Here is a 452,157-nt window from a genome sequence, read left to right on the forward strand (position 1 = left end):
GGCGGCTCTTCGTCGATCAACGGTCTCGTTTATGTGCGAGGCCATGCGGAGGACTTCAATCGGTGGGAGGAACTCGGTGCGAAGGGGTGGGCCTATGCGGATGTCCTGCCATACTTCAAGCGCATGGAGCACAGCCACGGCGGCGAAGAGGGCTGGCGCGGCACGGATGGTCCGCTGCATGTGCAGCGCGGACCGGTCAAAAATCCACTTTTCCATGCGTTCATTCAGGCCGGTTCGCAGGCCGGTTTCGAGCTGACGGACGACTATAACGGCTCCAAGCAGGAAGGCTTCGGCCTGATGGAGCAGACGATCCACGACGGTCGCCGCTGGTCTGCCGCCAATGCCTATCTGAGGCCGGCGCTGAAACGTGGCAATGTGACCTTGGTCAATGGCTTTGCCCGCAAGATCGTTATTGAAAACGGCCGTGCAACGGGTGTCGAGATCGAGCGCAAGGGCGTGGTGGAAACCATCATAGCGACCCGCGAAGTTGTCGTCTCGGCCTCGTCGTTCAACTCGCCCAAGCTCTTGATGCTGTCTGGCATCGGACCGGCGGACCACCTGCGGGACATGGGCGTTGAGGTAAAGGTGGACAGGCCAGGTGTCGGCGCCAATCTTCAGGACCATATGGAGTTCTATTTCCAGCAGGTATCGCTGAAGCCGGTCTCCCTGTATTCGTGGCTGCCCTGGTTCTGGCAGGGCGTCGCAGGGGCGCAGTGGTTGCTGTCGAAGGGCGGGCTTGGTGCGTCAAACCAGTTTGAGGCTTGCGCATTCCTGCGGTCGGCAGCCGGCTTGAAACAGCCGGATATCCAGTTCCATTTCCTGCCCGTCGCAATTTCCTATGACGGCAAGGCGGCGGCAAAGAGCCATGGTTTCCAGGTGCATGTCGGCTACAACCTGTCGAAATCGCGGGGTAACGTCACCCTTCGTTCTTCCGATCCGAAGGACGACCCCGTCATTCACTTCAATTACATGAGCCAACCGGAAGACTGGGAAAAATTCCGCCACTGCGTGCGTCTCACACGCGAAATCTTCAGCCAGACGGCGTTTGACGAGTTTCGCGGTCCGGAGATCCAGCCGGGCGAAAAGGTGCAGTCCGATGCGGAAATCGATGCCTTCCTGCGCGAACACCTTGAAAGCGCCTACCATCCCTGCGGCACGTGTAGAATGGGCGATCGCGACGATCCTATGGCGGTTGTTGATCCGGAATGCCGGGTGATCGGCGTTGACGGATTGCGTGTGGCAGACAGCTCCATTTTCCCGCATGTGACCTACGGAAACCTCAACGGCCCGTCGATCATGACCGGCGAAAAGGCGGCTGACCATATCCTTGGCAAGCAGCCATTACCGCGCTCCAACCAGGAACCGTGGATCAACCCACGCGGGGCCATCAGCGATCGGTGAATATGCCATGACCGCCGGTGGATTGGCCCATTTGCAGAGCCCGCCGGGAATATGATGATGCGGTTCAGGGCTGTGCCGTATCGCGCGGCGCGGCAAATGGAACCTTGCAATCCCTGCCGCAGAGGCAGATAAACAGGCCTTCCCGCCTGACATTTGCCAAAAATCCGATCTGGACCGCCATGCCTGTCGACTACAAGAAGATGAAAATGCTCCGCCGTTCCCGCGTTGTCTGGGGCTCCTGGCGAGTGTGGAAACCTCGGGCGGTTTTCTGGTTTGGGGCTTTGGCGGTCGGTGTGATCAGTGTGGGCTTTGCCTGGTTGGCAGACCGCGCCCAGCACCTGTTCTTTGCCGCGATATCATCTGGCGAATGGGCGTTTCTTCTGCCGCTTCTCATCACGCCACTCGGTTTCACGCTTTGCGCCTGGCTTGCCTTCACGGTCTTTCCGAACGCAGGCGGTAGCGGGATTCCCCAGGCGATCGCCGCACGACATTTGCGGGATGATGAAGACCGGTCGCGGTTGCTGTCACTCAAACTTGCTTTCGGCAAGATCGTGCTAACGGTCGCGGGGCTGCTCTCCGGTGCATCGATCGGGCGCGAGGGGCCTACGGTTCAGGTTGGCGCCTCGATCATGCTGCAGGCGGCGCGTTGGGGTGGAATGGCGCAGGCGAGGGGATTGATCCTTGCGGGCTCGGCGGCGGGTATTGCGGCAGCCTTTAATACGCCGCTGGCGGGGATTGTCTTTGCTATTGAAGAGATGAGCCGCACCTATGAGTCCCGCGCCAACGGCCTTGTCCTGACCGCCGTCATCCTCTCGGGTCTTGCATCTCTCGGGCTCGTGGGTAGCTACACCTATTTCGGAACGAGTTCCGTTCTGGCTGAAACGGCAAGAGACTGGGCTCTCGTTCTGGTCTGCGGCATCGGTGGCGGCGCTCTCGGAGCGCTGTTCAGCGCCGGCGCCCTGCGGATATCACAACGTATCCGCCGCTGGGCACAGGCCATGCCCTTGAAGCGCATGCTCACGGCCGCCGCGATCTGCGGTCTGGCGTCCGCCATGATCGGCATTGCCACTGGCGGGGCGACATTTGGTACGGGCTATGAGCAGGCCCGTGCGGCGATCGAAGGTGAAGCAGCGCCGGCCTTCTTCTTCATCGAAAAGCTGGCGGCGACATTTCTTGCCATGATGTCGGGTATTCCAGGCGGCATCTTCGCGCCGTCGCTCTCCGTCGGAGCCGGTTTTGGCAGTACGATTGCCGCCCTGCTCGGAACGAGCATAGGCCTTGGCGCAATCGTCGGGATGGCCGGATATTTTGCCGGCGTCGTGCAGGCGCCGATGACGGCTTTCGTCATCATCCTCGAAATGACCGGCAACCATGAAGGGGTGATCCCAATCATGGCTGCGGCGATGCTGGGATATGTCACCTCGCGTCTCGTGTCCCGCGAACCGCTCTATCACGGCCTTTCGCGCGTCTTCATCGCCCAGAGCATCCGTGCGAAACGGGCCGCACGGGCTACCGAGACTTAACCATCGGCTGCAACGCCGAAGTAACCGAGCCCTGGAACCTTGATGCCGGGTCTGGCAAAATCGATGCCGGCGACCAGGCCAAGGAAATTCACCTCGAAGCCGCTCCGCACGCCTGCCGAGATGCCGAACAATCCGCCGAGTGATATGCTCCCATCCTTCCAGTCATCGGCAACATGGACAAATTCGCCATTCGGCAGGTAATCGCGGCCCACGGCGTCAGGCGGCAGGACGACGCCAAGCTCTGGAACGCTCCGCAACACGTGGGCGACAAAGGTGTTCGAGTTGGGGCCTGGGTAGATGCGATAACCACCCGGCTTGCCATAGGGATAGTCGGCAATCGCCTGCTCGATTTTTGGGATCAGGTCTTCCGCAGCTTTGCCGTGGATCGCCACCACCTGCCGAGGCATGTTTGAGTACCAGTAGGCGTCGGCTGCGTAGTTGTTGTGCCGGATCGGAGTGCCCCATCCGACCTTGTCGTAACGATCGTAGGAATTCGCTCCCGGTTTTTTCAGCACGATCCACGCGTGGCTGGCGACCGAACCCTTGAACCCGCCCGTCATCGCAGAAAACACATAGACCGCCGCTTCCCTGTCGGCTTTCGCGTCGGGAAGAGTACCGGAAGAAGACCACCGCGCTTTGCTCCATCCCTGCGGATGGTCTTTCATGGCCCACAAGCCGGCAGAGGCCAGTGCTGGCAGGAGGTAGATGACGGCAATTGCCAAGAGAAGGCGTTTTGCAAATTTCACGTTCAGCCCCGTGCATCGGAAAATCAATTGCGGTATCAGCGAGATAGATTCCGGATTTTTTGAGGCTTGGAAAATGAACAATTCCGTTACCGTCGAAGTCACGCGCGGCAATCTCGTCGAAAGCCGCCATCACGGCCTGGCTATTGTAGTGGATGGCGACGGTGACGTGTTGTTTTCCGCTGGCGATGTCGATCGTGGCGTTTTCCCGCGTTCGGCCTGCAAGGCCATGCAGGCGTTACCTCTGGTGGAAAGCGGCGCGGCCGACGCTTATGGCTTTGGCGATCGTGAACTGGCGCTCGCCTGTTCCTCTCATTCCGGGGAGGATGAACATGTGGCGCTTGCGGCCAGCATGCTTGCGAAAGCAGGACGGGACGTCGAAACGCTGGAATGCGGAGCGCATTGGTCGTCCGATCAGAAAACGATCATCCACCAGGCTCGTACGCTGGAGAAGCCGACGGCGCTTCATAACAATTGTTCTGGCAAACACTCCGGTTTCATCTGCACCTGCTGCCATACCGGAACCGATCCGAAGGGTTATGTCGGTTACGATCACCCACTGCAGCGCGAGATCCGTGCCACCATGGAAAGTTTGACGGGTGCCACATTGGGTGAAGACAATTGTGGCGTCGACGGTTGTTCAATTCCGACCTATGCGGTTCCGCTGAAGGGGCTGGCTCATGGCTTTGCAAAGATGGCGACAGGCAGCGGACTTGAAGCCGGACGCGCCGCAGCGTCTCGCCGCCTGATGGATGCCTGCATGGCGGAACCGTTTTATGTGGCCGGAACCGGCCGTGCCTGCACGAAACTGATGCAGATTGCGCCCGGACAGATTTTCGCCAAGACGGGCGCAGAAGGTGTCTTCGTAGCAACAATGCCGCAAAAGGGCATTGCCATGGTTGTCAAATGTGAGGATGGCACGACGCGTGCCGCCGAAGCGATGATCGCAGCCCTTCTGGCAAAACAGTTCGAAAACGACAGTACCGAACAGCTGGCTTTGCTCGCCATGGCAAACCGTTCGATGCGCAACTGGAATGGAATCCACGTTGGCGATATCCGCGTCGTTGGTCTCTGAGAGAGTATATTGACGCAAGCTGGTTGAAGCTTGATGATCCTCCGATGTGTGTGAGGTGGCCGCTCGAAAGTCGCCCGAACACATACGTTCGCCTCAGTTCTCGCGGCGAGCGTCTTCATTGTCCGGAGGTCGCCCATCCATGTTCACATTGTTTTTCTCTCCCGGTTCCTGCTCACGCGCCAGCCATATCGTGCTTGAAGAATCGGGATTGCCTTATAAGGCGCAGCGCGTCAATTTCGCCGAAGGCGAACAACGCTCCGAAGCTTTCCTGACCATCAATCCAAAAGGCCGTGTTCCCGCACTCGTAACGGCAAGTGGCGTGTTGACTGAAACGCCTGCCATCCTAGCTTTCATCGCCCAGATGGCACCGGAAAAGAAGCTTGCGCCGCTGGATGACCCCTTTGAATTCGCACGCATGCAGTCGTTCAATGCCTTTATTTCATCCACCGTACATGTTGCCCACGCACATGGACGGCGCGGTAGCCGCTGGGCAAATGAAGAATCCTCCTTTGCCGACATGAAGGCCAAAGTGCCGCAGACCATGACCGAGTGTTTCGAGTTGATCGAGAAAGGCCTGTTGCATGGGCCCTGGGTTCTCGGGACAGCCTATTCGGTCGCTGATCCCTACCTCTTCGTGATGTCGGGCTGGCTTGAAAGTGACGGCGTGGACATAGCCCGTTTTCCGAGGGTGCACGACCATTTCAAGCGCATGAGCGCAAGGCCTGCTGTTCAGAGGGTTCTGGTCGCCGAGAAGGCGTGAAATTGTTTTGGCGCCGTTACCCCGGCGGGGTAACGGCAAATAAAGGCTGATATGTTAGGCCGCTTCGGCCGAACGTGAATCCCACATGGCCTTGAAGGCGGTACGGTCCTGGCAGCGTTCCAGCCATGCTTTTAGCGCCGGATGCGCTTCGAACAGACGGGCATGTCCCTGTGCGTAACGCACGATCTCGGCGGCGTTGAGGTCTGCCACGGTAAAGCGGTCGCCAACCAGATAATCATGTTGGGAAAGATGCTGCTCCAGCACGCGGAAGGGGCGTTTCAGCAAACGTCCGGCAACATCGATGACGGCCTTGCCGGAATCGCTGTCGCCGAGGCCTTCTGCGATTGCGGAAGAAATCTTCAGAGAATTGCTTTCGATCTCGGTGGCCGCGAAGAATGACCACTGCAACATGGCCGCGTCTTCCTTCAGATCGGCGGGCGCAACCGGCCCACCATATTTGCGCGCGAGATAGAGGTTGATGGCCATGGATTCATAGAGAACCATGCCGTCATCCTCTATGCACGGAATGGTGCCCATCGGATTGATCGCGAGAAAAGATGGAGACAACGTGTTGAGTGGCGCATCGGCAGCCAGCGGGTCAGAGAGGCGGCGTGCCTGTATGACCGGCACATGTTTGAACTCTATGCCCAGTTCGCCTGCGAGCCAGAGCGTGCGTGTCGCACGCGAGCGGTAGACACCGTAGATCGTCAACATCGAAGTAACCCTTTTACCTTTTCGATCGCGGCAAGTTAGGGGCTCCGCAACCTAAAGTGAAGTTGTCGAAAGCGTCGTGGATTATGATTTTTTCTGATCTGTGGACGCCTCGGCGTCGGGGGAAAGACGGCTTTCGAAACGACCTATGAATTTGTCGAACAGGCGGGCGAAAGAATCGATATCCTCTTCCGACCAGCCGTCCATGACGTCCTTCACGATACCCATCTTGGTATTGCGCATCTCTTGCAGCAGGCTCCTGCCCATTGGTGTTATTTCGATGATGCTGCGGCGGGCGTCCTCTTGTGAAACAGCGCGTTTCAGCAGGCCACGACCAACCATATCAGCCACCACCCGACTGCCGCGTGACGGGTCGATACGCATGCCCTCGGCAATCGAGCCGACGGTCACTTCACCTTGCGCGCGCTTGAGAATATCCAGTACGTCGATATGCGAGAGTTCGAGACCGGGAGCGAACTTGGCAAGCGCCATGCGTCCGATCATGCGTCGTCCAATCATGATGCGCATGCGCGTCATTGTGTTGCCGATACGGATGATGTTTTCGGGCATGTCCTCGTTCCAGTCTTCGTCCTTCGCCACGCTCGACCACATCCTTTCCACGTCAGTTTCAGATCACATTTATAGCTAGTAGCACGGAAGTCAAAACCTTGCTATTGACATATATATGCTGATAGCACACAAATTGCCGCAGCAAAATCGTAGAGATATTTCCATGGACATGTCTACCGCCCCTGTGGCGCCGCTTGTGTCGGACCATCGACGCCGGCTCGTTGTTTTCCTGTTCCTGATGCTCGCCATGTTCATGGCGACACTCGATAACCAGATCGTCTCCACTGCCTTGCCGACCATCGTCGGTGAGTTTGGTGCGCTGGAGCGCTTCGCCTGGATCGGTTCGGCCTATCTTCTAGCGACAAGCGCGGTCATGCCGATCTACGGCAAGCTTGGTGATCTGTTCGGACGTAAATACGTGATGATCGCGGCCGTGGTGATATTCACCCTGGGATCGCTTGCCTGCGGTCTTGCATGGTCGATGAACTCGCTGATCGCCGCCCGTGTTCTGCAAGGTCTGGGCGGTGGCGGCATCATGGTGTCGATTTTCTCCGTCAATGCGGATCTTTTCGAACCACGCGAAAGAGCCCGATATCAGAGCTATTCTAGCCTGACGATCATGGCGTCCGGCAGCGTCGGACCGATCCTGGGTGGAACGATGAGCGATCTGTTCGGATGGCGTTCGATCTTCCTGATCAACCTGCCATTGGGTTTGATCGTCATTGCCGGCCTGGCTCTCATGCTGCCCTATCGGCGTCCGCAACGCCAACCGAAGATAGACTATCTCGGTGCAGTTCTGCTGGCCGCGACGATCGCAAGCGTCGTGTTCTGGGCAGATAGCAGTGAATTGTTTGGTTCACTCTTTGCAGGTCCGAGCCTCGGCATCGTCACCTTCGCCGTCATCGCCGCATTCCTGTGGGTGCAGGTGGAGCGCCGTGCACCTGAACCGGTGGTGCCGCTACGACTTTTCAAGGACTCTACATTTCCGTTGCTGATGATCGTGTCCCTAACGAGTGGCGGTATCGGCATCGGCATGGTGAACTATTACGCGCTGTTCCTGCAGACCACGACTGGCCTCTCTCCCTCTCATGCCGGATTGTTCTTCATCGCTGTTACAGGTGGCATTGTCGTGGGCGCCCTGTCTGCAGGCCGACTGATTTCGATCACCGGCGTCTACAAGCCGTTTTCTGTGGCGGGATTGACGCTCAATCTCATCGCCATGCTGTGCTTTTCGCAGGTTCACGCCGGAACACCGCTTTCGCTGATCGCCGTGTTGATGCTCGTGCAGGGATTTGCCGTCGGGCTCGGTCAGCAGGCGCCGATCATCGGTGTGCAGAATTCGGCGCCGAAGGCTGATATCGGGGCAGCCAGTGGTGCGGTTACGCTGACGCGTATGGGCGGTGCCGCGATCGCGATTTCGGTTTACGGCGCGATCATCACATCAAGCCTCAAGGGCGTGGCGGTAGACATCCCGGGCATTGGCAAGATCGAGGAATTGACACCCAAGATGTTGGCCGAACTGCCGGCTGCCTCGCAAAGTGCTGTTGCATCCCTTTATTCGCACGCCTTCACCCCGTTGTTCTTTGCTGCGGCCATAACGGCGGCAATCGGACTTGCCGCGGCGTTGATGTTAAAGCCCGTCAGGCTCCCGGCGCCAGATCAGCAGAAGTAATCTCGGCATTGGCCACGCCAACATCGATATTGCCACCAACCACGACGCGGTTTCGACCGCGTCGTTTTGCTTCGTAAAGCTGGTTGTCTGCCTCTTTGCACAACCGATCCATGTCACGGCTGCGGCTAAAGCTTGCAGTCCCGATGCTGATGCTGAGTGGTACGACAGCCCCGTCAGCAGTCATCATCTCAACGGCCGATACCTCATCGCAGATGCGCTGCGCAATGGCGAGAACCTTGTGGTTTTCATGCACTCCGTGGAGAAAGACAGCGAACTCTTCTCCGCCCAACCGGCCGAAGAAGTCCTCACCTCGGATGCATGCGTTGATCCGGTCAGCAATGGCTTTCAGCGCCTCGTCGCCGGTCAGGTGGCCGAACGTGTCGTTGATGGCCTTGAAATGGTCGGCGTCGATGAAAAGCACCGTCCCGGTTCTGCATCGGGCATTTTTCAAAGCCAGCATGAAATTTTCACGGTTGAGGGCGCCTGTCATCGCATCGCGGCTGGCCGTAAAGGCCAGTGCCTCATGCGCCTGCTTCAATTCTCCATGCATCGTTTCCAGTTTGCGGTGTGATTCAGCCAGCGCCAGACGCGTCTCCCGCAAACGTTCGTACTGATAAAATTGGAGGGCGCTTGCCGGCCAGGCGATGACCAGCGGGCAAACCGTTGCCATGATCAACCCGACACCATCCAGGCTGCCACCCGTTATCGGAACGATCGTGAAGCAGATGGCCAGGGACGCAGCTATCGACACCAGGGCGGCGGCGAACGAGCGCAAAAGAACTTTTTTCCAGATATCAGGCATGACGGTCGTGAAATACTATTTATGCCAATGAAAATAATTAAGCCACAGGCAGGGAAATTTACAAGCACCTTCCGCGTTTGCAGTTCGCAAGCTTTCGATTACTTTAGAAATTCACCTGCGGCCGTATCAAATGCCTATGAAGCCTGAACAGTTGCTGAACTCCACGCCGAAGGGACTGTATTGCCCGGTTGGAGATTTCTACATCGATCCCGTTCGGCCGGTGCCGCGGGCACTAGTCACGCATGGTCACTCCGATCATGCGCGTGCCGGTCATGGTGCGGTGTTGGCAACGCCTCAGACGCTGGACATCATGCGTATTCGTTACGGAGGTGAGTTTTGCGCGACTGAGCAGCCGGTCGGATTTGGTGAGACGGTCGATGTCAACGGCGTCACAGTCGGATTTCACCCGGCCGGCCATGTTCTCGGGTCGGCGCAGATTTCCGTCGAACATCGGGGCATGCGGATCGTTGCCTCCGGTGACTACAAACGCGGTGTTGACCCAACCTGTGCGTCTTTCGAGATGGTGCCTTGTGATGTTTTCATAACGGAGGCGACATTTGGTTTGCCGGTTTTCCACCATCCCGATCCTAAGGTTGAGATCGACAAGCTGTTGACCTCCATCCGGCAGTTTCCGGAACGCACCCATCTCGTCGGTGCCTATTCGCTCGGCAAGGCGCAACGCGTCATCCGGCTGTTGCGTGACTGTGGATACACGCAGCCGATCTATATTCATGGTGCGCTTGCCAGGCTCTGCGACTATTACGTGTCACAAGGGATTGAACTGGGTGATCTGCGACCCGCGACGCTTGAAAAAAGCGACCCAGCCGCTTTCAAAGGGGCGATTGTCGTCGGCCCGCCATCGGCCTTCCAGGAACGTTGGGCACGCCGGTTCAACGAACCGCTGATCGCCTTTGCCTCCGGCTGGATGATGGTGCGGCAACGAGCCAAGCAGGGTGGTGTTGAGCTGCCTCTGGTTATTTCCGATCATTGCGATTGGCCTGAACTGTTGGAGACGATCCGCGAAATCGCCCCGCAGGCCGTCTGGGTCACACACGGCCGCGAAGAGGCGTTGGTGCGCTGGTGTGAATTGCAGGGCATTGCCGCCAAGCCGCTGCATCTTGTCGGTTACGAAGACGAGGGGGATTGAGCGATGAAAGCCTTCGCCACACTTCTCGACCGGTTGGTGCTGACGCCCTCGCGCAATGGCAAGCTGAAGCTTCTGACCGATTATTTCCGCGATACGCCTGATCCCGACCGGGGATACGGCCTGGCGGCGATTGCCGGTACGCTTGATCTCAAAAGCGTCAAACCCGCCATGCTGCGCGAACTGGTGCTGGAACGCATGGACGAGGTTCTGTTCCGCTACTCCTACGATTACGTCGGTGATCTTGCCGAAACGATTTCTCTGGTGTGGGGCAACATTGGCGGCGCGGAAGATGGTGAGGCAGAAGACCCGAGTCTGGGCGATGTCGTCGCGTTGATGAACTCTCTCGGCCGCACGGAAGTGCGCTCTGCCGTGCGTGATCTGCTCGACCGTCTCGATACATCATCGCGTTTCGCATTTCTCAAACTGGCGACTGGCAGCCTGCGCATTGGCGTTTCGGCGCGTCTGGCGAGGCAGGCCTTGGCCGATTTCGCGGGAAGGGACATTACCGATATCGAAACGCTCTGGCATGGCATGACGCCTCCCTATACGGCGCTCTTTGCATGGCTGGAGGGCAGGGCGGGGCGTCCCGTGCTGGCCACGCCGGCGATCTTCCACTCGGTTATGTTGGCAACGCCGGTCGCTGATGGCGATCTGGAGGCCCTCGATCCTGCTGACTATGCCGCTGAATGGAAATGGGATGGCATTCGTGTCCAGCTTTCTCGTTCCGGCGAAACGCGAAAGCTCTATTCCCGGTCTGGCGATGATATTTCCGCCGCGTTTCCCGATGTTCTCGGTGCCCTCGAGTTTGAAGGAGTGATGGACGGCGAACTGCTGATTGGCGGGACGGCCCGCTCCAACGCCACCACCCGGACGTTTTCCGATCTGCAGCAGCGACTGAACCGAAAAACCGTGACGACGCGCATGCTGGAAGACTATCCAGCATTCATCCGTGCTTATGACCTGTTGTTCGATGGCGAGAAGGATATCCGCGCCGGCAGTTACATCGAGCGACGGAACCGGCTGGCGGACATCATCGGGCATGCCCCACATGACCGTTTTGATCTGTCGCCACTGGTTGCGTTTTCGACTTGGGACGAGCTCGATCGCATGCGCGCCACCCCGCCCGATCCGGTGATCGAAGGCGTGATGATAAAGCGACGGGACAGCACCTATCAGGCAGGACGCGCCAAAGGGCCGTGGTTCAAATGGAAACGCGACCCCTACAATGTCGATGCTGTGATGATGTATGCGCAGCGCGGCCATGGAAAACGCTCGAGCTACTATTCGGATTTCACCTTCGGTGTCTGGGCGGAAGGCGAGGACGGAGAACAGCTTGTTCCCGTTGGCAAGGCCTATTTTGGTTTTACCGATGCGGAACTGGAAGTGCTGGACAAGTTCGTGCGCGATAACACTGTCGAACGTTTCGGCCCCGTCCGAGCCGTACGGGCAACGCCTGATTTCGGTTTTGTGCTGGAAGTCGCCTTCGAAGGCATCAACCGCTCCACACGCCACAAGTCCGGCGTCGCGATGCGTTTTCCGCGCATTGCGAGATTGCGGGCAGACAAATTGCCGTCTGAAGCCGATCGTCTGTCGACGCTGGTTGCGATGATCGACGAGCGTGAGGCATAGTCTCAACGGCAGTCCAGAAATTGCCATGATGGCTGCGAATATACTGTTGTTGTCATTCGCGAATCCGTGATTGGACACCCATCCTTGGCAGTGTTGAACTGTATCTTCTGTTTCCATTCGCGCAGGTGTATCCATGGCAGACAAACGCTTCGTTTCCTTGCAACTTGGCCAGGAGGGGAGTGGGCTTGTTTCTGGGAGCCTGACACGCCGTCATCTTTTAGCGGGAGCCTTAGGTTTATCGAGTATTGCGCTCTTCGGTTCCGGTGCCCGGGCAGCAATCCCGGCACCAGAGGTCCTGCCTCTGGAGAGCCAAGATTATGCCGAGGCGCGACGCCGTTTTCACACCCGTCTGTTGCGTAAGATGTCCGCACCGGAAAAATCGTCACCACTTGGCACACCTCCTGGCGCTGAGCGTGTGACCTATCGCGGTGGCCCTGATGGTTCGATCGAGTTGGTCGCATGGTTGTCCCACTATCAACCCTCCAAGGCACTGAAACCCGCGGTTCTGTTTCTGCATGGTGGTAACGCCACGGGTGACGGGCATTGGGCGTTGATGAAACCCTATTGGGAAGCCGGTTTTGTTGTTCTTCTTCCGTCGTTTCGCGGTGAGAACGGCCAAAACGGCAATTACTCCGGTTTTTATGACGAGACGTCGGATGCCCTGGCGGCGGCCGACTATCTGGAAAACCTGCCCGGTATCGACAAGAGGCGTTTTTTCGTGGCGGGTCATTCGAATGGTGGAACGCTGACAATTCTCGCGGCGATGAGCCGCAAGTTCCGCGCCGCCGCGCCAATTTCTGCCGGTGTCAATTCCTGGCGTTATTTCAACCGTTACACGGACGAGATCTGTTTCGACGAGACGAACGAGATGGAGTTCATCATGCGTTCGTCCGTCTGTTTTGGCCCCAGCCTCAAATGTCCGGCGTTCCTGTTGCGTGGGACGGAGGAGAGGCCATTCGACGCCGATCACCAGCTTTTCGTCGAGCGCGCCTGGTCGTCGGGCTTCAAGGTGGACAAGAAACTGCTGCCCGGAACCCACAATGGCGTCGTCCCGGGCGCGGTAGAAGAAAGCATTCGCTTCTTCAACCAGTTTAGCTAGACGCTTTTACCCTTGAAGTAACCCAGCAGCCGCATCGCGTTGGCGGTGACCAGAACCGTGGCACCCGTGTCTGCGAATACGGCGAGCCACAGGCCGGAAAGTCCGGCAATCGTCGTCACCAGGAAAACGGCCTTGAGCCCGAGCGCGATCGTCACGTTCTGACGAATATTGCGCATGGTCGCGCGTGACAATCCGATCAGGCGGGCTGCGTCGCCGACATTGTTGCGCATCAGCGCCGCATCGGCGGCCTCCATGGCGACATCGGTTCCGGAGCCGATGGCAACGCCGACGCTGGCTGCGGCAAGGGCGGGGGCGTCATTGATGCCGTCACCAACCATCACGACGGTTTTTGTCTCGGCCAGTTTGCGGATTTCCTCGACCTTGTTCTGCGGCAGCAGCTCACCGCGTGCTTCCAGTCCCAGCCTGTCGCCGATGGCTTTGGCTGTGCGGGCATTGTCACCGGAGAGCATGAGCGAGGAAATGCCCATGTCGGTCAGCGCCCTGACGCCGTCCGCTGCATCCTGTCTTGGCTCGTCGCGCATGGCGATCAGGCCTCGCGCCGTGCCGCCTGCCATCACCACGGCAACGGTCTTGCCTTCTGTTTCGAGGGTGCTGATCCGTTCTACCAGTTCGGAGGGCACAGTTCCAACCTCGGTTGCGAAGCGGGGCGCGCCAATGAAGAACGTCTTGCCACCGATAATGCCTTCCATGCCGCGTCCTGCGATTGCCTTGATATCCATGCCAGGCAGCGGTGCGATGCCTTTTTGCGTGGCGTGATCGACAATTGCTTTTGCCAGGGGATGACTGGATTCGTGCTCAATGGTTGCCGCTTCCGCAACCAGTCCATTGTCGTTGCCGTCAAGCGCCATCACGTCCGTTACAACGGGTTCGCCGCGCGTCAGCGTACCCGTTTTGTCGAAAGCGATGGTCTGGGTGCGGGCAAGCATTTCAATCACCGCGCCACCCTTGACCAGCATGCCGTGCCGCGCGGCCGCCGAAAGACTCGAGGCGATGGCAGCGGGAACGGAAATGACCAGAGCGCAGGGGCAGCCGATCAGCAGCAGCGCAAGGCCGCGATAGATCCAGGTTTCCCAATCACCGATGCCGGTGAGCGGCGGCACGATGGCCGTCAGCGCCGCGATAGCAACGACGAGCGGCATGTAATAACGCGAGAAGGTTGCAATGAAGCGCTCGGTCGGTGCACGCGCATCCTGGGCCTCTTCCACCAGTGCGATGATGCGCGCGATGGTATTGTCCTGCGAGGTGCGATCGACCTTGATGCGCAGCGATCCGTCGTGGTTGATCGAACCCGCAAAAACCCGCGAGCCTTGCTCCTTAGAGACCGGAACGCTTTCGCCTGTCATGGGCGACTCGTCCACGCTCGAAGCGCCCTCAAGCACTTCGCCATCGGCGGCGATGCGATCACCGGGCCGGGCGACGACTACCTGGCCGATCTGCAACTCGCTGGCCGAGATCTGCCGCAGCGAGCCGTTTTCCTCGATTAACGCCGTTTTCGGAAGCAGTGAACCAAGTGCCTTGATGCCGGAGCGCGCCCGAGCGGCGGCAAAGCCTTCCAGCAATTCGCCGATAGAGAACAGCAGGACGACGATGGCGGCTTCTTCCGCTTCACCGATAATGATCGCGCCAATCGCAGCGATCGTCATCAACATTTCAATCGTGAAGATTGCCCCGAACCGGGCTGCATTGATGGCGTTACGGGCGATGGGAAGAAGCGTCACCAGCGTCGCAATAATGAAGGCGTAGCCGCCCCAGGCCGGGAACGCGAGTTCCGCTACATAGGCGACGGCGACAAGAATGGCGCCTGTCAGCGTATTGCGGGCTTTTGCACTCTGCCACCATGGGCCTTTTTCTTCGGCGCCATGTGCGTGGCCCAAGGCTCCGACCGCGTCTGCCTTTTCGCGGTGATCGTGGCCATGAGAAGAATGGTCGTGCGCCGCGTGATCGCGTTCTGCATGAGCCTCATGCCCATGGGGATCATGCGCATGGTCATGGCCGCCGCAGCATCCAGCATGGCTATGTTCAGAGTGTTCATCAGCCTTGTCGACGGGCGTTGCCGTATCACGCGGTAGAAGGGTCGGTGTGTAGCCAAGCTTTCGGATCGTATCTTCGATCTTGTTGATGGAGGTCTTTTCTTGCTGCAGCGAAAGTTTCACGCGTTCTCTCGCGACCGATACATTGATGTCGGCAACGCCTGGCAGTCGCGTCAGCGCCGTCTCGATCTTTGCCGCGCAGCTCGCGCAATCCATCCCGCCAACCGTGAAGGTCAGTTGCCCTTCGTCGTTGCGGTCCTGTGTTCCGGGTGTCGAGACACTCATCTTTCCTGCTCCTGAATTCCAGTTGCAGTCAATCTGGCACCTCTAGCAACTAGAGGTTCAAGGGTAAAAATGAAGTTTTTCCTTTTTTATTGATGCCCGACACCAGCTTCGCGCCAGCGACACATTGCATCATCGCAGCAACGATAGTTCTGTGAAGCGGTCCCCATGGCATCTCTTATCTCGAAAACCTGCCGTCGTACGGTCTCAGTGGCTGGCCTTATGTTGCTGCCGCTTCTCAGTGGTTGCCTGTTCGTGACCGATACGACCCGGATGGACCCGGATGTCTTCGTCCGGGAAACGGCGCCGGTCTTTGGCTTCAATTCGGTCGGTTCGAACCGCAAGCCGGAACTGCCGCCACAGCCGGGTCAGCTTTCGACGCGGCCGCCGGATCTCTTCAGGACGCGCTTCCATCAGGAATATGGCCCGCCAGTGCAGGGGCAGGGCTTGAACTATGTACCGCCCGCGCGTGGGCAGGCACCTGTTGCGGATCAGACCGTGACCTACGGTCTTCCCGTCTCGAACCCGTTGCATAGGGTCATCTACAACTCGATTCGTGATGACGACAGGACATTGCCGGCTATTCCATACAGTCGCATCGATCCAAGATATCTTCGCCAGGAAGTGACGTATCAGACGGCCGAAGTGCCCGGGACGATCATTGTCGATACGAAGCAGCATTACCTTTATCTCGTCCAGTCCGGTGGCAAGGCCATCCGCTATGGTGTTGGCCTTGGTCGTGACGGTTACGCCTGGTCGGGCCGTGGAAAAATCCAGTGGAAAGCAAAATGGCCGCGCTGGACGCCGCCGGATGACATGGTCAAGCGCCAGCCCGAACTTGCATCGATCTCTGCCGCCAATGGCGGCATGACGCCGGGCTTGAACAATCCACTCGGCGCGCGGGCGCTGTACATCTTCAAGGACGGCAAGGACACACTCTACCGTGTGCACGGAACGCCGGACTGGCAATCGGTTGGCAAGGCTACGTCTTCGGGATGTGTGCGTATGCTCAATCAGGACGTGATCGATCTTTATGAGCGTGTGCCGCAGGGCGCGCAGATTGTGGTTATCTGACCACGTTCACGAAGAAAGCGCGCGGGCTTTGAAGCGCAAACAGGCTTGTGACTCGCTTTTAGCGGTCCATTAACTATTTTCGCAATACCTCTGATCACGCGGAACAAACAACGTACATGTTGTGGCGCAATGCGGCGATCAAGCCGTTCGAAATGTGGGACAAACCGGCCTTATGACAAGCACCGACACAGATCTTTCCAGACGTACCTTCCTTTCCCTTCTCGGTATTTCCTCTGCCTCGCTTCTCGCAGGCTGTGCTTCTTCAGGCACCGGTGATGCCATCCGTCAGCAGGCGAACGCCATCGGAAGCGATTTCCGCCAGATGTTCTCGCCGGGCGTCAGCGCTGCGGAATTGGCCGTTATGTACGGTTCGATTGAAGATGGCGGCTACGTTATTCCTGCCGTACCTTACGAGAAAATCGACAAGCGGTATTACCGTCAGCGCGTGGTCGACCCAACCGGCGAGCGTCCCGGTACCGTTGTCGTCGACACGCGTTCGCGCTTCCTCTATCTGGTAGAGCCGGGCGGCAGCGCCATGCGTTACGGCGTTGGCATCGGCCGCGACGGCTTCGCGTGGTCGGGTGAAGGCGTTATCCAGTGGCGTCAGAAGTGGCCAAAATGGACCCCGCCGGACGAAATGGTCGCGCGCCAGCCGGAACTGGTCAAATACTCGTCCAAGAATGGCGGCATGCCGCCGGGCCTGAAAAACCCTCTCGGCGCCCGTGCGCTCTATATCTTCCAGAACGGCAAGGACACGCTTTACCGTCTGCACGGTTCGCCGGAATGGAATTCCATTGGCAAGGCTGTCTCTTCCGGTTGCGTGCGCCTGATGAACCAGGACATCATCGACCTTTATGACCGCGTGCCGAACAAGGCCCGGGTTGTCGTTTGGCAGTAAAGAGCCGAAACGGACCAAAATAAAAGGCGGCCTTTGAGCCGCCTTTCTTGTCTCGATCGTAATCAGGATTTCTGCAGATTGTCGCGCAACGCATTGACGCTGTCGCGGATCTGAACCAGTTCATCCAGTCCGCAGCCGGTGGCATTGCCGATCGCGGCCATGACCTTGGCACCTTCCTTCTTGAGGTCGGCGCCTTTGGGTGTCAGGGCGATCATCACCTGTCGTTCATCAACCGTACCGCGCTTGCGGGTAATGTGCCCTGCCTGTTCCAGGCGTTTGAGCAGCGGCGACAGCGTTCCTGAATCGAGGCCGAGCATTTCACCCAGCGCCTTGACCGTTGCTGTCTCCTTTTCCCACAATGCCATCATCACGAGATATTGCGGATAGGTGAGGCCGAGCGGTTCGAGCAGTGGCTTGTACGCCCGCGTAAAGGCGTGGGCGGCGCCGTAAAGCGCAAAGCATATTTGCTGGTCCAGCCTCAACAGGCTTTCCAACCGGGTGTTGTCGCCATCCGCGCTCATTGTCTTGCTCCAAAAATTGCCGGAGAGGGAACAATTTGCCCCACCTTCCGGTTCCTGCCGCATGGGAGCGCGGCGAATTTTCACGAAAATTATCGCAAAAAAGAATTCGATATTCAATGCGCAAAATTGTATTGCGCGCAATCAAATTGTGAGCTATATGAAATTCAACATCAACCGAACGGAGTAAATGTCATGCCCATTCTCTACACGACCAAAGCATCTGCTACCGGTGGCCGCGCCGGCAACGCCAAGTCCGAGGACGGTGTTCTCGACGTCACCTTGACCGTTCCAAGGGAACTGGGCGGTGATGGCGCTCGCGGCACCAATCCTGAACAGCTCTTTGCGGCTGGTTACTCTGCCTGCTTTCTCGGCGCACTGAAGTTCGTCGCGGGCAAGGAAAAGGTAAAGATCCCGGAAGACACCACTGTGACGGCGACGGTCGGTATTGGCCCGCGCGAAGATGGCGGCGGTTTCGGCATTGAAGTGTCGCTGAAGGTCAATATCCCAGGTGTCGAGCGTGAAGTCGCTGAAAAGCTGGCTGCTGCAGCTCACATCGTTTGCCCGTACAGCCACGCCATGCGCACTTCCACGGAAGTGCCAGTTTCTGTGGCCTGATAACAAACAATCAAGCTCAAGGGCCGGGATCACTCCCGGCCTTCTTGTTTTTGGAAAGATAATTGCTATATTCTTTCTGTGGAAAGGATGTGCGAGATGAATGTTCGTGTTCAAAATACACCTGAGCCTGCAGCACAGGGCAGGGTGGTGACCAAAGCTGTCATGGCTGCTGCCGACCGGCTAGGACTGAACGCAGCACGCACGGCCGACATACTCGGCCTTTCCGCCCCCACGATTTCTCGCATGAAGCGTCTCGATTTTTTGTTGGAGCCGGGCAGCAAGCCGTTTGAACTTGCTGTCTTGCTGATCCGCGTCTTCCGGTCGCTGGACGCGATTGCTGGAGGTGACGAAGCGGTCGCAAAGAACTGGCTGCGTAATCACAACACGGCGCTCGGTGCCGCGCCTGCCGATATGCTCGCCACAATAACCGGATTGATAGATGTCCTTTCCTACCTGGACGCCCGCCGCGCTCCTGTCTGAAAAACGCAGACTTTCTGGAAAATTCTGGCGTCTGGTGGAAGCGCAACACCAGGTGTCCACCATGAAACTCGTTGACAAGGTGGATGAGCAGTCTTTGCTGGAAGACATACTGGAGACAAGCAAGCGTTCGTTTCCATCGGAATGCGCTGGTCTGGATTATCTTCTCGCGACGCCGTTTCGGTATGGGGCTGCTTATCCCTATGGGTCACGCTTCAGGAGGGCGGGGTTCACCGAAGGTGTCTATTATGCCGCGGAACGCGTGGAGACGGCGCTGGCTGAGATGGCTTTCTATCGGCTGCTGTTCTATGCGGAGTCGCCCGGTACGCCGCTTCCGGCAAATCCTGCCGAATATACCGCTTTCGCGGCGGTCATAGCGACGGAATCAGCATTGGATCTGACCAAGCCGGAGCTTTCCCGAGATGCGGCTTTCTGGACGAGCCTCACAAACTACGAGCCGTGCCAGGCACTTGCCGATGCTGCGCGTCAGGCAAACGTTGACGCGATCCTATACCAGTCGGTGCGCGACCCCGAAGCCGGGCTGAACATTGCCTTGCTGACGGCACGTGGGTTTGCGGAGAAGGTACCGGTGGAGCGTGGAAGTTGGCGCATAAGGCTTTCGAAAGCCGGGGTGCAGGCGCTGTCTGAGTTTCCGATGCGGAGAATTGGTTTCTCCGCATCGGATTTTGCTGCCGATGCACGCCTTGCGGCGCTTTTGGGTAAGGCTTGATATCAGTTCTGGGAAAGACGTTCGCGCAGCTTTTCTTCTTGCTCGATTATCTCAGGTGTTAGTCCTGCGCCGAAATCCTCCATTTGCAAAAATGGGCGGATTTCAATTTCGCTGCGTTCCGGCATCGGGTTCGGACAACGCTTCACCCAGGACACGGCTTCTTCCAGATCCTTCACCTCCCAGATCCAGAAGCCCGCAACGATTTCATTGGTATGGGGGAAGGGGCCGTCGACAACGGTGCGGGTGTCGCCGTCGAAGACAACGCGTTTGCATTTCGCGGTGGGCTTCAGTCCTTCACCAGCAACCATGATGCCGGCATTGACGAGTTCCTCGTTGAATTTGCCCATGGCTTCCATGAGTTCGGTCGATGGCATTACGCCATCCTCGCTGCTTTTTGTTGCTTTCACGAAAACGATCACGCGCATTATCATTCTCCTCCGGTTTGAATCTGCGATTACGTTGTTGATGAAACGCTCTGGGGCCGAGCGGGTTTCCTGGGTTCTTTCTGTTCAGCCAAGGTCGATGAGATCGCGGCGCAGGCGGTCTGGATCGCCACTACCGATTTTCGATTCAATTTCGCCATGTGTTTTTTCCCAGATCGGGAGAGCCTCCGAAAGGACAGCCATTCCCTCTGTCGTCAGACGCAGTCGTTTGCCGCGTTTGTCCTTCGGGTCCTGTTCAATGCTGACCAATCCGCGCCGTTCGAGCGGTTTCAGGGCAGCCGTCAGTGTGGTGCGGTCCATCGCCAGAAGATTGGCTACCGGTCCCATGGGGGGCGGTTCGGGACGGTTGAGGGACATCAGTAGAGAGAATTGCCCGTTGGTGATGCCTGCCGGCTTCAGCGCGTTGTCGAATAGCCGGGCGAGCGCTCGCGCCGCACGTTGCGCATGCAGGCAAAGGCATGCGTCGCGCACAAAAAGGGTTGCCGAAAAAGGAATCAGGGCTGCGTTTGACATGCTGTAAATATGTTGATATCAACGTAATTAGTCAAGCGGAACTTGCGGCCGCGTTTGCGGTTATTGCGAGGAGCGTGTGACGACGCAGAGCGTGAAGGCAGGTAGAACCCTGCCTGTTGCGCTGAAGGACAGATCCAAGGAGGAAAGATCATGTCTCATCCCGTCGTATCGAAAGAGGAATGGCTGGCGGCGCGCCGCGATCTGCTGGTGAAAGAGAAGGAACTGACGCGGGCACGTGACCGGCTGAACGAAGCCCGCCGCGCCTTGCCATGGGAGCCGGTTGCGGAAGACTACGTTTTCGACGCGCCCTCAGGTCCGAAGTCGCTCAGTGAGCTCTTCGGAAAATGCAGTCAGCTTATCGTTTATCACTTCATGCTGGCACCTGACTGGGAAGAGGGGTGCACGGGGTGTTCGTTCCTTGCCGATCATATCGACGGCGCCGTCATTCACCTGAAACATGCCGATGCCAACTTCGTCGCCGTATCGCGCGCCCCGCTCGAGAAGATCGAGGTGTACAAGAAACGCATGGGCTGGAAATTCCCGTGGGTTTCCTCAAATGGCAACGAATTCAACTTCGATTACCGGGTTTCGTTTCGGGATGAGGACATCGCATCCGGCACCATCACCTACAATTACAGGGACATGCCCGCGGAGGAAGGCCTGAATGAAATGCCCGGTTTCAGCGTTTTCGTGAAGGGCGAGGATGGCAAGATCTATCACAGCTATTCCACCTACGCGCGCGGCGCGGAAGAGACGTTGGGCACGATGATGATGCTCGATCTCGTTCCGAAAGGCCGCAATGAGGAGGAGATTATGGATTGGGTGCGCAGGCATGACCAGTACGAGGACCAGCCGAAGGCTGCGGCCGCTTGCTGCCACTGAAAAAAAGGGAGGAGGACCCCTCATGGAAATGGAAAGTGCCAAGCCGCAGAAAGAACATGAGTTTCTTAATCGCATCGTTGGCGATTGGGTAATGGTTTCAAGCACTGGTCACGACGACTATGACGCAGAAGATCCCGAGCAGGTTTTTACTGAAAAGGTCCGCTCTATCGGTGGCCTGTGGGTGGTTGGTGAAGGCTCCGGGAAAATGCCTGACGGTACGCCGATGAAAGCCGTGATTACGGTTGGCTACGATCCGGTCAAAGGCAATTTCGTCGGCACCTGGATCGGTTCGATGATGTCCAATCTCTGGGTCTATAATGGCTGGCTGGAGGCGGATGGAAAGACGTTGACGCTCGAATCCGAGGGGCCGGCTTTCGACGGTTCAAATCGCACCGACACCTACCGCGATGTCCTGACATTGCATGATGACAACCACCGCAGCTTTTCCGGCAGTGTCAAAAAGCCGGACGGCAGTTTCGAGATCTTCATGACCTCGGAATTTCGCCGAAAGACCTGAAGCAATCCAAAGCGAATGCTGCACGAGACACCTTGAACCGTAGGGCAGGGCGCGCTGCGGTTCCTCACCCGCAAGCCTGTCCAATATCCGGAGAAAACCGATGTCTGATACGCATGGAAAGTTCATATGGGTGGAACTGATGACACCCGATACCGATGCGGCTGGCCGTTTCTACAGCCATGTCGTTGGCTGGCAGCTCAAGGATTTCGGCTCGCCGGATATGGCCTACACCATCTTCGAAGCCAACGGTAAAGGCATGGGCGGGATGATGGAACTGACCGACGCCTTCAAATCGCAAGGTATTCCTCCGAACTGGACGGCCTATGTCGCGGTAGACGATGTCGATGCATCTGCGAGACAGTTTGCGGAAAAGGGCGGATCGGTCATGCGCCAGCCGGAAGACATTCCTGAGATCGGCCGTTTTGCCGTGGTTGTCGATCCCTTCGGCGCCGTGCTCTGCATCATGACGCCGTTGCCGATGGATACCGGTGAGTTTCCGGCGGATACCCAGAGCCTTCAAGGGCATGTTGGCTGGTACGAACTGTTTACAGACAATGTCGACGAGGCAATGGCCTTTTACGGTGCGGTTTTCGGCTGGACCAAGGACCATGATTTCGACATGGGCGAAATGGGACCATACCGCATCTTCGCGCACAACGGCAAAGCAGTCGGTGGTATAATGAAGCGGATGCCGCAAATTCCCGTGTGCCATTGGGGTTACTATTTCAATGTCGACGGCATCGATGACGCGATAACCCGTGTCAGCACCGGTGGCGGCAAGGTCGTCAACGGTCCGATGGAAGTTCCCGGCGAAAGCTGGATCGTCAACTGCCAGGACCCGCAGGGCGCCTTCTTCTCGCTCGTGTCACAGAAGAAATAATCTCCCGCCGTTTATGTCTCTTCCCGGTCTTTCCCCGGGAAGAGATCGGCACGCCGGTCATCGACCTCTCGGAAGCCGGACATGGTCTATGAAGGCGCGCAGCTTGGGGGCAAGATTGCGTCGGCTCGGATAATAGAGATAGAATCCCGCAAACGTCGGCGAGAACTCTTCCAGCATGGCAACGAGTTGGCCATTCGCGAGATAGGGCGCAAATGTCTCTTCCATTCCAAATGTGATTCCAGCGCCTGCACAGGCGAGTTTGGTCATCAACTGCATGTCATTGGTGGTAAATTCCGGCTCGACCGCGACGGCGAATTCGCGACCGTTTTCCGCAAACTCCCAGCGATAGGGCGCAATGCCAGGACGGGGCCGCCAGCCAATACACTTGTGACGTATCAGGTCACGCGGATGGCTGGGCAGAGCAAACCGTGCCGCATAATCTGGCGAGCAGACCGCAAGTTGGCGCTGTTCAGATGACACCGGCACGGCAATCATGTCCAGCTCGATCAGTTCGCCGAGGCGCACGCCGGCATCGTAATGCTCGGCGACGATATCAAATTCCTCGTCGGTTACGGTGATATCCAGTTGCACCTGTGGGTGTGCTTCGGCAAACCCCGCAAGCAACGGGCCGGACAGAAAGCGTTCGGCAATCGAGGAAACGGCGAGCCGCAATTGTCCCCGCGCGGTTTGGCTGAGCAATGAAGCTGCCTGGGCTGCCTGGACGAGATTGGCAATGGAGGGAGAGACTTCTGCATATAGCTGTTGTCCTGCCTCCGTCAGACTCACGCTCCGCGTGGTTCGTTGCACCAGCGCAATCCCCATCGTTTCCTCGAGCTTGCGAATGGTCTGGCTAATGGCAGATCGGGTCACGCCCAGGCGGTCAGCGGCAGCGCGGAAATTCCGTTCATCCGCCACCATGCAGAAAATCGAAATCGCATTGAGATCAATGTTCATTGGTTAGAAAATCTACCCATTAAGTTAAGGATTGAGACGGTTATCACGACAATGCCAACGAATTATCTTCCTTGCAACGGTGCTGCGAAACGGGTGGCGCCGCAACACGAAGGAGATCAATCATGGCATTGAACAAAGTCGTTCTCATCACCGGCGCATCCAGCGGCATCGGCGTGGGTATTGCCCGTGAACTCGCGAGTGCTGGTGCAAAACTCGTGCTGGGCGCCCGACGTATGGACCGTCTTGAAGCACTGGCCCAGGAGCTTCGCCAGGTGGGTGCGGAGGTGATTGCGCATCCGCTGAACGTCACGGACAGACAAAGCGTTGCCGAGTTCGCCGACGTTGGCCGAAAGGCCTTTGGGCAGGTCGACGTCATTGTCAACAATGCGGGTGTCATGCCTCTTTCGCTCATGTCTTCCCTCAAGGTCGATGAGTGGGACCGCATGATCGATGTCAACATCAAGGGGGTTCTCTACGGCGTTGCCGCCGTACTGCCTGATATGACCAGCCGCAAGTCCGGGCAGATCATCAATATTGCCTCGATCGGCGCTCTGGCAGTGTCGCCGACCGCTGCAGTGTATTGCGCGACGAAATATGCCGTTCGCGCCATTTCCGATGGATTGCGCCAGGAGAACAAGGACATTCGCGTCACCTGCATTCACCCCGGCGTCGTCGAGAGTGAGCTGGCCGACAGCATCACCGATCCGGCAGCGGCTGATTTGATGAAGACCTACCGGGCAATTGCCTTGAAGCCAGACGCGATCGGTCGCGCCGTTCGATATGCGATCGAGCAGCCGGACGATGTGGATGTGAACGAGATCGTCGTTCGCCCGACAGCAGCATGAGGACGGCGCCATGAAATCGAGGCTTCCATCCATGCTTGGCACAGCGATGTTTCTTGCGGTCTCATCTGCGACGGCGAGCCCGGAGACCGGACAGGGACGATCGCAAGTGCCCCACCCCTATATCGGCATGTGGGTGACAGGCGACGGTCACATCAGGCAGGAGCTGTTGCCGAACGGTCGATATGACGAAGCTCGTGGACAACGGCAAAGTGCCTATCAGGGTCGCTACGAGGTCTCCGGCAACCGCATCTTCTACTGGGATGACACCGGCTTCACCGCCGACGGCGAGTTCATCGACGACGTGCTGCATCACGGCGGCATGATTTTCTATCGCGAGAAATGATGCGATCAACCACACCGCCTGCGTAAAGCAGGTGGTGTGGTTGTTTATATCGAAATGACCAGGCCATCCCGGCCGACATGCAAAGGCCCATCAAAGACAGACGACACGGCACGTTGCCAATGCTCCTCTTGGAAATCCGGATCGTCAGACGGAATAAGATGGTGAAGCGCGAGAGCTTTCACATTGGCATCGCGTGCCAACCGTGCGGCATCCGCCGCAGTCGTATGTGATCTGAGCAGGTGCTTCAGTAGCCGGTCATCGCCATTGCCGACACGTGCGACTAAGGCTTCGATACCTTCTCGCAGCATCGCCTCATGAATGAGGAGGTCAGCGTTTCTGGCAAAATTGGCGAGGGCAGGCAGGTAAGCGGTATCACCGGAAAACACGACGCCTCGACCTCTAGCCTCGAACGCAAGTGCGTAACTTTCTTTCAGCGGTGGATGCTCATTCAACATCGCACGGACCTGCAAGGTTCCGTTGTCGAAGAACGGCCCCTCATGAATGGCCTTTACGACCACGAGGTCGCGCAGGTCGGGACGTCCTTCATCCTCGATGCGCAGGTCGATATCATCCCGCATCGACTCGAAAAAATGTATGCAGTAACGGTTCAGACCTTCTGGGCCGTAGATGGTCACAGGTGTTTTGAGACCGGCAGTCCAGGCTGTGTGCAACAGCGGACCGAGTTCCAGATAATGATCGGAATGAAGGTGGGTTATGAAGATCAGCGAAATGTCCTTGAGGGACATGCCCTGATCGACCAGTCCGCGTGTGACGCCGAGGCCGCAATCGACGATTACCGTCTGGTTGGCAAGCGACAGCAGGCTGGATGTAGGGTTGGTCGAACCCGGCCGGATGGCCGGCCCGCCCTTGGTACCCAGAAGCGCGACGTAATCACCGTTTGGCGTCATGAAATCTCCGGAAGTTCAGGCGGCTATCGTGCCGCCTTCCGTTTTCTTAGCGTTTCAGGCTGCCCAGAATACCGCGAACAAGCGCGCGGCCAACGGAGGTTGCCACGGATCGAGCAGCACTTTTCATCGCCGCTTCGATCACCGTTTCACGCTGGTAGCCGCTCGTCTTGCGGGCTGCACCGCCATTGCGGGCGCCCGTTGTGGAGGCCTGTGTCGGCTCTTCGTCGCCAAACCCAGGCAGACGCCAGCGCCCTGCCGCGCTGTCGGACTGGCTTGCCGAATTTTCCTCTTCAGCGCGCTTGGCAGCTTCGGACTCGGCCGTCTTGCGGGCGCGTTCCGTAAGGATTTCGAAGGCGGATTCGCGATCGACATCCTGATCATAGAGGCCTGCGACCGGGCTTGTGGCAAGCATCGCCTTGCGTTCGGCATCCGTCAGCGGGCCAACCCGACCAGATGGCGGACGCACCAGTGTGCGCTCAACAATCGATGGTGCGCCCTTGTCGTGCAGCGTAGAAATCAGCGCTTCACCGGTGCCGAGCGTGGTGATCGTGTCGGCCGTGTTGAAGGCGGGGTTCTGGCGGAATGTGTCGGCGGCGGTTCGAACCGCTTTCTGTTCGCGCGGTGTATAGGCGCGCAAAGCGTGCTGAACGCGGTTGCCAAGCTGGGCGAGGACCGTTTCCGGTACGTCGAGCGGGTTCTGGGTGACGAAATAGACACCGACACCCTTGGAGCGGATAAGGCGCACCACCTGTTCCACGCGCTCGACTAGAACTTTTGGCGCATCGTTGAACAGCAGATGGGCCTCGTCGAAGAAGAACACCAGTCGCGGCTTTTCCGGGTCGCCCACTTCCGGCAGTTCTTCGAACAGTTCAGACAGCATCCACAACAGGAACGTCGCGTAGAGGCGTGGGTTCATCATCAGCCTGTCGGCTGCCAGCACCGAAATCGTGCCGCGACCATCGGTCGAGGTGCGCATGATGTCCGAAATTTTCAGAGCCGGCTCGCCGAAGAAGTGCACGGCGCCCTGTTGCTCGAGTACAAGCAGGCCGCGCTGCAGGGAGCCGACCGATGATTTGGAAATCAGGCCGAACTGGTTTGAAAGTTCGGATGCATTCTCACCCATGTAGTTCAGCAGCGATTGCAGATCCTTGAGGTCAAGCAGCGGCAAACCGCCCTGATCGGCAATCTTGAAGGCAATGTTCAAAACGCCTTCCTGTGCTTCCGAGGCATCCATAAGCCGCGCCAGAAGCAGCGGCCCCATTTCGGCGATGGTGGCGCGGACCCGATGGCCCTTTTCACCGTAGAGATCCCAGAAGATCACCGGCGACTTGCCATAGGCAAAATCTGTGAAGCCGATCTGCTCGGCGCGCTTCGCGACCCAGTCTTTCTGTTCACCTTCAGCGGCGATACCGGAAAGGTCGCCCTTGATGTCGGCGCAGAAGACCGGAACGCCTGCTTTGGAAAAGCCCTCGGCAAGAACCTGCAGCGATACGGTCTTGCCCGTACCCGTTGCGCCGGTAATCAAACCGTGGCGGTTGCCGAATTTCAGCTCCAGATATTCGCCCTTGTTCAGGCTGTCGTCCGGATTGCGGCTGGTCCCGATATAGAGCTGTCCGTCCTGCAACATTGACTGGTTTCTCCCGACGCGAATTGTAACCTGTTCATAGTTTGGTTGCGATGATCTTATAAGGACAGTTCGAAGGCGCAACAACTGCTTGATGGCGATGGATAAAAACCGCCTCTAAAGTTGTTCCGAAGCCTGACGCGGACTTGAACCAGTGTGTGTATTGTTTTACGTTGACGTTAACGTCATTATTCGATGTTGACGTCGTTTTTCAACAGGAGGCAAGAATGAACGAAGTCGTGAGCCAGATCGCTGACAAGGTGGGAATCAGCCCGGAACTGGCCGAAAAATCGCTTGGTATGATGCTTGGTTTTCTCCAGCGCGAAGCCGAGGACGGCCCGGTTGCACGCATGATCGAAGCGATCCCTGGTGCCAGCGAACTCGTTGCGCAGTTCAACGGCGAAGGTTCCGGCGGCGGCGGTCTTCTCGGTGGCCTGATGAGCGCCATTGGTGGCGGCGGCATCATGGGTCTCGGCCAGCAACTGATGAGCCAGGGCCTCGGCATGGGCGAAATTTCTGCTCTCGCCAAGGAAACCATTTCTGTCGCTCGCCAGTACGCAGGCGATGAGGTTGTCGATCAGGTGGTTGCCTCCGTTCCGGGCCTCAGCCAGTTCGTCTGATCTGATCCGGCACGCTATTCCGCTATCGGGCGCGGTGGATGTTCTTTGAACATCTGCCGTGCCTTTTCTATTTCGGCATGATGGGTTTCCGCCCAGATCCACACGCCGCAAAATGCACTGCCAAGCGTCCTGCCGAGATGCGTGAGGCTATAATCGACATGCGGCGGAATGACCGGATGCACGGTGCGCTGCACCAGCCCGTCACACTCCATCTGCCGTAGAGTTTTGGTCAGCATCTTCTGGCTGATATTGCCGACCAGTCTGCCAATCTGGGTAAAGCGAAGCGTGCCGTTTTCTTCCAGCGCTTCCAGGATCAGCATGGTCCACTTGTCGGCCACCTTGGAAATGATGTCCTGAACAAGCGCTTCGATCACCGGATCGGTGTGATCCGGTGGCGGATGCTGTCGTCTGTTTTCGATGTCCGGATCGGCCAGATGCCTTTTCACGTCGACACTCTCCTTTTGGTAAGTATAAATCTTTTGGGTGCCTACTTTCGAATGGAGAGTATCATAGCTAGTTTTTCTTCATCCAACAAGGAAAGCCACGAAGGAAGGATTTTCCCATGAAGACGACAGGCAACACCATTCTCATCACGGGCGGCGGTTCAGGTATCGGTCGCGCGCTTGCCGAAGCTTTTCATAATCTGGGCAACACGGTCATCATCTCCGGCAGACGCAAGGCGGTGCTGGACGAGGTGACTGCCGCGAACCCCGGTATGGCGTCGATGGTGATGGACGCGACAGACGCCGAGGGTATCAACGCTTTTGCGAGTGCGCTGGTGAAGGAGCATCCATCCCTTAACGCGGTCATTAACAACGCCGGCATCATGAAACCCGAAGACATCACTACGGCGCCGGATTATCTCGCCATTGCCGAGGAGACGATTGCCACCAACCTGCTGGCGCCGATCCGGCTGACGGCGGCGCTGCTGCCGCATTTTCTCAAACAGCCGAGTGCGACTGTACTTACCGTCTCCTCAGGATTGGCCTTCGTGCCGATGGTGTTGACGCCGACCTACAGCGCCACCAAATCGGCCATCCATGCCTACTCTGTAACGCTGCGGGAGCAGTTGAAAGACACTGCGGTTGAGGTGATCGAGATTGTTCCGCCCTATGTCCAGACGACATTGATGGGCGAGGGCCAGGCAAGCGATGAACGGGCCATGCCGCTCGAGGCATTCATCTCCGAGGTCATGGATATCCTGACAAACCGTTCGGATGAAAAGGAAGTGGTGGTGGAGCGCTGCAAGCCACTGCGTTTTGCCGCTCAGAATGGCAATTTCGATCAGGTCTTCTCGATGATCAATGGCATGCACCCCTGACGGCAAATGGATGTCATTGCGAGCCTGTCCATGATAGGCTCGCCATCCTTTCCGGGAGTGTGGTTCATGGGCAGCCGGCAATTCGTTATGCCGAAAACATCGATGCCAGGCGTTGCTGCCGTGATTGCGGACAGCGACCGTTCTTTCCCCCGGCACATGCATGACCAGTTCGGTATCGGTCTGGTGGAGCGCGGCGCGCAGAAGTCCCAGAGCGGTCGCGGTCAGGTCGAAGCTCAGGCGGGCAACCTCATTACCGTCAATCCCGGCGAAGTTCACGATGGTATTCCCTTGGGGCAGGGCGGTCGCGCCTGGACGATGCTCTATCTCGATCCTGAAGTCGTTCACGCGGCGGTTTCCGACATTGAGGAAAAGCAGAACGGCGGTTTTGAATTCGTCCATCCCGTTGATGTGCGTCCTCTCGCAAATCGTTTCCGCTTACTTTTCGCGGCGATGACAGCACGCGACGATGCGATGCGATGCGAAGAAACCCTGCTCACATTGATGAGCGCAGTCTTCGAGAAACCACGGCCGTTGTCTGTCAGAGCGGCACCCGAGGCAATGAACAGGGCGCGAGAGATGATCGACGACAGCCCGGAGAGGCAGTTTCTTCTTGCCGACCTGGCTGGTGAGGCTGGTATGAGCCGTTTTCGTTTTCTGCGGTCTTTTGCGCATGTGACGGGCCTGACTCCGCATAACTATCTGCTACAACGTCGCGTTCAGGCTGCGCGACGACTGTTGGCGCAGGGAATGGCGCCGGCTGAGGCCGCGTTGACTTCAGGTTTTTCCGACCAGAGTCATCTGAACAGGGTTTTCGTGCGCTACTTCGGCGTCACGCCATCCGCCTATCGTGCCGCTCTTTCCTAAGTTCATATCTGCAATTTCGTCCAAGACGGCGCAAAGCCGCATCGTCATTCTTGGCTTTCACTTCAAAAGGATAGCCTCATGACGTTCGAATTCCTGCTCACCTCTCTCATTGTCGTGGCTTCACCCGGAACCGGCGTGGTCTACACGCTCGCTGCCGGACTTTCTCAGGGTGCAAGGGCAAGTATTGTTGCGGCACTTGGCTGCACGCTCGGCATCCTGCCGCATCTGCTGGCGGCGGTTACAGGCCTTGCCGCAATCCTGCATGCCAGCGCGACCGCATTCAGCGTCATCAAGTATCTCGGCGTCGCCTATCTTCTCTACATGGCGTGGAACACATTGAGGGAAAATGGCGCGCTGCGTGTGGACGACCAGCGGCAGAGCAGAAGTGTCACCAATATTGTGGGTGAAGCGGTGCTCATCAATCTTCTGAACCCGAAACTGTCTATCTTCTTTTTCGCGTTTCTGCCGCAGTTCATCGCGGCCGAGACAGTAAAACCGACGTGGCAGATGACCGTCCTTGGTCTGGTTTTCATGGCCATGACCTTTGTGGTTTTCGCACTCTACGGCTGTTTTGCCGCTTCCGTTAGACAGCAGGTCGTTTCACGCCCTGCTGTGCTTACCTGGCTACGGCGCAGTTTCGCCGCAGCCTTTGTTGCACTCGGCGCCAAGCTTGCCTTGACGCAGAGATAGCGCAAAACGGGTCTCAGTTATCCCATTCCGGCGCCAGATGGCCGGGGCTGACAATGCGGCCGTCCGGTTTCGCCAATGCGTGGATTTCCTGCATCTCCTCTGGCGTCAAAGCAAAATCGAAGATGTCGAAATTCTCTTTGAGACGGCTTTCAGTGGCCGTCTTGGAAAGCGCGATGACATCTGATTGCTGCACAGCCCAACGCAAAGCGACCTGTGCGGCGGTTTTGCCGTGGTGCGCGCCAATATCCTTCAGCACTGGATCGTTCGGCACAGCGCCGTTTGCCATCAGATAATAGGCGGTGATGGAGAGACCGTTTTTGCGGGCAGCGGCAATCACCTTCGTCTGGTCGAGGTAGGGGTGGTATTCGACCTGGTTGGTGGCGAGCGGCGTATCCGAGAGTTTTACGGCCTCTTCCGTCAGGGCCACGTTGAAGTTCGAAATGCCGATGTTGCGGGCTTTTCCGGCCTTGCGAACTTCGTTGAGCGCGCCGATACGCTCAGCCAGCGGCACGTCGCTCTTCGGCCAGTGCAGCAGCAGAAGATCGACATGATCGGTTTTCAGTTTTTGCAGGCTTTCATCGACCGAAGCCAGGAAATCGGCGTGGCGATAGCGGTCGACCCACACCTTGGTCGTGACGAAAAGATCAGCGCGCGGAACACCTGAAGAGGCCAGGACCTCACCAACGGCCGCTTCATTCTGATAGATCTGCGCCGTGTCGACATGGCGGAAACCAAGTTTCAGCGCTTCCGGCAGGACGCGTCTCACATCGTCTTCCGGCATACGGAACGTGCCGAAACCGAGTGCTGGGATATTCGCGCCGTTCGCGTTTACAACGTACATCTGTCGTCTCCATCGTCTTTAGGTTTGTCTAAACGGGATTGTCTGGCGGGGAAGGCCTGGAAAGCCTCCCCTATTAACGGCTGCAAACGGCACGAGTTTCAAGCAAAAGATGTCTTTCTTCCGCAAACCCTACATCAACACGTAGTCGACCGCGCGCGGATAGGCCGGAAGATCGGTCTCGCCCACGCCTTCACGCAGGTTGATTTCGATGGTGGTGGCGAGCGCACTGATCGGCAGTGCGTTCAGGCCTTCACCGAACGGTTCTTCCAGCTCGTCCGAAAGTGCGTCGAGCCCGAAGAAGGTGTAGGCAATAAGGGCGCTGGTGAAAGGTGTTGCCCAACCAAGCAGGTCGGTGAAGCCGAACGGCAGCAACAGACAGAAGAGATGCGCTGTGCGATGGAGAAGCAGCGAATATCCGAAAGGAACAGGTGTGTGGCGAATACGCTCGCATGAGGCCAGCGCGCTGCCCATCTGCTGGACGGTGCTATCAAGCATCTGGAGTTGGATATCGCTGATTTGTGCCTTCGCATTGGCGCTGAACAGGTCCGAGGAGAGCCCCCGCAGCAAGGTCTCCGGCTTATTACGGCTTTGGGCATAACGTTCGGAAAGATCGGCCGGAATGAGTTTGATGATGGCGCTTTTGTTGCCGCTGGGGCGCAGGAAGCTGACCATCTCGTGACAGAAGGCAATCGTCACGTCGATAACCCTGCGGCGTTCGAGGGGATCGGAAACATCCTTGCGCATCTCCAGCATTTCACTCTGTCGCCCGAAGGTCCGCGCCGCCATGATAAGAACGCCCCACTGTTTGCGTGCTTCCCACCAGCGGTCGTAACAGGCATTGGCGCGAAAGCCGAGGAAGACGGAGAGCGCAATGCCCAGTAAAGAAAACGGTGCACCGTTGAACGCGGGAATAACATCCGGGCGATCCTTGTGCGCCCAGACGACAAGCGCGGACAGGAGAAAAACAGCGAGTACCTGCGGAAATATACGGCCAACGATGGAGCCGCGCAGGATGAAGAACAGTTGAAGAAGACTCGGACGGGGACGGACGATCATGGATGCAACTCGAATGGAAAACGGGGCTGTGGCCAAGGAATCTGGCTGGCGCCTATTCGCGCCTGAAAAATGACATTTGCCAGTCCTCATTCGCGCGCCGGCACGGGACATATTGCCGCAATGTCCTTGCCGGGAAAATCCCCTTTCGGCCTTGTTGAACTGAAGTGTGTGTTGGGCTTGCGACGAACAGTGGTGAAGGGGTAACAACCACAAGGCCAAAACGCCACACGGTCGAGGGCGGGCAGGGAGGAAAGTCGCGTGTCGCGTTCACAACGCCTTCTTGATCTGCTGCAGGTCCTGCGTTCCCACCGTATGCCAGTCAGTGGTGCGACACTCGCCGCTCAAACCGGCGTCAGCCTGCGCACGCTCTACCGGGATATCGCGACATTGCAGGCCCAAGGGGCGGATATAGAGGGAGAGGCGGGCGTCGGTTATGTGCTGCGTCCCGGTTTCATGCTGCCACCGCTGATGTTTTCGCAACAGGAGATCGAGGCGCTGGTCCTTGGGTCCAGATGGGTGGCGGGCCGGGCAGACGACAGGCTGGCGGATGCCGCGCGTGCCGCCCTCGTCAAGATTGCGGCCGTACTTCCCGACACGTTGCGTGAGGAACTGGACAACTCTGCTTTGCTCGTCGGCCCCGGTCAAGCAGTGGTCGCGTCGCGCATCGATCTGGCCGACGTGCGAAGCGCCATCCGCGTCGAGACGAAGGTGGTTTTGACCTACCGCGACGAAAAAGGAGATCTGACGGAGCGTGTGGTCTGGCCTTTCGCCCTGGCTTTTTTCGATCTGGTGAGGGTGGTGTTGGCGTGGTGTGAGACGCGTCAGGATTTCCGCAGTTTTCGCGCAGATCGCATTGAGGGCTTCGGCACGATGGGAGAGCGTTATCCGCGTCGTCGCCAGACCTTGCTGAAGCAATGGCGTGAACGCGAAAAAGAACGACGGCGCCAACAGCATGCTGACAAAAACTGACAGCATGGGGGTCTAGGAAGGGCTCATCCACAACAAAGGAGATAGCCATGACCCACCCCGGTTTCACCATTCTCTATGTCGACAATCCGCCTGCAAGCAGCAGTTTTTACAAAGGTTTGCTGGGTGTTGAACCGGTCGAATCCTCGCCGACCTTTTCCCTGTTCATTCTCAACAACGGCATGAAGCTTGGCCTCTGGTCCCGCCATGCGGTGGAGCCGAAGGCCGCGGCTGCTGGCGGTGGTGGCGAACTGGCGTTCAGGGTTGCCAATGACGCAGACGTGGCGGAAACCCATGCTGCCTGGAAGGCCAAGGGACTGGCTATTCTGCAGGAGCCGACGGTGATGGAGTTCGGCAGGACTTTTACCGCTGCCGATCCCGATGGTCATCGTTTGCGCGTCTATGCGTTTTCGGGCTGACGGCCTACTTCTTTACGGCAACCACAAAAATGCGTGGGAACCGTAGCAGCAATCGGCCGTCCGCCATGGGCGGATAGGCCGCAGCGATCCGGGCGGTGTAGTCTTTCAGGAAAGCCGCCTGGTGTTCGTCTCCCGCTGCGGCAAGGTAGGGACGAAGCCCGGTGCCCTTCACCCATTCGACAATGGCATTCGCATCAGCCATCGGATGATTATAGATCGTGTGCCATACATCGACCCGTGCGGATTTCGGGGTCAGCCGGTCGAAATAGGCTGATGGCGACGGTAGCGGCTTACGGCGCAGACGGCCGCCAGCAAATGCCTCGCTCCACGGGCCGGCCGCACCTGTTTCCTCCATCATCACATGCGTCGGTTCGGTCAGATTGTCCGGCATCTGCACGGCAAGCACGCCGCCGGGTGAAAGACTGTCCATCAACCTCTCCAGAACAGACAGATGGTCGGGCACCCATTGAAAAACCGCATTGGCATAGAGAAGATCAGCCGGTTGCGTCGGTTTCCACTGCGCAAGGTCCGCTTTGCCGAATTGCGTGTTGGGCAACCTGTCGGCAGCCTTGGCCAGCATGTCGTCATCACTGTCGACGCCGGTGATGACATTGACGCCGAAACGATCGGTCAAAAGTTCCGTAGAGTTGCCGGGACCGCAGCCAAGGTCGTAGCCGTTCATGACGCGTTCGAGCGGCACTTGCGCCAGGAGATCGCGTGCTGCACGGGTCCTCTCATCCTCGAATTTCAGATATTGTTGCGCCGACCAGACCATGATGTCCTCCTGCTGAAAGCCGAATGGGGCTGAAACATCGCATGCGCCATGCCTCGTCACCACCGGCTAATTCATGAATTCTTGTGATGGATATATTCATCAACCGATTGTTCCGGCTTGGAAAATATCATCGCCAAGGCTTGCTGGAGTAATTTTCCATCAAAATCATACATCGTGGAAATAAAAACTTGACCTTGAGGGGCGAGAGGCATTCACTCCGGCCACTTTCAAGACAGGAGACCGTTATGAGCGTCGATACCGCACCCCGATCAACCACCTGGACCTATGTTGACGGTCAATGGCTGCCGGGCAACCCGCCCCTCATCGGCCCGACCTCGCATGCCATGTGGCTGGCCTCGACGGTGTTTGACGGCGCACGCTGGTTTGACGGCGTTGCTCCGGATCTCGACCTGCATTGCCAGCGCGTCAATCGCTCCGCGACAAACATGGGCATGACGCCGACGATGACGGCGGAAGAGATCGAATCTCTGGCGCTGGAAGGCGTGAAGAAATTCGATGGCAAGACCGCTATTTACATCAAGCCGATGTACTGGGCCGAACATGGCACACCCGGCAGCGTGGTTGCGCCTGACGCGGGTTCCACGCGTTTTGCGCTTTGCCTTTTCGAAGCCCCGATGGATGCCGGCAAGCCCCTGACACTGACGGTTTCGCCGCTGCGTCGTCCGTCTCCGGAAACCGCGATGACGGATGCCAAGGCTGGCAGCCTTTATCCCAACAGCGGTCGTGCCATCCTTGAGGCCCGTTCGCGTGGTTTCGACAATGCGCTGATGCGCGATATGAATGGCAATGTTGCCGAGACGGCGGCCTCGAACATCTTCATGGTCAAGGACGGCGTGGTTATGACGCCGGTCCCGAACCGCACCTTCCTCGCAGGCATTACGCGTTCGCGCGTTATCGGTCTTCTGCGCCAGGCAGGTTTCGACGTCCGCGAAACAACTTTGTCGGTTGATGATTTCCGCGCAGCCGATGAAATCTTCTGCTCCGGCAACTATTCCAAGGTTTCGCCGGTCACCAAGCTCGATGATCGTGAATTGCAGGCCGGACCGGTCGCGCGCAAGGCGCTCGACCTTTACATGGACTGGGCACGTCTCGGCAGCGACGTATAAGCCGGATTCGAAGTTCGAACACCGAATAAAGCCCGTGCCAACAAGCGCGGGCTTTATTATTTCCCCAAAGCCGGTAGTGCAGCGGCAAGGGCCCGCAGCGGCGCCGTCATGTGTTTATCGCGGCGAAGTGCCAGTGCGATGCGGCGTTCGACGGGCGGCGCCAGGGAACGCCATGTCAGCCCCGAAAACTCGTCCTTCTGTTCGACCGCCATGCGCGGCACGATGGCGATGCCGAGGCCGGCTTCGGTCAGTTTCTTGATGGCCTCGACGCTGCCAAGCTGCATGGCAGGCTGCACGGCACGCCCTCTTGCTGAAAACCATTGATCCGTAAGCTTGCGGGTATTGCCTCCCTCATAAAGCAGGAGCGGTTGTGCGGAAAGGAAGGACGCGTCCATTGCCTGATCGGCCGGGAAGCTGTCGAGTGGGAACGCCGCGACCATCTCATCCAGATAGATCTCGCGAATATCAAGGCTTCGACCGCTGGCAGGTAGCGCGACCACTGCCGCATCGATGGTGTTGGCTTCCAGATGTCGCAGAATATCGGCAGTGTTTCCTGTCTGAACCTCGATATCGAGGCCGGGCATGGCCTTTCGTATTTTGCCGAGAACAGGCGGCAGGAGATAGATGCAAGCGGTTGCTCCGGTGCCGATGCGAAGTCGCCCGCTTGCACCGTCGCGGTGCGGTGCGACGGTGTCTAGCGCATGGGCGACCTCCTCGGCAATCCGCCTGGCATGAACCAGAAAATCGAGACCCGCCGCTGTCGGCTGTGCCCGGCGTCCGACGCGTTCGATCAGGCGCACACCGAGCTGTTTTTCGAGCAGACGAATATGCAGACTGATGGCGGGCTGCGTCAGTCCAGCCTTATCGGCTGCTGCCGAAAAGCTGCCGAGCTCGGCCACATCCATAAAACTGCGAACCTGCCGCAGATCGACGTCCATGATAAAAGAAAACCTTATCGTTTGTATAAGTTCTATAATCTTTAATTTGTTTCAGCCGCGATGCACAATGGTTTCGTGAATGATTGCAGGACTTATTGAATGACACTCCCGAAAGCGCAAAGCCTCACCATCCGCCCCTGTGAGGAGGCGGATATTCCCGCTATCACGGCGATTTACCGCGATGCCGTCCTGAATGGTCGAGCCAGCTTTGAAATTGATCCGCCGACCGTGGACGATATGCTGGCGCGTCGCGCCGCACTGGTGTCGGGGGGCTTTCCGTACATCGTCGCAGAAATGTCAGGGCAGGTGGCGGGATATGCCTATGCCGGCGCCTACCGGGCTCGCCCGGCCTATGGCGCAACGGTTGAAGATTCAGTCTATGTTGATCCAGCCATGAAGGGGCTGGGGATCGGGCGCAGACTGATGGACGCTCTGATCGAGGAAGCAACAGCACGCGAGTTTCGGCAGATGATCGCCATTATCGGCGACTCGGCCAATACTGCTTCCATTGGTGTTCACCGCGCAGCCGGATTCGAGCACGTCGGCACATTCCGCTCCATCGGCTGGAAACATGGGCAGTGGCTGGATACCGTGCTGATGCAGCGCCCGCTGGGAGAGAGCGATACGACGCCCCGTTTTTGAGGCGCCGTAAAATTTGATCGTCAGGGTTTGGTCGAACCGGGAATTTCGACCTTCAGCGTGTCACCGGCAAGCTCGCTGCCCAGTTCTGCTAACTTCGTCTTCTTATCATAGACGCAGATGTGACTGATCGTGGCATCCGCACCCTTGGCCTTGCCGGTCAGAATCGCAAGGCCGAAATTCTCGCTGCCGATCGGATCGACAACGGCTTTGGCGTCCTCGATCATTCCCTCGCTTGCGGCAAGGCACTTCGCCTGTACGTCCCCGACGAACTCTTTCCATGCCTCGTCAGATGACGCGGATGCAACGCCTGCGGCAAGCAAAAACAGGGTGGCGGCGACAGCGCTGGTTTTCATCACGGGATTCCTTTTCTATTGCGACGCTGGACGGGCGAACGGATGAGCGAAAAACGGTACGCTTGGCTTGTGAAACAATTGTGGTCGAAAGGGTGTTGAGAGGAATTTTCTCTTTTGTTGGAACATTTTGATAATTCGCAGGTTGCCCAAACAGATCTTCGCTCCTATGGTCCGCTCACACGGTTTCTAGGAGCGGTTGTCCGCTGCAAAAAGGAGTAAAAACCATGGCTTTTGAACTTCCCGAACTCCCTTACGACTACGATGCGCTTGCTCCGTACATGTCGCGCGAGACGCTTGAGTTTCACCACGACAAGCACCACAAGGCATATGTCGACAACGGCAACAAGCTGGCGGCGGAAGCCGGTCTGGCTGACCTGTCGCTGGAAGAGGTCGTGAAGAAGTCCTTTGGTACCAATGCAGGTCTCTTCAACAACGCTGCCCAGCATTACAACCACGTTCATTTCTGGAAGTGGATGAAGAAGAACGGCGGCGGCAACAAGCTGCCTGGCAAGCTGGAAAGCGCCATTGCATCGGACCTCGGCGGCTACGACAAGTTCAAGGCTGATTTCATTGCCGCTGGCACTACGCAGTTCGGCTCCGGCTGGGCATGGCTCTCCGTCAAGAACGGCAAGCTCGAAATCTCCAAGACCGCGAACGGCGAAAACCCGCTGGTTCACGGTGCAGAGCCGATCCTCGGCGTCGACGTCTGGGAACACTCCTACTACATCGACTACCGCAACCTGCGTCCGAAGTACCTGGAAGCTTTCGTCGATAGCCTCATCAACTGGGACTACGTTCTCGAGCGTTACGAAGCCGCTACCAAGTAAGCTTCGCACCCTACTTTCTTCGAACACCCGGCCTTCGTGCCGGGTGTTTTGTTTTTGTGCTGTGCCTGTCACAAGCCTGTCATGGGGCCCGTTTATCGCGGCCCATCATGACTGATATCACGCCCCCGCTGTTCTCCTTCGGCATTGTTGCCGACCCCCAATATGCCGACATTGATCCGCGTCCCGAAATGGGCAGGTATTATGCCGAAAGTCCGCGAAAACTGGCGCAGGCTATCGAGGTCTTTAACGGCCGGGACCTTGCGTTCGTCGTGACGCTCGGCGACATCATCGATCGTGGTTTCGAAAATTACGACACGATGCTGGCGGTTTACGAAGGCTTGCGCCATCGTTCGATCCTGCTGCCAGGCAATCACGATTTCGCCGTTTCGGTCGAGCATCTGCCAAAAATCCATTCGCGGCTCGGGATGCCGTCGCCATGGTACGATTTTGCCATCGGCAAGGTGCGTTTCGTCGTGCTGGATGGCAACGACGTCAGCCTGTTTGCACCACCGCTCGATGATCCGCGTCGCACAGTTGCAAGAGAGCGGCTGGACGCCTTGCACGAAGTTGGTGCGATCAATGCGCAGGACTGGAACGCATCGTTGAGCGACGCTCAGTTCGAATGGCTGGAAGGTCTGCTCGAAAAGGCCGATGTGGCAGGCGAACGCGTGGTGATCTTCTGCCACTACCCGCTGTTTCCCGAAAATGCCCATAACATGTGGGATACGCCTCGCATCATCGACCTTCTTACGCGCCATGTCTGTGTCGGCGCCTGGTTCTGCGGTCATAATCACGAGGGCAATTACGGTCTCTTGAACGGCAAGCATTTCGTCAATTTCAAAGGCATGGTGGACACGCCCGATGAGAACGCCTTTGCCATTGCCGAGGTCTATGCCGATCGCATCGAGATCACCGGCTTCGGGCGTGAAGAAAGCCGGTCTCTAGGGTTTTGACGTGGCGTTTTTCGGCTGATTGATGTCCCAACCGCTAATCCATAGCTGACGCAGCGCTTCGCCTTCGTTTCGAAAGAAGGTGCCTGTCTGGCCGCATGTGACCACGCGGTCGGACCTGAAATTGCGGATCGCCTGTCTCAGTTCGCACCATGCGACGATGTTGGTCGTCTCGGAGTAATAAATGACGGCGATGGGCCTGATACGTCGATGCGTCTGTGTGCTGCTCTCATCGCGATAGGCGATATCCAGTTTTTCCTCGTCCCGCACAGCCCGCCGGACAATCGCAAGGTCGATACCGCTTGGGGTTGGCGCCACGCTGCCCCAGGCATGCAGAGCGTTGGCCGTCAGCGTCCGCGATAATGGCTCGGGCACGGAGGCGGCGATCTTGTCGCTGACCCTTTTGGCCGCCTGTCGCAACTCGGTGTCCGCCGTTCTGCCAATCAGCGCGAGGGCCAGAACAATCGCCTCCGTTTCCTCGATCGAAAACATCAGCGGCGGCAGGTTGAAGCCGGGCCGCAGAATGTAGCCGACCCCGCGTTCGCCTTCGATCGGCACGCGCATGGTCTGAAGCGCGACGATGTCACGATAGACGGAGCGTGCGGTGACCTCCAGCGTGTCGGCGATCTGCTGTGCGGTTACCGGTTTGCGGGCCACACGCAGGATCTGGATGATTTCGAACAGTCTCGACGCCTTGCGCATCGCCGTTTTCCTGAAGCCATTGCTCACTCAACTGACATAACGTTGTCAGTTGCCATTCCCTATAAACGGAAAAACACATTGAGAAACAGGGTGTTTTCTTGATGCGCATTGATCCGATATCGGGAGATACTGACATGAGCTACGCGGAAAATCTCTGGCTTTTCTTTCTTGTGCTGTTTGGCATCGTCATTCTGCCGGGCATGGACATGCTGTTCGTTCTGGCGAGCGCGTTGACGGGCGGCAGGCGAACCGGCCTGTCGGCGGCAAGTGGCATGAGTGCGGGCGGCATTGTGCACTCCCTGTACGGTGCCGTTGGTGTGGGGGCGCTTGCTGTCTGGATACCATCGCTGTTCAAACCGCTGTTGATCGCCGGTGCAGCCTATATGGTCTGGATCGGAATCAGCCTCGCGCGCAGTTCCATCGTCGTGAACGGTGGCGAAGCGGATGCCAGCGCCTCGGCCAGAAAAGCGTTCTGGCGCGCCATGCTCACCTGCCTGTCGAACCCCAAAGCCTATCTCTTCATGATGGCGATCTATCCACAATTTCTCAAACCCGCCTATGGGCCGATCTGGATGCAGGGCGCGGTGATGGGCCTCATGGTCGCGGCAACCCAGTTTGCGGTCTATGGCGGGCTGGCATTAACGGCGGATAGAAGCAGGGCATGGCTTGTTTCCTCACCTGCTACCACTGTTTTCATCGGTCGCGCTGCGGGTGTGATGCTGGTTGCAGTCGCATTGCTGACACTCTGGGAAGGGTTGTCTTAGGCTTCTGTTTTCACGCGAAATTTCACTTCAATGTGACTTCTTTTTGCCTGACGGAACGGGCATCCTCGCCCCGTTCGTATCAAGCCCGTTACCTGTCGGGATCAAGGAGAGAGTTCATGAAACTGAAAACCATCACGGCAGCGATGCTGTTCGGCTGTCTGTGCGCCGGTGCGGTTTACGCAGCCGGCGAAGTCGAAAAGCGCGAAGGCATGATGAAGCAGATTGGCGGCGCGATGGGGTCGCTCGCCGCCATTTCCAAGGGGCAGAAGCCTTTTGACGCCGAGGCGGTCAAGACTGCCGTGACGACAATCAGCACCAACGCCAAGGCTTTCCCGGACCAGTTCCCGGCTGGCTCCGAAGCTGGCAGTGCGGCAGCACCCGCCATCTGGGAAAACTTCGAGGACTTCAAGGCCAAGTCTGCAAAGCTCGGTGCAGATGCGGACGCGATTCTCGCCAGCCTGCCCGTGGATCAGGCCGGCGTCGCAACCGCCATGCAGAAACTCGGCGCCGATTGCGGTACCTGCCATCAGACCTACCGTCTGAAGAAGTGATGTTCATCGCATCGGGAAAGTCGCCTTCGGGCGGCTTTCTCTTGAGGCGTCGGATCGATCCGGTGCGCTCAGTGCAAATGTGAATGTCGATTGGTCTGAGAGGGGAGAGGGGTATGCCTTCCATCTGGACGAAACTTGCGGGCGGCGCCGTATTGGCCGCAGCCGCTGGTTTCGGTATTTTTATGGTCGTTACGGCGCCCGAGCGGCAGGCGCCAAGCCACTGGGCGAGCCTTGGAGAGCCGGACCTCGCCAACGGCGAGACGCTGTTCTGGGCAGGCGGTTGCGCAAGCTGTCATGCTGCGCCCGGTGTAACAGGTGATGCACTTCTGACGCTTGCTGGCGGTCAGGATCTGCCGAGCCCTTTCGGAACCTTCCGTGTGCCGAACATCTCGTCTGATCCGCAGCACGGTATTGGTGGGTGGACGCTGGCGCAGTTTGGCGACGCCATGACACGGGGCGTCGGCAAGGATGGTGAACATCTTTATCCGTCCTTCCCCTATGCATCCTATGCCAGGATGACCTCCAAGGACATCAACGATCTCTTCGGTTACCTCAAGGCGCTTCCCGCGAGCCAGAACGATGCACCGGGACACGACCTGCCATTCCCGTTCAACATGCGTGTCACCTTGGGTGGCTGGAAATTCCTTTATTTCGATAAGGGCGCCCCTCGTGTCGAACTTGCCAATGCCGATGCCGAACTGCTGCGTGGCCAGTATCTGGTGGAGGGCCCTGGCCATTGTGGCGAATGCCATACGCCGCGAAATGCGCTTGGCGGCTTCCTTGCGGACAAATGGCTGGCGGGCGGTCCCAACCCGGAAGGTGAGGGCAGAATTCCTGACATTACGCCAGCATCTGAAAGCATCGGCGGTTGGGCCGCCGAGGATATCGCAAGCTACCTCGAGACCGGCTTTACACCGGAGTTCGACAGCGTCGGCGGCTCCATGGTCAAGGTCCAGCAGAACATGGCACGGTTGACGGCGGACGACCGGGACGCGATTGCCGCCTATCTGAAGGCTGTTCCGGCGCGTTGAGGTGGAGAGGCATTGACTCTCCACTATCGCCGTCGGATAACAAAACTGTGATGGTTCCTTCCGGAAATCCGGAAGGTGAAAAGGGAACACGATAAGGAGCAATCCCCATTCGTGGCTGCCCCCGCAACTGTGAGCGGAGAGCCTGAAACGGAAATACCACTGGTCGGCTGCATGGCTGGAACCGAAAGGTTGGGCTCATGCGGGGGATAACCCGGCCGGGAAGGTGTTTCAGGTTTTGACCCGCGAGCCAGGAGACCTGCCCTCACGGAAATGTTTATGCCGGCGGGGTGTCCGGAGCAGCAGGATTACAGGGGCAGGTGACTGCGCCTGTGTCAGTCTCGCATTCCCCGTGGTGAATTGTATCGATGCGGTCCTGCGCCTGGATTGGACGCTTGCCCGCTCACAATGGCGCTGACGCGCCGGGAGAGGCTCACCATGTCTACCATCAATCAAAATACCGCCAATGCCGCTGTAACAGCGAAAAGCAGCAGCATTGCCCAATCGCTGACAGCGATCGTTCTCGGCCTGTTCGTCGTCGGTTTCGTCGGCTTCTCGCATGTCGAAGCTGTTCACAACGCAGCGCATGATACGCGCCACGCCAATGCGTTTCCCTGCCACTAAAGCTGAATGATTTCGGGGACTTTGTACCCTGAACGTGAAGCTGCTCCAGAATTTGAGGAAACAGGGCATGATGACGTTCGAAAGCCACCGATGCTTTCGGGTTCATGCTCCTGAGGGGGAAATTGCATGTCGTCTTTTCGCAATATTGTTTTTACGTCGGTGCTGGTCGGCTTGATTGGCGGCGTCGCCGTTTCGGCCATGCAGGCCGTTGGCACCACACCGCTGATCCTGCAGGCGGAAACCTACGAAAGCGCTGGTGGTGAAGCTCCACACAGCCATGACACAGCGCCGGCAACTGATGCACAAACGACCGCACAGGCTCCAGCCCACACACATGAACATGACGAAGACGCCTGGGCTCCGGCTGATGGTTTCGAACGTGCGGCCTATACAGTCGCAGCCAATGTTCTGACGGCCATCGGTTATGCACTCGTCTTGACCGGCCTCTTGTCGTTGCGCGGCACCAACGGTGGTTGGCGTGAGGGCCTGTTGTGGGGTGTAGCGGGGTTTGCTGCCGTCATGCTGGCGCCGATGATCGGTCTTCCGCCAGAACTGCCTGGAAGCCCGGCCGCCGCACTCGCCGCTCGTCAAACCTGGTGGATCGCAACCGTTGCCGCGACTGGCGGCGGTATTGCGCTGATCGCTTTCCGGCGTGAACCCTGGACGGCGGTTCTGGCTCTGGTGCTGATTATCGCGCCGCATGTGGTGGGTGCGCCGCTTCCGCCGGAAGGTGAACATGCGCTGGCGCCTCTGCCGCTGGAGCGTCAGTTCATCGTTGCCGCGACGGTGACGAGTTTCGTCTTCTGGGCATTGATTGGAACGCTGAGCGCCTTCTTCCTGAAGCGTTTCCAGTCGGTTTGACACCATGCGGGACGCGGCAGAATGGAGCGACGAACTCGACGCGCTGCGTTTCGCCGTTCCCGGTCACGGCGCGACCTGCGCCGTGCACCGCCTGGCCTTCAAGGCGTTGTTGAAGGGCGAGCCGGATCAGATGGCCGTTCTTGAGTATTTTCAGCAACACAGTGTCGCGTTCATTGCCGCTGCAAAGGCCAAGATCGACCGCCTGGACCTTCCTCTCGATCGCAGTCTGCATCTCAACAGCCGCGATATTCGTCGCGTGTTAGCTGGCGAGGGCGACGCTGTTACCCCTCGCATCTGCCGCGTTCTGGATCGCGGCAGATAGCTTCTGTCCTACTTCGTGTGTTCCGCTGCGAAAATTCTCAATTCCGCTTCGGCCTCCGGACCAAAGAGGCCAAGGGCTTTGAGAATTTCCGTTGCGAAACTGACCGGTGCGCTCCCCGGTGCCGTGACGATACCGCCGTCGCTGACGGCTTGCGGTTGATCGCGATAAAGACCTTCACCCAGATAGGCTTGATAGGCACGATGCGATGCCAGCGAGTTGCCGGTATGAGCGACATCGTTGAGGATGCCGGTTCCCGCAAGTGCGCTTGCGGCGGCGCAGATCCCACCGATCACACGCCCCTCGTTTCGAAACCGGTGCACAAGGGCACTGATATCCGCGGCCTCGCCTTTTTCCCAACTGAGACCACCGGGGATCACCAGGGCATCGATATTATCTGGATCAAGCGCGTCGTAGCGCATGTCGGGTACGACGTGCATCCCGCCCATGGAGACCACCGGCTGTCCGCTTGGCGACGCATGAACGATGTTCACGCCCAGATAGCTTCGGGCTGCTGCGGTGAGCAGTGCGGGCTCCCAGTCGGCAAAGTCTTGCGCCAAGGCGATAGCGATCCGAGTCATGGCCTTCTCCGTTGAGGATAATCAGGCGATGGACTGCATGTAACGCATGCCGGTGACGGGGCGTGGCACGAAATCCATGTTTTCATAGAAACGATGGGCAGCGACGTTGCCGGTAGCCGCACCAACGGAAAGGTAGTCGCATCCGAGACGCTTGGCGATATCGCGAGCCCGCGATACGAGGTGCTGCCCGGTTCCATGGCCGCGATGGCCGTCACGCACGAAGAGATGGTGCAGTTCAAGGCCGCGTCGACCTTCCTGCGCCCTGTAAAGCGGCAGGAGCAGTGCGTAACCGATCAGCTCGCCATCCGCTTCAGCAACAAGACCGTGAACCCAAGGAAGGGCGCCAAACAGATCGCGTTCCAGCTTTTCGGGTGTCATCACAGATGCATCACCGTGATGGGCGGCAAGCAAGGTGATCATTTCGTTGAGTTCGGGAAGATCGGTCTTGCGCGCGCCGCGAATGATGACGACGGGCGGTCTGGGCAGTGTAAGGGCGCTATCTTCGGTCATTTTTCTGGTCCTTCGGTTCTATTTTTGCCGTCAGGACGCTTGAAAACAACAAAGCCGCCTGACGGCGGCTTGTTGACAATATGATCTGTCGAGCCGCCCTTTACAGGTAGGCCCAAAAGTACGAGCAGGAGATGGGTGCGCGTTCGTTGATCATGCGCAATGGATGCTCTCGAATCGGAAATCTGTCAAGGCCGTTTACAATGCAAATCGTGCGGTCGCTGAAAGAATGGCATCTTCCATCCCCGTGTCACTCGTTGCGTGCCCCGCGCCGTCAATGAGAACGAGTTCACTCCCAGGCCAGGCGGCAGCAAGTTCAAAGGCGGTCACCGGCGGACCCTGCAAATCCTGCGTGCCCTGAACAAGCACTCCAGGGATGCCCGCGAGCACCTCTGCCTCTCGGATCAAGGCCCCATCCTCAATCCAGGCGGAGTGTTGGAAATAATGCGCACAAAGGCGCGCGCGGGTCAGCCTGTAACCACTGTCTTGCCATTTCGCAGGAAAGGCAGCACCGGCCGAGGATGTTATCGAGCCGGATTCCCAAAGGTGCCATTCCAGCGCGGCGGCTTCGCGAGTGGTGACATCGGCATCGGTCAGGAGCTTGTAGTAGGCTGCGACCGGATCGCACTGCATCTCCGCATCCGGTATGGCGGCGATAAATCGCTGCCACTGCCGGGGGAGAAACATCGATAGGCCTTTGTAGAGCCACTCGATTTCCATTTTTCGCGTTGTGGTGACGCCGGCCAGCACCATGGCGCGGACATGTCGGGGGAAGCGTTGGGCATAGGCCAGCGCCAAGGTCGACCCCCACGACGTGCCAAACACCATCCAGCTTTCAATGCCGATGGATGCCCTGATGGCCTCCATATCGTCGATCAGATGATGAGTCGTATTATGTTCGAGGCTCTTCGCTGCGTTCGGGGTGCTGAGCCCGCATCCTCGTTGGTCGAACTGTATGATGTGATAACGCGACGGATCGAAATATCGCCGCGCTGATACCGACATGCCGGAACCAGGACCGCCATGCAGCAGGAGAGCTGGAAGTCCCTTTGGCGTGCCAGACAGGGTCACGTGCAGGCGGTGTCCATCGGAAACGTCGAGGAACCGCGTTTCATAGGGTTCGATGGCGGGGAAGATGTCGGTCATGCAGCCTATCTCTTTGAGGGGAGAGGAGCGCAGTACATGCGGTGAGTGACAGTTGCGTGTCACCAGCCAAGGTCATCTATCGATCAGTGCTCGCCGTGGCACATGCCGTGGTCGGAGAGCGCGCGGATCACATAGCAATCCTCGATCGAATGGCCGTCGCAGTGCGAGACGATGCGCTCAAGCTCGTGTTCGAGCTTTTTCAGCCGTGCAATTTTTTCTCTGACGTCTGCGAGATGTTCGGCGGCGATACGGTCCGCACCCTCGCAGGGCATTTCGCGGTGTTGGCTGAGCGCAATGAGTTCGCGAATAGCGTCGATATTAAGTCCGAGATCGCGGGCATGGCGGATGAAGGCCAGACGTTCCAGATCGGTCTTTTCGTAACGGCGCTGATTGCCCTCGGAGCGATCCGCCTCGCGGATAAGGCCCATCTGTTCGTAATAGCGGATGGTCGGCACCTTGACACCGGTGCGTTTGGAAAGTTCACCGATCGAATACATCTATCTCTCCAGAGCTCTAGTGACTGGAGAGATAGGTTTTTCCTGGAGAATTGCAATATTACAGCGACAATGCCGTCCGCTGTTCGTCACCGGCCTGCTCGGCTTTTTGATTGTCAGGGTCGAGCGAGCGCTTGATCACGTCTGCAATCTTGTCTTCGATGGCCTTGCGTTCGTCAGCCGGCATCGCCGCAAGTTCGTCTTCCGAAATGCCCATCTGCTCAAGAGCTCTTGCGCGGATCATTTCGGCAGGCGTCATTTGCGACCATTCCTGCAGTTCGGCCAGCAGGCGGTCGTCGGAAGAGGTGTCTGCCGCCTCGCCGGAGAGCGTGGTGCGGACCGCATTCGCGCTGTCCAGTTCCCAAAGTGCAGAAGCAAGAGACGAAGAGCTGATGCTGGCGATGCTGTCGCCACTGTCGGATGCGGACTGGCCGGCGGTGGCCGGTTGCGCCGTCGACACGCTGGGAGAGGTGAACCCGGCATCGGCTATCGACTCACGCGTTCTGTATCGTGTCAGATAGTAGCTGTCTGAAGTCGAGATGGTGGTCACTGCGATTCTCCTTCCTGCGACCCGAATGACCAACAGGTAGATTCCGAAGCATTCGCGAGGGTTGCGTCCCACCGACGCAGCGCAAGAGAATGCAGCTTCTCATTCTGATATCCTTATAGTATACCCCCCTATGCTATATGGAGGGTGACGATGTCCCACACGATCAGAGACAAGGACAAGCTTCTGGCTCGCATCCGCCGCCTCAAAGGGCAGATGGAGGCCGTGGAACGAGCGCTTGAGGCGGGCAAGCCCTGCGGTGACGTCCTGCAACTGTTGGCGTCCGTGCGTGGTGCCCTGACCGGTCTGACAGGGGAAATCATGCAGGAGCACCTGCATGAGCATGTCGTGCATGCTGAAAATGAAGACGAACGGGCAAAGGCGGCGGAAGAGCTGGCTGCCGTGCTCAAGACCTATATCCGGTAATTGAAGACGGGGCGCTGCATCATGACGATGACGACAGACACATTGACAACGGCTTCACACGAGCACGTTTTTCTTGGCGATAATCACGAGCGCAACGAAAAGCGTGTCTGGATGGTCATCGCGTTGACGACGGTGATGATGGTGGCCGAAATCGTCGCGGGCAACTGGTTCGGTTCCATGGCGCTGACCGCAGACGGCTGGCACATGTCGACCCATGCCGGTGCCATGTTGATCTCTGCACTGGCCTATATGTATGCCCGCCGCGAGATCAAAAATCCGCGCTTCACCTTCGGGACCGGCAAGTTCGGTGATCTCGCAGGTTTTGCCAGCGCGGTCGTGCTGGCCGTTGTTGCGCTGATGATTGCCTGGGAAAGCGCCCTGCGGTTTGTCTCTCCGGTCGAGATCGATTTCAATCAGGCGATCCTCGTCGCCGTCATCGGTCTCATCGTCAACCTTGTCAGCGCCTGGTTGCTGAAGGACGATCATCACCATCACATAGGTCATGACCACGATCATGGAAGTCACGCGCATCACGGCAGCCACGCCCATCATGGAGATCATGCCCATCACGGTGAACACGCGCATCATGGCGGCAAGGATAACAACTTGCGCGCTGCCTACCTGCATGTGCTGGCCGATGCACTGACCTCTGTTCTGGCCATCGTTGCGTTGCTGCTTGGCAAGTGGAATGGCTGGTCGTTTCTCGATCCTGCCATGGGCATCGTCGGCGGGTTGGTGATTGCCCGTTGGTCGTGGGGTCTGATCCGCGTCACGGCGGCGACACTTGTTGATGCCGTGCCGGTGACGGAAGATCTGCCGAAGGAAATTCGAGAGAAGGTAGAGACGGCCGAAGACCGGATTACCGATCTGCACGTCTGGCAGGTCGGGCCGGGGCATCATGCCGCAATCGTCGCCATTCGTTCCGAGGCACCACAGGCGCCTGCCTTCTACAAACAGAAGCTTGCGGCGATAGATGAGCTTTCGCACATAACGGTCGAAGTCAGTCCGCTAACGGCCTGAAAAGAATCGACCTAGTCGTCGTACTCGGAATAGGCGCTTCGAACCCACTGGACCTGTGCTTCCGCCTTGTCCTCGGCGGAGGCCGGCGTGGGGCTGTCCTGATAGGTGGGGGCGTTGGCACTGCCCACGGCCCACAGCACATTGGCCAGCGAGGTGGAGAGCACTGTACTGGAAACGGTGGGGTTGCCAGGGCCGCGCTTCACGGCCTGTTCTTCGGCGGCATTCTGTTGGCTGCCGCCCTTGTCTATGTCCCGGACACGTCCTTGATAATTGTATCCGCTGAGGCTGCTATCGATCTGCATGGCAGTGATTCCGCGTTTATAAGTTAACAAATGGTTAACGCGGACAGCTTGTGCGAAGCTTGCAGATGCTGCGTTGCAGCGACGTATTGGCTTGACAGCAGAGGAAGTGCTGCTTCGTTTTTGCGTTTCCGGGGCTTGCAAAACAGCAAAAAGACGTGAGCCGGACCGATTCCCTCAAAAAACGCCCCGCGTCCTTTCGAACGCACGGCACTTGAATAGTCGCGTATGGCGCATCGCAATACGCCACGGATGGGCCAATCAGGCCAGTTGTTTTTCCGGCGCTTTCTCCGGGGTCTTGTCGTCTGCCACGGCCTGCTCTTCTGGTTCCTGATCCGGTTCTGCTTCCGGTTCCTGCACTGCAGGCGTTACCATCGCAGCCACCAGGGTTTCGATGCCAATGGTGCCGACCGGCTTGCCATCTTCGTCAACCACGTGCGCGGTTGTTTCATTGGCTTCGGAAAGATCGCGAGCAATGGTTTCCAGCGTTGCCGTTTCCGGCACCGGCATGCCTTCCGGCTTGGCCACCAGCGGCTCCATTACCGTCGTCGCCTGCAACACACGGCCACGATTGACGTCACGCACGAAGTCGCTGACATAGCCGTCGGCCGGCGAAAGGATGATGCTCTGGCCGTCACCCTGCTGCACGACTTCGCCGTCTTTCAGAATGGCGATGTGATCTCCCAGACGCAGCGCTTCATCCAGATCGTGGGTGATGAAGACCACCGTCTTTTGCAGTTCCTGCTGCAGTTCAAGCAGCATCGTCTGCATGTCGACACGGATCAGAGGGTCAAGCGCCGAATAGGCTTCGTCCATCAGCAGAATGTCGGCGTCATTGCTCAGTGCGCGGGCAAGGCCAACGCGCTGCTGCATGCCGCCGGAAAGCTGGTTCGGGTAGTAATCCTCATATCCGGCCAGGCCGACCCGCTCCAGCCAATAACGGCCTTTCTCTTCACTCGTCTTGCGCGGCACGCCCTGGATATCGAGTCCGTAGACGCTGTTTTCCAGCACGGTACGGTGCGGTAGCAGGCCGAACTTCTGGAACACCATTGCCGTCTTGTGGCGGCGAAACTGGCGTAGCGCCGAGGCATTCATCGAGCAGATGTCTTCCCCATCATACAGTACCTCACCGGCGGTCGGGTCGATCAACCGGTTGATGTGACGGATCAGGGTGGATTTACCGGAGCCCGAAAGACCCATCACAACGGTAATCTTGCCGCCCGGCATGGTGATGTTGATGTTGTTCAGACCGAGCACGTGGTTGTGCTTGTCGTTTAGCTCGGTCTTGTCCATGCCGGCGCGAACCGCTTCGAGATATTTCTCAGGATGCTTGCCGAAGATCTTGTAGAGATTCTTGATTTCGATGCTTTTAGCCATGGCTGACCTCGCGATGTTTCTGGAGACGTTTGCCGAATGCCTGGCTGGCGCGGTCGAACATGATGGCGATGGCCACCAGCGCGAAACCGTTCAGGAAACCGATTGTGAAGAACTGATTGTTGATGGCTTGCAGCACGTTTTTGCCAAGACCGCCGACGCCGACCATGGAGGCCACGACGACCATGGCAAGTGCCATCATGATGGTCTGGTTGATGCCGGTCATGATCGTGGGCAGCGCCAACGGAAGCTGGACATTGAACAGCTTCTGGCGGTTTGACGAACCGAAAGCATCGGCCGCCTCAAGCACTTCACGATCCACCAGCCGGATGCCGAGGCTCGTCAGTCGAATGACCGGCGGAATGGCGTAGATGACAACCGCGATCAGGCCGGGCACCTTGCCGATGCCGAAGATCACCACGACCGGAATGAGATAAACGAAACTCGGCAACGTCTGCATCACGTCGAGCACTGGATTGATGATGCGCTGCATGCGATCCGAGCGGCCCATGACGATGCCAACTGGCAGGCCAATGACCATGGCGATGAGGGTGGCGATGGCGACAATGGAAAGCGTCGTCATCGCATCACGCCACAGACCAACCGCGCCGATCAGGCAGAGCGAGAGAGCGGTGCCGGCGGTGATGCGGAAACTGCGACCTGCAAGATGCACAAGGGCGAGAATACAGAGAAAGATGATGATCCATGGCGTCTGGATGAAAAACCGTTCCGATGCGTTCAGGAAGAGCTGCAACGGGTGCACGACCGTATCGATGATGTCGCCATAATTGCGAACGATGTCGCGGAACCCGTCATCGATTGTTTTGCGCGCCACGCGCATGGTGCTGTTGCCAATAGCCGGAAACTTGCACAGCATGTCCGGCATGTAATCACATAAGGCCATTATTGTTGTTTTCCTTATTGTCGCTCACGGGAGCGGAGTAGCGGCCGCCAGAGGGGCGGTATGTCTTGAACATGCCCATAGCCGCTCAAACCACGGGCGGTTTGAAGGGATAGGGGCGAACGAAGGCTTCCGCCGGGTGGTGTTCCCGGCGGCTGCATGGTTTTGTCTGTTCAGGCTCAGATCGATGCCTTGATCTTTTCGGCGACTTCCGGCGAAACCCACTTCGTCCAGATTTCCTCGTGGTTTTCGAGGAAGTACTGTGCGCCGTCTTCGTTGGTGCCCTGGTTTTCATCCATCCAGGCAAGGATTTCGGCGACGGTCGTGTTGTCCCACTGGCGCGCCTTGACGTAGTCCGCAGAGGCGCCGGCCTTTTCGGCAAAGTCCTTGGTCACGACGGTAAACACATCCGCGACCGGATAGGCGTTCGGCTTCGGATCGGCGCAATCCACTTTGGCCGTGCAGACATCAAAAGCTGCACGGTCGAGTTCCACGCCGTCATCCAGCTTTACCATCTCGTATTTGCCGAGGATGGCCGTCGGTGCCCAATAGTAACCAAGCCAGCCCTGCTTCTTCTCGAAAGCATTGGCGATGGAGCCATCGAGACCTGCGGCCGAGCCGGTGTCGACGAGCGTGAAGCCCTTCTTGTCGCCTTCGCGCGCCTTGTAGAGGTTAGCCGTCGTCACCTGGCAATTCCAGCCAGACGGGCAATTGTGGACGGCGCCCTTGCTGGCATCTTCCGGGGCAGGGAAGAGTTCGGGATGCTTCAGTGCGTCCTCGACGGTCTTGATCTCAGGATTTGCGTCTGCAACGAATTTCGGGACCCACCATCCTTCAACGCCGCCGTCAGTCAGGATTTTGGTGGCTTCAACCAGGCGGCCTTCCTTGATGGCTGCATCGAGCGGATCACGAACGGCGTTGACCCAGAGTTCCGGCGCCATGTCCGGTTGCCCCTTTTCGTTCATGGAAGCGAAGGTCGGCATGGTATCGCCGCTGACGATGTTGACCGTGCAGTCGTAACCGTTTTCCATGATGAACTTGTCGACATACGCTGCGACACCGGCCGATGCCCAGTTCATTTCGGCGATGGAGATTGAGCCGCATTCTTCGGCGGCGTTGGCGGAACTTGCTGCACCGGCAGCGACGAAAAAGCCCGTTACGAGAATGGTCGAGGCGAGGAGTTTCTTCATGGTTATAAGACCCCCAAGTCTAATGCAGTGTTTTCAAAAGGCATACCGGGGCACTGCAAAGCCCGGCCTGCCAGAACATCGGCGCGAAAATCACGATGATTTTCGAAAAGCGCGATGCATTGCGAAACCCACGAAGAACCGTTCATGCCGGTGCTCCAGGGCAGACTGACATGGCGCTGGAAAAGCTGGAAAAGACCAGCCGAAAGAATAGTCGCAAGGCAAGCGACGAGAGCGCCGCGAAACCAGCGGCGAAAATGCGCATAAATATGTCAACGAGCTGAATAATACGGCTGAAACGTGATATTGCAACCCGAAACACCGCATTGCTGCCATGCGCATGATTGGCGGAACATTTTCGGGATTCGATTATACTTTGAATTTTGGTGATTTATTCTTTTTGTTTTCTTGATCTATAAATACAAAAGAATAAAAATTCTACCGTCCAGAATGGCATGTTTAATATCCGGCAAGTAGTAAAATTATTTGGAAAAATTGTCTCTCAAAGCGCCATAAATCGGAATTTTTTCTCCGACAGTGCGGTGGCGACGGCCCGTTTCGGCCGTCCGCCACTCTTTTCGTCAGATGGCAGTCTTGTTCGCCACCTTCAGCGCGAAGGCATATTCGAAGGCTATTTCTTCAAGCCGCTGGAAACGGCCGGATTTACCGCCATGGCCCGCTGCCATATTGGTCTTGAGCAGGATCGGGGCGCTGCCAACGGTCTTTTCGCGCAGCTTCGCCACCCACTTTGTCGGTTCCCAATAGGTGACGCGTGGATCGGTCAGACCGGAAATGGCAAGGATCGGCGGATAGGGCTTCGCAGCGACATTGTCATACGGCGAATAGGCGGCGATCCACTGATATTCCTCTTCCGACTCCAGCGGGTTACCCCATTCGGGCCACTCCGGCGGTGTCAGCGGAAGGGTGTCGTCCAGCATTGTGGTGAGAACGTCCACGAAGGGCACTGCGGCGATAATGCCTGCGAATTTCTCCGGTGCCATGTTGGCGATGGCGCCCATCAGCATGCCGCCTGCCGAGCCGCCCTCGGCAATGATACCATCATAGGCGGTGAAACCTTCCTGAACCAGATAATCCGCAGCCGCGATGAAGTCCTTGAAGGTGTTCTGCTTGTGCTCCATCTTGCCGGTCTCATACCATTCGAAACCCTTTTCCTTGCCGCCGCGAATATGCGCGATCGCATAAACGAAACCGCGATCTGCCAGCGACAGATTGTTGGTGCTGAAGGAGGCGGGAATGGTGATGCCATAGGCGCCATAACCGTAGAGCAGGCAAGGTGCCGAGCCGTCGAGCGGGGTGTCTTTGCGATAGAGCAGAGACACCGGCACCAGCGCACCGTCATGCGATGTGGCCATGACGCGTCGCGTCACATAGTCATCCGGGTTATGGCCCGAAGGCACTTCCTGGGTTTTCAGAAGCGTGCGCTCACGTGTCACCATGTTGTAGTCGAAGAGCTGCGACGGCGTCGTCATCGAGGAGTAGGAGAAACGGATGACGTCGGTATCGTATTCCGCCGCGCCGTGCAGGCCAAGCGAATAGGCTTCTTCAGCAAAAGCAATGGAATGTTCTTCACCGCTCTGACGATCGCGGATGATGATGCGTGGCAGGCCGTCGCGGCGTTCCAGCCAGATCAGGTGACGAGCATAGGCATCGACGGAAAGAATGAGGCGGCCTGCTTCATGCGGAACGACTTCCTTCCAGCTTTCCTTGCCGGGGGCAGTGATCGGCGCCTCCATGATCCGGAAATCCTTGGCATCGCCATCATTGGTCAGAATGAAAAAGACGTCACCGCCTTCAGCCATCGAATATTCGATGCCCTCTTCGCGCTCCGCCACGATCTTCGGTTCTGCAAGCAGGTCTTTCGTGGAGAGAAGACGATATTCGCTTGTCTCATGGTCGTGGATATCGATGAAGATGAAGTCATCGAGCACCGAGGCACCCACGCCCATGAAGAAGCCTGGATCTTTCTCTTCGTAAACCAGACGGTCGGCTGACTGCGGTTCGCCGATAATATGGTGGAAGACCTTGGAAGGGCGATGATTTTCGTCCTGCAGCGTATAGAAAAAGCTCTTGCCATCGGGTGCCCAGGCACCACCGCCACCGGTGTTTTCGATGACGTCGGTCAGGTCTTGACCTGTTGCCAGATCGCGGATGCGTAGCGTGAAATATTCCGAGCCCTTGTCGTCGTAGCTCCAGATGCCGCGATTGTGATCGGTCGACTGGTCGAGGCCACCAAGACGGAAATAGTCCTTCCCCTCGGCTTCCTTGTCACCATCAAGCAGAATGTGCTTCTCGCCCCCGTCGCGCGGGGTGCGGAAATAATGCGGCTGCTCGCCGCCGGTAACGAACAGCGTTCCGTAGGCATAGGGGCCATCATTGACCGGGACGGAGGAATCGTCCTGCTTGATGCGTCCCTTCATCTCCTCGAACAGCTTTTCCTGCAGCGGCTTCGTATCGCCCATCGCCGCTTCCATATAGGCATTTTCCGCTTCCAGATGGGCGCGGATGGCCGGGTCCAGAAGGCTGGGGTCCTTGAACATCGCCTGCCAGTTGTCAGCCCGGAACCAGGCATAGTCGTCAGTACGGGTAATGCCGTGATGCGTGTCGCTGACCGGCTTTTTTTCAGCGATCGGCGCGGCGGGCAGGTTCTTGAAAATCGACAAGGGAAACTCGCTTTCGTAACAAAAATCAGTCTGCGTTGGCCAAGATGTAGAGTGCGCCTCAAGGCCGATCAAGTTTCAAATCTCCACAGGCCTTTGGAGTGGTGGGCACATTTTCGTCAGTTTTCGATCACATTTTGGCAATATGCGGCAAACAAGGCCTCTCGGGTCGCCGTGAGTCGAAAGAAGAAACGAAAGAATCTGACTGAACCCATGCGAACGCTTTTCCCACTTGTCTTCTCTACCGTGTTTGCCTCCCTGTCTGTTTTGTCCCCAGCCTTTGCAATCGACGCCAGCGTCATGCGCCAGTTGAACAAACTTGCGCCGGAGGAGCGTCTTGAGCAGCGCTGCGATATCGAGGCGATGGAACGCATCGCCACGGAACAGAAAGGCATGCGGCCGGACAAGGTAATCGCCTACACCTTCGGCGATCCGCAGGTCGGCAAGAACTCGATAAAGGCGCCGGGTGCCGCGTTCAGGAGTTCTGGGGAATGGTACAAGCTGAAATACAAGTGCCAGCTCAAGTCTGATTCTCTCAGCATCCAGTCTTTCGACTACCGCGTCGGTGACAAGATTCCCGAGGCACAGTGGAAGAAGTTGTATCTTTATGACTGACCGCTGATATTTTCACGACTACCGGTTTTTGTTGGCCGCTTCGCTTGTCGGGGCGGTCTTTGACTTGTACCCCTTGTTCGGAAGCGAATGCGAGGGGAAGAAGCATGCCATCACGGTTCAAGGGACTTTCGGCATTTCCGATCACGCCGGCCGACGAAAACGGTCGTGTTGATGCCGAGGCGTTTTCGGCGTTGCTGGAACGTCTTGTTGCCGCCGAAGTCGATTCCGTTGGCATTCTCGGCAGCACCGGCAGCTACATGTATCTGTCTCGGGAAGAAAAGCGCCGTGCAGTGGAGACCGCGGCCTCCGTCCTCAAGGGTAAGCGTACGCTGATGGCGGGTGTTGGCGCGTTGCGAACGGATGAGGCCGTGACGCTGGCGAAGGATGCCGAGGCCGCCGGGGCTGACGCCCTGTTGCTGGCGCCGGTGTCCTATACACCGCTGACGCAGGAAGAGGCCTATCATCACTTTGCAGCGGTTGCGGGAGCGACTGCGTTGCCACTGGCGATCTATAACAATCCAGGCACCACGCGTTTCCTATTCAGCGACGAACTCCTGGTTCGTCTTGCCTATATCCCGAACATTCGTGCCATCAAGATGCCGTTGCCGGCCGATCAGGATTTCGCCGCAGAACTTGAGCGGTTACGGCCGAAACTGCCTGACGATTTTGCCATCGGTTATAGCGGCGACTGGGGCTGTGCTGCGGCTACTCTTGCGGGTGGTGACGCCTGGTACAGCGTTGTTGCCGGTTTGCTGCCCGTTCCAGCCCTGAAGCTGATGCGTGCTGCGCAAGCTGGCAACGTCGATGAGGTGCAGCGGGTCGATGCGGCGTTCCAGCCCTTGTGGACGCTGTTCAAGGAGTTTGGCAGCTTCCGGGTTGTTTATGCGGCCGCAAATCTGATGTCGGTAACCTTGATGGAGCCGCCACGTCCGATCCTGCCACTTACCAGCTCGGAACGTCAGCGGGTTGAAGAGGCGTTGAACGTGCTGTCGGGACTGGAAGATTTGCCATAATTCAGGCGCTTTGCGGGCCGATGCCGATGCCGCCTCTTATCTGGAATACAATCATGTCCCGCCGCCTTCTCATTGCCGCCCTGCTTTTTTCAGCCTCGACATCTGCTTACGCAGGTTCCGGCCTGGTCGAGCCGACGCTGAAAATGACACCGCATCGCGACGGCGCCGTGCATGTGGCAATCACGCTCGATGCCTGCATGGGCAAGACCGATCACCGTATTCTGGATACCTTGGTCAATGAAAAAATACCGGCGACGATCTTCGTCACCGCACGCTGGCTCAAGCACAATGCGGATGCGCTGGCTGTAATGCAGTCGCATCCGGACCTTTTCGAAATCGAAAACCACGGCGAGAACCATGTTCCTGCCGTCGACAAACCGGTTTCGATCTATGGCATAGCTGCGGCCGGTTCGGCTGAGGCCGTCAAGCAGGAAGTGGAGGGCGGCCGCCTGGCCATCGTTGCCGCAACCGGCATACAGCCTCAGTGGTTCCGAGGCGCGACCGCCAAATACACGGCATCGTCGATGGCTGAAATCAACCGCCTGGGCATGCGCGTCGCGGGGTACTCGGTCAATGGCGATGGCGGCTCGCTGCTGGGTGCTGCCGCAACTGCAAAACATATTGCGTCCGCCAGAGATGGAGATGTCATTATCTCGCATATCAACCAGCCGACCCATGAGGCGGGTGAGGGCGTTGTGAAGGGTCTGTTGGCTTTGAAAGCCCGCGGCGTGATCTTTACACGGCTGGATGATCCGGCCTTCGCTCCACCCGGTAACTGACACTTCAGGGACGCGTGAGTGTTCCCACATCGATGCCCGTTTTTCGGCGGCATGTCGTTTCGATTTGCGTTAGCATCCTCTCATGTTGTTCAAACGCCCCGACACCGAAACCCTGTATTCTGCCCTTGTGAACAAGGACCCCGCCTATGAGGGCGTGGCCTATGTCTGTGTCACCTCGACGAAGATCTTTTGCCGTTTCACCTGCACAGCGCGCAAGCCGAAGCCGGAAAACTGCCTGTTTCAGGATAACATTGCGCAGTGCCTGGAGGCTGGCTTCCGCCCCTGCAAGCGGTGCAAGCCGATGCTGGCTTACGGCTCGGCCGATGCCACAGTCACCGATCTGTTGACTGCGCTTGAAAAGGAACCGCAGCGTCGTTGGCGCGAGGAAGATGTCTCTGACATGGGTTATGATACCTCGACGGTACGCCGGGTATTCAAGCGCCGTTTCGGCATGAGCTTCCTTGAGATCGCACGATTGCGCCGGGTGGGTGACGCGGCGACAAGCCTCGCATCAGGCGATGCTGTGATCGGCGCGCAGCTTGACGCCGGATATGAATCAGGCAGCGGTTTCCGCTCGGCAATCAACCAGTTTTTCGGCACGTCGCCGGCTGCACTCAAGGGCAAGGCATTTTTGAAAGGCGACTGGATCGAAACGCCGATCGGCCCAATGCTGGCGGTGGCCGACGACCACGCGCTGCATCTCCTTGAATTCGCCGACAGGCCAGCACTGCCCGCGGAACTCAAGCGCCTGACTGCCCGAACCGGCGCGGATATGGTTCTCGGTCGCACATCTGTCACCGATGCGATCGGCCGGGAACTTGACGCCTACTTTGCCGGGAGGTTGACGACGTTTGAAACGCGCCTTGCTGGTCACGGCACACCTTTTGAGCGAACAGTCTGGGATGAGTTACGGAGAATTCCATCCGGTGCAATTGTCAGCTATTCGGCAGTTGCTGAACGACTGGAAAAGCCATCCGCCGTCCGCGCCGTGGCCCGTGCCAATGGTGCAAACCAGATTGCCATCGTCATTCCGTGCCACCGTGTCCTCGGCGCGGATGGCAGCCTGACCGGATATGGCGGCGGATTATGGCGCAAGAAATGGCTGCTTGAGCACGAGCGCCGTGTCGCGGAGAAAGAGGCCGTTGCTCTGGCCTCCTGAATCACATCAATCCGGCAGGTGCGGTACGATCCGGCGTGACGGAAACAGGTCGCGGCTCACCGTCATGGCGATCAGTGAAAGCGGCAGCGCCAGCATGGCGCCAGCCGCGCCCCACATCCACGTCCAGAAGATAATCATCACGAAGACGAGGAAGGGATTGATCTCCATGTTGCGGCCCACCACCGCCGGAAAGGCGAGATTTTCCATCAGCAGGTGAATGGTGAAGAAGATGGCTGCAGGGAGCAGGGCGAAGAAAAGATTGTCGTGGGTGATGATGCCAGCGACAGTCAGCGCTATGGTCATGGCCGTGATGCCGAGAAATGGCACGAAGCTGGAGAGAAAGGCAAACAGCCCCCACAACAGCGGCATTGCCAGTCCACCGAAATAGGCAATCACCACCATCGTCACGCCAAGCCCCGCGTAGATCAGCGCCGCCGTGGCAAAATAAGTGCCGAGCACTTCCTCGATAGAGGCAATCACCCGGATGGTCCTAAGCCGCTGGTGGCGGGCCGGAAAGGCCATGATGAGGGCCTTGCGCAGGCGCGTGCGGCTGTAGAGAAACATCAAAAGTGCGGCGAAGAAAATCAGTCCTTGTATGATCGCTGGAGTGACGTTGGCGCCAAGTACGGAAATGATTTCGCCGCTTCTCGCCAGCAGCGATTCCATCGACATCGACCCCATGCTGAAGGTCGCGGCCGAAATGTTCAGCCAACTCAGTCGCTGCAGATAAGGGAGAAAGCGATCGATGCTGCGTTCGATGAGGGCTGGACCTTCCGATGCAAGCAACGACAGCGGGTCAACAAGGGAATTGATGACGAAGAAGATAACGGCCGCGACCAGTGTCGAGAGGATAAGCGCGACACCGGAACCCGGAATGCCGTACGAACCGAGTTTTTCAGCCGCAATACCAAGGATCATGCCAACGACGATCGCCATGACGACCGGAATGAGGATCAGCGAAAGTTCGTGAATGATCGCCATCATCATGATGATGAAGATGCCGATGATTGACCAGGCAACGGCCACATCCAGGGCCTCGCGACCGAGAGGTTGCTGGCTTCGTGCGTCGTCGCGTTTTGACGTCGCTTGCGGCGTGTCGGGTTTCACACCCGGGATAGATGCCGCGACACCATGGCCGGGCTTGGCATTTTCATTCATCAAACGGTCCCCCAAATCAGGACAAAAACGTTCGAGGAATGTGCAGGTTCCGAGGCGACGCAAATTTTGCGTCACCTCGGCTAAGCATCAGGCCGAAAGCTTGAGGCCGATGCCCCAGGGGTCGCGGATCGCGATACCGTCGCTCTGGCGTTCTGTCGCGATCTCCAGCCGGTCGAGCGCCGCAATTGCCTTATCCAGGCTTTCCTTCTCGTTGAATTTCAACGAATAACCGGAGAGCCCGGTCATGTTTACCTTGCGCGCCTGCGCGCCCCGGCTGTTCCAGATATTCGCAGCAACATGGTGGTGATAGGCACCCGAACCGAAGAAGCTGGCGCCGGGATAGCGAGCCATGATCTTTAGGCCGAGAACGTCCTGATAGAACTCGTCAGCTTGTGGAATATTGCCGACCTGCAAATGGATGTGGCCGATTGCCGTACCGTCAGGAGCGCCTTCCCATGCTGTTTTCGGTGCGCTGTTATAGAGCTCCTGGAGGTTGAGCCCGAGGGTTGCCATCTCCACTGTGCCGTCCTGTTGGTAGTTCCACTCCATTGGCGCGCGGTCGCGATAAACCTCGATGCCATTGCCTTCGGGATCGGCGAGATAGATGGCTTCACTGACAAGGTGATCAGATGCGCCTTGAAGCTGAACGTTGTTATGCGCCGCATTCGCCAGCCAATGAGCCAGGTCCTTTCGGCTGGGCAACAGGAAAGCGGTATGGAACAGGCCGGCTGCATTGCGTGGTGCCCGCTCCGCCGTATCGGAGGTTTCAAGTGTCAACAGTGGTTGACCATGCGCGCCCAGAATTTCACCGCTCGGGCTCCGTTCAAGCACGGAAAGACCGATCATTTTCTGGTAGAAATCGGAGACGCGTGGCAAATCGCGCACGACCAGATGGGCCTGCCCCACATAGGCTGGTCGCGTCAGGGCGAATTGTTTGATTTCACTCATCATAATCTCCATATTGATTGTGACGCACTGACGATGCGAGTTTTTCGCCCGGGTCACGGAACGCCGCTTCGCGGCGATTGTTGATAGGGAATATGAAGGCTTTTCGTCGTTCAGCAAAGATCGCCGTTTGGCGATTGACCGTCCATTATTTGTTGACAATACCCCTTCACGACTTTGACTTCGATCAAGGCGCGGAGGGCACCGCTAGGGAAGTATGAACTGGTCCGATAACTGAAACGGCGCATTTCGCCGAAAGAAGGAGACACCATGTATAAGAAGATCATCGTAGCCGTCGATTTGAGCGCCATCGAAAAAGGCGAGAAAATCCTCGACAAGGCCAAGTCGCTTCTCGATGTCGACGGCGAGATTGTTCTCATCAATGTTGTCGAGGAACTGCCCGGCTATCTGGCTGTCGATCTTCCCGTAGACCTGATTGAGAATGCGCTCAAGGACGCCAAGGCGAAACTTGCCGCCCTGAAAGCGAAGGTATCCTTCCAGGGCAAGGAAGAGATCAGAAGCGGCGCGCCGGCACGCGAGATCATTGCCGCTGCCGCAGACCACAAGGCCGATCTTATCATCATTGCCTCGCACACACCGGACTTCAGCAATTATTTCATCGGCGCGACTGCTGATCGCGTTGTCCGTCATGCGAAATGCTCGGTGCTGGTTGATCGTTGAACGTGCCGTGAAAACGGGGCTGTGGTCGACATCGTCCACAGCCTGCCGGAGGAAAAACAGATGAACGTTGAGACCTACGAAAAAATTCTGCGCGACCGCCAGCGTGAACTCTATCGACGCCTTCACCGGATCGAGGCTGATTTCGAAGAGCCACGCAACCCCGACGACGAAGACCGGGCCGTTGAGCGCAATAATGACGAGGTGCTGGACGAACTCGGCCAGGTGGGGCAGGACGAACTGCGCGCCATAGACGCCGCACTCGACCGTGTTGCTCAAGGCACCTTCGGCAAATGCGTCAGATGCGGCAAGCAGATTTCCGAAAACCGGCTGAAAGCCGTGCCCTATACGCCTTTCTGCCAGAAGTGTGCATCCGAGCTCTGACAGACGTGTGACTTCCGCTTTTGCAACAATTGTGAACGCAATTTGATTGCGGTTAACCGGTCGTTGTCTTGTTCCCGTCGAATATTGCCGTCATGCTTAAACAAAAGCAGGCAGACGGGAACAGACTATGAGTGACGTTCGGCGGTTCGGACGCCAGTATGATTTTCACGAGATTGTCGCCGATGGCATTGTCCACGGCGTTGGCATCGTTTTTGCGCTGATTGGCGCAACGGCGCTGATTTTCTATGCGACCGTTTGGGACAGTGTGAGCGCCATTGCCGCTGCCTGGATTTATGGCCTTGGACTCGTTGCCTGTCTCTCGGTTTCCTTCACCTATAACATCTGGCCGCATTCCCCAGTGAAATGGGTTTTAAGGCGCTTTGATCATTCGGCCATCTTCATTCTGATTGCCGCGACCTACACGCCGTTCTTGCAGCGCGGCATCCACGAGCCGCTGATCGCCGTAACGCTGGCACTGATCTGGCTTGCGGCTATTGGTGGTGTATTGCTCAAGTGTCTTTACCCTGGCCGCTACGACAAGGTTGCAATCCTGCTTTATCTCGGCATGGGCTGGAGCGGTGTCATGGTGGCGGAGCCGCTGTCGACACACCTTGCTCCCGTCACGCTATGGCTGATCGTTATTGGTGGCATCATCTATTCGCTCGGCGTCATTTTTCACGTCTGGGAAAAATTGCGGTTCCAGAACGCCATCTGGCATGGGTTCGTGGTCTCCGCTGCCATGGTGCACTATGTAGCGGTGCTGACATCCTTCTCCATCGCGCCGGTCATTTCCTGATGGCGACGCAAAACGTCTGCTGGACAGTTGTCCCGTACGTCGCCTAAACCATGTTTCGGCCTGCCGTGACCATAAGCAGGATCAGGGCTTTATGGCCCGGAAGCAAAAGGGCGGACGGATAATGACGGTTGAATTGCGTGACGCGACGGTAGACGATCTCTCCAGCATCATGGAGATCTATAACGACGCGGTGTTGAACACGACGGCGATCTGGAACGAAACGCTGGTCGATCTCGAAAACCGCAAGGAGTGGTTTGCAGCACGCAAGTCGCGCGGTTTTCCGGTGGTTGTCGCGATCCTTGATGGCAAGGTTGCCGGTTATGCGTCCTACGGCGACTGGCGTGCATTCGACGGTTATCGCCACACCCGTGAGCATTCGGTTTATGTGCACAAGGATGCCCGCGGCCACGGCATCGGCAAACGTCTGATGCAGGCAGTTATCGATCATGCATCAGGCAATGACGTTCATGTGCTGATTGCGGCAATCGAAGCGGAGAACATGGCGTCCATCCGTTTGCACGAAAGCCTTGGCTTCCGCGTAGTCGGTCGTTTTTCGGAAGTTGGCACCAAGTTTGGCCGCTGGCTGGACCTCACCTGCATGGAACTGAAACTTTAAGAGCAGATCGCCTGTAGCATGCCGGATTGGCTCCGGCATGCTGGAGAGAAATTCGTAAACCGTTATATTGCTTCGAACACCATCGAATGGCCGTTGATGCAATAGCGAAGGCCTGTCGGGGGCGGGCCGTCGGGGAAGACATGCCCCAGGTGCCCACCACAATTGGTGCAACGGATTTCAGTCCGCACCATGCCATAGCTCGCATCCCGGTGCTCTGTCACAGCATCCGGTTTTACCGGCTCGAAATAGCTCGGCCAGCCGCAACCCGCATCGAATTTGGTGTCAGACAGGAAGAGCGGCTCGTCGCAGGCGGCACAGCGATAAAGACCCTTTTCAAAGCTGTTCCAGTAAGGGCCGGTAAAGGCGCGCTCCGTGCCGTGTTCACGCAGGATGTGATATTGCTCGGGCGTCAATTGTTCGCGCCAATCGGCATCCGTCTTGTTCACTTTGGGGGATTTGAGATCGCTCATGGAATGATCCTTTCTGTTCTCGCCAGAAATAGGCATTCGGACGGCAAGTTGAAAGAGGGGGAAGACACAACGCCACTCATAACGAACGCGTTATGGCCGCTTGTTAGAGCCGATTTGGGTTGAGGTGGTACGTCCTTTGCCTTAACTGGGACATTCGATTTTAAGGGAGTCGCCAGAGACTGGCGCGGTGGGTCGAATCTGAGGTTGGATTGTGCTGCTGGCGGCGATCTCACCCACAATCGGGTTCGAACATACCACCGGGAACATGAACTTGTTAGTGGTCCTTGAGATTTCGAGATTTGCTCTCGCGCAGGCTGCGAATGGATGCAAATGTCGAAGCTGGATCACAGGGGCCGGGAGATACAATGACCGAAAATGTCACGTCGCTGACATTCATTTCGCTATTTCTGCCATTTCTGGCGGCGCTTGCTGCGCCTGCTCTTGTTCGCAAGGTGGGCCACAACGCGGCATGGATATTGGCGATAGCGCCTGCATTGGCTTTCCTGAACTTCGCCGGAATGCTGCCGGAGATTGCCGCGGGCGGCGTCGTGACCGGCGGCTATAGCTGGGTCCCGAGCTTCAATCTCAGTTTTTCCTGGTTCATCGACGGTCTGTCGCTCACCTTCGCGCTGCTGATTACCGGTATCGGCCTGCTGATCGTGCTTTATGCGGGTGGTTACATGAAAGGCCATCCGCAGCAAGGTCGGTTCTTGTCTTTCCTGCTGCTGTTCATGGGCGCGATGCTTGGCGTCGTGGTTTCTGACAGTCTGATGATGCTGTTCGTCTATTGGGAACTGACCTCGATTACATCGTTCCTGTTGATCGGCTTCGATCATGAACGTGCTGCCTCCCGTCGCGCCGCTCTTCAGGCGCTTGTCGTCACCGGGGGCGGCGGTCTGCTTTTGCTCGCCGGTCTGATCTTCATCTGGAATATCAGCGGCGTAACGCAACTGTCGATCCTGGTGCATGGGGGCGACGTCCTGCGAGAAAGCCCCTACTATCTGGCTGCGCTGCTTTTGGTCCTCGGCGGCGCCTTCACCAAATCAGCACAGTTTCCGTTCCATTTCTGGCTACCCAACGCCATGGAAGCGCCAACACCGGTTTCGGCCTATCTGCACTCTGCAACCATGGTGAAGGCGGGCGTCTACTTGCTGATGCGCCTCAACCCGGTGCTTGGCGATACGGCCGCCTGGCAAATCCTTCTGCCTTTCTTCGGTGGCCTGACGATGCTGGTTGGTGCGTTGCTTGCGGTGCGCCAGACCGATCTCAAGCTGATGCTGGCTTACACCACGGTCTCGTCGCTTGGCCTTCTCGTCATGCTGACAGGTTTCGGGTCGGAACACGCCATCGAAGCAGCGGTGCTCTATCTCGTGGCGCATTCGCTGTTCAAAGGTGCGTTGTTCATGGTTGCCGGTATCATCGACCACGAAACGGGAACCCGCGACGTGACGAAGCTTGGTGGCTTGCGCAAGGCAATGCCAATTACCTTTGCTGCCGCGCTGGGCGCTGCCATTTCCATGGCGGGACTGCCGCCGTTTTTTGGCTTTCTCGCCAAGGAAGAGATTTATTACGCACTAGCCCACGGTGATCCGCGCAGCGTGCTGTTTACCGGGGTTGCCATTCTTGGCAACGCGCTGATGTTTGCTGTGGCTTTCGCGGTAGCCCTCAAGCCTTTTCTCGGCAAGCCGGTAAAAACCCCGAAACACGCCCACGAAGGTCCGGTTCTGCTATGGCTCGGGCCCGCGCTCCTGGCAGTCAAGGGACTGACCATCGCTCTGTTTTCGGGCATCGCGCATTTTTATGTTTCGACGCCGATGGCGAGTGCTATCGCTGCCAAACCGCGTGAGGTCGATATCTCGCTCATCCCACACATTGGTGTGCCGCTTGGTCTGTCGCTGCTGACCATTGCGGCAGGCATACTGATTTTTTCGAAACTGGATGCGATGCGCGGTCTGGTGGCCCGCTCGCTCGAAGCCATCGGCCCCGGACCGGACAGAGGTTTCGACGCATTTATTTCTGCACTCGTAAAACTGTCGTTTCATGTGACACGGTTCCTGCAGCCGGGCCGGTTGGAATTCTATGTCACCGCGACATTCGCGGTGGTGGGCGCTGCTCTGCTGGTGCCGCTTTTCGTGTATGGCGAGCTTCCGGCCATGCCGGCCTGGCCGCATGACATTCTCATCCATGAACTGACATTCGTGGTGATTGCTGTGGCCGGTCTTGTTGCCGTCCTGACAGCATCGAGCCGCCTGACGGCAATCATTGCGCTTGGCATTCAGGGGTTTGCGGTCGCTGTGATCTTTCTGCTGTTTGGCGCACCGGATCTGTCTTTCACGCAGTTCATGGTCGAGACGTTGTCCGTCGTTATCCTCACTCTCGTGATGACGCGATTGCGTCTGTCGCTTTCCGATCATCGCGGTCTTGGCCAGAAGCTGCTCGACAGCAGTATTGCCATTGCCTGCGGAACGGGCTTCGCGCTGTTTCTGCTACGCGCCACGCAAGCGAGTTTCGACAACCGCCTGACCGATTTCTATAACGCCTATTCCAAGATTATCGCTCACGGCGCCAATGTCGTGAACGTCATCATCGTCGACTTCCGTGGAACGGATACGTTGGGCGAGATCGCAGTGGTGATGATTACCGGTCTTGCTATTCTTGCCCTGATCCGCATCCGCCCGGCTGCCGCGATACCAGGCAAAACGAAAAAGACCTTGAAGAAGGGGGCAGGCGCATGAACACGTTGATCCTGCGCACCGTCGCACCCGTCATTACAAGCCTCATGGGGCTGTTTTCGATCTTCGTGCTGTTGCGCGGTCACAACGAACCGGGCGGCGGTTTTATCGGTGGGCTGATTGCCGTGTCAGCGCTGGCAATCTATGGCATTGCCTATGGCGTTGTCGCGGTCAGACGCGCGATCATCTTCCATCCGCTGTCGATTGCCGGTGCAGGGCTGCTTCTATCGCTGCTTTCAGGTGTCATCTCGATTGCCGCTGGTGTTCCCTTCATGACTGGTCTGTGGATCTACCCGAAAGTGTTCGGCGTCGAGATTCCGCTTTCGACCGTCATGTCGTTCGATATCGGCGTCTATCTTGTCGTGGTGGGCGCAATTACCTCCATTGCGCTGGCTTTGGAAGAAAGGGAGAGCGACTGATGGAAGCGATCTTCTCTATTCTCGTCGGCATCTTCTTTTCGGTGGCAATCTACCTCATGTTGTCGCGCCACAGCATCCGTATCCTGCTGGGCATCGCGGTTCTCGGCAATGCCGTGAACCTGCTGCTGTTTACGGCCGGAAGGCTGACACGCGAAGTACCGCCAATCATTCCGGCTGGAATGGACACCTTGCCCGCAGGCACGGCCAACCCATTACCGCAGGCATTGATCCTGACGGCTATCGTCATTTCATTTTCGTTCTTCTGCTTCCTTCTCGTCCTCACCTGGCGCGCTTTCCAGGAGTTGAACACCGACGATACGGATGAGATGCGCACCGCAGAACCCGCAGGCGAGCCCTTGCCGCCGCTCGGCTATTGAGCAAGGCAGGGTATAAAAACATGGCTTCACCGACGACCACTGTCATTTCCGATCTTTCCGTCGCGCTCGTTCTAGACAAGGTGCCGCTTGCCGACTGGCTCGTCATCCTGCCGATCGCACTTTGCATCGGCACGGGTGCCGTGCTGATGATGCTGCGAAAATCCATTCGCCTGCATGCGACGATCGCCATTTCATCTCTCGGCCTTCTGGTCTTCCTGAATGCGGCGCTGTTGCGCAAAGTTGTTTTCGACGGCCCGTTCACCATGGTCATGGGGCGCTGGCTGCCGCCCTTCGGCATTGCTTTCACTGCCGATCTCACAGGCGCGCTTCTGGCGCTGGCCGCCTCCATCGTGGCCTTTGCCGCTGCCATCCATGCCAGCGTTGATATCGACAATAGCGGCCGACGCTATGGGTTTTTCCCGTTCCTGATGTTGCTGATGGCGGGCGTCAACGGCGCCTTTCTCACCGGCGACATCTTCAATCTCTATGTCTGGTTCGAGGTGCTGCTGATCTCGTCTTTCGGCCTGATCGTGCTCGGTTCGACGCGTGAGCAGATCGATGGCGCGCTGAAATACGCCATCCTGAACCTCATCGGCACAACGCTGTTCCTGATCTCTGTTGGTTATCTCTACGCCATATTCGGTACGCTCAACATGGCCGATATCGCGCTCAAGGCGACCGAGTTGCGCGCCACGGCGCCGCTGATGACACTGGCCACCCTGTTCGCGCTCGCCTTTGCGATGAAGGCTGCGGCCTTCCCGGTGAATTTCTGGCTGCCTGCTTCCTACCATACACCACGTATCGTCGTGTCGGCGCTGTTCGGTGGTCTGCTGACCAAGGTCGGCATCTATTCGCTGCTGCGCGTCATGGTCATGTTGTTCCCCGTGGAGCGGGAGGAACTCAGCCTCGTCATCGCCATTTCTGCCGTTCTGACCATGGTGCTTGGCGCGATGGGAGCGCTCGCTCAGAACGATATTCGCCGTATGCTCGGCTACATCGTCATTTCGGGCATCGGCTACATGATGGCGGGTGTGGCGATCGGCACGCCGGCCGGTGTTGGTGGTGCGATCTTCTACGCACTGCATTCAGTTGTGCTGATGACTGCGCTTTATCTCGTTGCCGGTCATGCCGCCCGTTTGGGCGGCGGCTGGACGTTGACGGCATTGGGCGGCCTTTATAAGCGCGCGCCCTGGTTCTCCGCCGCGGCGCTGGCGCTGTTCTTTGCCGGTTCTGGTCTGCCACCATTTTCAGGTTTCTGGCCGAAGGCCGTCCTGGTGAAATCCGCGCTCGATATTGGAGCGTGGTGGCTTGCAGCTGGCATACTCCTGTCCGGCTTTATCGCTACCATTGCTTTTGGGCGGGTATTCATTCTGTGCTTCTGGCGTCCGCAAACCATGGAAGCGCCCGTTCCATCAATACCCGCGCCTAAACCGCCATCCTTCGCACCGGTGGTGATCCTGACCTTGTTCGTCGTATTCTTCGGGGTGTTCCCGCAAACACTCCTGGACCTCAGCCAGCAGGCGGCAGAGGGGCTCGGTAATCCGGCGCGCTATATTCAGTCCGTCTTCCCACAGGGGGGCAACCCATGAGCCTTTACGTTGTCCAACTGCTGTTCGTGATTGTCTGGCTTGCCGTCACCGGCAGCCTGACTTTGGCGAATATCCTTTTCGGCCTTATCGTATCGACGCTGGCACTCGGCCTGATCCGCCACCAGATCCCCGGCGGAAGCAATTACTGGATCAGGCTGGTGCGTGTTCTGTCGCTGATCGTCCTGTTCTTCAAGGAACTTGCGCTGTCCGCATGGAAGGTCGCCGTCATGGTGGTCAAGCCGAAGCTGGACGTAAAACCCGGTATCTTTGCCTATCCGCTGACGGTGACGAGCGATTTCGAAATCACGCTTCTTGCCAATCTCATCACTTTGACACCCGGGACGCTTTCCGTTGATGTCTCTGATGACCGAAAGACGCTTTTTGTTCACGCGATCGACTGTGCTGATATCGAGGCGACCAAAAACGACATCAGAAACGGTTTCGAAAAGAAAATCATGGAGGCGTTTCACTGATGACGCCCGAACTGCTTGTTTCCTATACGACGATCCTGGCTTCCGGCCTTTTGTCCGTTGCCTTTCTGGCGACGGTCTACCGGGTCGTTGTCGGACCGACGCTACCTGACCGCATCATCGCGCTCGATATGCTCGTGGGTATCGCCATCGGTTTCATTGCCGTCATCGCCATCCGCACCGGCTTCAATCTCTATGTCGATATCGCCATTGCGCTTGGACTGGTCGGCTTTCTGGCGACGGTCGCCTTTGCGCGTTTCGTTTTGTCGCGCGGCCCGGACGGAAAACGCCGCAGCAGCACACCGCTTGACGGGGAAAAGACACCCGATATGTCCACGAAGGCGAGTGACATAGGAACTGGCGCGAACGGGCGCAGCAAACCGAAAGGCAACACGGCAAGGGGCAGAAACTGATGGACTGGATTATCGCTGTTCTGGTGGTTGTTCTGATGATGTCGGGCGCTGCCTTTTCGCTGATCGCCGCAATTGGCATCAACAGGCTGCCAGACCTTTATACGCGCATGCACGCAGCTTCGAAGGCGGGCACTGTCGGCTCGGGACTGCTGCTTCTGGCTGTCGGCATCCACTCCATGGAGCTTTCAACTCTGGCGCGATCTTTGGCGGGTTTTCTTTTCTTTGTTCTGACAGCACCCGTTTCGGCACATCTTCTTGCAATGGCGGCGCATAAGGCAGGTTATTTGCTTGATAAGAACTCGGTTGTCGATGATTTAAAGAAAATGCAAAGTTGAATTTACCCCAAATAATCAGGGGTACTTATTTTTAATTATACTACGGGTGATTATTTTATTACCCGTTATTTTTTGTATTGCAGTTAGACTGTTTTGAACTGGAAAAGCAGTGAATAGCAATTTGACTTTCGTTGTTTTAATGTTATCCAAAACAAGTGTAAGATTGCTGATCGCGATTTGCATTTGATCTTTTCATAGTCAGCTTAGGCATTTTATTGATGGCTAAACTGTGGCCCAATTGGCCATTGCTGTCTGTGTTCATGACCAAATGTCAAATTGCGCTGAATTCACGTTCAGTCTTTCGCCAGAAATCTAGGGGTGGGTTTCACGTTGGTTCCAACGCGGCGAAGGTAGGGGGATCGAGTAACTTCACATCACTCGAAGCGGCGTCTTCCGCTACTTCTAGGGGTAAATGAACAGGAGATACTTAAATGACGGAAACTGCATACGGTAACGCCCAGGATCTGCTGGTCGAACTGACTGCGGATATTGTGGCTGCCTATGTTAGCAACCACGTCGTTCCGGTAACTGAACTTCCCAGCCTCATCTCGGATGTCCATACAGCGCTCAGCGGCACCTCTGCTCCGGCATCGGTTGCGATCAATGTCGAAAAGCAGAAGCCTGCCGTTTCTGTCCGCAAGTCGGTACAGGACGATCACATCGTTTGTCTCGAATGCGGTGGCTCGTTCAAGTCGCTCAAGCGCCATCTGACAACGCATCACAGCATGACACCCGAGGAATATCGCGAGAAGTGGGACCTGCCGGTCGACTATCCGATGGTTGCGCCTGCCTATGCTGAAGCCCGTTCGCGGCTCGCAAAGGAAATGGGTTTGGGCCAGCGTCGCAAGTCCAGCCGCTAACATCAGCAGGCATCGAAACAGAAAAAAGCCGGTCTCTCGATCGGCTTTTTTGTTGTCACGGATATGTCTTGGTTTGGACCGTTAGGACACGCTTATCACGCAGTGAGAAGCCGCGCCTCGCTACGGATACGATTGACCATCGAGCGCAAGCCATTGGCGCGCTGCGAGGACAGGTGTTCGACAAGACCGATTTTGTCAAAGACTTCGATCGCGTCGAGGGCAGCGATATCGGATGCCTTTTTGCCGGAGTAGACGGCAAGAACAATGGCGACAAGGCCCCGCACGATGTGGGCGTCGGAATCGCCTTCAAAAGTCATGACCGGATCGTCCGCGCCATCCCGGTGGCTGACAAGCCAGACCTGACTGGCGCAACCTTGAACCTTGTTCTCGGCCGTACGTTTGTCATCTGAAAGTTCCGGCAATGCCTTGCCCAGTTCGATCACGTAGCGATAGCGGTCTTCCCAGTCATCGAGGAAGGAAAAATCGTCGAGGATCGTTTCAAGCGAGGTCATTGGTATCCGCCATTGTGGTCTATCAAGCACCATATAGGCGAAGCGCGGCGAAAATTGAACCGTGGCTGATATGAAAAAGCGATTTGAACAACAGAACGCCAGGCGCAAACTGAAAACTTAGAGTGCGGGGCGTTTCTGCGGCAGGGGAATGATCGTGCCGGTTTTGACCGCGTCGGCGTTCCTTTCGAATTCGGCGCTGGCAACCGGCGTCTCGGCGCGCTCTGCTTCGGCCTGGATGGCTGCGGCAACGGCGTCAGGCTTGTCCTCGGTTGCAAGCTGTGAATCGATCAGTTGATAGGCAACCTTGGCGCCTTCGCGAGCCCGTTCACCTAGCGCGTGGAAGGTTTCTGCGCCCTTGACGCAGACATCGGGCTTTTCAGCGCAGATCGCACTGACATAACGGTATGCGTCGCCTGCGGCCGAAACGGCACTGGTAATGTCGAATGTCGACGGTTCCTTGGATGCATCGTTGCTGCCGCCAAAATAGGACAGCGCTACCAGCACCAGCGAAAACCAGAATGTTCCTTTAATCAGAAACCACATGTCAGACTACCCTGCCAGACGAACCCGTTTTACCGCCCCGTTCATTTCGAATCATCGGCGTTTGCCCCGTTTTTGGGCTTGGGAAGAAGCTACCTGCAACCGGCGAACGTGCGATTGCAAAAAGCGGCGCAATTTAATTCAAATTGTATCTATTCTCCTCGCAGCCTTGTGCCGCCAGCCAATTCGATCGCATTTTAACGACTGATGTTAAGCATAATTGCGACGCTTGCCATAGAATGTCGGCAAAAGCAGCAGGCGCGTTTGCCTTAAAGGTTAACATGACGGCAAAAATAAAGCGAAATCCGTCGCTTACCCGTCATTAACCATGAATTCCAAAGCTTGTTCCGAATGCCCCGTTATGGGACTCGTCAGGCATTTGCGACCGTTTGGCGGCTTTCATTTTATCCATTCCTTAAGCCGCGCTCTTCTATTGTCGGCACCGTTAGATCCGTCTCAGGGATTCGGTGTGCTGGTATTGCGTAACATTACAGAAAAAGCGGTCGCATTTGTTGACCATGCTGCAGGCAGATGGCTCGCCCGCATGGAAGAGGACGCCGAACGGCGTGCCGCAACAGTTGCGCAACTGCGCCGACTGATCGCCTTTGCAGGCGCCAGCCTTCTGGTTGTTCCCGCTGTCTTTAGCCTGGTGTTCAGACCGGCGCTGGCCATGCCCATTGGTGCTGCTCTGGTCCTGGCGCTGTTTCTTGCTGCCGCTGCCCTGCTGATTGCTTTTTCCCATTCGGCACGCGCGCCGTCGGTCGCCTCCAGCAGCGATGAGAGTGATGTCGTTCTGGCTTCGCAGGTACCGGGTCTTCTCATGTTCCTGAATGAGAACGGTATCGTCGAGCGCGTATCCGGCAGAGACCGAGAAAGCTTTCCTGGCTACCTGCGGGATTGTGCAGGGCAGATTTTCGCCGAACATATTTACGTCTCCGACCGCATCCCTTTGATGCAGGCTTTCGATCTGCTTCGGCAGGGCGAGGACAGCGCCAGCGCCGAACTGCGGGTCGAAATCGGATCGAAATCGCGCAACACGGCGCAGTTCATGCATTTGCGTGCTGAAATGACGGCCGTACGCAATGCGACCGGACGTCTCCGCCGCATCGTCGCGCAGCTTTCGGACGTCACTGAGATTGAAGAGCTTCGCTGCGAAGCCGTACGCAAAACGGCGGAAGCCGAATCTGCCAACGACGCCAAATCGCGGTTTCTGGCGGCTGTCAGTCACGAACTGCGCACGCCACTCAACGCGGTTCTCGGCTTTTCCGATATTCTGGCCGGCGAATATTTCGGCAGGCTGGAGAATGACCGCCAGCGCGAGTATGTCGCGCTCATCCGTCAGTCCGGCGCGCATCTCCTGTCGGTCGTCAACACCATGCTTGATATGAGCAAGCTGGAAGCTGGTCGCTACGAACTGATGATGGAAGCCTTCCCAATAGCTGAATCGATCGAATCCTGTGAAGCGATGCTCGGTCTTCAGGCAAAGGAGAAGGGGGTCACGTTGACCACTCGCATCCAGCGCGGTATCGGCGAGGTCACGGCCGACCAGCGCGCAATTCGTCAGGTTCTGATCAATCTGGCCGGCAACGCCATCAAGTTCACGGACGCCGGTGGTGTCGTCTCGATGGACGCGGCGCGCGAAGGCGCTATGCTGAAGCTGACAGTCAGCGACACCGGTATCGGTATCGCGGCCGACAAGATAGAATTTCTGGGCCAGCCCTTCATGCAGGTCCAGAACGAATACACCCGTCGCTATGAAGGCACGGGACTGGGACTTTCGCTGGTCAAGGGATTGGTGGCATTGCATGGCGGTACGTTTGCCATTGCCAGCAAGCCGGGCGAAGGTACGGTCGTAACGATCATGCTGCCTGCGGATGGCTCCGGTGTCGCAGGTGGAGGTGAAGGCGCCGACGCTGGCCGCATGGTGGAGTTTCCGCCGCGCATCAGGCAGCTTGGCGACCTTGCCGAAGTTATGAAGAAGGATGTTGAGGATGGCCCCGCGAAAGCGAAAATCGCCTAAGAAAACAGCCGCCCAGACTGGGGCAGGCGTTGTTTACTTGGTGGTTTCGGCCATCGGGCGCGAGATCATGCGTCGTCCAAAACTGGTTGGCGGTATAGGCGCGTTTTCTGTCGTCTTTGGTTTCGTCGCCGCCAATGCACTTTGGTATCAGCCGGGTGTCCATCCCTCGCCATTTCTCAGAACGCGCGACGCAGCCGATCCGAATGGCATTGCCGGTTACCGTATGGCGCAAACCCTCGGCACCGAGGGCAACGTCACGACCTTCCGCATTGAACGGCCGGAAGAAACGGCTGCCGCGACACAGCCTGTCGCTGGGGACACCGTGCAGCAACAGGTGCAACAGACAGCCCCAGTTGCTCATCAACGCCAGCAGATCGTCGCCGACATCCAGGCAGAGTTGAAACGGCGCGGTCTTTATGACGGCGAGGCAGACGGTTTGATGGGGCCAAGAACGGCCGCCGCCATCATGTTCTTCGAGGAAACCGTCGGTATGGAACAGACCGGCGAACCGACCAGCCGTGTCTTGTCCGCCTTGAAGATCGATGGCGCGACGGTCGCCGCCATTCCGAAGGACCGCCCCTCTGACAACGTTGCAAGCGGTGGGGTCGAGGTCGATCCGGTCGCTGCCGCCATTCGCAAGGCGGAGACATCAACGCCCAAAGCCGAACCGGTGTCGCTGACAAGCAAGGCGCCAGCCGGAAAACCGGTCTCGCGAGAAATGGTCGCAAAGATTCAGCAGGGCCTGGTCAATATCGCTTATGCTGGCGTGAAGGTTGACGGTTTTGCTGGCGAACAGACCCGCATGGCCATCCGTCAGTTTGAAAAGCATTATCGGCTGCCCGAAACCGGTGAGCCGAGCGAAGCCGTGTTGAAAAAGCTGAAATCCATCGGCGCCTTGTAAGCGTCGACGGCTGCAAGGGGCTTCGCATCATGCGCCTGAAATCCGAACTATTCGTTTCAGCTCTGGTCCGGCGCGTTTTTTCGTCTGGCGGTTTTGCAGCCGTTGAGAAAAAAGGTGCGGAGGAAGCGGGGGCCATCTTTATCCGCCAGCGTTTTCGTGACGGTACGGAAAACCTCTATGGCCCCGCGCCGCAAAGCTTTGCGGAAGATGACGAGATCAGGGCGGAACGACGTTTCGAAACCAGGCTTTCGGGCGTCGACGCGTTGGAAAGCAGTACGTTGCTGGACCGTGAACGTCGTTTTGACAGCGACCTGTGGATCGTCGAACTTGAGACCGATGACATTTCCGGACTTCTGACCCTGGTGGATCAACCGAAAAAATAAGGGCGGTCAGACCGCCCTTGATCCTTAACTTGCCGCCGTCTTGCGCGGGGCAGGGGTGAACTGCCGTTCGCCGCGCTGGCTATGGGTGTAACTGTCTGCCCGTCGCCAGTTTTCAACGCGCTCTTCGCACTCCACGATATCAAGGCGATCGATCAGCGCTTCCGCACGGCTCATGTCGCCTTCAGCGGCAGCAAGGTGCGGATAGAAGCATTGCAGCACAAAGGCTGCCTCGGAAAACTCCATACCAAGACCCGTCAGCGTCGTGGCAAGCTGGCTTCCGGAGATGTCGAGCATGATGCGTTCGGAAAGCCAGTAGCTGGAAGACAGTGAATCCGCCAGCGCAATGGCAAACTGACGCGCATCGCGTTCACGGGCAAAACGGATGAGCAGCGCTTCCTGCACCTCGGTCAGTCGGCGCAGACCAAGAACATCGTGTTCCGGCCGGTTGAGATGGCGTGCCATGTCCCGGATCTGCCGACGCATTTGCTCTTCCAGATCGGAAACCACCTGCTTCTCGATATCGGCTTCAGTCACGGTGGTGGCCGGTTCCTCCGCGGGCAGCGTGTTGTCGCTGGTGGTCTGCCGCGTGACATCGCGTGTATGGCGCAGGCCGACCAGGGCATCGATCACCGTCGGTGAAAGATCGTCGCGACGCACGATGGCACGCGCATGCGCTGCCCCTTGCGTGCGGGCAATGGTAATAAGCGTATCGTCGTCAAGGCATTTCGACGAAATGAGGAAGGGTGCGGCAAGCGCAATCGGCTGGCTGGCAATGAAGAAAGCGACAGCCGATGGTATCGTCGGATGCTGGGAGAGGGCGGCAATCGCTTCCCGTTTCGCCTCATCGGTAGAGGCGTTGAAAAGCGGCATGAAGAGTTCGGCAAACTGCCGCAGATCGGATTTAGACGGACGAGCTACGCCTTCAAAATTCGTCACGGTGGCCATCAGCACCACATCTTTCTTCCTCACGGCTCTTGGCCTCTCAAGTTCTCGAAACCGGTCGGTCAACGCACTACCCAACAAAAACGCGAACACAATATCCGTTCAAGTTAGAGCAAATCCGTTGACGTCCTGTTAACTATGGAGGGGAGCAAGAGATGTTTGATGCTTATCAACAACGAAATTTTAAGGCTGCTGAAATTGCCGGAAATCGTGGAACTTTGCTGGATTTGCAGGGTTTCCAACGGGTGAAATGCGGCTGACATGAAACGATTGGTCGTAAATTAAGGTTAACGGATCATTAACCTGTCCGTGTTTGTAATTTCATGGGCAATATTAGGATTCCATGTTATCCTCGACGCCGGAATAAAAAGCCCGAATGGCATGCGCTGATATGTGAATGGTGATGAAATTCCCGATGCAAGACGAGGCTTGCGCGGTTCCCAGTAGCAACAACAATCATGTCCCGAAGAGGAGATGAGCATGGCAGAGATTATTCCGCTGGACGAAGCCCGTCGAAGTTCACGTTCCGGCGTAGATGCAGGGACGCGGGGCATCGGTCCAGCTAAAGTGTTGCTGTTTACCGGCGTGCACTATGAAAAGCGCGATACGCATCCGAAGAAAGCAGCGCGTAAAAGCAAGTCAAACACCGAGACCGCGCTTAAATCCTGATCGCATCTCTTATTGGCGTCACTTCCACGGCGTCGGCTGGCATTTTGCCTCGTTCAAAAAGCGTTCCGCTTCTTCCCCAAAGCTCGGCTGCGGCACCATCGTCCGCAACACCACATAGCCCTCGGTTTGATCCGCTTCCACCAGAATGGCCTGTGACAACGCTGGCGGTTGCGCCTTGCGGATGGCTGCGATCTGGACCGCATCGGCAACAAGAATGTCCATGACGCCACCCGCTGACGTACGGTCGTTCATGCTGAAAACCTCATTGGAAGCCTTGTCGTAAACAGCGACCGACCAGAAAGGCACAGCGCCGATGGCGGTGAGCCGCACTGGTTTTTCTTCGATGTCGAAGGTGCATACCGCGACCCGCATGAAAGGATCACCGCTGCCTAGCGAAGGCTTTTCCACCGTCTTTTCCAGGAGATGAAAATCATGAAGCTTGCCCTCGGCCACCGCGCGCGTATTGGCATCGCGGTTGGAAAAGTGCGGGATCGACAGCAGGATGACGAGGTGCAGCGCCGCTGCTCCCACCAGACCGGTCACAATGGCAAGCAGGAACCTAAGCATTGCCGCACTCCAGCTTGCGGATTTCTGGCATCGAGATATCGATAAGCCCCGAGCTTCCGGCAACAGGCGTGTCGAGCAGCGTCATCACCAGTTTGAAGGTCTGGCCTTGCGGCACTGAAAGCCAGTTATAGGTCTGAGCCGTTGCAGCGATTGCGACATCAATCCCGCCCTCAGGCTCACGCAACAGCGTGCGGGAGTTGAGTGCGAACGGCCGACCGGATGCATCCGCAAGTACGTTGCCCTGTTGGTCCGCCGCATAAAGCGTCCAGAAGCGGGAGGGTGGAACGGTGCCAGCCAGACGGTAGCGGCACTCACCCGTCAGGCGTTGACCTTCGCTGTCGACCGAAGCGGTAAAGCTTAGCCCCTCGGCAGTGCCGTACAGCAACTTGCCGGCATCGGCGCGATGCGATTTGGCATATGGGTCGGCCTCGATCGTCTGTGCTTCGGGGAACGCATCCCATGGGCCAATGCGGATCGAACCGAACCCGGAGGTGGCTTCGAGCGCAACCAGCGTTGACGCGATGCCGCCGCCGAAAGCGATCAGAAGGGCGATACCGACGAGGAATGGAACTCGAAACACGCTGTCTTCCTGTTTTTGAACAGGTCGAGGGTTATCACTGATTCCCCCTTTGGAAAATGCCGGGGCTTGTCTAGTCTCAGTAAAAATCAACGGAAACGGGAACTTCATGATGACGCGACAGGCCGCAATCGACCACGCAACCGCCTATTTTGATGAGGGCGGCTTCGTCCGGGACCTCGCCCGGCGGGTTGGCTTGCGCACGGAAAGCCAGAACGAGGCGAGCGCCGACGCCCTGTCGCTCTATCTCGAAGCCGAAATGAAGCCCGCTTTCACCGATATGGGATTTACCAGCGAAATTGTCATCGATCCTACTTCCGGTCTGCCATTTCTGATGGCTGAGCGCTTCGAGGGAGAGAGTTTGCCGACAGTGCTGGGTTACGGTCATGGCGATGTTGTGCGCGGTCTGGATGAAGGCTGGGCAGACGGGCGTTCACCGTGGCGCATGACCGAGCTGAACGGCAAGTGGTACGGCCGCGGCACGGCCGATAACAAGGGGCAACATTCCATCAATATGGCGGCGCTGAAAGCTGTCATTGAAACGCGTGGAAAGATGGGCTTCAACGCCAAATATTTGATCGAAATGGGGGAGGAACGCGGCTCGCCGGGGCTCAGGGAAGTCTGCCGCGAGCATGGTGACCGGCTGAAGGCCGATCTTCTGATTGCTTCCGACGGGCCGCGATTGAACGCGGAGCGTCCGACCATTTTTCTCGGTGCGCGTGGCGGTATCACGTTCGATCTGGTGATCGAGGCCCGAGAGGGCGGACATCATTCCGGCAACTGGGGAGGGGCGCTTTCCAATCCGGGCGTGCAACTCGCCCACGCCATCGCGAGCCTTGTCGGCCCGACCGGACAGATCCGCGTGCCGGAACTGGTGCCAGACGCCTTGCCGCAGGCGGTGCGTGATGCTCTGGCCGATTGTGAAATCGACGGCGGGCCAGACGGGCCCGCGATTGATGCGGATTGGGGAGAGCCCGGTCTTTCCACGGCAGAGCGGGTTTTCGGCTGGTGTGCACTGGAAGTGCTGGCTTTCGAGACCGGTAATCCGCGTTCGCCCGTCAACGCAATCCCGCCAAGGGCATGGGCGCGACTGCAACTGCGTTTCGTTGTCGGCATCGATCCGGAAGCTGTCGTCCCCGCCGTGCGCCGGCATCTCGATCGACAGGGGTTTCCCATGGTGAAGATCGTTGCTGCAGGTGACGAGATTTTCCGTGCAACCCGGCTCGACCCGAATGATCCGTGGGTCGGTTGGGCGGTGGACTCCATCGCATTGAGTTCAGGCAAGATGCCCGCGTTGCTGCCCAACCTTGGCGGCTCCCTGCCAAATGACATCTTCGCCGATATCCTCAAGCTTCGGACCATATGGGTTCCCCACTCCTATCCCGGTTGTTCGCAGCATGCACCGAACGAACATCTCCCGAAGCAGATTGCCCGAGAAGGACTGGCAATCATGGCGGGGCTCTACTGGGACTTGGGCGAGGCCGATGTCCCCGACCTTTAAGCGCCCTTGAGGAGCGTCAAGGCGATGATCCACATGGTGACGGCAATCAGCCCTTCGAGAATTCGCCAGGCGGCGGGTTTTTCGAACAGGGGCCGCAGCCACCGTGCGCCGTAACCGAGCGAGAAGAAAAACACGAGCGAGCCGGTCGCCGCGCCGGCTGCGAAGGTTTTTTCCAAGCCGGGAAACTGTGTCGATAGCGAACCGAGCAGGACCACTGTGTCGAGATAGACATGTGGGTTGAGGAAGGTCAGTGCCAGGCAGATGGCGAGTGTCTGCCACAGGCTAACCTCTTTGCGCTCCGCAACGGAGAGCGCTCCGGACGAGCGGAATGCCGAATGGAGGCTTTTTGCGCCGTACCAGATGAGGAAGGCGGCACCCGCATACCGCATGATCGGATCGAGCGCCGGCATTACGGCGCTGATCTGCCGAAAACCGGTGACCCCGACAATAATCAGCAGGGCATCCGATAAGGCGCAGGTCAGGCAGACAGCAAAGACGTGCGAGCGCATCAGCCCCTGCTTCAGAACAAAGGCGTTCTGTGCGCCGATGGCGACGATCAAGCTGAGACCCATCATCAGGCCGGTGAAGAAAACCTGTAAATCCACGCGTTAGTAGCCCCTCAATAGAAAACGAAGCCTTGGATAATTGTTTGGCCTGCATTAATCCAATTAAACAAGTTTATCCGGATTAAGGAAAACTAATGATCGACTATCCCTCTATGCGGGCTGTGGCGTTGGTGGCGCAGACTGGCAGTTTCGAGAAGGCGGCGGCAGCGCTGTTTGTCACGCCATCTGCCGTCTCGCAGCGGGTCAAACAGCTCGAAGAACGGCTTGGTGTCGTGCTCATTGTCCGCGGAACCCCTTGCACCGCCACGGAAAAGGGGGAGTGGCTCTGTCGCCATATGGAGCAGGTGGGCATGCTGGAAACTGAGTTGTTCCGGCAACTGCCCACGCTCGCGGAGGAAGGGGCGACGCACACGCGCGTCACGCTGAATGTCGCCACCAACGCCGATAGTCTCGGCACGTGGTTTCTCGATGCCGTCTCTGCTTTCAGCCGGACATCCGATTTTCTTGTCAACATCGCCGTGGATGATCAGGACCATACCGTCGAGTGGTTGCAGCGTGGCAAAGTCTTGGCCGCCGTCACGGCACACGCCAAGCCGGTGCAGGGTTGCCGAGTCACGCCGCTCGGCATTCTGCGGTTTCATGCAACAGCCAGCCCCGATTTCATGCGGCGCTTTTTTCCCGATGGCGTTACAGCGACATCGCTTGCTGCGGCTCCGGGCATCACGTTCAATCAGAAGGATCGGCTGCAAAATCGCTGGATCAAATCCGCGCTCGGTCGGGACATGTCCTATCCAACCCACTGGTTGCCATCGACTGATGGCTTCGTGAAGGCGAGCCTTTCCGGCATGGGGTGGGGCATGAACCCCAGCCTGCTCGTTAAGGATCATCTTGAGGCCGGACGATTATTGGAATTGATACCGGGCATCCCGCTCGACATTCCACTCTACTGGCAGGTGAACCGCATGGCCGCCGACCGCCTGTCCGGTTTGACGGCGAGTGTGGTAAGCGCCGCACGCGCGGCGCTATTGGGCGAAGTTTGAAATTGTAGTTGCGGGCTAACGACGGATAGCCTGCCACTCGGTCCAGCTTTTTACCTGCGGTATATTTGCTCTGGGCTTGTCCTCGAGAAAGGCGATATATTCCAGCGAGTGGCCGTCGGGATCGTCGAAATAGACGCTCGCCGCAGGCATCCAGGGAAAGACAACCGGTTCTTCGATGTTGGGGGCGCCGGCAAAGCCTAGAGGCTCGACCTTCTTGGACCTGAGATAATCTGGAGCAGCGAGAACCTGATCGAGTTCAACGCTGAATGCCAGATGCAATCTGGTGTTGATCGGTGCGGAATGAATCGACCAAAGGCCAAGCATCGACTGACCACGTGCACCAATCCAGAAAAATGCCAGATGTCTGTCTGGGACCCTGTGCGCCAGTTCCAGACCCACAACATTGCGATAAAAATCGATTGAGCGTTCCAGGTTTGAAACCGTCAAATGGGTTTCGAACAGCGTATTTATTTTCACCATATGTCTTCCTCGATCGTCATGCAAAATGCGATTGCAAGCGCCGGATCGCGTTTGCGATGGCACTCTGCAACCTCAAGCGCAGTTGAGGTCAAGCATGAAAATGGGCATGTGAAGGTTCTGCTTCAGAGGCGGAAAACGCCTCTTGCCTGCCGCTGGAAAAAGGAGTTGTCAGCGCCGTTCCGGTTCTTCCGACCCGTTACGCAAAGCAGCGGCCGCCACCTTCTGTGTCGTCAGCGTCAGTGGAGTGGCTTCTTTCATCTTCTTGGCGATGGAGCGAATGACACGGGTCGCTTCGGCGGAAAGCGACCGCGGGCGGGTGAGCGCCGGCATCGTCTGTCCGGCGGCAGACGCGGTTGCCGCCTCGGCGGAAGGCTGCGGGCGCACCCCTGTCGGCAGCGGGTTCTGAATACCGGGAATGGCGCGCAGTTCCATGCCCTGGTGCGCATAATCCATCAATCGCTTATAGGTCATGGCCGGAAGAGCGCCGCCGGTCATCTCGTTGGTTGGCGTGAAGTCGTCATTACCGAACCAGACAGCTGTTGTGTAGTTGCCGGTAAAGCCCACGTACCAGGCGTCACGATAGGCCTGCGATGTGCCGGTCTTGCCGCCCGACACGATGCCGTTTTCGAGCGCGCCACGCCGTGCCGTTCCCATGACCGGGATCGTCACCAGCATCTGGTTCATCTTCGAATTGGCTTCTTCGGACAACACGCGTTTGGCCGGTGGTTCATCGCGGCCGAAGTCATAGAGAACGTCACCCTCGTAGTTCAGCACCTGTTCGATGCCGTGACGGCGGGACTGCATGCCGTCTGCCGGAAATACCGCGTACGCCGTCGCCTGATCGAGCACAGTTACTTCCGAGGTGCCAAGCGGAATGGTTTTGTCGCTGCGAAGTGGTGTCGTGACACCCATCGCCTTTGCCGTATCGACGATGACCTGCGTGCCGAGCACGTCCTTGGCCAGTCGCACAGGCACCGTGTTGTAGGATTTGGCGAGCGCCACCTGCAACGTCACCTTGCCCGCATAGGAGCGGCCGTAGTTCTGCGGTGACCAGCCGCGCCAAGTCACGGGCGCATCGGAAATCAGTGTATCCGGCTTCATGCCCTTTTCCATGGCAGCGGAGTAGGTATAGACCTTGAAGGAAGAGCCGGGTTGGCGCATTGCCGCGGTTGCACGGTTGAACTGGCTTTCGCCGTAGTCACGACCGCCAACCATGGCGCGCAAGGCACCGCCGTTTTCGATCATCACCATCGCGCCCTGCTTGACGCGGTAACCTTCGCCATATTCGCGCAGACCCATTTCCATCGCCTGTTCGGCGGCCTGTTGCAGTCCGGTATCGATGGTCGTGCGCACGACGACGGTATGGTCCTTGAATTTGCCCTCAGCTGCCAGACGCTGGACCTCATCGAAGGCCCAGTCGAGGAAATAATCGGGTGCCTTCACATCGGCCCGGTCGATAACGGTCGCCGGATTGCGGCGTGCCCCGATCACCTGTCCTTCGGTCATCAGACCGCTCTGTACGAGGTTGGAAAGAACGGTGTTGGCGCGGGCACGGGCTGCGGGAAGGTTGACGTGCGGTGCGTATTTTGCCGGTGCCTTGAAGAGGCCGGCCAGAATGACGGATTCCGCCAGCGTCACGTCGGTCAGGTTCTTGCCGAAATAGAATTGCGACGCTGCGGCCGCGCCAAAGGTGCCGCCGCCCATATAGGCGCGGTCGAGATAAAGGCTGAGAATTTCCTTCTTCGACATGTTGGTTTCGAGCCACAATGCCAGGAAGGCTTCCTTGATCTTGCGTTCCAGCGAGCGCTCATTGGTCAGGAACAGGTTTTTGGCGAGCTGTTGCGTCAGCGTCGAGCCACCCTGAACGACGCCACCGGCACGGGCGTTTTCGCTCATGGCGCGCGCAAGGCCAATGAAGTCGATGCCGAAATGCTCGAAAAAGCGCCGGTCTTCCGTCGCGAGGACGGCCTTGATGAAATGATCGGGCATCTGATCGATTGGCACGGAGCCTTCATGGATGATGCCGCGATGGCCGATCGTATTGCCGTAACGGTCGAGGAAGGTGACGGCAAAGTCGCCACGATAACGCCAGTCCTTCTTCGTTTCCTCGAAGGCGGGCATGGCAAGCGCCAGGAGCACCACGGAACCGGCGGTTCCGAAGGTCAGCGCATCGCCGGTCAGGTTGACGAGAAGTTTTTTCCAGCCGCGCACGTGCAGTTTGCGCGACGCAATGGTAACTTCCTCCCAGAAATCGACAAACCTCGCTGCAGCCGTCCACAGGCCCGAGTCGATGAATGAATCGATCCGAAGCAGAATGTGGCGTTTGCGTCTCGCCTGTTTCTTGTCTTTTTCTTCCTGCACCTGAAGCGAATTCCTGTTCGATGGGGCGAGCAATGCTTGACGCAATAACCTTGCGCGGGTCATTCCTCATCACCACTCTGCCGGAATTAAGGAATATCTTATATTCCAGCCGATTGCGATACGACAAACGGGCTAAGCTATGCGTAGCCTGATGGATCAAAATGAGACGAAAATGTTAACGATAAATGATGCCCCGTTCTGGAAAACCAAAACGCTGGAGCAAATGACCGGCGAGGAATGGGAAAGCCTGTGCGATGGGTGCGGACTCTGTTGTCTCAACAAGCTGGAAGATTGGGACACCGGTGAAGTGGTCTTCACCTCGGTGCGATGTCAGTTGCTGGATGGCGAGAGCTGTCGTTGCTCCGACTATGAAAACCGCCGTGCCACAGTGCCCGATTGCATCCAGCTTGACCTGAAGAAGGTGGATGAGATTGGCTGGCTTCCGCCGACCTGCGCCTACGCGCTGGTGCGGGATGGCAAGGATCTTTACTGGTGGCACTATCTGATTTCCGGCGATACGGAAACGGTCCATCAGGCAGGCATTTCCGCACGCGGTCGCACCGTCAGCGAAACGGACGTCGATGTTGACGACTTTGAGGATTATGTGGTCGATTGGCCGCTGACGGTGGGTGAGAAAGACGAAGACTGACGGGAAACCCGCTTGGCCCTAATCCTGCCCCATGGTTTTCCTAGGCCGTAGGTCATTCTGGCAAAAAAGTCCGCGAACGACGGACAAGGGACATCAAAACGCATGCGCTATCGGCTGACTGCCACGGTTTTATCCTGTCTGGTTCTTGCGGGTACCTCACCCCATGCCGCATCTGCTCAGCAGCCAAAACCGCAGGCTTTCGAATGCACGCTTGTCACGTCGATTGAGACCGGCGCAGTCATCAACCAGCAAGGCGCCTGTGATCAGCGCGTCGCACCGGCCTCCACCTTCAAGGTGCCGCTGGCGGTCATCGGCTTCGATAGCGGCATTCTGCAGGATGAGAAAACACCCGCTTGGGACTGGAAGCCGGGCATTGAAGCGCGCGCTCAGGATCGCAAGACGGTTGATCCGACCATGTGGGAACAGGATTCGGTGCTGTGGTATTCGCGGGAGTTGACCCGCAGGCTCGGCCCCGAAAAATTCGCAGCCTATGTGAAGCGGCTCGGTTACGGCAATGCAGACGTCTCGGGTGATCCCGGCAAGGACAATGGCCTTACCCACTCCTGGCTCGGCTCGTCGCTGACCATTTCTCCTGTCGAGCAGGTCGGCTTTCTTCGCCGTCTTCTGGCGGGTAACCTGCCGATTTCGCGTGACGCGCAAGCCAAGACCCGTGCGCTTGTTCCAGTGTTTGACGCCCCGGAAAGCTGGAAGGTGCATGGCAAGACCGGAAGCGGTGTTATGCGTGATGCCAACGGCAATCCCGATAACAACCGTCCTTTCGGCTGGTTTGTCGGCTGGGCGGAACGCGAAGGTCAGCATATCGTTTTTGCCCGCTTGCAGGTTTCCGACAAGCCATCGACGGAACCGCTAGGGCCACTTGTTCGCGATGCTTTCCTGCGTGATGTCCCACGCCTGGCCGTGCACCGGTGACCGCCTGGATGGCAATCCGACTGTAAAATGAGGAGGGCCATGATGAACGCTTCCGACGAGATCATTGCCCTCTATACCGACCACGCCGCTGATTTCGACGCCCAGCGAGGGCGCGGGCTGGTCGAAAAAACCTGGCTCGACAGGTTCCTTTCTCTTTTGCCCGCAGATGGCTCCATTCTCGATATCGGCTGCGGGGCGGGTGATCCCATCGCGCGCTACTTTATCGAAAGCGGATATGAGGTGACCGGGATCGACGCTTCCGGTCCGTTGATTGCGCTTTCCCGGACCCGTTTTCCGGATAGCCTTTGGGCTATCGCCGATATGCGCGACCTGGCGCTTGGCCGGCGCTTCGATGGCCTGATTGCCTGGCATAGTTTTTTCCATCTGACAGTGGAGGATCAGCGGCATATGTTCGATGTGTTTCGCAGGCACGCCAGTCCCGGCGCGGCCCTAATGTTTACGGCAGGCCCAGAACACGGCGAGGCAATCGGGCGCTTTCAGGGTAAGCCGCTCTACCATGCAAGCCTTGCCCGCAGCGAATATGAAAGCCTGTTGTCACAGCATGATTTTCGTTTGGTGGATCATGTTGAAAACGACCCCGATTGCGGTGGCGCAACGGTTTTTTTGGCAAAATGTGAAAACGGCTGATCAGGCCTTGACCTTCCCATGATGGGAAGCATTACATGGTATATGCCGAGCAGGACTGCTAAGCGGTTTCGTGACACGGCATGCTGCAACAAAGCTCCTCGAAAGGGGAATTCCCATGAACGAGACAGTCAGACACCCCAGCGCCCATGCACACTCCCATGAGCCGGTTTCCATCCCCGTTGAAGGCATGACATGCGCATCCTGTGTGCGTCGCGTCGAGACCGCAGCGGCGAAAGTGCCGGGCGTTGCGGCGAGTTCGGTCAATTTTGCCACCAAGAAGCTGACGGTTGAACCGGCAAAGGGTTTTTCGGCAAAGACGTTAGGCGCAGCAATCAAGAAGATTGGTTATGAAGTCGCCCCTGAACGTCACGAATTTTCCGTCGAAGGACTGAAAAGCGCGGTGGATGCTGATCGTCTGAAGGGAATTCTGACCGCAATCGCGACGACTTTTTCTGCTGACGTGAACCTGGCAAACGGCAAGGTCTTCGTTGACGGTATAGGTGGACGTCGCGAACGCGACATGCTGGTAGAAACGGCAAAGACCGCCGGATTTGTCTTGCAGGCGCCGACGGCGGCACATCACCATTCCCATTCGGAGCACGCCCATCATCCAGATGCGGGCGGCGGTCACGATCATATGCATCACGCCGGTGACGAGGGTGCACTGAAGCGCGATCTGACGATTGCCGCCATACTCACTGCGCCGCTGTTCGTGCTGGAAATGGGTGGGCATCTTTATGAACCGATGCACCACTGGCTGATGGGCATCATCGACACACAAGATCTCTATTACCTCTATTTCCTGCTGGCGACGGCGGTGATCTTCGGGCCAGGCTTGCGGTTCCTGAGAGCCGGTTTCCCGGCTTTGTTGCGCGGTGCGCCGGAAATGAACTCGCTGGTGGCACTCGGCGTCACCGCAGCCTATCTCTACTCGGCCGTTGTGACCTTTGCGCCATCGCTGCTGCCTGAAGAGGCGCACTATGTTTATTACGAAGCCGCGACTGTCATCGTGACGTTGATCCTGACTGGTCGTTTGCTGGAAGCCCGCGCCAGCGGCAAGACCGGCGATGCCATTCGCAAACTGGCAAGCCTGCAGGCCAAAGCTGCGCGTGTCGAACGCGACGGCAAGACGCTCGAGATTGCACCGGAAGATGTGCGGGAAGGTGATATCGTCGTCATTCGTCCGGGCGAACGGCTGGCGGTGGATGGCGAGGTCATCGAAGGATCGTCCTATGTCGACGAATCGATGATTTCCGGCGAACCGGTGCCGGTTGAAAAACTTGCCGGTGCGAAAGTTGTCGGTGGTACGATCAACAAGACAGGTGCCTTCAAGTTTCGCGCCACCAAGGTTGGTGCCGACACGATGCTGGCGCAGATCATCCGCATGGTCGAGGAAGCGCAAGGCTCGAAACTGCCGATCCAGTTGCTGGTCGACCGTGTCACTGCGCTTTTCGTGCCGGTGGTGATCGCCATTGCTATTCTGACCTTTGCAGTCTGGGCGATCTTTGGTCCGGAACCCGCCTATAGCTTCGCTCTGGTCAATGCGGTTGCCGTCCTCATCATCGCATGCCCGTGCGCCATGGGCCTAGCCACACCGACCTCGATCATGGTCGGAACCGGTCGCGCCGCTGAACTTGGCGTGCTGTTCCGCAAGGGACAGGCACTGCAGGAACTGCGCTCGGCAAACATCGTCGTGGTCGACAAGACCGGGACCATTACCAAAGGCCGTCCTGAATTGACCGATCTGGTCGTTGCTGACGGTTTTGAGGAAAACGAGGTTCTGACGCTGGTTGCAGCCGTGGAGGCCCACTCGGAACATCCGATTGCCGAAGCCATAGTCAAGGCGGCGGAGGAGCGGAAGCTGTCGGGCCCGGAGGGACTCAACCCCCAAACTGTCGAGAGCTTTGAGAGCGTGACAGGCTACGGCATCGCCGCCATCGTCAACGGCCGCAGGGTCGAGGTGGGTGCCGACAGATATATGACCAGGCTTGGGCTTGCTGTCGATGCTTTTACCGATGCGGCCGCAAGGATGGGTGATGAAGGCAAGACACCGCTTTACGCCGCAATTGATGGCAAGCTTGCCGGTGCCATTGCTGTGGCCGATCCGCTGAAGCCATCGAGCGTCAGTGCCATCAAGGCTCTGCAGGACATGGACATAGAGGTTGTGATGGTGACGGGCGACAATGCGCGCACAGCAAATGCCATCGCCAGACAGGTCGGGATCGACAAGGTGGTGGCCGAGGTGTTGCCGGAAGGCAAGGTAAAAGCAATCCACTCGCTACGCGAGGGTGGAAAGACGGTGGCCTTTGTCGGAGATGGTATCAACGATGCACCGGCACTGGCCGAGGCCGATATCGGCATTGCCATTGGTACCGGCACCGACGTTGCTATTGAAAGCGCGGATGTTGTTCTGGTCGGCGGCGATCTGACCGGTGCGGTCAATGCCGTCGAGATGAGCCGGGCGACGATCCGCAATATCAAGGAAAACCTGTTCTGGGCGTTTGGTTACAACGTGGCGCTGATCCCCGTTGCCGCCGGAGTTCTTTATCCGGCCTTCGGCATTACCTTGTCGCCGATGATCGGCGCAGGCGCCATGGCGCTTTCCAGCGTGTTCGTGCTGGCCAATGCCCTGCGGCTCAAAACGGCCAGAGTTTCTGCAAAGGAGGCAACGGCATGAATATCGGACAGGCATCGGATGCGTCCGGCGTTTCGGCCAAGATGATCCGTTATTACGAACAGATCGGCCTCGTTACCCCGGCCGCCCGCACGGGGAACAATTATCGGGTCTACGGCGAGCAGGACGTTCACAACCTGCGCTTCATCAAGCGCGCCCGCACACTCGGATTCTCGCTTGAAGAGACAGAGACGCTGCTGAAACTCTGGCAGGATAAAAGCCGTGAGAGCGCCGCTGTGAAGGACATTGCTCTTGCCCATGTCGCCGATCTCGAACGCAAGATCGCCGAGATGAAGGGCATGGTGAAGACGCTTTCGCATCTCGCCCATTGCTGCGGCGGTGACCATCGGCCGGATTGTCCTATTCTCGACGATCTGGCTGGCATTGAACCGGCGCACCACAGCTCAGCGAAAACCGCTTGACCTTGCCACTATGGCAAGGTGCACAACCACAAAAGACAATACTCACTGGAGAAGACCATGACCACCACGTTCCTCGTGCCTGATATGACCTGCGGCCATTGCGAAAAGACCGTACGTGGCGCCCTCGCCGAAGCGCTGCCCGGCAGCTCGGTCAACATCGACCTCGCTGCTCACACAGTCACCGTCGCCGGTGATGCGGCAAAAGCGGAAGATGCAATTCGCGACGTGGGTTACTCGCCGGAACGAGCTGCTTGAAAGTGGCAGACAGCATGCCTGCCTCATTGATCAGAAATGCCGCTTGACCTCAACTGCGCTTGAGGTTCTAGTTTGCCCGCCGTATCGAAAAACAGAAAGGATACGGCAGTGGTGAATTCGGAAATGGTCGAGCGCAACGGGTGGCTGGAATTGTTGAGCGGCGCGAACCTCGCGCTTCTGACGGTTATTTCCGCCGGTATCGGCCTGCACGCCTTCAATCAGTTCGCGGTGGTAACGGCGCTGCCCGTTGCTGTCAGTGAGATTGGCGGGGCGGCCTTCTACAGCTGGGCTTACAGTGTTTATTTTGTCGGCTCTGTTGCAGGTGGCGTTACCGCTGTTCTGTTCCGCCAGCGCTTTGGCGCACGCTTCGTTCTTCTGCTTTGCTGCCTGATCTTTTCACTCGGATCGATCCTGTCCGCCATCGCCGGCGACTTTCTCTGGGTGGTGATGGGAAGAGCTCTGCAAGGTGTCGCGGATGGTCTGATCGTTGCCGTCTGCTACAGCCTCATTCCCGCGGGCTTCAGGTCAGATCTTCTGCCGAAAGTCTTCGCCATCGAAGCAGCGATCTGGGCGATTGCCTCCTTCGTTGGACCGCTGACCGGCGGTTTTGCCACCGAACACTTGTCCTGGCGGGCAACATTCCTGCTGTCCGCGCCGCTGATCCTGCTACTCGTCGTTTATACTGTTATGGCCGTTCCAACTGAAAAGCCGGTTGTGTCAACGCGCAGGCCCTTCGTGCCGCTTTTCCTGTGCCTTGCTGGCGCACTTGCCTTTTCAGCGCCGTCGGCCTTTGACGGCACGCTGTTGCGTGTCCTTGCACTTGTTGGCGGTGCAATGCTGTTGTGGGCATCGCTCAAATCAGGCACGCGTCCTTCTATCGGGTTGTTTCCAAGAAATGCGTTTCGCCTGAACAGCGTACTCGGCAGTGGTTTCTGGGTGCTGTTCCTGATGTCTTATGCGCATGCGCTCGGCAATGTTTACCTCGCTTATGTCGCGATCAATCTCTGGGGCTATGAGCCGACATTCGCCGGGTTCATCGTGGTCACGATGCCACTGTCCTGGAGCTTCATTGCTATGGTCATTGGCAGTCTCAGATCAGCGAGATTGCGGGCAATTTGCCTGCATTATGGCCCATGGCAAATGGTGCCTGGATGCGCGCTCCTCGGGCTTGGCCTCGTTAATGGCAACTGGTTGGAGATGCTCGCTGGCCAGATATTGATTGGTTCCGCCTTCGGCATGTCCTGGGCAGGCATCAGCCAGGCAGCGATGGAAGCCGCACCCGATACCGAACGGGAAATGACCGGCGCACTTTTGCCCACGGTATCAACGCTTGGCGCTGCCGCCGGAGCAGGGGCGAGTGGAACCGTCGCCGCCGCCAGCAATCTTGTTGCGGAAATGGAACGCGGCGACATCCTGATGCCGATGGTCTATCTCTATGGCCTTGGAGTGCTGGTCTCTATACTGGCGCTCGTGACCGCCCGCGGCTTGCGCGGCAGGCGGACTTGAGGCGCGACGAAGACTAGAGTTTCAGCGCCCAGCACGTCGCATGATCGATCGTACCGGGCTCGGCCTTCAGGATAGCCGAGCGGACGGGCTCGAAACCCTCGATCCGCTTCGTGCCTACATAACGCCCACGGTTCACGAAAACCTCCAGCGAACCGTAGTCGAGGAAGATGCGCACGCGTGACGCCCGCGCCCCTTTGGCGATATAGAGCGGCGAGGGGCCGTCACGCCCATCTTCATGTCGTATCCACAAGCCGCTTTCATCCGAGACGACGCCAAGGCGCACTGTCGGGTGATCGAGTTGCAGTTCGAAAGGCTGGCCGGGTGAAGTCAGCTCGAAAAGGATTTCGACGGCGCCATTGAGGAAGGTGACGCGTTCGCCGGACGCCAGCCGGGTACGGTCGAGAATGTGGCTGCGCAGGCTTTCGGCTGCACCGATCGGGGGCGTTAGAAGTTCGCCATGGGCATAATGCAATCGGCGAGGCAAGGTCATCGAGGTCGGAAAATCGATTTCCGGATTGGCATCGGCCCAATTGGCAAGCCAGCCGATCCCCACGATGTTGTCACCATCCAGAAACGCCTGGAACGCGTAATTGTCGGTGCCAAAATCCAGTTCCTGTCCTGTTTCCTTCGTAAAGGTCTTGCCGTCGAACCAGCCGACATCTGCCATGGTCAGGTTCTTGCGGCCGGTCTGCGGATCTTCGGAATGCATCAGCCCATAGATCAGCACCCATCGCGTTGTACGCGCGTTCGCCGGTCCATCGAGCGGCAGCAGGCAGGGGCATTCGATGGCGGTCGTCTTGTAGCGTGTTTCGACCCAAAGCTTGCCCACGTAGGTCCAGCCGGATGACGCCGTCGGGTCCTGGGTCTCGTAAAGCAGAATGACGCCACCGCTGTCGCTCTGGCTTCCCAGCAGCATCTTCCACAAGCCATCCGGTCCACGGACGACGTAGGGGTCGCGAAAGTCCGGTGTCAGTCCCTGTCCATCCGGGCGCAGTCCAAGAACGACGTCAGCCTGTCCAGCCATGATGAGATCGGAAGAGGTTGCTGTGAGCTGGATCTGTTGTTCCGGAACGCGGTCCTGCACCTGCTCGGTAAAGAATACCCTGATGCCGGGTCCTTCGACCAGAGGGATGGTCGAGCCGGAATAGGCGCCGCCACGTTTGTCCGGACGCGTTGTCAGATCTTCGGACGGAAAGAGGAAAATCGGCAGATGTCGCCAGCGCAGATAATCGGACGAGACCGCGTGCCCCCAATGCATGGTGTTCCAGCGCAGCCCGTGGGAATAGTGCTGATAGAACAGATGCGGGCGTCCCTCGAACCGCCCGAAACCATTCGGATCATTCATCCAGCCGAATGGCGGACGGAAGTGATAACTTTGCGGCAGTTCGGGTGGGGCGTTGTCCGGCTTGGTGTGGACAACGGTGATGCCGGTTTCCAGAACGTCCGAGGCTGTGAACCAGTAGATGACAGAAACGGCTGTTGTCACGGTGTCGTAACTCAGCTCCACATGCCCGCCGCCAAAGATCTGGTAGATTCGAAAACTGAATTCTTCAGTATTGATACTTGAAACTTCGGCGAATTTTCCGTTGGCATTGGAAAACGAAACAGAGCCTGGCTCCGCCGTTTTTTTCGCCTTCAGCCAGATATGAAAGGTCGTGTTGACGGGAAGATCGGTGTGGATGGTGCGGATGGCGCTTTCCGGTTCTGCCAGCACGGCTTCAACGAAGGTCATTCCTCTTCCTTTCCTTCTCATGGTCCCGCCCAATGTATCACCCCGTCTGTCAGGAATGAGGCACAACGCGTGGTAGCGGACGTCAATTGCTGACTTGGATTGTCAGCACAGTCAAAACGAAGGTTCGCGGTAAAAGTTCACTGAGTTGTGCAACCTGGTTTTGTGTTTGTTAGGAGTTTCCCTCTATTCAGAAGACGGCTGGAATAGTCATTCTGCATAACTTTTTTGACGGATAAGCGTGGATGTCCTCAACCTACCCTGAAACTCATGGTTCTGCCGTTTCGGCGGAGCTGAGGGCATTCAATCAGCTTTTCGCAACGCTTCGCTTCGACGGACAAGGGCGCATCGTTGGCGCCAACCACCAATTCTTGCGACTACTTGGCTATGATCTTCAAGAACTTCTTGGTCAGGAAGATACGTTTTTTGTCTCCAAGAGCTATGAGCGAAGCCAGCAGCTCGCGCTCTGGCGAAATGTGCGCAAGGGCAAGCCACAACAGCAGACGGCTTTGTGGGTCAGCAAATCCGGCAAGGAACTATGGTTGAATTGCCGCTACATGCCGCTGGCGGATGAAGAAGGAACGATCACCGAGGTCGTACAGGTCATCGAGGACATCACCGAGCGCGAAGCGCGCGAAGCGGATGCGCGCGGTCAGCTCATGGCCATCAACCGCACACAGGCCGTCGTGCATTTCTCGCTGGACGGTCATGTGCTTGAAGCAAACGAGCTTTTCCTGAATGCCGTCGGCTACGACCATGATACGCTTGTCGGTAAACATCATTCCGTGCTGGTGGATAACGATGAACGCGCAAGCGAGGCTTATCGCGCCTTCTGGGCTGGGCTGGGGCAGGGCGAACACCGCTCAGGCGAATATCGCCGTATCCGCCAGGATGGTCGGGAGGTATGGCTCCAAGCCGTTTATAGCCCCATTCTCGATGCCGCCGGGCGCCCGTTGAAGGTGGTGAAATACGCCACCGACATCACCGAAGCGAAGATGCGGCAGGCAGACTATCAATGGCAGATCACTGCCATTCACAAGTCCAACCTCGTCATTACGTTCGATATGTTCGGTGCAATTCTCGACGCCAATGATCTCTTCCTTGAAGCGACCGGCTACGATCTTGCCGAGATCGAGGGCCGCCATCACCGCATGTTTGTCGATCCGGCTTACGCTCACGGCAGCGAATACCAGACTTTCTGGCGTGAGTTGCGGCAGGGCAAGCATCGCATGGGTCATTACAAGCGGTTCGGAAAGAATGGCCGCGAAGTGTGGCTGCATGCCACCTACAATCCGATCTTCGATGCCGACGGCAAGCCGGTGAAGGTGGTGAAATACGCCTCCGTCGTGACCGACGAGAAGTTGATCGAGGCGGAGTGCCAGGGCCAGATCGCTGCCATTCACAAGGCGCAATGCGTCATCTCCTTCGCGCTGGACGGGACGATCCTCGACGTCAACGAAAACTTCCTCGATGCGACCGGCTACCGTTATGCCGACGTCATGGGGCGCCATCACCGCATGTTCGTTTCGGAAACCGATGCCGTTTCGGAAGAATACCAGGCCTTCTGGCGCGATCTGGCCGCAGGGTGCCACCAGGCCGGCGAATACCGACGCGTCTGCAAGGACGGCAGCGAAATCTGGCTGCAGGCGACATACAGCCCGATCTTCGACATGAACGGCAGACCCTTCAAGGTCGTGAAATACGCAATCGATGTCACCGCCGACAAACTCATGCAGGCCGGATATCGCGGCCAGATCGAAGCCATCAACAAGTCGCAGGCCGTTGCCGTCTTCGGACTTGATGGCGTTCTGTCTGACGCCAACGAGAATTTTCTCGACCTCTTCGGATACGGTATCGATGAATTGAAGGGAGCCCATCACTCGATGTTTGTCGAGCGGGATTTCTACGTCAGCGATGAATATGTAACGTTCTGGGAGATGCTCAGAAGCGGCAAATATCATAGCGGATTGTACAAGCGTCTCGCCAAGAGCGGCCGCGAGGTCTGGATACAAGCCTCCTACAATCCGGTCCTCGACCTGAATGGCAAGCCGGTCAGTGTCATCAAATACGCGACAGACGTCAGCTCGAATGTGGCGCTGGCCGAAGCCTTCGAGGACGCACGTCGTCAGGCACACCACGATGCCGCGACGTCGCTTCCCAACCGCGTTAAGCTGGCCTCGTTCATGGATGCCTCGCTTGCCGGACCGGGAGCGGCTTTGACTGTCTTCTACATCGATCTCGATCGCTTCAAGCCGGTCAACGACACCTATGGCCACCATGTTGGCGACCGCGTTCTCGGCGAAGTGGCGGACCGCATGCGGCGCATGATCGATGAAGATCAAATGGTGGCACGCGTCGGTGGCGATGAATTTGTCATCGTTGCGCCGGGTATGGCGGTCGAAAACATAGAGGCATTCTGCCGCCGACTGATCGAGACGGTGACAAAACCCATTCCTTATGAGAGCGGTGAAATCAGCATTGGCATGTCAATCGGTATTGCCGTTGCGCCGACAGATGGGGAGACACCGGACGATCTTTTGCGCGCCGCCGATGCCGCGCTCTATCGCTCCAAGCAGAATGGCCGTGGTGTCTACAGCTTCTTCTCGATGGAGATGAACGACAGGATCGTCAGCCAGAGACGGCTTGCCGAAGATATGCGCCACAGCCTCGCTGCCGGCGATTTTTATCTGGAGTTCCAGCCGCGTTTCGATACGCGCGAGCGCTGCGTGCGCAGTGCAGAGGCATTGGTGCGCTGGGCACATCCTGAACGTGGACGCATTCCTCCGGCCGATTTTATTCCGCTTGCGGAGCGCAACGGCATGATCGTGCCTCTGGGAGACTGGATCTTGCGCGCTGCCTGCACCACGGCGATGAGTTGGGACGGTATTGGCGTCTCGGTCAATGTCTCGCCGGCACAGTTCCGCGATCCGCAATTCGTGCAGAAGGTGAGGGACTGCCTTGCCGAAACCGCCCTGCCAGCGGATCTCCTCGAACTGGAAATTACCGAGGGCGTGTTGCTTGAAGATGCAGATCGTGCGGTAGCCGTCTTGAAGAGCCTCAAGGCTCTGGGCGTCAAACTCGCCATGGACGATTTTGGTACGGGGTATTCGTCGCTCTCCTATCTGCGCAACTTCCCGTTTGACGTCATCAAGATCGACCGCAGTTTCATCACGGATCTTGAAGCCGATGGCAGCGCTCGCTCCATTGTCCAGGCGATCCTCGGGCTCGGACAGGCGCTTGGTCTGTCGGTCACGGCAGAGGGCGTTGAAACCAATGAACAGCTTGCGGTGCTGACGGCAGACCATTGCAGTGAGGTTCAGGGCTTCCTGATGGCAAAGCCGCTGCGCGCTGAAAAACTGCAGGCGCTGTTTTCGGAGATGCCCGAACTGAACAAGACGATCGGCGAAGGCATTCTGAAATCGGCCTGAAACAAACCGGGTGCGATTTTGATCTCGCAACCAGGGGTGCGACACGCCATATAAGGCATGTCGCGCAAAAGTGTTTCGCGGTTTTGTGGTACGGACATGCGAAGGAGAAAAGCATGTCGCGCAAAATCGTCTATGGTTTTGCAGCGATGATATGCCGGAAAAGCTGTCGCGCTAACGCGTTGAACGGTTTGGCGGTTTGAGCCGCAAAGCAGGAGCGCATCCATGATGAAATTCGACAATTCCTACGCCCGTCTTCCAGAGCGTTTTAGCGCTGCTGTGCTGCCGACCCCGGTCAAGGCGCCGCAACTTATCGCCTTCAATCATCCCCTTGCCGATGAATTGGGGTTGGATATTTCCGGCCTTGCTGATGACAGACTCGCTGCAATCTTTTCCGGCAATACGGTACCGCAAGGCGCTGAACCTCTGGCTATGGCCTATGCGGGGCATCAGTTTGGCGGGTTTGTTCCGCAGCTTGGCGACGGACGGGCGATCCTGCTCGGAGAGGTCATCGACAGGAACGGCAAACGGCGCGACATCCAGTTGAAAGGGTCTGGCCCCACGCCCTTCTCGCGACGCGGAGATGGGCGTGCAGCACTCGGTCCGGTGCTGCGTGAATATATCGTCTCTGAGGCCATGTATGCGCTTGGCATTCCTGCCACGCGGGCACTTGCCGCCGTGTTGAGCGGAGAGCGCGTGCAGCGTGAGATCGGGCTGCCGGGTGGCGTCTTCACCCGTGTTGCGGCCAGCCACATCCGTGTCGGTACGTTTCAGTTCTTTGCGGCGCGTGAAGACGATGATGGCATCAAGGCGCTGGCCGATTACGTCATCGATCGCCATTATCCAGACGCGACGCAGGCTGATAATCCCTATCTCGCGCTTCTGCAGGCGATCGCGGCACGGCAACTCGATCTTGTGGCACGTTGGTTGATGGTGGGCTTCATCCATGGCGTGATGAATACAGACAACATGGCCGTTTCAGGCGAAACGATCGATTTCGGCCCCTGCGCTTTCCTTGATGAATACCACCCCAACAAAGTGTTCTCCTCAATCGATGCCCAAGGCCGCTATGCCTATAACAACCAGCCGGGCATCGCCCAGTGGAACATCGCCCGCTTGGCAGAATGCCTGCTTCCGCTGCTTGATCCCGAGGCGGAAAAGGCAGCGGAACTGGCTAATGCCGTTCTTGCGGAATTTGCCGGGAATTTTCCTGGACGCTGGCTTTCCGGCATGCGTCAGAAACTTGGACTGGTGACGGAAGAGGACGACGACACGGCGCTCGTTCAGGCTCTTCTGGCAATGATGCAAGCTTCGGAGGCTGACTTCACATTGACGTTCCGGCGACTGTCTCATGCAGCAGATGGCGATGCGGAAGCATTTCGCGGCTTGTTCATCGATCTTGCTGCGGCGGACGCATGGTTGGCGCGTTGGCGTACCAGAGCCGAACGGGACGGCGTGTCTGCAGCCCAACGAAAGACAGCGATGCTGTCGATCAATCCGGCAATCATTCCCCGCAACCACCGCATCGAAGAACTGATCGCAGCAGCAGTCGAAGACGGCGACTTTGAACCATTCCACGACATGCTGGCGGCAATCGCCAAACCGTTCGAGGAACGCGATGAGTTCGCAGTCTACATGCAGGCGCCGATGAATCATGAGCGTGTGTCCCGGACGTTCTGCGGGACGTGACGCAAAACCTCAGTCGCCGCGCGTCTGCGCGGCGAAGAGAGTTTTCGTGCTTATCGACCTTACCGTATCGCGTTCAGTGCGACGCTAAAATTGGGGTCGACGACGTTAAGTCTTCCCTTAGCCAACCTTGGCAAGCGGCTCATGCGATCCGTAATAATGGCCGAAGCGGTTCGCCAGGAATTTGGGCAGAGCGATTTCTTCCTGCCGGACGAAGCCCTTCTGGGGGAGCGCGCCTTCGGCGAGAAGATCGAGAACCGTGCAGATTCCGGCGGCCGTGGTGATCTGGATTGCGCTCATCATGCGGCCGGACACTGGGCCTGCATAGACCTTGTTGGCGTAGGTCTCCTGCAGAAAGCGTCCTTTCTGCGTGCCGCAGACGGTAACGAACACGATCACAACGTCCTGCATCGTGGCGGGCAATGCGTTTTCAAACAGGTCCTTCAACACGTCGCGGCGATTGCGCAGGTTGAGATCATTGAGCAGCGCTTTCATGATTGCAACATGGCCGGGGTAACGGATGGTGCGGTAATTCATGGTGCGCACCTTGCCCTCCAGCGTGGCGCATAGCGTGCCTAGCCCACCGGAGGTATTGAACGCCTCGTACGTCACGCCGTCGAGCGAGAACTCTTCGCGTTCCTCAAGTGCGGGGACAGCGGTGAGGCGGCCTTCGACAATCGCTTCGCATGGCTCGATATATTCGTTGATAAGGCCGTCCGTGCTCCAGGTCAGGTTGTAGTTCAAGGCATTGGACGGATATTGCGGAAGTGCGCCGACGCGCATGCGCACGCTGTCCAGCTTGTCGAAGCGCGACGCGATATCTGCTGCGGCGATGGAGATGAAACCGGGTGCAAGACCACACTGCGGAATGAGGGCCGTTTCGGCTGTTTCGGCCAGAGCCTTGACCTTGCGGGTGGATTCAACGTCTTCGGTCAGATCCAGATAATGTGTTCCGACTGCAACCGCGGCCTCGGCGATGCCTGCGGTTAGATGGAACGGTGCGGCAGAAAGAACGGCAAAACGGCCTTTGAGCAGCGCCTCGAGTGGAGCACGGTCGGTAATGTCGACGATTTCGGTTTCGACGTTGTCATGCGTCGGAACATTGGCGAGCTGTTCGGCAGAGCGGTCCGCCACTGTGATCTTGTAGTCGCCGGTTACGGCAAGCATCCAGGCGATGGCCGATCCGATATTGCCCGCACCGACAATGACGATATTTTTCATAGGTTTGTTCCCCGCAGTTTGAATGCATATGAGATCCAAAAATGTCGGATTTTGCCGTCGATTCGTAGCTTCACTCTGCCATAATTGCAGGGTAATATTGATCGGATTGACGATAGGATTGGTCATAATGACAATCACAGACAAGGACCGCGCGCTTCTGGCGCTTTTGTCCGAGAATGCCCGCATGCCGGTTGCCGAATTGGCGCGCAAACTTGGCCTTTCACGCACGACTGTGCAGGCCCGGATAGAGCGGTTGGAGACGGAAGGCGTGATCGCCGGATATGGTCTGAGGTTTTCGGAAAGCTATCTGTCCGGACTGGTTCGCGCCCACGTGCTGATTACCATTGCACCCAAGGCCTTGCCGGCCGTCACCGCCTCGCTTTCGGCAATCCGGGAGGTCACGACACTGCATTCGGTCGGCGGAAGTTTTGACCTCATCGCCATTCTGGCCGCGCCATCCATCGCCGATCTCGATCAACTGATCGATCGGATCGGTGCCCTTGAGGGCGTGGAGCGTACATTGTCGTCGATTATCCTCTCGACGCGGATTTCACGCTGACGCACGCTCATTGGCGGCATCATAGGCTTTTTGGGCCGCCATCACAGCTTCGATATTGCCCTCTGCCCAATGCGCAAGGGCGGCGACCGTATCGGTCAGCGTGCGTCCAAGGGGCGTCAGCGAATATTCGACGGTTACCGGAACTGTTGGAAAAGCCTGCCGCACGATCAGACCGTCGCGCTCAAGCTTCTTCAAGGTTTGAGACAGGACCTTCTGGGAAATGCCTTTGATTTCACGCCGCAGCAGATTGAAGCGCACGGCCTCCACCCGCAGACGGTCGAGGATGAGAAGTGCCCATTTGTCTGCAAGCCTGTCCAGCACCATGCGTGTTGGGCAGCGGTCTTCATATACGTCATAGGGGTAGTTCATCGTGTCCCTTTCTCCCTGACAATTGTGACTGCCGGGTTTCCTGCAGGTTACCAGATAACCGAAAAGTGCTCTCTTTTAGCGATTTCCAATCCGCAGTATGTGTTTTCTGGAAACATGGTTTCCATAAGATACTAAGGAGATTTGGAATGACAGGCAAGATACTCGTGCTCGGTGCGACCGGAACGGTCGGGACTCCTCTGGTGAAAGCGCTGGTGAACAAGGGCGAAAGCGTCAAGGCTGCGTCACGCAGCGGCAAGGCTGTGGAAGGGGCAGAGGGCGTTCGCTTCGATTACGCTGACACCTCAACCTTCGCGGCTGCCTTTGATGGCGTTGACAGGCTTTATCTCTTGCTTTCAACCGGCCATGTCGATGTTCTTGGCGCATTGTCGCCTGTCGTCGACGAGGCGATCCGCCGCAAGATCAAGATCGTTTTCATGAGTGTCTTCGGTGTCGATGCCGACGATTCCATCCCGTACCGCCAGGTTGAACTGAAAATCATCGCCTCCGGGGTTTCCCACGTCATTCTTCGTCCCAACTGGTTTGCTGACAATTTTCATACCTTCTGGAAGGCAGGCATCGATCACGGGCAGATTGCTGTTCCTGCCGGCGATGGAAAGTCGAGCTTTATCGATGTCCGCGATATCGCCGACAGTGCCGCCGCAGCGCTGACCTCGACAGCCTTCGATGGCAAGGCATTCAATCTGACTGGCCCGGAGGCGCTGGGTTATGCCGATGCTGCAGCAATCATCGAAAAGGCAATCGGCAGGCCGGTTGCCTACAATGCCGTTTCGGATGAAGCCTTTATCGGCATCCTGACAGGTGCAGGCGTGCCGCAGGATTACGCGGCTTTCCTTGCGTCGATCTTTTACCCGGTGCGTGAAGGCTGGACGTCAGCGGTGACCGGCGACGTGCAAACGCTAACGGGCAAGGCACCGCGTTCTCTGGAAATCTATGTGGCCGATCACTTGGACGCGTTGAAAGGCTGAAGGGCGTAAAACCCGTCGCGGCCTCCACCGCCGCCTAGGTCGGATCAGTCGAGCCGCGACGGGCCTTGAAGAACATTTTGAGCCGCTGGATATCGTCCGCGTTCCACCCCGCTGGTTGCGTCACTTCCATCCAGGCGTCGATATAATGCTCCGGCGCATAGACATGTCCGTAACCCATGGGTGCCGTGGTGGCGGAGGCGACATCGAGCCCGAGTTGCAGCAGCGTCACGACAGGGAACCAACGGAAGGAAGAGGAAACATCCGGACCGTGGTGGACCATCCATTCCGGACGGCGATAGAGAGACGAAGCCTCGAAAAAGGTGATGGGGTCGCTTGCATATTGCAGGTAAACGATCCGCATCGGCCCCCACGCTGCGTCGGGCATGTGCGCATTCGTATACTGATTGGCGAAGCGGATGACGGACGAATCTCGGAACCGTGGCAGCCATTCCGGTGAGCCTGCGACCCTGCCATTGGTTGCCATGCGCCAAGTGGGACTGGAGAAGGGTGGACCACTCCAAAGCGCACCCTGGAAGGGATCTGAGAGCACATCGTAAAGATCAGAGGATTTCTGAGAATTGAGCGAACCGAGGCTCAGACCATGCAGGTAAAGTTTCGGACGCGTCTCTTTCGGTAACGTTGTCCAGTACCCATAAACGGCCTGAAACAGTGCGCGGGCGGTTTCAACGCCGTAGTTCGGTTCTGTCAGAAGCGCGATCCAACTCGACAGATAAGAGTATTGTACGGCAACGCTGGCGATGTCGCCATCGTGCAGATATTCGACAGTGTCGAGCCCTTCCGGATCGATCCACCCTGTGCCGGTCGGGATGACGATGAGCAGGACCTTTCGTTCGAAGCCGCCGACCCGTTTCAGCTCTTCCAGCGCCAGGGCCGCTCTCGCCTCGGGTGTTTCTGCTGAGTTGAGGCCGGCATAAACGCGTAACGGTTCCTTGGCGCCGCGCCCGGTAAAGCCGGAAATATTGCCGGCATCAGGCCCACTAGCGACGAATTCACGTCCGCGTCGGCCAAGCGATTCCCATGTCATTCGCGAAGCGCTGCTGCCTGTTTTGTTCGGGTCCTCGGGGCGCGGCACGTCCGGTTCGATCAACGAATCCACCTGTTTGAGCGAGGAATCCGCGAAACGCAGGCCGATATCGAAAATCAGACCATTCAGAAGCATCCATGACAGAACCACCGCAACGGTAATACCGATGACATTGGCGAGGCGTTGCGGCAGGAAGTGACGGCTGCGCGACGCAAAGAAGCGTCGCACCAGTTGAAAAAGCCGCCCCAGGAGGATGAGGACGGTTGCGACAGCAAGAGCAATCAGACCTGTTTTGGTGGGGTGTGCGCTTGGTAGCGGATCAAGCTCCATCAGCACACGAATGGAGTTTTGCCAATTTGCCGCCTGCCATAGGAAGGCGCAGGCCATGATAAGCCCCGCCAGAAACAGTAGAAAGTTTATGCAGCGTTTGTTACCGCGTGAAGGTTCCGGCAGTTCCAGATAGGCCCAGACAGCATGCAGGCATACGCCGATGAGGTAGCCGATCGCAAAGGAGAAACCGCACAACACGCCTTGCATCATCCAGCTTCGCGGCAGGAGAGAAGGGGTGAGTGATGCGCAGAACAGCACAGTGCCGATCACGATCCCGGTTGCTGACAGACCTGCAAACAACCGTGCAATCCATTGTTTCATGGATATTATTTCCCCTTGTCGCCGCACCATCATCCGGGAGTGTAGTATGCCTCACACGCCTGTGCAAACGCCCTTGCGAGATAAAATTCACAAAAAAGGAAAATAATCCTATATTGGATTTTCAGCTCTGGTTGCTTGGGTTCCACACGATTGGGCTAACACGTGGAAACAGGAAGCCATGTAACAACGGGGATCAAAAAAGTCGCTGTTTCTAGCGGTGGCGTAGTCTTTTTTGGGGGGAGCATTGCGGTGAGCGAATGATAAATCAGAGCCACGTGCAGCGGTATAATAAACGCGATCATTTTGATGATCTTTTCCCCGACAGGCCTGTCGGGGATGGTGTCAAAACAAGACTTTTCTGGAAGCCTGGACTGTCTTTATTTCTTCGGCGTCTGGGCAGGTTTTTGCTGAGAGCCGGTCTCGCGCATTTGGCGCCATTCGTTTTCAAGACGGTCGTAAACTGTCTGGGGGACTGTCGCTGTCATGGTGGCATTCCTCCTAATGGGTTAACGCTGCAGAATTGCGCGATAAATCGAGATAGCGCGCTAAGGTTCCGTTATTCAAGGAATTTTTTACCCCGAAACTTCGATCTGAGGATTAAAATCGATTAAGATTTTTTCAAATCGATTTAGTCCTGACAACGATCATGTGGAAAAACGGGGTGTTACGATACTGGCGATTTTCAGGGGTTGGAAATGGGATTCGGTTTGCCCGATTCTTCGTCAGGACCACATGCAGGCTATGCATTGAACCCGCGCGAACCAGATGATAACCCGTCTCCATGGCCCGAATGGCCGCGTTTGAATTTTGCATGACAGGTGACACCGTGATCCGCCATATCGTCTTTTTCACCGTTCCTGAGGAAAACCGCGACGCCGTGCGCAAGGGGCTGTCGGGCCTCACTGCCATACCGCATGCGCTGAAGTTGGAAATCGGTGAGAACGTCAAGAAGGACCAGTGGGGAAACTCGGTCGACTTCATCGTCTACGGGGAGTTCGAGAGCGAGGAGGCACTCGCCGCTTACAAGGCAGATCCCGCTTATGATCTTTCGACGCGGACGGTAAAGCCTTTGCGCGACACTCGCGTCGCAGCCGATTTCAACAGCGACACCGCAGTCAAGCAGCCAATCCGCTGAACGACCGGACCTGAATCGGTTTCTGAAGATGCGGAATCGTTTTGTGAGGCGTTGCCTCCAAGTGATTCCAGCGATTCAGAATTTTTTGCACTCAGTCGCTCTGGCTGGCGCGGGCTGTCCGCGCCATTGCCCAGATAATAGATCAAAACGGTTATTCAAGTCTGAACGTGCTGACCAGCTCGTGGCCGCGCGTGATTTTGCTCAACGCGACGATTTACGGACTGTCTTCCACAGAGCTGCGAGAAGCATGATCGAGACAAACAACAACGCGCTTGCCACGGTGAGTGCCAGGGTTGGTCCACCTCGCTCCAGCACAGCCGTGAAGAAAAGTGGTGCGGCGGCAATTGCCAGGTTTTGCGGTAGTGAAATCCTTGCGGCTTGAAGGCCGTATTCCTGCGGCGAAAACACCGCAAGCGGCAGCACCGCCCGGCTCACTGCGACCACTCCGCCACCAAAGCCGAAGAGAACTGTAAAGACAGTGAAAGCCGCCGTCGATGGACCGAGGGCAAGCAGTAGCAGCAGCGAGGCCAGGAACAGGATGCTGCCGGCCATCCCGGTGAAGAAGGGATTGCCGCGCTTTCCCAACAGAAAATCGAGACCGCGCGCGGAAATGGCGAAGACCCCGCGTGCCGAGGCAAGCTGCAACGCAAGCGCAGAGGATGCTCCCATTGCCAAAAGCAGCGATGGCACGAGAGGCGACAGTCCGAAGCTGGTGAAGGCGCTGATTGTCGTCATTGCGGCCAGAAGCAAAAAGGCATGCTGCCGTGCGTCGGTTGTTGCAGCGGCAGGCGTCGTCGTCTGGGATGGCGGAGAGGCCGCAGGCAGGCGTTCCCCCGGCAAGGCGAAAATGTAAAGCGGAACCATGACGAAGAGCTGCAGGCCGGCGAAGATCACCAGCGTGCCGCGCCAGCCGAAGTGGTGCTCGCCATAGGCGGTGATCGGCAGAAAGATGGTTGCGGAAAGTCCGGTGAAGATCATTAACAGCGAGATCATCCGACCGCCGCCGGCGCCGATGCGTTCGACCATCGCCGTGTTGGCCGACGTCGAAAGGCCGCATGCTCCGGCAAATCCCATCACGGTCCATGCAAGGCAATAGCTCAGAAAGCCATTCGAACAGGCGAAGATGCCGAGACCCACAGGAAACAGCAGCGATCCCGTAACAAGCACGGGGCGGGCGCCGTACCGGGTGAGAGCGCGTCCAAGTGCGGGGCCACAAAAGGCGCTGACCGCCATCATAACCGTCAAGCCGGCAAAGACGAGTTCCTTAGCAAGACCGAGATCGCGTCCGATGGGTGTGCCCAGCAACGCAAGAGATTCAAAGCACGCACCCCAGCCAATGATCTGGCCGATGGCAAGCACAGCGATAAGTCGCACGCGACGCACGGGAATTGCATGTTCTGACATGGCAGGATGCAGATGCTGATTCTGAAACGGAAATGAAGCTTTTGGTAGCAGCGCGCCCTGACATCAACAACCACAATCAGACGAGCCTGCAAGTTAAGGGTGTGCGAATGTCTCAATCGTTTGGTGAGACCCAGCCAACGCACAGATTTCCGCGCTTCATGGGATCACATTTTTGTGGGCCTTCTTTCCTTTCGTCGCATGCGGAGGAACCAGCTTCGACGGTGAGCCGTGGCTTGGCCGTTGAAAGGCCTGAAAACCAATGAGAAAAGGCCTGGAATCGGCAATCTTGGGTCAGTCCGGTCGCGACGATGTCCATTGAGGTGGAAGATTGTGTCATTGGCCGGACACGGTTGGGCGACCTCTAAAGGCGGGCGATGCAGAAATACGATCGAAAGCGGGATGGATCGGCGCTCTTGCAGCGTTTTTCGGCTGTCTTCCAGCCGTTGCGGCCAGATTTGCGGAGGTGTGTAACCCCTCGCTTTTTCCCCGCCTTGCCGGTGGAAAAGCTGGCATTCATTTGCCATTCAGACGCTTTGCGCTACATATTCAGTCACAATACGATTTGACACGCACCCTGTCTTGTTTGGAAGTTTGTGCAATGGCATCACCTCTCATCATCGCGACGCTTGCAGCCGGGCTCTCCGGTTTCACGGCGCCCGAGGCTGATCTGCAGGGCCGTTACACTCTTGCTGCGAGCGATTGCAGTGCGGCCGTATCCCGCGTGGTCCGCGAAACTGGCGGACAGCTCCTTTCGGTTTATCCCTCCAATGACGGTCAGTCCTGTGTCGTGACGGTACTCGTTCAGGGCAATGGCGAACGTCCGCGCAAGGTTACGATGCGCGTTCCGATGTAGCCTTGCTCGCGGCATCAAAATATCGGAAAACAACCCTTATCAATACAAGAAGACCGAAGCACGAAAACAGGCTGCGGCGGACAGGAAAGGGCGGATCATGCGCATTCTCGTTGTCGAGGACGATGCAAACCTCAATCGCCAGTTGACCGATGCTTTGAAAGAAGCCGGTTATGTTGTCGATCAGGCATTCGATGGCGAAGAAGGCCATTATCTCGGCGACACGGAGCCTTATGATGCCATCGTGCTCGATATCGGTCTGCCGCAGATGGATGGTATCACCGTTGTGGAGAAATGGCGCGCTGCCGGCAAGGCAATGCCTGTCCTGATCCTCACGGCGCGCGATCGCTGGAGCGACAAGGTGGCCGGCATTGATGCGGGTGCCGATGACTACGTGACGAAGCCGTTCCATGTGGAAGAGGTTCTGGCGCGTGTTCGTGCTCTCATTCGCCGTGCTGCCGGTCATGCGTCATCCGAACTGGTCTGTGGCCCTGTGCGGCTCGATACGAAGTCGTCCAAGGCAACAGTCAACGGAACGACGCTGAAACTGACATCGCACGAATTCCGACTGCTCTCCTATCTCATGCATCACATGGGTGAGGTCGTGTCTCGGACAGAACTGGTCGAACACATGTACGATCAGGATTTCGATCGCGATTCCAACACGATCGAGGTTTTCGTTGGCCGCCTGCGTAAAAAGCTCGGCGTCGACCTGATCGAGACGATCCGTGGCCTCGGTTATCGGATGCAAGCGCCCGCAGATGCGAAGTAACTCACTCACCGCCCGCGTCCTTCTGCTCGCCTCACTTTGGTCGGTGCTGGCGCTGGTGGTGATTGCGGTGGTGATTTCCACGCTCTATCGTCAGGGCGTGGAGCGCAGCTTCACGGATCTTTTGCGCGCCCAGCTCTACAACGTGATCAACTCGATCACGATCTCAAACGAGAATACCCTTGCGGGCAGCCCGCAGCTCGGTGATCTCAGATTTTCACAGCCCGATACCGGCTGGTACTGGGTGGTGGAGCCGCTTGGCAATTTCCAGACCGCACCGCTGGTCTCGTCCTCGCTCGGCGTTGCCTCGCTGCCGGTGCCGGGGATTCTCGATGTACCCTTCGACAATCGCTACGAGCGTTTTTATGCCGTGACCGATGAAGCTGGCAATCGCGTGCAGGTCGCCGAAACGGAAGTGGTACTGGACGGTGAAGGGCGAGCTGCGCGTTTCCGCGTTTCCGGCAACCTCAACGTCGTCGAAGACGATGTTCGGGATTTTTCCAACAGCCTCTATCTGGCGCTCGCGGTTTTCGGTGTCGGCAGTCTTGTCGTCAATGGTCTTGCCATTCTCTATTCGTTGCGCCCGCTTGATCAGGCCCGTGTTGCACTTGGCAAGATTCGAGGCGGCGAAGCCGAAAGCCTCGAGGGCGAATTCCCACGGGAAATCCAGCCGCTGGCAAATGAGGTCAATGCGCTGATCGACAGCAACCGCCGTATCGTGGAGCGCGCCCGAATGCAGGTGGGTAATCTGGCGCACTCGCTGAAAACACCGATTGCCGTGTTGTTGAACGAAGCGCGGACGCTGGAACCGCAGCATGGTGATCTCGTACGGGCACAGGCAGATGCCATGCAGGCGCAGGTGCAGTCCTATCTGTCGCGTGCCCGTATCGCGGCCCAGCGCGGCTCGATACTGGCCCGTGCCGAGGCTGAACCGGCACTCGAGCGGCTGGTGCGCGTCATGCGCCGCCTGAACCCCGACAAGCAGTTCTCCCTGGTATTCGATGTGCCGGGCAGTGTTCTGGCGATGGAGCAGCAGGACCTCGAGGAAGTCGTCGGCAACCTCCTGGAAAATGCGGCCCGTTTCGCGAAGCATCAGGTGATCGTACGGGTCGCCGCAGGTACCCATCCGTCGTCAGACCCGGAGATTGCCCGCCGAGCCTGGATCGAACTGACGGTTGAGGATGACGGGCCGGGACTGGAGCCGGAACAGATCAGCGAAGCGATGAAGCGTGGCAGGCGCCTTGATGAAAGCCGACCGGGAACGGGTCTCGGTCTTTCCATCGTCAGCGAAGTGGTGTCGGAGTATCATGGCCGTTTCTCTTTGTCGCGCAGCGCGATTGGCGGTCTGAAGGCCGATCTGATTTTGCCTGGACTGTCGAAAGAACTTGCGTGATCCAAGAAAAAAAGCAAGAAATTCAATGGCGATACAATGCGTGCAATGCGATGGTAGTGAGGACTGAGTTTGGTTGACGTTTACGATAACGGCCGTTCCGTAACGATGCGTTCTCTGGTGTCGCGCCCTGTGCTTCTGTCGGTCCTCTGCGTATCGATGTTGAGCGCCTGCACGACGACAAACACGCGAACAGCAAGCAGTGGCGGTGGGCTGTTTGGCCGCTCGTCGCAGCCTTCCACGCCGTTCCTTGCCAATCTCCAGGGCGGTATCGTTGGACGCAGCGGTGTGCAGCTTGACCGTGGTGACCAGACAAAGGCGCTTGAGGCCGAATATCGTGCACTCGAGACTGCGCCGGTTGGAACACCGGTAAGCTGGACCGGCAACGATGCCAGCGGGCAGGTTATCGCCAACGCACCATACCAGGTCGGAAACCAGAATTGCCGGCAATATTCCCATACGCTGACGGTAGACGGCAAGGAAACGCGCGTGCGCGGTGCAGCCTGTCGCAACCCTGATGGAAGCTGGTCACCATTGACGTAAATCAAGGCGCAGTGTGCTTGCGTGATCCAGAACGCGCCTGTCGCTGGAAGAGTGGCATGCGACGTGATGTCTCAAATTTACGTCATTCCCAATACGCGTGTTTTCATGCGGCGCGCATTCGAGTAATTGAGCCTCTATGTTCTGGATTGTCGTTGCAATATTGACGGCGGCTGTCGCCATCGCCCTGATGTATCCGCTGATGCGGAAGACCGAGGTAGCTGAAAGCCGCCGCGACGGAGAGGTTGCCGTTTACCGCGATCAGCTCGCAGAGCTTGAGCGCGAGCGTCAGGCGGGCCTGATCGGTGACACGCAGGCTGAATATGCGCGCGCCGAAATCGGTCGTCGCCTGCTGGCCGCAGCCGATGCCGAGGAGACCGCGAGCTCCGTTCGCCCAAGCCGTCACAATCTGGCCGTCTCCTTCATAACAGTCCTGCTTCCAGCACTCGGTCTCTGTCTTTACATTTGGCAGGGAAGTCCGGATGCCCCGGACTTGCCGCTCGAAGCACGTCTTGAAAACCCCGGCAACGACATGAACCTGTTGATTGCCAAGGTTGAGAGACATCTGGCGCAGAATCCGGCGGATGGCGGTGGATGGGATGTGCTTGCACCGATCTACTTCAAGACCCAGCGTCTGGGTGACGCCGAAATGGCTTACCGCAATGCCATCCGTCTGCTGGGAGAAAATCCCGAACGCCTGACCGGTCTCGGCGAGACGCTGGTCGCAATGAATGACGGCATTGTCATCGAGGCTGCCCGGTCGTCCTTCGAGGATGCCGAGCGTCAGAGACCCGGTAATCCGCGGGCACGTTTCTATCTGGCGCTGTCTCTGGAGCAGGCTGGCAAGATGCCGGAAGCGCAGGCGGCGTTCACCGCACTTGCCAAGGATGCGCCGGCCGGTGCGCCGTGGCTGCCGCTTGTGCGTGAGCATATTGCCCGCACGGGCGGAGCCGGTACTGGTGGCGGAGCGCAGCCTGGACCAACGGCTGAAGATGTTGCCGCGGCAAAAGACATGGCGCCCGCCGACCGGCAGGCGATGATAGAGGGGATGGTCGAAAGCCTTGAGGCCAAGATGCGCGACAATCCTGCCGACTTTGAGGGATGGATGCGCCTGGTTCGGGCCTATGCCGTTCTGAAAAACGGCGACAGGGCGAATGAGGCGCTGAAGTCAGGTCTTGCCGCGTTCCCGCCGCAGGGTGAACAGGGCAAACAGCTTCTGGCGCTCGCCAGGGAACTCGGAATTTCCACTGACGGACTTGTGCCGCAGGAGGGGGCAACACAATGACCCGCAAACAGAAACGGCTTGCAATCATCGGCGGCGGCGTGAGCTTCATCATGATGGCGGTGCTGCTCGTCATGTTCGCCTTCGGCCAGTCGATCGCCTATTTCTACATGCCGGCCGATCTGGAGAAAACACCGGTCAATCCTGGCACACGCATTCGTCTGGGTGGACTGGTTGCGGAAGGCTCGGTCAAGCGTGGCGAGGGCAGGACTGTAAGCTTCACCGTCACCGACGGATCGGCCGCCGTGCCGGTGACCTATACCGGCATTCTGCCGGACCTATTCCGCGAGGGGCAGGGTGTGGTGACGGAAGGCACGTTTGATGCCGCGACACACGGTTTCGTTGCCGATAGCGTGCTGGCCAAGCACGACGAGAACTACATGCCGAAGGAAGTCGCGGACCGCCTGAAAGACAAGGGCCTGTGGCAGCACACCGAAGGCGACGGGGCTTCGACGGACAAGACCGGAGCGACGCAATGATCAACGAGATCGGTCACTATGCACTCGTTCTGGCGCTCGGCGTCGGTTTGATCGTCTCGATCCTGCCGGTCATCGGTGCCCGCCGCAACGACCGGGCGCTGATGGACATCGCATCGCTCGGCTCGGTGGTGATGTTTCTTCTGGTATCGTTGTCCTTCGCGGCTCTGACGCGCGCTTATGCTGTTTCGGATTTCTCCGTCCGCAACGTCTGGGAAAATTCCCATTCGCTGATGCCGATGCTCTACAAGCTGACAGGCGTGTGGGGAAATCACGAGGGGTCCATGCTGCTGTGGCTGCTGATCCTCGTATTCTTCAGTGCGCTCGTTTCCGTATTCGGGCGTAACCTGCCGGAGACGCTGAAAGCCAATGTCCTTTCCGTCCAGGCATGGATCGCCGTCGCGTTCCTGCTCTTCATTCTGCTGACGTCCAATCCCTTCCTGCGCCTTGATCCGGCGCCCGCCGAGGGACAGGATCTCAACCCGATCCTCCAGGATTTCGGTCTCGCCATTCATCCGCCACTGCTCTATCTCGGCTATGTCGGGTTTTCGGTCTGTTTCTCCTTTGCTGTTGCAGCGCTTATCGAAGGCCGGATTGATGCCGCATGGGCACGTTGGGTCAGGCCCTGGACGCTGGCAGCCTGGACGTTCCTGACGGCCGGTATCGCCATGGGGTCTTACTGGGCCTATTACGAGCTCGGTTGGGGTGGTTGGTGGTTCTGGGACCCGGTTGAAAACGCATCCTTCATGCCGTGGCTTGCCGGAACGGCTTTGTTGCATTCGGCTCTGGTCATGGAAAAGCGCGAGGCGCTGAAAATCTGGACAGTGCTGTTGGCGATCATGACGTTTTCGCTGTCGCTGCTCGGGACGTTCCTCGTTCGCTCCGGTGTTCTGACCTCGGTACACGCCTTCGCGACCGATCCAAGCCGTGGCATCTTCATCCTCTGTATCTTGATGATCTTCATCGGCGGTGCCTTTGCCCTGTTTGCCTGGCGGGCACCGGAGTTGAAGGCAGGCGGGTTGTTTGCGCCAATCTCGCGTGAAGGCGCGCTCGTTCTCAATAACCTGATCCTGACCGTTGCAACGGCGACCGTGTTGATCGGTACGCTCTATCCGCTGATCCTCGAAACATTGACGGGAGAGAAAATCTCCGTCGGCGCGCCGTTCTTCAATCTGACTTTCGGCCTGTTGATGGTGCCGATCCTGATCGTGACCCCGTTCGGTCCGCTGCTCGCCTGGAAACGCGGCGACCTGCTTGGAGCATTTCAGCGCCTTTATGTGGTTGCAGGGCTTGCCGCACTTGCCGGTCTGACGCTGTGGTACGTCGAAAACGGCGGCCCGGTTCTGGCAGCGCTTGGCATCGCTGCCGGTTTCTGGCTGGTGTTGGGCGCATTGGCTGATCTCTGGTATCGCGCCAATTTCGGCAAGCTCGCCTTCTCCATCGCTTTTCGACGTCTGAAGGGTCTGCCGCGTTCGGCCTTTGGAACAGCACTTGCTCATATGGGGCTCGGCATCACGGTGCTTGGCATCGTGATCGTCACCACCTTCGAAACCGAAACCGTGCTCGAAATGAAGCAGGGCATGACTGCTGAAGCTGGTGGCTACAGCCTGACCTTCGACGGCATACGCCATGCGGTCGGTCCAAACTTCACCGAGGATCGCGGTCATTTCACCGTTCGCAAGGCGGGCGTTGAAGTCGGCGATGTCTGGTCATCGAAGCGTCTCTATACCGCAAGACGCATGCCGACCACCGAAGCGGGTATCCTGACCTTCGGTTTGAGCCAGCTTTACGTGTCGCTCGGCGATCCCATGGAAGATGGCGGTATCGTCGTGCGTATCTGGTGGAAGCCTTTCATTCTCTGCATCTGGGGTGGAACGCTGTTCATGATGTTGGGCGGTTTCGTTTCGTTGTCCGACAGACGGTTGCGCGTCGGTGCGCCAAACCGCAAGGCAAAGCCGGTTAACGCGCCGACGCTGGAGGCTGCGGAATGATGCGAAAACTGCTTGTGGCGCTGCTGCTTTCACTCCTTGCCTTGCCGGCCTTTGCTTTCAATCCCGACGAGGTGTTGAAAGACCCGGTGCTGGAGGGGCGGGCGAGAAATCTGACGTCGCAGCTACGCTGCATGGTCTGCCAGAACCAGTCCATCGATGATTCCAACGCCGAACTGGCTCGCGATCTCAGAGTGTTGGTGCGCGAACGGTTGACGGAAGGTGACAGCGATCAGGCGGTGATCGATTACGTGGTGTCGCGCTACGGCGAGTTCGTGCTGCTGAAACCACGTCTCAGCCTGCGCACCGTTCTCCTTTGGAGCGCCCCCATTCTCCTCATTCTTGCCGGATCTTTTGCCGTTTTCGTGTTCTCCCGTCGCCGGGCTGCCTTGCCGCAAGGCACAATGTTGACGCCGGAAGAAGAAGCGAGAATCCGCGACCTTACTGAAAAATAAGCGGTTTATTTTCCGCGTCTGAAGTCTTTTCCAACATTACGATTTTTTCATTCGTCAGACACTTCGCTGTAAGGTGTCGCCTCTTATATCTTCATCATCCACCGCTTCCCCGGTCAAACGGGTTCCTGTCTGAATGAAGAAAGAAGGTACGAAAATGTCTAACTCGCAAAACGGACGTCCCTCGCTGAAGAATTTTCTGAAGGCAACGACCGTTGGCGGTCTTGCCGCGCTGATGCTCTCGACCGGTGTTGCTGCGCCAATCGCACAATCCTTCGCTGCTCCGGTTGAAGTCAACGCTCCGCAGGTTCCGAGCTTCGCCAACGTCGTCGATGCTGTTTCGCCTGCCGTTGTTTCTGTTCGCGTGCAGTCGAATGTCCAGCCTGCCTCCGATGACAGCAACAGCTTTTCCTTTAACTTCGGTGGACGCGGTCTTGACCAGCTTCCCGATGACCATCCGCTGAAGCGCTTCTTCAAGGAGTTCGGCGGCCCTAACATGGACCGTGGCGACCGCGGTGATCGTGGCCCGAACCGCCACCGTGATGGCAAGGGTCCGCTGCGTCCTGTTGCACAGGGCTCCGGCTTCTTCATCTCTGAAGACGGTTACGTGGTTACCAACAACCACGTCGTCGATGACGGTTCCGCTTATACGGTTGTCATGAACGACGGCACCGAACTCGATGCCAAGCTGGTTGGTCGCGATCCGCGCACCGATCTGGCTCTGCTCAAGGTCGATGTGAACCGCAAGTTCACCTATGTCCGCTTTGCCGATGACAGCAAGGTTCGTGTCGGTGACTGGGTTGTTGCAGTCGGTAACCCGTTCGGCCTCGGCGGTACTGTTACCTCGGGTATCATTTCTGCCCGTGGCCGCGACATCGGCTCCGGTCCTTACGACGATTACCTCCAGATTGATGCTGCTGTGAACCGTGGTAACTCTGGTGGTCCAGCCTTCAACCTCAACGGCGAAGTGGTCGGTATCAACACCGCGATCTTCTCTCCGTCGGGTGGTAACGTCGGTATCGCGTTTGCTATCCCGGCCTCCGTCGCCAAGGACGTGATTGCCGATCTTCAGAAGGACGGCAAGGTTGAGCGTGGTTGGCTCGGCGTGCAGATCCAGCCGGTAAGCAAGGATATTGCTGAATCGCTGGGTCTGTCTGAAGCAAGCGGTGCTCTGGTCGTTTCTCCGCAGGCCGGTTCTCCGGGCGACAAGGCCGGTATCAAGCAGGGTGACATCATCACCGCCGTTAACGGCGATCCGGTGAAGGATGCACGCGATCTCTCGCGTCGTATCGGTGGCATGGCGCCGAACAGCAAGATTGAAGTCTCGCTGTGGCGTGACGGCAAGTCTCAGTCGGTAACCGTGACGCTTGGCGATCTGGCAAGCGACGATGCCTCCAAGGCAACGCCGACCCAGAATGACGACAACGGCAGCCAGCCTTCCAGCGAAAAGGCTCTCTCCAGCCTCGGCCTGACGGTTGCGCCTTCCGATGACGGCAATGGCCTTGCCATCACCGATGTCGATCCTGATAGCGATGCCGCCGCTCGTGGCCTGAAGACGGGTGAAAAGATCACCTCGGTCAACAACCAGCAGGTTGCGTCCGCAGCCGATGTCGAGAAGATCCTCGAACAGGCCAAGAAGGACGGTCGTTCCAAGGCGCTGTTCCAGATCCAGACGGAAAATGGCAGCCGCTTCATCGCTCTCGATATCGATCAGGGCTGATGATCTGAACGGGACGGGGAGCGGCTTGTGCCGTCTCCCCGCCACCCCGATATGAAGCAGGACGCAGGCCGGCTCCCGTCGGCCTCCCGCCGTATATCCGGAGGACTTCTCGTGGAAAACAAGGTTCAGGAACTGTCTCCCGCATCTGTTTCCGGTTGTACGGAAAAGGGCGAGGGCGCTATTGTCCCGCACATGAAGATTCTAGTCATTGAAGACGACCTTGAGGCTGCTGCCTACATGACAAAGGCGTTCCGGGAAGCCGGAATTGTCGCCGATCACGCCAGCGACGGTGAGAGCGGTTTGTTCATGGGCTGCGAAAACGCCTATGATGTCATGGTCATCGACCGCATGCTGCCGCGTCGCGACGGACTGTCCGTCATCAGCGAACTGCGCCGTCGCGGTATCGAAACCCCGGTTCTGATCCTGTCCGCACTCGGACAGGTGGATGACCGTGTCACCGGGCTGCGTGCCGGTGGCGACGACTATCTGCCCAAACCCTACGCCTTTTCAGAGCTGCTCGCCCGTATCGAGGTGCTGGGCCGCCGCAAGGGCAAACCCGAACAGGACATGGTTTATCGTGTTGGCGATCTGGAACTGGATCGGCTCTCCCACGACGTGCGCCGCAACGGCAAGGAAATCCTGCTGCAGCCGCGCGAATTCCGTCTGCTGGAATATCTGATGAAAAATGCCGGACAGGTCGTGACCCGTACCATGCTCCTTGAAAATGTCTGGGACTATCATTTCGATCCCCAGACCAATGTTATCGACGTGCATGTTTCCCGTCTCCGCTCGAAAATCGAGAAGGACTTCGAGAAGCCGCTTTTGAAGACCATTCGCGGCGCGGGTTACATGATGAAGGACGAGGGCTGATTGGCGAAAATGGCCCGCCTTAGAATATTGTTCCGGTCCACAGCGGTCCGTCTGTCGGCGCTTTATATCCTGCTGTTTGCACTGTGCGCCGCTTTCCTGGTGTTTTACGTTACGGCTTTGTCGGAGCGCCTGCTGAACCAGCAGACGCGTGATGCCGTGTTACAGGAAGTGGCCGATGTGCAGCGCATCTATGGCCGCGGCGGTATCAATCCGCTCCTGCGGATGATGGAGCGTCGGGCACGCCAGCCGGGAGCAAGCCTCTACATCATCGCTGGACCGAACGGTGAAATTCTTGCTGGTAATGTCGCCTCCGTGGAACCGGGCGTGTTCGACAAGGAGGGCTGGACCGGCTTCCCCTTTAGCTACGAGCGTTACTCGGAGAGCGGAGACAGTGTGCAGCATCTGGCGACCGCCAATGTTTTCACGCTGGACAATGGCCTGCGCATCCTGATCGGACGCGACCTTGGTGAACCAACCAAATTCCGGGCACTGGTCCGCAACGCGCTGATGGTTGCGCTGGCGATCATGAGTGCCGGTGCGCTGCTCATCTGGTTCGGCATTGGTCGCAACGCCCTGAAACGCATCGACCGCATGTCTGCCGCCACGAAAAAGATCATGGCGGGCGATCTCTCACAGCGTCTGCCGCAAGGCCGCTCCGGGGATGAGTTCGATCGTCTGTCGGGCTCGCTCAATGCAATGCTTGGTCGCATCGAGAAGCTGAATGAGGGGTTGCGGCAGGTTTCCGACAACATCGCCCATGACCTCAAGACACCGCTGACGCGATTGAGAAACAAGGCCGCCGACGCATTGAACGATACCGATGAAACGAAGCGGCGCGCTGCCCTTGAAGGGATCATCGCGGAATCCGACCAGCTCATCCGTACCTTCAATGCGCTTCTGATGATTTCTCGTGTTGAGGCAGGTTCCATTGCTGCCGAAATGACCGATGTGGATGTGTCTGCAATCGCTGCCGACAGTGCGGAACTTTACGAGCCTGTTGCAGAAGACGCCGGGCTGGTTCTGACGACCGAGATCGAGGAGGGGTTGTCCGTCAAGGGCAATCGCGAACTGATCGGTCAGGCACTTTCCAACCTTATCGACAACGCGATGAAATATGCGAGCGAAGCCGAGGGAGAGAAGAAGCTTGTTGTCCGGCTGACAAAACAGCATGATTCCATCATGCTCTCCGTCGCCGACGACGGGCCGGGAGTTCCCGCTGACAAGCGTGAGGAAGTGCTGAAACGGTTCGTGCGACTGGATGAAAGTCGCTCCAAGCCAGGAACAGGACTCGGTCTTTCTCTCGTGGAGGCCGTTATGGAGTTGCACGGTGGTTCATTGGCGCTATCAGACACCAATCCAGCCAATGCCACATCTCCGGGCCTGACCGTTTCCATGGTTTTTCCAGTCGCAAAATTGTAGCCGGCAGGAGATTATCGTCGACTTCCGGGTGACTGCTGGTGCGTCAAATGGCGCCTGTTCTTTTGTGTTGAACTGAAGAATATTGATCGAAATATTGCTCTTTGGTTCATTGTGATCTCTGTGTTTTTCATGGCGATCGGCACAAGGAAGACTGACAGATGGCAAGCCCGGCCCCGGCGGATATGGAACGGCAAGGTCCGATCATTCTCTTCGATGCCGAATGCGTTCTGTGCGCCGCAAATGCGCAATTCGTCCTGAAACACGACAGGGCAGGACATTTTCGGCTGGCCTCCATGCAGGGCGTCATCGGCGCGGAAATCTACCGACGTCACGGTATGGACCCGAAAAACCCGGTCAGCCTTCTGCTTGTCGATGGCGACAGGATTCGCCAGGACAGTGACGCCGTTCTCGGCATCTACGAAGCGCTAGGCTTTCCTTGGCGGTTGCTCGGCATAGTGCGTGTCATCCCCGCTTTTCTGCGCGATCCTGTGTATCGCCTTGTCGCGCGCAACCGATATCGCTGGTTCGGGAAACGGCAGGAGTGCTGGGTCGCGCCGCCCGAATACAGGAGCCGAATTCTTTGAGCGGGAAGTGCAGGCGTTTTTAAAGATAGTCATTTGAAAATCGATTGGGGTGTGCGTCGGTGAAGATATTGATCCTCGGCGGTTATGGTGTGTTTGGCGGTCGGCTTGCAGAACTTCTTGCAGATATGTCCGGTCTGGAAATTCTGGTCTGCGGTCGAACCTTGACCCGTGCCGAGGCCTTTTGTGCGGGCTATAAGGGGCGGCCGAAACTTACGCCCGTCGCACTCGATCGTCAGGATATTAAAACTGCCTTGCACGTCCATGCTCCCGGTCTCGTTGTCGATGCCTCGGGCCCTTTTCAGGATTACGGGACCGAACGCTACGCAGTCATAGAAGCGTGTCTTGAGGCACATATCGATTATCTGGACTTTGCCGATGCCGCCGACTTTGTTTTCGGTGTCAGCCAGTTCGATGCCCGCGCGAAGTCAGCGGGTATGTTCGTTCTCTCAGGCGTCAGCAGTTTTCCCGTTTTGACGGCAGCTGTTTTGCGCGAGATCGCCAAGGAGATGGACGTCGTCTCGGTACAAGGTGGCATTGCGCCTTCTCCTTATGCCGGAATTGGTCTGAACGTGATGCGCGCCGTGGCGGGTTATGCCGGGGCGCCGGTCAAGCTCTGGCGAGACGGCAAGCACGCTCACGGCATTGGGCTGGCGGAAAGCATGCGCTACACGGTGGCTGTTCCCGGAAAGCTCCCGCTCAGGAACGTGCACTTCTCACTTGTCGATGTGCCGGACCTGCAGGTGATCCCGCCGGAACATGCGACAATGAAAGATATCTGGATGGGTGCCGGTCCCACGCCTGAAATTCTGCACCGCATGCTCAACCTGCTGGCAAAAGCGCGAGCGCGTTTTGGTTTGCCGTCCTTCGAACCGCTCTCTGTCTTTTTCTATACCGTCTTGAACTTGTTGCGCTTTGGTGAACACCGGGGCGGCATGTTTGTGCACGCCCACGGTCTGGCAGACGGCAAGCCCACGGAGATGAGCTGGCATATGTTGGCGGAGGGGGACGATGGTCCTTACATCCCCTCGATGGCAATAGAAGCGATCATTCGCAAATTGCAGGCTGGTGAGCGACCGCAACCAGGTGCCCGCTCGGGCGCCCACGCGCTTGATCTTGCCGATTACGAAAGGCTATTTCGCCGCAAGACCATTTTCACCGGTTTCCGCCGTGACGAACCGGCTGTGCCCTTGTTTCGCAAGGTGCTGGGCTCGGCCTTTGACGATCTGCCGCCGCGACTGCGCGAACTGCACGAAAGTCTTGCAACCCAGGACTGGCACGGCTTTGCTGAGGTCCGTCGCGGACAAGGCATCATGGCGCGAATGATCTCCGCACTATTCGGCTTTCCCAAAGCGGCAGATCAGGTGCCCGTCAGCGTAACACTTACTCCTGAGAAAGACGGGGAGCGCTGGACACGCAACTTCGGCGGAAGACGCTTCTCGTCTGTTCAGTCACCTGGCTTCGGCAAGGATACGTATCTGCTGCTGGAACGTTTCGGCATCGTCACGGTGGCCCTTGCACTTGTGCTGCATGATGGCCGGTTGGCGTTCGTTCCGCGTCGCTGGCGCGTGTTGGGCGTCCCGTTGCCCGGCTTCCTGCTGCCATCAGGTGCGAGTTTTGAAACACAGGAAGGCAACGATTTCTGTTTCGACATCGATATTTCGCTGCCGTTGATCGGCCCGATCGTTGCGTACAAGGGAAGGCTGCAACCAGCGCAGGCGCGGCAGGATTTGCCGGTCATTGAAGAGGTCGCCTAGCTCTAGAGGAGGTGGCTCATCTCACCCGGTGAGCGGAAATCGATTTGGATTTCCGCTCCAATGCGGTAGGGACGATATGCAGGTATGGGACCCTGCAGGCAGGGAGAGAGACAGTGCAGAAGACAAATGCCGAAGGCAAATGGCTTGGTGACGTTCAGCCGGATGTGATCCGCCCTTATACGCGGGCCGAACTGAAGTCGGTGTTGTCGACGCTGAAGGACATCGGTCGTAGCGAACCCGCTGTGGCGGATCTGCTTGCGGGAGAAAGCACGCTCAAGACCTTCATTGCCAACGCCTTTACTCTTTCGCCTTATCTGCGTGACATCGCCACGGCGGACGAAGGTTTGCTGACGCTTGCCATATCTGGTCCGGTTGAGCCACTGCTCGCAACGCTGGTGGAGGAAGCGCGCGATAGCTGGAAGCCTGCGGGAGATGCAGGAACCCCTGTTGAAAACGAAGTCATGTCGAGGCTTCGTATCGCCAAACGCCGGCTTTCCTTCATCGCCGCACTTGCCGATCTCGCACGGATCTTCACCGCCCGCGACACAACGCGCTGGTTGAGCGATATGGCGGATGCGTCGCTCTCAGCAGCCATCGACCATCTTCTGCTTGCAGCGCACGAGGGCGGAAAACTGGTCCTCAAGGATGTGGCTGCACCGAGCGAAAGTTCGGGCCTGATCGTTCTCGGAATGGGCAAACTCGGCGCGCACGAACTGAACTATTCATCCGATATCGACGCAGTTGTCTTTTTCGAGCCGTCCGCAGGCATCATGAAAGACCCGCTCGATGCGACCGAGAATTTTGGTCGCATGATGCGCCGTCTCGTCCGCATCATGCAGGAGCGCACCGCAGACGGTTATGTGTTCCGCACCGATTTGCGACTTCGCCCGGACCCCGGCTCGACGCCCCTTGCCATTCCGGTTGAAGCAGCGCTGACCTATTACGAGGGCAGGGGTCAGAACTGGGAGCGCGCCGCCTACATCAAGGCGCGTCCGGTTGCAGGCGATCTGAAGGCAGGCGCCAACTTCCTGCGCGAACTGACGCCCTTCATCTTCCGCAAATATCTTGATTATGCGGCGATTGCCGACATCCATTCGATCAAGCGGCAAATCCATGCCCACAAGGGACATGGCGCGATTGCCGTGAAGGGGCACAACGTCAAGCTCGGGCGTGGCGGTATTCGCGAAATAGAGTTCTTCGCCCAGACGCAGCAGTTGATTGCCGGCGGTCGTATGCCGGCATTGCGCGTCCACTCCACCGAGCAGGCGCTGGCTGCCTTGACCGAAGCGAAATGGATCGATCCGGAAACCCGCGATAGTCTGGCGGACGCTTACTGGTTTCTGCGTGAGGTGGAACACCGCATCCAGATGGTACGGGACGAGCAGACCCACACCTTGCCGGACAGCGAGTCCGAACTGAAACGCATCGCCTTCATGCTTGGTTTTGCTGACACCAAGGCCTTTGCCGAAAAGCTGGAGGGTGTGTTGCGTCTGGTGGAGCGCAAATATTCCGCCCTGTTCGAACAGGAAGTGAAGCTGTCAGGCGATGGTGGCAACCTGGTTTTCACCGGCCAGAAAGACGACCCGGATACGCTGAAGACCTTGGCTTCGCTTGGTTTCCAACGGCCGGAAGATATTTCCCGCGTCATCCGCACCTGGCACAATGGCCGCTATAGGGCAACGCAATCGGTGGAAGCACGCGAACGACTGACGGAATTGACGCCGGACCTGCTGAAAGCCTTTGGCGAAAGCACGCGCGCGGATGAGGCGCTACTGCGGTTCGACAATTTCCTCTCCGGTCTGCCTGCTGGTATCCAGCTCTTTTCGTTGCTCGGCAACAATCCGGCGCTTCTGTCGCTGCTGGTAACGATCATGTCATCGGCGCCAAGGCTTGCCGAAATCATCGCAGCCCGTCCACATGTGTTCGATGGCATGCTTGATCCCGCTCTGATGAGCGATATTCCGACGCGCGATTATCTTGCTGCCCGCATGGACAATTTCCTGTCTTCTGCGGTTCACTACGAGGACGTTCTGGATCGGCTGCGCATCTTCGCCGCCGAACAACGCTTCCTGATCGGTGTGCGACTGCTGACTGACGCCATCCATGGCGATATTGCCGCCCGCGCTTTTACCCATCTTGCCGATCTGGTGATCGAGGCGGCACTGAAAGCAGTGCTGGCGGAAATGGAAACGGCGCATGGTCAATATCCCGGTGGCCGGGTCGCTGTCATGGGCATGGGCAAGCTTGGTTCGTTCGAACTCACAGCAGGTTCGGATGTCGACCTGATCCTGCTTTATGACTACGACGACACCGCACATGAATCGACTGGTGCCAAACCGCTCGATGCCGTGCGCTACTTTACCCGTGTCACACAAAGGCTGATCTCGGCACTTTCCGCCCCGACGGCGGAAGGGGTGCTCTATGAAGTCGACATGCGCCTTCGCCCTTCGGGCAACAAAGGTCCGGTCGCGACACGCATCGCAGCCTTTGAGAAGTATCAGCGCACGGAGGCCTGGACCTGGGAGCATATGGCCCTGTCGCGCGCAAGGCTCATCTGCGGCGACGCCTCGTTGATCGAGGATGCCGGAAAGATCGTTGCGTCAATCCTGTCCGAGAAACGGGATGTGTCGAAAGTCTCCGCAGATGTTCTTGAAATGCGCTCGCTGATTGAGCAGGAAAAACCGCCGGAAAACATCTGGGACTTCAAGCTTATCCCCGGTGGTTTGATCGATCTGGAGTTCATCGCGCAATTTCTGGCGTTGGTCGGACCTGCCAAGGGACTGCCTGCGCACAAGCCCGGCCTGAGTACACGCGAAGCGCTTCACGCCATGGCAGCGGGAACAATGGACCCGATGGCCTTCGACGACTGCATGAAGGCGATGGCGCTTTACACGGAAATTTCGCAGATCGTCCGTCTGTGTATCGATGGCGGCTTCAATCCGAAGGAAGCCCCGGCAGGTCTGGTCGACCTTGTCTGCCGTGCGGGAGATTGCCCCAATATTCAGACCCTGGAAGGTGAGGTGAAGCGACTGTCGAAGGCGGTGCGCAAAGCCTATCAGTCAACGGTCAAGAATGGCGGCTGACGGGCCAACGTCTTGAACGGAAGCCCATTTCTGCCGTTGCGATATCAATGCTTCGTGCCGCAACGCGCCTCGGCATGGGGAATGACAATCGTGACCACCGTGCCCTTGCCCTCGCTGGAGCGGATTTTCATCGTGCCACCATGCAGCTTGACGAGTGAGCGCGAAATGGCGAGGCCGAGACCCGAACCGCCCTGGCTCTTGGCATATTGGCTTTGTACCTGCTCGAAAGGTTGGCCAATCTTGTCGAGCGCCTTGGCGGGAATGCCGATGCCTGTATCGGCAATTGTCAGCATAAGGGCGGCTTCATGAACGTGGGTGCGAAGCGCGATGTGACCGCCGTCTCCCGTGAACTTCACGGCATTGGACAAAAGGTTCAGCATGATCTGCTTCATGGCACGGCGGTCGCCATGCATAGTCAGGCCTGAGCAGACGCGCTGGTGAACGGTAATGGCCTTCTGTTCCGCCTGAATGGCGGTAAGCCGCAGCGTTTCCTCGATCAGCGGAGCAAGATCGACCGTCTCGCGGTTGATGCGCATATGTCCTGCTTCGATCTTCGACATGTCGAGAATGTCGTTGATGACGTTCAGCAGGTGTTTGCCGCTGTCGTGGATGTCGCGCGCATATTCGGAATATTTCGGTGAGCCCACCGGACCGAACATTTCCGCCAGGAGGATTTCTGAAAAGCCCAGAATGGCGTTGAGCGGCGTGCGCAGTTCATGGCTCATATTGGCAAGGAACTCTGACTTCGCCTTGTTGGCAGCCTCTGCGCGTTCTTTTTCTGATAGGTAATTGGCGTTGACCGCAGATAGCTCTGTCTTCTGGCGCTCCAGCTTGTGTTGCGAGGCCGAGAGATCGCCAATCGTTGCCATCAAGCGACGCTCGGATTCGCGCAGGCGCTCCTGATGGCGCTTGAGAAGCGAGATGTCGGTGCCGACAGAGACAAGTCCGCCGTCGCGGGTACGGCGTTCGTTGATCTGCAGCCAGCGATCATCGGCAAGCTGCACTTCCATAGTGCGGGAGAGCCCGGATTGATCGGGATCGGCAACGCGGCGTTCCGTAACCGGACGCGAGGCGGCAGCCAGCAGAACAGCCTTTTCGGTGCCAGCGACGAGAACGCTGTCCGGCAGGCCGTAAGCCTGCTGGTAATGGGTGTTGCACATCACCAGACGGTCGTTCTTGTCCCAGAGAACGAAGGCTTCCGAGGTGGATTCGATCGCGTCAGCGAGGCGCTGATCGGCCTCTGCATAACGTTGTGCCAGACGGTGCTGCTCGGTGACATCCATGGCGATGCCGATCACACGCGGACCATTGTTCGTGCGGATGACCTGGGCACGGGCGCGCAGCCAGACGTAATGTCCCTTGGAGTGGCGCATACGGAAGATCTGGTCGATCTGGCGAAGGTTGCCACAACCCACAGCGCGGGCGAGTTCGTAGAGGTTGCCGTCCTCGGAATGCATCATGCGGGCGGCGTCGGAGAAGGACAGGGGCGCTGCCTTCGGCGGCATGCCCAGAATTTCATAGAGCGATCCCGACCAGAACATGCGCCGGGTGGACAGGTCGAAATCCCAGAGACCGCAACGGCCGCGCGACAGCGCGGTCTCAACCCGCAGGTTGGATTCTGCAAAAATATCGTCCGCATCGCGGGCGCGTCTGACCTGCATGTAGTAGGCGTAGAGGATAACGAGCAGGATGGCGGAAATGCCTGCGAACAGCGTCACGTTCATGGCAATTTCGCTGCGCCAGAAAGAGCGGATCGGCTCAAGCGACCTGGCGGCAATCACCATGCTGCCGTCGCTGCCGAACGGGATCATCGTGGCGTAGTGCTGGATGCCGTCGATCGTGGTCTCGACGGTGCCGGGCGCACCCGGAAAGCGCTGGACGATGGCAATTTCCGGCAGCAGCGCGGGAAGGGCGGTGCCAATGTAAAGCGGCGCTTGCTTGCCTGCACCGGCAAAGATCCGGCCATTGCTGCCTGACAGCAAAACCAGGGTCCCATCGGCAAGACTGCCCGGCGGCAACGCGGCCAGCAGGCTTGTTTCCGCAGGCGTGCGATCCTGCACGGCGAAAACCTTGCCATTGTTGAGTAGGGCCGCCTTTGCCGTAAGCGCGGTCAAGGCCGTGCTGTGGCGGGCCGCTTCTTCCATGCGGCTGTATTCGGAAACGATACCAAGGACGCGCGATGCCGCAACGACAACGAGGAACGCCAGAATAAGAATAGGAATCAAGCGCTTGAGCAGGCTTTCAACCTGCGGAATTCGCCGCTCGTCGCCATCCATCAGACCCATCAGGTCACTGGAGAGGCGCTCTCCCCAGGCCGCAAAGTCTGAAAATTTGGCATACGGCCGCTCATCGCCCGCAGTCGCCCGCCGCACGTTCGTCATTGTCCCGCCTTGTGATTGTCCCTCATGGAATTCGAAGCGCCGCCGCCCGAATCTGCCTTAATGAATCATTTGCGATTCGCCGTGTCCAGAGGGAGAAGTTAAAAGAATTTTAACCCTTTGAACCGACTCCGCATTTTTTCACGCCGATTGGAGAGGTGATTCCACCGTCGCTGTCGTTGCCGAAAAACAGGATGCCGACGCACCGCTTTTCATTGGTCAGGACGCTTAGCCGGAAACGGTTTTTCACGCTTGCGAATAGGCATAGAGAGCAGGCCCCAGCGTCTGGACAAACACCATTGCCTGCGGCCGGAAGCCCCGCCACTAAGGTGCTGATGATGTCCTCGCGGTTCGCCGCGAGCACTTTGGCCTCGAGACTGTGCAAGGCAGGGCCGCCATCCAACTGAACGCCACAAGAACTCCGATATAGATCACGCACTGTGTTTTCGGATCTAGCATCAAAGCCGCCAAAGAGTTTGGACAGCTTCAACTCAGGCGACCTGTCGTGGGGCTTCGCGATGAAGCACTGAAACGATGTGCTGATTTGGGACATGTCAGATATGAAGTTCACCACCCGATCGTACCGTCTGCTTGATCGGGCTGAAGAAACAAATCCGCCGCCATGATTGGGATCAAGGCGGCGGAATACGTTCTCTGTCATGTCTGGGCGATGCGCTTTTGCTCGCTATCAGCCCTTCAGGATACGCTCGACGATATCGCCGACATCGGCTGACAACCCTTTGGTTTCAGCGATCTGCGAGAGAGCCGCTTTTGCCTTTTCTCCGCGATTGGCTTCGAGGGAACGCCAGGAGCGCATTGATGTCAGAAGACGTGCGGCAAGCTGTGGGTTGCGTGTGTCGATGGCGATGATCTGTTCTGCCAGGAAACGATAGGCAGCGCCATCCGGCCGGTGGAAACCGGTGGGATTGCCGAAGGCCAGTGTTCCGACCAGCGAGCGAACGCGGTTGGGGTTGGACGGGATGAAGTGCTTCGACGCCATCAGTCCTTTGATCCGTTCCAGTGCGCCTTCACCCGGAATTGCGGCCTGCAGCGAGAACCACTTGTCCAGAACCAGTGCGTTATCCGCAAAGCGACCTTCGAAGTCTGCAAGAGCCTCGACGGTCTGTGGTCGCTCGGGGAAGCGTTGCGTCAAAACGCTCAGGGCATGAGCGAGGTCGGTCATGTTGCCAGCCGTTGCATAGGCCCGGGCTGCACGATCCGGCGTTTCCTCGGCAAAAGCCAGGTAGTTCAAGGCGCTGTTACGCAGCGACCGGCGACCGGCATTCTCGGCGTCGGGGCTGTAGGCGCCTTCGTTGCCATAGGTTTCAAACAGCCGGGTGAACGTGGCAATACCAGCCTTGGCAATGGCCGCGATTGTTGCGTTACGCGCCTTGTGAATGGCATCAGGGTCCGTGTCACGACCGAGTTCACGGGCAATGTCCGTTTCACTGGGCAGCGCAAGCGCCTGCGCCCGGAAGGCGGGTTCGAGGCTCTCGTCACCGGCGACTTCGATCAGCGTGGCGATGAGGTCGGCATCCGCAACAACATCACCACCGGCATGGATGGCTTTCGTGGCGGCAATCAGCGCCGGCAAGGCCAGCTCTGTCAGAGCCTGGAAGCGGGCAAACATATCCGTTTCGTGCCGGGCAATCTGCACGAGATCAGCAGGCCGCTGCACGAAGTCGATGTTCACGGGTGCAGAGAAGCTGCGATTGATTGAAACGACCGGCCGCGATGAGATGCCGGAGAAGGTGAAAGTCTGGCTACGCTCAGTCAGGTGCAGCACACCGTCACGGTGGTCACCGCCCTCAACGGACTTCGGTTCGGCGATCTGACCATTGTCGAGGATCAGCGCCAGCGACAGAGGAATATGCCGTGGCTGCTTGACCGGCTGGCCGGGTGTCGGAGAAATAGTCTGCTCCAGCGACAGTTTGAACGTGGAGGTGGCAGAATCGTAGTCCGTCGATGCGGCAACAAGCGGCGTTCCGGCCTCGGTGTACCACAGTGCAAACTGTGTCAGGTCACGGCCACTGGCATCGGCAAAGCTCTTGACGAAATCCTCGACCGTCGCTGCTTCACCATCATGGCGCTCAAAGTATAGGTCCATGCCTTTCTTGAAATCACCTTCACCGAGGATCGTCGCGATCATGCGGGTGACTTCAGCACCCTTTTCGTAGACGGTCGTGGTGTAGAAGTTGTTGATTTCACGATAGCTGTCCGGGCGCGGCGGATGAGCCAGCGGACCGGAGTCTTCAGGGAACTGTTCGGACTTCAGGTGACGCACATCGGCAATGCGCTTGACCGGTCGCGACCGCATGTCGGATGAAAATTCCTGATCGCGATAAACGGTCAGGCCTTCCTTGAGGCAAAGCTGAAACCAGTCGCGGCAGGTAATGCGGTTGCCGGTCCAGTTATGGAAATATTCGTGCGCGATGATGCGCTCGATATTGGCGTAGTCCGCGTCGGTTGCGGTTTCGGGGTCTGCCAGCACGAACTTGTCGTTGAAGACATTGAGCCCCTTGTTTTCCATCGCGCCCATGTTGAAATCGGAAACGGCGACGATCATGAAGATATCGAGGTCGTATTCGCGACCGAAGCGCTCTTCATCCCACTTCATCGAACGCTTCAACGCGTCCATGGCATAGGTTGCGCGCGGCTCCTTGCCGTGCTCGACATAGATCTTCAGCGCGACATCGCGGCCGGTCATGGTGGTGAAGGTGTCCTCCACAACTCCGAGGTCGCCTGCAACAAGCGCGAAGAGATAGCTGGGTTTCGGATGCGGATCGAACCAGGCAGCGAAGTGCCGGCCTTCGTCGTAGTTGCCGCCGCCGAGGAAGTTGCCGTTCGACAGCAGCAGCGGATTGCCTTCCTTCGCCGCGATGATTGTCACGGTGTATGGTGCCAGAACGTCAGGACGATCGGGGAAATAGGTAATCCGGCGGAAGCCTTCGGCTTCGCACTGGGTGCAATAAACGCCATTGGTGCGGTAAAGCCCCATGAGCTGCGTATTCACCTGCGGATTGATGTAGTTCGTCACGCAAATCTCGAACGGCGTTTCTTCCGGCAGATCGCGGATCGTCAGGCTTTCCGGCGTTGCGTCATATTGCGAAGCGGGAAGCTCGATCTGGTCCAGGAGGACACTCGACAGCTTCAGTTCGTCGCCATCCAGGATCAGAGGGGCGGTCTTTTCCGCGCCTTCTCGTCTATGGAAAATCAGACGGGCCTCGACCTTGGTATTCTTGGGGTCGAGTTCGAAAGTGAGATCCACGCGCTCAAGAACGAAATCGGTAGGGCGGTAATCTGCCAGGTGAACGACCTGGCCCGTATCTGTTCGCATGACTATTCCTGAATAATTCTGTCGATCGTCGGCCAGGCATCATGTCGTCACAAAGCCTGAATGTAAAATACGGAAGTACTCGTCACGTTCATGTGAGCGTCGTGGGACATTCTGTCCCCGGAAAGAGGATCAAACCTGCAGTGTAGTTTGTCCTCCGGCCGCTGGTTTCTGCGGACCATGGCAGCAAATGTTGAACGATTGCTGAAGTTGTTTTGATTTTTATGAAAATTTTCGAGGTTGGCGTTGGTTGCATTTCAAGGAGTGCCGTCACGCATAAGCAATCAACCGAATTCATGGATGGATAACGATTTTTGATGTGAAGCGGTCGCACATTTGTTCTAGCTTTGCGGAAATTCAATTCCCCCCCTTGCGTCGTCCTTTTCGTGCGAAAAAATCTTTGATGGCGTTTTGTGCAGACGATATGAGTAACTGCCGATGAGCGCCGATGCCTATAGTCCCGTTCGCGGGATTTCCATGAAGCTGATTTCGGTCGGCTTCTTTCTGATGATGCAGACCTGCATCAAGGCGTCAGGGCCGGATGTGCCTCCGGGGCAGATAACCTTCTTCCGCTCGGCTTTCGCCATTGTCCCGATCGTCGTCTATCTCGCCTGGCTGCACGCATTGGCAAGTGCGTTACATACCAACAATCTTGCGGGCCATTTCAAGCGCGGTTTTCTCGGCATCCTGTCCATGGCCTGCGGTTTTTATGGTCTTACATTGCTGCCCTTGCCGGAGTTCATCGCCATCGGTTACGCATCGCCATTGCTCGCCGTGGTGTTTGCCTCGCTTATCCTGCGGGAAAAGGTCAGAGTCTATCGCTGGAGCGCCGTCGCTATCGGTATGGTCGGCGTCCTGGTCATTCTGTGGCCGAAAATGACGTTGCTGCGTGAAGGCGGGTTCGCTGCAGGCGAGGGCACGGCGGCGATTGCCGTTCTTGTCGGTGCCGCGCTGGGTGGCTTGGCAATGATCCAGGTACGGCAACTGGTCGAAACGGAAAAGACGCCAACCATTGTCCTGTACTTCTCGCTGACGGCAGCCTTGCTGTCCTTGGTCAGCGTGCCATTCGGTTGGCTGTGGCTCAATCCCCAACAGGCGGCCCTGTTGATTGGCAGCGGCATCTGTGGTGGCGTGGCGCAGATCTTTTTGACGGAAAGCTACCGGCACGCCGAGGTCTCGATCATCGCGCCTTTCGAATACAGCTCCATCGTCTTCGGAATTGCCGTGTCCTACGTTCTGTTTGGCGATATTCCGACAACAACGATGCTTATAGGTACGGCGATTGTCATCATGGCCGGTATTTTCATCATCCTGCGCGAGCACCAGCTTGGTCTCGCCAGAAAAGCGGCGCGCAAAGCCTCGACGCCTCAGGGATGAATTTCCTTTTGAGGTTGCCGTCAGCCTGTAGTGTGTCTTGAAATGCAAAAGGCGCCTTTCCGGAGAAAGACGCCACAGCGCAGTTCTTCATTTCGCATCGGCAGATTGCCGATCACACAATCTTAGCGTTCGCGAAAATCCGCAAAAACAGCAGAAGGACGCGTAACGCGAACCTGCTGCGCAGCAGCGCGAGCCGTCATCTGTTCATTGGCGGCAGCGCCAAAACGATGATAGCCATTACTCGAACGGGGGCTGAGGCCCGCCAGACGAAGCGTTTCAAAGCCGGAATGCACCGGACGGAAGCGAGTGGTCATTGCCTTGGTTCCTTAAACCTTTTCCTCCCAAGACATGGCGGGATATATCGCAGCGCAGCATGGATTCGGCAAGCAAGGCAAATGCGCCGCTGTTATGCGCAAAATGCATGGCTTTTTTCACAAATCATTTACATTGAGCAGAAAGAAGGCATTTACGATTGCGTGATACGCGCCCTGAATGCCAATAAATCCTGCCAAGACAATGACTTGGAGGCGGGGGCGTTCAAAAGTTCCTGCGGATGCAGGCTCGCAAGGGCGGGCAAAACAAGGTGCCCGGCGGCGATATCCCGCCACTGTCCGCGCATGGTATGAATGGTTCCGCTGCCGCCAAAGAAGAAACGTGCGGTAAAGTTGCCAAGAAGCAACAGGTGTTTTGGCTCGTAAAGCGCGATTTGACGCTCGATGAACGGGCGGCAAATGTCCATTTCCGCCTGAGTCGGCTGGCGATTGCCCGGGGGGCGCCAGGGGACGACATTGCCGAGCACGATACCGCTGCGCTCGAGCCCGATTGCCGCCAGCATGCGCTCAAGCAGCAACCCGGTTTTGCCGGCAAATGGAATGCCTTCACGATCATCGTCGGCGTCGGGCATGGAGCCGATCACCATAATGCCGGAGGCAGGGCTACCTTCTGCGAAGACGGTGCTGCGCGCGCTGTTCTTCAGGTTGCAGCCGTTGAAGGCTTCCACAGCGGTCTTGAGTTCTTCGATGGAGCGGGCGCTTTCGGCCGCAAAGCGCGCAGCCGCCACGACCTGCTCGTCCGGAACGGCGACATTCTGTTGAATGGCGGGAGCGGGCGGCGCAGCTCTGCCCGAAGCGGTTGCCGGCCGTCGCGACGGTTCGGCCGAACCCGCCGGTCGATCATTGCCCTGACGGTCGCCCTGGGGAGCTTCCTGCCTCGCCGTTGATCGTGCCGGGCGGCTTGTCGCAAATTCCGCGAAACGGTCAATCGACTGGTCTTCGAGAAGCCAATCCACGCCCGCATCTGCATGGAAATGCAGAAGCGCGGCAAGTTCTGCCGGGGAGAGGTCGTGGGCCGAAATCATGAGGGAAAACTATCCCAAGTCCCGGCCCGGCGAAACCCGTAAATCACGCTGTCCAGCGTTCAATGTCTCCGCTTTCGCCGATCATAGCGAGACCGTGGGCGATGGACAGCATTTCGCCGCCGCTTTCGATCTTGTCCGTACCGAAACGACGGGTGAAAAGCTCGCGGACGGCCGGCACGAACGACGTGCCGCCAGTCAGGAACACCTTGTCGATGGCGTCAGGCGCGGTGTTGGTCTTGACCAGAACCTCGTCCAGCGCTTCCTCGATCTTGCCGAGGTCCTCGGAGATCCAGCTGTTGAAATCGCTCCGCTTGACGGTCTTGCGTCCAGCTTTGCCGAGCGGGGCAAAGTTGAACTCTGCCTCTTCCTGTGACGACAGCGCCATCTTGGTTGCGGAGATGGCCTGATAAAGCGGATAGCCCTCATCGTGCTCGACCAGATCGATGAACATCTCCAGCTTTTCCGGCTCTAACGCTGAACGGACCAGCGATTTCAGATCGGAAAACTCCTTCGAGGTCTTGAAGATCGACAACTGGTTCCAGCGGCCGAAATTGACGTAGTAACCCGAGGGAACGTCGAGAACCTTGTCGAAGCTTTTGAACTTGCTGCCTTTGCCAATTTCCGGCGAGACGAGGTTGTCGATCATGCGGAAATCGAAATGGTCACCGGCAATGCCGACACCCGAGTGGCCGATTGGCGTTGCCGAAAGTTTTCCGCCATGGGTTTCGAAGCGGATCAGCGAATAGTCGGTGGTGCCGCCGCCGAAGTCGGCCACCAGAACATTGGCGTCCTTCTTCAGGCTCTGCGCAAAGTAATAGGCGGCTGCGACAGGCTCATAGACATAATGAATTTCCGGGAAACCGGCGCGTGTCAGCGCTTCATTGTAGCGGGTCAGTGCCAGTTCTTCATTCGGGTTCATACCTGCGAAGCGTACCGGACGCCCGGCGACGACTGTGGAAACGTCGTTGTGCCATTCGTCTCCGGCATAGGTCTTCAGCTTGCGCAGGAACACCTCCATCAAGTCTTCGAAGCTCTGGCGCTTTGCGAAGATCAATGTGCCCTGAAACAACGAGGATGCCGCGAAGGTTTTGATCGACTGCAGGAAACGACAATCGCCGGGATTGTCGATGAACTGGCGGATAGCGGCATGGCCTGCTTCCACATGCAAGGCAGCGGCGCCAAGGGCGTTATCCTTCATGAAGGAGAGAGCGGTGCGCATGCTGTCTGCCGTTCCCGCACTGCTGGTGAAGCGCATGGAGTGGCTGGTGGTGCCAGAATCGGAAATTGCCATGACCGTGTTGGTCGTGCCGAAATCGAGGCCGAGTGCCCTTGCCATAGCGGATATCCTTATGTGTCAACAAGAGATGCGCCGGAAGCCAAAGAGCATCCGGACAGATAAAGGGACGCAAAAAAGCGCCCGCCTGTTTTGAAGAGGGCGCGTGATCGCACAGGCAATTGTGAATAGCAAGCGCGTGGCGTCAGTTTTTTGACGGGGGCATCCGCATCGCCTCGGCTCTTGCCGCAATCCAGGCCGCAAAGGTTGCCATGGCCTTCGTGACGCTGCGCGACTTCAGACGGGTCAGCCAGTAACACCCCTTGGAAACATAGACCGGGAAGGGTTGCACCAGATCGCCGGATGAAAGCTGGCGCTGGAACATCAGTGGCGGGGCAAGTGCGATGCCGATACCTTGCATGGCTGCCTCGACCATCGGCACGGAGGAATCGAAGACGATACCTTTGATCCGTGGCGCCGCCACGCCTGCCGCTTCGAACCAGCCCGGCCACTCGTCCATGCGGTAGGAGCGCAAGAGCGTGTGCTGGGCAATGTCCTGTGGGCCTTCAAGCTGTTCGGCAATGGTGGGAATGCACAGCGCCGAGAGTGGGGCCGAAAAAAGCTCGTCCGCCTCCGTGTCATGCCAGGCGCCATTGCCGAAACGAATGGCAAAATCCAGCCCCTCTGCAGCGATGTCGACACGGTTGTTGTTGGTCGAGAGGCGAACATCGATGAAGGGATAAAGCTCGTTAAACTCCTGCAGGCGCGGCAAAAGCCAGCCGACGGCGAAAGTTCCAACGGCGCCGACGGTCAGGACCTCCTGAAGGTGACCATCCTCGAAGCGCTGCAGCATGTCGGCCATACGATCGAATGAATCACGCAGGGTTGGCAGCAGCGCCAAGCCTTCGTCGGTAATCATCAAGCCACGGGGAAGACGACGGAAAAGCGTTACACCGAGGCGTTCCTCCAGCAATTTCACCTGATGGCTGATCGCAGTCTGGGTCACGCACAGTTCTATCGCAGCGCGGGTGAAGCTCAGGTGGCGTGCAGCAGCCTCAAAAGCGCGAAGAGCGTTCAGCGGCAGGTGGGGGCGGACCATGCGGCCATCTCCATTTAACGGACTATGGCATTTAAGCCCAAGTTTAATTCATGTCTTACGGCAGATATCATCATTTGTCGCTTGCCTGCAAACGAGCCTAAATCGGTACGACCAGACATAGAGCGCTCGCCAATCCAAGGAGAATGAAACATGATGACAAGACGATTTACCGCTGCATTTTTTGTGGCGATATCAATCTCTTGCCTGCCATCTCGTAACGTGCTTGCCGCAGAGCCGGTGCATTGCACGGTTGTTCTTGATGCTGAAAGTGGCGCTGTGCTCCATCGAAACGGCGAATGTGAAAAAGCATTTGCACCGCAATCCACATTCAAGTTTCCTTTGGCTATCATGGGATATGACGCAGGTATCCTGAAAGATGCGACAACCCCGCGCTGGAACTACAAGAGCACGTGGAACCGGCCGAAGCGTGAGCAGAAATCGGTCGACCCGACGATCTGGGAAAAAGACTCGATTGTCTGGTATTCACAGGAAATCACCAGAAAGCTGGGGCAGAAAAAGTTTGCCGATTATGTGCGCGATTTCGGATACGGCAATGCTGATGTGAAGGGTATTCCGGGCCAAACGGACGGCTTGACGGAATCCTGGCTGATGTCTTCCCTGAAAATTTCCGGTGACCAGCAGGCTGATTTCGTACGCCGTTTCATCAATGGAAAATTGCCGGTCTCGAAAGCCGCGTTTGACAAGACGCGGGCGGTCATTCCGCAATTTGCCGCAGACGATGGTTGGCAGGTACATGGCAAGACCGGTTCCGGTCGCATGCGCAACAAGGCTGGCAAGCCGGATGGTGATGCCTGGCTTGGCTGGTTCGTCGGCTGGGCAGATAAAGGAGAGCGGCGTGTTGTGTTCGCACGGCTTAACATCGCCGATTGGAGCCGCGAAGAACCAATCAGCTTCGTGACGCGCGATTCGTTGATTGCCGATCTGCCGGCGCTGGTGAAATAAATCAGCGTACGAGGCGACGTACCAAAAAGATCAGCACCAGGCCGACGATGGCAACCATTGCTCCGCGCCAGATCCACGGGCTCTGGTCGATCATGAAGCTGGAGGCCGGGTAGGGGAAATATCCGCTGCCCTGTCCCATCCAGACGAGGCCGATAAGCGTAAGCAATACGCCAAGGACACCGAGGGAAATTCGAAGCAAGCGCATCATAGACCCCATAAGCATAACCTCCCCGCACCATAATGCAGGGAGGTCGCCGATGTCATGCGAAATTGACACATATGGATTTGTCAGGTCTCCGCGTAGTAACGGGTCACGACGTTGGCGTGGCTGTCTTCTTTGTCACCCGGCCTCATAAGGTTGTTGCCATCCTTGGAAGTGGTGCCGTTGACGGCTGCATCCAGGAGACCGCGAATGATGCGATCCTGTTGCGCTTCGACTGCCCGGTTGCGCCCAACTTCGAGTGCCGCTTCCTTTTCGGCCAGACTGCGGCGCAACGCAGCTCTTTCGCTCATCGCATCGGAGCCACTGTTCACAGTATTTCGGACAGGCGCAGTTGTCGGCTGCGTCGACGGAGAGCTTGCGACCGGTGCCGGATTGGAAGCGCCAGACTGTGTCGATGGCATGGGCTGCTGTGCCTGTGCTCCGCCATTCTTGCCAGCTTCGGACGTATTCGTTTCTAAGCCGGGAGGATTCTGGAGCCGAAGTTTCGGCTCCAGAATTGCTGTTTTATCAGTTCGACTTCGATGCTCCGCCATCGACGCGCAGCATCGTGCCGGTGATGTAGCTGGCAGGCTGGGAGCACAGGAAGGCTCCGGTGGCACCAAATTCATCGACGGAGCCAAGCCGTCCGGCCGGAATGGTCTTGACTGATGCTTCACGGATTTCTTCGACGCTCTTGCCGAGACGCTTGGCGTTTGCGCCATCGAGTTCATCGATACGGTCGGTGTGGATGCGGCCCGGAAGCAGCATGTTTGCCGTGATGCCGAAGCCCGCGACCTCACTCGAAAGCGTCTTGTTCCAGCCAACGAGGGCGCCGCGCAGCGTGTTAGACAAGGCAAGGTTTGGGATCGGCTCGAAAACGCCAGAGGACGCGACGGTCAGGATGCGGCCCCAGCCTTGTTCCTTCATCTGCGGCAAAAGGGTGTTGGTCAGGGTAATGACGCGCAAGACCATGGACTGAAAGAAGGTATCAAGCTTGTCGGCGGTCATTTCCTGTGCCAGGCCGGGGGTAGGGCCGCCGGTGTTGTTGACGAGAATGTCGATGCCGCCGAGCTTTTCCTTGACCGCCTGCGTCATGGCATCAACGAAACCTTCGTCAGCAAGGTCGCCCCAGACCCAGTCGGCCTTGCCCTTGCCGAGGGCATTGATTGCCTTGCAGTTTGCCTCCAGCTTTTCACCGCTTCTGCCAACCAGAATAACGTTTGCGCCTTCCTTGGCGAGCGCAGTTGCTATGCCGAGGCCCAGCCCACGCGAAGATGCGAGAACAAGGGCGCGTTTGCCGGAAATGCCGAGATCCATGACGAATATCCTTATGCCGAAATGCAGATGACAGTGTTTATAGGTGGCGGTGGCTCGCATTTGAAGGCTGGTTCAAGCCCGAATGGTTTTTGAGTGCCGATTATTTTTGATGCTAGCATCACGCTTTGCTGATCGGCGGTTAATCGGTTCGCTTTCCAAGCGCCCATTCTCATCACCTCTTCATTTGCAGATCGTATGGTCGCTTGACGCACATTCAGCGTGAATTTACTATTACGTGAACGTAAAGGTAATATGTGCAAACTTAGTCATCAGGTTGTCTGACAAATATCTGGCATACGACATGTTTTGCCGCTATAGAAGCTCGACAAGTGTGTCATGCTTTGCGAAGACAAAAGGCATCGATAAAGCTGCCTTGAAAGGTGCAGCTATCTGATTCCGCGATGGACCGCAGGATCAATAGTTGCTGCGATGGGTGGAAACAACAGCCGGAAGGGACCGGCGAGTGAGAGGGTAGAATGACCGAACCGATGGAACTCCCTGAACGGGAATCGATGGAATTCGATGTCGTGATTGTTGGTGCAGGTCCCGCTGGCCTTTCTGCGGCGATCCGTCTGAAGCAGATTGATCCGGATTTGTCTGTGGTTGTTCTGGAAAAGGGCGGCGAGGTCGGCGCGCACATTCTCTCCGGTGCGGTTGTCGATCCGATCGGTATCGACAGGCTGCTGCCGGGCTGGCGCGAGGAGGAGGGGCATCCCTTCAAGACCGAGGTCAAGGACGACCAGTTCCTGTTGCTCGGCCCGGCCGGATCGATCCGCCTGCCGAACTTCGCCATGCCGCCATTGATGAACAATCACGGCAACTACATCGTCTCGCTTGGGCTGGTCTGTCGCTGGCTGGCGGAAAAGGCGGAAGCGCTCGGCGTCGAGATCTATCCGGGCTTTGCCGCCACCGAAGTGCTTTACAATGACGAAGGTGCCGTCATCGGTGTTGCCACCGGCGATATGGGCATCGAGCGCAACGGCGAACCCGGCCCGAACTTCACCCGCGGCATGGAACTGCACGGCAAATATGTGCTGATCGGGGAAGGTGTGCGCGGTTCGCTCGCCAAGCAGCTGATCGCCAGGTTCGACCTGTCCCGGGATCGGGAACCACAAAAGTTCGGTATCGGCATCAAGGAGCTGTGGCAGGTCAAGCCTGAGAACCACAAACAGGGTCTGGTGCAGCACTCGTTCGGCTGGCCGCTTGGCATGAAGACCGGCGGGGGTTCGTTCCTCTATCACCTGGAAGACAATCTGGTCGCTGTCGGTTTCGTGGTGCACCTCAATTACAAGAACCCCTATCTTTATCCGTTCGAGGAGTTCCAGCGCTTCAAGACGCATCCGGCGATCCGCGACACGTTCGAGGGTGGCAAGCGTCTGTCCTATGGCGCCCGCGCCATCACCGAAGGCGGTTATCAGTCGGTTCCGAAGCTGACCTTCCCGGGTGGCGCGCTGATTGGCTGTTCGGCCGGTTTCGTCAACGTGCCGCGCATCAAGGGCAGCCACAATGCGGTGCTGTCGGGCATGCTGGCGGCCGACAAGATTGCCGCGGCAATTGCAGGCGGTCGCGCCAATGACGAAGTTGTCGAGATCGAGAACGAATGGCGTCAGGGCGATATCGGCAAGGACCTGAGGATGGTCCGCAACGTCAAGCCGCTGTGGTCGAAGTTCGGCACGGCTGTCGGCGTGGCGCTTGGTGGCCTCGACATGTGGACGAACCAGCTGTTCGGTTTTTCGGTGTTCGGCACGCTGAAGCACGGCAAGACGGATGCGGAAAGTCTCGAACCGGCCGCGAAGCACAAACCGATTGCCTATCCGAAGCCTGATGGCGTGTTGACCTTCGACCGTCTGTCGTCAGTGTTCCTGTCCTCGACCAACCATGAAGAAGACCAGCCGGTGCATCTTCAGGTGAAGGACATGGCGCTGCAGAAATCATCCGAGCACGATGTTTATGCCGGACCATCGACGCGTTATTGCCCGGCTGGCGTTTACGAATGGGTGGAGAAGGACGGCCAGGAAACCTACGTCATCAATGCGCAGAACTGCGTTCACTGTAAGACGTGTGACATCAAGGACCCCAACCAGAACATCAACTGGGTTCCGCCACAAGGCGGCGAAGGACCGGTTTACGCCAACATGTAATGTTGGCCCGGCCCGCACGGACCGCCGTCATCGGGAATGCCCGGCGAAGGGCCTGTATACGCCAACATGTAATGTTTGGCCCGGCCTGTGCGCACCGCGCCTAGACATCAAAGAGCCCGTTCACAGGAATGTGGACGGGCTTTTTGCGGTGATTGCAGATTGCCCTTCAACGACTTACGTATAGGATACGCGCCGACGGGAGCCGCAAGGGTGGCGCGCTTGCGATATGGAGTGAAAGCATGGCCAGCTCCGAAAGGCTGAAGATCCGTTTGAACGACAAGGCAGGCCGGATTGCCGCTGTTGCGGCGGGCATCATGGTCACCCTGACGATGACCAGCCATCACGCCGGTGCAGCAAGCTGCCGGACCGATGCCCTTGCGGGCATTGATTGGCGCGAATGCAATAAGAGATTGCTGATGCTGGGAGGCAGCAATCTCGACTCGGCAATGCTGTATGGCACTGATTTTACCTACACCGACCTTCGTGGCTCGACGCTGAAAGGCGCGAACATGGAAAAGGCGAAGCTTATCCGTACGGCTTTGGGGGAAGCAAACCTGCAAGGCGCCAATCTGACGAAGGTGGAAGCCTATCGTAGCGATTTTACCTCGGCAGATGCTACCAACGCCAAGTTCGTCAACGCCGAAATGCAGCGGGCACAATTCGAAAAGGCCAAGCTCGATGGAGCCGACTTTACCAAAGCGGAACTCGGTCGCGCGGACTTCGAAGGTGCAAGCCTGCAAGGTGTGAAATTCACTCTGACGAACCTGTCGAGGGCGCGTTTCGAGGGCGCGACGCTTGGTGGACCGGTCGACTTTTCCAACGCCTTCCTGTTGCTGACAAGGATCGAAGGGGTAGACCTGTCTTCTGCAACCGGATTGGCGCAAAGCCAGATCGAACTGTCTTGCGGTAATGACAAGACGAAGCTGCCCGCCGGGCTGACCGTACCGTCTTCGTGGCCGTGCGCGGAAGATCCCGAAGACGATTGATCGCCAAACGTCTGGAAAGAGATAAGGCCCGTGTAACCTGCGTTACACGGGCCTTCTGATGTCAGAAGCCGGAGAGCACGACCTTGCCCTTGGCCTTGTTGCTCTCGATCATCGCATGTGCCTTGATCAGGTTTCCGGCATTGATCGTGCCCAGAACCTCGGTCAGCGTCGTCTTGATCGTACCGGCGTCTACCAGCTCTGAAACGTGGTTGAGCAGATTGTGCTGTTCGATCATGTCAACGGTCTGGAAGACGGCGCGGGCGAACATCATTTCCCAATGGATAGAAATGCATTTGCGCTTGAAAGGCATGACGTCGAAGCCGCCTGCCGGATCATCGATCAGCGCATAACGCCCCTGCGGCGCGATCACGGCGAGGCTGTCTGCAGCATGGACGTCGCTATGGGTTGTCGAAAAGACAAAAGCCGGAGCGCCGATGCCGAGAGCTTCCACTTGCTGGGCAATCGGTTTGCTGTGATCCACCACATGATGAGCGCCGAGTTCCTTGACCCAATCCATTGTCTCCGGGCGGGACGCTGTTGCAATGACGGTCAGATCGGTCAGAGCGCGCAACAACTGGATGGCAATTGAGCCGACGCCGCCAGCGCCACCAATAACGAGGATGGCATTGGCCGCACCGGGAACGGCGTCCTTGACCCGCAAGCGGTCGAACAACGTTTCGTAGGCGGTAATGGCGGTCAGGGGCAGGGCAGCCGCTTCCTCGAAGGAGAGCGTCCGCGGCTTGGCGCCAACGATACGCTCATCGACCAGATGAAACTCGCTGTTGGAGCCGGGGCGGTTGATGGCGCCGGCATAAAAAACGGCATCGCCCGCTTTGAACAATGTCACCTTTTCTCCGACGGCCTTGACGGTGCCGGCAGCATCGAAGCCAAGCACACGGTATTCGCCGTTTTCCGGCGTCTGGCCGTGTCGAACCTTCGTGTCGACCGGATTGACGGAAACGGCCTTCACCTCAACCAGAATATCGTGCCCTTTGGCTTCAGGCACAGGCAAATCGATGTCGACGAGAGCATCCTGAGCGGTAATGGGCTGGGCTTTCTGGTAACCGATGGCACGCATGCAGATTCTCCTTTGCTTGTTTGCGTGCCCCTTACTTGATACATATGAACCAAGCCCGCAAGAATGCACATTTTTTGACGATACATACAAAAAGGATACTGTCATGTCCCGTCCACGCGCCAAGCTCACCGGCAACTTCCCCGGATGTCCGGTGGAGTCGACCCTGAGTTTCCTCGATGGAAAATGGAAAGGCGTGATCCTTTATCACCTCACCAATTCCGGCACGTTGCGCTTCAACGAATTGCGTCGCCATATTCCGAGCGTCACCCAGCGCATGTTGACCAAACAGTTGCGGGAACTGGAAGAAGCAGGACTGATATCGCGCACGGTTTTCCCCGTTGTGCCGCCGCGCGTTGACTACGCGCTGACCCCGCTCGGGGAGAGCATGCGGCCGGTTATCTCGGCACTCAAAAGCTGGGGCGACACCCATGTGGTTTGCAAGAACGGTGAAAAATATACGCGCATGCCTGAGGACACAGAAAAGGCGGCGTAAAAGCCAGCGCGCGCATTTGTGAGCAATGTCCTGAGAAAAGTAACGGGTGAAGACTGCGTCGTGGGCGTGTTGCAATGCAACACGTATTTGCCCCGATTGATGCATAATGCTGCGGCATCGATTCGCAAGCAGGGACATCACATCACATGAGCATCGGTTGGCTTGAGGCCGGATTTCTCGGTCTGTTGCAGGGATTGACGGAGTTTCTTCCCATTTCTTCGAGCGCGCATTTGCGCATTGCCGGGGAGTTTCTGCCCTCTGGCTCCGATCCTGGCGCAGCCTTTACGGCGATCACCCAGATCGGTACCGAATTGGCGGTTCTGGTCTATTTCTGGTCTGACATCATGCGGATTGCCACGGCCTGGTTGCGTCAGAACCTGCGGCTGGGAACTTACGACAAGTCCGATGCGCGCCTCGGCTGGTTGATTATCATCGGCTCCGTGCCGATCGTGCTTCTCGGCCTGCTGTTCAAGGATGCCATCGAGCATTCGCTGCGCAATCTCTACATCACCGCTGTCATGCTGATCGTGTTTGGTATCGTTCTTGGCATTGCCGACAAGATCGGCGCAAAACGCTACAAGCTGAACCAGCTCATCTGGCGTGATGGCATTCTCTTCGGTTTCGCACAGGCCATGGCGCTTATTCCCGGTGTCTCCCGTTCGGGCGGTACGATCAGCGCCGGCCTGCTGCTTGGCTACACGCGTGAGGCTGCGGCACGATATTCGTTCCTGCTTGCTGTTCCCGCTGTCTTCGGCTCCGGTTTCTACCAGCTTTTCAAGAGTATCGGCGAAGACAATCCGGTGGGTTGGGGGCCGACGGCTCTGGCGACAGTCATCGCCTTTTTCGTCGGTTATGCCGTTATCGTTTTCTTCCTGCGACTTGTCTCGACGAAGAGCTACATGCCATTCGTCTATTACCGCGTGGTGATTGGTGTCATCCTGCTTGGTCTTCTGGCCACAGGTGTTATCAACGCTGGCGGCTGATAGAGGCTTCAGATCTGCCAGTGCGCTTCTTCGGGCTGGCAGGATCGTTTCAAGGAGACTGGATCAGCCTGTCTTCGGGCTTCCGATCATAAAAATATCGAGATCGGAAACATTCGGCTCGATCAGGCTGAAACCCTGCTTCAGATAGTAGGGTGCCTTATCCGATGTGGCGCAGAGATAGCACGACGCATGTCCGCGCTTTTCCGCTTCCAGGCGACTTTCCACAAGCAGTCGTGCCGCAATGCCCTGTCGTCTGAATTGAGGTTCGACCCAGAGCGCGGCAATCCATGGCGCGTATTGCGGGCGATCATCGTGATCGTTCTCGATCACCAGAACGGACCCTGCGTAGTCGCCGTTGTCGTGGGCGACGAGGGCGAAGGGAATGCCGGCGCTTGCCAGCATCGGTTCCAGATGCGCACGGTAATGTTCAACGGGAAGACCGCTATCTGTCCACCAGGCGTTCCAGCCACGATGGGCAACCGTATCCGCAAAATGTGGATGATCTCTCAGGTTCGAAATTCTCATGGTTCCCCCCAATACCTGTCAGGCTGCATGCAAGCCCATCGCTTGAATCAGTTTTGCAGTACGCCCTCGTAACTTTATGGAAACACGGATTTTTCGAGGGGCATCGTAAAATTGCCCGGTCGCGTGACTGCGACCGGGCTGCATTGCTTCTTTAAAGCAGCGTGCCGCTGAGAATGACCAGCGCGACGGAGAAGTAGATCACCAGTCCGCTGACATCCACCAGCGTTGCCACGAAGGGCGCTGACGCGCTGGCAGGATCAAGCCGCAGGCGCTGCAGCACGAAGGGCAGCATGGAGCCTGCCAGCGAACCGAAGGTCACGATACCGACGAGAGCGGCAAAGACGGTCGCGCCAACCAGCAGCCAGTGTTCGCCGTAATCGTAGAAACCGGCCTGCTGCCAGACGGTCAGTCGCAGGAAACCAATAGCGCCGAGAATGCAGCCGAGTGTCAGCCCGGTCGGGATTTCACGCAGTAAAACCCGCCACCAGTCCGACAGCTTCAACTCGCCAAGCGCCAGCGCCCGGATGATGAGCGAGGTTGCCTGCGAACCGGAATTGCCGCCGGATGACATGATGAGCGGAATGAACAGCGTCAGCACCACGGCTTTTTCCAACTCACCCTCAAAGTGCTGCATGGCGCTTGCCGTCAGCATTTCTCCAAGGAAGAGGGCGGCAAGCCAGCCCGCACGTTTGCGGATCATATCCGGGAAGCCGATCGACATGTAGGGTTTGCCGAGTGCTTCCATGCCGCCGAACTTGTGCGCATCCTCCGTTGTATCGGCGATCATCGTGTCGATCACGTCGTCGACGGTTACGATGCCAAGCATGCGCGCATTCTCGTCCACGACGGGCAGGGCCAGAAGGTCGTGCTTGCGGATCAGTCGGGCGACATCTTCCTGCGACATCATCGGATCGGCCGAAACGAGGCCTTCTCGTGAAGCCACCGAGAGGATCGAGGCGTCCGGCTCTCCGGTCAGCAGCCGTCGCAGCGTCACCACCTTGGAAAGCGTCTTGTCCTTGGCCAACACATAGATGGCGTAGACCGTTTCACGCGACCGTTCGACGAAACGGATGTGCGAAAGGGTCTGCTCCACCGTCCAGTCGTCCGGTACGCTGACGAATTCCGTGGTCATGATGGAACCGGCCGTGCGTGGCGGATACCCCATCAGGTGCTGGATGGAGAGTGCGGCTGCACGGTCCAGTCGGGCAAAAAGCCGGCCCCGTGGTCCGTCTTCCATCTCAGCCAGAATATCCGCGACACGGTCGTCGGACATCAGGTTGACGATGGGTGCTGCTTTTTCGACCGGAAAATGGGCGATGATCTCGGCGGCCTTGTGCAACTCCGGCCGGTCGAGAATGGCGACAGCCTTCGCCTGCGGCATGGCCAGCAGTGTGGTTGCGGCAGCAACAACATCGAGCGTGTTCAGTTGCTCGACGCGTTCTGCAATGGTGGATGGACCCGAGTTACCGCCACGAAGGAGACGCGCGGCCTTGCTGGCCCTCTGGGAGAGGTTGTGGAAGTTCATGATTGCTCACCTTTCCGTCGATTCGCCGATCACGGCGAACGCGGTGGTGAGCCGACAGGAGTCGGATCAGTTCCCGTTCGCCGCTTTCGGCAAAGGCAATCGACTACTACTGTCGCTAGACATCCAATGATGCTCCGTTGAAATCCGCACGATGCTGCGTCACAGCATGCGCGTGGGGAGGTGGTGCGCCTGAAACCGAAAAGAGTCAAGCGCCCAATTTTAAAATTTCAGCAAGGTTGAAAGGCGGTTTCGCCGGGTGGCGGAAAAGCGGCATTAAGCCGCTTTTTCACGACGCTCCACGGCCACGGAAACGAGGAAAACGCCAAGGCCGAGAAGCGACAGAACCGCGCCCACATAACCGGTCGAGGCATAACCGTAACCCATGGCAATCACCATGCCGCCCAGCCATGCACCAAGCGCGTTGGCGATGTTGAAGGCGGAGTGGTTGGATGCAGCCGCAAGCGTCTGCGCATCCGCAGCAACGTCCATCAACCGGGTCTGTACGGCCGGGCATGCAGCAAAGCCGCAGCCGATCAGGAAGACGCACAGGCACAGCATGAAAGGATCATGCGCCGTCATTCCAAAGAGCACCATCAGGACGACGTTAAAAGCGAGCATGCCGCCGATCGTGCCGTTGAGCGAGATGTCGGCCAGCCGCGAACCGACCACATTGCCGACATTCATGCCGATACCGAAGAGCGCCAGTACCATGGAGACGGTCGAGACCGGCATCATGGCAACGTCGGTGGTGGTCTTGGCGATATAGCTGAAGACCGCGAACATGCCGCCAAAACCCGTCGATGCAATCGCCAGCGTCAGCCAGACCTGCACACGCCGGAAGGCTCCGAGTTCGCGCCATAGGCTGGCGCCTTCCTCCACCTTGTCGCGCGGCTGGAAAAGCCACAGCAATGCGACGGTGAGGATACCAATGCCGCCAACCAGCATGAAGGCCGCGCGCCATGAGAAATGCTGACCGAAGAAGGTGGCAAGCGGCGTTCCAAGTAGGGTTGCTATGGTCAGTCCGAGCATTACCCGACCAACAGCCCGCGCCCGCTTGTGGATGGGTGCCATCGAAGCGGCGACGAGAGCGGCAACACCGAAGTAGGCGCCGTGCGGCAGGCCGGTGATGAAGCGCAGAATGGTGAAGCTGACAAAATCAGGTGCCATGGCGCTCAAAATGTTGCCGATAGCAAAGATGCCCATCAGTCCCAGCAGCAATGTGCGGCGCGTCATGCGGGCGGCAAGTATGGCAATAATCGGTGCACCAATGACGACGCCGAGCGCATAAGCAGTGATGACGTAACCGGCCTGCGGTACGCTGACGCCATAGGTCGTGGCGACGTCAGGCAGCAGACCCATGATCGCAAACTCGCCGGTACCAATGCCAAAACCGCCCGCGGCAAGGGCCAGCTCGATAAGTGCGATGGCTAGGGGCGGCAAGGTGGCGGCTGCTGCCGTCGTGCCAATGGTTTCACTCTCCGCTCCAAGGCGGACTTCAGACGTGTGCGGCTGACTCATGGCGACCTGAAAAGGGATATAAAGAACAGAAAAAAGGGCAAGGCTGTATGGGAAACAACCTGCCCTGACTGGAGATGCGCGGTCATGAAAATGACCTTAAGTATTTTCTAACATGGAATAGTGCATCGCGGTAGAGTTATTCGTGGCAAAAAATTTGCGTTCACGCGATGGTGTTTGGAACCTCATTGGAGGGCGGGCATTTATGCGCCTGTGCGAAGCCTCGGCAGAACCGGATAAGACATGAAGCTCGTTGCAATATTCAACCGCGATGGCGGTACCTTCCGCACCACCGACATGCAGGCTTTTTGTGAGTATAGCCGCGACGTTTTCACCAGAGCAGGCCATGAGATTGATTGCCGCCCGGTTGATGGCAAGGACATTCTGGCCGAACTCGAGCGTGCTGCAGACGAGCCGGGGATCGATGGCATCATCGCAGGCGGCGGCGATGGAACAATCTCGGCCGCTGCCGGTATCGCCTGGAAGCACGGCATCGCGCTTGGTGTCGTGCCGGCCGGAACGATGAATCTTTTTGCGCGCTCGCTGAAATTGCCGCTCGATATTCGTCAGGCTCTCGATGCGCTCGCATCGGGCGACATCGCCGAAGTGGATATCGCCAGTGCCAATGGCCGCCTGTTCGTGCACCAGTTTTCGGCTGGTCTGCATTCACGCATGGTTCGCTACCGCAACAATCTTGCCTTTGCCTCGCGTCTCGGCAAGATCAAGGCCAGCGTGCGTGCCGCGATCAGCGTTATCTTGAACCCGCCGGTCTTCGAGGTGGAGTTTACGGTAAATGGCGAAAAGCAGCGCAGCAAGGTTTCGGCCATCTCAGTGTCCAACAACGAGTTCGGTCGAAACTCGCTGTTGGTGGCAGATGACATTTCCGGCGGCCATCTTGGCTTTTACCTTACCGATCCGTTGCGCCCCCTGGGAGTTACCAGGCTTGCTTTGGACATCATGCGCGGCAAGCTGAAGGAGAACGCTTCAGTAACCGCCATGACGGCAACATCGGTAGAGTTGCATTTCCCTAGGACACGGCACGACGTTCGCTGCGTGATCGACGGCGAACTCTTGCCGATGGAACGCGACGTCGCACTGAAGCTTCATGCTGGTGAGCTGAAGGTGCTGGTCGGACGCGAATTCTTCACGCGTCCCTGACCGCTCATGTGTGATCTGTCTCCCGATGCGTTCGGGCTCTAGATCCGTGGCAGGTAGGTCCGGTAATCGAAATCGGAGACGGTGCGCAGGAAGGCAATCGCCTCCTTGCGCTTCGTGTCTGCATAAAGCTTGCGGTAACGGGCTCCGAAAATGCGTGCCATGATCGGGGAGGCGGCAAAGTCCTCGACAGCCGTCAGAAAATCATGCGTGAGACTGCGTTTCGCGGAACTTGCCTGCCCAGGCTCAGTTTCCGGGCCGGGGTCCAGCCGGTTCTCGAGGCCAAGAAGCATGCCGCCGAGTATGGCTGCCAGCAGCAGATGCGGATTGGCATCGGCGCCGGCGACGCGGTGTTCAATTCGGGCGGTCGGGCCATTCGCATCGGGAATGCGCACTGCCGTGCCCCGGTGACCATAACCCCAGTCGATGTCTACGGGCGCAAACGAACCCGGCTGAAAGCGACGGTAGGAATTGGCAAAAGGCGCGAATATCGCCTGGGCATCCCGCATCGTATTCAACAGCCCGGCACATACGGATTTCAATTGCACGGCCTCGCCGCCCGCCGCATCGAGAACGTTTTTCCCCTGGCTGTCGATGACGCTGACATGCACATGCAGGCCTGACCCGGCCTGATCGGAATAGGGCTTGGCCATGCAGGTGGATTTCAGGCCGTGACGCCTGGCTGCATGATCTGCGAGGCGCTTGAGATAGATACAATCGTCGGCAGCCGCCAGTGCGTCGGCACGGTGCAGCAGATTGACTTCAAACTGGCCGGGACCGAATTCAGCAGTTGTCGCATCGGTGGGAAGCCCCTGTATCTTCGCCCAGTCGTTCAGCGTCTGGAGAAAGCCGTCCATCGCATCGGTCGCACCCATGTCGTAAAGCTGCGCACCAGTTGCCTCGCCACGATAGGCAAGGCTTGCAGGTGGTCGGGGTTTGCCCGTTTCACGCCAGTCTCTCTCCACCAGATAAAACTCGAGTTCGGTTGCCACGACGGGCGTCAGCCCGAGTTCGGCGTAACGTGTCAGTACATTGGCAAGAATGGCACGAGGGTCCATGAAGCTTGGGCTGCCATCCATTTCGTGCATCGTGGCCAGAACCTGCTGCGATCCGTCCGGTGCCCATGGCATCGGGGTTAGGCTGCGTTGATCCGCGACGCAAAGACCGTCCGGATCGCCGATCGTCAGGGACAGCCCGGTGAGATCATCATTGTCATCGCCCCAGATGTCGAGCGACTGCGTCGATGAAGGTAGCCTGACCGCACCATCCCAGATTTTCTGTTCCTTGCCGGGCGGGATGCGTTTGCCGCGAAGATCGCCATTCATGCCCACCAGAAGAATTTCCGTGCGTGGTTGCTGATCGCTCGGGGTGCGGATGTCCGACAGGGATTTCGAGGTCATGACTGGCTTTCCGGTTGTTTTCGGCTGCAACGATAAGTCGAAACGGCGAGCCTTGCCAAATCGAATCTGCCCGGCCATGTTCCTTTGCGGCGCGTCTTTCTCATCGGTTGGCGCCTAATCGGGAGTGTGATCTGTCATGAATGAAATCACCAAAGGGATTTCCAATCTCGCGGCCATCGATGCCGCGCACCACCTTCATCCCTTTTCCGACATGGGCAAGCTCAATGCGGCCGGAACCCGCATCATCGAACGGGCCGAAGGCGTTTTCATCTATGACAGCACCGGAAAGAAATATCTCGACGCCTTCGCCGGGCTTTGGTGTGTGAACATCGGTTACGGTCGCAAGGAAATCGCCGATGCCGTATCGCGGCAGATGAACGAGTTGCCCTATTACAACGCGTTCTTTGGCACGACCACGCCGCCTGCGACATTGCTGGCGCAGAAGATTGCGTCCCGCGCCGGACCCAGGATGAACCATGTGTTCTTTACCAATTCCGGTTCCGAAGCGACTGACACCTGGTTCCGGATGGCGCGTGTCTACTGGAAAGCGCTTGGCCATCCCTCTAAGACGAAAATCATTGCCCGCAGAAACGGTTATCATGGCTCTACGGTCGCAGGCGCCTCGCTTGGCGGCATGAAATGGATGCATGAGCAGGGCAATCTGCCGATCGAAGGCATCGCGCATATTGGCCAGCCCTATTGGTATGCGGAGGGTGGCGATCTTTCTCCCGCCGAGTTCGGTCTCAAGGTCGCACGTGAACTTGATGCCAAAATCGATGAGCTGGGCGAAGAAAATGTTGCCGCTTTCGTAGCCGAACCGATCCAGGGGGCAGGCGGTGTGATCGTGCCGCCGGAAACCTACTGGCCGGAGATTGCCCGCATCTGCAAGGCACGTAACATCCTGCTCGTCTCCGATGAGGTGATCTGCGGTTTCGGACGGCTGGGCTCATGGTTCGGCTACCAGCATTTTGGTGTCGAACCGGATTTGGCGCCAGTCGCAAAGGGATTGTCATCAGGTTATCTGCCGATCGGTGGCGTTCTGGTATCCGATCGTGTCGCGGAGGTCATGCTGAATGACGTCGGTGATTTCAATCACGGCTTTACCTATTCCGGACATCCGGTCTGCGCGGCTGCCGCACTGGAAAACCTCAGAATCATCGAGGACGAAGGTCTGGTGGAACGCGTGCGCGACGATATCGGGCCCTATTTTGCGGAAGGTTGGAAAAGCCTTACCGATCATGAGGTTGTGGGGGAGGCGGTCAATGTCGGCCTGATGGGCGGCCTGCAGCTTGCCGTGGACAAGACGACGCGCAGGCGCTACGCGAAACCTGATGACGTCGGCACCGAGGTTCGCAATCATTGCCTGGCAAACGGCCTTGTTATGCGCGCCACCGGCGACCGTATGCTGGCCTCTCCAGCATTGACGATCAGCCGGTCCGAAGTCGATCAGATGATGGAAACTCTGCGCAAGGGGCTGGACCACTTGCGCGACACTGTGAAGGAATAGATCGATGGCCGGACAGGAACACCATTACAGCGTCAAGGTGACGTGGACGGGCAATCGTGGCACGGGAACGACCGGCTATCGCGACTATGACAGGGATCATACACTCTCCGCCGAGGGCAAGCCGGATATTGCCGGTTCTTCCGATCCCGCGTTCCGCGGCGATTCCGCCCGCTGGAATCCCGAAGAACTGCTGGTTGGCTCGCTCTCTGCCTGCCATAAGCTCTGGTATCTGCACTTCTGCGCCGTATCGGGCGTTGTCGTCAGCGATTATGTCGACAGTGCCGAGGGTACCATGGTCATGGAAAAAGATGGCGCCGGACATTTCAGTGAGGTCGTGCTGAAGCCGGTGGTGACGATCACAAAAGGCGACCCTGCCGTTGCACAGGAACTGCATGAGGACGCGCATGACAAATGCTTCATCGCGCGATCGGTCAATTTCCCCGTTCGCATAGAAGCAACAGTGAAAACGGCCTGAGGCCGATCAGTCAGGTCAATTGATGACGCCCGCGCGGCTTTGTGCGGGCGTCTTGATGAGTTTATTGGAAAGCCGTCTCGTAGAAGCTTCTGAGCTTACGGGAATGCAGGGTTTCCTTCTGCATGGCTGCAAGCTTCTGCACGGCGCGAATACCGATCTGCAAATGCTGGGCAACCTGCGTCCGGTAAAACTCGGTCGCCATGCCCGGCAGTTTCAGTTCGCCATGCAAGGGCTTGTCTGAAACGCAGAGCAGGGTGCCGTAGGGCACGCGGAAGCGGAAGCCGTTTGCAGCGATGGTTGCCGATTCCATGTCGAGTGCAATGGCGCGCGACTGAGACAGGCGCTTGACCGGGCCAGCCTGGTCGCGAAGCTCCCAGTTGCGGTTGTCGATGGTCGCCACGGTGCCGGTGCGCATGATGCGCTTTAGCTCGAAACCTTCGTAACCGGTCACTTCCGCAACCGCACCTTCCAGAGCAAGCTGTACTTCCGCAAGTGCCGGGATCGGCACCCAGACCGGCAGGTCATCGTCCAGGACGTGATCTTCACGCACATAGGCATGGGCAAGAACATAATCGCCAAGACGCTGGCTGTTGCGAAGACCGGCGCAATGGCCAACCATCAGCCAGGCATGCGGACGCAAGACAGCAATGTGGTCGGTAATCGTCTTGGCGTTGGATGGGCCGACGCCGATATTGACCAGGGTGATCCCTGCATGGCCCTTCTTCTTCAGGTGGTAGGCGGGCATCTGCGGCAGACGCCCCAGCGTCATGTCGGTTTCAGGTTTGTCGGACCCCGCATGGGTGACGATATTGCCCGGCTCGACGAACTCCGTGTAGCCTTCGCCTCCATCCCGCATCAACTTGCGGGCCCAGGCAGCGAATTCGTCGATGTAGAACTGATAGTTCGTAAAAAGCACGAAATTCTGGAAATGACTGGCGCTTGTCGCCGTGTAGTGACTAAGGCGCGCCAGAGAGTAATCTATGCGCTGCGCGGTGAATGGCGCAAGCGGTGCGGGTTCACCCGGTACCTGATCATATTCGCCGTTGGCAATCAGGTCATCGGTATTGTTGAGGTCCGGCGTGTCGAAAAGATCGCGCAACGGCACATCCGACAACGAAGACGCCGCAGAAGCCTCGACATGGGCACCCTCGCCAAATGCGAAGTGCAGCGGAATGGGAGTGGCCGATTCCGAGATCGTCACTGGAACGCCGTGGTTCTTGATCAGAAGGCCAAGCTGCTCTTTCAGATAATGCCGGAAAAGCTGCGGGCGGGTAATGGTCGTGGTGTAGACGCCGGGGGCGGTGACATGACCGTAGGACAGGCGTGAATCCACATGGCCGAAACTTGACGTTTCGATGGACGCTTGCGGATAGCATGCGCGGTAGCGACCCTCGATGGGGGCTCCCTGCGCCAGATCCGTGAAGGACTTGATGAGAAAATTCGTGTTGCGCTCATAAAGCGCTGTCAACGCCTCGACAGCCTCCTTCGGGTCCGTGAACGTCTGTGGCGCATACGGCTCTGGTGTGATGAAGGAGAGGGGCGGAATCGTGTGCTTTGCTATCGTCATGGCTCATTATAGGGAGCCAATTTTCACAGGCAAGCGACAGAAATACGAAGAAACTGAAAAGAAACGGAAAACCTGACGGGGCCTGTGGGTCAGATGAAATATTCAGCCGAGAGCACCGCGCTGCAGGGTCATCAGCAGCACGAAGCCTGCACCCTTGGAGGCAGGGCGCGGGTCAGACTTGTACACTGCAAGACCGGCCACTGGTCCAAGGAAGATCGAAGCGACGAGCGCGAGCCTGATGGCGGAAAAGAGCGTGCTGGAAAAGCTGTTGGTCATTGTCTTCGCCTTTACAATACGACGGGGCAGCTTGAAGCAGGAACGGGGCTCTGCTGGCAGGCAAGTGCTGCACCGGCATTCACCCGTTGGAAACTGCGGTTCGGATTGACGACGAGCGAGGCAAAGGACATGGCAAAAATTGCCATGAGCAGCACGATGATTGTAAGGCGGCGTATCAGCTTGGCCATGTCCATTCCCCTTATTGGAGTTGATAGACAGAGTTTTGCCATAGTTGGACTGAACCGATGCTGAGAACCCGGTTCATATGGCATTCAGGGAGGTTAATAGGGCCTTTCCCCATTCTGGACCGGTAAAAGATGGAGGGATCTTCGCCCCTGCGACCCCATTATGTCAGGGAGGTCTCTGCACGAGCGGTTACTTCGCTGATGAAATCAGCAATCGCCTCGGGGTCTGTGGCATCGACGACCCGCAAGCCATGTTCCCGCGCGGCGGCAAACATTTCGGTATTTTCCCTGAGGGATCGCTCGATGAAAGCGTCGATCAATTGCCGTCGATCGGCGTTACCATCATCATAAGCGGCTTCGCGGCGCATTCTCTTCAACAGTAACTCGTTCTCGGCATGGAGAAAAACTCCGGCAACGCTGCGATCGATCAGTGGCGATATATATTCAGGTCGCAAGGCTGCACCCTCGAAAACCGTGAGTTCGCCCGTGCCAGCCCGCTTGTCGAGCAGGCTTTGGATGAGCGGCCAGATATTCTGATGATGGACCCGAAGGAACCAGTGGATCGTTTCGGGTGAAAGGCTCTTATAATATTCTTCGACAGGCCCGGGGATGGCTGGCCACGGTCGGCCGGGATGGCGGGCAAGGCTATCGGTGGAAATGGTCTCGCAGCGCAGCTTTGCGCTCAACTGCTTCGCTAATGTTGTTTTGCCGACATGCGAGGTACCCGAAATCAGAATTGTCGAAAGGGTCACGCGCATGTTTCTGCCTCAGTCTTGGTCGGCGCGGCGCAACGATACATAACGGGATAAAAGGGGTCTACCCTCTCGCCATGCGTTGCACCCGCCGTCTGTTTTTAGAGGCGTGTCCAGGTCTGTGACTTGCACAGCACTTTCAGCACACAGCCCTTCATGCTGAGCGAATTGCCTGAAACGGTGCCAGAGCCACTATAGGTCTTGTCATTGGCCGGATCGGTAATGTCGCCCGAATAGCTATTGCCGGTGCCGCTCATCTTGCCGATCTGTTTTCCAGCGTGCTTGCCGGTCTTCAGCGTCACGCAGAACGCCGAACCGCAAGGAGCAATGGCGGCGGTTTCGCCGCTGGCGGTTTTCCAGTTGCCTTCAATGGCCTCGCCGGCAAGGGCAGAACCGCCCAGCATGACAAGCGCTGCGGCCAAAATCGTCATTCTCTTCATATGGACCTCCCAATCCAGTGTGCTGAAGTCGGTCATACCTTGCGCTTCAGCACGCGCATCTCCTCATGCGAGTGGAGAGATTTATAATTAACGTGAACGTAAAAGGAAATATCTTTGCCGCGGATTTTCATGTTTTTCCGCAGAAGAGAGACGGGAAGAGCGTTGGCTTCAAAAACGATGTTTGGCGCATGGTTTAAAAAGGGTTGAATTCCATTCGTAAAGCTTTCGTAAAAATGCGCAGAAAGTCCTTAATTTCCGGGCCTCGGCATATTTAACAAAAACCCAACTTTACCAATCGTTTGGACTTTGTTTGCGGCCCATTAATCATGCCTTTTAAGCGCCCGTTGAAGGCCCGCTGTCATATTGGGGTCATCGAAAGCGCAGGGAAAACCTGCCAGCTGGAAGGACGAAAAAAGCCGCAGAAGACGGTGGGTCCGGAAGGCAAAACGCCCGCTCAGAGGCGCAGAAGACAGAACCAACGCAGGTTACGAAACAGGGATAAGAACAATGGCACGCTTTGAAATTCGCGACATCGAAATGGCGCTTGCCTCCGGCGAAAGCCGCGTCGAAACTCTTTGCAATCTCGGTCTGGTCTATGCGACCGGCCGGGGCGGCAAGGTGGATCTGGTTGCGGCTCACAAGTGGCTCAACATTGCCGCCATTCGCGGTTCGGAACGGGCGGCTTCATTGCGCGCCGATCTGGCCCGCAACATGAGCAAGGCGGAGCTGGCCGAAGCACTGCGTGCCGCACGCGAATGGATGACCGTTCACTGACAATACCGCACTAAAGCCGGCTGGTTATCTCAGGCCGACCCGCAACAGAACAACGATTGCCTTCATTTTCCGGCCACGGTTCCTCCAGTCCCGTTACCCGGTATAAACGAAAGTCAAACCCGAAGGGGAATGCGGCGAGGGCTTCCAGGGAGGAGGCTTTTGCGCTGACACATCGAGCCGCGACCAGCAGAAACAAGGCTGGCGCGGTTCTTTTATATTTGGGTTGAAGCTGGCGGAAAAAACGATTCCACCCCAGCGCGTTACGCCCGTTGAATCGTTTTCCGATCATTCTCAACCGAGCGCCTTCAGCACTTTCGGCAATGCCTGTTCGAAAAGATCAAGCTTGTCGGCTGTCCCGGCGCTGACGCGGATGCAGCGGTTCAGTGGTTCGACGCCCGGCATACGAATGAACACGCCGTGCTCCATGAGACCATCGACAATGCCACGCGCGTAAGCGCCGTCACGATGGCAGTCGATCGTCACAAAATTGGTCGCAGAGGGGAGTGGCGACAACCCATTGTCGCGGGCGATCTGAGAGATACGATCGCGCGCAGCAGAGATTTTACCGACCACTTCGTGCAGATATTCCTGATCCTTCAAGGCTGCCAATGCAGCGGCAACGGAAACGCGCGCCATGCCGAAGTGGTTGCGGATCTTGTCGAACGCCTGAACATTTCCCAGCGTGCCGATAGCATAACCAACACGCGCGCCGGCAAGGCCATAAGCCTTCGAGAAGGTACGCATGCGCAATACGTTAGGTTTGCCGATCAGGGCATCGATCGCAGGTACGGCGCTTGCCGGTGCGGTTTCGCAATAGGCTTCATCCAGAATGAGAAGGCAGGTTTCCGGCAATGCGCGGGCAAAAGCCACGACCTCGCTTGCTTCCCACCAGCTTCCCATCGGGTTGTCGGGATTGGCGAAATAAACCAGCGGCGCGTTTTCCTTAATGACGAGATCGAGCAACCCATCGAGGTTTTCGTGGTCGTCAACATAGGGCGTTGTTACCAGCTTCCCGCCGAAGCCGTTCACGTGGTAGTTGAAAGTTGGATATCCGCCGAAAGACGTCACAACCGGCGTACCAGGTTCGACGATCAGGCGGGCAATTTCACCCAGAAGCCCGTCCACGCCGCCGCCGATCGCGACGTTATCGCGGGAAATGCCGTGGTGAATGGCAAGTGCTTCCTTGAGTTCATAGTTTTCCGGATCGCTATACATCCATGTGTCGACTGCTGCGTCCCGCATCGCCAGCAATACGGATGGAGCCGGGCCGAAACCGCTCTCGTTTGCACCAATGCGCGCTTTGACCTCAAGACCCCGATTGCGCTCGATGGCTTCCGGACCAACGAAAGGAACGGTGGAGGGAAGAGAAGCGGCGAGAGGCGTAAGGCGCGAAAAAGCGGACATTGCAGAAATTTCCAGTACCTGTTGAGAAAATCGGCCAAACAATAGGTCGAAAAACCGAGTGTGCAAGGCGTGCTTCGTGCTGCGAAGGCTGTTTTGGAACAGATTTCTTCGCGTGTGGAGACGCGCGCAAAATCATACCGGCGTTGTCAGGCGCTGGTTTCGAAGCTCAGTCTGCGCACATGATGCAGGAATTCCGCATCGATCAGCATGTTGAATCCGACTGTGGCCATTTCTTCTTCACGACGGATCAGCGTGCAGCCGATCTCGTCGCGAATGCCAAGGATTTCGAGATAGAAATTGACCGGCATTTCCAGATGCGGGCTGACCTCGATTTCCGCGCCATAGAGAGAAATGGTGCGGACAAGGCAGCGCATTGTATTCTTGGCGCTCAGATGATGGCCGATAAAGGTGATCTTGCCGGGGCGGTCAATCTGGAATTTCTCATACATCTCGTCCGGAGCGACGCTTCGGTGTGGATCGATATTCATGGCCATCACAACCTCCCAGGCTGTTTTATTCTTGTTTCCATTTTAGATCATCTTCCTTGCCGGGAACTGAACGAAATACATTCAATTGATTTGACCACGATCTCGTCGTTCCCACAGGACTGTGTCGAAGATGATGTTTCCATTCGGAAAACTGGACGGAAGCAGTGGTGCAAACACATGGAAGGCGGTTGTGTTCCACTACGGTGCATGCCGCTTCTTCGCCGGTTGACGCGGCCCGTACTTGGCGTTACGCCTTTGTCATACTTATGTTGCGCATCGCTGGAAAAACTTTCCGTCGCGATCATTCCGGGAGAAACATGTGGCGGACAGGCTGGTAATTGTCGGGGCGGGGCAGGCGGCTTTCGCACTGGCGGCAAAACTGAGGGCCTTAAAAGACCAGCGCCCCATCACCATCATCGGCTCGGAGGATGTTTTTCCCTATCAGCGCCCGCCGCTTTCGAAAAAATACCTGATGGGCGAAATGACCTTCGACCGGCTGATGTTTCGGCCCGAGCAATGGTATGCGGAAAACGATGTCGAAATCCGCCTGTCCACCTGGGTCGAAGAAATCGACCGTGTGGGCAAGATCGTGCGCATGCAGGACGGAAGCTCGCTTTCTTATGGCAAGCTCGTTCTGGCCACAGGTGCCACGCCGCGTCTTCTGCCCGCCAGCATTGGTGGCGACCTTGAGGGTGTTCTGGCGGTTCGTGACAAGCGCGACGCCGACAAGCTGATGCGGGAGATGAAGCCGGGCCGCAGACTGCTTGTGATCGGTGGCGGGTACATAGGGCTCGAAGCTGCGGCTGTTGCCCGCAAGCTTGGTCTCGATGTGACGTTGATCGAAATGGCGGAGAGAATCCTCCAGCGCGTCGCCGCAAGGGAAACCGCCGATATCATGCGGGACATTCACGCGGCGCAGGGTGTTTCGATTCGCGAAAAGACCGGCCTTGTTCGCCTTGTCGGCATGGATGGCAGGGTCGCTGCCGCCGAATTGTCGGATGGTTCGACCATCGATGTCGATTTCGTCATCGTCGGCATCGGTGTCACACCGAACGATCGACTAGCCCGCGAATCGGGAATCGATGTTGGCAACGGCGTCGTGGTCGATGAATTCACCCGTACCTCCGACAAGGACATCCATGCGGTTGGTGATTGCGCCCTCCTGCCTTGGGAAGAGGGTCAGGTTCGGCTGGAATCGGTTCAGAACGCTGTCGACCAGGCAGAGGCTGCCGCGATCGTGTTGGCCGGCACCGAACGCCGCTATGAACCGAAACCCTGGTTCTGGTCGGATCAATATGATGCCAAGCTGCAGATTGCCGGCTTTAATCTGGGATTCGATGAAACGCTACTGCGCCCCGGCGTCCGCGAGGGCAGCTATTCCGTCTGGTATTTCCGCCGTGGTCGATTCGTTGCCGTTGATGCGATTAACGACGCCAAAGCCTATGTCACCGGCAAGAAGCTGCTGGAAACCGGCGTAGAGCCGGATCGCGCCATCCTTGCTGATCCATCTGCCGACCTGAAATCATTACTGTCTTGAGGAATCACCATGCCTGCCCCTGAAAACCGTTTCAAAACCGCCATTCATGCCGGTAAGCCGCAGATCGGCCTCTGGCTCGATATGGCGGAGGCGATTACCGCTGAAATCGCCGGAACCTCGGGCTTCGACTGGCTGGTCATTGACGGCGAGCATGGGCCAAACGATCTGCGTAGTATTATCGACCAGTTGCGCGCGTTGGCCACATCGCCGGCTGAGCCGGTGGTGCGTGTACCGGTCGGTGAAAGCTGGATGATCAAGCAATTGCTGGATGCGGGCGCGCGCACGCTGCTGGTGCCGATGGTTGATTCGGCCGAGCAGGCGAGTGCACTGGTCAGCGCCATGCATTATCCACCGCGTGGCATTCGCGGTATGGGCGCGGCTGTGGCGCGTGCCTCAGCCTTCAACACGATCACCGATTATGCCGATACGGCGTCTGACAATGTGTGTCTTCTGGTGCAGGCTGAGACGAGGGCGGCAATCGCCGATCTCGACAATATCCTTGCGGTTGATGGCGTGGACGGTGTTTTCATTGGTCCGGCGGATCTTGCCGCCGATATGGGATATCTCGGCCGTCTTGACGCTCCGGAAGTGCAGGAGGTCATCGAAGCGGCAATCATCAAGATTGTATCCTCGGGCAAGGCAGCCGGCATTCTTACCTTTAATGAGACCTTCAACCGCCGTTATCTCGAACTTGGCGCGTCGTTTGTCGCTGTCGGCGCAGATGTGACGGAGTTTGCAGGCGCGCTTCGTTCGCTCTCTGCTCGCTACAAGGGTGAAGCATCGCCGGTACCATCCAAGTCGGGATACTGAGCGCAAATATAGTTTGACCGAAGGAGGCCTAACCCCTCGGTCTCATATGCTAATCGTCGTTACTGGCGTTGAGTTGTTCCGGCGGAATACCTTCTTCGCCGGAGGCGAGATAACCGTGATTGATCAGCGCAGCACGCAGAATGCGCTCGATAGCCTCATCATGGCCAATTCCGTGATCTCTCGCAAAGGCTGAGATTGCTTCTTCGATATCGACGCCAAATTTCATTTTGCCCCTCCGCCCGTCTCGATAGGTCTATACGCGAATAGGCAAGGGAAGTTCTCTCCCCTTGCCTTTTTATTCCAAGCTGGTGCTGATTAGCGCCAGCGGTAGAGGCTGCCGTTGGAAGACTGCTGTTGTGTGCTTGTGCCGACAACGTAACCAATCGCAAAACCAAGCGCGCCGACAATTGTCAGCAAGGACGTCGCTGTCGCGGGATTCTCTTTCACCGCTTCCACGACCTGATGGCCTTGGGTGCGTACGTTCTGCGCCGCCTTGCGAACACGGCCACGTGCTTCGCCGAGCAATTCGGATGCGTCGTCGCCTGCGTCTTCCACGCGAGCTGAAACAGCCTTTGAAAGCGACGCGATCTGCGTACGAAGCTCCGCGATCTGATTCTCGATCGTTTCTTCAACAACATTCAGTCTGGTTTGAGCCATGTGAGCACCTCTTTTGTTACCGGTCAGAAAACGCCGACGCCGGTGAAAGGTTCCCTCCTAGCCAAACAAGTTGCACCGCAAAGGCCGTAATGCCGCACCTTTAGTGGGTTTCAGGCTTTATATATACGCATCGGACAGACACGCTGCCTCAGCCCAAGCCACAGCTTTTTCATTCCTTCCGCGAAAAAGCCTTGCATTCATTTTTTATACGCAATAATCAGGCCCCACCGGAGAGGTGGCCGAGTGGTCGAAGGCGCTCCCCTGCTAAGGGAGTATACGTCAAAAGCGTATCGAGGGTTCGAATCCCTTCCTCTCCGCCATCTGGCTCATATGATCTTCACAGAAGCCACTTTCCAAATTTTATAGTTCTGATTTCGCTCTTTTAGCGTGATTGATGTGCTCTGCGACTGAATGGGCGGGCTCGCTCCAGATTTACCTTCGAAAATATCGCGTGATCGAACGGAATGGGAAGACATCCGCGTTGTTTCCTTTGCGCACGACTCTATCCGGCGTGTGAAGCGAAAAAGGATTTCGTCGAATCGAACTCTTGGATTCGGCTTGCACGATTCAGAACGGCGCTCGTTTTCCACACTGTTGCCGAATCCTCAGTCGGCCATCTGTTGATCGAGTGCGGTGCATTTTTCTCATTTGCCGGCAGGAGAACGCGCCGGCGCTTATAAGTACCGATGCGTGAAAAGGTTATGTTAACTCCGCTAACTAACGGATTCTCAAGGAATTTATTAACTGAACGTAAATCTCTTCGTGTAGTCGCACAATGCTGTGTGTTTTTTGAGCAACAAGGCGAAATGAACCAGCCTGTGAAAATGCCTTTCTCGTCGTTTGTCGATTGCAACCGCCGGAACGTTTTGTATTTTCACGAACAGAAGCGAGGCGGTGGATCGTTTGGCTTCTAAAAAACACGGGAATGGGGCAGGGAATGCTGTCCTTCAGCGAAAGTACCCAGACCCTTTTTAAACTTTGACTGGAGGTCAACATGAACATCAAGAGCCTTCTGATCGGCTCCGCTGCGGCTCTCGCAGCAGTATCCGGCGCACAGGCCGCTGACGCTATCGTCGCTGCTGAGCCTGAGCCCATGGAATACGTTCGCGTTTGCGACGCATTCGGCACTGGCTTCTTCTACATCCCCGGCACTGAAACCTGCCTCAAGTTCGGCGGTTACGTTCGTTTCCAGACCAATTTCGGTCGTGATGCTTCTGGCACGTCTGACTGGGATTCGTTCACCCGCGCTCAGTTCGAAGTTGACACTCGCACTGACACCGAGCTCGGTGCTCTGCGTGGCTTCATCGGCTTCCGCGGTAATGCTGACAACGGTTCTTCCTCTTCTTCTTCCGTATTCGTCGATCAGGCGTTCATCGAACTCGGCGGTCTGAAGGTCGGTAAGTTCTACAGCTGGTGGGACGACTCTCTCTCCGGAGAAGCTGACGAGCTTTCGTCTAACGCTCTGTTCAATTCCATTCGTTACACTTACGATGCCGGCAACTTCTGGGCTGGCGTCTCGGTTGACGAGCTGGAAGGCATCGCAGTTGGCCCGTACAACGAATCCGACAATAACCTCGGCGTTGCACTCGGCGTTGGCGCCAAGTTCGATGCAGTTTCGCTGCAGCTCATCGGCGGCTACGACATCGACCGCGAAAACGGCGCTGTTCGCCTGATCGCGACGGCTGACGTTGGTCCTGGCACGTTCGGCCTGTCTGGTGTTTGGGCTTCTGGCGCTAACGCTTACTACAATGTCTCTGAGTGGGCTGTTGCTGCCGAGTACGCTATCAAGGCTACAGACAAGCTGACCATCACCCCCGGCGCTCAATACTACGGTTCTTACGGCCTCGTTTCCTGGGATGACTTCTCTGATGACGATGCTTGGACCGCTGGCGTAACGGTTGATTACAAGATCACTCAGGGTCTGTCTGCTAAGGTCGCTGTCAACTACTTCGACATCGACAACGGTGACGACAGCGTAGAAGGCTTCGTACGTCTTCAGCGTTCGTTCTAATCTGATCTGATTTTTTATCAGTGACGGAAAACCCCGACAGCGATGTCGGGGTTTTTTATTTTGAGCCGATGAGATGGGCAAGAGAGTTCCTAGATTGAATGCGGTGAGTGATTCCATCGGTCGCGGAAGTCGTCTGATCGAGCCTGTGTAGAGACGTCTCCGTTATACTGGTTCCCTAATCGTAGAATGTCGAACGAGGGTGGGGAAACCACGTTTCCAATGATTCCCATAGCCTTACCGCGGCGAAAATTCGGTAGCCACCTTGTCTAAGGAATCGTTTAGACAGCGAGTTCGTAGCTAAGGCGCTGAAATATCTTGTTTATTAATGAATCGTTAAGGGTTGAGTGGTCGATGCTTGTAGTTGTAGCTATTTCGCAACAGAGAGAAGCTAAGGACACCTTACTGTCTCGCTTCTGTCACGATTGCGATTGCACGGTACGTCCGTTTTGGCTCTAATCATCTGCATAGGCGGCATGCATCTGATTTGTGCATTCCCACTTGTCGCCTGAAAAATTAGTGTTTTGACTGGAGGTCAACCATGAACATCAAGAGCCTTCTGATCGGCTCCGCTGCGGCTCTCGCAGCAGTATCCGGCGCACAGGCCGCTGACGCTATCGTCGCTGCTGAGCCTGAGCCCATGGAATACGTTCGCGTTTGCGACGCATTCGGCACTGGCTTCTTCTACATCCCCGGCACTGAAACCTGCCTCAAGTTCGGCGGTTACGTTCGTTTCCAGACCAATTTCGGTCGTGATGCTTCTGGCACGTCTGACTGGGATTCGTTCACCCGCGCTCAGTTCGAAGTTGACACTCGCACTGACACCGAGCTCGGTGCTCTGCGTGGCTTCATCGGCTTCCGCGGTAATGCTGACAACGGTTCTTCCTCTTCTTCTTCCGTATTCGTTGACCAGGCGTTCATCGAACTCGGCGGCCTGAAGGTCGGTAAGTTCTACAGCGAGTGGGATAACGATCTGAACGGCGAAACGGACCTTCTGTCCACCAACACCCTGTTCAACTCGATCGCCTACACATACGACGCAGGTTCCTTCAAGGCTACTCTGTCGGTAGACGAACTCGAAGGCGTAAGCGAAGCTGACAATTCTGTTGGTATCACGGGCGTTCTCGGTGCGACCTTGGGCCCTGTAAGCGCGACCCTCGTAGGCTCCTACGACACCGACTACGAAGAAGGCGCAATCCGCGCAATCTTGTTCGCAGATGTTGGTCCAGGTACTTTTGGCCTTGCTGGTGTTTGGGCATCTGGCGAAAACGGCTACTACACTGAATCCGAGTGGGCTGTTGCTGCTGAATACGCAATCAAGGCAACTGACAAGCTGACGATCACGCCGGCAGCTCAGTACCTGAGCGACTACCAGCTCGTAGACGGTGTTGACGCTTGGACTGCTGGTCTGACGGTTGACTACAAGATCACCGATGGCCTTGCGACCAAGGTTACCGCGAACTACTTCGACGTTGACGGCCAGGACGACGAAGTCACCGGCTTCGTTCGCCTTCAGCGTTCGTTCTAATCTAATCTGACTTCTGTCAGTGAAGGAAACCCCGGCAGCAATGCCGGGGTTTTTCTTTGGGCTGGTGTTGATGATGTCGTTCGGCACTCGGCCACAAAAAAAGCGCCGGACATGCCGGCGCTCCAGGAAATCAATATTGTCAAACGGTCGTCGTTATCCAGAACGACCGTGGCGCAGATCGTCGACAATGTCGGCCTCTTGGCCTAGGCGCGTCTTATAGACCTGGTAGTTCTCCATCACCCGTTGCACATAGTTGCGCGTCTCGGGGAAGGGGATGCGTTCGATCCAGTCTACGACGTCATCGATCTGTTTACCGCGTGGGTCGCCATAGCGGGCGATCCATTCAGGCACCTTTTTCGGGCCGGCATTATAGGCGATGAAGGTCAGGATATAGGAACCGCCGAAGCTTTCGATCTGTTCGCCGAGATAATGCGCTCCAAGCGTGGCGTTGTAGCCGGCATCGCTTGTCAGTCTTGCCTGCGTGTAGGGTAGGCCGTGACGGCCGGCCACACCTTTTGCGGTGCCGGGTAGCAACTGCAGCAGGCCGCGTGCATTTGCGGGGGAAACCGCAGCCGGATTGAAGGCGCTTTCCTGTCTGGCAATGGCATATGCCAATGCCTTTCCTGAACCCGCAATGTTAGCACTGGCAGGAATGACACCGAGCGGGTAGGCGAGGGCAGCAGCATCGATGCCACGGCTGAAGGCCGTCTTGCCGATTTGCAACGACACTTGATGATTGCCGTTGCCTTCCGCCCGTGCGGCAAGAATGGCAAGTTCGCCGGGGCTGTCGAGTTGATCGGCGAGTGCGCGATAAAGGCTGTCGGCCCGCCAGCCATATCCGGCAGCTTCCAGCCTGTCGATGGCGCGGACCGCTTCACGTCCTGCAAAACGCTGTCGGTCTGCACCACTTGGCGATGGGTAGGTGACATTGAGTGTTTTGACACCGATCCGCGCCGCAGCAAGCTGGCCATAGAAGGTGCCGGGATGAGCGGCGGCTTTGCTGAAAAAGTCATGTGCGTCGCCCGGCCCACCGCGTTCTGCGGCGCGACCGAGCCAATAATAGGCCCTTGATGCCGAGAGTGGCCGGTTTGATGCCTGCAGCAGTGCATTGAAATGTCGTGCGGCGGCAGCAGGCTGGTTCAGCGCTCGTAACGCATACCAGCCGGCATGGAATTCAGCGTCGGCAATATCGACGGCGGACGTCGCGGAATGATTGGCGACGATACGGTAAGCGCGCGGAAATTCGCCGAGATCGGCAAGACCGCGTGCAATGATGCGCCGCTCGTTCCACCATTCGCCCGGGTTGACAAGTGTTGCACGATCTTTCGGCGCCTGTTCGAGAAGTGCTGCCGCTTCCGTGTATTTCTGCTGGTTACGGAAGTTTTCAACCCGCGCAAACAGATAGGCTGCGTCGCTACGCCACGATGCGTCGACGGATTCGAGCAGAGCGCTTGCATTACCGGAACGCTGCAACACTGCGGCCCAAGCTTTATAAAGATACTGTGCGTTGCCGAGATCGCCGAATCGTTTCGCTTGGCTGATTCGGCTGCGGTACATCAGGTAGTCCATGCGCGCTTTGTGGTCGGCGGGCGTGAAGTAACTGGAAAACTGGCCAAGCACCCGGTCTTCCACGTCCTTGTCCATGCCTTCGCTGACCCAGAGCTGGCGAAGAAGACGTTGCGCTTCTGTTGTTTTACCAGAGGCGGCGAGAGCTTGAGCAAGTGCAACTGTACCTTCGGCTGTCTCCGGCCGGCTGCTGCCGAATGCGGAGATAACCCGTGCGGCGGGAGGATTCTCGCGGTAGAGGGCGCGTTCGGAATTGGCGCGCAAGGTGGCAACACCAGGCCAGCCGGACAGTTCGCGTTCGGCGGCAGCGATTTCTGCGGAAGGCACATCCCTCTGGCCAGAAACAGCGATTGCCCAGGAAAGTATGTGTCGGTCGAGGCTGCCGGAGGACATTGCGTTGCGAATGGAAAGTGCCCGCGTAGTGTCGCGGCTTGAAAGCGCGTCGAGACCTGCCTTAAGGTCGGCGACGTCCTGCGGACGGTTAAGTCGAGGTATCGCACCGGTAATTTCCGGTGTGGCGGGAACGAAGGCGGGAATCGTGGGTGCGTCCGGTTTCACATAAGGAAGCGGTGCGACCGCGCCTTCCGGCAACGGTCCAGCCTGTACGCTCCAGACGGTCGCCGCAAGGCTCGCCGTCAACAATCCCAGAACTGTCTTTTTCATGGTGCTTTTCATGATGTGACGGAGTGAGTGGACCGGTGTGCGTTTATTGCTTCATTAACGGAAATTGACCTTAACGAACCCTTACTTTTGATGGGGCGGTTGCATCAACTTTTATTCATTGCCTCGTTATTGCCGCTTGCCTTGTCCGCGCTCTCCCGCTTTATGTGCTTGCAGTCCGCAAGGCGGCGTTTCGTCGGTGTTTCGGACGAAATCGCCTTCCTTTGCGCTTGTCGGCTTCAAGGGCTGGCACTAATGTGTGCGGGTTTTAACCATCGAATGCGGCCGAAGCATGAACCGCTCGGCGCCAGGAGTTTTGCATGTTCAAGGGATCCATTCCCGCCCTCATTACCCCGTTTACGGACGATGGCGCCGTGGACGAACAGGCATTTGCCGCCCATGTGGAGTGGCAGATCGCTGAAGGCAGCAACGGTCTTGTGCCTGTGGGCACGACGGGGGAATCTCCGACCCTGTCCCACGACGAGCACAAACGTGTTGTCGAGCTGTGCATCGAGGTAGCGGCGAAACGGGTACCGGTCATCGCAGGCGCCGGATCGAACAACACGAATGAAGCGATCGAGCTTGCCCAGCACGCCGAAGAGGCTGGTGCGGATGCGCTTCTGGTCGTCACGCCGTATTATAACAAACCGACCCAGAAGGGCCTTTTCGCGCATTTCTCGGCTGTTGCCGACGCGGTGAAACTGCCGATCATCATCTATAATATCCCGCCACGTTCGGTGGTCGACATGTCTCCTGAAACGATGGGTGCGCTTGTCAAAGCGCACAAGAACATCGTTGGCGTCAAGGATGCGACCGGCAAGCTCGATCGTGTTTCCGAGCAGCGTATTTCCTGTGGCAAGGGGTTCGTCCAGCTGTCCGGTGAAGATGGCACGGCACTTGGCTTTAACGCCCATGGCGGCGTTGGCTGTATTTCTGTGACGGCAAACGTCGCCCCGCGTCTCTGTGCAGAATTCCAGGCGGCAATGGCGGCTGGCGACTATGTGGCAGCTTTGGAATATCAGGATCGTCTGATGCCGTTGCACAAGGCCATTTTCATGGAACCCGGTGTTTGCGGTACAAAATATGCGCTGTCGCAGACCCGTGGCGGCAACCGCACTGTTCGCTCCCCACTGATGAGCTCGCTGGAGGCATCTACCGAAGCGGCTATAGATGCAGCGCTGAAGCATGCCGGCCTGACAAACTGAGGCCTGAAAATAGAGTAGAGGCGCGCAAGCGACTGCTTCTGATGTGGAGCTGTCGAGCGCGCCTTTTCTTTTCGCCGCGACGATACTAAATAGGATGCATGCACCCGCTTCCGGTGGAAAATCGCAGGCGCAATAAGAAGAACAAGGGATTGAAGGATCATGGCCCCCAAAGGAAGCCAGCGTGTGGTGAAGAAGATCGTTGCGGAAAACCGCAAGGCTCGCTTCAACTATGAAATCATCGACACTTACGAAGCCGGGCTCGTCCTGACGGGGACTGAGGTGAAATCGCTTCGCGAAGGCAAGGCGAATATCGCTGAATCCTATGCGTCGGATGAGGGCGATGAAATCTGGCTCATCAACTCGCATCTGCCGGAGTATCTTCAGGCCAACCGCTTCAATCACGAACCGCGCCGTCGTCGCAAGCTGCTTCTGAACAAGCGCGAGATCAATCGTTTGCGTGCTGGTATCAACCGCGAAGGTATGACGCTGGTGCCGCTCAAGATCTATTTCAACGATAGTGGACGCGCGAAGCTCGAACTGGCTTTGGCAAAGGGCAAGAAGCTGCACGACAAGCGCGAGACGGAAAAAGAACGCGATTGGAACCGGCAGAAGTCGCGTCTTCTTAAGGGTGGCTAAACCGATCAGTCCCTCACGTTCACAAACAAAAAAGCGGCGCTCCATGCGCCGCTTTTTTTGAGTGCTTGTTTGGAAACCTGCGTCTCCTCAGGCCGCTCGATAATATGGCGCGGTATAACCGGCAGAAGACGATACGTTAAAGCGCGCGACGAGTGCGGCAAGATTGGCGCTGACATCACCCAGATTATGGGTCGCCGCATTGGTTTCTTCTACCATCGCCGCATTCTGCTGCGTCAGATGGTCCATGCTGTTGATGGCCGCGCTGATTTCCTGAATGCCCATAGACTGCTCCTGCGCCGCCTTCGTCAGCGAAGCAATGTGCTCATTGATGCTGTCGACCTTGTTGCCGATCGTGTTCAGCGATTCTCCGGTCTTGTTGACCAGCGAAACGCCCTGCATGACGTCAGCAGAGGATTTGGCAATCAGTGTCTTGATTTCCTTGGCTGCTGTGGCCGAGCGCTGCGCCAGTTCACGCACTTCCTGGGCAACAACGGCAAAACCCTTGCCGGCCTCGCCAGCTCGCGCCGCCTCGACGCCAGCATTCAGCGCCAAAAGGTTGGTCTGGAAAGAGATTTCATCGATCACGGCAATGATCTGGGTGATCTTCTGCGAAGAGGTTTCGATGGCGCTCATGGCGTTGACGGCCTCCATCACGACTTCGCGGGAACGTGCGGCCTCGACGGCCGAGCTCTCGACCATCACCTTTGCTTCTTCAGAACGCTGTGCCGACAGCCTGGAAATGGTGGTGATTTCCTCGACGGCGGCGGCTGTTTCCTCAAGTGCCGCAGCCTGCTGCTCCGTGCGGCGGGCCATGTCGTCGGTTGCTGACGTCAGTTCCTGGGTGTTGCCGGAAATCTTGTTCGCTTCATTGACGATCTGCGAAAAGGCATCGGAGAGGTTGCCAAGCGCGGTGTTGAAGCTCGCCATCAGGCCTTCGAACTGAGGTGCGGTTTTTTCCGTGATGGTCGATGTCAGGTCGCCATTGGCAAGCTTGGCCAATGCGTTGTTCAGAAGCTCGAGAATATGATCTTGCTCCTGCTTCATCTGCACCTGTTCGACTTCGACTTTCTGTCGTTCGGCGGCGAGTGCCTCGAGATAGACGGAGATGGAATAGTCCATATCGAGAAGGGCGGCCTTGACGGTGACTGTCAGCGCGTCCTTGAGCTTTCTGGCCTTCTTTTCCGCAAAGATGCCCTTCAGTTCGGATTCGATGACGGATTTGATAATGCCTTCCAGAACGAGGGCGTAACCGCCGATGTACCAGCGGGGTTCGAGGCCGAGTTTTGCGTGGGTGCGACCAATTGCCGTGACAGCCTGGGTATAGCTGTCATCGAAAGTGCCGCTGGCGATCCGCGACCAATGCTTCACCTGCATGCTTTTGGCGTGCTGGATATGCGCTTCGCTTGAGAAGAACTTCGCTGTTTCGGGGACAGCACGCGCTTTGGCGTAAAATGCATCAAGCGATGCATCGAGAGAGCCGGTAATGACGCCTTTCAAACCCGCCAGCGTCTGCCGCGGCTCGCTGCCGAGCCCCAGAAAATCCAGTCTTTCGCCGAGTTGTTGATTGGTCTTTATTTGGCCGGTCATGTCGATAATCCTGATTTGGTGCCCGTCACCTGAGCGGCACCGTTAACCGGACTAAGACATCACTATCGTTAACCAAGATATAATTTCGAATATACTGAATTGACGTTTGTCATCTTTGGAACAAATTTTGCCAGATCGGCAAAGTAGAACACGGCGATCGCGCAAAGAAAAAACGCGCCCATCTTTCGATGGACGCGTTTTTTTTGTTTTGGCGTTTTGCCGAAATCACATCGTTTCCGGGCTTTCTGCGTGACGGGCAGGGCGCTCGTTCGGATCGCGGCCAATCTCTGCCTTCAGCGTCATCAGATCAATGAAGTGGTCAGCCTGTCTGCGCAGATCGTCGGCAATCATGGCGGGCTGCGTTGCCATCGTCGATACGACGGAAACCTTGCGGCCCTTGCGCTGAAGTGCATCGACGAGAGTGGTGAAGTCACCGTCGCCCGAGAAGAGAACGAGATGGTCGACAGTCTCGGATTGCTCCATGGCGTCGACGGCAAGCTCGATGTCCATGTTGCCCTTGATCTTGCGGCGACCGAGCGCATCGGTGAATTCTTTCGCAGGCTTTGTCACGACTTTGTAGCCGTTATAGTCTAGCCAGTCGATCAACGGACGGATCGACGAATATTCCTGGTCCTCAATGAGGGCCGTATAATAATAAGCTCGCAACAGGTAACCGCGCTTTTGAAACGCTTTCAGAAGCTTGCGGTAGTCGATATCGAATCCCAGGCTTTTCGAAGCTGCATAAAGATTGGCTCCATCGATGAAGAGCGCAATTTTCTCCCGTGGATCGAACATTCCATCCCATTCCTTATTTGGAAGGCCATTACTCTGGCTTTTCTCATCCGGCCGCGAAGCGAAAAATGCGTTTTCTCAACTTTGACGCATGCCGTTGGATTTTAAGTAAGCTACCTTCCCGCGTATTCCAAGACAATTCTCATAGACAATTTTTTCATCAGGCGCCAAAATCGACAATTAAAGTGACGTAAGACGCCAAATTCAGGAAAAACTTGAATTCCGTGGCTAATGGCTGTATCGGAACCGTTAATCCGCGACATAACGACCCGTAAAGGACAGGCAATGGCCCGCGTCACAGTAGAAGATTGCATTGATAAAGTAGACAACCGTTTTGAGTTGGTCCTTCTCGCCAGCCATCGTGCGCGCCAGATTTCCCAGGGCTCCGCTATCACGATTGACCGCGACAACGACAAGAACCCGGTTGTTGCACTGCGCGAAATCGCCGACGAAACACTGTCGCCAGACGATCTCAAGGAAGACCTCATCCATTCGCTGCAGAAGCATGTGGAAGTTGACGAGCCGGAGCCCGATCCGGTGACGCTGGCTGCCTCTGCCGTTGCTGATGGCGAAGACGAGGACTTGCCGGAAACCATCAACTTCGACCAGATGTCTGAAGAAGAACTGCTGGCCGGTATCGAAGGCCTTGTGCCGCCGGAAAAGAACGACGACTATTGATAGCAATTATGATGGGATTGGCAGGTGCCGGTTACGGTCTGTCAATCTTTCCCGTCATAATCTGACCCCTATTGATGCAGCATTGTGCGCTGACCTCGCGGTTGGCGCGCTTTCTTTTTGTGGAATATCGCATGATGCGGCAATACGAACTCGTTGAGCGGGTTCAAAAATATAAACCGGATGCGAATGAGGCCCTGCTGAACAAGGCCTATGTCTACGCCATGCAGAAACACGGCCAGCAAAAGCGGGCCAATGGCGACCCTTATATTTCGCATCCGCTTGAAGTTGCCGCTATCCTGACGGAAATGCATCTGGATGAATCGACCATCGCGGTCGCGCTGCTGCATGACACCATTGAAGATACCACCGCCACGCGTGCGGAGATCGATGAGCTTTTCGGTGAAGACATCGGCCGTCTCGTCGAAGGTTTGACGAAGCTCAAGAAGCTCGACCTCGTCACCCGCAAGGCGAAGCAGGCTGAGAACCTGCGCAAGCTGCTTCTCGCCATTTCCGATGATGTCCGTGTCCTGTTGGTCAAACTTGCCGACCGCCTGCACAACATGCGCACCATGGAATACATGCCTGCCGACAAGCGCAGCCGTATTTCCGAGGAGACGATGGAAATCTATGCGCCGCTTGCCGGCCGCATGGGTATGCAGGATATGCGCGACGAGCTGGAGGATCTGTCCTTCCGCTATCTCAATCCCGAAGCTTACGAGACCGTCACCAACCGCCTGCAGGAACTGGAAACCCGCAACGAAGGCCTGATCAAGAAGATCGAGGACGAACTGCGCGAACTGCTCGTTGCGAACGGTCTGTCCGGTGCAGCCGTCAAGGGACGCCAGAAAAAGCCCTATTCGGTGTTCCGCAAGATGCAGTCGAAGTCGCTGTCCTTCGAGCAGCTTTCCGACGTCTACGGTTTCCGCATCCTCGTCGATGACATCACGGCCTGCTATCGTGCGCTCGGCATCGTGCATACCCGTTGGCGTGTCGTCCCGGGTCGCTTCAAGGATTATATCTCGACGCCGAAGCAGAACGACTACCGTTCGATCCATACCACCATTGTCGGTCCGTCGCGGCAGCGTATCGAACTGCAGATCCGCACAAAGCGCATGCACGAGATTGCCGAATTCGGTATCGCTGCACACGCGCTTTACAAGGATGGCGAGAACGGGGAGGGGGATCTTCTCTCGCCGGAATCCAACGCCTATTCCTGGCTGCGCCACACCATCGAATCACTGGCCGAAGGCGACAGCCCGGAAGAGTTTCTGGAGCATACCAAGCTCGAACTTTTCCAGGACCAGGTGTTCTGCTTCACACCCAAAGGCAAGCTCATCGCTTTGCCACGTGGCGCGACCCCGATCGACTTCGCTTACGCGGTGCACACCAACATCGGTGACACGACGGTCGGAGCCAAGATCAACGGCCGGATCATGCCGCTCGTGACGCGCCTGAACAATGGTGACGAAGTCGAAATCATCCGCTCCGGCGTGCAGGTGCCACCAGCCGCGTGGGAAGAGGTTGTTGTCACGGGTAAGGCCCGTTCCGCGATCCGCCGCGCGACACGCATGGCAATCCGCAAGCAGTATTCGGGTCTGGGTTACCGTATTCTGGAGCGCACGTTTGAGCGCGCCGGCAAGCCTTTCTCGCGTGAGGCATTGAAGCCGGTTCTTCATCGTCTGGCGCAGAAGGATGTTGAAGATGCGATTGCTGCCGTCGGTCGTGGCGAGGTGTCGTCTCTCGATGTGCTGCGCGCGGTTTACCCCGATTATCAGGACGAGCGCGTGACCGTGAAAATGACGGGCGACGACGGCTGGTTCAATATGCGCAGCGCCTCAGGCATGGTCTTCAAGATTCCCGGCAAATCCCGCTCGGTTCTCGAGGATGACGGTGCAGCGGAGATGCTCGATGGTCCCGATCCATTGCCGATTCGTGGTCTGTCGGGCAATGTCGATGTGCATTTCGGGCCTGCCGGCGCGGTTCCGGGCGATCGCATTGTCGGCATCATGGAAAAGGGCAAGGGGATCACCATCTATCCGATTCAGGCGCCAGCGCTTCAGCGCTTCGATGATGAACCGGAACGGTGGATCGACGTGCGCTGGGACCTGGATGAGGCAAACAAGTCGCGGTTCATGGCCCGTATTCTGATCAATGCGTTGAATGAGCCGGGCACGCTGGCGTCGGTGGCGCAGTCGATTGCAACGATCGACGTCAACATCCGAACACTGAACATGATCCGCATCGGTACGGACTTCTCCGAACTGGCGCTCGACATCGAAGTGTGGGATTTGCGCCAGTTGAACCAGCTTCTGTCGCAGCTCAAGGACCTTGATTGCGTCTCAACGGTCAAACGTGCCTTCGATTGAGGCATTCACAGACGAAAGATCGAGCAGAAAGGCCGTTGTTATGCGTTTAATGCATGGCAGCGGCCTTTTCCTGTGTCTGGTCCGAAACGCGGTTTGAAACTATCTTCCTTTCAGAAATTGAAGACACGACAAGCGGCGTGCCGGTGGAGTTCCACTGATGAGAAACGCCATGTCACAAACTGAAAGGACCGAAAACCATGTTTACTCCGCTTCGCAAGTTCGCCCGCGCCGTTCGTGGCAAGACCACTCAGGAACGCGAATTCGAATATCTCAGCGGTTCGGTATCGAACGTTGACCTCGAATTCCGTCAGCGCGAAATCGATCGCGGCCTGTTCCGCAAGTAATGCATTTCATGCATGGCAGATCTTCGCCATGCAGATAGTATGAGGGCGCGCGGCTTTCGCGCGTCTCCGAGCCTCTTGGCTGTGCCGCGGCGATGAAATAGACTTGGCTCATGTTGTTTCGCCGCCGTGATCCCGTTGGTTTTTCCGATAAAGTCCGCGACCTTGTTTGGCCGCGCTCGGGTTTCAGCCGTTCTCTTCGTTATATGAAGCTGCGCCTGTTGCGGTTATCGGCGTCGCCCTATTCCGTCGCTTCGGGTGTGGCGATTGGGGCCGGTGTCGCATGGACGCCCTTTCTTGGGGTCCATATTATCATCGCTGTGGCGCTCGGCTTCATTTTGCGTGCCAATCTGGTTGCTGCGGCACTCGGTACGACCCTTGCCAACCCGCTGACATTTCCCTTCATCTGGGCGTCGACCTGGGAGCTGGGCCACGTTCTCCTCGGACGGGAGCGGGCTGAAAGCGCATCCCATGTCGATTTTGCCGCGCTGTTCAGCCATCTCGAATTCCGCCAAATATGGAAGCCGGTATTGGAGCCGATGATCGTTGGTGCCGTGTTGCCGGCACTCATCACCGCCGTGGTGTCTTACGTCACTGTTTTCAGCCTCATTCGCGGTTTCCGTCGCCGGAAAATCGAAAATCTGGCGCAGCGTGCTGCCAATCGCAACGCATCTCTGGAGTTATTGAAATGATCATCGGTATGGGCAGCGATCTTATCGACATCCGCCGCGTTGAAAATTCGCTGAACCGGTTTGGTGAGCGCTTCACTCACCGTTGCTTCACTGACATCGAGCGCGCCAAATCCGATGGACGAAAAAACCGTGCCGCGTCTTATGCCAAACGCTTCGCCGCCAAGGAGGCCTGTTCGAAGGCGCTTGGAACAGGGCTTGCCAATGGCGTTTTCTGGAAAGATATGGGTGTCGTCAATCTGCCGGGTGGAAAGCCGACAATGGCGCTCACCAATGGTGCGGCAAAAAGGCTTGAGACGATGCTGCCGGCTGGTCACAAGGCCAACATTCACCTTACAATCACGGACGACTATCCTTACGCTCAGGCATTTGTGATTATCGAAGCCCTTCCTGTTAGCGGTTAAGCCATATTGCCGTTCTATTTGCGGCCGTATGACGGAAGCGCTTCCCTTCGGGCTGGAAAGGCTCTAGAGAAGTCCCTCGAAATGCGAAAGTGTTTTCAGGTGGAATGGAAACCGGCTTCCCGGCTGGAACCGCAACAGAATGGTTCCTGCTGACGGGGAAATCCGGGCAACAATAAGACAGGTCTTTAAGTGTCCGAAAAAACTGAGAAGAAGCAGAACGCTCTCTGGGAAAACGTCAAGGTCATCGTCCAGGCGTTGTTGCTCGCCATGGTCATTCGCACCGTTCTCTTTCAGCCCTTCACGATCCCGTCCGGCTCCATGATGCCGACGCTTCTGGTGGGCGATTACCTGTTCGTGAACAAGTTCTCCTACGGCTATTCGAAATACTCGTTGCCGTTCTCGCCGGACCTGTTCTCCGGTCGTATCCTGCAGTTCTCCGAACCGAAGCGCGGTGATGTCGTGGTGTTCCGCCTGCCGCCGAACCCGGAAGTCGATTACATCAAGCGCCTTGTTGGCCTGCCGGGTGATCGCATCCAGGTGACCAACGGCGTGCTGTTCATCAACGGCCAGCCTGTTCCGAAGCAGCCGGATGGCGTGTTTACGTCGGACTATCGCGCTGATCCGGGCGCAAACGTTCCGGTATTCCGTGAGACACTCGACAATGGCGTAACTTACGACACACTGGACCAGTCGCCGGATAGCCGTGGGGATAACACCCGCGAATTCGTGGTGCCTGAAGGTCATTACTTCATGATGGGCGACAATCGCGACAATTCGCTCGATAGCCGCTTCGATGTTGGTTTCGTGCCGGCAGAAAATCTGATCGGCCGCGCCAGCGTCATCTTCTTCTCGCTGGGCAATGACACACCGTTCAGCCGCATTTGGGAATGGCCAGCCAACATGCGTTGGGATCGCCTCTTCAAGGTTGTGGAATGAGTAAGAGCAAGCCGCTTTCAGTCGAGGAAATCTCCCGGCTGGAGACGTTGATCGGATATCAGTTCAAGGAAAAGGCCCGGCTCGACCGGGCCTTGACCCATGCCAGTGCGCGCTCCGGCACGACCGAAAATTATGAGCGGCTGGAGTTCCTCGGAGACCGTGTTCTCGGTCTCAGCGTTGCCGAACTTCTGTTCTCCACTTTCCGCTCTGCAACGGAAGGTGAGCTGTCCGTCCGTTTGAACCAGCTCGTCAGCGCTGAGTCTTGCGCCTCCATTGCCGATGAAATGGGGCTCCACCTGTTTATCCGCACTGGCGCGGACGTGAAGCGACTGACCGGCAAGGCGATGCTGAACGTGCGCGCTGACGTGGTGGAAAGCCTGATTGCGGCGATCTATCTCGATGGCGGGCTGGAAGCTGCTCGTGGGTTTATTCTGAAATTCTGGCAGAGCCGCGCAACCCGCGTTGATGCAGGACGTCGCGATGCGAAGACCGAGTTGCAGGAATGGGCCCATGCAAGATTTTCCGTTACACCTCTTTATCGGATTGACGACCGCTCCGGTCCGGATCACGATCCACGTTTCACGGTGACCGTGGAAATACCGGGCGTAAAGCCGGAAACGGGTGTAGAACGTTCCAAGCGCGCAGCAGAACAAGTGGCTGCGACCAGGCTTCTGGAACGCGAAGGTGTCTGGCAGAAGGCCGACACAAAAAACTGAGCGCACAGAAGAGCCTTGAGGGCGACTGTGCTGAATACCTCTGAACCTGAATGGACATCATGGCTGATCTCGAGAACCCTGCCGTATCCGGCGATGACAATAACCTTCCGACCCGTTCCGGCTTCGTGGCGTTGATCGGCCCGACCAATGCGGGAAAGTCGACGCTGGTCAACCGGCTGGTTGGCGCCAAGGTTTCTATCGTCAGCCACAAGGTTCAGACGACGCGCGCCGTGATGCGCGGCATCGCCATTCACGACAACGCCCAGATCGTGTTCATGGATACGCCCGGCATCTTCAAGCCGCGTCGTCGGCTCGATCGCGCCATGGTCACGTCCGCCTGGGGCGGTGCCAAGGATGCTGATGTCATCCTGCTTTTGATCGATAGCGAACGTGGCCTGAAGGGCGACGCCGAAACCATTCTGGAAGGCCTGAAGGACGTTCCGCAGAAGAAAATCCTGTGCCTGAACAAGATCGATCAGGTGAAGCGTGAGGATCTTCTGAAGCTCGCCGCTGCGGCGAACGAAATCGTTGCCTTTGATCGCACCTTCATGATCGCCGCCACCAACGGTTCCGGTTGCGAGGATCTGATGAACTACCTGGCCGCCGCTCTGCCCGAGGGCCCTTGGTATTATCCGGAAGACCAGATTTCCGATCTGCCTATGCGCCAGCTTGCGGCCGAAATTACCCGTGAAAAGCTGTTTTTGCGCCTGCATCAGGAACTGCCCTACGCTTCCCACGTCGAGACTGAAAAGTGGGAAGAGCGCAAGGATGGTTCGGTCCGGATCGAGCAGGTGATATACGTCGAGCGTGAGAGCCAGAAGAAGATCGCTCTTGGCAAGGGTGGCGAGGCGATCAAGTCGATTTCGTCTGCGTCTCGCAAGGAGCTTGCCGAAATCCTCGAGCAGCCGGTCCACCTCTTCCTGTTCGTCAAGGTGCGTGAAAACTGGGGTGATGATCCCGAGCGCTTCCGCGAGATGGGGCTGGAGTTCCCGCGCAACTGATATCTCCGCTGATCTCTCGGGAACCGGAACACCTCCGGCTGGGTTGTTACTGACATAAGTTTCAACCTTTCCCGATAGCGGATATTCATGTCGCCCAAAAAACCGAACGGCATTTCCACAACCCCCTGTCAGCACTGTCCCTTGCGGGATATCCCGCATTTCAGGGACTTCTCTTCCGCCGAACTGGATTTCGTTTCCCGCTTCAAGACGGGCGAGCTTGCGGTTGAGAGTACATCGGTCATTCTCATGGAAGGATCGCACAGTGCACACCTCTATACGGTGCTGCATGGCTGGGCCTTCCGTTACAAGACACTGGAAGACGGCAGGCGTCAGATCCTGAATTACGTACTGCCCGGCGATCTCGTCGGGTTGCAGGGAACGGTAATGGGCGAGATGCAGCATTCCGTGGAAGCGCTATCTCCGGTTACGCTCTGTGTGTTCGAGCGCTCGCGTCTCAACAGCCTTTTTACCGATCATCCAAGCCTTGCCTATGATCTGACCTGGATAGCGGCAAGTGAGGAGCGGATGCTGGACAGCCACCTGCTGAGCGTGGGCCGCCGTACCGCGCTGGAGCGGGCAGCCTACCTGATTGCGTTTCTGTATCGCAAGGCGAAAGCGGTCAATCTCATGAACGGCGACACGCCGATCCCCGTGACGCAGCAGCATGTCGCCGATACGCTTGGCCTGTCCATCGTTCACACCAACAAGACGCTTCGCAAGCTTGCAGATCGTGGCCTTATCCGCTGGACGGACAAGGGCTGTCTGGTCCTGGATGATGCAGGACTTGCCGAAGAGGCTGGATGGGACGACGACGGAAAAAGCCTCCGGCCATTCATCTGATTGTTTTACGACATGTCTTTTTTAAATGACGTAGCTGTCTCAATTTGCGAAATCTGCGGTGATCTCGCACCGCGAATATGCGCGGTGATAGTCATAAAGCGTCCGCCTCGCGGGCTTTATCATTTGGAAAGAAAAAGAAATGGTGCCGCAGCGGGTTGTCATCGTTGAGGATGAATATCTGGTGGCGCTCGATATCGAAGCCGTTCTCCAGTCCCTCGGAATAGAAACGATCGTGATCGCGACCACCTTGGCGCAGGCGCAGAACGCCGTGCAGACCGAGCGTCCCGACTGCGTGCTTCTTGATGTCAGCCTTTCCGATGGCAAAAGTTACGACTTTGCCCGCAGTCTTCGAAGCGATGGTGTGCCGTTCGGTTTTGTCAGTGGCTACAGCGACACGAGCGGATTTCCCGAGGATCTCACGCACGCGCCACTGCTCGGCAAACCGTTTGGCGAAAACGACATCGCCATTTTCATCGAAAAGATCACCGCACCGGCGTCGTGAACCATAACGTTTTCTCGCCATATCGGTTATGATCGGCTGAATCGAAATTCGGACGACTTCTCTATGCAGTGGCAGGACGAGGCAATCATTCTGGGCGTAAAGCGCCACGGCGAGACAAGTGTGATCGCCGAGGTGATGACGCGTTCGCGTGGCCGCTATCTTGGAATGGTTCGTTCCGGCCGGTCGCGCAGCATGCAGCCGGTTCTGCAGGCGGGCAACAGAGTGGATGTCGTCTGGCGTGCACGCCTGCATGACCATCTCGGTGAATACCGCATCGAACCGCTGCAACTGCGTGCGGCGCAACTGATGGAAACCGCAACAGCGGTCTATGGCGTTCAGGCCATGGGTGCCCTGTTGCGGCTTTTGCCCGAGCGAGACCCGCACCCGCATCTCTATCAGGCTCTGGATATCATTCTCGATAATCTTCATGATCCGGCCGATGCCGGTGAGCTGTTCGTGCGGTTCGAACTGGCTGTATTGAACGACCTCGGTTTCGGGCTCGATCTTGCCGAATGCGCTGCGACCGGTTTGCGGACCGATCTCGTCTATGTATCGCCGAAAACGGGCAGGGCGGTGTGCCGTGCAGCCGGCGCTCCCTATGCCGACCGCATGTTGGCGCTTCCTGCATTTCTGAGTGAAGAGCAATCAGAGGCCGCCGATTGTGAAAGTCTTGCCGCTGCGTTTCGGCTGACCGCGCATTTTCTCAACCGGCATGTTTATGATCCGCGTGGTCTCAACGAAAACGCCGCCCGCGACGGTTTCGTGCAGGCGGCGCTGAAAGCGCTGCAGCGTAAGACCGCGTCGCCCACACTCGACAAGGCGGGATAAGCCAAGCGCGTGACGACGAGGGGTCAGGCTATCGCGGGCCGCGGTGCCGGCCGTTCCTGGATTGGCCAATGAACGATGGCGGCAAAGATGCCCATGCCGACGCCAAGCCACCAGACGAGATCGTAGGAGCCGAGCTTGTCGTAAAGGAAACCTCCGAGCCAGACGCCGAGGAACGAGCCGATCTGGTGCGACAGGAACACCACGCCGCCGAGCATGCCCAGATGCCGCGTGCCGAACATGATCGCCACGAGCGCGTTGGTTGGCGGAACGGTGGAGAGCCATAGAATGCCCATCACGGCGGCAAAGATCACGACGGTAAGCGGCGTCTGCGGCAGAAGCAGGAACGCGGTCACGGCGACCGAACGGGCAATATAGATGTAGGCCAGCAGGTAAGGCTTGGAATAGCGCTGTGCGATCACGCCTGCCGCCAACGAACCGATGATGTTGAAAAAGCCGATCAGCGCCATGGCGATGACGGCATAACGTGCCTCGATACCGATATCGCCGAGATAGGCCGGGAAATGCGCGGTGATGAAGGCGACCTGAAAACCGCACACGAAAAAGCCGGTTGTCAGCAATAGATAGCTTTTGTGACCCAGGGCTTCTTTCAGCGCCTCGCCAGCCGTCTGCTGGAACTGTGACTGGGATTGCGTGCCGGAAGATGAGTTGCCACGCATCGGCCAGGCGAGCAGCGGCACGAGCAGCATCATCGCAGCAAGCCAGACCAGGCTGTCCGACCATCCATAGGTCGAAATCAGTCCCTGACTGATGGGGGCAAACAGGAACATGCCTGCCGAGCCGGCAGCGGTGCCGATACCGAAGGCGAAGGACCGCTGCTGCGGTGTGACATGCCGGGCGAATGCCGAAAGGATGACGCTGAAGGAGCCCGCCGCGATGCCGAGGCCCACCAGCACACCACCACCGAAATGCAGCCAGAACGGCGATGTGCCAAACGACATGCAGACAAGACCGGCGGCATAGAGAACGCCTGACATCACCAGCACCCTGCCGGTGCCATATTTATCGGCCATTGCGCCGAAAAATGGCTGCCCAAGGCCCCAGAACAGGTTCTGAAGCGCCATGGCGAGACCGAAGGTCGAGCGGTCCCAGCCTGTGTCGGCCAACATCGGCAACTGGAAAAAGCCCATGGCGGAGCGCGGGCCGAAAGTCATCACGGCGATCAGCGATCCCGCGATGATGATAAGCCAGGGCATGCTCTGGCGCGCAGCTTGTGACATAGGGACCCCTCCCAAGGCAGCGCTGCGCAGGTGATTGCATGCGCAAGAAAAGCTGCGGATTTCAGCAGTATTGGAAGAATTATTATCGTCTGTCGGGTTGTCTCACCAGACACTTTTCTTGACAGGCTGCATCAACGCCGTTGATGCGCGCCCAGCTTCGACGCTTGTGCAAGAGATGATCCGACAGTCCGCTGCGTGGAATGAAGGAAGGCTCAACCGCGCCGTTTGATGGGCCAGCCTTCGGTCCGGTCCTCGACGATGGTTGCGACATCGCCAACGGCGATCCGGCCGTTACCCCGGGGAGTGACGTTCCATCCAAACAGCACGCCGGGAACACGTCTATCCGCCGACATACGAATGCGCCCCATGGCCTTCATGGGCGAAGGGACGTCGCGTGAGCCGGTCTGCTGGTCCTGCGTGGTCATGATGCAACGCGCGCAGGGTTTGACGAGATCGAGCCGGATGCCGCCAATCTCGATGGCAGACCAACGATCTTCAGCCCAGGCTTCATCGGTTTCCAGCACGATATTGGGACGGAAGCGGTCCATGCCGACGCTGTCTTCACCATTCGCCTGCATGTCGCTGTTGAGCGCGGCAAGCGAAGCGGTCGTGGTCACGAGTATCTGGTAGCCGTCCGCGAAGGTGACGGGCGTTTCATTGCCGGTCCATTCGAGGCTTGCGATTCGTTCGGCCGATTCATCGAAGAAGACGAGCTTCACATCGCGGCCCAGCCATTCCGAAAGTGTGCCGTTGACCTCATCATCTGCAACTGCGGCATTGACGATGGATTTCCACACCGCCACGTCCATGCGCTGCCCCGATGCAGCAGCGAAAATCTCGCTCTTGCCATCACTGGAAAACCGCATGCCGCCATTTTCATGGAAGGCCAGCAATGTTGCGATGGCTGGCAATTCCCGCTGGGTGATGAAATGACCGGAAGGATCGACCAGCATTGCGCGCCGATCGCCCGGCAGGCCTTCGGCGGAAATATCGCTGGCTTGAAGCGGAATGCCACGCCCGCTTTTGAGCGGATAGATGTTGAGTTCGGTAACGCGCATCGTGCTCTCCTCAGATTTCGTCGAGAAACAGGGCCAGCACCTGCTTCAGTCTGTCGTGACGTTCTCTCGCCATGTCCCGTCCTGTCTGTGTCTTGAAGCCATCGGCGAGCTTGAACAGTTTCGTTTCGAAATGATCGATGGCGAAGGCGCGGTCGTCGAGTGGCCTGTCTTTTGCCAGCGGGTCGACAGGATCGTAAAGCGCCGAACCCATACGCCCGGCGATGTAAAAGCATCGCGCCGCACCGACCATCCCGATCGCGTCCAGACGGTCCGCATCCTGAAGGATTTTCGCTTCCAGTGTCTGGGGTTCGATATTGGCCGAGAAGCTGTGGGCCGTAATGGCGTGGGCGGCGCCGTCGATCTTTGCCTGTTGCCAGCCTAGAGATGCAAGAATCCCGCTCGCCTTTTCAGCGGCAAGCCGCGAGGCCTGAGAACGAAGCGGCGAGTTTTTCTCGACGGCCACGCAGTCATGCAGAAGTACGCTTGCGGCCAGAACATCCCCATCGCCGCCTTCACCGGAATGGATGCGCATGGCATTGCCGAAAACGCGGTGGATATGGGCAAGGTCGTGCGATCCGTCGCCCACATCAGCGGCATGGGGGATCAATGCTTCGGCAAGCGGTGCGTAGGGGGCAAAGGCGTTTGCGGCAATCATTCCTGCGGCTTCCGTGTCAGGATTTTCTGGTAGAAAAGCCCGATGCCGATCAGCACGACACCAAGCCCGATGAAGGAAAGCGCCCTCAATACACCTTCGAGATTGCTCATGTCGATCAGGAATGCCTTGGCAACGGAGATCAGCACGAAAGCGGCTGATGCGATACGCAGGCTGCGGGCGTTAAAGCGCGAGCCAAGAACAAGCAGCAGCACACCAATAAGCAACCACACCACCGAATAGCTGTAGGTTTCGCCCTGCATGAAACCTTTCCATGCGGCGATATTCTCGCCCTGCCAGAAACGCCGGACCGACAGTGTCGCCCAGGCAAAGCCGAGTGCAGCCCCGGCAACGGAAAGAATGCTGACATAGCCGGCGGGCCGGCGCCCCCGCGCATAATAGGCAAGGCCGCCATAGGCGAGCGCCGGCAGCAGATAGCCGATCAACAGCAGGTTAAGGAACGGAAGGCGCCCGGTATTCTCTCCCGTGATGTACGGGTTGAGGGTGACGAAATGCATCGACAACACGTTGAGGATGGCGATGATGCCGGCGACCATCGAACCGTAACGGAAGACAGGGCTCGGGCTCTTGAGATCGAGGGTCATCAGCACACCGGAGAAGCCGATGGTCAGCAGGGTGTAGATCGACTGCTCCCCGAGCGTCGGTATGCTGTCATCCAGCGTTCCACCATTCATGGCGTGGCGGATGAGGATCGCCACGGCCAGGAGGGCCATCAGGCTGGCAATGGCTTGCAGGAAATTCCTGGCCCGGAAACTCGGCCAGTCACGCAGTAGCCAGGCCGAGGCAACGGCCAGAAGGGCCGGAATGCCGTAACCGGGTAGAAGCGCATTGAACACTGGCGTGATGCCGAGGTTCTGTGGCCCGACGATGGTTGGCTCCCAGGCAATGCGTCCCAGAACGCCGACACTGGCGATAGCCATGATCCAGGGCAGGGCGTCCCAGTTGCGATAACGTGTTGCCCACACATAGGCAAAACCGAGGACCGACAGCAGTACCGTGGTCGCCAACCCTTGCGTCAGCGTGTGCAAGGACAGTGTAAAGGCGGCGAAAGAGCCGACGAGCAGGACATTGAGTGGTGTACGGTAGGCTGCGTCACCCTGCCTGTGCAGCCATTCCGCGCCGCCAATCATGATGGCACCAAGTGCGATGCCATAGGCAGCATGCAGGAAGTCGCGGCCAAGATTGCCATATTCCACGAAGCTGGCCGTGCCGAGCCAGACCGGGAACAGCGCGGCGATACCCGCCCATAGAATAGCAAAGTCCGGATCTTTTTTGCCCTTGCGTTTCAGGAAGGAAAAACCGCAGAGGATGAGCACGGCGCCAAGCAAGAGCGCTGTCGCGATTTCTGCGGTGTATCCTGTCTGAGCCGAAGAAAGCGAGACCCCGGTGTTTTCGATCAGGCCGATGAAATCGATGCCGTGCCGGGCCATCAGTGAAGCGGCTGCCTGGGCGCCGAGTGCGGCAAAAATTGCCGGCCACGCACCGTAATGACGGGCGGCCCCCAACGCTGCCAGCGCTGCAAGAATGGCGGCAACGGGAATGGCGGGGTGAAGGTTGATTGCAGCACTGCTGAACAGGAACGCCATTGCCGGCAGGACGGCTGCCAGAGACACGACGAGATTGATTGCCAGCGAAGGTCGCGTCAGCAGTCGCAGGGCGCGCAACGCACGCCTTTCAGGCTGCGCTTCGTCAGTTGGTGCCGGCGGGCTATCGAGATGTTTGCCGGGCCAGAGCCAGATCGTTCCTGCAATCATCGCAAGCAGGGCAAGTGTTGGCGGGTTGGCGTCGACGGAATTGGAAGCGAGAATGTAGCCAAGCGCCCAGAGGCCGAGGCCAGCGCTGGCAAGTGCGGCCACCACGGTCCAGCTTTGTCTGCGGGCCGCGGCTGCGGTCGCCATCCACGACACGGTAAGGAAGATGAACAGTGCCCAGATGTTCGGTGTAGTCGAGGAAATCAGTGCTGGCGTCAGCATCGAACCAAGCAGGCCAAGCCCGGCCAGAGCCTGGCCGTGCAGCAGGGAAAGGCCGATGGTGGCAAAAGCGACGACACCGAGCAGAACGAAGGCGCTGGCCGGACCGATATAGTCATAGATGCCGTAGGCCGCATAGACTACACCGAAGAGTGTTAGTGCGCCCGCTGCGGTCAAGACACCCGGGATCATGGCGTTGGCATAGGTCGCCGCGATGCCGGGTACGGCTTTGCGACGGATTGCTTCGCCGGCCCCGCCAAGCAGCAGGCCAAAGAGTGCAGCCAGTGCAAGGCGCACGGCCGGGCTCAAAAGTCCTGCTTCGATCGAATATTTGACAAGGAATATCCCGCCGAGTGCCAGTGCAAGACCGCCGGCCCAGACGGCCCAGCGCGCGCCGAGCAGGCTCTCGAAGCTTTCCTTGGGTGTGGGCGCTACGACGGTGTCTTCGGCTGGTGCGGAAATTGGGCTGTCGCCCGCTCCCGTGTCTTCTTCTGCCGTCGCCTGTGTGTCGACCGCTTCTGGCGTGTCGTCAGCTTGGAAGGCTGATGCGTCTTCTACCGCCTCCGCCTCTTGTACTGACGGCGCAGCTTGCCCTCCCGCAACGACCGGCGCGGTGCCTGCCGCGACGGTTGCGCCACGCGCCATCAACATTTTCAACTCGCGGATGTCGCGTTCCAGCGACTTGATACGCCGCGAGTTGCGGATGCTTGCGGCAACCGTGTAGATGAAGGCCACGACAAAGGCGAGAAAGAGAAGCGGGATTTCCAAACAGAAGCCTCCGGTTATGGAGCTGTTTTTAAATCCTTTTTCGTCGCCTTATGCAAGAGCTGCAGGTCTTTCGGCAACCAGCCAGCGTTGGGCGGCCTCAATGTCTGCAAAACCCAGATCGTGCCCGTCCTCGACCGTTTCCAGTCCTGCCTGTGCGCCCGTCGCCGCCAGTTGCCGTTGTAGATCCGTCGATCTGTCACGGTACTTGTCCCGTCCTCCCGCAACAATCAGCAGGTTTTTCCCGGAAAGATTGGTCTCCGGCCAGACATCGAGAACAGGCATCGGGCGATAAAGCAGCGCATCTCCCGCCAGCTCCGGATGAAGCGCGGCAAATGCCGTATAGAAATTGGCGCCGTTCGAATGGCCGATATAGCGCAATTTTGTGCGGTCGAGACCGTAGGAACTGATCGCACCTTCAATGAAGGCCGCAAAGGCTTCCGCTTCCGAAACGATATCCTTCTGGTCGAACGAGAAGTTCGGATACCGGCGGAACCAGCGCGCAACGCCTTCTTCGGTGCTGCGCCCGCGCACACCGAGAAGTGTCGCGCCGGGCGCCACTCGATGCGCCAGCGGCATCAGGCTCGTTTCGCTGCCGCCGGAACCGTGCAGCAGGACAAGCGTGCTGCCGTCAGGCTGATCGGGCGTATAGAAACGGTGGATGAACGGTAATTCCCGGTAAATGACGCGCTCTTCCTCAGGCATGGAAAATTGCGGCAGGGAGACGCGCACGTCTGCCTCATCCTTCATGAAGAGTGGCGGAATGAACAGCTTTTCACCAAGTCTTTCCACCGGCTCATCCACGTTCATGCCGGGAGCATCGGTTGCCATTTCGATTAGAACACCGCCCGGTTCTCGAACATAGAGCGAATGGAAATATTTCCGGTCATGGGCATTTGTCGTGCTGGAGTTCAGCGCCTTGAGGCCTGTCAGAACGTTGTTCAGGTCGTCCATATCCTCGGCCCGGAATGCGATGTGATCAACCGTGCCGGTGCCAGGCGCGCTCGACCAGAACCCCGTCGCGTCACGCACGTCGATGATATCGCCGCTTTCCGAGGTCATGCGTTGAATGCTTCCAACCCGCTCGTCGGCGCGATAACCGAAGTGCCGTGAAAGAAATGCTGCGGTTTCCTCGGGAACTTCGCTCAGCACCGTCGCGCCGTAAATACGGCGAATGCCATCTTCGCGTGAAATGTCTTTCGTTGCATGGACATGCGCGTTGTCGAAAGCGGTGGTGCCAACGAGCTTGAGGATGATGCCGTCCGGGTCTTTCAGACGGATCACCGGCTGGCCAAACTCCTCCACCGGCCCTTCGGTGCGGATACCGAATCTCAGAGCGCGCGTCAGCCAGAAGCCAATGCTCGCAGGATCGATCGCCATCGACACTTCCAGTGTCTGGCCATAGCCGACGCGTCCTTGGCCGCCATCTTCCCAGACGAGAAACGTCATCAGCGAGCCGGGAGAGCCGATCTCGTCGCCGTAAATCAGGTGAAGCTGCATTGCGTCTTCAAACCCGGCGGTTCTTTTCACCAGCCGAAGCCCCAGAAAGCCAGCGTAGAAGTCTACGTTCGCCTGCACTTTGCGGGTGATCATGGTGATATGGTGTATGCCCAAAGCCGAAGTCATTGTCTCTGCCCCACTGAATGTTGTGGTTCTTTCTGTCGCAAGCTGCCCCTGTTCGGCAATCCCGGCAAATGAGAACGATGTGTTCTCATTGTGAACAACGGTGAGGCGGAACTACGACGCAATCATTGCGTAGAAACCGGGCGTATTGCCCTTAAAAGTAGATGCTGATGCTTATAAAATAAGCATACAAAATCATGATGATTTTGTATGCAATTTTGACTTGCCTTGACGGGTTGAATTGGTTCTTATGCGACCAATTCAACAAAAACCTTCAAGGGGGAATATATCATGATCACGCGTAGACTGCTGTCTAAAGCTTTGGCGATCGCAACGATTGGCGTTGCCGCCGGTGTATCCATGCCGGTCACCAGCGCGCTTGCCGAGACGCCGATCAAGTTCACGCTCGACTGGAAGTTCGAAGGCCCTGCGGCTGGTTTCCTTCTTGCTCTCGACAAGGGATACTTCAAGGCTGAAGGCCTCGACGTGACGATCGACACCGGCAATGGTTCGGTCGAGGCGATTCCGCGCGTTGCAACCGGCGCCTATCAGATGGGCTTCGGTGATATCAACTCGCTGATGAAGTTCCTGGACGAAGACCCAAGCCAGAAGATCAAGGCCGTCTACATGGTCTATGAGCGCCCAACATTTGCGGTCGTTGGCCGCAAGTCGCTTGGCGTGACCGATGATCCGAAGTCGCTGGAAGGCAAGAAGCTCGGCGCGCCTCCACCGGACGGCGCTTTTGCACAGTGGGCCGCCTTCAAAAAGGTCGCAGGTCTGGATGACAGCAAGATCGCCATCGAGTCGATCGGCTTTCCGGTGCGCGAACCGATGCTTGCCAAAGGCGATGTCGATGGCGTTTTCGGTTTTGCATTCTCCGTTATCCTGAACCTCAAGAAGCAGGGTATCACCGATGACGATATCTCCACGATCCTGATGGCCGAGCACGGCTTGAATCTGTACGGCAACTCGGTGCTGGTAAACACTGATTTCGCTGAGAAAAATCCGGAAGCTGTGAAGGGTTTTCTGAAAGCGCTGGCAAAGGGCTTTGCCGATTCCGTCAAGAACCCGGAAGAGGGCGTGGCTGCCGTATTGAAGCGCAACGAAACACTGGACAGCGCAATCGAGCTGGAACGCCTGAACATGGCCAACAGCATGAACATCAAGACGCCTTACGTCGTTGAAAACGGCATGGGCGGCGTTGATCCTGCAAGACTTTCCGCCTCCATCGATACGCTCAAGATTTCCATGGGCCTCAAGGGCAACGTCAAGGCCGAACAGGTCTTCGACGCTGGTTACCTGCCGGCCAAGGAAGAGCGCATGCTTCCTTGAATGAATGCGGTTCACCCGGCCCTGGTGATACCGGGCCGGGTGATTTCGCATTTTTCGTGAATGACAGCTTTGGGGGGCTGAAAAGGGGACTTCGATGTCACATCTTGTGGAAATTGATAATGTCGACATGCGCTATGGCGGCGCGGCAGGAACGCTCGCCGTATCGGGGCTGAACCTCAGGGTCGACAAGGGCGAATTCGCCGCAGTCGTCGGTCCGTCCGGATGCGGTAAATCGACACTGATGAAGCTGGTAACCGGCCTGCACATTCCGCAAAAGGGCAATGTGGTCGTAGCCGGTCGACAGGTCACAGAACCCGTCTCCATTGTCGGCATGGCGTTCCAGAACCCGACAATGCTGCCTTGGCGCACGACGCTTGAAAACATTCTTCTGCCGCTCGAGATCGTTGAAAAGCATCGTCATCGCCTGCGCTCGCACAAGGCGGATTACGTCGCCAAGGCCGAACGACTGCTGGAGATCGTCGGGTTGAAAGGATTCGGATCGAAATACCCCTGGCAGCTTTCCGGTGGTATGCAGCAACGCGCCAACCTCTGCCGTGCCCTGATCCACGAGCCCGATCTGCTGATGCTGGATGAACCGTTCGGTGCGCTCGACGCCTTCACGCGCGAAGAGCTGTGGTGCGTGATCCGCGACCTGCATTCTGCGCAACGCGTCACCATTATTCTTGTGACGCATGACCTGCGCGAAGCGGTATTTCTGGCCGACAAGATCTTTGTCATGAGTGCACGGCCTGGACGCGTACTCGCCGAACACAAGGTGCCTTTCGCCCGTCCACGCCAGCTTGGCATCATGTACGATCAGAGTTTCAACGACATGGTACAGGCACTGCACGGCGAGATCGCGCAGGCAAGGGTGGCAGCATGAGCACGATCGTTGAAAGCAATATCGCGGAAGAGCCCGCAAAGCCGCTGATCGCCCGCGTCAACTGGGTCAAGGCTGCACCGTGGCTCTACACGCTGGCCCTGTTTGCTGCGTGGGAACTCCTGGTCTACGCCCTGAAAATGCCACCGACCATTCTGCCGTCGCCGACACGTGTGGCGCAGGCGATTATTCAATATTGGTCGCCGATCTGGAAAAACTCGCTGCAGACGCTCTATACGACAACGCTTGGTTTTGCGCTTGCCGTCGTTGCCGGCCTGGGCATCGGCCTGTTCATCGGTTGGTCGAAGACGATCTATGCCGGACTTTATCCGCTGATGATCGGCTTTAACGCCATCCCGAAGGTCGCGCTTGTACCGATCCTCGTCATCTGGTTCGGCATTGGTACCGTGCCTGCGGTTCTGACCGCTTTCCTGATTTCCTTCTTCCCCATCGTCGTCAACGTTGCCACCGGCCTAGCCACCATCGAGCCGGAAACGGAAGACGTGCTGCGCGCACTTGGCGCGAAGAAGATGGATATCATGTTGAAGGTCGGCATCCCGCGTTCGATGCCTTATTTCTTCGGTTCGCTGAAAATCGCCATCACGCTGGCCTTTGTCGGTTCTGTCGTCTCGGAGACGGTCGCCTCCAATTATGGCCTCGGCAACATGATGAGTTCGGCACAGAGCCAGTTCAATGTGCCCCTGGTTTTTGCCGGCCTGCTGATGCTCGCCGTCGAAGGGATCGTCATGTACGCGATCATGGCCTGGATCGAAAAGCGCATGACCGGCTGGGCACATCGTTCGACAATGGGGCAATGAGGCCACGAAAGATCAAAGAAAAAGGCCGGAGCGATCCGGCCTTTTTTGCATTTAGGGTTATCAGTATCATGCCGTCTGTGCGTTGATTTCCGCTTTCCAGACATTGAACGCCAGCTTCATAGCCTTGGTCACGTCACGTGTGGTGGTGAAGAAGTTCTCGCTCCGTACCCAGTAACGCAATTTCAGCGTTGCGCCGTCTGCATTGATGGAATCCACGAAGACCACCGGTGCCGGGTCGAGCAGCACACGGCTTTCGGAGCGCACGACCTTCATCAGCATGTCCTGCGCGTCTGCGAGATCCTCGTCATTTTTTACCGTCAGGCTAAGTTCGTGGCGACGGGAGGGGAAACGGCTGTAGTTGGTGATCGGCACGTTCCAGAGCGTCGAATTCGGCGCCAGACGGTAGAGACCTTCGCTGGTCTTCAGTTCTGTCGCAAACAGACCGATCTCGATGATCGTGCCATTGACCGTCGACGTTTCGATATATTCGCCGACCCGGAATGGACGCAGCACCAGCAGCATGATGCCGGCTGCAATGTTCTGCAGCGTGCCCTGAAGCGCGAGACCGATGGCAAGACCGGCAGCACCAAGTGCCGCCAGAATGGAAGCTGTCTGCACGCCAAACTGGCCAAGCACCATGACGATAACGAGAACGAGAATGACGTAGCGAATGGCTCCGGCAAAGAAGCCAGCCAGCGTGGCATCAAATCCGCGAATGCGGGAAAGGCCCTGAAACGCCCAGCGTTGCAGGAACGTCGCGGCCAGCCAGCCGACGATGAGCAGCAGAAGCGCGCCGACCACAGAGAAGGAGTATTGAACGGCCATCGCGCTCGCCTGTCGCAACGCTGCCTGCGATGCGACGATGATATCCGTTGCCTGTTGTTCCATAAGGTGTCCCGTGATTTTTATTGCAGTTCAGGTTTGGTAACGAACGGGCGCCGCGAGGGTTCCGAAAAATGCGGCCCGTTAATCCACAAGCGGCAGTACGAAAGGCACATTGCCATCCGTATCGGCGCCGCGCCCGATTGCCTTGATCGCCGCAACCAGCCTGCCGTCGCGCCCAAGCAGTCGGTCGCCGATTTCGATGATCCGCGCGTTCGGCGTCGCGTAAGGCGAGGCGGCGCGCAGGCGTGCGGCAAGTGCTTTTTCGTCCTGATCGGGGAAGAGGCTGAGTGCGGCAATAACGGCCGCCGCAGGTGAGCGTGACACGCCCATCCAGCAGTGGACGAGTAGCGGTGCCGACTGGTCCCACCCGGCTGCGAAATCGATAAGCCGTTGGATATGCGCGTCATCTGGCGCGACGAGATCGCCGGTTCCCTTGAAGGTAATGTCGTTCATGGCAAGCGTCAGATGCCGCTCGGCTGAAATGACGGCCGGCCGATGGAACGATTGCTCCTTGGCAATCAATGTCACCATTTCGCGAGACTTGTGCCTCACCGCCATTTCGGCAATGCGCGACAGGGGAGATACGACAATGGCCGTCATGCAGCACCGCTCTTATGCGTGTTGCGCAGCGCTTCGATTGTTTCGAAACGCTCGACGAACAGACGCTGCGCCTCGATTGCCGGCAGTGGAACGATGTCGAGCATGTCACGCGTCAAACCGCGTGGCGTGCCGAAGAATTTTTGCGCCTCGGGAATGGAAAATCCAGCCAGTTCTGTCGCCTCGAAATAGGCGGCAGCCGTGTCCGCTTTCTTGATCAGATCCTTGAGATCACGGGTGGGGTGTGGCGGCAGGCCAAAGCGCAGATGAATGGCGGCCTCCAGCCTTTTTTCGACGCTCTTGTAACCACCGCCGACGACCGATTTGAAAGGAGAGATCATGTCGCCGATCACATATTCGGGGGCATCGTGCAAAAGCGCCATCTGCATGTCTTCGGGCGTCGCATCCGTGCACATCAGGCAAAAGATCGCTTCAACGACCAGGCAATGCTGCGCCACCGAAAAGGCATGATCGCCCTTCGTCTGACCGTTCCAGCGTGCGACGCGGGCAAGCCCATGGGCAATGTCGGCAATTTCGACATCGAGAGGAGAGGGATCGAGCAGATCGAGGCGTCTGCCGGACAGCATCCGTTGCCAGGCGCGCGGGCTTTTCGCAGGCGCCACCGTCAGTCCTCCGCGCCAGCGGCGGGGTCCGCAACGGGGAAGGAAAGGCCGCTCCACTCGGGCAGGTGCATCGTCACCGCCGTCTCTCCGGCAAACAGCGGTGTTCCGGACGCGAGAGCATCGGCAACGCGGTCGGTACGGACAATCGCCAGTGCCTTGGTGCCGTTGACGGTCCCGAGTGCGCCAAATGGCTTTCCACCTGCCGTCATAGCCGTGCCGCTGGCGGGAAGGTTGCCATCCGCTTCAACGATCACAACGCGACGACGCGCTGTTCCACGGTGTTTCATGCGCGAGACGACTTCCTGACCTACAAAGCAGCCCTTCTTGAAGGAAACGCCGTCATTGACGTCCATCAGCACATCATGCGGAAAAGCGTCCTGCAGGGCGTAATCGTCACCGGATTCGACAATGCCGGTTTCGACACGCAGCGCGTTGTAAGCCGCTACGTCACCAGACGCGGCGCTACCCGCCAGACGGTAGAGATCGACGGTGGCCTTGGCGAAACGGCCGTCCTTCACCGCGCCTTGCGGAGCGGGTTCATTCCAGAACACGCTGACGCCTTCGGCTGCTTCAGCCTTGAGATCGACGGGCGCGCGCAGTTTGTACATCGTCAGACGACGAAGCAGGGCATCCTGTTCACCGACACCTGTTTCGATAAGGAAGTCGGAACCGTCGCGGGCAATCAGGAAATCAAACAGGATTTTCCCCTGGGGGGTTAGCAGCGCACTGGCGCGCGCTTCTGCCTCGGGCAAAATCTCGACATCGGTTGTGATGAGGTTGTTCAGAAATTCCGCAGCACCGGTGCCGGAGACTCTGATCAGGCGGCGGTTGGCAAGAAAAGCGGAGGGCATGGCTTCACCGTTCGGTTTGTCTGAAGCGCGGGACCTCCCTGCGGATGCCGCAGAGGGACGCTTCTATCCATCTGTTTCCACGCAACTTCAAGTAAAACGACGAGCGCTTTTCACGAAGTTGCCTCGTTTCGCACAGTTAGGATTTTTGCGCGCAGACGGCAAGCGTCGGACGACCTTCAGTCGCCCGCCGTGAAGAATTTCCATTTACCGTCAGGCGAAATGCCGATGCGGTAGAAGCTGTAGTTGCCGAACTCCTGCATATCGGCCAGGTCGCCAGCCGTGATGATGCGCAGCAATTCCACCTTTTCCGGTGCAGTCAGCGTATTCAGCGCTTTGCCGGCGAAATAGGGGAAGACGTAGGCTTCATCCGGTGTACCAGCGTCCATATGCGCATAGCCGGTGGACAGCAGGTCAATGATGATGGCCAGAACTTCGAGACCGTCGGGGTCGCCGGAGAAACTTTTCAGGGCCGCAATCGGATCGTCGTCGTCACTGCCTTCGATGCGCGCCTGATTCGAACCGGATGTGATCAGAGGGCGCAGCTTCTCGATGTCGCCCGAAGCGGCAGCGTCGATGATCTGCTGGCGAAGCTTGCGAACGGCTTCCGGAGCCTTGCTGAAATCGTGCTCGACCGTCACCGACATTTCCGATGCACCATTCTGGGACGCCGCTGCCGCATTCGAATTGGCAGATCGGTCAACCAGCGGGTCAGGCATCGGAATGCCTTCCGAATCACCTTCGATTTCGTCGGGTTCGGGTGCCTGTTCCTGCTCCTGTGCCGGCTGCTCGCCGGTCTGGGCCTGAGGCGCGTTCTCAGCACCAGGTGCCGGTTTCAATTCGGACAAGGCAAATGCGAGATTGGGCGTGCCGGCCGACACAACCGTGACGGCGAGCAAAATGGAGAGGGCGGCAGAAGACCGCAAAAGCCTCTTGCTCAGGCAAGACATCATAGAACTCCGGCTTTTACTGTATCACCCGCTGCGGCGAAAACTCGCCAGCAAGCATCCGCTGGCGCAGCGATTCCAGCATGGCTTCCGCGCCAGCTTCACCGTGGATACGGATGGTCTCGCGCATGGCCAGAGCGATGGCGGCATCGGCGATGATTTCCGGCTCGATGCCGTCTGCCATGCCGTCAGCCCAGGCTTCGTTCTGGTGTTCCAGAGCGACCTGCATCTTTTCGTGCACGATCATATCGTCGATTTCGTTACGGCTTGTCTGCATCTTTCATCCTCGACAGGGCGGGCAAGTCGTTACCACCCTGTTAACAACACTAACAGCCTTTTATCAAAACGGCACGGGCTGCGGCGAAAAGAGGTTAATAAATCTCTAATTTCCGAACCTGGACGCGATTTCCTGCGCGAGTGTTGCCCCTTCGTTACGGTAGTTCTCTTCTGCCACGACCGCGGCCTGCGTGCAACTGGTGTGAATAGCCGCAAAAGAGCGGTATCCACGGTTGAATGCAGCAGTCATTCTCTGACGTCGTTCCGGCTCGTTGGCCGTATCGGCCGCCAGAAGGTCGCTCATGGGTTTGCGCCAGTCTTCAGCGCCGGGAGACGGGCACAATGTCCTCAGATATTGCACGGCTCCCAATATTTCCGAAAGCCGCGCCAGTTTGTCGTCATAGGGAGCAGGCTTGTTGGGCGCTGCCGATGCCGGTGCTGTCACTTTCGGAGACGTGCCAACCGGCTGCGCTACGACAGCGCTGATCGACCCGCCATAAGCGAGACTTGCAGCAAAAAGGGACAGGAAAATGGTTTTCGGCATCGTAATCGCGTTTTGCCCCACACATACTCGTGAACATCCGGCGGGCCGCCGACTGGTTCTAAATAATAGCGATTCTGGCCGGTATGCAATCACCGCAGGATGCGTTCGGCACATTCTACAACGCTTTCGGGCGCCGGCAGGCGGCGTATTTCGTCCAGCGTGAACCATCCGGCCTCAGCCGCGTCATCGCTTGCCGTCGCGATCACGCCTTCATCTGTCTCGACAGTAAAAACAGAGAGAAAATAATGGCTTGTCAGTGTGCCTGATTCGTTGCGCGACGGCAGGTCGTATGTGGCAAACAGCTCCGGTTTGCGGGCGACGATGCCGGTTTCTTCCTCGAGTTCACGCAGTGCTGTCTCCGCTGGCGTTTCGCCGTCCTCACCCCGTCCACCGGGGAAGGCGAACATGTCTCTGGATGGCGGATTGATGCGGCGGATGAGCAGCAACCGGTCGCCGTTGCGAACAATGGCAGAAGAAGCGGCGCGCGGTTTTACGCGGATTGTCATGAAAATATGTCACCTCTTGCTCTGTGCCGGACCATGCCGGTAAACGGTATGTGCATTGTTCATCGCGCGTCCATGACACTATCATTTTCGCCGGGGAATCGATTGTCACTCTGCACACAAAAGACGGTTGAATGAAGGTTTATGTCATCTACGCCGCGGCAGCCCTGGCGGAAATAGCTGGCTGTTTCGCGTTCTGGGCCTGGCTAAAGCTCGACAGGTCCATTTGGGTTCTGGCTCCCGGCATGGTGGCGCTGGCAGCATTTGCATGGTTGTTGACGCTGGTGCCGAGCGAAGCAGCAGGACGGGCCTATGCCGCGTATGGTGGGATCTACATCGTCGCATCGCTTGCCTGGCTTTGGGGCGTGGAAGGGCATATGCCCGATCGCTGGGATGTTGCAGGCGGCGTCGTCTGCCTTGCCGGATCGGCTCTCATCCTGTTCGGTCCAAGGGTTTAGAGGGCAACACGCATGTGCGGACGTTTCGTATTGACCTCGACACCAGAAGAGATTGCCGAATATCTCGACCTGATAGGGCTCGATACCTTTCCGGCCCGATATAACATTGCACCGACGCAGCCGGTCATTGTGGTAATCGAGGGGGAGCGGCAGGAAAAAGGCAGCAACCTGCCGAACCGTCAGGCCGTTCTGGTCCGCTGGGGTTTTTTGCCGGGCTGGGTGAAAGAACCGAAGGATTTCCCGCTTCTCATCAATGCCAGATCTGAAACAGCAATCGGTAAGGCGTCCTTCCGTGCAGCCATGCGTCATCGACGTGTGCTGGTGCCGGCAACCGGTTTTTATGAATGGCGTCGGCCTCCGAAAGAGGAGGGCGGCAAACCGCAGCCTTATTTTATCCGTCCCAAGCGTGGCGGCATCGTCGCCTTTGCTGGTTTGATGGAGACGTGGTCGTCTGCTGATGGTTCGGAAGTTGATACGGGGGCCATCCTCACGACCGTTGCCAATGCAACGGTAGGGCGCATTCATGATCGCATGCCGGTGGTCATCTCGCCAGAGGATTTCAGCCGCTGGCTGGATTGCAAGACGCAAGAGCCGCGCGCCGTTGCCGACCTGATGAAACCCGTCGAGGACGATTTTTTTGAGATGATCCCCGTCTCGGACAAGGTGAACAAGGTCGCCAATGTCGGCGCGGATCTGATTGAAGCTGTTGAGGAAAAACAACCTTTGCCGAAGGTCAAACCGGCAAAAGACAACGGCCAGATGTCACTCTTCTAAAGTAATGACGCCGAAGTCTAGTTGCTGCGCCCCATCTTCTGCAAACGCTCCTCGATCATGACATCGGAATAGACGCGGTTACGGCCATTCGCCTTGGCAAGATAGAGAAGCTGATCGGCGGCATTGAGCTGATTGTCGAAAGGTTCGCCCTTTTCGATACCCACCACGCCAAGCGAAATCGTCAGCGCCAGTTCGCTGCCACTCAGCTTTTGTCCGTTCGCCTCGACATGGGCGCGCAGTCTCTCACAGAACTGGTAGGCAGCATCGGCATCGAGGCCGCGCAGGAATATCGCGAATTCCTCACCGCCCAGGCGGGCAGGGATATGGCGTTCGCCCTGGCACATGTCGTTGAGAAGATCGGCAAGCTTTTTCAGCGCCCTGTCGCCGGCGTCATGGCCAAGCGTATCGTTGATCTTCTTGAAATGATCGATATCGAGGATGGCGACCGCGCCGTTCTCGTCTTCTCTGTTGATGATGTCCATCAATGCCCGTGTGCGATCAAAAAACGAACGGCGGTTGGGAAGCCCGGTCAGATGATCGCGCTCGGCCAGTTCCCTAAGCCGCTTGAGCTGTTTCATCGTTTCGATGTTGTTGTCGATGCGGCATTGCAGTTCCTCCGGCACAAACGGCCGGTAGATGAAGTCGGATGCCCCGGCTTTCAGAAAGCTCGCCGAGAGAAGTCGATCCGACGACGACGAAATACCGATGATCCGCAGATCCTCCGACGAACGGCTGTCGCGAATACGGCGCGTCAGTTCATAGCCGTCCATATCGGGCATGTGGTAGTCCGTGAGAACAAGCTGGATTGACGGCTCGCGTGCGAGAATTTCCAGTGCCTGCTTGCCGGAATGAGCTTCACTGACTCTGAAATTCTGCCGCTCCAGAATTTCCACCAGTCCCGAACGCGCACTTCTGGCATCGTCAACGATCAGAACGGAAAATTGCCTGTTGGTCAGGATACGGTCCACGGTCTTGACGACTGCGTCGACAGTGCGGTGACCATCCTTGACGATGTAATCGATGATCTTCTTCTCGGCGTAGCGGCGGCGCGCTTCCTCATCGACCGTGGCGGTGAAGACGATCGTCGGAACCTTGTGGTCTGCCAGAAGCCCAAGAATTTCGCCCTTTGGTGCGTCGGGCAGGTTCAGGCCGGTAAGTGCGAGAGTGAATTCGTTGGCAACGAGCAGAGATTTCGCCTGTTTCATGCTGTCGCAATGAACGACATCGGCCTGCGTTTCCTCCGCCAGCCGCTTTTTCAGCAGCATGGAAAGCGCAACAGAATCTTCAATCAGAAGGATCTTATCCAGCATAACCGTCCTCCAAGCCTCCTGATGGCTTGTTCCCAGGATTCACGCACCATGTCCAAGGGTACCAGACAGATCTGGAGCTTGGATGGGGCCGCCATAAGGCAGAGAATCACGAGAGCAATAACTCATGAGTGTAGTCGTAGTGTAAGGACGGTCGCAGGTACAGCCTGCTTGCAGGGGTTGTATATTTTATCGAGAACGCAAGGCCATTCTCGACAAAAGCTTGGCGTTATCGAAAAGACGCCTGGAAAATATCGAGCATTGATTGAAATAGCTGCAGTAAAAAGGGGAGAGTTTGTTGGCCCGATTGTCAGCGGGCCGTCTGTTGTTTTTCTGGGAGATTCGGGACGTCACCTTGTGTCGGCAACGGCAATATCCCAGCCCAATCGTGAAAAATCAATGTTTTCAGGCGGGCTTTGCGGTCGGCTTGCGCTTCAGCATCAGTGCGGCAGCAGCAACAGCCTTCAGTCCAAGCGGGCGGTAATGGCTGTTGAGGTCGGTTTTCTGTTGTGCGTCGGCGGTTGTCTTGTTCGTCATGTCTCTCTCCAGATGTTCCCCGATCGCTTCCGGCGATCTGCGTGGGAGGCTCTTTCGATTGCAATCATGACGGATTCGAGGCGGAAAGAATCGAAACCGGTGTTTTCAACCTGCGACATTTTGCGCCTCGAAAACGACGCCTGGAAAGCCGTTGATTGTGGGTCAGATGCCGCGATCGAGACCGTCGCCGCCATCCGCTTCGCTATGGCCGTCTTCCTCGATCGTCAGCGTGCCGTAACGGCGGTGCCACAGGCGGGCGCTGAAAGGAATGAAGACGAGATAAGCGGCCACCGTCAGAACCAGCACTTCCCAGGTAAAGCTCATCAGCATGGCCACATAAAGCACGACGACGAGGATCATCGGCAGCACCAGATCGCGGCGAATGCGGCTTGCCTTGCCGGACCAGACGGGAAGGCGGCTGATGAGGAAATAGCCGATCAAGACCGTGTAAGCTGCAGCGATATAGGCGAATGTCTTGTCTGGCTCTACGCCGAGGAAGCCGAGATAGACGGGAAGCAGCACGAGCATAGCACCCATCGGTGCGGGCACGCCGACGAAAAACTCGGCCTGCCAGGGCGCCTTCACGGCGCGTTCGATCATGACATTGAAGCGGGCAAGGCGCAGACCGGCGGCGATAACGTAAATCAGCGCGGCGATCCAGCCGAACGAGCGTGCCTGATCGAGCAGATAGGCATAAACCACCAGGGCAGGGGCGACACCGAAGTTGACGATGTCGGCAAGCGAGTCCATCTGCTCGCCGAACTTCGAGGTCGCCTTCATCATCCGCGCAATGCGGCCGTCGATCCCATCGAGAAATGCGGCCAGCAGCACCATGCCGACGGCAAGTTCGAAGCGGCCTTCAAAGGCAAGGCGAACGCCGCTCAGACCAGCGCAGATGGCCAGAACCGTGATGAGATTGGGAACGACGAGCCGAAGGGGAATTTCCCGCAACCGCGGACCGCGGCCGCTGTCGTTTCTCGCATCATGTTTTTCGTTCTGCAGTGGCTGCGATGCCGGCGTTTCCATTACCATGCCCTTCCTGTTTACGTCAGCCGCGACGGCTGATCGTCGGGCCTTTGTCAGAACCGAATTCGGCAAGCACGGTTTCCCCTGCAATGGCCGTCTGACCGACGGCGACGCGCGGCTGGAAGCCTTCGGGGAGGAAAATGTCGAGGCGCGAACCGAAGCGGATAAGACCGAAACGCTCACCGGCGTCGACTGGTTCATTCGGTTTTACCCAGCATACGATGCGGCGGGCAACCATGCCGGCGATCTGCACGACGCCGACCTTGCCATGCGAGGTCTCGATCACCAGGCCGTTGCGCTCGTTGTCTTCCGACGCCTTGTCGACTTCCGCGTTCAGGAAGAGGCCCGGACGGTAAGCGACATTGACGATACGGCCGCGCACCGGCGAACGGTTCACGTGGCAATTGAAAACGTTCATGAACACCGAAATGCGCACCATCGGTTCCTTGCCGAGTTCCAGCTCGAGCGGCGGAACGACGGTCTGGATCGCCGAAACCTTGCCATCGGCCGGGCTGATGATCAGGTCGTCATCCTGCGGCGTCACACGTTCGGGATCACGGAAGAAGTAAGCGCACCAGGCTGTCAGCACGAGGCCGACCCAGAACAGCGGTTCGGCTATCCAGCCGAGCACCAGCGAGGCGACGAAGAAGGCAGCGACAAAAACGTAGCCTTCTTTGTGGATCGGCACGATGGTGTTGCGAATGGTGTCGAACAGATTCATAAGATTCCTTGCTCCAATTTTCGTTTGCCGCCCGTACAGGTTGCCGCAATGCGACCTCATCTGTTGCGGGATGCGACAAATCTTGCATAGCTGGTTACAGCCAAACATCGCGCCCGGCAATGGATTCCGGTCGTCGGCCGTAGTTTATGCCCGTCAATGCGCGGGTTCACCTCGATCGACGACACCAAGATCGTCCGTCTCGCGCACCTGCCGCAGCCGTTCCTCTGCCTGGATCGCTTCGCGCTGACGGCTCCACATCGAGGCATAGAGGCCACCGGCCGCCATCAAGGTGGCGTGATTGCCGCGCTCGGCAATGTTGCCTTCTTTCAGAACGATGATCTCATCTGCGCCGATCACGGTCGATAGCCGGTGGGCGATGACCAGTGTGGTGCGGTTTTTCGAGACGATATCCAGCGCGCTCTGAATCTCCTGCTCGGTGTGGGTATCGAGCGCCGAAGTTGCCTCGTCGAGAATGAGGATCGGTGGTGCCTTCAGGATGGTACGGGCGATGGCAACACGCTGTTTCTCGCCACCGGAAAGTTTCAGACCGCGTTCGCCGACCATGGTGTCGTAACCGTCAGGCAATTTGCCGATGAAAGCGCTGATCTGGGCGGCATTCGCCGCAGCCGTCAGGTCTTCGTCATTTGCCGAGGGGCGACCATAACGAATATTGTAAGCAAGCGTGTCGTTGAACAGCACAGTGTCCTGCGGAACCATGCCGATCACGGAACGCAGGCTCTTCTGCGTCACATCGCGCACATCCATGCCGTCGATGGTGATCTCACCCTGCTGGATATCGTAGAAACGGTAGAGCAGACGGGAAATGGTCGATTTTCCTGCGCCCGACGGGCCAACGATGGCGACCGTCTTGCCGGCCGGCACATCGAAGGAGACGCCCTTCAGGATCGGCCGTTCCGGATCATAGGCAAAGTGGACATCACGGAAGGAAATCGCGCCCGGACCGGTTTTCAGGTCCACGGCGTCCGGCTTGTCTACGACTTCGGCCTCGACTTCGAGCAGGTCGAACATCTGCTCGATATCCGTCAGTCCCTGACGGATTTCGCGATAGACGAAACCGATGAAGTTCAGCGGTACGGAGAGCTGCAGCAACAGGGCGTTGATGAACACGAAGTCACCGATTGTCTGTTCGCCGCGCTGCACGGCGAGTGCCGACATGACCATCATCACCGTCGAGCCAAGGCCGAAGATGACACCTTGGCCGAAGTTCAGCCAGCCGAGCGATGTCCAGATCGAGATAGCGGATTTTTCGTAGCGCGCCATCGCAGCATCGAAACGCTGCGCTTCCATGGTTTCATTGCCGAAATATTTGACGGTTTCGAAATTCAGCAGCGAGTCGATCGCTTTGGTATTGGCCTCGGTATCGCTGTTGTTCATCGTGCGGCGGATGGAGATACGCCAGTCACTCGCCTTCACGGTGAACCAGATATAGGCCCAGACGGTAACAACGGTCACCAGAACATAGGTGAAGCCGTAGCTTACCCAGAAGATGATGGCCGTCAGCAGGAATTCGATGAAGGTCGGTGCGGAGTTGAGAATGGTGAAACGAACGATCGTTTCGATCCCCTTCGTTCCGCGTTCGATGATGCGCGAGAGACCACCGGTCTTGCGCTCGAGATGGAAGCGCAAGGAGAGCTGGTGCATGTGCACGAAGGTCTTGTAGGCAAGCTGGCGTACGGCATGCTGGCCGACGCTGGCGAAGAGTGAATCTCTAAGCTGGTTCAGGCCGACCTGGATGATCCGCGTCAGATTGTAAGCAATGACAAGCGCGACGGCGCCAAGCAGCAGCGCTGGCAGAAGGCCAGCCATATCCAGCTTGCCATTCAGCGCATCGGTTGCCCATTTGAAAAAGTAGGGGACGGAGATCAGAACCAGCTTGGCGACGACCAGAAACACGGTCGCCCAGACCACCCGCATCTTCAGGTCCATACGACCTTCAGGCCACATATAGGGCCATAGATTGATAAGGGTCTGTGTCGGATTGCTGGAATCCGCTGATATGGTCTTTTTCTGCGCTGTCATGTTTCACTCCGCACTCTGCCGGAATGCCGACAGCAGGACGGCGGCTTTTTGGGGAAGCCGCCGTTTGTCAGATAGGAAATTTCCCTGTTGTTCGCAATGTTTGCGCGTCAGGAGCCGCCCTTGAGCCGCTTGCGATGCAATTCCTCGGAATTGGGCAGGGCCGTTTCCGGCACACCGAAAATCTGGCCGGGCTCGATCAGGTCAGGGTTTTTGATCTGGTCCTGGTTGGCAAGATAGATCGTGGTGTAACGCACACCCTGACCGTAGAGCCGGCGAGAAATTTGCCACAGCGTATCACCGCGTCTGATGATGACGCTGTTTTCGCTCTGGGCGAGAGGTGCCTGTTCGAAGGTCTGCGGGCCAGCCGGTGCTGCGGGCGCTGCCGGTGCGGAAATGTGCAGTTCAGCCAGATGGCTTCCGAGCGATGCAATGCCCTTGCCGATCGCGTCGACGTCTCTGGGCAATGCCTCGACGGATGCAAGCAAAGTACGGGCCTTTGCAACGACATCGTTCACGAAGGCTGTAAAGCCGGCATCGGTTGTCGCCGCAGTCCGGAATTCGGACAGCGAGCGCAGCGCGATAACGACAGCAGAGCGTGCCGCGACAGCTTCATCGAGCGCCGGCTTGTTTCCGTTCTGATAAAGGTTGCTCAGAATGCCGAATGCCTTGGAAACGCCGGTACGAAGATTTTCGAACGCCACTCGGTCACTCGCAGTGCTCTGGTTTTCGACTGGAACCGCACCTGCCGCCGGAACGGAAGAGGCAGCGGGCGTCTGCATCGCCACGGTTGCCTGATCGGCACCCGGACGTTCGAATGGAACGCGGACGCGAACCTTGACGGCTCCGTTGGCGTCGAGTTCTTCGACAGTAATGATGTGGCTTCCAACAGAAAGTTCGACATCGCCCTCGATCACGAAATGTCCGGACTGTTCGGTGGTGCTCTGGCCGATCTGTTTATCGTCGACGAGCGCACGAACAGTCGCACCTGCAGGCGCCGAACCGGCGACGAAAATCTTGGAACCCTCAAACTCGACAGCGGATACCTGCACGCTTGCTGCGACGGCTGGTGCAGCCGGTGTTGCTGGAGCCACAGGGTTTTGCGGCGCTGTCACTGCGGCGGGGGTGGCGCTGTCGGCTGCGGGCGGCGTCTGCGGTGCGGCGTTGGGCGCTGCTTCCGGCATGGCCAGAACACGGCTCGGTTCGCCAGGCTTCGTCACCATGGCAAGCAATTCGCCCTTGGAGCCATCTGGAACGGAGATGGTCGCGACCTCCTCAGACTGTGTAACCTTTCCGGCGGCGTCTGTTGTGCGCAACGTCAACTGGTGGTCGCCAGGCGGCAGCGGATTGTCGAAGACGGCGGCGAAATCGCCGGTCGCGTCGACGGTGGTCTGGGCAATGACCTTTTCACCGTTCAGAATTTCGAGCTTCGCGCCGGGCTGAGCCTTGCCTGCAACAACGGCCGATCCATCCGGCTCGACGCGCAGCACATCAAATGTGGGAAGCTGTGCGGCATCCGCTGCAGGTTCGGCAGGTTTTGCCGGCTCCGCCGCACCATTGTCCGTTCCGGCGAACACACCGGCCAGACGACGGATGTGGGCAGCGGCAGCAGAGGCGCTTTCCGGCAGATCGCGCAGGAACGCGGTGGTGCGCTCAGCAGCAGCACGAGCCGTGGTGATGAGCCTGGATGTATTTTCGTCCAGTGTTTCGGGAATGTCGATTTCGCTCAGTTCCTTGAGCGACGCTTCGACCTTCTTTCGCGCAGCGGCGAAGTCGGCGTCGGACGGAACCTTGCCGTCGGCGAATTGCGCGGTCAGGTCCTTGATCGACTGCGTGGCGGAGGCCGCCAAACGCCCAACCTTCTCGGCCACATTTGCGGTTTCCGTTGCGGCGTCGGAGAGGATATCGCCAGCCTTGTCGCTGCCCATTTCAACGCTGTTTTTCACAGCGTTGCCGGCTTCGTTGATGGCATCGCCAATGGAATTTCCATCGTTGCCGATACGCGGAAGGACGAAAAAGATCATGAGCAGGCTCGCAACGGCCAACACGATCAGCGCCAGCAAACCGGCCTTGTATTTCTTCATCCTGGAATCTCCGGGTATTCAGCCTTTATATATGCTTTGAGAGTGCTAGCGTCTTACTTTGCGCCATACAAGCGTCACAATGCCAAAAGGCTATATTCACAAAGGATTTCCCAAATTTTCTTGACGTGTCGCATTCGGCATTGTTCCCTCGTTGCATGACGGACAAACAAAATACGATTCGATCCATCTGCGTTTATTGCGGTTCCCAGCCTGGTCGCGACCCGGCTTACATGGAAGCGGGCCGTGCCCTTGGGAAATCGATTGCCGAAAACGGCATTCGCCTCGTCTATGGCGGTGGCACCAAGGGCATCATGGGGGCGGTCGCTGCTGGCGTTCTCTCGAACGGCGGCGAGGTAACCGGCATCATACCGGAATTTCTCGTCGACATGGAGGCAACACGCCATTCTCTCGGACAATTGAACGAGCTTGTGATCACCAAGGACATGCATGAGCGCAAGCACATGATGTTCGAGCGGTCAGACGCCTTCGTCACTCTGCCGGGTGGCATCGGTACGCTCGAAGAGATCGTTGAGATCATGACCTGGGCTCAGCTTGGCCGTCACGCCAAGCCGATGGTCTTTGCCAACATCAATGGTTTCTGGGATCCGATGCTGGAACTGGTTCGCCACATGCGCGATCAGGGCTTCATCCACCGCGCGCATCTTCTCAACCCGCTCGTCGTTGACGAGGTGAGTGGCATCGTGCCCGCGATCCTCGACCGGGCACTGGCACAGCAGAACCCGGAAGGCGATCCTTCGGTGATATCCCGCCTCTGAACGAGGCGGGTTACGACTTCTTCAGTCGCATCAGGCTGGAGGCGGTGTAGATCACCAGCGCCGACCAGATCAGCGAGAATGCTCCCATTCGCACCATATCGAACGGTTCCTTGAAGATCAGGATGGCGATCAGGAAAATGATCGTCGGCGCGATATACTGCATGATGCCGATGGTGGAGAGCCGCAGCAGCTTGGCACCATTACCGTAGAGAATGAGCGGAACGGCGGTGATGAGACCGCTGGCGATCAAAAGCCATGTATCCATGGCATTGCCAGCCATGAAGTGCGCCTGGCCAGTGAAGGCAAAATAGGCCATCAGGACCACGCAGGGCACTGACAGCAGCATGACTTCCAGAAGAAAGCCCTGCGTCGGTCCGATCGGCAACGTCTTGCGGAAAAAGGCGTAGAAGCCCCATGAAACGGTGAGCGCGATCGAAACCCAAGGCAGGCTACCCGCATGCCAGGTCAGCAACGCGACGCCCAGAACGGCCAGCACGATGGCGGCAATCTGGCCGCGATAGAGGCGTTCTTTCAGTAGCACTGCGCCGAGGAAGATGCTGAACAGCGGATTGATGAAATAACCAAGCGCCGCATCGAGCGCGCGTCCTGCGCCGATGGCCCAGATATAGATGCCCCAATTGACGCTGATCAGCGCCGCGGTCAGGCTCGCCATGGCCAGCATTTTCGGGTTTTTCAGCGCCGTTCGGATTTCGGCGGTACGTCCGATTGCAATAAGAACTGCAGCAGCAATCGGCACCGACCAGATAACGCGATGGACTATTACTTCCACCGGCGGAATATGCGCCACGGCTTTCATGTAGAGGGGAAGGAAGCCCCACAACAGATAAGCGGAGAGTGCAAACGCAAAACCACGTGCGCTGTCGCCGCCCTGTTCGGTCGGAAGGGATTTATCGAGTGCCATGGGAGTACCGCCAACTGTTCGGATGCTCCTTAATAACGGAGGAGCACGGCAAGCGCCAATTCATTTCCGTGAAGCGTTCATGAGAAAAACTGCACGAAGAAGTGCCGCCTTGCCGTTAAATTGGCCAAACCTGTGGTGCGGAACGATGAATCTGTTTCTCATCGAACCGCACCAAGGTGCGGAAAGGACTCACGCTTTTCCGGCAAAATGGTCCGTTGCGCGGATCAGTTGATCGAGAATGCCGGGTTCACTTAAGGCGTGACCAGCGGCCTCGATGATGTGAAAATCCGCCTTCGGCCATGCTTTGGAAAGCTGCCAGGCGTATTTTAGCGGGCAGGGCATGTCGTAACGGCCATGAATGATGACACCGGGAATGTCTTTGAGCTTGCCGGCATTTCGCAACAACTGACCATCTTCCAGCCAGCCGCCGTTAACGAAGAAATGGTTTTCGATGCGTGCGAAGGCGATGGCATATTTGTCTTCGCCAAAGTCATCAACGCGCTCGGGATCTGTGACGAGCGCGATGGTCGCACCTTCCCACTGGCTCCACGCCTTGGCGCATTCCAGTTTCTTGGCTTCGTCAGTCCCGGTCAGATAGCGATTATAGGCTGCCATCATGTCTTCACGTTCCGCCTCAGGAATGGGTGCGATGAACTTTTCCCAGCGATCCGGATACATTTCCGAGACGCCGAACTGATAATACCAGTCGAGTTCCGGACGGGTGACGGTGTAGATGCCGCGCAGGACAAGTTCACTGACATGCTCCGGATGGGTCTCGGCATAAGCAAGCGCCAGCGTTGAACCCCACGAGCCACCGAAGACGAGCCATTGTTCGAAACCGCACTGGATGCGCAGTTTCTCCATATCCGCTACCAGATGCCATGTGGTGTTGGCATTGAGTTCGGCATGCGGTGTCGAGCGGCCACAACCGCGCTGGTCAAACAGGAGAACGTCATAAAGAGCGGGGTCGAAGACGCGCCGATGCGTAGGGTTGACGCCGCCGCCTGGGCCGCCGTGAAGAAAGACGGCCGGTTTTGCGCCGGGTGTTCCAACGCGCTCCCAATAGATCGTGTGACCGTCGCCAACATCGAGCATTCCGGTTTCGTAGGGCTCGATCTCCGGGTAGAAGCTGCGCAATTCCGTCGTCATTCTCTAATGTCCTCTGGTGGCCAGACAGGTGTGTCGTGGTCGGGATGCTGTCGTTTGTTCGTTCGCGGCAATTCTTGTCCGTCAGCCGGTTCCGGCTCGAGCGGCAGCCCATCAAGGTCACGGAACCAGCGCATTTTATGGCCGGTATTCGACTGCGCTTCGGGCCTCACCCGATCCGGCTCATCAAGTGAGCCAAGCGTGATGTTGATGAAGTCGGCTTCCGGCATATCGTAGAACAACGGTGTGCCGCATTGACTGCAAAAGCCACGCCGCACCTGATCGGAAGACTGAAACCAGGTGGCTTCGCCTCTTGTCAGGGTGAAGTTCTTTCTCAGGCTTGCCGCCAGCGGCATGAAATAGTTGCCGGCCGCTTTCTGACACATGCGGCAATGGCAGACATGTGGGTAGGCAAGGCCGCCCGTTGCCCGGTAACGCACCGCGCCGCACTGGCGTCCACCGGAAAAATGCGTCTCGGACGTCATTCTCCGTCACCTTTCGGCGGCCATTCGGTGGTGTCGTGGTCGGGATGTTGATAGGACATGATCTCCGACTCCTCGACACTCTGTTCAATGGCTGGTTTGTGGAACAGATGGTCGATCCACGGCATGCGCATGTGCACATTCACCTGGACCTGTGGTTCAACCTGCTCCGGATGATCGAAAGCGCCGATGGCGATCTCCACCCCGCCGGGATAATGATAGGTCAGAGGCGTGCCGCATTTGTTGCAGAAGCCGCGATGGATTTTCTTGGAAGACCGGAACAGTGAAGGCTGACCGCGTGTCCAGACCAGATGTGCCTGATCGGCGGTCACCAGCGCGCCGAAGAAATTGCCGAAATGTTTCTGGCACATGCGGCAATGGCAGATCGATGGTCGGCCAATCTTGCCGGCATGAAAACGAACGGCGCCGCACTGGCACCCACCGGAAAATCCGCTGTCGCTCATGACTTTTTCTCCGGGGGCCAGTTTTCAGTGTCGTGATCGGGGTGCTGATAGGAAACGAGATCGGCGAGAAATGGAACCGCCTCGAAATCATCAGGCGTATCATGGCCAGGCAATTCCGGGAGATGATCGACAAAAGCGATTTTTGCTTCCGTGCCATATTGCAGCGTGGGCGGGAACAGCGCCGGATCATCGAAGGCGCCAGCCGCCACGGCGACACCATCCGGTGCTTCATAGGTCAAGGGTGTGCCACAATCGGCGCAGAAACCGCGTTTGACGACGCTGGAGGACTGAAAACGCTTCGGTTCTCCCCGCGTCCAGCGGAAATCGGCCTTGCGAACGGAAACGAGAGGCGCGTAATAAGCGCCGAACGCCTTCTGGCACATACGGCAATGGCAGATGGAACTGTCGCTGAGATCGCCGTCAGCGCGAAAACGCACGGCCCCGCACTGGCACCCGCCGGTATAGACAGTCATGGTCGGTCCTCCTCTCGCCACTACCCCCGGCCTGTTCGGCCAGCCTAGTTGGCGGGAGGAAGCTTCGCAAGCGCGTTACCGCTTCATCTCCCAGCTCGTCGTGCGCTCGCCCGTCTCCTTGTCCTTGCCGTCCTTGAGCTGGATGCCTTTGGCAGAAAGTTCGTCGCGAATACGGTCCGCTTCGGCGAAATTCTTTGCCTTCAGCATTTCAAGACGCATCTCGACGAGAGAATCGACCGCAGCCGCAATGGCCTCGTCCACCTCTGCCTTCTTCGGTAGAACGCCGAGCAACGCGGCACTGGCGGCAAAAACGGCAAGCTTGGCGGGGTCATTATGGGCAGACTGTGCCAGCGCATGCAGTGCCTGCACGGCAGCAACCGTGTTGAGGTCGTCGGCAAGCGCGTCGAGAACAGTGCTGTCTGGCGCCGCATCGCTGGCTTCTGCAGCCGGCCATTTTGCCAGCAGACGTTCGGCTTCTTCCAGTCGTTTGACGGAAAAATCGATGGGTTCGCGGTAATGGGTCATCAGCATCGCAAGGCGCAGCACGTCGCCCGGCCACTGGCGGCCGCCGAACTTGTCGGTGTGCAGCAATTCGTAGATCGTCACGAAGTTGCCTTCTGACTTCGACATCTTGCGGCCTTCCACCTGCACAAAACCATTGTGCATCCAAACATTTGCCATGACATGCGTGCCGTGGGCGCAACGCGACTGGGCGATTTCATTTTCATGGTGCGGGAAGATCAGGTCGAGCCCGCCGCCGTGAATGTCGAAGACCTCGCCGAGATAGCGGCCGGACATTGCAGAGCACTCGATATGCCAGCCCGGACGGCCGCGCCCCCAGGGGCTTTCCCAGCCGGGTTCGTTATCGCTGGAAAGCTTCCAGAGTACGAAATCGCCGGGGTTCTTTTTGTGAACATCGACGGCAATGCGCGCACCTGCCTGCTGCTCATCCAGGGGGCGCTTGGAAAGCTGGCCATAGTCTGCCATCGACTTCGTATCGAAAAGAACTTCCCCGCTTGCCACATAGGCGTGACCACGTTCGATCAGCTTTTCGATGATATCGACCATCTGCGGAATGTTGTCAGTGGCGCGTGGTTCGACACTAGGCTCAAGGCAGCCGAGCGAGGCGACATCGTCATGGAACTGCTGCGCGGTCTTTTCGGTGACGGCATGGATCGCGTCGTTCAGCGGCAGGTGAGGGTAGTCGCGCAGCGCCCGTGCGTTGATTTTGTCGTCGACGTCGGTGATATTGCGGGCATAGGTAACCTGGCTCTCGCCATAAACATGCCGCAGCGCCCGGTAGAGAACGTCGAAGACGATGACCGGTCGCGCGTTGCCGATATGGGCGAAATCGTAGACGGTTGGGCCGCAGACATACATGCGCACATTGTTTGCGTCGATCGGCGTAAACTCCGCCTTTTCGCGGGTCAGCGTATTATAAAGCTTCAGGCGCGCGGACATGCATGTCTCCTCGTAACCGGTATCACTTGCCGGGCCGGAGCGTTTGTCTTCAGCGTTTTTGAGACGAAAACGATCTGGCCGGCCATCAAGCCAGCAAAAATGTTTCAGCAGCAGGTGCAGATCGTCGTTTTCATGACTTGCGTTATGGCGCGGCGGCAATCTTCGGTCAAGGGTATCGTCACCAGCTTGGCTGACTGCCGGAATATTTTATTCCGGCTGCCGATAGTCCGAGAATTTTCCGTCTCTGACGACGAACAGCTTGCCGGTTTCCTTCAGTTCAGGAGACGCGAGTGGCAGAATGGCGGCCGCGACCTCGGAAGGATGCGGCACTGTGGCCGGATCTTCGCCGGGCATGGCCTGCGCGCGCATGGCCGTGCGGGTCGCACCTGGATTGATGCTGTTGATGCGAAGCGGCGTGTTCTGCGTTTCGGCCGCCCAGGTACGGGCAAGTGCTTCCACGGCAGCTTTTGAGGTGGAATAAACACCCCAGAAGGGGCGACAGGAATGCGCGGCCCCGGATGACAGGATCAGCGCACGGCCGGCATCGGATTTGAGCAGCAGCGGTTCGACCGAACGGATCAGGCGCCAGGTTGCGGTGACATTGATTGTCATGACCTTTTCGAAGACCTTGGCCTCGATATGTCCGACCGGCGAGATGACGCCGAGAACACCGGCATTGGCAACCAGAATATCGAGTTTGCCCCAGCGTTCGTAGATATTCGCACCGAGTGCATCGATGGCGTTCATATCGGCAAGATCGAAGGGCACAAGCGTCGCTGTGCCGCCTACGGCCTTGATCGCATCATCGAGTTCTTCAAGCCCACCGACCGTGCGGGCACAGGCGATGACATGGGCGCCGGCCTTGGCAAGCTCCAGCGCGGTGAAATAGCCGATGCCGCGTGATGCACCAGTCACAAGCGCGATCTTGCCGTTAAGGTCCATGGTCATGATGTCTCCCCCCGATTGAATTGCACGTCTTTTACGAAGCGGCGGCCTGCTGCCGCAAGCGATCAAAACGTCGCATGCGATCATCCTCATCGCAGGCAACAAAAAAGCGGCCACCGAGTACGGTGGCCGCTGATTGGTCTGGAATATCAGCCGTTGCTGGCCAGCACGGAAATCTTGCTGCCGAGCGACTCGCCGTTCTTGTCGAGAAGGCGCGTCGGATAGTCACCGGTGAAGTAATGGTCGGTGAACTGCGGGCGGGCCGGATTACGATCTTCGCCACCAACAGCGCGGTAGAGGCCGTCGATCGACAGGAAAGCCAGCGAATCGACGCCGATGAATTTCGCCATGGCGTCAACGTCGGCATACTGGTTGGCCAGAAGCTTGTCGGCGTCCGGCGTGTCGATGCCGTAGAAGTCCGGATGGAAAATCATCGGGCTGGCAACGCGGATATGAACTTCCTTTGCGCCAGCTTCGCGGATCATCTGCACGATCTTGACCGAAGTGGTGCCGCGCACGATGGAATCGTCCACCAGAACGACGCGCTTGCCTTCGATCATTGCCCGGTTGGCAGAGTGCTTGAGCTTCACGCCGAAGGCGCGGATCTGCTGCGTCGGCTCGATGAAGGTGCGGCCGACATAGTGGTTGCGGATGATGCCGTATTCAAACGGAATGCCGCTCTGCTGCGCAAAACCGAGCGCTGCAGGCGTGCCGCCATCGGGAACCGGGACAACGACGTCTGCTTCGAGCGGCGCTTCCTTGGCAAGGTTGATGCCCATGTTCTTGCGCGTCGTATAGACGTTGCGGCCACCAACGACGGAGTCGGGACGGGCGAAATAGACGTATTCGAACAGGCAAAGACGCTCGGGCTGCGGCTTCGTGGGCTTGCGGGCGTCGATGGTAATCGAGCCATCAGGCTGGATTTCGCAGATGATGACTTCGCCGTTTTCAACGTCACGAACGAATTTCGCACCGATGATGTCAAGAGCGCAGGTCTCTGAGCAGAAGATCGGCTTGCCGTCGAGTTCACCCATGACGAGCGGACGAATGCCGATTGGATCGCGTGCGGCAATCAGCTTCGTGCGGGTCATGGCCAGCATCGAATAACCGCCTTCCATCTGGCGGATGGCGTCGATAAAGCGGTCGGCTGTCGAGCTGTGGCGCGAACGGGCAATCAGATGCAGAACGACTTCGGTGTCCGAAGTAGACTGACAGATGGCGCCGGTGGCGATGATCTGGCGGCGAAGCGTCAGGCCGTTGGTGAAGTTGCCGTTATGGGCAATCGAGATGCCGCCTTCTTCCAGTTCGGCAAACAGTGGCTGCACGTTGCGCATAGCCACTTCGCCGGTGGTGGAATAACGGGTGTGGCCGATGGCCATCGAACCGGGCAGACGGGCAAGGGTTGCGGGATCGGTATAGTGATCGCCGACGAGGCCCATATGGCGTTCCTGATGGAAACGCTTGCCATCGAAGGAGACGATGCCGGCAGCTTCCTGACCACGATGCTGCAAAGCGTGCAGACCAAGCGCTGTCAGGGTCGAGGCATCGGGATGCCCGAGAATGCCGAACACACCGCATTCTTCATGCAGCGTATCGCCGTCGATCTCTTCGTTGAACGTGGAATGCGAAAGCGGCTCAATCATTCGGCTTGCCCTTGCTCTCTTACCAAAAAAAGAAAGACCTGTCCGGCGAGCATGTCTCCGGGGCGGTCTGTCTGTTGTCGTGCTAGATATTTAGCACAAATAGCGCGCCTTGCATGCATTGCAAGGCGCGACACTGTGTCAATTATTTGTAGCCGGTGGATTTGTTGCCGGCACATCTTCGGCCGGCGTCTGCGCCGAAGCCGGTTCCTGCTGCTTTCCGAGGATGCGAGCGCGGATCTGCGGCTCAATGTCCTCCGGCAGAACGGCCTCCAGCTTGCCGACCAGCCCGTCCAGGAACGGCTTGGACTTGGCCTGCGTGACCCATTCGGGCTGTGTCTTCACGTCAACCAGCCAGTTCCAGAAGGCAACGGCGACGACCAGCAGAAGAAGGCCGCGTGCCGCACCGAACAGGAAGCCCAGCGTGCGGTCGAGTGCACCGATGCGGCTGTCGATGATGAAATCGGCAATCCGCGAGGTGATGAAGGAAATAACGATAAGCGCCACGAGAAAGACAACGGCTGCAGAGCCGGCGATGGCGATCTTGTCGTCATCGGTATAGTTGCGCGCATAAGGCAACACGACCGGGTAGAGATAATAAGCCGCTGCAACCGAGCCGGCCCAGCTCGCGATGGACAGGATTTCCCGGGAAAAACCGCGCACCATTGCAAGAATAGCGGAGAAAAGAACAACGGCGATAACGATGCCGTCGAAAATTGTAATGGGCATATACCAACTCCGGAGGTGCGACGCCTTGTCAGGCGCTGCCTTGCCAATTTTGCGATCCTCTTACACCACTGTTCTGCCGGGCGAAAGGATCAATATTCGTCGTCCTCAGCCTGCTTGAACCGGTTACCCGAACCGGCGATGCGCGCCACAAGGTCGGGCAGGCTTTCAATTTCCGTCCAGCGCCCCTTGGCGCCTTTCGCCAATTCAGCCGAAGCGGAAGGCAGAAGTGCGGCGGGGAACCCGAGTTTCTCCGCTTCTTTCAATCTTTGGACCGTGTGTGCAACAGGTCGAACCGCGCCGGACAGGCTGATTTCGCCGAAATAGACGCAATCGGCAGGCAGGGCAAGACCGGCGAGCGATGAAACCAGTGCAGATGCGATGGCCATGTCGGCGGCGGGCTCCGATATCCGGTAGCCGCCCGCGACATTGAGATAGACATCGTGCTGTCCAAGCTTGACGCCACAATGAGCCTCGAGAACGGCCAGAATCATGGCAAGTCGTGAGGAATCCCAACCGACGACGGCACGTCGCGGCGTGCCGAGCGAAGTCGGCGCGACCAGTGCCTGTACCTCCACCAGCACGGGGCGTGTCCCTTCAATTCCGGCAAAGACTGCAGCCCCCGGAGATTTCTCATTGCGTTCGCCAAGGAAGAGTTCCGACGGGTTCGAAACTTCCCGCAGGCCGCGATCCGACATCTCGAAAACGCCGATCTCGTCTGTCGGGCCAAAGCGGTTCTTCACGGTACGAAGGATTCGGTAGTGATGACCTCGATCGCCTTCAAAGTAGAGAACAGCATCGACCATATGCTCGACCACGCGCGGACCGGCGATCTGGCCTTCCTTGGTAACATGGCCCACGAGAACCATTGTGGTGCCCGTCTGCTTGGCGAACCGGATCATCGCCTGAACGCCGGTGCGAACCTGGGTCACGGTGCCGGGTGCAGAATCGGCGGTATCGCTCCAAAGTGTCTGAATGGAATCGATGATCACGAGATCGGGCCGCTTGCCCTCGGAAATCGTCGCCAGGATGTCCTCGACGTTGGTTTCCGCTGCCAGCAGCACGTCCGTCTCAGCCGCGCCGAGACGCTGGGCACGCAACCGAACCTGCGCTACGGCTTCTTCGCCCGATACGTAGATGATGCGATGGTTGCGCCGCGAAAGAGCTGCGGCGGCCTGCATCAGAAGCGTCGATTTGCCGATGCCGGGATCGCCGCCTATCAGCACCGCCGAACCACGTACGAACCCGCCACCGGTCGCCCGGTCAAGCTCGCTGATGCCGGTTGGAATGCGCGGCGCTTCCTCGATTTCGCCGGACAGGGAGGTGAGGGTGACAGGCTTGCCCTTCTTCGGCATTTTGCCGGGCCCGGAGCCGATGCCACCCATCGGATCTTCTTCGACAATGGTGTTCCACCCACCGCAACCGTCGCATTTACCCGCCCAGCGGGTGTGAACCGTGCCGCAGTTCTGGCACACGAATTGGGTCTTGGCTTTGGCCATATTACGGGCAAGTCTCCTGCGGGGTGATAAGCGGCATCATTGGAACAAATGCGGAACTTTGTTCTCCGATAAACGCCTGCCGGAGAATTTGCAAGCCTGCGCTGTCATGGACAGCGTCAGTCCTCGTCAACCAGATATTGCCGTTCGTAACGCAATCCGAGCCCGGTCAGCAGTTCGTAGCCGATCGTCCCGGCGGCATGTGCGACCTCGTCGACAGGCACGTTCGGGCCGAAAAGCTCGATATAGTCGCCCGCGCGCACAGCATTCTCGGGAATGTCGGTCACATCGAAGATGGTGAGGTCCATCGTCACACGTCCTGCCACCGGCGCCTTGTGCCCATTAATGACGCCATAGGCGCCACCATGGCCCATTTCCCGCAGCGGAATCCCTGAGCCGGAAAGCGAACGCTGATAACCGTCCGCATAGCCGACCGAGGCAATCGCAAGACGGCTGGCGCGCTTCAGTAGGAAAGTGCCGCCATAGCTGACCGTCTGGCCTTCGCCCGCTTCGCGGATCTGGATGATGCGCGCTTCGGCTTTCGCGACCGGGCGCATTGGATTTTTGACGCCGTTGACGGCTTCGCCACCGTAGACGGCAATGCCGGGGCGGGTGAGATCGAAGTGATAGTCCGGCCCGAGAAAGATACCGGCCGATGCGGAGAGGCTTGATTCGATACCTTCGAAAGCGGCGCTAACCTGCCGGAATGATTCGAGCTGCACCTTGTTCATCGGCGCGGAAGGGGTATCGCCACAGGCGAGGTGGGACAGCACCAGAACCGGGTCGAAACTGGCCGGACGTGTCACATCGCTGGCGAGAAACAACGCATCGTCAAGCGGCAGACCAAGCCGGTTGAAACCGGTATCGATATGCAGGGCGCAAGGGTGTTCGCCGCGTTCCGCAACGGTTCCCATCCAGAAGGAAAGCTGCTCTTCAGATGCGATGACGGGCACGAGATCATTGTCGAAAACCTGTCGTTCCTGGCCCGGCCAGATACCTGACAGCACGAAGATGCGTGCCTCCGGCGCGTAGGAGCGCAGCGTTGCGCCTTCTGCGACCGTTGCCACGAAGAAGTCGCGTGCACCGGCGTGGTATAGCGTTGAACCGCAATCCTCGATGCCGAGGCCGTAAGCGTCAGCCTTCACGACGGCTGCCGTGCGTGCTTTGCCGGATCGCCTTTTCATGTCGCGCCAGTTATCCGCCAGCGCGCCGAGATCGATGGTCAGCCTCAGCGGCGCATAGTCGAATGCGTCGGTATCTGTTTCGGTAAAGGTCGTGTCGAGCTCGTCTGTCATGCCATGCGTCCGGGTTGGTTGGAACCGGCGCGACCCTACAGCATCAGCCCGGAAATCGGAATCGATTTTCGAAGGGAGCGATCCATGGATTCAATGGGATAGAGGAGCCCGCCGGAGCCCCAGCACTTTTGTTCAAGACGGTGGCGGGCGATTGGAGTAAAACCCGTTCATGGACAATGTCTCGCAGGAACAGGCCATCGATGTCATGCCGCTCGCTGCGGCGGAAACCACGCGCTTTTGGCGCGATGGTCGATTCGACGATATGGAATGTCTGAGCGCGACGTTTCTGACACACGAATATTCGCCGCATGCCCATGAGACCTTTTCAATCGGTGCCATCGAAAGCGGCTCGCAGATTTCCACCATTCAAGGCACGACCGAGCAAACGGGGCCGGGGCATCTTTACCTGATCAACCCCGGTGAAATCCACGATGGCGCTCCCGGTGGTGGCGGTTATCGCTATCGAATGATCTATCCGGATATGGGGCTGTTGCGGGCTGTGCTGGAAGACGTCACTGGCAGAGCTTTTCACGGGACGCCCTATTTCCCAAGCTTCCTGCCTTATGACCCGCAGATGGCGGCGGCTTTTCAGGTTGCACATCGCCGCCTGGAAGGACGCTCCGGCGCGCTGGAGGCGGATGAGGGCATGTTCTCGGTGCTGGCTGAGCTCTTTCGCAGACACGGCGGTGCCATAATCCTGCCCGTGGAAACACGTGAACGGACGGCGGTTTACCGAGCGCGGGACTATCTTGCCGACAATTATGAAACCGATATTGGCCTTGAGGAACTGGCAGCGGTCGCCGGTCTCAGCCGAGCGCATCTTATTCGGGCGTTCCGCAAGCAGTTTTTCATCACGCCTCATGCCTTTCTCACGGATATTCGTGTTCGAAAGGCGAGGAAGCTGCTGCGGGGCAGGGAGAGCCTTGCAGATGTCGCTGCGCTTTGCGGGTTTGCCGACCAGGCGCATTTTACCCGCCATTTCAAGGCGCGCACTGGTGTGACACCTGGGCAGTTCCGCGCTGCCTGAAGGTTGGTCCCAGCGGCCACCCATGTCACTTTCGTTCAATACGCGGCCGGTTTCGAGGAATAGAGGCAATCTCCTGAAAGGGAGGACGCCATGTCTGACAAAAAGAAAACCGGAGAATTTGGCGACGGGCTGAAAGCTGCTGCTCCCTTGCTGGTTGCCATGGTGCCGATTGGCGCGGTGTTCGGTGCGGTTGCCGTTTCGAAAGGTTTGTCTCCGCTGGAAGCGTCGTTGATGTCGTTGCTGGTTTTCGCCGGTGGTTCGCAATTCGTGGCGATGGATCTGTGGACGCATCCGGCCAACTGGACGGCACTTGGTTTTGCCGCCTTGCTCGTCAATCTGCGGCATGTGCTGATGAGCGCTTCGATTGCCGGAAAACTGGAGGAATTCACCGGCTTGCGAAAATACGCTGCCATGTTGGTTCTGACCGATGAATCCTGGGCGCTTGCCGAATTCCGGGTCATGGCGCGCCGCTTGACGCCCGCCTTTTTCGCCGGCGCGGCCCTGTCGATCTACTTCGTCTGGAACGTGTCGACCCTGGCGGGCGCTTTGTTGGGCGCTGTTGTTGGCGACATGTCGGTTATCGGTCTGGATTTCGCCTTTCCGGCAGTCTTCATCGTGTTGCTTATGGGCTTCTGGAAGGGAAGGGAGACCGGCCTGGTTTTGCTTGCCAGCGCAACGGCGGCCTTCGTGACGCATAAATATGTTCCAGGCGCATGGTATATTGCAGCCGGTGCTCTGGCCGGGTTGGCAGCGGCGGCTTTCGCGTCTCCGCAGGACGCGGAGCAACCCGCATGACACTTGACTGGAACACGCTCCTGACCATCCTCGCCATGATGGTGGCAACAGTTGCGACCCGTTTTGGCGGCCTCATCCTCGTCAGTTACATGGAGCTGACGCCGCGCATGAAAAAGGCGCTGGGTGCTGTTCCACCTGCCGTGTTGATGGCCGTTGTCACACCGACAGCGCTGACAAGCGGTGTCGCCGAAACCATCGCCTGCGCCGTAACAGCCATCACCGCATTGCGCCTGTCATTGTTGCCAGCAGCCTGTGCCGGGGTGGTCACGGTGGCGATACTGCGTGGAATCGGATTGTAAGCGAAACCCACCAAGCCCTTAAAAAGATTCCGCCCCGCACGTCTGGAAATGCGGGGCGATTTCTTGGATCAATGTTCTTCGTACTGACTGAAGGATGGGTCGGCCAGATCGGTGAAGCGGGTAAATTCCGACTGGAACGCCAGCTTCACGGTGCCGGTCGGTCCGTGACGCTGCTTGGCGATGATGACGTCGGCCGTGCCTTTCACCTTATCGAACAGGGCTTCCCATTCCGCGTATTTCGGATCGGCCGGATCGCGTGGCTCCATGTTCTTGACGTAATATTCCTCACGGAACACGAACAGCACCACGTCGGCGTCCTGCTCGATCGAACCGGATTCGCGAAGGTCGGAAAGCTGAGGACGTTTGTCTTCACGGCTTTCCACCGCACGGGAGAGCTGTGACAGGGCAATGATCGGAACGTTCAGTTCCTTGCCCAGCGCTTTCAGACCCGTGGTGATCTGGGTGATTTCCTGCACGCGGTTTTCGCCGCTCTTGCCGGAGCCGGTCATAAGCTGAACGTAGTCGACCACCAGAACGTCAAGGCCGCGCTGACGCTTGAGACGACGCGCGCGAGCCGAAAGCTGGGCGATGGAAATACCACCGGTCTGGTCGATATAGAGCGGCACCTTCTGCATCATCTGGCTGCAGGCAACCAGCTTTTCGAAGTCGGCCTCGGTAATGTCACCACGACGGATTTTCGAAGACGACACTTCCGTCTGCTCGGAAATGATACGCGTGGCGAGCTGTTCGGACGACATTTCGAGCGAGTAGAAGCCGACGACGCCGCCATTCTTGGCCTTGAACGAACCGTCCGGCTGTACTTCCTGCTCGTATGCCGCAGCAATATTGTAGGCAATGTTGGTCGCAAGCGAGGTCTTACCCATACCCGGACGACCTGCCAGAACGATCAAGTCCGAGCGCTGCAGTCCACCCATGCGGCCATCAAGCGAATGAATCCCGGTCGAAATGCCTGATAGATTGCCATCGCGCTCGAAGGCGGCGCCGGCCATGTCGATTGCCAGCGCAACCGCGTCGTTGAACGACTGGAAGCCGCCGTCGTAACGGCCGGTTTCGGCAAGCTCGAACAGACGGCGTTCGGTGTCTTCGATCTGTGCCTGCGGTGGCATGTCGAGCGGCGCGTCATAGGCGATATTGACCACGTCTTCGCCAATCTGGATCAGCGCGCGGCGCAGTGCCAGATCGTAGATCGCCCGGCCATAGTCTTCGGCGTTGATGATCGACACGGCTTCTGCGGCGAGGCGGGCGAGATATTGCGCCACCGTCATGTCGCCGATCCTGTCTTCCGCAGGCAGGAAGGTCTTGATCGTCACCGGGTTGGCGGTCTTGCCCATGCGGATGATGTCGCCGGCAACTTCGAAAATCTTGCGGTGCAGAGGCTCATAAAGATGGACCGGCTTCAGGAAGTCCGAAACGCGATAATAGGCATCGTTGTTGACGAGGATCGCGCCAAGCAGCGCCTGTTCGGCTTCGATGTTGTTCGGAGCTTCGCGATAATGCGCTTCCGCGGTTTGCGCGGGGGTGATCTTCCTTGCAGCGTCGTTCATGGTCTTGCGCGATCTCCCTGTGCATTGCGTCTTCAAACTGTGGGTTTGGCGTCAGAGGGCGTGGCAGTCAATGACAATGTTGCAACATTGCGCGCCCGTCACGTGCCTGCTTGTCGAACCGCAATCACATCTTCAGTTGTCCCCAATAATCCACAGGCAGGGCAGGGACATCGTGCCGGTACCCGGCGGCGTCTGATTCGAGTATCATGATTTTATCGCATAGCTGCCCCCTCAGGAAAAATTCTTGAAAATCGTCAGCTTTCAAAATAAATAGGGACGAAATAGATAGCTTACTAATTATAAGGTTAACTTAGATGTCGCGTGAAACCGACAAGGAACAGCTTCTCGATGAGGTTTCGGCCTTTACCCGAAAGCTGCGCGCATTTTTCGATGCGAGGGTCGCCGAAAGCGGTCTGACGCTGGCGCGCGCTCGTGCGCTTTTTGCACTGTCGCGGCGTGGGCCATTGACCCAGACCGAACTTGCCGAGGAAATGGAAATCGAAACGCCGACCCTCGTGCGGGTTCTCGACGGCATGGAGAAACAAAATCTCATCGAACGGCGGTCTGACGCGAATGATCGTCGGGCGAAGCGGATTCACATGACGCCGGATGGAAAACAGACCTCGGAAGCGGTTCAGGGTCTGGCAAAGGAGCTGCGGGCAGAAATTGTCGCCGATATTTCGACTGACGATCTGCGTCTCGCGCTCGATGTGATGCGCAGGCTCTCTGCCAATCTGCAGAGCCTTGCGGTGGAAAGGGCAAAGCCGTGAGCAATACCCTGCCTCAAACCCTTGCCGCCGACGAAACGCCAGAGCCGGAAAAGGCTCTCGACGTTGTCGAGCAACCGGCGCCTGCGCCTGCCCAGCCGCCACAGCCGGTAGAACGCCCGCTCTGGATGCGGTTGAGCTACATTTTCGGTGGCCTGCTGTTTTTCATCACGCAGGGCATGGGCATGAACCTCGTCATGGCCAATATCTATCAGTTGCAGGGAGAGTTTTCCGGCACTGTGGCAGAAGTGGCCTGGCTTTCGGCTGCCTATATGGCGCCCTATGCGACCTTCTCGATCGCGCTCTTCAAGGTCAGGGCGCAATATGGCCTTCGGCCATTTGCCGAGGTCAGCATCCTGCTGTTTGTCGTGGTGTCCTGTCTTAACCTGTTTGTCACGGACCTGCATTCGGCCATCGTCGTTCGCTTTGTCAGCGGCATGGCGGCAGCACCGCTTTCGTCGCTCGGCTTCCTTTATATTCTCGAGGCATTTCCGCCTTCGAAGAAGTTCTCGCTCGGCTTCAGTATCGCGCTCACAGGCACGCTTCTGTCTGCGCCGCTGGCAAGACTGGTCTCGCCGTCGCTGTTGCAGATCGATGGCTGGAACGCACTTTATTCGCTCGAAATCGGCCTTGCATTGATCTCGCTCGCGTTGATCTATGTTCTGAAGGTTACACCACCGCCACGCGCCAAGGTGATCGAGCGCATGGACATCCTGAGCTACCTGCTGTTTGCGGGCGGTCTGGGCTGTCTTGCCGTGTTCCTCACACTTGGCCGGTTTTACTGGTGGTTCGAGACATGGTGGCTCGGTGTGCTGCTTGCCGTCGCGATTGCCCTGCTGACGGTGCTGGCCTTCGTCGAGCTGCCGCGCAAGAACCCGCTTCTCGATCTGCGCTGGATCTTTTCGAAAACCAACATGCATGTCATGGGTGTGCTGCTCGTCTACCGCGCCGTGTCTTCGGAACAGTCCTCAACAGCAGTCAGTTTCTACCAGCAGCTTGGCCTGCTCAATGATCAGACGACAACGCTCTACGCGCTTGTTCTTCTGGCGACCGTGCTTGGCGGTGCCGCCTGCGCGTGGTTGATGTTGACGAAATATGTCGAAACAGCCCATGTGATTGCGCTCGCTCTCATTGCTACAGGTTCATTCATGGACAGCCAGTCCACCAACCTGACGCGGCCGGAACAGATGTATCTCAGCCAGATGATGATCGCGTTCGGTGCGGCGATGTTCCTGCCGCCAGTCATGGCGAAAGGTTTCGCCGGGGCATTGGCGAAGGGGGTGCCGTATCTGGTGAATTTCATCACCATCTTCCTGTTCACGCAGATCACCGGTTCGATGTTGATGACCGGCCTGCTTGGCAGTTTCGTCACCCTGCGTGAAAAATTCCATTCCAACGTCCTGGTCGAGAACATCCTTCTGACCAATCCCATGGTCACGCAGCGCGTCTCGCAACTCTCCAGTGCCTACAGTCACGTTATCTCCGACCCGGTCTTGCTGAACGCAGAAGGGCTGGCTCTTCTCAGTCAGCAGGTCACCAAGGAAGCTTACGTGCTCGCTTACAACGATACCTTCCTGCTGATCTCAGTCGTTTCCGCGCTGGCATTGGCAACGCTTCTCATTCACCACGCATGGCTGCGCATCCGCCCGCTTATTGTTCGGGACAACGTTGATGCCGTGCCGGCACAACAGTCATGAACGTCCAAGAGTAACAAAAATGCTGAAGAAGATTTTTACCCCGGTTTCTATTCTTGTCCTCCTTGGTGGCATCGCGGGCGTCGCGCTCGTGCTCTACGCATGGCGGTTGCCACCGTTCCAGTCTGCCGTCGAAATGACCGACAACGCTTTCGTGCGCGGTTATGTCACCACCATGAGCCCGCAGGTCAGCGGTTATGTCGTCAACGTGCCGGTCAAGGACTATCAGGAGGTCAAGCAAGGTGCGCTGCTGGTCAAAATAGATGACCGTATCTATTCCCAGAAGCTTGCACAGGCCGAATCGACACTCGACACGCACAAGGCCGCGCTCGACAATTCCCGTCAGCAGGAAAACGCCGCCAACGCCAATATCGCGTCCAGCAAGGCAGCGGTTGAAAGCGCCGAGGCATCGTTGAAACAGGCGCAGCTCGCGTCCGACCGTCAGGACAACCTCATCAGAAGCGGGGCTGGTACCTCCAGCTCGCAGGAAGAGGCGCATGCCGCTCTGGAAAAGGCGCGTGCTTCGGTCTCTCAGGCCAAGGCAGCCCTTGAGGTTTCGCAGCAGGATCTGCAGACGATCATCGTCAACCGTGGCTCGTTGCAGGCCGCTGTCGCCAATGCTGAGGCTGCGGTCGAGCTGGCCAGGATCGACCTGCAGAATACCGAAATCCACGCGCCGCGCGACGGCAAGCTTGGCGAAGTCGGCGTCCGCGTCGGGCAATATGTGACCGCCGGCACGCAATTGATGGCCGTCGTCCCGCACGAGGTCTGGATCATCGCCAACTTCAAGGAAACCCAGTTGAGCGGCATGCAGGCCGGCCAGCCTGTGACGATTGCCGTCGATGCCCTGCATCGCAGAAAGCTCACCGGCCATATCGAGCGCTTTTCGCCCGCGACCGGCTCCGAATTCTCGGTCATCAAGCCGGACAATGCGACCGGAAACTTCGTGAAGATCGCGCAGCGGGTCGGCGTTCGTATCGCGATCGATCCTGATCAGCCTCTGGCTGCGGAATTGACGCCCGGCATGTCAGTGGTCGTCCATGTGGACAAGAGCCAGGAGCCGGACCAGGCCAGGCTCGCCGCGAACTGAATGCCGTTCAAACCTCTGCCAGACAAAGAAAAACCCCGGATGTTGCCATCCGGGGTTCTTTTTTGAGCCGTTGGGGGCTCTGAAATTATGCGTCGTCGCCTTCGAATTCTGCATCCGGATCAAAGAAGTCTTCCGGGCGCAGAGCGTCTTCGTCAACGCCGTAGATGGCGTCAGCGGAGGTGAGGCTTTCGCCCTTTGCCTGACGCTCAGCTTCTTCAGCCGAACGAGCAACGTTCAGCTCGACCTGCAGCTCGACTTCAGCATGCAGGTGCAGCGTTACGTTGTGCAGACCAATGGTCTTGATCGGCGTGTTGAGTTCAACCTGGTTGCGGCCAACGTTGAAGCCTTCTGCAGCGAGGATTTCAACAACGTCACGAGCAGCGACAGAACCGTAGAGCTGGCCGGTTTCGCCAGCCGAACGGACGACGATGAAGGACTTGCCTGCGAGAGCTTCGGCAACCTTCTGGGCTTCCGACTTGCGCTCAAGGTTACGAGCTTCGAGCGTTGCACGCTCGGTCTCGAAACGGGTCTTGTTGGCAGCGTTGGCGCGCAGTGCCTTGCCCTGCGGCAGCAGGAAGTTACGTGCGTAGCCGTCGCGAACCTTTACGGTTTCGCCCATCTGGCCGAGCTTGTTGATGCGTTCGAGAAGAATAACGTCCATCTTCTTGATCCTTTCTAGTTTCAGGTGTTGGTTTCGTTCGTATTGTCAGTTTTCCGCGTCGGCGTGAGGGAGATCGTGCTGCGCACGTCGCTCAAACCGAGCACGAGAATGATAAGAAGCGGAAAGACGAAGATTGCCGACAGGTAAGCGAGTACCAGTACGGGGATGCGCCAGTCCTTGCCGCGCGCCCGCTTGTGCAGCGAGGCATATCCGGACATCAGGAAACCTGCGCCGAAGGTGCCGCAGACAACCGCGCCGATCATGGCGGGAACACCGCCCACAAATGTCGCGACAATGCCTGCGAGGAAAATGAAAACCGCATTGCGGTGCATGCGAAGTGCCGACGGAACGTCTTCACGAGGGCGAAGACCCTTGCCGAAGGAACCGACCACGCGGGTGGCCAGATAATAGGCTGTAAACAGCAGCAGAACCCAAAGGCCGCCCTGCACGATCGGTAACATCAGCACAAGCAGTGACTTGCTCTGCGCCAGCGCTGCGGCATCAGGCTCAAACAGTGGTTCGCGGCTCTGAACAGACGTCATCATCATATCGACCAGGCGCGAAACGAGGTCGGGGCCATAGCCGATCGTCCAGCCGAGAATGACGACGGCAATCGAGATGAGAAGGCAAAGATGCAGCAGGATGCCGGAAAGCGGATACCAGGCGAGCAGATCCTGCGGGCCGCCGATTTCGGAGGCCGGGCGTGCGAGGTTCGCAAGGTGAGACACCCAGCCTGCCGGGATCAGCGTAAAGATCGCGATCGTCACGGCAAACAGTGGCGACATGACAACAGCGCCGATGGCGGCCGTGGTCACGATGGCCACGATGGCGGCCATGTTGCCCCATCCCATGCCTGCAATCAGGATCGGCATGGCGGACGCAGCATAGAGCAGGAAAGAAAGCGACGACTGTGCGGTTGCGCCCAGCGTCAGAAACGCGGCGCATATGCCGGCGAGGATGCCGGTGGTCAGCACTGTCTGGTTCAACTTTTGCACTTCGCTGTCCTGCTGGAAATTAAGCAGTTAGAGGACCGTTCCGGTGGAGCGTTGTCCCCAACATGGGTTTTATGTCTGTCTCGATCCGCGCCCAACGCGGAAGGAGAAACGAGGCCGCGTCGAAACGCAGCCTCGCAAAGTCATTACGCTACGACGTAAGGCAGCAGGCCGAGGAAGCGTGCACGCTTGATCGCCTGAGCGAGTTCGCGCTGCTTCTTCTGGGAAACGGCGGTGATGCGCGAAGGAACGATCTTGCCGCGCTCAGAAATGTAGCGCTGCAGAAGACGTACGTCCTTGTAGTCGATCTTCGGAGCGTTTGCGCCGGAGAAGGGGCACGTCTTGCGACGACGGTGGAACGGGCGGCGTGCCGGGGAAGAGGATGCGTCAGCCATTGGTCAAATCTCCTTCTTATGCACGGTCTTCGCGCGGACGGCGCGGACGGTCGTCGCGGGAAAAGCCTTCGCGCGGGCCACGGTCCGGACGGTCACCGTCACGGCGCGGACGGTCGTCGCGATCGCGCTTCTGCATCATCGCGGACGGGCCCTCTTCGTGGGCTTCAACAGCGATGGTCATGTAACGAAGAACGTCTTCGTTGATGCGCATCTGACGCTCAACTTCATGGATAGCCGCCGCCGGAGCGTCGATGTCCATCAGGGCGTAGTGAGCCTTGCGGTTCTTCTTGATGCGGTAGGTGAGGGACTTCAGACCCCAGTTTTCGACGCGTCCGACTTTACCGCCGAACGATTCGATAACGCCCTTGTACTGTTCTACAAGTGCGTCGACCTGCTGAGCAGAAATATCCTGCCGAGCAAGGAAGATGTGTTCGTAAAGAGCCATTTAAGCTTGCCTTTCTTGCGTTTTGTCCTTCACCCGGCAACGGCGCTAAGCCTCAACGACTGCTCTTGGCCGGCATATGCCGAAAGCAAGAAAAGCGTTGTTCGAGACGGTCGAGAGCGGAGACACGGGAGGCCGGAAAAACCTTATGGTTCCTGCTGTTCCGTTACCGGAACCAGCCCTCCGTTCAGCCACCAGCCATAAGACCGGGTGTCGTGAACAGCGCGCTTATACGCATTTTTGCCGGGAATGCAAGGGAAAGTCTGGCTTTCGCGCCATTTCGCTCATGCGCAGGAAAGGCAGTTGAGAATTGTGGACGCAAACAATGCCGGATTTTCCGCCATCATCAGGTGTCCGGTCCGGGGAATGTTGACGCGCATCCTGCAAAGATCGTTTGCCCAGTCTGCGACATCCCAACCGGAGGCGGAACGGGCGCCGGCAACCAGATAGACCGGAAGGCCGCTTTCCATCGTGGCGCGCAGGCCGGACAGATAGTCGTCGTGCCCCGTCGCCGCAACAACAGCCCTTGCCTGCGCCTTGATCGTCGTGGCTGGCTGATTGGCCAGCCATCCCTTTGCAAGCGACAATGTCCAGTCATTGACCGGGACGCCCGCCTTGGCGATCCATTGAGCCGGGTCCGCCTCGTACTCTCTTATGATCTCTGCCGCTTCTGCATCGGGCTTTTGGGCGATCTGTCCCGACCAGAAGGCGTCCTTCAGCGTGAAATTGCCTTCGACGCTTGTAAACGAGGCGATCATATCTGGATAATGTTGGCAAACCAGCGCCGAAACCGCGCCGCCAACTGAATGCCCGACAAGATGAACTTTTGGACGGCCGATATTGCGGATATGACCGGCGACGTGGTCGGCCTGATCGCGCAAGGTCAAATTTTCGATGGGCTCATCGCGGTATCGGCCGTAACCGATCAGGTCAGGCGTATGCACGTCGATACCGTCAAACGGCGCCAGTATCTCCGGATCGTTGAGATTGCCGAAGAGGCCGTGAATCAGGACGACCGGTTCTGAAAGGCTGGGCATCGTTTTTGAAGACCTCGGTTTTATTGATTGCGTCGGACAAGGGGGGCGAGTCTGAGCGTCTATAATAAAAATGCCCCGCAACTGCGGGGCATGAAATTCTCTGTCCGATGTCTGGGGTCAGATCGGCATTGGATACTGCCGATGAATTTCGGCAATGCCTTTCAGAACGTCGTCGGAAAGTTTGACATCTGCTGCTGCGATATCGGTCTTCAGTTGGTCGACTGTCGTTGCGCCGATGATCACGGAAGCCATGAACGGGCGGGTCAGGCAGAAGGCGATGGCAAGCTGTGCCGGATCGATGCCGTGCTTGGCAGCGAGATCGATGTAGGCCTTCACCGGCGCTTCCTGCAGCGGTTGCAGACGGCCGCCGAGATCGCGATTGATCGTGCCACGCGAACCGGCCGGGCGCGCACCGTTCTGATATTTGCCGGTCAGAAGGCCAGCCGCCAGAGGCGAGTAGGCGAGAAGGCCGACATTCTCGTGATGGGCCACTTCGGACAGGTCGAGATCGAAGCTGCGGTAGAGCAGATTATACTCGTTCTGAATGGTTGCGACACGCGGCAGACCGGCGGCCTCGGCGATATCGATGTATTTCTGCGTGCCCCAGGCGCTTTCATTCGAAAGGCCGATTGCGCGGATTTTGCCGGCCTTGACCAGTTCGCCAAGCGTTTCCAGCTTTTCGGTGATCTCGGCAAGCGTCCGTTCTGTTGCCTGACCGCTGGCATCAAAACCCCATGCGCCGCGGAAATGGTAGGTGCCGCGATTCGGCCAGTGAATCTGGTAGAGGTCGATATAATCTGTCTTCAGTCGCGTCAGGCTTGTGTCGACCGCCTCGCGAATGGCACTGGCATCGATATCACGCCCGCCACGAATATAATCACGGCCGGAGCCGGCGACCTTGGTGGCAAGAATGACGTCCTTGCGTTTGCCGGTCTTTTCAAACCACGTGCCGATATAGTCTTCCGTGCGGCCCTGCGTTTCGGCCGACACCGGTGTGGTGGGGTAAAGTTCGGCCGTATCGAAGAAGTTGACGCCGTTTTCCAGGGCGTAATCCATCTGCTGATGGGCTTCGGCTTCCGTGTTCTGGGTGCCCCACGTCATCGTGCCAAGGCAGATTTCGGACACGGAGATATCCGTGCGGCCCAATGTTCTATGTTTCATGGAAATGTCCTGATGCTTGGAAGGTGGCATGAAATTAGTCTGGAAATGCCGCAGTGCAAGAAAAAATATGCTGCATTGAAAACGTGAAATTGGACGGCAAAACCCCGTGGCTTGGCCCATCCACAGGCTTCAAGCCTTGACTTCATGGGCCGGAATGTGAATGGAAGTCCCGATAATATAAGGGAAGGCCAGAAAAGAAGGACCACATCCCATGGGTAATGCATTCACATTTCCAGGTCAGGGAAGCCAGGCCGTCGGCATGGGCAAGGAACTTGCCGATACGTTCGTAGAAGCACGCGCTGTCTTCGAAGAAGTCGATGAGGCGCTCGGCCAGAAGCTGTCCGATATCATGTGGAACGGACCGGAAGAAACGTTGACGCTGACCGCCAATGCGCAGCCTGCGCTGATGGCCGTTTCGATGGCTGTGATGCGCGTGCTGGAAGCGCGCGGTTTGAAGCTGACCGATTCCGTTTCCTATGTCGCCGGCCACTCGCTCGGTGAATATTCGGCACTTTGCGCTGCCGGCACGTTCTCGATCGCCGACACCGCCCGCCTGCTGCGCATTCGCGGCAACGCCATGCAGGCTGCCGTGCCTGTTGGTGAAGGTGCGATGGCGGCTATCATCGGCCTTGAGCATGACGTCGTTTCCTCAATCTGCGAAGAGGCGAAAAGCCTCGGTGTCTGCCAGATCGCCAATGACAACGGCGGCGGACAGCTCGTGATTTCCGGTGGCAAGGCTGCCGTTGAAAAGGCGGCCGCCATTGCCTCTGAAAAGGGTGCGAAGCGCGCCATCATGCTGCCGGTTTCCGCGCCCTTCCATTCCGCGCTGATGAGCCCTGCGGCAGATGCGATGCGCGAAGCGCTTGCACAGGTGAAAAAGAAGAACCCGATCGTGCCCGTCATCGCCAACGTGCGCGCGGCGCCTGTCTCCGATGCCAATGAAATCGCTGCACTGCTGGTAGAGCAGGTCACCGGCCAGGTTCGCTGGCGCGAGACGGTGGAGTGGTTTGCCGCCAACAACATCACGCAACTTTATGAGATCGGCTCCGGCAAGGTCCTGACAGGGCTTGCACGCCGCATCGACAAGACGGTGAATGGCGTCGCCGTCAACAATGCTGCCGATATCGATCAGCTCCTGGCGACCCTCGCAGGCTGAAGGCCGCGGTCGCCCCGTTTAAAGAAGGAACATTCCATGTTTGATTTGACCGGCCGCAAGGCTCTCGTCACAGGCGCAACCGGCGGCATCGGCGAAGAAATCGCCCGCATGCTGCACGCGCAGGGCGCAACCGTCGGACTGCACGGCACGCGCGTCGAAAAGCTTGAGGCACTCGCCGCCGAGCTTGGCGATCGCGTCAAGATTTTCCCGGCAAACCTGGCGGACCGCGCCGAGGTTAAGGCGCTGGGTGAAAAGGCCGAGGCCGAGCTGGAAGGCGTCGACATCCTCGTCAACAACGCCGGCATTACCAAGGATGGCCTTTTCGTTCGTATGAGCGACGAAGACTGGGACAACGTCATTGAAGTCAATCTGACGGCGATGTTCCGCCTGACGCGCGAACTGACGCATCCGATGATGCGCCGCCGTTTCGGCCGCATTATCAACATAACCTCCATCGTCGGCGTGACCGGTAACCCGGGCCAGGCAAACTACTGCGCGTCGAAGGCCGGCATGATCGGCTTCTCCAAGTCGCTGGCGCAGGAAATCGCAACCCGTAATGTTACCGTCAACTGCGTGGCTCCGGGCTTCATCGAAAGCGCCATGACCGGCAAGCTGAACGACAAGCAGAAAGAAGCCATCATGGGTGCCATTCCCATGAAGCGCATGGGAACCGGTGCGGAAATCGCTTCCGCCGTGCTTTATCTCGCATCCAACGAAGCGGGTTACATGACGGGCCAGACGCTGCATGTGAACGGCGGCATGGCGATGATTTGATGTGATGCCCTTTCTGTTGCGGAAAGGGGCGCGCGTCTTTTGAAATCTTGCTGGCGCCTGGGTCGAACCAGGCATTTTCCTGGCGCCTGCAAGTGTCTACCCGCTCTGGTTTCAGGCGAAAGAGCCTGTGATACGCTGTGCTTAGCGCGTTTTCAGGCTTTTCGACCGATTGAAACCATGTTAAGCGGGCCAAGACTGTGAACAGTCGTCCCGGAGAGACAGTAAGCCGTTGCGAATTTTTGCAACGATGTCTAGCTTGGACCGGGTTTAACGGGTTTGCCCGCGGTGCCGGATTTGAACGGTGCTTGAGGGCTTCTGACAGGGCAGGGTGCCGCAAGGCATTCCCTTTTAAAATAAAGGTCGAGGAAACCGACATGAGCGATATCGCAGAACGCGTAAAGAAAATTGTAATTGATCATCTTGGCGTTGACGCCGACAAAGTTGTTGAAGGCGCAAGCTTCATCGACGATCTGGGCGCTGACTCGCTCGACACCGTTGAACTGGTTATGGCTTTCGAAGAAGAGTTCGGCGTTGAAATCCCTGACGACGCTGCCGACTCGATCCTGACCGTTGGCGACGCCGTAAAGTTCATCGAAAAGGCACAGGCCTGATCGACCGTACTCGGGGAGGTTATTCAACCTCCCGTTCTGGCCCGGCTTGTCCGGGCCAATATTTTATCGCGAGAGGCGCACGCAGAGCTGGCGCGTGTCTCCGGCGCGTAGTCCCTTTGGCCGGAAATGGTCCGGCAAAATGGTTTATGCGCATATTCAGAATGTTGTAGTGTCATCTGCAAGTCATCGACGATCAGAGACGCAGCAAGAAAAGACCGATGATTGGATAAGGGCGGAGCGTTGGCATGAGGCGTGTCGTTATCACCGGTACCGGCATGGTATCTCCTCTTGGATGCGGAACGGAAGTGACCTGGGAGCGGCTGCTTGCCGGCCAGAACGGCGCCCGTCTGGTCACGGAATTCGAGGTCGAAGACCTTCCCGCAAAAATCGCCTGCCGTATTCCGCTTGGCGATGGTTCCGATGGCACTTTCAATCCTGATGACTGGATGGAGCCGAAGGAACAGCGCAAGGTCGATCCCTTCATCGTCTACGGTATGGCAGCAGCCGACATGGCGCTGAACGACGCCAATTGGCACCCTGAAACCGACGAAGACCAGATCATGACCGGCGTCCTGATCGGCTCCGGTATCGGCGGTCTCGAAGGTATCGTCGAAGCCGGTTACACGCTGCGAGACAAGGGTCCGCGTCGCGTTTCGCCTTTCTTCATTCCCGGCCGCCTCATCAATCTGGTGTCTGGTCAGGTGTCCATCCGCCACAAGCTGCGCGGACCGAACCATGCCGTCGTAACAGCCTGCTCGACCGGTGCGCATGCCATTGGCGACGCCGCGCGCCTGATTGCCCTCGGTGATGCTGACGTCATGGTTGCCGGTGGCGCCGAATCGCCGGTCTGCCGTATTGCGCTTGCCGGTTTTGCTGCCTGCAAGGCGCTCTCCACACAGCACAACGATGACCCGCAGAAGGCATCGCGTCCCTATGACCGTGACCGCGACGGTTTCGTCATGGGCGAGGGTGCCGGTATCGTGGTTCTCGAGGAGCTCGAACACGCCAAGGCACGCGGCGCGAAGATCTACGCAGAAGTTGTCGGTTACGGCCTGTCTGGCGATGCGTACCACATCACCGCGCCGTCCGAAGACGGTGAGGGCGCTTACCGCTGCATGTCCATGGCGCTGAAGCGCGCCGGCCTGACGCCCGACGATATCGACTACATCAACGCCCACGGTACATCGACCATGGCCGACACCATCGAACTCGGTGCGGTTGAACGTCTGGTTGGCGATTCTGCTTCGAAGATTTCGATGTCCTCGACCAAGTCGGCTACGGGCCACCTCCTCGGCGCAGCAGGTGCGATCGAAGCAATTTTCGCAACACTTGCGATCCGCGACAACATCGTCCCGCCGACGCTGAACCTCGACAATCCCGATGTCGAGACGAAGATCGATCTCGTGCCGCACAAGGCCCGCAAGCGCGACGTCAACGTTGCCCTGTCGAACTCCTTCGGCTTCGGCGGCACCAACGCGTCGCTCGTTCTGCGTCGCTACGAAGCCTGATTGTCTGACGGCTCTTGCCGTTAAAGACGGAATCGTCGAAAACCGCCTCCGGTCGTTGTGCATCGGAGGCCAAGGATAACGCCTTAGGCGAGGCAACTTTTCCGCTTCGCCAAACTTATGTCAGTTTGCGTTATCTGCCGTATTGGGAACGAGTTTTCGTGAAACCGTGCGGAAAACCGCCACCGATGCTTTGATGTGGTGCAGGATGGCATCCCGAACCTGTTTTTGCCGCATTGCCTGCGCAAAAAGCGCTGATAATGCCGAACTGAAAAGGACCGCCGGTGAGCGATACGAACCAGAACAGCCAGGGACAATACGGACGCGACGGCGCGGGCGAAGGTAGCCGCGGCCCGATCATTCCGAAGTCTCCGACGGAGGCGCTGCGGCCGGAAAAAGTTCCGGCTCCGCCAAAGCGTTCCCGCAAGGCTCATGGGCAACTGGTGATTTTCCTGAATTTCCTGATGACGCTGGCGGTTGCCGTCTGCGTGCTTGCCGTTGCTGCCTTCTATTACATGATCAGCTCCTTCCAGGAGCCCGGTCCTTTGGAAGCCAATACCCATTTCACAGTGCGCAACGGCGCCGGCCTCATCGAGATTGCCAACAATCTGGAGCGCAATGGCGTCATCACCAACGCACGTGTTTTCCGTCTGATGACCGGCAGCTATCTCCAGAAGGAGCAGACGCTGAAGGCCGGCGAATATGAGATCAAGGCTGCCGCCTCGATGAAGGACATCCTGCTGTTGCTGGAGTCCGGCAAGTCGATTCTCTATTCCGTGTCTTTGCCGGAAGGTCTGACGGTCAAGCAAATGTTTGCGCGTCTGGCAGCCGACGAGGTTCTGGACGGAGAACTGCCCGCCAGCCTGCCGGCGGAAGGCACCCTGCGCCCCGATACCTACCGTTTCACGCGTGGCACCAAGCGCGAAGAAATCGTCAATCAGATGAGCGTCGCCCAGAACAAGCTGATCGAGATGATTTGGGAGCGCCGCGATCCCGACCTGCCGATCAAGACAGTTGAAGAGTTTGTAACGCTGGCGTCTATTGTCGAGAAGGAAACAGGCAAGGACGACGAGCGCGCCCATGTGGCCTCCGTATTCTACAACCGCCTGAAGAAGGGCATGCGCCTGCAGTCTGACCCGACGATCATCTACGGACTGTTCGGTGGCGACGGCAAACCGTCCGACCGGCCGATCTACCAGTCCGACCTGCAGAAGCAGACGCCGTTTAACACCTATGTCATCAAGGGCCTGCCGCCGTCGCCGATTGCCAATCCGGGACGTGCCGCACTGGAAGCGGTTGCCAATCCCTGGCGCACTGACGATCTTTATTTCGTCGCCGATGGGACGGGCGGTCATGCTTTTGCCAAGACGCTGGAAGAACACAACGCCAATGTCCGCCGTTGGCGCAAGATCGAGGCGGAAAAAGCGGCAGCCGGTGGAAATCCCGACGTTGCCGTAGACGGCCAACCGGGTGGTTCGGAAGCGGAAAAACCAGCCAACAATTGATGAGTTTTTGCCGGGCCTCGATCAAACGAGGCCCGGTTTGCATGATGCTGTGGGGACTTCTTAAATGACATTGCAATCGATGACCGGCTTCGCACGCAGCGAAGGTGCGTCCGGACGCTATCGCTGGGCATGGGAGCTACGCTCTGTGAATGGCAAGGGCCTGGATTTACGTCTGCGTCTGCCAACGGGTATGGAAGGTCTGGAAGCGGAATTGCGCGAAGTTGCATCCCGCAGCCTGTCGCGCGGCAATATCCAGGCGGGGTTATCCCTGGCAACCGCTGAAAACCGGCTGGAAGCGGTTATCAACCGCGACGCGCTGGATGCTGTGCTGGCGCTCAAGAAGGAGCTCGGCAATGTCGTGGACGACAAACCGTTGAGCTTCGACACGCTGCTGTCGGTGCGTGGACTGGTGGACTTCCGTGAGGCGGAAGATGACGCCGAGGCGCAGGCTGCCCGCAATCGCGATGTGCTGGCAGGTTTTGCCGAAGCCGTTCTTAAGCTCAAGGCAATGCGCGAGCGGGAAGGGGAATCGCTCTACGGTATTCTGTCGGGGCATATCGACCGCATTGAGCAGCTTGCGACGGTTATTGAACGCGACCCGTCGCGGCAACCGGAGCAGATTGCCGCGCGCCTTGCCGCGCAGATCGCCCTGATTGGTGACGGGACCCAGGGACTGGACCGTGACCGTTTGCATGCGGAAGCGGCGTTGATTGCAACGAAGGCGGATCTGCGCGAGGAGATCGACCGCCTCTACGCGCATGTTGCAGCCTCGCGTGAGCTTTTGAAGGCTGGTGGCCCGATTGGACGCAAGCTCGACTTTCTTGCACAGGAATTTAACCGGGAGTCGAATACCATCTGTTCCAAATCGAACGCCAGTGCGGTAACCGCTGCTGGTATCGAGCTGAAAGTGGTGATCGACCAATTCCGCGAACAGGTCCAAAATCTGGAGTAGGCCATGGCCCCGGTGAACAATTCTCCCGTCAAGATTGCCCGCAGAGGGCTGATGCTGGTGATCTCGTCGCCGTCAGGCGCGGGCAAGTCCACGATTGCCAGAAACCTTCTGGACAAGGACAAGAACATCAAGCTGTCCGTCAGCGTGACAACACGTCCACGCCGTCAAAGCGAGATTGAAGGCATCCACTATCATTTCATCTCCAAGCGCGAATTCGAGTTGATGCGTGATGGCGATGCGCTGCTGGAATGGGCCGAAGTGCACGGCAATTTCTACGGCACTCCCAGAGAGCCGGTGGAAGCGGCGATGGCCGAAGGCATGGACATGTTGTTCGACATCGACTGGCAGGGCGCCGAGCAGCTTCAGGACAAGATGAAGAGTGACGTCGTGTCGATTTTCATCCTTCCCCCGACAATGACCGAGCTGCAATCGCGCCTGCATCGCCGAGCTGAAGACACAGAAGCGGTCATTCAGACGCGCCTTGTGAATTCCCGCTCTGAAATCGAGCACTGGCGCGATTACGACTATGTCATTCTCAATGATGACCTGCAGGCTGCTTTCGACGCCGTGGAGGCCATTGTGAAGGCCGAGCGCGTGCGTCGCGACCGTCGCCACGGCATGTTCGACTTCGTGCGCGAATTGCTTGAAGAAGAGCCAAAACTCTAAAGCTGACCTAATTCCCGAATCGGGTTGATTACTGGCACGACAGCCAGTCCTGCGAATGGCGCACATCGGCTGCGTCATCCGCCCAGCCGTGACCACCCGTGAGCGTTTTCAGCGACACCGCGGCCCCCGCCATTGTCAATTGATCTGCAAGGAACGGCGCATCCTCTGGGTGACGTCTGTCGTCCCGCATCCCTGCGAGCAGCAGGACAGGGTATCCATGGAGCGGCGGGAAGGGCTCACCAGAGCGCGGCGACAGCGGTCGCAGCAGAATGGCGCCTCGCGACAGTTCGGGCTTCTGAAATATCGTCTCTGCAGCGATGATCGCGCCGTTCGAGTATCCCGCGACAAACGGTCTTTGTCCGGTTTGGCGAGCCACAAACTCCAGAAAGTCGCAGAGCCTGGCTGCCTGATCTCTCAGGTCTTCGATATCAAGCGTTCTGTCCGGGTGTCGCCTGAAAAACGCAAAACCGTTTTCCCAGGCGATATTTCCTCTCGGTAGAAACAGCTTATGCCCCGGAAAAGCTTCACGACCGTACAGCAGGAGGTCGTCTTCCGTACGTCCCGATCCATGCAGCAAAACGACAGGTGATGCCGTCGAGGAAGAGGCGCCATCGAGCTTGTAGTGAAACGGTTGATTGTCCACTTTCAAACCCTCGTTACATGCCCGCAATGCGGATCGGAGAAAATCTAGAGCGAATTCGCCAGCGTCACGAATTCCTCGACGGAGAGCGTTTCCGCCCGACGTGTCGGATCGATCCCGGCTTTTTCCAGAAGCGTTTCGCCGCCCAGCGCTTTCACGCTCTGACGCAGCATCTTGCGGCGCTGACCGAAGGCTGCTTCGGTCACCTTTTCAAGCTTCGCCACGTCGCAGGGCATTGGCTTGTCCTTCGGCAGCAGATGCACGACGGTAGAGGTGACCTTTGGCGGCGGGCTGAAGGCTTGCGGCGGCACGTCGAAGGCCATTTCAGCCACTGTCCGCCAACCCGCCAGCACACCGAGGCGCCCGTAGTGGTTGTCACCTTCTTCCGCCACGATGCGTTGACCGACTTCCTTCTGGAACATCAGCGTCATCGACAGCCAGAACGGAGGCCACGCTTTGGGGAGTAGCCAGTTGACCAGCAATTGCGTGCCAACATTGTAGGGAAGATTGGCGATGATCCTGACCGGCTCTCCAGCCGGAACAAGCGTCTCGAAATCGGTCTTCAGCGCATCGCCCTCGATCACCTCGAGGCGCCCGGGATAATGGGCCTGAATTTCGGCCAGTGCCGGTAGGCATCGGCTATCGCGCTCAACGGCGATGACTTTCTTCGCGCCAAGCGAGAGGATGGCGCGTGTCAGGCCGCCAGGGCCAGGACCAACCTCGATGACCGTGACGCCTTCCAGCGGGCCAGCGGTTCTGGCGATCTTCTGTGTGAGGTTCAGGTCAAACAGGAAGTTTTGCCCGAGGGATTTCTTGGCATCCAGACCATGGCGCTGGATAACGTCCCTGAGAGGGGGGAGCCCGTCAATGGCCGCCATCAAAGACCAGCCTTGCCGCGACCGGCAATGTCTGCAGCCATCTTCAGCGCTGCTACGAGGCTTGTTTCGTTCGCAATACCCTGACCGGCGATGCCGAAAGCGGTGCCGTGATCCGGCGATGTGCGGATGAAAGGCAGGCCGAGCGTGACATTGACGGAATCGTCGAAACCAAGTGCCTTGGCCGGAATGAGTGCCTGGTCGTGATACATGCAGACAGCCACGTCATAACGTTTGCGGGCGGCGTCATGGAACATGGTGTCGGCGGGCAGGGGGCCGAAAGCATCAACGCCCTCCTTGCGAAGCCCCATGACGGCAGGGTGAATAATATCGCGATCTTCGACGCCAATCGCACCGTCCTCGCCCGCGTGCGGGTTGAGACCGGCTATGGCCAGACGCGGTGCGGCAATGCCGAATTTCTGTTTCAGATCCGTATCGATAATACGGCAGGTCTCGACGATGGCTTCTTCCGTCAAAGCGGAAGGAACGTCCTTGACCGGGATGTGGATCGTGACCGGCACGACGCGCACCTTCGGGCCCGCAATCATCATCACCGGTGTCAGGGCCTTGCCAGTCATTCGCAATGCAAGGTCGGCCAGGAATTCCGTGTGACCCGGAAAACCGAAACCTGCCTCGTAAAGCACGGATTTTGCGATGGGATTGGTAACGACTGCGGCAGTCTTGCCTTCGACCGTGAGCGCGACTGCCGTCTCGATGGCTTTGATCGTCGCATGGGCAGCGCCGACATGCGGCTGGCCAGCCTGCACGTCAAAACCGACGGGCAGGGAGAGAACCGGAAAGGCATCGTCGAAACACGCGACCGCGTCTTCAACCTCACAGGTCTTGATCGCAATGTCGATGCCGAGCAAGGCGGCACGGCTCGCCACCACATCCGGGTCACCGATATAGATGAACGGCGGCAGACCTGTTTCCCTGCGTTTTGCCCATGCAGTAATTGCGATATCAGGGCCAATACCAGCGGGATCGCCCTGGGTTAGGGCAAGCGGCAGGGAAATCTGTGTCACGGATGGCAGGCTTTCGCGTCAGGTGTTGACGATCTGCGCCTTTTTGCGCAGTTCTTCCATATACTTCGCCTCGTTCGGGTTCTCGCCATCCTTGGCCTTCATCAGGTCTTCAGCTTTGAAGACCAGTTCGGCCGCGTAGTCGTCCGAAACCTGACGCTGCTTGCAGATCGCCAGATATTCAACACCCTTTTCGGTGACGCGTGTACCGGTGGTGCCGCCTTCCTTGGTCTTTTCAACCAGAGCCTTCCAGTCCTCAGGCAGCTCTGGTGCGAGAATGCGGCCGAGATCCTTGATCGCGACGTCGCGCATAGTGGCAGCGAATGTCTTGGCCTGTTCGCAGCCCGGATAGTTCTTGCGCGATGCTTCAGCTTCGCTCTTGCGCTTGCCTGTGATCGATTTGCGCTTGGATTCGGGAATGACGAAAATCACCTGCTGCAGGAAATATTCCGTCGTCACAGGCTTTTCACCACGCTCCTTGAGGCGCGTTACGAGATCCTGCGTCGACATCTTGGCGCGTGCGCCATAACGGGCGTTCACGAGGCGCGGCCAGCTCATCTGCACGGCAATAAAGGACTTGAAGTGGTCGGCACCGACGCCCGCCTGCGACAGGATCTGCGTCAACTGCTGCGGGTTCATCTTGTTGTTGGCGGCAAAACGAGCGAACGCGGCGTCAACGTCATCGGTGCTGACGGACATCTTTACGCGGGCGATCTCTTCACGCTTGAGGGCTTCGTCGACCAACTGGTCACGAGCCTTCTGGTTGAGGTTGCCGCTCTGGCGCTGCAGTTTCAGGAACGCAACGCGTTTCGAAATATCATCGCTGGTGATGGGGGTCTTGTTGACGACGATTTTCACCGTGCTGTCGGCAAACGCCTGGCTGGTAAGTGGCGAAACAGCCATCGGGACGGCGAAGATCGCAAAGGCCAAAGCCGCGCCACGCAAAGCCGTCTTTCCGAAATTCATCATTTCCTTCTCCCTCTCGTCGGGCAGGCAAGGCTCTCCGCTTGCCCGGCAGTCTGTTCCGTCCGTCCTGCGCGAATACCGCCTTGCGGTTCGTCACTGTCAGACATCGGCTTGTTCATCCGCGCCGCGAATGCGACCCGTATATATCATCGCGATCCGCAAAACGGCAATGCATCGATCTTCCAAATGAAAATCAAAAAAATCGGGATCGACACTGGCGATCTCTTGCGGCGAAAGCGTGGCGGACGAGGCCGCTACGACACGCTGAAGTCGAAAACGGAGCGCATTTGCCATGCGCTCCGTCTTTCAGCTTAGTAGTTGTTCGGCTTCCAGCCGATATCCATGTCGTTCCAGTCATCATTCGCGGAACCAACACTGATATCGCCGAGTGTGCGGAAGGCGATACGGGCGTTGATCGACCAGTCGTTGGCAGACTGTCTGTTCGACGTGATCGTGCCTTCATCCGAATAGCTTACGGTGAAGATTGTGCATTCGTCCTGGTAGAGAATACCGACGCGGCGCTCTTCGGCGAACTTGCCGTTCAGGTCGTAGTTGATCGATCCGAACAGCGACCAGTTATCGTTCATGCGAAGGGAACCGGACGCCTGAATGATGTCACGGTCTTCGTTGTAGCCGTATTTCGGCTGCGCCTTGACCTGCGTATAGCTGACCTTGCCGGTCACGCGGCGATCGGAATAGGCCACACCTGTTTCAGACCGGTTGATCTCGAGGTCGTCCTTGTCAAGACGGACACTCGTCGAGAAGGAAAGGCCGATCGGTGCGTCGAAGGCTGCCATCGCGACATAGTCCGAACGATCGGATTCAAGACCGGAATTGGCGCCGGCATTGACCAGATCGTAGGAAGCGAAGGAATTTTCACCCGCGAGATGGAACGACTGACCGGCAATCGCCCGCACGCCATATCCATTGTCGAATGTGCCGTTATAGCGGAAACCGATGTTTGCGCGCGTACCGCCTTCGATGCGATCGTAGCCGGAGAACTTGTCACGATCGAACAGGTTGGTCGCGTCGAACACGAACGCCTGCGCATCCTCGTTCGGGAAACGACCGGAATAGGATTCGTCCGGACGCACGAAAATCTGCGCGATCGGCTCGATGACATGGTTGCTGTTCGCAGCCGTGAACAACCACGGATAACGCACTTCAAGACCACCCGTGACCATGCCGCGCAACGCTGCGTCGTCTTGCATCATACCTTCATAGGCATAAGAGGTGCCGCCGGACGTGAAGCTTGCCGGAGACATGTCCGACCACATGGCGTCGCCACGTGCGGCGAAGAGCGGCGTCAACTGCACGCCGCTGTCGAATGTGAAGGTACGCTTCCATTCGGCTTCGGTCGTGAAGCGCGTGTAATCGCCTTCCAGGCCGTTGAAGCGCGAATAACCACCAAGTGCATAGGCATCCTGTTTCAGACGCGTGATGCTGGTAAGGTTGGTTGTCAGCGACAACTCGCCACCATAGATCGGGTCCGGTACGAAATAGCGGTAGTCGAGAACCGGGTGAACGATTGCCTGTTTGCGCTCTTCGGATTCGGAATCATCCGTGTCCTGAACGTTGAAGTAATATGCGTTCAGGTCGAACTTGTTCCGCTCGCCGATGCCTGTCAGGTAGAACTGGTTCGTCTGAACGTCGTTCTTGTAACCCTTCAGCTCATAGGTGCGCGAGAAGTTGTTGTCGGTCTGGACCATGGCGTCCCAGCCGAACGCCCAGCGCGGATTGATGCTGAAGTCGCCCTTGCTGGCAATCATGCCGCGGGTGTCGTTCAGCGCATCGCTGGTTCCGGCCGTGAAGGTGTCGGAGCTCTGCTGGTCGATGCCAGCCATCCGCACCGTATGGTAGCCGGTTTCAAAACGTTGACGGATTTCAGCCTGCAGAAGCAGACCCTGCGTCGTGTAATAGGTCGGCGTAACAGTCACGTCTGCCGTGTCGGACAGGACGTGGAAATAGGGCACGCCGATGCCGAAACCGAGATTATCGGTGATGCTCATCTGCGGGAACAGGAAGCCAGACTTCCGCTTCACGGTGTTATCCGGAACGGTCAGGAACGGCAGATAGCCGATCGGCTGTCCGAAAAGCTCGAAACGGGCTTTTTCCAGACGCACTGTGTGGGTCTTTCCGTCCTGAACGACGCGCTCGGCCTTGACCTGCCAGAGTGGCGCCTTGTCCGGGCGTTGCGCGCACGGCAGACAGGCGGTGTAGACACCGTTGTTGAGCACCATCACATCGCTGTCGAGGCGTTCTGCGCTCTCGCCGGCAATACGGGTGTTGTCAGGTGTCTCGACACGCAGGGCATTTACAAAGCCCTGAGCAAAGTCGTCAGTGACATCCAGCTCATCGGCATAGATCTTGTTGCCGCTCGGCTCGATCAGCTCGATGTTGCCGCGTGCGATCACGCGGCCGGTCTGCTGGTTATATTCCACTTGCTGGGCCACCATGCGGTAACCCGAATAATGCATGCGAACCACACCCTTCGCGATAATGCGTTCTGCATCACGGTTATAGGTCAGTTCATTCGCTGTAAGCAGGAGTTTCGAATCGTCTTGGCTTCCGGGCGCAAAGATGCCGTCCTGGCCGATAGCGACCTGTCCGGATGCCAGATATGCGCACACAGCGGCACCTGTCAGAAGGGCCGTCCAAAGCCGCCTGATATTCCCGCGGTCATATACCGCCACTAGCCGTCCTCCTGATGAAGCAAAATCGTTGCACCTAGCGCCAACGCAACGGTGACTGGAACCCAGACCGCCACGAAGGGAGGGACAACGCCACTGCTCCCGAACGCTCTTACGAGCACGGTTATTACATAAAGCACGAAGCCGGAAACGATTCCACCCAGAATCACGGAGCGCGATTGGGCGAAGCGGCTGAACTTTAGTGAAACGGTCGCGGCGATCAAGGTCATCGCGACCAAAAGAAGAGGCGTCGATAGCAGAAAGTGATACTGCGTTTCGAGTGCCTTCGAAGAGAGGCCGAAAGACTTCGCGATCTCGATCTTGCGAGAAAGATCAAAGAAAGCAACGGTTTCCGCCTGAGTCATCCGTTCTTGAACGAATTCCTGTCTCAGATTGGTACTGATACGGGTGCTGTCTTGCCGAACTGGCACATGGCCAGGTCGCGTCTCTGTCACACCGTTAAGAAGCCAGTAACCATCTTCCAACTTAGCCGACTTCGCATCCTGTCTGGAAACGATGTTACCGCTCTTGTCGAGGTGCACCAGAACGACGTCGAGAAGCAGTGTTCCGTTGTCCTCGAAGCTCTTTGCGCCGATGATCGTATCCTGCCCGCCACTCGACTGGCGAAGCCACGGAATGACGTCCTGCTGACGGCCGGCATTGGCCTCGTTACGCCAGCCGGCCTCCATCGAAAGCGACTGGTTTTGGCCCCAGGCAGCAATCGGGTTGAGCACGGTCACGGACAATATGCCGATCAGCACGGAGCCGAGCACGAATGGCAGAATGAATTGCCAGGCCGAAATTCCGGCTGCGCGCGTCACCACCAGCTCATAACGCCGGTTGAGCGAAATAAGCGTCGTCATACCCACGAAGAGCGCGATGAACGGAACGGTCTGTTGAAGAATAAGCGGCAGTCGCAGCGCCGTCAGGCCGAGTGCCGCGGGCACGGAATATCCGGGCAGGCTGGACATGCGTCTGGCCGTTTCGCTGAAGTCAGCGAGATAGATGATCGCTGAAACGCCGAGAACGAACCAGACGGCCGTCATCAGATAGCGTCTCAGAAAATAGCGGGCGAGGGTGTTGAAGATCATGCGTTGCCGCTCCCCGAACTGCGCGCCATTCTGTCGGTGAACAGTCGGCGCAAGCGCCCGGCGGCATTGGCGATGAATTTCGGCGTTCTGGGCTTGCGACCCGTCATGAGCACGAATGCTGCCGCCGCGCCGCTGAGGCCAGGAACGGCATAAACGAGCGGAATGAAGGCGGCGCTCTGCTTGACCTGGTTGGTGACGTAGAAGCCGGCCCAGCGCAGCATGAAAGCTGTGATGAGGGCGGCGACCATCGGATGAAGCCGCGCTTCACGATGCGAACGGGCATCTGCCGCGATCACCAGCGAGATCAGTGCAAAGGAGAAAGCGAACAGCCAGTCGGACAGGCGCTTGTGTAATTCGCTTCGGAAGCTCTCCGGCGCGCGGGCGTAGCTCGAATTGCTCTCATCGGGAGACAGAAGGAAGCCAAGGCTCGCATCGCTTGGGGAGAGCGACTGCTCGGTGTCCTTTTTCTCCGACATGGTGGAGAGATCGAATGCGTAGGAGAGGAACTTGACGATCGAAACCTTGCCGTCAGGCGTCTTCTGTTGCACTTCCCCGTCGCGCATCGTCAGCGACGTGCCGCTCTCGTCGATCATGCCTTCCTTGGCGTAATAGATGAGGTCGAAGTTGGGGTCGCGGCGGTCGGCAACAAACAGACCTTTGAGAATGCGGCCCTGCCGCTGTCCGATCTGAACGTAGAGACCGTCCTGAATGGTGCGGAACGTCTTTTCCTCGATCACCGACGACAGGAGGTCCGCATAGGCCGCGGCAACCATCTGCCGCGCCGAATTGCGGGCAGGCGGTTCGATGAAGTTGGTGATGGTGAAGGAGAGTGCACTCAGCACGGCTGCGAGAACGAGAACAGGGCGAAACATGATCATGCGCGGCGCACCGGCCGCATCGATGATGGCAAGCTCGGAATCGTTGTTCATCGCCGTGAACGTCTGCGTGATGCCGATAACCAGCGCAAACGGCAGAACGACAGGAATGAGCGTCGGAAGAATCATGGTCGCAAGCGCCATGAATGACCCCATCGACTGACCGGTATCCGTCACCAGATTGATTCTCTGGAGAACCTGGATGGTCCAGATGATGGCCAGCACCGGAAGCAGCGCTACCAGAAACATCTGCGTTGTCCGTCGCAGGATATAGTTCTCGAGAAGCTTCATGCGGCCCTTGTTGTCGTCATTTGCTCGTGTGATCGGCGAGCGGATTTCCGCCTATCTAATCGCAACATTTGCGCTTGGCGACTCCGGACCACTCACAAATCTGTTTTGTGCGACGTTTTTTCCCGGCTCTGTGTCTTTTTGTGGAACACCGCTGCCACATCACCGAATTTCGAATTTCTTTCCATGTTTCATAAAAATGCCTTTCGCTTTAAAGATTGCGGGGTTGCACGGGGTTTTGAAAAGGCCATGATCGCGTGCACCCGATCAGTTTGTTCAGCAAGAGCAGGAAAACATGTCCGCCAAATTCGATATTTCTTTCGCCAGTTCCGTTTCGCTCGATGGCGCTCTCGCCATTTTGTTGCAGGTATCGGGCGGCGATTGGCAGCCCGCCGGTACAGCCGACGCTGACCCCGAAGCGATCGTTGCAAAGGCGGCCAAGATCTCCGGTTTCTCCGGCAAGTCCATGACGACGCTTGATGTCATCGCGCCGCACGGTTCCAGTGCCGACCGCCTGCTGGCCATTGGCCTTGGCAAGCCTTCGAAGCTTACGGCCCACGATTGGCTGCGTGTCGGCGGTACGGCAGCCGCAGGCTTCAAGAAGGCAGAAAAGGTTGTCGTTTTCCTTGATGCCCCGGGCGTCGAGGTCACCGGGCAGGCGGCAGCCGATTTCGCCCTCGGCCTCCTGCTGCGTGCTTACACCTTCGATGCCTACAAGACGAAGAAGAAGTCCGAAGACGAAAAGACACCAAAGAAGGTGGAAGTCGTGATTGTCACGGCTGCCCGCGAGGAAGCGGAAAAGGCATTTGAGGTGTCGCAGGCGATTGCAGGCGGCGTTGTTCTGGCCCGCGATCTCGTCAATCTGCCGCCGAACGTGCTTGGTCCAGTGGAATTCGCAGAAAAGGCCGAAGAGCTGCAGAAGCTTGGTGTCGAGGTTGAAATCCTGGGCGAAAAGGAACTGAAGAAGCTCGGCATGAATGCACTTCTTGGAGTGGCACAGGGCTCTGCCCGTCCGCCGCGGCTTGCCGTCATGCAGTGGAACGGTGGTTCCAAGAAGGACTCGCCGATCGCCTTCGTCGGTAAGGGCGTTGTGTTCGACACCGGCGGCATTTCGCTGAAGCCCGGCCTTAACATGGAAGACATGAAGGGCGACATGGGTGGCGCGGCTGCCGTGACCGGCCTCATGCATGCGCTTGCCGCCCGTAAAGCCAAGGCGAATGTCGTGGGTGTGATTGGTCTTGTGGAAAACATGCCGGATGGCAATGCCCAGCGTCCGGGCGATATCGTCACCTCTATGTCCGGCCAGACCATCGAGATCATCAACACCGATGCGGAAGGCCGTCTCGTTCTGGCCGATGCGCTCTGGTACACGAAGGATCGTTTCGATCCGAAGTTCATGATCAATCTGGCAACGCTCACCGGTGCGATCACCGTGGCGCTTGGCAATCTGCAGGCGGGATTGTTCTCGAATGACGACGAACTCGCCGGCCGTCTGACACAGGCGGGCGAAGACACGGCTGAAAAGCTCTGGCGCATGCCGCTCGGCAAGGACTATGACAAGATCATCGATTCCAAGTTCGCGGACATGAAGAACAGCGCTGGCCGGCTTGCCGGTTCGGTGACCGCTGCCCAGTTCCTCAAGCGCTTTGTGGGTGACACGCCATGGGCGCACCTGGATATCGCAGGAACGGCGATGGGTTCGCCGCTGACCGAGATCAACCAGTCCTGGGGTTCCGGTTACGGCGTACGCCTTCTGAACGAACTCGTTCGCGCGCATTACGAAGACTGATAACGGGCAGCTCCTTCGGGAGTTGCGCATAAACTGAGGCGACAGACTGACCGATGACCGAAATTCTGTTCTATCACCTGACGGAATCGAAGCTGGAGGATGCCCTGCCGCCCTTGCTTGAAAAATCACTGGAACGCGGCTGGAAGGTCGCGGTCCAGACAACGGATGCTGAACGGCGCGATTTTCTCGATTCCCATTTGTGGACGTATCGGGATGACAGCTTTCTGGCGCACGCGACGGATGCAGCGGCCTCGCCGGAGAACCAGCCCGTTCTTCTGACCGCCTCGGATGCAAACGGCAACAGCGCCAGCGTCCGCTTCCTGATCGACGGCGCCGAACCGCCGCCGGTCGAGCCTTATGAACGCATCGTGTTCATGTTCGATGGCTATGACGCGTTCCAGCTTGAAACGGCGCGCAATCATTGGAAACGGCTGAAGGGAGAGGGGCACGCCCTGACCTACTGGCAGCAATCGCCGGAAGGGCGCTGGCAGAAAAAGGCCTGACCAAAGGCACCCGTCGCTGCACCAGCGAAAGGTTTTTCTCTAAGGGAAACCACGGGCAAAAAATCATATGTAGCACGCAGCGCCAGCTTCTGCATTATGGCCATGACATCGGTCCGGAAACCGGAATCGGATTTCGTTCGAAAGATGTTTTAAATCAGTTCGTTAGGGCGATTTTTTCTCAGTTTTGAAGAATAGGCGTCCTCAAGACATGGAAGTGACACGATTCCCTTGGAAGCCGGTGTCGGGGCAGCAGCGTCATTTCGCTGCAACATCCCGCCTGAGCGCTGGATGTGAGAAGACAGAAGGATAGAAATATGGACCAGATGATTTCATTACCGGATCGGGAAATGGAGCGTCTGATGGCTGTTCGTTCATTGATGTCATTCAAGAATGGTCCGTCGCCGGAGCTGGAGGCTCTCTCCGAGCTCGCGCGCGGCGTCTTTTCCGTTTCACGCGCCTCCGTTCACCTGATGGACGATGACTGGCTCTACATAGTGGAGCAGGCCGGCATGCAATTAGCCGAATGCCCGCGCGATGTCTCAATCTGCAATCGCGTTCTGGCCAAGCAGGATGTCGTGGTCATTCCCGATTTGACCGTCCATCCGGACTTCTGCGCGATGCCTTATGTCCAGGAAGGCCCGAAGTTGCGCGCTTATGCGGGCGCACCGATCGAGCTCGAGCCTGGGCTGATTGTCGGTGCGTTCTGCGTCGTCGACACAGTGCCACGGCTGTTCTCCATGGCTGAGATCGACAATCTGCAGCGTTTTGCCGTTCTCGCGACAGCCGTGTTGCGGCTTCAGAAGGCGAATTTCACAATGAGCCTTGCCGAACGCGAGCTCCGCAACGCCGCCATGACCGATCCATTGACAGGATTTTATAATCGCAAGGCACTCGACGTGCTGGTCGATCTGCAGCTTGGACTAGCCCTGCACGAAAACGAAACGTTCGGTGCGCTTTATATGGATATGGATGGCTTCAAGATCATCAACGATACCTTTGGCCATTCGGCTGGCGACTGCGTTCTGGCGGCCGCCGCCAATCGTATCCGCGCCGTAACCCGCAATGAAGATATCGTCGTGCGCATGGGTGGCGATGAGTTCGCCATTTTCGTTCCCCGTCCCGATGGTCCGGAGACGATGAGCCTGCTGGCGGATCGCCTGTTGTGCGCTTTCCGCGAGCCCTTCGATATCGATGGCCGTCAGGTTGTTTCGCGGCTGAGTATTGGCGGGGCAATTGCGCCGCAGGCCGGTGCCGACCGGGCAACGCTTCTGTCGAATGTCGATGAAGCGCTTTATCAGGCTAAAAAAGCCGGGCGCGACCGGTATGTCAGCCGCGCCCTTTGATCAGTCTCAGTCGTAGAACGAATCCACGAACTTGTGGCGACCGAGCAGAAAGGCATCGGCCACGTGGGTCAGCGGCGCCAGATCGACGTCCGATTTGCCCGCCTTGATGATTTCGGCGAAGCGTTCGTAAAGGGCAGGGTACTCACGTTCCGGTTCGGAAAGCTTCATGTCGCCATTGATCGACAGCTTAGCACCGCCTTCGGAAAGCACCATCTGACCGTCTGCCGTCTCGGCAATGATGTCCCAGCTCTGCTTGCCAGTCTGACGCCAGTCGAACTCGGCGTGAACCGGCATCTTCGTCACATCGGAAAAATGCAGGTCTGCGGCGATGGGCGCATCACGGTTTTCCGGGAATTCCAGCGTAGCTTTGGTGATGAACAGGGCGCGCGGCAGGATGTGGGTGATGATAGAGAGGGCGTTGATGCCGGGATCGAAGACGCCGAGACCGCCTGCCTGCCAGATCCATTCCTGGTTCGGATGCCAGTGGCGCACATCTTCCTTCCAGATGACATGAACGCTCTCGATCTTCGTCGAGGCCAGAAAAGCCTTGGCAGCTTCAACGGCGGGTGCGTAACGCGAATGCCAGCTTGCAAACAGCGAGAGACCCTTACTGTCGGCGAGGCGAACAAGATCCTGCACCTCCGAAAGCGTCGCGCCCGGCGGCTTTTCAAGGAAGACGTGCTTGCCGGCGTTCAAAGCCGTGTAAGCGGCTTCATAACGGTACTGCGGCGGCATACAGAGCGAGACCGCGTCGATCTGCGGAACAGCCTCGAGCATGGCTTCGATATTGTTGTAGGAAGCGATACCGTCGACGGTGCCGTGGCGGCTGGCCGTGGCGATCAGTTCGAAATCGGGATTGCCTGCAATGGCGGGAAGATGCTGGTCGCGAACGATCTTGCCGACGCCGACGATGGCGAGTTTGGTGGCTGACATGCGTAGTACCCGTGTCTGTGTTTAACTCGAAAAATAACATTTTTGAAGTGTTGTAGCAGAAAGCAATGGCCGGGCAAGATATGGCCATCGCTTCTTTTCGGGTTGATTTTATTAGAGTGCTGCGACCAGCATCGGCCATTTCTGCGGTGCCTTGTAGCGCAAATGTACGACTTTATAGCCTTCCGCCTTCAATTGCGTCAGCAATGCCGGCAGCATGGCGGCGGTGCGCTTGTGAATGTCATGCATCAGAATGATGCCGCTGCCGCGATGACGCAAGGCCTCAATGGTGCGTGACGCCACCACGGCGGGTGCATCCTTGAAATAGTCCTTGGAGTCGATCTGCACATCCATCACCACTGTACCGCGCGAGGCAAGCGAATGGCGAAGCCGCGATGTATCGGCAAGGTAAGGGAAGCGGAAGAAAGGAACGTCTGTTTCGGTGGCGTCGGCAACGGCCTTGGCGCCCTTCGATATTTCGTTCAGTGCCCGGTCGAAGGAGAGGTGCGCGAGGTTGGGGTGGCTGTAGGTATGGCTGCCGATGCTGTGCCCGTCGGACACGACCTTGCGGGCAAGCTCCGGGTGGGCCTTTGCCATTTCACCGACCATCAGGAAGGTTGCCTTCACACCGAATTCGTCAAGCGTCGCCAGAATATTCTCGGTCTTGCCGGGCACCGGGCCATCGTCGAAACTGAGAACGACTTCCTTGTTCGCCAGGCTGATGTCGGAAATCGACGAGACCTCGATGTCACGGCCGGCAAGAGCGCTGGGATGTCTCGGCCGCACCCAGGCAGCGGGAGAGAGCGGGACGGGATCGCTTGCATCGGCATGACCCGCCGGATTGGCGGGCATCGTGGCGGCGAACGCCGTTTTCAGAGAGCCATCTCCCTGCGGTTTGCCTGCGCAGCCTGAAAGGATGGCAGCCACGATGACGGCAACGGAAACGACGCGAATGGACATGGAAAAACTCGGCTCAAAAGCAGCAAATCAACTGCTCCCGAATTTCTCCGATTATGGTTAATGAGGCGTTACCGCTGGTTGTCGATCCTTGCCGTCACACCGCCATGGCTTCTTCGTACTCGCCGGAGAGCATCAGCCATTGTTCTTCGGCATCGGCCAGCTTGCTTGCGGCTTCGCCACGTTCCTTGACCTTTTGGGCAGCTTTGGCAGGCGCCTTTTCGTAAAGGGCAGGGTCGGCCAGCTCCTTGTCGAGTGACTGAATCAGTTTCTCAAGCTTTGCCGTCAGGGATTCGATTTCATTGATCTTTTTCTTGAGCGGAGCGAGTTGCGCACGCTTTTCGGCGTTCGCCTTGCGTTGGTCGGCCTTCGAGGCCTGATCACTCGCAATGTCTGGCTTGTCGTCCTTCTTCTTGCCGGAGGATACGACGATATCGCGATATTCCTCCATGTCGCCTTCAAAGGTCTTCACGGTGCCATCCGCCACCAGCCACAGCCGGTCGACGGTCGCTTCGATCAGGTGACGGTCGTGCGAGATCAGGATGACGGCACCGTTATAATCGTTCAGCGCTTCGATCAGTGCCCGGCGGCTGTCGATATCAAGGTGGTTGGTCGGTTCGTCGAGAATGAGCAGATGCGGCGCATGGAAAGCCGCAAGTCCCATCAGCAGGCGGGCTTTTTCGCCACCTGAGAGGTCTTTCGCGGCCGTGGCCATCTTTTCCGTCGTCAGGCCCATCTGGGCCACACGGGCGCGAACCTGCGCTTCAGCGGCCTGCGGCATCAACTTGCGCACATGTTCGACCGGCGTTTCGTTCGGAACGAGATCGTCGAGCTGATGCTGGGCAAAGAAACCGATTTTCAGACCAGATGCGACACGCAGATCGCCCGCCTGCGGCGCAAGGCGACCGGAGATGAACTTGGCAAACGTCGACTTGCCGTTGCCGTTCGAACCGAGCAGCGCGATGCGGTCGTCATTGTCGATACGCAGGTTCAACTGCTTGAGAATGGACTTGCCCGGCTCGTAGCCGACAGCGCCGCCATTGATGGCTACGATCGGGGAAGCCGGCTGCTTTTCCGGCTCCGGAAAGGTGATCGGCTGCACGTGATCTTCGATCACCGCCGCGACCGTTCCCATGCGCTCCAGTGCCTTCACGCGGCTTTGTGCCTGCTTGGCCTTGGATGCCTTGGCCTTGAAACGATCGATGAAGCTCTGCAGATGTTTGCGCGCCGCATCGTTCTTGGCCTTGGCCTTCATCTGCAATTCGTCAGCTTCAGCCTTCTGACGCTCGAACTGGTCGTACCCGCCGCGATAGAAGGTCAGCTTCTTCTGATCGAGGTGAACGATCGAGTTGACCGCGTTGTTCAGGAGATCGCGGTCGTGGCTGATGATGATGACAGTGTGCGGGTAGCGGCGGATGTAATCCTCCAGCCACAGCGTCCCTTCAAGGTCGAGATAGTTGGTCGGTTCGTCGAGAAGCAAAAGGTCAGGCTCGGCAAACAGTACGGAGGCGAGCGCGACGCGCATGCGCCAGCCGCCGGAAAACGACGAGGCCGGGCGAAGCTGGGCTTCCTGGTTGAAACCGAGACCGGCGAGAATGCTGGAGGCGCGCGCTTCCGCAGAATGGGCGTCAATATCGACAAGGCGCATCTGGATTTCAGCGATGCGATGCGGATCGGTCGCCGTTTCGGCTTCGGCCAGCAGCGCGGCGCGCTCCTTGTCGGCTGACAGCACGATCGAAATCAGCGACTCCTCGGTTCCCGGCGCTTCCTGGGCGACCTGGCCGATCCGGGCCTGTTTGGGAATGGTGACCGATCCGTTTTCCGCCGCGAGGTCACCGGTGATGACGCGAAACAGCGTGGATTTGCCGGCGCCGTTACGGCCGACAAGGCCCGCTTTCACACCGGCAGGCAGCGTGACACTGGCGTTGTCGAGAAGCAGGCGTCCTGCGATACGGGCGGAAAGATCGGTAATCGTAATCATGCCGCCGTTTTGTCTGAACTCTGCGCCCGATGCAAGAGCGTCGAAAGGTGGTTGGCGGTTCAGCCGCCGAGTTGCAGAAGATAGCTGTTGCGACTGCGCTGTGCGACGTCCCTGGAGTAGCCGACGACGCAGTTGCGCGCGCTGCTTCTGGCGGCAAGAAGCGCCAGTTCTGCGTGGCTGTAGAATTCGGCCGGAGTTGCCGCGCCGTCCAGTGCCGCAACACCGACTGAAATCGTCAGATGGTCACCATCGCCGTCTCTGGTGGCAAAGCGAAGATCCTCGACGCTGCGGCGCAGACGCTCCGCAATGCTTTGTGCGGTGTTTTGCGCCACACCCATGAAGATGAAGGCGAATTCGTTGCCGCCGATACGCGCGACGAAGTCATCCTTCTTGATTGTCTTGCGAAATAGCGCTGCCAGTCGCCGCAACGCCTTGTTGCCGGCGGCCGGACCGTACTTCGCATTGATTTCGCGGAAGTGGTCGATGTTGACCAGCAGCATGGAGGCTGCAGAAGGCGCATCGCCTTCCTCATACATTGCGGTCAGCTTTTCGAGAAAGGCTGCACGGTTCGGCAGCGTCGTCAGCGTATCGCGCAAGGAGACAGCCTGAATATGTGTGCTGTTTTTTTCGGTGGCGCGAATTTTCTCCAAGCCGTGAGCAAGGAAGTTTTTCAGGCTCGTTTGCTCATCGTGAATATCGCGAACCAGTCGCGACACATGTTCGGGTTCTACGGTCTGCATCGAGGACAGAAAAACCTCGGTGCGATGCAGGCCGGCATCCAGCCGCGCCGCTATCTGCTCGAGCGTTTCTGCTGCGTCGTTGGTGGCTTTGCTCGCCGCGATACGGGAAAAACCCGCCAGACCATGTCGCTGGCCGACAATATCAAGCTCGTGCTGCTGTGGCGCGTTGCCAAGTGCAAGCACCTCACGACCCATGGCCGGGTTATGGCCTGCCAATATCTCGAAGATCAGTTCGTAATTGCGTGGCAGGGGAGCAATGTTCATCTTCGCGATGAACTGCGTGATCTTGGTAACGATCAGGCTGTTCTTCGCGTTCTCACGATGTCTGTCGCCGTTCGGAATAGTCACGTGCAGCCCCAACACTGTTGTTACGATGCGCAAACCGGAAATCACGGTTGCGGGATGATAATGTTTTATCGGGTTGGTTGCTTAAAATACCATAAAGCACTGAGAAGCATGCGTTTTATGCTTACCAAAATATTGTCCGGTATGGTCTGTGTTGCGAAACGTCACATCCATTTCTGATGGGTGCCATGACATTTCCTGATTTGATTTCGCCGCGGCGCCGTTCTTATATCGTTGTCCGCATGGTCCTATTGAAAGGTGCTGTTGTATGTCGACGTCCAGAACGCTGTATTCCCTGTGTGGAAGCGATGCTTCCCGTCCTTTTTCGCCCCATTGCTGGAAGACAGTTCTTTCGCTGGCGCATAAGGGCCTGGACTTCGAAGAACGCCCCTTGCCGTTCACGGCAATTCCGAGCGCCGAGGGTGGTTTTTCCAAAACCGTGCCGATCCTCAGGGACGGCGACCAGCTCATAAGCGACAGCTTCGAAATCGCCCTTTATCTGGACGAGGTCTATCCGGAGCGGCCGTCGCTCTTCAATGGTGAGGGTGGCAAGGCAATGGCACGCTTCGTGGAAAGCTGGTCGCAGACCCAGCTCCATCCGGCCATCGTGCGCATCGCCGTTCTCGATATTCACGATATGCTGGATGAACCGGATCGCCTTTATTTCCGTGAAAGCCGCACCAAAGCGCTCGGCCGTTCACTGGAAGCGGCGGTGGCCAACCGCGAGGCTGAAATTGCCGCCTTTCCGACGTTGTTGGCGCCGATCCGCCGCATGCTGGGCTTCCAGCCTTTCATCGGTGGCATGACACCGCTGTTTGCGGATTATATCGTTTTCGGGGCGTTGCAGTGGGCGCGCATCACCACGGGAGCGGACCTGTTTACCGAAAACGACCCGGTTCGTGGCTGGTTCGAGAGCTGCCTCGATCTCTATGATGCGAAGGGTCGCAGTGTGACAGCGGCGTGAAATGTCTGGCTTCCCAATTGCAAAGTGGTCTATCCCCCTTGTTTTCGGGCCTTTGGGCGGGTAAACACCGCCCACTTTCTCTGAAGGAAAAGGAAACGGACACATGGCGATTGAACGCACATTTTCGATGATCAAGCCGGACGCAACCAAGCGTAACCTGACTGGCGCGATCACCAAGGTATTTGAAGACAACGGCCTGCGCGTCATCGCGTCCAAGCGCGTTTGGATGAGCAAGCGCGAAGCAGAAGGCTTCTACGCTGTTCACAAGGAACGTCCTTTCTTCGGCGAACTCGTTGAAGGCATGACCTCTGGCCCGACCATCGTTCAGGTTCTGGAAGGCGAAAACGCAATCCTCAAGAACCGCGAAATCATGGGCGCGACGAACCCGGCACAGGCTGCTGAAGGCACCATCCGCAAGACCTTCGCACTGTCCATCGGCGAAAACTCCGTTCACGGTTCCGACGCTCCGGAAACCGCTGTTCAGGAAATCGCTTACTGGTTCGCCGAAACCGAAATCGTCGGCTGATTCAGTTTATCAGGCACTTGAATCCATCCGTCAGGGATTGGGTTCAAGAGACTGAAATGACTCAAGGAAACGGAGCCGAAAGGCTCCGTTTTTTTTGGTCATGTCGCCGGGCAATCCTGCACCGGCCGCATATCGGTCGTGCCATCCTGCTTGAATACCTCAGGGTTGGGGGTATAGAGCGGTCCCACCACCAAGGGCTTCGCGGGCAGCAGGGACTGGTCGGTGTCAGAGGTGATGCTTGTCTCTATGGTTTGCATCACATGTCCATCCGGCGCTCTCAGCCGTATCTTCACCGCATAAGGACGTCCTTCCCGAATGCATTCCACCGGTGGGCTCTGCAGGACGATCTTCTGATTTTTCGGAAAAAGCGGCTCCTTGATGGAAAACGCATCGCCGCCGCGCGGATTTTCGAACTCGGCCTCGATGCTGCTACCATCCTTGATCGGGGCGGTTGGCTGAAGCGTCACCAGATAGGTCGCAGTAGCCACACGATAGTTAAAGACGAACATGCGGCCGGAAACCTTGGCAATTTCCCTTTGCTCTTCGCGCTGGCAGGCGGTGAGAGCGAGCGTGGCAAGAATGACAGCAACGACCGATCTCATGACGCCGTTTCCTTTTTTCGCCGATAATGCTTCGCCGCCTTCTGGCGATTGCCGCACACCGCCATGTCGCACCAGATGCGACTGCGGTTCTTGCTGCGGTCGATGAAAAGCCAGCCGCAATTTCCGCAGATTCTCAGGCGGTCCCGGTCCTGTCCGGCAATCAGCGTCAGCGCCGAATGTGCCGTGGCATTGGCGAGGCTTTCGGCCATTGGAAATGCCCGCAATGCCGATCCGCAGGCAAAGAGCAGATCAGCCAGCCTGCCGTCATCACCTTTTCCATCGATGATATATCCACGAAAATAGCGGTCGATCGTCTCTCTCAGTTCAAGCAGTGTGTCCCGGTTCGTTGGGGCAGGCGCCGTCAATGCCGGGAACCTGTCTCGCTCGGCACACAGTTTTATTGCTGCGTCCGCGAAAGTCTCGATCTGTTCAGGCACCGCAAAGCGATCAACCGACTTTTCGGCATCGAAACGAAGGATGACGCTGTTGGCAACGTCCAGTGCCAACGCGCCGCCAGCAAAACGGTGTGAAGTCCAGCAGAAGGTCATGGCACAATTATAACTGTTAAAAATGCTTTTGATAGTTATAATCCTTCCAGGAGGGCGGCGATGGCGTATTTCCTGCAACAGCTCTTGAACGCAGTGCCGGTCGCCGCGCTCTATGCGATGCTGGCCTTCGGGTACGCTGTTGCCTTTTCCATCACCAAGCGTGCCGATGTCACCTACGGCGCGATTTTCGCATTTGCCGGTCAGACATGCCTGCTGTTTGCCGATTTTGGTTGGAACCAGCTTTGGCTGATCCTGCCTGCCACCCTTGCACTTGGGGCAGGCATGGGCCTGTTTGGCGGCCTGTGGGCCGCGGCCGTCATGGGAAGGACGGTCATGCGACCGTTGGTAAAAGCGTCGCCCAACGCCGTGACGGTTGCGTCGGTCGGTGCGCTGATTGCTTTGACTGAAAGCGCCAGACTGGCCGCCGACACGCGGCAACTGTGGCTTCCGCCGCTGCTGTCTCAGCCTGTGGCGTTCTGGCAGGATGGGAATTTTGCCGTCACGCTCATACCGATGCAGATGGTAAACACCGCCATCTTCGGTCTCGTCGTTTTGCTTGGCGCGCTATATCTGACACGATCATCCCTGGGGCGCCGTTGGAAGGCGGTATCTGACGATCCGCTTGCCGCTTCCTTGTGCGGTGTCGATGCAGGCCGGGTGTTTCTCATGTCCTATTGCGCGGCGGGGTTGGTCGCCTCCATTGGCGGCGTGCTGGCAACCTTTTATTACGGCACCATGGATTTCGGTGCGGGTTTGGTCTTCGGGTTGAAGATCGTGCTGATTTCGGCTGCAGGAGGATATACCAGCCCGCTTGTCTGCGCGCTTGGTGCGGCGGCCATCGGCGTCATCGAAACGCTCTGGTCGGGCTACGGCCCGGTGATGTGGCGGGACGCTGCGGTACTGGTCATGCTGGTTTTCTGGCTTGTCATCATGCGCAGCGCCCGTGAGGCGCCGTGACACCTAGCGCCACTTGTCCTTTGCCTTGTCGTCGGCTGTCTTGGACTCGATCCAGTCCCCAGCCTTGCCGTCCTTGCCATGTTCCTTTTTCCAGAACGGGGCAGAGGTTTTCAGATAGTCCATGACGAAGTTGGCGCCATCGAAAGCGGCCTGGCGGTGCGAGGAGGCGGCAATGACCAGAACGATGTTGTCGCCAGCGGCAATCTTGCCGTGGCGGTGGATCGCGGTCAGGCCGAGAAGGTTGAAGCGTTCGATGGCAAGCGTGGCAATGCGGTTCATTTCCGCTTCCGCCATGCCGGGGTAATGTTCCAGTTCCAGCGCGGCCAGCGTACCGCCGTCATCCCGGCAAAGTCCGGAAAAAGCCACCACCGCGCCGATGCTTTTGTCGGCGGCCGTCAGCTTACGCGTTTCTTCGGCGGCGTCGAAATCATCAGCCTGCACGCGAATGGTCGGTGTGACGGCCTGTATCAAAGGTTCAGCCTCCCGTCATGGGCGGAAAGATGCCGATCTCGCGCGCTCCGACAATGCTTTCATCGTGCTCGACATGCTCCTGATTGACGGCAACGCGGATCACATCGGGAAACTCGAAGGCGGCTTCATAGTTTTCGCCAAGGGTCGTGAGGTAGGCGATCAGTTCGCCTGCCGTCTTAACAGAAACCGGAATGTCTATTTCTTCCTCGGCTGTGCCGATCTTCTCTCGAACCCAGGCGAAATAAACGATCCGGGTCATCAGTCTGCATCCACGATATGCTTGAGGCCGGCCTTGAAGTAGTCGTAGCCGGTGTAAATGGTCAGTGCCGCAGCAATCCACAGCAGCGTAATTCCCATCTCGGTGGTGTAGGGCAGAACCTGATCGCCAGCCGGACCTGCCAGCAGGAAGGCAATGGCAACCATCTGGATGGTGGTCTTCCACTTGGCGATGCGGGTAACGGGAACGCTGACCTTGAGTGCCGCCAGATATTCACGCAGGCCGGAAACCAGAATTTCGCGGCAGAGAATGGTGATTGCAGCCCACAGCGACCAGCCGGCAATGGTGCCGTCGGCAGCCATCAGCAGCAGAACGGAGGCGACCAGCAGCTTGTCGGCGATCGGGTCCAGCATGCGACCGATATTCGAGGTCTGGTTCCAGATACGCGCCAGATAACCGTCAAGAAAGTCCGTCAGCGAGGCAACGATGAACAGCCACAGCGCGGTCCAGCGCGCGAAGTCCGAACTCTCCAGCTTCCCCTCGATAAAGAAGCACAAAACAATGACCGGAACCGCGAGAATACGGCCATAGGTGAGGAGGTTGGGAATACTGTATGTGCGCGAAGCCATGGGAAACCTGTCGATCGAATATCTGGCCCTAGATGCCGCCCTGAACCAGCAGGGTCAACATCTGATTATGGTTTTTTAGCAGTTGGTCTTCACGGTAACGTCACTCGCTGCCGCTCTCGTGAAAATGATTGTAAATTTGTCGCGCTACGGTCTCGGAAATGCCTGCCACAGTCATCAAATCGTTGAGGCCTGCGCGGGACACAGCCTTTGCCGTGCCGAAGTGCTGAAGCAGCGCCCGCTTGCGTCCGGGGCCGATGCCGCTGATTTCATCCAGTGGGTTCTTGATCATTTCCTTCTTGCGCCGTGCCCGGTGTGAACCAATGGCAAAACGGTGCGCCTCGTCGCGCATGCGCTGGATGAAATAGAGCACGGGATCACGTGGCGGCAGAGAAAAATCGCTGCGGCTGTCGGCAAAAAACCGCTCGCGCCCGGCGTCGCGGTCGACACCCTTGGCGACGCCGATGGCGATCACGCTGTCGCGAATGTCCAGCTCGTCGAGAATGGCACGTACCGCCGTCATCTGGCCCTGACCGCCATCGATCAGGATCACATCGGGCCAGGCAGGGAAGGGGGCATCAGCCAGTTCTTCCTGGGTGGGTGCCTGCGTCCGGTCGGGTTTGCCTTCTTCCTTCAACAGTCTGGAAAACCGTCTCGTCATCACCTCGCGCATCATGCCGAAGTCGTCACCGGGCGTGATGTCGGTCGATTTGATGTTGAACTTGCGGTACTGGTTCTTCACGAAGCCTTCTGGCCCCGCGACAACCATGCCGCCGACGGCATTGGTGCCCATGATATGCGAGTTATCGTAAATCTCGATGCGGCGCGGCACATAGGGAAGGCCGAAGGTCTCGGCAAATCCCTTCAGCAGCCGTGTCTGGGAAGAGGTCTCTGCAAGCTTGCGACCGTGCGCCTCGCGCGCATTGGCAAGAACGTGGTCGGTGATGTCTTTCTTTTCCCCGCGCTGCGGCACGACGATCGTGACCTTGTGCCCGGCCTTTTCACCCAGCGCGGCGGCCAGCAATTCCTGCTCTTCCACCGTTTCAGACAGCAGGATTTGCCGCGGCACCGGCTTGTCATCGTAAAACTGCGCCAGGAAGGCGTTGAGAATTTCAGCGCTGGAAAGCGAAGGATCGGCTTTCGGGAAATAAGCGCGGTTGCCCCAGTTCTGGCCGGTGCGGAAGAAGAACACCTGAATGCAGGATATGCCGCCTTCATGATGGATCGCGAAGACATCCGCCTCTTCGATACCGGCCGGGTTGATGCCCTGATGGCTCTGCACATGACTGAGCGCTGCCAGACGATCGCGGTAAACGGCGGCACGTTCGAAATCGAGGTCTTCCGCAGCTTCGTTCATCTGCCGGGCAATTGCGGTCTTCACGCTCTGGCTCTTGCCGGAGAGGAAGTCCTTGGCCTCCTGTACCAGTTCGTCATACCCCGCATCGCTGATTTCATGCGTGCAGGGGCCGGAACAGCGCTTGATTTGATACAGAAGACAGGGGCGTGTTCGTGTTTCGAAAACGCTGTCGGTACAGGTTCGGATCAGGAAGGCGCGTTGCAGCGAGTTGATCGTGCGACCAACAGCACCGGCAGAGGCGAAGGGGCCGAAGTAGTCACCCTTTCGGGCACGTGCGCCACGGTGCTTGAAAATAGCAGGCGCACGGCTGTCGGCGGTGATGAGGATATAAGGAAACGACTTGTCGTCGCGCAGCAGCACGTTGAAACGTGGCCGCAGGCGCTTGATGAGATTGGCTTCCAGGAGCAGCGCTTCGGTTTCCGTCCGCGTCGTGACGAATTCCATGTGCACCGTCAGCCGCACCATCTGGCCGATGCGGTTGGAATGAACACGGCCCTGCGCATAGTTGCCGACACGCTTCTTCAGCGAGCGCGCCTTGCCAACATAAAGCACATCACCCGCTTCATTGAACATGCGGTAGACACCCGGCGCATTTGGCAGGTGTTTGACGAATTCGCCGATCAGGTCCATGCCGGTCAGGCCGGATTCGTTCTTCCAGCCTGCAGTCCAGTCGATGCCTTGCGAGGCGCCCGCCTCGGCCGCTTCCGGTGCGGTAAGACTGGTGTCATCGTCTTCATCGTCGGTTTCATCGAAGAGAACACCGCCATCCGGCAGCTTCTTTCCGTTCATTCAGGTATCTCCGCCACGTCAGGGGTTTCCCAGCTCAGATGCTGGCCGCCGTCGAGCGCGATCATTTGTCCGGTGATCGACGGCGTGTCAAAAAGAAAGCGAATCGTCCGCCCGAATTCCTCCGGTGCTGGACCTCTCTTTAATATAAGGCCGTCGATTTGTGCCTGAAAGTCCTCCGGCCGCTGTCTTTCGCTTTTGAAGGAAGGGCCGGGGCCAATTGCATTGACCCGCACGCGCGGTGCAAAGCTTTGCGCCATGGTCTGCGTCGCCATCCACAGCGCCGCCTTGGATAATGTGTAGGAGTAAAAGCGGGGATTTGGCGAGAGAACGCGCTGATCGACGATATTGACGATCAGGCCGGAATTTTCGGCAGGCAAGTGCCTGACCAGCTCGGAAGCCAGAATGGAGGGAGCGCGAACGTGAACGGCAAAATGCGCGTCGAAAGCCGCAGCATCCGGTTCGGCAGCGGAATCATGCCGGAAAACCGAGGCGTTGTTGACGAGAACACCAACAGGTCCGAGCGCCGCTTGGGCCTTCGTAACGAGCTCGGCCGTTTGTGACGATTGTGTCAGATCAGCTTGAAGTGCGACAGCCTTGCCACCGTTCTGCCTTATTTCGTTAGCGAATTCCTCCGCTTCGGCGATTGAGGTGTTGGCATGGACGGCAACGGCAAAACCCTGCGCCGCAAGGTCCGTGGCAATTGCACGTCCCAGCCGGCGTGCGGCCCCGGTTATCAAGACAGTCTTTGGTATATTCTCGCTCACATTCGACCTGCATTTGCTCATACCCGCCCTATGTGATGGATATAAATGCAAATCGCAAGATTTTCTTCAGGCGTTAAAGAAAAAGGTCGAATTTGAGTTTTGATATATTCAAAGTTTAATTGAAATATAATCAAGATTAAATTGGATATACTATAAATTAAATTTCTGTTATCCTTAATAAAACCTTTGTTGCAGTTAGGCAACGTCAAATTCTAGTCACGCCACTGCCCCAAACAATTCACATTTTGGCTCTTTGATTTCCTCATTCTCCTATCAAATTCAGTTTCCAGAGGGGCGATTAACCCGACGATTTATGCCGTGTCTGAAAAACGTATGTTTTGAGTGCAGCGCGGTCTTGAAAGGAGAATAGCATGCGTATTTTCGTAGCAACCCTGATGGCTTCGACCATGGCCGCAGCGGCCTTTTCTGCCGCTCATGCTGCGGACGCCGTAAATGAAGTGCCGCAGGCACCGGTCGCTTACGACCAGCCAGCACCGGTCAAGGATTGGTCCGGCGCTTACCTCGGTGGTACGGTCAACTACGATTGGGGCCGTTTCAGCTCCAGCAACGACGGTCGTGACGCCAAGGGCGCTGGCGGCGGTCTGTACGGTGGTTACAACTGGCAGAACGGCCAGATCGTTTACGGTGCGGAAGCTGACGTTAACCTCGGCGACGAGCGTGGCTCTGCCGGTACGGTTGCAGGCAACGCTGTTGAAGGCAAGCAGGGCGTAAACGGTTCGGTCCGTGCCCGCGTTGGTTACGACATGAACCCGTTCCTGGTTTACGGTACGGCTGGTCTCGCAGCATCTGACAACAAGGTCCGTGACGCGACCTCCAAGGACAGCGCAACCGCTCTCGGTTACACTGTTGGTGCAGGTGTAGAAGCCATGGTGACCGACAACATCACCGCTCGTCTGGAATACCGCTACAGCGATTACCAGAAGAAGGACTACAGCCTCGACTCTGGCGCCTTCTCGCGCGGTTATGACGACCACTCGGTCAAGGCCGGTATCGGCGTCAAGTTCTGATCCTTATCGGATCATCAATTGGAAAAGCCGGGGTTTACGCCCCGGCTTTTTTGTTTTCCGAATGTCGCATCAAGACCAGGACGTATCAGGCGGCAGCCTTGATCTCGTCATAGGCTTCAAAACGCTTGGCAAATTTTTCCGGCCATGCTGCCAGTTTCTTGCGGCCTTCGGCCCATTCGCCAGCAAAACGCAGGTCGAGATAGCTTATCATCGCGGCAAGGGCGAAATGGCCGCCATGCAGCTTCTTGCCTGTCTTCGGCAGGTTGGCATTGAGATAGTCTAGTCCGCGGACGACTTTTTTCCACTGCTTGTCGATCCACGGCTGGTGGACCTTTTCCTCCGGCCGAAAGCGGCGCTCGTAAACGATGGCAAGCAGACAATCCATGATGCCGTCGCACAGTGCTTCGAGAACTTCCGCATCCGTGCGTTTCTGATGTTTCTTGGGGTAAAGCTTTCCACCCGACAGACGGTCGAGATAATGCATGATGGCAATGCTGTCATAGACCGAACCACCGTCGTCGAGCAGCAGAACCGGAATTTTTCCGAGCGGATTGTTGTCCATCAGCGTCGCAGGTTCGGCGTTGGTGTCAACCCGGACAGCCGTGATATCTAGGCCGAGATGGCGCGCTGCCATCCGCGCTTTGGCGGAGTAGGGCGAGGCGGGCGAATAAAGCAGTTCCATGGTCTGATCCTGTTAAGGGTTAACGTATGGGAATGATTTCGGTGGTGCTGGCGCGGCAGCCCTTGCGGTCAAGTTCCGGGCAGTCGCGGAAACTCATGTCCTTGTTCAGGCATATGCGCACTTCTTCAAGGCGCTTGCCATCGCAACTGATCGAAATGCCGCGTTTGGACATGCCCGGATTGCTGTCGGTGAACGCGGTTTCGATGGCGTCTGCCGAGAGCGTTGTCGCTCGTGCGCCCGAAGAAATTGTTGCGGGCAACGTCACGGCCTCGAAGGCTGTCCGCGTGATTGCAAAATACTCTTTTTGCGAAAGGCCGGAGCAGGAGCCATGCTTGCGCCATTGATGGCCGATCAGGCCCATCGATGGCATGATGTCGAACATTGTCCGCCCGAGAGCATCCGGCACGCGCTCCGGCTCATTGCTCTTGCAGAATTCGGGATAACCGCTTTCGTTCTGTGGCCACAGGCCATGCACGACAAAGCCGAAGCGCTTGTCGCTGCCACATTGCTGGCGATTGCCGGAACCATCCGCACCGGCGCAGAATGCGGGCGACCAGGAGAGAGAAAGAACATAGAAATCAAAGCCGGTGCCGACCGGAACCGACGCTCTGGTGCCGCCGGAGGGCTGCCTGTTTTGTGTGCCGGCTGGTGCGCTCGCGCGCGTCTCGGCAGAAGGGGTGGGTGTAGCAGGCGTGCGGACAGGTTGGTCTTGCCGTGTCCACCACAAAGCCGCAAGCGATAACAGTCCAAGAGCGATGAAACCGGCATAACGTTTCATGGGTAGGCACGTTCTCCGGAAGGCTGGCGACCGCATGGCTTGGTAACGTCTAGGGTCTTACATCAACTTGTGAACGAGGCAAACCGACAATCGCTGATGAAAAGGTTGAAAGCCGTCGGCCATAAAGAATAAGGTCTGTCGAATCTCCCAAAAACGATGAATAAATCGGGGAAACTGGAGGAATTTGGCGGGCATGGCCGCATGAAGTTGAAGAAGTACATCTGGCCTGTCGTGGGCCTTGCAACGATCGGTTTTTCTGCGTGGTTGCTGTACCACGAATTGCGCGGTCTCTCGCTGGACGATTTGTGGGATAGTCTTACGGCCATCAGTGCCAAGGACTGGATATGCTCCGGTCTTTCGACACTGGTTGCTTACGCAGCACTTGCCGGTTATGATCGTATTGCTCTCCAGCACCTTGGACGCAAGGTGAACTGGCTGTTCATTACGTTGACGTCCTTCACCACCTATGCCCTGTCCCACAATGTCGGTGCGTCCGTGTTCTCCGGTGCCGTTGTCCGTTACCGGGCTTACACCTCAAAGGGGCTGACGGTCGGAGAGGTCGGCGTGCTTGTCGGGCTTTGCTCCTTCACCTTCGTCATCGGTACGATCATGCTGATCGGCCTCGTGCTTCTCTATGAGCCCGATATCACCGAACGCTTCACGGGCATCCTGCCGGTCGAGGCGTCGACCACGACCGGTGTTCTTCTCCTCCTCGTTGTCGGTCTTTATGTGCTTGGAAGCCTGCTCAAGCTGAAGCCACTCAAGATTGGCTCGTTCTTCTTGCCCTATCCCGCACCACGGCTGGTGGCGCAGCAACTGGTCATCGGGCCGATCGAATTGATCGGTGCGGCCGGCATCATCTATTTTGCACTGCCCGAGGCAGGTAATCCCGGCTTCATGATCATTCTCGGGATATTCCTGATTTCCTTTTCGGCGGCGCTGATTTCCCACGCACCGGGCGGACTGGGCGTACTGGAACTGGTGTTCGTGACCGGCTTGCCGGATATGAACCCGGCTGATGTCATCGCGGCGTTGCTGGTCTTCCGCCTGTTTTACCTCATCGTTCCCTTCGTGCTGGGACTGTTCGTCATCCTGTTCTTCGAACGATCGCAACTTGCCGCAGCACAGAGGGAAGAAGGGCTGAAATAGCCCTTATCTGTCGTCGGTTTTTTCCTCGCCGCGCAGCCAGAATGCGCGGTGCGAGGCGTAACGGTCCTGCGCCATGATGGTTTTGAGAACCGGCAGAAGCGTGTGCAACTCGTCCTTCAACGTGTAGGGCGGGTTGACGATGATCAGACCCGAACCGCTAAGACCATCGAGGCGATCGCTTCTGACCGACAGTTCGGCGCACAGCATTTTCGGAATGTCGAAGGATTGCAGGCGTTCGTGGAAATCCCTGATCGGCGCGCCTTTTTTCAGTGGGTACCACAGGCAATAGGTGCCGGTCGAAAAACGTCGATAGGCCTTGTTCAGCCCGTCGGCCAGGCGCTGATATTCGTTTTCGAGTTCGAATGGCGGATCGACCAGGATGAGGCCGCGCTTTTCCTTCGGCGGCAGATGCGCGCCAAGCGACAGCCAGCCGTCCAGCTCGGTGACGCGTGCCTGATAGTCCCCTTCGAAAAGACGCGAGAGCGCACGGCAATCGTCAGGATGCAGTTCCATCGCAGAAAGGCGGTCCTGCGGGCGAAACAGCATGCGTGCCAGCTTCGGTGAGCCGGGATAATACTGGATGCCGCCTTCCGGGTTCAGTTCCTTCACGGCGGTGAGGTAGGGCTCCAGAAGGTCTGCGACAGCCGGCGGCAGATCAGCCTCCATCAGCTTGCCGATGCCGGTCTGCCATTCGCCGGTTTTTTGCGCCTCTTCGCTCGAAAGGTCATAGAGGCCAATGCCCGCATGCGTGTCGAGCACGCGGAACGCCTTGTCCTTGTTTTGCAGGTAGCGCACCAGCCGCGCCAGCACGGCGTGCTTGAGGACATCCGCGAAATTGCCGGCGTGGTAGATATGGCGGTAGTTCATGGAGGTATCTCGCTTGCCGATGATCAGGATGAATATTCTTGATGAGCGTCACTTCGGTCTTTTGGCCGCTCCGTTGTTGCAATATACAAAAGATATGAACGTTGCGACCCCGATTTCCGCCAAAACTCAGGCAGATGCTACACGCGTCGGCCATACCGTCTGTCCCCATGACTGTCCGAGCGCCTGTGCGCTGGAGGTCGACATCAATGCCGATGGCCGAATTGGCCGGGTGCGCGGCGCCAATTCCAATACCTATACCGCAGGCGTGATCTGCGCCAAGGTGGCGCGCTATTCCGAGCGTATCTATCATCCCGGCCGTCTGATGACCCCGAAACGCCGCAAGGGCGCCAAGGGTGCGGGCGACTGGCAGGAGATTTCCTGGGAAGCAGCGCTGGATGAAGTCGCGGATGCCTTTATCAAGGCTGAAGCGAAACACGGTGCGGAAGCGGTCTGGCCTTATTTTTATGCCGGAACCATGGGGCAGGTGCAGCGCGATTCTATCGAGCGCCTGCGCCACGCCAAGAAGTATTCCGGCTTCTTTGGCACGATCTGCACCAACATGGCCTGGACCGGTTACGTCATGGGCACCGGAGCGTTGCGCGGCCCGGACCCGCGCGAAATGGCCAAGGCCGATGTGGTGGTGATCTGGGGCACCAATGCGGTCGCCACCCAGGTCAACGTCATGACCCATGCGGTAAAGGCGCGCAAGGAACGTGGCGCAAAGATCGTCGTGGTCGACATCTACGACAATCCAACCATGAAACAGGCGGATATGAAGCTTGTCGTCAGGCCGGGTACGGATGCCGCACTCGCCTGCGCCGTCATGCACATTGCCTTCCGCGACGGTTACGCCGACCGCGCCTATATGGCGAAGTTTGCCGACGATCCGGCCGGTCTCGAAGCGCACCTGAAAACGCGGACGCCGCAATGGGCTGCTGAAATCACCGGTCTTTCCGTTGACCAGATCGAGGATTTCGCACGCCTCGTCGGTGCGACCAAGAAGACCTTTTTCCGCCTCGGTTATGGTTTTGCCCGCCAGCGCAACGGCGCTATCGCCATGCACGCGGCGCTGTCCATCTCCACGGTCCTTGGTTCCTGGCAATATGAAGGCGGCGGCGCGTTCCACAACAATGGTGCGATCTTCCGTCTGAACAAGACGGAGCTGATGGGCACCGCCTATGCCGATCCCGAAGTTCGCCAGCTCGACCAGTCGCAGATCGGCCGCATTCTGACGGGCGACGCCGAAGCGCTGCGCCATCGTGGTCCGGTAACAGCGCTTCTCATCCAGAATACCAACCCGGTCAACGTCACGCCGGAGCAGCGGCTGGTGAAGCAGGGCTTCCTGCGCGATGATCTTTTCGTTGCCGTGCATGAGCAATTCATGACCGAGACAGCCGAGGTCGCCGACATCGTCCTGCCCGCCACCATGTTCCTCGAACATGACGATCTCTATCGTGCTGGTGGGCAGAACCACATTCTGCTCGGCCCGAAACTGGTCGACCCACCCGAAACCGTGCGTACCAATCTCTTCGTCATCGAGGAACTGGCAAAGCGTCTCGGCGTCGATCACATGCCGGGTTTTGGGCTGTCGGCACGCGAACATGTCGACCGTATCCTGCAGGCAAGCGGTTGGGGCACGTTCGACAACCTTGCCGAAGAAAAGTGGATCGATGCGCAGCCATCCTTTGAGGTCGCGCATTATCTCGAAGGCTTCGGCCATACGGACGGCAAATTCCGTTTCAGCCCGGATTGGGTGAATGGGCCGGCGCCGGACAAACCGCCGGCAAGTATCGGTGTCATGGGCCCTGTCGGAGAGTTTCCGAAGTTCCCGGATCAGGTCGATGTCATCGAAACCGCCGATGCAGATCATCCCTTCCGGCTGGCGACATCGCCCGCCCGCAACTTCCTGAACTCCACCTTCGCGGAAACCAAGACCTCCGTGCAGAAAGAAGGTCGTCCCGAACTGATGATCTGTCCCGAGGACGCGTCCCGCCTCGATATCGGCGAAGGCGATATCGTGCGGATCGGCAATGGCCGGGGTGAGGTTCGCCTCCACGCCAGGATCGTTGAGGGTGCGCGAGCGGGCGTGGTGATCGCCGAGGGGCTGTGGCCCAACAAGGCGCATCTGGACGGTGAGGGCATCAATGTCCTGACCGGTGCCGATGCCGTTGCTCCCTATGGCGGCGCGGCGTTCCACGACAACAAGGTTTGGCTGCGGAAAGACTGCTGAATGTCGAAATTCGAGACTGTGAAGATTGAAATCCTGAAGGACGAAACCCTTTCGGACAACTGGTATCACCTGCGCAACATCACCTATCGCTATACCGATTCCAGGGGCGAGACGAAGATCCACAAGCGCGAGGCTTATGATCGCGGTAATGGCGCGACGATCCTGCTTTACGATCCACGCCGCGATACGGTCGTGCTCGTGCGTCAGTTCCGTGTACCCACCTATGTAAATGGCTATCACGGCTGGCTTCTTGAAACGCCAGCCGGTCTTCTCGATGGTGAAAACCCTGCCGAAGCCATCCGTCGCGAAGTCATGGAGGAAACCGGATATCTGCTGAAGGATGTCCGCTTCCTTTTCAAATCCTTCATGTCGCCAGGATCGGTGACGGAGATTGTGCATTTCTTTGCCGCCGTCATCGACAGTTCCGATCAGGCCGAAGAAGGTGGCGGTGCGGCCCATGAGGGCGAGGATATCGAGGTCGTGGAAATTCCGCTAACCGATGCCATGAAAATGATAGAAAACGGCGATATCTGCGACGGAAAGACGATCATGCTGCTGCAATGGGCGGCCCTTAACCGCACCTCGCTCAGCGCCTGAAGATTTGATTGCCAACGGAGTTTCGAATGCACGGTTCAGCTATCGGCTCGTCTGTCGTAGTCAGCGATGAAGACAGGGTTCGCCTGGTCGAAAAGGAAACTGTCTGGAAGGGCTTCGTGCACATGCAGAAGCTCATCTTCGATCAGCGCATGCCGGATGGTAAGGTTATCCGCATCACCCGCGAGGTTCATGATCACGGCACGGCCGCAGCCATCCTGCTTTACGATCCGTCGCGGGACAGCGTGGTGATGGTGCGCCAGTTCCGCCCCGGCGTCTTCGTCAACGGCGATCCGGCGTTCATGATCGAAGTTCCCGCCGGTCTGCTGGACGACGACGACGCGGCGGAGGCCGTACGCCGCGAGGCGATGGAAGAATCCGGTTATGCGGTTGAAAAGGTGCAGTATCTCTTCGACATGTATGCCAGCCCCGGCACCCTGACGGAGAAGGTCAGCCTGTTCGTTGCCCGCATCGATCTTGACGTCAGGGCGGGTGAGGGCGGCGGTCTGGACGAAGAAGGTGAGGATCTCGAAATTCTGACCTACACGCTGGACGAGGCGTTCTCGATGATCGCTTCCGGTGAGATCACCGATTCCAAGACGATCATTCTGCTGCAATGGGCGATGCTCAACCGTCAGCAGTTGCGCTGAGGGCAATGTGGGCTCAAGAGCTCTTTTTCAGTTGTAATGTGTGGCCGGTGTGAAGCGATGCTTCACGCCGAGACGATGAGTGCCGTCGCATCCGTATTGCCGGCTTCGCTGATGGCGCGGCCGTTTTCCATACGCACTTTGCCTTCCGCAAGATGTTTGAGCGCCAGCGGATACAGTTGATGCTCGACGGTCAGAACGCGTGCAGCCAGCGTGTCGGCCGTGTCATCAGCCAGAACCGGCACGGCCGCCTGACCGATGACCGGACCCTCATCCATGCCCTCAGTCACGAAATGTACGGTGCAACCGGACACCTTCATGCCGCTGTCGATGGCACGCTGATGCGTGTGCAGACCGGGAAACAGTGGCAGCAGGGAAGGGTGGATATTGATGATCCGGCCTTCGTACGGATTGATGAAGTCGCCGGAGATCAGGCGCATGTAGCCCGCAAGGCAGATGATATCGGGAGCGATCTCTCCGAGTGCGGCCAGAATGGCGGCCTCGTGTTCGGCCTTGCTGGTGTAGTTCTTCCGTTCGAAGGCAAGGGTTGGAATGCCAAGCGCTTGCGCTTTGGCCAGTCCGCCGGCCGATGCCCTGTCGGAGATCACGCAGGCAATCTCCGCCGGAAAGTCCGCGTCCTGACAGGCTTTCGCAAGCGAGAGCATGTTCGATCCGCCGCCGGAAATGAAGACGACGACGCGCTTGCGAGCGGCCGAGGACGCAGGGCTTGTCATAGGCCGAGCGTACCCTTGTAGATCGTGCCGTGTGCGCCCTCAGCGCGGGCAACCATACGGCCGAGCGGGAAGACGGTCTCGCCTTCAGCGGTCAGTACGTCCGTGACCTTTTCGGCATTTTCTGCCGAGACGACAACGATCATGCCGACGCCGCAGTTGAAGGTGCGCAGCATTTCGGTTGCTTCTACGCCGCCCGTCTTGGCGAGCCACGAGAAGACTGCCGGAACCTTGATCGAAGCAAGATCGATTTCAGCGGCAAGGTGCTTCGGCAGAACGCGCGGAATGTTTTCCGGGAAGCCGCCGCCGGTGATGTGCGCCAGAGCCTTCAAGGCACTCGTCTCGCGGATCGCCTTCAATAGCGGCTTTACGTAGATGCGTGTTGGTGTCAGCAGGGCTTCGCCGAGCTTCTTTCCGTCGGCGAAGGGCGCCGGTGCATCCCAGCCGAGGCCGGACAGCGAAACGATCTTGCGAACCAGCGAGAAGCCGTTGGAGTGAACGCCGGAAGAGGAGAGGCCGAGAATGACATCGCCTTCGGCAATGTCGCCCGCAGGCAGAAGCTGGCCACGTTCCGCAGCGCCGACAGCAAAGCCGGCAAGGTCATAATCGCCATCCGAATACATGCCTGGCATTTCGGCGGTTTCGCCGCCGATCAGCGCACAGCCGGACTCGCGGCAGCCAGCGGCAATACCGGAAACAATGGCCGCACCCTGATCCGGGTCAAGCTTGCCGGTGGCAAAGTAGTCGAGAAAGAACAGCGGTTCTGCGCCCTGAACGACGAGGTCGTTGACGCACATGGCGACGAGGTCGATACCGACCGTATCGTGGTAGTCTGCGTCGATGGCGATCTTGAGCTTGGTACCGACGCCATCATTGGCCGCAACCAGAACCGGATCGGTAAAGCCGGCTGCCTTGAGGTCGAACAGGCCACCGAAGCCACCGATTTCGCCATCCGCACCCGGGCGCCGCGTCGAGCGTACCGCCGGTTTGATCTTCTCGACCATCAGGTTGCCGGCGTCGATATCCACACCTGCGTCACTATAGGTAAGACCGTTCTTGCCCGACTGGCTCATGGCTCTCGTCTCCGCTGGTTCCGTTGGCGTCGCCATTCGCATGAGACGGGGGCATATGCAAGGGTAAGAGTGGCAAAAGCTCCCGTTTTTAACGGGTTTGCGCCTGCCGCCGGTCGTCTGTTCGGGATTAGTTCGCGGCGACGCGACAAACGAGATTGAGAAGGCCGTCGCGCGACGTGTCCGAATTTTCGTCGATGGGCCGCCCATCTTCACCGTAACGGGCAACGATCTCGAAACCCGCGGCTTCCAGTTGCCGCGTCTGGTTGGCCAGATCGATGAAATAGAACAGGCCACTCCACCGATGTGCCTGATCGACCAGAATGGCATACTCTTCCGTCTTGTGCGTCTGTTGTTGCAGGCGCAGATAGTTCAGCCAGCTTTGCGGGTGAAACGAGTTCACCACCTCACGCGGCCGCCAGGAACGGGCGTGCAGGGGCATGCCGCCGGCACGCGCCCAGTTTCTGTTGTGGAAGGAAAAGATGAAGTAGCCGCCAGGTGCGAGGATTTTCCGCGCAGAATGAATGATCGACAGCCGGTCCACGTGGCCGAACGCGCTGAGGATGGCGAGGGCGCCAAGCACGCAGTCGAACCGCGCTTCGCCGAACTCGCCGATGGCCCGCACGTCCATGTCGAGAAAGGTTGCTGTGGGAAAGTTGCGCCGAGCCAGCGCCAGCATGGGCTGCGACCGGTCCACGCCGACATAGTCACCGACCAGTGGCAAGAGCGGTTTCGTCGTTCTGCCCGTTCCGACGCCGAGGTCGAGAAGGCGCTTGCCGGCATAGGCATGACGGAATTGTTCAAGGATGATCCGTTCGGCCGGATAAAGCTGCTGGTTGTCATACCAGGCGGCCACATCAGGATGGTCGAATAGTCCAGCATTGTGCTCCGCCATGCTGGTTTCATTCACGCTTTGCATTGTTTCCCCCAGGCCAACAACGATCGCTGAACACGAAATTACTTGCGTAATACTTATCTAATATTCAATGGCGGTCAACCGATGGTTTATCGACAACCGTGGAGGAGCGCGCTCGTTGAGGCGCGCGGTCTTGACCATGCGCGCCCCTGCATCCTATCTCCATCGGGATGGATGACGGCAGAGCGGCAAGAGGATGAGCGGATGCAGCAACATGTAAGCGGTACGAATCTTCGCCGACAGGTATTCTTCTGGCTCGGCGCGCTTATTCTCTTCATCGTTTTTCTGACGATCTTCAGCTCCATTCTCTTGCCCTTCGTGGCGGGCATGGCGCTTGCCTATTTTCTCGATCCGGTTGCGGACTGGCTTGAGCGCCGCGGTTTGAACAGAATGATGGCGACGGTCGTCATTCTCATTTCCTTCGTGCTGTTGTTTGCGCTGTCGCTGATCATCATCATTCCGCTGGTCGTGGCGCAGGCATCGGAGTTCATCACCCGCATTCCACAATATATCTCGTCCCTGCAGCAGCTTATTGCAGGTGCCGACACCAACCTTCTGCCCGATTGGGTCAGCAGCCAGATCGATGCGGTGAAGGAGAACTTCTCCAAGCTTCTGGCCGAAGGTGCCGGCTTTATCGGAACGCTGCTGACGCAGATCTGGAACTCCGGCAAGTCGCTCGTCGATGTCGTTTCGCTTCTGGTCGTCACGCCGGTGGTTGCATTCTACCTCTTGCTCGACTGGGACCGCATGATCGACAAGGTGGATAGCTGGATACCGCGCGACAGCGTCCATACGGTGCGTCAGATCGCCCGCGACATGGACAAGACCATTGCCGGTTTCGTGCGCGGGCAGGGCTCGCTCTGCCTTATCCTGGGTGTCTATTACGCCGTCGGCCTGTCGCTGGTCGGCCTCAATTTCGGACTGTTGATCGGCCTTTTTTCCGGCCTTATCAGTTTCATCCCCTATGTCGGCTCGATGGTCGGTCTCATTCTTGCGGTCGGCGTGGCCGTCGTGCAGTTCTGGCCGGATTATATCTATGTCGTTCTGACACTGGTGGTGTTTTTCTCCGGGCAGTTCATCGAGGGCAATATTCTGCAGCCGAAACTGGTTGGTAGCAGCGTTGGTCTGCATCCCGTCTGGCTGATGTTTGCGCTGTTTGCTTTCGGTGCGCTTTTTGGCTTTGTCGGCCTGCTCGTGGCGGTTCCGGCGGCTGCGGCCGTGGGTGTGCTTGTCCGCTTCGCCTTGTCGCGATATCTTCAGAGCGATCTTTACCATGGGCATGGCGCAAACTTTCCCTGGCAGGAACAGGAAGTGCCCCAGGAAAAGAGCGATTCTCAGAGCTGATCGATGACTGACCCAATTAAAACCGATAACGCCCGGCTGAGCGCCGAGCAGCTTCCGCTCGTATTTTCGCACCAGTCCGCGCTCGGACGGGACGACCTTCTTGTGTCCGCGCCTCTGGAGGCTGCCGTCAGCCTGGTTGATGAATGGCCAAACTGGCCGTCGCCCGTCGTGGTGCTGGCCGGGCCGCCAGGCTCCGGCAAGTCGCATCTGGCGAATATCTGGAAAAATATCAGCGGCGCTCAGGAAATCTATCCGAAAACGGGTGCGGATGTAGCGCGGCTGGCGCAGGCCGGGCCGGTGCTTTTCGAAGATGCCGACCGCCGCCGGTTTGACGACACCGAACTCTTCCACGTCATCAACAGCGTACGCCAGCACGGTACGGCACTTCTGGTCACAAGCCGTCTTTGGCCTTCCGCGTGGCAGGTTACGCTGCCGGATTTGCGCTCCCGTCTGAAAGCGGCCACCGTCGTGGAAATCGGGGAACCTGACGAGGCGTTGCTGGGCCAGGTGCTGATGAAGCTTTTTGCCGACCGGCAGCTTTATATGGACGACAAACTGATCGCCTATATCGTCAACCGCATGGAGCGTTCGCTCGATACGGCGCAGACCATTGTCGACAGGATCGACCGGCTGGCGCTGTCGCGGGCAACACGCATCACGCGTCCGCTGGTTGCCGAGGTTCTCAATGCATTTGGCAGCGGACCGGAGCCCGACTGATGGCTGTTGAATAACTGTCACAGTTCCGTCGTCAAACTGTTATACGGGCAGTGGCACAATCACGAAATTGGGGAATCGGATGGACGCGGCAGGGCAGGAAAGCATGAACATGGTGCAGACGCTGAACGAGGGCGAGGATCTCTGGAATAGCCCGGCACGGTTCATCAACCGCGAGTTTTCCTGGCTCCAGTTCAACCGCCGCGTTCTCGAAGAGACGCTGAACACCGATCATCCGCTGTTGGAGCGGTTGCGCTTCCTGTCGATTTCGGCTGCGAACCTCGATGAATTCTTCATGGTGCGCGTTGCAGGCCTCGAAGGTCAGGTACGCCAGTCGATCACCATCCGTACCCCGGATGGCAAGACCCCGGCCGAACAGCTCGAAGACATCCTGAAAGAAATCGATAATCTGCAGATGGAGCAGCAGGCTTCGCTCGCCGTGCTGCAACAATATCTCGCCAAGGAAGAAATCTTCATCGTTCGCCCCGCAGCGCTTTCGGATGACGATCGCACATGGCTGGAAAACGAGTTCGAAGAGCGCATCTTCCCGGTGCTGACGCCACTGTCCATTGATCCGGCGCATCCTTTCCCGTTCATTCCCAACCTGGGCTTCTCGATGGGCCTGCAGCTCGACAGCGTCAACGGCCGCGAGCCGATGACCGCGCTGCTGCGCCTGCCGCCAGCGCTCGATCGCTTCATCCGCCTGCCGGATGACAAGAACGCCATTCGTTACATCACGCTTGAAGATGTCGTCGGCCTGTTCATTCACCGTCTTTATCCCGGCTACACGGTGCGTGGTTTCGGTACGTTCCGCATCATTCGTGACAGCGATATCGAAGTCGAGGAAGAGGCCGAAGATCTGGTGCGCTTCTTCGAAAGCGCGCTGAAGCGCCGCCGTCGCGGTTCGGTGATCCGCATCGAAACCGATAGCGAAATGCCGCAATCGCTGCGCCAGTTCGTCGTGCATGAACTTGGCGTGCCTGACAACCGCGTTGCCGTTCTGCCGGGCCTTCTGGCCCTCAACACCATCTCGGAAATCGTCAAGGCGCCGCGCGACGATCTGAAGTTTGCGCCTTACAACGCCCGTTTCCCGGAGCGTGTGCGCGAACATGCGGGCGATTGCCTTGCCGCGATCCGCGAAAAGGACATGGTGGTCCACCACCCCTATGAAAGCTTCGACGTTGTCGTGCAGTTCCTGCTTCAGGCCGCGCGCGATCCGGAAGTTCTGGCCATCAAGCAGACGCTTTATCGCACCTCAAACGACAGCCCCATCGTGCGTGCCCTGATCGACGCGGCGGAAGCTGGAAAGTCGGTGACGGCGCTTGTGGAATTGAAGGCCCGTTTCGATGAAGAGGCGAACATTCGCTGGGCGCGCGACCTAGAGCGCGCCGGCGTGCAGGTCGTTTTTGGCTTCATCGAACTCAAGACACATGCCAAGATGTCGATGGTCGTGCGCCGTGAAGATGGCAAGCTCAGAACCTATTGCCACCTCGGCACCGGCAACTATCACCCGATCACGGCGAAGATCTACACGGACCTGTCCTTCTTCACCTGTAACCCGAAGATCGCCCATGACATGGCGAACATCTTCAACTTCATCACGGGTTATGGAGAGCCGGAAGAGGGCATGAAGCTCGCCGTTTCGCCCTATACGCTGCGCCCGCGTATCCTCAAGCACATCAACGAGGAAATCGAGCACGCCAAGAGCGGTGTGCCGGCGGCAATCTGGATGAAGATGAACTCGCTCGTCGATCCCGAGATCATCGATGCGCTTTACCGTGCGAGCGCTGCGGGCGTCGAGGTCGATCTGGTGGTACGCGGCATCTGCTGCCTGCGTCCGCAGGTGCCGGGCCTCTCTGACAATATCCGCGTCAAATCGATCGTTGGCCGCTTCCTCGAACACAGCCGCATCTTCTGCTTCGGCAACGGTTACGGCCTGCCATCCGACAAGGCGCTGGTCTATATCGGCTCTGCCGACATGATGCCGCGCAACCTCGACAGACGTGTTGAAACACTGGTTCCGTTGACGAACCCGACCGTTCACGAGCAGGTTCTTTCACAGATTATGCTGGGCAATTTGATTGACAATCAGCAGAGCTACGAGATACTTGCCGACGGAACGTCCAGGCGCATTGAGGTGCGCAAGGGCGAGGAACCGTTCAACGCGCAGCACTATTTCATGACCAATCCCAGCCTTTCCGGACGTGGTGAAGCCTTGAAATCCAGTGCGCCTAAACTGATAGCCGGGTTGATTTCGTCCCGCAAGAAACAGGCTGAATGACACGATCAGAAGCACAGGGGCGGCTGACCGGCCTTGCCCCCGTTTCCGTTATAGATATCGGTTCGAACTCCGTTCGCCTCGTCGTCTATGAAGGTCTTTCGCGCGCTCCGGCGGTCCTTTTCAACGAAAAGGTGTTGTGCGGCCTTGGCAAAGGGCTGGCCCTGACCGGGCGTATGCACGAGGAAGGTGTCAGCCGCGCTCTTTTGGCGCTGCGCCGTTTTCACAAGCTTTCCGAGCAGGCGCAGGCGCAGCAGCTTTACGTTCTGGCAACGGCTGCCGCACGCGAGGCGGAAAACGGTCCTGATTTCATTCGTGAGGCCGAGGCCATCCTTGGTTGTGAGATCGAGGTACTGTCAGGCGAAAAGGAAGCGCTTTATTCCGCATACGGCGTGATCAGCGGTTTCCATAATCCCGATGGCATTGCCGGTGACCTTGGCGGCGGTTCTCTGGAACTGATCGACATCAAGGGCAAGAGCTGCGGTGAGGGCATAACCCTGCCGCTCGGTGGCTTGCGACTGTCGGAACAGTCGAACGGTTCGCTTGAGAAGGCGACCGTGATTGCCCGAAAGCACGTCAAGTCTTCAGCGGATCTTCTCGCCGCTGGCGAAGGACGAATTTTCTACGCTGTTGGCGGCACGTGGCGAAACATTGCCAAGCTGCACATGGAAATCACCGGTTACCCGCTGCACATGATGCAGGGTTACGAGCTTCCGCTCGATGAAATGCTGCGCTTTCTGGACGAGGTCGTTACCTCCAAGGACAGCAAGGACCCGGCATGGCAGGCGGTCTCCAAGAACCGTCGCTCGTTGCTGCCGTTCGGCGCCATCGCCATGCGCGAAGTGCTCAAGGTCATGAAACCGTCCAAGGTTGCCTTCTCCGCTCAGGGCGTACGTGAAGGTTATCTCTACTCCCTGCTGTCTGAAACGGACCGCGATTCCGATCCTTTGCTGGTGACAGCCGACGAACTGGCAATTCTGCGTGCACGTTCGCCCGAACACGCCCGCGAACTCGCAGACTGGAGCGGTCGGACCTTTCCGGTTTTCGGCATCGACGAGACAGAGGAAGAAAGCCGCTACCGCCAGGCTGCCTGCCTTCTGGCCGACATAAGCTGGCGCGCCCATCCGGATTATCGCGGGCTACAGGCGCTCAACATCATCGCCCATTCGTCCTTCGTTGCGATCAGTCATCCGGGGCGTGCCTATATCGCCCTTGCCAACTATTACCGCTTCGAAGGGCTGAACGACAATGGCACGACGCAGCCTCTGGCAAGCGTCGCCGGCGACCGCTTCCTGGAGCTAGCAAAGCTTCTCGGTGGTCTGTTGCGCGTGGTTTACCTGTTCTCGGCATCGATGCCCGGCGTGGTCGATCACCTGAAATTCCGCAAATCCGACAATCCCGATATCGATCTGGAATTTGTCGTGCCGCATGACTATTGCGACTTCGCCGGTGAACGCCTCGATGGCCGCCTTCAGCAACTGGCAAAACTGACAGGCAAGCGCCTGGCTTTCGTGTTCGAATAACGCGCCAGCACTTTTTCATATCCCATCACATCGATGAGGCGTCGGTTTCAACCGGCGCCTCATTCGTTTCATGGTCAGGCATACGACAGCGATTTATACGTCTATGGGTTGACAAAAATCAGACAAAAACCTGAAGTTATATCCAGGGGGATCGTTGGAGGACGATAGAGGAGAGCATGGCCAGATTGCCGCTTTCGCTTCTCGTCTTATCCTTGTTTTGACCACGTAAGCGCGGCGTACAGATGAAGCGCGCTTGCCGTTGAGTATCCACGACATTCCCCAAAGATGCAGCGAGCCAAAGTCTTGGACAAGGCATCAACGACAGGAGTTGCCGTATGGACTTCATATCCGCTCAGACACGGGTGGTCGAAACCGTCGTTCCCTGCATTGGTGTCGACGGCTGGGAGCAGATTTTCATCGATGCCGAAATCGCCGAAGATGAAGACGATTATTCGCTGAGCACAGTCAGTTTCGCCATTGTGCGGGCTGAAGATGGGCAATCGGCCAAACACCCGTTTTCCATCGACGCCGCTGGACAGGACGCCATGCTGGCACTTTATGCGCAGCGACACGAGGCCGGTGACGAGATCACCGGTTTCGACCTGACCATCGAACCTGATGACCGCTTCCGTTTTCGTTTCAGCCATGACGAACCGAAACGCGCCCTTGGCAAGTGGGATGCCGCAAAGGCCGCGCGTCTGCAGAACTATCTCGGGCAATACGACAAGGCCGGAAGGCAGACATGACAGACGCTGATCCCTACGCAATCATCGCCCGTCATCTGCTCGGGAACATACCGGCCGGTTGGCTGAAAGCGTGGATCGAAGGAGAAATGGGTGAGGGCTACAGTGATCTGCTGTTCGTCTATCCGACAACGGACAAGGAGCGCAATTATTTCGTTCCTTCCTATGAGGACAACGAAATCATCCATGACCGGTTGGTGGAACTGCGCGACGGCTTGCAGCAGGAGGGCCGGGGAAAATGGTCGCGTTTCGTTTTCATGCTGCAGCCGGATGGGTCATATCATCTGCAGCTCGACTATGACGATTAAGCCCGAATTTCGTTGAGCGACGTTGGCCGGTACAAAACAAAACGCCCGGCTCTGTGCCGGGCGCTTCGTTTCAGATCTGCGGTAAAAGGCTTATTTTGCCTCGAGCAGTTCCTTGACTTCGAGCAGGACGAACTCGTTGTCGTCAGCCTTGTCGAGTGCACGGCCTGCCGAGAATGGCAGGTTGTTGTCGTTGCCGACGATGATGTGCGTGGCGTCGACGCGGTCGACGTTCTCGATGGTCACGAACGGCATGTCGTAGAAACCTTCGCCGCCGCCCTGGCGCTTCTTGTTGTCAGGATCGGCGATCTTCAGGAGATCGATGTAACCGATCTTGCGGGCTGCCTTGCCGACATTGGTGTCGTTGAATTCGATCTTGTAGATGCGCTTGACCTTGGAAGGCACGGCAAAGCAGGTCACTTCCGGTTTCTTCGGGTCGGCGCAAGCCTTGTCGGCGGTGCCGGCGCCGTTGTCGCGTTCGATCACGAGACCCGTGGTCGCATCCAGCATGTTGAAGTCACCGATGGCTTCGCCACCTTCTGCCAGCGGGTACAACCAGGTACGGCCGGTCCACTTCTTCGACGCGACGTCAAGTTCGATGATCCGCAGGCCGGTTGCGCCGTCTTCGGTCTTTTCCACCTGGCCGTCGGTGTTGTAGAGCGGCCCTTCCAGCAGGCCGTAGAGCTTGCTGCCGTCCGTGGACATGGCCATGCCTTCAAAGCCGCCCGAACGCTTCAGGTTGAAGCCCGGCAGTTTCTGGGTCGGGTTGCCTGGCAGGGTCAGGATCGGGTTGTCGGGAGACTTGACATCGATGTCGCCTGCCTTGGTGGCGATAACGTCGGTCAGTTTGCCGTCGCGGGTAAATTTCAGAACGTATGGGCCGAACTCTTCGGCAACCCAGAAGCCGTCAGCAACGGGCTGAATGGACTCGACGTCGAAATCGGCGCCGGTCAGATAGCGCTTGTCCGAACCTTCCATGACGATCGGGAAGGGGGCTTTTTTGTCCGGGTCGGACAGGAACACGGTTTCAAGCGCATTCACCTTGCCCTGATCCCAGTCGAACTTCAGGTGATGCAGCATCAACATCGCGTCGCTCGAATTGAGCTTCGAGCCGAAGCCGTTGTCGGAGAGGCTCCAGAACGTGCCGTCATCCATGGCCTTGATCCCGGAAAAACCCTGCATCGGTTGACCGTTGAAAGGTATGGAAAGGCCGGTCGGGCGCACGCCGTCCTGGCCGGGAACCGTCTCAAGCCCTTCGGCGCGCTTGCGGTCGGAGGTCGTGAATTTTGCCGACGTCTTCAGATGCTCCGGTGCATCGGCTGGCGCTGCAATGATCGTTTTGGCCGGCAGGATGGCATGCGAAACCAGCTTTGCCGGAAACTCTTTTTCGGCGGCGTTGGCCGTGCCGACCAGCGCGAGAACAGCGCAAGAAGCGACGAGAATATGTTTCATGGTGAAGAACCCCCTCGGAGACCTGTTGAGACAGGTTCGATCCGATAGGGGCGGCATGTGACAGTCAGGTGATCTCAGTTTGAAGCTTTGATGAATTTAGCTTGCGATAGCAACCTGCGAGACCGCGACCGGATATTTGCTCAGCGTGCACACACCCAGCGTCTGGCCGCGTCCCTTGACCGCGTGTTCGCCCAGATACTCGCTGCGCACGCCTTTCGGCAGCACGATCTGGTGAGCGAGATCGGCAGAAATCAGGATTGGATGCCCCAGCATCTTGCTCAGCGATTCAAGCCGTGCGGTTGTGTTCACCGTATCGCCGAAATAGGTGATCTTGTGGTGGTCGACGCCGATTTCGGCGGTGATGACGGGGCCGCCATGAATGGCAAAGCGCAAGCGCGGCACTTCGCCGAATCGTTTCAGCCAAAGATCGCGCTTGTCTTCTATGGCGCCCAGAATATCGAAGACGCAATTGATGCAGGCTGCGCGCCGAACGGCAAGGTGGTAGGGCCATGTAACGATGGCCGCGTCGCCGATATAATCATCGATGACGCCGCCGAATTTCCGGACCGGCGCGGCATAGGTGGCAAAAATTTCGCCGAGGAACTCCTGCGCTTTCAGGTCACCGTTGGTTTCCGCGAAGGAGGTCGAGCCGACGAGGTCGATGAACAGGAAGACACGGTCTTCGCTCACCGGACGACGGTAGCGGCCGAGAATGAGGTCGGTGAAGATGTCACGCCCGAGCAGTTCGCGCACTCGCATGATGAAGACGATGATGCCGCAAACGACGAGTGTGAAAACAAGGGTCTGTAGCTCGGCATGAACGGCCCGTCGCCAGGTGCCCGGAAAGATGCCGCTTGCCCAGAGAATCGTGCCGCCAAGCCCGAAGCCGCAGAACACCAGGACCGCATAGATCAGAAAACCGATGGCGATATAGACCGGTGTTGGCAGGGCGCTGACCCGTCGGGCAAGTCCCGGCATTATGTAACCGCGTTCGAACGCCAGAATCGGTGCACAGGCAAACAGCGCATAGGTCGCGCCAATGAATGCACCACCGCCATATTCCAGGAACGCGTATGCGACGCCGCTGCCGGCAACGGCAACGAACAGCACCACGTAATCCAGAATTGGCAGCAGTTTTCTCATTGTGTTTCTTGATCTTGCAACAAAGCGAAAGACTCGCCGGGTTCGTCCGGCGACACCTCTTCCCGATGATATGCGACATTAATGTGGAAAAAGCGCCGCAAAAAGTGACGTTTCGGTAAGGTCGGGAAAAGGATTGGCAGGGCTGTTGCCATGATGCCGCAACGACCCTTCCAGAGCTTCCGATAGACGCCAGAAATGTTTCGCAACGAACCGTTCTGACCGGCCGTTGCGTATGCTGGGCAGTGTTTTATCCGCCGATATCGACGGTTTCGACCTTCTTGTTGACGAAGCGAAGTGCCACATCGCCATTGATGAGTTTCAGCGCCAGGTCGCCGAACAGTTCACGCCGCCAGCCGGAAAGGGCCGCAACTGTGGCGTTTTCACCCTCTGCTGCGATCTTGTCGAGGTCATCGCTGTTGGCGAGAACCTTGGCGGCGACACCATGTTTGTCCGCCGTCAGTTTCAGCAGAACCTTCAACAGTTCGACTGCCGCCCCCGATCCTTCCGGAGAGTGCGTATGACGCGGTGCTTTCGGCATTTCTTCACGCGGCAGGGCCAAGGCGGCATTAACCGTTTCGATGATGGCCGTGCCGGAAGACGAGCGCTCCCAGCCCTTGGGGATCGTGCGCAGGCGTGACAGCGCCTCGGTGTCCTTCGGCTGCTGCTGGGCGATTTCGAAAATGGCATCGTCCTTCAGAACCCGCGAACGCGGCACATTGCGCGAGCGTGCTTCGCGCTCCCGCCAGGCGGCCACGAACTTCAGCGTTGCAAGTTCAGTCGGCTTGCGCAGGCGCGATTTCAGTCTCAGCCAGGCATCGTCGGGGTGCATGTCATAGGTGTCGCGCGATTCGAGGATGTTCATTTCCTCAGTCAGCCACAGCGAGCGGCCTTCGCGTTCAAGTTCGGCCTTCAGCGCCAGATAGACGTCGCGCAGATGGGTCACATCAGCCAGCGCATAATCGAGCTGCTTGTCCGACAGTGGTCTGCGGCTCCAGTCGGTGAAGCGCGAGGACTTGTCGATCTGGACGTTTTTGATCTTCTGCACGAGCTGGTCGTAGGAGATCGAATCGCCGAAGCCGCACACCATGGCGGCGACCTGCGTATCGAAGATCGGGTGAGGGATGAGGCCACCCAAATGATAGATGATTTCAATGTCTTGCCGCGCGGCGTGGAAGACCTTGACGACATTGGGATTGGCCATCAGTTCGAACAGCGGCGCAAGGTCAATACCCTTGGCGAGCGGATCGACCAGCACTTCCAGCGTCGGGCTTGCCATCTGCACGAGGCACAGTTCCGGCCAGAATGTCGTCTCGCGCAGAAATTCCGTATCGATGGTGATGAATTCCGATTTCGCCAGTTCCTTGCAGGCTTCGGCGAGGGCGGCAGTCGTTTCAATCATTGTTATTGGCCAATCTTGGAAAAGTATTCGTCTTACTTTCCCTTTGCCGCACGCATGTCAATACAAAGGCCGCTTTTCCGGTCTCAAGGATCGTTTTTCTCCGGCGAATGTGGCTTCTCGCTGTCGTCTTTGGGGCGTCCGGGGGTTGCCAGTTTCTGGAAATAGGCCGAGGTGCGCAGTAACGAGCGGAAGCGCCAGTTGCGTTCTTCCACCGGCACGCCTTCGCGCACCCGCAGCCGGTGGATCGTGTAGGCAATGAAAACGATCTGTATCGCCGCCGTATAAGCGAACAACGCCTTTGGCCCGAACGCGTCGATCAGCACCGAAGCGATCAACGGCCCCATCGTCGCGCCGACCGACCAGAAGAACAATAGCCCGGCCGACACCATGGCATGTTCTCCCTCCTTGGCATGGTCGTTGCCATGCGCGGAGCTCAGCGAATAAAGCGGCAGCGCAAAGGCGCCGAAGATGAAGACGCCGATGATGTTGCTCCACTCGTCCGTGCCGGCAAACAGCGCCAGGAACAGGCCGACGACGACCGAACCGGCCGTGGTTGCAAGGATGATGATGCGCCGGTCATAGCGGTCGGAATACACGCCGAGGGGATATTGCAGCACCACGCCGCCGATGATCCCGGCGCTCATGAAAGTTGCAATCGAGGTCACGGAAAGTCCGATCTGTTCACCGTAGATCGGACCGATGTTGCGGAACGCCGCCATGCTGAGACCAACGGCAACGCAGCCAACCACGGCAAGCGGCGAGATGCGCCAGACCGCAAAGAGATTGAAGGGGATCTGCTTCGGTGGTGCCGGATTGGATTTGTCGGCAAGCGAGATCGGCACCAGTGACAGTGACAGCGCCATGGCGATCAGTGAAAACACGATCGGCCCTTCGATACCCGCCAGAGGGATAACGTATTGGGCGAGCGTCACAGAGCCAAGGTCAACGAAACGGTAGATGGAAAGCGTGCGCGCGCGGTTCGAATTCGTGACCTGCGCATTGATCCAGCTTTCGATCGCTGCAAAAAGACAGGCGACTGCGATGCCGATGATGAAGCGCATCAACATCCAGAACAGCGGATGAATGATCAGCGGCATGGCGATGGACGCGGCCGATGCCACCGCCGCCATCGTGGCGAAGGTCCTGATGTGGCCGACCTTGCGCAGAAGCCGGGTCACGGAAATGCAGCCGAGGGCGAATCCCATGCTGTAGGCGGCGCTGATAAGGCCGATGGTGCTGGCGGAAAAACCTTCCGAAAGGCCGCGCAGCGCAATGTAGGTTCCTTGAAGCCCGTTGCCTCCGATCAGAATGCCGGCGGTAATCAGCAGGGGAATAAGCGGTCTGATCTGGTTCATGCGTGGGGCACCGGCAGGCGGATATGATTTGAGATCGGCAGAGATTGCAGATAGACCATACTTAACCGTGTAATACGCTGAAAGACAGCGCGATACGCGACAATATTCCGCTTTGCCTTGACAAATCAGGCGCGTCATGCGCTTTTCCGCCCGATTTAGATACGCGATCCATTCGTGTGATCGCCGCTATGTTTCAGGATAACAAAATGCATCGTTACCGCAGCCACACCTGTGCCGCTCTCCGCAAGTCGCATGTCGGCGAGACTGTTCGTCTTTCCGGCTGGGTTCATCGCGTCCGAGATCATGGCGGCGTTCTCTTCATCGACCTTCGCGATCACTATGGCATCACGCAGGTCGTGGCCGATCCCGACAGCCCTGCCTTCAAGGTTGCCGAAACCGTACGTGGCGAATGGGTCATCCGCATCGACGGCCTGGTCAAGGCGCGTTCGGAAGACACCGTCAACAAGGGCATGGCGACTGGCGAGATCGAACTCTACGCACAGGAAATCGAAGTTCTCGGCGTTGCCAAAGAACTGCCGCTGCCGGTCTTCGGTGAGCCGGAATACCCGGAAGACGTACGCCTGAAGTACCGCTTCCTCGACCTGCGCCGCGAAACCCTGCACAAGAACATCGTCAAGCGCACGCAGATCATCTCCGCCATGCGCACCGGCATGGGCGACGCTGGTTTTGCCGAATACACCACGCCGATTCTGACCGCCTCTTCGCCGGAAGGCGCGCGCGACTTCCTCGTGCCGAGCCGTATCCACGAAGGCAAGTTCTTCGCGCTGCCGCAGGCACCGCAGCAGTACAAGCAGCTTCTGATGGTTGCCGGTTTCGACCGTTACTTCCAGATCGCACCGTGCTTCCGCGATGAAGACCCGCGTGCTGACCGTCTGCCGGGCGAGTTCTATCAGCTCGACGTCGAAATGAGCTTCGTGACCCAGGAAGATGTCTGGGAAACCATGGAGCCGATGATGACGGCCGTGTTCGAGAAGTTTGCCGAAGGCAAGCCGGTGACGAAGCAGTGGCCGCGCATTCCTTACGACGAAGCGATCCGTAAATACGGTTCCGACAAGCCGGACCTGCGTAACCCGATCATCATGGAAGCCGTGACCGAACACTTCGACGGTTCTGGCTTCAAGGTTTTCGCGAACATGATCGCGTCCAACCCGAAGGTTCAGGTCTGGGCCATTCCGGCAAAGACCGGCGGCTCCAGAGCATTCTGCGACCGCATGAACGCCTGGGCGCAGTCGCAGGGTCAGCCTGGTCTTGGCTACATCTTCTGGAAAGAAGAAGACGGCAAGATCGGCGGCTCCGGCCCGCTCGCCAAGAACATCGGCGAAGAACGCACCGAAGCGCTGCGCACGCAGCTCGGCCTCGAAGCCGGTGACGCCTGCTTCTTCGTGGCTGGCGATCCGGCCAAGTTCTACAAGTTTGCTGGTGAAGCGCGTACCCGCGCTGCCGACGAACTGAACTTGATCGACCGCGACCGTTTTGAAATGTGCTGGATCGTCGACTTCCCGTTCTTCGAATACAACGAAGACGAAAAGAAGATCGACTTTGCGCACAACCCGTTCTCCATGCCGCAGGGCGGCCTGGAAGCGCTGGAAGGCGACGACCCGCTTTCGATCAAGGCTTTCCAGTACGACGCGGTTTGCAACGGCTTCGAAATCGCTTCGGGCTCGATCCGTAACCAGTCGCCGGAACTGATGGTCAAGGCGTTTGAAAAGGTCGGCCTCAGCCAGAACGACGTTGAAGAGCGTTTCGGCGGTCTCTATCGCGCGTTCCAGTACGGTGCTCCTCCGCACGGCGGTTGCGCATTCGGTATCGACCGCGTTGTCATGCTGCTCGTCGGCGCCAAGAACCTGCGTGAAATCACGTTGTTCCCGATGAACCAGCAGGCACAGGATCTGCTGATGAACGCGCCGTCGCCGGCAACGCCGACGCAGCTTCGCGAACTGGCGCTGCGCGTCGTACCGTCCAAGAAGGACTAAGGTTTACGGCGCGCGATGCGCCGTAAAAAAGATCTTGATGAGGGCTGGCGGAAACGCCGGCCCTTGTTGTTTTTGGCTGATGCCAGAAAAGCCGCAAATTTACCGCTGGTTGAACCAGATTTGGTACGCAATCAGTCGAAATCCCTTTTCACAATTCAAAGGTGCATCCGAATCCAGGTGCGGGAACATTAGGGTTCCAAGGGGCTGGCCTGCCTTCATTCGTGTGTCGCTGCATTGCTAGAAAAAATATTGAAAAGGGACGTTTTACGCATGACTGAAGCGGAAAAAGATCCGTCGCCTCAGACGGGACAGCCTGCCTCCGGCCAGCTACGCGGCAATATCGCCGCCGGCCTGCGCTCGCCGGGCGCGAAATTTCTGATGATCGGGTTCATCTCGGTCGTCCTGCTCGTTCCCCTTTTGCTGGTCTGGGGATTGACGGAAGAGCGTGCCAAGCGGGCAGAAGAGGTATCATCCCGCATCGCGGCCGGTTGGGGCGGAGAGCAGGTGGTGAATGGCCCCTATCTTGCCGTGCCATTTGACGTCGAAAGCCGCCGCGAGGTGGATGGGCGTACGGTTGTCGAGCGCAAGACGCAGTGGGCCCTCGTCATGCCCGAGACGCTGGCCGTCTCTGCCCGCTTCAGGGTCGAGGAGCGGAAGCTCTCCATCTACAGTCTGCCGGTTTATAACAGCAACCTCACGCTCAAAGGCCGCTTTGGCGCTGATATATTGCAGGATCTCGCTCGCTTTTCCGGTACGCCGAGGCTCGATCAGGCCATTCTGGTCATGAACATCAACGACATCACCGGCATCCGCTCGGACGCTGGCGTCAAGATCAACGACGGCGCAGTACTCCCGTTTGACCCGGGAATGCGGGATATCACCGCACCGGTTGCCCGTGACGACTACGGTCAGTTTCTGCTGAAATCCGAAGCCGGTGTTCATCGGGCAGTCGGCCAGGATCTCGTCAGCACGGGATTTGCCTTCGATATTGCATTTTCTCTGAACGGATCGCGCAGTTTTGCCGTTGCGCCCGCAGGGCAGACGACCAGTTTCGCGGCCAACGCTGACTGGCCGCATCCCGGTTTCGAAGGACTGTTCCTGCCGGAACAGAAGACCGTCACCGCCTCCGGCTTTGAGGCAAACTGGACGGTACCCTATCTCGCCAGGGGTATAGACAGGATTATCGAAGGCAGACAATTGCCGCTTTCCAACAGCCTGATGGCGATCAATCTCGTCGAACCGGTCAAGTTCTATCAGGTCGTGTCGCGCACGCTGAAATATTCGATCGGCTTCATCTCGCTGGTTTTCCTCGCCGTGTTCATCATTGAACTCAGGGGCGGGCGAATGGTGCACTGGATACAATATGTGCTGACGGGGCTTGCGCTGGTGGTGTTCTACGTCCTGTTGCTGGCGCTTGCAGAACATACCGGCTTCACCATCGCCTATGTCGCCTCGTCATTCGCAACAGCGGTGCTGATCGCGTCCTATCTCGGCAGTGCGACGGCAAGCAGGAAGAACGGCATCTCGCTGTTTGCAGCGCTCGCCGGCGCCTACGGCGTGATGTATCTGGTTCTCAACGAAGACGAATATGCCCTGCTGGCGGGTGCGATAATCTCCTTCGTGGCGATTGCCGCGACCATGTACGCGACACGGCGTGTGGATTGGTCGGCGTCCAATACGCGGTCCAACCCGATGACATAATATCATCAGCCTCCGCCCGGCATCTGACCGGGCGGATAGGGTGCTGCCTGCAGTGGTAGTGTTGTGGTGACCGGTTGGCTGCCCTATACCTTTGAGATGATCTCGAGAACGGGTTGAGAATGTCATGATGGAAAAGCTGTTCGAACGGGCTCGTGCAGCTTTCACCCGTGCCTTGGCGGCGGCGCTTGCCGCCGCTTTTGCGTTTTGGATCGCGCACAAATTTCTGGGGCACCCGCAGCCTGTCTTTGCCGCTGTCAGCGCTCTCATTTGCCTTGCGCCCGGCATCAGCGATCACCTGAAGCAGGCCATGGGCCTGATGATCGGTGTCACGCTCGGAATTCTGATCGGCGAACTGACGCTCCTTGTTCCGCACGACTATGGCGAAGTCCGCATGGCCGTTGCCACCTTCGCGTCCATGATGCTCGCATCCCTGTTCGGCCTGTCGGCAGTGGTGCCAATCCAGGCTGGCGCATCCGCGATGCTGGTCTTGCTGCTCGGTCCGCAGAGCGCTGGTTTCGTGCGCTTCCTTGACGTTTCCGTCGGCGCATTTATCGGCGTTGCCGTCACAATCCTGTTCTTCAGACAAAAATCCTGACGCTGCGGGTAATACCCCTTAAAATGCAGGGGGTTGTCATAAAACCTTCATCCAGATGGCGGCTCCGGTAGAGAACTCCTTAAGCCTTGGCTGGCATTTCATCGCTCGGCGAGAAATGTTTCATCCGGGGGTCGAATGTCTTCTCTGTTTTCCGCGTTCAGAATATCGCATCGCGTGATGATGCTGGCGCTTGTGGCTTTGTGCGGCATTGCCGTCATCGCGGGTACCTTGCTGTGGCAGCGTCAGGCAGAAGCCGATCAACGCGTTGCACAAGAGGTTCTGGCGAAGCGGGATGGCGTACTGGTGGCGCTGACGGAGGACCTGCGTGAAAGCCTGCTGCACCAGAAGAATTTTCTTCTCGCCAAGGATATGAATGCCGCAGCGGAATTCGATGCCGCCATGACCCGCGTGCAACAGTCTCTGCAGACCCTTCAAGGGACTTCTACGCAGCAGCTTCAGGATCAACTTGCCAATCTCGGGCAGGGCACGGCGTCCTATGCTGAACTGGTGAAGGCACTGTTCGCCAGGAATCAGGAGCTTGGGCTCAAGCCCTCCGAAGGTCTTGAAGGCGCCATGCGCAACAGCGTGCACACGATCGAGAAACTTGTCGACAGTGTCGTCAATCCGGAAATCCGCGCCAGCATGCTGATGATGCGCAGGCACGAGAAGGATTTCATCCTGCGACGGGATGCCTCCTACACCGAAAAACACGCCGCCGAGGTGGAAATCTTCAAGGGCCTGATCAAGCAGGAATATCGTCCCGGTGCCGACCGTCAGCGCATCATGGACGCACTGGAAATTTATACGGCATCCTTCCGTTTTTACGCTCAGGCCACGCTTGATGAGCAGAAGGCGCGGGAGACTGCGACGAACGCCTACAATGCATTGCAGCCGATCCTGGCGACAATTGCCTCTGCCTATCAGGATGAGCGGACAGCCAATGCCATCGAAAACCGGCGCGCGGCGGAAACGACCGTTTCGATCGTGATCGGTTTTATTGCTCTTACCGTCCTCAGCCTGTTTGCCGGGGTTTATTTCATCGGTCGGTCGATCACCCGTCCGGTTAACGCGATTACACGTGGCATGCGCCGCCTAGCCGATGGCGAAACCGGCTTTGCCGTACCGGGGCTCGGCCGCAGGGATGAGTTTGGCGCCATGGCTGGTGCGCTGGAAGTGTTCCGCCAGTCGGCCATCGCCAAGGCTGAACTCGAGGCCGAGGCGTTGGCCGCACGCGAACAGGCTGAACAGGAGCGGCTTTACATTCAGCGGAGTGCTGAAGCGGAGGCGCAGACCCGGTTGATGCAGGCCACGACAGGCCTCGCATCCGCGTTGCAGCGCCTCGCCGCCGGTGACCTGTCCTTCGAACTGAACGAACCCTTCGCACCGGATTTCGAAGCGCTTCGCCACGATCTCAACCAGACACTGCAGCAGCTTGATGCCGTCATGTCGGGCGTCGTGCAGTCAAGCATGGTGATTGACGGCGGCAGCCAGGAAATCAGCCACAGCGCGGAAGACCTGGCACGTCGTACGGAGCAGCAGGCAGCATCGCTCGAGCAGACCGCCGCAGCACTGGATGAATTGACCGCCAACATCCGCATTTCCGCCGACCGTGCGATGGAGGCGCGTTCGATTGCGATATCGGCCGATCAGGATGCGAACCGGACCGTCTCGCTTGTCAACGACACCATCGGCGCCATGGAGAAGATCGAGCAGTCGTCCGGCAAGATCGGCAATATCATCGGCGTGATCGACGAAATCGCCTTCCAGACCAATCTTCTGGCGCTGAATGCCGGTGTCGAGGCAGCTCGCGCCGGTGAGGCTGGGCGTGGCTTTGCCGTCGTCGCCCAGGAAGTTCGCGAACTTGCGCAGCGCTCGGCGCGCGCAGCCGGAGAAATCAAGGCGCTGATCCAGACCTCCGCCGGCGAAGTGGCGGAAGGCGCCCGTTACGTGCGGGAAACCGGCGCGGCCCTGTCGCGTATCGGCGGCTCGGTGAAGTCGATCAATGACCACATCGAGGCAATCGCCGCCGCAACCAAAGAGCAGTCGCTGGGGCTCGGCGAGATCAACACCGCCGTCAATCATCTTGATCAGGGCACGCAGCAGAACGCCGCCATGGTTGAGGAGAACAATGCCGCCAGTGCCGTTCTGGCAAACGAGACGGCGCGGCTCAAGGAGCTGGTATCGCTGTTCCAGCTCAGCGGCGCGCAGGCGTCCGACGACAGGATGCGGCACGCCGCCTGATTGAGCCGGATCGAAAACAAAAAGCGGGCGCAAAACTTGTCGCCCGCTTTTTTGACGTTTATAGCTTGGTTACTCACCACGGACCCGGTGAAATTCCGGGTGGCTCTTCTGGCCGCCGATCCGCCAGACAACGCAAAGCACCGACGACATTTTTCGATCTACCGGACATGGCTCCGGCCGGTGCATGTTTCTTTGCGAAAAATCATATGAACACGTTTCAAGCCTACAAACGCGAATGGTTTCACAACATTCGTGGCGACATTCTTTCCGGTATTGTCGTCGCGCTAGCCCTTATTCCTGAGGCAATCGGATTTTCCGTCATTGCCGGTGTCGATCCGAAGGTCGGTCTTTTCGCCTCCTTCGCCATTGCCTGCGTGTCCGCCTTCACCGGCGGCCGCCCTGGCATGATTTCGGCGGCGACAGCAGCCACCGCCGTGCTGATGGTAACTTTGGTCAAGGAACACGGGCTGCAATATCTCTTTGCTGCAACGATCCTGATGGGCGTGCTGCAGATCGCCGCCGGTTTTGCCAAGCTTGGCAGGGTCATGCGGTTCGTATCCCGTTCGGTCATGACCGGCTTCGTCAACGCACTGGCGATCCTGATTTTCATGGCACAATTGCCGGAACTGATCGGCGTTCCAGTCCAGACCTATGTGATGATCGCGGCCGGTCTGGCGATCATCTATCTGTTTCCGATGGTCACCAGGGTCATTCCGTCGCCGCTCGTCGCCATCGTCGTTCTGACATGCGTTGCAGTATTTTCCGGGATGGACATCCGCACTGTCGGCGATCTCGGAGAGTTGCCTTCGGCCTTGCCGGTCTTCGCCTTGCCATACGTGCCGCTCACCTGGGAAACGTTGCAGATCATCTTCCCTTATTCCTTCGCTCTCGCCGCGGTGGGTCTTCTCGAATCCCTGCTGACGGCACAGATCGTCGACGACATGACCGATACCGGCTCCAACAAGAGCCAGGAATGCATCGGGCAGGGGGCAGGCAATATCGCCTCCGCCCTGATCGGCGGGATGGGCGGCTGCGCCATGATCGGCCAGTCGGTCATCAATGTCAGCTCCGGTGGCCGTGGACGCCTTTCCACCTTCGTGGCTGGCGCGTTTCTTCTCTTCCTGATCCTCGTGCTCGACGATCTGGTCCGTATCATCCCGATGGCGGCGCTTGTTGCGGTCATGATCATGGTCTCCATCGGCACCTTCTCCTGGCGTTCGATCCTTGATCTGCGCCGCAATCCGCCATCCTCCAGCATCGTCATGCTGGTGACTGTTGGCACGGTGCTGGCCACCCACGATCTGGCCAAGGGCGTGCTTGCGGGTGTGCTGCTCTCGGGCGTGTTCTTCGCCGGCAAGGTCGCCAAGCTGTTCCACGTCCGCTCCGAGCTTATCGATGACGGGCAGGGACGCGTTTACCGCGTCGATGGCCAGATCTTCTTTGCGTCGACGGAAAGCTTCATCGCCGCCTTCGATTTTGGCGAGGAGATCAAGACGGTGACGATCGATGTCTCAGAGGCGCACCTCTGGGACATATCGGCGGTAGGTGCGCTCGACAAGGTCGTGTTGAAGTTCCGCAAGAACGGCAAGACGGTGGAGGTTGTCGGGCTCAATGCGGCAAGCGCGCACATGATCGACCGGTTCGCGGTGCACGACAAGGCGGACGGCGCGGCACTTTCGCCCCATTGAACAACGCAACAAAAAAGCCCCGGGAAACCGGGGCTTTTCTGTCTGTCTTATTCGTTTGCCGTGACCGTTACACCCAGCATCTTCGGGAGCGTGTTCGGTGCGCCCATCGCCGCACCCATGAGCATCGGGAACGGAACCGGGCTTTCCGGCTCTGCCGTGATGGTCAGGTTCTTCGGGTCGTCGACATAGGTGTTGATTGCTGTCGAGACCATGTTCTGCAGTTCCGGCACGTTGAGCGAAGCCAGCATCAGCGGTGCCATGCCCTTGATCGTCTGGGCAAGCTGGTCGCCCGTCATCCCCTGCTGGGTTGCCGCATAATCGATGGCGCGCTTGGTGATGCTCGCGTCCTCGAAGCTGACTTCCGCATTGATAAAGGAAAGCTGCTGCATCAGGCCGAGCATGGCAAGGCTGGCGGCCTGCTGGGCCTGTTCCTTGTTCGGGTTCTCGGTCTGTGCCTTCACCGCTTCCTGCATCGATTTGATGAAGGGGAGCGTATAGCCCGAGAAACCGAACGATATGTTCAGGCGTCCAACATTGTCGAGGTCGAGTGCATATTCCTCAACATCGATCGTGCCGGAAGAAACTTCCCAGCTTCCGCTCATGGTCATCGCACCGGAGATGGACTGGAGATTGAGCTTCTCGACAGCATCCTTGGTGCCGGGATCTTCGATGCCGCTGAGGTCGGCCTTGAAGCCGGTGGCGTCGAAATCGAAGCTCATCGTGTTCTTGTCATCACTCAGAGACATGGTGGCGGTGCTTTCCTTCAGCGCGAAAGCTTCCTTGCCGCCAAGGGTCACCGAAACCGGGCCGCTGTGGGCCTCGTCGTAGAACATCAGTGCCTCGATCGTGCCAGTCGTAGCATCGGCCGGAATGGTCAGGCCCGACATGTAGATGTCACTTGCCTTGATCGACACGTTGTCCTGATTGTAGTCGACATTGCCGAAGCGTGCGGTTTCGATCTTGTAGCCGCCGTTGTTTTCTTCCACGCCTTCCAGGGTGATCGTGCCAACCGGGATCTTGCGCGAAGGATCGCTTGCTGCCGCAAAGGTCACGTCACCCAGCGTCACGGTAGAACCGTTGACGATTGTGGACTGTGCGCTGATTTCGCCGCCCTGTGCGCTGTAGGCGGCATTGATCTTCTTCAGAACATCGGCGCCATCAAGCGCAAAAGCTGGCGCGGAGAGCGCGAGAACGGCCGCGCTCGTGAAAAGAACTTGCCGGGTGAATTTCAGTTTCATGATGTTTCTTCCCTTGAACCGCAGACTCGCGCGGTATTATCGACATCGATAGTGGCATTTATATTCGCGATTAATCAAAGGTCTACCGGATTTCATCTCTCCCACAGTGGATGCCCACTGCGGCGATTGGAACGCAGTTAACAAAAAACTGACGAATGACGGTACTTTCATCCACAGTGGAAACCCCGGCAATTCTTGCCGGGAATCGCCATTTCCGCTAGTCAAGCGTCATGGGAAAAAATCTTGTGCCTCCGTCCGGCGGAGACGATAACATTCATCCGGTTGATCTCAAGGCTGCGCTTGAAGAGCGTTACCTTGCCTATGCGCTGTCGACGATCATGCATCGCGCGCTGCCGGACGTTCGCGACGGCCTGAAGCCGGTGCATCGCCGCATCGTCTATGCCATGAGTGAAATGGGTCTGAGACCCCAGTCCGCATTCCGCAAATGCGCCAAGATCGTCGGTGAAGTGATGGGTAACTATCACCCGCATGGCGACCAGGCGATTTACGATGCGCTGGCGCGTCTGGCGCAGGACTTCTCTCTGCGCTACCCGCTGGTGGACGGTCAGGGGAACTTCGGCAACATCGACGGCGATAGCCCTGCCGCGATGCGTTACACCGAAAGTAAGATGACGGCAGTCGCCGAACTCCTGCTTGAGGGTATCGATCAGGATGCCGTCGATTTCCGCGACACCTATGACGAATCCAATTCGGAACCGGTCGTGCTGCCGGGCGCATTCCCGAACCTGCTCGCAAACGGCGCTTCGGGCATTGCTGTCGGCATGGCAACGTCGATCCCGCCGCACAACGCCCATGAACTGTGCGATGCGGCGCTTTATCTCATCAAGCATCCCGATGCGACGGTGGAAAAGCTGGTCGAGTTCGTTCCCGGTCCTGACCTGCCGACAGGCGGCGTCATCGTCGAAAGCCGCGAGAACATTCTCGATGCCTACAAGACCGGCCGTGGCGGTTTTCGCGTGCGCGCCAAGTGGGAGACAGAAGATCTCGGTCGTGGCGGTTATCAGATCGTCATCACCGAAATTCCATTCCAGGTCCAGAAGTCGCGCCTCATCGAAAAGATCGCCGAGCTGCTGATTGCCCGCAAGCTGCCGCTGCTTGAAGATATCCGCGACGAATCCGCCGAAGATGTGCGTATCGTGCTGGTTCCGAAGAACCGCACGGTCGATGCCACGCTTCTGATGGAATCGCTGTTCCGTCTTTCGGATCTCGAAAGCCGTCTGCCGCTCAACATGAACGTCCTGTCGCTCGGCAAGGTGCCGAAGGTCATGGCGCTCAACGAGGTGCTGACGGAATGGCTGGCACACCGCAAGGACGTGCTGATCCGCCGTTCTCGCCACCGCCTTGCCGCGATTGATCGCCGCCTTGAAATTCTTGGCGGTCTGCTGGTCGCCTACCTCAATCTTGATGAGGTGATCCGCATCATCCGCGAGGACGACGAGCCGAAGCAGGTGATGATGGCCAAGTGGTCGCTCACCGACCTTCAGGCTGAAGCCATCCTCAACATGCGCCTGCGCAATCTGCGCAAGCTCGAGGAGTTCGAAATCCGCAAGGAGTTCGACGAACTCAGCAATGAGAAGGCGGAAATCGAAGCCTTGCTCGGTTCGGATGAAAAGCAGTGGCAGACGATCGCCTGGGAAATCGGCGAAGTTAAAAAGAAATACGCCAAGGCAACCGAAATCGGCCGTCGCCGCACGCAGTTTGCCGATGCGCCGGATGCCGATATCGAAGCCATCCAGCAGGCTATGATCGAAAAAGAGCCTGTAACCATCGTCATTTCGGAAAAGGGCTGGATCAGGGCGCTGAAGGGTCACATCGCCGACACGTCTTCGCTGACCTTCAAGGAAGGCGACGCACTGAAGGTGGCATTCCCGGCCCAGACCACCGACAAGCTTCTGCTGCTGACGACGGGTGGCAAGGCCTATACGCTCGGTGCGGACAAGCTGCCGGGCGGTCGCGGCCACGGCGAACCGATCCGCATCATGGTCGATATGGAGAACGATCAGGATATCCTGACCGCCTTCGTGCACGATCCATCGCGCAAGCTGCTGCTCGTCTCGACGGCGGGTAACGGCTTCATCGTGCCGGAGACGGAAATGATCGCCAATACCCGCAAGGGCAAGCAGATCATGAATGTCTCCATGCCGGATGAGGCGCATCTGATTGTGCCTGTAACGGGCGACCATGTTGCTGTTGTCGGTGAAAACCGCAAGCTCCTGGCGTTCCCGCTTTCGCAGGTTCCGGAGATGTCGCGCGGCAAGGGCGTTCGTCTGCAGCGTTACAAGGACGGCGGCGTGGTCGATGTGAAGTGCTTTGCGCTGGCCGATGGCCTGAGCTGGTCGGACAGTGCCGGCCGCGTCTTCACCAAGGTCGGCGAAGAATTGCGCGAATGGCTGGCAGATCGCGCTACCGCGGGACGCACGGTACCAAAAGGCTTCCCGCGCAGCGGCAAGTTCGGCGGGTAAGGGCCAGACCCCATCATATCGTTTAAAGGCGCCGCATATCCAGGATATGCGGCGTTTTTCATTTCACCGGTAAGGTGTGATCATTCCGCCTGCTCAGTCGGCGGCGTGTAGCGTTCCCAACCGCGCGGGGTCAGGTGTTCCTGCGGATGATAGCGGGTTTTGTAGCCCATCTTCTCCGAACCATCGACCCAGTAGCCGAGATAGACGTGCGGCAGGCCAAGTGTACGGGTGCGCTCGACGTGGTCGAGTATCATGAACGTGCCGAGCGATCGCTTTTCCAGTGCAGGATTGAAGAACGAATAGACCATCGACAGCCCGTCGCTCATCACGTCGCTCAGGGCGACAGCCAGCAGCTCTCCGCGCTTGCTGGAATCGATGCCAGACCCCGGTTCGCGCAGACGATATTCGATGATGCGGGTGTTGACGTGGGTATCCTCGACCATGATCGCATAATCGAGCGCCGACATATCTGACATGCCACCCGACTGGTGGCGGCTGTCGAGATAACGGCGGAACAGGGCAAACTGTTCGGTGGACGGTTCCGCGGGATGGACCGTGGCAACAATATCGCTGTTGGCGGACAGGACACGCCGCATCGATTTCGTCGGCTGAAATTCTGCCGTCAGAATGCGGACCGAGACGCATGCCCGGCAGTTTTCGCAGGCCGGGCGATAGGCGATGTTCTGGGAGCGCCTGAAGCCGCCTTGGGTCAACAGGTCGTTCATTTCCGAGGCGCGCGGTCCCACCAGATGGGTGAAGACCTTTCGCTCCATCTGATTTGGCAGATATGGGCAGGTGGCCGGTGCCGTCAGATAAAATTGAGGAGAGGGCGTCGTCTGCGTGTTCATCGAACCGTGATCGCCTCCTTCGCCTGTCACATAGTGTCACAGAATGGCAAAATGCCGCAAAACGTCAACCACGAGATGCGGCATCAAGCCTATTTGAACGCCGTGATTTTACGGGTTTTAACGGGTTCTGACGACAACGGTGCCCAAAAGGAAGTCGTGAACCAGTCTGGAGCGCTCGGTAAACAGGCCCGCGAGCAGGATCAGCGGCGTCAGAACCGAGTTGATGACCCAGAAAAGCACGATGTGAACCGTGGCAAGCAGGAAGTCGATTCGCCGACCGTCCAGCCGCGCCATGGCAATGCCCATAGCGCGCATGCCGGGCGTTGCCTGCGACAGGCCACCAAGCGAGATGCCGAAATAGAGCACGGCAACGATCACGAACAGTGCCGGATAGAGGAACCATCCGAGGCCGAGTGTGATGACGCCAAGAAAGAACACGATCACCGCCGCGGGAATGCAAAGAAGCAGCACGATGGCGTAATCGATCAGAAACGCAAACACACGCCTGCTCAGCACGCCGCTATATGCGCGCCAGTCGTCCGGTGCGATATAGGTGGGATTCTGTTCAAGGCTCATCGGCGGTTGTCTCCTGATAATGTCAGCAAACAATATGGGGACGAAACCGCCGAATACAATAAGCCCGCCGTGCCGTCAGCTCCTGGCCAGTTTGCGTGCCGCCTCAACGGCGAAGTAGGTCAAAATGCCGTCGCATCCAGCGCGCTTGAAACAGAGCAGTGTTTCCATCATGACGCGGTCGCCGTCGATCCAGCCGTTCATTGCTGCGGCCTTGATCTGCGAATATTCGCCGGAGACCTGATAGGCGAAGGTCGGAAGACCGAACGCCTCTTTCAGCCGCCAACAGATATCGAGATAGGGTAGGCCGGGTTTGACCATCAGCATGTCGGCGCCTTCCTCGACGTCGAGGGCCGCGTCACGCATCGCTTCCGTGCCGTTGGCCGGGTTGATGTAATAGCTGTTCTTGTCGCCCTTCAGCAGGCCGGCGGTCGAAATCGCCTCGCGATAGGGACCGTAATAACCCGACGAGAACTTGGTCGCATAGGACATGATGCCAGCGCCTTGGTGGCCAGCGGCATCCAGTCCGCGACGGATCGCACCGACACGGCCGTCCATCATTTCGGATGGAGAGATAATGTCCGATCCGGCATCGGCCTGAAGAATGGCAGCCTTGACGACCTGTTCGACGGTTTCGTCATTGACGATCTCGTCGCCGCGAAGAATGCCGTCATGGCCGTGGCTGGTGAAGGGGTCGAGCGCCACATCGGTAATCATGCCGATGTTCGGCACGGCTTTCTTGACGGCAGCCGTGGCCTGATTGATCAGGTTGTTGGCGAGAAGGGCGTTGGAACCGGTCTCGTCGCGCAGTTCCATTTCAATGTTGGGGAATGTTGCAATGGCCGGGATGCCGAGATCGGCTGCTTCCTTGGCGGCCTCGACAAGTTTGTCGACACTCATGCGGTTGACGCCAGGCATGGCAGGGATGGGGTCCACGATGCCCGTACCCGGAACGATAAACACCGGCCAGATCAGATCGTCGACCGTCAGGCGGTTTTCCTGAACCATACGGCGTGTCCAGTCGGCCTTGCGATTGCGCCGCATGCGGCGGTGGCCGGTAATCTCGTCGACCAGATGGGTTTTGTCCTGCATGAGAGAATGTCCTTCCAAATCCGGACTGCTCCATAACACGAAGGACGCGCCGTGCGAATGCGACAATCGATCCCGGTTGAGCGGATGTTTTTGACAAGGCATGGGCAAAGAAACAATATGGGCTGTTCGCCCGCTTATTGAGACCGTATCTTCCGGCCATGGAACCTGATTCTCAACCACAGCCGAAACGCCCGCTTACCGGGATACTCTACCTGGTCTTCATGCGGCTGGTCGCCGTTTCGTGTTTTTGGTTCGGCCTGCAATATTGGGCAATGCTCACCGGCTATTCGCTCGGCGGTCACGGACGCTTTGATCTTCTGAACCTTCCCTGGCGCGTGGCGGGCACCGGACTTGCCATGGTTTTCCCGGTTGCTGCACTTGGGCTCTGGCTTGGCGCCTCCTGGGGGGCGGCCATGTGGGTCATCGGCGCTGGTACTCAGATCGCTATGTATAAGGTGTGGCCGCATATCTTCGGTGCAAACACTCTCGTTCCTGTTTTGCACGGCCTCGTGGCAACCGTTTATATACTATTTCTGGTCGCTTTCTGGCTGGATGCGCGTCAGAACGAAGAACGCGCAAGAATTGATTTACCATAAAAAGAAAGCAATTTGGCCCGTTTTCAAGGCAATTTTCTATCTTAAGTATTTGATTTTTATAGGTTCGAGCTAGGTCGGTCCAAGATTGCCACAAGTTCGGTGCGATCTGAACAATGCAGGTAAGCATTTGTTAATCGTACGTTTTAAGTAGAATTTTATGCGCATTGCTTAGGTTCTTACTCAAGGCGGGAACAAACAAACACACCGCCAAACAAAACAGTGAGGCAGTTATGATCAATACCAAAGCAAAGCCGCAGGCTATCGTCGCTGACGTACAGGAAGAAACCATCCGTTCGCTCTACATGGAGTCGCTGCACCTGGTTGAGCGTCTTCACCGCCGTCTGCTCGATGTCATCAAGGACGAGTTCGATCGTCAGGGTCGCGATGACGTCAACGCAGTCCAGGCACTCCTTCTGTTTAACATCGGCAACTCCGAACTGACCGCCGGTGAGCTGCGTTCGCGCGGTTACTACCTCGGCTCGAACGTTTCCTACAACGTCAAGAAGCTGGTCGACCTCGGTCTCATCAACCACCAGCGTTCGCGTGTCGACCGTCGCTCGGTTCGTATCAGCCTGACCGAAAAGGGCCAGCAGATAGCCGAAACCGTTGCCCGCCTTTATGAGCGCCACGTCGGCTCGATCGAAAAGGTCGGCGGCATCGGCACCGGCGAATTCGCCGAAATGAACAAGCTGCTGCAGCGCCTCGACCGTTTCTGGAACGACTCGATCGCATATCGCCTGTAATTTCGATTGCAGTTTTCTTCAAAGCCGGACGCAAGGCGATTGCGTCCGGCTTTGCGTTTCGCCTTGTTTTACAGTGCACACAGCTTCGTGAGAAAAGGGCTGGTGACACGAATTGGCCATATTGATATGGGACCGGCAAAGACGAAGGAGCCGGCGGTTTCTCCTGTTTTCTCGGCATGGCCAGATTGTCGTGTCCGACCGTTATCGAAGGCAAGAGCGTAACGAGTATTTCCGGCCGGCAGACGCGTTGTACGTGTTTGTTAATCATATTGCTTTAGGCATCGTTCAGATTGCCTGATAGAGTGGCTGGTAGGTAAAATGACAAAGAAATCCGTTTCCGATCCCGTGTCCCGTCGCGCGCTTCTGCGCTCGGCCGTTTCCGTTGGCGCTGTTGCGCTGGCTGCGCCCGCTTTGGCGCAGGATGCGCTGAACGACCTGATGGGTTCTTCCCGTCGTGGCAACTGGGACGACCAGTTCGATGCGAACACCTCGCGTTCGGCGGTTGGCGTTGTTTCCAACAATCCGGTTCTCGGTTCGGAAGCGCCGATCTACATGCAGCAGGCGATCATGCAGTATCAGCAGATCGTTCAGAACGGCGGCTGGCCTGACGTTCCGACAAGCCAGCAGCGTCTCCAGATCGGCGTCAGCGATCCTTCCGTTCAGATCCTGCGTCAGCGTCTGATGGTTTCCGGCGATCTGCTGCGTGAAGCCGGCATCTCCAGCGCATTCGATTCCTATGTGGATGGCGCGCTGAAGCGTTTCCAGGCTCGTCATGGTCTGCCGGCAGATGGCGTGATCGGCGAATACACCACCAAGGCTCTGAATGTTTCCGCACAGATCCGTTTGGCGCAGCTTCAGACCAACCTGGTGCGCATTGATTCCATGTCGGGCGATCTCGGCCAGCGTCACCTGATGGTCAATATTCCGGCTGCCTCTATTGAAGCCGTGGAAAATGGCCGCGTCGTTCTGCGTAACACGGCCGTTGTCGGCCGCGCCAGCCGCCCGACGCACGTCATCAACTCCAAGATCTACGAGGTTATCCTCAACCCTTACTGGACTGCGCCGCGCTCGATCGTCGAAAAGGACATCGTGCCGTTGATGCAGAAGGACCCGACCTATCTGGAGCGGAACAACATCCGCCTCATCGACGGCAAGGGACAGGAAGTTTCGCCGACGACGGTCGACTGGTTCGCGCCGAAGGCTCCGAACCTGATGTTCCGTCAGGACCCGGGCAAGATCAACGCCATGTCCTCGACGAAGATCAACTTCCACAACCCCAACAACGAATACATGCACGACACGCCACAGCAGGGCCTGTTCAACAAGCTGATGCGTTTCGAATCGTCCGGCTGCGTCCGCGTGCAGAACGTTCGCGACCTGACTTCCTGGCTGCTGCGAGACACGGCAGGCTGGTCGCGTCAGGAAATGGAACGCGTCATCGCATCGCGCGTCAGCACGCCGATCAAGCTCGCACAGGAAGTGCCGGTTTATTTCGTTTACATCACTGCCTGGTCGGCGAAGGACGGCGTTGTTCAGTTCCGCGACGACATCTACGGCAAGGATGGCAATGCCGAACTGGCGCTTAACACCACGAGCGGCATGGAACAGCCTGCCGGTTCCGTGGACGACGATCTGCTGCCGCGCAACTAAGCGAATTTCGCCCGAGTTTGAAAAGACCGCGCCCTTCCGGCGCGGTTTTTTGTTTGTGCGGCCGATTTCGCCGAAAGGAAATGTCGTTTTTTGCGGTCACGTCGCAGTTTGACGGGCAAATCTCGCTGCCCGTATTGCTCTTGAAGGGGGAGGGCGCTAAGACGCCTTCGCATTACTGTTTCAGGAGCCTTCACCATGTCGAACACAGATGCTTTCTTCTCCCGTCCGCTTGCCGATGTCGATCCGGAAATTTTCGGCGCGATTGAGAAGGAACTCGGTCGCCAGCGCCACGAGATCGAACTGATCGCCTCGGAAAATATCGTCTCCCGCGCTGTGCTTGAAGCGCAGGGTTCGATCATGACCAACAAATACGCTGAAGGTTATCCGGGCAAGCGTTATTACGGCGGATGTCAGTTCGTTGACATCGCGGAAGAGCTGGCGATTGAACGCGCCAAGAAGCTGTTCGGCGTCAATTTCGCCAACGTCCAGCCGAACTCCGGTTCGCAGATGAACCAGGCGGTGTTCCTCGCGCTTCTCCAGCCGGGTGATACCTTCATGGGTCTCGATCTGAACTCGGGTGGTCACCTGACGCACGGTTCGCCGGTAAACATGTCCGGCAAGTGGTTCAACGTCGTGTCGTACGGCGTGCGCGAAGGCGACAACCTGCTCGATATGGACGATGTTGCTGAAAAGGCTCGTACCCACAAGCCGAAGCTCATCATCGCCGGCGGCACGGCCTACTCCCGTATCTGGGACTGGAAGCGTTTCCGCGAGATCGCTGATGAAGTTGGCGCTTACCTGATGGTCGACATGGCGCACATCGCCGGTCTGGTTGCCGGTGGCCAGCATCCGTCGCCGTTCCCGCATTGCCACGTTGCCACGACGACGACGCACAAGTCGCTCCGCGGCCCGCGCGGTGGCGTTATCCTGACCAATGACGAAGATCTGGCCAAGAAGTTCAACTCGGCTGTCTTCCCTGGCCTCCAGGGCGGTCCGCTGATGCACATCATCGCCGCCAAGGCTGTTGCCTTCGGTGAAGCGCTGCAGCCGGAATTCAAGGACTACGCCGCGCAGATCGTCAAGAACGCCAAGGCACTGGCAGAAACGCTGATCGCTGGCGGTCTCGATGTCGTTTCCGGCGGTACCGACAACCACCTCATGCTGGTCGACCTTCGCAAGAAGAACGCAACCGGCAAGCGTGCGGAAGCAGCGCTCGGCCGCGCCTACATCACCTGCAACAAGAACGGCATCCCGTTCGACCCTGAAAAGCCTTTCGTGACGTCGGGTGTCCGCCTTGGCGCACCGGCCGGCACGACGCGCGGCTTCAAGGAAGCTGAATTCCGTGAAATCGGCAAGCTGATCGTTGAGGTTCTCGACGGTCTCAAGGTTGCCAATTCGGATGAAGGCAATGCTGCCGTTGAGGCTTCCGTACGCGAGAAGGTCGTTGCTTTGACCGATCGCTTCCCCATGTACCCGTACATGTAAGAGAGGAACGAGATGCGCTGCCCTTTTTGCGGTTCTGAAGACACGCAGGTCAAGGACTCTCGTCCGGCGGAGGACAACACCTCCATTCGCCGGCGGCGCATCTGCCCCGATTGCGGCGGCCGCTTCACGACCTATGAGCGCGTGCAATTGCGCGAACTGATGGTCATCAAGAAAAGCGGCCGCAAGCTGCCGTTCGACCGGGAAAAGCTGGTGCGATCTTTCGAGATCGCGCTGCGCAAACGCCCGGTTGATCGTGACCGGATCGAACGTGCCGTTTCCGGTATCGCCCGTCGTCTGGAAAGCTCCGGCGAGACGGAAATCCCATCTGAAGAAATCGGCTTGCAGGTTCTCGAAGCGCTGAAAAGCCTCGATGACGTTGCCTTCGTGCGGTACGCCTCGGTCTATCGCGATTTCAGCCACGCCGAAGACTTCGAAAACGTCATTGCCGAGATCAACGCGAAGATTGCGCGTGATACGGAAGGCGGGGTCTGAACGTGACGACCCGTGCCGATGACGAAAGATTCATGGCGCGGGCGATCGACGTTTCGCTGCGCCATCAGGGTCAGACCGAAACCAATCCCTCTGTTGGCTGTGTCCTCGTCAAGGACGGCCAGATCATTGCCGAAGCCGTCACCGCAATCAGCGGCCGTCCGCATGCCGAGCGTCAGGCGCTTGAACTGGCAGGCGAGGCGGCGCGGGGTGCGACGGCCTATGTCACTCTCGAACCCTGCTCGCACTGGGGCAAGACACCGCCATGCGCCAATGCGCTGGTTGACTATGGCGTGGCCCGTGTCGTCGTTGCCGTTGATGATCCCGACGAGCGTGTATCGGGCCGCGGCTACGAAATTTTACGCGCCGCCGGTATCGTGGTCGAAACCGGTCTGCTGCGTGAAGAAGGCGAGCGCGCACTTGCAGGTTACCTCACACGCAAGGTTAAAAATCGCCCGCATGTGATTCTGAAGCTTGCGGTTTCTGCAGATGGCATGATCGGCCGTCGGGGCGACGGACAGGTGGCGATCACCGGCCCGGAAGCGCGCCGCGCAGTGCATGAACTGAGGGCGCGTTGCGACGCGATCCTTATCGGCATCGGTACGGCGTTGGCCGACGATCCCGAACTGACCGTGCGTATCGAGGGCCTCGAGCAGCGCTCGCCCGTTCGCATCGTTCTCGATCGCCGGCTTGAGCTGCCGTTGACCTCGAAGCTGGTGAAAACGGCGGGGAACGTGCCGGTGATTGCGGTGACACTCGAGGCACCCCTCGATGCATCTGTCGCGCTTCAGGGTGCCGGCGTTGAAATCCAGCAAGCCTCGACGCTTGATGACCTCCTTCACGCTTTAGCGGAACGGGGCATGTCGGAACTGCTGGTCGAAGGCGGCGCCTCTGTCGCTCGCGCATTCCTCGAGGCTGGTCTCGTCGACCGTATCATGCTGTTCGAAAGCCCGGTGGTGGTGGGCGAAAACGGGGTTGAAACGCCGCTTCGTCGTGCCGATATCCCGGACGATTATCTGCTTGTCAGCGAAACCGCCTATGGCGCCGACCGCTGCTTCGATTTTGAAAGGCCGCTTTGATGTTTACCGGAATTGTAACCGACGTGGGAACCGTGTCCGAACTTGAGGCCCTGCCGGAAGGCGTGCGCCTTCGCGTGGCGACCAATTACGATCCCAAGACCATCGACATGGGCGCATCCATTTCGCATGGCGGCGTTTGCCTGACAGTGACGAAACTGCCCGATACCGGCAGCAACGAGCGCTGGTATGAAGTCGAAGCCTGGGAAGAAGCCCTGCGCCTGACGACGATCGCAAGCTGGCAGAAGGGTACGCATGTCAACCTCGAACGCGCGCTGAAGATCGGCGACGAACTCGGCGGCCACATTGTCTCCGGCCATGTTGATGGCAAGGCGGAAATTCTGTCGGTCGAATCGGAAGGTGAAGCGGTTCGCATTCGTCTTCGTGCGCCTGAACATCTCGCAAAGTTCGTCGCGCCCAAGGGTTCTGTCGCGCTCGACGGCACCTCGCTGACCGTCAACGCGGTCGAGGGTACCGATTTCGACGTTCTGTTGATCCGTCACACGCTGGCCGTCACCACCTGGGGCGAGCGCCAGCCGGGCGATTTCGTCAATTTCGAAGTCGACACCATGGCACGTTACGCCGCACGTCTGGCCGAATTCCCGTCGAACTGACGGGATGGCGCCGTTCAGCGGCGCGACGTGAGTACGGTCGAGGAGAGGGGATTTCGACATGCCGTCATTGGAAGTGCTGACCGCGTTTTTTGTCACCACCGCCCTGTTCGCCTATATTCCAGGTCCCGCCATGCTTTATGCGGCGGCGCAGACCATGGCACGCGGACGTTTTGCCGGGCTGATGGCGGTTCTAGGTATCCATGTCGGCTGCTACTTCCACATTTTTGCGGCATCCGCCGGTCTGTCGGTCCTGTTTCAGGCGGTTCCGTGGCTCTATCTCGCGGTCAAGCTGGGTGGCGCCCTGTACCTGATCTGGCTCGGTTTCTCGATGCTGCGCAGCAAGCTTGAAGGTGAAAACGTCAATCTTGCCATCGAACCGAAATCGGCGCGGCGCGCCTTCATCGACAGCATCATCGTCGATGTTCTCAACCCCAAGACCGCGCTGTTCTTCTTGGCTTTCCTGCCGCAGTTCGTCGATCCCTCGGCTGCTTTTCCTGTCTGGCTGCAATTCCTGATCCTCGGCATCGCCGTCAATTTCATCTTCTCTTCTGCCGATCTGGTCGGTGTGCTTCTGGCTGGCGCAATGGTCGGACGGTTGAAGCGTTCGAGTGCGGTTCAAAGGCTCGCCAAACGTGCGGCCGGAACGGTTCTGATGGGGCTTGGAGTCCATCTGGCCTTCCAGAAAAGCTGATCGAAACGGTCAAAACCTGGCCTGGAATGTCCCTGCAAAGCTGCCGGGTGGGGCAGCCATGCGTTAAAAATACTTGCCAAGAACGGCAAGCCGTGGTTTGACCGCCCCAAAAGCCGGTTTGATCCGGCGCGAACCTTTTCAGGAAAATCCCATGTCCAAGCCTCATCTTCTCATCGTGGAAGCACGTTTTTACGATGATATGTCCGATGCTCTTCTCGATGGCGCCAAGTTTGCGCTCGATGAAGCCGGTGCGACCTATGACATCATCACCGTTCCCGGTGCTCTCGAAATCCCGCCGGCAATCGCCATGGCGCTCGACGCGGCGGACAATGAAGGCACGGAATATGACGGCTTCGTTGCTCTCGGCATGGTCATCCGTGGCGAAACCTACCACTTCGACATCGTTTCCAACGAGTCGTCCCGCGCCCTGATGGACCTCGCTGTCAGCGAATCTCTCGCCATCGGCAACGGCATCATGACCGTCGAAAACGACGATCAGGCCTGGGCTCGCGTTCGCCGTTCCGACAAGGACAAGGGTGGTTTTGCCGCTCGCGCCGCGCTGACCATGATCGAACTCAAGAAAAAACTGGGTGGCTGAACGCATGTCGAACGTTGAAAACGGCGGCGCACCGCGCCAGCCTTCGGTCAAGCCCGTCAACCAGCGTGGCGCTGCGCGTCTTGCCGCTGTGCAGGCACTCTACCAGATGGATGTCGGTGGCACCGGCGTGATGGAAGTCGTTGCGGAATACGAGGCGCATCGTCTCGGCCAGGAAGTCGATGGCGACACCTACCTCAAGGCTGACCCGTCCTGGTTCCGCTCGATCGTATCAGGCGTTGTTCGCGACCAGACGAAGATCGATCCGATCGTTCGCTCCGCCCTTCTGGAAGACTGGCCGTTGTCGCGTCTCGACGCCACGGTGCGCGCCATCCTTCGCGCCGGCGCTTTCGAGATTCTTGAGCGCAAAGATGTGCCGGTTGCCGTTGTCGTGACCGAATATGTTGAAATCGCCCGCGCCTTTTTTGCGGAAGACGAGCCGAAGCTCGTCAATGCGGTGCTTGACCGTATTGCCAAGCAGGTTCGCGGCGAGACAAAACGCTGACTATGAGAATGTGAGGAAGACATGAGCGCAGTACCCGCCACCGGACTTGAGACTCAACTGGTTGCGGCGAAGCGGAATGTCTTTCTGCTGACTGTGGCGCAGGCGATCATGGGATCGGCTGCGCCTTTGAGTTTTGCGGTGGGGGGCCTTGCCGGCTACCAGCTTCTCGGAGCGGACAAATCGCTGGCAACAGCGCCGCTCACCGGCTTCAATCTCGGTGTGGCACTTGGCGCCATCTGCGTTGCCTTCGCCTCCCGCTTTCTGGGACGCAAGGCGGGCTTTATCGTTGGCGCGCTGATGTCCTCGACAGGCGGCGCGGTCGCGGCACTGGCACTTTTCCGTTCGGAATTCTGGCTTTTCGCATTCGGCCTGCTGCTGATCGGTATTTCCGGTGGCTTTACCCAGAAGATCCGCTTTGCGGCGGCCGACGCCTCTCCATCCTTTTACAAGCCCAAGGCCATCTCGTGGATTTTGGGCGGCGGCATCGTTTCCGCCATCGTCGGGCCGCAGCTTGCGATTTTCGGCAAGGATATTCTGGCCCCCGTGACCTTTGCCGGAGCCTTTCTGGCGCTGGTGCCGCTCGGCCTTGCCGCCATCGCCGTTCTTGCCTTCCTGAAACTGCCGGATCTGAAAGCCTCTGCCGGCGCGGCGGAACCTGCGCGCCCGCTTTCGGAAATCGTCAGCTCGCATCGTTTCATTACCGGCATGGTCTGCGGTATTGGCAGTTATGCGCTCATGACCTTCATGATGACCGGTGCGCCGCTTGCCATGGTCATCGGTTGCGGTTTTCCTTCCGAACTCGCCACGCTTGGCATCCAGTGGCATGTGATTGCCATGTTCGGGCCGAGCTTTTTTACCGGCATGCTGATTTCCCGCTTTGGCGCTGAAAAGATCGTCGCTACCGGTCTGATCGTGCTGATGGGCTGCGCCATCGTTGCGCATATGGGCATTGAGCTTTGGAACTTCTGGACGGCGCTCATTCTGCTTGGCCTTGGCTGGAACTTCGGTTTCATCGGCGCGACCTCGATCATCACCTCCTGCTATCGCCCGCATGAGGCCGACAAGGTGCAGGGTTTCCACGATATCGTGCTGTTCGGCACCGTGGCGCTTTCGTCCTTCTCTTCCGGCAAGGTGTTCACGGCCTGGGGCTGGTCGGTCATGAACCTCGTCATCTGGCCTGTCGCGGGGCTTTGCCTTCTGCTGGTCCTGTCTCTTTTGCTGAGCGGCAGAAAAAAGACCGCGTGACGGCCGGGCGCAGCTTGCGCCACGCTGAACTGGTTAAATTCCAAATCAAATGTAGGGGTTGACGCCGCGCCTTCCGGCAACGCAATCTCGACGTGCAGGCATTTTTTCCTTGGGAGGGGAACAAATTGCCGCAGCACATGGTTTCGCCGCGCCGGGGAGGGAGTGAGACCCGGCCTTTTGGGAGGTAAGTGCGCATGACCGTAATACCCATTGTAATTTTATGCGGTTTCCTGTCCGTGGTTTACGCGGCATGGGCGACCAAAAGCGTTCTCGATGCCGATGAAGGCAACGAGCGTATGCGGGAAATAGCGGGTTATATCCGCGAGGGTGCGCAGGCTTATCTCACTCGTCAGTATCTCACCATTGCCATCGTCGGGCTGATTGTTGCAGTCCTTGCCTGGTATCTCCTGTCGGCCATGGCGGCCATCGGCTTCATCATCGGCGCCGTGCTGTCAGGCGCTGCCGGTTTCGTCGGAATGCACGTCTCGGTGCGCGCCAACCTGCGCACTGCGCAGGCCGCATCCCACAGCCTTTCGTCCGGTCTCGACATCGCCTTCAAGTCGGGTGCGATCACCGGCATGCTCGTGGCTGGCCTCGCGCTCTTGGGCGTATCGATCTATTACTTCATCCTCACATCGGTGATGGGCCATCCGGCCGGTTCGCGTGAAGTGATCGATTCGCTCGTGTCGCTCGGTTTCGGCGCATCGCTGATCTCGATCTTCGCCCGTCTCGGTGGCGGCATCTTCACCAAGGGTGCGGATGTCGGTGGCGACCTTGTCGGCAAGGTGGAAGCGGGCATTCCCGAAGATGATCCACGCAACCCGGCAACCATTGCCGACAACGTCGGTGACAATGTCGGCGACTGCGCCGGCATGGCGGCCGACCTTTTCGAAACCTATGCCGTTTCGGTCGTCGCAACCATGGTTCTTGCGGCCATTTTCTTTGCGGGAACGCCGGTGCTGGAAAGCGCCATGGCCTATCCCCTGGCGATCTGCGGCGCCTGCATCCTGACCTCGGTTGCCGGAACCTTCTTCGTCAAGCTCGGCACCAACAACTCCATCATGGGCGCACTCTACAAGGGACTGATCGCAACCGGCATCTTTTCGATTGCCGGTCTCGCCGTCGCAACTTTCGGCACAATCGGCTGGGGTCCGATCGGCACGGTCGCCGGCATGGAGGTGACGGGCACAAACCTCTTCTTCTGCGGCATCATCGGTCTGGTCGTGACGGCCTTGATCGTGGTGATTACCGAATATTACACCGGCACCAACAAGCGCCCGGTCAATTCCATTGCACAGGCCTCCGTCACCGGTCACGGCACCAACGTCATTCAGGGACTTGCCGTGTCGCTGGAATCGACCGCGCTGCCAGCCATCGTCATCGTCGGCGGCATCATCACCACCTATCAGCTCGGTGGCCTTTTCGGCACCGGTATTGCGGTTACGGCCATGCTCGGTCTCGCCGGCATGATCGTAGCGCTCGATGCCTTTGGTCCCGTCACCGATAACGCCGGCGGTATCGCGGAAATGGCCGGTCTCGATCCGGATGTACGCAAGGCGACTGACGCGCTGGATGCCGTCGGTAACACCACCAAGGCGGTGACCAAGGGTTACGCGATCGGCTCTGCCGGTCTCGGTGCACTGGTGCTGTTTGCCGCCTATTCGAACGACCTGTCCTACTTCGCCGCCAATGGCGAGACCTATCCCTACTTCAAGGATGTCGGGGAAATCTCCTTCAGCCTTTCCAACCCTTACGTCGTCGCAGGCCTGCTGTTTGGCGGCCTTATTCCCTATCTGTTCGGTGGCATTGCCATGACGGCGGTTGGCAAGGCTGCAAGCTCGATCGTGGAAGAGGTTCGTCGCCAGTTCCGCGAAAAGCCCGGCATCATGGCCGGTACGGAAAAGCCGGATTACGGCAAGGCTGTCGATCTGCTGACCAAGGCGGCGATCCGGGAAATGGTCATTCCCTCGCTGCTGCCGGTTCTCGCACCCATCGTCGTCTACTTCGGTGTGCTGCTGATTTCCGGCTCCAAGGCGTCCGCCTTCGCAGCACTTGGCGCTTCCCTGCTGGGCGTCATCATCAACGGCCTGTTCGTCGCCATTTCCATGACATCGGGCGGTGGTGCCTGGGACAACGCCAAAAAAAGCTTTGAAGACGGTTTCGTTGACAAGGATGGCGTGCGTCACGTCAAGGGTTCTGATGCGCACAAGGCATCCGTAACAGGCGACACGGTGGGTGACCCTTACAAGGATACCGCTGGCCCTGCCGTCAATCCGGCCATCAAGATCACCAATATCGTGGCCCTGCTACTGCTGGCGATTCTCGCCGGCTGAAGCCTCGAAAGTCCCGCCAACAAGAAAGGCCCGTGGATCGCTCCACGGGCCTTGTTATTTTGGGATGGGTTTTGCCCGTTACGGCGTATTGCCTTCCGCACCCAGAATGCTCTTGGCGATGTTGGCGCCGGACGTGCCGCCCGAAAGAAGCTGCTGCAGGAAGGTGAGGTCCTTGCCGCCTGTTGGCGTCGTGCGCGAAATCGTGTCGAACACCTTGCCGTCCTGAAGCGTGTAGTTGGCCTTGCGCTCGATTACGCCATCCTTGTTGAAATAGATGGCCAGAATGTTCTGCTCGACAAGCTGCGGCTTGAGGAAGGCGGCGCGACGCACGCGCTTCTGGGAAATGTAGTAGAAGACTTCGTTGCCGAAGGTCGCGGTCGTGGACGGCGTGCCCATCGTCAGCAGAACCTGTTCGCGGCTGGAACCTTCCGGAATGAGCGGAAGCGACTGTTCGTCCATGACGTAGCCGTTATGGAAAACATCGGTCGTGCTGCTGCACGCAGAAAGAAGACCGGCTGAGAGTACAACGGCGATGGCGGTTGCGCTCAGGGTCTTGCTATGACGTGTCGATTTCTGCTTGCTCAACTGCGACTCCCCGACTGCGGTCATGAATCATACCTTCCGGCATTACGTGGTGCACAGTGTCTGTGCACATGATTATGTCAATCCGGGGACGGACACGTCCGCTTTCCCCTTGAATGCAGTGCTTTCGCGCCCGGTTCAGCCTCCTCCGGTTCTCTTCGACTGTTTCAGCCGCAAGATGAACGTGACCGCGATGGCATTGCAATTCGTGGATGCTTCGGTAAACCAGCTTTCACGATCATGCAACAAGTGCGATGGGTCGGAATCGAAATCACCGGTTCTGTGCGGAAAAAACGATGATATTCGGGCTGTTCAAGAAGAGAAATAACAATCGCGCCATAGTCGACCGGCAATACACGGTCCTGACCTCGGCAGCACGTACGCCCGAATTTTATCTCGATATGGGCGTTCCCGACACCGTTATGGGCCGTTTCGAGATGCTGGCTGCGGTGATGATTCTCTATTTTCGCCGCACGAAAACCTCTGATGTCAGCGGTCAGGAGATCGCCCAGGAGATTGTCGACGCTTTTTTTCAGGACCTCGACCACTCGATGCGGGAGCTGGGGATCGGCGATCAGGGCGTTCCCAAACGCATGAAGAAATTTGCCGGCATGTTTTACGGGCGGCTCGAATCCTACGCCGCCGCGCTTGATGCTTCCGATTCCGCAGCTCTTGCGGCTGCCCTGAAGCGCAATATATATCCGCAATCAGATGAAGCCGCGCCCGACATGATGGCGCTGGCACAATGGATGATGAAGGCGTCAGACGTTCTTTCCGCGCAATCCGAAGATAGGGTTGCGACTGGAAGCCTGACGCTTCCCTTGCCCGGACAGTGAGGTTCAAAATGAACGCGCGACATGCAGCAAACGACGACGTGCCTTTTTCCTATCCCGTGAAGGTAGGCCATATTTCCGCCAATCCCGTCAGGATTGGTCTCGAAGCCGATGCGGAAGAGCTGAAGGCGCTGGCTAAATTCTGGGATGTTGTCTCCGTCGAATACCTGAAGGCGGAGTTGCAGGTGTCCCGTTGGAAAAAGGACGGTATCAAAATCAAGGGCGAAGTGCACGCTGCCATAACCCAGTCTTGCGTCGTGACCCTCGAGCCTGTGCCGAGCAAGATCGATGAAACGGTGGAGCATATTTTCGTTCCCGAGGGATCGAAGCTGGCGCGCATGGTCACCAACGAACAGGGCGAGATCGTTCTCGATCCGGATGGTCCGGATATTCCCGACCAGTTCACCGGTGACAGCATTGATGTTGGCGCCGTGGTTGCGGAATTCGCAGCTTTGGCGATCGATCCCTACCCACGCAAACCCGACGCCGAATTCGCGGTGAAAGGCGAAAAGGAGCCGGAACTGGAAAAACGGCCTTCGCCCTTTGCCGTGCTGAAAGACTGGAAAAAAGACTGAATGCGCCAGGCGGCGGAATAATTTTATTGTAACAAAAGCCGGAAAAGGTATTTTCGCGCAAAAATTCGCTGCAACGGCGGCAAGAAGGACAAGGGACGAGTGATCAGAATAGCAATTGACGTCATGGGCGGCGACTTCGGCCCTGATGTTGCCATCCCCGGTGCCGCCAAGGCGCTTGATCGGCATAACGATGTGACTTTTCTGCTGTACGGGCAGAAAAGCAAATGCGAACCCATTCTGGCACAGTATCCCGCGCTCCGGGAAAAGTCGGTCTTTCACGATTGTGAAGTTTCTGTTGGCATGGACGAAAAGCCGAGCCAGGCGTTACGCCGTGGTCGCTACGTCTCCAGTATGTGGCGCGCTATCGAGGCCGTGAAACTGGGTGAAGCAGACGTTGCCGTCTCTGCCGGTAACACCGGCGCTCTGATGGCCATGGCCAAGTTCTGCCTGCGCACCATGGCGCGCGTCGAGCGTCCGGCGATTGCCGGCATCTGGCCGACGTTGAAAGGCGAAAGCATCGTGCTCGACGTCGGCGCGACGATCGGTGCGGATTCCCAGCAGCTTCTCGATTTCGCCCTGATGGGTGGCGCGATGGCGCGGGCGCTGTTCGATATCGACCGTCCGACGGTCGGCCTGCTGAATGTCGGCGTCGAAGAGGTCAAAGGGCAGGATGAGGTTCGCGAGGCGGGTCGTCTGATCCGTGAAGCCGATCTCGCTACCATCGATTATCGCGGCTTCGTTGAAGGTGACGATATCGGCAAGGGTACGGTGGATGTCGTCGTCACCGAGGGCTTTACCGGCAACATTGCCCTGAAAGCAGCCGAAGGCACGGCACGCCAGATCACCACACTGCTGCGTGAGGCGATTTCCCGCAGCTTCATTGCCAAGATCGGCTACATCCTGGCCAAGAGCGCGTTCGACGTGCTGCGTGAGAAGATGGACCCGCGCAAGGTCAATGGTGGTGTGTTTCTCGGCTTGAACGGCATTGTCATCAAAAGCCACGGCGGCACGGACGCCCTTGGTTTTGCGTCCGCGGTCGACGTTGGCTACGACATGGTCCACAACGGCCTGACAGCGAAAATAGAAAACGACCTGAAGGTTTACCACGCAAGACGGCTTCCGCCACCGGCGCCCGAAGCACTCGTGGCTGATGAGGAATAACGGAATGATCCGCTCTATCGTACGTGGTTTCGGGGCAGCGCTCCCGAAGCGTGTCATGACCAACCAGGAAATCGAAGGGGTTGTCGAAACCTCCGACGAATGGATCGTGCAGCGCACCGGCATCAAGCAGCGTTACATCGCCGGCGAAGGTGAAACGACGGCGTCGCTGGGTGAAGCGGCAGCGCGCGCAGCCCTCGACAATGCCGGTCTGACACCTGCTGACATCGACCTCATCATCCTGGCGACGTCAACGCCCGACAACACCTTCCCGGCAACGGCCGTCAACATCCAGAACCGTCTGGGCATGACGCATGGCTTTGCCTTCGACGTTCAGGCTGTCTGTTCCGGTTTCGTCTACGCCGTGTCGACGGCCGATCTCTACATTCGCGGTGGCATGGCCAAGCGCGTGCTGGTTATCGGTGCCGAGACCTTCTCGCGCATTCTCGACTGGAAGGATCGCACGACCTGCGTTCTGTTCGGTGATGGTGCCGGTGCACTGGTGCTTGAGGCAGGTCAGGGCGAAGGCACGTCCGCTGATCGTGGTGTTCTGACCTCGCAGCTGCGCTCCGACGGCTCGCACAAGGACAAGCTCTTCGTTGATGGCGGCCCTTCGACCACCGGTACGGTCGGTCATCTGCGCATGGAAGGCCGCGAAGTCTTCAAACACGCTGTCGGCATGATCACCGACGTGATCGAAGCCGCGTTTGACGCGACGGGCACCACCGCCGACGACCTGGATTGGCTCGTGCCGCATCAGGCCAACAAGCGCATCATCGACGGCTCGGCGAAAAAACTCGGCATCGATCCCGAGAAGGTCGTCATCACCGTGGACCAGCACGGCAACACCTCTGCCGCTTCCATTCCGCTGGCAATTGCGGTTGCTGCCGGTGACGGACGCATCAAGAAGGGCGATCTGGTGATGCTGGAAGCCATGGGTGGCGGTTTCACCTGGGGCGCGGTGCTGTTGCGCTGGTAACACTTGTGTTTCGGCAATGACTAAACCATTGCAGCAATTGCCGAAAGCCACACGTGAATCTGGAACAATCGCTTGACCGGTCGTCACAAGGGAAATAATCTCGGCGGCTCAAGAGAAAATTTTTTTTGACGGTTTGCGGGGAAAAATGGCCGGGAAGACAGTGACACGCGCAGATCTGGCAGAATCTGTGTTTCGTAAGGTAGGACTGTCCCGTACCGAATCCGCTGAACTGGTCGAGACGATCATCGACGAGATTTGCAACGCCATCACACGCGGTGAGGTTGTCAAACTCTCGTCCTTTGCAACGTTTCAGATCCGCGAAAAGAACGAGCGTATCGGCCGTAACCCGAAAACGGGTGAGGAAGTGCCGATTTCTCCGCGTCGCGTCATGACCTTCAAGGCGTCCAACGTCCTGAAGCAGCGCATTCTCAAGGCGCACACGGCCCGCAAGGTCAAGCAGAAGAGCCAGAAAGCCGGCTCTTAAACGCCTGTCGGTTGCCGGATTTTACCGGCAGCATCCTGCGTTTTCCGTTCCTTCCTGTGAACATACTTGAATTTCAACGTTCAAGCCGTTGAAATGAAGTCGATTCGCATCATAATCAATTTTAGCGATTTGAATTTGCGCATCGTCCCGTCGAAAATCGATCCCGGTTTTCACGCGCTGCGTGAGGGATCTGGCATCCTGCGCTATCGACGGTCTGGATGGGAGTTAAGAGTTGGACAAAAGCCCCGACGCGTTTCGCACAATCAGTGAAGTGGCGGATGATCTGAACCTGCCGCAGCATGTGCTTCGTTTCTGGGAAACGCGTTTTCCTCAGATCAAGCCCATGAAGCGGGGCGGGGGGCGTCGTTATTACCGTCCCGACGATATCGATCTTCTCAAGGGCATTCGCCACCTTCTCTATGATCACGGTTACACCATCAAAGGCGTTCAGAAGCTTCTGAAAGCCAATGGAAACCGTTTCGTTGCGGCCATTGCATCCGGCGATCTTGCCACGATGGAAGCCATCATGGCGGCAAGCGGCGAGAAGGAAGTGGCCGAACCACGGGTGTTGGATGCGGATGAGGACGAAGTCGTCGGCCGTGCCAAGGTTAAGCCAAGCGGCCGGTTCTTCGGTTTTGGCGGCAGCAGCAGCGATTCCGATGTGTCGATCGGCAAGTCCAGCATCGGCAAGGATGACCAGGCACTGTTGCAGGAAGCCCTGTTTGATCTTCTGGAATGCAAGCGCCTGCTCGATCAGGTTCGTTGATCCGTTATCCACAGGCATCTTGAAATGCCAACCTTTCGGAAACTCCTTTCGCCGATAATGCGGCTCCGTAAAAAGGAGTCCAACCGTGAGCAATCGAAAAACGAAAGCGCGGCGGCGCACGTCAGGAAAATCGAGTGGCGGCAGTGTATGGCCGTGGCTGCTGATGTTCGGCGTCGTTGTGGGCGGCATTCAGGCTTACGAACATCGCGATAGCCTCCTGCCAAAACGGCAGTTTGCCAGGACAACACAGCAGCCGGCCAACCCGTCACGCCCCACGGAGACCGCCAGACGCGAGGCGACGGCACCGGTGAAAACCGCGTCTATCCGTCCCTCTGCGCCTACGCTGCCGGGCAACGGCCCCATCCCGCCACGCCCCATCAACACGGTCCCTGCCTCACGGTCGGCGCAGGTTGCCACCTTGCCTGAGACACGGCCTGCCGTTGAAAAAGCCTCGTTTGGTGAAAAGAGCGGCGCCTTTGCTTTCTGCGGACAGTCCGGTCTCAACAATTGTGTGGCAGACGGCAATACGTTCTGGATGAAGGGCGTGAAGATGCAGATCGCAGGCATCAGTGTGCCGCAGATCGACGGCGCACGTTGCATGGAAGAGCGCCAGCGTGGTTTCGTCGCCAAGGTTCGCCTGCGCGACATGCTGAACGCCGGTGCCTTCAACGTAGCCTCCGGCGGTAACAACGGTGCTCAACTCTCCCGCTCTGGCGTTTCCTTCGCCGACCAGCTCGTTCGCGAAGGACTGGCGCATCCGGCAGGGGCAAAAAACCAGTCCTGGTGCGGTCGGCTTTAGTGTCGAATTCGATTTAGGGAATTCGCTTGCTAATTGTCGATGAAGCGCGCAGGCTCTTTCTTCCGGTAGCTTTTTAAAAGGGCGTTACCGTTTCAAGGTTAAATTCCTTGGCCCCAACGAAAGGAGGACATGATGTCTTCCATAAGTGAACAAGGCCTGATTACCTCTGACGATCTGAAGATGTTGCAAGTCGTATTGTCTGATGCGGGCTTCGGCTTCCATATGCTCGAAGACGACGAGCGATCCTTTAACGCTGCCGCACGTAAAATTATTCAGCTTTTTCAGGATGGAATGACCGATCCTGATGACCTCAAAGAAGAAATGCTCTTCTTGTTCGGGATACAGAAGCGGGACCGCGTGACATTTCGAAAACCGCTCCCGCGATATGCCATTCAGGGCCTTCCTATACTCAGCAAATAGTGGGGAAAAACCCGTGCGCGCTTATGTTCTCGGCAGCATGCTGCTTTGGGGAGTGTTCTTTTCTGTCTGGTATCTTTTGACCGTTTATGCGGCCAGGACCGATTTGGATGTGATGGCTCCCAAGGCATCGGCAATAGAAATTATGTCAGCCTCTCAATGCAGTGTGGAGGTCACGGCACTTTTTGCGATGAGCGACAAGCTTTTGAAGGCTGGTGGACCGGAGGTTCCAGTCGATCTACGCAGAAATATTGAATCCTGTATTTCTTCAGATGTGGTGAGCCGAGAAAAGATTACGGCAACTCAACTCATTCGATTTTTCCCAGGTGAAAAATAATAGGATTGTAAAAATTGCGAAGGGAAAAGAAAATATCTGAGATAAATTAACTGCATTAAAACAGTGACTTCAAAACAATCTATCATGAAATTTGGCAATTTCATTGCAAATCTTGAAATTTCATCATATATACAGTCATCGACACATTGCTTGTGACGTCGGTCCAGAGCTTAGCTCCCGTCGGATTTCCTCTCAAAATATCGATCCAATCCTGCGAGGTTTCGCGGGAACAACAACGATTGCTTTGAAAGGAAATCGTTATGAACACTGGTACCGTAAAGTGGTTCAACGCAACCAAAGGCTTCGGCTTCATTCAGCCTGACAACGGCTCGACGGACATCTTCGTCCACATCTCGGCTGTTGAACGTTCTGGCCTGAGCTCGCTCGTTGATGGACAGAAGGTCCGTTACGACATCGTACAGGACCGCAAGTCCGGTAAAAGCTCGGCTGACAATCTTCAGGCAGCATAAATTTGTCATTTGCTCACAGCCGACCACGGATGTACTGGCGGCCAGAGTGGATGACGATGAGAGGTCGGGGTAACGCCCGGCCTTTATTTTTCTGGGCCTAGGAGGCTCTCATGCCGAACGTCCGTTATCACACCGGCGATACAATCGTACTCAAAGCACGCACCCGTGGCAGCGTGCAACCGAAGGGAACGGGTCAGATCCTTGCAGTGCTGCCAATCACATACGGCCTTGCCCGCTACCGGGTCCGTCTTAATGGCGAAAATTTCGATCGTAATATCGACGAGGACGATATCGACACCGAAGCCTCCACGGCTCGCGTGATTGAGGTGAACCGGGCATCCGCACATCAAAAGGCTGGTTCGAGCTGGATCGATTTGTCCGCTCTCAAAACCAGGAAATAGACCAGCGTCAGATAAGGAGAGATTTTGCAAGTTATCGTTCGGGAAAACAATATTGAGCAGGCGCTTCGTGTCCTGAAAAAGAAATTGCAGCGCGAAGGTGTCTTTCGTGAAATGAAGGCCCGCAGTGCCTACGAAAAGCCATCCGAAAAGCGCATCCGCCAAGAGGCCGAGTCTGTTCGCCGTCACCGCAAACTGCTGAAAAAGAAGATGCAGCGTGAGGGATTGCTTCCTGCTCCAAAGAAGGCTGTTCGACCACGTTGACCACGTCATTTGAGGTCTGAAACAGCGATCTTTCGCACCCTCTGGGAGGTTACTGCAGGGTTTCTGACTACACGGTCATTCCGTTTGGATTCCAGAGTTCCTGGCATTGAACATGAGAGGTTGAGATGTCTTCCGTCTGTAAAACGTCCGTAGAAGAATTCGAACGACTGAACACTGCTCTTGTCGACGCAGGAATGCGAAACTTCAGTAATGCGACAGAGCAGTTGATCAGAATGCGTGCTGCGCGACACCTCATTGCGCAGTTTGTAAAAGACAGTGAGGAGCTGCCGCCAGTCTGATCGTTCTGGACTGCGCTTGAGGAGCGCCAGCGCCTTTTCAGGGCAGGACATTTCCGACAGACTTCACAAAAGATTGGAACGTCGATGAGCGAAACGAAGGAATTCTCGGTTAGCAGCAACGGTGATCGGTGGTCTCTGGAAGTCGAGGATGGCCAAATGACTGTGGTGCACAAAGCGAATGAGCCATCCGGCGGGCACCAGACGCGCACGTCACTTGCCGATTTCCTTGAAGAACACGCTGGAAAGCCAGAACATTCAGCGCTTCTTCAGGTGCTTGGACAGTCTCAAAGTGAAATACAGAGTCAATTGGGAGCGGAAGTCACCGAAGACTCAACCCTGGAAGAGCAGCCGGACGCCAAGGATTGACTGTATCGGTCACACTCCTGCTCCATAGAGCTGTCCGTCCACGTTGACTGTGCGTTATATCTTCCTGAAAGGAATTCGTTATGACGATTACGAAAGAGGCATTCTTCAAGCCTGAAAAGGCCCCAACTCAAAATAAGGCCTCTACAACTGATAGTGCTGCAAAACAGATCATTGCTGTAGAGGCAGCCCAGCGTGCGCAGAAAACCGCACGGTTGCGTCTCATGCGGGAAGCGCAAGAAACCGTACCAGTCTCTACGCCAACACCCCGTCGAAAAAAGTCATGATCTCCGATACCTGCTCACCGCAAGTGTTGGTTCTTGCGCGGAATTGAGATGCGTCCCGTGCCGAGACATGTCGGCAATCCCGTGCCCGTAGAGTTCTCGGAAAATCGCGAGCTACTTTTGGCGCATCACAGCTTTGCGGAATGAGAAGAGGGCGTTTTCAATCGTTGCACCGCCCTCGGGATAATGTTTGAGCCAATCGGCACAGGATGATTGTGCTGTCTCTTGCTAGGGTGTTTGCGCTTTATTCCTCGATATCACCCCGGTTTTCAGTTGGAAGCCAGCCTCGCGTAAAACCTCTACCCATGGCCGCCGTTGCGAGCGCAAGCTGCAGACGTAAATGCTGAATGTCCTCCATCAACGTCTCGATCGCAGCGCGGCTGTCGCCGTCATGCCAGGCAATGATATGTTCAACCGGATCTGCCTCCGGCTCTCTTGATTGTAGGCGCACGTTCTCATTCTCCGGTTCAAGAGTTCAAAATTGCCCTGCATTTTTCGAAAGGCACACGCCGCCGTGCCAAGCGATGTTCCTATTATGTTCTCGTAGGCAAATGAGTCAAGCCCAAGTCTTTGCCGTCTTGAGATGATGGCGATTTTGCCTTAGGTCCGGGAAGGGGAGATTGCCAATGAACCATCCAAGCGAACAGCCTGAAGCCAATCCGAAACGCCGCCCGATCTGGCCCTGGCTCCTACTTGGCGCGCTGACCTTGGGCGCCATCTACGTCTATTGGGACATCATGGAAATGATCGAGGATACCGTCCGCCTCTGGAACGATCTCGTGCAGCTCTTCTGGTTGATTATTCCCGACAGGCCGGAATGATGATGCGGCCGCGAGTGAACGCGGCGCGCATGGATGACCGTACGATATTCGCTCTGTCGGCGACGATCACGCGCCAGCGATGATGTCGCAGATGCCCTTGCGAACGATGTTCTTGTCGGTAACCTGCCCGGCCTGAATGCTGAACACGACATCAATCCGCACGCCGGCGCCTTTCTGCCGTGCAACAACCCGCAGCGTCTGAATTCTGCCGCTGCCCGACGTCTCCTGGTGAGCGTCCACGGTAGAAAGTGCCTTGTTGATCTGGATGCCGGAGAAACCTTCTGCCGCAACAGCCTGAGCAAGCTTCTGAAGAACGGCAGGCGCCTTCGCCTTCGGCAACTCCTGCCAGGACTTGTAGGACACGGCCGTCAGCATGGGTACGCCCGAAACACTGAAGTTTTTCTCGCAGGACGCTGCGAAGGCCGAGCTGGAAAGAGTGAAGAACGCAAGAAGCGCGATTGTCGTTTTCATCATAGATACCCCCAAACCTTTTGAAAAAACACGCTTAGCGTTTGCGGTGGAGTCGATGCAACTGAAACTTATGAGGTGTCAGATGTTCTAATTCGACCGCAGCTCACAGCGGAACTGTGGGAGCAACTGGGCATGTCTCAATATTTGGCAGACCTGACCGCAGGTATCAGATGCCTGTCACACGGCAACGTCGACTGAAAGCAGTCTCATCCGCTTAGAGTTTTGAAATATCAGGTATTTTTTATCTTTATTGGTGCGGACGGCGGGACTTGAACCCGCAAGACCAAGGGCCGGCAGATTTTAAGTCTGCTGCGTATACCGATTCCGCCACGTCCGCGCTCACTCCCATCTACACAGTGCGGGCGGTTTCGGTCAACTGCATCCGTCGCCTTTTGTCGGCGTCAGCTCCGCCAGAAAATCGGCATCAACAGAACAAGAACCGTCAGGATTTCGAGACGTCCAAGCAGCATCAGGACCGACAGCAGGTAAAGTGCGGGATCGCTGATGGTCGAGAAGTTGCCGACAGGCCCGATGATCGGCCCGATGCCGGGACCGACATTGGCGAGTGACGTTGCCACGGCCGAGGTTGCCGTCAGGAAGTCGTATCCCATGGCGCTCATCGCCAGGCTGCCCGCAATCCACAGCGCGATGAAACAGCTGACGAAGAGAAAGACGGTGCGGATCGTTTCCGGATCGACCACCTGTTTGCCGTAGCGCACCGAATAGACCGCGTTGGGGTAGATGAGTTTCTTCAGGCCTGCTCTCGCCACATTGAACATGATGAGGAAGCGATAGGCCTTGATGCCGCCGGCCGTCGAGCCTGAACAGCCGCCCATGAAGGTCGCAAAGAACGCCACCACCACAACGAACGGCCCCCACAGCGTATAATCGTCGCTGGCAAAGCCGCCGGTCGAGAGGATCGAGGTCATGTTGAAGAAGGAGTGGCTGAGGGCTTCGTCCAGCGCCACGCCATTTCGCAAATGGTGGTACACGCCAACAGCGATGGAAATGGCGCAGAGATAACCGAGAAACACGAAAATCTGGGGATCGCGCAACGTCTCCAGCCTGCGCCGCACGGCCAAAAGGATCATCACGGAGAAGGGCAGGCTGCCGAAGATCAGGAAGATCGTCGCAATCCACAGAAGGGCGGTGTTGTTGAAATAGGCGAACGAGGCGTCATGCGTGGAAAAGCCACCGGTCGCAACTGTAGACATCGCATGGTTGAGCGCATCGAAATGGCTCATTCCGGCAAAGTCGAAGGCGACGGTGCAGGCGAATGTCATGATGATGTAGATGCCGACGAAGGCGCGGGTGAAGCTGGCAAGCCGGGCGAAGGGTCGGTCGTTGCCGGTATCGGATGATTCCATGCGAAAGAACGTCATGCCGCCGACGCGTAGCAACGGCAAAATGAAGAGCCCCAGTGCCACGATACCGATACCGCCGAGCCAGCATAGCAGCGAACGCCAGATCAGGATGCCCTGCGGCGCGTGATCAAGCCCTGAAATGGCGGTAGACCCCGTCGTGGTAATGGCGGAAACGGATTCGAAAACGGCCTGCCCAAGCGTCAGATTGAGTTCCGACAGAAAGAATGGCACCGCGCCGATCACCGAAAAGACCAGCCACAGAAGGTTGACGAGCAGAAAGCCGAACCGTTTGTTGAAGCTGGTGATGGGACCGCGTGTCGCCAGCGCACAGGCAAGTGCGAAGCCGCCACACATGAAACCGGACAGCGCAAACACCTTCCAGTCGTCATTGCCATAATAAAGGTCGGTCAGGGCGGGCACGAACATCGCCGTTGCCATGTAAAGCCCGAAGATCGAAGCCACGTAGATAACCGAGCGCAGAAGGTTACTGTTCAAGAAATGAAACCCAGAGTTCGTGGCCGCGCTGAAATGAGTCTTTGTCTCCGACGTCTTCCTATGGCATAGCGAGTGCCATCATGAATTTCAATGGATTGACAATCGTGGACAAGCAGCTTGTGGAGGCAGCGCGGCGGGAAGTACGGGAAATCTTTCCTGAAACGCCGTTGCAGTTGAATGAACATCTTAGCCGTCGGTACGGCGCTTCGATTTGGTTGAAGCGTGAAGACCTGACGCCGGTTCGTTCCTACAAGATTAGAGGCGCATTCAACTTTCTGCGTAAGGCCGTTGCCAAGGCTGGCAAGGACAAGGTTTTCGTCTGTGCATCCGCTGGCAACCACGCGCAGGGCTTTGCCTTCGCATGCCGTCACTTCGGCGTTCGCGGCGTCGTCTTCATGCCGGTTACCACACCGATGCAGAAGATCGACAAGACCCGCATCTTCGGCGGTGAGTACATTTCCATCCGCCTCGTCGGCGATATCTTCGACCAGTGCTATGCCGCAGCGCGCGCCTATGTCGAAGAAAACAACGGCTACATGGTGCCGCCCTTCGACCACACCGACATCGTCGAAGGTCAGGCGACCGTGGCTGCCGAAATCGTCGATCAGCTTCCCGATGGCACGACACCTGATCTGGTGGTGATGCCGGTCGGTGGCGGTGGCCTTTCGGCTGGTCTTTCCGGTTTTCTGGCGGGAACGGTCAAGAAGGATGGTTTCATCTTCTGCGAGCCGGAGGGCGCGCCGAGCCTGAAGCGCAGCCTTGAAAAAGGCGAGCCGGTCACGCTCAACAAGGTCGATAACTTCGTCGACGGTGCAGCCGTTGCCCGTATCGGCGACCTGAACTTCGAAGCGCTGAAGAGCTTTCCGGCAGAGCAGGTCATGCTCATTCCCGAAAACGCGATCTGCGTCACCATCATCGACATGCTGAATGTCGAAGGCGTGGTTCTGGAGCCTGCTGGCGCCCTGTCCATCGCCGCGTTGGAAAAACTCGGACGCGAAAAGCTCGAGGGCAAGACGGTCATCGCTGTCGTGTCGGGCGGCAACTTCGATTTCGAGCGCCTTCCCGATGTCAAGGAGCGCGCCATGCGTTACGCGGGCGTGAAGAAATACTTCATTCTGCGCCTGCCGCAGCGTCCCGGCGCGCTGCGAGATTTCCTCAACCTGCTCGGCCCGGACGATGATATCGCCCGTTTCGAATATCTGAAGAAATCCGCCCGCAACTTCGGTTCGATCCTCATCGGTATCGAAACCAGCGACAAGGATAACTTCTCCGGCCTGCTGGAACGTTTCGAGGCGGCGGGTCTTGGTTATGAGGACATAACCGAGAACGATATTCTGGCGAACCTGATTATCTGATCCCGGAGCGGACAGGGAAGGGAGAGAAGCGCTCTCCCTTCAAAACACGACGTTGACACAGGGAGTGAAAGTCATGGCCTCGTTTTTCTCGAAAATCCTTTCCGCTTTCGGTTCCGGTCAGCCGTCCGATGCTCCGCAGAAGGTCGCCCAGGTGGAGCCGCACGCGCATGGCGAATATCTGATCTACCCGACGCCTATCAAGGAAGGCGGTCAGTTCCGCCTCGCCGGTCGTATCGAGAAAAAGGTCGGAGACGAAACGCTGGTGCACGAGTTCGTGCGCGCCGATGTTTTCACCAGCATGGACGATGCGGTGGAGTTTACGGTTCGCAAGGCGCAGCTCATCATCGATCAGAACGGCGCATCGCTCTTTTCCGGGAAATGAGGGCGCCTTTTTCCAGTTCTCATTAAGATTCCGTTTGTCGCTTCGCCCTATCGTCTCGCGATGTGGACATGAAGTTGCGCCGGTCTGTTGGCGCGATGTGGATCGTTAGGGCGTGTGCCGATGCAATGGGCTAATCAGGCACTCTTTGTCTTAGAGGCTATCGTCTATTTCTCGGTCATGACGGCCTTCCTGCATTACCGTCATATCCTCGGTCTCGGCGTTTTCCTGACCGCGCTCGGCGTCATGCACTTTCTGGAGACCTACCTTGCGGCGGTCTTCTATGTCGACTTGCCGTTCGGTGTTGCGTCCCCCGGTTCGTCCATTCTTTTTGCCGGCAAGCTGATGATGATCCTCATGCTCTACATGAGAGAGGACGCAGCCATTGTCCGCCAGCCCATTTACGGCCTCTTCCTCGGCAATATCCTGACCGTAGTGATGGCGCAGATCATCCGCTTCAATCAGACCGTGGCCGTGGTGCCGGGACAGGCCGTCAGCGCCGGCTTTCTCGATGAGATGGGCGTGCTGATGGTCTGGGGAACCAGCCTCCTCTACATCGACGCAATCGCCATCATCCTGCTCTATGAAAAGCTCGGGCGTTATCTGCAGCGCCACACCGTGCTGCGCTTTGCAATCTGCGGCGTGGTGGTTCTGAGCTTCGACCAGACCGGTTTCTACGGCGCCTTGCGCTACATGTTCGACGCACCTATCGGCGTCTTTTACGATGGCTGGATGGCCAAGATGGTGGCTGTCGCCATCTATTCGATCCTGTTTGCCATCTATCTGAGACTGTCATCGGCAAAGGGCCGTTTCCTGCATCGGCGCAACGTTGCCGATGTCTTCAACGACCTCACTTTCCGCGAACGGTATGAAGAGCTTCTGTCGCGTTCGGGTCGCGACATGCTGACGGGGGTCTCGGATCGCGCACGCATGGAGCTGGATGCACCTGCTGTTGTCGCAGAAGGGCTGGAACGGAAACAGCCTGTCAGCGTGCTCCTGGTCGATATCGATCATTTCAAGGCCGTCAACGATACCTTCGGGCATCTGAAGGGGGATGAGATCCTGAAGGAGTTTGCAACCGTGCTGAAAGATGCCGTGCAGCCCTTTGGCAGCCTGTACCGTTTCGGTGGTGAGGAATTCGTCGTGCTGCTGCCGTCGATGCCGCATGACGATGCCATTGCCCGCTCGCAGAACCTCAGATGCACGATCGCGACGAATTTGCAGCGGCCGGATGGCACGCCCTTGACCGTCAGTATCGGTGTTGCCACTTCTTCCGAGGACGGGGCGGATTTCCGCAATCTGCTCGCCGAGGCGGATATTCGCCTCTACGCGGCAAAAAATAACGGCCGCGATCAGGTCCGCGGCCGTTATGGATTTTCTATCGAAAGCTAGATCGATTGCCTGGAGTTTCCAGGCAATCCGCTGTCGTATCAGGCAGCCAGTGCCAGTTCGGCAACCTTGGCTTCTGCGGCAGCAACAGCCTTTTCAACTGCCTCAGGGCCGAATGCCAGGCCTTCAACGTAGATGACTTCCACGTCAGTCATACCCATGAAGCCGAGAACGGTCTTCAGGTAAGGAACCGCGTGGTTCATCGAAGCAGCCGGGCCTTCGGAGTAAACGCCGGCTGCCGCCAGAACGATGTAGACCTTCTTGCCGGTGGCAAGGCCAACCGGGCCGGTTTCGGTGTAACGGAAGGTCTGGCCAGCGCGGGCAACGTTATCGATCCAGGACTTCAGGCCGGAATAGATGTTGAAGTTGATGAGGCCAGTGCCGATGACCACAGTGTCGGCAGCCATCAGCTCGGCAACCAGCTTGTCGGAATATTTGGCTGCAACGGCTTCTTCGCTCGTGCGCTGGTCGGGAGCCTTGCGGATCGCAGAGGTCTTGACCGTGTCGAGGTGCGGGATCGGGTCAGCGGCGAGGTCGCGGTGAACCAGCGTGTTCGCTGCCGACTTGGCCTGCAGCTTCGTTGCAAGTTCGCCAGCGAACTTGTTGGAAACCGATTCGTCACCGCGCGGGCTGGAGGTGATGAGAAGAATGTTGGACATGGTCTTTTCCTTGTGTGCAACGGGCTAGTGACGCCTTGGGAGGTCGTTGGAGGAGGGTGGTTTCCGCCTCCTTTGCTGCTTATATGGAAAAATCTCGTTATCAAGAAAACTGTGATAATGTGGAACCAATCTATCGAAGAATTGGATGGGACATGGACGCGAACCCGACACTCGATCAGTTGCAGGTGTTTTTGACGGTTGCCGAAACGGGAAGCTTCTCCGCTGCTTCGCGCGCTCTCAATCGTGCGCAATCCGTGGTCAGCTACACCATCGCCAATCTCGAGGCGCAGCTTGAGGTGACGCTCTTCGAGCGCAATGGCGTGCGCCAGCCGCGATTGACGGACGAGGGACGCGCCATGCTCGAAGATGCCCGGCGCATCGTGGCCGGGCTGCAGGAAATGCGCGCACGTGCAAAAGGGCTGAAACAGGGGCTGGAGGCGGAACTGTCCGTGGCCATCAGCACCATGGTTCCGGCCGAAGCCGTCGTCGCGGTGCTGCGCGATTTTCGTCGGCAATTTCCGACCATCGGCTTGAGCCTCAATGTCGGTGAGCTTGGCATGGTCATGGACATGGTGCTGAGCCGCAAGGCCGATATCGGCATTGGCGGCGCGTTGCTGCGGCAGGATGATGAACTGGTCACCGAAAAGATCGGCCATTCGTTCCTACTGCCGGTCATCGCGGCAGATCATCCGCTGGCTCAGATCGAGCGCCCGCTTGTTCTGGCCGATGTGCGCGAGGAAGTGCAGCTTGTCGTCACCGACGCTTCAGGTCTGACAAAGGGACGCGACTTCAACGTGCTCTCCTACAAGACCTGGAAGGTCAGCGATATCGCCACGAAATATCAGCTCATCAAGGGCGGTCTCGGCTGGGGCGGGCTTCCCGCCTCGCTCGTGCGCAATGATCTCGTCAATGGCGGCCTGAAGGTGCTCGATCTCGACGCCTACGAGCAGGGCGAATATCCACTCTTTGCCCTGCGCAGGCTGGATACGCCCGCCGGTCCGGCCGGAACATGGCTGATGGAAGCGTTTCAGACGCGTCTGTCACAATGCCCGAACCAGAAGAATTTCCACGATCTGATCGAGGCTGGAACGGACAAGAAACTCAAAGTCGCCGCAGAGTGAGATGCTGCCGTTTGGCTGTCTGGCGGCTGCGCATTGACGGGGCGCAGCTGCTGGCTATAGATTTAAGCCACGGTCAGCAGTTCACCGAGGCATCGCCGTCCCGCAAGGGCAGCTAAACCTGCGCAACATTCGAAGACAGCACTTATCCCGTGCCACGTCGAAAGCCGGCGATCAGCGACACCAATCTTGAATGGCACACTTGAGGGTAAGTTATGCCACGTTCGCTTCTTTCCATGGAGGTCGCAGACCTCTCCACCTTCGCAAAATCTGTCCGCGAGCAGATCAACAGGCTCGACCATCAGCCGTCGCATGTCGAAATGCTCAATCTCCTGAGCCGGGCTGCCGGATTTCGCAATGTTCAGCATTTGCGGGCCGCTCGCAGCAATCCGGTTGAAGGCTTGGCTCCTGTTATCGGCATGCTCCCTGCGCCAAACGAAAGCCGGGTGCTGAAATCATCAAGGCTTTTCGACCGGGACGGCAGACTGGTGCAATGGCCTGCCCGGCGCTCGCAGCAGGAGCTCTGCCTCTGGTACCTCTGGTCTAAAATTCCCGCCGGGCAACGGTTCACGGAAAAGCAGTTCAGCAATCTGCTGAACGAACTGCATCTGTTTGGCGATGCTGCGATGCTGAGGCGCGATATGTTCGGGCTTGGGCTTGTGCGCCGAAACAGGGACGGCAGCGACTATCAGCGCGTCGAACAGAAACCTCCGCCAGAGCTGCCGCTGTTGTTGCGAGCGGTCAATGCACTGAAATAGGAAAACCTCCCGGCATGAAAGCGCCGGGAGGTTTTTTCGGTGTTAGAGGATGAGGCGGAACTTGGCGAAGCCTTCCGCGCCGTCACCTGCTTCCTCGATCTTCGCGCCCTTGACCTCGGAGGCAAACTGCCGGCCCTTCGGACCGGTTTCGAAAATCGCCGTGGTGTTGGCGACGGGTGCAAACGACCAGTTGGCGTCGGCCGACGGATTGATGGTGCCCTGATCGATGATGTAACGCACAATCACATCGCGGTTGGTATCCGGTGCCACGAAGATGATCTTGTCCGTACCGATCTCCGGGAACTTGCCGCCGCCGCTGGCACGGTAATTGTTGGTCGCAACCACGAACTTCTGTTCCGGATTGATCGGCTTGCCTTCGAACTGCAGGTTGACGATGCGGTTGCTGTCCGGATTGACCGCCTTGCCGTCCTTATCGAACTTCGCCGGTTTGGACACATCGATCTGGTAGGTCACGCCATCGATGACGTCGTAATTGTAGGAAGGGAAGTCCGCATTCAACAGCGGTGCGTCCTTGGTGCCGGCTTCGACCGTGTTGAACATGCCCGCCGACATTTCCAGCCAGTTTTTCACCTGCGCGCCGGTGATCAGGACCGCCTGCACGGTGTTCGGGTAGAGATAGAGGTCGGCGACGTTCTTGATGGCGATGTCACCGGCGGGGACATCGGTGTAATAGTCCGAACCGCCACGTCCACCGGCCTTGAAGGGAGCGGCAGCCGAAAGCACCGGCAGATCCTTGTACTGCCCTTCCTTCAGCATGTCCTTGATGTACCAGGTCTGCGCATTGGAGACGATCTGAACGGACGGATCATCGGCCACCAGCGCGAAATAGGAGTAGAGCGGGGCAGATGTCTTGCCGACGGGGCGACGCACATAGGCAAGCGTTGCCTCATGTTCCGCCTTGGCCGCCGCCACGACTTCCGGCTTGTCCTTCACATCGGCAACAATCTTGCGATTGTCGTCGCGGTGATAGATCGGCCGTGCTTCCGATGTGAAATCGACGATCTTCCAGCTCTTGCCGTCCTTTTCGAGCAGCAGGTCGATCAGACCCATATGCGAGCCCCAGAAGCCGGCCATCACCGCAGGCTTGCCCATCAAGGTGCCCTTCACGGGATCGGCGCCGGCAATGCCGTCCCAGGTTTTCGGGCCGGGGAAGACCAGATGCTGGTGGCCGGTAAAGATCGCATCGATGCCTTCCACGCCTGCCAGGTAAAGCGAGGCGTTTTCCATGCGTTCGCTCTGTCCCTTGCCGTCGATGCCGGAGTGGGAGAGTGCGATGACGATGTCGGCGCCCTGTTCCTTCATCACCGGAACCCAGGCCTTTGCCGCCTCGACGATGTCGCGGGTCTGCGCCTTGCCTTCGAGGTTTTTCGAATCCCACATCATGATCTGCGGCGGCACGAAACCGATGATGCCGATTTTGATCGGGCTTGTCGCGCCCGAACCGTCACGGATCTGCTTTTCCATGATGACGTATGGCTTGAAGAAAAGTTCGTCCTGCTTCGGGTCGGAGGCAAGCTGGCCCTTGGTCAGGTTGGCACAGACATAAGGGAAGCTCGCGCCGGCCAGCGTGTTGAACATATAGTCGAGCCCGTAGTTGAACTCGTGGTTGCCGAGCGTGCCGCAATCGTACCCCAGCACATTCATGGCGTTGACGACGGGATGTTTGTCGCCGGCCTTCATGCCGCGCTCATAGGCAATGTAGTCGCCGAGCGGATTGCCCTGCAGGAAGTCGCCATTGTCGACCAGCATCGAGTTTCCGGCCTCGGCGCGGATGGCATCGATGATCGACGCGGTGCGGGCAAGGCCCATCGTGTCGTTCGGCTTGTCGGCGTAATAATCGTAAGGGAAGACGTGAACGTGAATATCCGTCGTTTCCATGATGCGCAGATGCGCCTGATTGTTTGCGGCGCGCGCCGCGAAGGGGTGCAGCACCACGAAGGCCGAGGAAGCGGCAATGCCGCCGAGAAGCGAGCGTCTGGTGATCGGATGGAGGGCAAGGTGCGGCGACATGGGAACTCCTTCAGTGGAAGCGTGCATTGTCATGAAGATGACAACCTAGAAGCAATCGCAGAGGAGTCCATCACCAAAATGACAAGCCGGTGACGGTCGTGAGGTTTTTCAACCGTTTGATAAATTTTTTGTCGATTGACCGGAATGTGCTGACGGGCCCGACGAGGATCAAGGCATTGTCAGACGGCAAGAATGAAAAGAGAAATCGCCCCGTTCAGGCATGAAACGGAGCGATTTTCCGATCGGATATCCCGCAGGCGCTAGCGCGCCAGGGTCGGCTTTACCTCTTCGTGGAAGAAGCGGAAGTAGGAGGAAAGCTGCGCCAGCGTGTTGGTCGAGAGCTTCAGCTGAAGTCCCAGACGGTTCATGTGCTGCCACTGAACGACGCCTTCGAGATAACCGAGGTCCTCGCTCTCCACCTTCACGCGGCTGCCTTTCTGGGCAGAAAACGCTCCGTCCAGCTCCAGCGCCATGCCGGTTTCGGAAAGATCGATCACGCGCGCCTTTGTTGCCTGATTGACATAACGCACGGTGGCAAAAATCCGGGTCCTGCTGCGCTGCGCGCCACGCGTTGGCATGTTGAGATTGTTCGTCATTGTCTGCTCACGCAATTGTTTCGACTGTCCTATGCTGGCACACAAAGCTTGAACCGCATTTAGCACTATCCTTAAAATTGCAGGCAATTTGCGAATTCACGCGGCATCGATGCGGCACTGGAAGCAATTGTTGCGGGCCGAGCGAACATGCACATAGGCGACGTCGTCACGCTGCAGAAGCTGGCTGGCACGCGCGGCGATCTGGTCCGTCGCGGTCACGGCGCCAGTGCCATAGACAATGCGCTCATTCTTGCCATATCCGCGCACGATGTAATCGGGGCTTTCCAGCATCGGCGGCAGCGCATCCGTCTCGGGATAGCGTTGGCATTCATCGGCGTGAAGAAAGATCGGCCCGGTCTCCGCATAGGGCTGCAGCGCGCTGAAGGGGCGATAGGCGAGGATCAGCATGCCTTCGCCTTCGCCGATCTCGCCGAGGCAGTGGCGGCAGGGCATGCCACCCGGTGACACGGCTTTTTCCGGTGCATTGCCATAGGCATCGGCTTCGCCGGCGCGAAAGGCTGCGGCGTCCTCTTCTGACATGGCGGTAAAAACGATTTGGGTCATGGTGGGCTCCGGTCTGTTAGGCGTTGCTACTTTGCCGCTATGAGCCCGAAACGCTCGGCTATCCACCCGATTCTTGCGATGGGATGCAACCACCCCATTGCGGGATGCGTTGCCTTGGGGAATCAGTGTTTCTCCTCGATTCCGGAAGGTCCGATTTCATGATCCGTCGTTTGCTGGCTGCCTTGCCGATGGTCCTTGTTTCCTTGACTGCGCCAACGCACGTCCAGGCACAATTTGCCTCGGGTCTGGACGACCTTTCGGACGATCAGCTTCAGCAGGCGGTCAACTTCGTCATCGGCAATGCAATCTTCTCGCTCTATCATGAAAGCGCGAAGATGATGATTACCGACTTCGGTGTTGCGGATGCCGGCAGCAGCCAGGAGCCTGCCGATCAACTGGCCGGAACAATGATCCTTCAGGCCAATGAGGAGTGGCTCGATACCGCGCTCGTCAATGCCACCGATAGCTGGTATCTCGGCCGCGACGCGGAAAGCCTGCCTCTGCATGAGCCGCCGGTTCATTCGGTCCTCATTCCCAACAAGAACCGTGACCGTGACATGGCATGCCTGATGGTCGGACGGGACAAGGAAGGGTACGGCGACCTTGCCGCCATGATGGGGCTTGAGGGCGGCGATTTCCGGAAATGCGAGGCATCCTATCCGGCGATCGCTTCGGCCTGGGAAGATTTCCTGCGTCCGCATCAGGTGGGCAAGCCAACCAGCAAGTTCACGATCAGCTATCAACCAGCCCGTGATCCGGCGCTTGAATCCTACGCGATCATGATCCGGGAATCGAAGGTTCTCGATCTCATCAGCCGCAGCTTCGGCGCCTACGCCTTGAAGGGCGACGTCAAGTTGACGGCAAAATCCTGCGGTCGACCCGATGTCTACTGGTCGGCGGAAAACCGCGAAATCACCTATTGCTACGAACTCGGCAAGTTCCAGGCGGAGCTGATCTCGGCGCATCTGTCGGAAGGCGGAAGCGAGAAGGAAAGCGAGTCGGTGAAGGAAATTCCGACCGCAGTGAATCTCGGCCTGGAATTGTAACCCGAACAAACTCTGTTACCTTTTCCTCCGACATATGAGGAGGATGAGATGTCACGGCTGGTCGTTCGCAGTTTTTCAATCTCACTGGATGGTTTTGGCGCAGGCCCGGATCAAAGCCTTCAAAACCCGCTGGGCGTTAAAGGCGAAACACTCCACAACTGGGCTTTCGGCACGAAGACCTTCAGGACGATGTTCGGCCAGGACGGAGGATCGACTGGCGTAGACGAAGGCTTCGCAGCCAGCGGTTTCGAAAATATCGGCGCCTGGATATTGGGGCGCAACATGTTCGGCCCCGTCCGTGGCGCGTGGCCGGATGAGAGCTGGAAGGGCTGGTGGGGCGAAGAGCCGCCGTACCACGTGCCGGTCTTCGTGCTGACAAACCATCCACGCGCCTCCTTCGACATGAAGGGTGGTACGACGTTTCACTTTATCACGCATGGCATCGAGGAAGCACTTGAAGCAGCAAAAGCGGCGGCAGGCGGCAAGGACGTGAGATTGGGCGGCGGCGTTTCCGTGATCCGCCAATATCTGGAGCAGCAACTGATCGATGATCTGCATCTTGCCCAGTCGCCGGTGCTATTGGGCAAGGGCGAAAACCTGCTGTCCGGGCTTGATCTGCCTGCCCTCGGTTATCAGTGCCGTGAAACGGTACGCGGCGAAAACGCCACGCACCTTTTGATTGGAAGAACCGGATAGGGGCTCGCCTGTGGACGAGCCTGCCACTCAGCTCTTTCTTGAAATTTCAAGCAGTTCCGTTTCGGTCAGCGGCTCGACCCAGGCCTCGTAAGTCCCAACCGGCGAAAAGCCCATCATCTGGTAAAGCTGCAGGGCGCGTGGGTGGTCGAGCGTGTTGGTCGTAACCGTCACGCGCTTCGGATTGTCCTGCCACGCGGCGTAGAGCGCCTGCAGCAGAAACCATTTGCCGACACCAGCACCGATTGCCTCTTCCAGAAGGCCGAAATAGGACAGTTCGGTCACGTCCTCATCGACCTTGTGAAGTTCGAAGAAACCGGCCGGGGCGCCATTCATGTAAAGCACTGTCACGCTGTTGGCCGGATCGCGCAGCACGGCGGAAAGCGCCGCATCATTCATGCGCATGCGTTTTTGCCAGTGCCAGCGCTTGCCGACGCGCCAGTAAAGGTAGCGGTAGAAGTGCAGGGGAATATTGTTGACCCGCATCAGCGCTGTCTGGATGTTGACCGGGATCGGCAGGCTGACCTTCGGCGGCGACGTCATTTCCAGTTGCGTCACATGCGCTTTCAGCGGTCCATGCGACACGGTCGGCACGGCGTCGGCCGCACCGGTAACAATGGGCGTATCCTGAAGTCCGCCCCATTCCGACCATGAGCCGTCATAAAGCGAGTTCTCGGAATGGCCGAGCGATTCCAGCGCAAGCATGATGACGGCGGCAGTTACACCGGAGCCGCAGCTTGTCACGACGGGCTTCGACAGATCGATACCGGCATCGCCGATCATCTTGCGAAGCGTTGCGAGATCCTTGAAGTGCCCATTTTCGGAAAAGGCCGTGGCAGGCAGGCTGCGGGCGCCGGGCATGTGACCGGAGCGCATGCCGGCACGCGGTTCCGCTTCATCGCCGGTAAAGCGGCCGGCGCCACGCGCATCGGCGATCTGCTTTTCACCACTGTCGACAATGCTGCGCATGGCCGACAGGGAGGTGACGCGGCTTTCATCAAAGTCAGGTGTAAAGGTTGCGGGCGCAATCTCGGGCGTGCCGGTTTCGAGCGGGCGCTCCTCGCGTTTCCAGCCATCCAGGCCGCCGTCCAGCACATAGGCCTTCTGCACGCCCATGACGCGCAGCATCCACCATACGCGTGGCGCGGAAAAGAACCCCGGACCGTCATAAACGACGATCGTGTCGCTGTCGCTCAGACCAAGCTTGCCCGCCTCTTCGGCAAAGAATTCCGGCGAGGGCAGGGAATGCGGCAGGCCGGTGGTGTGATCGGCGATCTTGTCCTGATCGAAGAACACGGCACCCGGAAGGTGCCCGGCGACAAATTCTTCCGCGCCATTGCGCTTGTGCGCCGGCAGATACCAGGAAGCATCTACAATGCGAAAACCTGGCGTGCCAAGCTGCGCCTCTACCCAGTCCGCCGAGACGACGAAGCGGCTTTTATCCGTGCTCACGATATTTCTCCCGATCTCAGGCCGTAGCTTCAGGTGTGCCGAAACGAATACGGAAACGCCTGTTCTCCTTGCCCTTTTTTTCGATCTTGGCGATGTGGATGTCGCCAACTTCCTTTGTTTCCGAAACGTGGGTGCCGCCGCACGGCTGGCTGTCGATGCTGGATGCCTCGCCAATGCAGACAAGGCTCACGCGTCCAAGGCCGACCGGTGGGCGCACGTTTTTGGATTTGACGATGCCGGGATTGGCCAGAAGCTCTTCATCCGTAATCCATTGCAGGAAAACCGGGTGGTTGGCCTTCACCAGCTCCATCAGCTTGGCCGTTACGTCGTCCTTGTCAATCGTTTCCGACATGTCGAAGTCGACGCGGGATTCGTCCTCACCCACCGCTGCGCCGGTGATCGGCCATTGGCAGACAACGGACAGCAGATGGCAGGCCGTGTGCATGCGCATCAGCTTGTAGCGACGCGGCCAGTCCACGTGCAGCGTCACCTTTTCGCCGACAGCGGGCGACGCCTGACCTTCGAGCGGAACGTGAATGATGACGCTCTTGTCGGCGCCGTGCCTGGTCACGCCAAGGTCGATTTTCGAGCCATCGGCACGTTCAAGCACGCCCGAATCGCCGGGCTGGCCGCCCGACGTGGCGTAAAAGCAGGTCTGGTCGAGTTCGATGCCGCCGTCTTCATGCACCGCCGTAACGATCGCTTCTGCAGTTGAAAGATAGAAATCGTCACGAAACAGGGCATTCACAGGCATTTCGGCAGGTCCTCAAACAGTTTCGTACGGAACCGAAATCTCGCTCTTTTCCGTCAGCCAGGCGGGAAGGGGAAGGCCCTTCGAGCGCAGGAAGTCGGGGTTGAAGAGCTTTGACTGGTAACGGTTGCCGTAGTCGCAAAGAATGGTCACGATTGTATGCCCCGGACCGAGTTCGCGGGCAAGGCGGATCGCGCCGGCAATGTTGATGCCGCTCGAACCACCCAGGCACAGGCCTTCTTTTGTAACGAGGTCGAACAGCACCGGCAGCGCTTCTGCGTCCGGAATACGGTAGGAAAAGTCGGGGCGGAAACCTTCGAGATTGGCGGTGATGCGTCCCTGGCCGATGCCCTCGGTAATGGATGAGCCTTCCGATTTCAGCGCGCCATTGGTGTAATATTCAAAGAGAGCCGCACCATCGGGATCGGCAAGACCGATCTTGATGTCGGGATTGAAGTCGCGAAGACCGTCAGCAACGCCAGCCAGCGTGCCGCCCGAACCGACAGCGCAGATGAAGCCATCCACCTTGCCGTCCGTCTGGTCCCAGATTTCGGGCGCGGTCGTTTCGATATGGGCCTGCCGGTTGGCAATGTTATCGAACTGGTTGGCCCAGATCGCACCGTTCGGATCGGTCGCAGCAAGCTGTTTGGCAAGGCGCCCGGAAACCTTCACGTAGTTGTTCGGGTTGGAATAGGGGACAGCCGGAACCTCGACCAGTTTGGCGCCAAGAAGCTTCAGCGCGTCCTTCTTTTCCTGGCTCTGGGTTTCCGGAATGACGATGACGGTCTTGTAGCCAAGCGCGTTGGCGACGAGTGCAAGACCGATGCCGGTGTTGCCTGCCGTGCCCTCGACAATCGTGCCGCCCGGCCGCAACTGGCCACGGCGTTCCGCGTCACGAATGATGTAGAGCGCGGCGCGATCCTTCACCGATTGGCCCGGATTGAGAAACTCTGCCTTGCCGAGAATTTCGCAGCCCGTCGCTTCGGACGCAGCCTTGAGGCGGATGAGTGGCGTGTTGCCGATGGCGGTAAGCGCAGAGGAGTGAATGGTCATGGCGAGCCTTCTTGTCTGAGCAGAAACTAAGAGGGGTTATGTCCCGTTACAACTGCATCGTGACAAGAAATTATCTTCCCGGCTTTGCGTCTGCCACGCAAAAATTTGCCGTTCCCCGTTTTTATGCGTGTTTCTTGAGGCCGGAGTAGGCATCGAGTGCCCGCTGTCGCGCAAATTGATGATCGACGACCGGTTTCGGATAGGTTGTCCCAAGCTCGATTCCGGCTTTTTCCAGCACGTCCTTCGGTGCTGCGAATGGCTTATGGATGTATTTCCGCTCCAGTTTGTCCAGTTCGGGAACGAACATGCGCACATAGTCGCCATTCGCATCGAATTTTTCGCCCTGAAGCACGGGGTTGAAGATCCGGAAGAACGGTGAGGCGTCTGCGCCCGATCCGGCCACCCATTGCCAGTTGGCGGCATTCGATGCCGGGTCGGCATCCACAAGCGTATCGCGGAACCACTTCTCGCCTTTGCGCCAGTCTATCAGCAGATGTTTGATGAGGAAGGACGCGGTGATCATGCGGACACGGTTGTGCATGATGCCATGCTTCCACAATTGCCGCATTCCAGCATCGACAATCGGATATCCCGTCATGCCGCGCTTCCACGCATTGAAGCCCGCATTGTCGTTTTTCCATGGGAAAGGATCGAAACTGTCGTTCCAGTTTTTCTCGTCCAGTTCAGGAAAATGAAACAGCAGGTGATAGCAGAATTCGCGCCAGACCAGTTCCTTGCGGAAACGGCTGATATCCTGAGACCCGATCTTGTGCGACAGCCCCTTGGTCGCATGCCATGCAGCCGCAGGCGATATCTCGCCAAGCGCCAGATGCGGCGAGAGCATGGAGGTGGCATCCTTGGCGGGAAAATCCCGGCCTTCCTCGTAACCTTTCAGCGCGCCGTCGATGAAATCCTCAAGCTTTTCCTGCGCGCTTGCTTCGCCCGGCGTCCAAAGATCGGCAAAATCCTTTGCCCAGTCCGGTCTGGTTGGCAAAAGTTTCCAGTCGGCCAGTTTTTCCGTCTTCGGCCAGGTGCCGGGTGCTGTCAGCTTATCCGGTGCCTCTGCCGGCACATGCGGCTCCTCGGCGCCTTCGATCGCCCGCCAGAAGGGCGTGTAGACACGGTAAGGGCCGCCGCCTTTGGTCTTGACCCGCGATGGCTCGTGCATGAGGTGGCCCGCGAAGCTTTTCACCGTCAGGCCGTCACCTCGAAGCGCCTCTTTCAGTTTGCTGTCCGTCTCCATGCCATCGGGATCGTAGCGCCTGTTCCACAAGACCGTTTCGGCGCCCGTTTCCGAGATCAGCGAATGGAGAATGTCTGAAGGCTTGCCGCTGCGAAGCAGAAGGCGGCTGCCACATGTGTCGAGCGAGGCCGCCAGGGCTTCCAGCGAATGATGCAGCCACCATTCCTGCGCGCCGCCCAGAGGACCGGCCGATCCAGCCTTGTCATCCCTGATATAAACGGGAATCACCGCCCCACCGTGATCGAGTGCAGCGCGCAGAGCGTAATTGTCGGACAGGCGCAGGTCCTTGCGGAACCAGACGATAACGGCAGAGGGCTTTGTTGACATGGGCTTTTCCGGTTCACCTCTGCTTGAATGACAATTGAACGGCTTTGTTCCTCAAATCGGCTAGAATGGGAAGATGGACGGACGCGGTTTTCTGATGAGGATTTTTTTAGACTTGAAACCGTCGGGGGCGGGAACCAAGTGAAGGCGCCAATGTTTCAACGGGGCAATAAACTATGGATGTACAATCGATGCTTCTGAACGACATCAAATGGAAAACCCCCGTTACCATTTCCCTGCAGAACGGCTCGCCCAGAATTTTCAACGGCGCCTACGAAGCGTTTGACTTCTTGCAGCACGAATGGCCGGAGCGCACCGGACAGGCTTATGAGCAGGCGCTACGACTTTGCCGCGCCTCTCTGATGGGGAGCGTTGATGGCGAAATCGCCAGAGCGGCGTTCATCGCGGCAAGCCGGCAGGCCGAATGCCTGATGGACGAGGATCGTCAGATCGCCTCCTGATTTTCAACCGGAAAATCATCTCGAACGAAGCCATCCGTAACGGTGCGGGTGGCTTTTTTGTTGGGGCCTTCGCAAAACGGGTTGAAAATGTGGCCATGAGGGGCGAACTTTGCCACACACAACAGGTGATCGGCACGTTACGATGCAAAATCAGGGCTATATCGTTTTTCCGACCGCGCTTGGCCATTGCGGTCTTGCCTGGGGCGCGAAAGGCATAAAACGTCTGCAATTGCCGGGCGCCAATGCTGCCGAAACGGAAAAGCTGCTGATGCGGCGGGTCCCGTCCCTGTCGGCTGCAGCACCGGATGATGAACTGCGGCGGATCATCGAGAGCATCGTTCGTTACTTCGCCGGTGAGGCGACGGATTTCTCCAGGACGCCGGTTGATCTGGCCGGAGCGGAACCCTTTCATCTCGATGTCTATCAGGCTGTACGCCTTATTGGCTGGGGCAACACGACCACCTATGGCGCGGTTGCAAAGACGCTGGGAAGCGGGCCGGAAAAGGCGCGCGATGTGGGGCAGGCGATGGCGAAAAATCCGGTGCCGCTGATCATACCCTGCCACCGCGTTCTGGCCGCCGGCGGCAGGCTTGGCGGTTTTTCCGCACCGGGCGGCTCAACGACGAAATTGCGGATGCTGGCACTGGAAAATGCCGGGCGGGCTTCCGACGACGAGGCCCAGGGCAGCCTGTTTTGAAGCAACGACAGATTCGTGCTGTATAGACCGTCCAAATTTTCGCCAATATCTCGTCAAATTGTCGTTGAATTGTCCCAATACATGGGCGCCCTCTAACAAAAGGGCGACAAGTTTGAAAGTATCCGCGTTATTTCTAGCCGCTGTAGTGTCTTTAACAGCGGCGGCGTCAGCCTCTGCCGGAATGTTGAACCAGGCAGAAAGATATTCGGGTCTGCACGAGACCAAGAATAACAAGAGCCTCAAGAACATTCTGGGTGCCAATCCCCGCGTCACCCCCTGGTGCGGTCTTTTCCTCCACGCCGTTGCCAGCAAGGCAGGGCGGCAATCTCCGAAATCCTATGGTTTTGCCAAATCCTGGACGTCTTTCGGTTACGCTGTGCCGGTGGGCCAGGCGAAACCCGGTGATGTCGTTGTTGTCCGCAACGGCCGCGGTTATCACGCCGGCATCCTGAAAAGCATGAGCGGCAAGACGGCAAAGATCCTTGGCGGAAACCAGTCGGGCCGCGTGCAGGTTTCAAACTTCAGCCGCAAGTCCATCGTGTCGGTGCGTCGCTAACCGTTTTCGGGCCGACCCGACACCGTGCCACTGGCAATTCCAAAAGAGCGGGCTGAGGCCCGCTTTTTTTATGCCTTTTTTGAAGGAAACTGCGCCGCGCATCCAGCCTGCTGTTGACGACCGTCAAATGAAACCTCTTCATAGTCAGGAACGAGGAACAAATGTCATCTTTCTCTGTTTTTGTTGTCATATGGATGAGATCAAAGGGAGGTTCGTTATGACTGCAGATCGTGAAGGCTCTATCCGTGCCAAGGCGCACGCCCTTTGGGAAAAGGAAGGCAGACCGGAAGGTTCTCATGAGCGGCACTGGGCGGAAGCGGAGCGCGAAGTCGCAACAGAAACCGCCAAAAAACCGGTCAAGAAGCCCGCTGAGCGCAAACCGAAGTCGCCAGCCGTAAAATCCCTTCAGAACGAACAAAAGGCTTCACGGGCCGATGATAAGGACGAATTGACCGAAGGTCTGGAAGAAAGCTTCCCGGCAAGCGATCCGCTTGCGGTCACAAACACGACAGTGGCGACCAAACGCCCGAGTGCGAAAAAGAAGACCAAATAGGTCTCTGGGACCAATAGCCGGTCAAACGGCTATGTCGTCATGGAAATCAGCGGTATTGGGTGAAAAGTTCTCTTGAAGAGAAGAATGGCTCCCCGGGCCGGCGTGTGATCGAACTATCTAACTCGATATACATGCAATGATTACAGGTGCTTGATAAAAATCTGGCCTCACATGAGGCCGGGTTGTAGTCGTATTTGTATCTAAAATGTAGCCCGATTGGCTCCTATGAGATCGCGTATTCGAGCGCTCTGCGTGCCCCGTTTTTTTGCTTCGATGGCAGCAAGATACTCGCGTTCCACTCTATCGAGCAAAGGCTGCGCAATTGGGCCTTTGACGTCTACGACCTTTGCTGCGAATAACAGCATTTCCTCAAGTCTCTCTATGGTGACACCTTGGTGGGTAAAGCCGTTCATCGACCTTCCTTCCACCTCGTGAAGTCCCCGCGAAGCTTTTTCCACCTCGCTGTGGCTGCCAGATCTGTGTTCAGCTCGGCGCGGGATTTGATGTTGAGGATGTTGCGCACGCGGGTTTTTACGCGTTCGTCGTCTGATGCTTCGGCTAGGGCGTGGTTCTGGATGAGATAGCGGCGGAAGTCCTGCTTACCGCACAGCATGGCGCACTCTGCGGCGTGGTCCTTTTTCTTCTCCCGCTGCGCCGGCGGCTGTTGCTGCGCCTCAAGTCTGCGGATCTTAGCTGTTGCTGCCTCGATCAACATCACCATCGCCCGGATGTAGATAAGCGACTTCTCGACCAGCTGGCCGTCGTGATACGGGCATTCGGGGCGAATGATGACGATTGGCGAGATCTCGCCTGTCATGTGGTCGCGTTGGCAGATTTCCGCCTGGCTGGTTTGAGCGTTATATGTTCGCTCCCATTGATCGGACACAAGCGGGATCAGATCGCGCAGTTCCCGGTAGGTTCTTTTGGCTTCATCAATGTTCATTCGCCACCGCCTTTCCATGCGGCGATCCGCTTCAGTGCGACGGTGACTACGATAATGGCGATGAAGTATACTAAGGCGCTGAGCCAATCGCCTTCGGCGCCAAACCTTAGAATGACCAGATAAAGAACCATATCAGCAGGGCTGATGATTGGGCTGATTAGAAATCTTGCTAACCTGATCATTGCTCGCCTCCCTGTTGCGAGCTACCTGATCGGACCTCCTCGCAACGCATGCGTCGAGCCTCTTCACGGCGCAGCGCGTTGCGCTTGCGCGTTACCATTTCGAGGTGGTCTGAGTCCGGATTGACGCAGAGGCGGTTCCGGCACTTGTGGTCGAGTTCCTTCTTACCGGGAATATAGCCGTGCTCGTTCGTCCACATCGCAATGTGAACTGCGACGGTCTGCCCACCGAGAGACATGCGGGGGTATCCGTGGCCTCGTCCAGTGGTGCCGGACGTGGGGCCGGTCCAAGTCCAACATCCTGTTTCCGGGTCAATCTTGACGCGACTCATGATCTTTTCGCGGATGTTCTGGCGGCGGCTCATGCTACCCCCGTAAGGAATAGCGGAACCTGCATCGCATCGAGACGATCTCTGCCGGCCGGGTTAACCCAAATCACTTCCGTGCGTTCGCGCGCGCCATCCGCCAGGGCAGAACGGGTCACGCGCTTCCAGTCGGATAGCGCATCGTCATAGAGCTTCGATGCATAGCCGGACAGGACAACCATGCCGCTAAGCGCTCGTAGTTGCTCAAGGAGACGGATGTGATCATCGTCCGACATCTCAAATTCATAGGTATGCCTTGGAAGCTTGCCGTTTCCGCCGAGATCTCGACTGCTGTGCACGTAGGGCGGATCGACATAGAAAAGCGTTTCTGCGCCGTCGAATTTGCCAAGGACGTAATCAGCGGGTCGGCTCTCTATTACAATTCCACGCAGTCGCTCGATGAGTGCAGGAAGGCAATCACTATAGTTGGCCCAATCTTTAGCTGGAGGGCCTCCACTACGGTTGCTGTCGTTCCTAAAACCTGTCGTACGGTTTTTGACGGCATCACCGCCAAAGCCAAGAAAGGACCGTGTAACAAGTCTGCGCGCGCGCTCTACCGGATCTTCGCAGGACTCATATGCCAAAGCGAATTCCGCCCTGGCGAAGGGTGTCATGCGAATTGCCTCGACGAGCTCATCGGCCCGCGAAGATCTGAGAACCTGAAAGAGATTCACAGCTTCATTGTCGAGGTCGTTATAGACTTCGGCATGGGATCTCGGCTTCCGTAAAAGGACTGATGCAGCCCCTCCGAACGGCTCGACATATGTGCGGTGCTCAGGAAAGTGGCTTATGATCCATGGCGCGAGGAGCCATTTCCCTCCATGCCAACGCATAGCTGGTCGAGTTGGCGTCATGCTCGTCCCGCCTCCAGCGCTCGGCAGTAGGCTTTCATTTTAAGGAATTCGATGAAGGGCAACGATCCGTCGTAGTCCAGGTAATCTTGATAATTCTGCTGGCCACGGGTGAGCTTGGGCGGAGAAGGGCTGTTGGCAATGACTGCGCGCTTGCCTTCCTCGGTCACGGTAAAGCAGTCGTCTCCTCCCGCGAGCGGATGGTTCTTACGGACAGCCATGTAGCCAGCCGCAACAAGTGACATGCAGGCGGCATGGTCTTTGCTTCCTTCGCCGGTCACGAAGTGGTTGCGATACATCGAGCCGCGCCCGTATTCATCGAGGCCAAGGGAGTGCTGCAGGATGTGGAGTTGATCAGCGTCCATCGTTGACGCCCTCCGCATGAGATTGCAGGACCGCGTTAAGCGCCGCCCTTGCTTCATCGCGCGCATCAAGCGCAGTTTCGTAGGTGTTCGGAAACTCTTTCCGCGCCGCGATGACACTTTCCCATATCAGGCTTCCACCACCTCGCCGGTTGCGAAATTCCCAGATCGCCTTGGCGGCGACCTCGACACATTCTTCGACCGACAAGGATTGCGCCGTGGCATATCCCGAGAAGCGCGTATCGTGTGGATGGGGCATAAATTCAATCGGGTTGGACGGGCTTTCTCCTTCGAGATCCCACCAATAGCCATTCTTATCGTCAGTCCAGACGGCTTCATAAATTCGGCCGTCCTCATCTCGCACCCAATAGCGATCGGACATGCGAAGCGTAATGCCGACTTCTGAGAAATCCTGAACGTCCGTTATGGACCGATCAGCATGGACTGTAGGAAGCCACCGAAATCCAAGCTCGCGTTGACTTGCAATTTTCCCTTCTTCAAAGCCCTGCGCGTACGCAGCATCGCGCCGCCGCTTGTTGGTAAGATGTGCGTTGGGCTTCTTCATAGTCCGCTCCTCCGCAGGTGGTGATATGTTTCGAGGAAGATCTCGGCGGCCTTGTGCGGGTTTTCCCATGGGAAAATTTCCGCATCGAACGGCTCGACGCCCTTGATCATTCCCCACGTTTCGCCCTTGGTTGGCATAAGGTCGCGTTGCTCTGTTGCAAGCATCCGCATGTCGAGAAACTTGATGTACGTAGGATCGCGCACCTCTACCCCGAACCGAGCCAGTCCTGCCGCTTCGCAGCGCTTCTCGATGCGCTTGTAGTCCGGGCATTCCGATTTCAGGGGTGCGTTCATATCGCCGCAGGTAACTTCGCCGACTTCATGCATCAGCGCTGCCATCTTGTGCCCTGGCTCGGCGTGACCGGCCATTACGACGCAATGCTGCGAGATCGGGTAATAGACGCGCTCTCCAGTACGGCGACTGACGCAGTGGCCGGTAAACCGCGACTGAAACGAGAGGCTGTAGGCGACATCTTCAATCGTTAGCTCAGCCGCTTCGGGATTGTGGAAGTTGAAGTACGTTCCGGAGCCGAGAAGTATGGTCGGGCCGTTGATCTGATGAATGTTGCTTGATGGTTGCGTCATCACTGAACCCTTATTGGCATGACGATAAAGTCGTCGTCGGCGTAGTCGTCGTCTGAATCGCAATCCGGCGTGAAATGTCCCGGTGCTCCGGGGTCTGTGCCGTGAAGTCGAAACGACGTGGTGGAAATGCTGGAGAGAGTCTCGTTGACGTACACGCCGTTGAAACCGCGCAGGTGTCCCGGGCCGTCAAACTCAACATCGACGGTTTCTGCTGCGTTCTGGCCGTCTCTGGTCGACAACTCGATTTGCATGGAGCCATCGGCAACGTTGAACTTGATCGCCTCGCTGGTCGTGTCTCCAGCAATGACGCAGGCGCGTGTGATCGCCTTACTTATCGCGTCCCGGTTCGCGCGCAGGAACACGACGTTGCGTTTCGGAATGATGCGGGAATATTCCGGGAACTGACCGTCGACGAGCTTCGAAACGATCGTGATGTCTTCGCACTCGATGACGATCTTTCGATCATTAATGTAAGCTGAGCAGGGCGCTTTCGTCTGACCCAGAAGCTTGCGAAACACCTGGACGGTTTTCGTCGGCACGATCTGAGCCTGAAACTTGTTGAGGCTCTGCGGCGTGTGACGTGACACGGCTAGCTTGAGGCCATTCGTGGCGACGACTGCCAGCTTGCCATTTTCAAGCCCTTCGATGAATGCGCCCATCAGGTGCGTACGATCTTTCATCGTCGTGTTGATGGCGTGAGACACCTTCCCGAGAGCGTCCGCGAGCTGGTTCGACTGCGTGACGAACGCCAATGCCGGTCTCTCTGTACCGATGCACGGGAAATCCGACGCCGGCAGGGTGTGAAGATTGAAGCGGGATCTTCCGCCGCTGACAGAAACCTGACCGGGAAACTTGCCAGGGGCCAGCGTGATTTCGGCTGACTCGGGCATGTTCTTGACGATGCGATAGAACTCGTCTGCAGCAATCGTCAGACCTTCGTCGTCGCCGGTCTCCAGGAGGTCGCAGCGTGTCTCGACCTCGATATCAAGATTGGTGCCACGCAGCAGCAGGCGTTCGCCCTCCGGCAGCAGCAGCACGTTTTCAAGGATTGGAATGTTGTCCTTGGTCGGCACAGCCTCGGTGACTGCGGCGAGAGCTGTCAGAAGCACAGACCGGTGTGCGCGGAAATGGAATGGCTGGTTGCTCATGTCAGCCGTTCCGCTTGCCTGTGAGCAAATCGCCGATTGCGCGCTCATGGGACGGGGGGGCAAGATCAAAGTGACGAGCGAGGATTTCCATCGCCTCGTTAACGTCACCTTCTGCCATGCGGCGGTATGCCTGCCCCACGTGATACAGATCGCTGTCGTCGAGCTTATTCAGCTTATCGTAGGCCTCGACAATATCGTCATCGTCGAGGTCTCCGATTTCGACCTGAACTTTCGCGCTGAACGTCAGATCCGACAGGTTTTCAGCTTGAAGGCGATGCCGTTTCAACCACGCCAAAACACGAGCATCATTGTCGTATTTAGCGAAATCGACAGTAACTTCCTGATCTACGAACATCTGCGGCTCTCCAATACGGCGGCGTACATGCTCGGGCAGGGCAACGTGATGCTGCTGCCAAAGCGCCTGATAACGACGGTTCCAAAATTGAAATGGGCTTCGTGGTATGTCTTGCCCATCATCGGCACTTTTGTATGAAGGCGCGTGAAGCGTGCCGTTACTTGCTTGACTTCCACACCGTAGTGCTCGGCGATCTGGATGCGTCCCATGCCGGTGTTGGCACACTGCAGAAGCCCGACGTTGTTTGGCAGCTTGGCGCGGCCCGGTGCGTTGTTCTGCTTCATGTCACGCACCCCAGATCAGGAGGCTAGCCAACAGCGCGGCGGCGAAGAACACGCCGACGTAGGTCTGAATGGTGCGCGCCTCGTGTGCGATTGCGGCCTTAGTCATTGTTCATGCTCCCGTTGACCTGGAGCCACTGACGCAGGGCGCGCATAAGATCGCGGTCGCGGTTGCTGGCTCCAGAAATGTTGATGATGGGCAAGGCGGCGCGCAGGATGGATTCCAGCGTATCGCCAACCATGGTTGCGTCATGGTCCGGCAGGTTTCGGCCTTTGGTCACGACCTCGAAAGCGTGGGCGATATCGGCCTGTGCGCCGATAAGCTGCGTGTTCGCCTGTGCGAGCTGGCGCTCGACGTAGGCATCGCCTTCCGACTTGGTCGCTGTCGCGTTGGAAAACACGAGGCGCACGGGCGGGCGGCGGTGCGGCAGGATGTGGATCTCGGCGCTCATTGCCAGATACCCCCCTGATTGCGCAGGTCGACGACTTGCACAGCGGGTGCCGTGGAGCGGAAGTGCGCAAGGGTGATAACTACGATCTCGATTGCGCAAAGCGCCTCAATGTCGGAGCGCATTGCCTCGCTGGCTGCTTCCATGCGGAAGCGAACAAAGAGAATGCGGATCATGTGCGCGCATCCCTTGCCAGGTGGCGCTCGTACTCGACGACGCGGGAACCGCAGATCGACGCGGCCATCAACAGCGCGATAAAGGCAACAGCAGTCACGCTGATGACAATCGTGCGGCAAAGTGGCATCGGGCGCGCCTTGTGAAAGGTGCCGAGGTTTTTACAGGTTAGCGGGTAAGCGGGGGATATCTGGGTCAAGTTGGCCTCCATCCGTTCGGGAAACCGTCTCCGCAGAGACGGAAACCGGAACGGATGTTTCAGGCGGCTGCGCGCTTTTCCAGCACGCGCTTATCGTAGGCGCGGACAACAGCCTCTGTGCCGCAACGCCTAATTTCGGCATCAGTGAACCATTGGCGCAGGTCGGTTACCGTGCAGCCGTCGCCAACGCGAAGGACTGCGTCGGACATGGCGTCCTTCAGCTCAGAGTCGGTTTTGGTATTGATATGCAGCATTGCGGTCTCCATCCGTTAAGGGGTGGACCGGACGGCGCGAGGCAGGGGGTAAGGGTCGCCGTCCGGTCTTTTTCCGAACCGTGTAAGTTCGAATGGACGGAATTTCGCGATAATCGCAAAATAAGTCAAGAGTTAAAATCGCGATAATCGCTACGTCGATATTTTTAACCGCAAGACGTTTTGCGCCATTGGGCGACCGAATCAATAAAAATCAGACTCGACTCTCTGTTGAGTTGATGCTTTTTTAGCGTGAACGTAACCAGAACATTGAGGCAAAAATGAAGAGGCCGCCAATTGATCACCCGCATGCAATGAGGCTCATTGTCGAGCTTTCAAGCCTGTATGTGGCCTGTGACGATTGCGGTCATTCGAGAATTCTAGGTTTGGATAACTTGCGCAGAGTAGGTGATCTCGGCGTCTTTAACTACATGCAACTGTGCCGGAAGATCAGGTGCAGTGAGTGCCCAAAAACCCTTCCGGCATTTAGAAATTTGACCATCCGCCCGACATGGCGGGTTGATCAACTTAATCAAAGCATGGCGTGAAAAACTACTTTGTGGATGCTGAAAACCTTACTTGAGGGGAACTCCAGTTCATGTTCCTCACCGGGGCCGGGGTTGTACTGGTAGAGCCGCAGGATGTCCGAGTTTTGGCTTTCATATCGCTTGATGTAGCTGGATACCTCATCGTCTTCGTTGTCGCCTAAAATCTGAACAATGACATCGTCGCCTTTTCGGTAGCGGGCATGAGGGTTAGCCCATGCAGTTTCACCGTGATAATAGCGAGGCTCTCCGGAGCTTCCTTGGATCTGCACAGCATATGCGCCTTCAACGCCTTCCAGTCCTGGCGGGCAAAACACACGCGCGATGTCCTGCCCGTTCATGATAAATCGGCCGTTGGCTCCGGCGGATATCTGCCCTCTGAGCGGGATGGAGACGTCGCCTGGGAAGCTCTGCCAACGAGGCGGGAAACTCGCATTCGGTTGGGGTCGTTTTAGTCCCGTAACGGTATCTGGGTCGCTTGGCGAAAGCCAGCGCGTCATTTCCTCGTAGCCTGGAGGAAGCTCGTTGAAATGGCGTGCGATCGCCTCAAGCTCTTGTACGTCGATTTTTCGCTGTTCTTTCGCTCCGGGCTGCATCCTGCTCACAACCGTCGGCGTAACGCCAATTGCAGCCGCAAGCGCATTCGCGGCGCCTCGCTTCGCCTTGAGCTTTTGTTGAAGCCAGATCTTAATTTCGTGCTGTGGGTCTTGCATGGCTCGACTTTCGCGTAATTCGCAAAAAAATCCATCGCGAAAAACGCAACATACGGGTTGACATTAAATCGCGATAATCGCAAAGATCGCGACATGAGCGAAAACCACCTAGAACCGGCGAAGTCTGTGATTGCCAAAATCGGCATCGAGAGAGTGTCTGTTGTAACAGGCAAGCACATTTCGCGCGTGTACAGGTGGATGTATCCGAAAGATCGTGGTGGCACCGGAGGGATAATTCCTCAGGCCGATGCCTTCCTGCTTTTAGATCACGCTAAATCGGAAGGCATTCAGCTTTCTGCAGAAGATTTTTTCAGGGTTTCTCGGAGGGCTGCGGAATGACGGCAATCCGAACCATTTCAAGTGCTGCGCGCTGGGTCGTCCCCTTGTTGCTGCGCACCCGCCGTGACGCTCCTCCTCCCAGCTCCGGCGGACTCTCTCTTGGTGGTTCTCTTTCATGTGGGCCGCCTTTGCTTGGTTGGACTCTACGAAGCTAATCGCAGCTCGCAGCAAATTCACCGGAAGAATTTCCGAAAAGATTCCCTTGATTTTCGAGGACGATTTCGTGCGCCCAGATGACACCGAAACTATGCGCCCCACCTCTCAGGAAGAGCGGCGCGACTTGAAAGCCACCGTTGGCCGTATGCTCCGGCAGGTCGGTGCATCGAACGTTGCGAAGGAAAGCCGTCTCGGCGAGGCGCACCTTTCCCGCTGCACGTCGCCTCGCGAAAAGGACTTCATGCCGATTGATGTCGTTGTCGATATCGAGCGCATGGCTGGTTACCCGCTCATCACCGAATTCATGGCGAAGCTTAGCGGTTACGAGCTGATCGCATCGGGCGCTGTGGCTGATGCCCCTGACATGGCGGATGTCAGCCGTTTGGCGGACACCAAAGGCAAGCTGCTCTCGATGCTGATCTCATCTTTCCTTGACGGAAAGATCGATAATCACGAGCGCCGTACGCTTCTTCCAATCCTCGACGATGCAATTGCCCAGATGCAGGATCTGCGCGCCGGATTGATCGGTGGTGGGCAATGACCTTGTCCATGGCCGAAACCAGCCGCTCCAAGCTCGTGAAAGACGCCCGCACCGCGCGGGTTCTTGAGCTTTGGGGGAGCGGCAAATCCACCCACGAAATCGCAACCGAATTGAACCTTGCCGAGAGCGAGGTTTGCCGCATTCTTGAGGAGGCAGGACATTGAAGCCTAACGAAAGCGTTCTTGATCTACCCTCCATTTCCGATGCTGCTCGTGCACTCCTTCGCGAAGTTCGCTTCGCAGGTGGTCGACTGACTGTTTCCGCGACGTTCGTTGCAAGGGGGCTTGCGCTCGAACTGCGTAAAGCGGGCTACGTCCATATCGGCGAATCCGGATGCGACCTTCGTTTGACTGGCTTTGGCCAGGCGTACCTTGATCGATTGATGAGGGCGCATTGATGGAGGCGTTCGACAACCTACCGGCGCCGGTTCGCGCGGCCATCAATTTTGCAGGTTTCGAGTTTCCGCCACGCATGGCTGTCAGGCTGCTCGGTCGCGGTGCCTCGCCGGAGCGCGCCGCCGAGATTATCCGCGATACGGATCTGCGTCTGCTTAGCAAGCGCCAAGGCGGTGCGGCATGAGAACGCAAACGCTGCAAATGCCGAAAGAAACCGGACTTGCCGTCATCATGGCTGCCGTTCGAACCGGTGAATACCGGTGCCAAAATCCGCAGGAGGTTCGCGCAGCTTGCTTGGCAATGGCTCACAGGTATCTCACGCGTGACGCCAAGGACGGCAATCTGTTTCGTCCTGGCGAAAAAGCGGTGGCGATTCTGGAGCGTGCGCGCGAACAGGGCAAGCTGCCGGATGAGCTTGAGCTGGTGAATTCGGCGATGAAGGTCGCTGTTGCTCGCGACCCCAAATCAATCGACGTCGGGGACCGGCTTCGCGGCCTGGATGAAAAGACCGTCCTCGCCCTGATGGATGCATTTCGTCGAGACGGGCAGCGTCAGCCGATCGATGTCTACGGCAAAGAAACGGATGCAAAGGCGAGGCTTGGCGCTGGTGGTCACAGGCTGGAGGCATGCTCGCGTCTCGGCATCAAGGTATTGTGCTTCCATAACGACGGTGACGAGCTGGACCGCCAGCTTTGCGAGATAGACGAAAATCTTGTCCGGGCGGATCTCACGCCAACCGATAGAGCCTTGTTCCTTGCTCGTCGCAAGGAGATCTATCTCGTCAAGCATCCCGAGACGGCGCGTGAAGCCACGCTGAAAAAGGGCGTGGAAGTCCCGTCTCGCCAAATTGGCGAAACGGCAAATCGGTTCACGGCGGCAACCGCAGAAGCGACCGGACAAAAAGAGCGTACCATTCAGCGCGATGTCGAGCGCGGCGAGAAGATCTCGAAGTCTGCTCTGCAGCTTCTGCGCGGCACTCGGCACGACAAAGGTGTCACTCTTGACCAGATCAAGCGTCTGGAAACGGCAGAGGCGCAGGAGCAGTTTGCACGTGACCTCATTGCCTCGGACAAGGCGATTTCAGCCGAGAGCAAGAAGATCCGTGCGGCGCAGCAGGCCAGCAACCGAGAGTCCCGCATTCGCCTGGTTGGCCTTATTGCCGAGACGGGCCGTAAAGCCGGTGGAGACCTGCCGCGCCGCGCTTACGCTGTTGGTTACGCCGATCCGCCATGGCCGCAGGAAGCATGGAGCGACGAGACAGGGCAGGACAAGGGCCTGAGATATCCGTCGATGTCCGTCGACGAAATCAAAGATCTGTGCGCTGGCGAGAAATCACCGTTCACACCCGATGCGGTCGTTTGTCTCTGGGTGACGGCAAACCGCCTTCCTGACGGTCTGGCCGTGCTGGATGCTTGGGGCTTCGAGTATGTGACCTGCATCGCATGGGACAAGGTCAACATCGGTATGGGTCGCTGGGTACGCGACCGGCATGAACTGCTGCTCATTGGAAAGCGAGGCAGAGTTTCTCTGGCGCCCCTCATGGGGACGCAGCCGGAAAGTCTCTATTCTGAGCCCAAAACCGAACACAGCCGCAAACCGGTGTGGTTTGCAGAGCAGATCGACCGTCTCTGGCCCACGCTGCGGAAGCTGGAGCTGTTTCAGCGCAAGGAAAGCTTGGCTGATGGCGATATCAGGCTGAACGGCAAATGGGATTTCTGGGGCAACCAGGCGGGTGCGCCCGAGATCATCTATGAAAGTCCGCCTTGTAAGCTTTTCAGCACGCCGGAAGGCGGTGCGGCATGAATGCTTACGCCGGAAACCTCTTCGACCTCCGTCAATCTGTTGCCGTTCCTTCTCTCGGTCCACATGGTCCATTCATCGTCGATAGCTTCGCTGGTGGCGGTGGCGCGTCTACCGGTATTGAACAGGCGCTTGGCCGGTCGCCTGACTTCGCCATCAACCACAACGCGGCGGCGCTGGCGCTGCATGAGGCAAATCATCCTGAGACGATCCACCTCTCGGAAAACGTCTACAAGATCGATCCGCTCGATCACCTGCGCGGCAAGCATATTGGCCTCGCCTGGTTCTCCCCCGATTGCAAACATTTCAGCAAGGCGAAGGGCGGTAAGCCGGTCGAGCGCAATATTCGCGACCTGTGTTGGATAATTCCCGGCTGGATAGAGCGCATCCAGCAGAGTGGCGGCAAGGTTGATGTCGTCATCATGGAGAACGTCGAGGAGTTCAAGGATTATGGCCCTCTGATCCAGACCGACAAGGGATTGCGGCCAGATCCGGAGCGCAAAGGCCAGACCTACCAGAAATGGTGCAAGAAGCTTCGGCAGCTCGGTGCGAAAATGGAGAGCCGCGAGATCCGTGCACGCGATTACGGCGCCACGACCATCCGAAAGCGCCTCTTCGTGATCATGCGTTTCGACGGAAAGCCGATTGTCTGGCCGGAAAAAACGCATGGCGCGCCGGATGATGCTGACGTGATTGCCGGTCGTAAATTGCCTTGGCCGATCATGGCGGATGAGGTCGATTGGAGCCTTCCTTGCCCGTCGATCTTCGATACATCTGCCGAGATTTGGGAAAAGTTTGGCTTGCGGTCTGTGCGTCCGATCGCTGATGCGTCTCAGTCACGCGTTGCGCGGGGTTTTGATCGCTATGTACTGAAGGCAAAGCGGCCATTCCTGGTCAACCTGACCCACGGCGGCCGGATTGAGGATCTCGACGACAGCCTGAGGACGATCACCGGAGCGCATCGCGGCGAAAAAGCTTTAATCGCGCCTCACATCATGACCATGCGAAATGCCCAGAAGCCGTTTTCCGCAGTTGATGAGGCAACTCACACGATCACTGCAGGCGGCGCACATCAGATGCTGGTGGCACCTGTTCTGACCTATGCCCAGCAAGGTGGCGCTTGCCGTTCCGTGGATGGGCAGTCGCATACCATCACGGCCAGCAAGAAAGATCAGAATTCCGTTCTGGTCGGCTACATGGCACAGGCCAACAATGACAGCCGGCGTGTCGGCGGCGTCAATCCGGGCCGTGGGTTGGATGAGGCTTTGTCGACCGTAACCCAGAAGGGCAGTCAGCAGCAGCTCGTCTCCGCCTACATCGCGCGCGATTTTGGAACCTCAACCGGTCACAGTGTCACGGAACCTTCCGCGACCATCATGCCGGAAGGGCAGGGCAAGAGCCGCCTGATCATGCCGTATCTGCAATCCTACTACGGGACCGGCGAAGGCGCCCGTGAGGACGACGCCTGCCGCACGATCACTACGCGCGATCGCTTCGGGCACATTGAGGCGAAAGTGGACGTTCCGCCCTTCACGGAAGCGCAGGCAGCGCGGGCACGGCAGGTGGCAGACTTCCTACGCGCGCATGGCGTCTGGGATGAGCGTGAGTTCGTGACCATTGAAATCGATGGCGTAGTGTTTGTGGTCGTCGATATCGGCATGCGCATGCTCTCGCCGCGTGAGCTCTTCAACGCTCAGGGTTTTCCGCGTGACTATCAGATCGAAGGGTATTTTGACCGCTCGCAGGCCGATGCGCCGGTATGGGTGCCGTTCTCGAAGGAGGTGCAGGTCTCGTGCGTCGGCAATAGCGTTTGCCCACCTGTCGCAAAGGCTCTGGTCGCCGCAAACTGCGGCCACCTTGCAGTCACGGCGGTGGCAGCATGAACCTGCTCATTCCTCGTATCGAACGGCTGGAGGCGGCGCGGACACGCGAGGAGCGGGCAGCGTGGCTTCTGACGTGCCCGCTCGACGTTCTGCTCTCCTGTGAAATGACCATCCGGAACCGGCTGCTCAACGCCCATTTTCGTGAGGGCCTCGACTATCTCGACATCGAACTGACAGGTCTGCGGCGCGAGCGCGGCGCAGACGGGGACAAATCATTGCGCATGGAAGTCGGTGCAGCACGAGGGCGTCTGGAACGCATCGCGCTCGGCATTCCTGCGATACGCTATTAAGGGGGGCGGGCAGATGAATGAGCCCAGACTATCCATCATTCCCGGCTGGATCATCGCAGATCCGCGCCTGAAAGGGAAAGACCTGCAAGTGCTCTGCATGCTTGGTCGGAACGCAAACACGCGCCACGGCTGGTGCAGGCGCAGCCAGGTGAAACTTGCGCAGGCGCTGAGCTGCTCGCGTTCGACGGTGCAGGCTTCCATTACGCGGCTCGTCGAGATCGGCGCGTTAGAACGGCGTGAGGTTCTCAGCTCCAGTGGCCGCGACAGCGCACACTGGTATCGCGTGATCTACGATTCTGCCGTCGATAGCTCTGCGTTTGATGCATGGGACGAGGACGATCAAAAGGAATTTGATCCTAATTCTGAGGGCGATCATTCCGCACCCCCTGCCGGTATATCGGCACCCCCTGCCTACCCAGAGTCGGCACCCCCTGCCGACTCTGGACCGGCACCTATTAACGCCTATCCTTTAACGGCTCATGTTGAACGAAAAGAGAGAGACGCGCCTGCGGGCGGTGGTTTGAGGAATGAGGAAGAAAATCCGAAATTGATCGAAACGGCGTTTAAGCGGTTCTTCGTTGGTTGGAAAACCGCGATCAGCGATAGCGAGCCGGATGCACGCCGGGAATGGGCATTGCTCACGCCGGAGGAGAGGGCGCAGGCTCTGGAGCATTCGGACGCCTACCAGGCCGCAGCGTTGTCGATCGGACGCAAGCATCTTTGCTCCGCAGCAAAATACCTGAAGGAGAAGCGCTGGACGAAGCTTTCCGCCCAAAAGATCGTATCTCCGCAGGCAGAGAGCAAGGAGGTCTTCACGGTGTTCTCTCGCGCTGGCCGCGCCCTGCTGACCTCAAAGCTTCTGCAGCCGGTCCGGGTATTGTCGTTGACGACTTTGGAGCAGCACATCATCGATAATAACCCGGAGAAGAGCGACCTCATCTGGCGGGACAAGAATGAGAAGCAAGGCTGGCCAGAGGCTGTGCAGCTCATCGAACGCAAGCGCTTCACTGTCGTCAACCGCATCGTTGAGATCAGCAAGGACTTTGAAAGGGTCTCTGTGGGTGGTGAGGTCTGGGAGGCTTGGAAGCGCGCCTATGCGGAGCGTTGCTGGCCTTGGCCTTCTGCTCCTGAAGTCTTGGAGTTCGCGCAGTTCCCACCTTTGCCGCCTGATGTGAGCGACCTGGACGCTGCTGTCGCTGTGGCCATAGACAACTTCAATGCCAGACTGAACGAGGGACGGAACGATGATGCAGCATAAGTTTGGTCATATCTCGCATGTCTCTCTGATGGGTATAATGAAGCTTGAGCGCATCGCGAGGGAGACAGCGCGGATCGCTCACGAGCGCGAATCTGCCTCGAAGGTGAGGGCGCATAATTCAACCGAATCGGCGTGGGTGATCGCCCGAGTGGACTACGGAAGAGAAAAGACTGTTGAAAGTGCCATGATCGAAGCCGGTATTGAGGCTTGCGTCATCATGAGAATGGGGCCGGAAAGAAAGCGTCATGGACGGCGGTTGCCAGCCTCCAGCCTACCAGTCTTCAACGGAATTGTGTTCGTTTACTGCCTGCCGGATAACCATGCTTTGCGCGGTATCCTGTCGTTTGAGGGTGTAAAAAACATCGTTATGGGCAGCGAGAAAGCCATTCGTGTGAGTTGTGAAACCATCAATGAGTTCAAGGAATTGGCGCAGAGCGGCGCTTATGATTTCAGCCGCAGCGCAGGCGCGATCAGGAAAGGCGACAAGGTCAGGATAACGAGTGGTCCATTCGTCGGCTACGAGGTGTCGGTGGATGCATTCGGAGAGGGTGGGCAGGGTGATGCTGTCGTTACCGTCGTAATTTTCGGAAAGCCAACTGTGTTCAACATGCCGCTTGCAATGCTTGAGAAGTTGTGAGTACAAATCTGCCCACGGTCGATGCGGTTCTTAGTGGCGATTACGTTTCACGCCCGCACCCAGTCCTGACAGTCTCCCAAGTGAGACACCGATTCAGGGTCAGTGCTACAGCTATGAGATCTTGATGAGGCGGCCAGACGGTCGCCTTTTTGCATTGTGGGTATGGGCAGACTTACCACTCTCAAATCAAGGATCGGCAAGCTGCCGCCTCGTCTTGGTCCAATGCCAGGCGATGAGCAGGATCGGGACCGTCAGCGCGATAACAGTCTCGCATACCGAGCTTGGTACAAGACGAGCCGATGGCAGAAGCTTCGAATGTCCGTGCTGATCCGTGATCACTTCACTTGCCAGATGGTTGGCTGCGGTCGCGTTGATGGTAACACGTCGAGATTGGTGGCTGACCACAAGATGCCTCATCGCGGCGATGAGCAATTGTTCTGGGATGAGAACAACCTGCAGTGCCTTTGCAAGCCTTGTCACGACCGATTGAAGCAAAAGCAGGAACGAGCCGCTGGTCGGTAGGGGGGGCGGTCAAAAGTCTGGAAAGCCCTTCGCCTCTAGACCCGCGCCCCCCTCATCGAGAGATTTTTTTTAGCCATGACTGAGAAATTTGACCTGTTCGGCAACCCTTGGGTTGATGCACCGACTAAGCGCGGTCGGCCTCAGCATGAGGTAACTCAACGAAGTCGCAATAGAGTCAGTATGTTAGTGGCTCTTGGTTGGGCAAGCTCCAGAATTTGCGCCGTACTCGGCATCACTTTGCCGACGCTTCACAAGCATTATTTTTATGAGATCCGTCAGCGTGAAGGTGCGCGGGACAAGCTTGAAACGAGGCGGCTTGAGTTGGCTTGGGAACTTGCTGAGAAGGGTAACGTCGGCGCGCTGCGGGAGTTTGGAAAGCTTCTGGATAAGAGCGACCGGATGGAGATCGAAAGGGAGTTGGCGTCAGAGCGGAAGCGTGACGAACCGAAAGCCGCTCCCGAAAAACTTGGGAAAAAGGTTGCTGACGAACGGCGCGCCATTGATGCCGACGCCGATTTGATGGCCGAACTGGAGCGGGAAGCCTCGCACAATGCACACCACTGAGGACTTGCCACGGTTTGCCTGCCCGGACTGGTGGGATCGCCTCCAATCCGGGCAGACACCGATGGCGGAGGTCCCGGTCAACAAGGCGAAAGCTGCGAAGGCGCTGGCGTTCTTCAACCGGCTTCGCCTGCCGGATGTTCCCGGCAACCCGCCTTTGTCTGAAGCTTGCGGCGACTGGTTCCGGGATATCCTTTGCGCATTCCTTGCGAGTGAGGATCCAGAAACGCAGCGCCGCCTTGTCTGGGAACTGCTGTGCATGGTTCCCAAGAAGAATTCCAAGACGACCTATGTTGCGGCGCTCGGACTGACTGCGCTCTTCATGGAGGAGGCCCCGAACCGGCAGATGTTGATCGTAGCGCCCAGCCAGAACATTTCTGAGCGGTGCTTCGGGCAGGCACAGCTGATGATCGAGAACGATCCCAAGCTGAGCGAGGTATTCAAAGTTCAGGCTCACCTGAAGTGCATTACCCGCGTCAAGACCGGGACGAAGCTGGACGTGAAGACGTTCGACACTTCAATTGTTACCGGGGAAATCCCGGTCATGACGATCATCGACGAACTGCATGAACTTGGAAAGGTTTCTAAAGCCACGCGAGTGATGCAGCAGATCCGGGGCGGCGGCATTACTAAGCAGCGCGGTCAGGTCCTGATGATAACGACCCAATCAGATGAGCCACCGGCAGGAATATGGCGCATCGAACTTGATAAGGCGCGGGCGATTCGTGACGGACGTGGCGGTGCGTCACCCATCATGTTGCCGGTGCTGTACGAGTTCCCACGTCAGCAACAAGTAGATCAGGACTTCTGGCGCAATCAGAAACACTGGGAATATTTGTTGCCGAACCTTGGCCGCTCGATCGATCCGCAAGCGCTGATTGATGACTACGAAAACAACGGCAAGGTCAGCAAGGAAACAGAGCAAGTCTGGGCAAGTCAGCACCTAAATATCGAGATCGGTGTGGGTCTTGGAGGTGACGGATGGTCCGGTGCAATGCATTGGGAATCTTGTATCGACGTCAAGATTACCGGTCTCGACGCTCTTCTTGAGCGGTCGGAGGTCTGCACCATAGGCATCGACTGGGGCGGCGCGGACGATCTGGCGGCACTTTACGTCATTGGCCGTGAAAAGCGGACAAAGCGTTGGCTTGGTTGGGGGAGAGCTTGGGCGCGTCCTACGGTATTTGAGCAGCGAAAAAGCATTGCGCCTCGTCTTCGGGAATTCGAAGAAGCTGGAGACCTCGTCGTTTCTCGATCGGGTGAAGAACAGGCATCGTCAGCCGCAGCGATCTGCAAAAAGGTTCACGACAGTGGACTCTTGCCTGAACAGTCCGGGATAGGCCTCGACAGTGCCGGGATCGCACTCTTGCTCGACGCTTTAGAAGAGCTTGGCATTGAGCAGCCTCTTGTTCAGGCCGTTGCGCAGGGGTGGAAGCTGCAAACGGCCATCTCCTCTGTCCCTCTGAAACTTGAGGATGCCCGTTTCCTGCATGGTGATCAGCCCATGATGTCGTGGGCGGTCGGCAACGCGAAACAAACCCTCAAGGGAAGCAATTACGTGGTGACGAAGGAAGTCTCCGGCGCCGCGAAGATTGATCCGCTTATGGCGCTCTTCAACGCCGCGATGCTGATGTTCCACAATCCGGAGGCGGCGCGAGCCGTCGACATGAATGATGTTATCTCCAATGCGGTGTTTGTCTGATGGGCCTCTGGAACCGACTGTTCGGAAAAAAGCTGACTGCCCGCGACAGCGAGCTGTATGAAATCTGGGGCGGCGGTGAGACGTGGGCCGGTGAGCACGTCTCTACCCAAGGGGCATTGAACCTCTCTGCGTTCTGGGCATGCACGCGTGTGACCGCGCAGACAATTGCAAGCTTTTCTCTTGAGGTCATGGAAAAGCGGTCTGACGGTGCCAGGATACGGGTTTCGGATCATCCGTTGCAGGAGCTGCTCGACGAAAGCCCGAACGCTGATCAGACCTCAATTGAATTTTGGGAAGGCCGTGTTCTCGGCCTTTGCACGTCGGGAAATGGTTTTGCTGAGAAAGTGTACTCCGGTGATAGGCTTGTCGCGCTCAATCGCATGCCAGCGGACACTTCCGTCGAGCGGTTGCTGGACGGATCTTTGCGATACCGTTTCAACGATCGTGGAAAGCTGATCGATCTTCCGGAAGACAAGGTGTTTCACCTTAAGGCGTTCGGAGACGGTGACGTAGGGATGTCGCCAGTTGCGCATGCGCGACAGACGCTCGGCATCGCCATCGCATCTGAGCGTGCCGCAGGACAAATGTTCGGCAAGGGTATGAGAGCGAAAGGTTTCTTCACCTTCCCCAACCAACTGTCGCCGGAGCAACGAGCGGAAGCCCGCAAAAACTTTGCCGAAAGGTATAGTGGGCCGAACGCACCTGGTGTCGGTATTCTTGAAGCGGGCGTTGACTTCAAGTCGGTCAATATTACACCGCGTGACGCCGAGATGATCCTCAATCGCCGGTTCAATGTTGAGGAGATCTGCCGCTGGCTGGGTGTTCCACCAATCATTATTGGGCACGCCAGTGATGGTCAGACGATGTGGGGATCGGGTGTATCTGCAATAATGCAGAGCTGGCTCAACCTTAGTCTGCGTTCGCAGCTTCGCCGGATCGAGAAGGCAATTTCCAAACGCATCATGACGCCGGAAGAGCGGCGCCGTTTCAAGGTCAGGTTCAACTACGAAGATCTTTTGAGGGGCGACAGTCAGGCGAGAGCAGCGTTTTACACCTCGCTGTTGAATGCTGGCGTCATGACTATCAACGAAGTTCGTCGCCTCGAAGGTTTGCCGCCGGTGGATGGCGGAGACGTGTCGAGAATGCAGATGCAGAACGTGCCGATTACCGAGGCTGTCAATGCGATCCTCGGGGTTCGTGTGTCGGAAAAAGGAGATAGAAAATGAGCCTCCGCGCTTTGCCCGAATTGCATTGCCCTGATGGCGTGACTGGCTCTGTTCATCTTACGGAGAAAGCTCTGCAGATGTATCGCCCTATGGAGATGCCTCGTGCGGCCGCAGTCGATGGATCCGACGTCATTACCGTCCTAGATGTTATCGGTTACGACTGGTGGACTGGTGAGGGGGTGACGTCAAAGCGTATCTCCGGTGCGCTACGTCAGATCGGGGATAAGCCGGTTACCGTCCTGATCAACTCTCCGGGTGGCGACTTTTTTGAAGGCGTCACGATTTACAACCTGCTCCGAGCACATCCTGCAAAGGTGACGGTTCAGATTCTTGGCATTGCGGCTTCAGCCGCTTCTGTTATCGCAATGGCCGGTGATGAAGTTCAGATTGCCAAGCTCGGGTTCGTAATGGTCCATAATACCCAGTGGGTTGCTGCAGGGGACCGGCATGTCATGTACGAGACCGGCGACATCATGAAGGTTTTCGATGAAACCTGCGCCGAGATGTATGCGGATCGTACTGGGCAAGAAATCTCCGACATCCAAAAAATGCTGGACGCCGAGACATGGCTTGGCGGACAGGGTGCAGTTGACAAAGGTTTCGCTGATAAGGTGGCCGATTTCGACATTGAGACATCGAGCGTCAGCAATTCGAAACCAGCCCTGTATCGGCTGGAAGCGGCGCTTGCTTCCGGTAAGCCGCTTCCACGTTCTGAACGTAGAAAACTGATCAAGGAAATATCTGAAGGCATGCCGGGCGCTGCACCTCAGAACGTCATGCCGAGCGCTGACGATGATGCGATTGACCGTCTGCGCCTCGCTGCGGCCAGACTTAGCCTAACACGGGCCTGAAACGCCCATCTCACAATAGGAGCCTAGCAATGGCTGACGATATCCGCGACCTGCTCAAGCAGGTAACGAATGATCTTTCGCGCGTGAACGACGAGTTCAGCAAGAAAGCTGAAGAGTGCCTCGCAGAGGTAAAAAACACCGGCAAAATGTCCGAGCAGACGAAGCAGGAAGTCGACAAGCTCGCGACATCGCAGACAACCCTTTCCGGCAAGCTGGAAGATCTGCAGGCCCGCTTGGGTGAAGTCGAGCAGAAGGGCGCACGTCGCGGCGGCAGTGGATCTGACGACTTCAAGTCGATCGGACAGCAGGCCGTCGAAAATCAGGCGATGAAGGATTTCGCGGCCAGTGTTCAAGCCGGGCGCCGTGTCAGTGTCCCGGTCAAGAACGTGACGACTTCGCCGGACATTGCGACAGGCATCGTCGAACCGCAGCGACTGCCTGGTATCGATGTGATGCCGAAGCAGCGTCTGTTCATCCGTGACCTGATTGCGCCTGGTCGCACCACATCGCCGGCAATCTTCTGGGTGCAGCAGACGGGCTTCACGAATGCGGCGGCTGTCATTGTGACGGAAGGGACAGCGAAGCCTTACTCGGATATCGAGTTCAACACGAAGATTACGCCTGTCGCGACTATTGCTCACATGTTCAAGGCGTCCAAGCAGATCATGGACGACTTCGCACAGTTGCAGTCCACCATCGACGCCGAGATGCGCTATGGCCTGAAATACGTCGAAGAGCAGGAAATCCTGTTTGGATCGGGTGCAAACGGCCATCTCGAAGGGATCGTTCCGCAGGCTTCCGTGTTCGCTCCAGCCTTTGCTCCGGATGCGCGCACGCCGATAGACGATCTTCGTCTGGCCATCCTTCAGGCGCAGCTTGCTCGCCTGCCGGTTGACGGTTTCGTGGTTCACTTCACCGACTGGGCCAAGATCGAACTGGCGAAGGATGCTAACGGCGGCTACATTCTGGCTAACCCGTTGCGCATTGCAGGTCCCACACTCTGGGGTCGCCCAGTTGTCGAGACTGAAATTCCTGCGTTCGAAGGCGAGTTCCTTGCCGGTGCATTCCGCACGGGTGCTCAGGTGTTTGATCGTGAAGATGCGAATGTGGTGATTTCCACCGAAAACGCCGACGACTTCGAAAAGAACCTGATTTCCATTCGCTGCGAGGAGCGTCTCGCGCTCGCCGTGAAGCGTCCGGAAGCATTCGTTTCAGGCCCGTTCGGAACCGCCGTCACCCCCTGACTATGGTGGGCTTCGGCTCATCAAGGCGGGCAGCACGGGCTGCCCGCTCTATGAACCGATGGAGAAAGATCATGAAGCTGACAGCACTGAAAACATTCCGTCACGGTGTGAACCTCTATCGCCGTGGCGATGCCGTCGAGATGAGCGAGGCAAAAATGAAGCCGCTCCTAGATAAAAGCTTGGTGGGAAAGACGCCGGAATCCGCTGAGAAAAAGCCGAAAGGCAAATCGGAAGGTCAGTAATATGCATCGTCCAGTCCTAGTGACGGCTCCAGTCGTCACCCCTGTTTCCGTCGACGAGGTAAAGCGGGCGTTGCACATCGACAGCGGCGACGATGATGCAACGCTCGAATTCCTCATTCAGGCGGCAGTCGATGATTATGAGGGCTGGACGGGCATTCTCGGTATCTGCCTTGTTGAGCAGACGTGGAGACAGAGTTTCGACCGTTTCGATCAATCCCTCTGCCTTCCTCTCGGTCCAGTAATCCAGCCTGTATCGGTGTCATGGCGAAACTCTGCCGGTCAGATATCGACGGTGCCCGCCGCAAGCTACGGCCTCGAAACAAGTTCGGGTGGTCAGTCGTCAATCCGTTTCCGAAACGCCTTTACGCGGCCCTCGGATCTTTATGAGAGATCGGCTGTCACGGTCGAGTACAAGGCTGGGTGGCCTGTCATCAATGATAAGCCAACGGTCCCGAAAGACATCTGCAGCGCCATCATCATGAAAGTGCAGGTCGGGTACGAGCAAGGTGCCGTTGAGGCCGGGAAAGCTCTCACAGTCATCGAGAAATCATTGATCTCCAAATGGCGTCGGTTCTCGATTTAGGAGGCAATTATGGCGCGCGTGAAATTCACCGCCGACTTTGACTACAAGCCCGTCCCTCAAACCACCATTGGTTACAAGGCAGGCTACGAGGGCACCGTGCGGCGCGAATGTGCCATGGCGGCGGTAGCGGCTGGGAAAGCCGAATGGGCAGGAAAAGACGCGGAGGCGCAGGCCGATGGCGAAACCGAGATCAGCCGGTGACCTCTTTCACCGCGTCGCATTCGATAAGCGGGAAGAGATCGACCGTGGCGATGGAGTTTCCGTCGGTCAATGGATCGAGCAATTCCAGGTGCGGGCCGGATTTGCGCATCTGCGCGGCGGCGAAAGTGTCATGGCTGATCGACTGCAAGGCCAGCACACTCAGGTTATCTTTGTTCGTTCGTCTTCCGAAACCCGTCAGGTAAGTACCGATTGGCGTGCGCGAGACGTTCGATCGGGTGTTGAGTTCAACATTCGGGATGTGACGCCAACGAGCGACCGTTTGTGGCTGGATTTCCTGTGTCAAAGCGGGGTGGCAAGCGGATGACGAAGATACTGAACCTCAATCGGCTCAACAAGAAGCTTGCGAGACTACCCGCTGTTGCCAAGGAAATGATCAGGAAGGCGATGGAGGCGAAAGCCGATGAGATCGTCGCGATGATGAAATCCCTGGTACCGGTTGATGGTGGCGCCCTACGGGACAGTATTGGCTGGACTTGGGGGAAGGCGCCGAAGGGCGCGATGGTTATCGCGTCCGTGCAGGCCGCCGGTGAGGATGGGATGACGCTGACGATCTACGCGGGAAACAGTGAGGCATATTATGCGCGATGGGTCGAGTTCGGCACAGCGCGCCACATAAACGGCGGGAAGTTTTCGGGATCTCAACATCCGGGAACGACAGCACAGCCGTTTTTCTATGTGTCATGGCGGGCTAACAAGCGCAGGACCGTGCGAGCCATAAGTAAGGCGACGCGGGATGCGGCAAAGAAGGTGGCGACAGGATCATGACAATCGACGCTGCGCACGAATTGCAAGTCGCAATCGTCAATGCCTTGAAGGCGAGTTCCGATCTGACTGCGCTTGTCGGCACTCGTATTTATGACCGAGTCCCCACGGCAGACGGTAGGATCACGGCGACTTTTCCTTATGTATCGTTCGGACCCGTACAGGACATTCCCGAAGATACGGATTGTATTGAGGCTTCGGAGCTGATCATTCAATTGGACGCTTGGTCTCAAGATCCGGGCTATATGGAGGGGCGCCAGATTGCGAAAGCAATAAAGAGAGCCCTGAATGAGCAGAGCATTCCACTTGCAGAAAACGCTCTTGTTTACTTCGTCTTCGACGGTCGGCGCGATCTGCGCGCACCTGACGGCCTAACCACCCAGATTGTCAGCACCTTTCGGGCTGGCATTGAGCATCACTGACAATCTCAACATAGGAGGCCTCTAATGGCTCAGGCAACCACCATTAAGGGGGGCAAAATTCGTGTGCTCCTCGGCGACGATGCAACTCCAATCGTTTATTCCAATCCCTGCGGCTTCACGCAGCGATCCATCACGCTCAATAAAGGGTTGGAGGAAGTCAGCATCCCAGATTGCGCTGACCCTGATAAGGTGGATTGGGTTGGTCGTGACGCCGTATCCCTTTCAATGGGAATCTCCGGCGAGGGCGTTCTCGCCGCCGAAAGTGTCGATACATGGCTTGAGGGCTTTGAAAGCATCGACAGCATTCCAGTGAAGGTCGAGTGGGAGTTTCCTGCTAAGACAATTACCTGGACGGGTAAGATGCATATCGAGAGCATGGAGGTTGGCGCTAACAATGGGCAGCGCGCGACGAACAATGTTTCCATGCAGAGCGATGGCGAAATGGTGCGCGTCGTCACGCCGGCAGGCCCGTAATGCGGGACGCTCGGATTGATGTTGATTGGGCAGACGGGACATATTCGTTTCGTCTAGCCTGGGGGCAGCTGATCGAACTTCAGGAAAAGTGCGATGCTGGGCCGTTTGTCGTGTTGCAGCGCCTCTATGACAACCAGTGGCGCGTGGAAGATATCTCCAACGTGATCCGTCTAGGGCTAATAGGTGGTGGGATGGAAAGCGTCGCAGCTCTTCGCCTCGTCAGGACAGAGGTTGAGAGTAGGCCTCCCACAGCGAACCTAAATCAGGCAATTGCCGTTCTGGCGGCAGCGTTAATGGGGGCTCCGGACGAAAGCGTGGGGGAGCCCGACGCAGTAAATCAAACCGAAGACAGCTTGATGAACTCCCAAACGGAAAGCTGAGATTTGCTGCACTTTACGGGGTTGCGACAGTCATTGGCTTCACGCCTCAGCAAGTAAATGAGATGTCGATTTGGCAGTTTGCTGCTGCTGTCGATGGATACGTCGAGGCTAACACGGTCGACGATGGTTCACTCACAACTCTTGAGATTGATGAGTTATGGGATTGGATCAATCTTTAGGTCACCGGAAGATAGATTCTGGTAGGCAAGTGATTGATCCATGACCGCGTTTTTCGTTGTACGTCCCGAGCGCTTCGCCAATCTTTTTTGCCTCTGACTTCCGTCGTTCGCATTCTGATTTTGTCAGATCTCGGCCAAGCTCTTTTTCGGAATTACCGATCGCATGAATAAGTCTGTATGTCTCGGCGCTAACGTCCGAGGTGGCAGTCAGAGCAGCGAAAGCACACGTCGTCAGTAGCGCTAGGTATTTCTTGCTCTGATGCATCGATTGCTCCGTTAGCTCTCGGTGATCAAATTATCAGGATGTGATCTTAGATGGCAACGGACCTTGAGCGTCTTGTCGTGCAGCTCTCTGCTGACATCAAGAAATATGAAAACGCGTTGAGTCGTGCGCAGGGTCAGACAACCCGTCGCTTCAACGCAATCCAAAAGCAGGCGACGTCTTCGAGCATAGCTATAGCGGCATCTCTTGCTCGTACCGGCGCAAAAATCGCGGCAGCCTTTGTTTTCAGTAGTGCGGTCCGCAATCTGACTGAGCTGTCAGATGCGGCGACCCGTATCGATAACTCCCTGAAAGTGGTGGGGGTTACTGGACAGGAGCTCTCACGGGTTTTTGACAAACTCTTTGCGTCAGCGACGGCAAATGGTGCGCCTATTGAGAGCTTGGCAACTCTTTTTGGTAGGGCCTCTCTTGCTCAAAAGGAACTCGGGGTCTCCACTGACGAGCTGCTTGCTTTCACGAACAATGTTGCTGTTGCACTCCGTGTAGCCGGTACCGATGCCCAGACTGCCTCAGGATCTCTGCTGCAGCTTGGGCAGGCGTTAGGTAGTGGTCGTGTAATGGCCGAAGAATTCAATTCAATCCTTGAAGGCACGCCAACTATCGCTCGGGCAGTCGCGGCCGGCCTCAAGGAAGCGAATGGATCTGTTTCTCAGCTAAAGACGCTTGTCGTCGATGGAAAGGTATCATCAGAGGCGTTCTTCAGGGCCTTTGAAGCGGGGTCGGTGACGCTTCAGTCTCAGGCTGAAAAATCGGATTTCACCATATCTCAGTCGATGACCAACCTGCAAAACTCGCTGATCAAGATTGTGGGAGAGTTCAACAAGTCTACTGGAGCTAGCGAGCGGTTTGCTGGCGGCATCAATTCCGTTGCAGAAGCTGCGGCAAGATTCGATGTGAGTGGCTTGATTGCCAAGATACAGGAACTGAATAAGGAATTTGAAGATTACCTGGCCAATCTGAAGGTTTTTGAAACGCTAAACCAGATGACCGGCACTACTGATGCCGAGGGTCGTGCGATAAACGTCGACAAGACAAAGGCGGAAGCCGATATCGCTTCATTGGAAAAAGAGCTCAGAACCCTTCAGGAGCGAATTGCGGTCAATACGGATCTGGGTTTTGACAACACCGAAGCGTTGGCAAGAATTGCTGAGGTGACTGGAAGTCTAGCGAAGCTGAGGGCTCAAGCAGCAAATATGCAGGATACGGTTCCTGGATATAGGTTAGGTGAGAACGGTATCGAACCCATTCCAGAGGCGTCACAGACGAATGGTCAAATGGGGGGCTCAAGAATTCGTGGCGGCGCGCGTCGTAGGGCTGTGGAGCCCGTCTCGATCGCAGACTTCAAGCCTCCGCCCGGATCTAAGACATCGAGCTCGAAGGCTCCCAACAAGACTGCCGAGGACCGGTTTTCCGAAGATGTGCAGGCCATACGAGATAGGACCGCTGCCCTAGTTCAGGAGCAGCAAATTATCGGACAGACCTACTTTGAGCAAGAAAAGCGCAGAATGGCGCTCGATCTTGAGCAGCAAGCTTTGCGTGATGTTCGAGAGGAGGCGCGGAAAAAGGGAGATGCAGACTGGCAGAATGCTCAGCTAACACCTGAGCATATCGCAAAGATCAGCGCTCTTTCTGCCGAATACGCCAAGCAGGCGAACGTATTGAGGGATCTAGAGGAGGCGCAATATAGGGCTGAGAGCTCTGCTCAAGATTTCTACGACACCGCACGATCCGGTTTCGTTGACGTCTTGAGGGGCACAAGCAGTCTTAGTGATGCGCTTTCGAACCTCGCCAGCAAATTCGCCGATTTGGCGTTGAATAGCGCTTTTGATTCTCTTTTCGGAGGCACGAAGGCTACCAGTGGTGGAGGATGGTTAACAAACCTGTTCAAGGGTCTTGGCTTCTCAAGCGGCGGCTACACAGGCGATGGCGGAAAGTACCAGCCTGCTGGAGTTGTACATAAAGGCGAGTACGTTTTCGATAAGGCTTCAGTGAAAGCGGCCGGAGGTCCCGCCTCTCTTGAGGCGATGAGGCGAAGCCTGAAGGGTTACTCGAAGGGTGGTTCTGTTGGCGTCCCGGTTCCTTCGATACCAACGCTGCCACCAAAAAAACCGGTCACCAATGCGGCAACTCAGATCAGCTTTGCCCCGACAATCGATGCGCGCGGGGCAGATGCGGAAGCTGTGGCGAGAATTGATGCTAGCCTTAAGCGTACGCAGCGGGATTTGAAAGCGACAATCCTAAGTACTGTACGAGAAGCGCCGAACAGCAACATAAAACTGAGGTAGGGCATTCTGCCCTACCGTCACTTGCCGTTTCTCACTCGATCGGAGTTTGTAAGCGCCTCTCCCAATCTGCCTAAGGTTTCTTTCATCGCTTGTTCGGCGGATTGTGTGAGCGATTTTGCACCACCCTCGCAAGCTAAGCCAGCATCGGACTGACCATTTCCGTCCCCCGAGACGGTGGTTCCGAGAAGTCTTCCGGACTGCCCATCGACAGTGATCGAGGCTGCGATTTCAACTTCTGTTTCCATGCCTGCGACCCAGAAGCCAGGGACGACGCGAAGGCGTGCGTTTACATCTTCGCCCTTCACTATGATCATTCCTCGCGCATTTCTCGCCTTCAGTTCTTCACGGGCTACTGGTGCCTGGACTACTTCAAGTTCTGCGACAAGATTGGCAAACGTCTGGCGGACCGATCCAGAGAAACTGGTTGATAGAGCCAGTGGAAACGTATGCGCTGCGCAGTTGTAGTCAGAAGGTTTGATGGATTTATCGAGTTTAGATCCGTCCACGAAAAGCAAGTATTTTCCCGGAAGCTTACCCTCGTACGAAGAATAAACGTTGTACGTAGCTACCGTGAGCGGTTCAGCTTTGTATTGGCACGACGCCAAAAACACGCAAAGCAACGCAGAAGAGATGTTTATCTTACTCATGATTTCCCCAGTCAGACCCATTGTGCATAGAAGCACTTCGTGGTTGCATTGTCGATTGGGAGTACAGGGAATCCACAATGGCGATCACGTACCCATTGCCACTCGCGTTTCTCCACGAGTTTCCTGGTTGGACAACAGAGTTCAATCTGCTTTGGCGACAGGAGCAATCGAGGACCGTCGGCGGACAGACCGTCGTCAAGGATCTCGGATCGCCACTATGGCAGTTGACGGCGCAATCGAAAAACCTCAAGCCGAATTTGCTGGATTACTGGCGTGCGCAACTGACGAGCCTTGAAAACGGCCTGAAAACGTTTCGTGCCTTCCCGAAATCGCGTTGTTTCCCGATTGCTTATCCGAACGGGGATTGGCCTACGGGAGGTGCTTTCGACGGCGTGGCTCAGCTTGAGACGATAGCGGCCAGCCGAAAAGCAATCTCGCTATCGGGTCTGCCAGCGGGTTTTGTCGTCTCGGTCGGCGACTGCATCCAGATCGGCGAGAAGGATCTCCATATGATTATGGAGCCTATGACCGCAGACGCGGACGGAGAGACTCAACAATTCGAAGTCAGGCCTCATCTTTGGCCTGGTGTCGTTGCTCCGCGATCGGCAACACTCGTCAAGCCTGCGTGCATCATGGCCCTGGTTCCCGGTTCCGTGTCGACAACGTCGGATCTCTCCACCGGTCGTGGAACGGTCTCATTTCAGGCTATCGAAGCCCGTTAAAGGGGTATCATGCGAAACATCTCTGCAGAAAACCTTGCTGCGCTTGAAGCTCGGCAACTGGTGGCGCGTGACTTCCTTTGGTTCGTCGTCCGCAATCGTGCGACGGGTGTTCAGGTGACGGATGGCATGTGGTCTGATGTTGGCAACGTTTCGGCTGCTGTGATCCATCCGGATACGGGATTGCCCGTGACACGCGACTGGTACGGGTCAGGTACTCTTGTCGCCATAGATGACATTCCGCTGGTTTCCAATCTATCGTCGCAAAACGTTACCATCCGCATGTCGCAAGTCAGCGAACATGTTCAGACGCTTGTTCGTCTGTACGATTGCAAACAAGCTCGCGTCGAGATTTATCGTGGCCTGTTTGATCCGGACAGCCGAGCGATGGTTGCGCCAGCGGAGTGCAGGTTTGTTGGTTTTGTCGATAAGCTGAACATCATTACCCCAAGCGAGAATGATGAGGGCAGCGTGACGATGATTTGCGCAAGCCACACGCAGGAAATGACACGCTCCAATCCAGCGACACGCAGCCACGCAACACAGATCCTCCGACAGGCCGGAGACGCTTTCTACACGGACGCCGATACCTCGTCTGAGTGGGAATTCTTTTGGGGGTCGGAAAAGGGCAAGGTCGCCACACAACCTAAGCGCAAGAAATTTCTTGGGATATTTTGATGGACATCCGGTTTGCCGAAGCAAGCGACCGCGATCGCGTAGTCGCACTACTGCGTGAAAGTCATTCGGCGGCAAAATTCACTTATCCATTTCAGGCTGCGTACGCCGATATGCTTTTCCAGCAGCATCTTGCGTCTGACAAGGCATGCGTTCTCGTTGTGGATAGGCCAGTACAGGGCGTTCTTATGGCATGCGCGTTTGAACATCCCTTTGGTGCGGGGCGCATTGCAAAGGAAACGGTCTGGTTTGTGATGCCTGAAGCACGCGGGCGCGGCGCAATTCGGATGCTGGATGCCTACGAAGAGTGGGCGAGGTCCGTAGGGTGTGTGTCTGTGGGTATGGCGTCTTTGGCAACCAATGACGTTTCCAGCCTGTACGAGCGTCGCGGCTATAGCGCGGTCGAAACTCATTTCATGAAGTCGCTCTAGCGACTTACGCGCGCGGACAACGCAGCGCATCCCAAGGAAAATCGATGGCTATTTTTACGATCGCCAACATCGTGGCGGGAGCAGTGGCGAGCTTCATCGGCGGTTTAGGTGTTGTCGGATCTTTCCTCCTGAAAACCGCCGTGGGCTTGGGGATGAGCCTCCTTGCTCAATCCCTGGCAGGTAAAAGCAAAGATCCGACGTTCTCGATCAACGGCACCCTGCAGGGCGGTGGCGATATTTCGCGGTCGTTCATTTTGGGTCGGACTGCGACGGCTGGATCTCTTGTGTTCGTCAACACATGGGGGCAGGACGGCGACACGCCGAACGCCTATCTGACGCAGGTTATCGCTCTTTCGGATATGCCAATCCGTGGCCTCGTCGAGGTCTGGGTTAATGGCGAGCGCGTTACGCTTGGCGCTGCTTCCGAGCGCGGCCAGGTGGTCAACGAATATTCGGAAAGCCTGTGGGTCAAATTCTACGATGGCACGCAGACTACGGCTGACAGTTTCCTCTACACGTCGGTGTCGAACGGCAACAGATGGTGGAACCCTGACCGGATCGGGCGGGGCGTTGCCTATGCGATCGTCACCGCTCGCGTGTCCAAAAACATGTTTTCCGGTGTTCCATCGTTCAAATTTGTTCTGGATGGTATGCGTCTCTACGACCCGTCGCGTGACAGCTCAGTTGGTGGCGCCGGCGCTCAGCGCTGGGCAGATCCTGCGACGTGGGGCGGCGACGGTGATTTCCTTCCTGCCGTTCAGATCTACAATCTGCTGCGCGGCATTACCTTCAACAACCAGTGGGTCTATGGCCTGCAGAATTTGTCGTCTGCTCGCTTGCCGCTGACCTGGTGGATTGCTCAGGTAGAGAAGTGCCGTGCTGGTGTTCTCGAAGCAACTGGTTGGGTGAATACCTATCGGAGCGGCGGCGAGATCCAGGTTGAGGCGCCACTGTCATCTGCAATCGAGGCGCTGCTGACAGCGTGCCAAGGCAAGATCTCGGAAGTGGGTGGCGTCTACTATCTCCATTGTGGGGCGCCCGACAATCCGTCGATTGCGTTCACTGATGATGATATCCTGTCGACCGAGGAAGAGGAGTTCACTCCTTTCCTTGGTCTCTCCGACACCATCAATGGTGTGTCGGCAAATTATCCATCTCCGGATGACGGGTGGGTCGTTAAGACAGCGCCGCCACTCTATCGGGCGGATCTTGAGGCGCTCGACGGAAATCGTCGCCTCATGGCTGATGTCGATCTGAACTTCGTTCCTTATGCGGAGCAAGTACAGCGTCTGATGCGATCTGCCTTGGAGGAGGCGAGACGTTTTCGCAGGCACACCATCGTGTTGCCGCCGAAGTTCTGGGCCTATGCAACGCCCGGTACGATCTTTGCGTGGACGTCCGAACGCAACGGCTATGTCAATAAGTTGATGCGGATCGACGGCGTCGCGGACCGTGCCAACCTCGATGTCATGATCGACATCACAGAAGTTGATCCGTCCGACTATGACTGGAATACAGGCGCCGATTTCCAGCCTCCTGTTGATGGTCAGCTTGGGGTTATCCGGCCTTCTCCGCAAGCGATCGTCGAGTGGTACGCTGAGCCGTGGATCATCGTGGATACAGCCGGAGAGCCGCGCAGGCCTGCAATCCGCCTCACATGGGACAACAGCGATGGCCGTCTCGATGACGTCATCGGTATCGAGTATGAAATTCGCCTTCTGGCGACCTTTGATAAGGTCACTGAGGGGCGCACCGATCAGCCGCAGGTCGGCTCGATGATTATCTCGCAGAGCCTCTTGCCTCAGGAAAGCTATATCGTTCGCGGGAGATACATTCCTGGTGGGGACAGGCCGGTCTTGTGGTCCGGGTACCTGACAGTCACCACACCTAACGTGCGCCTCGGTCCGAAGGATATCGATGTCGTTGTCGACCTGACGACGATCGGCACGGCAGTGCGCCAGCGTTTCGAAGATCTCCAAAAGGAGATGGACGATATCTGGCGGCGTTATGAGGAAGGTGTTGCTGCCTTTTCTCTCGCTGGTGCTGTTGGTCAGATCGACCGTGAGGAGATCCGCTCTGAACTTGGTTCGGCTCGTGCTGAGATCGTCGATGAGAGGCGCGTGCGCGTAACTGAAACCGAAGCGCTTGCGCAGCGTGTCGGGCTTGTCTCGGCTTCTGTCGATGACGTGAACGCCAAGATCATCACTGAAGAAACCGCTCGTGTCAGTGCTGACGAGGCGTTGGCGGAATCAGTGCTTGGCGTGAATGCCGAGCTGGGTGAACGCTTTGCCGAAGGGTTGGTGAAGTTTCAGGCGGTAGCAGCTCCAACCGGCGTCGATGCTCGCTTCTCTGTTCTGCTGCGGGGCGGTATCGGTCAGGCGTACAAGGACACAGGCTTCTTCCTTGAGCTTTACACCTTTGCGGGCTTCCAACGGTCTCGCATGGCGGTCAAGGTCGATCAGTTTTCGATCTCTGATGGAAATGCGGCGTACTCAGTGTTTGCCGTAGAAGGCGGCGTGGTCAAGATCATCAATGCGTTGATCGACCAGGCGCAGATCAACAACCTGATGGTTGGAACGAGCAACATTGATCCGGGAGCGGTGACGTATGCGCAGTCGTATTCTTTCGGAAATACCCCTGAGGGCGGCGACCCAGTTACAGCCAATTACGACATCGTAGTTCCTCACGGTCTTGGATCTCCGAAGGTGAAGGTCGAAGTCCAAGGGCTGGCTCGCACGAACGTAGATGGTTCCACCCGGACCGCCACGCTCAATATCATTAGCCTCTCCGATAATGCGACGTTGAGAACTGTGACGAAAAGTCAGGCAGGTGTGTGGAACGCTCCGATTTCTTGGGCGGCTCCACATCAACCGCCATCGGCCAGGTCATCGACGACGTATAGAATTCAGACAGTGTGTTCGTCATGGACATCGTTCTTGAATCTCGATGTCTACGCGTCCGTTCTCAAAAGGTAAAATCATGACAGCACCTTACACGGCTGGCACCATCGACTTGGTGTCGGGTAGCGAAGCCGTCGCCGGAAACGACACTGCGTGGCAGGTCGGCTTGATCATCGGTGGCACGATCTACGTCGAGTTCGACGGCGGCAATCCCTTGCCTATTGCTGCCGTCGACAGCGATACGGAAATTACCGCAGCGCTGAAATGGACAGGCCCGACCGGTACGTATTCCTATGCGATCGTGCGCGATACGGCTTATGGACAGCAAACCGTCGCCAATGCGCAGGCGCTGGCGACATACATCCAGCGTCTGAACAATCCAGCACTTGCGGCGACAGCTGGTGTTTCACCTGGTTCGAACAAGCTTCTGTTGTTTACCGGCCCGAACTCGGCGACCGTCATTGATCTCGAAGACCTTCTGCAGGGCGTGCGGTTTGACGAAGAGGTGCCGACGCTTGCTGATCGAGCGCCTTATGACGGGGAGGCCGAAGGCTTCCGTATTCTTGTCGCTGACATAGGTGATGGACGCTCTGCGTTCTTTTCCAAAAAGTCCGCGGCGTCGGGTGACTGGAGCGTGCCGTTTTATATCTCGGGGCCGATTGGTGACGCTGGGCCGTATACCAATATCACCATTGGCGACACCACAACTCTTCCTCCAGGATCGGAGGCGGAGGTTACATTTGTGCCGGTGTCTCCCGGTGTTATCCGCCTAGATTTCGCGTTGCCAAAGGGTGCGGATGGTTCTGGTACGGGTGATTTCTCTGGTCCGGCTGGCGGCGTGGCGAACGGTGACCTCGTCGCGTTTCTTGACGCTACCGGGAAGCAAGGAAGAAAGGCGGTCGTAAACGAGGTTAGAAAAGCTGCCGCCATCGCAACGGGTCCGCTTATTGGCTTTCGGAACAAAGTGGTAAACGGCAATTTCCGCATTTGGCAAAGGGCCACAGGCCAGAATACGTCAGGTTATGGATCAGCGGATAGGTGGCAGCATATCCACGTGGGAACGACGAAGACGGTGTCTAGGCAGGATTTTGGCCCTGGCGCGCTGCCTTTTGACGATGATTACTACTGCCGAACAGTTGTCAGTTCCGTCACTGGCGCTGCAAATCAGGCGAGAGCGATTCACAAGATTGAGAGCGTTCGAACCCTGGCGGGGAAGAAGGCTACTATTACGTTTTGGGCGAGGACGAGCGGCGCTGACAGGTTAATGGCTGTTGAGGTCGTCCAAGACTTTGGCAGTGGTGGAAGTCCTTCGGAATCAATAACGGGGATTGCAGTAAACACGGTGACTCTGTCGTCAACTCTTGGTGTGTCTGGATTTCAGAAATACAGCTACACTGTTGACATACCTCCAATCTCTGGAAAGACCATAGGCTCTAATAGCAATGACAACCTTGCTATTCACTTTTGGTTCGACGCGGGAACTTCGTTCAACGCAAGAACTGGGTCACTGGGTCACCAGTCGGGAACGTTCGATCTCGCGCACGTGTCCATAGTTGAGGGTGACGCCACAGTCGAGAATGATCCGTTTGAATACCTGCCGCTGCAAGTGCAGTTGTCTTTGTGTCAAAGATTCTTCTGCGCCATTCTGCAGGGTTTGCAGGGTGGCGGGATAGGAAACACACTCAATTACTACAGGTTTCCGGTGCAAATGAGGGCAACGCCGTCCCTTACTGTCGCTAGTGCGGGTGTGTCATCTCAAGCAGCTATTGCAAATGCAGCGGGTGGTATAACGGCTTCACACGCTTTTTTCCAAATAAACGTAACAGGTCAGTCCGGATATGTTGACGGGTGGGTAGGCCATTTCGATGCGGAGCTTTGAAATGAACGTCATTGGTTATTCTCTCGACGGCAAATCGATCTCCATCGAGATGGATGGAGTAGAGTACATTGTGCCAGCAAACTCTCCCGAAAATCGCCATCGTCAGATGATCGCGGAATGGGAAGCATTAGGAAACGTTATCCCGCCCTTCATGCCTACGGAGGAGCCGGAATCGGTCGTGATCGTGAACAACGTCGATTTGTGGTCTCGTATGACAAATGTCGAAGCCGATCAGGTGGGTGCTGCTATGGAGGAGCAGACATTTCGCGTCCGTAAAATCTTTGAGAGCGCCAGCACCTTCCGTAGTGATCACGAGCTGTGGCCACTTCTACAGCAGGTAGCCACAACGCTCTTCGGAGCCGAACGGGCGGCGCAGATTCTCGCGCCTTCTGTTTGAATGAAAGAGGCCCGCACCGCTGCGGGGCTTTCTGCGCGGGCCTCAGTGCCGTGCATACTCCAACACAGCGGCCTCCTAACTTCTCGTCGCGAATTTGGTTCACAAAAAAGAGGCCCGGTCGTGCTACCAATCCGGGCCTCTCTTGAGGGGAATGCGTGTGACGAAGCAGACCCCGTTGTCTTGGCATTTGGAGAAATCCAAGACAGCTATTCAATTCACTGGCTGTAAAATTGTTCCATGAGAGGGAGCCGGACGCCCCTCGTAAGCGCCAGGCCCCCGAGCCACGCGATAAGGACCAACTCAGCGCGGCATTCCGAAATGAACCCGACACCCCTTTCGGGATGCCGGGTCCGGTGCGCATGCCCGATGTCCACGAATACATGCACCGCTACATGGTCGTCCAAGCTGCCTAAGCTTGGCAATTCCCAAAAATAATCTAATTGCAGGAGAAGCCTCATGACGGCTGTTACTGCCGCGCAAGTGCGCGCGGCTGCGAAAACGCGCGTGAATGAAACCAACCTCAACTCGGTGATGATTGCCCTACAGAAGTACGGGCAGGACTTCGGCCTCGATCTGCCACATCGCGCAGTTCCGTTCGTCGGGCAGCTGCTGCACGAAAGCGGCTCCTTCCGGTATGATCGCGAGATCTGGGGGCCGACACCAGCGCAGGAGCGATACGATACTCGCGCGGATCTCGGCAACACGCCGGAGAAAGATGGCGATGGTTACAAGAACCGTGGGCGCGGGCCTATTCAAGTGACTGGCGGATACAACATCCGCAAGTTCTATGAATGGTGCAAGCGTAAGGATCTGAACCCGCCAAACTTCGTCGACAATCCGGATCGGATCAACACGGATCCGTGGGAAGGGCTTTCTGCAGTCTGGTACTGGGATGAAGGCAATCCCGACGGAAGAAGTCTGAACGTTTATGCCGATCGCAATGATGCCGAGATGATCACCCGAAAGATCAACGGCGGTCTAAACGGTTATTCAGAACGCCTCGAATACTACACCCGTCTTGGGCTTGTGGTGCTCGGCTACGGCGTCGGTGATATTCTCAAATTTCAGGTGGCGTCGCGAAAGGCCGGTCACTACAAGGGCAAACTCGACGGACTGGATGGTCCCCAGACACGCTCTGCTATCCATTTGGCATTGGTGGATCTCGCTCCGAAGGCACGGGTTTCCCTCGTGAAGGCAGCTCCGGTCACCGAAGAAAAGCCTGTTCCAGTCACGCCCCCCAGCCTCGATGCCCCTTGGTGGAAATCGAAGGAGGTTCTTGTTCCAGCCTTTACCGGCGGCACGATCACCTCGGCTCTTGCTGCGCTTGGCAGTATTCCCTGGCAGAACCTCGCCATCATCCTGCTTGCACTCGGTCTCGCCGGCGCATTCCTGAACTGGCGGAAGAGCGTCGACGCCAAGGCGGTCAATGCTCAAGTGCGGGAGCTTTCCTGATGTGGGCTGTCATTCCCGACTGGCTGAAAATCGGCGCTGGCGCTCTCGCCGGCGCAGCGCTTCTTGGTATCGGTTCATTCCATCTTGGCAAGAGCGAAGGCCGCAGCGAGGCGCGCGCGGAAATGGAGGTCGAGGCCGCGAAAGAAGCTCTCGATCGGATCACCAAACTGGAGAAGAACAATGCGGCCTTCAAGGATCTATCGGTTCGCCATCGTTGCCTTGTGTTCATGCGGGATAGCAGGCTGCCAGACAGCGCCTGCGACTAGCGGTTCCGGATACCAGGCCATCCGGTTTTCCGATGCGGACGCGGCACGATTAGCCTCACAGGATGAAACGGCGGGTCCGGCCATCTATTCGAACAATCGCCAGTGCAGCCTTGATGTTGCCTGCCGGAAATAAGGAGAAGTGGGCTGATCGCAGTAAAATCAAAAGCCGCTCGGTTTCCCGAGACGGCGTGCTTGATAAAAGATCGGTCAATATCGAAACATTATGATGCTTTGAGCTAAATACAGCGCTCGTCCCCTGAAACGCCTGCATTCAACAAAAATGCGGCGCTTGGAGTCAAGCAACCGAGCGCAACCGAGAATGAGTCTATTCCACAACCCGAAGCACGGGCGGAGCGCCATCCAGAGGGAAAGTCCTCAGATCCACTTGAACCATCGGGCCGCGTTGCGTCGACATCGTCAAAACGCTGATGTCGACATCGAGGCCACTCTTATGGATGTCGCGGATCGCGTCATTGAAGTTGCGGAGCGCAGCGGCCAACTGGCCTTCGGCCTGCTTCTGTCGTTTCAGTTGAGATGTCATCGCGATCGGGTCTCCATCACCGCTTTCACCTTACGCCAGTACTCTTCGCTCTTCTGCATCGCTTCACGACATGTAGGAGCGTAACCGGCGTTTGGTGCCGGAGGCTTACCCCGAAAGATAGTTGGAAACCAGCCCGCCCAATGCCATCTTCCCTTTGTTGGACCGTGCATTTCCTTCCGGGTGCGGCCGATGGCGTCGGCGCCGTCATAGCCGGTCCAGTCGTAGTCGGTTGGCGGATCTCGCGCGTCGATCTGCGTTCGCTTCCATCGGAGTTTGGGTTTGTATCGTTCGGTCGCCATAGTCGGCGTGCTCACTTATGCGGGTAGTGTTCCCAGCAGTGCCAAGTGGATTTCTCGGCTTTGCTCTTTGAGAAACCAAAGCCTCCCCACTGCTTGCAGCCGGGATGCTCGCACCAATGCTGGTCCAAGACGCCATCGCCTGATTTCGTCTTCTGGTCCGTCATGCTTCTGCGGCCTGCAGAAGTTGCAGGCTCCAGCCTTCGGCAGGACGTCTCACAAAGAACTTGGCTGCTCTTTCGCTGAGTTTCGTTTCAGCCATGATCTCTGCCTCTCTTACGGTCTCGGCCTGCACGGTTACGACCGATCCGCCCGCCTGAAATCGGTAGGTTTCCACGTTGTTATTGACCTCACTCTTAAGCGTGTTCCTAATATGTTCTCATTCGAGGATGAGTCAATGATGTTGTTCAACGCCCCATGATGAGGGTCCAACGCCTATGAAATCCAGCATCAAAAATCCCGGCTATAAAGGTGCGGCCATGTGGGTGCGTATTCGCCATCGCTTTGGGCCGCGCATGATGGAGTGGTTTCTTTCAGGTCACATGATCGTGTTTGGATACGTTCTCCTGCTTCCCTCTCAAACCTTCAATCAGCCGGCATTCTCCGCCTTTGCGGCCCTGCCGTCTTCCGAGACGGCCTTGGGTTGGACACTCTCGTTTATCGGATGCCTTCGTGTGGTGGGGCTTGCAGTCAACGGCGCACGAAAGGATGTAACCCCTCAGATCCGGCAAGTATCGGCATTCGTCGGCTGCATGATGTGGGCAGGTATTTCGTATGGCTTTGCATCCTCCGGCGTCATCAGTACCTGGCTCGCCATTTATCCGCTCTTTGCAATAGGCGAGCTGGTCAACATTCATCGCGCCGCACATGACCAGGGGGAAGCTCGGAATGGAACAAATCGAACTGCTCAGTAAGCTTCCGCTTCCTGCGGTGCTGATGTTCGGGGCAACTCTGGCTGTCATCTTCTATGTAAGACACTACGGGATGGAAGCAGGGAAAAAGTCATCTGGAAACGATAAGCAGTCCAAGGCCGAAGTCGCTGCAATGATTGTCGATCCGACGGCATTAAATCATGCGACGGATGCGCTGAGGGCACACACGGCTGAGGCCGTCAACATGAGAAAGTCATTTGAGCGAGGAACAGAAAAGATCTGCGATGCGGTTGATCGTCTGAGTGATCAAATCGACGAACTCGAAAAAGAAATGATCCGCCGAAAGGCGTAGTTGGAAAATCCGTCCGGTTTGCATCGGGCGGCTTTTTTGCGTTCTGGGCTTTCGATCTTGGGCCGAAATTGTTTTACAGCGCTGTTGAAAACATTCGCGCATTTCCCGCGCTAAAAAGCGCGTTTTACAGGCAAGGCCTTGAAAGCAATACGATAGACTGAGCTTCCCAAGCTGGTTCTCAGGTTTTCGACGAGATACCGACGTGCGCCGAGCGCGCCCTTTAAAAAGGCCTGCATTCAGTTTTACATTGGCTCGGCTGAAGTTAGGATGGCTTTGGCGTCGTGAAATTGTGAAAACGGGTGATCATGGAAGACAAAATAGCTGTAGAGATCGGGAAAGCAATTTCAACGACGCTAGGAACACCATTGTCCGAGGTCAGTCAGCTGATCGCAGACAAGGTTCGTTTTTTGAGATGGAAAAGTGCGATAAAGACGCTGGAGCGGGCACGAGAAATCGCTGATAAAAAAGGTGGATCGCTTTCCTGTCCGCCTCTAAAATTCTTCCTTCCATTTATGGAAGGGTGCTCTCTTGAGCCTTCACCAGAAGATGAGAAGTCGTCCAAAGACCTTACCAACGAATGGGCGAATCTTCTCAACTCTGCCGCTGACGAGCTAAAGTCTGACCACTTAATATTTACAAGAATTCTGCGCGAAATCACAGCGAGAGAAGCATCTCTCCTCAGTCGCATCGTTGCCGATGAGTCGTCTCAAGATACTGAAATATCGCTTGTGTATGAGAGTATTGGCACATTTAAGCGCGAGCCTGTGAATGAGATCATAGCTGCGTTGGGAACGATCTTTACGTCACCGGTATCTGTCAACGAATTCCTTGCGCACCAAAAGGAGATCGAGCGCGAGGTTAAGTTCAATCTCTCAAGCCGTGGTGTCTCGACATACGAGCTGTATTTCTATGACAATTTTGCTGATCAAGCGGTTGGTACAAATCCCATACTGTCATTTTCGGACGGCATATACAGCGACTTAGACGAAATAGCAGTATTGGATGCCACCGATGTCCTAAAGTATCATGGAATCTTAGACTCTGGGAATTTCCTATTCGAAATCCCATTCGTTCTTGAAGGTTTGCCACTATCCGTATCTATTGTTGGAGCGAGCGTCACCAGACTAGGCGCTCACTTCGCCGAAACATGTATCAGCCCCAGTTACGCTTCAACGCTCGAGAGCTAGCATTTCTGTGATCAAGATGGTTCAGTGGAACTCGAATACCGGCGCCACGTTACTTTCGCAGCGTCGGCATTCGCGGAGCTGCCGCGCAAAAAAGCGCATTTTACACGCAAGGCCTTGAGACTTAAACGATAGACGGAGCTTCCCAAGCTGCTCAATCAACGCAGCAGCTTGGAGAACTCGGCGTAGATTGCAGACGACCCAGAGGAACCAGGAGGAAACTTCTCTGTAGTAAAGTCTGCATCTCGTAGCGCTGACCGATTAAAGATTGCGGCGAATTGGTCTTTTGAAGGCACTGTAGGTTCTGTCGTAATATTCAAGTATGCATCGCGCAGGAACCGCATGCTTCCGTTGAAGCCATTTGTTCGAGCTAAAATGGAGCCCTTGCCGTTGTTTTCCCACGCTTCGGGCCAGCGCTCCTTTAATGCGTCAAAGTAGTTTATGAGGATCGCAAGTATCTTGTGATCTTCGCGGTTCTTAAAGAACGGATAAAAGATCCTCTTCCGAAAATCGTCCGGGCCTCGATCAGGCCAAACGCCAATGCGACGGCCGATGTCGCGGTCTGTGAGAGGGTCGTTTGTAATGTAAGGGAGCACGCCTTTTACGACAGTTGCTTGCGATAAGGTTTCGCCGAAAACTCCGTCTGTTGCGGAACCGAGACGTTTAATCTTATTGAAGAACGGGCTGCGCTGAATGGCATTAAGATTAACTACAATTTCGTGGCTAGTTTTTTCTGGACTGCGATCGCGATCAAGCGAAAACAGGTCGTAGACGATGCTCTTATTCACCTTTGTCTGTGCAAGATTGACCTTGGAAAAGATCATGGCTTGCGTACCTTCGTCTGCACCGACAAAGATATTCACTGTAAGATCCCAATTATGATTGGTTCCTTCGAAAGCCTTGAGGCGATGTTGGCCGTCAATAATTTTGGCAACGCCTTTAAGCGGTATCGAAATCCGTGTTTCGTTCTCGTCTTCGTAAGGATGGATCACGAGCTTCCGCTTTTGATCCTTCTCAACGAATGACACGCAGCGCTCGTCGACCGAGATTACGATTGACGTTGGGAAGGAGGCGTCCTCTGTACCGATGTATGTGCGGATTTCTCGTACGCGATCTTCTTTCAGAGGGCGCTGTATACCGAGAAACTCTTTTACTCCGTTGTTTTCTTTTATTTGACGGAAGTCGAATTCGCAGATTCTCAAGAGATCCTGCGCTTTCACTATGCAGTTATAAAAGGTTCCAACATTTTGAGTCGCTTCAAAATAATCGAGAGAAATGACCTCAGCGTCCATCTGTATCCATCTCCTCGTAAGCGCGTCGCATATCTACAGCTTCTCTTCGCAATACATCCCGAGGTTCGGGTGGGGGAATGTCCATATAAAATATCAGCAAGTAATTCATTAAGAGCACAAACCCGTAGGTCCAATAGCTCCACGTAACGACCGTCTTGTTCAAAACTGTCGAGAAGGTTGGATCTACCCCAATGAATCCTATAACCGGAAGCATCACGAAAGTCGCGATCGTACCTAGGCATGCCCTCGCGCTGTGTCGAGGCCTGTCTGGACGTATAAAGGCCAGCCAGAAGACGGTGCCAAAGATGCCGTACGCGAGCAGAAAGAGCTGGCCTCGGCCCCACAGGTCCTCAAGTGATGGAACGGCCTGATCTTCGGAGCGTCCGTACCTGATGAAAAAAATAATCGCGAACGGCGCAATTGAGAACACCGCCGTCGTCGCGACTTCAAAAAAGGCGAGCCCGTGAAGGTTGGCGTTAGAAAAAAGCTTTTTTACCCAATAAATCATGCCCGGACCATAAGTTCGGTTACGGAAGATCGTCCCTCATTTTTACCGCTAATAACTGATCTTCGTGAGACAATGCCATGCTTACCGAAGCCCTTGTAGAGCTCATGAATCGATGCGTGGTCCGCGTTCGTTACGATAACGGAAGCTCCGCGTTCTTTGGCGCGAACTAGGCTGTCCCTGAGGCGGACCTGATCCGCCCACCTAAATATTGTTTCGTTATATTTGACGAAGCCGTTCATGTTGTGTTTCACCGTATAGGGTGGATCTACAAACAGAAGGTCTCCTTCTCCGGCTTGATCGACCGTACCTTCGAAGTCTGAAACATTTATTTCGATGCCAGTAAGCAGTTCAGACAGTGCGTCAAAGTTGTCGCTTGGTAGGAGCACAGATGATTTTGTTCCGATAGGGACATTGAACTTTCCCGCTAGATTTAGTCGGTAGAGCCCATTCCAGCACGTTCGATTTAGATAAAGCATCCATGCAGCCGCCGCGATTTGTTCCAACGGCTTGTTATCGCGAACGTTGTAGTAGTAATCTTTTGAGTGTTTGCTCTGATGACGGCGTAACTCATCGGCTAAATCAGAAGGAAAATCTCGGATTACCCTGTAGAGATTTATAAGGTCGCCATTCACATCGGAAAGGATTGCCGCTTTCGGCCGGACGGCGAAGAAGCCTGCTCCACCGCCAAGAAATGGCTCAATATATCTTTCAAACGAAGGCAGCGAAGAAACAAATTCTTCGCCAAATAGCCAGCGCTTGCCGCCAGCCCACTTTAAAAACGGCTGCACTTGTCCCCACCACCACTTTTGGTCGTACTCAAGCTAAATTACATACCTTAACGAACTTAAAACGCAAAGGTCGTCTCGCATCGACTTTATCTAGGTCAAGCTGGCTGAGGCAAAATTCCATGGAGTCCATCTCAGTAATAATAGCGCATGAGATCAAATCTAGTTTTCACAAGATCCTAATCGACTTCAAAAAGTCCTGACGACGCTTCATCTCAGCGCCGTCACCGTAGCTTGGACGTCCGAATTCGTGGCCCATTAGATCCGCTTGCATTCTGTCTGATGCGCCCGCGTTTTCTATGCGATCCTGAAACGTGTGGCGCAGCGAGTAGACGGTGTGGCGCTTGGTCGGACGTAACCCGGCATTCCACAGGAATTTGTTGATGTTGGCGGACGCCGAGTCAGACTTATCTTGGTAGAGCGGGAAGCCTTTAGGATGGCGCTTCATCGCCTTCAGGGCCACACCTACGAGCGGAATGCGGCGAATGGAGTGGTCTGTCTTGTTTCGACGGTCGTCGCGCTCTGCGACCTCTACGTGGGGGACGTCTCCATGCAGATGGATATCCTCAGGCCTCAGGTTGCAAACCTCAGTAAGACGCATGCCTGTCTCGATCATCGTGTGAATGATTGCCTGGCCTTCATCATTCAGGCCATTAAGCGCTCCTTCTGCCAGGATCTTCTCCTGTATCCATGCAACGGGGAAGGGCGGGCGCTTGCCGAGTTTCGTGGCATTCGTTTCCTTGATGCGCAGCTTTTCCCACGGTTTGTGAAATTCGGTCTGTAACGCATCATCGATGACCGTGAGCATGCCTGCGATATCGGTGATACTGCGGTTTGCGCTGTAGGCCTTGAGCTTCTCGCTCTTGATCTTCTGCACCCACCAATCACGGAAGCGGATCGTGTCTGCGCGTTGGATCGCTGACAGCTCGATGTCTCCAAACACGTCCTTGGCGTAACGCAACGCGCGCTCACGGGAGACCTTATGCTTGCGCATCTGATTGGGAGACATTCCGGTAAGGCCAGCCTCGTTGTGATGCGTGTAGAGCTTCCACACGTCGCTGATGCGCGGTTTTGGTTCTGGTGCCGTGCCAAGTACGCCGTCAGCGATGGAGTGCGATATGTCGAAGTTCTGCTCCGCTACTCTGAAGCGACGCTCCAGCTCGACGATGTCAACTTGGGAAACGTCGCCGACAGGCCTGTAGGTGAAGCCCATGGACTGTGCAGCTCGCACTGCCGCTTCATATTCCTCGACTGCGCCCACCGCGCCTTTGCCCTCCAGCAGCGTGCGCCAGTAGGCCTCCGATGCTTTGTGGATCGACTCGGCTCGTTCGAGCGCATCTTTATGATTCTTAGTCTTAAGGCTTTTTTTGACGTGGGCCCGCTTGTCGAGGTGAGAGACCTCTGTAGGGACGCGCCGGTAGTACCGATAGATGCCGCTGTTCGCATCTCTCAGGACATATTTTGAAACATCTTCTGACTTCATTCGTTTACCCGCCTGTAGACGGAAATGTAGCCAAAAAGTACCCGAAATAGCAAGAATGGGAGCGCACGGAAACGCGGCGATGGTCGGCGTTTCGATCTAAGTGCTTGTATTGATTGGTTTGTTTAGCGGTATGTTATTTTTCTCTGTGAGAGAAAAATGGCTCCCCGGGCCGGATTCGAACCGGCGACCTGTCGATTAACAGTCGAATGCTCTACCGCTGAGCTACCAGGGAACGTTGGCGCCGTTTGTTGCGGCGTTGGCGGGGTAATACAAATGCTTTGTCGATTTGCCAAGCGGTTTTTTCAAAAAAAACGCATTCGTCTTGTTTTATCTCCTGAGAGCCCCACTTTTCAGGGCTTGTAGCGTGCAAAAAACTTATCCACAGGCTGGATGAAAAAGGGCAGCAGGAAATGAAATTCGGAGTCGATGCCAGAACAGGCCGTTTAAATGTCGGCAAATGGAGCGTGGCGATGCCGCGTTCTCGCACTGGCAGGATCGCGACAGGCTCGGTTCTGGTCGTCGGGGGAACGCTCGGCTTCTTGCCGATCCTCGGATTCTGGATGATTCCGCTTGGTCTCGTCGTGCTGTCGCACGACCTGCCGGCAGTACGCCGTCATCGTCGGCGCGTGACCGTATGGTGGGCATCGCGGCAGAAGCGCCGCGATGGTGTCGGCAAAAAGGATGGCGGATCAGCCGCCGAATGAATTGCTGATGCCCTGGCCGGCCCAGAAGGCGGCATAGGCGAGCGCTGCGAAGTAAATCGATGTCAGCAGCAGGAATAGATAACCGCCGAGAACGGTGACGCCGTCGCGCTGGATCATGCCGGCGGAAAAAAGCAGGATCGCGACACCTGGCAGGGTGTTGGAAAACGGAATGAAGCCCAGCGGCATCATCAGAAGCACGCCCGCCGTCATCAGCGCCAGACCGTTGATCCGGTTGGCAACAAGCCCGGTGGTCAGTGCAGGCATGCGTGGGCGAATATACCGGTCAAGCTTGGAGACGATCGCAACGCCTTTTTGAAGCGCCGGGACGAGCTTTTCCGTTTCCATCTGGCGGTCGAGAATTTTCTTCGGCAGCCACGGCAGCCGGTTCAGCGTGATCGCCAGGCTGACGAGAATGATCGCTGCACCAAACACGGTGCTGACGCCCGGTATCGACACGGGAATGAGAAAGGGCAGGGACGCAATCGCACAGATCAGCAAAAGTCCTTGTTCACCAATTGCTTCCATCAGTTCGCGCAGGGTGATCGTTTTGCCCCGAACCCTTCCGATCAGCTTTTCCAGCGTGGTGCTGAGTTTCTCGGACGTATCGGTAAATGCGAATTCATTCGTCATGCAGACTTCCCGGAAGTTGTTTTACTCCCGGAACCGATAGCATTTATAGGGCTCCATGCCTATCACCGATAGAAATGCGCCTGTAACGAATGGCGTTTGCAGCCTAGTGGGAAACCCAGTTGCTGTAGGCGCCTGCCACGAGCACGACAAACAGGATGACAAGGATGACCGGATTGATCGACGTAATGAAGCTCACATATTCCATAATGCGTTCCTCCAATTTCCTCCGAGAGACATTTTACAATAAAATCCGATAGTTATCTACCTTAGGGTGATATTTTTGCGTTGCGGTGAGGCTTGAGCCTTATTAGCTGGAATCATTTTCTTTTCATCGATTCCGCATTGCGGAAACCACCTTCCCAACATTTGCCATTCTGTTGCATTGTCTCTATTGCCGTCGCGTAAGGCCTGAAAATACGCGCCCCACCCGCCACATGGCTTCCTGATCAACTGCTTCACTCTGGGATACGGAAATGCTCAAGAATCTTTACGGATGGACGATGGCGCTTGCTGCACGCAAAACCGCCGTCTGGTGGTTGGCGATAGTGGCATTCGTGGAAAGTTCGATCTTCGTCGTACCCGCTGACGTGCTGTTCCTGCCGATGGTGCTGGCAAAACCGAAACGCGCCATGTTTTATGCTCTCGTCGCGACGGTCGCCTCGGTTCTCGGCGGTATCGCCGGCTGGTTTCTCGGGCACTACGCCTTTGAAAGCCTGGCGCGGCCAATCCTGGAATTCTATGGCAAGCTCGAAAGCTTCGAGCACCTCAAAAGCTCGGTCAATTACGAGACCATCGTTCTCCTGCTGGTGACATCGGGTCTCGCGCATCTGCCGCCGATCAAGGTCGTGACCATTCTGTCGGGAGCAGCCAACATCAGCCTCGGGCTATTTATCCTGTCTGCCGTCGTAACGCGCGGCGCACGTTTCTTCATTCTGGCCGGCCTGCTGCAGCGATATGGCGAGTCTATCCGCCACTTCATCGAAAAGCGCCTCGGTCTCATCACGGCGGCCGCTGCCGGCGCCTTGATTGCCGTCTACGCGGTGTATGTCTTCGTTCGGTGACACGATCGGGATTTGAGACGCCTGCCATGTTCCGCAGGCGCGTTGAACGTGTCGGCGGCTGCCCGTGAGTGGGCGCGAAACGCTCCGCGTTCTCGCGTGACCCGCCTCGGGATCTCCAGCGTACAACTTTCAGTTTGATGTCAGAAATGGCGGATATCCGGTGCCTCGACCAACGCATCGGCCAGAAAATCAATCCCGGTTTTCAGGCCATTTGATGCGTCGATTGAGAAAAATGGAGCGCTGCCGTCTGCCCTTGTGGCGACGCGGTGCTCTGACGAGGAACCGCTATCATGCGACGAATTTTAAAGGGCTCTGCCTGGGCCGTGGCGACAATCGCACTCTCTGTCAGCCTGTACCTCTTCGGTATCCAGTATTTGGGCAACTTCCACGAGGTTGTACCGGGACAGCTTTACCGCTCCAACCAGCCGCAAACAGCGCAACTGGACCGTTACGTCAAACAATACGGCATCAAGACCATCATCAACCTGCGCGGCGCCAATCCCTCGCAAGGCTGGTATCGGGATGAAACATCCGAATCGAGCAGGCTGGGTGTCACCCATATCGATTTCGGCATGTCGGCCAATGAGCAGCTCAGCATGGAAAGGGTCGACCAATTGGTCGCAATCATGCGCGATGCGCCCAAACCCATTCTCATCCACTGCAAGGCTGGCGCAGACCGAAGCGGCCTTGCCTCAGCCCTTTATCTCGCCCGTGTCCTGGGCGCCGGCGAAGAGGCCGCCGAAAGCCAACTCTCCCTCCGCTTCGGCCACCTCAGCCTCCCTTATCTCTCCAAGGCTTACGCCATGGACGAGACCTGGGAAACCGTGGAGCAGACGCTGATCCCGCAAGACTGGCTGTTCGCTTGGCAGGAGCCTTGATACGCCAAGAGGGAGGGTGTTGATGGCTCGGGGGAGGGCATGAAGATTTTTCGTTTTTCGGGAAAAAGGTCATTTTCCGCTTGCTCTCCAAACGCCATCTATATAAAGCCCTTTTCAGGTTCGGAGCGTAGCGCAGCCCGGTAGCGCACTTGACTGGGGGTCAAGGGGTCGCAGGTTCAAGTCCTGTCGCTCCGACCATTCAAAACCAAGCCAGATGCCCCCAAGGCTGGCTTGAAAATTCTCAGCTATCCAATAGATGCATACTTTTCCGCTCTTACGTGCTTTTTCGTATCAGGATTGGCGAAGAGAGCGCTGACCGGTCTGTCAGATTGAGTAAGAAGCTGGCTTCGAGGTGGCGCCCCCTGCAGGACTCGAACCCTTCCGCTTTGAGGTGTGGAGAGGTGAAGAACCTTCCAATGCGTGACGTCTTGGCTGCACACGCTGTTTTTGTTTGTAGCTATCAAACAGAAAACACACACTTGGCACTACAGGTTGTGGCCGGTTGCTTGACTCCCAGCTTGATGTGCTAAATCAATACGCATGTTTTAGGGGACGGGCACTTTATTTTAGCTCAATTCACCATATTGAAATCGATATTGCTTCTTTATTCATAGCCATTTTTATCAAGAGCGCCGCTTCGGGAAACTGGAGCGGCTTTTGATTGTGCGCTGCTTCAAGGCGGGAGTTGGCTCTATGCCATCGTCGTATTCACCAGATATTTCCAACGAGCCGTTCACAGATTGGGCGCTGGTTTACAGTCTGCCGTGCTGTCGCGCGTGAGGTCACGGGAAAACGTCCTTTCTGGCTATTCCCCCAAAATTGCAGTAGCCTCTGGTGATGCTGACACCTGCACAATGCCGCGCTGCAAGAGCTTTCCTGGATTGGTCGCAAAAGACACTTGCCGACGAATCGAAGATTGAAGCCGTTACCGTTCAAGCCTTTGAAGCCGGTCAGCCGGTGCCGGGCGATGCGGTTGCTGCTTTGCTCCAGGCGCTGCAGTCCGGCGGTATCTCATTTATCGATGACAATGCGACAAGTGGGGCGGGTGGTCCCGGTGTGCGTCTTCTTAAATCGCCGAATCCGGAGATTGTAAGTCCCGAGACAGTGCAGTATCCGGAGCACATGGCGCCGGATGCGCCCACAGGTGCAGGAGGCTGACATGGCGAAGAAAGAGAAGATCGAACATTCCGAGTTTTCGGGCGAGTTCGAAGACGACGGCATCACGGTACTCGTCGATATTTACCGACCTGCCGGCACACAGCAGGACTGGACGCTGGAGGTCATCAGCGAAGAGGACGACGTGACGACCTGGGAAGAGAATTTCGCCACCGACAAGGATGCCTGGGAAGAGTTTCTGGCAACCTGCGAAAAGGATGGCATCAGAAGCTTCCTCGATGGCGAAGAGCCATCCGTGCACTAAGGTTTTTCCCAGAGCATAAAAATAAAAAAAAGGGTCGGTGCAGCGATGCATCGGCCCTGATTTTTACCGCGCATTTACTGTCAAACGCCCGACACATCTTCTCTTCAGCATAGACGGGAACCTGCTGCGGTCCAAAACGTTCAGTTGCAGGCAATCTAAACTCAGGGAGATAGCTCATGTCCGAATTGGTGGTCGTCGGTTTTGACGGGAAAGAAGAAGCTGACCGCGTTCTTCTCAAGCTTGCGAGTCTGAAAAAGGAATATCTGGTTGATCTCGAAGACGCAGTCGTTGTCGTTCGTGATGAGTCCGGCAAGGTGCATCTGAAGCAGAGCGTCAATCTGACGGCACTTGGTGCGAGTTCCGGCTTGCTGTCTGGCGGCCTCTGGGGCGGCCTTGTTGGCCTGTTGTTCCTCAACCCGCTTGCAGGTTTCGCCATTGGTGGCGTTCTCGGTGCGGGCACGGGCGCGCTTGCCGGTTCGCTTGGTGATTACGGCATTGACGACAACTTCATCAAATCGCTGGGCGAAACCATTCCGAACGGATCGTCTGCCCTGTTCGTGCTGATCCGCAAGGTACAGCCGGAGAAGGTGATGGCTGAGTTCGAAGGGCTGCGCGGTCGCGTCCTGAAAACTTCGCTTTCGCCAGAGCAGGAAGCGCAACTGCAAAAGGCGCTGTCTGGCAGCTCCGTGGAAACGCCGGCTCCTGCTGTCTAAGCAAGGTTTTGGCGATACGCCGCAGCACTCTGCGGCGTGTTGCATCAAACCGTAACGGTATTTGCGTCTGCCTTGGGCCAGGTCAGATAATAATAGTGGTCGCCCACGCTGCCGAAAAACGCATTGCTGCCGGAAGTCGCATCCGTATAGGCGCCGGTCGATGAGCGGACATAGCTGCCGCCTTCACGCTCGAGCCGCTGTTTCAGAAACTCGCTCCAGCCCATGCTGTCGATCTGCGTTCTGGCTTGCGTTGTCACGTCGTTTTCATCCGACGGGTCCCAGGCGGTCATCTGAACGCCATTCAGCGGGTCCGAAACGGTAAGGGTTCCTTTTTCCAGCGCCGCCAGCATTTCCTTCGCCTGTTCGGCGGTCGCTGTTTCTTCCGCCAGCGCCTGAAGTTTCTTCTTCAGGCTGGTCATGAAATCGGCCGAGGTGATGTCAGTGGAAACCGGCGTCGAATCGTCTGCTTCGGTGGTTTCTCCCGATTGCTCCGAAAGGCGCGTCAGCAGATTGTTCAGTGTTGTTGTGGTCGAGGCCGAGGTATCGATACCGTAGGACGAAAGAAGCTGTGTGCGCTGGTTGGACGCGCTTTGTGTTGCGTCTTCCTGTTCCTTGATGGCCTTGAGTGCCAGTTTTGTTGCCGTCAGTCGTGTGGAAAGGTCGATGGAAGATACCATGTCGATCTTGCGTCCTGAACAGGCCAACGCGTTTCATGCGCATCGACCTCATGTTGGTGGCGCGGGCCACCCCTTGGCTTCTCACATCAGAAGTCCGGTCACGACGTTTTTAAACGTCTGCGACCGGTCTATTGGGGCAAGGTTGCCTCACGCTTGCGTATATTATTTCTGCTCGACGGAGACACCGTTCGGGCCGATGTTCATCTCAATGCCCTGCGGTTTGCTTTCTTCATGCCAGACATAGGCGCCAAGGCCGGCGATCACCACAACCAGCGCGCCGATGATGAGGTAGAGATTATTGGTCTGAGTCATGCAAATTATCCCCGTATGATCGTGATATCGCGGGATAAACGCCGATGATGAGGGAAAGTTCCGTTACGGCAGGCGAGGGGATACGGCCAGTGTTCGGCGTCGTTTCAGGGTCTCGCGCTTCTCCAGCGCCATGCATCCCCAGATCACGCCAAGAAGCAGGAAAAAATGCCGCCAGTGGTCGGTATCGATGACATTGCCAATCAGCACGTGACCAACGAAAGTCACCCAGGCGATAATCAGGAACGGTTGCCACGGCCGCTCACGCAGCAGGTTGTTGAAGCCCGCCGCAATCGTCCAGCAGACCATCGCCAGATAGATGACGAAACCGAACCAGCCATGCGTGGTCAGGCTTTTCAGCCAGATATTGTGTTCGGCCGCGGGAAAGATGTCGTCGAACACCATCGGGCCGATCCCGAGCGGATGTTCCATCGCCATCAGGAAACCAAGATAGTGGCGGGCAAAGCGGCCGAGGTGTCCACCGTCATAGGACTGGACGGCCGATGCACGGTTGGAAAACAGATCCGCGACCTGCTTGAATTGCAGGGCGATGATGACGGCCGCCACCATGAAAGCGACTGCGAGAAGAAACAGCACAAGAATTTTCAGCCGAAACGCCGAGGTGCGCTCCTTGAGCAGCATCACGAACACCAGCAGGACCGCTGAAAACAGAAAGAGGCCCCAGGCTGCACGCGAGAAGGACAGGAAGATGCCGAGCGCCAGCACCAGCAGCCCGGCAATACGCCAGGGCGCATGCATCGTCTTGCCGGTAAGCAGGCCGTAGATCAGGTAGAGCGACGGAGCCACCAGGAAGGGACCGAAGACGTTCGGGTCCTGAAATGCACCCTTGGCGCGGTCGTAAAGTGTGAAGACCTCAAAGCCGGGCAGGGCGTGGAAATAACCGAGAATGCCAAGCATTGAAGTAATCAGCGCGGCCGCAAGCCAGGCGCGGAAGATCAGCAGAAGTCGCTGATATTTGTCTTCGATGATCGCGGCGTAGAAAACAGATGTCAGCGCCAGAAAGGTCGATACCGCAAGATAAAGCGGCCCCTCATCCAGATTGGCCATGGTGGTCAGCGACAGATATCCACCCACATTGAAGGCCAGCAGCAGACACAACAGAATGACGACGGTGCGCGACAGACGCAGGCCGAGCAGAAACCACAGCGCGACCTGTCCCACCATCATCAGTTCGTAAGGCGCAGGTTCCGAGATGACGAAGCCGGACAGAAACACCCCGAACGCGATAAAGAACGAGCCGATCAGCCGCATGGTGGCCAGCGGCGCGTCAAAATCCGGAGCGTGCTGGTAGGCGGCTTTGGTCAATAGGCGTTTTCCGACTTGAGCAGGCGTATGGGTGTCAGGAACAGGATCTTCAGATCGAGGAACAGCGACCAGTTCTCGATATAATAGAGATCGTATTCGGTGCGGAACTTGATCTTGTCGCCGTGGTCGATTTCACCGCGCCAACCATTGATCTGCGCCCAGCCCGTAACCCCCGGCTTGACCTTGTGTCGGGCAAAATAATGCTCCACCACCTCGGTGTATTTCAGGTCGCCCGTCTGGGCGTGAACGGCGTGCGGCCGCGGCCCAACGAGGGAAAGATCGCCGCGTAGAACGTTGAACATCTGCGGCAACTCATCGATCGAGGACTTGCGCAGGAAACGTCCAACCGGCGTGACGCGCGGATCGTTTTTCGTCACCGCCTTCTTGGCGGTCGGATCGCTGAGCTCCGTATACATGGAGCGAAACTTCCAGACGTTAATAGTCTCGTTGTTGAAGCCGTGACGCTTCTGCATGAACAGCACGGGACCTTTCGAGGTCGCTTTTACGGCAATCGCCGCACCCAGCATGATCGGCCACAGAAGGACGATGGCAATGATGCTGAACACGATGTCGAAGATGCGTTTTGCCACCGAATCCCAGTCGCGGATCGGCTTGTCTACAACGTCCAGCATCGGCACTTCGCCGACATGTGAATAGGAGCGCGGGCGGAAACGCAGCTTGTTGGCGTGTGCGGCAATGCGGATATCCACCGGCAGCACCCACAATTTGCGCAGCAATTGCAAAATGCGCGCTTCAGCACTCAGCGGCAGGGCAATGATCAGCATGTCGAGCTTCGTCAGCCGGGCAAACTCCACCAGTTCGGCAAAGGTGCCAAGCTTGGGATAGCCGGCGACGACATCGGGCGAACGACCGCTGCTTTTTCTGTCGTCGAAAATGCCGCAGATGCGGATATCGTTGTCGGTCTGCTGTTCGAGGGAGCGAATGAGATCCTTGGCCATGTCGCCACCGCCAACAATCACGGCACGGCGTTCCATCACGCCGTTTCGCCACCAGTGGCCGATGGCAAAACCAAGAAGCGTGCGGCCGGCAAACAGTGCGATGGCGCAAAGCGCATACCAGGTGATGAACACGTCCCGAGAGCGCGGCGTATCGGGAAAGAACACCAGCGCAAAACCGGCAATCAGCGCGAATGACAGGATGACGGCGCCCTGAACCCGGAAGAAGACCTTGAAAGGAGCACGCAACGCCGGAAGCTGGTAGCAGTCGCCAGCCTGCATGAACATCACGCAGGCGAGCGCGCCGAGCAATCCACCGACAAACCAGGGGGCAAAACCGCCGGCACCGTCATAGGCGGCAAAGCCGTTGACTGCGGCTGCGATCACGGCAAGAAGCGCGAATTCAAAAATCCGCAACTGACCGATGACCATGTTGGGGGAGTGATTTCCGGCGCGAAGCTGGCTGGCAACCTGCCGCGCAAGCGGATTGAGTTCGACGCTTTCGGAAATGGAAGCGTCTCTATTGTCGCGTTCGGACATTTTCTTGCGGAACGAGATTACATCGAATTCGTGCCGCTCTTCATTATCCTTGCTCATCGCTACAGCCCACACCCTTTACGAGCGAAAATCTAGTCCAAACATACTAAGAAACGTTTATGGCAGCGATTATTAACGCTGCGTGCAGTCAGGGCGTGTAACTTTGGGGCTGGCCGCGTCTCAGGTCAAAGAGCGATAGAGCGTCAGCATATCTGCGGCCATCACCGGTGTGGAAAACTGCGCCTTGAAGTCCTCGGGTTTAGGCATGACCCGATCTGCCCAGATGGGGTCGCTGGCATCCTGAACCATGATTTTGGCCAGAGCGCCGGAATCGCCAGCGGGTACCAGCGCCTCGCTTTTTGCGCCCAGCACTTCGGGAATGCCGCCAACGCGCGAGGCAATGACCGTCTTGCCGGCCGCGAGCGCCTCCAGAACGATGTAGGGCATGGCTTCCGCGCGGGAGGGAACCACCACGGTCGACGCCATTTCAAAGGCTTTGCGGGCCGGCATGGCCGCATGCATGGAGATGCGGCGCGCGAGACCGGCACGGGCAATCATTCCGGCATATTTGTCTCTGTCTGGGCCATCGCCGACAATCACGCCGGACAGCGTCTTGCCCGTCATGCGCTCCGCCTTGGCAAAGGCATCGATAAAAACGTCCGGCCCCTTCAGGTCGCGCAACATGCCGATATAGAGAAATTGTGCTGCACCCTCCTGTGTCGGCACGGTCTCGAATTCGTTTTCCTGAACGCCATTGTAGATCATCGCCGTGCGGGTGCGCGGCTTTCCGACCTTCGTTTCGTAAGTCTCCTGTTCGAACCGGCAGACGAAGCAGAGCGCGTCGGTAAAGCGCTCCTGAAATCGTTCGATCCGAAGGAAGAGCTGACCCTTGAGGCTGCGCCTGTCATAGTGCAGGCTGCCGCCGTGAGGCGAATAGAGGCGGGCGACGCGATACCTGTTTACCCGCAGCAGTGAGCCGATCAATCGTGCCAGCACGCCGCCCTTGGCGCTGTGTCCGTGCAAGATGTCCGGCCGCAAACTCTTGATGTGTTTATAGGAACGCCACAGAGCAAAGAGATCTCCAGGGCTGATCGAGCGCCGGATTGGCAGCCGTGTCAGCCCGAGTTCCAGCATCGGTGCAATCTGGGCGAAAAGCTTGTCTTCGTAGGCGCCGCCGGTCGAACTGTCGCAGACGATGCCGACCTTGTGGCCTTGCTTGACGTGTTCTTCGATGAGGTCGCGCACATGGCGGAAGACACCGCCCACAGGGGAGCGGAAGCAGTGAATGATGCGTAGCGGAGGCCCGTCATTCGACATCGATGCTGTCTCGCCCGTCAGAAAAAGCGTTCGCGAACATAAACCGTATCGCCCGCCAGGATCGGTGCCGTAATGCCGATGCGGCCGGTGATGACATCGGCGTTGATTTTGCGGGTGATATCGACATCGGCCTGGTTGGCGCGCGAGGTAAAGCCGCCGGCAATGGCGATGGCATTTTGCACTGTCATGCCGGGCACGTAGGAATATTGACCCGGCCGGCCAACTTCGCCCATGATGAAGACAGGGCGGTAACGATCGATCTCGATGGTGACATCAGGATCGCGCAGATAGCCCTGGCGGAGTTTGGCAGCGATTGCGGCTTCGAGTTGCGGCAACGTTTTGCCGCGGGCGGAAACCTGGCCGACGAGCGGGAAGGCAACATAACCGGCCTGATCCACGGTATAAGTGTTGGTCAGTCCGGCCTGTTCGAAGACATTGATGCGCAGCCGGTCACCGCTATCGACGTGATAGGGTTGCATGGCAACCTCATGGAATGCTTTCGGCGCGGGTTGATATGCCGCGCATCCCGAAAGGGCCGACAGGGCGGCTACAATGAGTGCTGTGACATGTCGTGATCCGGCGAGCGGCATTTCGTCAGGCTCCGAGTCGTTCAATGACCATTGTTATCGGTCTGTTAGGGTTAATGGCCGGTAAACAGCAGCGCGGATGGCCGATGAAATCGGCTTTATTTGCGCGATTTGCGTCGGTTGTTTGCCGGATTAACTGTTGTGTTACCGGCAACACTTAAGCTTTGCGCGAAATTGGTGATCTATATTTGAACAAACGGGGTTGCCCCGGCTATGGAGCCCGTATGAACGGCGAGCGCATGGACGACAGGGATGTGGATATCGATCTCGCCCGGCTGATGTCGGCGATATGGGAGCGTAAGGGGCGTATTGCCCTGATTACGCTTCTCGCGGGCGGGGCTGCCTTTGTCGCATCCAGCATGATGGCGCCAGCCTACAAGGGCGAAGCGCGCGTGCTGATCGAATCCCGCGCGGCATCTTTTGGTGCATCGCCGCAGTCGAACACGCCTGCCGAACCTGCGCTGGATGAGCTGACCGTTTCGAGCCAGGTGCAGATCCTGCAATCGGTCGACCTGATCAAACAGGTGGCGCGGGACATGAAGCTGCACGAGCTCAACGAGTTCGACCCGGATGCAAATCCCTCCTTCCTTTCGCAATTGCTTGTCTCCGTTGGTCTGAAGCGCGATCCGCTGCAGGTTGCGCCGGAGGAACGGGTTCTCAAGGCTTTCAGGGAAAAGCTGCAGGTCTATCAGCTTGAAAGTTCGCGCGTCATCGCTGTTGAGTTCTCCTCGCAGGACCCCAAGCTCGCCGCCGCGATCCCGAACGAGATGATGAAGGTCTACATCGCGCTGCAAAGCGGCGCGAAGCTGGACACCAGCACCGAGGCTGCCCGCTGGCTTGAACCGGAGATCGCCAGTCTTCGCGAAAAGGTGCGTGATGCCGATCGCAAGGTTGCCGACTATCGCTCTTCCTCCGATCTTCTGTCGGCCGGGCAGGGCGAAACGCTTGCCACACGGCAATTGAGCGATGCCTCGACCGAACTTGCCCGCGTCAGAACGGAACGGGCCAATGCGGAAGCGCGCGCTGAAAGCGTACGCAATGCCCTTTCAAGTGGCCGCCCGCTCGACACTTTCCCGGATGTGGTGAGTTCGCAGATGATCCAGCGCCTCAAGGAAAGCGAGGCGACGATCCGCAGCCAGATTTCCGATCTTTCGTCTTCGATGCTGGAAGGCCATCCGCGTATCAAGGCGCTGCGCAGCCAGCTTGATGGCATTCAGCGGCAAATTCAGGAGGAGACACGCAAGGTTCTGGCGAGCCTTGAAAACGAGGCGAATGTTTCGCGGTTGCGGGAACGTCAACTCGTGCAGCAGATGAATGTGCTGAAATCCGAAAGTGCGCGCGCTGGCGAGCAGCAGGTCGGATTGAACGATCTGGAGCGCGAAGCCGCCGCCCAGCGTCAGTTGCTGGAAACCTATCTCGCCCGTTACCGCGAAGCGACCTCTCGCGCCGGCTCGGCAGAGTCGACGCCTGCCGACGCCCGCGTCATTTCCTCGGCCGTCGAGCCGCGCGAAGCCTATTTCCCCAAAACAGGGGCGATCACCATCGTCGTGACGCTGGCGACCTTCCTTCTCTCCTGCATCGTGGTGATGCTGTTGGAACTGTTCACCGGTCGCGCCTTGAAGCCGGTTGGTCGTGCGCCTGCGCCAGTCGCTGGCGACAATCCCAACCGTATTGCCGCCGCAGAGGACAAGATCGAACGCGCCGACGAGACGGAATTGATGGAAACGCCAAAGGCGAAAGAAAAGCCGCCGGTCGTTGCACCGCAGGCTTATGCCGAACCGGCACCCGCCGCAGCGATAATACCGCCAGTGGTGGCGCCTGCCGCTATCGCGGAAGAAAAGCCGCAGGCCGCCGCCGTCACGGCAGCCGCGCAGGAAGAGATTGCCGCAGCGGAAGACGATGACGACCAGGGCGAATTTTCGGTTGATGCCGTTGCGGCATTCCTGGCGGCTCGCGTTGCCAAGCCTGTGGTCGCGGTCGTGTCTCCGACCGGTGATAGTGGTTCCACAACCACCGTCATGCTGGCCCGTGCTCTTTCCGAACTCGGCCGTTCCGTCGTTCTGGTGGATATGACAGCGTCCGCGTGTCCGACCCGCCTGATGGCTCCCGACACCGGCCTTCCCGGTATCATGGACCTGTTGGCTGGTGCAGCCGCATTTGGCGAGACAATTCATAGCGACCGGCTGTCCGATGCTCATATTGTGCCGCAGGGCAATGCGCAGCCGCGTGAAGCGATGCGCGCCATCGACCGGCTGACGATGATCATCAACGCGCTGTCTGATGCCTATGACACGGTTCTCGTGGAATGCGGCGCGGTCCAGATTCAGAGCCTTGAGAAGATGTTGCGGCGTATGCCTGCCGAAATCGTCGTTTCCGTTCCCGACACGAAAGATGTCGTGCTGGAAAAGACCCTCGGTGATCTGCTCGCGCATGGCTACGAACAGGCTCTGCCGATGTCGGGAATGCGCAAGCGCGATCATCTCAGCGCCGCGTGAGCGCAGATAGCGTTTCAAACATCGATGGGATCTTGATCCTAATCGTCCCTGGAGGCGGCTGATCCGCCTCCATCCCATGTGCGGGCACGCAGCCGCTGGATCAGCGCATAAAGCGTCGGGTTGGTTTTGATCGCACTCTTGGTTCTGGCAATCGCCACGAACACAGACGCTGCAAGCCGGCCTTTCAGTGTCAGCGGCAGGAAGATATCGTGCTGCACCGTCATCATCGGGCACCAGCTTCGTTTGTAAAGCTGGTCGCCGACGCCGAAATCGAACAGCACGGCCTTGTCCTGACAGGACCGCTCTATCATCAGCCAGAACAGCAATTCGCCGGGGCTCAGGTCCTTGGCAACCGTTTCATCGATCGAGCCGAACTGGCAGATCACATGGTCCTGCTTGCGCGAAAGACCGGCAACCGCGGCAATCAAGCCTTCATTTTCGCCGTGAAGGCGGATGGCGTGTAATTCGAGCGCGGTGTCAGTCCCGGCCGGTTCGACGGATGCCAGGTCGTAGAAGAAGTCCTTGACGGCCTGATCGCGGAAAACGTCTGGTATGCCCTGTGATGCAAACCGCGTCGATTTCTGCCGGAAAAAGGTCTGCAGCAACTGGCATTTTTCCTCCGGCGTCTGCGCGATCACGTGGGTGTAGCCACCCAGTTCTTCGGCACGGCGGCTCTGGATGCGAAATTTCTTGCGGCGCCTTTTGGCATTCACCTGCCGGATCGTGTTTTCCATGCTGCCGAGAAGCGGAAGCTGGAAGGCGGGGTTCTGGTTTTCGACAGAGGCAAGATGCGCAAGCGGGCTGGTGCGTTCACGCCAGACCAGCGGCACATTCTGCAACGCCAGAATATCGGCCTTTCCATGCAGAAGCTTTTTGGCTTCGCGGGTAATGGCTGCGGTCGTGGCGCTGTTTGCCTTCTCGGCAAACTCCGTATCGAACACACCGGTATTGATGTTGTTGAAGCGGCCGCCTGGGAAACGCGCCTGGCGAATGCCACCCTCACGGACCAGTTCGAGTGGCAGAAGGAAAACGGTTTTGCCACCCTGACGGCCACGGATGACATGCAACGGGCTATTCTGGGTCTTCGCCCAGATGCGGCACCAGTCCAGTCCCTGATGCAGCGAGTTGAGAGCATCGCGGTCGAGAGCGTCCCATTCTGTGCGGATGGAATCGATATCGTCGACGAGATCGACGACGAGCCGGTCGGCGCGGCGCCGCTCAGGCAACGCAGAACCGTCCACCGAAGTGAACTTCGCTTCGCCATCCTTGGTCGTGACCGGCCCCACCGCCGTCATCCGCTCTCTCCGGTTGATCAGGCGAGACTATAGCTGCCACCGGCAAACAATGTCTTTATAAGCGCAAGGCAGCAGCGGGCGGTAACGCGCTTTTGTCCACGCTATTTTGCCTGTTTTGACCCGGCCATCCATCGAATGATGAGCATGGCGGGCAAAATCCACAAAAGCCCGGTCAGAATGAAATAGGCGAGGTGCACCAACCAGGGGGATTGCGACAAGATCGCAGCCGCAACGGAGGTGGCCACGACGGCATAAACCACGACAAGACAGATAATGACGATGGTGCCGATGAAGGATCTGAGGCGAGGGCGCATGAGGATCAACCGAGGTTCAGGTTTCGGGCATTGAGGCCGGGTTTTGCCGTTTCTGAGGAAAATCGCCCGACGCTCCGATCCCCCTTCGGTTGTATTGCCGAAACCAAATGACGTTCACCCATGCAATGCTCCACCCCGAATGTCTTGCCCGACTATAGCGCCGCGACGGGATGCCGCAAACCCTCGGGTCTTGTTTTGCAGGGTCGGTTGGGGCTAATCAGACAGAGGCTGAACAATGGAGATCGGCGAAATGCGTTCGAGTGGCATGACGGTGGCAAACGGTTCTGTGGAGCTGGCGGTGGAAACTGCCCTGCACAAACAGGAGAAGGATCGTCGCCTTCTGCGAATCTGGTTGCGCGTGGTGCTTTTTACGCTGTTTTGTCTCGTTCTTGTCGGCGGCGCGACGCGCCTGACGGAATCGGGCCTTTCCATCACCGAATGGAAGCCGATACACGGCGCCATTCCACCGCTTTCGGTTGCCGAATGGGAAGAGGAATTCCAGCTTTACAAGCGCATTCCGCAATATCAGGAAATCAACAGGGGCATGTCACTGGATGAGTTCAAGACCATTTTCTGGTGGGAATGGGCGCACCGCTTGCTGGCCCGCACCATTGGTCTGATCTTCGCGCTGCCGCTCGCCTATTTCTGGCTGACCGGCCGCATCGAAAAACGTCTGCGTTTGCCACTGGTCGGACTGCTGGCGCTGGGCGGCTTTCAGGGCTTCATCGGCTGGTGGATGGTGTCGTCTGGCCTCGTCAACCGCACGGATGTGTCGCAATATCGCCTTGCCACCCATCTGACGATCGCCTGTCTGATCTTTGCAGGGTGCATGTGGATATTGCGTGGCCTGTCGGTGCACTCACCGGATGCCGCCAATGAACGCACCGGCCGGCGGTTTGCCATGGTGCTGGCCGTACTCTGTCTTTTCCAGATCTATCTCGGTGCGCTGGTTGCCGGGCTGAATGCCGGGCTCTCCTATAACACCTGGCCGCTGATGGACGGTTCACTGGTTCCGGGCGATCTCTTCCTGCAGCAGCCCTGGTGGATCAATCTGTTCGAGAACCCCAAGACCGTGCAGTTCGTGCATCGTCTGGGCGCCTACACGCTGTTTGCCGCAAGTCTCTGGCATATGGTCGGCATCTGCCGGGAGTTGCCGGGAACGCCGCATGCGCGCCGTAGTGTGCTGTTCTTCGTGCTGATCTGCATCCAGGCTGCGCTCGGCATCACGACGCTGCTGATGCATGTCGATATCCACGTGGCACTCGCCCATCAGGGCATGGCGCTGATCGTGCTTGGCTTCGCGATTGCACACTGGCGTGGTTTTATCGGTGAATACCCGCCGGCAGTCGCGGTCGAGCTTCGCGACTGATTCACAGCTGTCCGAGGACGGATTTTATCGAGACCGCGACGGAAAGTTCATCGTCGCGGTCTTTTTCATTGCCGTCTTCCTCATGCCAGGCGGCTGAAAGGCAGCCATAGGCAAAGGCGTAACGCAGGATGGTGCGCATGTCGCGCTTCAGCGTTTCGGCAAAAACAGAGGCCATTGCGGCAATTCTCTCCTCGCTGCGGGTCAGATCGAACCGGTCGAGCGGATTGGAGAACATGTTGGCGACATCGTGTGCAGGATCGCCGATCAGGCCGGCAGGATCGATGATGATCCAGCCACGCGGGCTCTTCATGATGTTTTCGTGGTGCAGGTCGCCATGCAACGGCTTGATATCCTGCTGATTGCCAATCAGCGCCTGCGCAATGCCGGCAGCTTCGGTGTACAGGCTGTCGCGACCGTCTCGCCTGTCCTGTTCTGCCTTGGCAAACAGGCTGGCAAAATAACGCTGCAGTGGCTGCAGGCTGGCAGGCGGCGGCGCGTCCGACGGGCGGTGGTAATCGAGGAGGACCTCGGCGGCGATGCCGGTTGCTGCCGCATCGCCATCCTGCTCCAGAAGGTCACGCAGTGTCGTCTCGCCGGCGTGTTCCATCAGGAGGATCGTATCGGTGCGGTCGATCAGTTCGACGCAGCCAATACCGCCGCGCCATGCGATGAAATCCGCACCGCGCAGGCTGTCTTCAAGCGCCTTGGGTTTGAGAATTTTGGCAATATCGCGTGAACCGTCGGCGCGGGTCACGTCATAGACCGTGCCCGCAACCGTGTCGGCAATCTGCCTGGCTTGCGCGATCTGCCATTCGGGCGGAAAAGGCAGGCCGCTCCCGCTCATGCAGAGAGCATCAGTTCCATGTTCTGGACAGCCGCACCCGATGCGCCCTTGCCGAGATTGTCGAGGACAGCAACGAGGTTGATGTGCTCACCGGTGCCGAACACGTAAAGCTTCATCGTGTCCTTGTTGACCAGTTCCTCGGCATCGATGCGGGCAATCTCCTTGCTCTCTTCAAGCGGCACAACGGTAACGATGTCCTGGCCGGCATAATGGGCAACAAGTGCGGCATGCACGGTTTCGACACTCGCGCCGTCCTTCAGGTCGGCAACGAACAGCGGTACCTGTACGATCATGCCCTGCGCGAAGCGGCCGACGGAGGGCGAAAACAGCGGAGAACGGTCCAGAAGGCCGTGCTGTTTCATTTCGGGAACGTGCTTGTGCTTCAGCGTCAGCCCGTAAAGGAAGTTGTTGGCCGTGATGGCGTCATCGCGGTTCAGGTCTTCCATCTGGCCGATCAACTGCTTGCCACCACCGGTGTAACCGGAAACGGCGTTGACGCTGACCGGGTAGCCGTCAGGCAGAATGCCGGCGGCACGCAGCGGCCGGATAAGGCCGATGGCGCCGGTCGGATAGCAGCCGGGATTGGCGACGAAACGGGCCGAACGCACCTTGTCGGTCTGTTCCTTGTCCATTTCAGCGAAGCCGTAAGCCCATTCCTGATGTGTCCGGAACGCGGTGGACGTGTCGATGATGCGGACATTGTTGTTGCCAGCGACCATGCCGACGGCTTCCCGCGACGCGTCGTCGGGAAGGCACAGGATGGAAACATCGGCGCCATTCAGCATGTCTTCACGCATGGCGGCGTTGCGACGCTCGGCCTCGGGAATCGACAGCAGCTCGATATCGCGGCGGCCAGCAAGGCGCGTGCGGATCTGCAGACCCGTGGTGCCGTGTTCGCCATCGATGAAGATCTTCGCTGTCATGTCCTTGTCCTGACTTTTCAGTGGGTTGTATCTGTTTTCGGATTCAATCTCTCATGCGTCGGCGGGTCTTGTTTCAACCTGCTTTCGCCAGTCGCTCAGCGCGCAGGCCAAGCATATACATTGCAACCGTCGCCCCGGCAATGGCGGTGACATCCGCATGGTCGTAAGCCGGTGCGACCTCGACTACATCCGAGCCACGAATATCGAGCTGGCCGAGCCCGCGCAGAACGGACAGGATCTTGGCGCTGGTGGGGCCACCCGCCACAGGCGTTCCCGTGCCGGGGGCAAAAGCCGGATCGAGGCAATCGATATCGAAGGTCAGATAGACGGGCATGCCTGCCGTATGCCGGACGATTAGCGCGGCGATGTCGCTCGCGCGCATCTCCTCCACCTCATAGCCATGCACAATGTGAATGCCGAAATCGTCGGGCGCGTGTGTACGGATGCCGATCTGGATCGAGCGGTCTGCATCGATCAGCCCCTCACGCACGGCGCGCGCCACAAAGGAGCCGTGGTCGATCCGTTTGCCGTCGTCGAACCAGGTGTCCTGATGCGCGTCGAACTGCACCAGCGCCAACGGACCGTGTTTGGCCACGTGGGCTTTCAGAAGCGGCCAGGTAATGAAGTGGTCGCCTCCCAGCGTCAGCAGATAGTCCGTCTTGGAAATGATCTTGCGCGCTTCTTTTTCGATCGTCTCAGGCGTTTTCCAATGGTTGCCGTAATCGAGCAGGCAGTCGCCATAATCGATGGTCGGCATATGGGCGAACAGGTCGCGTTCGAACGGATATTGCGGGTCGTTGTCGAAAATCGCCGAAGCACGGCGAATGGCCTGTGGCCCGAACCGTGCGCCGGGACGGTTGGACGTTGCCGCATCGAAAGGAATGCCCCAGACCGCCGTTGAAACGCCCTTCAGGTTCTTGGTGAACTTGCGCCGCATGAAAGACAGCGTGCCCGCATGGGTCGGATCGGTCGCAGCCGACGTCAGCGTGGTGGCGGTAAAGGCGTGATCTATGGTTTTCGATGGCATGTGTTTCCCCGACGGTCCTGTTTACCCGCGAGGTTGCGGTTTTATCGGGACAAAAACAAGGGCGCATGACAACGAAAAAAGGCGGAGCCGAAGCCCCGCCTTTTCGTAGTTCTGTATTCCGGAAGCGATTAACGCTTGGAGAACTGGAAGGAACGGCGAGCCTTGGCCTTACCGTACTTCTTACGCTCGACAACGCGGCTGTCGCGGGTCAGGAAGCCACCCTTCTTCAGAACAGAGCGCAGGCCCGGTTCGAAGTAGGTGAGGGCCTTGGACAGACCGTGACGAACTGCACCGGCCTGGCCGGACAGACCGCCGCCAGCAACCGTAGCGATGATGTCGAACTGACCCGTGCGAGCGGCAGCAACGATCGGCTGCTGCAGGATCATCTGGAGGACCGGACGAGCGAAGTACGCCGTGAAGTCGCGACCGTTGATGATGATCTTGCCAGAACCAGCCTTGACCCATACGCGGGCTACGGCGTTCTTGCGCTTGCCGGTCGCGTAGGAGCGGCCGAGGGTGTCAACCTTGCGGACGTGCACAGGAGCCGAAGCTTCCGATGCCGGGGCGAGGTCTTTCAGGGAGGAAAGATCGGCCATTATCAGGCGCTCCTTACGTTCTTCTTGTTCAGCGATGCAACGTCGAGAGCGACGGGCTGCTGTGCTTCGTGCGGATGGTTCGAACCAGCGTAAACGCGGAGGTTCTTCATCTGGCGACGACCGAGCGGGCCGCGCGGGATCATGCGCTCAACGGCCTTCTCAACGACGCGCTCCGGGAAGCGGCCTTCGATGATCTGGCGAGCCGTACGCTCCTTGATGCCACCAGGGTGACCGGTGTGCCAGTAGTACTTCTTGTCGGAATACTTGTTGCCGGTGAAGACAGCCTTCTCAGCGTTGATGATGATGACGTTGTCGCCGTCATCGACGTGAGGGGTGTAGGTTGCCTTGTGCTTACCGCGCAGGCGGGTAGCAACGATGGTGGCGAGACGACCAACAACGAGGCCTTCGGCGTCGATGATGATCCACTTCTTCTCCACCTCAGCGGGCTTCTGAACGAAAGTAGACATAGTTTTCACTTTCTTTGAACCTGTCATGCGCGGTAAAAAGCGTATGCAGGCGTTTCTTGTTGCTTGGGTTGGTTGCCTTGTCAGCAACCGCAAAAGACCGCTTTCCGGCAGGAATTCAGTCTGGCGCGCTTATACGGTGCGGCGGAAAAAGCGTCAATATCAGCGATTTTCAGGGCCGTAAAAATAATCAAGCAAAAACAATGGTTTGTCTGTGTGGTATTATTTTACCCCATCAAGTCGGGCCATTTAACCCAGCCGCATGACCAGAACGCCACCCGCAATGATCGCTCCGGCCGCATAACGCCAGATGCTCGCCCGCTCTTTTAGGATCACCACGGAAATGACGATGGCGAACAGAATTGAGGTTTCGCGCAGTGCCGCGACCACGGCCACAGGGGCTTTTGTCATCGCGTAAAGTGCCAGTCCATAAGACAGGATGGAGCCGCCACCGCCGATCAGCCCACGCCACCAGTAACGCTTGACGTGCTGGACAACAGGCGTGACGCCGCGTTGATAGAAAGCGAATGTGAAAAGCAGCACCGGCGGTAGAAGCGACATCCACAGCGTATAGGAAATCGCGTTGCCGGAAAGCCGCGCGCCGACGCCATCGACGAAGGTATAGGAGGCAATGACGAAAGCGTTGAGAAGGGCGACAAGAATGGCCCGTCCGCCACCGCGCCGTGCTTCGAACGCCAGGGTCAGAATACCGGCTGAGATGATCGCAATGCCAAGAAGCGCAACCGGGCTTAGTATTTCACTGAGAAACAGGCTGCTCGATGCCGCGACGATCAAAGGTGCCACGCCGCGCATGACGGGATAGACCAGGCCGATGTCGCCGATCGTGTAGGCGGCCGCAACAAGCCTGAAATAAGCAAACTGCAGAAAGGCAGATGCGATCAGAAAGGGCAGGGCAATCGGCTCTGGAAAAGGCAGGAAGGGCAGGAAGGGGACGCAGCACGCAGCCGCGCCGGCTGCAATCAGAGAGGCATCGAGCGACTTGTCGGACCCGGCCTTCACCAGCGCGTTCCAGCCCGCATGCAGCAAGGCGCCAAGGAGCACCAGCAAGAAGATCTCGATTGTCACGATAGATTCGCCCGCGTCATTTTTTCTTCATCTACCGTATTTCCTGCAGGCGCGGTACTCTTCTCGATATTGATGGTGTGAGCGGCGATGTCGCAAAAGCGCCAAACCTCTCGGTCAGAAAATTTATCAGCGCAAATGCCGTGGGGCATGCCCATTATTTAGCCTGTCATTTGCAAATTTGCTGACCTCACTGCACAGCTTGTGGTTTTGCTCCTGGTGTGTCTTCCGACATGTTTCGATCGCGATGTTACGTGAGGATGTTACGGATCAAATCGATTTGCATGAGTTCGTTTCGACACGGTGAGAAGGGCTTTCTTGGCAATATCACAAATGAAAATGAATTTCAAAAATCGCTAATTTAACGAACTGAAACGTTTCAGGTCGATATTTTTTTGCTGCGCCGCCGCATATCTTGAAAATTAGATATGGCTAATGTTGCTGTGAACGGAATGAAAACAAACAGGAGACGAATGGCGGATGTTATGCACGTTTATGGTGTCGTCTAGGATTATTTTCGAGGTTGCTTGATTGTTGCGCAATCTCCGCGTGAAAAATCTGCAACCTGGATTGCAATGCGTCGTGAAATCATTTTGCAAAAGTTGCAGCACTTGTCCGATAAGTCGCAAATTCGCAAATCGGGCCTTCATCGCGGTCGAAGGGCAACCTAGATGACAGAAGATCGTTACCTTTGCAGTGCCTGTGTTAAATCGTACGAGCCAGAAAAAAGGCTATGCTAAAAGCGAGGGGCTCGAAGGGCGATTGTTGGAGCGGCGCATTTTTACGCAGCATCCGACGGATGGGCATGAAAAGAAGAGCGTAAGAAAGGGACAAGTCGGCATGCAACATGACCACTACAATCCGGACTACCTCCGAACGATCCTGACGAAAGTCGAAACGATTGCTCTGCTTGGCGCGTCTCCCAACCCTGCGCGGCCGAGCCATGGCGTCATGCGGTTTCTTCTGGCCAAGGGCTACCATGTCATTCCCGTCAATCCCGGGCAGGCAGGCAAGGAAATCCTGGGGCAGAAGGTCTATGCCCGTCTGTCCGATATTCCCGAGCCGGTCGACATGATCGATGTTTTTCGCGCGCCGGAATATCTCTCGGATGTCGTCGAGGAGGCGATTCTCCTGCCTGAACGCCCAGCCGTGCTCTGGGGGCAGCTTTCCGTGCGCGACGACGACGCAGCCGCCAAGGCGGAATCCTACGGCATAGATGTTGTGATGGACCGTTGCCCGGCAATTGAGTATCCGCGTCTCAATATTAAGCGATAGTTGGAACGCAACAGGCTTACCATTTGCCGCCAAGGCGTTATGATCCCTCCAAAATTTCAATTGGAGGAAACATTATGTCGAGCAGCAATCCCGGTTTCGCCACGCTTGCCGTACACGCGGGTGCACAGCCCGATCCGACAACGGGTGCCCGCGCTACGCCGATCTATCAGACGACGGCTTATGCCTTCCGGGATTCCGAACATGCCGCTGCTCTTTTCGGGCTGAAGGAATTCGGCAATATCTATACGCGCATCATGAACCCCACCCAGGCCGTACTCGAAGAACGTGTTGCGGCACTGGAAGGCGGCACGGCAGCCCTTGCCGTCGCATCCGGCCATGCGGCTCAGATGCTGGTGTTCCACACGCTTCTTCAGCCCGGTGACAATTTCGTTGCCGCCCGCCAGCTCTACGGCGGCTCCGTCAACCAGTTCGGTCATGCTTTCAAGAATTTCGGCTGGCAGGTTCGCTGGGCCGATGCTGCCGAACCGGCAAGCTTCGAAAATCAGATCGATGATCGCACCCGGGCAATCTTCATCGAAAGCCTTGCCAATCCGGGCGGCACCTTCGTCGATATCGCCGCCATTGCCGATATCGCACACCGCCGTGGACTGCCGCTGATCGTCGATAATACCATGGCAAGCCCTTATCTCGTTCGCCCGCTCGAACATGGCGCGGATATCGTTGTGCATTCGCTGACCAAGTTTCTCGGCGGCCACGGCAATTCCATGGGAGGCGTCATCGTCGATGGCGGCACCTTCGACTGGTCGGCCACGGATCGCTACCCGGCGTTGTCTCAGCCACGTCCGGAATATTCAGGCGTCGTGCTGCACCAGACGTTCGGCAACTTTGCCTTTGCCATTGCCTGCCGGGTGCTCGGCCTTCGCGATCTCGGCCCATCGATTGCGCCGTTCAACGCGTTTCTTATTCTGACCGGCATCGAAACTCTGCCGCTGCGCGTCCAGCGCCATTCCGACAACGCGCTTGCCGTAGCCAAGTGGCTGAAGTCGCATGCCAAGATCGGCTGGGTGCACTATGCCGGGCTGGAGGACAGCGACAATCACGCGATCCAGCAGCACTATTCGCCGAAGGGCGCAGGTTCTGTCTTCACCTTCGGCATCAAGGGTGGATATGAAGCCGGAAAGAAGCTGGTCGAGGGACTGCAGCTCTTCTCGCATCTCGCCAATATCGGCGACACGCGCTCGCTGGTCATCCACCCGGCCTCCACCACCCATGCGCAATTGACGCCGGAACAGCAGAAGGCCGCAGGTGCCGGCCCGGATGTCGTCCGCCTGTCGATCGGCATCGAAGACGTCAACGACATCATTGCCGATCTCGAGCAGTCGCTCGCCAAGATCTGATCCCGCCGGAGCATGCCCATGACGAATTTTCTGACCTTCGCGACCGATGGCGATCTTGCTGGCGTTCAACCGGAAGAGGGTGCGCCTGCGCCCGACCGGCTGGTTTCCGGTGATCCCAAATTCACGACGTGGAATCTGGAGGAGGCTTCAGGTGGTCTTTATGCCGGTATCTGGCAGTCGACGCCGGGCAAATGGCGGGTGGTCTACGATGAGTGGGAATATTTCAGCATCCTTGAAGGCCACTCCGTGCTGACGGAGGAGGGCGGCGAGCCCATCCACCTTCAAAAAGGCGACAGGCTCATTGTGCGGCCTGGTTTCAAGGGAACCTGGGAAGTCATCGAGACGACCCGCAAGGATTACGTCATCCGCCTGTAACGGCGGATGACACCGTGCCGTTTAACGCAGCAGCATGGCCAGGACTGGCGCAACAAGAACGTTGACCAGTCCAACAATCACCATCACCAGTCCTGCGATCGAGCCTTCTTCCTGACCGATCTGGTGTGCTCTTGCGACACCGGCGCCATGCGCGCCCATGCCGAACAGGGCGCCGCGTGCCAGCGACGACTTGAGCGGCAGATAGCGCAGCAGCGTTTCGCCAAGTGCGGCACCCAGCACGCCCGTCAGCACCACGAACACGGCAGTCAGATCGGGCACGCCGCCAATGTCCTGTGAAATGGTCATGGCGAAGGGCGTGCTGATCGATCTTGGCAAGAGGCTGAGACGCAAGGCTCCGTCGATGCTGAGAAGGCTCGCCAGCGCCCATGCGGTCACCATCGCCGTCGTGCTGCCAACCGTTACGCCAAAGGCCAGCACCGGCCAGTACCGGCGGATCATTGCCCGCTGCTCATAGATCGGAATGGCGAAGGCGACCGTCACCGGGCCAAGCAGCAGCATCAACCAGTGTGTTGCGTGGATGTACTCGGCATAACCCGTGTTCATGGCAAGCGCGATCAAGATCAGAAACAGCGGCGCCAGAAGCAGCGGCGAGAGATAGGGTTTCGGCCAACGGCCATAAATCCGCTTCGAGACGTAATAGAGAACGATTGTTGCTGCCGACCAGAATGCCGTCTGGAAAATGAGACTGTCAGACGGGAACATGGCGTTGCTCCAGCCGCATCATCATGCGGTAGCCGAAATCGACGGCGAGCGCGGTCGAGCACATCACGGCTGCCGTGCCGCCGAGGATGACGGCGAGGATTTTCAGCCCGACAATGCCGAGAAATTCCTGGTGGTCGAGAACCGCGAGAACAGCAGGTACGAAAAACAGCAGCATGTCCGCCAGCAGCCATTGCGCGCCGCCACGCATGCTTGTCGGCTTTATCTTGCCCGAGGCGAGCAGAACGAGCACGAGCGCCAATCCGGCGACCGCACCGGGAAACGGCAGATGCGCAATACGAACGATGGCTTCGCCAAGCAGCCAGAAGGCGCTGATGATGATGATCTGGAAAAGCCTGCTGGAGACAATACGGTTGTGCAGAGTGTGTGTTGTCTTGTTTATCGTCATCTGACTGACCCTTGCTGCGACAACCTCCCTTGACCCGCACTATAGTTTGCGCCCCTATATTCTCAAAATGAATTGATTGAATACTATCAAGTCAAGATTGGAATAGTATGGAGCTGCGAACCCTGAATGCCTTTGTTGAAGTTGTCCGTCAGGGCGGCTTTTCCCAAGCTGCAAAAACCGTCTTCATGACGCAGTCGACCGTCAGCAAGGCGGTCAAGCAGTTGGAGGATGAGTTGGGTCTGGTGCTTCTGGACCGGCTGGGACATCGCTCCACGCTGACGGAAGCGGGAAAGATCGTCTACGAACGGGCGATCAGGGTATTGGCGGAGCGCGCCGACCTGATTGCCGAGCTTTCCGATCTGCGCGGCCTCCAGCGCGGAACCTTGCGCCTCGGTCTTCCGCCCATCGGTTCGGACATGCTGTTTGCGCCCTTGTTCGCCATTTACCGAAGCCGCTACCCCGGCATCGACATCCAGCTTGTGGAACATGGCAGCAAACGTCTGGAAGAGCTGGTCAAGGCGGGGGAGGTCGATCTCGGCGCATCGCTGTTGCCGGTGCCGGACGATTTTGAATGGCAGGATGTGCGTCAGGAGCCGCTCGAGGTGCTGATGCGCAGCAATCATCCGCTGGCGGAGCGTAGCGTGGTGGACCTGCATGAATTGCAGGACATCCCCTTCATTCTCTTCGATGCCGGTTTTGCGCTTAATCCGATCATTCTCGATGCGTGCCGGCAGGCCGGATTTTCACCCAGCATCGCCGCCAGAAGTAGCCAGATCAATTTCATTGTCGAGCTGGTCGGCGCAGGTCTGGGGGTCGGTTTCCTGCCGCGGATGATCGCTGAAAAACGTGTTCGCCCCGGTGTTGTGCATATCCCGGTTTCGACACCGGGAATGCAATGGCATATGGCGTGGATATCGCGAAAGGGCGCTTATCTCTCACATGCGGCGCGCGCCTGGCTTGATCTTGCCAGAAGCGAGACCGTCGCCTGACGAACCGCGCTCGACCTCACCAGGTCAGGTCAAGCCGCTCCAGCCCGTGGAAGGGGTAGACGTTCTTGACGCTCGGGGACGTCGCAATCTTGAGGTTCGGCAGCCGTTTGAAAAGCAGCGGCAGAACGAGATTGAGTTCCAGTCTTGCCAGCGGCGCGCCGATGCAGAAATGAATGCCCGCGCCGAAGGAGACGTTGGCGCCTTCGTTGCGCTCCGGTCTGAAGTCCAGCGGATCGCTGAATTTCAATGGATCGAGATTTGCCGCCGCGAGAATGAGATTGATCTGATCACCACGCTTGAACGAGATACCGTCGATCTCGGCGGGTTCCAACGCCCAGCGCTGGAACAGGTGGACCGGTGCGCAAATGCGCAATGTCTCTTCAACGACGCGTTCGGTCGTCGTTTCGTCGCGAAACATCGTTTCCGGCGCGATGCCGCTTTCCAGGATCACCCGCACCGAATTGCCGATCTGGTGCACCGTTGCTTCATGGCCTGCATTCAGCAGCACGATTGTCGTGGAAATGAGTTCATCGTCAGTCAGATACTGGCCCTTGTGTTCCGTGTGGATCATGTGGCTCAGAAGGTCGTCCTGCGGCTTTGCCCTGCGCTCCGCGATCACGCCACGCACATAATCGGCAAATTCCCTGGATGCCTTGTCTGCCGCAAGCTCGTCCTCATGGGTGCGCTTGAACATGTACATGCCGACATAGTCATGCGACCACTTCAGCAATTGCGGCCCCATCTCCTCGGGAATGCCGATCATGTTGGCAATCATCGTCACCGGAATGATGTCAGCGAAGGTCGAAAGCAACTCCGTCTTGCCATCCTTCTCAAAGGCATCGATCAGCCGGTTGGCCAGCGCCATGATCTCCGGTGTCATCTTCTCGACATGGCGGGAAACGAATGCGCGGTTGACCAGCGTGCGCAGCCGCGTGTGTTCCGGCGGTTCGATTTCGAGAAGCGAGTACCGTTCTGCGGCATAGAAGTGTTTCACATGTTCGGACGGTTCCGGCAGGCCAAGTTCTTCGCGGCTTGCAACATGCAGGATCTGTCGTCCGAAACGACGATCGCGCAACAGGCTGCTGACGTGGTCGTAGCCGGTGAAGAACCATTGCTTCTGCTCTTCCCAGTAAAAGGTGGGACACTGTGCATGAAGCATGGCATAGGCCGCGTTCGGATTGCGGTAGAACGCCGGTTCGCGCGCATCGAAAGACACGCGGCGAGTTGCGGCATCGATTTTATAGAAGGGAGATGATGCTGTCATTTCCAAGATTTAGTCCGGCTGCGCAGATTTGAAAAGAGTGCCTTTTCATCTTGCGGTAGCAAGAATTTCTTTTTCTCGGGACAGGGCGTTTCAGCGGTTTGCGATTGCCGCAATCTTGTTCAGCGCCGCAACCTGCCGGTCGGCATTGTTGTCCATCGGATCTTCCTGACGATCGACAGCCGGAACGACTATATTCATGGAATCGCGGTTGACGACAGTACGGTTGCGTCCGGATTTCTTGGCGGAATAAAGCGCCCGGTCGGCTTCGGTCAGCAACTTGTTGAGGTCTGCCTCACCGATGACGGAATCGGCGATGCCGGCACTGACTGTGACCTGAATCTGCTGCCCTTCCGCCAGGATCGGCGATTTGCACAGAGCCATACGAATGTTTTCGGCGAGGATGATCGCCTGTGCCGGATCGTCGGCCGCGCAGATCAGCGCAAATTCCTCGCCTCCCATGCGCACGAAAAGACCCCGCTCATTGATGATCTTTGCTGCGAGATGACAGAAGTGCACCAGCACGGCGTCACCGGCCTGATGCCCATGCCTGTCGTTGATCTTCTTGAAATGGTCGATGTCGAACACCGTCAGTACAACATGACTGGCTGCGGCAGGCACGCGTGACTTGATGCGGTCGAATTCTTCGGCAAGGCCGCGACGGTTCAGGACGCCGGTCAGATGGTCGGTCATCGCCAGGCGGTTGAGGCGTCGTTCGGTCTCTTCCATCATGATCTTCGCGCTGATCATGATGATGGCGGTAAAGCCAAGCGCGCTGGAGAAGGCAAGCGGCACGGTCAAGGGTATGGCGTGTGAGGACGACATGTCTTTCGGCAGCACGAAAAACGCGGTGATTGCGCTGGAGACTGCCTGGAACACCAGAATGGCGGCAAGCGCCTTGCGGTTGCCCTGGTTCGGCGCATCCTTCTTGAGTACGATGGCTGCCAGCATAAAGTAACCGATGGCGGCGCAGCCCTGATAAAGCAGAATGCGCGACACCATGTTTTCGCGCACCGGCTGCAGGAACATGCCGGCGATCCAGATCAGCGCCGGGATCGCGATCCAGCCGGCGAGTTTGCGCTGTTCGAATGTCATCAGACCCGCCAGCCAGAAACCGAAGGCGGCCAGGGTCAGCGTGTTGCCGACCTCGATAGACAGGAAACTGGCGATATCGCCACGCATGGCAATCAGGATGGTGCCGGTGCCGGTCGCGATGAAACCTGCTGCGAAGTAGAGATTATGCGGTCGGGACGGGCGGTGCAGCCAGAGCGTACCGAGCAGGACGGCAAGGGTCAGAGTTTCGGCGGCCCATAGAAATAGGCCAGTCTTCGCATCCAGCATTGCAAAAAAATCCTACTCGCGCGATCACGCCCCAAAAGGGCAGGTTCCCGCGCTCGATCAATGTCGCGAACACTGAAAACCTATCAGAATGCCATTTCGTCCACGATGGACCGTACCACTGCAGGCGGCGAAACTCGAAGGTAGTATCACCACCAAATACCTAACGAGTTCTTGCCATTGATAAGTTACATCTGTGTATAACCAAATGATTTTATGTTTACCCGTCGGTTACCAAGAATTGCTTCCTTCGTGGAAAACGGGTCTGGACCACGTTTGCCGGTTTCAGGAGACCGCGGACCTGTTAAGGAGCAGGCCGAAACGCGCTTCTGTCGTTAAGGATATGCGGCTTCGTGTCTTGAAGTACGGGGCGGTGACACTCTATGTAGAGAAATGAAGTTTAGAAGTGATTCCGGAGCGGGTTTCCGCATCGGGTAAGAGTTTGACAAAGGACGGACATGAAAAATCCAGTTGATACCGCCATGGCTCTGGTGCCGATGGTCGTAGAGCAGACCAATCGCGGCGAACGGTCCTATGACATCTACTCACGTCTTCTCAAAGAGCGCATCATCTTCCTCACCGGCCCGGTAGAGGACCACATGGCATCGCTCGTCTGCGCGCAGCTTCTGTTCCTTGAGGCCGAAAACCCCAAGAAGGAAATCGCGCTTTACATCAATTCTCCAGGTGGTGTCGTGACCGCTGGCATGGCGATCTACGATACGATGCAGTTCATCCGTCCTGCCGTATCCACACTGTGCGTTGGCCAGGCTGCATCCATGGGTTCGCTGCTTCTCGCCGCCGGTGAGAAGGGCATGCGTTTTGCAACGCCGAATGCACGGATCATGGTTCACCAGCCTTCCGGCGGTTTCCAGGGTCAGGCATCCGATATCGAACGCCATGCTCGTGACATCATCAAGATGAAGCGTCGCCTCAACGAGGTCTATGTCAAGCACACCGGCCGCACGCTGGATGAGGTTGAAAAGACGCTCGATCGCGACCACTTTATGGACTCGGAAGAGGCGAAGGATTGGGGTGTGATCGACAAGATCCTCACCTCGCGTCAGGAAATCGAAGGCGCCTCCGCGAATTGAGGCGCACGGTTTTTTGAAGATTGTTAGCCCCGGTAAAAATAATTTCGGGGCTTTCAAGCGGAAAAGAAAGCGCTAATAGTACATATTAAGGCTGTGTTGAATTTTTATGACGTAGCCTTGGTTTTATGGGGAATTCGTTGCCGCCGGTTGTCAGGTCATGTATCTGATACGGTTAGTACCCCCGGGAAGCGAAGCGGACACGGTAGTGCACCCAAGGACAGCCGTGTCGGCGAGCGGTAAGTTGACCGCGATCCGTTCGACGGACCTGCGGCGTGCTGGAAGGAAAGAGATATGAGCAAAGTCAGCGGCAGCAACGGCGGCGACTCTAAAAATACACTCTATTGTTCATTCTGCGGCAAGAGCCAGCACGAAGTCCGGAAACTCATTGCCGGACCGACAGTATTCATCTGCGATGAGTGCGTCGAATTGTGCATGGACATCATCCGCGAGGAGAACAAGACGTCGATGGTGAAGTCGCGTGAGGGTGTTCCCACCCCGCAGGACATCATCAAGATCCTCGACGAATACGTCATCGGCCAGAAGCAGGCGAAAAAGATCCTCTCTGTTGCCGTTCACAACCATTACAAGCGCCTCGCACACGCCTCCAAGAACGGCGACGTGGAACTGGCGAAGTCGAACATCATGCTCGTTGGCCCGACCGGTTGCGGCAAGACCTATCTTGCGCAGACGCTGGCCCGCATCATCGACGTTCCCTTCACCATGGCGGACGCAACCACGCTGACCGAAGCCGGTTATGTCGGTGAGGATGTTGAAAACATCATCCTCAAGCTGCTCCAGGCAGCCGACTATAACGTCGAGCGCGCCCAGCGCGGCATCGTCTACATCGACGAAGTGGACAAGATTTCCCGCAAGTCGGACAATCCGTCCATCACGCGCGACGTATCGGGCGAAGGTGTCCAGCAGGCACTGCTGAAGATCATGGAAGGCACGGTCGCTTCCGTTCCGCCGCAAGGTGGTCGCAAGCATCCGCAGCAGGAATTCCTGCAGGTGGATACGACCAACATCCTGTTCATCTGCGGCGGCGCTTTTGCCGGTCTCGACAAGATCATCTCTGCCCGTGGCGAAAAGACCTCCATCGGTTTCGGTGCGACGGTCAAGGCGGAAGACGATCGCCGCGTCGGCGAAGTGCTGCGCGAACTGGAGCCGGAAGATCTGGTGAAGTTCGGTCTCATCCCGGAATTCATCGGCCGTCTGCCTGTTCTGGCAACGCTGGAAGATCTGGATGAAGACGCATTGATCCAGATCCTGTCCGAGCCGAAGAACGCGCTCGTCAAGCAGTATCAGCGCCTGTTCGAGATGGAAGACGTCGAGCTGACCTTCCACGAAGACGCTCTGCGCGAAATCGCCCGCAAGGCGATCACCCGCAAGACCGGCGCCCGTGGCCTGCGTTCGATCATGGAAAAGATCCTTCTCGACACCATGTTCGAACTGCCGACTCTGGAAGGTGTTCGCGAAGTGGTCATTTCCGACGAAGTTGTCAGCGGTCTCGCTCGTCCGCTCTACATCTACGCCGATCGCAAGGACGAGAAGGCCAACGTTTCGGCCTGATCTGCGAACTGAACATCATCAGAGCCCCTCGCGGTTTCAGCCGCGTGGGGCTTTTTTGTGCCGCGCGATCTCTCAGGTGTCGTCATGAGTTTTGTCACTGCAATTCTGGTTCATGTCGCCGATGTGGAGGAGGGGCTCGCCTGGTACGCGAGGGCGTTCCCCGAAGCTTTACCCTCGGTCAGCCATCCCTCCGGTTTTGAATTTCTTCAGTTGGGCGACGTCCAGCTTGAGATCGTGCGTGCCGATGAGAAAGTCGCCAGCGGTGCAGCCGGCTCTGTCGTCTACTGGTGGACGGATGATTTCGAGGGCGCGATGGCCCACTGGCGCGATATTGGCGGCGTTCTCTATCGTGGCCCGATGAGAATCGATGGCGATCTCTGGATGTGCCAGTTTCGTGATCCCTGGGGCAATTGCGTCGGTCTTCGTGGTCCGATGGTGAAAACTTTGAGTTGAACGCAGTTGTGTGTCGGGGACGCAGAGTGTTCGTGGTAATAATGGCGTGGAGGGAAAGCGTCAGCCGCCATTTTGCGTTTTGAGCGGATTGCGCTTTACTGATAATGTCTTACAACTGATTTGCAGCGCGACATGACGGGAATGTGAATATCCGTCGGCGGGCCGGTTCTTTGCTACGGGAAGGATAACCGGAATGTTGAGAGTTAAGGCCTGCGCTGGGTTTTGTAGAATTTCACGGCTTTGTCGCCACGCGAAGCCGTCTGTTCCGGCGACTTGAAATCGGTGTTCGCAAACTCCACTTTCAGTCTCGAGAAATGAATATGCCGGGTGCCCCCAAGACATCCGGCAACATGTCCCGAAGAGGGACCATGGAAAGGAAATGATATGACGAACATCACGTCTGCGGCATCCGGCGGTACCTATCCCGTACTTCCCCTGCGCGACATCGTTGTTTTCCCGCATATGATCGTTCCCCTGTTCGTCGGGCGGGAAAAGTCTATTCGTGCTCTGGAAGAGGTCATGGGTTCCGACAAGCAGATCATGCTTGTTACCCAGATCAACGCCAGCGATGACGATCCGGAGCCGGAGGCCATTCATAAGGTCGGTACGGTTGCCAACGTTCTGCAGCTTCTGAAGCTTCCCGATGGCACGGTCAAGGTGCTGGTCGAGGGCAAGGGCCGCGCGCAGATCGATTCCTACACCGGTCGCGAAGATTTCTATGAAGCCACGGCAACGCAGCTGGTCGAGTCTGCGGAAGACCCGGTCGAGATCGAGGCGCTGTCGCGTTCCGTCGTTTCGGAATTCGAAAGCTACGTAAAGCTCAACAAGAAGATTTCGCCGGAAGTGGTTGGCGCCGCTGGCCAGATTGACGACTACTCGAAGCTTGCCGATACGGTTGCATCGCACCTGTCGATCAAGATCACCGAAAAGCAGGAAATGCTGGAAACCGTCAGCGTGAAGCAGCGGCTTGAAAAAGCGCTCGGCTTCATGGAAGGCGAAATTTCCGTATTGCAGGTGGAAAAGCGCATCCGCTCGCGCGTCAAGCGCCAGATGGAAAAGACCCAGCGCGAATATTACCTGAACGAGCAGATGAAGGCGATCCAGAAGGAACTCGGCGACGGCGAAGACGGCCGTGACGAGATGGCCGAGCTGGAAGAGCGCATCGCCAAGACGAAGCTTTCCAAGGAGGCCAAGGAAAAGGCCGAGGCGGAAATGAAGAAGCTTCGCCAGATGAGCCCGATGTCGGCCGAAGCCACCGTCGTGCGCAATTATCTGGATTGGCTGCTTGGCCTGCCCTGGGGCAAGAAGTCGAAGATCAAGGCTGACCTCAACAACGCCGAAAAGATCCTCGATCAGGATCACTTCGGTCTGGACAAGGTGAAAGAGCGTATCGTCGAGTATCTGGCCGTTCAGGCCCGTGCAACGAAGATTCGCGGCCCGATCCTGTGCCTCGTCGGCCCGCCCGGCGTTGGTAAGACCTCGCTTGCCAAGTCGATCGCCAAGGCGACCGGTCGTGAATATGTCCGTATGGCGCTGGGTGGCGTTCGTGACGAAGCGGAAATCCGCGGTCACCGCCGTACCTACATCGGCTCCATGCCGGGCAAGATCGTCCAGTCGATGAAGAAGGCCAAGAAGTCGAACCCGCTCTTCCTGCTCGACGAAATCGACAAGATGGGCATGGACTTCCGCGGCGATCCGTCGTCGGCTCTGCTCGAGGTGCTTGATCCGGAACAGAACTCCACCTTCATGGATCACTATCTCGAAGTGGAATACGATCTGTCAGACGTCATGTTCGTGACGACGGCCAATACGCTGAACATTCCTGGTCCGTTGATGGACCGTATGGAAGTCATCCGTATTGCCGGTTACACGGAAGACGAAAAGCGCGAAATCGCCAAGCGTCACCTGCTGCCGAAGGCGATCAAGGAGCATGCGTTGCGTCCGGAGGAATTCTCCGTCACCGATGATGCGCTGATGATCGTGATCCAGCAGTATACCCGCGAAGCGGGCGTGCGCAGCTTCGAGCGCGAGCTGATGAAGCTTGCACGCAAGGCCGTGACCGAGATCATCAAGGGCAAGGTCAAGTCCGTTGAAGTCACCGCAGCCAACGTTCCGGATTACCTGGGCGTTCCGCGGTACCGCCACGGTGAAGCCGAGCGTGAGGATCAGGTCGGTGTTGTCACCGGTCTCGCATGGACGGAAGTCGGCGGTGAGCTGCTTACCATCGAAGGCGTGATGATGCCGGGCAAGGGTCGCATGACCGTGACCGGTAACCTCAAGGAAGTGATGAAGGAATCCATTTCGGCAGCGGCGTCTTACGTCCGTTCGCGTGCAGTGGACTTCGGCATCGAGCCACCGCGCTTCGACAAGAGCGACATTCACGTGCACGTGCCGGAAGGTGCGACCCCGAAGGACGGACCGTCCGCCGGTGTTGCCATGGCAACCGCCATCGTTTCCATCATGACCGGCATTCCGGTTTCCAAGGATGTAGCGATGACGGGTGAAATCACCCTGCGTGGTCGTGTTCTGCCGATCGGCGGCCTGAAGGAAAAGCTGCTTGCAGCACTTCGCGGCGGCATCAAGAAGGTGCTGATCCCGGAAGAGAACGCCAAGGACCTGGCGGAAATTCCGGACAACGTGAAAAACGAAATGGAAATCATTCCGGTTTCACGTATGGGCGAAGTCATCAAACACGCGCTGATCCGCCAGCCGGAACCCATTGAATGGGACGGCAGCATCGAGACTCCGGTCATCGCGACGGTTGAAGGCGTCGACGATAACAACACCGGTATCGCGCATTGATGCACCGCACTCGGAATGAGTGATGCGAATTTGGCACGATTTATGGGGAAGGCCGGCAGAAATGCCGGCCTTTTTTGTGAAAATAACTCCAGACCTCTTGTTTTTCAGGCGATTCCAGCGCTTTTGGGTTGCTACGCGCGGATGCAAAAGTATTCTGCGCCGGCTTAATTTGAGTCGTTTCATACCGATGAAAGGGGTGGAAACATGAACAAGAACGAGCTCGTCTCTGCTGTTGCCGAAAAGGCTGGTCTCACGAAGGCAGATGCTGCTTCCGCTGTTGATGCAGTATTCGAAACTGTACAGAACGAACTGAAGAACGGCGGCGACATTCGCCTCGCTGGCTTTGGCAGCTTCTCTGTCAGCCGCCGCGAAGCTTCCAAGGGCCGTAACCCGTCCACGGGTGCTGAAGTCGACATCCCGGCTCGCAACGTTCCAAAATTCTCCGCAGGCAAGGGCCTGAAGGACGCTGTCAACTCGTAAGGTTTCCGGAAGATCGTTTCGCCGTGCGGCGTGCGTGCGATCTTCAGGTTCACGAGGAAACATGTTTTGACGCCTTGAAGCCTAACCGCGGAATGTGCGCACAAACGAAAAGAAGCCCGGCCTTTTGGCCGGGCTTTTTGATTCTGTCGGAAGACGCCGCACAACAGGGCTGGATAAGTGCAACTGAAGATCGATTCAGCAGCACGCGGCCAGCCGGTGTCATGCCCCTGTCATGTCTTTGACGCAGAAGCCTTGGGAACGGTTTCTGGACGCAAAGGGGGATTTACTATGGCGCTCCGATTTTCTCACATGGCCTTGACCGCAGCATTGCTGACGTCAGCCGCTTTTCCGGCGGCTGCGGACCAGGTCTTCAACCGCATCGCGTCTTTTCCGGTCGCGAACAACCTCCCGGCTGACAAGGACGCCAAGACCGCGACCTCGTCCGAAATCATCACCGCAAGCGAAGACGGCAACACGCTGATCTATTCGGACAGCCCGCTGGGTGGCATCGGTTTTGTTGACATCACCGACGCAAAGGCGCCGAAGGCAGGCGGTGCATTGCTGCTGGACGGCGAACCCACCTCTGTTGCCGTTGCAGGTTCCAAGGTTCTGGCCGGCGTCAACACCTCTGAGAACCGCGCAAATCCTTCCGGCAAGCTGGTGACCGTGGATCTTGCCACCAAAAAGGTTGAAGCAAGCTGCGATCTCGGCGGCCAACCGGATTCGGTTGCCATTTCGCCTGACAAGACCTTTGCCGCCATCGCCATCGAAAACGAGCGTGATGAAGAGATCAACGAAGGCGCCTTGCCGCAGATGCCGGCTGGCTTCCTCGTTACCGTTGGCCTCAAGAACGGTGCGGCCGACTGCGCGACGCTCAAGAAGATCGACCTGACCGGTCTCGCAGAGATTTCTCCTGAGGATCCGGAGCCGGAATTCGTTTCCATCAATGCCAATGGCGAAATCGCCGTGACACTGCAGGAAAACAACCACATCGCCATCGTCGACGGCAAGTCCGGCAAGGTGACCAGCCATTTCTCGGCCGGTTCGGTTGATCTGGAAGGCATCGACACGAAATCCGATGGCCAGTTGAAGTTCACCGACAAGCAGGAGGCTCGTAAGCGCGAGCCCGACGCTGTAAAGTGGCTCGACAATGACCGTATCGTCATCGCCAACGAGGGGGACTGGCAGGGCGGTTCGCGCGGTTTCACCATTTTCGACAAGACCGGCAAGCTGGTTTACGAGGCGGGTGCTTCGCTCGAGCACGCCATTGCCGCCATCGGCCACTATCCGGAAAAGCGCTCCAAGGCCAAAGGCATCGAGCCGGAAGGTCTGGAAGCCGCGACCTTCGGCGGTGAGAAGTACATCTTCGTTCTCAGCGAGCGCGCTTCTGTTGTTGGCGTCTATAAGGACACCGGCGCTGAACCGCAGCTCGTGCAGCTACTGCCATCCGGTATTTCCCCGGAAGGTGCTGTTGCCATTCCCTCGCGCAACCTGCTGGTCACCGCCAACGAAGCCGACCTCGGCGAAGATGGCGGCGCGCGTTCGCACGTCATGCTCTATGAGCGCAGCGAAGGCGAGGCAGCTTACCCGCAGCTCGTTTCCGCTGAAATCGATGGACTGCCGATCGGCTGGGGTGCATTGTCTGGCCTGACCGCCGACGCCGAAAAGCCTGGCATTCTCTATGCCGTCTCCGACTCGGTATACGGCAACCAGCCGTCGATCTTCACCATCGACGCCACCAAGAAGCCTGCCGTCATCACCAGCGTCCTGCGCGTCAAGCGTGACGGCATGGCTGCCCAGAAGCTCGATATCGAAGGCATCGCACGCGATGGCAAGGGTGGTTTCTGGCTGGCATCTGAAGGCGATAGCAGCAAGCTCGTCCCGCACGCGCTCTACAACGTCAACGCCAAGGGCGAGATCAAGGCCGAGATCGCCCTGCCGAAGGAACTTCTCAACGGCGAAACACGCTTCGGCTTTGAAGGTGTGACCGTTATCGGCGAAGGTGATGACGCAACCCTCTGGATGGCTGTGCAGCGTGAATGGGGTACGGACGAGAAAGGCACGGTCAAGCTCGTTTCCTACAAGCCAAAGTCCAAGGAATGGGGCGCAGTGCGTTATCCGCTCGAAAAGGCGGGTGAGGGCTGGGTAGGTTTGTCTGAAATCGCGGCTTTTGGTGATCACGTCTATATCGTCGAGCGCGACAACCAGATCGGTGACAAGGCAAAGCTTAAGAAGCTCTACCGCGTCGCTCTGTCAGAACTGAAGCCGGCCAAAATCGGTGGCGAACTGCCGCTGGTCAAGAAAGAGGAAGCTCATGACTTCCTGCCGGACCTGAAGGCGCAGACCAACGGTTACGTCGTCGACAAGCTGGAAGGCTTCACTTTCGACAAGGATGGCACCGCTTACGTTGTGACCGACAATGACGGCGTGGATGATTCCTCCGGCGAAACCCTGTTCTTCACGGTCAACCTGAAGGCAATCAACTGATCGCATCGATCATATGTAAAAGAAAAAGCCGGTCTTTCGACCGGCTTTTTTGCTTTCGACCGCAGTTGCGGCTGGGAATGCAGGCTTTCTCGGCGCGCGTTGATTGGGGGGTACACAGAGCGCGTTTGCCACCGGTCTCATCAGACGACAGGAATCAGGCGCGGGGGCTGCCGGATGCCATCGGTGAGGATATCAGCGTGAGAAAGCCGCAACGCCATTCAAACGTCATGTCGCGTTCAAATGCCGATTGCTGTTTTGACAGGTAAGGGGAGGATTAGCGACCGGGGGAGCTTTTCTTGCCCGGAGTATCTTGCTTTTCTGAGTCCTGCTGGACCCAGCGGAAAAAAATATAAATAGGCAGCGCAATGAGCGCGAGTGTTACAAACGCGTCGATCGACATGGTTTCATCCATCATTAAAACCGCTCATCATGAGCCGGCAAGCTGACCTTGCGATAAAACTATTGAGAAATACTGAATCACAGATGCCGCGTTACTTCGCGTCAGAGGGCGCTGTTTTGAACAGGGAAGGTCAGGCGCAGCAGATAGTGGGCTGGACGATGCGTTTTGAAACATTGAGTCCGGAATCAACACACAGGCGTCTATTTGCGTGTACCGATTTGGTTGCGACGTCGTCGACGAATGCTCAAAACTTTTTTGAGCAGGCAAATCGATTCATCCGCCAAACGAATCTCTTTTTCTAATGGAAAGGCGAATGCGAACTGGGGGAGGGCGAATCTTCGAAGCAGAGAGAACGTCTCAAATGCGATGAGAAAAGGCTCTGCCAACATGAGGAGGCGATAAAACGCCAAAAGCGAGCCAAAGCCCGCTTTACATTCAAGTCTCTACATTGTCCTGGGGAGTAATGGTGGGCGATGAGAGACTCGAACTCCCGACATCCTCGGTGTAAACGAGGCGCTCTACCAACTGAGCTAATCGCCCTTCGCGTCTTGCGGATCGTGTCCGCCGCGTCGGTGGCCGTGATGTATGCGGATCAGAAAAAAACCGCAAGTGCTTTTGTGAAGTTTTTTTGTTTTTTTTCGAGTTTGTTTTGTCGAGCGTCGATGGTGACGGGCAGAAAGCCCGGAAAACCGGGGTTTTGCCCAAATCGGCATCGTCGAACCCTGTAATGCTGCATTGCAAAATCAGCCGGAAACCACCTGGTGTCTGTGGATAAAGTTTTTCTTTTTTCGAATAAATGTAATCTAAAACAATAGCTTAGCTCGTTTTTTGGGTGGTTCGAACCGGTTTTTCCCATCGGAAAATGCACAAGCTTATTCTTTTGTCGTGAAACTCGCTTGACACCCCAGCACGAACGCCGTAGTTAGCCGCTCAACGAACAGCCGAGGCTGGTTCGTACGGCGAAACGAAAGCTTCGCTGTCAGGAGATGCGGGTGTAGCTCAGTCGGTTAGAGTGCCGGCCTGTCACGCCGGAGGTCGCGGGTTCGAGCCCCGTCACTCGCGCCATCCTGATCCTCGGAAACGCAGATGAAAATCTGCAACATGCGCGGGTGTAGCTCAGTCGGTTAGAGTGCCGGCCTGTCACGCCGGAGGTCGCGGGTTCGAGCCCCGTCACTCGCGCCATTTTTCTTTCCTCCCTTACATTATATATATGTGAGCCGCTGATAGCGGTTTTGCGTCTGGTTTCTGCTCTCTGATTCCAGCTCTTTTGATGGCCTTCGCGGCGTCATTTTTCCTGCATTTTTTAGTCAAGTTTCGCATCTTGAAAATCGTCACTTTCGTGGTTTTTCTGCGTAAAATTTGTGTGACTTTTTTGCGGCCGCACCATTCAATCGATTATTATTTTATTTGAGGGACTTAGCCGCGATAACCGGCCCAATTTTGCGTCAATTCCGGCAATATTGTTGCCAATCAATGCGGCAGGCGGCTTGAAATGGTGCCGAAACTCTTGCAGAGAGAGCGCGGCTGCGCTAACGACTTTGGCGTTGCAACATATTTTTCGCCTTGAGACGTTTCGTCGCAAGGTAAGGTCCGGCACCCGGCCGGGCAGGGAAGAGACCATGACTGAACTCCTCAGTTCCTATATTCCGATTGCAATCTTCATCGGTATCGCTCTTGTTATCGGTCTGGCGCTTCTGATTGCGCCTTTCGCGGTTGCATATAAAAATCCGGACCCGGAAAAGCTGTCTGCCTTCGAGTGCGGCTTCAACGCGTTCGATGACGCCCGCATGAAGTTTGATATCCGCTTTTATCTGGTGTCGATTCTCTTCATCATCTTCGACCTTGAAGTCGCCTTCCTTTTCCCGTGGGCGGTTTCGTTCGGAGAGATGGGCTGGTTCGGCTTCTGGTCGATGATGGTGTTCCTCCTGGTTCTCACCATCGGCTTCATCTATGAATGGAAGAAGGGAGCGCTGGAATGGGCATGAGCCAGAACGATACCACGCTCGTCGCACCGAAGCCGCGTGGGATCATCGATCCCAACACTGGCAAGCCTGTTGGCAGTGATGACGCCTATTTTACCGATATCAACGATGAGCTGGCCGACAAGGGCTTTCTCGTTACCTCGACCGACGAACTGATCACCTGGGCTCGTACGGGCTCGCTGATGTGGATGCAGTTCGGTCTGGCCTGCTGCGCCGTTGAAGGTCTGATGCAGGCCTCCGGTCCGCGTTACGACATGGAACGCTTCGGTGTCGCGCCGCGCGCCTCACCACGCCAGTCGGACGTCATGATCGTCGCCGGCACGCTGACCAACAAGATGGCGCCTGCGCTCCGCAAGGTCTATGACCAGATGCCTGAGCCGCGTTACGTCATCTCGATGGGTTCCTGCGCCAATGGCGGCGGTTATTACCATTATTCTTACGCCGTAGTGCGTGGCTGCGATCGTGTCGTGCCCGTCGACATTTATGTTCCGGGCTGTCCCCCCACGGCGGAAGCGCTGCTTTACGGCGTACTTCTGCTGCAAAAGAAAATCCGGCGTACCGGAACGATCGAGCGTTAAGGGCAAAGGACAGACAGGCAATGAGCGAAGCTCTCAAGGATCTTGCTGCTTACGTGAAGGAAGCGCGCGGTTCTCTGGTCGAGGCGGCTGACGTCGCCTTTGGCGAACTGACGCTGACGACGACGCCGGAGAGCGTCATCGCACTTCTGACGTTCCTTCGGGACGACGTGCAGTGCGGTTTCGTCAACTTCATCGATATCTGCGGCGTTGACTGGCCTCAGCGCGAAAAGCGCTTCGATGTCGTCTACCATCTGTTGTCGCCGCGCCAGAACATGCGCGTGCGCGTCAAGCTGCAGGTGGCGGAAGACCAGGGCGTGCCTTCGGCGACCTCCGTGTTCTACGGTGCGGAATGGTTCGAGCGCGAAGCCTGGGATATGTACGGTATTCCATTCGAAGGTCACTCCGACCTGCGCCGCATCCTCACGGACTATGGCTTCGAAGGCCATCCGCTGCGCAAGGATTTTCCGGTTACCGGCTTCGTTGAAGTACGTTACGATGACGTTCTCAAGCGCGTTCTCTATGAACCCGTCGAATTGAAGCAGGAATTCCGTAGCTTCGATTTCCTTTCCCCATGGGAAGGCACGGACTACGTTCTTCCGGGTGACGAAAAGGCCAAGCAATGAGCGAAGCCGTTGCAACAGAGCAGGGACAATGTCTTTGCGGCGCCGTTCGCTTTACAGCGAAGGCTGGTGCCCGTGAATTCGGCGTTTGTCACTGCTCTATGTGCCGCCGCTGGTCCGGCGGAACATTCCTTGCGGTAGAATGCACCGAAGTTGCTTTTGAAAACGAGCAGAATTTGGGCGTCTATTCTTCCTCGGAATGGGGCGAGCGCTGCTTCTGCAAGAATTGCGGCAGCACGCTTCTGTGGCGTTCAAAGGACGGTAATCATTTTGCCGTATCGCTGCAGGCCTTCGACAATCCTTCCAGTTTCAAGTTTGCGTCGCAGATTTTCATCGATGAGAAGCCCTCCAGCTACTCCTTCGCTGAAACCACGCAAAACATGACCGGCCCCGAATTCATCGCCATGATTACCTCGGCGGAGCACTAAGAATGACAGAGCATAACGTCCGCAATTTCACGATCAACTTCGGCCCGGAACACCCGTCCGCGCACGGCGTGTTGCGTCTCGTTCTCGAACTCGATGGTGAAATCGTCGAGCGCGTGGACCCGCACATCGGCCTGCTGCACCGTGGTACGGAAAAGCTGATCGAAACCAAGACCTACCTACAGGCGGTCCCGTATTTCGACCGTCTGGACTACGTTGCGCCGATGAACCAGGAACATGCTTTCGCGCTTGGCGTTGAAAAGCTGCTTGGCCTCGAAATTCCGATGCGCGGCCAGTTGATCCGCGTTCTCTACTCGGAAATCGGCCGTATCCTGTCGCATATCATGAACGTCACCACGCAGGCCATGGACGTTGGTGCCATGACCCCGCCGGTCTGGGGCTTCGAAGAGCGCGAAAAGCTGATGGTGTTTTACGAGCGTGCCTGCGGCGCGCGTATGCACTCCGCTTACGTTCGTCCAGGTGGCGTCCACCAGGATCTGCCGCCGGAACTTGTCGACGATATCGGGAAATGGTGCGACCCGTTCATCACGGTTCTCGACAACATCGAAGGTCTTCTGACCGACAACCGCATCTACAAGCAGCGTAACGTCGATATCGGCGTCATCTCGCTGGAAGATGCGTTTGCCTGGGGCTTCACCGGCGTCATGGTACGCGGTTCGGGCGCTGCCTGGGACCTGCGTCGCGCCCAGCCTTACGAATGCTACTCCGATCTGGAATTCGATATTCCGGTCGGCAAGAACGGCGACTGCTACGACCGTTACCTGATCCGCATGCAGGAAATGCGTGAATCGGTAAAGATCATGAAGCAGTGCGTCGAACTCCTCTCCGGCAAGCATCGGATTGGCCCCGTGTCGTCGCTCGACGGCAAGGTGGTTCCGCCGAAGCGTGGCGAGATGAAGCGTTCGATGGAAGCGCTGATCCATCACTTCAAGCTTTACACCGAAGGTTACCACGTGCCGGCTGGCGAAGTGTACGCAGCCGTGGAAGCGCCCAAGGGTGAGTTCGGCGTCTATCTGGTCGCCGACGGCTCCAACAAGCCTTACCGCTGCAAGATCCGCGCGCCGGGTTATGCGCATCTGCAAGCCATGGATTTCCTCTGCAAGGGACATCAGCTTGCCGACGTAACAGCCGTTCTCGGCTCTCTCGACATCGTGTTCGGGGAGGTCGACCGCTGATGCGTTTGCCGCTGGCCATTCTGGCTCTTCTTGCTGCTTTTGCCACGCCTGTTCTCGCCCAGACTGCAGCGGGTGACGGCGTGTCTTCAAAGGCAAGCGGCGGTTCTTCGACCATCAAGCAGCTTCTGTCGTCAGGATACGAGATCAAGGCCTCGGTCCCGAACGGCAGCAAGTTCATTGTATTCATGCAAAAAGACAAGGCAGCTTACGCCTGTGAGTTCGTTACGGTGACGAATTCGCGGTGTGAGACGCTAAACTGAAAAAGGCGTGAGGAAGTATGTCCGTTCGTCGACTAGCCGAAGATCAGTTCCAGCCCACGGGTTTCGTATTCAATGCGGATAACACCGCCTGGGCGGAAAAGACGATCAAGAAATATCCGGAAGGACGCCAGCAGTCCGCGGTCATTCCGCTGCTCATGCGTGCGCAGGAACAGGATGGCTGGGTAACCCGCGCCTGTATCGAGAAGATCGCCGACATGCTGGATATGCCCTATATCCGCGTGCTTGAAGTTGCGACCTTCTACACCCAGTTCCAGTTGAAGCCGGTCGGCACGCGCGCCCACGTTCAGGTCTGTGGCACCACGCCCTGCATGCTGCGCGGTTCCGAAGCGCTGATGGATGTCTGCCGCAAGAAGATCCATCACGATCCGCTGCACACCAACGAGAGCGGCACGCTCTCCTGGGAAGAAGTCGAATGTCAGGGCGCCTGCGTCAACGCGCCGATGGTCATCATCTTCAAGGATGCTTACGAGGATCTGACGCCTGAGCGTCTGGAAGAGATCATCGATCAGTTCGAGGCAGGCAAGGGCGACACCGTCAAGACCGGTCCGCAGATCGATCGTCACCAGTCCGTTCCCGTCGGCGGCCTCACCACGCTGACCGAAGAAATCAAGCCGGATCGTTCAAACCTGGACAAGCCTGCCGAGGCGCCTGCCGCACCTGCTGCTGCCGCAGCGGCACCTGCGCCGTCTGAAGCTGCCAAGCCGAAGACGACTGCACCGGAAGCCGATGCCAAGTTGAAGACGCCGGTAACCGAGCCGAAGGCTGCGGAAGCAAACGTCAAGGCTGCCGAAAAGGAAGCGTCCGGCTCTGCCGAGACCGCAAAGCCTTCGCTCGACAGCAAGGATCGCCCGGCTGGTATCGAAAAGCCTGCAACGCCCGATGACCTGAAGCTGATCTCCGGCGTTGGCCCGAAGATCGAAGGAACGCTGCATGAGCTCGGCATCTTCACGTTCGCGCAGATTGCTGCTTGGAAGAAGGCCGAATGCGACTGGGTCGATGGCTATCTGAATTTCAAGGGCCGTATCGAGCGTGACGAATGGCTCAAGCAGGCCGAGGCGCTCGCCAAGGGTGGCGAAGCCGAGTATATCAAGGTCTTCGGCAAGAAGCCGCGGTAAGAGGTGAAGTATGTTAAAAGATCAGGATCGCATCTTTACCAATCTCTACGGCCTCAAGGACAAGTCCCTGAAGGGTGTGCGGGCGCGCGGCCATTGGGACGGCACCAAGCAGATCATTGAAAAGGGCCGTGACTGGATCATCAACGAGATGAAGGCGTCCGGCCTGCGTGGCCGTGGCGGCGCTGGCTTCCCGACCGGTCTGAAGTGGTCCTTCATGCCGAAGGAAAACGACGGTCGTCCGCACTATCTCGTCGTCAACGCTGACGAATCCGAGCCCGGCACCTGCAAGGACCGTGAAATCCTGCGCAACGATCCGCATACGCTGATCGAAGGCTGCGTGATTGCCGGTTTCGCCATGGGTGCAAACACGGCGTATATCTACGTTCGTGGCGAATACATGCGTGAGCGTGAAGCCCTTCAGGCCGCGATCGACGAGTGCTATGACGCCGGCCTGCTCGGCAAGAACAACAAGAACGGCTGGGATTTCGACGTTTACGTCCATCACGGCGCCGGCGCTTATATCTGCGGTGAAGAAACCGCGCTGCTCGAAAGCCTTGAAGGCAAGAAGGGCCAGCCGCGTCTGAAACCGCCGTTCCCGGCCAACATGGGTCTCTACGGCTGCCCGACCACCGTGAACAACGTTGAGTCGATCGCCGTTGCTCCGACCATCCTGCGTCGTGGCGCTGCATGGTTCTCGTCCATCGGCCGTCCGAACAACGTCGGCACGAAACTGTTCATGGTTTCCGGTCACGTCGAGCGTCCGTGCACCTTCGAAGACGCGCTGGGTCTTTCGTTCCGCGAGCTGATCGAACACCACTGTGGTGGTATTCGCGGCGGCTGGGACAATCTTCTCGGCGTTATCCCTGGCGGCGCATCGTGCCCCATCGTTCGCGGTGAGGACATGAAGGATGCCATCATGGACTTCGACGGCATGCGCGAAGTCAAGTCGTCCTTCGGTACGGGCGGCATGATCGTCATGGACAAGTCCACTGACGTCATCAAGGCGATTGCCCGTATCGCAGCTTTCTTCAAGCACGAAAGCTGCGGCCAGTGCACGCCTTGCCGCGAAGGCACGGGCTGGATGTGGCGCGTTCTCGAGCGCATGGTCAAGGGCAACGCGCAGAAGCGCGAAATCGATATGCTGTTCGAAGTGACGAAGCAGATCGAAGGCCACACCATCTGCGCGCTCGGCGATGCGGCTGCATGGCCGGTTCAGGCTTTGATCCGCAATTTCCGTCCGGAAATCGAAAAGCGGATCGATCAGTATACCTACAGGGCCATGGATGATGGCGCTGTTCTCGAGGCTGCCGAATAATCATTCGGCAGTTGGCTGCGGCGCTGGCCCCAACCGGCGTCGAACCATCATGAAGCGTCTGGCTAACTCATTGAAGTGTTGGGCGTGATTAAGGATTTGTTGCGGACTGTGTGGGACACGGGACGAACAGGCAACAGGACGTAAGTAGAACCATGGCAAAGCTCAAGGTTGACGGTAAAGAGATCGAGGTTCCGGATCATTTCACGCTGTTGCAGGCGTGTGAGGAGGCTGGCGCCGAAGTTCCGCGCTTTTGTTTTCACGAGCGCTTGTCGGTCGCGGGTAACTGCCGCATGTGTCTTATCGAGGTGAAGGGCGGACCGCCCAAGCCTGCTGCATCCTGCGCCATGGGCGTGCGCGATATCCGCGGCGGCCCGAACGGCGAACTGCCGGAAGTTTTCACCAACACGCCTATGGTCAAGAAGGCCCGCGAAGGCGTGATGGAGTTCCTGCTCATCAACCACCCGCTGGATTGCCCGATCTGCGACCAGGGCGGTGAGTGCGACCTGCAGGACCAGGCTATGGCCTTCGGTATTGCCGGTTCGCGTTACGCCGAGAACAAGCGCGCGGTTGAAGACAAGTACATCGGACCGCTCGTCAAGACGGTCATGAACCGCTGCATTCACTGCACGCGCTGCGTCCGTTTCACCACGGAAGTTGCCGGCATTGCAGAGCTTGGCCTGATCGGCCGCGGCGAAGACGCCGAGATCACCACCTATCTCGAGCAGGCGATGACCTCCGAGCTTCAGGGCAACGTTGTTGACCTTTGCCCGGTTGGCGCGCTGACCTCCAAGCCATTCGCTTTCACGGCGCGTCCGTGGGAACTCAACAAGACCGAAACCATCGACGTCATGGACGCGCTCGGTTCGGCGATCCGTGTCGATACGCGTGGCCGTGAAGTCATGCGCGTCATGCCGCGCGTCAACGAAGCCATCAACGAAGAGTGGATTTCCGACAAGAGCCGCTTCATCTGGGATGGCCTGAAGACGCAGCGCCTTGACCGTCCGTATGTTCGCAAGGATGGCCGTCTGCAGCCTGCGACCTGGGGCGAAGCTTTCGGCGCGATCCGTTCCGCCGTCGGCTCAACCTCGGGCAGCAAGATCGGCGCAATCGCCGGCGATCTGGCCTCTGTTGAAGAAATGTTCGCGCTGAAGTCGCTTCTCGCATCGCTCGGCTCGGCCAACGTCGATTGCCGTCAGGATGGTGCAGCTCTCGATCCGTCGCTCGGCCGCGCCAGCTACCTGTTCAACGCCACCATCGAAGGCATCGAACAGGCTGACGCGCTGCTGATCGTTGGCGCCAACCCGCGTTACGAAGCGGCCGTTCTCAACGCCCGCATCCGCAAGCGCTGGCGTCGTGGCGGCTTCCCGATCGGTGTGATCGGTGAAGGCGGCGAACTGCGTTACGACTACGAATACCTCGGTTCCGGCGCAGAAACGCTGTCGGATCTGGCAAACGGCTCGCACAGCTTCTTTGACAAGCTGAAGTCTGCCAAGAACCCGCTGATCATCATCGGTCAGGGTGCTGTGGCGCGCGCTGATGGTGCTGCCGTTCTGGCCGCTGCTGCAAAGCTTGCCGTTTCGGTTGGCGCTGTCACCGAAGAGTGGAACGGTTTCTCGGTTCTGCACACGGCGGCTGCCCGCGTTGGCGGTCTGGATATCGGCTTCGTACCGGGTGAGGGCGGTGTTGCCGCTGCTGACATGGTCGCGTCGATGGACGTTCTCTTCCTGCTCGGTGCAGACGAGATCGACCTGTCGAACAAGGGTGCCAAGTTCACTGTCTACATCGGCAGCCATGGTGACCACGGCGCAATGCACGCCGACGTCATCCTGCCAGGTGCGGCCTATACCGAAAAGTCGGGTATCTGGGTCAACACCGAGGGCCGCGTTCAGGTTGGCAACCGTGCAGGTTTCGCACCTGGCGAAGCCCGCGAAGACTGGGCAATCCTGCGTGCGCTCTCCGACGTTCTCGGCAAGAAGCTGCCGTTCGACTCGCTGTCGGCTCTGCGCGGCCAGCTTTACGTTGCCCATCCGCATCTGGCTGAAACCGACGACGTCATTGCCGGCAATGGCAAGGATATCGAGGCACTGGCCGGCAAGGTTGGCTCACTCAACAAATCGGCGTTTGCCTCGCCGGTAAAAGACTTTTATTTGACGAACCCGATTGCGCGCGCCTCCGCTGTGATGGCCGAGTGCTCCGCATTGGCCCGCAACAACTTCAAGGCTGCGGCAGAGTAAGGGTAGGGGATTATGGAATCGTTTTTCTGGAGCTACGTCTGGCCCGCGCTGATTATGGTCGGCCAGTCCCTGCTGCTTCTCGTGTGTTTGCTGGTGTCCATCGCCTTCCTGCTGCTGGCCGACCGTAAGGTCTGGGCTGCCGTACAGTTGCGTCGCGGCCCGAACGTCGTTGGTCCCTTCGGTCTGTTCCAGTCCTTCGCCGACCTTTTGAAGTTCATTCTGAAAGAGCCGGTCATTCCGGCCGGTGCCAACAAGGCCGTATTTCTGCTGGCACCTCTGGTTGCCGTGACGCTGGCACTTGCCACTTACGCCGTTATCCCGTTTGCGGATGGCTGGGTGGTTGCCAACATCAACGTCGGCATTCTCTACATCTTCGCGATTTCCTCGCTTGAAGTGTACGGCATCATCATGGGCGGCTGGGCTTCGAACTCGAAGTACCCGTTCCTCGGCGCGCTTCGTTCCGCCGCGCAGATGGTCTCTTACGAAGTGTCCATCGGTCTCGTCATCGTCACCGTTCTGCTTTGCGTGGGTTCGCTGAACCTTACGGACATCGTTCTGGCACAGCGCACCGGTCTCGGCACGATGCTCGGCCTGCCGCCGTCGTTCCTCGACTGGCACTGGCTGTCGCTATTCCCGATGTTCATCGTGTTCTTCATTTCGGGTCTTGCCGAAACCAACCGTCCGCCTTTCGATCTTCCGGAAGCGGAATCGGAACTGGTCGCCGGTCACATGGTCGAATATGGCTCCACGCCGTACATGATGTTCATGCTTGGCGAATATGCTGCCATCGTTCTGATCTGCTGCCTGACGACGATCCTGTTCCTCGGTGGCTGGCTGCCGATCGTGGACGTCTGGTTCTTGAACTGGGTACCGGGCATCGTCTGGTTCGCGATCAAGGGCTGCATGGTCTTCTTCATGGTCGCTCTGGTTAAGGCTTTTGTTCCACGTTACCGCTATGACCAGCTCATGCGCCTTGGCTGGAAGGTGTTCCTGCCGCTGTCGCTTGCCATGGTTGTTATTGTTGCATTCGTATTGAAGCTGACGGGGTGGGCCGGTTGATGTCTGAACTCCTCGCTCAAAGAACTGGAGGTTGAGATGGCAAGCCTTTCCCAAGCCGTCAATTCGCTGTTCCTCAAGGAATTCGTCGGCGCAATCTTCCTGACGATGCGTCACTTCTTCAAGCAGAAGGCGACGGTGAACTACCCGTTTGAAAAGGGTCCGGTTTCTCCGCGCTTCCGTGGCGAACACGCTCTGCGCCGTTATCCCAACGGTGAAGAACGCTGCATCGCCTGCAAGCTGTGTGAAGCGATCTGTCCTGCTCAGGCGATCACCATCGAAGCTGGTCCGCGCCGCAACGACGGTACCCGTCGTACCGTGCGCTACGACATCGACATGGTGAAATGCATCTATTGCGGTTTCTGCCAGGAAGCATGCCCGGTTGACGCGATCGTCGAAGGTCCGAACTTCGAGTTCGCAACCGAGACCCGCGAAGAGCTGTATTTCGACAAGCAGAAGCTTCTCGACAACGGCGACCGCTGGGAGCGTGAAATCGCGCGCAACCTCGCGCTGGATGCGCCTTATCGTTAAGGCGCAACCGTGTTCCGCGGAGCTTCGGCTTCGATGAACGTTGAGAGAGTAAATGCCTGTCCGGTGTTACCGGCAGGGACAAACGGGTGAGGGGACCGAGGAGGTCTTCTCTGCCCGGATGAGGACGAGAAGGCACCAACATGGGTCTGCACGCTATATTCTTTTACATATTCGCTTTCGTCGCGGTGGCGTCGGCGTTTCTGGTCATCGCATCGAAGAACCCGGTTCACTCGGTTCTCTTCCTGATCCTGACCTTCTTCAACGCGGCTGCGCTGTTCCTGCTGACGGGAGCCGAGTTCCTCGGCATGATCCTGCTGGTTGTTTATGTCGGCGCCGTGGCGGTGCTCTTCCTCTTCGTCGTCATGATGCTGGATGTCGATTTCGCCGAACTTCGCTCGGGCGTGCTGCAATATGCGCCTGTTGGTGCCTTGATCGGTCTTATCCTCGCGGCAGAGCTGATCGTCGTCATCGGCGGCAGCATGTTGTCGCCGCAGGCGGCCAAGTCGATCACCATGCCGATCCCGCCTGTCACTGAGCGCACCAACACGGCAGCTCTCGGCGACGTTCTCTATACAAACTACGTCTACTTCTTCCAGCTCGCGGGTCTCGTGCTGCTGGTCGCCATGATCGGCGCGATCGTACTGACGCTGCGTCACCGCACCGACATCAAGCGGCAGGACATCTCCACCCAGGTCGGACGTGACCCCAAGACCGCCGTTACGACGGTCAAGGTCAAGCCGGGCCAGGGTATCTGAGGCGCGAACGGATCTAAGGAATATTAGAATGGAAATCGGTCTTTCCCACTACCTGACGGTCAGCGCGATCCTCTTCACGATCGGCGTCTTCGGTATCTTCCTCAACCGGAAGAACGTCATCGTCATCCTCATGTCGATCGAACTCATCCTGCTTGCGGTCAACCTCAACATGGTGGCGTTCTCGTCCTTCCTGAACGACATCGTCGGCCAGGTCTTTGCGTTGTTCATCCTGACCGTCGCTGCTGCCGAAGCGGCCATCGGTCTTGCAATACTCGTTGTCTTCTACCGCAACCGTGGATCGATCGCGGTGGAAGACGTCAATATGATGAAGGGCTGATAAGGCTATGATCTACAAGGCTATCGTCTTTCTTCCGCTGATCGGCTTCCTGATCGCTGGCCTGTTTGGCCGCTCGATCGGTGCCAAGGCCTCGGAATATGTCACCACCGGTCTGATGATCGTGGTCGCGGTCCTGTCGTGGATCGTGTTTGTGAATGTCGCGCTTCTCGGCCACGGTGAGGGCGGCGAAATCATCAAGGTCAGCGTCATGCGCTGGATTCAGTCCGGCGGCATCGATGTCGAGTGGGCGTTCCGCATCGATACGCTGACGGCTGTCATGTTCGTCGTGGTCAACACGGTGTCCTGTCTCGTGCACCTGTATTCGATCGGATACATGCACCACGATCCGCATCGTCCGCGCTTCTTCGCATACCTGTCGCTCTTCACCTTTGCGATGTTGATGCTCATCACCTCCGACAACCTGCTGCAGATGTTCTTCGGCTGGGAAGGCGTGGGTCTGGCATCCTACCTTCTGATCGGTTTCTGGTTCAAGAAGCCGTCCGCATCGGCTGCGGCCATGAAGGCGTTCATCGTCAACCGCGTTGGTGACTTCGGCTTCATCCTCGGCATTTCCGGCGTCTTCGTTCTGTTCGGCTCGATCAACTTCGAAACGATCTTTGCTGCCGCCTCGACCTATCTGCCGGCTGAAGGCGCTGCGTCCACCGACGCCGTCATCAACCTGTTCGGCATGAGCCTCGACAAGGGCCACGCCATCACGGCGGTTTGCCTGCTGCTGTTCATGGGCTCCATGGGTAAGTCGGCGCAGTTCCTGCTGCACACCTGGCTCCCGGACGCCATGGAAGGCCCGACGCCTGTTTCGGCGCTCATTCACGCCGCAACCATGGTGACCGCCGGTGTCTTCCTCGTGGCACGCATGTCGCCGCTGTTCGAACTGTCGCCGGATGCATTGACCTTCGTTACGCTGATCGGTGCGATCACGGCGTTCTTCGCCGCGACTGTCGGTCTGGTTCAGAACGACATCAAGCGCGTCATCGCTTACTCGACCTGCTCGCAGCTCGGTTACATGTTCGTGGCGCTTGGCGTTGGTGCTTATGGTGCGGCCGTGTTCCACCTGTTCACGCACGCCTTCTTCAAGGCTCTGCTGTTCTTGTGCGCCGGTTCCGTCATCCACGCCGTCGATGGCGAGCAGGACATGCGTTACATGGGCGGCCTGCGTAAGCACATCCCGGTCACCTTCTGGACGATGACTGTCGGTACGCTCGCGCTGACCGGTGTTGGTATTCCCGGCACGTCCATCGGCTTCGCTGGCTTCTTCTCAAAGGACGCCATCATCGAATCGGCATTTGCCTCGCATTCGAGCCTCGGCGGTTTCGCCTTCACGCTTCTCGTCATCGCTGCACTGTTCACCAGCTTCTATTCCTGGCGCCTGGCGTTCATGACCTTCTTCGGCAAGCCGCGCGCTTCCGCAGATGTCATGCACCATGTCCATGAATCGCCGATGGTGATGCTGCTGCCGCTGTTCATCCTGACCGCCGGCGCACTGTTTGCTGGTGTCGGCTTCGTCGAATATTTCTTCGGCCATCACTATGAGGAATTCTGGAAGGGTGCGCTGTTCACCGGTCCTGAAAACCACATCGTGCATGAGTTCCACAATGTTCCGAAGTGGGTGAAGTGGAGCCCGTTCGCAGCCATGGCTCTTGGTTTCGTGACGGCATGGTACATGTACATCAAGTCGCCCGAGACGCCGAAGCGTCTGGCCGAGACCCATCGTGGCCTGTACCAGTTCCTTCTCAACAAGTGGTACTTCGATGAACTCTATGACTTCCTCTTCGTCCGTTCGGCGAAGGCACTCGGCCGCTTCCTGTGGAAGAAGGGCGACGTGGCGGTCATCGATCATTACGGTCCGAACGGTATTGCAGCGCGTGTGGTTGATGTGACCAACCGCATGGTCCGCCTGCAGTCCGGTTACCTTTATCATTATGCCTTTGCGATGCTGATCGGCATCGCGGCGCTTGTCACCTGGATGATGCTCGGGAGTGCCTTCTGATGACCGATTGGCCCATTCTTTCAACGGTCACGTTCCTGCCGCTGGTCGGCGTGGTGCTGCTGCTGCTCACCAACGAGAACGGTCCTTACGGTCGCCGCAACATTCTCAATGTTTCGCTGCTGACGACCGTGTTCACCTTCATCGTTTCTCTGTTCGTCTGGATCGGGTTCGACAATTCGAACCCGGGCTTCCAGATGGTCGAGAAGCATGACTGGTTCGGCAACATTGCCTCCTACCACCTCGGCGTCGACGGCATCTCCATGCTGTTCGTCATCCTCACAACCTTCCTCATGCCGTTCTGCGTGCTGGCAAGCTGGGATTCGGTTGAAAAGCGCATCAAGGAATACATGATCGCCTTCCTTCTTCTGGAAGTCGTCATGATCGGCGTGTTCGTCGCGCTCGACACCGTTCTCTTCTACGTCTTCTTCGAAGCAACGCTGATCCCGATGTTTGTCATCATCGGCGTGTGGGGCGGCAAGGATCGCGTTTACGCATCCTACAAGTTCTTCCTCTACACGCTGCTCGGTTCGGTTCTGACGATGCTCGCCATCATGGCGATGTACTGGCAGGCCGGCACGACCGACATCACCGAGCTTCTGAAATACGGCTTCCCGGCCGGCATGCAGACCTGGCTGTGGCTGGCGTGCTTTGCAGCCTTCGCGGTGAAGATGCCGATGTGGCCTGTCCACACCTGGCTTCCGGATGCGCACGTTCAGGCCCCGACCGCTGGTTCGGTTATCCTGGCTGGCGTCATGCTGAAGCTTGGCGGTTACGGTTTCATCCGTTTCTCGCTCGCCATGTTCCCGCTGGCATCGGACTATTTCGCGCCGTTCGTCTTCACCCTGTCGGTTCTCGCCATCATCTACACCTCGCTGGTCGCGATGATGCAGGACGACATCAAGAAGCTGATCGCCTACTCCTCCGTTGCCCACATGGGTTACGTGACCATGGGTATCTTTGCCGCCAACGTTCAGGGCGTGCAGGGTGCGATTTTCCAGATGCTGTCGCACGGCATCGTCTCCGGCGCGCTCTTCCTTTGCGTCGGCGTCGTCTACGATCGTCTGCATACCCGTGAAATCGCTGCTTACGGCGGTCTCGTGAACAACATGCCGAAATACGCCGTGGCGTTCATGATCTTCACCATGGCCAATGTCGGTCTGCCGGGTACGTCTGGCTTCATCGGCGAATTCCTGACGCTGGTCGGCGTGTTCCGCGCCAACACCTGGGTTGCTCTCTTCGCGGCAACCGGCGTCATCCTTTCGGCCGCCTATGCGCTGTGGCTCTATCGCCGCGTCATTTTCGGTGCGCTCGAGAAGGAAAGCCTGAAGTCGATGCTCGATCTGTCGACCCGCGAAAAGGTCATCCTTTATCCGCTGGTTGTCCTGACGATCTTCTTCGGCGTCTACCCGGCTCCGGTGTTCGATGCGACGGCTGCATCGGTTGATCTTCTGGTAAACAACTATACGGCTGCATTGCAGGCGGCGCAGAATGTTGCGCTCTCTATGAATTGACGACAGGACCCGTTGGACATGACCGCTGAAATTCTTTTTGCCAGTCTGCACATCGCGACGCCCGAGCTGATCCTTGCGGTCGGCGCACTGGCGCTGCTCATGATTGGCGTCTTCTCGGGCGACAAGTCGACGACGACGGTCACGGGCCTTTCCGTGGCGCTGCTTCTTGTCGTCGGTCTCTGGATCGTCTTCGCTCCCGCTTCGGGACTGGCCTTCGGCGGCGTTTACGTCGCCGATGCCTTCGGTAACTTCATGAAGGTTCTGGCGCTGATCGGTTCGATCACGGCGATGATCCTTTCTGTCGGCCAGAGCCGTTTCGAGCCGATCGGCCGTTTCGAATATCCGGTCCTGCTGGTGCTGGCGACGCTCGGCATCCTGCTGATGATTTCGGCCAACAACATGATCTCGCTCTACATGGCGCTGGAGCTGCAGTCGCTGGCTCTCTACGTCATCTGCGCGATCAACCGCGAAAGCCTGCGTTCGACCGAAGCCGGTCTGAAGTACTTCGTTCTTGGTGCACTGTCCTCCGGTATGCTGCTTTACGGCATGTCTCTGGTTTACGGTTTCACCGGCAACACCGGCTTTGCAGAAATCGCTCAGGTTCTGACGGCTGAAACCCGTTCACTCGGTCTCGTCTTCGGTCTGGTCTTCGTTCTCGCCGGTCTGGCGTTCAAGATCTCGGCTGTGCCGTTCCATATGTGGACGCCGGATGTTTACGAAGGTGCACCGACCCCGGTTACGGCATTCCTCGCCGCTGCTCCGAAGATCGGCGCCATGGCAATCCTCGTGCGCATCGTCGTTGAAGCCTTCCAGCCGGTATTTGCCGACTGGCAGCAGATCGTCGTGTTCATCTCGATTGCCTCGATGCTGCTCGGCTCCTTCGCGGCGATCGGTCAGAAGAACATCAAGCGCCTGATGGCTTATTCCTCCATCGGCCACATGGGTTACGCGCTGGTTGGCCTGGCCGCCGGCACGGTGGCAGGCGTTTCCGGCGTCATCCTCTACATGACCATCTACATGGTCATGACGCTCGGCACGTTCGCCTGCATTCTTGCCATGCGTCGCAAGGAAATCGGCAACGTTGAAAATGTCGAGGATCTGGCTGGTCTGTCCTCCACCAACCCCTTCATGGCGGTGGTGCTGACCATTCTGATGTTCTCGCTCGCAGGCATTCCGCCGCTGGCCGGCTTCTTCGGCAAGTATTACGTCTTCCTCGCTGCCATCGAAGCCAAGCTCTATGCGCTTGCCATCATCGGTGTCATCGGTTCGGTTGTCGGCGCGTACTACTATATTCGCGTCGTCAAGGTGATGTGGTTCGACGAAGCCAAAGATAGCTTCGACCGTCCTGCTGGCGAACTAAAGATCGTTTATGCCTTCTCCGGTATCTTCGTTCTCGGCTTCATCCTGTTTGGTGGCGCCCTGGGCAACGCGGTTACCGCCGCAGCAAAGACGTTCTTTTGATTGATACGCTGAAAAACACGGGCCGGATGTCGATCGACGACTTCCGGCACGAGGCGATGGCGGAAACGCCATCGACCAACATCGAATGTTTTGCCCGTGCGCGGGCAGGGGACAGCGGCAATCTCTGGGTTACCGCATCCCGCCAGACTGGCGGCAAGGGCCGCCGTGGCAGGCCCTGGGTCTCGGAACCCGGCAATCTCTACGCATCGCTTCTCCTCATCGATCCCGCGCCGATGGAGCATGTCGGCTCCCTGCCGCTCGCTTTCGCGCTAGCCGTCTACCGCGCCGTTCGCTCTGTTCTGCCCACGGGCGGTGCGCCGCTCGAAATCAAGTGGCCGAACGACATCCTGATTGGCCGCAACAAGACCTGCGGTATTCTGATGGAAGCGGAAATCCTTCCCGATGGCCGCCGTGCGGTGGTGATCGGCATCGGCATCAATATCGCCCACAAACCCGATAATCCGCATTATCCTGTTACCATGCTGTCCGAGCATGGCGCTGCCTGCTCGCCGGACGAGCTATTCGCGCATCTGTTTCGTGAGACGGCAGAGGTGTTGCAGGCCTGGGATCAGGGCAAAGGTGTCGCAGAAGTCATGACAGGCTGGCGCGCGGCCGCCTGTGGTATTGGTGAACGCATCACCGTGAATTTCCCGGACCGGTCTGTCGGCGGGCGTTTCGTCGGGATCGACGATCACGGTTATCTTTTGCTGGATGAGGACGATGGCCCAAGACGGGTAATTGCCGCCGGCGACGTATTTTTCGGGTAAGAGCCACGCGCTGCAACGGACGCGCTGTGCCTGCCCAGAAGGTTTGGAGTACCCCTGCTGCTCATGAAAAGCAGGGCGTCAGACCGGTTCCGCATCGGCCCGGTTGTCCTGACGCTTGATATGTCCGATGCTTTGACAATGGATACCGGGTTGCAGCCAGCCGCTGCAGCCCGCATGCCGTTATGAATGGACAAGAACAACAATGGCTACACAGGACGAACTCGTTTTCCTGCCGCTCGGCGGGGTCGGTGAAATCGGCATGAATCTGGCGCTTTACGGTTATGGACCGGCAAGCAAGCGCCAGTGGATCATGGTTGATTGCGGCGTTACTTTCGCCGGTCCCGATCTGCCGGGCGTCGATCTGGTGCTTCCCGATATCAGCTACATCGAGCAGCAGAAGAAAAACCTCAAGGGCATCATCATCACCCACGCCCACGAGGACCACTACGGCGCTCTGAACGACCTCTGGCCCGGCCTCAACGTGCCGGTATATGCATCCGGCTTCACCGCCGGCATGCTCGAGGCTAAGCGCAACTATGAGGGTACACGCGCCGAAATTCCGATCACGCCGTTCAAGGCGGGCGACCGCATCAATGTCGGTCCGTTCGAAATCGAGGCTGTCGGCGTCAATCACTCTATTCCCGAGCCGATGTCGCTGGTCATCCGTACGCCGCTCGGCAATGTCATCCACACCGGTGACTGGAAGATCGACGAAGCGCCGTCACTCGGGCCGTTGACGGACGAGGCACGGTTCCGCGCCATTGGTGAAGAAGGTGTCCTGGCGCTGCTTTGCGACAGCACCAACTCGGTTCGCGATGGTGTTTCGCCCTCCGAACATGAGGTGTCCGAAGGTCTGCGGCAGATCATCGAAAATGCCGAAGGACGTGTGGCTGTTACCACCTTCTCCTCCAATGTCGGCCGTATCCGTTCCATCGCCCAGGCGGCGGAGGCCGCAGGCCGCGAGGTGCTGCTGCTCGGCTCGTCCCTGAAGCGCGTCGTCAATGTCTCGCAGGACCTCGGCATCATGGAAGGCATCAAGCCATTCCTGGCCGAAGATGAGTACGGTTATATTCCGCGCGACAAGGTCGTGCTGATCCTGACCGGATCGCAGGGCGAACCGCGTGCCGCGCTCGCCAAGCTTTCGCGCGATGAAATGCGCAATGTCGCGCTTGCGTCTGGTGACACGGTCGTCTTTTCGTCGCGCGCCATTCCTGGCAATGAAAAGGCAATCATCGATATCAAGAACGGCCTGATCGAGCAGGGCATCCATATCGTGACCGATAACGAGGCGCTCGTGCACGTTTCCGGCCACCCGCGCCGGAACGAACTGCTGCGCATGTACGAATGGACCAAGCCGCAGATCGTCGTTCCCGTGCACGGCGAGGCCGCTCATCTGGTCGCCCAGAAGGAGCTTGCCGAGCAGGCTGGCATTCCGCAGGTGCCGAAGGTTCGCAATGGCAACATTCTCCGCCTTGCGCCGGGTCCTGCAGAGGTCATCGACGATGCGCCGCATGGCCGTGTCTTCAAGGATGGCAAACTGATCGGCGACATGGACGAAATGGGCATCAGCGACCGCCGCAAGCTGTCCTTCGCCGGTCACGTCTCCGTCAGTGTCGTGCTGGACAGCCGGTTCGATTTCATGGGCGACCCCGATGTCGTGCCGTTCGGCCTGCCGGAGTTCGATGACGAAGGCGAAGACATGGAAGACACGCTGTACGACGCCGTTCTCGGCGCCGTTGAAAGCATTCCGCGTGCCCGTCGCAAGGATCTCGAAATGGTACGCGAAGCGGTGCGCCGCGCCGTTCGTGCTGCGGCAAATCAGGCCTGGGGCAAAAAGCCGATCGTTACGGTCTTCCTCACAAAAGTCTGATCGGCATACCACGTTAGTGGGCAGGCTCCGTAACCGGGGCTTGCGAAAGAATGAGGTTGCATTCCGGTTTCCCGGCGAATGCGTTACAAGGATAAGCGGGATCAAACGCCGATTTGATCCCGCAGCACGTCGCGCAGAGCGGTGGTTTTGCGATAAACATATGCGCCAAAGAAAATAGCGCGGCGACGTTACCGTCTTCGGTTCCCGCCGTTTCGAAGTCTGGGAGGATATTCGTGCAGTGGCTTTCGGTTTTTGCCGTCTATTTCATCGTCTGGTGGACAGTTCTTTTCGTCGTTTTGCCGATTGGCCTGCGCACGCAGGCAGAAGATGGTGACGTTGCGCTCGGCACGGTCGCCAGCGCGCCAGCAAAATTCAGGGGGCTGCGCGTGCTGTTGATGACGACGGCGATTTCGGCATTTGTCTGCGGCATCTGGTACGGCGCATCCTGGTGGTTTGGTTTTACCCTGGATGATTTGCCACGCATCGTACCAGTCTACGACTGAAACCTGTCATATGGCTGTCATGAGTCTGGTGCTACGAGGGGCGCCAAACTCGTTCGGTTGACAATCACAATTTTACCGGATTGATGAAACGCAATTTTGCGTTGTTATGAAAAAAGCAAAAAAAAACAAGGCATTTCAGCCTTGTTTTTTAGGTTTCGCGTGATCTGTAACCGTTACCGGGGCAGCGAACTGGCGCGCCTAAGATCTGATCCTCCCAAGACTGACCGCGAAAACGACAAGAATTTAGACTTCTTGCCTCTTTTGTGAGCTAAAATTAGCCTAATCCCCCAGGCTTGTCATCTAATTTTTTGCATATTTGTTACAGTCGGCAAAAAATTCTCTGCGTTTCAATTTGTCGCACCCAATCAAGAATAATATTCCGATCAAAGCGTTTTGTGAGAACCGCGTGTCTCAAAATTGTCATGAAAACGCCCTGCGGCCCGTTTCAACGGCGGGTTTTCTTCTTCACCCGAAACGGTTATGTACGGCGCCAATATCCCTTTATTAGAGGCGATTCCCGCGTCGGTGGGCTCTCGCCAGATACAATGGAAGCCGTCATGCGTCTCAGCCGTTATTTTATGCCCATCCTGAAGGAAAATCCCAAGGAAGCGGAGATCGTTTCTCACCGTCTTATGTTGCGCGCAGGCATGATCCGGCAGCAGTCCGCCGGCATCTATTCCTGGCTGCCGCTCGGCAAGCGTGTGCTGGACAAGGTCAACGCGATCATCCGCGAAGAGCAGAATCGCTCCGGCGCCATCGAGCTTCTGATGCCAACCCTGCAGTCGGCCGAGCTGTGGCAGGAAAGCGGTCGTTATGACGACTACGGCAAGGAGATGCTGCGCATCAAGGACCGTCAGGATCGTCAGATGCTGTACGGCCCCACCAATGAGGAGATGATCACCGACATCTTCCGTTCCTACGTGAAGTCATACAAGAACCTGCCGCTGAACCTCTACCACATTCAGCTCAAGTTCCGTGACGAGGTTCGTCCGCGTTTCGGCACCATGCGCTCGCGCGAGTTCCTGATGAAGGACGCCTATTCCTTCGATCTGACGAAGGAAGGGGCGATCCATTCCTATAACAAGATGTTCGTCGCCTATCTGCGTACGTTCGAGCGTCTGGGCCTGCGCGCCATTCCGATGCGCGCCGATACCGGCCCGATCGGCGGCAACCATAGCCACGAGTTCATCATTCTGGCCGATACCGGCGAGTCGGAAGTTTTCTGCCACAAGAGCTTCCTCGATCGCGCCATCCCATCCGTCGATACGGATTTCGATGATGTGAACGCCCTGCAGGCCGTGTTCGACGAGTGGACGTCTGAATATGCCGCAACCTCGGAAATGCATGACGAAGCGGCCTATGATGCGATTCCGGACGGCGAGCGGCTTTCCGCACGCGGTATCGAAGTCGGTCACATCTTCTACTTCGGCACCAAATATTCCGAGCCGATGGGCGCCAAGGTTCAGGGCGCAGATGGCAAGGAACACCTTGTCCACATGGGTTCTTATGGTATCGGCCCGACGCGCCTTGTTCCCGCCATCATTGAAGCCTCGCATGACGAGAACGGAATCATCTGGCCTGCTTCGGTCGCGCCTTTCGACGTCGTCGTCATCAACATGAAGTCTGGCGATGCTGCCTGCGATGCGGCATGCGAAAAGCTTTATTATTCGCTGACTGCAGCGGGCAAGGATGTTCTCTACGACGACACGGACGACCGTGCGGGCCAGAAGTTTGCAACTGCCGACCTGATCGGCGTTCCGTTGCAGATCATCGTCGGTCCGCGTTCGGTTGCGAACGGCGAAGTCGAAGTCAAGAACCGCAGAACCGGCGAGCGCGAAACCGTTACGATCGAAGCTGCGATGAACAAGGTGCTTGGCTGAGAAGCCGGATCGAGGAGACGACATGGCAAAAGCCGAGGCTGACAAAAGTGCGGCAGCTTCCGTAAAGGAAACTGCCGCCCGGCCGTTTTCTGCGTTTGAACGCATGGTGGCCTGGCGCTACCTGCGTTCGCGGCGCAAGGAAGCATTCATTTCCGTCATCGCCGGCTTTTCCTTCGTTGGAATCATGCTGGGTGTGGCGACACTCATCATCGTCATGGCGGTGATGAACGGTTTCCGTACCGAGCTGATTTCCCGCATTCTCGGCATTAACGGTCACATGATCGTGCAGCCGATCGATACGCCTTTCAACAATTACGACGATCTGGCGAAGAAGTTCGGCGCCGTCCCGGGCGTCACCATGGCCCTGCCGCTGGTGGAGGGCCAGACGCTGGCCTCCGGCCGTGGCGGTGCAGGTTCCGGCGCGCTGGTGCGCGGCGTTCGCACCGAAGACATCGAGAAGATCAAGGAAGTCTCCTCCAACGTGAAGACGGGCGATCTCGTCGGTTTCATGTCGGGCGAGGGCGTGCTGGTCGGCTCCAGGCTCGCCTCACAGCTCGGCGTGACGGCAGGCGATGACATCACGCTGATTTCGCCGGAAGGCGACGTGACGCCGATGGGCGTCAATCCGCGCGTCAAATCCTACAAGATCTCCGGCGTCTTCGAGATCGGCATGTCGGAATATGATGCGTCGATGATCTATATGCCGCTCAGCGAGGCGCAGCTCTATTTCAATGCCGAGGGTATCGTCCAGTCGATCGAGCTTTACGTCAGCCACCCCGACAATGTTGACGGCATCAGGCCGCTTGTCGAGCAGGCTGCCGAACGGCAGGTCTATATCACCGACTGGAGACAGCGAAACCAGACCTTCTTCTCCGCCCTTCAGGTGGAGCGAAACGTGATGTTCATGATCCTGACGCTGATCGTTCTGGTCGCGGCGCTGAACATCATCTCCGGCCTCATCATGCTGGTGAAGGACAAGGGCAGCGATATCGCCATCCTGCGCACCATGGGTGCGAGTTCAGGCTCGGTCATGCGAATCTTCTTCATGACTGGCGCGGCCATCGGTATCGTCGGCACCTTTGCCGGCGTGGCGCTTGGCATCCTCGTGTGTCTGAACGTGGAATCGATCCGCCAGTTCTTCTCCTGGGTGTCCGGTACCGTGCTCTTCGATCCGCAGCTTTATTTCCTCAGCCAGCTTCCGGCGGAAATGGATGTAAGCGAAACGATCTCCGTCATCATCATGGCGCTGACGCTGTCTTTTCTGGCAACCATCTTCCCTGCATGGCGGGCTTCCAAGCTCGATCCGGTTCAGGCTCTGCGTTACGAATAAGGACCGCTTCCCGATATGGCTAAAAAAACTGTGCTGCGGCTTACCGGCATCGAGCGGACCTACGGTCAGGGTGAAACCTCGCTGTCCATTCTGCGCAAGGCCGAATTTGAAATGAAGAGCGGCGAGATGGTGGCGCTGGTTGCTCCATCCGGAACGGGCAAGTCGACCCTGCTGCATCTGGCTGGCCTGCTGGAACATTCCGATGCGGGCGAGGTCTTCATCAATGGCCAGCCCTGCAGCGATCTGGGTGACGAGGCCCGCACGGCAATCCGCCGAAGCGATATCGGCTTCGTCTATCAGTTCCATCACCTGCTGCCGGAATTCACCGCGCTGGAGAACGTGATGATGCCGCAGTTGATCGCCGGTCTTTCGAACAAGGAAGCGGCAGCACGCGCCAGCGCGCTGCTCGACTACATGCGTGTCGGTCACCGCGCCGAACACCGCCCGGCCGAGCTGTCAGGCGGTGAGCAGCAACGTGTGGCGATTGCCCGCGCCGTGGCCAATGCGCCGCTGCTGCTGCTTGCTGACGAGCCGACCGGCAACCTCGATCCCGAGACGGCGCATTATGTGTTCGACGCGCTGGAGGCGCTGGTGCGCCAGTCCGGTCTTGCGGCGTTGATCGCCACCCACAATCACGAACTTGCTGCTCGTATGGATCGCCGTGTGACGCTGTCCGAAGGCAAGATCGTCGATTTCTGATCACTGCGGAAGCCGGGCGATTTTGGGCTGAGAGGAACATCCACTCAGCCGCTTTGTTCTCCACACCAGAATTTTTTCAACCCGAAGGCGCTTTCTGCACCTTCGGGTTTTTCGTTTTGGAGTCAAAGGCTTGCTTTGGAGGCGAGGGAACCCGGAGTCGATTCTGCCGTTTGTACAAGACAGAGGCGGGCAAAAGCCTGTTGACAATGAAACAAAATGAGAACAAAGTTGGAACATAACGAGTAAGGAGAGACCAAATGACTGATTTCGTTCGTGACGTCGCCGCTTTCACCTCGATCGCCGTTTTTGTCGCTAGCTTTTCGATGATCCTCACTGCCCTCTGATGGCAGGCTTGAATTGGCTGGCTTGAATTCAAGCCTGAATATGTCCCTCTTGCCTGTGGACTTTACCGCCCGGAAGTTCGAAAATCGGCCGCGATTCAGAATGACGGGATGACGGAATGGGCGAGATGACTGCAAGCGGCGAAACCTCGGGCGAAAAACTGACGACGCCCGGTTTTGTCCATCTGCGGGTTCATTCCGCTTACTCCCTGCTTGAGGGGGCGCTTCCCCTCAAGAAGATCATGTCAAAGGCGGTGGCAGACGGCCAGCCGGCCATTGCCATCACCGATACGAACAACCTTTTTGTTGCGCTCGAGTTTTCCGAGAAGGCGCGTGATGAGGGGCTGCAGCCGATCATCGGCTGTCAGGTCTCCATCGACATGCAGGATGCGGTGGAAGACCGCCGCAACAACAATGCACATCTCGCAAAACTTCCTTCCATCGTGCTGCTTGCTGCCGACGCGCAAGGCTATGAGCGTCTGGTGGACCTCGTCAGCCGCGCATACCTGGAAGGTGAGGGCAGCGGCCACCATGCGGTCAACATCTCCCGTGCCTGGCTGGAGGAAAGTTCCAATGCCGGCCTGATTGCCCTGACCGGTGCTTCGGGCGGCCCAATCGATATCGCCTTGCGGGAAGGTCACGCCGATCAGGCGAAAGACCGGCTGCTGACATTGAAGTCTCTGTTTGGTGACAGGCTCTATATCGAGCTGCAGCGGCAGGGCAATTTCGACCGTGCCCATGAACGGCGGATGATCGGTCTTGCTTTCGAGCATGAGGTTCCGCTGGTTGCCACCAACGAGGCTTTTTTCCCGTCGAAGGCCGACTATGAGGCGCATGACGCCCTGATGGCGGTGGCGCACAATGCCATCGTGTCCGATGACAGCCGTTTCCGCCTGACACCGGACCACTATCTGAAAAGCCGCGCCGAGATGATGGCGCTGTTCGCCGACGTTCCCGAGGCTCTGGAAAACACCGTCGAGATTGCGCTGCGCTGCTCCTACGTTCTGAAGAAGCGTGGACCGATTCTGCCGCGCTTCACCGGCGCCAGCGACGATCCGGAGGCGGCGGAACGCGCCGAGTCCGGCGAGCTTCGCCGTCAGGCCGTCGAAGGTCTGAATGATCGTCTGGCCGCACTCGGCATGGCGGCTGGTTATACGGAACAGGAGTACCGCGACAGGCTCGATTTCGAACTCGGCGTTATCGAACGCATGAAGTTCCCCGGTTACTTCCTGATCGTCGCCGACTTCATCAAATGGGCCAAGCAGCACGATATTCCCGTTGGTCCCGGCCGCGGTTCGGGTGCGGGCTCGCTGGTTGCCTATGCGCTGACGATCACCGACGTCGACCCCTTGCGTTTCTCGCTGCTGTTCGAGCGCTTCCTCAACCCGGAACGCGTATCGATGCCCGACTTCGATATCGACTTCTGCCAGGATCGTCGCGAAGAGGTGATCCGCTATGTGCAGCGGAAATATGGTCGCGAGCAGGTGGCGCAGATCATTACCTTCGGTTCGTTGCAGGCGCGCGCCGCGTTGCGCGACGTCGGCCGCGTTCTGGAAATGCCCTACGGCCAGGTTGACAAGATCTGTAAGCTGGTGCCGAACAATCCGGCCAATCCAACGCCCCTGTCGAAGGCGATCGAGGAAGAGCCGCGCCTGCAGGAAGAGGCCGACAAGGAACCGGTCGTTGCCCGCCTGCTGGATATCGCCCAGAAGATCGAAGGGCTTTATCGCCACGCATCGACCCACGCCGCCGGTATCGTTATTGGCGACAGGCCGCTGTCGCAGCTCGTGCCGATGTATCGCGATCCGCGTTCGGACATGCCCGTCACCCAGTTCAACATGAAGTGGGTGGAAAGCGCCGGTCTCGTCAAGTTCGACTTCCTCGGCCTGAAAACGCTCACGGTTCTGAAGGTCGCGGTGGATTTCGTCGCCAAGCGCGGCGTCAGTGTCGACCTTGCAGCGATCCCGCTCGACGATCCGAAAACCTATGAAATGCTGTCCCGCGGCGAGACCATAGGCGTCTTCCAGGTGGAAAGTGCGGGCATGCGTAAAGCCCTGATCGGCATGCGGCCCGACTGCATCGAGGACATCATCGCGCTGGTCGCCCTGTACCGTCCGGGCCCGATGGAAAACATTCCGGTCTACAACGCCCGTAAACACGGCGAGGAAGAGATCGAGTCGATCCATCCGACCATCGATCATCTTCTCAAAGAAACGCAGGGCGTTATCGTCTATCAGGAACAGGTGATGCAGATCGCCCAGGTTCTGTCCGGTTATTCGCTTGGCGAAGCCGATCTTCTGCGCCGCGCCATGGGTAAGAAGATCAAGGAGGAGATGGACAAGCAGCGCGAACGTTTCGTTGATGGCGCGATCAAGAATGGCGTATCGAAAGCCCAGTCCGATACGATCTTCGATCTTCTCGCCAAGTTCGCGAACTACGGCTTCAACAAGTCACACGCAGCCGCTTACGCTATCGTCTCCTACCAGACCGCCTACATGAAGGCGCACTATCCGGTCGAGTTCCTGGCCGCGTCGATGACGCTCGATATGGCCAACACGGAAAAGCTCAACGATTTCCGTCAGGATGCCGGTCGTCTTGGTATCGAGATTGTTGCACCATCGGTGCAGACCTCCTATCGCCAGTTCGAAACGGGTGAGAGCCGCATCTATTATTCGCTCGCCGCCATCAAGGGCGTCGGCGAGGGCGCGGTCGAACACATCGTTGCGGTGCGTGGTGACAAGCCGTTTTCGAGCCTTGAAGATTTCTGCCTGCGTATCGATCCCAAACAGATCAACCGGCGCGTACTGGAAAGCCTTATCAATGCCGGCGCCTTCGATTGTTTCGGCAAGGATCGCGCCGAACTGATCGGCGGTCTCGATCGCATCATGGGCTATTCGCAGCGCGCGCAGGAAAGCCGTGTCACCGGCCAGTCGGACATGTTCGGCTCAGGCGGCGCAAGCGGTCCGGAAAAGCTGGTTCTGCCGGCCTTCCAGCCCTGGCTTGCCTCGGAAAAGCTGCTGCGTGAATATCAGGTGCTCGGTTTTTACCTCACCGCGCATCCGCTCGATACCTATAAGCCCATTCTCGAAAAACTCCGGGTGCAGACCTTCGCGGATTTCTCCGGCGCGGTGAAACAAGGCGCGACAGCCGGGCGCCTGGCCGGCACCGTTACCGGCAAGCAGGAGCGCAAGACACGCACCGGCAACAAGATGGGTATCATCACCTTCTCGGATTCATCCGGCCAGTTTGAAGCCGTGCTGTTTTCCGAAGGTCTCGGGCAGTATCGTGACCTGCTCGAAGTCGGCAAGTCGCTGGTAATCACCGTTCAGGCCGAAGAGCGGCCGGAAGGCATCGGACTGCGTATCCAGACGGCGCAGTCGCTGGAGGAGAAATCCGTGCAGATGCAGAAGGCGCTGCGCGTTTACGTCCGTGATTCCGGTCCTTTGAAAACCGTAGCGCGCCACCTCAACACCAGAGGCGATGGCTCGGTGTATTTCATCGTCATCAAGGACGAGGGAAGCCGTGAGATCGAGGTGGAACTGACGGAGAAATACCGCATCTCGCCGGAAATCGCCGCCGCCTTGCGCTCGGCACCCGGCGTCGTGGACGTCGAACTGGTCTGATCCCGAAGGTTCAGACCGGCCCTTCTTTCGTCACCGTAATGAAATCCGTGCCTTGGCCCGTTTCCATCGCGTGGCTGAGATCCGACACCGTGATCGAGCTTCCGGTCGACAGCTCTTCCTCGATCCTCTCACGGATGTCTTTCGGGATGTCGATGCGGTCGAGCACGGCGCTTAGCTGATCGAAACCGCCAGGTGCCTCTGCCTCGGTAATCCCGAGCCGTTTGCGGGCTGCTGCCGGCAGGTGGTTTTCCAGCGTCATGCCGTTCCATTCGGCATGCCCGCTGTTGCGATCGACAGAAACCGCCTCGAAGAAATGTGTGCCAAGCGCGATGTTGGGGTCCTTGATGTCGACGGGCGCTTCAAACAGCGGTTTGAAGTCCTGCCGCACCATGATCTGGCCACTTGGCGCGTGGTCTTCTCCGGCGGATTGGTAGAGTGCCCTGGTAAAGGCATCCGTCAGCAGCGGGCCGGTCGTTTTCATGCCCTTCCACCGTTTGAAGCCATTGATGGCACTGATGGTCATCTCGCCCGCATAACCGTCGGCCGCGCCGGCATCGAAGCCGAGCCGGGTCAGAAGCGACTGGATATCCATGACTTTTTCCCGCTCGCCACGGCGGGTGATGAGAATGCGTAGCGGTGCGGACTGCTTTTCCCTGACCGCCGGCTTGATGGCGTTGGTGCGCTCGTTGACGGCAACCTCGACTGAACCAAGGGCAGTGTCGAATGTTGCCGGGCGCAGTTCGACGTCGGAAAGCAGCAGCTTGCCATCATCGGAATCGTCGCGCGGCTGGAACAGGGCGGGATGCTGCACGAAGCGCAGCGAGACAGGTGCACCGGTGATGATCACATGCACACCGCGATCGGTCTGGCCAAACAGTGACTGAGCGAACTTGGAGGGCAACCGTACGCATCCGTGCGAGGCCGGATAGTTCGGCACCTTGCCTTCATGCAGCGCAATGCCGGACCATGTCAGCCGTTGCATGAACGGCATGGGCGCGGCCGAATAGATGTTGGACTCGTGATATTTGCGCTTTTCCAGAATGGAGAAGATGCCGCTTGGCGTTTCGTGTCCCGCCTTGCCGCTCGAAATCTTCGAGGTGGCGATGATTTCGCCATTCTCGTAAAGCGCCAGCGATTGCTCGCTTTTCGAGACGACGATCTGGAGCGATTTCTGGTCGGCAGCTAGAGCTGGAAAGGCAAGAATGCTGGCCGACAACATGCCGGTCAGGAGACGCAGGCGAAGGGACATGACGCAATACACCACATGTACAAAACTGCCTTTACTCAACCATGTTAAGTTTAAGGAAGTTTAAGGACGGCCTTGTCTGTGCCATCACGAGATTGTGTAAATGCTAAAATAACGCCGCATTTGTCGACGCGGGCTGAATGCAGCCGCTATTTTCGGGTGCCGAAGGTGTATCCGGTCTCGACGCTACTCTTGCCGAATTTGTCCCGCAGCTTGTCCATCGCGGCTTCCGCCGCAGCACGTCGCCCTGCCAGCTTGTCGACGAGATCGGGCGGATCGGCCAGTGCCGCATCGCAAAGCTCGCTCACGCCAATTCCCAAGAGACGAAATTTGGTGCCGTCGGTTTCTTTTTCCATCAGCGACAGACCGATACGGAATATCCGGTCGGCAAGCTGGGTGGGATCATCGAGCTTGCGGTTGCGGGTGCGGATCTTGAAGTCTGACGTCTTCATTTTCAGAACGACGGTCTTGCCGGCGATACCGTGCTTTTTCAGGCGGGCGGATACCTTTTCCGAAAGCGACCGTAAAATCGGCACTAGATCGTCATGGCGCGAGATGTCGTTGAAAAACGTGGTTTCTGACGACACGCTCTTGGCGGCATCGTTGCTGTTCACATCGCGCTCGTCGATGCCGCGTGACAGGCGATAGAGCCGCTGCCCCATCGAGCCATAGCGGCGCATCAGGTCGCCTTCTTCCATCTCCTGCAGTTGCGAGATCATGCGAATGCCATCCGCCTCCAGCGTCGCGGCAAAGGCCTTTCCGACGCCCCATATGGTCGTGACAGGCCGTGTGGCCAGAAACGACAGGGATTCGGCCTCACCAATCACCGAAAAACCGCGCGGCTTGCGCAGGTCAGACGCGACTTTGGCGAGGAACTTGCAGTAGGAGAGCCCGGCGGACACCGTCACGCCCACTTCCTTTTCCACGCGCTTAGCGAATTTCGCCAGCACGCGGGCGGGGGGATCGTGGTGCAATCTCTCGGTGCCGGACAGATCGAGAAATGCTTCATCAATGGAAAGTGGCTGCACCAGCGGCGTCAGCTCCTGCATCATGCTGCGGATCTGGCGACCGACCTGAACATATTTCTCCATATTCGGCTTGATGACCACGGCGTCGGGGCAGGCTTCCAGCGCCTTGAACATCGGCATGGCCGAGCGCACACCGTGGATACGGGCAATGTAACAGGCGGTGGAGACCACGCCGCGCTTGCCGCCGCCGATAATCACCGGCTTGTCGGCAAGATCGGGGTTGTCGCGTTTTTCGACGGACGCATAAAAGGCGTCGCAGTCGATATGGGCAATCGTCAATTGGTAGAGTTCGTCGTGATACAGCAGGCGAGGGCTGCCGCAGGCACGGCAACGCTTCAGCCCGGCAGGCTGGCCCGTCAGGCAGTCACGGCAGAAACCGGGATCATAAGCGTGCGACGTGGACATGGCCTGACAGCAAACCGAAGCCTAAACAAAACGGGAACGTCGCCAACCATAGCTTGCAAGCGATCTGCGCTCAAGCGCTGCGCCGTCAATACACACCGGAATCGAGACCGGGGCCTGAAAAGTGGTGCCATGCCGCAGCAACCGTCTCGGGTGTTGTTTCCGTGGCTGCGCAGAACGCCATCAGATCAGGTTCGTGGCTCATCAGGAAGTCGGTCAGCCCCGCCAGAAAGCCTGGGTCGTTCGACGCCTCGCGAAGCATATTGGCCTGCAATCCGCTCAATGCCAGAAACCGCGAGAGCATGTCCGGTTCGTTTGCCAGCCAGCCAAGTATGGCGGCCGCCGTTTCTTGCGGATCTTTTTCGATGTTATCTTTGTTTTTGGTGTGTCGCAGCATTTCTCTTCCGAAG

General features: G+C 57.6%; 458 protein-coding genes, 7 tRNA genes, 4 pseudogenes and 1 riboswitch (1 of these 470 cut by a window edge). Of the genes and pseudogenes, 272 read left to right on the top strand and 197 right to left on the bottom strand.

What is annotated here, in order from left to right; genetic code table 11:
- Both betA and FY156_02755 read left to right on the top strand, forming a co-directional pair.
- Window positions 1-1,401: the 3' portion of a choline dehydrogenase gene (gene betA, locus FY156_02750; GenBank protein UXS00485.1), read on the top strand. 252 nt of this gene lie to the left of the window's left edge; the window shows 1,401 of its 1,653 coding nt (coding positions 253-1,653); its start codon lies beyond the left edge, outside the window; its stop codon occupies window positions 1,399-1,401.
- Between the two features lie 179 nt (window positions 1,402-1,580).
- A complete protein-coding gene (locus FY156_02755) occupies window positions 1,581-2,924 on the top strand; it encodes a chloride channel protein (protein ID UXS02996.1) in 1,344 nt (447 codons plus the stop codon).
- On the opposite strand, the gene FY156_02760 is transcribed toward FY156_02755, so the two are convergent.
- Window positions 2,921-3,670, bottom strand: coding sequence for a DUF3750 domain-containing protein (locus FY156_02760; GenBank protein UXS00486.1), 750 nt, complete (start codon window positions 3,668-3,670; stop codon window positions 2,921-2,923). The two genes, FY156_02755 and FY156_02760, sit on opposite strands and share 4 nt — an antisense overlap.
- Before the next feature lie 73 nt (window positions 3,671-3,743).
- Between FY156_02760 and FY156_02765 the strand changes: the two genes are divergently transcribed.
- Together FY156_02765 and FY156_02770 are read left to right on the top strand one after the other, a co-directional pair.
- Window positions 3,744-4,742, top strand: coding sequence for an asparaginase (locus FY156_02765; protein ID UXS00487.1), 999 nt, complete (start codon window positions 3,744-3,746; stop codon window positions 4,740-4,742).
- A 139-nt stretch (window positions 4,743-4,881) separates the two neighbouring features.
- Window positions 4,882-5,502 (top strand): glutathione S-transferase family protein, encoded by a 621-nt coding sequence (locus FY156_02770; protein UXS00488.1) that lies wholly within the window; start codon window positions 4,882-4,884, stop codon window positions 5,500-5,502.
- A gap of 54 nt (window positions 5,503-5,556) precedes the next feature.
- Here FY156_02770 and FY156_02775 read toward each other — a convergent pair whose 3' ends face one another.
- Window positions 5,557-6,216 carry a glutathione S-transferase family protein gene (locus FY156_02775; GenBank protein UXS00489.1) on the bottom strand — a complete coding sequence of 220 codons (660 nt, stop codon included), beginning with the start codon at window positions 6,214-6,216 and terminating at the stop codon, window positions 5,557-5,559.
- Window positions 6,217-6,297: 81 nt separating this feature from the next.
- Window positions 6,298-6,813, bottom strand: a complete 516-nt coding sequence (locus FY156_02780; GenBank protein UXS00490.1) for a MarR family transcriptional regulator — start codon at window positions 6,811-6,813, stop codon at window positions 6,298-6,300.
- 133 nt (window positions 6,814-6,946) lie between these two features.
- Here FY156_02780 and FY156_02785 point away from each other — a divergent pair, with 133 nt between their 5' ends.
- Window positions 6,947-8,455: an MFS transporter gene (locus FY156_02785; GenBank protein ID UXS00491.1), complete on the top strand. Its 1,509-nt coding sequence runs from the start codon at window positions 6,947-6,949 to the stop codon at window positions 8,453-8,455.
- Here the strand turns inward: FY156_02785 and FY156_02790 are convergent.
- Window positions 8,424-9,230, bottom strand: a complete 807-nt coding sequence (locus FY156_02790; protein UXS00492.1) for a GGDEF domain-containing protein — start codon at window positions 9,228-9,230, stop codon at window positions 8,424-8,426. The genes FY156_02785 and FY156_02790 overlap by 32 nt on opposite strands.
- A 163-nt stretch (window positions 9,231-9,393) precedes the next feature.
- On the opposite strand from FY156_02790, the gene FY156_02795 reads away from it, so the two are divergent.
- The 3 genes from FY156_02795 (at window position 9,394) to FY156_02805 (ending at window position 13,132) form a co-directional block, all read left to right on the top strand.
- Complete coding sequence (locus FY156_02795; protein UXS02997.1) at window positions 9,394-10,404, top strand: ligase-associated DNA damage response exonuclease; 1,011 nt, start codon at window positions 9,394-9,396, stop codon at window positions 10,402-10,404.
- Window positions 10,405-10,407: 3 nt separating this feature from the next.
- Window positions 10,408-12,033 carry a cisplatin damage response ATP-dependent DNA ligase gene (locus FY156_02800; GenBank protein ID UXS00493.1) on the top strand — a complete coding sequence of 542 codons (1,626 nt, stop codon included), beginning with the start codon at window positions 10,408-10,410 and terminating at the stop codon, window positions 12,031-12,033.
- A gap of 133 nt (window positions 12,034-12,166) precedes the next feature.
- Window positions 12,167-13,132 carry a S9 family peptidase gene (locus tag FY156_02805; GenBank protein UXS00494.1) on the top strand — a complete coding sequence of 322 codons (966 nt, stop codon included), beginning with the start codon at window positions 12,167-12,169 and terminating at the stop codon, window positions 13,130-13,132.
- Here FY156_02805 and cadA read toward each other — a convergent pair.
- Entirely contained in the window at window positions 13,129-15,468 is a 2,340-nt protein-coding gene (gene cadA / locus FY156_02810) for a cadmium-translocating P-type ATPase (GenBank protein ID UXS00495.1), read from the bottom strand. The two genes, FY156_02805 and cadA, sit on opposite strands and share 4 nt — an antisense overlap.
- 165 nt (window positions 15,469-15,633) lie before the next feature.
- On the opposite strand from cadA, the gene FY156_02815 reads away from it, so the two are divergent.
- Complete coding sequence (locus FY156_02815) at window positions 15,634-16,539, top strand: L,D-transpeptidase (GenBank protein ID UXS00496.1); 906 nt, start codon at window positions 15,634-15,636, stop codon at window positions 16,537-16,539.
- Window positions 16,540-16,711: 172 nt separating this feature from the next.
- Entirely contained in the window at window positions 16,712-17,437 is a 726-nt protein-coding gene (locus FY156_02820) for a L,D-transpeptidase (protein ID UXS00497.1), read from the top strand.
- Window positions 17,438-17,499: 62 nt separating this feature from the next.
- On the opposite strand, the gene FY156_02825 is transcribed toward FY156_02820, so the two are convergent.
- Window positions 17,500-17,958 carry a MarR family transcriptional regulator gene (locus tag FY156_02825; GenBank protein UXS00498.1) on the bottom strand — a complete coding sequence of 153 codons (459 nt, stop codon included), beginning with the start codon at window positions 17,956-17,958 and terminating at the stop codon, window positions 17,500-17,502.
- Window positions 17,959-18,150: 192 nt separating this feature from the next.
- Here FY156_02825 and FY156_02830 point away from each other — a divergent pair, with 192 nt between their 5' ends.
- The 3 genes from FY156_02830 to FY156_02840 all read left to right on the top strand — a co-directional run bounded on the left by FY156_02830 (window position 18,151) and on the right by FY156_02840 (window position 19,780).
- Window positions 18,151-18,573: an organic hydroperoxide resistance protein gene (locus FY156_02830; protein UXS00499.1), complete on the top strand. Its 423-nt coding sequence runs from the start codon at window positions 18,151-18,153 to the stop codon at window positions 18,571-18,573.
- Between the two features lie 96 nt (window positions 18,574-18,669).
- Window positions 18,670-19,053, top strand: a complete 384-nt coding sequence (locus tag FY156_02835) for a DUF2384 domain-containing protein (protein UXS00500.1) — start codon at window positions 18,670-18,672, stop codon at window positions 19,051-19,053.
- The gene (locus tag FY156_02840) at window positions 19,013-19,780 is read left to right on the top strand and encodes an RES family NAD+ phosphorylase (protein UXS00501.1); all 768 of its coding nucleotides are present in this window, start codon (window positions 19,013-19,015) and stop codon (window positions 19,778-19,780) included. Before FY156_02835 ends, FY156_02840 begins: the two co-directional genes overlap by 41 nt.
- A gap of 2 nt (window positions 19,781-19,782) precedes the next feature.
- Here the strand turns inward: FY156_02840 and FY156_02845 are convergent, their stop codons facing one another.
- Complete coding sequence (locus FY156_02845) at window positions 19,783-20,205, bottom strand: YciI family protein (GenBank protein ID UXS00502.1); 423 nt, start codon at window positions 20,203-20,205, stop codon at window positions 19,783-19,785.
- 84 nt (window positions 20,206-20,289) lie between these two features.
- Window positions 20,290-20,736 (bottom strand): MarR family transcriptional regulator, encoded by a 447-nt coding sequence (locus tag FY156_02850; GenBank protein ID UXS00503.1) that lies wholly within the window; start codon window positions 20,734-20,736, stop codon window positions 20,290-20,292.
- A gap of 150 nt (window positions 20,737-20,886) precedes the next feature.
- Here FY156_02850 and FY156_02855 point away from each other — a divergent pair, with 150 nt between their 5' ends.
- The 3 genes from FY156_02855 (at window position 20,887) to FY156_02865 (ending at window position 23,015) form a co-directional block, all read left to right on the top strand.
- Window positions 20,887-21,618: a DUF899 domain-containing protein gene (locus FY156_02855; GenBank protein ID UXS00504.1), complete on the top strand. Its 732-nt coding sequence runs from the start codon at window positions 20,887-20,889 to the stop codon at window positions 21,616-21,618.
- 22 nt (window positions 21,619-21,640) lie between these two features.
- On the top strand, window positions 21,641-22,135 hold the full coding sequence (locus FY156_02860) for a DUF1579 domain-containing protein (protein ID UXS00505.1): 495 nt from the start codon (window positions 21,641-21,643) through the stop codon (window positions 22,133-22,135).
- Between the two features lie 100 nt (window positions 22,136-22,235).
- Window positions 22,236-23,015: a VOC family protein gene (locus tag FY156_02865; protein ID UXS00506.1), complete on the top strand. Its 780-nt coding sequence runs from the start codon at window positions 22,236-22,238 to the stop codon at window positions 23,013-23,015.
- A 57-nt stretch (window positions 23,016-23,072) separates the two neighbouring features.
- Here the strand turns inward: FY156_02865 and FY156_02870 are convergent, their stop codons facing one another.
- Window positions 23,073-23,969, bottom strand: coding sequence for a LysR family transcriptional regulator (locus FY156_02870; protein UXS00507.1), 897 nt, complete (start codon window positions 23,967-23,969; stop codon window positions 23,073-23,075).
- Window positions 23,970-24,091: 122 nt separating this feature from the next.
- On the opposite strand from FY156_02870, the gene FY156_02875 reads away from it, so the two are divergent.
- A complete protein-coding gene (locus tag FY156_02875; GenBank protein UXS00508.1) occupies window positions 24,092-24,814 on the top strand; it encodes an SDR family oxidoreductase in 723 nt (240 codons plus the stop codon).
- A 112-nt stretch (window positions 24,815-24,926) separates the two neighbouring features.
- Window positions 24,927-25,157, top strand: a pseudogene (locus FY156_02880) (hypothetical protein).
- A gap of 44 nt (window positions 25,158-25,201) precedes the next feature.
- Here FY156_02880 and FY156_02885 read toward each other — a convergent pair.
- Window positions 25,202-26,065, bottom strand: a complete 864-nt coding sequence (locus tag FY156_02885) for an MBL fold metallo-hydrolase (GenBank protein UXS00509.1) — start codon at window positions 26,063-26,065, stop codon at window positions 25,202-25,204.
- 46 nt (window positions 26,066-26,111) lie between these two features.
- The gene (locus FY156_02890) at window positions 26,112-27,692 is read right to left on the bottom strand and encodes a DUF853 domain-containing protein (protein ID UXS00510.1); all 1,581 of its coding nucleotides are present in this window, start codon (window positions 27,690-27,692) and stop codon (window positions 26,112-26,114) included.
- Window positions 27,693-27,916: 224 nt separating this feature from the next.
- On the opposite strand from FY156_02890, the gene FY156_02895 reads away from it, so the two are divergent.
- Window positions 27,917-28,309 carry a hypothetical protein gene (locus FY156_02895; GenBank protein UXS00511.1) on the top strand — a complete coding sequence of 131 codons (393 nt, stop codon included), beginning with the start codon at window positions 27,917-27,919 and terminating at the stop codon, window positions 28,307-28,309.
- A 14-nt stretch (window positions 28,310-28,323) separates the two neighbouring features.
- On the opposite strand, the gene FY156_02900 is transcribed toward FY156_02895, so the two are convergent.
- A complete protein-coding gene (locus FY156_02900; protein UXS00512.1) occupies window positions 28,324-28,755 on the bottom strand; it encodes a helix-turn-helix transcriptional regulator in 432 nt (143 codons plus the stop codon).
- 116 nt (window positions 28,756-28,871) lie between these two features.
- Here FY156_02900 and FY156_02905 point away from each other — a divergent pair, with 116 nt between their 5' ends.
- The 3 genes from FY156_02905 (at window position 28,872) to FY156_02915 (ending at window position 31,184) form a co-directional block, all read left to right on the top strand.
- Window positions 28,872-29,630, top strand: a complete 759-nt coding sequence (locus tag FY156_02905) for an SDR family NAD(P)-dependent oxidoreductase (protein ID UXS00513.1) — start codon at window positions 28,872-28,874, stop codon at window positions 29,628-29,630.
- Between the two features lie 66 nt (window positions 29,631-29,696).
- Window positions 29,697-30,494, top strand: coding sequence for an AraC family transcriptional regulator (locus FY156_02910; protein UXS00514.1), 798 nt, complete (start codon window positions 29,697-29,699; stop codon window positions 30,492-30,494).
- A 78-nt stretch (window positions 30,495-30,572) separates the two neighbouring features.
- On the top strand, window positions 30,573-31,184 hold the full coding sequence (locus FY156_02915; GenBank protein ID UXS00515.1) for a LysE family translocator: 612 nt from the start codon (window positions 30,573-30,575) through the stop codon (window positions 31,182-31,184).
- A 13-nt stretch (window positions 31,185-31,197) separates the two neighbouring features.
- Here FY156_02915 and FY156_02920 read toward each other — a convergent pair whose 3' ends face one another.
- Both FY156_02920 and FY156_02925 read right to left on the bottom strand, forming a co-directional pair.
- Window positions 31,198-32,025, bottom strand: coding sequence for an aldo/keto reductase (locus tag FY156_02920; GenBank protein ID UXS00516.1), 828 nt, complete (start codon window positions 32,023-32,025; stop codon window positions 31,198-31,200).
- Window positions 32,026-32,154: 129 nt separating this feature from the next.
- A complete protein-coding gene (locus FY156_02925; protein UXS00517.1) occupies window positions 32,155-33,081 on the bottom strand; it encodes a bestrophin in 927 nt (308 codons plus the stop codon).
- A gap of 258 nt (window positions 33,082-33,339) precedes the next feature.
- Between FY156_02925 and FY156_02930 the strand changes: the two genes are divergently transcribed.
- Window positions 33,340-34,050 carry a YafY family transcriptional regulator gene (locus FY156_02930; GenBank protein UXS00518.1) on the top strand — a complete coding sequence of 237 codons (711 nt, stop codon included), beginning with the start codon at window positions 33,340-33,342 and terminating at the stop codon, window positions 34,048-34,050.
- 47 nt (window positions 34,051-34,097) lie between these two features.
- The gene (locus tag FY156_02935; protein ID UXS00519.1) at window positions 34,098-34,466 is read left to right on the top strand and encodes a drug:proton antiporter; all 369 of its coding nucleotides are present in this window, start codon (window positions 34,098-34,100) and stop codon (window positions 34,464-34,466) included.
- Between the two features lie 4 nt (window positions 34,467-34,470).
- On the opposite strand, the gene tam is transcribed toward FY156_02935, so the two are convergent.
- Window positions 34,471-35,241 carry a trans-aconitate 2-methyltransferase gene (gene tam, locus FY156_02940; protein ID UXS00520.1) on the bottom strand — a complete coding sequence of 257 codons (771 nt, stop codon included), beginning with the start codon at window positions 35,239-35,241 and terminating at the stop codon, window positions 34,471-34,473.
- 245 nt (window positions 35,242-35,486) lie between these two features.
- Between tam and FY156_02945 the strand changes: the two genes are divergently transcribed.
- Window positions 35,487-36,368 carry a branched-chain amino acid aminotransferase gene (locus tag FY156_02945; protein UXS00521.1) on the top strand — a complete coding sequence of 294 codons (882 nt, stop codon included), beginning with the start codon at window positions 35,487-35,489 and terminating at the stop codon, window positions 36,366-36,368.
- 56 nt (window positions 36,369-36,424) lie between these two features.
- Here FY156_02945 and FY156_02950 read toward each other — a convergent pair whose 3' ends face one another.
- Window positions 36,425-37,309 (bottom strand): LysR family transcriptional regulator, encoded by an 885-nt coding sequence (locus FY156_02950; protein ID UXS02998.1) that lies wholly within the window; start codon window positions 37,307-37,309, stop codon window positions 36,425-36,427.
- A 96-nt stretch (window positions 37,310-37,405) separates the two neighbouring features.
- On the opposite strand from FY156_02950, the gene FY156_02955 reads away from it, so the two are divergent.
- A complete protein-coding gene (locus tag FY156_02955; protein ID UXS00522.1) occupies window positions 37,406-37,948 on the top strand; it encodes an N-acetyltransferase in 543 nt (180 codons plus the stop codon).
- Window positions 37,949-37,968: 20 nt separating this feature from the next.
- Here FY156_02955 and FY156_02960 read toward each other — a convergent pair whose 3' ends face one another.
- Complete coding sequence (locus tag FY156_02960) at window positions 37,969-38,274, bottom strand: hypothetical protein (GenBank protein ID UXS02999.1); 306 nt, start codon at window positions 38,272-38,274, stop codon at window positions 37,969-37,971.
- 251 nt (window positions 38,275-38,525) lie between these two features.
- Here FY156_02960 and FY156_02965 point away from each other — a divergent pair, with 251 nt between their 5' ends.
- Together FY156_02965 and FY156_02970 are read left to right on the top strand one after the other, a co-directional pair.
- Complete coding sequence (locus FY156_02965; protein ID UXS00523.1) at window positions 38,526-39,128, top strand: superoxide dismutase; 603 nt, start codon at window positions 38,526-38,528, stop codon at window positions 39,126-39,128.
- Between the two features lie 107 nt (window positions 39,129-39,235).
- Window positions 39,236-40,081: a phosphatase gene (locus FY156_02970; protein ID UXS00524.1), complete on the top strand. Its 846-nt coding sequence runs from the start codon at window positions 39,236-39,238 to the stop codon at window positions 40,079-40,081.
- On the opposite strand, the gene FY156_02975 is transcribed toward FY156_02970, so the two are convergent.
- On the bottom strand, window positions 40,070-40,780 hold the full coding sequence (locus tag FY156_02975) for a YafY family transcriptional regulator (protein UXS00525.1): 711 nt from the start codon (window positions 40,778-40,780) through the stop codon (window positions 40,070-40,072). The genes FY156_02970 and FY156_02975 overlap by 12 nt on opposite strands.
- Window positions 40,781-40,914: 134 nt before the next feature.
- Between FY156_02975 and FY156_02980 the strand changes: the two genes are divergently transcribed.
- The 6 genes from FY156_02980 (at window position 40,915) to FY156_03005 (ending at window position 44,930) form a co-directional block, all read left to right on the top strand.
- The gene (locus tag FY156_02980) at window positions 40,915-41,544 is read left to right on the top strand and encodes a LysE family translocator (GenBank protein ID UXS00526.1); all 630 of its coding nucleotides are present in this window, start codon (window positions 40,915-40,917) and stop codon (window positions 41,542-41,544) included.
- 116 nt (window positions 41,545-41,660) lie between these two features.
- Window positions 41,661-42,095, top strand: coding sequence for a cytochrome c (locus FY156_02985; GenBank protein UXS00527.1), 435 nt, complete (start codon window positions 41,661-41,663; stop codon window positions 42,093-42,095).
- Between the two features lie 113 nt (window positions 42,096-42,208).
- Window positions 42,209-43,126, top strand: a complete 918-nt coding sequence (locus FY156_02990; GenBank protein UXS00528.1) for a cytochrome c — start codon at window positions 42,209-42,211, stop codon at window positions 43,124-43,126.
- A 34-nt stretch (window positions 43,127-43,160) separates the two neighbouring features.
- Window positions 43,161-43,405: riboswitch (cobalamin riboswitch) on the top strand.
- 156 nt (window positions 43,406-43,561) lie between these two features.
- Complete coding sequence (locus FY156_02995; protein ID UXS00529.1) at window positions 43,562-43,747, top strand: CbtB-domain containing protein; 186 nt, start codon at window positions 43,562-43,564, stop codon at window positions 43,745-43,747.
- A 126-nt stretch (window positions 43,748-43,873) separates the two neighbouring features.
- Window positions 43,874-44,608 carry a CbtA family protein gene (locus FY156_03000; GenBank protein ID UXS00530.1) on the top strand — a complete coding sequence of 245 codons (735 nt, stop codon included), beginning with the start codon at window positions 43,874-43,876 and terminating at the stop codon, window positions 44,606-44,608.
- A gap of 4 nt (window positions 44,609-44,612) precedes the next feature.
- Entirely contained in the window at window positions 44,613-44,930 is a 318-nt protein-coding gene (locus tag FY156_03005) for a hypothetical protein (GenBank protein ID UXS00531.1), read from the top strand.
- A gap of 8 nt (window positions 44,931-44,938) precedes the next feature.
- On the opposite strand, the gene FY156_03010 is transcribed toward FY156_03005, so the two are convergent.
- The 5 genes from FY156_03010 to FY156_03030 all read right to left on the bottom strand — a co-directional run bounded on the left by FY156_03010 (window position 44,939) and on the right by FY156_03030 (window position 48,205).
- Window positions 44,939-45,508, bottom strand: coding sequence for a glutamine amidotransferase (locus FY156_03010; protein ID UXS00532.1), 570 nt, complete (start codon window positions 45,506-45,508; stop codon window positions 44,939-44,941).
- 21 nt (window positions 45,509-45,529) lie between these two features.
- On the bottom strand, window positions 45,530-46,018 hold the full coding sequence (locus FY156_03015; GenBank protein UXS00533.1) for a GNAT family N-acetyltransferase: 489 nt from the start codon (window positions 46,016-46,018) through the stop codon (window positions 45,530-45,532).
- A 195-nt stretch (window positions 46,019-46,213) separates the two neighbouring features.
- The gene (gene pip, locus FY156_03020; protein ID UXS00534.1) at window positions 46,214-47,161 is read right to left on the bottom strand and encodes a prolyl aminopeptidase; all 948 of its coding nucleotides are present in this window, start codon (window positions 47,159-47,161) and stop codon (window positions 46,214-46,216) included.
- 83 nt (window positions 47,162-47,244) lie between these two features.
- Window positions 47,245-47,658, bottom strand: coding sequence for a helix-turn-helix domain-containing protein (locus FY156_03025; protein UXS00535.1), 414 nt, complete (start codon window positions 47,656-47,658; stop codon window positions 47,245-47,247).
- A gap of 58 nt (window positions 47,659-47,716) precedes the next feature.
- Entirely contained in the window at window positions 47,717-48,205 is a 489-nt protein-coding gene (locus tag FY156_03030) for a hypothetical protein (protein UXS00536.1), read from the bottom strand.
- Between the two features lie 150 nt (window positions 48,206-48,355).
- Here FY156_03030 and dmeR point away from each other — a divergent pair, with 150 nt between their 5' ends.
- Window positions 48,356-48,628 carry a Ni(II)/Co(II)-sensing transcriptional repressor DmeR gene (gene dmeR, locus FY156_03035; protein UXS00537.1) on the top strand — a complete coding sequence of 91 codons (273 nt, stop codon included), beginning with the start codon at window positions 48,356-48,358 and terminating at the stop codon, window positions 48,626-48,628.
- 21 nt (window positions 48,629-48,649) lie between these two features.
- Window positions 48,650-49,648, top strand: a complete 999-nt coding sequence (dmeF, locus tag FY156_03040) for a CDF family Co(II)/Ni(II) efflux transporter DmeF (protein UXS00538.1) — start codon at window positions 48,650-48,652, stop codon at window positions 49,646-49,648.
- A gap of 11 nt (window positions 49,649-49,659) precedes the next feature.
- Here the strand turns inward: dmeF and FY156_03045 are convergent, their stop codons facing one another.
- From FY156_03045 to FY156_03065, 5 genes are all read right to left on the bottom strand, one after another.
- Complete coding sequence (locus tag FY156_03045; GenBank protein ID UXS00539.1) at window positions 49,660-49,950, bottom strand: hypothetical protein; 291 nt, start codon at window positions 49,948-49,950, stop codon at window positions 49,660-49,662.
- 258 nt (window positions 49,951-50,208) lie between these two features.
- Complete coding sequence (locus tag FY156_03050) at window positions 50,209-51,324, bottom strand: glycine betaine/L-proline ABC transporter ATP-binding protein (protein UXS00540.1); 1,116 nt, start codon at window positions 51,322-51,324, stop codon at window positions 50,209-50,211.
- Window positions 51,317-52,225 carry a proline/glycine betaine ABC transporter permease gene (locus FY156_03055; protein UXS00541.1) on the bottom strand — a complete coding sequence of 303 codons (909 nt, stop codon included), beginning with the start codon at window positions 52,223-52,225 and terminating at the stop codon, window positions 51,317-51,319. Before FY156_03055 ends, FY156_03050 begins: the two co-directional genes overlap by 8 nt.
- A gap of 176 nt (window positions 52,226-52,401) precedes the next feature.
- Window positions 52,402-53,412 carry an ABC transporter substrate-binding protein gene (locus FY156_03060; GenBank protein UXS00542.1) on the bottom strand — a complete coding sequence of 337 codons (1,011 nt, stop codon included), beginning with the start codon at window positions 53,410-53,412 and terminating at the stop codon, window positions 52,402-52,404.
- Window positions 53,413-53,990: 578 nt separating this feature from the next.
- Window positions 53,991-56,090 carry a S9 family peptidase gene (locus FY156_03065; GenBank protein UXS00543.1) on the bottom strand — a complete coding sequence of 700 codons (2,100 nt, stop codon included), beginning with the start codon at window positions 56,088-56,090 and terminating at the stop codon, window positions 53,991-53,993.
- A 210-nt stretch (window positions 56,091-56,300) separates the two neighbouring features.
- Here FY156_03065 and FY156_03070 point away from each other — a divergent pair, with 210 nt between their 5' ends.
- The 4 genes from FY156_03070 (at window position 56,301) to FY156_03085 (ending at window position 59,653) form a co-directional block, all read left to right on the top strand.
- Window positions 56,301-56,702: a DUF930 domain-containing protein gene (locus FY156_03070; GenBank protein ID UXS03000.1), complete on the top strand. Its 402-nt coding sequence runs from the start codon at window positions 56,301-56,303 to the stop codon at window positions 56,700-56,702.
- Window positions 56,703-56,806: 104 nt separating this feature from the next.
- Window positions 56,807-57,715 carry a dihydrodipicolinate synthase family protein gene (locus FY156_03075; GenBank protein UXS00544.1) on the top strand — a complete coding sequence of 303 codons (909 nt, stop codon included), beginning with the start codon at window positions 56,807-56,809 and terminating at the stop codon, window positions 57,713-57,715.
- Between the two features lie 53 nt (window positions 57,716-57,768).
- Entirely contained in the window at window positions 57,769-58,494 is a 726-nt protein-coding gene (locus tag FY156_03080) for a polysaccharide deacetylase family protein (protein UXS00545.1), read from the top strand.
- A gap of 82 nt (window positions 58,495-58,576) precedes the next feature.
- Window positions 58,577-59,653 (top strand): bifunctional transcriptional activator/DNA repair protein Ada, encoded by a 1,077-nt coding sequence (locus tag FY156_03085; protein ID UXS00546.1) that lies wholly within the window; start codon window positions 58,577-58,579, stop codon window positions 59,651-59,653.
- Between the two features lie 6 nt (window positions 59,654-59,659).
- Here FY156_03085 and FY156_03090 read toward each other — a convergent pair whose 3' ends face one another.
- Both FY156_03090 and FY156_03095 read right to left on the bottom strand, forming a co-directional pair.
- On the bottom strand, window positions 59,660-60,811 hold the full coding sequence (locus tag FY156_03090) for an AI-2E family transporter (GenBank protein ID UXS00547.1): 1,152 nt from the start codon (window positions 60,809-60,811) through the stop codon (window positions 59,660-59,662).
- A gap of 87 nt (window positions 60,812-60,898) precedes the next feature.
- A complete protein-coding gene (locus FY156_03095) occupies window positions 60,899-61,759 on the bottom strand; it encodes a VOC family protein (protein UXS00548.1) in 861 nt (286 codons plus the stop codon).
- 267 nt (window positions 61,760-62,026) lie between these two features.
- Between FY156_03095 and FY156_03100 the strand changes: the two genes are divergently transcribed.
- The 4 genes from FY156_03100 (at window position 62,027) to FY156_03115 (ending at window position 64,230) form a co-directional block, all read left to right on the top strand.
- Window positions 62,027-62,437, top strand: a complete 411-nt coding sequence (locus tag FY156_03100) for a universal stress protein (GenBank protein UXS00549.1) — start codon at window positions 62,027-62,029, stop codon at window positions 62,435-62,437.
- Window positions 62,438-62,497: 60 nt separating this feature from the next.
- Window positions 62,498-62,818 (top strand): TraR/DksA family transcriptional regulator, encoded by a 321-nt coding sequence (locus FY156_03105; GenBank protein UXS00550.1) that lies wholly within the window; start codon window positions 62,498-62,500, stop codon window positions 62,816-62,818.
- A 127-nt stretch (window positions 62,819-62,945) separates the two neighbouring features.
- Complete coding sequence (locus tag FY156_03110; GenBank protein ID UXS00551.1) at window positions 62,946-63,614, top strand: hemolysin III family protein; 669 nt, start codon at window positions 62,946-62,948, stop codon at window positions 63,612-63,614.
- A gap of 121 nt (window positions 63,615-63,735) precedes the next feature.
- On the top strand, window positions 63,736-64,230 hold the full coding sequence (locus tag FY156_03115; protein UXS00552.1) for an N-acetyltransferase: 495 nt from the start codon (window positions 63,736-63,738) through the stop codon (window positions 64,228-64,230).
- Between the two features lie 62 nt (window positions 64,231-64,292).
- On the opposite strand, the gene msrB is transcribed toward FY156_03115, so the two are convergent.
- Window positions 64,293-64,700, bottom strand: a complete 408-nt coding sequence (msrB, locus tag FY156_03120; GenBank protein UXS00553.1) for a peptide-methionine (R)-S-oxide reductase MsrB — start codon at window positions 64,698-64,700, stop codon at window positions 64,293-64,295.
- A gap of 365 nt (window positions 64,701-65,065) precedes the next feature.
- On the opposite strand from msrB, the gene FY156_03125 reads away from it, so the two are divergent.
- From FY156_03125 to FY156_03160, 8 genes are all read left to right on the top strand, one after another.
- On the top strand, window positions 65,066-67,435 hold the full coding sequence (locus FY156_03125; protein ID UXS00554.1) for a putative monovalent cation/H+ antiporter subunit A: 2,370 nt from the start codon (window positions 65,066-65,068) through the stop codon (window positions 67,433-67,435).
- Window positions 67,432-67,851, top strand: coding sequence for a Na(+)/H(+) antiporter subunit B (locus FY156_03130; protein UXS00555.1), 420 nt, complete (start codon window positions 67,432-67,434; stop codon window positions 67,849-67,851). Before FY156_03125 ends, FY156_03130 begins: the two co-directional genes overlap by 4 nt.
- Window positions 67,851-68,228 carry a Na+/H+ antiporter subunit C gene (locus tag FY156_03135; protein ID UXS00556.1) on the top strand — a complete coding sequence of 126 codons (378 nt, stop codon included), beginning with the start codon at window positions 67,851-67,853 and terminating at the stop codon, window positions 68,226-68,228. The genes FY156_03130 and FY156_03135 overlap by 1 nt, the downstream gene beginning before the upstream one ends.
- A gap of 20 nt (window positions 68,229-68,248) precedes the next feature.
- Window positions 68,249-69,817, top strand: a complete 1,569-nt coding sequence (locus tag FY156_03140) for a Na+/H+ antiporter subunit D (protein ID UXS00557.1) — start codon at window positions 68,249-68,251, stop codon at window positions 69,815-69,817.
- Window positions 69,814-70,290: a Na+/H+ antiporter subunit E gene (locus tag FY156_03145; protein ID UXS00558.1), complete on the top strand. Its 477-nt coding sequence runs from the start codon at window positions 69,814-69,816 to the stop codon at window positions 70,288-70,290. The genes FY156_03140 and FY156_03145 overlap by 4 nt, the downstream gene beginning before the upstream one ends.
- The gene (locus tag FY156_03150) at window positions 70,290-70,700 is read left to right on the top strand and encodes a cation:proton antiporter (GenBank protein UXS00559.1); all 411 of its coding nucleotides are present in this window, start codon (window positions 70,290-70,292) and stop codon (window positions 70,698-70,700) included. Before FY156_03145 ends, FY156_03150 begins: the two co-directional genes overlap by 1 nt.
- The gene (locus tag FY156_03155; GenBank protein ID UXS03001.1) at window positions 70,697-71,035 is read left to right on the top strand and encodes a Na+/H+ antiporter subunit G; all 339 of its coding nucleotides are present in this window, start codon (window positions 70,697-70,699) and stop codon (window positions 71,033-71,035) included. Before FY156_03150 ends, FY156_03155 begins: the two co-directional genes overlap by 4 nt.
- Before the next feature lie 431 nt (window positions 71,036-71,466).
- Window positions 71,467-71,895 carry a MucR family transcriptional regulator gene (locus FY156_03160; protein UXS00560.1) on the top strand — a complete coding sequence of 143 codons (429 nt, stop codon included), beginning with the start codon at window positions 71,467-71,469 and terminating at the stop codon, window positions 71,893-71,895.
- Window positions 71,896-71,990: 95 nt separating this feature from the next.
- On the opposite strand, the gene FY156_03165 is transcribed toward FY156_03160, so the two are convergent.
- Window positions 71,991-72,407 carry a SufE family protein gene (locus FY156_03165; protein ID UXS00561.1) on the bottom strand — a complete coding sequence of 139 codons (417 nt, stop codon included), beginning with the start codon at window positions 72,405-72,407 and terminating at the stop codon, window positions 71,991-71,993.
- A gap of 117 nt (window positions 72,408-72,524) precedes the next feature.
- Complete coding sequence (locus FY156_03170) at window positions 72,525-72,950, bottom strand: DUF5330 domain-containing protein (protein UXS00562.1); 426 nt, start codon at window positions 72,948-72,950, stop codon at window positions 72,525-72,527.
- Window positions 72,951-73,434: 484 nt separating this feature from the next.
- Here FY156_03170 and FY156_03175 point away from each other — a divergent pair, with 484 nt between their 5' ends.
- From FY156_03175 to FY156_03185, 3 genes are read left to right on the top strand one after another with little or no spacing between them, the layout of a single operon-like run.
- Complete coding sequence (locus FY156_03175) at window positions 73,435-74,967, top strand: HAMP domain-containing histidine kinase (protein ID UXS03002.1); 1,533 nt, start codon at window positions 73,435-73,437, stop codon at window positions 74,965-74,967.
- Complete coding sequence (locus FY156_03180; GenBank protein ID UXS00563.1) at window positions 74,939-75,868, top strand: peptidoglycan-binding protein; 930 nt, start codon at window positions 74,939-74,941, stop codon at window positions 75,866-75,868. The genes FY156_03175 and FY156_03180 overlap by 29 nt, the downstream gene beginning before the upstream one ends.
- A gap of 29 nt (window positions 75,869-75,897) precedes the next feature.
- Window positions 75,898-76,251, top strand: coding sequence for a DUF1491 family protein (locus FY156_03185; protein UXS00564.1), 354 nt, complete (start codon window positions 75,898-75,900; stop codon window positions 76,249-76,251).
- A gap of 24 nt (window positions 76,252-76,275) precedes the next feature.
- On the opposite strand, the gene FY156_03190 is transcribed toward FY156_03185, so the two are convergent.
- Window positions 76,276-77,205 carry a DUF2336 domain-containing protein gene (locus FY156_03190; GenBank protein ID UXS03003.1) on the bottom strand — a complete coding sequence of 310 codons (930 nt, stop codon included), beginning with the start codon at window positions 77,203-77,205 and terminating at the stop codon, window positions 76,276-76,278.
- A gap of 468 nt (window positions 77,206-77,673) precedes the next feature.
- On the opposite strand from FY156_03190, the gene FY156_03195 reads away from it, so the two are divergent.
- Complete coding sequence (locus tag FY156_03195) at window positions 77,674-77,862, top strand: hypothetical protein (protein UXS00565.1); 189 nt, start codon at window positions 77,674-77,676, stop codon at window positions 77,860-77,862.
- Window positions 77,863-77,880: 18 nt separating this feature from the next.
- Here FY156_03195 and FY156_03200 read toward each other — a convergent pair whose 3' ends face one another.
- The gene (locus FY156_03200) at window positions 77,881-78,429 is read right to left on the bottom strand and encodes a DUF1254 domain-containing protein (GenBank protein UXS00566.1); all 549 of its coding nucleotides are present in this window, start codon (window positions 78,427-78,429) and stop codon (window positions 77,881-77,883) included.
- On the bottom strand, window positions 78,422-79,009 hold the full coding sequence (locus tag FY156_03205; GenBank protein UXS00567.1) for a DUF1214 domain-containing protein: 588 nt from the start codon (window positions 79,007-79,009) through the stop codon (window positions 78,422-78,424). The genes FY156_03200 and FY156_03205 overlap by 8 nt, the downstream gene beginning before the upstream one ends.
- Before the next feature lie 109 nt (window positions 79,010-79,118).
- Here FY156_03205 and FY156_03210 point away from each other — a divergent pair, with 109 nt between their 5' ends.
- Window positions 79,119-80,507, top strand: a complete 1,389-nt coding sequence (locus tag FY156_03210; protein ID UXS03004.1) for a M20 family metallopeptidase — start codon at window positions 79,119-79,121, stop codon at window positions 80,505-80,507.
- On the opposite strand, the gene FY156_03215 is transcribed toward FY156_03210, so the two are convergent.
- Complete coding sequence (locus tag FY156_03215) at window positions 80,504-81,112, bottom strand: amino acid transporter (protein UXS00568.1); 609 nt, start codon at window positions 81,110-81,112, stop codon at window positions 80,504-80,506. The genes FY156_03210 and FY156_03215 overlap by 4 nt on opposite strands.
- A gap of 95 nt (window positions 81,113-81,207) precedes the next feature.
- On the opposite strand from FY156_03215, the gene FY156_03220 reads away from it, so the two are divergent.
- Window positions 81,208-82,113, top strand: coding sequence for a LysR family transcriptional regulator ArgP (locus FY156_03220; GenBank protein ID UXS00569.1), 906 nt, complete (start codon window positions 81,208-81,210; stop codon window positions 82,111-82,113).
- 15 nt (window positions 82,114-82,128) lie between these two features.
- On the opposite strand, the gene FY156_03225 is transcribed toward FY156_03220, so the two are convergent.
- Both FY156_03225 and FY156_03230 read right to left on the bottom strand, forming a co-directional pair.
- Window positions 82,129-82,593: a VOC family protein gene (locus FY156_03225; protein ID UXS00570.1), complete on the bottom strand. Its 465-nt coding sequence runs from the start codon at window positions 82,591-82,593 to the stop codon at window positions 82,129-82,131.
- Between the two features lie 168 nt (window positions 82,594-82,761).
- Entirely contained in the window at window positions 82,762-84,954 is a 2,193-nt protein-coding gene (locus FY156_03230) for a penicillin-binding protein (protein UXS00571.1), read from the bottom strand.
- Between the two features lie 181 nt (window positions 84,955-85,135).
- Between FY156_03230 and FY156_03235 the strand changes: the two genes are divergently transcribed.
- The 7 genes from FY156_03235 (at window position 85,136) to FY156_03265 (ending at window position 92,038) form a co-directional block, all read left to right on the top strand.
- Window positions 85,136-85,603, top strand: a complete 468-nt coding sequence (locus FY156_03235; protein ID UXS03005.1) for a YcgN family cysteine cluster protein — start codon at window positions 85,136-85,138, stop codon at window positions 85,601-85,603.
- 102 nt (window positions 85,604-85,705) lie between these two features.
- A complete protein-coding gene (gene blaOXA / locus FY156_03240) occupies window positions 85,706-86,533 on the top strand; it encodes a class D beta-lactamase (protein ID UXS00572.1) in 828 nt (275 codons plus the stop codon).
- Between the two features lie 39 nt (window positions 86,534-86,572).
- A complete protein-coding gene (locus FY156_03245) occupies window positions 86,573-87,181 on the top strand; it encodes a class I SAM-dependent methyltransferase (protein UXS00573.1) in 609 nt (202 codons plus the stop codon).
- Between the two features lie 115 nt (window positions 87,182-87,296).
- The gene (locus FY156_03250) at window positions 87,297-89,858 is read left to right on the top strand and encodes a copper-translocating P-type ATPase (protein ID UXS00574.1); all 2,562 of its coding nucleotides are present in this window, start codon (window positions 87,297-87,299) and stop codon (window positions 89,856-89,858) included.
- On the top strand, window positions 89,855-90,277 hold the full coding sequence (gene cueR / locus FY156_03255) for a Cu(I)-responsive transcriptional regulator (protein ID UXS00575.1): 423 nt from the start codon (window positions 89,855-89,857) through the stop codon (window positions 90,275-90,277). The genes FY156_03250 and cueR overlap by 4 nt, the downstream gene beginning before the upstream one ends.
- A 57-nt stretch (window positions 90,278-90,334) precedes the next feature.
- Window positions 90,335-90,532, top strand: coding sequence for a heavy-metal-associated domain-containing protein (locus FY156_03260; protein UXS00576.1), 198 nt, complete (start codon window positions 90,335-90,337; stop codon window positions 90,530-90,532).
- 123 nt (window positions 90,533-90,655) lie between these two features.
- Window positions 90,656-92,038 (top strand): MFS transporter, encoded by a 1,383-nt coding sequence (locus FY156_03265; protein ID UXS03006.1) that lies wholly within the window; start codon window positions 90,656-90,658, stop codon window positions 92,036-92,038.
- Window positions 92,039-92,051: 13 nt separating this feature from the next.
- On the opposite strand, the gene FY156_03270 is transcribed toward FY156_03265, so the two are convergent.
- A complete protein-coding gene (locus tag FY156_03270; protein UXS00577.1) occupies window positions 92,052-93,770 on the bottom strand; it encodes a glycoside hydrolase family 32 protein in 1,719 nt (572 codons plus the stop codon).
- Window positions 93,771-94,012: 242 nt separating this feature from the next.
- On the opposite strand from FY156_03270, the gene FY156_03275 reads away from it, so the two are divergent.
- Window positions 94,013-97,195 (top strand): PAS domain S-box protein, encoded by a 3,183-nt coding sequence (locus tag FY156_03275; GenBank protein ID UXS00578.1) that lies wholly within the window; start codon window positions 94,013-94,015, stop codon window positions 97,193-97,195.
- Between the two features lie 225 nt (window positions 97,196-97,420).
- Entirely contained in the window at window positions 97,421-98,881 is a 1,461-nt protein-coding gene (locus FY156_03280) for a YdiU family protein (protein ID UXS03007.1), read from the top strand.
- 117 nt (window positions 98,882-98,998) lie between these two features.
- Here the strand turns inward: FY156_03280 and FY156_03285 are convergent, their stop codons facing one another.
- Window positions 98,999-100,099 carry a saccharopine dehydrogenase family protein gene (locus tag FY156_03285; GenBank protein ID UXS00579.1) on the bottom strand — a complete coding sequence of 367 codons (1,101 nt, stop codon included), beginning with the start codon at window positions 100,097-100,099 and terminating at the stop codon, window positions 98,999-99,001.
- Between the two features lie 127 nt (window positions 100,100-100,226).
- Between FY156_03285 and FY156_03290 the strand changes: the two genes are divergently transcribed.
- A complete protein-coding gene (locus FY156_03290) occupies window positions 100,227-100,658 on the top strand; it encodes an Lrp/AsnC family transcriptional regulator (protein ID UXS00580.1) in 432 nt (143 codons plus the stop codon).
- Here the strand turns inward: FY156_03290 and FY156_03295 are convergent.
- Window positions 100,650-101,027, bottom strand: coding sequence for a helix-turn-helix transcriptional regulator (locus FY156_03295; GenBank protein UXS00581.1), 378 nt, complete (start codon window positions 101,025-101,027; stop codon window positions 100,650-100,652). The genes FY156_03290 and FY156_03295 overlap by 9 nt on opposite strands.
- A 146-nt stretch (window positions 101,028-101,173) precedes the next feature.
- Here FY156_03295 and FY156_03300 point away from each other — a divergent pair, with 146 nt between their 5' ends.
- Window positions 101,174-102,013, top strand: coding sequence for an SDR family oxidoreductase (locus FY156_03300; GenBank protein ID UXS00582.1), 840 nt, complete (start codon window positions 101,174-101,176; stop codon window positions 102,011-102,013).
- Between the two features lie 34 nt (window positions 102,014-102,047).
- Here the strand turns inward: FY156_03300 and FY156_03305 are convergent, their stop codons facing one another.
- Window positions 102,048-103,688 (bottom strand): hypothetical protein, encoded by a 1,641-nt coding sequence (locus FY156_03305; GenBank protein UXS03008.1) that lies wholly within the window; start codon window positions 103,686-103,688, stop codon window positions 102,048-102,050.
- 832 nt (window positions 103,689-104,520) lie between these two features.
- Between FY156_03305 and FY156_03310 the strand changes: the two genes are divergently transcribed.
- Complete coding sequence (locus tag FY156_03310) at window positions 104,521-104,844, top strand: Dabb family protein (protein ID UXS00583.1); 324 nt, start codon at window positions 104,521-104,523, stop codon at window positions 104,842-104,844.
- 201 nt (window positions 104,845-105,045) lie between these two features.
- Here the strand turns inward: FY156_03310 and FY156_03315 are convergent, their stop codons facing one another.
- A complete protein-coding gene (locus FY156_03315; GenBank protein UXS00584.1) occupies window positions 105,046-106,248 on the bottom strand; it encodes an MFS transporter in 1,203 nt (400 codons plus the stop codon).
- 598 nt (window positions 106,249-106,846) lie between these two features.
- Here FY156_03315 and FY156_03320 point away from each other — a divergent pair.
- The 14 genes from FY156_03320 to FY156_03385 all read left to right on the top strand — a co-directional run bounded on the left by FY156_03320 (window position 106,847) and on the right by FY156_03385 (window position 123,425).
- Window positions 106,847-107,101 carry a hypothetical protein gene (locus FY156_03320; GenBank protein ID UXS00585.1) on the top strand — a complete coding sequence of 85 codons (255 nt, stop codon included), beginning with the start codon at window positions 106,847-106,849 and terminating at the stop codon, window positions 107,099-107,101.
- 97 nt (window positions 107,102-107,198) lie between these two features.
- On the top strand, window positions 107,199-107,870 hold the full coding sequence (locus FY156_03325) for a response regulator transcription factor (protein UXS00586.1): 672 nt from the start codon (window positions 107,199-107,201) through the stop codon (window positions 107,868-107,870).
- Entirely contained in the window at window positions 107,860-109,260 is a 1,401-nt protein-coding gene (locus FY156_03330; GenBank protein UXS00587.1) for a HAMP domain-containing histidine kinase, read from the top strand. Before FY156_03325 ends, FY156_03330 begins: the two co-directional genes overlap by 11 nt.
- A 105-nt stretch (window positions 109,261-109,365) precedes the next feature.
- Complete coding sequence (locus FY156_03335; GenBank protein UXS03009.1) at window positions 109,366-109,800, top strand: hypothetical protein; 435 nt, start codon at window positions 109,366-109,368, stop codon at window positions 109,798-109,800.
- 136 nt (window positions 109,801-109,936) lie between these two features.
- Window positions 109,937-111,082, top strand: coding sequence for a c-type cytochrome biogenesis protein CcmI (gene ccmI, locus FY156_03340; protein ID UXS00588.1), 1,146 nt, complete (start codon window positions 109,937-109,939; stop codon window positions 111,080-111,082).
- On the top strand, window positions 111,079-111,558 hold the full coding sequence (ccmE, locus tag FY156_03345; protein ID UXS00589.1) for a cytochrome c maturation protein CcmE: 480 nt from the start codon (window positions 111,079-111,081) through the stop codon (window positions 111,556-111,558). The genes ccmI and ccmE overlap by 4 nt, the downstream gene beginning before the upstream one ends.
- Entirely contained in the window at window positions 111,555-113,546 is a 1,992-nt protein-coding gene (locus tag FY156_03350; GenBank protein UXS00590.1) for a heme lyase CcmF/NrfE family subunit, read from the top strand. Before ccmE ends, FY156_03350 begins: the two co-directional genes overlap by 4 nt.
- Window positions 113,546-113,998, top strand: coding sequence for a cytochrome c-type biogenesis protein CcmH (locus tag FY156_03355; GenBank protein ID UXS03010.1), 453 nt, complete (start codon window positions 113,546-113,548; stop codon window positions 113,996-113,998). The genes FY156_03350 and FY156_03355 overlap by 1 nt, the downstream gene beginning before the upstream one ends.
- A 154-nt stretch (window positions 113,999-114,152) precedes the next feature.
- A complete protein-coding gene (locus FY156_03360; GenBank protein UXS00591.1) occupies window positions 114,153-115,715 on the top strand; it encodes a Do family serine endopeptidase in 1,563 nt (520 codons plus the stop codon).
- Between the two features lie 111 nt (window positions 115,716-115,826).
- Window positions 115,827-116,585, top strand: a complete 759-nt coding sequence (locus FY156_03365) for a response regulator transcription factor (protein ID UXS00592.1) — start codon at window positions 115,827-115,829, stop codon at window positions 116,583-116,585.
- Between the two features lie 9 nt (window positions 116,586-116,594).
- Window positions 116,595-118,004 carry a HAMP domain-containing protein gene (locus FY156_03370; protein UXS03011.1) on the top strand — a complete coding sequence of 470 codons (1,410 nt, stop codon included), beginning with the start codon at window positions 116,595-116,597 and terminating at the stop codon, window positions 118,002-118,004.
- 158 nt (window positions 118,005-118,162) lie between these two features.
- Window positions 118,163-118,588, top strand: a complete 426-nt coding sequence (locus FY156_03375) for a DUF393 domain-containing protein (GenBank protein UXS00593.1) — start codon at window positions 118,163-118,165, stop codon at window positions 118,586-118,588.
- 59 nt (window positions 118,589-118,647) lie between these two features.
- The gene (locus FY156_03380) at window positions 118,648-120,342 is read left to right on the top strand and encodes a DUF4166 domain-containing protein (GenBank protein ID UXS00594.1); all 1,695 of its coding nucleotides are present in this window, start codon (window positions 118,648-118,650) and stop codon (window positions 120,340-120,342) included.
- 113 nt (window positions 120,343-120,455) lie between these two features.
- Entirely contained in the window at window positions 120,456-123,425 is a 2,970-nt protein-coding gene (locus tag FY156_03385; GenBank protein UXS00595.1) for a bifunctional [glutamine synthetase] adenylyltransferase/[glutamine synthetase]-adenylyl-L-tyrosine phosphorylase, read from the top strand.
- A gap of 44 nt (window positions 123,426-123,469) precedes the next feature.
- Here FY156_03385 and FY156_03390 read toward each other — a convergent pair whose 3' ends face one another.
- The 3 genes and pseudogenes from FY156_03390 to pepN all read right to left on the bottom strand — a co-directional run bounded on the left by FY156_03390 (window position 123,470) and on the right by pepN (window position 129,140).
- Window positions 123,470-125,806 carry a PAS domain-containing protein gene (locus tag FY156_03390; protein ID UXS00596.1) on the bottom strand — a complete coding sequence of 779 codons (2,337 nt, stop codon included), beginning with the start codon at window positions 125,804-125,806 and terminating at the stop codon, window positions 123,470-123,472.
- A 243-nt stretch (window positions 125,807-126,049) separates the two neighbouring features.
- Window positions 126,050-126,365, bottom strand: a pseudogene (locus tag FY156_03395) (carboxymuconolactone decarboxylase family protein).
- Between the two features lie 126 nt (window positions 126,366-126,491).
- A complete protein-coding gene (pepN, locus tag FY156_03400; GenBank protein ID UXS00597.1) occupies window positions 126,492-129,140 on the bottom strand; it encodes an aminopeptidase N in 2,649 nt (882 codons plus the stop codon).
- A 435-nt stretch (window positions 129,141-129,575) separates the two neighbouring features.
- Between pepN and FY156_03405 the strand changes: the two genes are divergently transcribed.
- On the top strand, window positions 129,576-130,514 hold the full coding sequence (locus FY156_03405; protein UXS00598.1) for a DMT family transporter: 939 nt from the start codon (window positions 129,576-129,578) through the stop codon (window positions 130,512-130,514).
- A 122-nt stretch (window positions 130,515-130,636) separates the two neighbouring features.
- Here FY156_03405 and FY156_03410 read toward each other — a convergent pair whose 3' ends face one another.
- The 4 genes from FY156_03410 to FY156_03425 form a co-directional block, all read right to left on the bottom strand.
- Window positions 130,637-130,828, bottom strand: a complete 192-nt coding sequence (locus FY156_03410) for a hypothetical protein (GenBank protein UXS00599.1) — start codon at window positions 130,826-130,828, stop codon at window positions 130,637-130,639.
- A 152-nt stretch (window positions 130,829-130,980) separates the two neighbouring features.
- On the bottom strand, window positions 130,981-131,871 hold the full coding sequence (locus FY156_03415; GenBank protein UXS00600.1) for a uracil-DNA glycosylase: 891 nt from the start codon (window positions 131,869-131,871) through the stop codon (window positions 130,981-130,983).
- A 43-nt stretch (window positions 131,872-131,914) separates the two neighbouring features.
- Window positions 131,915-133,207: an Hsp70 family protein gene (locus tag FY156_03420; protein UXS00601.1), complete on the bottom strand. Its 1,293-nt coding sequence runs from the start codon at window positions 133,205-133,207 to the stop codon at window positions 131,915-131,917.
- 142 nt (window positions 133,208-133,349) lie between these two features.
- On the bottom strand, window positions 133,350-134,243 hold the full coding sequence (locus FY156_03425) for a LysR family transcriptional regulator (GenBank protein ID UXS00602.1): 894 nt from the start codon (window positions 134,241-134,243) through the stop codon (window positions 133,350-133,352).
- A gap of 153 nt (window positions 134,244-134,396) precedes the next feature.
- On the opposite strand from FY156_03425, the gene blaOXA (FY156_03430) reads away from it, so the two are divergent.
- Complete coding sequence (blaOXA, locus tag FY156_03430; protein ID UXS03012.1) at window positions 134,397-135,206, top strand: class D beta-lactamase; 810 nt, start codon at window positions 134,397-134,399, stop codon at window positions 135,204-135,206.
- 1 nt (window position 135,207) lies between these two features.
- On the opposite strand, the gene FY156_03435 is transcribed toward blaOXA (FY156_03430), so the two are convergent.
- The 3 genes from FY156_03435 to FY156_03445 form a co-directional block, all read right to left on the bottom strand.
- A complete protein-coding gene (locus tag FY156_03435; protein UXS00603.1) occupies window positions 135,208-135,411 on the bottom strand; it encodes a hypothetical protein in 204 nt (67 codons plus the stop codon).
- 83 nt (window positions 135,412-135,494) lie between these two features.
- Window positions 135,495-135,830 carry a hypothetical protein gene (locus FY156_03440; protein ID UXS00604.1) on the bottom strand — a complete coding sequence of 112 codons (336 nt, stop codon included), beginning with the start codon at window positions 135,828-135,830 and terminating at the stop codon, window positions 135,495-135,497.
- A 106-nt stretch (window positions 135,831-135,936) separates the two neighbouring features.
- Entirely contained in the window at window positions 135,937-136,725 is a 789-nt protein-coding gene (locus FY156_03445; protein UXS00605.1) for an SDR family oxidoreductase, read from the bottom strand.
- Between the two features lie 476 nt (window positions 136,726-137,201).
- Here FY156_03445 and FY156_03450 point away from each other — a divergent pair, with 476 nt between their 5' ends.
- Together FY156_03450 and FY156_03455 are read left to right on the top strand one after the other, a co-directional pair.
- Window positions 137,202-138,866: an electron transfer flavoprotein-ubiquinone oxidoreductase gene (locus FY156_03450; GenBank protein UXS00606.1), complete on the top strand. Its 1,665-nt coding sequence runs from the start codon at window positions 137,202-137,204 to the stop codon at window positions 138,864-138,866.
- 239 nt (window positions 138,867-139,105) lie between these two features.
- Window positions 139,106-139,852, top strand: coding sequence for a pentapeptide repeat-containing protein (locus FY156_03455; GenBank protein UXS00607.1), 747 nt, complete (start codon window positions 139,106-139,108; stop codon window positions 139,850-139,852).
- Window positions 139,853-139,913: 61 nt separating this feature from the next.
- On the opposite strand, the gene FY156_03460 is transcribed toward FY156_03455, so the two are convergent.
- A complete protein-coding gene (locus FY156_03460; protein ID UXS00608.1) occupies window positions 139,914-140,930 on the bottom strand; it encodes a zinc-binding alcohol dehydrogenase family protein in 1,017 nt (338 codons plus the stop codon).
- Window positions 140,931-141,033: 103 nt separating this feature from the next.
- Between FY156_03460 and FY156_03465 the strand changes: the two genes are divergently transcribed.
- Both FY156_03465 and FY156_03470 read left to right on the top strand, forming a co-directional pair.
- On the top strand, window positions 141,034-141,423 hold the full coding sequence (locus tag FY156_03465; protein UXS00609.1) for a helix-turn-helix transcriptional regulator: 390 nt from the start codon (window positions 141,034-141,036) through the stop codon (window positions 141,421-141,423).
- A gap of 146 nt (window positions 141,424-141,569) precedes the next feature.
- A complete protein-coding gene (locus FY156_03470) occupies window positions 141,570-142,406 on the top strand; it encodes an undecaprenyl-diphosphate phosphatase (protein UXS00610.1) in 837 nt (278 codons plus the stop codon).
- Window positions 142,407-142,469: 63 nt separating this feature from the next.
- Here the strand turns inward: FY156_03470 and FY156_03475 are convergent, their stop codons facing one another.
- The 3 genes from FY156_03475 to FY156_03485 all read right to left on the bottom strand — a co-directional run bounded on the left by FY156_03475 (window position 142,470) and on the right by FY156_03485 (window position 145,974).
- Window positions 142,470-142,931 carry a GNAT family N-acetyltransferase gene (locus FY156_03475; protein ID UXS00611.1) on the bottom strand — a complete coding sequence of 154 codons (462 nt, stop codon included), beginning with the start codon at window positions 142,929-142,931 and terminating at the stop codon, window positions 142,470-142,472.
- A 151-nt stretch (window positions 142,932-143,082) separates the two neighbouring features.
- Window positions 143,083-144,456 carry a magnesium transporter gene (mgtE, locus tag FY156_03480; GenBank protein UXS00612.1) on the bottom strand — a complete coding sequence of 458 codons (1,374 nt, stop codon included), beginning with the start codon at window positions 144,454-144,456 and terminating at the stop codon, window positions 143,083-143,085.
- Between the two features lie 273 nt (window positions 144,457-144,729).
- Window positions 144,730-145,974, bottom strand: coding sequence for an MFS transporter (locus FY156_03485; protein UXS00613.1), 1,245 nt, complete (start codon window positions 145,972-145,974; stop codon window positions 144,730-144,732).
- 240 nt (window positions 145,975-146,214) lie between these two features.
- Here FY156_03485 and FY156_03490 point away from each other — a divergent pair, with 240 nt between their 5' ends.
- Complete coding sequence (locus FY156_03490) at window positions 146,215-147,129, top strand: diacylglycerol kinase family lipid kinase (protein ID UXS00614.1); 915 nt, start codon at window positions 146,215-146,217, stop codon at window positions 147,127-147,129.
- Window positions 147,130-147,167: 38 nt separating this feature from the next.
- On the opposite strand, the gene FY156_03495 is transcribed toward FY156_03490, so the two are convergent.
- Window positions 147,168-148,526 carry a glutamine synthetase gene (locus FY156_03495; GenBank protein ID UXS00615.1) on the bottom strand — a complete coding sequence of 453 codons (1,359 nt, stop codon included), beginning with the start codon at window positions 148,524-148,526 and terminating at the stop codon, window positions 147,168-147,170.
- Between the two features lie 136 nt (window positions 148,527-148,662).
- Between FY156_03495 and FY156_03500 the strand changes: the two genes are divergently transcribed.
- The gene (locus FY156_03500) at window positions 148,663-150,033 is read left to right on the top strand and encodes an aspartate aminotransferase family protein (protein UXS00616.1); all 1,371 of its coding nucleotides are present in this window, start codon (window positions 148,663-148,665) and stop codon (window positions 150,031-150,033) included.
- Between the two features lie 4 nt (window positions 150,034-150,037).
- Window positions 150,038-150,508, top strand: coding sequence for an OsmC family protein (locus FY156_03505; protein ID UXS00617.1), 471 nt, complete (start codon window positions 150,038-150,040; stop codon window positions 150,506-150,508).
- 61 nt (window positions 150,509-150,569) lie between these two features.
- Here the strand turns inward: FY156_03505 and amn are convergent, their stop codons facing one another.
- The 4 genes from amn to FY156_03525 form a co-directional block, all read right to left on the bottom strand.
- Complete coding sequence (gene amn / locus FY156_03510) at window positions 150,570-152,075, bottom strand: AMP nucleosidase (protein UXS00618.1); 1,506 nt, start codon at window positions 152,073-152,075, stop codon at window positions 150,570-150,572.
- 287 nt (window positions 152,076-152,362) lie between these two features.
- Window positions 152,363-152,545: a hypothetical protein gene (locus FY156_03515; protein UXS00619.1), complete on the bottom strand. Its 183-nt coding sequence runs from the start codon at window positions 152,543-152,545 to the stop codon at window positions 152,363-152,365.
- 152 nt (window positions 152,546-152,697) lie between these two features.
- Window positions 152,698-153,294 (bottom strand): AAA family ATPase, encoded by a 597-nt coding sequence (locus tag FY156_03520; protein ID UXS00620.1) that lies wholly within the window; start codon window positions 153,292-153,294, stop codon window positions 152,698-152,700.
- A gap of 95 nt (window positions 153,295-153,389) precedes the next feature.
- Window positions 153,390-153,728 (bottom strand): DUF2147 domain-containing protein, encoded by a 339-nt coding sequence (locus tag FY156_03525; GenBank protein UXS00621.1) that lies wholly within the window; start codon window positions 153,726-153,728, stop codon window positions 153,390-153,392.
- Between the two features lie 507 nt (window positions 153,729-154,235).
- On the opposite strand from FY156_03525, the gene FY156_03530 reads away from it, so the two are divergent.
- On the top strand, window positions 154,236-154,502 hold the full coding sequence (locus FY156_03530; GenBank protein UXS00622.1) for a sel1 repeat family protein: 267 nt from the start codon (window positions 154,236-154,238) through the stop codon (window positions 154,500-154,502).
- Window positions 154,503-154,793: 291 nt separating this feature from the next.
- On the opposite strand, the gene FY156_03535 is transcribed toward FY156_03530, so the two are convergent.
- Window positions 154,794-155,906 carry a pyridoxal phosphate-dependent aminotransferase gene (locus FY156_03535; protein UXS00623.1) on the bottom strand — a complete coding sequence of 371 codons (1,113 nt, stop codon included), beginning with the start codon at window positions 155,904-155,906 and terminating at the stop codon, window positions 154,794-154,796.
- Between the two features lie 146 nt (window positions 155,907-156,052).
- Window positions 156,053-156,400 carry a hypothetical protein gene (locus FY156_03540; protein ID UXS00624.1) on the bottom strand — a complete coding sequence of 116 codons (348 nt, stop codon included), beginning with the start codon at window positions 156,398-156,400 and terminating at the stop codon, window positions 156,053-156,055.
- 313 nt (window positions 156,401-156,713) lie between these two features.
- Here FY156_03540 and FY156_03545 point away from each other — a divergent pair, with 313 nt between their 5' ends.
- Both FY156_03545 and FY156_03550 read left to right on the top strand, forming a co-directional pair.
- Window positions 156,714-157,931 (top strand): NAD(P)/FAD-dependent oxidoreductase, encoded by a 1,218-nt coding sequence (locus tag FY156_03545; protein ID UXS00625.1) that lies wholly within the window; start codon window positions 156,714-156,716, stop codon window positions 157,929-157,931.
- A 9-nt stretch (window positions 157,932-157,940) separates the two neighbouring features.
- Window positions 157,941-158,741, top strand: a complete 801-nt coding sequence (locus tag FY156_03550) for an HpcH/HpaI aldolase/citrate lyase family protein (protein UXS00626.1) — start codon at window positions 157,941-157,943, stop codon at window positions 158,739-158,741.
- 315 nt (window positions 158,742-159,056) lie between these two features.
- On the opposite strand, the gene FY156_03555 is transcribed toward FY156_03550, so the two are convergent.
- Window positions 159,057-159,398, bottom strand: coding sequence for a hypothetical protein (locus FY156_03555; protein UXS00627.1), 342 nt, complete (start codon window positions 159,396-159,398; stop codon window positions 159,057-159,059).
- Between the two features lie 229 nt (window positions 159,399-159,627).
- Between FY156_03555 and FY156_03560 the strand changes: the two genes are divergently transcribed.
- From FY156_03560 to FY156_03570, 3 genes are all read left to right on the top strand, one after another.
- Window positions 159,628-159,718: transfer RNA gene (locus FY156_03560), tRNA-Ser, on the top strand.
- A gap of 674 nt (window positions 159,719-160,392) precedes the next feature.
- The gene (locus FY156_03565; protein ID UXS00628.1) at window positions 160,393-161,409 is read left to right on the top strand and encodes a porin; all 1,017 of its coding nucleotides are present in this window, start codon (window positions 160,393-160,395) and stop codon (window positions 161,407-161,409) included.
- Between the two features lie 538 nt (window positions 161,410-161,947).
- On the top strand, window positions 161,948-162,934 hold the full coding sequence (locus FY156_03570) for a porin (GenBank protein UXS00629.1): 987 nt from the start codon (window positions 161,948-161,950) through the stop codon (window positions 162,932-162,934).
- A gap of 153 nt (window positions 162,935-163,087) precedes the next feature.
- On the opposite strand, the gene FY156_03575 is transcribed toward FY156_03570, so the two are convergent.
- Window positions 163,088-165,163 carry a lytic transglycosylase domain-containing protein gene (locus FY156_03575; protein UXS00630.1) on the bottom strand — a complete coding sequence of 692 codons (2,076 nt, stop codon included), beginning with the start codon at window positions 165,161-165,163 and terminating at the stop codon, window positions 163,088-163,090.
- A 317-nt stretch (window positions 165,164-165,480) separates the two neighbouring features.
- Between FY156_03575 and FY156_03580 the strand changes: the two genes are divergently transcribed.
- Together FY156_03580 and smpB are read left to right on the top strand one after the other, a co-directional pair.
- Window positions 165,481-166,365, top strand: coding sequence for a 4-hydroxy-tetrahydrodipicolinate synthase (locus FY156_03580; GenBank protein ID UXS00631.1), 885 nt, complete (start codon window positions 165,481-165,483; stop codon window positions 166,363-166,365).
- Window positions 166,366-166,524: 159 nt separating this feature from the next.
- Window positions 166,525-167,001: an SsrA-binding protein SmpB gene (smpB, locus tag FY156_03585; protein ID UXS00632.1), complete on the top strand. Its 477-nt coding sequence runs from the start codon at window positions 166,525-166,527 to the stop codon at window positions 166,999-167,001.
- An 87-nt stretch (window positions 167,002-167,088) separates the two neighbouring features.
- Here smpB and FY156_03590 read toward each other — a convergent pair whose 3' ends face one another.
- Both FY156_03590 and FY156_03595 read right to left on the bottom strand, forming a co-directional pair.
- Window positions 167,089-168,588, bottom strand: a complete 1,500-nt coding sequence (locus FY156_03590; GenBank protein ID UXS00633.1) for a globin-coupled sensor protein — start codon at window positions 168,586-168,588, stop codon at window positions 167,089-167,091.
- A gap of 225 nt (window positions 168,589-168,813) precedes the next feature.
- Window positions 168,814-169,383: an NYN domain-containing protein gene (locus FY156_03595; protein UXS00634.1), complete on the bottom strand. Its 570-nt coding sequence runs from the start codon at window positions 169,381-169,383 to the stop codon at window positions 168,814-168,816.
- Between the two features lie 282 nt (window positions 169,384-169,665).
- Between FY156_03595 and FY156_03600 the strand changes: the two genes are divergently transcribed.
- The 11 genes from FY156_03600 to recO all read left to right on the top strand — a co-directional run bounded on the left by FY156_03600 (window position 169,666) and on the right by recO (window position 178,681).
- On the top strand, window positions 169,666-170,058 hold the full coding sequence (locus FY156_03600; GenBank protein ID UXS00635.1) for a DNA-directed RNA polymerase subunit omega: 393 nt from the start codon (window positions 169,666-169,668) through the stop codon (window positions 170,056-170,058).
- 131 nt (window positions 170,059-170,189) lie between these two features.
- Window positions 170,190-172,424 carry a bifunctional (p)ppGpp synthetase/guanosine-3',5'-bis(diphosphate) 3'-pyrophosphohydrolase gene (locus FY156_03605; protein UXS00636.1) on the top strand — a complete coding sequence of 745 codons (2,235 nt, stop codon included), beginning with the start codon at window positions 170,190-170,192 and terminating at the stop codon, window positions 172,422-172,424.
- 197 nt (window positions 172,425-172,621) lie between these two features.
- Window positions 172,622-172,768 carry a DUF3563 domain-containing protein gene (locus tag FY156_03610; GenBank protein UXS00637.1) on the top strand — a complete coding sequence of 49 codons (147 nt, stop codon included), beginning with the start codon at window positions 172,622-172,624 and terminating at the stop codon, window positions 172,766-172,768.
- Between the two features lie 110 nt (window positions 172,769-172,878).
- Window positions 172,879-173,457: a DUF2062 domain-containing protein gene (locus FY156_03615; protein UXS00638.1), complete on the top strand. Its 579-nt coding sequence runs from the start codon at window positions 172,879-172,881 to the stop codon at window positions 173,455-173,457.
- The gene (locus FY156_03620; protein ID UXS00639.1) at window positions 173,454-173,858 is read left to right on the top strand and encodes a holo-ACP synthase; all 405 of its coding nucleotides are present in this window, start codon (window positions 173,454-173,456) and stop codon (window positions 173,856-173,858) included. Before FY156_03615 ends, FY156_03620 begins: the two co-directional genes overlap by 4 nt.
- Before the next feature lie 189 nt (window positions 173,859-174,047).
- Window positions 174,048-174,794, top strand: a complete 747-nt coding sequence (gene lepB / locus FY156_03625; GenBank protein ID UXS00640.1) for a signal peptidase I — start codon at window positions 174,048-174,050, stop codon at window positions 174,792-174,794.
- Window positions 174,791-175,510, top strand: a complete 720-nt coding sequence (locus FY156_03630; protein UXS00641.1) for a ribonuclease III — start codon at window positions 174,791-174,793, stop codon at window positions 175,508-175,510. The genes lepB and FY156_03630 overlap by 4 nt, the downstream gene beginning before the upstream one ends.
- A 50-nt stretch (window positions 175,511-175,560) precedes the next feature.
- On the top strand, window positions 175,561-176,511 hold the full coding sequence (locus tag FY156_03635) for a GTPase Era (protein UXS00642.1): 951 nt from the start codon (window positions 175,561-175,563) through the stop codon (window positions 176,509-176,511).
- An 87-nt stretch (window positions 176,512-176,598) separates the two neighbouring features.
- Window positions 176,599-177,351 carry a Crp/Fnr family transcriptional regulator gene (locus FY156_03640; protein ID UXS00643.1) on the top strand — a complete coding sequence of 251 codons (753 nt, stop codon included), beginning with the start codon at window positions 176,599-176,601 and terminating at the stop codon, window positions 177,349-177,351.
- Between the two features lie 139 nt (window positions 177,352-177,490).
- Window positions 177,491-177,853: a response regulator gene (locus tag FY156_03645; GenBank protein UXS00644.1), complete on the top strand. Its 363-nt coding sequence runs from the start codon at window positions 177,491-177,493 to the stop codon at window positions 177,851-177,853.
- Window positions 177,854-177,916: 63 nt separating this feature from the next.
- On the top strand, window positions 177,917-178,681 hold the full coding sequence (gene recO / locus FY156_03650; GenBank protein ID UXS00645.1) for a DNA repair protein RecO: 765 nt from the start codon (window positions 177,917-177,919) through the stop codon (window positions 178,679-178,681).
- Window positions 178,682-178,704: 23 nt separating this feature from the next.
- Here recO and FY156_03655 read toward each other — a convergent pair whose 3' ends face one another.
- From FY156_03655 to FY156_03675, 5 genes are all read right to left on the bottom strand, one after another.
- Window positions 178,705-179,919, bottom strand: a complete 1,215-nt coding sequence (locus FY156_03655; protein UXS00646.1) for an MFS transporter — start codon at window positions 179,917-179,919, stop codon at window positions 178,705-178,707.
- 212 nt (window positions 179,920-180,131) lie between these two features.
- Window positions 180,132-180,977, bottom strand: coding sequence for an MOSC domain-containing protein (locus tag FY156_03660; GenBank protein ID UXS00647.1), 846 nt, complete (start codon window positions 180,975-180,977; stop codon window positions 180,132-180,134).
- A gap of 10 nt (window positions 180,978-180,987) precedes the next feature.
- Window positions 180,988-181,632 (bottom strand): HD domain-containing protein, encoded by a 645-nt coding sequence (locus FY156_03665; protein ID UXS00648.1) that lies wholly within the window; start codon window positions 181,630-181,632, stop codon window positions 180,988-180,990.
- Window positions 181,629-184,388 carry a DUF2339 domain-containing protein gene (locus FY156_03670; GenBank protein UXS00649.1) on the bottom strand — a complete coding sequence of 920 codons (2,760 nt, stop codon included), beginning with the start codon at window positions 184,386-184,388 and terminating at the stop codon, window positions 181,629-181,631. Before FY156_03670 ends, FY156_03665 begins: the two co-directional genes overlap by 4 nt.
- Window positions 184,389-184,436: 48 nt before the next feature.
- Entirely contained in the window at window positions 184,437-186,011 is a 1,575-nt protein-coding gene (locus FY156_03675) for a ring-cleaving dioxygenase (protein ID UXS00650.1), read from the bottom strand.
- A 285-nt stretch (window positions 186,012-186,296) separates the two neighbouring features.
- On the opposite strand from FY156_03675, the gene FY156_03680 reads away from it, so the two are divergent.
- From FY156_03680 to FY156_03690, 3 genes are all read left to right on the top strand, one after another.
- On the top strand, window positions 186,297-187,340 hold the full coding sequence (locus FY156_03680; protein ID UXS03013.1) for an ABC transporter substrate-binding protein: 1,044 nt from the start codon (window positions 186,297-186,299) through the stop codon (window positions 187,338-187,340).
- A gap of 94 nt (window positions 187,341-187,434) precedes the next feature.
- Window positions 187,435-188,223, top strand: a complete 789-nt coding sequence (locus tag FY156_03685; protein ID UXS00651.1) for an ABC transporter ATP-binding protein — start codon at window positions 187,435-187,437, stop codon at window positions 188,221-188,223.
- Complete coding sequence (locus FY156_03690) at window positions 188,220-189,038, top strand: ABC transporter permease (GenBank protein UXS00652.1); 819 nt, start codon at window positions 188,220-188,222, stop codon at window positions 189,036-189,038. Before FY156_03685 ends, FY156_03690 begins: the two co-directional genes overlap by 4 nt.
- 66 nt (window positions 189,039-189,104) lie before the next feature.
- Here the strand turns inward: FY156_03690 and FY156_03695 are convergent, their stop codons facing one another.
- The 8 genes and pseudogenes from FY156_03695 to FY156_03730 form a co-directional block, all read right to left on the bottom strand.
- Entirely contained in the window at window positions 189,105-189,926 is an 822-nt protein-coding gene (locus FY156_03695; GenBank protein UXS00653.1) for a mechanosensitive ion channel family protein, read from the bottom strand.
- Between the two features lie 78 nt (window positions 189,927-190,004).
- Window positions 190,005-190,523, bottom strand: a complete 519-nt coding sequence (locus FY156_03700; GenBank protein ID UXS00654.1) for a protein tyrosine phosphatase — start codon at window positions 190,521-190,523, stop codon at window positions 190,005-190,007.
- Window positions 190,520-191,143 carry an HD family hydrolase gene (locus FY156_03705; GenBank protein UXS00655.1) on the bottom strand — a complete coding sequence of 208 codons (624 nt, stop codon included), beginning with the start codon at window positions 191,141-191,143 and terminating at the stop codon, window positions 190,520-190,522. Before FY156_03705 ends, FY156_03700 begins: the two co-directional genes overlap by 4 nt.
- A gap of 2 nt (window positions 191,144-191,145) precedes the next feature.
- On the bottom strand, window positions 191,146-191,994 hold the full coding sequence (locus tag FY156_03710) for a folate-binding protein YgfZ (protein ID UXS00656.1): 849 nt from the start codon (window positions 191,992-191,994) through the stop codon (window positions 191,146-191,148).
- 176 nt (window positions 191,995-192,170) lie between these two features.
- Window positions 192,171-192,941: a hypothetical protein gene (locus FY156_03715; GenBank protein UXS00657.1), complete on the bottom strand. Its 771-nt coding sequence runs from the start codon at window positions 192,939-192,941 to the stop codon at window positions 192,171-192,173.
- A gap of 16 nt (window positions 192,942-192,957) precedes the next feature.
- On the bottom strand, window positions 192,958-193,215 hold the full coding sequence (locus tag FY156_03720) for a hypothetical protein (GenBank protein UXS00658.1): 258 nt from the start codon (window positions 193,213-193,215) through the stop codon (window positions 192,958-192,960).
- Window positions 193,216-193,320: 105 nt separating this feature from the next.
- A pseudogene (locus FY156_03725) lies at window positions 193,321-193,629 on the bottom strand (TIGR02301 family protein).
- Window positions 193,630-193,847: 218 nt separating this feature from the next.
- Window positions 193,848-194,264 (bottom strand): NUDIX domain-containing protein, encoded by a 417-nt coding sequence (locus FY156_03730; GenBank protein UXS00659.1) that lies wholly within the window; start codon window positions 194,262-194,264, stop codon window positions 193,848-193,850.
- Between the two features lie 131 nt (window positions 194,265-194,395).
- On the opposite strand from FY156_03730, the gene FY156_03735 reads away from it, so the two are divergent.
- Together FY156_03735 and FY156_03740 are read left to right on the top strand one after the other, a co-directional pair.
- Window positions 194,396-194,719 carry a YnfA family protein gene (locus FY156_03735; protein UXS00660.1) on the top strand — a complete coding sequence of 108 codons (324 nt, stop codon included), beginning with the start codon at window positions 194,396-194,398 and terminating at the stop codon, window positions 194,717-194,719.
- A 12-nt stretch (window positions 194,720-194,731) separates the two neighbouring features.
- Window positions 194,732-195,493 carry an SOS response-associated peptidase gene (locus FY156_03740; protein ID UXS00661.1) on the top strand — a complete coding sequence of 254 codons (762 nt, stop codon included), beginning with the start codon at window positions 194,732-194,734 and terminating at the stop codon, window positions 195,491-195,493.
- Window positions 195,494-195,510: 17 nt separating this feature from the next.
- Here FY156_03740 and FY156_03745 read toward each other — a convergent pair whose 3' ends face one another.
- From FY156_03745 to FY156_03765, 5 genes are all read right to left on the bottom strand, one after another.
- Window positions 195,511-196,803, bottom strand: a complete 1,293-nt coding sequence (locus FY156_03745) for a PleD family two-component system response regulator (protein ID UXS00662.1) — start codon at window positions 196,801-196,803, stop codon at window positions 195,511-195,513.
- A gap of 696 nt (window positions 196,804-197,499) precedes the next feature.
- A complete protein-coding gene (gene pssA, locus FY156_03750) occupies window positions 197,500-198,363 on the bottom strand; it encodes a CDP-diacylglycerol--serine O-phosphatidyltransferase (protein ID UXS00663.1) in 864 nt (287 codons plus the stop codon).
- 22 nt (window positions 198,364-198,385) lie between these two features.
- Window positions 198,386-199,084: a phosphatidylserine decarboxylase gene (locus tag FY156_03755; GenBank protein UXS00664.1), complete on the bottom strand. Its 699-nt coding sequence runs from the start codon at window positions 199,082-199,084 to the stop codon at window positions 198,386-198,388.
- Between the two features lie 153 nt (window positions 199,085-199,237).
- Window positions 199,238-201,124 carry an ATP-binding cassette domain-containing protein gene (locus FY156_03760; GenBank protein ID UXS00665.1) on the bottom strand — a complete coding sequence of 629 codons (1,887 nt, stop codon included), beginning with the start codon at window positions 201,122-201,124 and terminating at the stop codon, window positions 199,238-199,240.
- Between the two features lie 107 nt (window positions 201,125-201,231).
- Window positions 201,232-203,205 (bottom strand): LysM peptidoglycan-binding domain-containing protein, encoded by a 1,974-nt coding sequence (locus tag FY156_03765; protein ID UXS00666.1) that lies wholly within the window; start codon window positions 203,203-203,205, stop codon window positions 201,232-201,234.
- Between the two features lie 155 nt (window positions 203,206-203,360).
- Here FY156_03765 and FY156_03770 point away from each other — a divergent pair, with 155 nt between their 5' ends.
- The gene (locus tag FY156_03770; protein ID UXS00667.1) at window positions 203,361-203,981 is read left to right on the top strand and encodes a TIGR00730 family Rossman fold protein; all 621 of its coding nucleotides are present in this window, start codon (window positions 203,361-203,363) and stop codon (window positions 203,979-203,981) included.
- Between the two features lie 10 nt (window positions 203,982-203,991).
- Here the strand turns inward: FY156_03770 and rarD are convergent, their stop codons facing one another.
- From rarD to alr, 11 genes are all read right to left on the bottom strand, one after another.
- Window positions 203,992-204,903, bottom strand: coding sequence for an EamA family transporter RarD (rarD, locus tag FY156_03775; GenBank protein UXS00668.1), 912 nt, complete (start codon window positions 204,901-204,903; stop codon window positions 203,992-203,994).
- Between the two features lie 189 nt (window positions 204,904-205,092).
- Entirely contained in the window at window positions 205,093-206,052 is a 960-nt protein-coding gene (gene pip, locus FY156_03780) for a prolyl aminopeptidase (protein UXS00669.1), read from the bottom strand.
- Complete coding sequence (locus tag FY156_03785) at window positions 206,049-206,534, bottom strand: GFA family protein (protein ID UXS00670.1); 486 nt, start codon at window positions 206,532-206,534, stop codon at window positions 206,049-206,051. Before FY156_03785 ends, pip (FY156_03780) begins: the two co-directional genes overlap by 4 nt.
- Complete coding sequence (locus tag FY156_03790; protein ID UXS00671.1) at window positions 206,531-206,995, bottom strand: GFA family protein; 465 nt, start codon at window positions 206,993-206,995, stop codon at window positions 206,531-206,533. The genes FY156_03785 and FY156_03790 overlap by 4 nt, the downstream gene beginning before the upstream one ends.
- Window positions 206,992-207,468, bottom strand: coding sequence for a GFA family protein (locus tag FY156_03795; protein UXS00672.1), 477 nt, complete (start codon window positions 207,466-207,468; stop codon window positions 206,992-206,994). The genes FY156_03790 and FY156_03795 overlap by 4 nt, the downstream gene beginning before the upstream one ends.
- A gap of 75 nt (window positions 207,469-207,543) precedes the next feature.
- Window positions 207,544-208,929 (bottom strand): cysteine--tRNA ligase, encoded by a 1,386-nt coding sequence (locus FY156_03800; protein UXS00673.1) that lies wholly within the window; start codon window positions 208,927-208,929, stop codon window positions 207,544-207,546.
- A gap of 207 nt (window positions 208,930-209,136) precedes the next feature.
- Entirely contained in the window at window positions 209,137-209,877 is a 741-nt protein-coding gene (locus tag FY156_03805; GenBank protein UXS00674.1) for an SDR family NAD(P)-dependent oxidoreductase, read from the bottom strand.
- A gap of 146 nt (window positions 209,878-210,023) precedes the next feature.
- A complete protein-coding gene (locus FY156_03810; GenBank protein ID UXS00675.1) occupies window positions 210,024-211,517 on the bottom strand; it encodes an amidophosphoribosyltransferase in 1,494 nt (497 codons plus the stop codon).
- A 138-nt stretch (window positions 211,518-211,655) separates the two neighbouring features.
- Window positions 211,656-212,243, bottom strand: coding sequence for a CvpA family protein (locus FY156_03815; protein ID UXS00676.1), 588 nt, complete (start codon window positions 212,241-212,243; stop codon window positions 211,656-211,658).
- Window positions 212,244-212,332: 89 nt separating this feature from the next.
- A complete protein-coding gene (radA, locus tag FY156_03820) occupies window positions 212,333-213,739 on the bottom strand; it encodes a DNA repair protein RadA (GenBank protein ID UXS00677.1) in 1,407 nt (468 codons plus the stop codon).
- Between the two features lie 116 nt (window positions 213,740-213,855).
- The gene (gene alr, locus FY156_03825; protein UXS00678.1) at window positions 213,856-215,031 is read right to left on the bottom strand and encodes an alanine racemase; all 1,176 of its coding nucleotides are present in this window, start codon (window positions 215,029-215,031) and stop codon (window positions 213,856-213,858) included.
- Window positions 215,032-215,200: 169 nt separating this feature from the next.
- Between alr and FY156_03830 the strand changes: the two genes are divergently transcribed.
- From FY156_03830 to FY156_03840, 3 genes are all read left to right on the top strand, one after another.
- Window positions 215,201-216,058 carry an AraC family transcriptional regulator gene (locus tag FY156_03830; protein ID UXS00679.1) on the top strand — a complete coding sequence of 286 codons (858 nt, stop codon included), beginning with the start codon at window positions 215,201-215,203 and terminating at the stop codon, window positions 216,056-216,058.
- A gap of 90 nt (window positions 216,059-216,148) precedes the next feature.
- Window positions 216,149-216,853 carry an AzlC family ABC transporter permease gene (locus FY156_03835; protein ID UXS00680.1) on the top strand — a complete coding sequence of 235 codons (705 nt, stop codon included), beginning with the start codon at window positions 216,149-216,151 and terminating at the stop codon, window positions 216,851-216,853.
- Window positions 216,850-217,152, top strand: coding sequence for an AzlD family protein (locus tag FY156_03840; protein UXS00681.1), 303 nt, complete (start codon window positions 216,850-216,852; stop codon window positions 217,150-217,152). The genes FY156_03835 and FY156_03840 overlap by 4 nt, the downstream gene beginning before the upstream one ends.
- A gap of 68 nt (window positions 217,153-217,220) precedes the next feature.
- Here the strand turns inward: FY156_03840 and FY156_03845 are convergent, their stop codons facing one another.
- A complete protein-coding gene (locus FY156_03845) occupies window positions 217,221-218,717 on the bottom strand; it encodes a replicative DNA helicase (protein UXS00682.1) in 1,497 nt (498 codons plus the stop codon).
- 314 nt (window positions 218,718-219,031) lie between these two features.
- Between FY156_03845 and FY156_03850 the strand changes: the two genes are divergently transcribed.
- The 3 genes from FY156_03850 to FY156_03860 are packed head-to-tail and all read left to right on the top strand — an operon-like array spanning window position 219,032 to window position 222,268.
- Window positions 219,032-219,487 (top strand): MarR family transcriptional regulator, encoded by a 456-nt coding sequence (locus tag FY156_03850; protein UXS00683.1) that lies wholly within the window; start codon window positions 219,032-219,034, stop codon window positions 219,485-219,487.
- Window positions 219,484-221,181 (top strand): MFS transporter, encoded by a 1,698-nt coding sequence (locus FY156_03855; protein UXS00684.1) that lies wholly within the window; start codon window positions 219,484-219,486, stop codon window positions 221,179-221,181. Before FY156_03850 ends, FY156_03855 begins: the two co-directional genes overlap by 4 nt.
- A 19-nt stretch (window positions 221,182-221,200) precedes the next feature.
- The gene (locus FY156_03860) at window positions 221,201-222,268 is read left to right on the top strand and encodes an HlyD family secretion protein (protein ID UXS00685.1); all 1,068 of its coding nucleotides are present in this window, start codon (window positions 221,201-221,203) and stop codon (window positions 222,266-222,268) included.
- A gap of 85 nt (window positions 222,269-222,353) precedes the next feature.
- Here the strand turns inward: FY156_03860 and rplI are convergent, their stop codons facing one another.
- From rplI to FY156_03890, 6 genes are all read right to left on the bottom strand, one after another.
- Window positions 222,354-222,929 carry a 50S ribosomal protein L9 gene (gene rplI / locus FY156_03865; protein UXS00686.1) on the bottom strand — a complete coding sequence of 192 codons (576 nt, stop codon included), beginning with the start codon at window positions 222,927-222,929 and terminating at the stop codon, window positions 222,354-222,356.
- Window positions 222,930-222,949: 20 nt separating this feature from the next.
- Window positions 222,950-223,924, bottom strand: a complete 975-nt coding sequence (locus tag FY156_03870) for a DUF2232 domain-containing protein (GenBank protein ID UXS00687.1) — start codon at window positions 223,922-223,924, stop codon at window positions 222,950-222,952.
- A gap of 143 nt (window positions 223,925-224,067) precedes the next feature.
- Window positions 224,068-224,316, bottom strand: a complete 249-nt coding sequence (gene rpsR / locus FY156_03875) for a 30S ribosomal protein S18 (GenBank protein ID UXS00688.1) — start codon at window positions 224,314-224,316, stop codon at window positions 224,068-224,070.
- A 16-nt stretch (window positions 224,317-224,332) separates the two neighbouring features.
- Window positions 224,333-224,761: a 30S ribosomal protein S6 gene (gene rpsF, locus FY156_03880; protein UXS00689.1), complete on the bottom strand. Its 429-nt coding sequence runs from the start codon at window positions 224,759-224,761 to the stop codon at window positions 224,333-224,335.
- Between the two features lie 281 nt (window positions 224,762-225,042).
- The gene (locus FY156_03885) at window positions 225,043-225,795 is read right to left on the bottom strand and encodes an alpha/beta hydrolase (protein UXS00690.1); all 753 of its coding nucleotides are present in this window, start codon (window positions 225,793-225,795) and stop codon (window positions 225,043-225,045) included.
- 117 nt (window positions 225,796-225,912) lie between these two features.
- Window positions 225,913-226,956, bottom strand: coding sequence for an aldo/keto reductase (locus FY156_03890; protein ID UXS00691.1), 1,044 nt, complete (start codon window positions 226,954-226,956; stop codon window positions 225,913-225,915).
- A gap of 211 nt (window positions 226,957-227,167) precedes the next feature.
- On the opposite strand from FY156_03890, the gene fabD reads away from it, so the two are divergent.
- From fabD to gmk, 7 genes are all read left to right on the top strand, one after another.
- The gene (gene fabD / locus FY156_03895; protein ID UXS00692.1) at window positions 227,168-228,112 is read left to right on the top strand and encodes an ACP S-malonyltransferase; all 945 of its coding nucleotides are present in this window, start codon (window positions 227,168-227,170) and stop codon (window positions 228,110-228,112) included.
- A 36-nt stretch (window positions 228,113-228,148) separates the two neighbouring features.
- Entirely contained in the window at window positions 228,149-228,886 is a 738-nt protein-coding gene (gene fabG / locus FY156_03900; GenBank protein UXS00693.1) for a 3-oxoacyl-[acyl-carrier-protein] reductase, read from the top strand.
- 374 nt (window positions 228,887-229,260) lie between these two features.
- The gene (locus FY156_03905; protein ID UXS00694.1) at window positions 229,261-229,497 is read left to right on the top strand and encodes an acyl carrier protein; all 237 of its coding nucleotides are present in this window, start codon (window positions 229,261-229,263) and stop codon (window positions 229,495-229,497) included.
- 245 nt (window positions 229,498-229,742) lie between these two features.
- A complete protein-coding gene (gene fabF, locus FY156_03910) occupies window positions 229,743-231,005 on the top strand; it encodes a beta-ketoacyl-ACP synthase II (GenBank protein UXS00695.1) in 1,263 nt (420 codons plus the stop codon).
- A 281-nt stretch (window positions 231,006-231,286) separates the two neighbouring features.
- Window positions 231,287-232,507, top strand: a complete 1,221-nt coding sequence (mltG, locus tag FY156_03915; GenBank protein ID UXS00696.1) for an endolytic transglycosylase MltG — start codon at window positions 231,287-231,289, stop codon at window positions 232,505-232,507.
- 64 nt (window positions 232,508-232,571) lie between these two features.
- Window positions 232,572-233,459: a YicC family protein gene (locus tag FY156_03920; protein ID UXS00697.1), complete on the top strand. Its 888-nt coding sequence runs from the start codon at window positions 232,572-232,574 to the stop codon at window positions 233,457-233,459.
- 3 nt (window positions 233,460-233,462) lie between these two features.
- The gene (gene gmk / locus FY156_03925; GenBank protein ID UXS00698.1) at window positions 233,463-234,125 is read left to right on the top strand and encodes a guanylate kinase; all 663 of its coding nucleotides are present in this window, start codon (window positions 233,463-233,465) and stop codon (window positions 234,123-234,125) included.
- A gap of 28 nt (window positions 234,126-234,153) precedes the next feature.
- On the opposite strand, the gene FY156_03930 is transcribed toward gmk, so the two are convergent.
- From FY156_03930 to FY156_03960, 7 genes are all read right to left on the bottom strand, one after another.
- Window positions 234,154-234,768 (bottom strand): alpha/beta hydrolase, encoded by a 615-nt coding sequence (locus FY156_03930; protein UXS00699.1) that lies wholly within the window; start codon window positions 234,766-234,768, stop codon window positions 234,154-234,156.
- A 44-nt stretch (window positions 234,769-234,812) separates the two neighbouring features.
- Window positions 234,813-235,643 carry a 16S rRNA (adenine(1518)-N(6)/adenine(1519)-N(6))-dimethyltransferase RsmA gene (gene rsmA, locus FY156_03935; protein UXS00700.1) on the bottom strand — a complete coding sequence of 277 codons (831 nt, stop codon included), beginning with the start codon at window positions 235,641-235,643 and terminating at the stop codon, window positions 234,813-234,815.
- A complete protein-coding gene (gene pdxA, locus FY156_03940) occupies window positions 235,643-236,665 on the bottom strand; it encodes a 4-hydroxythreonine-4-phosphate dehydrogenase PdxA (GenBank protein ID UXS00701.1) in 1,023 nt (340 codons plus the stop codon). The genes rsmA and pdxA overlap by 1 nt, the downstream gene beginning before the upstream one ends.
- A gap of 18 nt (window positions 236,666-236,683) precedes the next feature.
- Entirely contained in the window at window positions 236,684-237,631 is a 948-nt protein-coding gene (locus FY156_03945) for a peptidylprolyl isomerase (GenBank protein UXS00702.1), read from the bottom strand.
- 308 nt (window positions 237,632-237,939) lie between these two features.
- Complete coding sequence (locus FY156_03950) at window positions 237,940-240,321, bottom strand: LPS-assembly protein LptD (protein ID UXS00703.1); 2,382 nt, start codon at window positions 240,319-240,321, stop codon at window positions 237,940-237,942.
- Window positions 240,321-241,409, bottom strand: coding sequence for an LPS export ABC transporter permease LptG (gene lptG, locus FY156_03955; GenBank protein UXS00704.1), 1,089 nt, complete (start codon window positions 241,407-241,409; stop codon window positions 240,321-240,323). Before lptG ends, FY156_03950 begins: the two co-directional genes overlap by 1 nt.
- Entirely contained in the window at window positions 241,406-242,575 is a 1,170-nt protein-coding gene (locus FY156_03960; GenBank protein ID UXS00705.1) for an LptF/LptG family permease, read from the bottom strand. The genes lptG and FY156_03960 overlap by 4 nt, the downstream gene beginning before the upstream one ends.
- Before the next feature lie 292 nt (window positions 242,576-242,867).
- Here FY156_03960 and FY156_03965 point away from each other — a divergent pair, with 292 nt between their 5' ends.
- From FY156_03965 to FY156_03975, 3 genes are all read left to right on the top strand, one after another.
- Window positions 242,868-244,361, top strand: a complete 1,494-nt coding sequence (locus FY156_03965; protein UXS00706.1) for a leucyl aminopeptidase — start codon at window positions 242,868-242,870, stop codon at window positions 244,359-244,361.
- Between the two features lie 53 nt (window positions 244,362-244,414).
- Complete coding sequence (locus tag FY156_03970; GenBank protein UXS00707.1) at window positions 244,415-244,864, top strand: DNA polymerase III subunit chi; 450 nt, start codon at window positions 244,415-244,417, stop codon at window positions 244,862-244,864.
- Window positions 244,865-245,178: 314 nt separating this feature from the next.
- A complete protein-coding gene (locus FY156_03975; protein ID UXS00708.1) occupies window positions 245,179-246,207 on the top strand; it encodes a sensor domain-containing diguanylate cyclase in 1,029 nt (342 codons plus the stop codon).
- 6 nt (window positions 246,208-246,213) lie between these two features.
- On the opposite strand, the gene FY156_03980 is transcribed toward FY156_03975, so the two are convergent.
- The 4 genes from FY156_03980 to FY156_03995 all read right to left on the bottom strand — a co-directional run bounded on the left by FY156_03980 (window position 246,214) and on the right by FY156_03995 (window position 251,163).
- On the bottom strand, window positions 246,214-247,140 hold the full coding sequence (locus tag FY156_03980) for a Gfo/Idh/MocA family oxidoreductase (protein UXS00709.1): 927 nt from the start codon (window positions 247,138-247,140) through the stop codon (window positions 246,214-246,216).
- Window positions 247,141-247,251: 111 nt separating this feature from the next.
- The gene (locus tag FY156_03985) at window positions 247,252-248,097 is read right to left on the bottom strand and encodes a polysaccharide deacetylase family protein (protein ID UXS00710.1); all 846 of its coding nucleotides are present in this window, start codon (window positions 248,095-248,097) and stop codon (window positions 247,252-247,254) included.
- A gap of 94 nt (window positions 248,098-248,191) precedes the next feature.
- Window positions 248,192-250,075, bottom strand: a complete 1,884-nt coding sequence (locus FY156_03990) for an ABC-F family ATP-binding cassette domain-containing protein (GenBank protein ID UXS00711.1) — start codon at window positions 250,073-250,075, stop codon at window positions 248,192-248,194.
- Between the two features lie 59 nt (window positions 250,076-250,134).
- Window positions 250,135-251,163: a GGDEF domain-containing protein gene (locus tag FY156_03995; GenBank protein UXS00712.1), complete on the bottom strand. Its 1,029-nt coding sequence runs from the start codon at window positions 251,161-251,163 to the stop codon at window positions 250,135-250,137.
- A 265-nt stretch (window positions 251,164-251,428) separates the two neighbouring features.
- Between FY156_03995 and FY156_04000 the strand changes: the two genes are divergently transcribed.
- Window positions 251,429-252,124, top strand: a complete 696-nt coding sequence (locus tag FY156_04000) for a glutathione S-transferase family protein (GenBank protein ID UXS00713.1) — start codon at window positions 251,429-251,431, stop codon at window positions 252,122-252,124.
- A gap of 103 nt (window positions 252,125-252,227) precedes the next feature.
- Window positions 252,228-252,650, top strand: coding sequence for a nucleoside-diphosphate kinase (gene ndk, locus FY156_04005; protein UXS00714.1), 423 nt, complete (start codon window positions 252,228-252,230; stop codon window positions 252,648-252,650).
- 98 nt (window positions 252,651-252,748) lie between these two features.
- On the opposite strand, the gene FY156_04010 is transcribed toward ndk, so the two are convergent.
- Together FY156_04010 and FY156_04015 are read right to left on the bottom strand one after the other, a co-directional pair.
- The gene (locus tag FY156_04010; GenBank protein UXS00715.1) at window positions 252,749-253,252 is read right to left on the bottom strand and encodes a hypothetical protein; all 504 of its coding nucleotides are present in this window, start codon (window positions 253,250-253,252) and stop codon (window positions 252,749-252,751) included.
- On the bottom strand, window positions 253,249-253,800 hold the full coding sequence (locus FY156_04015) for a hypothetical protein (protein ID UXS00716.1): 552 nt from the start codon (window positions 253,798-253,800) through the stop codon (window positions 253,249-253,251). Before FY156_04015 ends, FY156_04010 begins: the two co-directional genes overlap by 4 nt.
- Window positions 253,801-253,860: 60 nt before the next feature.
- Here FY156_04015 and FY156_04020 point away from each other — a divergent pair, with 60 nt between their 5' ends.
- Entirely contained in the window at window positions 253,861-254,757 is an 897-nt protein-coding gene (locus tag FY156_04020) for a branched-chain amino acid ABC transporter permease (GenBank protein UXS00717.1), read from the top strand.
- Window positions 254,758-254,760: 3 nt separating this feature from the next.
- Here FY156_04020 and FY156_04025 read toward each other — a convergent pair whose 3' ends face one another.
- The 5 genes from FY156_04025 to FY156_04045 form a co-directional block, all read right to left on the bottom strand.
- Window positions 254,761-255,228: a molybdenum cofactor biosynthesis protein MoaE gene (locus FY156_04025; GenBank protein UXS00718.1), complete on the bottom strand. Its 468-nt coding sequence runs from the start codon at window positions 255,226-255,228 to the stop codon at window positions 254,761-254,763.
- A gap of 4 nt (window positions 255,229-255,232) precedes the next feature.
- Window positions 255,233-255,487, bottom strand: a complete 255-nt coding sequence (gene moaD, locus FY156_04030) for a molybdopterin converting factor subunit 1 (GenBank protein ID UXS00719.1) — start codon at window positions 255,485-255,487, stop codon at window positions 255,233-255,235.
- The gene (gene pgsA / locus FY156_04035; protein UXS00720.1) at window positions 255,487-256,074 is read right to left on the bottom strand and encodes a CDP-diacylglycerol--glycerol-3-phosphate 3-phosphatidyltransferase; all 588 of its coding nucleotides are present in this window, start codon (window positions 256,072-256,074) and stop codon (window positions 255,487-255,489) included. Before pgsA ends, moaD begins: the two co-directional genes overlap by 1 nt.
- A gap of 100 nt (window positions 256,075-256,174) precedes the next feature.
- The gene (gene uvrC, locus FY156_04040; protein ID UXS00721.1) at window positions 256,175-258,217 is read right to left on the bottom strand and encodes an excinuclease ABC subunit UvrC; all 2,043 of its coding nucleotides are present in this window, start codon (window positions 258,215-258,217) and stop codon (window positions 256,175-256,177) included.
- Complete coding sequence (locus FY156_04045) at window positions 258,214-259,002, bottom strand: SDR family oxidoreductase (protein ID UXS00722.1); 789 nt, start codon at window positions 259,000-259,002, stop codon at window positions 258,214-258,216. The genes uvrC and FY156_04045 overlap by 4 nt, the downstream gene beginning before the upstream one ends.
- 350 nt (window positions 259,003-259,352) lie before the next feature.
- Here FY156_04045 and FY156_04050 point away from each other — a divergent pair, with 350 nt between their 5' ends.
- The gene (locus tag FY156_04050; protein UXS00723.1) at window positions 259,353-260,009 is read left to right on the top strand and encodes a porin family protein; all 657 of its coding nucleotides are present in this window, start codon (window positions 259,353-259,355) and stop codon (window positions 260,007-260,009) included.
- Between the two features lie 85 nt (window positions 260,010-260,094).
- On the opposite strand, the gene FY156_04055 is transcribed toward FY156_04050, so the two are convergent.
- Entirely contained in the window at window positions 260,095-260,691 is a 597-nt protein-coding gene (locus FY156_04055) for a glutathione S-transferase (protein ID UXS00724.1), read from the bottom strand.
- Window positions 260,692-260,710: 19 nt separating this feature from the next.
- A complete protein-coding gene (locus FY156_04060; GenBank protein UXS00725.1) occupies window positions 260,711-261,469 on the bottom strand; it encodes a ribonuclease in 759 nt (252 codons plus the stop codon).
- Window positions 261,470-261,670: 201 nt separating this feature from the next.
- On the opposite strand from FY156_04060, the gene FY156_04065 reads away from it, so the two are divergent.
- Window positions 261,671-262,618 (top strand): UPF0104 family protein, encoded by a 948-nt coding sequence (locus FY156_04065; GenBank protein UXS00726.1) that lies wholly within the window; start codon window positions 261,671-261,673, stop codon window positions 262,616-262,618.
- 3 nt (window positions 262,619-262,621) lie between these two features.
- Here FY156_04065 and rlmJ read toward each other — a convergent pair whose 3' ends face one another.
- On the bottom strand, window positions 262,622-263,485 hold the full coding sequence (gene rlmJ, locus FY156_04070; protein ID UXS00727.1) for a 23S rRNA (adenine(2030)-N(6))-methyltransferase RlmJ: 864 nt from the start codon (window positions 263,483-263,485) through the stop codon (window positions 262,622-262,624).
- A gap of 28 nt (window positions 263,486-263,513) precedes the next feature.
- Here rlmJ and FY156_04075 point away from each other — a divergent pair, with 28 nt between their 5' ends.
- Genes FY156_04075 through FY156_04085 form a run of 3 tightly spaced genes read left to right on the top strand, consistent with a single transcriptional unit; the run spans window position 263,514 to window position 266,959 of the window.
- Complete coding sequence (locus FY156_04075) at window positions 263,514-265,715, top strand: molybdopterin oxidoreductase family protein (GenBank protein UXS03014.1); 2,202 nt, start codon at window positions 263,514-263,516, stop codon at window positions 265,713-265,715.
- Window positions 265,716-266,312: an NUDIX domain-containing protein gene (locus FY156_04080; protein UXS00728.1), complete on the top strand. Its 597-nt coding sequence runs from the start codon at window positions 265,716-265,718 to the stop codon at window positions 266,310-266,312. It abuts the gene before it with no gap.
- Window positions 266,313-266,338: 26 nt separating this feature from the next.
- A complete protein-coding gene (locus FY156_04085) occupies window positions 266,339-266,959 on the top strand; it encodes an NUDIX domain-containing protein (GenBank protein UXS00729.1) in 621 nt (206 codons plus the stop codon).
- 62 nt (window positions 266,960-267,021) lie between these two features.
- On the opposite strand, the gene FY156_04090 is transcribed toward FY156_04085, so the two are convergent.
- From FY156_04090 to FY156_04100, 3 genes are all read right to left on the bottom strand, one after another.
- On the bottom strand, window positions 267,022-267,690 hold the full coding sequence (locus FY156_04090; protein ID UXS00730.1) for a phosphoribosylglycinamide formyltransferase: 669 nt from the start codon (window positions 267,688-267,690) through the stop codon (window positions 267,022-267,024).
- Complete coding sequence (locus FY156_04095; protein ID UXS00731.1) at window positions 267,687-268,760, bottom strand: phosphoribosylformylglycinamidine cyclo-ligase; 1,074 nt, start codon at window positions 268,758-268,760, stop codon at window positions 267,687-267,689. The genes FY156_04090 and FY156_04095 overlap by 4 nt, the downstream gene beginning before the upstream one ends.
- Window positions 268,761-268,887: 127 nt before the next feature.
- Window positions 268,888-269,676: a class I SAM-dependent methyltransferase gene (locus FY156_04100; protein ID UXS00732.1), complete on the bottom strand. Its 789-nt coding sequence runs from the start codon at window positions 269,674-269,676 to the stop codon at window positions 268,888-268,890.
- 201 nt (window positions 269,677-269,877) lie between these two features.
- On the opposite strand from FY156_04100, the gene FY156_04105 reads away from it, so the two are divergent.
- The 6 genes from FY156_04105 (at window position 269,878) to FY156_04130 (ending at window position 276,583) form a co-directional block, all read left to right on the top strand.
- On the top strand, window positions 269,878-271,017 hold the full coding sequence (locus FY156_04105; GenBank protein ID UXS00733.1) for an AI-2E family transporter: 1,140 nt from the start codon (window positions 269,878-269,880) through the stop codon (window positions 271,015-271,017).
- Window positions 271,018-271,020: 3 nt separating this feature from the next.
- Window positions 271,021-271,734, top strand: a complete 714-nt coding sequence (locus FY156_04110; protein ID UXS00734.1) for a hypothetical protein — start codon at window positions 271,021-271,023, stop codon at window positions 271,732-271,734.
- A 79-nt stretch (window positions 271,735-271,813) separates the two neighbouring features.
- Window positions 271,814-274,012: an RNA degradosome polyphosphate kinase gene (locus FY156_04115; protein UXS00735.1), complete on the top strand. Its 2,199-nt coding sequence runs from the start codon at window positions 271,814-271,816 to the stop codon at window positions 274,010-274,012.
- Window positions 274,009-275,532, top strand: a complete 1,524-nt coding sequence (ppx, locus tag FY156_04120) for an exopolyphosphatase (GenBank protein ID UXS00736.1) — start codon at window positions 274,009-274,011, stop codon at window positions 275,530-275,532. The genes FY156_04115 and ppx overlap by 4 nt, the downstream gene beginning before the upstream one ends.
- A 335-nt stretch (window positions 275,533-275,867) precedes the next feature.
- Window positions 275,868-276,278, top strand: coding sequence for a hypothetical protein (locus tag FY156_04125; GenBank protein UXS00737.1), 411 nt, complete (start codon window positions 275,868-275,870; stop codon window positions 276,276-276,278).
- Window positions 276,275-276,583 carry a hypothetical protein gene (locus FY156_04130; GenBank protein ID UXS00738.1) on the top strand — a complete coding sequence of 103 codons (309 nt, stop codon included), beginning with the start codon at window positions 276,275-276,277 and terminating at the stop codon, window positions 276,581-276,583. The genes FY156_04125 and FY156_04130 overlap by 4 nt, the downstream gene beginning before the upstream one ends.
- Before the next feature lie 90 nt (window positions 276,584-276,673).
- Here the strand turns inward: FY156_04130 and FY156_04135 are convergent, their stop codons facing one another.
- The 4 genes from FY156_04135 to FY156_04150 all read right to left on the bottom strand — a co-directional run bounded on the left by FY156_04135 (window position 276,674) and on the right by FY156_04150 (window position 282,055).
- Complete coding sequence (locus FY156_04135) at window positions 276,674-278,032, bottom strand: esterase-like activity of phytase family protein (GenBank protein UXS00739.1); 1,359 nt, start codon at window positions 278,030-278,032, stop codon at window positions 276,674-276,676.
- 96 nt (window positions 278,033-278,128) lie between these two features.
- On the bottom strand, window positions 278,129-279,175 hold the full coding sequence (locus FY156_04140; GenBank protein UXS00740.1) for an adenylate/guanylate cyclase domain-containing protein: 1,047 nt from the start codon (window positions 279,173-279,175) through the stop codon (window positions 278,129-278,131).
- Between the two features lie 247 nt (window positions 279,176-279,422).
- Complete coding sequence (gene rnd / locus FY156_04145) at window positions 279,423-280,574, bottom strand: ribonuclease D (GenBank protein UXS00741.1); 1,152 nt, start codon at window positions 280,572-280,574, stop codon at window positions 279,423-279,425.
- Window positions 280,575-280,657: 83 nt separating this feature from the next.
- Window positions 280,658-282,055 (bottom strand): MFS transporter, encoded by a 1,398-nt coding sequence (locus tag FY156_04150; protein ID UXS03015.1) that lies wholly within the window; start codon window positions 282,053-282,055, stop codon window positions 280,658-280,660.
- Window positions 282,056-282,135: 80 nt separating this feature from the next.
- Between FY156_04150 and aspS the strand changes: the two genes are divergently transcribed.
- The 5 genes from aspS (at window position 282,136) to FY156_04175 (ending at window position 290,148) form a co-directional block, all read left to right on the top strand.
- Entirely contained in the window at window positions 282,136-283,923 is a 1,788-nt protein-coding gene (aspS, locus tag FY156_04155) for an aspartate--tRNA ligase (GenBank protein ID UXS00742.1), read from the top strand.
- 270 nt (window positions 283,924-284,193) lie between these two features.
- Window positions 284,194-285,624 carry a cell envelope integrity protein CreD gene (creD, locus tag FY156_04160; GenBank protein UXS00743.1) on the top strand — a complete coding sequence of 477 codons (1,431 nt, stop codon included), beginning with the start codon at window positions 284,194-284,196 and terminating at the stop codon, window positions 285,622-285,624.
- Between the two features lie 124 nt (window positions 285,625-285,748).
- Window positions 285,749-286,219, top strand: a complete 471-nt coding sequence (locus FY156_04165) for an aromatic acid exporter family protein (protein UXS00744.1) — start codon at window positions 285,749-285,751, stop codon at window positions 286,217-286,219.
- Between the two features lie 135 nt (window positions 286,220-286,354).
- Entirely contained in the window at window positions 286,355-288,460 is a 2,106-nt protein-coding gene (locus FY156_04170; GenBank protein UXS00745.1) for a HAMP domain-containing protein, read from the top strand.
- A 206-nt stretch (window positions 288,461-288,666) separates the two neighbouring features.
- Window positions 288,667-290,148: a SulP family inorganic anion transporter gene (locus FY156_04175; GenBank protein ID UXS00746.1), complete on the top strand. Its 1,482-nt coding sequence runs from the start codon at window positions 288,667-288,669 to the stop codon at window positions 290,146-290,148.
- 47 nt (window positions 290,149-290,195) lie between these two features.
- Here FY156_04175 and FY156_04180 read toward each other — a convergent pair whose 3' ends face one another.
- A complete protein-coding gene (locus FY156_04180) occupies window positions 290,196-291,386 on the bottom strand; it encodes a hypothetical protein (GenBank protein ID UXS00747.1) in 1,191 nt (396 codons plus the stop codon).
- A gap of 230 nt (window positions 291,387-291,616) precedes the next feature.
- On the opposite strand from FY156_04180, the gene parC reads away from it, so the two are divergent.
- Window positions 291,617-293,869, top strand: coding sequence for a DNA topoisomerase IV subunit A (gene parC, locus FY156_04185; protein ID UXS00748.1), 2,253 nt, complete (start codon window positions 291,617-291,619; stop codon window positions 293,867-293,869).
- An 80-nt stretch (window positions 293,870-293,949) separates the two neighbouring features.
- On the opposite strand, the gene FY156_04190 is transcribed toward parC, so the two are convergent.
- From FY156_04190 to hemB, 3 genes are all read right to left on the bottom strand, one after another.
- On the bottom strand, window positions 293,950-294,717 hold the full coding sequence (locus tag FY156_04190; protein ID UXS00749.1) for an arginyltransferase: 768 nt from the start codon (window positions 294,715-294,717) through the stop codon (window positions 293,950-293,952).
- A gap of 117 nt (window positions 294,718-294,834) precedes the next feature.
- Window positions 294,835-295,293, bottom strand: a complete 459-nt coding sequence (locus FY156_04195) for an RDD family protein (protein UXS00750.1) — start codon at window positions 295,291-295,293, stop codon at window positions 294,835-294,837.
- A gap of 75 nt (window positions 295,294-295,368) precedes the next feature.
- Complete coding sequence (gene hemB, locus FY156_04200) at window positions 295,369-296,382, bottom strand: porphobilinogen synthase (protein ID UXS00751.1); 1,014 nt, start codon at window positions 296,380-296,382, stop codon at window positions 295,369-295,371.
- 158 nt (window positions 296,383-296,540) lie between these two features.
- On the opposite strand from hemB, the gene FY156_04205 reads away from it, so the two are divergent.
- The 12 genes from FY156_04205 (at window position 296,541) to FY156_04260 (ending at window position 308,404) form a co-directional block, all read left to right on the top strand.
- Window positions 296,541-296,978 carry a hypothetical protein gene (locus FY156_04205; protein UXS00752.1) on the top strand — a complete coding sequence of 146 codons (438 nt, stop codon included), beginning with the start codon at window positions 296,541-296,543 and terminating at the stop codon, window positions 296,976-296,978.
- Window positions 296,979-297,208: 230 nt separating this feature from the next.
- Window positions 297,209-297,721, top strand: a complete 513-nt coding sequence (locus FY156_04210; protein UXS00753.1) for a winged helix-turn-helix transcriptional regulator — start codon at window positions 297,209-297,211, stop codon at window positions 297,719-297,721.
- Window positions 297,722-298,039: 318 nt separating this feature from the next.
- On the top strand, window positions 298,040-299,371 hold the full coding sequence (locus tag FY156_04215; GenBank protein UXS00754.1) for a murein L,D-transpeptidase: 1,332 nt from the start codon (window positions 298,040-298,042) through the stop codon (window positions 299,369-299,371).
- A gap of 195 nt (window positions 299,372-299,566) precedes the next feature.
- The gene (locus tag FY156_04220) at window positions 299,567-300,856 is read left to right on the top strand and encodes a serine hydroxymethyltransferase (GenBank protein ID UXS00755.1); all 1,290 of its coding nucleotides are present in this window, start codon (window positions 299,567-299,569) and stop codon (window positions 300,854-300,856) included.
- A 12-nt stretch (window positions 300,857-300,868) separates the two neighbouring features.
- Entirely contained in the window at window positions 300,869-301,348 is a 480-nt protein-coding gene (gene nrdR / locus FY156_04225) for a transcriptional repressor NrdR (GenBank protein ID UXS00756.1), read from the top strand.
- Window positions 301,349-301,350: 2 nt separating this feature from the next.
- A complete protein-coding gene (gene ribD, locus FY156_04230) occupies window positions 301,351-302,424 on the top strand; it encodes a bifunctional diaminohydroxyphosphoribosylaminopyrimidine deaminase/5-amino-6-(5-phosphoribosylamino)uracil reductase RibD (protein UXS00757.1) in 1,074 nt (357 codons plus the stop codon).
- Window positions 302,424-303,035 (top strand): riboflavin synthase, encoded by a 612-nt coding sequence (locus tag FY156_04235; GenBank protein UXS00758.1) that lies wholly within the window; start codon window positions 302,424-302,426, stop codon window positions 303,033-303,035. Before ribD ends, FY156_04235 begins: the two co-directional genes overlap by 1 nt.
- A 58-nt stretch (window positions 303,036-303,093) precedes the next feature.
- On the top strand, window positions 303,094-303,726 hold the full coding sequence (locus FY156_04240) for a LysE family translocator (protein ID UXS00759.1): 633 nt from the start codon (window positions 303,094-303,096) through the stop codon (window positions 303,724-303,726).
- Window positions 303,727-303,844: 118 nt separating this feature from the next.
- On the top strand, window positions 303,845-304,324 hold the full coding sequence (locus tag FY156_04245; protein UXS03016.1) for a 6,7-dimethyl-8-ribityllumazine synthase: 480 nt from the start codon (window positions 303,845-303,847) through the stop codon (window positions 304,322-304,324).
- Between the two features lie 4 nt (window positions 304,325-304,328).
- Complete coding sequence (gene nusB, locus FY156_04250) at window positions 304,329-304,826, top strand: transcription antitermination factor NusB (GenBank protein ID UXS00760.1); 498 nt, start codon at window positions 304,329-304,331, stop codon at window positions 304,824-304,826.
- Window positions 304,827-304,847: 21 nt separating this feature from the next.
- A complete protein-coding gene (locus FY156_04255; protein ID UXS00761.1) occupies window positions 304,848-306,071 on the top strand; it encodes an MFS transporter in 1,224 nt (407 codons plus the stop codon).
- 194 nt (window positions 306,072-306,265) lie between these two features.
- Entirely contained in the window at window positions 306,266-308,404 is a 2,139-nt protein-coding gene (locus FY156_04260) for a sodium-translocating pyrophosphatase (GenBank protein UXS00762.1), read from the top strand.
- Between the two features lie 78 nt (window positions 308,405-308,482).
- On the opposite strand, the gene FY156_04265 is transcribed toward FY156_04260, so the two are convergent.
- Window positions 308,483-309,013, bottom strand: a complete 531-nt coding sequence (locus FY156_04265; protein ID UXS00763.1) for an outer membrane protein assembly factor BamE — start codon at window positions 309,011-309,013, stop codon at window positions 308,483-308,485.
- A gap of 269 nt (window positions 309,014-309,282) precedes the next feature.
- Between FY156_04265 and FY156_04270 the strand changes: the two genes are divergently transcribed.
- The 14 genes from FY156_04270 to FY156_04335 all read left to right on the top strand — a co-directional run bounded on the left by FY156_04270 (window position 309,283) and on the right by FY156_04335 (window position 317,415).
- Window positions 309,283-309,822, top strand: a complete 540-nt coding sequence (locus tag FY156_04270; protein ID UXS00764.1) for a ubiquinol-cytochrome C chaperone — start codon at window positions 309,283-309,285, stop codon at window positions 309,820-309,822.
- A gap of 8 nt (window positions 309,823-309,830) precedes the next feature.
- Window positions 309,831-310,394 (top strand): DUF177 domain-containing protein, encoded by a 564-nt coding sequence (locus FY156_04275; GenBank protein UXS00765.1) that lies wholly within the window; start codon window positions 309,831-309,833, stop codon window positions 310,392-310,394.
- Between the two features lie 99 nt (window positions 310,395-310,493).
- The gene (gene plsX, locus FY156_04280; GenBank protein ID UXS00766.1) at window positions 310,494-311,555 is read left to right on the top strand and encodes a phosphate acyltransferase PlsX; all 1,062 of its coding nucleotides are present in this window, start codon (window positions 310,494-310,496) and stop codon (window positions 311,553-311,555) included.
- Between the two features lie 4 nt (window positions 311,556-311,559).
- Complete coding sequence (locus FY156_04285) at window positions 311,560-312,531, top strand: ketoacyl-ACP synthase III (protein UXS00767.1); 972 nt, start codon at window positions 311,560-311,562, stop codon at window positions 312,529-312,531.
- A 145-nt stretch (window positions 312,532-312,676) separates the two neighbouring features.
- Window positions 312,677-313,015, top strand: coding sequence for an integration host factor subunit alpha (locus tag FY156_04290; GenBank protein ID UXS00768.1), 339 nt, complete (start codon window positions 312,677-312,679; stop codon window positions 313,013-313,015).
- 232 nt (window positions 313,016-313,247) lie between these two features.
- On the top strand, window positions 313,248-313,781 hold the full coding sequence (locus tag FY156_04295; protein ID UXS00769.1) for a MerR family transcriptional regulator: 534 nt from the start codon (window positions 313,248-313,250) through the stop codon (window positions 313,779-313,781).
- 85 nt (window positions 313,782-313,866) lie between these two features.
- On the top strand, window positions 313,867-314,580 hold the full coding sequence (locus tag FY156_04300) for a nuclease (GenBank protein UXS00770.1): 714 nt from the start codon (window positions 313,867-313,869) through the stop codon (window positions 314,578-314,580).
- 180 nt (window positions 314,581-314,760) lie between these two features.
- A complete protein-coding gene (locus tag FY156_04305; GenBank protein ID UXS03017.1) occupies window positions 314,761-315,000 on the top strand; it encodes a hypothetical protein in 240 nt (79 codons plus the stop codon).
- 13 nt (window positions 315,001-315,013) lie between these two features.
- Window positions 315,014-315,334 (top strand): hypothetical protein, encoded by a 321-nt coding sequence (locus tag FY156_04310; protein ID UXS00771.1) that lies wholly within the window; start codon window positions 315,014-315,016, stop codon window positions 315,332-315,334.
- A 260-nt stretch (window positions 315,335-315,594) separates the two neighbouring features.
- Window positions 315,595-315,804, top strand: a complete 210-nt coding sequence (locus FY156_04315) for a cold-shock protein (protein UXS00772.1) — start codon at window positions 315,595-315,597, stop codon at window positions 315,802-315,804.
- 110 nt (window positions 315,805-315,914) lie between these two features.
- A complete protein-coding gene (locus tag FY156_04320) occupies window positions 315,915-316,205 on the top strand; it encodes a cold-shock protein (GenBank protein ID UXS00773.1) in 291 nt (96 codons plus the stop codon).
- A gap of 24 nt (window positions 316,206-316,229) precedes the next feature.
- On the top strand, window positions 316,230-316,466 hold the full coding sequence (rpsU, locus tag FY156_04325) for a 30S ribosomal protein S21 (GenBank protein UXS00774.1): 237 nt from the start codon (window positions 316,230-316,232) through the stop codon (window positions 316,464-316,466).
- 383 nt (window positions 316,467-316,849) lie between these two features.
- Window positions 316,850-317,131, top strand: a complete 282-nt coding sequence (locus tag FY156_04330; GenBank protein UXS00775.1) for a hypothetical protein — start codon at window positions 316,850-316,852, stop codon at window positions 317,129-317,131.
- An 80-nt stretch (window positions 317,132-317,211) separates the two neighbouring features.
- The gene (locus tag FY156_04335; GenBank protein UXS00776.1) at window positions 317,212-317,415 is read left to right on the top strand and encodes a hypothetical protein; all 204 of its coding nucleotides are present in this window, start codon (window positions 317,212-317,214) and stop codon (window positions 317,413-317,415) included.
- A 241-nt stretch (window positions 317,416-317,656) separates the two neighbouring features.
- Here FY156_04335 and FY156_04340 read toward each other — a convergent pair whose 3' ends face one another.
- On the bottom strand, window positions 317,657-317,863 hold the full coding sequence (locus FY156_04340; GenBank protein ID UXS00777.1) for a dehydrogenase: 207 nt from the start codon (window positions 317,861-317,863) through the stop codon (window positions 317,657-317,659).
- Between the two features lie 175 nt (window positions 317,864-318,038).
- Here FY156_04340 and FY156_04345 point away from each other — a divergent pair, with 175 nt between their 5' ends.
- Window positions 318,039-318,233, top strand: coding sequence for a hypothetical protein (locus tag FY156_04345; protein ID UXS00778.1), 195 nt, complete (start codon window positions 318,039-318,041; stop codon window positions 318,231-318,233).
- A gap of 66 nt (window positions 318,234-318,299) precedes the next feature.
- On the opposite strand, the gene FY156_04350 is transcribed toward FY156_04345, so the two are convergent.
- The 3 genes from FY156_04350 to FY156_04360 form a co-directional block, all read right to left on the bottom strand.
- The gene (locus tag FY156_04350) at window positions 318,300-318,704 is read right to left on the bottom strand and encodes a hypothetical protein (GenBank protein UXS03018.1); all 405 of its coding nucleotides are present in this window, start codon (window positions 318,702-318,704) and stop codon (window positions 318,300-318,302) included.
- Window positions 318,705-318,955: 251 nt separating this feature from the next.
- Window positions 318,956-319,041 (bottom strand) — tRNA-Leu (locus FY156_04355).
- A gap of 64 nt (window positions 319,042-319,105) precedes the next feature.
- Window positions 319,106-320,563 carry a TrkH family potassium uptake protein gene (locus FY156_04360; protein UXS00779.1) on the bottom strand — a complete coding sequence of 486 codons (1,458 nt, stop codon included), beginning with the start codon at window positions 320,561-320,563 and terminating at the stop codon, window positions 319,106-319,108.
- Between the two features lie 80 nt (window positions 320,564-320,643).
- Between FY156_04360 and ilvA the strand changes: the two genes are divergently transcribed.
- From ilvA to FY156_04375, 3 genes are all read left to right on the top strand, one after another.
- On the top strand, window positions 320,644-321,918 hold the full coding sequence (ilvA, locus tag FY156_04365; protein UXS00780.1) for a threonine ammonia-lyase: 1,275 nt from the start codon (window positions 320,644-320,646) through the stop codon (window positions 321,916-321,918).
- A gap of 73 nt (window positions 321,919-321,991) precedes the next feature.
- Window positions 321,992-322,300, top strand: a complete 309-nt coding sequence (locus FY156_04370; protein UXS00781.1) for a transcriptional activator HlyU — start codon at window positions 321,992-321,994, stop codon at window positions 322,298-322,300.
- A 120-nt stretch (window positions 322,301-322,420) separates the two neighbouring features.
- Window positions 322,421-323,689, top strand: a complete 1,269-nt coding sequence (locus FY156_04375; GenBank protein ID UXS00782.1) for a GGDEF domain-containing protein — start codon at window positions 322,421-322,423, stop codon at window positions 323,687-323,689.
- A gap of 38 nt (window positions 323,690-323,727) precedes the next feature.
- Here the strand turns inward: FY156_04375 and FY156_04380 are convergent, their stop codons facing one another.
- The gene (locus tag FY156_04380; protein UXS00783.1) at window positions 323,728-324,345 is read right to left on the bottom strand and encodes an FMN-dependent NADH-azoreductase; all 618 of its coding nucleotides are present in this window, start codon (window positions 324,343-324,345) and stop codon (window positions 323,728-323,730) included.
- Window positions 324,346-324,497: 152 nt separating this feature from the next.
- Between FY156_04380 and FY156_04385 the strand changes: the two genes are divergently transcribed.
- Both FY156_04385 and FY156_04390 read left to right on the top strand, forming a co-directional pair.
- Window positions 324,498-325,466 (top strand): LysR family transcriptional regulator, encoded by a 969-nt coding sequence (locus FY156_04385; GenBank protein UXS00784.1) that lies wholly within the window; start codon window positions 324,498-324,500, stop codon window positions 325,464-325,466.
- A 212-nt stretch (window positions 325,467-325,678) separates the two neighbouring features.
- On the top strand, window positions 325,679-326,221 hold the full coding sequence (locus FY156_04390; protein ID UXS00785.1) for a DUF2087 domain-containing protein: 543 nt from the start codon (window positions 325,679-325,681) through the stop codon (window positions 326,219-326,221).
- A gap of 42 nt (window positions 326,222-326,263) precedes the next feature.
- Here the strand turns inward: FY156_04390 and FY156_04395 are convergent, their stop codons facing one another.
- From FY156_04395 to FY156_04405, 3 genes are all read right to left on the bottom strand, one after another.
- Window positions 326,264-328,252 carry a bifunctional 2',3'-cyclic-nucleotide 2'-phosphodiesterase/3'-nucleotidase gene (locus FY156_04395; GenBank protein ID UXS00786.1) on the bottom strand — a complete coding sequence of 663 codons (1,989 nt, stop codon included), beginning with the start codon at window positions 328,250-328,252 and terminating at the stop codon, window positions 326,264-326,266.
- Between the two features lie 260 nt (window positions 328,253-328,512).
- Window positions 328,513-328,848, bottom strand: a complete 336-nt coding sequence (locus FY156_04400) for a PilZ domain-containing protein (protein ID UXS00787.1) — start codon at window positions 328,846-328,848, stop codon at window positions 328,513-328,515.
- Window positions 328,849-328,944: 96 nt separating this feature from the next.
- A complete protein-coding gene (locus FY156_04405) occupies window positions 328,945-329,412 on the bottom strand; it encodes a DUF1203 domain-containing protein (protein ID UXS00788.1) in 468 nt (155 codons plus the stop codon).
- 158 nt (window positions 329,413-329,570) lie between these two features.
- Here FY156_04405 and FY156_04410 point away from each other — a divergent pair, with 158 nt between their 5' ends.
- The gene (locus tag FY156_04410) at window positions 329,571-330,458 is read left to right on the top strand and encodes a hypothetical protein (GenBank protein UXS00789.1); all 888 of its coding nucleotides are present in this window, start codon (window positions 329,571-329,573) and stop codon (window positions 330,456-330,458) included.
- Window positions 330,459-330,506: 48 nt separating this feature from the next.
- On the top strand, window positions 330,507-331,154 hold the full coding sequence (locus tag FY156_04415) for a dihydrofolate reductase (GenBank protein UXS00790.1): 648 nt from the start codon (window positions 330,507-330,509) through the stop codon (window positions 331,152-331,154).
- Window positions 331,155-331,181: 27 nt separating this feature from the next.
- Here the strand turns inward: FY156_04415 and sseA are convergent, their stop codons facing one another.
- The 4 genes from sseA to FY156_04435 form a co-directional block, all read right to left on the bottom strand.
- A complete protein-coding gene (sseA, locus tag FY156_04420; protein UXS00791.1) occupies window positions 331,182-332,603 on the bottom strand; it encodes a 3-mercaptopyruvate sulfurtransferase in 1,422 nt (473 codons plus the stop codon).
- A gap of 16 nt (window positions 332,604-332,619) precedes the next feature.
- Window positions 332,620-333,357: an alanyl-tRNA editing protein gene (locus FY156_04425; protein ID UXS00792.1), complete on the bottom strand. Its 738-nt coding sequence runs from the start codon at window positions 333,355-333,357 to the stop codon at window positions 332,620-332,622.
- A gap of 12 nt (window positions 333,358-333,369) precedes the next feature.
- Window positions 333,370-334,407, bottom strand: a complete 1,038-nt coding sequence (locus FY156_04430) for a cysteine synthase A (GenBank protein ID UXS00793.1) — start codon at window positions 334,405-334,407, stop codon at window positions 333,370-333,372.
- Window positions 334,408-334,528: 121 nt separating this feature from the next.
- Window positions 334,529-335,977 (bottom strand): deoxyribodipyrimidine photo-lyase, encoded by a 1,449-nt coding sequence (locus FY156_04435; protein ID UXS00794.1) that lies wholly within the window; start codon window positions 335,975-335,977, stop codon window positions 334,529-334,531.
- 188 nt (window positions 335,978-336,165) lie between these two features.
- On the opposite strand from FY156_04435, the gene FY156_04440 reads away from it, so the two are divergent.
- The 4 genes from FY156_04440 (at window position 336,166) to FY156_04455 (ending at window position 338,241) form a co-directional block, all read left to right on the top strand.
- Window positions 336,166-336,435: a DUF982 domain-containing protein gene (locus FY156_04440; GenBank protein ID UXS00795.1), complete on the top strand. Its 270-nt coding sequence runs from the start codon at window positions 336,166-336,168 to the stop codon at window positions 336,433-336,435.
- A gap of 142 nt (window positions 336,436-336,577) precedes the next feature.
- The gene (locus FY156_04445; protein ID UXS03019.1) at window positions 336,578-337,132 is read left to right on the top strand and encodes a methylated-DNA--[protein]-cysteine S-methyltransferase; all 555 of its coding nucleotides are present in this window, start codon (window positions 336,578-336,580) and stop codon (window positions 337,130-337,132) included.
- Window positions 337,133-337,313: 181 nt separating this feature from the next.
- Window positions 337,314-337,688: a TIGR02594 family protein gene (locus FY156_04450; protein ID UXS00796.1), complete on the top strand. Its 375-nt coding sequence runs from the start codon at window positions 337,314-337,316 to the stop codon at window positions 337,686-337,688.
- A gap of 217 nt (window positions 337,689-337,905) precedes the next feature.
- Window positions 337,906-338,241 (top strand): DUF2934 domain-containing protein, encoded by a 336-nt coding sequence (locus FY156_04455; GenBank protein UXS00797.1) that lies wholly within the window; start codon window positions 337,906-337,908, stop codon window positions 338,239-338,241.
- Between the two features lie 200 nt (window positions 338,242-338,441).
- Here FY156_04455 and FY156_04460 read toward each other — a convergent pair whose 3' ends face one another.
- The 16 genes from FY156_04460 to FY156_04535 all read right to left on the bottom strand — a co-directional run bounded on the left by FY156_04460 (window position 338,442) and on the right by FY156_04535 (window position 346,205).
- Complete coding sequence (locus tag FY156_04460) at window positions 338,442-338,654, bottom strand: hypothetical protein (GenBank protein ID UXS00798.1); 213 nt, start codon at window positions 338,652-338,654, stop codon at window positions 338,442-338,444.
- On the bottom strand, window positions 338,651-339,184 hold the full coding sequence (locus FY156_04465; protein ID UXS00799.1) for a hypothetical protein: 534 nt from the start codon (window positions 339,182-339,184) through the stop codon (window positions 338,651-338,653). Before FY156_04465 ends, FY156_04460 begins: the two co-directional genes overlap by 4 nt.
- On the bottom strand, window positions 339,181-339,366 hold the full coding sequence (locus FY156_04470) for a hypothetical protein (protein UXS00800.1): 186 nt from the start codon (window positions 339,364-339,366) through the stop codon (window positions 339,181-339,183). The genes FY156_04465 and FY156_04470 overlap by 4 nt, the downstream gene beginning before the upstream one ends.
- Window positions 339,363-339,728 carry an HNH endonuclease gene (locus FY156_04475; GenBank protein ID UXS00801.1) on the bottom strand — a complete coding sequence of 122 codons (366 nt, stop codon included), beginning with the start codon at window positions 339,726-339,728 and terminating at the stop codon, window positions 339,363-339,365. Before FY156_04475 ends, FY156_04470 begins: the two co-directional genes overlap by 4 nt.
- Entirely contained in the window at window positions 339,725-340,582 is an 858-nt protein-coding gene (locus tag FY156_04480) for a DNA adenine methylase (protein UXS00802.1), read from the bottom strand. Before FY156_04480 ends, FY156_04475 begins: the two co-directional genes overlap by 4 nt.
- Window positions 340,579-340,944: a hypothetical protein gene (locus FY156_04485; GenBank protein UXS00803.1), complete on the bottom strand. Its 366-nt coding sequence runs from the start codon at window positions 340,942-340,944 to the stop codon at window positions 340,579-340,581. Before FY156_04485 ends, FY156_04480 begins: the two co-directional genes overlap by 4 nt.
- Window positions 340,934-341,506 carry a hypothetical protein gene (locus tag FY156_04490; protein ID UXS00804.1) on the bottom strand — a complete coding sequence of 191 codons (573 nt, stop codon included), beginning with the start codon at window positions 341,504-341,506 and terminating at the stop codon, window positions 340,934-340,936. Before FY156_04490 ends, FY156_04485 begins: the two co-directional genes overlap by 11 nt.
- Complete coding sequence (locus FY156_04495) at window positions 341,503-342,090, bottom strand: hypothetical protein (GenBank protein ID UXS00805.1); 588 nt, start codon at window positions 342,088-342,090, stop codon at window positions 341,503-341,505. The genes FY156_04490 and FY156_04495 overlap by 4 nt, the downstream gene beginning before the upstream one ends.
- On the bottom strand, window positions 342,090-343,238 hold the full coding sequence (gene dnaN / locus FY156_04500) for a DNA polymerase III subunit beta (GenBank protein UXS00806.1): 1,149 nt from the start codon (window positions 343,236-343,238) through the stop codon (window positions 342,090-342,092). The genes FY156_04495 and dnaN overlap by 1 nt, the downstream gene beginning before the upstream one ends.
- A gap of 1 nt (window position 343,239) precedes the next feature.
- The gene (locus FY156_04505; GenBank protein UXS00807.1) at window positions 343,240-343,593 is read right to left on the bottom strand and encodes a hypothetical protein; all 354 of its coding nucleotides are present in this window, start codon (window positions 343,591-343,593) and stop codon (window positions 343,240-343,242) included.
- On the bottom strand, window positions 343,584-343,877 hold the full coding sequence (locus FY156_04510; GenBank protein ID UXS00808.1) for a hypothetical protein: 294 nt from the start codon (window positions 343,875-343,877) through the stop codon (window positions 343,584-343,586). The genes FY156_04505 and FY156_04510 overlap by 10 nt, the downstream gene beginning before the upstream one ends.
- A gap of 98 nt (window positions 343,878-343,975) precedes the next feature.
- On the bottom strand, window positions 343,976-344,326 hold the full coding sequence (locus FY156_04515; GenBank protein ID UXS00809.1) for a hypothetical protein: 351 nt from the start codon (window positions 344,324-344,326) through the stop codon (window positions 343,976-343,978).
- Window positions 344,323-344,499 carry a hypothetical protein gene (locus tag FY156_04520; protein ID UXS00810.1) on the bottom strand — a complete coding sequence of 59 codons (177 nt, stop codon included), beginning with the start codon at window positions 344,497-344,499 and terminating at the stop codon, window positions 344,323-344,325. The genes FY156_04515 and FY156_04520 overlap by 4 nt, the downstream gene beginning before the upstream one ends.
- Window positions 344,496-344,696 (bottom strand): hypothetical protein, encoded by a 201-nt coding sequence (locus tag FY156_04525; protein UXS00811.1) that lies wholly within the window; start codon window positions 344,694-344,696, stop codon window positions 344,496-344,498. Before FY156_04525 ends, FY156_04520 begins: the two co-directional genes overlap by 4 nt.
- Before the next feature lie 59 nt (window positions 344,697-344,755).
- Complete coding sequence (locus tag FY156_04530) at window positions 344,756-344,947, bottom strand: hypothetical protein (GenBank protein UXS03020.1); 192 nt, start codon at window positions 344,945-344,947, stop codon at window positions 344,756-344,758.
- A gap of 532 nt (window positions 344,948-345,479) precedes the next feature.
- On the bottom strand, window positions 345,480-346,205 hold the full coding sequence (locus FY156_04535) for a helix-turn-helix transcriptional regulator (GenBank protein ID UXS00812.1): 726 nt from the start codon (window positions 346,203-346,205) through the stop codon (window positions 345,480-345,482).
- Between the two features lie 93 nt (window positions 346,206-346,298).
- Between FY156_04535 and FY156_04540 the strand changes: the two genes are divergently transcribed.
- The 25 genes and pseudogenes from FY156_04540 (at window position 346,299) to FY156_04660 (ending at window position 365,442) form a co-directional block, all read left to right on the top strand.
- Window positions 346,299-346,544, top strand: a complete 246-nt coding sequence (locus FY156_04540; GenBank protein ID UXS00813.1) for a hypothetical protein — start codon at window positions 346,299-346,301, stop codon at window positions 346,542-346,544.
- Window positions 346,545-346,767: 223 nt separating this feature from the next.
- Window positions 346,768-347,241 carry a hypothetical protein gene (locus tag FY156_04545; protein UXS00814.1) on the top strand — a complete coding sequence of 158 codons (474 nt, stop codon included), beginning with the start codon at window positions 346,768-346,770 and terminating at the stop codon, window positions 347,239-347,241.
- Entirely contained in the window at window positions 347,238-347,405 is a 168-nt protein-coding gene (locus tag FY156_04550) for a hypothetical protein (protein UXS00815.1), read from the top strand. Before FY156_04545 ends, FY156_04550 begins: the two co-directional genes overlap by 4 nt.
- Window positions 347,402-347,638, top strand: a complete 237-nt coding sequence (locus FY156_04555) for a hypothetical protein (protein ID UXS00816.1) — start codon at window positions 347,402-347,404, stop codon at window positions 347,636-347,638. Before FY156_04550 ends, FY156_04555 begins: the two co-directional genes overlap by 4 nt.
- Complete coding sequence (locus tag FY156_04560) at window positions 347,638-347,820, top strand: hypothetical protein (GenBank protein ID UXS00817.1); 183 nt, start codon at window positions 347,638-347,640, stop codon at window positions 347,818-347,820. Before FY156_04555 ends, FY156_04560 begins: the two co-directional genes overlap by 1 nt.
- Entirely contained in the window at window positions 347,817-349,439 is a 1,623-nt protein-coding gene (locus FY156_04565) for a ParB N-terminal domain-containing protein (protein ID UXS00818.1), read from the top strand. The genes FY156_04560 and FY156_04565 overlap by 4 nt, the downstream gene beginning before the upstream one ends.
- Window positions 349,436-351,319: a DNA methyltransferase gene (locus FY156_04570; GenBank protein ID UXS00819.1), complete on the top strand. Its 1,884-nt coding sequence runs from the start codon at window positions 349,436-349,438 to the stop codon at window positions 351,317-351,319. The genes FY156_04565 and FY156_04570 overlap by 4 nt, the downstream gene beginning before the upstream one ends.
- Window positions 351,316-351,609, top strand: a complete 294-nt coding sequence (locus FY156_04575; GenBank protein ID UXS00820.1) for a hypothetical protein — start codon at window positions 351,316-351,318, stop codon at window positions 351,607-351,609. Before FY156_04570 ends, FY156_04575 begins: the two co-directional genes overlap by 4 nt.
- Before the next feature lie 13 nt (window positions 351,610-351,622).
- Entirely contained in the window at window positions 351,623-352,867 is a 1,245-nt protein-coding gene (locus FY156_04580) for a hypothetical protein (protein ID UXS00821.1), read from the top strand.
- Window positions 352,854-353,504 carry a hypothetical protein gene (locus tag FY156_04585; protein ID UXS00822.1) on the top strand — a complete coding sequence of 217 codons (651 nt, stop codon included), beginning with the start codon at window positions 352,854-352,856 and terminating at the stop codon, window positions 353,502-353,504. Before FY156_04580 ends, FY156_04585 begins: the two co-directional genes overlap by 14 nt.
- A gap of 162 nt (window positions 353,505-353,666) precedes the next feature.
- Window positions 353,667-354,099 (top strand): annotated as a pseudogene (locus FY156_04590) (HNH endonuclease).
- 2 nt (window positions 354,100-354,101) lie between these two features.
- The gene (locus FY156_04595; GenBank protein ID UXS00823.1) at window positions 354,102-354,590 is read left to right on the top strand and encodes a hypothetical protein; all 489 of its coding nucleotides are present in this window, start codon (window positions 354,102-354,104) and stop codon (window positions 354,588-354,590) included.
- Entirely contained in the window at window positions 354,577-356,289 is a 1,713-nt protein-coding gene (locus FY156_04600) for a terminase large subunit (GenBank protein ID UXS00824.1), read from the top strand. Before FY156_04595 ends, FY156_04600 begins: the two co-directional genes overlap by 14 nt.
- Complete coding sequence (locus FY156_04605; protein ID UXS00825.1) at window positions 356,289-357,515, top strand: phage portal protein; 1,227 nt, start codon at window positions 356,289-356,291, stop codon at window positions 357,513-357,515. The genes FY156_04600 and FY156_04605 overlap by 1 nt, the downstream gene beginning before the upstream one ends.
- Window positions 357,512-358,366, top strand: coding sequence for a Clp protease ClpP (locus FY156_04610; GenBank protein UXS00826.1), 855 nt, complete (start codon window positions 357,512-357,514; stop codon window positions 358,364-358,366). Before FY156_04605 ends, FY156_04610 begins: the two co-directional genes overlap by 4 nt.
- Before the next feature lie 29 nt (window positions 358,367-358,395).
- Window positions 358,396-359,610, top strand: coding sequence for a phage major capsid protein (locus FY156_04615; protein ID UXS00827.1), 1,215 nt, complete (start codon window positions 358,396-358,398; stop codon window positions 359,608-359,610).
- A gap of 71 nt (window positions 359,611-359,681) precedes the next feature.
- Window positions 359,682-359,852: a hypothetical protein gene (locus FY156_04620; protein UXS00828.1), complete on the top strand. Its 171-nt coding sequence runs from the start codon at window positions 359,682-359,684 to the stop codon at window positions 359,850-359,852.
- Between the two features lies 1 nt (window position 359,853).
- Window positions 359,854-360,435 carry a hypothetical protein gene (locus FY156_04625; protein UXS00829.1) on the top strand — a complete coding sequence of 194 codons (582 nt, stop codon included), beginning with the start codon at window positions 359,854-359,856 and terminating at the stop codon, window positions 360,433-360,435.
- 9 nt (window positions 360,436-360,444) lie between these two features.
- Window positions 360,445-360,636 carry a hypothetical protein gene (locus FY156_04630; GenBank protein UXS00830.1) on the top strand — a complete coding sequence of 64 codons (192 nt, stop codon included), beginning with the start codon at window positions 360,445-360,447 and terminating at the stop codon, window positions 360,634-360,636.
- The gene (locus FY156_04635; protein UXS00831.1) at window positions 360,611-360,961 is read left to right on the top strand and encodes a head-tail adaptor protein; all 351 of its coding nucleotides are present in this window, start codon (window positions 360,611-360,613) and stop codon (window positions 360,959-360,961) included. Before FY156_04630 ends, FY156_04635 begins: the two co-directional genes overlap by 26 nt.
- Window positions 360,958-361,422 (top strand): HK97 gp10 family phage protein, encoded by a 465-nt coding sequence (locus FY156_04640; protein UXS00832.1) that lies wholly within the window; start codon window positions 360,958-360,960, stop codon window positions 361,420-361,422. Before FY156_04635 ends, FY156_04640 begins: the two co-directional genes overlap by 4 nt.
- Window positions 361,419-361,841 carry a DUF3168 domain-containing protein gene (locus FY156_04645; protein UXS00833.1) on the top strand — a complete coding sequence of 141 codons (423 nt, stop codon included), beginning with the start codon at window positions 361,419-361,421 and terminating at the stop codon, window positions 361,839-361,841. Before FY156_04640 ends, FY156_04645 begins: the two co-directional genes overlap by 4 nt.
- 24 nt (window positions 361,842-361,865) lie before the next feature.
- Window positions 361,866-362,315: a hypothetical protein gene (locus FY156_04650; protein ID UXS00834.1), complete on the top strand. Its 450-nt coding sequence runs from the start codon at window positions 361,866-361,868 to the stop codon at window positions 362,313-362,315.
- On the top strand, window positions 362,315-362,695 hold the full coding sequence (locus tag FY156_04655; protein UXS00835.1) for a gene transfer agent family protein: 381 nt from the start codon (window positions 362,315-362,317) through the stop codon (window positions 362,693-362,695). The genes FY156_04650 and FY156_04655 overlap by 1 nt, the downstream gene beginning before the upstream one ends.
- A 494-nt stretch (window positions 362,696-363,189) precedes the next feature.
- Window positions 363,190-365,442, top strand: a complete 2,253-nt coding sequence (locus FY156_04660; protein UXS00836.1) for a tape measure protein — start codon at window positions 363,190-363,192, stop codon at window positions 365,440-365,442.
- Between the two features lie 17 nt (window positions 365,443-365,459).
- On the opposite strand, the gene FY156_04665 is transcribed toward FY156_04660, so the two are convergent.
- Window positions 365,460-366,089, bottom strand: a complete 630-nt coding sequence (locus FY156_04665; protein UXS00837.1) for a hypothetical protein — start codon at window positions 366,087-366,089, stop codon at window positions 365,460-365,462.
- 77 nt (window positions 366,090-366,166) lie between these two features.
- Between FY156_04665 and FY156_04670 the strand changes: the two genes are divergently transcribed.
- From FY156_04670 to FY156_04705, 8 genes are all read left to right on the top strand, one after another.
- Window positions 366,167-366,811, top strand: coding sequence for a hypothetical protein (locus tag FY156_04670; protein ID UXS00838.1), 645 nt, complete (start codon window positions 366,167-366,169; stop codon window positions 366,809-366,811).
- A 9-nt stretch (window positions 366,812-366,820) separates the two neighbouring features.
- Window positions 366,821-367,486 carry a hypothetical protein gene (locus FY156_04675; GenBank protein ID UXS00839.1) on the top strand — a complete coding sequence of 222 codons (666 nt, stop codon included), beginning with the start codon at window positions 366,821-366,823 and terminating at the stop codon, window positions 367,484-367,486.
- Window positions 367,486-367,914, top strand: coding sequence for a GNAT family N-acetyltransferase (locus tag FY156_04680; GenBank protein ID UXS00840.1), 429 nt, complete (start codon window positions 367,486-367,488; stop codon window positions 367,912-367,914). The genes FY156_04675 and FY156_04680 overlap by 1 nt, the downstream gene beginning before the upstream one ends.
- 44 nt (window positions 367,915-367,958) lie before the next feature.
- The gene (locus FY156_04685) at window positions 367,959-370,889 is read left to right on the top strand and encodes a phage tail protein (GenBank protein ID UXS00841.1); all 2,931 of its coding nucleotides are present in this window, start codon (window positions 367,959-367,961) and stop codon (window positions 370,887-370,889) included.
- Window positions 370,861-372,693 (top strand): hypothetical protein, encoded by a 1,833-nt coding sequence (locus FY156_04690; GenBank protein ID UXS00842.1) that lies wholly within the window; start codon window positions 370,861-370,863, stop codon window positions 372,691-372,693. Before FY156_04685 ends, FY156_04690 begins: the two co-directional genes overlap by 29 nt.
- Window positions 372,680-373,090 (top strand): hypothetical protein, encoded by a 411-nt coding sequence (locus tag FY156_04695; GenBank protein UXS00843.1) that lies wholly within the window; start codon window positions 372,680-372,682, stop codon window positions 373,088-373,090. Before FY156_04690 ends, FY156_04695 begins: the two co-directional genes overlap by 14 nt.
- 456 nt (window positions 373,091-373,546) lie before the next feature.
- The gene (locus FY156_04700) at window positions 373,547-374,542 is read left to right on the top strand and encodes a glycoside hydrolase family 19 protein (protein ID UXS00844.1); all 996 of its coding nucleotides are present in this window, start codon (window positions 373,547-373,549) and stop codon (window positions 374,540-374,542) included.
- Window positions 374,542-374,808 (top strand): hypothetical protein, encoded by a 267-nt coding sequence (locus FY156_04705; protein UXS00845.1) that lies wholly within the window; start codon window positions 374,542-374,544, stop codon window positions 374,806-374,808. The genes FY156_04700 and FY156_04705 overlap by 1 nt, the downstream gene beginning before the upstream one ends.
- A gap of 325 nt (window positions 374,809-375,133) precedes the next feature.
- Here the strand turns inward: FY156_04705 and FY156_04710 are convergent, their stop codons facing one another.
- Together FY156_04710 and FY156_04715 are read right to left on the bottom strand one after the other, a co-directional pair.
- Window positions 375,134-375,349: a hypothetical protein gene (locus FY156_04710; protein UXS00846.1), complete on the bottom strand. Its 216-nt coding sequence runs from the start codon at window positions 375,347-375,349 to the stop codon at window positions 375,134-375,136.
- 459 nt (window positions 375,350-375,808) lie between these two features.
- Window positions 375,809-375,982 (bottom strand): hypothetical protein, encoded by a 174-nt coding sequence (locus tag FY156_04715; protein UXS00847.1) that lies wholly within the window; start codon window positions 375,980-375,982, stop codon window positions 375,809-375,811.
- Window positions 375,983-376,082: 100 nt separating this feature from the next.
- On the opposite strand from FY156_04715, the gene FY156_04720 reads away from it, so the two are divergent.
- The 3 genes from FY156_04720 (at window position 376,083) to FY156_04730 (ending at window position 378,056) form a co-directional block, all read left to right on the top strand.
- On the top strand, window positions 376,083-376,559 hold the full coding sequence (locus FY156_04720; GenBank protein ID UXS00848.1) for a hypothetical protein: 477 nt from the start codon (window positions 376,083-376,085) through the stop codon (window positions 376,557-376,559).
- The gene (locus tag FY156_04725) at window positions 376,534-376,869 is read left to right on the top strand and encodes a hypothetical protein (GenBank protein ID UXS00849.1); all 336 of its coding nucleotides are present in this window, start codon (window positions 376,534-376,536) and stop codon (window positions 376,867-376,869) included. The genes FY156_04720 and FY156_04725 overlap by 26 nt, the downstream gene beginning before the upstream one ends.
- 305 nt (window positions 376,870-377,174) lie before the next feature.
- A complete protein-coding gene (locus FY156_04730) occupies window positions 377,175-378,056 on the top strand; it encodes a hypothetical protein (GenBank protein UXS00850.1) in 882 nt (293 codons plus the stop codon).
- A 155-nt stretch (window positions 378,057-378,211) separates the two neighbouring features.
- Here FY156_04730 and FY156_04735 read toward each other — a convergent pair whose 3' ends face one another.
- The 5 genes from FY156_04735 to FY156_04755 form a co-directional block, all read right to left on the bottom strand.
- Entirely contained in the window at window positions 378,212-379,345 is a 1,134-nt protein-coding gene (locus FY156_04735; protein ID UXS00851.1) for a DGQHR domain-containing protein, read from the bottom strand.
- Window positions 379,335-379,853 (bottom strand): hypothetical protein, encoded by a 519-nt coding sequence (locus FY156_04740; GenBank protein ID UXS00852.1) that lies wholly within the window; start codon window positions 379,851-379,853, stop codon window positions 379,335-379,337. The genes FY156_04735 and FY156_04740 overlap by 11 nt, the downstream gene beginning before the upstream one ends.
- Window positions 379,850-380,641: a Dam family site-specific DNA-(adenine-N6)-methyltransferase gene (locus tag FY156_04745; GenBank protein ID UXS00853.1), complete on the bottom strand. Its 792-nt coding sequence runs from the start codon at window positions 380,639-380,641 to the stop codon at window positions 379,850-379,852. The genes FY156_04740 and FY156_04745 overlap by 4 nt, the downstream gene beginning before the upstream one ends.
- A 166-nt stretch (window positions 380,642-380,807) precedes the next feature.
- Entirely contained in the window at window positions 380,808-382,121 is a 1,314-nt protein-coding gene (locus tag FY156_04750; GenBank protein ID UXS00854.1) for a tyrosine-type recombinase/integrase, read from the bottom strand.
- A 157-nt stretch (window positions 382,122-382,278) separates the two neighbouring features.
- Window positions 382,279-382,353 (bottom strand) — tRNA-Asn (locus tag FY156_04755).
- Between the two features lie 178 nt (window positions 382,354-382,531).
- On the opposite strand from FY156_04755, the gene FY156_04760 reads away from it, so the two are divergent.
- Complete coding sequence (locus tag FY156_04760; GenBank protein UXS00855.1) at window positions 382,532-382,825, top strand: hypothetical protein; 294 nt, start codon at window positions 382,532-382,534, stop codon at window positions 382,823-382,825.
- Here FY156_04760 and FY156_04765 read toward each other — a convergent pair.
- The gene (locus tag FY156_04765) at window positions 382,811-383,455 is read right to left on the bottom strand and encodes an exopolysaccharide biosynthesis protein (GenBank protein ID UXS00856.1); all 645 of its coding nucleotides are present in this window, start codon (window positions 383,453-383,455) and stop codon (window positions 382,811-382,813) included. The two genes, FY156_04760 and FY156_04765, sit on opposite strands and share 15 nt — an antisense overlap.
- A gap of 473 nt (window positions 383,456-383,928) precedes the next feature.
- Between FY156_04765 and FY156_04770 the strand changes: the two genes are divergently transcribed.
- The 6 genes from FY156_04770 (at window position 383,929) to FY156_04795 (ending at window position 387,527) form a co-directional block, all read left to right on the top strand.
- On the top strand, window positions 383,929-384,516 hold the full coding sequence (locus FY156_04770; protein ID UXS00857.1) for a DedA family protein: 588 nt from the start codon (window positions 383,929-383,931) through the stop codon (window positions 384,514-384,516).
- Between the two features lie 290 nt (window positions 384,517-384,806).
- Window positions 384,807-385,394, top strand: a complete 588-nt coding sequence (locus tag FY156_04775; GenBank protein UXS00858.1) for a dual specificity protein phosphatase family protein — start codon at window positions 384,807-384,809, stop codon at window positions 385,392-385,394.
- 121 nt (window positions 385,395-385,515) lie between these two features.
- Window positions 385,516-385,592, top strand: a tRNA-Pro gene (locus FY156_04780).
- A 636-nt stretch (window positions 385,593-386,228) separates the two neighbouring features.
- Window positions 386,229-386,552: an XRE family transcriptional regulator gene (locus FY156_04785; GenBank protein UXS00859.1), complete on the top strand. Its 324-nt coding sequence runs from the start codon at window positions 386,229-386,231 to the stop codon at window positions 386,550-386,552.
- Window position 386,553: 1 nt separating this feature from the next.
- Entirely contained in the window at window positions 386,554-386,814 is a 261-nt protein-coding gene (locus tag FY156_04790) for a hypothetical protein (GenBank protein ID UXS00860.1), read from the top strand.
- 176 nt (window positions 386,815-386,990) lie between these two features.
- Window positions 386,991-387,527: a DUF1269 domain-containing protein gene (locus FY156_04795; protein UXS00861.1), complete on the top strand. Its 537-nt coding sequence runs from the start codon at window positions 386,991-386,993 to the stop codon at window positions 387,525-387,527.
- 44 nt (window positions 387,528-387,571) lie between these two features.
- Here the strand turns inward: FY156_04795 and FY156_04800 are convergent, their stop codons facing one another.
- The 5 genes from FY156_04800 to FY156_04820 all read right to left on the bottom strand — a co-directional run bounded on the left by FY156_04800 (window position 387,572) and on the right by FY156_04820 (window position 393,239).
- The gene (locus FY156_04800; protein UXS00862.1) at window positions 387,572-388,204 is read right to left on the bottom strand and encodes a hypothetical protein; all 633 of its coding nucleotides are present in this window, start codon (window positions 388,202-388,204) and stop codon (window positions 387,572-387,574) included.
- 375 nt (window positions 388,205-388,579) lie between these two features.
- Window positions 388,580-389,839 carry an O-antigen ligase family protein gene (locus FY156_04805; GenBank protein ID UXS00863.1) on the bottom strand — a complete coding sequence of 420 codons (1,260 nt, stop codon included), beginning with the start codon at window positions 389,837-389,839 and terminating at the stop codon, window positions 388,580-388,582.
- On the bottom strand, window positions 389,836-391,392 hold the full coding sequence (locus tag FY156_04810; protein UXS00864.1) for an undecaprenyl-phosphate glucose phosphotransferase: 1,557 nt from the start codon (window positions 391,390-391,392) through the stop codon (window positions 389,836-389,838). Before FY156_04810 ends, FY156_04805 begins: the two co-directional genes overlap by 4 nt.
- A 120-nt stretch (window positions 391,393-391,512) precedes the next feature.
- The gene (locus FY156_04815) at window positions 391,513-392,649 is read right to left on the bottom strand and encodes a glycosyltransferase family 4 protein (GenBank protein ID UXS00865.1); all 1,137 of its coding nucleotides are present in this window, start codon (window positions 392,647-392,649) and stop codon (window positions 391,513-391,515) included.
- 17 nt (window positions 392,650-392,666) lie between these two features.
- Window positions 392,667-393,239: a polysaccharide export protein gene (locus FY156_04820; GenBank protein UXS00866.1), complete on the bottom strand. Its 573-nt coding sequence runs from the start codon at window positions 393,237-393,239 to the stop codon at window positions 392,667-392,669.
- A 221-nt stretch (window positions 393,240-393,460) separates the two neighbouring features.
- On the opposite strand from FY156_04820, the gene FY156_04825 reads away from it, so the two are divergent.
- Window positions 393,461-395,731, top strand: coding sequence for a chain-length determining protein (locus FY156_04825; protein UXS00867.1), 2,271 nt, complete (start codon window positions 393,461-393,463; stop codon window positions 395,729-395,731).
- A gap of 38 nt (window positions 395,732-395,769) precedes the next feature.
- On the opposite strand, the gene FY156_04830 is transcribed toward FY156_04825, so the two are convergent.
- Window positions 395,770-397,026: a GNAT family N-acetyltransferase gene (locus FY156_04830; protein UXS00868.1), complete on the bottom strand. Its 1,257-nt coding sequence runs from the start codon at window positions 397,024-397,026 to the stop codon at window positions 395,770-395,772.
- A 101-nt stretch (window positions 397,027-397,127) separates the two neighbouring features.
- The gene (locus FY156_04835) at window positions 397,128-397,340 is read right to left on the bottom strand and encodes a DUF2842 domain-containing protein (GenBank protein ID UXS00869.1); all 213 of its coding nucleotides are present in this window, start codon (window positions 397,338-397,340) and stop codon (window positions 397,128-397,130) included.
- A gap of 250 nt (window positions 397,341-397,590) precedes the next feature.
- On the opposite strand from FY156_04835, the gene FY156_04840 reads away from it, so the two are divergent.
- Window positions 397,591-398,709, top strand: a complete 1,119-nt coding sequence (locus tag FY156_04840; GenBank protein ID UXS03021.1) for a heme A synthase — start codon at window positions 397,591-397,593, stop codon at window positions 398,707-398,709.
- A gap of 1 nt (window position 398,710) precedes the next feature.
- On the opposite strand, the gene FY156_04845 is transcribed toward FY156_04840, so the two are convergent.
- The 6 genes from FY156_04845 to FY156_04870 form a co-directional block, all read right to left on the bottom strand.
- A complete protein-coding gene (locus tag FY156_04845; protein ID UXS00870.1) occupies window positions 398,711-399,553 on the bottom strand; it encodes a phosphotransferase in 843 nt (280 codons plus the stop codon).
- On the bottom strand, window positions 399,550-400,476 hold the full coding sequence (gene argC / locus FY156_04850) for an N-acetyl-gamma-glutamyl-phosphate reductase (GenBank protein ID UXS00871.1): 927 nt from the start codon (window positions 400,474-400,476) through the stop codon (window positions 399,550-399,552). The genes FY156_04845 and argC overlap by 4 nt, the downstream gene beginning before the upstream one ends.
- A 73-nt stretch (window positions 400,477-400,549) precedes the next feature.
- Window positions 400,550-401,503 carry an agmatinase gene (gene speB / locus FY156_04855; protein UXS00872.1) on the bottom strand — a complete coding sequence of 318 codons (954 nt, stop codon included), beginning with the start codon at window positions 401,501-401,503 and terminating at the stop codon, window positions 400,550-400,552.
- 128 nt (window positions 401,504-401,631) lie between these two features.
- On the bottom strand, window positions 401,632-402,099 hold the full coding sequence (gene rpsI, locus FY156_04860; protein ID UXS00873.1) for a 30S ribosomal protein S9: 468 nt from the start codon (window positions 402,097-402,099) through the stop codon (window positions 401,632-401,634).
- Between the two features lie 2 nt (window positions 402,100-402,101).
- Window positions 402,102-402,566 carry a 50S ribosomal protein L13 gene (gene rplM / locus FY156_04865; GenBank protein UXS00874.1) on the bottom strand — a complete coding sequence of 155 codons (465 nt, stop codon included), beginning with the start codon at window positions 402,564-402,566 and terminating at the stop codon, window positions 402,102-402,104.
- Window positions 402,567-402,812: 246 nt separating this feature from the next.
- Window positions 402,813-403,649 carry an EamA family transporter gene (locus FY156_04870; protein ID UXS00875.1) on the bottom strand — a complete coding sequence of 279 codons (837 nt, stop codon included), beginning with the start codon at window positions 403,647-403,649 and terminating at the stop codon, window positions 402,813-402,815.
- Between the two features lie 837 nt (window positions 403,650-404,486).
- Between FY156_04870 and FY156_04875 the strand changes: the two genes are divergently transcribed.
- The 3 genes from FY156_04875 to FY156_04885 all read left to right on the top strand — a co-directional run bounded on the left by FY156_04875 (window position 404,487) and on the right by FY156_04885 (window position 406,654).
- The gene (locus FY156_04875; protein UXS00876.1) at window positions 404,487-404,921 is read left to right on the top strand and encodes a CoA-binding protein; all 435 of its coding nucleotides are present in this window, start codon (window positions 404,487-404,489) and stop codon (window positions 404,919-404,921) included.
- A 74-nt stretch (window positions 404,922-404,995) separates the two neighbouring features.
- Window positions 404,996-406,279 carry an O-acetylhomoserine aminocarboxypropyltransferase gene (locus tag FY156_04880; GenBank protein UXS00877.1) on the top strand — a complete coding sequence of 428 codons (1,284 nt, stop codon included), beginning with the start codon at window positions 404,996-404,998 and terminating at the stop codon, window positions 406,277-406,279.
- An 18-nt stretch (window positions 406,280-406,297) separates the two neighbouring features.
- Window positions 406,298-406,654 (top strand): cupin domain-containing protein, encoded by a 357-nt coding sequence (locus tag FY156_04885; GenBank protein UXS00878.1) that lies wholly within the window; start codon window positions 406,298-406,300, stop codon window positions 406,652-406,654.
- Between the two features lie 21 nt (window positions 406,655-406,675).
- Here FY156_04885 and FY156_04890 read toward each other — a convergent pair whose 3' ends face one another.
- Together FY156_04890 and FY156_04895 are read right to left on the bottom strand one after the other, a co-directional pair.
- Window positions 406,676-407,377: an LrgB family protein gene (locus FY156_04890; GenBank protein UXS00879.1), complete on the bottom strand. Its 702-nt coding sequence runs from the start codon at window positions 407,375-407,377 to the stop codon at window positions 406,676-406,678.
- The gene (locus tag FY156_04895; protein ID UXS00880.1) at window positions 407,364-407,783 is read right to left on the bottom strand and encodes a CidA/LrgA family protein; all 420 of its coding nucleotides are present in this window, start codon (window positions 407,781-407,783) and stop codon (window positions 407,364-407,366) included. The genes FY156_04890 and FY156_04895 overlap by 14 nt, the downstream gene beginning before the upstream one ends.
- Window positions 407,784-407,890: 107 nt before the next feature.
- On the opposite strand from FY156_04895, the gene FY156_04900 reads away from it, so the two are divergent.
- A complete protein-coding gene (locus FY156_04900; protein ID UXS00881.1) occupies window positions 407,891-408,772 on the top strand; it encodes a LysR family transcriptional regulator in 882 nt (293 codons plus the stop codon).
- Window positions 408,773-408,788: 16 nt separating this feature from the next.
- Here the strand turns inward: FY156_04900 and FY156_04905 are convergent, their stop codons facing one another.
- Together FY156_04905 and FY156_04910 are read right to left on the bottom strand one after the other, a co-directional pair.
- The gene (locus FY156_04905; protein ID UXS03022.1) at window positions 408,789-410,036 is read right to left on the bottom strand and encodes a cytochrome P450; all 1,248 of its coding nucleotides are present in this window, start codon (window positions 410,034-410,036) and stop codon (window positions 408,789-408,791) included.
- Window positions 410,037-410,126: 90 nt separating this feature from the next.
- Window positions 410,127-411,374, bottom strand: coding sequence for a GGDEF domain-containing protein (locus FY156_04910; GenBank protein ID UXS00882.1), 1,248 nt, complete (start codon window positions 411,372-411,374; stop codon window positions 410,127-410,129).
- A 455-nt stretch (window positions 411,375-411,829) separates the two neighbouring features.
- On the opposite strand from FY156_04910, the gene clpP reads away from it, so the two are divergent.
- From clpP to FY156_04940, 6 genes are all read left to right on the top strand, one after another.
- Window positions 411,830-412,462 (top strand): ATP-dependent Clp endopeptidase proteolytic subunit ClpP, encoded by a 633-nt coding sequence (gene clpP / locus FY156_04915; GenBank protein UXS00883.1) that lies wholly within the window; start codon window positions 411,830-411,832, stop codon window positions 412,460-412,462.
- Window positions 412,463-412,753: 291 nt separating this feature from the next.
- Entirely contained in the window at window positions 412,754-414,031 is a 1,278-nt protein-coding gene (gene clpX / locus FY156_04920; GenBank protein UXS00884.1) for an ATP-dependent Clp protease ATP-binding subunit ClpX, read from the top strand.
- 84 nt (window positions 414,032-414,115) lie between these two features.
- Window positions 414,116-414,484, top strand: a complete 369-nt coding sequence (locus FY156_04925; GenBank protein ID UXS00885.1) for a glyoxalase/bleomycin resistance/dioxygenase family protein — start codon at window positions 414,116-414,118, stop codon at window positions 414,482-414,484.
- Window positions 414,485-414,868: 384 nt separating this feature from the next.
- Window positions 414,869-417,286, top strand: a complete 2,418-nt coding sequence (lon, locus tag FY156_04930) for an endopeptidase La (protein ID UXS00886.1) — start codon at window positions 414,869-414,871, stop codon at window positions 417,284-417,286.
- Window positions 417,287-417,490: 204 nt separating this feature from the next.
- Window positions 417,491-417,766, top strand: a complete 276-nt coding sequence (locus FY156_04935; protein UXS00887.1) for an HU family DNA-binding protein — start codon at window positions 417,491-417,493, stop codon at window positions 417,764-417,766.
- Between the two features lie 288 nt (window positions 417,767-418,054).
- A complete protein-coding gene (locus FY156_04940; protein ID UXS00888.1) occupies window positions 418,055-420,253 on the top strand; it encodes an esterase-like activity of phytase family protein in 2,199 nt (732 codons plus the stop codon).
- A 274-nt stretch (window positions 420,254-420,527) separates the two neighbouring features.
- On the opposite strand, the gene FY156_04945 is transcribed toward FY156_04940, so the two are convergent.
- Window positions 420,528-420,668 (bottom strand): hypothetical protein, encoded by a 141-nt coding sequence (locus FY156_04945; GenBank protein ID UXR99974.1) that lies wholly within the window; start codon window positions 420,666-420,668, stop codon window positions 420,528-420,530.
- A gap of 449 nt (window positions 420,669-421,117) precedes the next feature.
- Window positions 421,118-421,193, bottom strand: a tRNA-Val gene (locus FY156_04950).
- Window positions 421,194-421,641: 448 nt separating this feature from the next.
- Between FY156_04950 and FY156_04955 the strand changes: the two genes are divergently transcribed.
- The 25 genes from FY156_04955 to dnaE all read left to right on the top strand — a co-directional run bounded on the left by FY156_04955 (window position 421,642) and on the right by dnaE (window position 449,071).
- Window positions 421,642-421,718 (top strand) — tRNA-Asp (locus FY156_04955).
- A 40-nt stretch (window positions 421,719-421,758) separates the two neighbouring features.
- Window positions 421,759-421,835 (top strand) — tRNA-Asp (locus FY156_04960).
- Between the two features lie 437 nt (window positions 421,836-422,272).
- Complete coding sequence (gene ndhC / locus FY156_04965; GenBank protein UXS00889.1) at window positions 422,273-422,638, top strand: NAD(P)H-quinone oxidoreductase subunit 3; 366 nt, start codon at window positions 422,273-422,275, stop codon at window positions 422,636-422,638.
- Window positions 422,629-423,213: an NADH-quinone oxidoreductase subunit B gene (locus FY156_04970; GenBank protein UXS00890.1), complete on the top strand. Its 585-nt coding sequence runs from the start codon at window positions 422,629-422,631 to the stop codon at window positions 423,211-423,213. The genes ndhC and FY156_04970 overlap by 10 nt, the downstream gene beginning before the upstream one ends.
- A gap of 20 nt (window positions 423,214-423,233) precedes the next feature.
- On the top strand, window positions 423,234-423,836 hold the full coding sequence (locus FY156_04975; GenBank protein UXS00891.1) for an NADH-quinone oxidoreductase subunit C: 603 nt from the start codon (window positions 423,234-423,236) through the stop codon (window positions 423,834-423,836).
- Complete coding sequence (locus FY156_04980) at window positions 423,833-424,261, top strand: GFA family protein (GenBank protein UXS00892.1); 429 nt, start codon at window positions 423,833-423,835, stop codon at window positions 424,259-424,261. The genes FY156_04975 and FY156_04980 overlap by 4 nt, the downstream gene beginning before the upstream one ends.
- Before the next feature lie 2 nt (window positions 424,262-424,263).
- Window positions 424,264-425,454, top strand: coding sequence for an NADH-quinone oxidoreductase subunit D (locus FY156_04985; GenBank protein UXS00893.1), 1,191 nt, complete (start codon window positions 424,264-424,266; stop codon window positions 425,452-425,454).
- The gene (locus tag FY156_04990) at window positions 425,454-425,714 is read left to right on the top strand and encodes a hypothetical protein (protein UXS00894.1); all 261 of its coding nucleotides are present in this window, start codon (window positions 425,454-425,456) and stop codon (window positions 425,712-425,714) included. The genes FY156_04985 and FY156_04990 overlap by 1 nt, the downstream gene beginning before the upstream one ends.
- Window positions 425,715-425,731: 17 nt before the next feature.
- Window positions 425,732-426,850: an NADH-quinone oxidoreductase subunit E gene (locus FY156_04995; protein UXS00895.1), complete on the top strand. Its 1,119-nt coding sequence runs from the start codon at window positions 425,732-425,734 to the stop codon at window positions 426,848-426,850.
- Window positions 426,851-426,860: 10 nt separating this feature from the next.
- Window positions 426,861-428,165, top strand: a complete 1,305-nt coding sequence (nuoF, locus tag FY156_05000) for an NADH-quinone oxidoreductase subunit NuoF (GenBank protein ID UXS00896.1) — start codon at window positions 426,861-426,863, stop codon at window positions 428,163-428,165.
- A 152-nt stretch (window positions 428,166-428,317) separates the two neighbouring features.
- Complete coding sequence (locus FY156_05005; GenBank protein ID UXS00897.1) at window positions 428,318-430,399, top strand: NADH-quinone oxidoreductase subunit G; 2,082 nt, start codon at window positions 428,318-428,320, stop codon at window positions 430,397-430,399.
- A gap of 12 nt (window positions 430,400-430,411) precedes the next feature.
- The gene (nuoH, locus tag FY156_05010) at window positions 430,412-431,458 is read left to right on the top strand and encodes an NADH-quinone oxidoreductase subunit NuoH (GenBank protein ID UXS00898.1); all 1,047 of its coding nucleotides are present in this window, start codon (window positions 430,412-430,414) and stop codon (window positions 431,456-431,458) included.
- 36 nt (window positions 431,459-431,494) lie between these two features.
- Window positions 431,495-431,986 (top strand): NADH-quinone oxidoreductase subunit NuoI, encoded by a 492-nt coding sequence (gene nuoI, locus FY156_05015; GenBank protein ID UXS00899.1) that lies wholly within the window; start codon window positions 431,495-431,497, stop codon window positions 431,984-431,986.
- A 140-nt stretch (window positions 431,987-432,126) separates the two neighbouring features.
- Window positions 432,127-432,741, top strand: a complete 615-nt coding sequence (locus tag FY156_05020; protein UXS00900.1) for an NADH-quinone oxidoreductase subunit J — start codon at window positions 432,127-432,129, stop codon at window positions 432,739-432,741.
- A gap of 28 nt (window positions 432,742-432,769) precedes the next feature.
- Window positions 432,770-433,078 carry an NADH-quinone oxidoreductase subunit NuoK gene (gene nuoK, locus FY156_05025; protein ID UXS00901.1) on the top strand — a complete coding sequence of 103 codons (309 nt, stop codon included), beginning with the start codon at window positions 432,770-432,772 and terminating at the stop codon, window positions 433,076-433,078.
- 7 nt (window positions 433,079-433,085) lie between these two features.
- Complete coding sequence (gene nuoL / locus FY156_05030; GenBank protein UXS00902.1) at window positions 433,086-435,086, top strand: NADH-quinone oxidoreductase subunit L; 2,001 nt, start codon at window positions 433,086-433,088, stop codon at window positions 435,084-435,086.
- Window positions 435,086-436,597 carry an NADH-quinone oxidoreductase subunit M gene (locus tag FY156_05035; GenBank protein UXS00903.1) on the top strand — a complete coding sequence of 504 codons (1,512 nt, stop codon included), beginning with the start codon at window positions 435,086-435,088 and terminating at the stop codon, window positions 436,595-436,597. The genes nuoL and FY156_05035 overlap by 1 nt, the downstream gene beginning before the upstream one ends.
- 18 nt (window positions 436,598-436,615) lie before the next feature.
- Window positions 436,616-438,058, top strand: a complete 1,443-nt coding sequence (gene nuoN, locus FY156_05040) for an NADH-quinone oxidoreductase subunit NuoN (protein UXS00904.1) — start codon at window positions 436,616-436,618, stop codon at window positions 438,056-438,058.
- Window positions 438,059-438,084: 26 nt separating this feature from the next.
- A complete protein-coding gene (locus FY156_05045) occupies window positions 438,085-438,825 on the top strand; it encodes a biotin--[acetyl-CoA-carboxylase] ligase (protein ID UXS03023.1) in 741 nt (246 codons plus the stop codon).
- Between the two features lie 202 nt (window positions 438,826-439,027).
- The gene (locus tag FY156_05050) at window positions 439,028-440,695 is read left to right on the top strand and encodes a ribonuclease J (GenBank protein ID UXS00905.1); all 1,668 of its coding nucleotides are present in this window, start codon (window positions 439,028-439,030) and stop codon (window positions 440,693-440,695) included.
- 233 nt (window positions 440,696-440,928) lie between these two features.
- The gene (locus FY156_05055) at window positions 440,929-441,198 is read left to right on the top strand and encodes a DUF1467 family protein (GenBank protein ID UXS00906.1); all 270 of its coding nucleotides are present in this window, start codon (window positions 440,929-440,931) and stop codon (window positions 441,196-441,198) included.
- Window positions 441,199-441,755: 557 nt separating this feature from the next.
- Complete coding sequence (locus tag FY156_05060; GenBank protein ID UXS00907.1) at window positions 441,756-443,078, top strand: proline--tRNA ligase; 1,323 nt, start codon at window positions 441,756-441,758, stop codon at window positions 443,076-443,078.
- Window positions 443,079-443,100: 22 nt separating this feature from the next.
- Window positions 443,101-444,408 (top strand): lipoprotein-releasing ABC transporter permease subunit, encoded by a 1,308-nt coding sequence (locus FY156_05065; protein UXS00908.1) that lies wholly within the window; start codon window positions 443,101-443,103, stop codon window positions 444,406-444,408.
- A 15-nt stretch (window positions 444,409-444,423) separates the two neighbouring features.
- A complete protein-coding gene (locus FY156_05070) occupies window positions 444,424-445,107 on the top strand; it encodes an ABC transporter ATP-binding protein (protein UXS00909.1) in 684 nt (227 codons plus the stop codon).
- A gap of 469 nt (window positions 445,108-445,576) precedes the next feature.
- Window positions 445,577-449,071, top strand: coding sequence for a DNA polymerase III subunit alpha (dnaE, locus tag FY156_05075; GenBank protein ID UXS03024.1), 3,495 nt, complete (start codon window positions 445,577-445,579; stop codon window positions 449,069-449,071).
- A gap of 10 nt (window positions 449,072-449,081) precedes the next feature.
- Here dnaE and FY156_05080 read toward each other — a convergent pair whose 3' ends face one another.
- The 3 genes from FY156_05080 to FY156_05090 form a co-directional block, all read right to left on the bottom strand.
- The gene (locus tag FY156_05080; protein UXS00910.1) at window positions 449,082-450,320 is read right to left on the bottom strand and encodes a L,D-transpeptidase family protein; all 1,239 of its coding nucleotides are present in this window, start codon (window positions 450,318-450,320) and stop codon (window positions 449,082-449,084) included.
- 146 nt (window positions 450,321-450,466) lie between these two features.
- On the bottom strand, window positions 450,467-451,750 hold the full coding sequence (locus FY156_05085; GenBank protein UXS00911.1) for a DNA polymerase IV: 1,284 nt from the start codon (window positions 451,748-451,750) through the stop codon (window positions 450,467-450,469).
- A gap of 85 nt (window positions 451,751-451,835) precedes the next feature.
- Complete coding sequence (locus tag FY156_05090; protein UXS00912.1) at window positions 451,836-452,144, bottom strand: DUF3572 family protein; 309 nt, start codon at window positions 452,142-452,144, stop codon at window positions 451,836-451,838.
- Between the last annotated feature and the right edge of the window lie 13 nt (window positions 452,145-452,157).

The organism is Agrobacterium tumefaciens (assembly GCA_025559845.1).
GTDB lineage: Bacteria > Pseudomonadota > Alphaproteobacteria > Rhizobiales > Rhizobiaceae > Agrobacterium.

Excerpts from the sequence above, each read along its gene's own strand:
- FY156_02755 (UXS02996.1), top strand. The coding sequence starts at position 1,581 with ATGCCTGTCGACTACAAGAAGATGAAAATGCTCCGCCGTTCCCGCGTT.
- FY156_02765 (UXS00487.1), top strand. The coding sequence starts at position 3,744 with ATGAACAATTCCGTTACCGTCGAAGTCACGCGCGGCAATCTCGTCGAA.
- FY156_02770 (UXS00488.1), top strand. The coding sequence starts at position 4,882 with ATGTTCACATTGTTTTTCTCTCCCGGTTCCTGCTCACGCGCCAGCCAT.
- FY156_02775 (UXS00489.1), bottom strand. The coding sequence starts at position 6,216 with ATGTTGACGATCTACGGTGTCTACCGCTCGCGTGCGACACGCACGCTC.
- FY156_02785 (UXS00491.1), top strand. The coding sequence starts at position 6,947 with ATGGACATGTCTACCGCCCCTGTGGCGCCGCTTGTGTCGGACCATCGA.
- FY156_02795 (UXS02997.1), top strand. The coding sequence starts at position 9,394 with ATGAAGCCTGAACAGTTGCTGAACTCCACGCCGAAGGGACTGTATTGC.
- FY156_02800 (UXS00493.1), top strand. The coding sequence starts at position 10,408 with ATGAAAGCCTTCGCCACACTTCTCGACCGGTTGGTGCTGACGCCCTCG.
- FY156_02805 (UXS00494.1), top strand. The coding sequence starts at position 12,167 with ATGGCAGACAAACGCTTCGTTTCCTTGCAACTTGGCCAGGAGGGGAGT.
- cadA (UXS00495.1), bottom strand. The coding sequence starts at position 15,468 with ATGAGTGTCTCGACACCCGGAACACAGGACCGCAACGACGAAGGGCAA.
- FY156_02815 (UXS00496.1), top strand. The coding sequence starts at position 15,634 with ATGGCATCTCTTATCTCGAAAACCTGCCGTCGTACGGTCTCAGTGGCT.
- FY156_02820 (UXS00497.1), top strand. The coding sequence starts at position 16,712 with ATGACAAGCACCGACACAGATCTTTCCAGACGTACCTTCCTTTCCCTT.
- FY156_02825 (UXS00498.1), bottom strand. The coding sequence starts at position 17,958 with ATGAGCGCGGATGGCGACAACACCCGGTTGGAAAGCCTGTTGAGGCTG.
- FY156_02830 (UXS00499.1), top strand. The coding sequence starts at position 18,151 with ATGCCCATTCTCTACACGACCAAAGCATCTGCTACCGGTGGCCGCGCC.
- FY156_02835 (UXS00500.1), top strand. The coding sequence starts at position 18,670 with ATGAATGTTCGTGTTCAAAATACACCTGAGCCTGCAGCACAGGGCAGG.
- FY156_02840 (UXS00501.1), top strand. The coding sequence starts at position 19,013 with ATGTCCTTTCCTACCTGGACGCCCGCCGCGCTCCTGTCTGAAAAACGC.
- FY156_02845 (UXS00502.1), bottom strand. The coding sequence starts at position 20,205 with ATGCGCGTGATCGTTTTCGTGAAAGCAACAAAAAGCAGCGAGGATGGC.
- FY156_02850 (UXS00503.1), bottom strand. The coding sequence starts at position 20,736 with ATGTCAAACGCAGCCCTGATTCCTTTTTCGGCAACCCTTTTTGTGCGC.
- FY156_02855 (UXS00504.1), top strand. The coding sequence starts at position 20,887 with ATGTCTCATCCCGTCGTATCGAAAGAGGAATGGCTGGCGGCGCGCCGC.
- FY156_02860 (UXS00505.1), top strand. The coding sequence starts at position 21,641 with ATGGAAATGGAAAGTGCCAAGCCGCAGAAAGAACATGAGTTTCTTAAT.
- FY156_02865 (UXS00506.1), top strand. The coding sequence starts at position 22,236 with ATGTCTGATACGCATGGAAAGTTCATATGGGTGGAACTGATGACACCC.
- FY156_02870 (UXS00507.1), bottom strand. The coding sequence starts at position 23,969 with ATGAACATTGATCTCAATGCGATTTCGATTTTCTGCATGGTGGCGGAT.
- FY156_02875 (UXS00508.1), top strand. The coding sequence starts at position 24,092 with ATGGCATTGAACAAAGTCGTTCTCATCACCGGCGCATCCAGCGGCATC.
- FY156_02885 (UXS00509.1), bottom strand. The coding sequence starts at position 26,065 with ATGACGCCAAACGGTGATTACGTCGCGCTTCTGGGTACCAAGGGCGGG.
- FY156_02890 (UXS00510.1), bottom strand. The coding sequence starts at position 27,692 with ATGTTGCAGGACGGACAGCTCTATATCGGGACCAGCCGCAATCCGGAC.
- FY156_02895 (UXS00511.1), top strand. The coding sequence starts at position 27,917 with ATGAACGAAGTCGTGAGCCAGATCGCTGACAAGGTGGGAATCAGCCCG.
- FY156_02905 (UXS00513.1), top strand. The coding sequence starts at position 28,872 with ATGAAGACGACAGGCAACACCATTCTCATCACGGGCGGCGGTTCAGGT.
- FY156_02910 (UXS00514.1), top strand. The coding sequence starts at position 29,697 with ATGGGCAGCCGGCAATTCGTTATGCCGAAAACATCGATGCCAGGCGTT.
- FY156_02915 (UXS00515.1), top strand. The coding sequence starts at position 30,573 with ATGACGTTCGAATTCCTGCTCACCTCTCTCATTGTCGTGGCTTCACCC.
- FY156_02920 (UXS00516.1), bottom strand. The coding sequence starts at position 32,025 with ATGTACGTTGTAAACGCGAACGGCGCGAATATCCCAGCACTCGGTTTC.
- FY156_02925 (UXS00517.1), bottom strand. The coding sequence starts at position 33,081 with ATGATCGTCCGTCCCCGTCCGAGTCTTCTTCAACTGTTCTTCATCCTG.
- FY156_02935 (UXS00519.1), top strand. The coding sequence starts at position 34,098 with ATGACCCACCCCGGTTTCACCATTCTCTATGTCGACAATCCGCCTGCA.
- tam (UXS00520.1), bottom strand. The coding sequence starts at position 35,241 with ATGGTCTGGTCGGCGCAACAATATCTGAAATTCGAGGATGAGAGGACC.
- FY156_02945 (UXS00521.1), top strand. The coding sequence starts at position 35,487 with ATGAGCGTCGATACCGCACCCCGATCAACCACCTGGACCTATGTTGAC.
- FY156_02955 (UXS00522.1), top strand. The coding sequence starts at position 37,406 with ATGACACTCCCGAAAGCGCAAAGCCTCACCATCCGCCCCTGTGAGGAG.
- FY156_02965 (UXS00523.1), top strand. The coding sequence starts at position 38,526 with ATGGCTTTTGAACTTCCCGAACTCCCTTACGACTACGATGCGCTTGCT.
- FY156_02970 (UXS00524.1), top strand. The coding sequence starts at position 39,236 with ATGACTGATATCACGCCCCCGCTGTTCTCCTTCGGCATTGTTGCCGAC.
- FY156_02975 (UXS00525.1), bottom strand. The coding sequence starts at position 40,780 with ATGCGCAAGGCGTCGAGACTGTTCGAAATCATCCAGATCCTGCGTGTG.
- FY156_02980 (UXS00526.1), top strand. The coding sequence starts at position 40,915 with ATGAGCTACGCGGAAAATCTCTGGCTTTTCTTTCTTGTGCTGTTTGGC.
- FY156_02985 (UXS00527.1), top strand. The coding sequence starts at position 41,661 with ATGAAACTGAAAACCATCACGGCAGCGATGCTGTTCGGCTGTCTGTGC.
- FY156_02990 (UXS00528.1), top strand. The coding sequence starts at position 42,209 with ATGCCTTCCATCTGGACGAAACTTGCGGGCGGCGCCGTATTGGCCGCA.
- FY156_02995 (UXS00529.1), top strand. The coding sequence starts at position 43,562 with ATGTCTACCATCAATCAAAATACCGCCAATGCCGCTGTAACAGCGAAA.
- FY156_03000 (UXS00530.1), top strand. The coding sequence starts at position 43,874 with ATGTCGTCTTTTCGCAATATTGTTTTTACGTCGGTGCTGGTCGGCTTG.
- FY156_03005 (UXS00531.1), top strand. The coding sequence starts at position 44,613 with ATGCGGGACGCGGCAGAATGGAGCGACGAACTCGACGCGCTGCGTTTC.
- FY156_03010 (UXS00532.1), bottom strand. The coding sequence starts at position 45,508 with ATGACTCGGATCGCTATCGCCTTGGCGCAAGACTTTGCCGACTGGGAG.
- FY156_03015 (UXS00533.1), bottom strand. The coding sequence starts at position 46,018 with ATGACCGAAGATAGCGCCCTTACACTGCCCAGACCGCCCGTCGTCATC.
- pip (UXS00534.1), bottom strand. The coding sequence starts at position 47,161 with ATGACCGACATCTTCCCCGCCATCGAACCCTATGAAACGCGGTTCCTC.
- FY156_03025 (UXS00535.1), bottom strand. The coding sequence starts at position 47,658 with ATGTATTCGATCGGTGAACTTTCCAAACGCACCGGTGTCAAGGTGCCG.
- dmeR (UXS00537.1), top strand. The coding sequence starts at position 48,356 with ATGTCCCACACGATCAGAGACAAGGACAAGCTTCTGGCTCGCATCCGC.
- dmeF (UXS00538.1), top strand. The coding sequence starts at position 48,650 with ATGACGATGACGACAGACACATTGACAACGGCTTCACACGAGCACGTT.
- FY156_03045 (UXS00539.1), bottom strand. The coding sequence starts at position 49,950 with ATGCAGATCGATAGCAGCCTCAGCGGATACAATTATCAAGGACGTGTC.
- FY156_03050 (UXS00540.1), bottom strand. The coding sequence starts at position 51,324 with ATGGCTAAAAGCATCGAAATCAAGAATCTCTACAAGATCTTCGGCAAG.
- FY156_03055 (UXS00541.1), bottom strand. The coding sequence starts at position 52,225 with ATGGCCTTATGTGATTACATGCCGGACATGCTGTGCAAGTTTCCGGCT.
- FY156_03060 (UXS00542.1), bottom strand. The coding sequence starts at position 53,412 with ATGAAGAAACTCCTCGCCTCGACCATTCTCGTAACGGGCTTTTTCGTC.
- FY156_03070 (UXS03000.1), top strand. The coding sequence starts at position 56,301 with ATGCGAACGCTTTTCCCACTTGTCTTCTCTACCGTGTTTGCCTCCCTG.
- FY156_03075 (UXS00544.1), top strand. The coding sequence starts at position 56,807 with ATGCCATCACGGTTCAAGGGACTTTCGGCATTTCCGATCACGCCGGCC.
- FY156_03080 (UXS00545.1), top strand. The coding sequence starts at position 57,769 with ATGTCCCGCCGCCTTCTCATTGCCGCCCTGCTTTTTTCAGCCTCGACA.
- FY156_03085 (UXS00546.1), top strand. The coding sequence starts at position 58,577 with ATGTTGTTCAAACGCCCCGACACCGAAACCCTGTATTCTGCCCTTGTG.
- FY156_03090 (UXS00547.1), bottom strand. The coding sequence starts at position 60,811 with ATGAATGAAAATGCCAAGCCCGGCCATGGTGTCGCGGCATCTATCCCG.
- FY156_03095 (UXS00548.1), bottom strand. The coding sequence starts at position 61,759 with ATGAGTGAAATCAAACAATTCGCCCTGACGCGACCAGCCTATGTGGGG.
- FY156_03100 (UXS00549.1), top strand. The coding sequence starts at position 62,027 with ATGTATAAGAAGATCATCGTAGCCGTCGATTTGAGCGCCATCGAAAAA.
- FY156_03105 (UXS00550.1), top strand. The coding sequence starts at position 62,498 with ATGAACGTTGAGACCTACGAAAAAATTCTGCGCGACCGCCAGCGTGAA.
- FY156_03110 (UXS00551.1), top strand. The coding sequence starts at position 62,946 with ATGAGTGACGTTCGGCGGTTCGGACGCCAGTATGATTTTCACGAGATT.
- FY156_03115 (UXS00552.1), top strand. The coding sequence starts at position 63,736 with ATGACGGTTGAATTGCGTGACGCGACGGTAGACGATCTCTCCAGCATC.
- msrB (UXS00553.1), bottom strand. The coding sequence starts at position 64,700 with ATGAGCGATCTCAAATCCCCCAAAGTGAACAAGACGGATGCCGATTGG.
- FY156_03125 (UXS00554.1), top strand. The coding sequence starts at position 65,066 with ATGACCGAAAATGTCACGTCGCTGACATTCATTTCGCTATTTCTGCCA.
- FY156_03130 (UXS00555.1), top strand. The coding sequence starts at position 67,432 with ATGAACACGTTGATCCTGCGCACCGTCGCACCCGTCATTACAAGCCTC.
- FY156_03135 (UXS00556.1), top strand. The coding sequence starts at position 67,851 with ATGGAAGCGATCTTCTCTATTCTCGTCGGCATCTTCTTTTCGGTGGCA.
- FY156_03140 (UXS00557.1), top strand. The coding sequence starts at position 68,249 with ATGGCTTCACCGACGACCACTGTCATTTCCGATCTTTCCGTCGCGCTC.
- FY156_03145 (UXS00558.1), top strand. The coding sequence starts at position 69,814 with ATGAGCCTTTACGTTGTCCAACTGCTGTTCGTGATTGTCTGGCTTGCC.
- FY156_03150 (UXS00559.1), top strand. The coding sequence starts at position 70,290 with ATGACGCCCGAACTGCTTGTTTCCTATACGACGATCCTGGCTTCCGGC.
- FY156_03160 (UXS00560.1), top strand. The coding sequence starts at position 71,467 with ATGACGGAAACTGCATACGGTAACGCCCAGGATCTGCTGGTCGAACTG.
- FY156_03165 (UXS00561.1), bottom strand. The coding sequence starts at position 72,407 with ATGACCTCGCTTGAAACGATCCTCGACGATTTTTCCTTCCTCGATGAC.
- FY156_03170 (UXS00562.1), bottom strand. The coding sequence starts at position 72,950 with ATGTGGTTTCTGATTAAAGGAACATTCTGGTTTTCGCTGGTGCTGGTA.
- FY156_03180 (UXS00563.1), top strand. The coding sequence starts at position 74,939 with ATGGCCCCGCGAAAGCGAAAATCGCCTAAGAAAACAGCCGCCCAGACT.
- FY156_03185 (UXS00564.1), top strand. The coding sequence starts at position 75,898 with ATGCGCCTGAAATCCGAACTATTCGTTTCAGCTCTGGTCCGGCGCGTT.
- FY156_03195 (UXS00565.1), top strand. The coding sequence starts at position 77,674 with ATGGCAGAGATTATTCCGCTGGACGAAGCCCGTCGAAGTTCACGTTCC.
- FY156_03200 (UXS00566.1), bottom strand. The coding sequence starts at position 78,429 with ATGCTTAGGTTCCTGCTTGCCATTGTGACCGGTCTGGTGGGAGCAGCG.
- FY156_03210 (UXS03004.1), top strand. The coding sequence starts at position 79,119 with ATGACGCGACAGGCCGCAATCGACCACGCAACCGCCTATTTTGATGAG.
- FY156_03220 (UXS00569.1), top strand. The coding sequence starts at position 81,208 with ATGATCGACTATCCCTCTATGCGGGCTGTGGCGTTGGTGGCGCAGACT.
- FY156_03225 (UXS00570.1), bottom strand. The coding sequence starts at position 82,593 with ATGGTGAAAATAAATACGCTGTTCGAAACCCATTTGACGGTTTCAAAC.
- blaOXA (UXS00572.1), top strand. The coding sequence starts at position 85,706 with ATGCGCTATCGGCTGACTGCCACGGTTTTATCCTGTCTGGTTCTTGCG.
- FY156_03245 (UXS00573.1), top strand. The coding sequence starts at position 86,573 with ATGATGAACGCTTCCGACGAGATCATTGCCCTCTATACCGACCACGCC.
- FY156_03250 (UXS00574.1), top strand. The coding sequence starts at position 87,297 with ATGAACGAGACAGTCAGACACCCCAGCGCCCATGCACACTCCCATGAG.
- cueR (UXS00575.1), top strand. The coding sequence starts at position 89,855 with ATGAATATCGGACAGGCATCGGATGCGTCCGGCGTTTCGGCCAAGATG.
- FY156_03260 (UXS00576.1), top strand. The coding sequence starts at position 90,335 with ATGACCACCACGTTCCTCGTGCCTGATATGACCTGCGGCCATTGCGAA.
- FY156_03265 (UXS03006.1), top strand. The coding sequence starts at position 90,656 with ATGGTCGAGCGCAACGGGTGGCTGGAATTGTTGAGCGGCGCGAACCTC.
- FY156_03270 (UXS00577.1), bottom strand. The coding sequence starts at position 93,770 with ATGACCTTCGTTGAAGCCGTGCTGGCAGAACCGGAAAGCGCCATCCGC.
- FY156_03275 (UXS00578.1), top strand. The coding sequence starts at position 94,013 with ATGTCCTCAACCTACCCTGAAACTCATGGTTCTGCCGTTTCGGCGGAG.
- FY156_03280 (UXS03007.1), top strand. The coding sequence starts at position 97,421 with ATGAAATTCGACAATTCCTACGCCCGTCTTCCAGAGCGTTTTAGCGCT.
- FY156_03285 (UXS00579.1), bottom strand. The coding sequence starts at position 100,099 with ATGAAAAATATCGTCATTGTCGGTGCGGGCAATATCGGATCGGCCATC.
- FY156_03290 (UXS00580.1), top strand. The coding sequence starts at position 100,227 with ATGACAATCACAGACAAGGACCGCGCGCTTCTGGCGCTTTTGTCCGAG.
- FY156_03295 (UXS00581.1), bottom strand. The coding sequence starts at position 101,027 with ATGAACTACCCCTATGACGTATATGAAGACCGCTGCCCAACACGCATG.
- FY156_03300 (UXS00582.1), top strand. The coding sequence starts at position 101,174 with ATGACAGGCAAGATACTCGTGCTCGGTGCGACCGGAACGGTCGGGACT.
- FY156_03310 (UXS00583.1), top strand. The coding sequence starts at position 104,521 with ATGACAGGTGACACCGTGATCCGCCATATCGTCTTTTTCACCGTTCCT.
- FY156_03315 (UXS00584.1), bottom strand. The coding sequence starts at position 106,248 with ATGTCAGAACATGCAATTCCCGTGCGTCGCGTGCGACTTATCGCTGTG.
- FY156_03320 (UXS00585.1), top strand. The coding sequence starts at position 106,847 with ATGGCATCACCTCTCATCATCGCGACGCTTGCAGCCGGGCTCTCCGGT.
- FY156_03325 (UXS00586.1), top strand. The coding sequence starts at position 107,199 with ATGCGCATTCTCGTTGTCGAGGACGATGCAAACCTCAATCGCCAGTTG.
- FY156_03330 (UXS00587.1), top strand. The coding sequence starts at position 107,860 with ATGCGAAGTAACTCACTCACCGCCCGCGTCCTTCTGCTCGCCTCACTT.
- FY156_03335 (UXS03009.1), top strand. The coding sequence starts at position 109,366 with ATGCGTTCTCTGGTGTCGCGCCCTGTGCTTCTGTCGGTCCTCTGCGTA.
- ccmI (UXS00588.1), top strand. The coding sequence starts at position 109,937 with ATGTTCTGGATTGTCGTTGCAATATTGACGGCGGCTGTCGCCATCGCC.
- ccmE (UXS00589.1), top strand. The coding sequence starts at position 111,079 with ATGACCCGCAAACAGAAACGGCTTGCAATCATCGGCGGCGGCGTGAGC.
- FY156_03350 (UXS00590.1), top strand. The coding sequence starts at position 111,555 with ATGATCAACGAGATCGGTCACTATGCACTCGTTCTGGCGCTCGGCGTC.
- FY156_03355 (UXS03010.1), top strand. The coding sequence starts at position 113,546 with ATGCGAAAACTGCTTGTGGCGCTGCTGCTTTCACTCCTTGCCTTGCCG.
- FY156_03360 (UXS00591.1), top strand. The coding sequence starts at position 114,153 with ATGTCTAACTCGCAAAACGGACGTCCCTCGCTGAAGAATTTTCTGAAG.
- FY156_03370 (UXS03011.1), top strand. The coding sequence starts at position 116,595 with ATGGCCCGCCTTAGAATATTGTTCCGGTCCACAGCGGTCCGTCTGTCG.
- FY156_03375 (UXS00593.1), top strand. The coding sequence starts at position 118,163 with ATGGCAAGCCCGGCCCCGGCGGATATGGAACGGCAAGGTCCGATCATT.
- FY156_03390 (UXS00596.1), bottom strand. The coding sequence starts at position 125,806 with ATGACGAACGTGCGGCGGGCGACTGCGGGCGATGAGCGGCCGTATGCC.
- pepN (UXS00597.1), bottom strand. The coding sequence starts at position 129,140 with ATGCGAACAGATACGGGCCAGGTCGTTCACCTGGCAGATTACCGCCCT.
- FY156_03405 (UXS00598.1), top strand. The coding sequence starts at position 129,576 with ATGAGCGCCGATGCCTATAGTCCCGTTCGCGGGATTTCCATGAAGCTG.
- FY156_03410 (UXS00599.1), bottom strand. The coding sequence starts at position 130,828 with ATGACCACTCGCTTCCGTCCGGTGCATTCCGGCTTTGAAACGCTTCGT.
- FY156_03415 (UXS00600.1), bottom strand. The coding sequence starts at position 131,871 with ATGATTTCGGCCCACGACCTCTCCCCGGCAGAACTTGCCGCGCTTCTG.
- FY156_03420 (UXS00601.1), bottom strand. The coding sequence starts at position 133,207 with ATGGCAAGGGCACTCGGCCTCGATTTCGGCACGACCAACACGGTCATG.
- FY156_03425 (UXS00602.1), bottom strand. The coding sequence starts at position 134,243 with ATGGTCCGCCCCCACCTGCCGCTGAACGCTCTTCGCGCTTTTGAGGCT.
- blaOXA (UXS03012.1), top strand. The coding sequence starts at position 134,397 with ATGACAAGACGATTTACCGCTGCATTTTTTGTGGCGATATCAATCTCT.
- FY156_03435 (UXS00603.1), bottom strand. The coding sequence starts at position 135,411 with ATGCGCTTGCTTCGAATTTCCCTCGGTGTCCTTGGCGTATTGCTTACG.
- FY156_03440 (UXS00604.1), bottom strand. The coding sequence starts at position 135,830 with ATGCCATCGACACAGTCTGGCGCTTCCAATCCGGCACCGGTCGCAAGC.
- FY156_03445 (UXS00605.1), bottom strand. The coding sequence starts at position 136,725 with ATGGATCTCGGCATTTCCGGCAAACGCGCCCTTGTTCTCGCATCTTCG.
- FY156_03450 (UXS00606.1), top strand. The coding sequence starts at position 137,202 with ATGACCGAACCGATGGAACTCCCTGAACGGGAATCGATGGAATTCGAT.
- FY156_03455 (UXS00607.1), top strand. The coding sequence starts at position 139,106 with ATGGCCAGCTCCGAAAGGCTGAAGATCCGTTTGAACGACAAGGCAGGC.
- FY156_03460 (UXS00608.1), bottom strand. The coding sequence starts at position 140,930 with ATGCGTGCCATCGGTTACCAGAAAGCCCAGCCCATTACCGCTCAGGAT.
- FY156_03465 (UXS00609.1), top strand. The coding sequence starts at position 141,034 with ATGTCCCGTCCACGCGCCAAGCTCACCGGCAACTTCCCCGGATGTCCG.
- FY156_03470 (UXS00610.1), top strand. The coding sequence starts at position 141,570 with ATGAGCATCGGTTGGCTTGAGGCCGGATTTCTCGGTCTGTTGCAGGGA.
- FY156_03475 (UXS00611.1), bottom strand. The coding sequence starts at position 142,931 with ATGAGAATTTCGAACCTGAGAGATCATCCACATTTTGCGGATACGGTT.
- mgtE (UXS00612.1), bottom strand. The coding sequence starts at position 144,456 with ATGAACTTCCACAACCTCTCCCAGAGGGCCAGCAAGGCCGCGCGTCTC.
- FY156_03485 (UXS00613.1), bottom strand. The coding sequence starts at position 145,974 with ATGAGTCAGCCGCACACGTCTGAAGTCCGCCTTGGAGCGGAGAGTGAA.
- FY156_03490 (UXS00614.1), top strand. The coding sequence starts at position 146,215 with ATGAAGCTCGTTGCAATATTCAACCGCGATGGCGGTACCTTCCGCACC.
- FY156_03495 (UXS00615.1), bottom strand. The coding sequence starts at position 148,526 with ATGACCTCGAAATCCCTGTCGGACATCCGCACCCCGAGCGATCAGCAA.
- FY156_03500 (UXS00616.1), top strand. The coding sequence starts at position 148,663 with ATGAATGAAATCACCAAAGGGATTTCCAATCTCGCGGCCATCGATGCC.
- FY156_03505 (UXS00617.1), top strand. The coding sequence starts at position 150,038 with ATGGCCGGACAGGAACACCATTACAGCGTCAAGGTGACGTGGACGGGC.
- amn (UXS00618.1), bottom strand. The coding sequence starts at position 152,075 with ATGACGATAGCAAAGCACACGATTCCGCCCCTCTCCTTCATCACACCA.
- FY156_03515 (UXS00619.1), bottom strand. The coding sequence starts at position 152,545 with ATGGACATGGCCAAGCTGATACGCCGCCTTACAATCATCGTGCTGCTC.
- FY156_03520 (UXS00620.1), bottom strand. The coding sequence starts at position 153,294 with ATGCGCGTGACCCTTTCGACAATTCTGATTTCGGGTACCTCGCATGTC.
- FY156_03525 (UXS00621.1), bottom strand. The coding sequence starts at position 153,728 with ATGAAGAGAATGACGATTTTGGCCGCAGCGCTTGTCATGCTGGGCGGT.
- FY156_03530 (UXS00622.1), top strand. The coding sequence starts at position 154,236 with ATGGCACGCTTTGAAATTCGCGACATCGAAATGGCGCTTGCCTCCGGC.
- FY156_03535 (UXS00623.1), bottom strand. The coding sequence starts at position 155,906 with ATGTCCGCTTTTTCGCGCCTTACGCCTCTCGCCGCTTCTCTTCCCTCC.
- FY156_03540 (UXS00624.1), bottom strand. The coding sequence starts at position 156,400 with ATGGCCATGAATATCGATCCACACCGAAGCGTCGCTCCGGACGAGATG.
- FY156_03550 (UXS00626.1), top strand. The coding sequence starts at position 157,941 with ATGCCTGCCCCTGAAAACCGTTTCAAAACCGCCATTCATGCCGGTAAG.
- FY156_03555 (UXS00627.1), bottom strand. The coding sequence starts at position 159,398 with ATGGCTCAAACCAGACTGAATGTTGTTGAAGAAACGATCGAGAATCAG.
- FY156_03565 (UXS00628.1), top strand. The coding sequence starts at position 160,393 with ATGAACATCAAGAGCCTTCTGATCGGCTCCGCTGCGGCTCTCGCAGCA.
- FY156_03570 (UXS00629.1), top strand. The coding sequence starts at position 161,948 with ATGAACATCAAGAGCCTTCTGATCGGCTCCGCTGCGGCTCTCGCAGCA.
- FY156_03575 (UXS00630.1), bottom strand. The coding sequence starts at position 165,163 with ATGAAAAAGACAGTTCTGGGATTGTTGACGGCGAGCCTTGCGGCGACC.
- FY156_03580 (UXS00631.1), top strand. The coding sequence starts at position 165,481 with ATGTTCAAGGGATCCATTCCCGCCCTCATTACCCCGTTTACGGACGAT.
- smpB (UXS00632.1), top strand. The coding sequence starts at position 166,525 with ATGGCCCCCAAAGGAAGCCAGCGTGTGGTGAAGAAGATCGTTGCGGAA.
- FY156_03590 (UXS00633.1), bottom strand. The coding sequence starts at position 168,588 with ATGACCGGCCAAATAAAGACCAATCAACAACTCGGCGAAAGACTGGAT.
- FY156_03595 (UXS00634.1), bottom strand. The coding sequence starts at position 169,383 with ATGTTCGATCCACGGGAGAAAATTGCGCTCTTCATCGATGGAGCCAAT.
- FY156_03600 (UXS00635.1), top strand. The coding sequence starts at position 169,666 with ATGGCCCGCGTCACAGTAGAAGATTGCATTGATAAAGTAGACAACCGT.
- FY156_03605 (UXS00636.1), top strand. The coding sequence starts at position 170,190 with ATGATGCGGCAATACGAACTCGTTGAGCGGGTTCAAAAATATAAACCG.
- FY156_03610 (UXS00637.1), top strand. The coding sequence starts at position 172,622 with ATGTTTACTCCGCTTCGCAAGTTCGCCCGCGCCGTTCGTGGCAAGACC.
- FY156_03615 (UXS00638.1), top strand. The coding sequence starts at position 172,879 with ATGTTGTTTCGCCGCCGTGATCCCGTTGGTTTTTCCGATAAAGTCCGC.
- FY156_03620 (UXS00639.1), top strand. The coding sequence starts at position 173,454 with ATGATCATCGGTATGGGCAGCGATCTTATCGACATCCGCCGCGTTGAA.
- FY156_03630 (UXS00641.1), top strand. The coding sequence starts at position 174,791 with ATGAGTAAGAGCAAGCCGCTTTCAGTCGAGGAAATCTCCCGGCTGGAG.
- FY156_03635 (UXS00642.1), top strand. The coding sequence starts at position 175,561 with ATGGACATCATGGCTGATCTCGAGAACCCTGCCGTATCCGGCGATGAC.
- FY156_03640 (UXS00643.1), top strand. The coding sequence starts at position 176,599 with ATGTCGCCCAAAAAACCGAACGGCATTTCCACAACCCCCTGTCAGCAC.
- FY156_03645 (UXS00644.1), top strand. The coding sequence starts at position 177,491 with ATGGTGCCGCAGCGGGTTGTCATCGTTGAGGATGAATATCTGGTGGCG.
- recO (UXS00645.1), top strand. The coding sequence starts at position 177,917 with ATGCAGTGGCAGGACGAGGCAATCATTCTGGGCGTAAAGCGCCACGGC.
- FY156_03655 (UXS00646.1), bottom strand. The coding sequence starts at position 179,919 with ATGTCACAAGCTGCGCGCCAGAGCATGCCCTGGCTTATCATCATCGCG.
- FY156_03660 (UXS00647.1), bottom strand. The coding sequence starts at position 180,977 with ATGCGCGTTACCGAACTCAACATCTATCCGCTCAAAAGCGGGCGTGGC.
- FY156_03665 (UXS00648.1), bottom strand. The coding sequence starts at position 181,632 with ATGATTGCCGCAAACGCCTTTGCCCCCTACGCACCGCTTGCCGAAGCA.
- FY156_03675 (UXS00650.1), bottom strand. The coding sequence starts at position 186,011 with ATGACTTCGGCTTTGGGCATACACCATATCACCATGATCACCCGCAAA.
- FY156_03685 (UXS00651.1), top strand. The coding sequence starts at position 187,435 with ATGTCACATCTTGTGGAAATTGATAATGTCGACATGCGCTATGGCGGC.
- FY156_03690 (UXS00652.1), top strand. The coding sequence starts at position 188,220 with ATGAGCACGATCGTTGAAAGCAATATCGCGGAAGAGCCCGCAAAGCCG.
- FY156_03695 (UXS00653.1), bottom strand. The coding sequence starts at position 189,926 with ATGGAACAACAGGCAACGGATATCATCGTCGCATCGCAGGCAGCGTTG.
- FY156_03700 (UXS00654.1), bottom strand. The coding sequence starts at position 190,523 with ATGACGGCCATTGTCGTATCTCCCCTGTCGCGCATTGCCGAAATGGCG.
- FY156_03710 (UXS00656.1), bottom strand. The coding sequence starts at position 191,994 with ATGCCCTCCGCTTTTCTTGCCAACCGCCGCCTGATCAGAGTCTCCGGC.
- FY156_03715 (UXS00657.1), bottom strand. The coding sequence starts at position 192,941 with ATGTCTTGCCTGAGCAAGAGGCTTTTGCGGTCTTCTGCCGCCCTCTCC.
- FY156_03720 (UXS00658.1), bottom strand. The coding sequence starts at position 193,215 with ATGCAGACAAGCCGTAACGAAATCGACGATATGATCGTGCACGAAAAG.
- FY156_03730 (UXS00659.1), bottom strand. The coding sequence starts at position 194,264 with ATGACAATCCGCGTAAAACCGCGCGCCGCTTCTTCTGCCATTGTTCGC.
- FY156_03735 (UXS00660.1), top strand. The coding sequence starts at position 194,396 with ATGAAGGTTTATGTCATCTACGCCGCGGCAGCCCTGGCGGAAATAGCT.
- FY156_03740 (UXS00661.1), top strand. The coding sequence starts at position 194,732 with ATGTGCGGACGTTTCGTATTGACCTCGACACCAGAAGAGATTGCCGAA.
- FY156_03745 (UXS00662.1), bottom strand. The coding sequence starts at position 196,803 with ATGCTGGATAAGATCCTTCTGATTGAAGATTCTGTTGCGCTTTCCATG.
- pssA (UXS00663.1), bottom strand. The coding sequence starts at position 198,363 with ATGGAAACGCCGGCATCGCAGCCACTGCAGAACGAAAAACATGATGCG.
- FY156_03755 (UXS00664.1), bottom strand. The coding sequence starts at position 199,084 with ATGAATCTGTTCGACACCATTCGCAACACCATCGTGCCGATCCACAAA.
- FY156_03760 (UXS00665.1), bottom strand. The coding sequence starts at position 201,124 with ATGACAGCGCAGAAAAAGACCATATCAGCGGATTCCAGCAATCCGACA.
- FY156_03765 (UXS00666.1), bottom strand. The coding sequence starts at position 203,205 with ATGAAGAAATACAAGGCCGGTTTGCTGGCGCTGATCGTGTTGGCCGTT.
- FY156_03770 (UXS00667.1), top strand. The coding sequence starts at position 203,361 with ATGACGGACAAACAAAATACGATTCGATCCATCTGCGTTTATTGCGGT.
- rarD (UXS00668.1), bottom strand. The coding sequence starts at position 204,903 with ATGGCACTCGATAAATCCCTTCCGACCGAACAGGGCGGCGACAGCGCA.
- pip (UXS00669.1), bottom strand. The coding sequence starts at position 206,052 with ATGACGACGGAATTGCGCAGCTTCTACCCGGAGATCGAGCCCTACGAA.
- FY156_03785 (UXS00670.1), bottom strand. The coding sequence starts at position 206,534 with ATGACGTCCGAGACGCATTTTTCCGGTGGACGCCAGTGCGGCGCGGTG.
- FY156_03790 (UXS00671.1), bottom strand. The coding sequence starts at position 206,995 with ATGAGCGACAGCGGATTTTCCGGTGGGTGCCAGTGCGGCGCCGTTCGT.
- FY156_03795 (UXS00672.1), bottom strand. The coding sequence starts at position 207,468 with ATGACTGTCTATACCGGCGGGTGCCAGTGCGGGGCCGTGCGTTTTCGC.
- FY156_03800 (UXS00673.1), bottom strand. The coding sequence starts at position 208,929 with ATGTCCGCGCGCCTGAAGCTTTATAATACGCTGACCCGCGAAAAGGCG.
- FY156_03805 (UXS00674.1), bottom strand. The coding sequence starts at position 209,877 with ATGACCATGGACCTTAACGGCAAGATCGCGCTTGTGACTGGTGCATCA.
- FY156_03810 (UXS00675.1), bottom strand. The coding sequence starts at position 211,517 with ATGATTGAGCCGCTTTCGCATTCCACGTTCAACGAAGAGATCGACGGC.
- FY156_03815 (UXS00676.1), bottom strand. The coding sequence starts at position 212,243 with ATGCCCATTACAATTTTCGACGGCATCGTTATCGCCGTTGTTCTTTTC.
- radA (UXS00677.1), bottom strand. The coding sequence starts at position 213,739 with ATGGCCAAAGCCAAGACCCAATTCGTGTGCCAGAACTGCGGCACGGTT.
- alr (UXS00678.1), bottom strand. The coding sequence starts at position 215,031 with ATGACAGACGAGCTCGACACGACCTTTACCGAAACAGATACCGACGCA.
- FY156_03830 (UXS00679.1), top strand. The coding sequence starts at position 215,201 with ATGGACAATGTCTCGCAGGAACAGGCCATCGATGTCATGCCGCTCGCT.
- FY156_03835 (UXS00680.1), top strand. The coding sequence starts at position 216,149 with ATGTCTGACAAAAAGAAAACCGGAGAATTTGGCGACGGGCTGAAAGCT.
- FY156_03840 (UXS00681.1), top strand. The coding sequence starts at position 216,850 with ATGACACTTGACTGGAACACGCTCCTGACCATCCTCGCCATGATGGTG.
- FY156_03845 (UXS00682.1), bottom strand. The coding sequence starts at position 218,717 with ATGAACGACGCTGCAAGGAAGATCACCCCCGCGCAAACCGCGGAAGCG.
- FY156_03850 (UXS00683.1), top strand. The coding sequence starts at position 219,032 with ATGTCGCGTGAAACCGACAAGGAACAGCTTCTCGATGAGGTTTCGGCC.
- FY156_03860 (UXS00685.1), top strand. The coding sequence starts at position 221,201 with ATGCTGAAGAAGATTTTTACCCCGGTTTCTATTCTTGTCCTCCTTGGT.
- rplI (UXS00686.1), bottom strand. The coding sequence starts at position 222,929 with ATGGACGTTATTCTTCTCGAACGCATCAACAAGCTCGGCCAGATGGGC.
- rpsR (UXS00688.1), bottom strand. The coding sequence starts at position 224,316 with ATGGCTGACGCATCCTCTTCCCCGGCACGCCGCCCGTTCCACCGTCGT.
- rpsF (UXS00689.1), bottom strand. The coding sequence starts at position 224,761 with ATGGCTCTTTACGAACACATCTTCCTTGCTCGGCAGGATATTTCTGCT.
- FY156_03885 (UXS00690.1), bottom strand. The coding sequence starts at position 225,795 with ATGCCCAGCCTTTCAGAACCGGTCGTCCTGATTCACGGCCTCTTCGGC.
- FY156_03890 (UXS00691.1), bottom strand. The coding sequence starts at position 226,956 with ATGAAACATAGAACATTGGGCCGCACGGATATCTCCGTGTCCGAAATC.
- fabD (UXS00692.1), top strand. The coding sequence starts at position 227,168 with ATGGGTAATGCATTCACATTTCCAGGTCAGGGAAGCCAGGCCGTCGGC.
- fabG (UXS00693.1), top strand. The coding sequence starts at position 228,149 with ATGTTTGATTTGACCGGCCGCAAGGCTCTCGTCACAGGCGCAACCGGC.
- FY156_03905 (UXS00694.1), top strand. The coding sequence starts at position 229,261 with ATGAGCGATATCGCAGAACGCGTAAAGAAAATTGTAATTGATCATCTT.
- fabF (UXS00695.1), top strand. The coding sequence starts at position 229,743 with ATGAGGCGTGTCGTTATCACCGGTACCGGCATGGTATCTCCTCTTGGA.
- FY156_03920 (UXS00697.1), top strand. The coding sequence starts at position 232,572 with ATGACATTGCAATCGATGACCGGCTTCGCACGCAGCGAAGGTGCGTCC.
- gmk (UXS00698.1), top strand. The coding sequence starts at position 233,463 with ATGGCCCCGGTGAACAATTCTCCCGTCAAGATTGCCCGCAGAGGGCTG.
- rsmA (UXS00700.1), bottom strand. The coding sequence starts at position 235,643 with ATGGCGGCCATTGACGGGCTCCCCCCTCTCAGGGACGTTATCCAGCGC.
- FY156_03945 (UXS00702.1), bottom strand. The coding sequence starts at position 237,631 with ATGATGAATTTCGGAAAGACGGCTTTGCGTGGCGCGGCTTTGGCCTTT.
- lptG (UXS00704.1), bottom strand. The coding sequence starts at position 241,409 with ATGATCTTCAACACCCTCGCCCGCTATTTTCTGAGACGCTATCTGATG.
- FY156_03960 (UXS00705.1), bottom strand. The coding sequence starts at position 242,575 with ATGAAGCTTCTCGAGAACTATATCCTGCGACGGACAACGCAGATGTTT.
- FY156_03965 (UXS00706.1), top strand. The coding sequence starts at position 242,868 with ATGTCCGCCAAATTCGATATTTCTTTCGCCAGTTCCGTTTCGCTCGAT.
- FY156_03970 (UXS00707.1), top strand. The coding sequence starts at position 244,415 with ATGACCGAAATTCTGTTCTATCACCTGACGGAATCGAAGCTGGAGGAT.
- FY156_03975 (UXS00708.1), top strand. The coding sequence starts at position 245,179 with ATGGACCAGATGATTTCATTACCGGATCGGGAAATGGAGCGTCTGATG.
- FY156_03980 (UXS00709.1), bottom strand. The coding sequence starts at position 247,140 with ATGTCAGCCACCAAACTCGCCATCGTCGGCGTCGGCAAGATCGTTCGC.
- FY156_03985 (UXS00710.1), bottom strand. The coding sequence starts at position 248,097 with ATGTCCATTCGCGTCGTTTCCGTTGCCGTCATCGTGGCTGCCATCCTT.
- FY156_03990 (UXS00711.1), bottom strand. The coding sequence starts at position 250,075 with ATGATTACGATTACCGATCTTTCCGCCCGTATCGCAGGACGCCTGCTT.
- FY156_04000 (UXS00713.1), top strand. The coding sequence starts at position 251,429 with ATGTCGACGTCCAGAACGCTGTATTCCCTGTGTGGAAGCGATGCTTCC.
- ndk (UXS00714.1), top strand. The coding sequence starts at position 252,228 with ATGGCGATTGAACGCACATTTTCGATGATCAAGCCGGACGCAACCAAG.
- FY156_04010 (UXS00715.1), bottom strand. The coding sequence starts at position 253,252 with ATGAGATCGGTCGTTGCTGTCATTCTTGCCACGCTCGCTCTCACCGCC.
- FY156_04015 (UXS00716.1), bottom strand. The coding sequence starts at position 253,800 with ATGACCTTCTGCTGGACTTCACACCGTTTTGCTGGCGGCGCGTTGGCA.
- FY156_04020 (UXS00717.1), top strand. The coding sequence starts at position 253,861 with ATGGCGTATTTCCTGCAACAGCTCTTGAACGCAGTGCCGGTCGCCGCG.
- moaD (UXS00719.1), bottom strand. The coding sequence starts at position 255,487 with ATGACCCGGATCGTTTATTTCGCCTGGGTTCGAGAGAAGATCGGCACA.
- pgsA (UXS00720.1), bottom strand. The coding sequence starts at position 256,074 with ATGGCTTCGCGCACATACAGTATTCCCAACCTCCTCACCTATGGCCGT.
- uvrC (UXS00721.1), bottom strand. The coding sequence starts at position 258,217 with ATGAACGGAAAGAAGCTGCCGGATGGCGGTGTTCTCTTCGATGAAACC.
- FY156_04045 (UXS00722.1), bottom strand. The coding sequence starts at position 259,002 with ATGAGCAAATGCAGGTCGAATGTGAGCGAGAATATACCAAAGACTGTC.
- FY156_04050 (UXS00723.1), top strand. The coding sequence starts at position 259,353 with ATGCGTATTTTCGTAGCAACCCTGATGGCTTCGACCATGGCCGCAGCG.
- FY156_04055 (UXS00724.1), bottom strand. The coding sequence starts at position 260,691 with ATGGAACTGCTTTATTCGCCCGCCTCGCCCTACTCCGCCAAAGCGCGG.
- FY156_04060 (UXS00725.1), bottom strand. The coding sequence starts at position 261,469 with ATGAAACGTTATGCCGGTTTCATCGCTCTTGGACTGTTATCGCTTGCG.
- FY156_04065 (UXS00726.1), top strand. The coding sequence starts at position 261,671 with ATGAAGTTGAAGAAGTACATCTGGCCTGTCGTGGGCCTTGCAACGATC.
- rlmJ (UXS00727.1), bottom strand. The coding sequence starts at position 263,485 with ATGAACTACCGCCATATCTACCACGCCGGCAATTTCGCGGATGTCCTC.
- FY156_04075 (UXS03014.1), top strand. The coding sequence starts at position 263,514 with ATGAATATTCTTGATGAGCGTCACTTCGGTCTTTTGGCCGCTCCGTTG.
- FY156_04080 (UXS00728.1), top strand. The coding sequence starts at position 265,716 with ATGTCGAAATTCGAGACTGTGAAGATTGAAATCCTGAAGGACGAAACC.
- FY156_04085 (UXS00729.1), top strand. The coding sequence starts at position 266,339 with ATGCACGGTTCAGCTATCGGCTCGTCTGTCGTAGTCAGCGATGAAGAC.
- FY156_04090 (UXS00730.1), bottom strand. The coding sequence starts at position 267,690 with ATGACAAGCCCTGCGTCCTCGGCCGCTCGCAAGCGCGTCGTCGTCTTC.
- FY156_04095 (UXS00731.1), bottom strand. The coding sequence starts at position 268,760 with ATGAGCCAGTCGGGCAAGAACGGTCTTACCTATAGTGACGCAGGTGTG.
- FY156_04100 (UXS00732.1), bottom strand. The coding sequence starts at position 269,676 with ATGCAAAGCGTGAATGAAACCAGCATGGCGGAGCACAATGCTGGACTA.
- FY156_04105 (UXS00733.1), top strand. The coding sequence starts at position 269,878 with ATGCAGCAACATGTAAGCGGTACGAATCTTCGCCGACAGGTATTCTTC.
- FY156_04110 (UXS00734.1), top strand. The coding sequence starts at position 271,021 with ATGACTGACCCAATTAAAACCGATAACGCCCGGCTGAGCGCCGAGCAG.
- FY156_04115 (UXS00735.1), top strand. The coding sequence starts at position 271,814 with ATGGACGCGGCAGGGCAGGAAAGCATGAACATGGTGCAGACGCTGAAC.
- ppx (UXS00736.1), top strand. The coding sequence starts at position 274,009 with ATGACACGATCAGAAGCACAGGGGCGGCTGACCGGCCTTGCCCCCGTT.
- FY156_04125 (UXS00737.1), top strand. The coding sequence starts at position 275,868 with ATGGACTTCATATCCGCTCAGACACGGGTGGTCGAAACCGTCGTTCCC.
- FY156_04130 (UXS00738.1), top strand. The coding sequence starts at position 276,275 with ATGACAGACGCTGATCCCTACGCAATCATCGCCCGTCATCTGCTCGGG.
- FY156_04135 (UXS00739.1), bottom strand. The coding sequence starts at position 278,032 with ATGAAACATATTCTCGTCGCTTCTTGCGCTGTTCTCGCGCTGGTCGGC.
- FY156_04140 (UXS00740.1), bottom strand. The coding sequence starts at position 279,175 with ATGAGAAAACTGCTGCCAATTCTGGATTACGTGGTGCTGTTCGTTGCC.
- rnd (UXS00741.1), bottom strand. The coding sequence starts at position 280,574 with ATGATTGAAACGACTGCCGCCCTCGCCGAAGCCTGCAAGGAACTGGCG.
- aspS (UXS00742.1), top strand. The coding sequence starts at position 282,136 with ATGCATCGTTACCGCAGCCACACCTGTGCCGCTCTCCGCAAGTCGCAT.
- creD (UXS00743.1), top strand. The coding sequence starts at position 284,194 with ATGACTGAAGCGGAAAAAGATCCGTCGCCTCAGACGGGACAGCCTGCC.
- FY156_04165 (UXS00744.1), top strand. The coding sequence starts at position 285,749 with ATGATGGAAAAGCTGTTCGAACGGGCTCGTGCAGCTTTCACCCGTGCC.
- FY156_04170 (UXS00745.1), top strand. The coding sequence starts at position 286,355 with ATGTCTTCTCTGTTTTCCGCGTTCAGAATATCGCATCGCGTGATGATG.
- FY156_04175 (UXS00746.1), top strand. The coding sequence starts at position 288,667 with ATGAACACGTTTCAAGCCTACAAACGCGAATGGTTTCACAACATTCGT.
- FY156_04180 (UXS00747.1), bottom strand. The coding sequence starts at position 291,386 with ATGAAACTGAAATTCACCCGGCAAGTTCTTTTCACGAGCGCGGCCGTT.
- parC (UXS00748.1), top strand. The coding sequence starts at position 291,617 with ATGGGAAAAAATCTTGTGCCTCCGTCCGGCGGAGACGATAACATTCAT.
- FY156_04190 (UXS00749.1), bottom strand. The coding sequence starts at position 294,717 with ATGAACACGCAGACGACGCCCTCTCCTCAATTTTATCTGACGGCACCG.
- FY156_04195 (UXS00750.1), bottom strand. The coding sequence starts at position 295,293 with ATGAGCCTTGAACAGAATCCCACCTATATCGCACCGGACGACTGGCGC.
- hemB (UXS00751.1), bottom strand. The coding sequence starts at position 296,382 with ATGCAGGACAAAACCCATCTGGTCGACGAGATTACCGGCCACCGCCGC.
- FY156_04205 (UXS00752.1), top strand. The coding sequence starts at position 296,541 with ATGGAACCTGATTCTCAACCACAGCCGAAACGCCCGCTTACCGGGATA.
- FY156_04210 (UXS00753.1), top strand. The coding sequence starts at position 297,209 with ATGATCAATACCAAAGCAAAGCCGCAGGCTATCGTCGCTGACGTACAG.
- FY156_04215 (UXS00754.1), top strand. The coding sequence starts at position 298,040 with ATGACAAAGAAATCCGTTTCCGATCCCGTGTCCCGTCGCGCGCTTCTG.
- FY156_04220 (UXS00755.1), top strand. The coding sequence starts at position 299,567 with ATGTCGAACACAGATGCTTTCTTCTCCCGTCCGCTTGCCGATGTCGAT.
- nrdR (UXS00756.1), top strand. The coding sequence starts at position 300,869 with ATGCGCTGCCCTTTTTGCGGTTCTGAAGACACGCAGGTCAAGGACTCT.
- FY156_04235 (UXS00758.1), top strand. The coding sequence starts at position 302,424 with ATGTTTACCGGAATTGTAACCGACGTGGGAACCGTGTCCGAACTTGAG.
- FY156_04240 (UXS00759.1), top strand. The coding sequence starts at position 303,094 with ATGCCGTCATTGGAAGTGCTGACCGCGTTTTTTGTCACCACCGCCCTG.
- nusB (UXS00760.1), top strand. The coding sequence starts at position 304,329 with ATGTCGAACGTTGAAAACGGCGGCGCACCGCGCCAGCCTTCGGTCAAG.
- FY156_04255 (UXS00761.1), top strand. The coding sequence starts at position 304,848 with ATGAGCGCAGTACCCGCCACCGGACTTGAGACTCAACTGGTTGCGGCG.
- FY156_04260 (UXS00762.1), top strand. The coding sequence starts at position 306,266 with ATGACCGTAATACCCATTGTAATTTTATGCGGTTTCCTGTCCGTGGTT.
- FY156_04265 (UXS00763.1), bottom strand. The coding sequence starts at position 309,013 with ATGACCGCAGTCGGGGAGTCGCAGTTGAGCAAGCAGAAATCGACACGT.
- FY156_04270 (UXS00764.1), top strand. The coding sequence starts at position 309,283 with ATGATATTCGGGCTGTTCAAGAAGAGAAATAACAATCGCGCCATAGTC.
- FY156_04275 (UXS00765.1), top strand. The coding sequence starts at position 309,831 with ATGAACGCGCGACATGCAGCAAACGACGACGTGCCTTTTTCCTATCCC.
- FY156_04285 (UXS00767.1), top strand. The coding sequence starts at position 311,560 with ATGATCCGCTCTATCGTACGTGGTTTCGGGGCAGCGCTCCCGAAGCGT.
- FY156_04290 (UXS00768.1), top strand. The coding sequence starts at position 312,677 with ATGGCCGGGAAGACAGTGACACGCGCAGATCTGGCAGAATCTGTGTTT.
- FY156_04305 (UXS03017.1), top strand. The coding sequence starts at position 314,761 with ATGTTGCAAGTCGTATTGTCTGATGCGGGCTTCGGCTTCCATATGCTC.
- FY156_04315 (UXS00772.1), top strand. The coding sequence starts at position 315,595 with ATGAACACTGGTACCGTAAAGTGGTTCAACGCAACCAAAGGCTTCGGC.
- FY156_04320 (UXS00773.1), top strand. The coding sequence starts at position 315,915 with ATGCCGAACGTCCGTTATCACACCGGCGATACAATCGTACTCAAAGCA.
- FY156_04330 (UXS00775.1), top strand. The coding sequence starts at position 316,850 with ATGAGCGAAACGAAGGAATTCTCGGTTAGCAGCAACGGTGATCGGTGG.
- FY156_04335 (UXS00776.1), top strand. The coding sequence starts at position 317,212 with ATGACGATTACGAAAGAGGCATTCTTCAAGCCTGAAAAGGCCCCAACT.
- FY156_04345 (UXS00778.1), top strand. The coding sequence starts at position 318,039 with ATGAACCATCCAAGCGAACAGCCTGAAGCCAATCCGAAACGCCGCCCG.
- FY156_04350 (UXS03018.1), bottom strand. The coding sequence starts at position 318,704 with ATGAAAACGACAATCGCGCTTCTTGCGTTCTTCACTCTTTCCAGCTCG.
- ilvA (UXS00780.1), top strand. The coding sequence starts at position 320,644 with ATGAATTTCAATGGATTGACAATCGTGGACAAGCAGCTTGTGGAGGCA.
- FY156_04370 (UXS00781.1), top strand. The coding sequence starts at position 321,992 with ATGGCCTCGTTTTTCTCGAAAATCCTTTCCGCTTTCGGTTCCGGTCAG.
- FY156_04375 (UXS00782.1), top strand. The coding sequence starts at position 322,421 with ATGCAATGGGCTAATCAGGCACTCTTTGTCTTAGAGGCTATCGTCTAT.
- FY156_04380 (UXS00783.1), bottom strand. The coding sequence starts at position 324,345 with ATGTCCAACATTCTTCTCATCACCTCCAGCCCGCGCGGTGACGAATCG.
- FY156_04385 (UXS00784.1), top strand. The coding sequence starts at position 324,498 with ATGGACGCGAACCCGACACTCGATCAGTTGCAGGTGTTTTTGACGGTT.
- FY156_04390 (UXS00785.1), top strand. The coding sequence starts at position 325,679 with ATGCCACGTTCGCTTCTTTCCATGGAGGTCGCAGACCTCTCCACCTTC.
- FY156_04395 (UXS00786.1), bottom strand. The coding sequence starts at position 328,252 with ATGTCGCCGCACCTTGCCCTCCATCCGATCACCAGACGCTCGCTTCTC.
- FY156_04400 (UXS00787.1), bottom strand. The coding sequence starts at position 328,848 with ATGACGAACAATCTCAACATGCCAACGCGTGGCGCGCAGCGCAGCAGG.
- FY156_04405 (UXS00788.1), bottom strand. The coding sequence starts at position 329,412 with ATGACCCAAATCGTTTTTACCGCCATGTCAGAAGAGGACGCCGCAGCC.
- FY156_04410 (UXS00789.1), top strand. The coding sequence starts at position 329,571 with ATGATCCGTCGTTTGCTGGCTGCCTTGCCGATGGTCCTTGTTTCCTTG.
- FY156_04415 (UXS00790.1), top strand. The coding sequence starts at position 330,507 with ATGTCACGGCTGGTCGTTCGCAGTTTTTCAATCTCACTGGATGGTTTT.
- FY156_04425 (UXS00792.1), bottom strand. The coding sequence starts at position 333,357 with ATGCCTGTGAATGCCCTGTTTCGTGACGATTTCTATCTTTCAACTGCA.
- FY156_04430 (UXS00793.1), bottom strand. The coding sequence starts at position 334,407 with ATGACCATTCACTCCTCTGCGCTTACCGCCATCGGCAACACGCCACTC.
- FY156_04435 (UXS00794.1), bottom strand. The coding sequence starts at position 335,977 with ATGTCAACAAAGCCCTCTGCCGTTATCGTCTGGTTCCGCAAGGACCTG.
- FY156_04440 (UXS00795.1), top strand. The coding sequence starts at position 336,166 with ATGCTTCTGAACGACATCAAATGGAAAACCCCCGTTACCATTTCCCTG.
- FY156_04445 (UXS03019.1), top strand. The coding sequence starts at position 336,578 with ATGCAAAATCAGGGCTATATCGTTTTTCCGACCGCGCTTGGCCATTGC.
- FY156_04450 (UXS00796.1), top strand. The coding sequence starts at position 337,314 with ATGTTGAACCAGGCAGAAAGATATTCGGGTCTGCACGAGACCAAGAAT.
- FY156_04455 (UXS00797.1), top strand. The coding sequence starts at position 337,906 with ATGACTGCAGATCGTGAAGGCTCTATCCGTGCCAAGGCGCACGCCCTT.
- FY156_04460 (UXS00798.1), bottom strand. The coding sequence starts at position 338,654 with ATGAACGGCTTTACCCACCAAGGTGTCACCATAGAGAGACTTGAGGAA.
- FY156_04465 (UXS00799.1), bottom strand. The coding sequence starts at position 339,184 with ATGAACATTGATGAAGCCAAAAGAACCTACCGGGAACTGCGCGATCTG.
- FY156_04470 (UXS00800.1), bottom strand. The coding sequence starts at position 339,366 with ATGATCAGGTTAGCAAGATTTCTAATCAGCCCAATCATCAGCCCTGCT.
- FY156_04475 (UXS00801.1), bottom strand. The coding sequence starts at position 339,728 with ATGAGCCGCCGCCAGAACATCCGCGAAAAGATCATGAGTCGCGTCAAG.
- FY156_04480 (UXS00802.1), bottom strand. The coding sequence starts at position 340,582 with ATGACGCCAACTCGACCAGCTATGCGTTGGCATGGAGGGAAATGGCTC.
- FY156_04485 (UXS00803.1), bottom strand. The coding sequence starts at position 340,944 with ATGGACGCTGATCAACTCCACATCCTGCAGCACTCCCTTGGCCTCGAT.
- FY156_04490 (UXS00804.1), bottom strand. The coding sequence starts at position 341,506 with ATGAAGAAGCCCAACGCACATCTTACCAACAAGCGGCGGCGCGATGCT.
- FY156_04495 (UXS00805.1), bottom strand. The coding sequence starts at position 342,090 with ATGACGCAACCATCAAGCAACATTCATCAGATCAACGGCCCGACCATA.
- dnaN (UXS00806.1), bottom strand. The coding sequence starts at position 343,238 with ATGAGCAACCAGCCATTCCATTTCCGCGCACACCGGTCTGTGCTTCTG.
- FY156_04505 (UXS00807.1), bottom strand. The coding sequence starts at position 343,593 with ATGTTCGTAGATCAGGAAGTTACTGTCGATTTCGCTAAATACGACAAT.
- FY156_04510 (UXS00808.1), bottom strand. The coding sequence starts at position 343,877 with ATGAAGCAGAACAACGCACCGGGCCGCGCCAAGCTGCCAAACAACGTC.
- FY156_04515 (UXS00809.1), bottom strand. The coding sequence starts at position 344,326 with ATGAGCGCCGAGATCCACATCCTGCCGCACCGCCGCCCGCCCGTGCGC.
- FY156_04520 (UXS00810.1), bottom strand. The coding sequence starts at position 344,499 with ATGATCCGCATTCTCTTTGTTCGCTTCCGCATGGAAGCAGCCAGCGAG.
- FY156_04535 (UXS00812.1), bottom strand. The coding sequence starts at position 346,205 with ATGCAAGACCCACAGCACGAAATTAAGATCTGGCTTCAACAAAAGCTC.
- FY156_04540 (UXS00813.1), top strand. The coding sequence starts at position 346,299 with ATGAGCGAAAACCACCTAGAACCGGCGAAGTCTGTGATTGCCAAAATC.
- FY156_04550 (UXS00815.1), top strand. The coding sequence starts at position 347,238 with ATGACCTTGTCCATGGCCGAAACCAGCCGCTCCAAGCTCGTGAAAGAC.
- FY156_04560 (UXS00817.1), top strand. The coding sequence starts at position 347,638 with ATGGAGGCGTTCGACAACCTACCGGCGCCGGTTCGCGCGGCCATCAAT.
- FY156_04565 (UXS00818.1), top strand. The coding sequence starts at position 347,817 with ATGAGAACGCAAACGCTGCAAATGCCGAAAGAAACCGGACTTGCCGTC.
- FY156_04570 (UXS00819.1), top strand. The coding sequence starts at position 349,436 with ATGAATGCTTACGCCGGAAACCTCTTCGACCTCCGTCAATCTGTTGCC.
- FY156_04575 (UXS00820.1), top strand. The coding sequence starts at position 351,316 with ATGAACCTGCTCATTCCTCGTATCGAACGGCTGGAGGCGGCGCGGACA.
- FY156_04580 (UXS00821.1), top strand. The coding sequence starts at position 351,623 with ATGAATGAGCCCAGACTATCCATCATTCCCGGCTGGATCATCGCAGAT.
- FY156_04585 (UXS00822.1), top strand. The coding sequence starts at position 352,854 with ATGATGCAGCATAAGTTTGGTCATATCTCGCATGTCTCTCTGATGGGT.
- FY156_04595 (UXS00823.1), top strand. The coding sequence starts at position 354,102 with ATGACTGAGAAATTTGACCTGTTCGGCAACCCTTGGGTTGATGCACCG.
- FY156_04600 (UXS00824.1), top strand. The coding sequence starts at position 354,577 with ATGCACACCACTGAGGACTTGCCACGGTTTGCCTGCCCGGACTGGTGG.
- FY156_04605 (UXS00825.1), top strand. The coding sequence starts at position 356,289 with ATGGGCCTCTGGAACCGACTGTTCGGAAAAAAGCTGACTGCCCGCGAC.
- FY156_04610 (UXS00826.1), top strand. The coding sequence starts at position 357,512 with ATGAGCCTCCGCGCTTTGCCCGAATTGCATTGCCCTGATGGCGTGACT.
- FY156_04615 (UXS00827.1), top strand. The coding sequence starts at position 358,396 with ATGGCTGACGATATCCGCGACCTGCTCAAGCAGGTAACGAATGATCTT.
- FY156_04620 (UXS00828.1), top strand. The coding sequence starts at position 359,682 with ATGAAGCTGACAGCACTGAAAACATTCCGTCACGGTGTGAACCTCTAT.
- FY156_04625 (UXS00829.1), top strand. The coding sequence starts at position 359,854 with ATGCATCGTCCAGTCCTAGTGACGGCTCCAGTCGTCACCCCTGTTTCC.
- FY156_04630 (UXS00830.1), top strand. The coding sequence starts at position 360,445 with ATGGCGCGCGTGAAATTCACCGCCGACTTTGACTACAAGCCCGTCCCT.
- FY156_04635 (UXS00831.1), top strand. The coding sequence starts at position 360,611 with ATGGCGAAACCGAGATCAGCCGGTGACCTCTTTCACCGCGTCGCATTC.
- FY156_04640 (UXS00832.1), top strand. The coding sequence starts at position 360,958 with ATGACGAAGATACTGAACCTCAATCGGCTCAACAAGAAGCTTGCGAGA.
- FY156_04645 (UXS00833.1), top strand. The coding sequence starts at position 361,419 with ATGACAATCGACGCTGCGCACGAATTGCAAGTCGCAATCGTCAATGCC.
- FY156_04650 (UXS00834.1), top strand. The coding sequence starts at position 361,866 with ATGGCTCAGGCAACCACCATTAAGGGGGGCAAAATTCGTGTGCTCCTC.
- FY156_04655 (UXS00835.1), top strand. The coding sequence starts at position 362,315 with ATGCGGGACGCTCGGATTGATGTTGATTGGGCAGACGGGACATATTCG.
- FY156_04660 (UXS00836.1), top strand. The coding sequence starts at position 363,190 with ATGGCAACGGACCTTGAGCGTCTTGTCGTGCAGCTCTCTGCTGACATC.
- FY156_04665 (UXS00837.1), bottom strand. The coding sequence starts at position 366,089 with ATGAGTAAGATAAACATCTCTTCTGCGTTGCTTTGCGTGTTTTTGGCG.
- FY156_04670 (UXS00838.1), top strand. The coding sequence starts at position 366,167 with ATGGCGATCACGTACCCATTGCCACTCGCGTTTCTCCACGAGTTTCCT.
- FY156_04675 (UXS00839.1), top strand. The coding sequence starts at position 366,821 with ATGCGAAACATCTCTGCAGAAAACCTTGCTGCGCTTGAAGCTCGGCAA.
- FY156_04680 (UXS00840.1), top strand. The coding sequence starts at position 367,486 with ATGGACATCCGGTTTGCCGAAGCAAGCGACCGCGATCGCGTAGTCGCA.
- FY156_04685 (UXS00841.1), top strand. The coding sequence starts at position 367,959 with ATGGCTATTTTTACGATCGCCAACATCGTGGCGGGAGCAGTGGCGAGC.
- FY156_04690 (UXS00842.1), top strand. The coding sequence starts at position 370,861 with ATGTCTACGCGTCCGTTCTCAAAAGGTAAAATCATGACAGCACCTTAC.
- FY156_04695 (UXS00843.1), top strand. The coding sequence starts at position 372,680 with ATGCGGAGCTTTGAAATGAACGTCATTGGTTATTCTCTCGACGGCAAA.
- FY156_04700 (UXS00844.1), top strand. The coding sequence starts at position 373,547 with ATGACGGCTGTTACTGCCGCGCAAGTGCGCGCGGCTGCGAAAACGCGC.
- FY156_04705 (UXS00845.1), top strand. The coding sequence starts at position 374,542 with ATGTGGGCTGTCATTCCCGACTGGCTGAAAATCGGCGCTGGCGCTCTC.
- FY156_04710 (UXS00846.1), bottom strand. The coding sequence starts at position 375,349 with ATGACATCTCAACTGAAACGACAGAAGCAGGCCGAAGGCCAGTTGGCC.
- FY156_04720 (UXS00848.1), top strand. The coding sequence starts at position 376,083 with ATGAAATCCAGCATCAAAAATCCCGGCTATAAAGGTGCGGCCATGTGG.
- FY156_04725 (UXS00849.1), top strand. The coding sequence starts at position 376,534 with ATGGAACAAATCGAACTGCTCAGTAAGCTTCCGCTTCCTGCGGTGCTG.
- FY156_04730 (UXS00850.1), top strand. The coding sequence starts at position 377,175 with ATGGAAGACAAAATAGCTGTAGAGATCGGGAAAGCAATTTCAACGACG.
- FY156_04735 (UXS00851.1), bottom strand. The coding sequence starts at position 379,345 with ATGGACGCTGAGGTCATTTCTCTCGATTATTTTGAAGCGACTCAAAAT.
- FY156_04740 (UXS00852.1), bottom strand. The coding sequence starts at position 379,853 with ATGATTTATTGGGTAAAAAAGCTTTTTTCTAACGCCAACCTTCACGGG.
- FY156_04750 (UXS00854.1), bottom strand. The coding sequence starts at position 382,121 with ATGAAGTCAGAAGATGTTTCAAAATATGTCCTGAGAGATGCGAACAGC.
- FY156_04760 (UXS00855.1), top strand. The coding sequence starts at position 382,532 with ATGAAATTCGGAGTCGATGCCAGAACAGGCCGTTTAAATGTCGGCAAA.
- FY156_04765 (UXS00856.1), bottom strand. The coding sequence starts at position 383,455 with ATGACGAATGAATTCGCATTTACCGATACGTCCGAGAAACTCAGCACC.
- FY156_04770 (UXS00857.1), top strand. The coding sequence starts at position 383,929 with ATGCTCAAGAATCTTTACGGATGGACGATGGCGCTTGCTGCACGCAAA.
- FY156_04775 (UXS00858.1), top strand. The coding sequence starts at position 384,807 with ATGCGACGAATTTTAAAGGGCTCTGCCTGGGCCGTGGCGACAATCGCA.
- FY156_04790 (UXS00860.1), top strand. The coding sequence starts at position 386,554 with ATGGCGAAGAAAGAGAAGATCGAACATTCCGAGTTTTCGGGCGAGTTC.
- FY156_04795 (UXS00861.1), top strand. The coding sequence starts at position 386,991 with ATGTCCGAATTGGTGGTCGTCGGTTTTGACGGGAAAGAAGAAGCTGAC.
- FY156_04800 (UXS00862.1), bottom strand. The coding sequence starts at position 388,204 with ATGGTATCTTCCATCGACCTTTCCACACGACTGACGGCAACAAAACTG.
- FY156_04810 (UXS00864.1), bottom strand. The coding sequence starts at position 391,392 with ATGAGCAAGGATAATGAAGAGCGGCACGAATTCGATGTAATCTCGTTC.
- FY156_04815 (UXS00865.1), bottom strand. The coding sequence starts at position 392,649 with ATGTCGAATGACGGGCCTCCGCTACGCATCATTCACTGCTTCCGCTCC.
- FY156_04820 (UXS00866.1), bottom strand. The coding sequence starts at position 393,239 with ATGCCGCTCGCCGGATCACGACATGTCACAGCACTCATTGTAGCCGCC.
- FY156_04825 (UXS00867.1), top strand. The coding sequence starts at position 393,461 with ATGAACGGCGAGCGCATGGACGACAGGGATGTGGATATCGATCTCGCC.
- FY156_04830 (UXS00868.1), bottom strand. The coding sequence starts at position 397,026 with ATGACGGCGGTGGGGCCGGTCACGACCAAGGATGGCGAAGCGAAGTTC.
- FY156_04835 (UXS00869.1), bottom strand. The coding sequence starts at position 397,340 with ATGCGCCCTCGCCTCAGATCCTTCATCGGCACCATCGTCATTATCTGT.
- FY156_04840 (UXS03021.1), top strand. The coding sequence starts at position 397,591 with ATGCGTTCGAGTGGCATGACGGTGGCAAACGGTTCTGTGGAGCTGGCG.
- FY156_04845 (UXS00870.1), bottom strand. The coding sequence starts at position 399,553 with ATGAGCGGGAGCGGCCTGCCTTTTCCGCCCGAATGGCAGATCGCGCAA.
- argC (UXS00871.1), bottom strand. The coding sequence starts at position 400,476 with ATGACAGCGAAGATCTTCATCGATGGCGAACACGGCACCACGGGTCTG.
- speB (UXS00872.1), bottom strand. The coding sequence starts at position 401,503 with ATGCCATCGAAAACCATAGATCACGCCTTTACCGCCACCACGCTGACG.
- rpsI (UXS00873.1), bottom strand. The coding sequence starts at position 402,099 with ATGGCCGATCTTTCCTCCCTGAAAGACCTCGCCCCGGCATCGGAAGCT.
- rplM (UXS00874.1), bottom strand. The coding sequence starts at position 402,566 with ATGTCTACTTTCGTTCAGAAGCCCGCTGAGGTGGAGAAGAAGTGGATC.
- FY156_04875 (UXS00876.1), top strand. The coding sequence starts at position 404,487 with ATGCAACATGACCACTACAATCCGGACTACCTCCGAACGATCCTGACG.
- FY156_04880 (UXS00877.1), top strand. The coding sequence starts at position 404,996 with ATGTCGAGCAGCAATCCCGGTTTCGCCACGCTTGCCGTACACGCGGGT.
- FY156_04885 (UXS00878.1), top strand. The coding sequence starts at position 406,298 with ATGACGAATTTTCTGACCTTCGCGACCGATGGCGATCTTGCTGGCGTT.
- FY156_04890 (UXS00879.1), bottom strand. The coding sequence starts at position 407,377 with ATGTTCCCGTCTGACAGTCTCATTTTCCAGACGGCATTCTGGTCGGCA.
- FY156_04895 (UXS00880.1), bottom strand. The coding sequence starts at position 407,783 with ATGACGATAAACAAGACAACACACACTCTGCACAACCGTATTGTCTCC.
- FY156_04900 (UXS00881.1), top strand. The coding sequence starts at position 407,891 with ATGGAGCTGCGAACCCTGAATGCCTTTGTTGAAGTTGTCCGTCAGGGC.
- FY156_04905 (UXS03022.1), bottom strand. The coding sequence starts at position 410,036 with ATGACAGCATCATCTCCCTTCTATAAAATCGATGCCGCAACTCGCCGC.
- FY156_04910 (UXS00882.1), bottom strand. The coding sequence starts at position 411,374 with ATGCTGGATGCGAAGACTGGCCTATTTCTATGGGCCGCCGAAACTCTG.
- clpP (UXS00883.1), top strand. The coding sequence starts at position 411,830 with ATGAAAAATCCAGTTGATACCGCCATGGCTCTGGTGCCGATGGTCGTA.
- clpX (UXS00884.1), top strand. The coding sequence starts at position 412,754 with ATGAGCAAAGTCAGCGGCAGCAACGGCGGCGACTCTAAAAATACACTC.
- FY156_04925 (UXS00885.1), top strand. The coding sequence starts at position 414,116 with ATGAGTTTTGTCACTGCAATTCTGGTTCATGTCGCCGATGTGGAGGAG.
- lon (UXS00886.1), top strand. The coding sequence starts at position 414,869 with ATGACGAACATCACGTCTGCGGCATCCGGCGGTACCTATCCCGTACTT.
- FY156_04935 (UXS00887.1), top strand. The coding sequence starts at position 417,491 with ATGAACAAGAACGAGCTCGTCTCTGCTGTTGCCGAAAAGGCTGGTCTC.
- FY156_04940 (UXS00888.1), top strand. The coding sequence starts at position 418,055 with ATGGCGCTCCGATTTTCTCACATGGCCTTGACCGCAGCATTGCTGACG.
- FY156_04945 (UXR99974.1), bottom strand. The coding sequence starts at position 420,668 with ATGATGGATGAAACCATGTCGATCGACGCGTTTGTAACACTCGCGCTC.
- ndhC (UXS00889.1), top strand. The coding sequence starts at position 422,273 with ATGACTGAACTCCTCAGTTCCTATATTCCGATTGCAATCTTCATCGGT.
- FY156_04970 (UXS00890.1), top strand. The coding sequence starts at position 422,629 with ATGGGCATGAGCCAGAACGATACCACGCTCGTCGCACCGAAGCCGCGT.
- FY156_04975 (UXS00891.1), top strand. The coding sequence starts at position 423,234 with ATGAGCGAAGCTCTCAAGGATCTTGCTGCTTACGTGAAGGAAGCGCGC.
- FY156_04980 (UXS00892.1), top strand. The coding sequence starts at position 423,833 with ATGAGCGAAGCCGTTGCAACAGAGCAGGGACAATGTCTTTGCGGCGCC.
- FY156_04985 (UXS00893.1), top strand. The coding sequence starts at position 424,264 with ATGACAGAGCATAACGTCCGCAATTTCACGATCAACTTCGGCCCGGAA.
- FY156_04990 (UXS00894.1), top strand. The coding sequence starts at position 425,454 with ATGCGTTTGCCGCTGGCCATTCTGGCTCTTCTTGCTGCTTTTGCCACG.
- FY156_04995 (UXS00895.1), top strand. The coding sequence starts at position 425,732 with ATGTCCGTTCGTCGACTAGCCGAAGATCAGTTCCAGCCCACGGGTTTC.
- nuoF (UXS00896.1), top strand. The coding sequence starts at position 426,861 with ATGTTAAAAGATCAGGATCGCATCTTTACCAATCTCTACGGCCTCAAG.
- FY156_05005 (UXS00897.1), top strand. The coding sequence starts at position 428,318 with ATGGCAAAGCTCAAGGTTGACGGTAAAGAGATCGAGGTTCCGGATCAT.
- nuoH (UXS00898.1), top strand. The coding sequence starts at position 430,412 with ATGGAATCGTTTTTCTGGAGCTACGTCTGGCCCGCGCTGATTATGGTC.
- nuoI (UXS00899.1), top strand. The coding sequence starts at position 431,495 with ATGGCAAGCCTTTCCCAAGCCGTCAATTCGCTGTTCCTCAAGGAATTC.
- FY156_05020 (UXS00900.1), top strand. The coding sequence starts at position 432,127 with ATGGGTCTGCACGCTATATTCTTTTACATATTCGCTTTCGTCGCGGTG.
- nuoK (UXS00901.1), top strand. The coding sequence starts at position 432,770 with ATGGAAATCGGTCTTTCCCACTACCTGACGGTCAGCGCGATCCTCTTC.
- nuoL (UXS00902.1), top strand. The coding sequence starts at position 433,086 with ATGATCTACAAGGCTATCGTCTTTCTTCCGCTGATCGGCTTCCTGATC.
- FY156_05035 (UXS00903.1), top strand. The coding sequence starts at position 435,086 with ATGACCGATTGGCCCATTCTTTCAACGGTCACGTTCCTGCCGCTGGTC.
- nuoN (UXS00904.1), top strand. The coding sequence starts at position 436,616 with ATGACCGCTGAAATTCTTTTTGCCAGTCTGCACATCGCGACGCCCGAG.
- FY156_05045 (UXS03023.1), top strand. The coding sequence starts at position 438,085 with ATGTCGATCGACGACTTCCGGCACGAGGCGATGGCGGAAACGCCATCG.
- FY156_05050 (UXS00905.1), top strand. The coding sequence starts at position 439,028 with ATGGCTACACAGGACGAACTCGTTTTCCTGCCGCTCGGCGGGGTCGGT.
- FY156_05060 (UXS00907.1), top strand. The coding sequence starts at position 441,756 with ATGCGTCTCAGCCGTTATTTTATGCCCATCCTGAAGGAAAATCCCAAG.
- FY156_05065 (UXS00908.1), top strand. The coding sequence starts at position 443,101 with ATGGCAAAAGCCGAGGCTGACAAAAGTGCGGCAGCTTCCGTAAAGGAA.
- FY156_05070 (UXS00909.1), top strand. The coding sequence starts at position 444,424 with ATGGCTAAAAAAACTGTGCTGCGGCTTACCGGCATCGAGCGGACCTAC.
- dnaE (UXS03024.1), top strand. The coding sequence starts at position 445,577 with ATGACTGCAAGCGGCGAAACCTCGGGCGAAAAACTGACGACGCCCGGT.
- FY156_05080 (UXS00910.1), bottom strand. The coding sequence starts at position 450,320 with ATGTCCCTTCGCCTGCGTCTCCTGACCGGCATGTTGTCGGCCAGCATT.
- FY156_05085 (UXS00911.1), bottom strand. The coding sequence starts at position 451,750 with ATGTCCACGTCGCACGCTTATGATCCCGGTTTCTGCCGTGACTGCCTG.
- FY156_05090 (UXS00912.1), bottom strand. The coding sequence starts at position 452,144 with ATGCTGCGACACACCAAAAACAAAGATAACATCGAAAAAGATCCGCAA.